The organism is Paenibacillus sp. FSL k6-2145, from assembly GCF_037976585.1.
GTDB lineage: Bacteria > Bacillota > Bacilli > Paenibacillales > Paenibacillaceae > Paenibacillus.
In genome coordinates this window covers 1,441,559-1,902,931 of the sequence record NZ_CP150267.1, presented here as the reverse complement: position 1 = coordinate 1,902,931, position 461,373 = coordinate 1,441,559, and the positions used below count along the sequence as shown (strand labels likewise).

391 protein-coding genes, 3 pseudogenes and 1 riboswitch (1 of these 395 running past the window's edge) are annotated in these 461,373 nt (G+C 47.3%); of the genes and pseudogenes, 276 read left to right on the top strand and 118 right to left on the bottom strand.

Going from position 1 to position 461,373, the window contains the following annotated elements; genetic code table 11:
- The 3 genes from NZ043_RS08350 to NZ043_RS08340 form a co-directional block, all read left to right on the top strand.
- Positions 1 to 1,212, top strand: partial view of a GNAT family N-acetyltransferase gene (locus NZ043_RS08350; RefSeq protein WP_339311420.1) — the 3' portion only. The gene continues 252 nt to the left of window position 1, outside the view; the window shows 1,212 of its 1,464 coding nt (coding positions 253-1,464); the start codon falls outside the window, past its left edge; the stop codon is at positions 1,210 to 1,212.
- 143 nt (positions 1,213 to 1,355) lie between these two features.
- On the top strand, positions 1,356 to 1,541 hold the full coding sequence (locus NZ043_RS08345) for an SDR family NAD(P)-dependent oxidoreductase (protein WP_339311418.1): 186 nt from the start codon (positions 1,356 to 1,358) through the stop codon (positions 1,539 to 1,541).
- Entirely contained in the window at positions 1,535 to 2,140 is a 606-nt protein-coding gene (locus NZ043_RS08340) for an SDR family oxidoreductase (protein ID WP_339312698.1), read from the top strand. Before NZ043_RS08345 ends, NZ043_RS08340 begins: the two co-directional genes overlap by 7 nt.
- Positions 2,141 to 2,265: 125 nt before the next feature.
- Here NZ043_RS08340 and NZ043_RS08335 read toward each other — a convergent pair whose 3' ends face one another.
- The 3 genes from NZ043_RS08335 to NZ043_RS08325 are packed head-to-tail and all read right to left on the bottom strand — an operon-like array spanning position 2,266 to position 5,105.
- The gene (locus tag NZ043_RS08335) at positions 2,266 to 2,724 is read right to left on the bottom strand and encodes a GNAT family N-acetyltransferase (protein ID WP_339311416.1); all 459 of its coding nucleotides are present in this window, start codon (positions 2,722 to 2,724) and stop codon (positions 2,266 to 2,268) included.
- Positions 2,721 to 3,641 (bottom strand): D-alanine--D-alanine ligase, encoded by a 921-nt coding sequence (locus tag NZ043_RS08330; RefSeq protein WP_339311415.1) that lies wholly within the window; start codon positions 3,639 to 3,641, stop codon positions 2,721 to 2,723. Before NZ043_RS08330 ends, NZ043_RS08335 begins: the two co-directional genes overlap by 4 nt.
- A gap of 12 nt (positions 3,642 to 3,653) precedes the next feature.
- Complete coding sequence (locus tag NZ043_RS08325; protein WP_249913064.1) at positions 3,654 to 5,105, bottom strand: PLP-dependent aminotransferase family protein; 1,452 nt, start codon at positions 5,103 to 5,105, stop codon at positions 3,654 to 3,656.
- Between the two features lie 673 nt (positions 5,106 to 5,778).
- Between NZ043_RS08325 and NZ043_RS08320 the strand changes: the two genes are divergently transcribed.
- A complete protein-coding gene (locus NZ043_RS08320; protein ID WP_076213814.1) occupies positions 5,779 to 6,135 on the top strand; it encodes a nucleotide excision repair endonuclease in 357 nt (118 codons plus the stop codon).
- A gap of 207 nt (positions 6,136 to 6,342) precedes the next feature.
- Complete coding sequence (locus NZ043_RS08315) at positions 6,343 to 7,089, top strand: Bax inhibitor-1/YccA family protein (RefSeq protein ID WP_339312696.1); 747 nt, start codon at positions 6,343 to 6,345, stop codon at positions 7,087 to 7,089.
- A 166-nt stretch (positions 7,090 to 7,255) separates the two neighbouring features.
- Here the strand turns inward: NZ043_RS08315 and NZ043_RS08310 are convergent, their stop codons facing one another.
- Positions 7,256 to 7,942, bottom strand: coding sequence for a 4'-phosphopantetheinyl transferase superfamily protein (locus tag NZ043_RS08310; RefSeq protein ID WP_133386305.1), 687 nt, complete (start codon positions 7,940 to 7,942; stop codon positions 7,256 to 7,258).
- 160 nt (positions 7,943 to 8,102) lie between these two features.
- Entirely contained in the window at positions 8,103 to 8,975 is an 873-nt protein-coding gene (locus tag NZ043_RS08305) for an arylamine N-acetyltransferase (RefSeq protein WP_339311412.1), read from the bottom strand.
- Positions 8,976 to 9,263: 288 nt separating this feature from the next.
- On the opposite strand from NZ043_RS08305, the gene greA reads away from it, so the two are divergent.
- The 3 genes from greA (at position 9,264) to rlmN (ending at position 12,652) form a co-directional block, all read left to right on the top strand.
- Positions 9,264 to 9,740: a transcription elongation factor GreA gene (greA, locus tag NZ043_RS08300; RefSeq protein WP_062836673.1), complete on the top strand. Its 477-nt coding sequence runs from the start codon at positions 9,264 to 9,266 to the stop codon at positions 9,738 to 9,740.
- 283 nt (positions 9,741 to 10,023) lie between these two features.
- Positions 10,024 to 11,379: a sodium-dependent transporter gene (locus tag NZ043_RS08295; protein ID WP_091035609.1), complete on the top strand. Its 1,356-nt coding sequence runs from the start codon at positions 10,024 to 10,026 to the stop codon at positions 11,377 to 11,379.
- Positions 11,380 to 11,557: 178 nt separating this feature from the next.
- Positions 11,558 to 12,652 carry a 23S rRNA (adenine(2503)-C(2))-methyltransferase RlmN gene (gene rlmN, locus NZ043_RS08290; RefSeq protein ID WP_076329217.1) on the top strand — a complete coding sequence of 365 codons (1,095 nt, stop codon included), beginning with the start codon at positions 11,558 to 11,560 and terminating at the stop codon, positions 12,650 to 12,652.
- 167 nt (positions 12,653 to 12,819) lie between these two features.
- Here rlmN and NZ043_RS08285 read toward each other — a convergent pair whose 3' ends face one another.
- Entirely contained in the window at positions 12,820 to 13,260 is a 441-nt protein-coding gene (locus NZ043_RS08285; protein ID WP_133386303.1) for a GNAT family N-acetyltransferase, read from the bottom strand.
- Between the two features lie 212 nt (positions 13,261 to 13,472).
- On the opposite strand from NZ043_RS08285, the gene NZ043_RS08280 reads away from it, so the two are divergent.
- The 5 genes from NZ043_RS08280 to NZ043_RS08260 all read left to right on the top strand — a co-directional run bounded on the left by NZ043_RS08280 (position 13,473) and on the right by NZ043_RS08260 (position 18,443).
- Positions 13,473 to 13,913 carry a MarR family transcriptional regulator gene (locus NZ043_RS08280; RefSeq protein ID WP_133386437.1) on the top strand — a complete coding sequence of 147 codons (441 nt, stop codon included), beginning with the start codon at positions 13,473 to 13,475 and terminating at the stop codon, positions 13,911 to 13,913.
- Between the two features lie 101 nt (positions 13,914 to 14,014).
- Positions 14,015 to 15,124, top strand: a complete 1,110-nt coding sequence (locus NZ043_RS08275; RefSeq protein WP_133386302.1) for a glycosyl hydrolase family 8 — start codon at positions 14,015 to 14,017, stop codon at positions 15,122 to 15,124.
- Positions 15,125 to 15,236: 112 nt separating this feature from the next.
- Positions 15,237 to 16,112, top strand: coding sequence for a diguanylate cyclase (locus NZ043_RS08270; protein ID WP_133386301.1), 876 nt, complete (start codon positions 15,237 to 15,239; stop codon positions 16,110 to 16,112).
- A 160-nt stretch (positions 16,113 to 16,272) separates the two neighbouring features.
- Entirely contained in the window at positions 16,273 to 17,568 is a 1,296-nt protein-coding gene (locus NZ043_RS08265; RefSeq protein WP_036612238.1) for a glycosyltransferase, read from the top strand.
- A 146-nt stretch (positions 17,569 to 17,714) separates the two neighbouring features.
- Positions 17,715 to 18,443, top strand: a complete 729-nt coding sequence (locus tag NZ043_RS08260) for a class I SAM-dependent methyltransferase (protein ID WP_339311407.1) — start codon at positions 17,715 to 17,717, stop codon at positions 18,441 to 18,443.
- A 199-nt stretch (positions 18,444 to 18,642) separates the two neighbouring features.
- On the opposite strand, the gene NZ043_RS08255 is transcribed toward NZ043_RS08260, so the two are convergent.
- Both NZ043_RS08255 and NZ043_RS08250 read right to left on the bottom strand, forming a co-directional pair.
- Complete coding sequence (locus NZ043_RS08255) at positions 18,643 to 19,425, bottom strand: ABC transporter ATP-binding protein (RefSeq protein ID WP_339311405.1); 783 nt, start codon at positions 19,423 to 19,425, stop codon at positions 18,643 to 18,645.
- Positions 19,426 to 19,503: 78 nt separating this feature from the next.
- A complete protein-coding gene (locus NZ043_RS08250) occupies positions 19,504 to 20,727 on the bottom strand; it encodes an MFS transporter (protein ID WP_133386298.1) in 1,224 nt (407 codons plus the stop codon).
- 117 nt (positions 20,728 to 20,844) lie between these two features.
- Here NZ043_RS08250 and NZ043_RS08245 point away from each other — a divergent pair, with 117 nt between their 5' ends.
- The 9 genes from NZ043_RS08245 (at position 20,845) to NZ043_RS08205 (ending at position 32,761) form a co-directional block, all read left to right on the top strand.
- A complete protein-coding gene (locus NZ043_RS08245) occupies positions 20,845 to 21,648 on the top strand; it encodes a helix-turn-helix domain-containing protein (RefSeq protein ID WP_339311402.1) in 804 nt (267 codons plus the stop codon).
- A 355-nt stretch (positions 21,649 to 22,003) separates the two neighbouring features.
- On the top strand, positions 22,004 to 22,921 hold the full coding sequence (locus NZ043_RS08240) for an ABC transporter permease subunit (RefSeq protein WP_240768206.1): 918 nt from the start codon (positions 22,004 to 22,006) through the stop codon (positions 22,919 to 22,921).
- A gap of 29 nt (positions 22,922 to 22,950) precedes the next feature.
- Positions 22,951 to 23,832 (top strand): carbohydrate ABC transporter permease, encoded by an 882-nt coding sequence (locus tag NZ043_RS08235; protein WP_091035631.1) that lies wholly within the window; start codon positions 22,951 to 22,953, stop codon positions 23,830 to 23,832.
- Positions 23,833 to 23,900: 68 nt separating this feature from the next.
- Complete coding sequence (locus NZ043_RS08230; RefSeq protein ID WP_339311400.1) at positions 23,901 to 25,496, top strand: extracellular solute-binding protein; 1,596 nt, start codon at positions 23,901 to 23,903, stop codon at positions 25,494 to 25,496.
- Positions 25,497 to 25,535: 39 nt separating this feature from the next.
- Entirely contained in the window at positions 25,536 to 26,513 is a 978-nt protein-coding gene (locus NZ043_RS08225) for a LacI family DNA-binding transcriptional regulator (protein ID WP_339311399.1), read from the top strand.
- A gap of 26 nt (positions 26,514 to 26,539) precedes the next feature.
- Entirely contained in the window at positions 26,540 to 27,652 is a 1,113-nt protein-coding gene (locus tag NZ043_RS08220; RefSeq protein ID WP_339311397.1) for a glycoside hydrolase family 88 protein, read from the top strand.
- Complete coding sequence (locus NZ043_RS08215) at positions 27,649 to 28,713, top strand: pectinesterase family protein (RefSeq protein ID WP_339311395.1); 1,065 nt, start codon at positions 27,649 to 27,651, stop codon at positions 28,711 to 28,713. The genes NZ043_RS08220 and NZ043_RS08215 overlap by 4 nt, the downstream gene beginning before the upstream one ends.
- A gap of 436 nt (positions 28,714 to 29,149) precedes the next feature.
- Positions 29,150 to 30,661, top strand: a complete 1,512-nt coding sequence (locus NZ043_RS08210; RefSeq protein WP_339312694.1) for a glycosyl hydrolase family 18 protein — start codon at positions 29,150 to 29,152, stop codon at positions 30,659 to 30,661.
- Positions 30,662 to 32,761: a glycosyl hydrolase family 18 protein gene (locus NZ043_RS08205; RefSeq protein ID WP_339311393.1), complete on the top strand. Its 2,100-nt coding sequence runs from the start codon at positions 30,662 to 30,664 to the stop codon at positions 32,759 to 32,761.
- A 161-nt stretch (positions 32,762 to 32,922) separates the two neighbouring features.
- Here NZ043_RS08205 and NZ043_RS08200 read toward each other — a convergent pair whose 3' ends face one another.
- On the bottom strand, positions 32,923 to 33,780 hold the full coding sequence (locus NZ043_RS08200) for an aldo/keto reductase (RefSeq protein WP_133386289.1): 858 nt from the start codon (positions 33,778 to 33,780) through the stop codon (positions 32,923 to 32,925).
- Positions 33,781 to 33,975: 195 nt separating this feature from the next.
- A complete protein-coding gene (locus tag NZ043_RS08195) occupies positions 33,976 to 35,190 on the bottom strand; it encodes an MFS transporter (RefSeq protein ID WP_339311390.1) in 1,215 nt (404 codons plus the stop codon).
- Positions 35,191 to 35,354: 164 nt separating this feature from the next.
- On the opposite strand from NZ043_RS08195, the gene NZ043_RS08190 reads away from it, so the two are divergent.
- The 3 genes from NZ043_RS08190 to NZ043_RS08180 all read left to right on the top strand — a co-directional run bounded on the left by NZ043_RS08190 (position 35,355) and on the right by NZ043_RS08180 (position 37,022).
- Positions 35,355 to 35,750 (top strand): winged helix-turn-helix transcriptional regulator, encoded by a 396-nt coding sequence (locus NZ043_RS08190; RefSeq protein WP_017691613.1) that lies wholly within the window; start codon positions 35,355 to 35,357, stop codon positions 35,748 to 35,750.
- Entirely contained in the window at positions 35,747 to 36,424 is a 678-nt protein-coding gene (locus tag NZ043_RS08185) for a TIGR00266 family protein (RefSeq protein WP_017691614.1), read from the top strand. Before NZ043_RS08190 ends, NZ043_RS08185 begins: the two co-directional genes overlap by 4 nt.
- 136 nt (positions 36,425 to 36,560) lie before the next feature.
- Positions 36,561 to 37,022, top strand: a complete 462-nt coding sequence (locus NZ043_RS08180; protein WP_338589296.1) for a MarR family transcriptional regulator — start codon at positions 36,561 to 36,563, stop codon at positions 37,020 to 37,022.
- A gap of 145 nt (positions 37,023 to 37,167) precedes the next feature.
- Here the strand turns inward: NZ043_RS08180 and NZ043_RS08175 are convergent, their stop codons facing one another.
- Entirely contained in the window at positions 37,168 to 38,142 is a 975-nt protein-coding gene (locus NZ043_RS08175; RefSeq protein WP_339312692.1) for an aldo/keto reductase, read from the bottom strand.
- Between the two features lie 295 nt (positions 38,143 to 38,437).
- Here NZ043_RS08175 and NZ043_RS08170 point away from each other — a divergent pair, with 295 nt between their 5' ends.
- Together NZ043_RS08170 and NZ043_RS08165 are read left to right on the top strand one after the other, a co-directional pair.
- The gene (locus tag NZ043_RS08170; RefSeq protein WP_339311387.1) at positions 38,438 to 39,481 is read left to right on the top strand and encodes an LCP family protein; all 1,044 of its coding nucleotides are present in this window, start codon (positions 38,438 to 38,440) and stop codon (positions 39,479 to 39,481) included.
- A gap of 251 nt (positions 39,482 to 39,732) precedes the next feature.
- Complete coding sequence (locus NZ043_RS08165; RefSeq protein WP_339311385.1) at positions 39,733 to 42,321, top strand: DUF2339 domain-containing protein; 2,589 nt, start codon at positions 39,733 to 39,735, stop codon at positions 42,319 to 42,321.
- 509 nt (positions 42,322 to 42,830) lie between these two features.
- Here the strand turns inward: NZ043_RS08165 and NZ043_RS08160 are convergent.
- Positions 42,831 to 43,166, bottom strand: a complete 336-nt coding sequence (locus NZ043_RS08160; RefSeq protein WP_133386284.1) for a hypothetical protein — start codon at positions 43,164 to 43,166, stop codon at positions 42,831 to 42,833.
- A 159-nt stretch (positions 43,167 to 43,325) separates the two neighbouring features.
- Here NZ043_RS08160 and NZ043_RS08155 point away from each other — a divergent pair, with 159 nt between their 5' ends.
- Positions 43,326 to 44,420 carry an amidase domain-containing protein gene (locus NZ043_RS08155; protein ID WP_339311383.1) on the top strand — a complete coding sequence of 365 codons (1,095 nt, stop codon included), beginning with the start codon at positions 43,326 to 43,328 and terminating at the stop codon, positions 44,418 to 44,420.
- Between the two features lie 1,507 nt (positions 44,421 to 45,927).
- Here the strand turns inward: NZ043_RS08155 and NZ043_RS08150 are convergent.
- A complete protein-coding gene (locus tag NZ043_RS08150; protein WP_165980318.1) occupies positions 45,928 to 46,083 on the bottom strand; it encodes a hypothetical protein in 156 nt (51 codons plus the stop codon).
- Between the two features lie 229 nt (positions 46,084 to 46,312).
- On the opposite strand from NZ043_RS08150, the gene NZ043_RS08145 reads away from it, so the two are divergent.
- The 4 genes from NZ043_RS08145 to NZ043_RS08130 all read left to right on the top strand — a co-directional run bounded on the left by NZ043_RS08145 (position 46,313) and on the right by NZ043_RS08130 (position 49,721).
- Positions 46,313 to 46,984 (top strand): FHA domain-containing protein, encoded by a 672-nt coding sequence (locus NZ043_RS08145; RefSeq protein ID WP_169480002.1) that lies wholly within the window; start codon positions 46,313 to 46,315, stop codon positions 46,982 to 46,984.
- Between the two features lie 26 nt (positions 46,985 to 47,010).
- A complete protein-coding gene (locus NZ043_RS08140; protein ID WP_339311381.1) occupies positions 47,011 to 47,589 on the top strand; it encodes a class I SAM-dependent methyltransferase in 579 nt (192 codons plus the stop codon).
- 104 nt (positions 47,590 to 47,693) lie between these two features.
- The gene (locus NZ043_RS08135; RefSeq protein ID WP_339311379.1) at positions 47,694 to 48,158 is read left to right on the top strand and encodes a MarR family transcriptional regulator; all 465 of its coding nucleotides are present in this window, start codon (positions 47,694 to 47,696) and stop codon (positions 48,156 to 48,158) included.
- Between the two features lie 153 nt (positions 48,159 to 48,311).
- A complete protein-coding gene (locus NZ043_RS08130) occupies positions 48,312 to 49,721 on the top strand; it encodes an MDR family MFS transporter (protein ID WP_339311377.1) in 1,410 nt (469 codons plus the stop codon).
- Between the two features lie 111 nt (positions 49,722 to 49,832).
- Here NZ043_RS08130 and NZ043_RS08125 read toward each other — a convergent pair whose 3' ends face one another.
- From NZ043_RS08125 to NZ043_RS08115, 3 genes are read right to left on the bottom strand one after another with little or no spacing between them, the layout of a single operon-like run.
- Positions 49,833 to 52,139 carry a carbohydrate-binding domain-containing protein gene (locus tag NZ043_RS08125; RefSeq protein ID WP_339311376.1) on the bottom strand — a complete coding sequence of 769 codons (2,307 nt, stop codon included), beginning with the start codon at positions 52,137 to 52,139 and terminating at the stop codon, positions 49,833 to 49,835.
- Positions 52,140 to 52,166: 27 nt separating this feature from the next.
- Positions 52,167 to 52,847: a DUF4956 domain-containing protein gene (locus tag NZ043_RS08120; RefSeq protein WP_036612177.1), complete on the bottom strand. Its 681-nt coding sequence runs from the start codon at positions 52,845 to 52,847 to the stop codon at positions 52,167 to 52,169.
- Complete coding sequence (locus tag NZ043_RS08115) at positions 52,840 to 53,658, bottom strand: polyphosphate polymerase domain-containing protein (RefSeq protein WP_047841086.1); 819 nt, start codon at positions 53,656 to 53,658, stop codon at positions 52,840 to 52,842. The genes NZ043_RS08120 and NZ043_RS08115 overlap by 8 nt, the downstream gene beginning before the upstream one ends.
- Before the next feature lie 254 nt (positions 53,659 to 53,912).
- Here NZ043_RS08115 and NZ043_RS08110 point away from each other — a divergent pair, with 254 nt between their 5' ends.
- The 6 genes from NZ043_RS08110 (at position 53,913) to NZ043_RS08085 (ending at position 60,617) form a co-directional block, all read left to right on the top strand.
- On the top strand, positions 53,913 to 54,590 hold the full coding sequence (locus tag NZ043_RS08110; protein ID WP_036612327.1) for a response regulator transcription factor: 678 nt from the start codon (positions 53,913 to 53,915) through the stop codon (positions 54,588 to 54,590).
- A complete protein-coding gene (locus tag NZ043_RS08105) occupies positions 54,590 to 55,939 on the top strand; it encodes a HAMP domain-containing sensor histidine kinase (RefSeq protein ID WP_339311374.1) in 1,350 nt (449 codons plus the stop codon). Before NZ043_RS08110 ends, NZ043_RS08105 begins: the two co-directional genes overlap by 1 nt.
- A 172-nt stretch (positions 55,940 to 56,111) precedes the next feature.
- Positions 56,112 to 56,366: a hypothetical protein gene (locus NZ043_RS08100; RefSeq protein WP_253442921.1), complete on the top strand. Its 255-nt coding sequence runs from the start codon at positions 56,112 to 56,114 to the stop codon at positions 56,364 to 56,366.
- Between the two features lie 226 nt (positions 56,367 to 56,592).
- Entirely contained in the window at positions 56,593 to 56,694 is a 102-nt protein-coding gene (locus tag NZ043_RS08095) for a class III lanthipeptide (protein WP_206105800.1), read from the top strand.
- Positions 56,695 to 56,796: 102 nt separating this feature from the next.
- Positions 56,797 to 59,367 carry a lanthionine synthetase LanC family protein gene (locus NZ043_RS08090; RefSeq protein ID WP_339311372.1) on the top strand — a complete coding sequence of 857 codons (2,571 nt, stop codon included), beginning with the start codon at positions 56,797 to 56,799 and terminating at the stop codon, positions 59,365 to 59,367.
- A gap of 2 nt (positions 59,368 to 59,369) precedes the next feature.
- The gene (locus NZ043_RS08085; protein WP_133386275.1) at positions 59,370 to 60,617 is read left to right on the top strand and encodes an MFS transporter; all 1,248 of its coding nucleotides are present in this window, start codon (positions 59,370 to 59,372) and stop codon (positions 60,615 to 60,617) included.
- 173 nt (positions 60,618 to 60,790) lie between these two features.
- Here NZ043_RS08085 and NZ043_RS08080 read toward each other — a convergent pair whose 3' ends face one another.
- Positions 60,791 to 61,672, bottom strand: a complete 882-nt coding sequence (locus NZ043_RS08080; RefSeq protein WP_165980317.1) for an Rgg/GadR/MutR family transcriptional regulator — start codon at positions 61,670 to 61,672, stop codon at positions 60,791 to 60,793.
- A 199-nt stretch (positions 61,673 to 61,871) separates the two neighbouring features.
- Here NZ043_RS08080 and NZ043_RS08075 point away from each other — a divergent pair, with 199 nt between their 5' ends.
- Positions 61,872 to 62,342: a GNAT family N-acetyltransferase gene (locus NZ043_RS08075; protein WP_165980316.1), complete on the top strand. Its 471-nt coding sequence runs from the start codon at positions 61,872 to 61,874 to the stop codon at positions 62,340 to 62,342.
- Positions 62,343 to 62,504: 162 nt separating this feature from the next.
- Here NZ043_RS08075 and NZ043_RS08070 read toward each other — a convergent pair whose 3' ends face one another.
- Positions 62,505 to 63,272: an SDR family oxidoreductase gene (locus NZ043_RS08070; RefSeq protein ID WP_091012476.1), complete on the bottom strand. Its 768-nt coding sequence runs from the start codon at positions 63,270 to 63,272 to the stop codon at positions 62,505 to 62,507.
- Between the two features lie 196 nt (positions 63,273 to 63,468).
- Here NZ043_RS08070 and NZ043_RS08065 point away from each other — a divergent pair, with 196 nt between their 5' ends.
- The gene (locus NZ043_RS08065; protein ID WP_091035675.1) at positions 63,469 to 64,107 is read left to right on the top strand and encodes a TetR family transcriptional regulator; all 639 of its coding nucleotides are present in this window, start codon (positions 63,469 to 63,471) and stop codon (positions 64,105 to 64,107) included.
- Between the two features lie 6 nt (positions 64,108 to 64,113).
- Here NZ043_RS08065 and cobA read toward each other — a convergent pair whose 3' ends face one another.
- From cobA to nirB, 4 genes are read right to left on the bottom strand one after another with little or no spacing between them, the layout of a single operon-like run.
- Positions 64,114 to 64,884, bottom strand: coding sequence for a uroporphyrinogen-III C-methyltransferase (gene cobA, locus NZ043_RS08060; RefSeq protein WP_339311366.1), 771 nt, complete (start codon positions 64,882 to 64,884; stop codon positions 64,114 to 64,116).
- Positions 64,881 to 65,762: a formate/nitrite transporter family protein gene (locus tag NZ043_RS08055; RefSeq protein ID WP_339311364.1), complete on the bottom strand. Its 882-nt coding sequence runs from the start codon at positions 65,760 to 65,762 to the stop codon at positions 64,881 to 64,883. The genes cobA and NZ043_RS08055 overlap by 4 nt, the downstream gene beginning before the upstream one ends.
- Positions 65,763 to 65,799: 37 nt before the next feature.
- Positions 65,800 to 66,117: a nitrite reductase small subunit NirD gene (gene nirD, locus NZ043_RS08050; RefSeq protein ID WP_074092734.1), complete on the bottom strand. Its 318-nt coding sequence runs from the start codon at positions 66,115 to 66,117 to the stop codon at positions 65,800 to 65,802.
- Positions 66,118 to 66,133: 16 nt separating this feature from the next.
- Positions 66,134 to 68,575: a nitrite reductase large subunit NirB gene (nirB, locus tag NZ043_RS08045; RefSeq protein WP_091035683.1), complete on the bottom strand. Its 2,442-nt coding sequence runs from the start codon at positions 68,573 to 68,575 to the stop codon at positions 66,134 to 66,136.
- A 590-nt stretch (positions 68,576 to 69,165) separates the two neighbouring features.
- On the opposite strand from nirB, the gene NZ043_RS08040 reads away from it, so the two are divergent.
- Complete coding sequence (locus NZ043_RS08040) at positions 69,166 to 69,759, top strand: ANTAR domain-containing protein (protein WP_091035686.1); 594 nt, start codon at positions 69,166 to 69,168, stop codon at positions 69,757 to 69,759.
- An 18-nt stretch (positions 69,760 to 69,777) separates the two neighbouring features.
- Positions 69,778 to 70,854, top strand: coding sequence for an anthranilate phosphoribosyltransferase (locus NZ043_RS08035; protein ID WP_091035688.1), 1,077 nt, complete (start codon positions 69,778 to 69,780; stop codon positions 70,852 to 70,854).
- A 41-nt stretch (positions 70,855 to 70,895) separates the two neighbouring features.
- Here the strand turns inward: NZ043_RS08035 and NZ043_RS08030 are convergent, their stop codons facing one another.
- Together NZ043_RS08030 and NZ043_RS08025 are read right to left on the bottom strand one after the other, a co-directional pair.
- Positions 70,896 to 71,408, bottom strand: a complete 513-nt coding sequence (locus NZ043_RS08030; protein ID WP_026081401.1) for an acyl-CoA thioesterase — start codon at positions 71,406 to 71,408, stop codon at positions 70,896 to 70,898.
- Between the two features lie 210 nt (positions 71,409 to 71,618).
- Positions 71,619 to 72,242 carry a GPR1/FUN34/YaaH family transporter gene (locus NZ043_RS08025; protein ID WP_091012490.1) on the bottom strand — a complete coding sequence of 208 codons (624 nt, stop codon included), beginning with the start codon at positions 72,240 to 72,242 and terminating at the stop codon, positions 71,619 to 71,621.
- Between the two features lie 435 nt (positions 72,243 to 72,677).
- On the opposite strand from NZ043_RS08025, the gene NZ043_RS08020 reads away from it, so the two are divergent.
- The gene (locus tag NZ043_RS08020; protein WP_017691636.1) at positions 72,678 to 72,854 is read left to right on the top strand and encodes an aspartyl-phosphate phosphatase Spo0E family protein; all 177 of its coding nucleotides are present in this window, start codon (positions 72,678 to 72,680) and stop codon (positions 72,852 to 72,854) included.
- Positions 72,855 to 73,027: 173 nt separating this feature from the next.
- Here NZ043_RS08020 and NZ043_RS08015 read toward each other — a convergent pair whose 3' ends face one another.
- Positions 73,028 to 73,957, bottom strand: a complete 930-nt coding sequence (locus NZ043_RS08015; protein WP_339312689.1) for a response regulator — start codon at positions 73,955 to 73,957, stop codon at positions 73,028 to 73,030.
- A 329-nt stretch (positions 73,958 to 74,286) separates the two neighbouring features.
- On the opposite strand from NZ043_RS08015, the gene NZ043_RS08010 reads away from it, so the two are divergent.
- Positions 74,287 to 75,723: an alanine/glycine:cation symporter family protein gene (locus NZ043_RS08010; RefSeq protein ID WP_076251914.1), complete on the top strand. Its 1,437-nt coding sequence runs from the start codon at positions 74,287 to 74,289 to the stop codon at positions 75,721 to 75,723.
- Positions 75,724 to 75,868: 145 nt separating this feature from the next.
- On the opposite strand, the gene NZ043_RS08005 is transcribed toward NZ043_RS08010, so the two are convergent.
- Positions 75,869 to 76,708: a methyl-accepting chemotaxis protein gene (locus NZ043_RS08005; RefSeq protein WP_091035693.1), complete on the bottom strand. Its 840-nt coding sequence runs from the start codon at positions 76,706 to 76,708 to the stop codon at positions 75,869 to 75,871.
- Between the two features lie 283 nt (positions 76,709 to 76,991).
- Between NZ043_RS08005 and NZ043_RS08000 the strand changes: the two genes are divergently transcribed.
- The gene (locus tag NZ043_RS08000; RefSeq protein WP_091035696.1) at positions 76,992 to 77,684 is read left to right on the top strand and encodes a cyclic nucleotide-binding domain-containing protein; all 693 of its coding nucleotides are present in this window, start codon (positions 76,992 to 76,994) and stop codon (positions 77,682 to 77,684) included.
- Between the two features lie 135 nt (positions 77,685 to 77,819).
- Here the strand turns inward: NZ043_RS08000 and pepT are convergent, their stop codons facing one another.
- On the bottom strand, positions 77,820 to 79,058 hold the full coding sequence (pepT, locus tag NZ043_RS07995; protein WP_339311358.1) for a peptidase T: 1,239 nt from the start codon (positions 79,056 to 79,058) through the stop codon (positions 77,820 to 77,822).
- A gap of 442 nt (positions 79,059 to 79,500) precedes the next feature.
- Here pepT and NZ043_RS07990 point away from each other — a divergent pair, with 442 nt between their 5' ends.
- Positions 79,501 to 79,692: a 2-hydroxymuconate tautomerase family protein gene (locus tag NZ043_RS07990; RefSeq protein WP_017691642.1), complete on the top strand. Its 192-nt coding sequence runs from the start codon at positions 79,501 to 79,503 to the stop codon at positions 79,690 to 79,692.
- Between the two features lie 48 nt (positions 79,693 to 79,740).
- Complete coding sequence (locus NZ043_RS07985; protein WP_017691643.1) at positions 79,741 to 80,775, top strand: NADH:flavin oxidoreductase/NADH oxidase; 1,035 nt, start codon at positions 79,741 to 79,743, stop codon at positions 80,773 to 80,775.
- 266 nt (positions 80,776 to 81,041) lie between these two features.
- On the opposite strand, the gene NZ043_RS07980 is transcribed toward NZ043_RS07985, so the two are convergent.
- Positions 81,042 to 81,809 (bottom strand): class I SAM-dependent methyltransferase, encoded by a 768-nt coding sequence (locus tag NZ043_RS07980; protein ID WP_339311356.1) that lies wholly within the window; start codon positions 81,807 to 81,809, stop codon positions 81,042 to 81,044.
- Between the two features lie 228 nt (positions 81,810 to 82,037).
- On the opposite strand from NZ043_RS07980, the gene NZ043_RS07975 reads away from it, so the two are divergent.
- From NZ043_RS07975 to NZ043_RS07940, 8 genes and pseudogenes are all read left to right on the top strand, one after another.
- Entirely contained in the window at positions 82,038 to 82,466 is a 429-nt protein-coding gene (locus NZ043_RS07975) for an SRPBCC domain-containing protein (RefSeq protein ID WP_165980315.1), read from the top strand.
- A gap of 240 nt (positions 82,467 to 82,706) precedes the next feature.
- Positions 82,707 to 85,802 (top strand): ATP-binding protein, encoded by a 3,096-nt coding sequence (locus NZ043_RS07970; protein ID WP_339311353.1) that lies wholly within the window; start codon positions 82,707 to 82,709, stop codon positions 85,800 to 85,802.
- A 99-nt stretch (positions 85,803 to 85,901) separates the two neighbouring features.
- Complete coding sequence (locus NZ043_RS07965) at positions 85,902 to 87,065, top strand: response regulator (protein WP_133386261.1); 1,164 nt, start codon at positions 85,902 to 85,904, stop codon at positions 87,063 to 87,065.
- A gap of 36 nt (positions 87,066 to 87,101) precedes the next feature.
- Positions 87,102 to 88,448 carry a deoxyribodipyrimidine photo-lyase gene (locus tag NZ043_RS07960; RefSeq protein ID WP_339311351.1) on the top strand — a complete coding sequence of 449 codons (1,347 nt, stop codon included), beginning with the start codon at positions 87,102 to 87,104 and terminating at the stop codon, positions 88,446 to 88,448.
- 273 nt (positions 88,449 to 88,721) lie between these two features.
- Positions 88,722 to 89,897: an acyltransferase gene (locus NZ043_RS07955; RefSeq protein ID WP_091035717.1), complete on the top strand. Its 1,176-nt coding sequence runs from the start codon at positions 88,722 to 88,724 to the stop codon at positions 89,895 to 89,897.
- 1,582 nt (positions 89,898 to 91,479) lie between these two features.
- Positions 91,480 to 91,914 (top strand): annotated as a pseudogene (locus NZ043_RS07950) (HNH endonuclease); the annotation flags it as partial.
- Between the two features lie 268 nt (positions 91,915 to 92,182).
- On the top strand, positions 92,183 to 92,842 hold the full coding sequence (locus NZ043_RS07945; protein ID WP_339311349.1) for a TVP38/TMEM64 family protein: 660 nt from the start codon (positions 92,183 to 92,185) through the stop codon (positions 92,840 to 92,842).
- Between the two features lie 62 nt (positions 92,843 to 92,904).
- Positions 92,905 to 93,984: a DUF1835 domain-containing protein gene (locus NZ043_RS07940; RefSeq protein ID WP_339311347.1), complete on the top strand. Its 1,080-nt coding sequence runs from the start codon at positions 92,905 to 92,907 to the stop codon at positions 93,982 to 93,984.
- A 273-nt stretch (positions 93,985 to 94,257) separates the two neighbouring features.
- Here the strand turns inward: NZ043_RS07940 and NZ043_RS07935 are convergent, their stop codons facing one another.
- Positions 94,258 to 94,776 carry a cupin domain-containing protein gene (locus tag NZ043_RS07935; protein ID WP_133386258.1) on the bottom strand — a complete coding sequence of 173 codons (519 nt, stop codon included), beginning with the start codon at positions 94,774 to 94,776 and terminating at the stop codon, positions 94,258 to 94,260.
- A 152-nt stretch (positions 94,777 to 94,928) separates the two neighbouring features.
- Here NZ043_RS07935 and NZ043_RS07930 point away from each other — a divergent pair, with 152 nt between their 5' ends.
- Positions 94,929 to 95,930, top strand: coding sequence for an NAD-dependent epimerase/dehydratase family protein (locus NZ043_RS07930; protein ID WP_206105799.1), 1,002 nt, complete (start codon positions 94,929 to 94,931; stop codon positions 95,928 to 95,930).
- A gap of 167 nt (positions 95,931 to 96,097) precedes the next feature.
- Here NZ043_RS07930 and NZ043_RS07925 read toward each other — a convergent pair whose 3' ends face one another.
- A complete protein-coding gene (locus NZ043_RS07925; RefSeq protein WP_339311343.1) occupies positions 96,098 to 96,274 on the bottom strand; it encodes a CsbD family protein in 177 nt (58 codons plus the stop codon).
- A 683-nt stretch (positions 96,275 to 96,957) separates the two neighbouring features.
- Here NZ043_RS07925 and NZ043_RS07920 point away from each other — a divergent pair.
- The 10 genes from NZ043_RS07920 to NZ043_RS07875 all read left to right on the top strand — a co-directional run bounded on the left by NZ043_RS07920 (position 96,958) and on the right by NZ043_RS07875 (position 108,059).
- The gene (locus tag NZ043_RS07920) at positions 96,958 to 97,404 is read left to right on the top strand and encodes a DUF1641 domain-containing protein (RefSeq protein WP_017691658.1); all 447 of its coding nucleotides are present in this window, start codon (positions 96,958 to 96,960) and stop codon (positions 97,402 to 97,404) included.
- A 24-nt stretch (positions 97,405 to 97,428) separates the two neighbouring features.
- Entirely contained in the window at positions 97,429 to 98,610 is a 1,182-nt protein-coding gene (locus NZ043_RS07915) for an NAD(P)/FAD-dependent oxidoreductase (protein ID WP_036606574.1), read from the top strand.
- 317 nt (positions 98,611 to 98,927) lie between these two features.
- Complete coding sequence (locus tag NZ043_RS07910; RefSeq protein ID WP_339311341.1) at positions 98,928 to 99,572, top strand: SDR family oxidoreductase; 645 nt, start codon at positions 98,928 to 98,930, stop codon at positions 99,570 to 99,572.
- 55 nt (positions 99,573 to 99,627) lie between these two features.
- A complete protein-coding gene (locus NZ043_RS07905; RefSeq protein WP_339311339.1) occupies positions 99,628 to 100,383 on the top strand; it encodes a response regulator transcription factor in 756 nt (251 codons plus the stop codon).
- Entirely contained in the window at positions 100,380 to 101,756 is a 1,377-nt protein-coding gene (locus tag NZ043_RS07900; RefSeq protein WP_339311337.1) for an ATP-binding protein, read from the top strand. The genes NZ043_RS07905 and NZ043_RS07900 overlap by 4 nt, the downstream gene beginning before the upstream one ends.
- Positions 101,757 to 101,834: 78 nt before the next feature.
- Positions 101,835 to 102,635, top strand: coding sequence for a PepSY domain-containing protein (locus tag NZ043_RS07895; protein ID WP_339311335.1), 801 nt, complete (start codon positions 101,835 to 101,837; stop codon positions 102,633 to 102,635).
- A 230-nt stretch (positions 102,636 to 102,865) separates the two neighbouring features.
- A complete protein-coding gene (locus tag NZ043_RS07890; RefSeq protein ID WP_133386254.1) occupies positions 102,866 to 103,501 on the top strand; it encodes a PepSY domain-containing protein in 636 nt (211 codons plus the stop codon).
- A 465-nt stretch (positions 103,502 to 103,966) separates the two neighbouring features.
- On the top strand, positions 103,967 to 105,370 hold the full coding sequence (locus NZ043_RS07885; RefSeq protein WP_240768230.1) for an RICIN domain-containing protein: 1,404 nt from the start codon (positions 103,967 to 103,969) through the stop codon (positions 105,368 to 105,370).
- A 234-nt stretch (positions 105,371 to 105,604) separates the two neighbouring features.
- Positions 105,605 to 106,390: an ABC transporter ATP-binding protein gene (locus NZ043_RS07880; RefSeq protein WP_339311333.1), complete on the top strand. Its 786-nt coding sequence runs from the start codon at positions 105,605 to 105,607 to the stop codon at positions 106,388 to 106,390.
- Position 106,391: 1 nt separating this feature from the next.
- Entirely contained in the window at positions 106,392 to 108,059 is a 1,668-nt protein-coding gene (locus tag NZ043_RS07875) for a hypothetical protein (RefSeq protein WP_133386252.1), read from the top strand.
- Positions 108,060 to 108,521: 462 nt separating this feature from the next.
- Here the strand turns inward: NZ043_RS07875 and NZ043_RS07870 are convergent, their stop codons facing one another.
- Entirely contained in the window at positions 108,522 to 109,736 is a 1,215-nt protein-coding gene (locus tag NZ043_RS07870; protein WP_165980312.1) for a Glu/Leu/Phe/Val dehydrogenase, read from the bottom strand.
- A gap of 345 nt (positions 109,737 to 110,081) precedes the next feature.
- Here NZ043_RS07870 and NZ043_RS07865 point away from each other — a divergent pair, with 345 nt between their 5' ends.
- The 3 genes from NZ043_RS07865 to NZ043_RS07855 all read left to right on the top strand — a co-directional run bounded on the left by NZ043_RS07865 (position 110,082) and on the right by NZ043_RS07855 (position 113,312).
- A complete protein-coding gene (locus NZ043_RS07865; protein WP_036671622.1) occupies positions 110,082 to 110,597 on the top strand; it encodes a DUF2179 domain-containing protein in 516 nt (171 codons plus the stop codon).
- 289 nt (positions 110,598 to 110,886) lie between these two features.
- Entirely contained in the window at positions 110,887 to 112,314 is a 1,428-nt protein-coding gene (locus NZ043_RS07860; RefSeq protein WP_127551518.1) for a hypothetical protein, read from the top strand.
- 320 nt (positions 112,315 to 112,634) lie between these two features.
- Entirely contained in the window at positions 112,635 to 113,312 is a 678-nt protein-coding gene (locus NZ043_RS07855; protein WP_133386251.1) for a hypothetical protein, read from the top strand.
- A gap of 62 nt (positions 113,313 to 113,374) precedes the next feature.
- On the opposite strand, the gene NZ043_RS07850 is transcribed toward NZ043_RS07855, so the two are convergent.
- From NZ043_RS07850 to NZ043_RS07840, 3 genes are all read right to left on the bottom strand, one after another.
- Positions 113,375 to 114,463, bottom strand: coding sequence for a substrate-binding domain-containing protein (locus NZ043_RS07850; protein ID WP_133386250.1), 1,089 nt, complete (start codon positions 114,461 to 114,463; stop codon positions 113,375 to 113,377).
- 139 nt (positions 114,464 to 114,602) lie between these two features.
- Positions 114,603 to 115,787, bottom strand: a complete 1,185-nt coding sequence (locus NZ043_RS07845; protein ID WP_133386249.1) for a glycosidase — start codon at positions 115,785 to 115,787, stop codon at positions 114,603 to 114,605.
- Positions 115,784 to 116,974, bottom strand: a complete 1,191-nt coding sequence (locus NZ043_RS07840; protein ID WP_133386248.1) for an AGE family epimerase/isomerase — start codon at positions 116,972 to 116,974, stop codon at positions 115,784 to 115,786. The genes NZ043_RS07845 and NZ043_RS07840 overlap by 4 nt, the downstream gene beginning before the upstream one ends.
- A 413-nt stretch (positions 116,975 to 117,387) precedes the next feature.
- Here NZ043_RS07840 and NZ043_RS07835 point away from each other — a divergent pair, with 413 nt between their 5' ends.
- The 10 genes from NZ043_RS07835 to nikE all read left to right on the top strand — a co-directional run bounded on the left by NZ043_RS07835 (position 117,388) and on the right by nikE (position 128,442).
- The gene (locus NZ043_RS07835) at positions 117,388 to 118,701 is read left to right on the top strand and encodes an extracellular solute-binding protein (RefSeq protein WP_100528225.1); all 1,314 of its coding nucleotides are present in this window, start codon (positions 117,388 to 117,390) and stop codon (positions 118,699 to 118,701) included.
- A gap of 195 nt (positions 118,702 to 118,896) precedes the next feature.
- The gene (locus NZ043_RS07830; RefSeq protein ID WP_017691677.1) at positions 118,897 to 119,784 is read left to right on the top strand and encodes a sugar ABC transporter permease; all 888 of its coding nucleotides are present in this window, start codon (positions 118,897 to 118,899) and stop codon (positions 119,782 to 119,784) included.
- A gap of 2 nt (positions 119,785 to 119,786) precedes the next feature.
- Positions 119,787 to 120,620 carry a carbohydrate ABC transporter permease gene (locus NZ043_RS07825; protein WP_091035769.1) on the top strand — a complete coding sequence of 278 codons (834 nt, stop codon included), beginning with the start codon at positions 119,787 to 119,789 and terminating at the stop codon, positions 120,618 to 120,620.
- 22 nt (positions 120,621 to 120,642) lie between these two features.
- Positions 120,643 to 121,680, top strand: coding sequence for a glycoside hydrolase family 130 protein (locus NZ043_RS07820; protein ID WP_091035772.1), 1,038 nt, complete (start codon positions 120,643 to 120,645; stop codon positions 121,678 to 121,680).
- Between the two features lie 237 nt (positions 121,681 to 121,917).
- A complete protein-coding gene (locus tag NZ043_RS07815; protein ID WP_339311326.1) occupies positions 121,918 to 122,859 on the top strand; it encodes a 1,4-beta-xylanase in 942 nt (313 codons plus the stop codon).
- A 296-nt stretch (positions 122,860 to 123,155) separates the two neighbouring features.
- The gene (gene nikA / locus NZ043_RS07810; RefSeq protein ID WP_026081406.1) at positions 123,156 to 124,790 is read left to right on the top strand and encodes a nickel ABC transporter substrate-binding protein; all 1,635 of its coding nucleotides are present in this window, start codon (positions 123,156 to 123,158) and stop codon (positions 124,788 to 124,790) included.
- Positions 124,791 to 124,865: 75 nt separating this feature from the next.
- A complete protein-coding gene (gene nikB, locus NZ043_RS07805; protein WP_133386244.1) occupies positions 124,866 to 125,810 on the top strand; it encodes a nickel ABC transporter permease subunit NikB in 945 nt (314 codons plus the stop codon).
- Entirely contained in the window at positions 125,807 to 126,637 is an 831-nt protein-coding gene (gene nikC, locus NZ043_RS07800) for a nickel ABC transporter permease subunit NikC (RefSeq protein WP_036671611.1), read from the top strand. Before nikB ends, nikC begins: the two co-directional genes overlap by 4 nt.
- A 38-nt stretch (positions 126,638 to 126,675) precedes the next feature.
- Complete coding sequence (gene nikD, locus NZ043_RS07795) at positions 126,676 to 127,482, top strand: nickel import ATP-binding protein NikD (RefSeq protein ID WP_133386432.1); 807 nt, start codon at positions 126,676 to 126,678, stop codon at positions 127,480 to 127,482.
- Between the two features lie 159 nt (positions 127,483 to 127,641).
- Entirely contained in the window at positions 127,642 to 128,442 is an 801-nt protein-coding gene (gene nikE, locus NZ043_RS07790; RefSeq protein WP_133386243.1) for a nickel import ATP-binding protein NikE, read from the top strand.
- A 480-nt stretch (positions 128,443 to 128,922) separates the two neighbouring features.
- On the opposite strand, the gene NZ043_RS07785 is transcribed toward nikE, so the two are convergent.
- Both NZ043_RS07785 and NZ043_RS07780 read right to left on the bottom strand, forming a co-directional pair.
- Positions 128,923 to 129,501 (bottom strand): NAD(P)H-dependent oxidoreductase, encoded by a 579-nt coding sequence (locus NZ043_RS07785; protein ID WP_133386242.1) that lies wholly within the window; start codon positions 129,499 to 129,501, stop codon positions 128,923 to 128,925.
- A gap of 190 nt (positions 129,502 to 129,691) precedes the next feature.
- Entirely contained in the window at positions 129,692 to 130,282 is a 591-nt protein-coding gene (locus tag NZ043_RS07780; protein WP_133386241.1) for a TetR/AcrR family transcriptional regulator, read from the bottom strand.
- A 173-nt stretch (positions 130,283 to 130,455) separates the two neighbouring features.
- Here NZ043_RS07780 and NZ043_RS07775 point away from each other — a divergent pair, with 173 nt between their 5' ends.
- The 12 genes from NZ043_RS07775 to NZ043_RS07720 all read left to right on the top strand — a co-directional run bounded on the left by NZ043_RS07775 (position 130,456) and on the right by NZ043_RS07720 (position 140,523).
- Positions 130,456 to 131,427 (top strand): aminoglycoside phosphotransferase family protein, encoded by a 972-nt coding sequence (locus tag NZ043_RS07775; protein ID WP_339311321.1) that lies wholly within the window; start codon positions 130,456 to 130,458, stop codon positions 131,425 to 131,427.
- A gap of 18 nt (positions 131,428 to 131,445) precedes the next feature.
- Positions 131,446 to 132,444 (top strand): glycosyltransferase, encoded by a 999-nt coding sequence (locus tag NZ043_RS07770; RefSeq protein ID WP_339311319.1) that lies wholly within the window; start codon positions 131,446 to 131,448, stop codon positions 132,442 to 132,444.
- Positions 132,445 to 132,497: 53 nt separating this feature from the next.
- Positions 132,498 to 132,782, top strand: coding sequence for a hypothetical protein (locus tag NZ043_RS07765; RefSeq protein WP_133386238.1), 285 nt, complete (start codon positions 132,498 to 132,500; stop codon positions 132,780 to 132,782).
- 112 nt (positions 132,783 to 132,894) lie between these two features.
- Positions 132,895 to 133,056, top strand: coding sequence for a hypothetical protein (locus NZ043_RS07760; protein WP_017691697.1), 162 nt, complete (start codon positions 132,895 to 132,897; stop codon positions 133,054 to 133,056).
- A gap of 98 nt (positions 133,057 to 133,154) precedes the next feature.
- Positions 133,155 to 135,236: an ABC-F family ATP-binding cassette domain-containing protein gene (locus tag NZ043_RS07755; protein ID WP_339311316.1), complete on the top strand. Its 2,082-nt coding sequence runs from the start codon at positions 133,155 to 133,157 to the stop codon at positions 135,234 to 135,236.
- A 312-nt stretch (positions 135,237 to 135,548) separates the two neighbouring features.
- Positions 135,549 to 135,971, top strand: coding sequence for a hypothetical protein (locus NZ043_RS07750; RefSeq protein ID WP_339311314.1), 423 nt, complete (start codon positions 135,549 to 135,551; stop codon positions 135,969 to 135,971).
- Positions 135,971 to 136,255, top strand: coding sequence for a hypothetical protein (locus NZ043_RS07745; RefSeq protein ID WP_036671603.1), 285 nt, complete (start codon positions 135,971 to 135,973; stop codon positions 136,253 to 136,255). Before NZ043_RS07750 ends, NZ043_RS07745 begins: the two co-directional genes overlap by 1 nt.
- A 4-nt stretch (positions 136,256 to 136,259) precedes the next feature.
- Entirely contained in the window at positions 136,260 to 137,660 is a 1,401-nt protein-coding gene (locus tag NZ043_RS07740) for a glutathionylspermidine synthase family protein (protein WP_249913751.1), read from the top strand.
- Positions 137,642 to 138,046, top strand: a complete 405-nt coding sequence (locus NZ043_RS07735) for a DUF350 domain-containing protein (protein ID WP_017691702.1) — start codon at positions 137,642 to 137,644, stop codon at positions 138,044 to 138,046. The genes NZ043_RS07740 and NZ043_RS07735 overlap by 19 nt, the downstream gene beginning before the upstream one ends.
- Positions 138,047 to 138,102: 56 nt before the next feature.
- Positions 138,103 to 139,050 carry a nucleoside hydrolase gene (locus NZ043_RS07730; protein WP_249913752.1) on the top strand — a complete coding sequence of 316 codons (948 nt, stop codon included), beginning with the start codon at positions 138,103 to 138,105 and terminating at the stop codon, positions 139,048 to 139,050.
- 159 nt (positions 139,051 to 139,209) lie between these two features.
- Positions 139,210 to 139,539, top strand: a complete 330-nt coding sequence (locus NZ043_RS07725) for a PadR family transcriptional regulator (protein ID WP_133386233.1) — start codon at positions 139,210 to 139,212, stop codon at positions 139,537 to 139,539.
- A 6-nt stretch (positions 139,540 to 139,545) separates the two neighbouring features.
- Complete coding sequence (locus NZ043_RS07720) at positions 139,546 to 140,523, top strand: permease prefix domain 1-containing protein (RefSeq protein ID WP_133386232.1); 978 nt, start codon at positions 139,546 to 139,548, stop codon at positions 140,521 to 140,523.
- Positions 140,524 to 140,594: 71 nt separating this feature from the next.
- Here NZ043_RS07720 and NZ043_RS07715 read toward each other — a convergent pair whose 3' ends face one another.
- Positions 140,595 to 141,074 carry a heme-degrading domain-containing protein gene (locus tag NZ043_RS07715; RefSeq protein ID WP_339311309.1) on the bottom strand — a complete coding sequence of 160 codons (480 nt, stop codon included), beginning with the start codon at positions 141,072 to 141,074 and terminating at the stop codon, positions 140,595 to 140,597.
- A 226-nt stretch (positions 141,075 to 141,300) separates the two neighbouring features.
- Between NZ043_RS07715 and lspA the strand changes: the two genes are divergently transcribed.
- The 10 genes from lspA (at position 141,301) to NZ043_RS07665 (ending at position 153,352) form a co-directional block, all read left to right on the top strand.
- Complete coding sequence (gene lspA, locus NZ043_RS07710; RefSeq protein ID WP_133386230.1) at positions 141,301 to 141,792, top strand: signal peptidase II; 492 nt, start codon at positions 141,301 to 141,303, stop codon at positions 141,790 to 141,792.
- Positions 141,793 to 142,274: 482 nt separating this feature from the next.
- Positions 142,275 to 143,480, top strand: a complete 1,206-nt coding sequence (locus tag NZ043_RS07705; protein WP_339312686.1) for an extracellular solute-binding protein — start codon at positions 142,275 to 142,277, stop codon at positions 143,478 to 143,480.
- Positions 143,481 to 143,504: 24 nt separating this feature from the next.
- Positions 143,505 to 144,371, top strand: coding sequence for a sugar ABC transporter permease (locus NZ043_RS07700; protein ID WP_036606633.1), 867 nt, complete (start codon positions 143,505 to 143,507; stop codon positions 144,369 to 144,371).
- Positions 144,371 to 145,198, top strand: coding sequence for a carbohydrate ABC transporter permease (locus NZ043_RS07695; protein WP_249913754.1), 828 nt, complete (start codon positions 144,371 to 144,373; stop codon positions 145,196 to 145,198). Before NZ043_RS07700 ends, NZ043_RS07695 begins: the two co-directional genes overlap by 1 nt.
- A gap of 526 nt (positions 145,199 to 145,724) precedes the next feature.
- Positions 145,725 to 147,488 carry a sensor histidine kinase gene (locus NZ043_RS07690; RefSeq protein ID WP_339311307.1) on the top strand — a complete coding sequence of 588 codons (1,764 nt, stop codon included), beginning with the start codon at positions 145,725 to 145,727 and terminating at the stop codon, positions 147,486 to 147,488.
- Entirely contained in the window at positions 147,478 to 148,272 is a 795-nt protein-coding gene (locus NZ043_RS07685; RefSeq protein WP_133386227.1) for a response regulator, read from the top strand. The genes NZ043_RS07690 and NZ043_RS07685 overlap by 11 nt, the downstream gene beginning before the upstream one ends.
- 114 nt (positions 148,273 to 148,386) lie before the next feature.
- The gene (locus NZ043_RS07680) at positions 148,387 to 149,706 is read left to right on the top strand and encodes an extracellular solute-binding protein (RefSeq protein ID WP_339311304.1); all 1,320 of its coding nucleotides are present in this window, start codon (positions 148,387 to 148,389) and stop codon (positions 149,704 to 149,706) included.
- A 38-nt stretch (positions 149,707 to 149,744) separates the two neighbouring features.
- Entirely contained in the window at positions 149,745 to 150,626 is an 882-nt protein-coding gene (locus tag NZ043_RS07675; protein ID WP_091035825.1) for a sugar ABC transporter permease, read from the top strand.
- A gap of 216 nt (positions 150,627 to 150,842) precedes the next feature.
- Complete coding sequence (locus tag NZ043_RS07670) at positions 150,843 to 151,706, top strand: carbohydrate ABC transporter permease (RefSeq protein ID WP_249913772.1); 864 nt, start codon at positions 150,843 to 150,845, stop codon at positions 151,704 to 151,706.
- Between the two features lie 236 nt (positions 151,707 to 151,942).
- The gene (locus NZ043_RS07665) at positions 151,943 to 153,352 is read left to right on the top strand and encodes an MATE family efflux transporter (RefSeq protein ID WP_133386225.1); all 1,410 of its coding nucleotides are present in this window, start codon (positions 151,943 to 151,945) and stop codon (positions 153,350 to 153,352) included.
- 295 nt (positions 153,353 to 153,647) lie between these two features.
- On the opposite strand, the gene NZ043_RS07660 is transcribed toward NZ043_RS07665, so the two are convergent.
- From NZ043_RS07660 to NZ043_RS07630, 7 genes are all read right to left on the bottom strand, one after another.
- Positions 153,648 to 155,021, bottom strand: a complete 1,374-nt coding sequence (locus NZ043_RS07660; protein ID WP_240768227.1) for a lanthionine synthetase C family protein — start codon at positions 155,019 to 155,021, stop codon at positions 153,648 to 153,650.
- Between the two features lie 5 nt (positions 155,022 to 155,026).
- Positions 155,027 to 156,838: an ABC transporter ATP-binding protein gene (locus NZ043_RS07655; RefSeq protein WP_133386222.1), complete on the bottom strand. Its 1,812-nt coding sequence runs from the start codon at positions 156,836 to 156,838 to the stop codon at positions 155,027 to 155,029.
- Positions 156,839 to 156,883: 45 nt separating this feature from the next.
- Positions 156,884 to 160,096, bottom strand: a complete 3,213-nt coding sequence (locus NZ043_RS07650) for a lantibiotic dehydratase (RefSeq protein ID WP_133386221.1) — start codon at positions 160,094 to 160,096, stop codon at positions 156,884 to 156,886.
- Between the two features lie 37 nt (positions 160,097 to 160,133).
- Complete coding sequence (locus tag NZ043_RS07645; RefSeq protein ID WP_133386220.1) at positions 160,134 to 160,904, bottom strand: ABC transporter permease; 771 nt, start codon at positions 160,902 to 160,904, stop codon at positions 160,134 to 160,136.
- Positions 160,905 to 160,913: 9 nt separating this feature from the next.
- The gene (locus tag NZ043_RS07640; protein ID WP_133386219.1) at positions 160,914 to 161,708 is read right to left on the bottom strand and encodes an ABC transporter permease; all 795 of its coding nucleotides are present in this window, start codon (positions 161,706 to 161,708) and stop codon (positions 160,914 to 160,916) included.
- Positions 161,705 to 162,433: an ATP-binding cassette domain-containing protein gene (locus NZ043_RS07635; protein WP_124116695.1), complete on the bottom strand. Its 729-nt coding sequence runs from the start codon at positions 162,431 to 162,433 to the stop codon at positions 161,705 to 161,707. The genes NZ043_RS07640 and NZ043_RS07635 overlap by 4 nt, the downstream gene beginning before the upstream one ends.
- A 460-nt stretch (positions 162,434 to 162,893) precedes the next feature.
- Entirely contained in the window at positions 162,894 to 163,073 is a 180-nt protein-coding gene (locus NZ043_RS07630; protein WP_064641713.1) for an FDLD family class I lanthipeptide, read from the bottom strand.
- A 428-nt stretch (positions 163,074 to 163,501) separates the two neighbouring features.
- Here NZ043_RS07630 and NZ043_RS07625 point away from each other — a divergent pair, with 428 nt between their 5' ends.
- The 12 genes from NZ043_RS07625 to NZ043_RS07570 all read left to right on the top strand — a co-directional run bounded on the left by NZ043_RS07625 (position 163,502) and on the right by NZ043_RS07570 (position 176,340).
- The gene (locus NZ043_RS07625; protein WP_339311299.1) at positions 163,502 to 164,212 is read left to right on the top strand and encodes a response regulator transcription factor; all 711 of its coding nucleotides are present in this window, start codon (positions 163,502 to 163,504) and stop codon (positions 164,210 to 164,212) included.
- Positions 164,209 to 165,714 (top strand): HAMP domain-containing sensor histidine kinase, encoded by a 1,506-nt coding sequence (locus NZ043_RS07620; RefSeq protein WP_339311297.1) that lies wholly within the window; start codon positions 164,209 to 164,211, stop codon positions 165,712 to 165,714. The genes NZ043_RS07625 and NZ043_RS07620 overlap by 4 nt, the downstream gene beginning before the upstream one ends.
- A gap of 57 nt (positions 165,715 to 165,771) precedes the next feature.
- On the top strand, positions 165,772 to 166,881 hold the full coding sequence (locus NZ043_RS07615; protein ID WP_339311295.1) for a hypothetical protein: 1,110 nt from the start codon (positions 165,772 to 165,774) through the stop codon (positions 166,879 to 166,881).
- Between the two features lie 239 nt (positions 166,882 to 167,120).
- Positions 167,121 to 168,008 (top strand): rhodanese-related sulfurtransferase, encoded by an 888-nt coding sequence (locus NZ043_RS07610; RefSeq protein ID WP_133386216.1) that lies wholly within the window; start codon positions 167,121 to 167,123, stop codon positions 168,006 to 168,008.
- Between the two features lie 12 nt (positions 168,009 to 168,020).
- Entirely contained in the window at positions 168,021 to 168,668 is a 648-nt protein-coding gene (locus tag NZ043_RS07605; protein WP_084174359.1) for a winged helix-turn-helix transcriptional regulator, read from the top strand.
- 193 nt (positions 168,669 to 168,861) lie between these two features.
- Positions 168,862 to 169,782: an Rpn family recombination-promoting nuclease/putative transposase gene (locus NZ043_RS07600; protein ID WP_339311293.1), complete on the top strand. Its 921-nt coding sequence runs from the start codon at positions 168,862 to 168,864 to the stop codon at positions 169,780 to 169,782.
- 18 nt (positions 169,783 to 169,800) lie between these two features.
- A complete protein-coding gene (locus NZ043_RS07595; protein WP_339311291.1) occupies positions 169,801 to 170,334 on the top strand; it encodes a phosphotransferase in 534 nt (177 codons plus the stop codon).
- Positions 170,335 to 170,672: 338 nt separating this feature from the next.
- Positions 170,673 to 171,722, top strand: coding sequence for an ABC transporter substrate-binding protein (locus NZ043_RS07590; protein WP_133386212.1), 1,050 nt, complete (start codon positions 170,673 to 170,675; stop codon positions 171,720 to 171,722).
- 112 nt (positions 171,723 to 171,834) lie between these two features.
- On the top strand, positions 171,835 to 172,755 hold the full coding sequence (locus NZ043_RS07585) for an ABC transporter permease (protein ID WP_017691724.1): 921 nt from the start codon (positions 171,835 to 171,837) through the stop codon (positions 172,753 to 172,755).
- 2 nt (positions 172,756 to 172,757) lie between these two features.
- Positions 172,758 to 173,552 (top strand): ABC transporter ATP-binding protein, encoded by a 795-nt coding sequence (locus tag NZ043_RS07580; RefSeq protein WP_100528246.1) that lies wholly within the window; start codon positions 172,758 to 172,760, stop codon positions 173,550 to 173,552.
- 193 nt (positions 173,553 to 173,745) lie between these two features.
- On the top strand, positions 173,746 to 174,924 hold the full coding sequence (locus NZ043_RS07575; RefSeq protein WP_339311288.1) for a winged helix-turn-helix domain-containing protein: 1,179 nt from the start codon (positions 173,746 to 173,748) through the stop codon (positions 174,922 to 174,924).
- A 69-nt stretch (positions 174,925 to 174,993) separates the two neighbouring features.
- Positions 174,994 to 176,340 carry an MFS transporter gene (locus NZ043_RS07570; RefSeq protein ID WP_339311286.1) on the top strand — a complete coding sequence of 449 codons (1,347 nt, stop codon included), beginning with the start codon at positions 174,994 to 174,996 and terminating at the stop codon, positions 176,338 to 176,340.
- 119 nt (positions 176,341 to 176,459) lie between these two features.
- Here NZ043_RS07570 and NZ043_RS07565 read toward each other — a convergent pair whose 3' ends face one another.
- Both NZ043_RS07565 and NZ043_RS07560 read right to left on the bottom strand, forming a co-directional pair.
- Positions 176,460 to 177,041: a hypothetical protein gene (locus NZ043_RS07565; protein ID WP_133386209.1), complete on the bottom strand. Its 582-nt coding sequence runs from the start codon at positions 177,039 to 177,041 to the stop codon at positions 176,460 to 176,462.
- A gap of 30 nt (positions 177,042 to 177,071) precedes the next feature.
- The gene (locus NZ043_RS07560) at positions 177,072 to 177,605 is read right to left on the bottom strand and encodes a hypothetical protein (RefSeq protein WP_249913767.1); all 534 of its coding nucleotides are present in this window, start codon (positions 177,603 to 177,605) and stop codon (positions 177,072 to 177,074) included.
- 198 nt (positions 177,606 to 177,803) lie between these two features.
- Here NZ043_RS07560 and NZ043_RS07555 point away from each other — a divergent pair, with 198 nt between their 5' ends.
- The 5 genes from NZ043_RS07555 (at position 177,804) to NZ043_RS07535 (ending at position 186,221) form a co-directional block, all read left to right on the top strand.
- Complete coding sequence (locus NZ043_RS07555) at positions 177,804 to 178,301, top strand: DUF6385 domain-containing protein (protein ID WP_133386207.1); 498 nt, start codon at positions 177,804 to 177,806, stop codon at positions 178,299 to 178,301.
- A 46-nt stretch (positions 178,302 to 178,347) separates the two neighbouring features.
- Positions 178,348 to 179,793 (top strand): DUF6385 domain-containing protein, encoded by a 1,446-nt coding sequence (locus NZ043_RS07550; RefSeq protein ID WP_289390608.1) that lies wholly within the window; start codon positions 178,348 to 178,350, stop codon positions 179,791 to 179,793.
- A 78-nt stretch (positions 179,794 to 179,871) separates the two neighbouring features.
- A complete protein-coding gene (locus NZ043_RS07545) occupies positions 179,872 to 182,154 on the top strand; it encodes a glycosyltransferase (RefSeq protein WP_339311284.1) in 2,283 nt (760 codons plus the stop codon).
- Positions 182,111 to 184,081 carry a glycosyltransferase gene (locus tag NZ043_RS07540; RefSeq protein WP_339311282.1) on the top strand — a complete coding sequence of 657 codons (1,971 nt, stop codon included), beginning with the start codon at positions 182,111 to 182,113 and terminating at the stop codon, positions 184,079 to 184,081. The genes NZ043_RS07545 and NZ043_RS07540 overlap by 44 nt, the downstream gene beginning before the upstream one ends.
- Before the next feature lie 112 nt (positions 184,082 to 184,193).
- Positions 184,194 to 186,221: a glycosyltransferase family 2 protein gene (locus NZ043_RS07535; protein ID WP_339311280.1), complete on the top strand. Its 2,028-nt coding sequence runs from the start codon at positions 184,194 to 184,196 to the stop codon at positions 186,219 to 186,221.
- Positions 186,222 to 186,502: 281 nt separating this feature from the next.
- Here NZ043_RS07535 and NZ043_RS07530 read toward each other — a convergent pair whose 3' ends face one another.
- From NZ043_RS07530 to NZ043_RS07515, 4 genes are read right to left on the bottom strand one after another with little or no spacing between them, the layout of a single operon-like run.
- On the bottom strand, positions 186,503 to 187,174 hold the full coding sequence (locus tag NZ043_RS07530; RefSeq protein ID WP_339311278.1) for a class I SAM-dependent methyltransferase: 672 nt from the start codon (positions 187,172 to 187,174) through the stop codon (positions 186,503 to 186,505).
- A complete protein-coding gene (locus NZ043_RS07525) occupies positions 187,171 to 188,712 on the bottom strand; it encodes a glycosyltransferase (protein WP_339311276.1) in 1,542 nt (513 codons plus the stop codon). Before NZ043_RS07525 ends, NZ043_RS07530 begins: the two co-directional genes overlap by 4 nt.
- A gap of 1 nt (position 188,713) precedes the next feature.
- A complete protein-coding gene (locus NZ043_RS07520; protein WP_249912781.1) occupies positions 188,714 to 189,709 on the bottom strand; it encodes a glycosyltransferase in 996 nt (331 codons plus the stop codon).
- Entirely contained in the window at positions 189,706 to 190,998 is a 1,293-nt protein-coding gene (locus tag NZ043_RS07515) for a hypothetical protein (protein WP_339311274.1), read from the bottom strand. The genes NZ043_RS07520 and NZ043_RS07515 overlap by 4 nt, the downstream gene beginning before the upstream one ends.
- A 383-nt stretch (positions 190,999 to 191,381) precedes the next feature.
- On the opposite strand from NZ043_RS07515, the gene NZ043_RS07510 reads away from it, so the two are divergent.
- The 4 genes from NZ043_RS07510 to cydC are packed head-to-tail and all read left to right on the top strand — an operon-like array spanning position 191,382 to position 197,654.
- On the top strand, positions 191,382 to 192,797 hold the full coding sequence (locus NZ043_RS07510) for a cytochrome ubiquinol oxidase subunit I (RefSeq protein WP_017691731.1): 1,416 nt from the start codon (positions 191,382 to 191,384) through the stop codon (positions 192,795 to 192,797).
- Positions 192,742 to 193,797: a cytochrome d ubiquinol oxidase subunit II gene (gene cydB, locus NZ043_RS07505; protein WP_339311272.1), complete on the top strand. Its 1,056-nt coding sequence runs from the start codon at positions 192,742 to 192,744 to the stop codon at positions 193,795 to 193,797. The genes NZ043_RS07510 and cydB overlap by 56 nt, the downstream gene beginning before the upstream one ends.
- Before the next feature lies 1 nt (position 193,798).
- On the top strand, positions 193,799 to 195,715 hold the full coding sequence (cydD, locus tag NZ043_RS07500; RefSeq protein ID WP_339311271.1) for a thiol reductant ABC exporter subunit CydD: 1,917 nt from the start codon (positions 193,799 to 193,801) through the stop codon (positions 195,713 to 195,715).
- Between the two features lies 1 nt (position 195,716).
- The gene (gene cydC / locus NZ043_RS07495) at positions 195,717 to 197,654 is read left to right on the top strand and encodes a thiol reductant ABC exporter subunit CydC (protein WP_339311269.1); all 1,938 of its coding nucleotides are present in this window, start codon (positions 195,717 to 195,719) and stop codon (positions 197,652 to 197,654) included.
- Between the two features lie 222 nt (positions 197,655 to 197,876).
- On the opposite strand, the gene NZ043_RS07490 is transcribed toward cydC, so the two are convergent.
- The 3 genes from NZ043_RS07490 to NZ043_RS07480 form a co-directional block, all read right to left on the bottom strand.
- Entirely contained in the window at positions 197,877 to 198,836 is a 960-nt protein-coding gene (locus tag NZ043_RS07490; RefSeq protein ID WP_062836785.1) for an MraY family glycosyltransferase, read from the bottom strand.
- 121 nt (positions 198,837 to 198,957) lie between these two features.
- Positions 198,958 to 199,770: a hypothetical protein gene (locus tag NZ043_RS07485; RefSeq protein ID WP_339311267.1), complete on the bottom strand. Its 813-nt coding sequence runs from the start codon at positions 199,768 to 199,770 to the stop codon at positions 198,958 to 198,960.
- Positions 199,771 to 199,832: 62 nt separating this feature from the next.
- Entirely contained in the window at positions 199,833 to 200,129 is a 297-nt protein-coding gene (locus tag NZ043_RS07480) for a metalloregulator ArsR/SmtB family transcription factor (protein WP_339311265.1), read from the bottom strand.
- A 375-nt stretch (positions 200,130 to 200,504) separates the two neighbouring features.
- Here NZ043_RS07480 and NZ043_RS07475 point away from each other — a divergent pair, with 375 nt between their 5' ends.
- Positions 200,505 to 200,903 (top strand): nuclear transport factor 2 family protein, encoded by a 399-nt coding sequence (locus tag NZ043_RS07475; RefSeq protein WP_339311263.1) that lies wholly within the window; start codon positions 200,505 to 200,507, stop codon positions 200,901 to 200,903.
- A 658-nt stretch (positions 200,904 to 201,561) separates the two neighbouring features.
- On the opposite strand, the gene gntK is transcribed toward NZ043_RS07475, so the two are convergent.
- From gntK to NZ043_RS07455, 4 genes are all read right to left on the bottom strand, one after another.
- Positions 201,562 to 203,112, bottom strand: a complete 1,551-nt coding sequence (gntK, locus tag NZ043_RS07470; protein WP_339311261.1) for a gluconokinase — start codon at positions 203,110 to 203,112, stop codon at positions 201,562 to 201,564.
- Positions 203,113 to 203,386: 274 nt separating this feature from the next.
- Positions 203,387 to 204,214 carry a carbohydrate ABC transporter permease gene (locus tag NZ043_RS07465; protein WP_091035913.1) on the bottom strand — a complete coding sequence of 276 codons (828 nt, stop codon included), beginning with the start codon at positions 204,212 to 204,214 and terminating at the stop codon, positions 203,387 to 203,389.
- A gap of 20 nt (positions 204,215 to 204,234) precedes the next feature.
- Positions 204,235 to 205,101 (bottom strand): sugar ABC transporter permease, encoded by an 867-nt coding sequence (locus tag NZ043_RS07460; protein WP_339312682.1) that lies wholly within the window; start codon positions 205,099 to 205,101, stop codon positions 204,235 to 204,237.
- Between the two features lie 128 nt (positions 205,102 to 205,229).
- Complete coding sequence (locus tag NZ043_RS07455; protein ID WP_339312680.1) at positions 205,230 to 206,465, bottom strand: ABC transporter substrate-binding protein; 1,236 nt, start codon at positions 206,463 to 206,465, stop codon at positions 205,230 to 205,232.
- A gap of 362 nt (positions 206,466 to 206,827) precedes the next feature.
- Between NZ043_RS07455 and NZ043_RS07450 the strand changes: the two genes are divergently transcribed.
- From NZ043_RS07450 to NZ043_RS07430, 5 genes are all read left to right on the top strand, one after another.
- The gene (locus tag NZ043_RS07450; protein WP_091035917.1) at positions 206,828 to 207,595 is read left to right on the top strand and encodes a GTP cyclohydrolase II; all 768 of its coding nucleotides are present in this window, start codon (positions 206,828 to 206,830) and stop codon (positions 207,593 to 207,595) included.
- A 192-nt stretch (positions 207,596 to 207,787) separates the two neighbouring features.
- On the top strand, positions 207,788 to 208,357 hold the full coding sequence (locus NZ043_RS07445) for a glycerol-3-phosphate responsive antiterminator (protein WP_026081418.1): 570 nt from the start codon (positions 207,788 to 207,790) through the stop codon (positions 208,355 to 208,357).
- A gap of 28 nt (positions 208,358 to 208,385) precedes the next feature.
- The gene (gene glpK, locus NZ043_RS07440; RefSeq protein WP_339311258.1) at positions 208,386 to 209,873 is read left to right on the top strand and encodes a glycerol kinase GlpK; all 1,488 of its coding nucleotides are present in this window, start codon (positions 208,386 to 208,388) and stop codon (positions 209,871 to 209,873) included.
- 556 nt (positions 209,874 to 210,429) lie between these two features.
- Positions 210,430 to 212,088 (top strand): FAD-dependent oxidoreductase, encoded by a 1,659-nt coding sequence (locus NZ043_RS07435; protein WP_339311256.1) that lies wholly within the window; start codon positions 210,430 to 210,432, stop codon positions 212,086 to 212,088.
- Between the two features lie 68 nt (positions 212,089 to 212,156).
- Entirely contained in the window at positions 212,157 to 213,161 is a 1,005-nt protein-coding gene (locus tag NZ043_RS07430) for a Gfo/Idh/MocA family oxidoreductase (protein ID WP_047840822.1), read from the top strand.
- A gap of 104 nt (positions 213,162 to 213,265) precedes the next feature.
- Here NZ043_RS07430 and NZ043_RS07425 read toward each other — a convergent pair whose 3' ends face one another.
- Positions 213,266 to 213,565, bottom strand: coding sequence for a helix-turn-helix domain-containing protein (locus NZ043_RS07425; RefSeq protein ID WP_026081419.1), 300 nt, complete (start codon positions 213,563 to 213,565; stop codon positions 213,266 to 213,268).
- A gap of 422 nt (positions 213,566 to 213,987) precedes the next feature.
- Between NZ043_RS07425 and NZ043_RS07420 the strand changes: the two genes are divergently transcribed.
- Positions 213,988 to 214,368 (top strand): DoxX family protein, encoded by a 381-nt coding sequence (locus NZ043_RS07420; RefSeq protein WP_339311253.1) that lies wholly within the window; start codon positions 213,988 to 213,990, stop codon positions 214,366 to 214,368.
- A gap of 194 nt (positions 214,369 to 214,562) precedes the next feature.
- Here the strand turns inward: NZ043_RS07420 and NZ043_RS07415 are convergent, their stop codons facing one another.
- The 3 genes from NZ043_RS07415 to NZ043_RS07405 all read right to left on the bottom strand — a co-directional run bounded on the left by NZ043_RS07415 (position 214,563) and on the right by NZ043_RS07405 (position 216,235).
- Positions 214,563 to 215,081, bottom strand: coding sequence for an AbrB/MazE/SpoVT family DNA-binding domain-containing protein (locus NZ043_RS07415; protein ID WP_076209663.1), 519 nt, complete (start codon positions 215,079 to 215,081; stop codon positions 214,563 to 214,565).
- A 105-nt stretch (positions 215,082 to 215,186) separates the two neighbouring features.
- Positions 215,187 to 215,867 (bottom strand): LrgB family protein, encoded by a 681-nt coding sequence (locus NZ043_RS07410; RefSeq protein ID WP_091035927.1) that lies wholly within the window; start codon positions 215,865 to 215,867, stop codon positions 215,187 to 215,189.
- Entirely contained in the window at positions 215,864 to 216,235 is a 372-nt protein-coding gene (locus NZ043_RS07405; RefSeq protein ID WP_307541481.1) for a CidA/LrgA family holin-like protein, read from the bottom strand. The genes NZ043_RS07410 and NZ043_RS07405 overlap by 4 nt, the downstream gene beginning before the upstream one ends.
- A gap of 163 nt (positions 216,236 to 216,398) precedes the next feature.
- On the opposite strand from NZ043_RS07405, the gene NZ043_RS07400 reads away from it, so the two are divergent.
- From NZ043_RS07400 to NZ043_RS07385, 4 genes are all read left to right on the top strand, one after another.
- Positions 216,399 to 217,283: a LysR family transcriptional regulator gene (locus NZ043_RS07400; protein ID WP_047840818.1), complete on the top strand. Its 885-nt coding sequence runs from the start codon at positions 216,399 to 216,401 to the stop codon at positions 217,281 to 217,283.
- A gap of 111 nt (positions 217,284 to 217,394) precedes the next feature.
- A complete protein-coding gene (locus NZ043_RS07395) occupies positions 217,395 to 218,252 on the top strand; it encodes a carbon-nitrogen hydrolase family protein (protein WP_091035930.1) in 858 nt (285 codons plus the stop codon).
- 71 nt (positions 218,253 to 218,323) lie between these two features.
- Entirely contained in the window at positions 218,324 to 218,998 is a 675-nt protein-coding gene (locus NZ043_RS07390; protein ID WP_339311247.1) for a GNAT family N-acetyltransferase, read from the top strand.
- 46 nt (positions 218,999 to 219,044) lie between these two features.
- Complete coding sequence (locus tag NZ043_RS07385; protein ID WP_047840815.1) at positions 219,045 to 219,716, top strand: hypothetical protein; 672 nt, start codon at positions 219,045 to 219,047, stop codon at positions 219,714 to 219,716.
- A gap of 436 nt (positions 219,717 to 220,152) precedes the next feature.
- On the opposite strand, the gene NZ043_RS07380 is transcribed toward NZ043_RS07385, so the two are convergent.
- The 4 genes from NZ043_RS07380 to NZ043_RS07365 form a co-directional block, all read right to left on the bottom strand.
- Entirely contained in the window at positions 220,153 to 222,135 is a 1,983-nt protein-coding gene (locus NZ043_RS07380) for an LTA synthase family protein (RefSeq protein WP_339311244.1), read from the bottom strand.
- Positions 222,136 to 222,305: 170 nt separating this feature from the next.
- On the bottom strand, positions 222,306 to 222,803 hold the full coding sequence (locus NZ043_RS07375; RefSeq protein ID WP_076253722.1) for an antibiotic biosynthesis monooxygenase: 498 nt from the start codon (positions 222,801 to 222,803) through the stop codon (positions 222,306 to 222,308).
- 91 nt (positions 222,804 to 222,894) lie between these two features.
- Positions 222,895 to 223,209 carry a hypothetical protein gene (locus NZ043_RS07370; protein WP_339311242.1) on the bottom strand — a complete coding sequence of 105 codons (315 nt, stop codon included), beginning with the start codon at positions 223,207 to 223,209 and terminating at the stop codon, positions 222,895 to 222,897.
- Positions 223,199 to 223,411 carry a helix-turn-helix transcriptional regulator gene (locus NZ043_RS07365; RefSeq protein WP_036612923.1) on the bottom strand — a complete coding sequence of 71 codons (213 nt, stop codon included), beginning with the start codon at positions 223,409 to 223,411 and terminating at the stop codon, positions 223,199 to 223,201. Before NZ043_RS07365 ends, NZ043_RS07370 begins: the two co-directional genes overlap by 11 nt.
- Before the next feature lie 169 nt (positions 223,412 to 223,580).
- On the opposite strand from NZ043_RS07365, the gene NZ043_RS07360 reads away from it, so the two are divergent.
- Both NZ043_RS07360 and NZ043_RS07355 read left to right on the top strand, forming a co-directional pair.
- Positions 223,581 to 225,893 (top strand): ATP-dependent DNA helicase, encoded by a 2,313-nt coding sequence (locus tag NZ043_RS07360; RefSeq protein ID WP_339311240.1) that lies wholly within the window; start codon positions 223,581 to 223,583, stop codon positions 225,891 to 225,893.
- Between the two features lie 203 nt (positions 225,894 to 226,096).
- A complete protein-coding gene (locus tag NZ043_RS07355) occupies positions 226,097 to 227,578 on the top strand; it encodes an alpha-amylase (protein ID WP_221819702.1) in 1,482 nt (493 codons plus the stop codon).
- Positions 227,579 to 228,036: 458 nt separating this feature from the next.
- Here the strand turns inward: NZ043_RS07355 and NZ043_RS07350 are convergent, their stop codons facing one another.
- On the bottom strand, positions 228,037 to 228,315 hold the full coding sequence (locus NZ043_RS07350; protein ID WP_339311238.1) for a hypothetical protein: 279 nt from the start codon (positions 228,313 to 228,315) through the stop codon (positions 228,037 to 228,039).
- Positions 228,316 to 228,380: 65 nt separating this feature from the next.
- A complete protein-coding gene (locus NZ043_RS07345) occupies positions 228,381 to 229,124 on the bottom strand; it encodes an MBL fold metallo-hydrolase (protein WP_339311236.1) in 744 nt (247 codons plus the stop codon).
- 203 nt (positions 229,125 to 229,327) lie between these two features.
- Here NZ043_RS07345 and uxaC point away from each other — a divergent pair, with 203 nt between their 5' ends.
- From uxaC to NZ043_RS07325, 4 genes are all read left to right on the top strand, one after another.
- Entirely contained in the window at positions 229,328 to 230,770 is a 1,443-nt protein-coding gene (uxaC, locus tag NZ043_RS07340; protein WP_339311234.1) for a glucuronate isomerase, read from the top strand.
- A 399-nt stretch (positions 230,771 to 231,169) separates the two neighbouring features.
- Entirely contained in the window at positions 231,170 to 231,712 is a 543-nt protein-coding gene (locus NZ043_RS07335; RefSeq protein ID WP_091035952.1) for a MarR family transcriptional regulator, read from the top strand.
- The gene (locus tag NZ043_RS07330) at positions 231,709 to 233,436 is read left to right on the top strand and encodes an ABC transporter ATP-binding protein (protein ID WP_249912758.1); all 1,728 of its coding nucleotides are present in this window, start codon (positions 231,709 to 231,711) and stop codon (positions 233,434 to 233,436) included. The genes NZ043_RS07335 and NZ043_RS07330 overlap by 4 nt, the downstream gene beginning before the upstream one ends.
- A complete protein-coding gene (locus tag NZ043_RS07325) occupies positions 233,433 to 235,310 on the top strand; it encodes an ABC transporter ATP-binding protein (protein ID WP_249912757.1) in 1,878 nt (625 codons plus the stop codon). The genes NZ043_RS07330 and NZ043_RS07325 overlap by 4 nt, the downstream gene beginning before the upstream one ends.
- Positions 235,311 to 235,411: 101 nt before the next feature.
- Here NZ043_RS07325 and NZ043_RS07320 read toward each other — a convergent pair whose 3' ends face one another.
- Positions 235,412 to 236,005, bottom strand: a complete 594-nt coding sequence (locus tag NZ043_RS07320; RefSeq protein ID WP_249912756.1) for a YcjF family protein — start codon at positions 236,003 to 236,005, stop codon at positions 235,412 to 235,414.
- A gap of 315 nt (positions 236,006 to 236,320) precedes the next feature.
- On the opposite strand from NZ043_RS07320, the gene NZ043_RS07315 reads away from it, so the two are divergent.
- On the top strand, positions 236,321 to 237,217 hold the full coding sequence (locus tag NZ043_RS07315; RefSeq protein WP_249912755.1) for a diacylglycerol kinase family protein: 897 nt from the start codon (positions 236,321 to 236,323) through the stop codon (positions 237,215 to 237,217).
- 40 nt (positions 237,218 to 237,257) lie between these two features.
- On the opposite strand, the gene NZ043_RS07310 is transcribed toward NZ043_RS07315, so the two are convergent.
- Positions 237,258 to 237,848: a GNAT family protein gene (locus tag NZ043_RS07310; protein WP_339311229.1), complete on the bottom strand. Its 591-nt coding sequence runs from the start codon at positions 237,846 to 237,848 to the stop codon at positions 237,258 to 237,260.
- 160 nt (positions 237,849 to 238,008) lie between these two features.
- Between NZ043_RS07310 and NZ043_RS07305 the strand changes: the two genes are divergently transcribed.
- Entirely contained in the window at positions 238,009 to 239,478 is a 1,470-nt protein-coding gene (locus tag NZ043_RS07305) for a PLP-dependent aminotransferase family protein (protein WP_133386181.1), read from the top strand.
- Here NZ043_RS07305 and NZ043_RS07300 read toward each other — a convergent pair.
- Entirely contained in the window at positions 239,475 to 240,101 is a 627-nt protein-coding gene (locus NZ043_RS07300; protein WP_339311226.1) for a TetR/AcrR family transcriptional regulator, read from the bottom strand. The genes NZ043_RS07305 and NZ043_RS07300 overlap by 4 nt on opposite strands.
- A 178-nt stretch (positions 240,102 to 240,279) precedes the next feature.
- Between NZ043_RS07300 and NZ043_RS07295 the strand changes: the two genes are divergently transcribed.
- Together NZ043_RS07295 and NZ043_RS07290 are read left to right on the top strand one after the other, a co-directional pair.
- Positions 240,280 to 242,511 (top strand): MMPL family transporter, encoded by a 2,232-nt coding sequence (locus tag NZ043_RS07295; RefSeq protein ID WP_339311224.1) that lies wholly within the window; start codon positions 240,280 to 240,282, stop codon positions 242,509 to 242,511.
- A gap of 270 nt (positions 242,512 to 242,781) precedes the next feature.
- Positions 242,782 to 243,735, top strand: a complete 954-nt coding sequence (locus NZ043_RS07290) for a nucleoside hydrolase (RefSeq protein WP_091035973.1) — start codon at positions 242,782 to 242,784, stop codon at positions 243,733 to 243,735.
- Positions 243,736 to 243,962: 227 nt separating this feature from the next.
- Here the strand turns inward: NZ043_RS07290 and NZ043_RS07285 are convergent, their stop codons facing one another.
- The 3 genes from NZ043_RS07285 to NZ043_RS07275 form a co-directional block, all read right to left on the bottom strand.
- Positions 243,963 to 245,681 carry a methyl-accepting chemotaxis protein gene (locus NZ043_RS07285; protein WP_339311222.1) on the bottom strand — a complete coding sequence of 573 codons (1,719 nt, stop codon included), beginning with the start codon at positions 245,679 to 245,681 and terminating at the stop codon, positions 243,963 to 243,965.
- Between the two features lie 273 nt (positions 245,682 to 245,954).
- The gene (locus NZ043_RS07280; protein WP_339311220.1) at positions 245,955 to 246,701 is read right to left on the bottom strand and encodes a DUF3105 domain-containing protein; all 747 of its coding nucleotides are present in this window, start codon (positions 246,699 to 246,701) and stop codon (positions 245,955 to 245,957) included.
- Between the two features lie 319 nt (positions 246,702 to 247,020).
- Positions 247,021 to 247,935, bottom strand: coding sequence for a hypothetical protein (locus NZ043_RS07275; RefSeq protein ID WP_249912749.1), 915 nt, complete (start codon positions 247,933 to 247,935; stop codon positions 247,021 to 247,023).
- Between the two features lie 376 nt (positions 247,936 to 248,311).
- Between NZ043_RS07275 and NZ043_RS07270 the strand changes: the two genes are divergently transcribed.
- From NZ043_RS07270 to NZ043_RS07240, 7 genes are all read left to right on the top strand, one after another.
- The gene (locus NZ043_RS07270) at positions 248,312 to 248,656 is read left to right on the top strand and encodes a Na-translocating system protein MpsC family protein (RefSeq protein WP_017691786.1); all 345 of its coding nucleotides are present in this window, start codon (positions 248,312 to 248,314) and stop codon (positions 248,654 to 248,656) included.
- A 448-nt stretch (positions 248,657 to 249,104) separates the two neighbouring features.
- Positions 249,105 to 250,175, top strand: a complete 1,071-nt coding sequence (locus NZ043_RS07265) for an ABC transporter substrate-binding protein (protein WP_249912792.1) — start codon at positions 249,105 to 249,107, stop codon at positions 250,173 to 250,175.
- A 101-nt stretch (positions 250,176 to 250,276) separates the two neighbouring features.
- A complete protein-coding gene (locus NZ043_RS07260) occupies positions 250,277 to 251,215 on the top strand; it encodes a nucleoside hydrolase (RefSeq protein WP_339311218.1) in 939 nt (312 codons plus the stop codon).
- A gap of 319 nt (positions 251,216 to 251,534) precedes the next feature.
- On the top strand, positions 251,535 to 252,356 hold the full coding sequence (locus tag NZ043_RS07255) for an ABC transporter permease (protein ID WP_036612869.1): 822 nt from the start codon (positions 251,535 to 251,537) through the stop codon (positions 252,354 to 252,356).
- Between the two features lie 4 nt (positions 252,357 to 252,360).
- Complete coding sequence (locus NZ043_RS07250; protein WP_017691790.1) at positions 252,361 to 253,152, top strand: ABC transporter permease; 792 nt, start codon at positions 252,361 to 252,363, stop codon at positions 253,150 to 253,152.
- Positions 253,153 to 253,170: 18 nt separating this feature from the next.
- Positions 253,171 to 254,229 (top strand): ABC transporter ATP-binding protein, encoded by a 1,059-nt coding sequence (locus tag NZ043_RS07245; RefSeq protein WP_047840797.1) that lies wholly within the window; start codon positions 253,171 to 253,173, stop codon positions 254,227 to 254,229.
- Between the two features lie 175 nt (positions 254,230 to 254,404).
- The gene (locus NZ043_RS07240; RefSeq protein WP_339311214.1) at positions 254,405 to 256,144 is read left to right on the top strand and encodes an adenine deaminase C-terminal domain-containing protein; all 1,740 of its coding nucleotides are present in this window, start codon (positions 254,405 to 254,407) and stop codon (positions 256,142 to 256,144) included.
- A gap of 91 nt (positions 256,145 to 256,235) precedes the next feature.
- Here the strand turns inward: NZ043_RS07240 and NZ043_RS07235 are convergent, their stop codons facing one another.
- The gene (locus tag NZ043_RS07235) at positions 256,236 to 256,424 is read right to left on the bottom strand and encodes a hypothetical protein (protein WP_036612861.1); all 189 of its coding nucleotides are present in this window, start codon (positions 256,422 to 256,424) and stop codon (positions 256,236 to 256,238) included.
- Positions 256,425 to 256,542: 118 nt separating this feature from the next.
- Positions 256,543 to 256,974, bottom strand: a complete 432-nt coding sequence (locus NZ043_RS07230) for an SMI1/KNR4 family protein (protein ID WP_133386174.1) — start codon at positions 256,972 to 256,974, stop codon at positions 256,543 to 256,545.
- 592 nt (positions 256,975 to 257,566) lie between these two features.
- Here NZ043_RS07230 and NZ043_RS07225 point away from each other — a divergent pair.
- On the top strand, positions 257,567 to 258,304 hold the full coding sequence (locus NZ043_RS07225) for an HAD family hydrolase (protein WP_339311212.1): 738 nt from the start codon (positions 257,567 to 257,569) through the stop codon (positions 258,302 to 258,304).
- A gap of 59 nt (positions 258,305 to 258,363) precedes the next feature.
- On the opposite strand, the gene NZ043_RS07220 is transcribed toward NZ043_RS07225, so the two are convergent.
- Entirely contained in the window at positions 258,364 to 258,729 is a 366-nt protein-coding gene (locus tag NZ043_RS07220; protein ID WP_133386172.1) for a cupin, read from the bottom strand.
- A 360-nt stretch (positions 258,730 to 259,089) separates the two neighbouring features.
- Here NZ043_RS07220 and NZ043_RS07215 point away from each other — a divergent pair, with 360 nt between their 5' ends.
- From NZ043_RS07215 to NZ043_RS07205, 3 genes are all read left to right on the top strand, one after another.
- Entirely contained in the window at positions 259,090 to 259,569 is a 480-nt protein-coding gene (locus NZ043_RS07215; protein ID WP_339311209.1) for a DNA starvation/stationary phase protection protein, read from the top strand.
- A 127-nt stretch (positions 259,570 to 259,696) separates the two neighbouring features.
- Positions 259,697 to 260,908, top strand: coding sequence for a nitric oxide synthase oxygenase (locus NZ043_RS07210; protein ID WP_339311207.1), 1,212 nt, complete (start codon positions 259,697 to 259,699; stop codon positions 260,906 to 260,908).
- Positions 260,909 to 261,063: 155 nt separating this feature from the next.
- Complete coding sequence (locus tag NZ043_RS07205) at positions 261,064 to 261,531, top strand: NUDIX domain-containing protein (RefSeq protein WP_249912742.1); 468 nt, start codon at positions 261,064 to 261,066, stop codon at positions 261,529 to 261,531.
- A gap of 209 nt (positions 261,532 to 261,740) precedes the next feature.
- Here NZ043_RS07205 and NZ043_RS07200 read toward each other — a convergent pair whose 3' ends face one another.
- Positions 261,741 to 263,099 (bottom strand): MFS transporter, encoded by a 1,359-nt coding sequence (locus NZ043_RS07200; protein ID WP_339311204.1) that lies wholly within the window; start codon positions 263,097 to 263,099, stop codon positions 261,741 to 261,743.
- Positions 263,100 to 263,354: 255 nt separating this feature from the next.
- Between NZ043_RS07200 and NZ043_RS07195 the strand changes: the two genes are divergently transcribed.
- The 4 genes from NZ043_RS07195 to NZ043_RS07180 are packed head-to-tail and all read left to right on the top strand — an operon-like array spanning position 263,355 to position 267,141.
- Positions 263,355 to 264,464 carry an ABC transporter ATP-binding protein gene (locus tag NZ043_RS07195; RefSeq protein WP_062836830.1) on the top strand — a complete coding sequence of 370 codons (1,110 nt, stop codon included), beginning with the start codon at positions 263,355 to 263,357 and terminating at the stop codon, positions 264,462 to 264,464.
- A complete protein-coding gene (locus NZ043_RS07190) occupies positions 264,454 to 265,287 on the top strand; it encodes an ABC transporter permease (RefSeq protein WP_017691799.1) in 834 nt (277 codons plus the stop codon). The genes NZ043_RS07195 and NZ043_RS07190 overlap by 11 nt, the downstream gene beginning before the upstream one ends.
- The gene (locus tag NZ043_RS07185; protein WP_062836831.1) at positions 265,262 to 266,071 is read left to right on the top strand and encodes an ABC transporter permease; all 810 of its coding nucleotides are present in this window, start codon (positions 265,262 to 265,264) and stop codon (positions 266,069 to 266,071) included. Before NZ043_RS07190 ends, NZ043_RS07185 begins: the two co-directional genes overlap by 26 nt.
- A complete protein-coding gene (locus tag NZ043_RS07180; protein ID WP_091036006.1) occupies positions 266,068 to 267,141 on the top strand; it encodes an ABC transporter substrate-binding protein in 1,074 nt (357 codons plus the stop codon). Before NZ043_RS07185 ends, NZ043_RS07180 begins: the two co-directional genes overlap by 4 nt.
- A gap of 329 nt (positions 267,142 to 267,470) precedes the next feature.
- Here NZ043_RS07180 and NZ043_RS07175 read toward each other — a convergent pair whose 3' ends face one another.
- The 5 genes from NZ043_RS07175 to NZ043_RS07155 all read right to left on the bottom strand — a co-directional run bounded on the left by NZ043_RS07175 (position 267,471) and on the right by NZ043_RS07155 (position 271,831).
- Positions 267,471 to 267,971: a hypothetical protein gene (locus tag NZ043_RS07175; RefSeq protein WP_339311200.1), complete on the bottom strand. Its 501-nt coding sequence runs from the start codon at positions 267,969 to 267,971 to the stop codon at positions 267,471 to 267,473.
- Positions 267,972 to 268,223: 252 nt separating this feature from the next.
- On the bottom strand, positions 268,224 to 269,225 hold the full coding sequence (locus NZ043_RS07170) for a cation diffusion facilitator family transporter (RefSeq protein WP_091036009.1): 1,002 nt from the start codon (positions 269,223 to 269,225) through the stop codon (positions 268,224 to 268,226).
- Between the two features lie 143 nt (positions 269,226 to 269,368).
- Positions 269,369 to 269,965: an SMI1/KNR4 family protein gene (locus NZ043_RS07165; protein ID WP_339311198.1), complete on the bottom strand. Its 597-nt coding sequence runs from the start codon at positions 269,963 to 269,965 to the stop codon at positions 269,369 to 269,371.
- 421 nt (positions 269,966 to 270,386) lie between these two features.
- A complete protein-coding gene (locus NZ043_RS07160; RefSeq protein ID WP_133386168.1) occupies positions 270,387 to 271,157 on the bottom strand; it encodes a class III extradiol ring-cleavage dioxygenase in 771 nt (256 codons plus the stop codon).
- Positions 271,154 to 271,831: an alpha/beta hydrolase-fold protein gene (locus NZ043_RS07155; protein WP_091036016.1), complete on the bottom strand. Its 678-nt coding sequence runs from the start codon at positions 271,829 to 271,831 to the stop codon at positions 271,154 to 271,156. The genes NZ043_RS07160 and NZ043_RS07155 overlap by 4 nt, the downstream gene beginning before the upstream one ends.
- 227 nt (positions 271,832 to 272,058) lie before the next feature.
- Here NZ043_RS07155 and NZ043_RS07150 point away from each other — a divergent pair, with 227 nt between their 5' ends.
- Both NZ043_RS07150 and NZ043_RS07145 read left to right on the top strand, forming a co-directional pair.
- Positions 272,059 to 272,424 carry a glyoxalase superfamily protein gene (locus tag NZ043_RS07150; protein WP_091036017.1) on the top strand — a complete coding sequence of 122 codons (366 nt, stop codon included), beginning with the start codon at positions 272,059 to 272,061 and terminating at the stop codon, positions 272,422 to 272,424.
- A 67-nt stretch (positions 272,425 to 272,491) separates the two neighbouring features.
- Positions 272,492 to 273,031, top strand: a complete 540-nt coding sequence (locus NZ043_RS07145; protein ID WP_017691808.1) for an XRE family transcriptional regulator — start codon at positions 272,492 to 272,494, stop codon at positions 273,029 to 273,031.
- Between the two features lie 291 nt (positions 273,032 to 273,322).
- On the opposite strand, the gene NZ043_RS07140 is transcribed toward NZ043_RS07145, so the two are convergent.
- From NZ043_RS07140 to NZ043_RS07120, 5 genes are all read right to left on the bottom strand, one after another.
- Positions 273,323 to 274,042 carry a 3-ketoacyl-ACP reductase gene (locus NZ043_RS07140; RefSeq protein WP_133386164.1) on the bottom strand — a complete coding sequence of 240 codons (720 nt, stop codon included), beginning with the start codon at positions 274,040 to 274,042 and terminating at the stop codon, positions 273,323 to 273,325.
- 77 nt (positions 274,043 to 274,119) lie between these two features.
- Positions 274,120 to 275,019, bottom strand: a complete 900-nt coding sequence (locus tag NZ043_RS07135; protein WP_339311194.1) for a DUF4097 family beta strand repeat-containing protein — start codon at positions 275,017 to 275,019, stop codon at positions 274,120 to 274,122.
- Entirely contained in the window at positions 275,016 to 275,609 is a 594-nt protein-coding gene (locus NZ043_RS07130; protein WP_091036024.1) for a DUF1700 domain-containing protein, read from the bottom strand. The genes NZ043_RS07135 and NZ043_RS07130 overlap by 4 nt, the downstream gene beginning before the upstream one ends.
- The gene (locus NZ043_RS07125; protein WP_091036026.1) at positions 275,602 to 275,931 is read right to left on the bottom strand and encodes a PadR family transcriptional regulator; all 330 of its coding nucleotides are present in this window, start codon (positions 275,929 to 275,931) and stop codon (positions 275,602 to 275,604) included. The genes NZ043_RS07130 and NZ043_RS07125 overlap by 8 nt, the downstream gene beginning before the upstream one ends.
- A 296-nt stretch (positions 275,932 to 276,227) precedes the next feature.
- Positions 276,228 to 277,772, bottom strand: coding sequence for an FAD-dependent oxidoreductase (locus NZ043_RS07120; RefSeq protein WP_133386162.1), 1,545 nt, complete (start codon positions 277,770 to 277,772; stop codon positions 276,228 to 276,230).
- Positions 277,773 to 278,141: 369 nt separating this feature from the next.
- Between NZ043_RS07120 and NZ043_RS07115 the strand changes: the two genes are divergently transcribed.
- On the top strand, positions 278,142 to 280,964 hold the full coding sequence (locus NZ043_RS07115; RefSeq protein ID WP_339311190.1) for a glycoside hydrolase family 3 C-terminal domain-containing protein: 2,823 nt from the start codon (positions 278,142 to 278,144) through the stop codon (positions 280,962 to 280,964).
- A 96-nt stretch (positions 280,965 to 281,060) separates the two neighbouring features.
- On the opposite strand, the gene NZ043_RS07110 is transcribed toward NZ043_RS07115, so the two are convergent.
- The 3 genes from NZ043_RS07110 to NZ043_RS07100 form a co-directional block, all read right to left on the bottom strand.
- Positions 281,061 to 281,900, bottom strand: a complete 840-nt coding sequence (locus tag NZ043_RS07110) for a methyl-accepting chemotaxis protein (protein WP_036612816.1) — start codon at positions 281,898 to 281,900, stop codon at positions 281,061 to 281,063.
- Positions 281,901 to 282,116: 216 nt separating this feature from the next.
- Positions 282,117 to 282,626: an anaerobic ribonucleoside-triphosphate reductase activating protein gene (gene nrdG, locus NZ043_RS07105; protein ID WP_091036035.1), complete on the bottom strand. Its 510-nt coding sequence runs from the start codon at positions 282,624 to 282,626 to the stop codon at positions 282,117 to 282,119.
- Positions 282,623 to 284,584 carry an anaerobic ribonucleoside triphosphate reductase gene (locus tag NZ043_RS07100; RefSeq protein ID WP_133386160.1) on the bottom strand — a complete coding sequence of 654 codons (1,962 nt, stop codon included), beginning with the start codon at positions 284,582 to 284,584 and terminating at the stop codon, positions 282,623 to 282,625. The genes nrdG and NZ043_RS07100 overlap by 4 nt, the downstream gene beginning before the upstream one ends.
- Positions 284,585 to 285,063: 479 nt before the next feature.
- Between NZ043_RS07100 and NZ043_RS07095 the strand changes: the two genes are divergently transcribed.
- Both NZ043_RS07095 and NZ043_RS07090 read left to right on the top strand, forming a co-directional pair.
- Entirely contained in the window at positions 285,064 to 286,701 is a 1,638-nt protein-coding gene (locus NZ043_RS07095) for a histidine kinase dimerization/phospho-acceptor domain-containing protein (protein ID WP_133386159.1), read from the top strand.
- Between the two features lie 157 nt (positions 286,702 to 286,858).
- A complete protein-coding gene (locus NZ043_RS07090; protein ID WP_091036043.1) occupies positions 286,859 to 287,797 on the top strand; it encodes an aldo/keto reductase family protein in 939 nt (312 codons plus the stop codon).
- 135 nt (positions 287,798 to 287,932) lie between these two features.
- Here NZ043_RS07090 and NZ043_RS07085 read toward each other — a convergent pair whose 3' ends face one another.
- Positions 287,933 to 289,045, bottom strand: coding sequence for a diguanylate cyclase (locus NZ043_RS07085; RefSeq protein ID WP_133386158.1), 1,113 nt, complete (start codon positions 289,043 to 289,045; stop codon positions 287,933 to 287,935).
- 272 nt (positions 289,046 to 289,317) lie between these two features.
- Here NZ043_RS07085 and NZ043_RS07080 point away from each other — a divergent pair, with 272 nt between their 5' ends.
- The 24 genes from NZ043_RS07080 (at position 289,318) to NZ043_RS06965 (ending at position 314,907) form a co-directional block, all read left to right on the top strand.
- Positions 289,318 to 289,713, top strand: a complete 396-nt coding sequence (locus NZ043_RS07080) for a transcriptional repressor (protein ID WP_036612807.1) — start codon at positions 289,318 to 289,320, stop codon at positions 289,711 to 289,713.
- The gene (locus NZ043_RS07075) at positions 289,689 to 290,495 is read left to right on the top strand and encodes a winged-helix domain-containing protein (RefSeq protein ID WP_091036048.1); all 807 of its coding nucleotides are present in this window, start codon (positions 289,689 to 289,691) and stop codon (positions 290,493 to 290,495) included. Before NZ043_RS07080 ends, NZ043_RS07075 begins: the two co-directional genes overlap by 25 nt.
- 237 nt (positions 290,496 to 290,732) lie before the next feature.
- The gene (locus NZ043_RS07070; protein WP_133386157.1) at positions 290,733 to 292,196 is read left to right on the top strand and encodes a catalase; all 1,464 of its coding nucleotides are present in this window, start codon (positions 290,733 to 290,735) and stop codon (positions 292,194 to 292,196) included.
- Between the two features lie 209 nt (positions 292,197 to 292,405).
- Positions 292,406 to 292,822: a BlaI/MecI/CopY family transcriptional regulator gene (locus NZ043_RS07065; RefSeq protein WP_091036054.1), complete on the top strand. Its 417-nt coding sequence runs from the start codon at positions 292,406 to 292,408 to the stop codon at positions 292,820 to 292,822.
- 1 nt (position 292,823) lies between these two features.
- Positions 292,824 to 293,684 carry a M56 family metallopeptidase gene (locus NZ043_RS07060; RefSeq protein ID WP_036667841.1) on the top strand — a complete coding sequence of 287 codons (861 nt, stop codon included), beginning with the start codon at positions 292,824 to 292,826 and terminating at the stop codon, positions 293,682 to 293,684.
- A 50-nt stretch (positions 293,685 to 293,734) separates the two neighbouring features.
- Positions 293,735 to 294,148 carry a DoxX family protein gene (locus tag NZ043_RS07055; RefSeq protein WP_091036057.1) on the top strand — a complete coding sequence of 138 codons (414 nt, stop codon included), beginning with the start codon at positions 293,735 to 293,737 and terminating at the stop codon, positions 294,146 to 294,148.
- 199 nt (positions 294,149 to 294,347) lie between these two features.
- Complete coding sequence (locus NZ043_RS07050; RefSeq protein WP_133386155.1) at positions 294,348 to 295,049, top strand: pirin family protein; 702 nt, start codon at positions 294,348 to 294,350, stop codon at positions 295,047 to 295,049.
- Positions 295,050 to 295,093: 44 nt separating this feature from the next.
- Positions 295,094 to 295,429, top strand: coding sequence for a hypothetical protein (locus NZ043_RS07045; protein ID WP_091036061.1), 336 nt, complete (start codon positions 295,094 to 295,096; stop codon positions 295,427 to 295,429).
- A 247-nt stretch (positions 295,430 to 295,676) separates the two neighbouring features.
- Positions 295,677 to 296,630 carry an ABC transporter permease gene (locus tag NZ043_RS07040; RefSeq protein ID WP_091036063.1) on the top strand — a complete coding sequence of 318 codons (954 nt, stop codon included), beginning with the start codon at positions 295,677 to 295,679 and terminating at the stop codon, positions 296,628 to 296,630.
- Positions 296,627 to 297,595 (top strand): iron chelate uptake ABC transporter family permease subunit, encoded by a 969-nt coding sequence (locus NZ043_RS07035; protein ID WP_276324002.1) that lies wholly within the window; start codon positions 296,627 to 296,629, stop codon positions 297,593 to 297,595. The genes NZ043_RS07040 and NZ043_RS07035 overlap by 4 nt, the downstream gene beginning before the upstream one ends.
- Complete coding sequence (locus tag NZ043_RS07030; RefSeq protein ID WP_339311184.1) at positions 297,589 to 298,347, top strand: ABC transporter ATP-binding protein; 759 nt, start codon at positions 297,589 to 297,591, stop codon at positions 298,345 to 298,347. The genes NZ043_RS07035 and NZ043_RS07030 overlap by 7 nt, the downstream gene beginning before the upstream one ends.
- A 42-nt stretch (positions 298,348 to 298,389) precedes the next feature.
- Positions 298,390 to 299,376: a siderophore ABC transporter substrate-binding protein gene (locus NZ043_RS07025; RefSeq protein WP_091036068.1), complete on the top strand. Its 987-nt coding sequence runs from the start codon at positions 298,390 to 298,392 to the stop codon at positions 299,374 to 299,376.
- A gap of 175 nt (positions 299,377 to 299,551) precedes the next feature.
- The gene (locus NZ043_RS07020) at positions 299,552 to 301,147 is read left to right on the top strand and encodes a spore germination protein (RefSeq protein ID WP_091036071.1); all 1,596 of its coding nucleotides are present in this window, start codon (positions 299,552 to 299,554) and stop codon (positions 301,145 to 301,147) included.
- 4 nt (positions 301,148 to 301,151) lie between these two features.
- Complete coding sequence (locus NZ043_RS07015; protein ID WP_091036074.1) at positions 301,152 to 302,351, top strand: Ger(x)C family spore germination protein; 1,200 nt, start codon at positions 301,152 to 301,154, stop codon at positions 302,349 to 302,351.
- Entirely contained in the window at positions 302,344 to 302,565 is a 222-nt protein-coding gene (locus NZ043_RS07010) for a hypothetical protein (protein ID WP_091036077.1), read from the top strand. The genes NZ043_RS07015 and NZ043_RS07010 overlap by 8 nt, the downstream gene beginning before the upstream one ends.
- Positions 302,566 to 302,621: 56 nt before the next feature.
- Positions 302,622 to 303,824: an endospore germination permease gene (locus tag NZ043_RS07005; protein WP_165980304.1), complete on the top strand. Its 1,203-nt coding sequence runs from the start codon at positions 302,622 to 302,624 to the stop codon at positions 303,822 to 303,824.
- Positions 303,825 to 303,954: 130 nt separating this feature from the next.
- Positions 303,955 to 304,785: a uroporphyrinogen-III synthase gene (locus tag NZ043_RS07000; RefSeq protein ID WP_091036083.1), complete on the top strand. Its 831-nt coding sequence runs from the start codon at positions 303,955 to 303,957 to the stop codon at positions 304,783 to 304,785.
- A 228-nt stretch (positions 304,786 to 305,013) separates the two neighbouring features.
- Positions 305,014 to 306,513 (top strand): cobyrinate a,c-diamide synthase, encoded by a 1,500-nt coding sequence (locus tag NZ043_RS06995; RefSeq protein ID WP_339311178.1) that lies wholly within the window; start codon positions 305,014 to 305,016, stop codon positions 306,511 to 306,513.
- Positions 306,514 to 306,691: 178 nt separating this feature from the next.
- Positions 306,692 to 307,414 (top strand): SDR family oxidoreductase, encoded by a 723-nt coding sequence (locus NZ043_RS06990; RefSeq protein WP_339311176.1) that lies wholly within the window; start codon positions 306,692 to 306,694, stop codon positions 307,412 to 307,414.
- A gap of 42 nt (positions 307,415 to 307,456) precedes the next feature.
- Positions 307,457 to 308,095: a ThuA domain-containing protein gene (locus NZ043_RS06985; protein WP_036667831.1), complete on the top strand. Its 639-nt coding sequence runs from the start codon at positions 307,457 to 307,459 to the stop codon at positions 308,093 to 308,095.
- A gap of 72 nt (positions 308,096 to 308,167) precedes the next feature.
- Positions 308,168 to 308,548, top strand: a complete 381-nt coding sequence (locus NZ043_RS06980) for a phasin family protein (RefSeq protein ID WP_091036091.1) — start codon at positions 308,168 to 308,170, stop codon at positions 308,546 to 308,548.
- Positions 308,549 to 310,219 (top strand): AarF/ABC1/UbiB kinase family protein, encoded by a 1,671-nt coding sequence (locus NZ043_RS06975; protein WP_133386151.1) that lies wholly within the window; start codon positions 308,549 to 308,551, stop codon positions 310,217 to 310,219. It begins immediately after the preceding gene.
- A gap of 509 nt (positions 310,220 to 310,728) precedes the next feature.
- Positions 310,729 to 312,180 (top strand): SulP family inorganic anion transporter, encoded by a 1,452-nt coding sequence (locus NZ043_RS06970; protein WP_133386150.1) that lies wholly within the window; start codon positions 310,729 to 310,731, stop codon positions 312,178 to 312,180.
- Positions 312,181 to 313,299: 1,119 nt separating this feature from the next.
- Positions 313,300 to 314,907, top strand: a complete 1,608-nt coding sequence (locus NZ043_RS06965) for a DEAD/DEAH box helicase (protein WP_339311172.1) — start codon at positions 313,300 to 313,302, stop codon at positions 314,905 to 314,907.
- Between the two features lie 491 nt (positions 314,908 to 315,398).
- Here the strand turns inward: NZ043_RS06965 and NZ043_RS06960 are convergent, their stop codons facing one another.
- Together NZ043_RS06960 and NZ043_RS06955 are read right to left on the bottom strand one after the other, a co-directional pair.
- A complete protein-coding gene (locus NZ043_RS06960) occupies positions 315,399 to 316,331 on the bottom strand; it encodes a hypothetical protein (RefSeq protein ID WP_091036100.1) in 933 nt (310 codons plus the stop codon).
- 2 nt (positions 316,332 to 316,333) lie between these two features.
- Entirely contained in the window at positions 316,334 to 316,477 is a 144-nt protein-coding gene (locus tag NZ043_RS06955) for a hypothetical protein (RefSeq protein ID WP_165980303.1), read from the bottom strand.
- Positions 316,478 to 316,739: 262 nt separating this feature from the next.
- Here NZ043_RS06955 and NZ043_RS06950 point away from each other — a divergent pair, with 262 nt between their 5' ends.
- From NZ043_RS06950 to NZ043_RS06855, 20 genes are all read left to right on the top strand, one after another.
- A complete protein-coding gene (locus tag NZ043_RS06950; RefSeq protein ID WP_339311169.1) occupies positions 316,740 to 318,533 on the top strand; it encodes a vWA domain-containing protein in 1,794 nt (597 codons plus the stop codon).
- A gap of 258 nt (positions 318,534 to 318,791) precedes the next feature.
- Positions 318,792 to 322,181, top strand: a complete 3,390-nt coding sequence (locus NZ043_RS06945) for a tubulin-like doman-containing protein (RefSeq protein WP_339311167.1) — start codon at positions 318,792 to 318,794, stop codon at positions 322,179 to 322,181.
- A gap of 1 nt (position 322,182) precedes the next feature.
- Positions 322,183 to 324,630: a transcription initiation factor TFIID gene (locus tag NZ043_RS06940; RefSeq protein WP_339311165.1), complete on the top strand. Its 2,448-nt coding sequence runs from the start codon at positions 322,183 to 322,185 to the stop codon at positions 324,628 to 324,630.
- A gap of 85 nt (positions 324,631 to 324,715) precedes the next feature.
- Complete coding sequence (locus tag NZ043_RS06935) at positions 324,716 to 325,999, top strand: vWA domain-containing protein (protein WP_249912717.1); 1,284 nt, start codon at positions 324,716 to 324,718, stop codon at positions 325,997 to 325,999.
- A 19-nt stretch (positions 326,000 to 326,018) separates the two neighbouring features.
- Positions 326,019 to 326,666: a beta-mannanase gene (locus NZ043_RS06930; protein ID WP_249912716.1), complete on the top strand. Its 648-nt coding sequence runs from the start codon at positions 326,019 to 326,021 to the stop codon at positions 326,664 to 326,666.
- Positions 326,667 to 326,756: 90 nt separating this feature from the next.
- Entirely contained in the window at positions 326,757 to 328,016 is a 1,260-nt protein-coding gene (locus NZ043_RS06925) for a hypothetical protein (protein WP_024632789.1), read from the top strand.
- Positions 328,013 to 331,213, top strand: a complete 3,201-nt coding sequence (locus NZ043_RS06920) for a hypothetical protein (protein ID WP_339311161.1) — start codon at positions 328,013 to 328,015, stop codon at positions 331,211 to 331,213. Before NZ043_RS06925 ends, NZ043_RS06920 begins: the two co-directional genes overlap by 4 nt.
- 485 nt (positions 331,214 to 331,698) lie before the next feature.
- Positions 331,699 to 332,583, top strand: a complete 885-nt coding sequence (locus tag NZ043_RS06915) for an ABC transporter ATP-binding protein (RefSeq protein WP_339311159.1) — start codon at positions 331,699 to 331,701, stop codon at positions 332,581 to 332,583.
- Positions 332,584 to 332,822: 239 nt separating this feature from the next.
- Positions 332,823 to 333,302, top strand: coding sequence for a glutathione peroxidase (locus NZ043_RS06910; RefSeq protein ID WP_047840764.1), 480 nt, complete (start codon positions 332,823 to 332,825; stop codon positions 333,300 to 333,302).
- A gap of 512 nt (positions 333,303 to 333,814) precedes the next feature.
- Positions 333,815 to 335,176 (top strand): FAD-dependent oxidoreductase, encoded by a 1,362-nt coding sequence (locus NZ043_RS06905; RefSeq protein ID WP_339311157.1) that lies wholly within the window; start codon positions 333,815 to 333,817, stop codon positions 335,174 to 335,176.
- 375 nt (positions 335,177 to 335,551) lie between these two features.
- Positions 335,552 to 336,403 carry a formate/nitrite transporter family protein gene (locus tag NZ043_RS06900; RefSeq protein WP_339311156.1) on the top strand — a complete coding sequence of 284 codons (852 nt, stop codon included), beginning with the start codon at positions 335,552 to 335,554 and terminating at the stop codon, positions 336,401 to 336,403.
- A 440-nt stretch (positions 336,404 to 336,843) separates the two neighbouring features.
- Positions 336,844 to 338,907 carry a molybdopterin oxidoreductase family protein gene (locus tag NZ043_RS06895; protein WP_339311154.1) on the top strand — a complete coding sequence of 688 codons (2,064 nt, stop codon included), beginning with the start codon at positions 336,844 to 336,846 and terminating at the stop codon, positions 338,905 to 338,907.
- 192 nt (positions 338,908 to 339,099) lie between these two features.
- A complete protein-coding gene (locus tag NZ043_RS06890; protein WP_339312676.1) occupies positions 339,100 to 340,323 on the top strand; it encodes an MFS transporter in 1,224 nt (407 codons plus the stop codon).
- Positions 340,324 to 340,533: 210 nt separating this feature from the next.
- On the top strand, positions 340,534 to 341,448 hold the full coding sequence (locus NZ043_RS06885) for a class I SAM-dependent methyltransferase (RefSeq protein ID WP_339311152.1): 915 nt from the start codon (positions 340,534 to 340,536) through the stop codon (positions 341,446 to 341,448).
- Positions 341,449 to 341,718: 270 nt separating this feature from the next.
- Positions 341,719 to 343,266 carry a response regulator gene (locus tag NZ043_RS06880; RefSeq protein WP_339311150.1) on the top strand — a complete coding sequence of 516 codons (1,548 nt, stop codon included), beginning with the start codon at positions 341,719 to 341,721 and terminating at the stop codon, positions 343,264 to 343,266.
- 443 nt (positions 343,267 to 343,709) lie between these two features.
- Complete coding sequence (locus NZ043_RS06875) at positions 343,710 to 344,675, top strand: ABC transporter permease subunit (protein WP_339311148.1); 966 nt, start codon at positions 343,710 to 343,712, stop codon at positions 344,673 to 344,675.
- 15 nt (positions 344,676 to 344,690) lie between these two features.
- On the top strand, positions 344,691 to 345,560 hold the full coding sequence (locus tag NZ043_RS06870; RefSeq protein ID WP_113052959.1) for a carbohydrate ABC transporter permease: 870 nt from the start codon (positions 344,691 to 344,693) through the stop codon (positions 345,558 to 345,560).
- Positions 345,561 to 345,587: 27 nt separating this feature from the next.
- Positions 345,588 to 347,237 (top strand): ABC transporter substrate-binding protein, encoded by a 1,650-nt coding sequence (locus NZ043_RS06865; RefSeq protein WP_339311143.1) that lies wholly within the window; start codon positions 345,588 to 345,590, stop codon positions 347,235 to 347,237.
- A gap of 92 nt (positions 347,238 to 347,329) precedes the next feature.
- Complete coding sequence (locus tag NZ043_RS06860) at positions 347,330 to 349,105, top strand: sensor histidine kinase (protein ID WP_339311142.1); 1,776 nt, start codon at positions 347,330 to 347,332, stop codon at positions 349,103 to 349,105.
- Positions 349,084 to 350,373 (top strand): ABC transporter substrate-binding protein, encoded by a 1,290-nt coding sequence (locus NZ043_RS06855; protein ID WP_339311140.1) that lies wholly within the window; start codon positions 349,084 to 349,086, stop codon positions 350,371 to 350,373. Before NZ043_RS06860 ends, NZ043_RS06855 begins: the two co-directional genes overlap by 22 nt.
- Positions 350,374 to 350,521: 148 nt before the next feature.
- On the opposite strand, the gene NZ043_RS06850 is transcribed toward NZ043_RS06855, so the two are convergent.
- The 3 genes from NZ043_RS06850 to NZ043_RS06840 all read right to left on the bottom strand — a co-directional run bounded on the left by NZ043_RS06850 (position 350,522) and on the right by NZ043_RS06840 (position 355,251).
- Complete coding sequence (locus NZ043_RS06850; protein WP_339311138.1) at positions 350,522 to 352,234, bottom strand: ABC transporter ATP-binding protein; 1,713 nt, start codon at positions 352,232 to 352,234, stop codon at positions 350,522 to 350,524.
- A gap of 240 nt (positions 352,235 to 352,474) precedes the next feature.
- The gene (locus NZ043_RS06845; protein WP_339311136.1) at positions 352,475 to 353,503 is read right to left on the bottom strand and encodes an ABC transporter substrate-binding protein; all 1,029 of its coding nucleotides are present in this window, start codon (positions 353,501 to 353,503) and stop codon (positions 352,475 to 352,477) included.
- 110 nt (positions 353,504 to 353,613) lie between these two features.
- The gene (locus NZ043_RS06840; RefSeq protein ID WP_339311135.1) at positions 353,614 to 355,251 is read right to left on the bottom strand and encodes an AraC family transcriptional regulator; all 1,638 of its coding nucleotides are present in this window, start codon (positions 355,249 to 355,251) and stop codon (positions 353,614 to 353,616) included.
- A gap of 528 nt (positions 355,252 to 355,779) precedes the next feature.
- Between NZ043_RS06840 and NZ043_RS06835 the strand changes: the two genes are divergently transcribed.
- The gene (locus tag NZ043_RS06835) at positions 355,780 to 356,769 is read left to right on the top strand and encodes a LacI family DNA-binding transcriptional regulator (RefSeq protein WP_339311133.1); all 990 of its coding nucleotides are present in this window, start codon (positions 355,780 to 355,782) and stop codon (positions 356,767 to 356,769) included.
- Positions 356,770 to 356,931: 162 nt separating this feature from the next.
- Positions 356,932 to 360,324, top strand: coding sequence for a cellobiose phosphorylase (locus NZ043_RS06830; RefSeq protein WP_339311132.1), 3,393 nt, complete (start codon positions 356,932 to 356,934; stop codon positions 360,322 to 360,324).
- A gap of 82 nt (positions 360,325 to 360,406) precedes the next feature.
- Here NZ043_RS06830 and NZ043_RS06825 read toward each other — a convergent pair whose 3' ends face one another.
- Positions 360,407 to 361,606 (bottom strand): methyltransferase domain-containing protein, encoded by a 1,200-nt coding sequence (locus NZ043_RS06825; RefSeq protein ID WP_339311130.1) that lies wholly within the window; start codon positions 361,604 to 361,606, stop codon positions 360,407 to 360,409.
- A gap of 262 nt (positions 361,607 to 361,868) precedes the next feature.
- Between NZ043_RS06825 and NZ043_RS06820 the strand changes: the two genes are divergently transcribed.
- Together NZ043_RS06820 and NZ043_RS06815 are read left to right on the top strand one after the other, a co-directional pair.
- A complete protein-coding gene (locus NZ043_RS06820) occupies positions 361,869 to 362,369 on the top strand; it encodes a GNAT family N-acetyltransferase (protein WP_249912701.1) in 501 nt (166 codons plus the stop codon).
- A 26-nt stretch (positions 362,370 to 362,395) separates the two neighbouring features.
- Entirely contained in the window at positions 362,396 to 363,184 is a 789-nt protein-coding gene (locus tag NZ043_RS06815; RefSeq protein ID WP_091036164.1) for an SDR family oxidoreductase, read from the top strand.
- Positions 363,185 to 363,302: 118 nt separating this feature from the next.
- Here NZ043_RS06815 and NZ043_RS06810 read toward each other — a convergent pair whose 3' ends face one another.
- Positions 363,303 to 363,851, bottom strand: coding sequence for a GNAT family protein (locus tag NZ043_RS06810; RefSeq protein WP_124116580.1), 549 nt, complete (start codon positions 363,849 to 363,851; stop codon positions 363,303 to 363,305).
- 32 nt (positions 363,852 to 363,883) lie between these two features.
- A complete protein-coding gene (locus tag NZ043_RS06805) occupies positions 363,884 to 364,141 on the bottom strand; it encodes a DUF2164 domain-containing protein (RefSeq protein WP_133386130.1) in 258 nt (85 codons plus the stop codon).
- A gap of 260 nt (positions 364,142 to 364,401) precedes the next feature.
- Between NZ043_RS06805 and NZ043_RS06800 the strand changes: the two genes are divergently transcribed.
- Positions 364,402 to 366,135, top strand: coding sequence for a glutamine--tRNA ligase/YqeY domain fusion protein (locus tag NZ043_RS06800; RefSeq protein WP_091036167.1), 1,734 nt, complete (start codon positions 364,402 to 364,404; stop codon positions 366,133 to 366,135).
- 698 nt (positions 366,136 to 366,833) lie between these two features.
- Here the strand turns inward: NZ043_RS06800 and NZ043_RS06795 are convergent.
- Entirely contained in the window at positions 366,834 to 368,063 is a 1,230-nt protein-coding gene (locus tag NZ043_RS06795; RefSeq protein WP_339311126.1) for an MFS transporter, read from the bottom strand.
- 126 nt (positions 368,064 to 368,189) lie between these two features.
- Between NZ043_RS06795 and NZ043_RS06790 the strand changes: the two genes are divergently transcribed.
- Positions 368,190 to 368,819: a molybdenum cofactor guanylyltransferase gene (locus NZ043_RS06790; protein WP_339311124.1), complete on the top strand. Its 630-nt coding sequence runs from the start codon at positions 368,190 to 368,192 to the stop codon at positions 368,817 to 368,819.
- Here NZ043_RS06790 and NZ043_RS06785 read toward each other — a convergent pair.
- Entirely contained in the window at positions 368,789 to 369,760 is a 972-nt protein-coding gene (locus NZ043_RS06785; protein WP_339312674.1) for an AraC family transcriptional regulator, read from the bottom strand. The genes NZ043_RS06790 and NZ043_RS06785 overlap by 31 nt on opposite strands.
- Positions 369,761 to 370,008: 248 nt before the next feature.
- Here NZ043_RS06785 and NZ043_RS06780 point away from each other — a divergent pair, with 248 nt between their 5' ends.
- The 6 genes from NZ043_RS06780 (at position 370,009) to NZ043_RS06755 (ending at position 378,574) form a co-directional block, all read left to right on the top strand.
- Positions 370,009 to 372,012, top strand: a complete 2,004-nt coding sequence (locus NZ043_RS06780; protein ID WP_339311122.1) for a beta-galactosidase — start codon at positions 370,009 to 370,011, stop codon at positions 372,010 to 372,012.
- Positions 372,013 to 372,359: 347 nt separating this feature from the next.
- Positions 372,360 to 374,150 (top strand): sensor histidine kinase, encoded by a 1,791-nt coding sequence (locus NZ043_RS06775; protein ID WP_339311121.1) that lies wholly within the window; start codon positions 372,360 to 372,362, stop codon positions 374,148 to 374,150.
- A complete protein-coding gene (locus NZ043_RS06770) occupies positions 374,147 to 375,256 on the top strand; it encodes a response regulator (RefSeq protein WP_339311120.1) in 1,110 nt (369 codons plus the stop codon). Before NZ043_RS06775 ends, NZ043_RS06770 begins: the two co-directional genes overlap by 4 nt.
- Before the next feature lie 147 nt (positions 375,257 to 375,403).
- Positions 375,404 to 376,684 carry an extracellular solute-binding protein gene (locus NZ043_RS06765; RefSeq protein ID WP_339311118.1) on the top strand — a complete coding sequence of 427 codons (1,281 nt, stop codon included), beginning with the start codon at positions 375,404 to 375,406 and terminating at the stop codon, positions 376,682 to 376,684.
- A 181-nt stretch (positions 376,685 to 376,865) separates the two neighbouring features.
- Entirely contained in the window at positions 376,866 to 377,750 is an 885-nt protein-coding gene (locus tag NZ043_RS06760; protein WP_017691891.1) for a sugar ABC transporter permease, read from the top strand.
- The gene (locus NZ043_RS06755) at positions 377,747 to 378,574 is read left to right on the top strand and encodes a carbohydrate ABC transporter permease (protein WP_062836914.1); all 828 of its coding nucleotides are present in this window, start codon (positions 377,747 to 377,749) and stop codon (positions 378,572 to 378,574) included. Before NZ043_RS06760 ends, NZ043_RS06755 begins: the two co-directional genes overlap by 4 nt.
- Positions 378,575 to 378,733: 159 nt before the next feature.
- Here the strand turns inward: NZ043_RS06755 and NZ043_RS06750 are convergent, their stop codons facing one another.
- The gene (locus tag NZ043_RS06750; protein ID WP_339311116.1) at positions 378,734 to 380,227 is read right to left on the bottom strand and encodes a PLP-dependent aminotransferase family protein; all 1,494 of its coding nucleotides are present in this window, start codon (positions 380,225 to 380,227) and stop codon (positions 378,734 to 378,736) included.
- A gap of 135 nt (positions 380,228 to 380,362) precedes the next feature.
- Between NZ043_RS06750 and NZ043_RS06745 the strand changes: the two genes are divergently transcribed.
- The gene (locus tag NZ043_RS06745; RefSeq protein WP_289390535.1) at positions 380,363 to 380,971 is read left to right on the top strand and encodes a LysE/ArgO family amino acid transporter; all 609 of its coding nucleotides are present in this window, start codon (positions 380,363 to 380,365) and stop codon (positions 380,969 to 380,971) included.
- A 208-nt stretch (positions 380,972 to 381,179) separates the two neighbouring features.
- On the opposite strand, the gene NZ043_RS06740 is transcribed toward NZ043_RS06745, so the two are convergent.
- The 3 genes from NZ043_RS06740 to NZ043_RS06730 form a co-directional block, all read right to left on the bottom strand.
- Positions 381,180 to 382,016: a methyl-accepting chemotaxis protein gene (locus NZ043_RS06740; RefSeq protein ID WP_036612668.1), complete on the bottom strand. Its 837-nt coding sequence runs from the start codon at positions 382,014 to 382,016 to the stop codon at positions 381,180 to 381,182.
- Positions 382,017 to 382,400: 384 nt separating this feature from the next.
- A complete protein-coding gene (gene moaA / locus NZ043_RS06735; protein WP_076209757.1) occupies positions 382,401 to 383,402 on the bottom strand; it encodes a GTP 3',8-cyclase MoaA in 1,002 nt (333 codons plus the stop codon).
- 119 nt (positions 383,403 to 383,521) lie between these two features.
- Positions 383,522 to 385,747, bottom strand: coding sequence for a methyl-accepting chemotaxis protein (locus NZ043_RS06730; RefSeq protein ID WP_339311113.1), 2,226 nt, complete (start codon positions 385,745 to 385,747; stop codon positions 383,522 to 383,524).
- Positions 385,748 to 386,272: 525 nt separating this feature from the next.
- Between NZ043_RS06730 and NZ043_RS06725 the strand changes: the two genes are divergently transcribed.
- The 11 genes from NZ043_RS06725 to NZ043_RS06675 all read left to right on the top strand — a co-directional run bounded on the left by NZ043_RS06725 (position 386,273) and on the right by NZ043_RS06675 (position 398,682).
- Entirely contained in the window at positions 386,273 to 387,097 is an 825-nt protein-coding gene (locus NZ043_RS06725) for an ABC transporter ATP-binding protein (RefSeq protein ID WP_249912694.1), read from the top strand.
- The gene (locus NZ043_RS06720) at positions 387,078 to 387,890 is read left to right on the top strand and encodes an ABC transporter permease subunit (RefSeq protein WP_091036204.1); all 813 of its coding nucleotides are present in this window, start codon (positions 387,078 to 387,080) and stop codon (positions 387,888 to 387,890) included. The genes NZ043_RS06725 and NZ043_RS06720 overlap by 20 nt, the downstream gene beginning before the upstream one ends.
- Positions 387,887 to 388,825, top strand: coding sequence for an ABC transporter permease (locus NZ043_RS06715; protein ID WP_249912692.1), 939 nt, complete (start codon positions 387,887 to 387,889; stop codon positions 388,823 to 388,825). Before NZ043_RS06720 ends, NZ043_RS06715 begins: the two co-directional genes overlap by 4 nt.
- A 137-nt stretch (positions 388,826 to 388,962) precedes the next feature.
- The gene (locus NZ043_RS06710) at positions 388,963 to 389,973 is read left to right on the top strand and encodes an ABC transporter substrate-binding protein (RefSeq protein WP_240768226.1); all 1,011 of its coding nucleotides are present in this window, start codon (positions 388,963 to 388,965) and stop codon (positions 389,971 to 389,973) included.
- 19 nt (positions 389,974 to 389,992) lie between these two features.
- Complete coding sequence (locus NZ043_RS06705) at positions 389,993 to 391,366, top strand: aspartate aminotransferase family protein (RefSeq protein WP_339311110.1); 1,374 nt, start codon at positions 389,993 to 389,995, stop codon at positions 391,364 to 391,366.
- A 109-nt stretch (positions 391,367 to 391,475) separates the two neighbouring features.
- Positions 391,476 to 392,765, top strand: a complete 1,290-nt coding sequence (locus NZ043_RS06700; protein ID WP_339311108.1) for a M20 family metallo-hydrolase — start codon at positions 391,476 to 391,478, stop codon at positions 392,763 to 392,765.
- Positions 392,766 to 392,769: 4 nt separating this feature from the next.
- Positions 392,770 to 393,651: a nitrilase-related carbon-nitrogen hydrolase gene (locus tag NZ043_RS06695; RefSeq protein ID WP_091036219.1), complete on the top strand. Its 882-nt coding sequence runs from the start codon at positions 392,770 to 392,772 to the stop codon at positions 393,649 to 393,651.
- A 50-nt stretch (positions 393,652 to 393,701) separates the two neighbouring features.
- Entirely contained in the window at positions 393,702 to 395,069 is a 1,368-nt protein-coding gene (locus NZ043_RS06690; RefSeq protein WP_133386419.1) for an NAD(P)-dependent oxidoreductase, read from the top strand.
- 648 nt (positions 395,070 to 395,717) lie between these two features.
- A complete protein-coding gene (gene preA, locus NZ043_RS06685) occupies positions 395,718 to 397,013 on the top strand; it encodes an NAD-dependent dihydropyrimidine dehydrogenase subunit PreA (RefSeq protein ID WP_091036224.1) in 1,296 nt (431 codons plus the stop codon).
- Complete coding sequence (hydA, locus tag NZ043_RS06680) at positions 397,010 to 398,455, top strand: dihydropyrimidinase (protein ID WP_133386117.1); 1,446 nt, start codon at positions 397,010 to 397,012, stop codon at positions 398,453 to 398,455. Before preA ends, hydA begins: the two co-directional genes overlap by 4 nt.
- Positions 398,455 to 398,682 (top strand): hypothetical protein, encoded by a 228-nt coding sequence (locus NZ043_RS06675; RefSeq protein ID WP_062836929.1) that lies wholly within the window; start codon positions 398,455 to 398,457, stop codon positions 398,680 to 398,682. The genes hydA and NZ043_RS06675 overlap by 1 nt, the downstream gene beginning before the upstream one ends.
- Before the next feature lie 16 nt (positions 398,683 to 398,698).
- On the opposite strand, the gene NZ043_RS06670 is transcribed toward NZ043_RS06675, so the two are convergent.
- The 8 genes from NZ043_RS06670 to NZ043_RS06635 form a co-directional block, all read right to left on the bottom strand.
- Positions 398,699 to 400,375, bottom strand: coding sequence for a PucR family transcriptional regulator (locus NZ043_RS06670; protein ID WP_240768184.1), 1,677 nt, complete (start codon positions 400,373 to 400,375; stop codon positions 398,699 to 398,701).
- A 342-nt stretch (positions 400,376 to 400,717) separates the two neighbouring features.
- Positions 400,718 to 403,942 carry an efflux RND transporter permease subunit gene (locus tag NZ043_RS06665; RefSeq protein WP_133386115.1) on the bottom strand — a complete coding sequence of 1,075 codons (3,225 nt, stop codon included), beginning with the start codon at positions 403,940 to 403,942 and terminating at the stop codon, positions 400,718 to 400,720.
- Positions 403,943 to 403,975: 33 nt separating this feature from the next.
- On the bottom strand, positions 403,976 to 404,923 hold the full coding sequence (locus NZ043_RS06660; protein ID WP_124116559.1) for a TetR/AcrR family transcriptional regulator: 948 nt from the start codon (positions 404,921 to 404,923) through the stop codon (positions 403,976 to 403,978).
- A 213-nt stretch (positions 404,924 to 405,136) separates the two neighbouring features.
- Positions 405,137 to 405,268 (bottom strand): hypothetical protein, encoded by a 132-nt coding sequence (locus NZ043_RS06655; RefSeq protein WP_276324001.1) that lies wholly within the window; start codon positions 405,266 to 405,268, stop codon positions 405,137 to 405,139.
- 300 nt (positions 405,269 to 405,568) lie between these two features.
- Positions 405,569 to 405,883 (bottom strand): multidrug efflux SMR transporter, encoded by a 315-nt coding sequence (locus NZ043_RS06650; protein WP_017691901.1) that lies wholly within the window; start codon positions 405,881 to 405,883, stop codon positions 405,569 to 405,571.
- A complete protein-coding gene (locus tag NZ043_RS06645) occupies positions 405,883 to 406,224 on the bottom strand; it encodes a multidrug efflux SMR transporter (RefSeq protein ID WP_091036235.1) in 342 nt (113 codons plus the stop codon). Before NZ043_RS06645 ends, NZ043_RS06650 begins: the two co-directional genes overlap by 1 nt.
- Entirely contained in the window at positions 406,221 to 406,844 is a 624-nt protein-coding gene (locus NZ043_RS06640; RefSeq protein WP_091036238.1) for a TetR/AcrR family transcriptional regulator, read from the bottom strand. Before NZ043_RS06640 ends, NZ043_RS06645 begins: the two co-directional genes overlap by 4 nt.
- A 126-nt stretch (positions 406,845 to 406,970) precedes the next feature.
- Positions 406,971 to 408,446 carry a phospholipase D family protein gene (locus tag NZ043_RS06635; RefSeq protein WP_133386114.1) on the bottom strand — a complete coding sequence of 492 codons (1,476 nt, stop codon included), beginning with the start codon at positions 408,444 to 408,446 and terminating at the stop codon, positions 406,971 to 406,973.
- Between the two features lie 268 nt (positions 408,447 to 408,714).
- Between NZ043_RS06635 and NZ043_RS06630 the strand changes: the two genes are divergently transcribed.
- From NZ043_RS06630 to fni, 9 genes are all read left to right on the top strand, one after another.
- Complete coding sequence (locus tag NZ043_RS06630; protein ID WP_133386113.1) at positions 408,715 to 409,659, top strand: MerR family transcriptional regulator; 945 nt, start codon at positions 408,715 to 408,717, stop codon at positions 409,657 to 409,659.
- Between the two features lie 265 nt (positions 409,660 to 409,924).
- Positions 409,925 to 411,475, top strand: a complete 1,551-nt coding sequence (gene crtI, locus NZ043_RS06625) for a phytoene desaturase family protein (protein ID WP_091036245.1) — start codon at positions 409,925 to 409,927, stop codon at positions 411,473 to 411,475.
- On the top strand, positions 411,472 to 412,935 hold the full coding sequence (gene crtI, locus NZ043_RS06620) for a phytoene desaturase family protein (RefSeq protein ID WP_091036250.1): 1,464 nt from the start codon (positions 411,472 to 411,474) through the stop codon (positions 412,933 to 412,935). Before crtI (NZ043_RS06625) ends, crtI (NZ043_RS06620) begins: the two co-directional genes overlap by 4 nt.
- Positions 412,932 to 413,804, top strand: a complete 873-nt coding sequence (locus NZ043_RS06615; protein ID WP_091036253.1) for a phytoene/squalene synthase family protein — start codon at positions 412,932 to 412,934, stop codon at positions 413,802 to 413,804. Before crtI (NZ043_RS06620) ends, NZ043_RS06615 begins: the two co-directional genes overlap by 4 nt.
- On the top strand, positions 413,804 to 414,571 hold the full coding sequence (locus NZ043_RS06610; protein ID WP_091036254.1) for a carotenoid biosynthesis protein: 768 nt from the start codon (positions 413,804 to 413,806) through the stop codon (positions 414,569 to 414,571). The genes NZ043_RS06615 and NZ043_RS06610 overlap by 1 nt, the downstream gene beginning before the upstream one ends.
- On the top strand, positions 414,540 to 415,301 hold the full coding sequence (locus tag NZ043_RS06605; protein ID WP_091036257.1) for a lysophospholipid acyltransferase family protein: 762 nt from the start codon (positions 414,540 to 414,542) through the stop codon (positions 415,299 to 415,301). The genes NZ043_RS06610 and NZ043_RS06605 overlap by 32 nt, the downstream gene beginning before the upstream one ends.
- A gap of 1 nt (position 415,302) precedes the next feature.
- Positions 415,303 to 416,451: a glycosyltransferase family 2 protein gene (locus NZ043_RS06600; RefSeq protein ID WP_091036260.1), complete on the top strand. Its 1,149-nt coding sequence runs from the start codon at positions 415,303 to 415,305 to the stop codon at positions 416,449 to 416,451.
- Positions 416,448 to 417,929: a phytoene desaturase family protein gene (crtI, locus tag NZ043_RS06595; protein ID WP_091036264.1), complete on the top strand. Its 1,482-nt coding sequence runs from the start codon at positions 416,448 to 416,450 to the stop codon at positions 417,927 to 417,929. The genes NZ043_RS06600 and crtI (NZ043_RS06595) overlap by 4 nt, the downstream gene beginning before the upstream one ends.
- Before the next feature lie 326 nt (positions 417,930 to 418,255).
- Positions 418,256 to 419,323 carry a type 2 isopentenyl-diphosphate Delta-isomerase gene (fni, locus tag NZ043_RS06590; protein ID WP_133386111.1) on the top strand — a complete coding sequence of 356 codons (1,068 nt, stop codon included), beginning with the start codon at positions 418,256 to 418,258 and terminating at the stop codon, positions 419,321 to 419,323.
- A gap of 668 nt (positions 419,324 to 419,991) precedes the next feature.
- Here fni and NZ043_RS06585 read toward each other — a convergent pair.
- Positions 419,992 to 421,351, bottom strand: a pseudogene (locus NZ043_RS06585) (IS1182 family transposase).
- Between the two features lie 334 nt (positions 421,352 to 421,685).
- On the bottom strand, positions 421,686 to 422,171 hold the full coding sequence (locus tag NZ043_RS06580) for a hypothetical protein (protein WP_133386110.1): 486 nt from the start codon (positions 422,169 to 422,171) through the stop codon (positions 421,686 to 421,688).
- A gap of 286 nt (positions 422,172 to 422,457) precedes the next feature.
- Here NZ043_RS06580 and NZ043_RS06575 point away from each other — a divergent pair, with 286 nt between their 5' ends.
- Complete coding sequence (locus NZ043_RS06575) at positions 422,458 to 423,726, top strand: hypothetical protein (RefSeq protein WP_133386109.1); 1,269 nt, start codon at positions 422,458 to 422,460, stop codon at positions 423,724 to 423,726.
- A gap of 396 nt (positions 423,727 to 424,122) precedes the next feature.
- Here NZ043_RS06575 and NZ043_RS06570 read toward each other — a convergent pair whose 3' ends face one another.
- Complete coding sequence (locus NZ043_RS06570; RefSeq protein ID WP_133386108.1) at positions 424,123 to 424,359, bottom strand: helix-turn-helix transcriptional regulator; 237 nt, start codon at positions 424,357 to 424,359, stop codon at positions 424,123 to 424,125.
- A gap of 772 nt (positions 424,360 to 425,131) precedes the next feature.
- Between NZ043_RS06570 and NZ043_RS06565 the strand changes: the two genes are divergently transcribed.
- The 5 genes and pseudogenes from NZ043_RS06565 (at position 425,132) to NZ043_RS06545 (ending at position 428,451) form a co-directional block, all read left to right on the top strand.
- A complete protein-coding gene (locus NZ043_RS06565) occupies positions 425,132 to 426,475 on the top strand; it encodes a transcriptional regulator (protein ID WP_339311092.1) in 1,344 nt (447 codons plus the stop codon).
- 300 nt (positions 426,476 to 426,775) lie between these two features.
- The gene (locus NZ043_RS06560) at positions 426,776 to 426,946 is read left to right on the top strand and encodes an aspartyl-phosphate phosphatase Spo0E family protein (RefSeq protein WP_133386107.1); all 171 of its coding nucleotides are present in this window, start codon (positions 426,776 to 426,778) and stop codon (positions 426,944 to 426,946) included.
- Positions 426,947 to 427,192: 246 nt separating this feature from the next.
- A complete protein-coding gene (locus NZ043_RS06555) occupies positions 427,193 to 427,663 on the top strand; it encodes a GNAT family N-acetyltransferase (protein WP_100528395.1) in 471 nt (156 codons plus the stop codon).
- A gap of 24 nt (positions 427,664 to 427,687) precedes the next feature.
- A pseudogene (locus NZ043_RS06550) lies at positions 427,688 to 427,885 on the top strand (hypothetical protein); the annotation flags it as partial.
- A gap of 83 nt (positions 427,886 to 427,968) precedes the next feature.
- Entirely contained in the window at positions 427,969 to 428,451 is a 483-nt protein-coding gene (locus tag NZ043_RS06545; protein ID WP_339311089.1) for a hypothetical protein, read from the top strand.
- Between the two features lie 203 nt (positions 428,452 to 428,654).
- On the opposite strand, the gene NZ043_RS06540 is transcribed toward NZ043_RS06545, so the two are convergent.
- The gene (locus NZ043_RS06540; protein WP_339311087.1) at positions 428,655 to 429,089 is read right to left on the bottom strand and encodes a hypothetical protein; all 435 of its coding nucleotides are present in this window, start codon (positions 429,087 to 429,089) and stop codon (positions 428,655 to 428,657) included.
- Positions 429,090 to 429,297: 208 nt separating this feature from the next.
- Between NZ043_RS06540 and NZ043_RS06535 the strand changes: the two genes are divergently transcribed.
- Positions 429,298 to 429,768, top strand: a complete 471-nt coding sequence (locus NZ043_RS06535; protein WP_133386104.1) for a GNAT family N-acetyltransferase — start codon at positions 429,298 to 429,300, stop codon at positions 429,766 to 429,768.
- Positions 429,769 to 429,960: 192 nt separating this feature from the next.
- Positions 429,961 to 431,061, top strand: coding sequence for a redox-regulated ATPase YchF (gene ychF / locus NZ043_RS06530; RefSeq protein ID WP_062836948.1), 1,101 nt, complete (start codon positions 429,961 to 429,963; stop codon positions 431,059 to 431,061).
- Between the two features lie 140 nt (positions 431,062 to 431,201).
- Here ychF and NZ043_RS06525 read toward each other — a convergent pair whose 3' ends face one another.
- The gene (locus NZ043_RS06525) at positions 431,202 to 432,056 is read right to left on the bottom strand and encodes a carbon-nitrogen hydrolase family protein (protein WP_339311085.1); all 855 of its coding nucleotides are present in this window, start codon (positions 432,054 to 432,056) and stop codon (positions 431,202 to 431,204) included.
- Positions 432,057 to 432,557: 501 nt separating this feature from the next.
- Here NZ043_RS06525 and prfA point away from each other — a divergent pair.
- From prfA to NZ043_RS06385, 28 genes are all read left to right on the top strand, one after another.
- Positions 432,558 to 433,625: a peptide chain release factor 1 gene (prfA, locus tag NZ043_RS06520; RefSeq protein ID WP_091036276.1), complete on the top strand. Its 1,068-nt coding sequence runs from the start codon at positions 432,558 to 432,560 to the stop codon at positions 433,623 to 433,625.
- Positions 433,626 to 433,649: 24 nt separating this feature from the next.
- On the top strand, positions 433,650 to 434,534 hold the full coding sequence (prmC, locus tag NZ043_RS06515) for a peptide chain release factor N(5)-glutamine methyltransferase (protein ID WP_339312671.1): 885 nt from the start codon (positions 433,650 to 433,652) through the stop codon (positions 434,532 to 434,534).
- An 85-nt stretch (positions 434,535 to 434,619) separates the two neighbouring features.
- A complete protein-coding gene (locus NZ043_RS06510; RefSeq protein ID WP_091036279.1) occupies positions 434,620 to 435,840 on the top strand; it encodes an FtsW/RodA/SpoVE family cell cycle protein in 1,221 nt (406 codons plus the stop codon).
- 454 nt (positions 435,841 to 436,294) lie between these two features.
- A complete protein-coding gene (locus NZ043_RS06505) occupies positions 436,295 to 437,515 on the top strand; it encodes an FtsW/RodA/SpoVE family cell cycle protein (protein WP_133386102.1) in 1,221 nt (406 codons plus the stop codon).
- 630 nt (positions 437,516 to 438,145) lie between these two features.
- Positions 438,146 to 438,805, top strand: coding sequence for a stage II sporulation protein R (spoIIR, locus tag NZ043_RS06500; RefSeq protein WP_091036283.1), 660 nt, complete (start codon positions 438,146 to 438,148; stop codon positions 438,803 to 438,805).
- Between the two features lie 363 nt (positions 438,806 to 439,168).
- Positions 439,169 to 440,242 carry an L-threonylcarbamoyladenylate synthase gene (locus NZ043_RS06495; protein WP_240768224.1) on the top strand — a complete coding sequence of 358 codons (1,074 nt, stop codon included), beginning with the start codon at positions 439,169 to 439,171 and terminating at the stop codon, positions 440,240 to 440,242.
- Positions 440,243 to 440,418: 176 nt separating this feature from the next.
- Positions 440,419 to 440,979: a manganese efflux pump MntP family protein gene (locus NZ043_RS06490; RefSeq protein ID WP_017691925.1), complete on the top strand. Its 561-nt coding sequence runs from the start codon at positions 440,419 to 440,421 to the stop codon at positions 440,977 to 440,979.
- 58 nt (positions 440,980 to 441,037) lie between these two features.
- A complete protein-coding gene (locus NZ043_RS06485; protein ID WP_036612575.1) occupies positions 441,038 to 441,610 on the top strand; it encodes a low molecular weight protein arginine phosphatase in 573 nt (190 codons plus the stop codon).
- A 96-nt stretch (positions 441,611 to 441,706) separates the two neighbouring features.
- Positions 441,707 to 441,788: riboswitch (ZMP/ZTP riboswitch) on the top strand.
- A 141-nt stretch (positions 441,789 to 441,929) separates the two neighbouring features.
- Positions 441,930 to 442,523, top strand: a complete 594-nt coding sequence (locus NZ043_RS06480; protein ID WP_076254013.1) for a TIGR01440 family protein — start codon at positions 441,930 to 441,932, stop codon at positions 442,521 to 442,523.
- 255 nt (positions 442,524 to 442,778) lie between these two features.
- Positions 442,779 to 444,026, top strand: a complete 1,248-nt coding sequence (gene glyA / locus NZ043_RS06475) for a serine hydroxymethyltransferase (RefSeq protein WP_017691928.1) — start codon at positions 442,779 to 442,781, stop codon at positions 444,024 to 444,026.
- Between the two features lie 424 nt (positions 444,027 to 444,450).
- The gene (gene upp / locus NZ043_RS06470; RefSeq protein WP_017691929.1) at positions 444,451 to 445,080 is read left to right on the top strand and encodes a uracil phosphoribosyltransferase; all 630 of its coding nucleotides are present in this window, start codon (positions 444,451 to 444,453) and stop codon (positions 445,078 to 445,080) included.
- 50 nt (positions 445,081 to 445,130) lie between these two features.
- The gene (wecB, locus tag NZ043_RS06465; protein ID WP_036667768.1) at positions 445,131 to 446,288 is read left to right on the top strand and encodes a UDP-N-acetylglucosamine 2-epimerase (non-hydrolyzing); all 1,158 of its coding nucleotides are present in this window, start codon (positions 445,131 to 445,133) and stop codon (positions 446,286 to 446,288) included.
- A 186-nt stretch (positions 446,289 to 446,474) separates the two neighbouring features.
- Positions 446,475 to 446,729 carry an AtpZ/AtpI family protein gene (locus tag NZ043_RS06460; protein WP_024632723.1) on the top strand — a complete coding sequence of 85 codons (255 nt, stop codon included), beginning with the start codon at positions 446,475 to 446,477 and terminating at the stop codon, positions 446,727 to 446,729.
- Positions 446,722 to 447,099: an ATP synthase subunit I gene (locus tag NZ043_RS06455; RefSeq protein ID WP_062836961.1), complete on the top strand. Its 378-nt coding sequence runs from the start codon at positions 446,722 to 446,724 to the stop codon at positions 447,097 to 447,099. Before NZ043_RS06460 ends, NZ043_RS06455 begins: the two co-directional genes overlap by 8 nt.
- Positions 447,100 to 447,144: 45 nt before the next feature.
- Complete coding sequence (gene atpB / locus NZ043_RS06450; protein WP_091036293.1) at positions 447,145 to 447,963, top strand: F0F1 ATP synthase subunit A; 819 nt, start codon at positions 447,145 to 447,147, stop codon at positions 447,961 to 447,963.
- A 78-nt stretch (positions 447,964 to 448,041) separates the two neighbouring features.
- Positions 448,042 to 448,266, top strand: a complete 225-nt coding sequence (gene atpE, locus NZ043_RS06445; protein ID WP_017691934.1) for a F0F1 ATP synthase subunit C — start codon at positions 448,042 to 448,044, stop codon at positions 448,264 to 448,266.
- Positions 448,267 to 448,379: 113 nt separating this feature from the next.
- Positions 448,380 to 448,868 carry a F0F1 ATP synthase subunit B gene (gene atpF, locus NZ043_RS06440; protein ID WP_036612568.1) on the top strand — a complete coding sequence of 163 codons (489 nt, stop codon included), beginning with the start codon at positions 448,380 to 448,382 and terminating at the stop codon, positions 448,866 to 448,868.
- Complete coding sequence (locus NZ043_RS06435) at positions 448,865 to 449,413, top strand: F0F1 ATP synthase subunit delta (RefSeq protein WP_036612565.1); 549 nt, start codon at positions 448,865 to 448,867, stop codon at positions 449,411 to 449,413. The genes atpF and NZ043_RS06435 overlap by 4 nt, the downstream gene beginning before the upstream one ends.
- A gap of 16 nt (positions 449,414 to 449,429) precedes the next feature.
- The gene (gene atpA / locus NZ043_RS06430; protein ID WP_047840700.1) at positions 449,430 to 450,944 is read left to right on the top strand and encodes a F0F1 ATP synthase subunit alpha; all 1,515 of its coding nucleotides are present in this window, start codon (positions 449,430 to 449,432) and stop codon (positions 450,942 to 450,944) included.
- 209 nt (positions 450,945 to 451,153) lie between these two features.
- Positions 451,154 to 452,026, top strand: a complete 873-nt coding sequence (gene atpG / locus NZ043_RS06425) for an ATP synthase F1 subunit gamma (RefSeq protein ID WP_076209796.1) — start codon at positions 451,154 to 451,156, stop codon at positions 452,024 to 452,026.
- A 95-nt stretch (positions 452,027 to 452,121) separates the two neighbouring features.
- Complete coding sequence (gene atpD, locus NZ043_RS06420) at positions 452,122 to 453,525, top strand: F0F1 ATP synthase subunit beta (protein WP_047840699.1); 1,404 nt, start codon at positions 452,122 to 452,124, stop codon at positions 453,523 to 453,525.
- A 62-nt stretch (positions 453,526 to 453,587) separates the two neighbouring features.
- The gene (locus NZ043_RS06415) at positions 453,588 to 453,992 is read left to right on the top strand and encodes a F0F1 ATP synthase subunit epsilon (RefSeq protein WP_091036299.1); all 405 of its coding nucleotides are present in this window, start codon (positions 453,588 to 453,590) and stop codon (positions 453,990 to 453,992) included.
- A 606-nt stretch (positions 453,993 to 454,598) separates the two neighbouring features.
- Entirely contained in the window at positions 454,599 to 454,856 is a 258-nt protein-coding gene (locus tag NZ043_RS06410) for a DUF1146 family protein (protein WP_339311078.1), read from the top strand.
- Between the two features lie 521 nt (positions 454,857 to 455,377).
- A complete protein-coding gene (gene murA, locus NZ043_RS06405) occupies positions 455,378 to 456,724 on the top strand; it encodes a UDP-N-acetylglucosamine 1-carboxyvinyltransferase (RefSeq protein ID WP_082762960.1) in 1,347 nt (448 codons plus the stop codon).
- A 469-nt stretch (positions 456,725 to 457,193) separates the two neighbouring features.
- The gene (gene spoIID / locus NZ043_RS06400; protein WP_339311076.1) at positions 457,194 to 458,534 is read left to right on the top strand and encodes a stage II sporulation protein D; all 1,341 of its coding nucleotides are present in this window, start codon (positions 457,194 to 457,196) and stop codon (positions 458,532 to 458,534) included.
- Positions 458,535 to 458,881: 347 nt separating this feature from the next.
- A complete protein-coding gene (locus NZ043_RS06395) occupies positions 458,882 to 459,619 on the top strand; it encodes a M23 family metallopeptidase (RefSeq protein WP_339311074.1) in 738 nt (245 codons plus the stop codon).
- Positions 459,620 to 459,789: 170 nt separating this feature from the next.
- Entirely contained in the window at positions 459,790 to 460,077 is a 288-nt protein-coding gene (spoIIID, locus tag NZ043_RS06390; RefSeq protein ID WP_024632710.1) for a sporulation transcriptional regulator SpoIIID, read from the top strand.
- 219 nt (positions 460,078 to 460,296) lie between these two features.
- Positions 460,297 to 461,295: a rod shape-determining protein gene (locus NZ043_RS06385; RefSeq protein WP_133386096.1), complete on the top strand. Its 999-nt coding sequence runs from the start codon at positions 460,297 to 460,299 to the stop codon at positions 461,293 to 461,295.
- Positions 461,296 to 461,373: the final 78 nt, after the last annotated feature.

The window sequence follows — 461,373 nt, the reverse complement described above, 5'->3', positions numbered from 1 at the left end:
TGTGGTGTGTTTCCGAATGACATGCTGGTTCGGGCTGACCGTGAAGTGGCTTACGCCATCTCACGGGATTACCGGAATAAAGGATACATCACAGAGGCTGTGCAGGCGCTAACAGCATATGTATTTGAGCATACCTTGCTGGATCGAATCGTGGGCATTGTGAAGCCGCACAACCAGCCGTCACGCAAAGTTCTGGAGCATACAGGTTTTCGTTATATCTCTCGCAGAATGCTTATAGGCCAGGAGTGCTACGATTATTTTGAACTGCTCAAAGTAAAGTCCGAACCAGCGCAATTGAAGCAGATGCATTGTACAGTTCGCTTACGACGAGCACAGCAGGAAGATGCTGTTGTACTTACAGAGATTTGCACTCGTGCTTTTGATCATGTCATAAAAGTCTGGGCGGATAATGAGAAGGATATCGATAGCAATCTATGCCCGCCTGATTATTCGTCAGTTCGAATGCATCGTTACGTGATCCGTGAATGGGATTATTATGTTGTAGAGTCAGATGGATGTGTTATTGGCGGAGTGAGTGTTAACGTGCTTGGACGAAAACATGCCAGGATTGATAAGATCTATATTGATCCCGTATGCCAGGGACGTGGCGTGGGAACTCAAGTCATGAGGCTTATTGAGACTGAATTTCCGCAGATTGAAATCTGGAAGCTGGAGACCTCAGGTCGGCAGCAGGATAATCATCATTTTTACGAAAAAATGGGATATGTTTGTATCTATGCATCTGAGGATGAGTTTGGATATGAGAAGAACATGTCAATTGATCCTTTTGATCCAACATGTGACGTGGCATTATCCATGGACTCGGGTGAGTCAGTGGTTGAATATGTTCAAGCTAATCTGGACTCAGTCCGTTACAGCACCAGTAATCTGACCAATAGTCGGATTACCGACTGCAACCTGAGTGGAAGCAAATTTACCAATCTAAATATGACCAATATATTGCTAGCTGATTTACGCCTAACCGATAGCAAGGTTGAATTCTGTGCTTTGGATGGCGTTCAATTCCAGGATACACATCTTGGATCTGACCGTGTACCCATGCATTGGGCGCATTGTGATCTTGGGGGAAGTCGCTTTATCGATTGCGATCTATCTGGAGTGCAGTTGGAACAGTGTCAAGTGAACGGGATGAAGATCAATGGAATAGAAGTAGAGGAATTACTTGCAGCCTATGAGGCTATGAAGTCCTGAGGACGAATGGCAGGGCGAATACGGAAGCATACTAATCCGGTTGAGATGCTGGTTGTAACAGATCCCCGTTAGATTAGAGCAAATGAAGAAATGGGTATTTACGTATGGAGGATGTCAAAAACGCAAAGGGAGGTCTATGAATTATGACTGAACGATTTGCGGGTAAAGTGGTCCTGATTACAGGTGGTGGCTCCGGTCTTGGACGATCAGCTGCTGTGGAAGTTGCACGTGAAGGGGCTAAGCTTACCCTAGTGGATGTGAACATGAAGGCGCTGGAAGAGACCAAGCGTGTGATCTCGGAAGAGGTACAGCATGCGAATTTCTGCTAATTGAAGGTGACGTATCGGACGAAGAAGCTGTGAAGAAGTATGTTAGCGATACGGTCAATGAGTTTGGACGTATCGATGCATTTTTCAACAATGCAGGCATTGAAGGCAAGCAAAACCTGATCGAGAACTACGAGACGGAGATGTTCAATAAAGTTATCGATATCAATCTGAAGGGTGTATTTTACGGGTTGAAGCACGTCTTGCCTGTGATGAAGAAACAGGGCGAAGGCTACATCGTCAACACGTCCTCTGTCGGTGGCATTCGCGCCGTGCCAAACCAGATTGCCTATGGAGCGAGTAAACATGCCGTAGCCGGCATGACCAAAGATGCGGCGATTGAATACGCCGAGCACGGGATCAGCATTAATGCAATTGCACCTGGAGCCATTCTGACAGATATGGTCATCGGTTCGTTCAAACAGATCAATCCAGATGACTGGGAGTCAGCATCCAAAGAGTTCGTGAAGGACAACCCAGCGAAGCGCTTGGGTGAACCGAAGGAAGTAGGGCGCCTCGTTGCCTTCCTGCTGTCTGGCGAAGCACCGTTTATCAATGGAGCTATTATTCCAATTGATGGTGCGCAGTCAGCCAAATATTGATCCCATAATCATCAACAGCACATCAATGCGACATAGATATATACTGAAGAACGCCCGTTTCCGCCAATGTGCGGAGTAGGGCGTTCTTTTTGGTGTGAAATTTGAAATAGCACATCATCCTCAGGTTAAGTGTGCTGTAGAATCTGTAGCTTTTTGCTAAATCCGGTACTCCCGGCTGTAAAGCCCATCTGGCGATAGAATTCATGTGCAGCTTCACGTTCTGGGCGATTGCCACTGTTCAGAGACAAGGAATCCACGTTATGCGTGGCTGCCCATTGCTCAGCTTCAAGAATGAGCTGACGACCGATGCCTGAGCCCCTGAACTGGTCGTGTACAACCAATGCCAAGATACGGCAGTGTCTTCCGTTCTTTTCATATAGATAAGACGTCTGTAATCCGATCAGTCCAACTACGCGGCCTCGTGCTTCAGCAACCAGTGTAGTAAAGTTTGCGTCCGCAGAGATATGGGTATAGCGCTCTTCCATCTCGGCGTACGTGGTGGGATAACCAAGTTGGTCCATCAGAATGACCATATCTTGCAGATCGGTAGGGGAGCTATGTCTAATCGTTACATCCAGGCTCATAATGTTGTATCCTCCTTGGGTCTTTCCTTCAATGAAAGTTCAATAATGGTATCCAGCAGCTCTGCAAAAGTAATGCCTGCAGCAGCTGCACTTTTGGGCAGCAGACTGTTACGGGTAAGACCCGGCAGCGTGTTCACTTCAAGCACATACGGCATGCCTTCCCGAATCATCATATCCACGCGAGCGTAGACGCTGCATTTGAGCACCTGATAGCAGGCCAACGCCGCGGCTTCAACGCGATGGTGAAGGTCCAAAGGCAATTGCACAACCTGCTCATCGGCCCCGTGGTCATCGTATTTGGAAGCATAGTCAAAAAACTCAGCGTTCGAACGAATGGAGATCACCGGCAACATCTTACCATCCAGAATGGCACAGGTAATCTCCTCACCTTCGATATACTGTTCAATCATGACCGTATCATCCCAGGCGAGGGCAGCCTCTACAGCAGCGGGCAGGGCGGAAGCTTCCTTCACCACTTGGGTACCGATACTGGAACCGCCTGAATTCGGTTTGACCACCACGGGGTACGTTAATTGTTGAACAGCAATAGAGGACAGTTCCTCCATATGGCTCACCCGTAGCCATTCTCCGGTAAGCACACCTGCATGCTGCATGAGTTGTTTGGACATGTCTTTATCCATGCATACACTGCTTGCAAGCACACCACAGCCTGTGTAGGGAATACCCAGAGATTCTAATGTACCCTGGACCGTACCGTCTTCGCCGTATTTGCCATGCAGGGCAAGCAGTGCCACATCGATCCCCGCTGACTTGTCGATTAGATCGCGCTTGGTGTTCAGCTCAATGGGCACAACCTCGTATTTGTCTCTATTGAGATTCGCAATCATCTCCTGTCCGGTGAGCAGTGAAATATCCCGCTCTGAAGATGTACCGCCCATAATCACGCCAACTTTCATGTGAAATCCTCCTTATCTCATTTGAGCTGCTGTCTCGCCAATGATGCGAATGCCCTTGCGTATATTCTCATCGCTGACTCTGGAGAAACCCAGACGCATCGTGTTTACGCCCTGACCATGTTCCAGATAAAAGGTATCCCCTGGTGTGAACGTTACACCTTTCACTTTACAGGCCGCCAGCAGTTCACGGGTTTTGTATTCGGACGGGAACTGCACGAACAGATGCAGACCACCCGCACCGGAAATCCGGCACATTGGCAGATGCTGCTTCAGGCAACGCACAACCAATTCATATTTTCGCTTATACTCTGTACGAGCTCGCTTCAAATATTTCTCGAAATTACCGTTGCTCAGATATTGATACAATAACGATTGGTCCAGCGTGGAGGTATGGATGCTGCGTGCCCGTTTCATACTCTCCAGATAATCAATCAGCGCCGCATCCGCAATAATCCAACCTACACGCAGACCTGGGAACAGTACTTTGGAGAAGCTGCCCAGATACACCAGTCCATTGCCTTTCCCCATGCTGGCAATCAGGGGAGATACGTGGGAACCGGAATAGCGTAATTCTTCATTGAATCCGTCCTCAATGATGGGTACCTCATACTTGTTCATCAACCGGATGATCTCTACCCGTTTTGCAGGGGACGTCACAATCCCGGTTGGATTGTGATAGGAGGGCACGAGATATGCCAGATCATATGGACTTGCCTCAAGTTCATGTTCCAGTTGTTTCAAGTCCAAGCCATCCGGCTCCATGTTCACACCGGTCAGGTGGAACTGGTGCAACTTTAGATTTTTAATCGCCGTGTGGTGCGTTGGATTCTCGCAGAGCGCTTTTCCGCTTTTTTTGCGCAACGCTCCAAGCACCAGATCGAAACCTTCCGTGAATCCGTTGGTGATCAGGATGTCCTTGCCACGGAGGTCAACACCTTTGTTCTCCATATAACGTAGTAAATAGTTCATCAGCGGTCTGTATCCTTGCGCATATCCGTAATTTAGCAGTACTTCGCCTTCAAGTGACATGCGATCCAGAAAAGCCCTTTTCACGTTGTGCAGATCAAACAGCTTTTCATCCGGTGCTATGCTGGTAAACGATATCTCCCCGCGCTCTGCTCCGGAGCCATGTTTCATCAGATCGTACTGCTCTGCCTGAATGGCATACTCGCTTACCTCTGTCGTCCAGTCCAGTTTCCAGCTTGCTGCTGCCTCAGGTGTTTCGATGGAGGCACTGACGTAATTGCCCTTGCCTTTGACTGCATAGATCAGCCCTTCATCTTCAAGCTCGGCATAAGCGAGCAGGACCGTGCTGCGACTAACCTTCATGAGTGTACTGAGTTCACGGGTCGAGGGCAGCTTTTGTTTGGCTTGCAGGCCGCCTTTGAGCATCAATCGCTTCATATAATCTTTAACTTGTATATATACAGGGCGGTCCTCCGTCAATTTCAGATCGGAATACATCCCATCACTCCCTCTACTGGTATCTTGCCATATTATAAACCCAGCAGAAAGAACCACGATACCTCTGTTTCCCTGAGCGTGTGGTTGGTTGTTCGCACAAACGCAAAAAAGCCCTGGCAGTATGCCGGGGCCTGGTGGTGAAACTTGATCCATTTTCTATAGTACTGCTGCTATAATTTCTACAGTTGTATTGCATGACTAGTCTCTCTAGGATCGATAGCTATCTGACCTTCTACGTGTGTCTATTAACTTCAGTACGACTATAATTGCAGGCTTTCTAGGTGATACTTAAAATCTACAGTGAATCATGAATCTAGGTCTTTCTAGGTTTGCTTGCTGCAAGGGTCGATTAGATGATGAATCCACAATCTATAAGCTAGGGTTCTTGCTAACTGTACTCTTGTCGTGATCACATAACAGAATTCAGCATGAAAAAGATATTCAATCATAGGGTACAATAGACGGAGGTAGATATAAAGACGTATGTCTCAGTGCCCAATTTCTTCCTCATACCCCTATAGTACCACTTTGAATCAGGGAAGTTAACCTTTTTTTTGAAATATTTGTCGTAATAGCGAAAATTGCGTGAATTGTACTTCATATAGATTGAAATGGTGTCCCTTTATAATATGTGATAGGATGTAAACCTATAGATAATGAGGAAGTGAGCCTATTGATTAATATTACTGTGCCAACACCGGATGTAACCATCACAAAGCAGGTTGATCCACAGCTTAGCCACATTTATGGATTTACTGATTTTCACCTGATTACCCGGGAACTAGGCGGGATTTTCATGTTTTACAATGCCGCTGGAGAATTGTTATTTGTCGGGAAAGCACGTAAATTAAGACCACGTATCAAAAAGCATTTTGAAGACACGGTATCACCAATTAAGAATCACCGCGAGGAAGTAACAAAGATTGAAGTATGCCTGGTTGAAGATCCGGTAGATCGTGAAATTTACGAGACGTATATCATCAACACGATGCGTGCGAAATACAATGTAGATAAAGTCTTGTACAAATAAGACGCTTAAAAAGCACATGAACATGCAATGTCTGGGACATATGTCCTAAATGTTGCGCCAGTGGGTAAGGGTGTAATCGAAGGATTGCATCCGATTCCTGCTGGTGCCATCCCGATCTTTTCGAGGGAGTAGCTTGTAGAATTGAAACGTAGTAAACCCAAGCTTAGTATCACAGATATACCAAATACATATGAAGAGGTGATTGTGTTGATCGGTCGTAGCGGTAACCCTACTCTTAAAGACAGCACGTTTGAAAACAGAGGATATGGAGAAGATCGGTATCAGAATTACATGACGATCAACGGCACGGTGAACAAAGCGTTTATTACGCTGGTGATTCTGCTGGGCAGTGCGTTTGCAACATGGATGATGTTCTTTAACGGACAACAAGTGATGCCGCTCGCTTATGGCGGATTAATCGTTGGTTTCATTCTGGCACTTGTCATTTCATTCAAACCAGTAGCGGCACCGTATCTAGTACCCGTCTATGCCGTGGCAGAAGGGCTATTCCTAGGCGCACTCTCAGCAACCTATGAGTCACTGTATAACGGAATTACCTTGCAGGCGGCTCTGTTGACCATGGCTGTATTCATCGCCCTGCTGGTGGCATACAAAACCAGATTGATCAAAGCTACGGAGAACTTCAAGCTTGGGGTCGTGGCTGCAACTGGCGGTATCATGATCATGTATCTGCTGAGCTTTGTACTGAGTTTCTTCGGAATTTCGATTCCTTATCTGCATGATAACAGCTTGATCGGCATTGGTATTTCGGTCGTTATCGTCATTGTGGCTGCCCTCAATCTGGTCCTTGATTTCGACTTCATCGAGGGTGGTGCTGAAAGTGGTGCGCCCAAGTACATGGAGTGGTACGGTGCATTTGGATTGATGGTAACACTGGTATGGCTGTACATTGAGATTATCCGTTTGCTTGGCAAATTGCGGAGCCGGGATTAGTCTTATTCAATACGTCAGAGACGTAAACGGAGTGTGGATTTAAAGCTAAAAAGCTAACGCGTGTTACTCACGTCGTTAGCTTTTTTGATTAGCCTTAGCAGGATTTTCTTAATGGCGGTCTCTTACAAAATTCAACTGATTCCAACTCGTTGAGGCCCAGCACTACCTAGACTAACTCTGTATATAGATCCTCCAAGGTAATGACCTCGGGCTGGCTCGGAAGCTCTCCCCCAGCCGAACATGCCGCAAGCATATGTCCTTCATCTAGTCGCTGACTGAGAAAGAGATATGTCCCGGCCTGTCTGCAATGCCAATCTTCCCGCTCATTGGGAAGGATGGCGAAGGAATCCAGTGGCATGGACAAGCCGATACCGACTGCCTTGATATAACTTTCCTTCAGCGTCCATAGACGGTAGAAGGTTTCCAGCCACCGATCGTCAGGCTCGGCAGCCAAGAACTGGCTCTCCTTAGGAGAGAAGAAACGCTCTGCAATCTGCATGTCAATTGGAGCTATTTTTTCCACATCTACGCCCAGTTCATCTGTACTGCCAGAGATCAGAGCAATCCAATCACCAGAATGGGAGACGTTGAATTGTACATCCGAATGGTGATTGAGCGAAGGTTTGCCGTAGGAATTACGGGAAAAAGAAAGCTCAGCAGGTCTCAGTCCAGTTAATTTGCTCAAAGATACGCGAGTCAATATCTCGCCCAGCACGGAGCGATACGCGTCAGCCTGACGCACAAAACGCGAAGCCTGAGCACGTCGCTCGGCAGAAACTTGCGACAAAAAGTGGTTCCAGTACGCCTCGGGCAATACTTCTGGAACTTGGAGCACACGAATAGTTATCATCATTTATCACCTGAATACGTATTCGGCGCAGTTCAGTAACTTCCCTTTATATGGAACGTCCCCTCAACTCTTCCTCCCAAATCATCACTATACGGATGCCCCTAACAAGCAAGCCGGTTGTCTCGCTTTTCATGTTAAGGCCTCAGGTTCTGCATCTTCCTCTTCATGCTTCCTGTACTCGTTTCCATTCTATATGCGCAGACTGCACTCGCTCCCACATCTCTTGGCATTCCAGTTCGCTGTAGTTCACCAAGGGTTCATGGAATATTTCAGTTAATACGTTGCGCCACTCGGTATAATTCCGGATCTCCGTTTTCCGGATTCCTTCGATATCATGAGTTCGAAGCATACATCCACGTAGTTCATTACTGCGGATTTCATTCCGCTGACGAAGCAAAAATGCGTTATGCCAAGGTGATTCGACCGTTTGACTGTAGAATTCATGTTTGGGAATGAACTCCCCCAGATCGTGGACTACCTCGGGAGCATAGTCGACTCCTGCACTTGGCCCATTTGGCTCGTACTCAAGCCGCCATCCCCCAGCCACAACAGATGATGGCATCAATTGGTACGTGAACGGAGCTGAACCATAGGTTCCATAACGAAGTGGCAGAGGTTCAAAGGGCATTCCGCCCAGACCTACATCTACAATCCAGCGCTCAACTGTCGGGTCAGCATCCGGCAGAAGGACGGACAGACCGAGATGGAATGAGTTCACACAGGGTTGTTCCCCATGAGGCTGTACTCCCCCGCGATGCCAATCAACCGTATAACCCAGCGAGCGGAGAAGAACACTAAATGCACCATTTAGATGAAAGCAGTAGCCACTACGTCCCTGTAATATAAGTTGAATCGATTCTTGAAGACTGATTCCCGCAGGACGACCTGCAAAAATATCGACCGTTTGCCAGGATAAATATTGGACATGTGCTCGCTGGAGTTCAAATAAGAATTCCAATGTAGGTTCCTTTATATGATCTATGCCGATCCGTTTCAGATAGGCCTGTATTTCAGCTGTATTTAGTGTAACGTTCATTCAGATCACCTCACGTCATATAGTGGACTGCAGGCGATGGTTATAAAACTTCTGCTGCCCTGAGTTCATTGTAAAATTCAACGGGTGAAAACAACATGATCAGTTGAGTAGATTGTATCGGTACAATTCATAGGATAACCTTGAAAATCATCTCAAGAGATAGACATGGTTTTGATGTCATTGAAATACAATATATGGATGAGCTATTTCTTTTTCTGGGGTATGCTAACCCTTTGGAGTGGATATAGGTTAGAATATAGATAGATAGCAGGATTAGGAGATGGAAAAATGGCTAATGATGAAGTGATTTTGACACAGGAAGGCTTGGAAAAGCTGGAGGACGAACTGAGGGATTTGAAGACGGTGAAGCGTAAGGAACTGGCTGAGCGTCTGAAACTTGCGATCAGTTACGGTGACCTGAAGGAAAATAGTGAGTATCATTCAGCCAAAGATGATCAGGCCTTTATGGAGACACGGATTTTGATTCTGGAGAAGATGTTGACAAAAGCAAGAGTCATCTCTTCAGACAATATAGACTCCAACAAAGTGAGCATTGGATCGACGGTGTTGCTTAATGACATTGAGTTCGCCGAGAAGATTGAATATAAAGTGGTTGGCCCTGCCGAGGCCGATGTTGCGGATAATAAAATTTCGTACGAGAGCCCGCTGGGCAAGGAATTGATGGGCAAAGAAGTGGGCAGCGTCATTCATGTCAATGCTCCGATGGGCGTTATCAAGTACGAGTTACTTCAAATCAAAGTGTAATTCAAAAAGAGAGGTGCTCCCCAGTCATCCAAGTGGCTGAGGGGACACCTCTTTTTGATTCTATTGGGCTTTGAACGGTTGGGAATAGGGATTTGTTGAAACTTCATACGGTTGGACTAACGGACTTTATCACATACTGTGTTTAAGGAACTTATGAGATGAAGATTTCCGTGTGTTTTATATGTAAAAAAATAACATTTCGACAAATTTCGAATTTCGAATGACCTGACAAGGTGAGTAGTATATAATTACGGGAAAACTTTAAAGTGATGGAGTAGATACGATGAATTTTAGTAAGCCTAATCTAGATCAAGACAACGCTGGCAAAGGAGAACGTTTCTCCCAAGCTGGATTTATCCTGGCGGCCATTGGTAGTTCGGTTGGTCTGGGCAACATGTGGAAATTCCCGTACATTACGGGTGAGAACGGAGGGGCTGCGTTTTTCCTGCTCTTCATCGTCTGTTTGCTGCTGATTGGTCTGCCGGTGCTCCTGGCTGAACTTGCGATTGGTCGCAGTGGCAGAGGTAGTGCAGCTACGGCTTTTATCAAAGCAGGTGGACATAAGGGCTGGCTCGCAGCCGGATTGCTGCAAGTATTGACGCCGTTTATCATCCTGTCCTTTTATGTCATTATTGCGGGCTGGACATTGCAATATGCAATTACGTCATTCAGTGGAACATTGTTCAACAATCCGGATTATGCGGGACAGTTCAATTCCTTCATAGGCGGTTATATGCCGATCGTGTGGCAACTGGTTTCAGTTCTGATCACAGGCTGGATTGTTGCCAAAGGCGTATCTAACGGAATCGAGAAGTTTAACAAGGTACTGATTCCAGCGATGTTGGTACTGCTCATTATCCTGATGATTCGTGCAGTTACATTGCCGGGTGCAGGAGCTGGGGTATCCTTCTTCCTGAATCCGGACTTCTCACAGCTTACAACGGAATCCGCACTGGTTGCGCTTGGACATGCCTTCTTCTCCCTGTCACTGGGGATGGGTATTCTTGTAACCTACGGTTCGTATGTAGATAAAAATCAATCCCTCGGTGCGGCAACTGTCGCCGTCGGTGCAGGTGACCTGATCTATGCATTCATTGCGGGTCTGATCATCTTCCCAACAACATTCTCATTTGGTATTGCACCGGACCAAGGACCGTCACTGATCTTTGTGGCACTTCCGGCGGCCTTCTCGGCGATGCCACTTGGCTTCTTGTTTGGCGGACTGTTCTTCATCCTGTTGGCTATTGCGGCATTGACGTCAGCAGTATCCTTGCTGGAAGTTCCGGTGAAATATTTCATGGAACGTTTGTCCTGGAGCCGCAGTCGTGCGGTATGGGTTATTTCGCTAGCGGTATTCATCGTGGGACTTCCTTCGGTATTGTCGCTCGGCTTGCAGCCTGAATGGACGATTGGATCGAAGAGTGTGTTCGACTGGATGGACTTTGTAGCATCCAACATCCTGCTGCCTGTAGGTGGATTGCTTGTGACGATTTTTGCCGGGTACTTCTGGAAAACGGCTGCGGAAGCTTCCGGCCTGCGTTCCGGATGGTTCCGGGTGTGGCTGTTCATGCTGCGTTACGTAGCTCCGATCCTGGTTCTGCTGGTTCTACTGCACACATCCGGTATCATTCACTTCTAATGGTGAAGGCCCGAAGGGTTAAATATGGTCTGTTGTGCAGATTTACCATGGATAAAACCTCTTGGAAGAAATGCAAAAGCCCTTGTTTTCCCTCGTCAATTTTGGGACAATACGGAGTAGAGGTTTTTTGGGTAGGACCGATAAGCCATATGCTTTTTTGCGAAAAGAGGATTATACAATGAACAAATCATCCATATATGGATTAACATTAGAGCAATTACGTTCCTGGCTGCCGGAGCATGGGCAGAAGAAATCCCGTGCATCCCGGATCTGGGAGTGGTTATATCAGGAGCGTGTACACGATTTTCCGGCAATGTCCGACGTCCGTCAAGAATGTCTGGATGTACTTTCCGAACATTTCACCATGAACTCTCTTAGCGAACATGTGAAGCAGGAATCGGCAGATGGTACCGTGAAGTTTTTGCTTCGGATGCAGGACGGCAACCTGATTGAGACAGTATTGATGCGGCAAAAATACGGGCTTACCGTCTGTGTGACCACACAAGTGGGCTGTAACATTGGCTGTAGCTTCTGTGCGAGCGGTCTGATCAAGAAGAGCCGAGACCTGACCGCTGGCGAGATTGTGGAACAGATTATGCATGTGCAGCGACATTTGGATGCAGCCGGTCAAGACGAGCGGGTGACCAACGTGGTGGTGATGGGGATTGGCGAACCATTCGACAACTTCCAGCACATGAGTGATTTCATCGAAGTCATCAAGGATCGTAAAGGACTGGCACTTGCCGCCAAACGGATTACTGTATCCACGAGTGGCCTTCCGGACAAAATCAAGGAATTTGCAGACAGCAGTCTGCAAGTTAACCTGGCAATCTCTCTGCATGCACCTAATAATGAACTGCGTACACACATCATGAAGATCAACCGGGCTTTCCCGATTGAGCAATTGATGGATGCAGTGGATTATTATCTGGCTACAACGAACAAACGCATCATGTTTGAGTACATTCTGTTACGTGATGTTAACGATCAACGTGAGCATGCCGCGGAGTTGGCTGAACTGTTGTCCAGTCGCAGAAGTATGGTCAGTGTGAATCTGATCCCATACAACCCGGTGGATGAGCACAGTCAGTATCAACGGAGTACAGAAGAATCGATTCTGGGTTTCTATGATACGCTCAAAAAGAACAACATCAACTCCACTGTACGTATGGAACATGGTACGGATATCGATGCTGCTTGCGGACAGCTGCGCAGTAAACAAATGAAGAACAACGCTGCCGAATCTGAGCCAGACCGTCTGGCATTGGGATAAGACACAACGCGGAGCTGGCAAGTAAAGTTAGGATACTTGGTTGCTCTAGTAGGTGCCTCTACGTGCCATTTACCGTTGTTGGGTTGCGAATGCGTTGCCTGGTCTTAATGCAAAACGCCTCTGTATATCACTGAGAAGTGATAACGGAGGCGTTTTTTGGAGTTTCATTATTTCAGTTTTTTGGTCATCATCAGATGGGGGATGCCGTCTTCCATAAATACTTCCGAAGCGGGTGCATATCCGAGACGTTCGTAGAACCCGGAAGCTTGTACCTGTGCATGCAGCTTCGCTTTCTCAAGTCCTTCGGCAACAGCCATCTGCTCCAGCTTGTCGATCAGCACACGGCCCAGGCCGTGTTTGCGGTAATCGAGCATGACGCAGATCCGTTCCAATTTGGCGACCTGTTCCACAATGCGCAGTCTGGAGGAAGCAGCAGGCACACCGTCTACGTAGAGCAGAATGTGGCGTGCCTCCGCGTCTAATGTATCATAAGCATCGAATTCATCCGCTGCGGGTACGCCTTGTTCTTCGACAAAAATAGCAGTTCGAATGGCGAAGCAGGCATCGAGCAATTCCTGATTATTAACTTCAACAATCTTTGTATTCATGAATGTTTCTCCTTTGGACGATAGTAATCATATCCGGGCATGATAAACTGGTATATAGCATAATCATTGCAGCCGTTCCATGTGAGTATCTTGGTTAAAATTTAATCCAATTTAACTGTAGTTATATCACTATTTATGTTGTGAATGCAACAATTTTATAAAAGGGCGTGAGCGCATTGACTGATAAAAAAGAAGTGTTGCGTGAAATTGGCATGATTGCCCGCTGTCTGGATTCGATCAGCAATGTCGAATTTCAACATCTGAACTTGTCCCGAGGCCAATATCTGTATCTTTATCGCATATGTGAGAATCCGGGCATTATTCCCAACCAGCTGGCTGAACTAATCAAAGTAGATCGAACGACAGCGGCCAGAGCGATTAGCAAACTCGAATCCGATGGATTTATTGTCAAACAGTCGGCAATAGACAATAAGAAGAACAAGTTGTTATATCCGACAGAAGCTGGCCTGAAAGCATGGGAATTCATTCGTAAAGAGGGCGAGCATTCCGACCAGGTGACGCTGGACGGCTTTACGGATGAAGATATAGAGACCGCGGTTAAGCTTCTCCGCCGAATGCGCCACAACATCGAGGTAGACTGGAAATTTGTCAAAAAGGGCGGACGGCGGTCCTACATGGATATCTTAGAATGAACAATACCTCTATCCTTGACCCCTACATCCCAGACCCTAGCCGAACCGATCTCAAGGAGCAGAGTCATTATCTCACAATAGCAAAAATACAGGAGGGAATCATGAAGAGAATGAACCGGAAAACAGTAACGTGGTTGGTCATATTGGTGGTCAGTATTGCAGCAGCGTTCATTATTTTCATGAAGGAGCGGTTCGTGATGAATGAATTATCCCCTACAGTATCCTTTGTCCAAGATCATATGACCAATCCCAATGGTTTACTTGCGTCCTATTTGCAGGATGCCACATCCGAAAAAGCGGATATCGTAGCAGGCAGAGAGGTTTTATCTGAATCACTTGGTCTTTGGATGCAATATGCTGTAGCCAAGAACGATCAGGCGTTATTTGAGCAAAGCTATGAGCTGCTGACGACCTATTTCCTCATGCCGCAAAAATATATTGCCTGGAAGCTGGATGCTGAGGGAAAATCTCACGTGACCACTAACGCGCTCGGTGATGATTTCCGAATTGTAGGTGCCTTATTAAAGGCAGCAGATCAATGGCAACAGGGAAGAGAAGCCAAACTGGCAACGGCCTCGGATATTTCCCGTACACTGACGCAGTCGGTTCAGAATAAAGGATATTATGTTGATTTTCACGATTTTGGCAACGGTTACTCCGCGGATATGTTAAGCCTGGTTTATGTGGATCTACCGTCTCTCCAATTAATGGAGAAGCATGAAATGCTGGAGCCGGGCACATATGCCAAGTACGAATCCATGTTGAAGAGTATGCCGGATGACGGGATATTTTATCCGAAAACATTCAATGTGGGGACGAAAGAGTATACATATGATGACACAGTGAATCTGATTGATCAGCTGATCGTAGCGAACCATCTAACTGCGACCAGCCGCAAACCGGACAAGCTCATTGCTTTTTTGAAAAAAGAATTCAATACCCGTCATCAGCTGCCGGGACAATATAAGCGTAGTACTCGCACACCTGCGGTATCTTACCAATCTCCATCCGTATATGGACTCGCGATACTGCTTGCAGTTCAATCAGGTGATCCAAAATGGGCGAAACAGCTGTATAAGCATATGATCAGCATGCGTAGTCTGGATGCCAGTTATCCAGGCGGATATGTATTTAGTGGAAACACACATATGTTTGATAACCTGTTTCCTTTGCTTGGGGAGACTGAATTACAAAAGTTACTTAAAAAGTAATAAAAATGTCGTTTAATATATTCAACTATGTGTTAACATAATGTTTGTCTATTCATGTCATATATTGTTTACTCGAAATATCACTAACCAATCTACTGGAGAGAAGAAACCTATGAGGAATAAAGCACCCATCCTTCGTATTGCATGGGGATATGCGAGTTTGATTGGATTAGCCGTAATCCAGCAGCTCGTTGTCTATCTTAAGATTTATATGAATCAGAGTTATACTACACTGGATGTGGTGTTTAGCATTGTGTCGCTTGCAGCGCTGATCCTGGGTTTTGTGATACCTGTCGGGGTATCTGTCGTCGCCGGATTTATCTATCTGGTCTCTTATTTTGTATGGCTTGTTACCTACGCGGATGTAAGTGTACTTACGTTCTCTTGGTGGCTGCTCATTCCAGCCAATGTGGCTGTGGCTGCTTTTATCAAGGCAAGTCTTGTGCGCAATGCGCGTGTCATGGAGCGTCTGCAGGAGCTTCAGGAGCGTAATCCGGAGATTGATCTGGATACCTCTCTGGGCAATAAGGATGCACTTGCGGATACGCTTGTTAAGCAAAGTAATCTAGCCAGACGTTATTCGGAGCAATATGGATTCAGCATGGCGATGTTCAAGATCGAGTTTTTGCCGTTGGTACTGGAATCTCTCGGTTCCCTACGTTATGCACAGTTCCTTCTTGAACTATCCACTACCATACAGAAGCAGATTCGGTTTGAGGATTATAAATTTTTTGTGGATCGAGGACGTTTTGTGATTATCTGTCCAATGACCAATGTGGAGTACTTGCCCATCCTGACACAACGGATCAAAAAAGCCATGATGGATCTGCAAATCATCGATAAAAAGGGAAATGAGTTGCAGACGGTTATTCGATCGGGTGCACTGGTATTCCAGAAGGAACAATTCAGTAAGTATGAGGATATCGATGCTGTTATTGCGGCACTGGAACGGAACACAGAGACAGATCTCATTGGTGAATACATCTAGATGCTATGGGGGAGGAGTATTTCTGTGAATTATTTAACATGGTTTGTTCCATTATGTATTGTAGTTAGCAGTTTCTTTGCCATTACGATTCTTATATTAACCTTTGCGACTCTTCGTTTTCGAGGGAAAATTAACAGGAAATATGATCGGAGGAAATTGAATGGCTGATTTCCTGCTGTTGATGTCCATCCTCAGTATTTGGATATCCGTCACCGAGTCGATTGTCATTATGGCTGGAGCTATCCGTTTCATTAACAAACAAGAAAAAAAGGGAATTCAAATTCCTGAAAGTATGGATGATTACCCCACTGTGACTGTCATGGTGCCTGCGCATAATGAAGGGGTAGTTATCGTGTCTACCGTTGAGCATATATTGCGTCTGAACTACCCTGAGCATAAAGTTCAAGTTATTGTTATTGCAGATAATTGTACAGATAATACAGCAGAGCGCCTGAAGGAACTCAAGGCCAAGACGAGTTATGCAGATCGTGACTTTACCATTCTGGAGCGTACCGGTACAGGTGGGAAGTCGGGAGCTTTGAATGATGGCCTTGAACTGGCGTGGGGAGAATGGATATGTATCTATGACGCAGATGCGGCGCCTGAGCGGAATGCATTAATGTTTTTGACACAAAAAGCATTGGAAAACCCGGAGAAGTATGGTGCTGTATTTGGTCGAAACAAAGCTCGTAATCGGGGTCAGAATTTTCTCTCCCGTTGCATTAATCTGGAACTTGTAACGGTCCAACGTGTTCACCATACGGGGCTATGGGAGTTATTCAAACTGGGCACGATTCCTGGTACGAACTATATTATCAAGGCAGCACTGATCCGTGAGATTGGTGGATGGGACCCTGATGCGATCACGGAAGATACGGCCGTGTCGTTTGATATTCTTACTCGGGGTCAGCTTATTGCATTAGCGCCACAAGCAGAGGCTTACCAGCAGGAACCTGAGCAATTATCGGTATATATGAAACAGCGCCAGCGCTGGTCCAAGGGAAATTACCAGGTTGTTATCGACAATGTGAAGCATTTATTTGACCGTACTAGCTGGAGAATTAAACTGCATGTTCTGTACTATGCTGCAAGTTATTTCTGGTTTATGATCGCTATTATTGTATCGGATATTATTTTTGTCTCGAATCTAGTGTATCAGGTTATTGCATTATTTAATCCGAATGTCATTTCTCCCTTCCAGTTCTCAGGGGATGTTTACGTGTATCTCGTAATAGCATGGGCATTAATGTACTACATTTATGTACTACAAATTAATCTCGCACTCTCAGCAGACATTGGGCAAAGCAATACGCAGAATTTTATTGTGGCCTGCCTCTCCTATTTCACATATGCCCAGTTATTTCTGGTCATATCCGTCAAAGCATTTATCTCGCTTATTGGAGATAAGCTATTCCGGAGAGAAACCAAATGGTACAAAACGCAGCGTTTTGGCTGAGAAACATCAACTTATAAACGAAGGGCTGTTTTCTGGATTCGTTCAGAAGGCAGTCTTTTTTACTATGGAAAGATTGGTTGGCATTATGTATACTCTTTCAGGCTGTACATATTGAACGTTGCATAAAGGAAACGGAGGCGTGTGGAATGGGCTACAGGGGACCTGAGTTTTACGATAATGAGGAAAACTTTGAGAAGTATATGGAACGCCGCCAGTGGCAGGAGAATGCCAATGATACGTTAGAGAAACCCGTTATGCTAGAGCTGATCGGAGACGTTGCGGGCAAGAGCATACTGGATCTTGGCTGCGGGGATGCGAGGTTTGGCGTAGAATTGCTCCGTTCTGGTCAAGAGGGTACAACTTACACGGGAGTTGAAGGTTCACTGAATATGGTGCGGGCAGCTAACGAATCGGTTAAAGGCACGAATGCACAGATTGAACAGGCATTCATGGAAGACTGGACCTATCCGGCAGGTACATACGATCTGGTTATATCCCGACTGGCTATTCACTATATCGAGGATGTGGAGAGCCTGTTCCACAAGATATATAACACGTTAAATGAAAATGGCACATTCATATTCTCGGTAGAACATCCTGTGATCACATCCACACTGCAACCTTCCGGGACGCGAACGGATTGGGTGGTTGATCAGTATTTTGTGGAAGGATTTCGGGAGCAGCAATGGCTGGGTGGTTCTGTGAAAAAGATGCATCGGTCCATTGAATCGTACTTTATGGCACTGCAGCGGGCAGGGTTCCATGTAGAACATTTACGCGAGTCGGCACCACAACGTGCTTATTTTGTAAACGAGGAAACCTATCTGCGCAGGCAGCGTATTCCATTGTTCCTGTTCCTGGCTGCCCGGAAATAGATAGTGATAAAGCGTATAGATAAATAGAAGGACATAACTAAGTTATACTCATAAATTAGAAAGTTCTACACAGAAAACGGTGGATAACACTAGATATAGCAGTTAAAAGCCCGAAATCTATCCACATGTGGATAAGATATTGGGCTTTTACTGTTAAGTTTCTTCACCTATGTTACGTTTGCTGTGTATAACCATGCGATTATGAATCCGCCGCAGCTCTAACATACACACGTTCCCCGTGTCGATCAACTTCCACAGGTGCCTCGAAGAAGTTGCTCAGCACTTCCGTGTTCATCAGTTCACTAGTTAATCCGCTATTCACGATTTCACCTCTACGTAGCAAGAGGCTGTGACCGAACACTGGCAATATTTCCTCGGTATGGTGGGTGACGTAGATGAGTGAAGGGGTGTCTGGACGCTGTGATAATTCACGAATGCTGTCCAGCAATCGCTCTCTTGAGAACAGATCCAGTCCATTGCAAGGCTCGTCCAGAATAAGTACGCGCGGATTGGCCATGAGTGCTCGGGCAATAAGAAGTTTCTGTTTCTCCCCTTGAGAACAGGTACGATATTCCCGATCCCACAGGTGCTGACAGCCCAGCGTTTGCATCAATTGTTTTGCCTGTTCCAGATCATCCTCCGATAGCTTGTCATACAAGCCAATGGTGGCGTGTTTGCCACTGATCACGACATACTGTGTGCGATCCGTACCGTACAATTTCTCTTGCAGAGACGAACTGACCCAGCCGATGGATTTGCGGAGCTGCCTCAGATCCACATCACCATATTCATGGCCTAACACGGATATCTTGCCTTCGGTCGGCCAGAGATACCCGGTGATCATGTTCAAGAGTGTTGTTTTGCCGGAGCCATTCAGGCCAAGCAACGCCCAGTGTTCACCATCCTTAACCTGCCAGCTCACATCGTTCAGCAGGGTAAGTGGTCCCCTTTTCCAAGTGACATGTTGTACATCAATAATCATGCGTTATTCCTTCCTTCTGTTATCCTCGAGTGTCCTAGGTGTATTGTAGTCACAAAACGAAAGAGGTTTCAACGGTTATCACGCTGTTCTTGGTTGGTCCTTGCGCAGAAATACAGCACACACACCAAGCAGTGGCAAAAACGAACATAACTTGATAACAAACGCAATGCTGGTCACGTCAATTAAGGACCCCAGCACAACCGAGCCAAGTCCAGCCATGCCGAACGATAGGCCAAAAAACAATCCGGATACCGTTCCAATATGACGAGGAAGCAATTCCTGCGCATAAACAATGATGACGCTGAAGCCGGACATCAGGATGAGTCCAATCATTCCGCATAATACCATGGACAAGACGGGTCCCGCATAAGGTAGCAACAGGGAAAACGGTGCAGTGCCTGCAATGGAGAACCAGATCATCGGTTTGCGTCCGTAGCGGTCAGCGAGTGGGCCGCCGAGCAAGGTTCCGACCATACCTGCAAATTGCAAAATAAACAGACAGATCTGTGCCTGGGAGAGAGGCAAGTTATATGCATCGGCGTAATAGAAGGCGTAGTACCCGGTCATGCCTGCAATATATACGAATTTGGAGAACAGCAGCAGGATGAGGATACCCATGGTAAAAGCGATGAATCCTCTGCTCACAGGCCGAGTTACTGGCTCTGCGCCGCTTGATTTTAGAGGCTGTTGCTGACGAATGCGAGTCTCGGCAAGCTTGTCTCTGTACCAACGACTGACAAAAGACTGAATGAAGATACCGATCAGGGCAAAGCCCATCAGCCATAGAAAACTACGCTGCCCATGTGGCAGCAGGATGAAGGCGACCAGTAATGGAGCAATAGCCTGTCCTGTGTTGCCTCCCACCTGGAAGATCGACTGCGCCATTCCACGTCCACGACCGGCTGCCATATGAGCCACGCGTGAGGATTCGGGGTGGAGGATGGATGAGCCTATGCCAATCAATGCTGCCGCAACAAGCAGCATCCATAACTCGGAAGACAAGGCTAAGCCGAGAACACCGATCAGGGAGAATAACATACCTCCGGGAAGCAGGATCGGCATTGGCTTGCGGTCTGACATATAACCGACCAGTGGCTGAAGGACGGATGCGGTAATATTCAGGGTGAAGGCAATCCAGCCCATCTGGGCGAAACTGAGCTGCATGGTCTGCTGGAATAGCGGGAATGCAGACGGAACGACTGTCTGCATCGCATCATTTAGCAGATGGGCGAAGCTGACTCCGGCAAGTGCCCAATTGGCGGAGGAGTTGATTTGCATTTTGCTTAAAGTGGCCTGAGCCATGGGAGATCACCTCGAATTATTTTTTTCAATGATAAAAGATGGGGGCAGATCGTGTCTTTGTGAAAAGTGCTTGGAAAGTGAGCACAATTTGCTATAATGTCAGCAGGTGAGCAAACGATGGAATTAAACATGACACTAAATGGGTTGGAATTATGGAAAGCTACCGGAGGGTTTGCAAATGAGCCGCATGTACATGACGACTGGTATCAGCTAACGCTGCCGGTCAGAGGCCAATGTCATCTGGTACAGGAACGGCAGGCATACCCGCTAAAAGCAGGCATAGGGATTATTGCTCATCCCCAGACTGAGCATTATTTTGAGATAGGGTCGGATTCGGTTGTCATTGTGATCAAGTTCCGTAAACCGCCATTAGGCAGTTTCGAAGGTGCGGAGTTAAGTGGGGAACGAGCTGAGTTTCGACCTACCCAGACATTTGATCCTGCTGAGATCAGCAGTCTGTTTCGTGGCTGGAATTCCATTTTGTTAGATGATGTGCCCGAAATGCTGCAAGTGCAGGAAACAGAACTGGCGATCGAGACGTATCTAAGACGTGTGTTGACGGGGCAGGAAAATGGAAAAAGGACTGTAAATCCCGGTACATTCATTGATCCTCATCTCCAACGAGTGCTGGATTACATTCACAGTGCCTACACAGGTCCAATGGATATTGATTCGATGGCGATGGTCGCGCATCAGAGCCGGTATCATTTTATGCGTTCTTTCAAGGCTCTTACGGGAACAACACCGTATCAATATTTGCTGAATTTGCGCGTAGAAGAAGCGTCCAAGAGGCTTCGCCATACAACGGATTCAGTAACCACAATCAGTTATGAACTGGGGTTTTCCAGCGTCAGTCAGTTTTACAGAGCCTTTCAGCGAGTGTATGATATGACACCGATGGAATATCGGAATCACGTGTAGATTTTAACGGGCAGTCTCGCATATGCGAGACTGTATTTTGAATGTTATAACATGACACTGATTTTTGTTGTTGCCAAACGATGGAGACTTTGCTAAGATGGGAAAAAGTTTATGTAAGCGTATACATTTAAGTTAAAATTACAACGTTGTAATTATGGTTTTGAAAATTATTACAAAGACAGAACTATGGTGTGAGGAGGACTATTTCAAGTAATTATCTCGTTAGTACGCAGAATAATATAGGTTGTTACAAAATGTGAATGAGATGAATAACAAATACGTCAGTGAAATGACAGTTCTTTTTTATTTAAAAATTCAAACGTTGTAATTATGTAGCGAAGGGGAGTGTTTCACGTTGAAAAAACGCATGTCCACGCTGTTCAGCCTGATCAGACGGGATAAGTATTTGCTGCTGATGTTTTCGCCTATCTTTCTGTATTATCTCATTTTTATGTACCTTCCGATGCCTGGCGTGCTGTTGGCATTTCGTAATTTCTTGCCGGGGCAGGGCATGCTCAGCGGGGAGTGGGTGGGACTGCGCTGGTTCGAACAGTTTGTGAATTCCATTTACTTCTGGCGACTGCTGCGTAACACATTTCTGCTTGCCTTCCTGCCACTCCTGTTTGGTTTCTCTATTCCGATTTTATTCGCTGTCTGCATCGTAGAGATCAAGAACCGGACATTCAAGCGATTTGCCCAGACCGTTACGTACCTTCCTCACTTCATCTCCACTGTTGTTGTAGCCGGCATGATTATTAACTTCCTTTCACCAACAGACGGTATTGTGAACACCCTCATCGCGAGTCTTGGCATGGAAAAAGTGAACTTCATGATGGATGCCAGCTGGTTCCGCACCATCTTCACCAGTTCCGACATCTGGCAGAGCTTTGGCTTCAGCTCCATCATCTACATTGCAGCCATTATGGGGATCGACCCCGAGATGTATGATTCCGGCAAAATCGACGGCGTCAACAAATTCCAGGAGCTATGGCACCTGACCCTTCCCAGTATCAAACCAACCATTGTCATTCTTCTGCTTCTGTCGCTTGGCGGCATTATGAGTGTAGGTTTCGAGAAAGTATATCTGCTCTACAACGGAGCCACCTACGAAACGGCGGATGTCCTGTCCACCTATGTATACCGGATGGGGATTGAGGGCCAGAATTACGGCTTCGCCACAGCGGTCGGCTTGTTCAACTCCGTTATCACCTTTGTCCTTGTGTTTGCTGCCAATTCCATGACCCGCCGCCTGACCAAGATGTCACTCTGGTAAGACTATAACCCGGACCAAAGGAGATCTGTATGCAAAAATCGAGAAGTGACCGTTTGTTCTACGGATGTGTCTACCTGCTGACCATACTGGCGGTTGTTGTCACGTTGTATCCCTTTCTGTACGTCATTAGCATTTCATTCAGCTCGGTGGATGCCATCGACAAACAAAAAGTGGTATTGTGGCCCGTTGGATTTACCCTGTCAGGTTATCAAATGGTACTGCAATACAAGGAGTTATGGGTTTCGTTCTACAACACTCTCTGGTACACCGTGGTAGGCACACTGTTGAACATTGTGGCAACATGTCTTGCCGCGTTTCCGTTATCCAGACAGCAGTTTTTCTTACGTCGCAAGCTGAATTTCTTCATCGCTTTCACCATGTATTTCTCGGGTGGGCTCATTCCGGTCTACATGCTGATTACCTCGCTTGGGCTGTACAACACCCGCTGGGTTATGGTGCTGCCTGTGCTGGTGATTACGTTTAACGTCATGATCTGCCGCTCAGCGTTCGAAGGTATTCCGAATGAAATATTCGAAAGTGCCAGTATAGACGGGGCCAACGAGATGACGATGCTGTATCGTCTGGCGGTTCCGATCATCAAGCCAACACTGGCTGTGCTCACGCTGTACTATGCGGTATTCCACTGGAACAACTTTTTCACGGCCCTATTATATCTGGGCAAACAGGATATGCAGCCCTTACAGATGTTCCTGCGAAGAGTGCTGATCATGGCTTCGCCGGAAGTGATGCAAAAGATGGGCGGTACGATGACATCCGGTGCACTTGCGGTATCAACGCTTCAGGTCCGTTATGTATCCATTGTGGTCAGCATTCTGCCTATTGTTACGATCTACCCGTTTATCCAACGGTACTTCGTTAAGGGTATTACCCTCGGAGCCGTGAAAGGATAGCTTTTAATACTTAAGTGTCATGTCATTCAAGGGAGTTCAAAATGGTTCATACCAAGGAGGAATGATGGATGAGATTTAAAGGGGCAGGAAGAAAAAGTGTAATCGCAGCGATACTGGCAATCAGCCTGGCGGGATGTAGCGGTGGAACAGGGGCGGGAACTGATGCGGGGAGCACCCCATCCAGTTCGGAGCCAGCCTTCAATTATACCGGGGCAGGGCCGGTAACGGATCAACCAGATGCCAAGCTGTCTATTCTCGGCACCAACGCCTGGACGACGAACGTGGATCTGTCCACCGCAGCGATCGTTAAGAAAATCGAGGGCAACGCCGGTGTTACGGTGGATTGGGATCTAATTCCGCCGCAGAACTATGCGGATGCCGTAAATCCGAGGCTGGCTGCCGGTACCGGCTTGCCCGATATCGTGTACCTGCCGGATCAGGATCAATTGATGAAGTACATCAATAGTGGCCTGTTTATCCCGATTGACGAGCTGGTAGAGAAGTACGGCGTGAATCTCAAAAAAATATATGAAAAGTCCCCTTCGGTTAAAGCCAGTTTAACGACGCCAGATGGTAAAATGTATTATATTCCGCAGCAAACGCTAACCCGCAACTACATGCCGGTATTTATGGTGAATGTGCGCTGGCTTGATAAGCTGGGATTAAGCGAGCCGACTACGCTGGATGAGTTTACGGCGATGCTGCGCAAGTTCAAGACAGATGACCCGAACGGCAACGGAAAAGCCGATGAGATTCCGCTGTCCATGGAAGCCAAATTTGTGTCCATGGCCTTTGGCCCGGCATTTGGACTTGATCTGTCCAATCAGTTTTATGCAGACGATCAGGGCAAGGTACATTTCAGCTATTATGAGCCGGCGTACAAGGAGTACCTGACCTATCTGAACGGACTGTACAAGGAAGGTCTGCTTGGGGTGGATTATGCGAGCACCACGAGTGATCAGGTCACATCGCGCATCTCTCAGGATGTAACCGGCGCAACGTTTAATTTTAGCTGGTACATGTCGATGGTCTACAGCCCGTTGTTCAAGGATTACAATCCGGAAGAGCCAATCATCAAAGGCATTTTGCCACTAAAAGGACCGCATGGGGATCAGTTCTACATCGGTCGTACCCCGGTTAGCGGCATCTTCGGCATCACGCGGGACAGTAAAAATCCGGAGCTGGCTTTCCGCTTCCTGGATTATGCGGTAAGTGAGGAAGCACAGACGTATTATACGTGGGGCATCAAGGATGACACGTATACGGAAGAGAACGGCGTGAAGACATTTACGGACAAAGGCAAAGACAATGAATACATTCAGAAGCTCGGCATTGGTCCGGTGAATCTGCCGAACATCCAATCGACCGATTCTGCCGATTCCGTCGTAGCCCCTTGGCATGCAAAGATGGATAAAGAACTGGAGCCGTATGTGCGCGAACCGTTCCCATTTGTCTATGCGCTGCCAGATGAAGCGAGTGTGGAAAGCATGGCGATGCCTGACATCACCACATATGTGGAAGAGATGAACTTCAAGTTTATTAGCGGTGATGCCAGTCTGGACCAGTTTGACAGTTATATTGAGACGTTGAAGAAGATGAATATAGAGCAGGTTATTGCGGGCAGACAGGCACAATATGATCGTTATAAGGCTGCACAGAAATAGGAAATAGGGTTTCAGGCGTATGAGAGGTGTTGATTGATTTTGATAACCATTAAAGACATTGCCAAACTGGCGGGGGTGAGCTATAGCACGGTATCAAAGGCGCTGAATGATGATCCCCGAATCAAACCGGCAACAAAGCAGAAGGTGCTTGCGGTCGCTGAGAAACATCAGTATCGAAAAAACATGCTGGCCCGGCAACTCTCCACCGGCAGGAGCAACATTATCGGTTTTGTGCTGGATGAGCTGAGCAATCCGTTATTCTCAAACATCTCTGGCCGTCTGCACACCGAGCTGAAGAAGCGGGGATATCAGATGATCCTGGTTGTGGCGGATGATGGTGTGGATGTCTTCAGCCAGCTGCGCGTGGACGGATGTATTCTGTGGGACTATGCACTGGACAATCGGGAGATGTTCTGGAAAAAGTTCGCCACACTCAACATGCCATGTTTTGTGCTCGGTACAGATGAAGCCCCGAACTCTCCTTACATCAAGATTGATCGCAAAGAAGGGTTGTTCAAAGCAGTGGAGCATCTGAAATCGCTGGGCCACAGCCGAATCGGATTCATCGGCAACTCCCAGCACGTCAAGCTGGAGGGATATCGGGAAGCGTTGCACCGTACGGGTCTGGCTTTTAACGAAGACCATGTGCTGCCTGCGTATTCCTCTTGGGAGGATGGGTATTTTGCCATACGTAATCATGTGTTTGGACCGGAGTCGCCAACAGCTTTTATCGGACTGAACAATCTGGTCACCCGAGGGGCGCTCCGGGCTTTGCTTGAGGCAGGTTACAGTGTTCCACGCGATATCTCGTTAATTGGGTATGATGATCTGCCGGATATGCAGTATGCCGAAGTAGCCTTGACGACGATTGGCCCATCTCTGGATGAACTGGCTGTGCAGGCAGCAGAGTTGATTGTATCGTTAATCCGTGATGAACAGGTTGATGTTCCGGTAGTCATTCAGCCCAAGTTGAACCTTCGCAATTCAACAGCAGTTAGTCATACATCTATTAGGTGAGTACAACATTCAAGGAGGAATTGCTTATGCAGGTACAGACGCAGTTATCCTGGTCTGAGCGAATTGCAGCAACGATCATCCAGCAATGTGACGGGGACGGTTATCATGCGTTCCCTTCGGGACGATGGGCATACGTGGAAGGCATGACCTTGATGGCGATGGCACGAACCGGGCAGTATTATGGCAAGCAGGAGTATATTGATTTTATGAAAAAACATATGGACCTGTATATTCAGCCAGACGGTTCTATTGGCACGTATACTTTGGAAGAATATAATCTGGATCAGATTAATCAGGGGAAAAACCTGTTTGCATTACTGGATGGTGCTGAAGATCAGCGTTACGCAGAAGCGGCACATCTCTTGGCAGCACAGCTCGCGGGGCAACCCCGCACGTCGGAAGGCGGCTTCTGGCACAAAAAAATCTATCCATTCCAGATGTGGCTGGACGGCCTGTATATGTCCTCTCCCTTTCTGTCCGAGTATGCGAAGACATTTCATCAACCCGAGTTATGGGATGAAGTAGCACATCAGATTCTGCTGATCGAACGCCAGACCCGTGATCCGCGGACCGGGCTGCTCTATCATGGCTGGGATGAATCGAAGGAGCAGGTCTGGGCGGATTCATCGACAGGGTGCTCGCCACACTTCTGGAGCCGGGCGATGGGTTGGTATGCCATGGCGATTGTAGACAGCGTGGAGCATTTCCCCGTGAATCATCCAAAGCGCGGAACGATCATCGGTATCTTCGAACGGATGTGCCACGCTTTGGTACGCGTGCAGGAGCAGGAGAGTGGATTATGGTTCCAGGTGCTCGATCAGGGCTTCCGCAAAGGCAATTATCTGGAAGCATCCGGGTCAAGCATGTTTGTATATGCACTTGCGAAGGGTGTGCGGCTGAGATATCTTGAGCCGCATTTCAGAGCTGCGGCGGAGAAAGGATGGCAGGGACTTTCCTCCAGGCTAGTGGAGGAGACGGCTGACGGCGTTCGGTTAAACGGGATCTGTCATGGCGCAGGACTAAGTCTGGACCGGGATGGCTCGTACAGCTACTATGTAAGCGAAGCAGTTGTAAGCGATTCCTTTATGGGAATGGCTCCTCTCCTTCTGGCAGCGCTGGAAATGGAGCGATTGCCATGACGCAACAGAGATTGCCAAATACAGCATTAGAATCATCGGCTCCCTGTCTGACGGTTGCTTCAGACGGGACGGGGGATTATGTGACGATCCAGGCTGCAGTTGATGCGCTGCCGGAGAATGGCATCGGAACCGTTCCAATTCGCGTGAAGGCTGGTGTATATCATGAGAAGCTGCATATGGAGAAGCCGGGCATCCACCTGATTGGTGAAGGGGCGGAGCAGACGATCATTACGTATGATGATCATGCACTCAAGAAGTTCCCGGATGGGTCGCCATATCATACGTTTCATTCCTATACGGCTTTCATTGGTGCTGATGATTTCACGGCAGAGGGGGTTTCCTTCGTAAATGCTGCTGGGCCGGGCAAGCAAGTTGGTCAGGCGCTGGCCGTTTATGTGGATGGAGATCGGGCGGTATTTCGCCGCTGTCGTTTGATCGGTCACCAGGATACGATCTTCACCGGCCCGCTGCCGGAGCAGCCCATGGATCGCAGTTACTTTGGCGGGCCACGCGATGGTGCTGAGCGGCGCAAACTGCGGCAGTATTTCGAGGACTGTTACATCGAAGGTGATATCGATTTTATTTTTGGCTCGGCTACGGTGGTGTTTAAAGGCTGCGAGATCTTTACGAAGAATCGCCTGACTGAAGCGGAGGCTGCAGATGGACAAGTGAACGGTTGGATTACCGCAGCCTCTACGCCGGAGGATGTGCGTTACGGCTATGTGTTTCTGGACTGTGATCTGACCAGCAATGCACCGCCGCAGTCGGTGTATCTGGGCAGACCGTGGCGTCATCATGCCAAAGTCTGTTTTCTGAACTGCTGGATCGGCGCTCATGTGAAGCGGGAGGGATGGCACAACTGGAACAAGACAGATGCAGAGCAGACCGTTCAGTATGCGGAATACAACAGCGCAGGGCCTGGTGCCGGATGTGCTGCTGATCGTGTGGCTTGGGCCAAAATACTGACCGAACAGGAAGCGGCCGAGTACACTGTACCTCTGATTCTGTCCGGCGTGGATGGATGGCAGCCTTTGGAAGGGAGAGGGGAGCAGCGGCAGTAAGATACACCCTCTTCTCTGTGCAATATCTAACACAGGTTTTCTTTCAAGTCTCCTAAGGAGTTGAAAGAAAACCTTTTTTGTGCGCTATATTACATTTTTCGCCCCCAATAGAACTATTTTATCCCTTATCTCTTTTGCATTTTACTGATTAAATACAGGGTGAGGATCTGTAAATTCCCTGTAAAATTTGGATGGTGCCTGCAAAAAGAGAACACGAGAGGGAAGGTCCATTTTGGTAAGGGAAGGGAGTGAAGTGACACGCAGCATCAGATGGCTGAATGAGGTTGGCTCTAATCGATCACAGATCAGATGCAGGTGGACTATTAAAGCTTTTGTTTGCAAGGTGAACGTATCCTTAGTACAGGAGGGATTTTGCTTGAATCAAGCTGTTCGATTCCGCCCGGTCATTACATTTGCTTTGGCATTTCTTCTACTTATTTCGTGGTTTGCACCGAGAGCCGATGCCGCCGCCCAGTGGCAGGCAGGCACCGCATACAAGAAAGGAGACCTCGTAACATATCAAAATAAAGATTATGAGTGTATTCAGGCCCACACGGCGTTGACCGGATGGGAGCCCTCTGTTGTGCCCGCGTTGTGGAAATACGTCGGGGAAGGTTCGGGAGGGGAAACGCCAACGCCAGATACGGCACCACCTTCTGTTCCTGCGGGTCTGACTTCATCCTCCATCACGGACACCTCCGTGAGTCTTTCCTGGAATGCATCCACGGATAATGTGGGCGTAGCGGGGTATGAGGTGTACCGGAACGGCGTTCTTGTGACAAGTACTTCAACTACAACAGCTGTAGTCACTGGACTGACAGCCAGCACGACTTATGCTTTTACGGTAAAAGCCAAAGATGCCGCAGGCAATATATCCGCTGCGAGCACCTCCCTCAGTGTGACAACTTCCAATGGATCTTCCAATCCGGGGCCAACCGGCAGCAAATGGCTGATTGGCTACTGGCACAACTTCGATAATGGTTCAACGAATATCAGACTTCGTAACGTATCAACAGCCTATGACGTCATTAATGTCTCCTTTGCCGAACCGATTTCACATGGCAGCGGAACGCTTGCTTTTACTCCATACAATGCAACGGTAGCCGAATTCAAATCCGATATTGCCTATCTTCAAAGTCAGGGGAAAAAAGTACTGCTTTCCATGGGGGGAGCCAACGGTACCATTGAGCTCACCGACACGACCAAGAGACAACAATTCGAAGACTCGTTAAAATCGATCATTTCCACGTATGGTTTCAATGGTCTTGATATCGATCTGGAAGGAAGCTCCCTGTCTCTGAATGCAGGGGATACCGATTTCCGTAGTCCAACTACACCGAAAATTATTAACCTCATCCAAGGCGTGAAAGCGGTTAAGTCATACTTCGGTTCCAATTTTATCCTGACGGCTGCGCCGGAGACGGCCTATGTACAGGGTGGATATCTGAGCTACGGCGGCCCTTGGGGAGCATACTTGCCAGTCATCCATGCCTTGCGTAATGACCTGACCCTGCTTCATGTGCAGCATTATAATACGGGCTCCATGGTGGGGCTGGATGGGCGCTCTTACGCTCAAGGAACAGCTGATTTCCATGTGGCCATGGCGGAGATGCTGCTTCAAGGCTTTCATGTAGGCGGCAGCACAGGCCCATTCTTTAGTCCCTTGCGACCGGATCAGATTGCCATCGGTGTGCCGGCTTCCCAACAGGCTGCCGGAGGTGGTTATACAACGTCAGCCGATCTGCAAAAGGCACTGAATTATTTGATCAAAGGTGTGTCATACGGCGGTTCCTATACCTTGCTCCAGCCTGCGGGCTATGGGGGGATAAAAGGGATTATGACCTGGTCAATCAACTGGGACGCATATACAAATAACCAGTTTTCGAGCGCACATCGTCCGTTCCTGAACGGGCTGAGTACGCAAACGACAAAGGAGGTTGTGTATTAGATGATACATTTAAATAAACACACTGCTTTCAAGAAAACCGCAAAGTTTCTCCTGGGTCTATCCCTGCTCTTATCCGTCATTGTTCCTTCTTTTGTGCTCCAACCCGCTACGGCAGCAGCTGCAGATTCTTATAAAATTGTTGGTTACTACCCGTCCTGGGCTGCGTACGGGAGAAACTATAATGTAACGGATATCGACCCGACCAAAGTCACGCATATCAACTATGCTTTTGCCGATATTTGCTGGAACGGTATTCATGGAAATCCGGACCCTTCGGGCCCTAACCCGGTGACTTGGACATGTCAGAATGAGAAGAGCCAGACAATCAATGTACCGAATGGAACGATCGTGCTTGGCGATCCATGGATTGATACCGGCAAGACATTTGCAGGGGATACGTGGGATCAGCCCATTGCAGGTAATATCAATCAGCTTAACAAGTTGAAACAGATCAATCCTAATCTGAAGACAATCATCTCGGTGGGAGGATGGACGTGGTCCAATCGCTTCTCTGATGTAGCTGCGACTGCGGCAACGCGAGAGGTATTTGCAAACTCTGCCGTCGACTTCCTGCGGAAATACAATTTTGACGGGGTAGATCTCGACTGGGAGTATCCGGTATCAGGCGGACTTGATGGTAACAGCAAACGTCCTGAGGATAAGCAGAATTACACACTGCTTCTGAGCAAAATTCGTGAGAAGCTGGATGCTGCCGGAGCTGTGGACGGCAAGAAGTATCTGCTTACGATTGCAAGCGGTGCATCGACGACCTATGCTGCGAATACAGAGCTTGCCAATATAGCTGCCATCGTCGACTGGATTAACATTATGACATATGATTTTAACGGGGCTTGGCAAAAAGTCAGCGCGCATAACGCGCCGTTGAACTATGACCCTGCGGCTTCAGCTGCTGGGGTGCCGGATGCCAATACATTTAACGTAGCTGCCGGAGCGCAAGGGCATCTGAATGCTGGGGTACCGGCAGCCAAACTTGTGCTTGGTGTTCCATTCTACGGCCGCGGCTGGGATGGATGCGCACAGGCGGGCAATGGCCAGTATCAGACCTGCGCGGGAGGTTCTTCCGTTGGAACTTGGGAAGCAGGCTCCTTTGATTTCTATGATCTGGAGACCAATTACATTAACAAAAACGGGTACACGCGTTACTGGAATGACACGGCCAAGGTGCCATATCTCTATAATGCGACCAACAAGCGATTTATTAGCTATGACGATGCGGAGTCTATTGGTTATAAAACCGCTTATATCAAAAGCAAAGGACTCGGCGGAGCGATGTTCTGGGAGCTTAGCGGTGACCGGAACAAAACACTTCAAAATAAACTGAAAGCCGATCTGCCTACCGGAGGTACAGTGCCTCCAGCAGATACGACGGCGCCAAGCGTACCCGGTAATGCCCGTTCGACAGGTGTGACGGCTACCTCGGTGACGCTGGCTTGGAATGCTTCAACAGATAATGTGGGTGTTACCGGTTATAACGTCTATAATGGCAATAATCTTGCAACATCCGTCACCGGAACGACAGCAACGATCAATGGACTTACCGCAGGTACTTCTTATACCTTCACGATCATTGCAAAAGATGCGGCAGGCAATCTGTCTGCAGCCAGTAATGTTGTAACCGTGAGCACTACGACTCAACCGGGAGGTGATACGCAAGCGCCAACTGCACCGACGAACCTGGCATCAACGGCGCAAACAACATCCAGCATAACGCTGAGCTGGGCGGCATCCACGGATAACGTGGGTGTAACGGGTTATGATGTGTACAACGGAACGGCTCTGGCGACATCCGTGACCGGAACAACAGCAACGATCAGTGGGCTTGCAGCGGATACCTCGTATACATTTACGGTAAAAGCAAAGGATGCGGCGGGGAATGGTTCTGCTGCGAGCAATGCGGTGACCGTGAAAACAACAGCAGGAACGACAAATCCGGGCATTTCCGCCTGGCAGGCGAATACAGCCTATACTGTAGGACAGCTGGTCACGTATAGCGGCAAGACGTATAAATGTTTGCAGGCCCACACTTCCTTGCCTGGGTGGGAACCATCCAATGTCCCTGCATTGTGGCAGATTCAATAGTTAAAAAATGGATTACCACATTTTGAAGTGAAACGTGCAGTGTTAGCGGCTCTTGGCTAAAGTGAAGAGAATATAACAAAAAACCACCGGCTCCTGGTCCGGTGGTTTTTCGCTATGCTATGTCAATGTCAAACAATGCAGCCTACAAAAAAGGCTATCTATTAGAAATCGAAGTTGTCCGGATCAGGTCCAACGCGAACATCTTCGTTCAGGGCACTGATCTGATCCATCTCTTCATTTGAAAGTTCAAAGTCGAAGATGGAGGAGTTCTCGATAATCCGGTTTTCCTTGGTGGACTTTGGAATAGTAATGACTCCATTTTGCAGATCCCAACGCAGGATGACTTGTGCAACCGATTTGCCTTTGGCTGAAGCAATCGCCGTGAGCACTGGGTTGTCCAACAGCTGACCTTGCATTAGAGGCGACCAAGCTTCAAGCTGGATACCATGTTTTTCACAGAAAGCCTTAAGCTCAACCTGAGTCAGGCGAGGGTGGTATTCCACCTGATTAATCATCGGTTTTACTTTGGCATCCTGCATCAAGTCTTCGAGATGATGAATCTGGAAGTTGCTTACACCGATGGCCTTAATGCGGCCAGCTGCGTACAGTTCCTCGATTGCTTTCCAGGCTGCTTTGTATTTGCCTGCCTTAGGCCAGTGAATCAGATACAGGTCCAGGTATTCCAGTCCCAGTTTGTTCAATGTGGTATCAAAAGCCGCAAGAGTCTCTTCATATCCGAGGTCTGCATTCCACACTTTAGATGTAACAAACAGTTCTTCGCGTTTCAGGTTGTTTTCTTGCAAAGCTTCTGCAATCGCTTGGCCAACACCGGCTTCATTTCCGTATATTGCAGCAGTATCAATGCTGCGGTAGCCATGTTTAATCGCATTTTTCACGGCTTCAATCAGTTCAGATCCTTCTTCTACCTTAAATACACCAAGTCCGAACCAAGGCATAGAAACACCGTTATGCAGAGTTACTGTGGATTGTAAATGTTGTGCGGTTTGAGCTGTTGTCATGAAATTTCCTCCTTAAAGTGTGTAAAAATCAGTGATTTTAAGCTGAATTTTCGTTTTTTCATCATACAAAATTAAATCATAGTAGATCAAATTGTATTCAACGTATATAGTATAATAAAATACAACGTGAAACCGGTTCCCCTCAAAGGCTGGAACTGATATATATAAGAGTGAGACCCATGGTCGGAATGGAACTTAGAACGAAACTTTCTCCATTTCGACTGATGCATGTTGATCCTTGCTTTCCAGCATTTTAGCCCATGCAGTCAGGATTACAGCTACGAGAACCATCAGGGCTCCGACCCATGTCGTGTGAATCAAACCAATGGAGTCATTGATCACTCCACCCAAATAGGCACCTATAGCGATCCCTGCATTAAATGCGGCGATGTTAAAGGCTGAGGCTACATCCTTGGCCTGTGGTGCATATCGTTCAGCCAAGGTTACAACGTACATCTGAAGACCAGGCACATTCATGAAGGCGAGCAGACCCATACCCATAATGGTGAGCAGTGCTGCCAACTTAAACGGGACGGTGAAGTACATCACGCCGAGAATGATGGTCTGAATGATGAACATGTAGAAGAGCGCCTTGAGCGGGTTGCGATTGGCTGCTCTGCCGCCGATGATGTTGCCAACAGCGATGGCTATTCCGTACAACAACAGAATGAACGCTACTGTTTTCTCAGAATAACCGCTAATATCATGCAACAACGGGGACAAATACGTAAACACAACAAATGTTCCTCCGTACCCAACAGCAGTGATGGCAAAAGCAAGCAGCAAGCGTCCACCTGTAACGAGCTTCAGCTGATCCCGAAATGCCGTCCGTGTTCCTCGCTTCAACGTGGATGGCACGAGTATCAGGTTTCCGATCATCGCAACGATGCCAACCACAACAATCAGGATAAAGGCAGCGCGCCAGCCCCAATGTTGGCCAATGAGTGTACCGAGAGGTACACCGGTTACTGTGGCAATGGTTAGACCGGAGAACATGATGGCAATGGCACTCGCCCTGCGGTTAGCAGGTACCAGATCCGCTGCAATGGTGGAACCGATGGACATGAATACTCCGTGAGCCAGAGCGGATACCACTCGTGCAATGAGCAACAGGGTGATTCCCGTCGATAGTGCAGCCATCGTGTTACCCGCAATGAAAACAACCATGATGGCAAGCAATAGCGTTTTGCGTGATATGGTAGACGTCAGTGAGGTCAGAACAGGAGCCCCAAAGGTAACGCCTAATGCATATAAAGTAACGGTCAGTCCCGCTGAAGTTACGGAAATGCCCAGGTCATCTGCAATGAGGGGCAGTAGCCCAACGCTGATAAATTCTGTGGTACCGATCGCGAATGCACTGATGGCCAGTGCTAGCAGTGCCCACGTGCTGCGTTTTGAATCTTGTAACATTTCTTGCTCAACTCCCCCGAATGTAGATTTACGTACCGGCAAATGCTATTATGAGTTATTCTGTATAGATTGAATAGTACGTACTTTTTAGTACCCTACGTACTTTTTGGTGCCTATACAGCATGCGACGGATGTAATCCAATTCATCAGGGAGGAAGCAAGTTATGGTTAGAAAAAAATATAACATCTCGGTTGAAGCTACCTTAGAGGTGATCGGTGGCAAGTGGAAATGCGTCATTCTCTGTCATCTGACACATGGGAAAAGACGAACCAGTGATCTTAAGCGTATTATGCCCGCAATCACACAAAAAATGTTAACACAGCAACTGAGAGAGCTTGAAAACGACGGGATCGTGAATCGAATCGTATATAATCAGGTCCCTCCCAAAGTAGAATACGAATTGAGTGATTACGGGAGAAGTCTTGAACCGATTCTCAATGCGCTATGTAATTGGGGGGATCAACATATTGTGAAGGAATACGGAGACAAATCAGCAGTTCTGGAAGATAATGGACTCAATGATTTTAACTCTGACAATAGGGAGCTGGTGCAACCGTGAACTATGAGATTTTATATGATGGTGCTTTTGCGATGCTCAAGGTACATTTGCAGCGGGGAGAGCGGTTCAAGGCCGAGAGTGGTGCTATGGTATCCATGACTCCTACGGTTGAACTGAAGGGTTCAGCAGAAGGTGGGATGTTTGCCGGGTTCGGTCGGATGCTGAGCGGGGAGAAGTTTTTCTTTCAGGAACTGACGGCTGCGGGCGGGTCGGCAGAGATTCTGCTCTCACCTTCCAGTATGGGCGATGTAGAAGCTGTTGAATTGGACGGTTCCTATTCACTCTATGTGCAGAAAGACGGATTTCTGGCAGGAACCGAGGGCATTCAGGTGAATACCAAAATGCAAAATCTGAAAAAAGGTCTCTTTTCGGGAGAAGGTTTCTTCATTATTGAGATCAGTGGACGTGGAACTGTATTTCTGTCTTCCTATGGTGCCATCCATGCGATTAATCTGGCAGCAGGTGAAGAAATGATCGTGGATAACGCCCATTTGGTGGCATGGCCTCATTATGTAGATTACCGTATTGAGAAAGCTTCACAGGGCTGGTTATCCAGTGTTACAAGTGGAGAAGGATTGGTATGTCGGTTCCGGGGAGAGGGAACCATTCTTATTCAGAGCCGCAATCCGCAAGGATTCGGACAATGGGTGAAGCAGTTTATCCCTGCGCGCTAATTTATTTTTTTTTGAGAAAGAACACACAGAGTTGCAACGGATATGTTTCCATCATCGTTATATGAATAATGGATTTACTTCATTAACTGGTGGGTACATAATCTGTTGCATAAGTCGCACATCATGGAGGTATGAGATGACAAGCTCACGGTATAAAAATGCACAAGAAAGTCCGGGATATCTGTTATGGCAGGTTACATCCATGTGGCAAAAGGAAATACGCAGGGTGCTGGAGCCCCTCGAACTGACACAACCTCAATTTGTATTGTTGCACGCATGTCTGTGGCTCAATGAACATGATGAGGAAGGCAAAGGAGTAACTCAGGTTCAAATTGCTCAGTTTGCCAAGGTGGATGTTAACGTGACTTCTCAGGTGCTGCGTGCTCTTGAAAAGAGAGGATTAATTACCCGGGCTCGTCATCAGACGGATACGCGTGCTAATATTATCACAACAACGGAAGAAGGAACCCGATTGGCTATTGAAGGGATTCATTTGTGTGAGGAGTCGGACAAGGCATTTTTTGAAACTTTGGATGATCGCAAGGAAGAGTACATGGAGATCATGCAGGAGTTTCTTCGTCAAAAAACAGAGGGCTAATCCATAATATACATTTTTTTATTTTATTAAACTACAGATTGTAGTGGGATTGGAAATTTTTCTGAATACTAATGATAATAATATCTATGCAAAAATCAAAATAAACCTCCTGACTTCATCTGTCGGGAGGTTTATTTCAGTTGCTTCAATCGATTCGGTAGGACGCAAATGGCTCGCGGCGACGGAAAGAGTCACTGATCTGATCCAGGTCGGTCAACAGCTCATCAGGCAATGACATGTCCAGACTAGCCAGATTATGTTCCAGCTGTTCGGTGCGTGTAGCGCCGACAATGACTGTGGATACAGCCGGGCGTGTCAGTAACCATGCAAGCGACAGCACACTCGGGGAGCATCCATATGCAGCAGCTTTTGCATTCACTTGTTCACTCAGTTGGATATTATGCTCCAGCAGAAAACGATTGAAGGACGGATCGGTGTCTGCTCTGGACCCGGAAGGCACGCTGGCCTGTCCGTTATATTTACCCGTCAGAATCCCACCTGCCAGCGGGAAATAGGGGATAATGCCTACACCCTGATCCAGACACATCGGTACCAGTTCCAGTTCAGGCGTACGGTCAGCCAAGGAATAGCTGGTTTGGGTGGAGATGTAGCGCGCATAACCTTTCTGTTCACTGATCCCCAGAGCTTTCATCAGCTCCCAAGCTGCGTAATTGGAGGCTCCGATGTAACGAACTTTACCCGAAGTGACCATATCGTCCAGCGTGCGGAGTGTCTCATCCAGCGGTGTATGCGGATCAAAGGTATGGATCTGGTATAGGTCCACATAATCCGTTTGCAGACGCCGCAGGCTGTGTTCCAGTTCTTGTTGCAGATGGTAGCGGGAGGAACCTCGCCCATGAGGACCATCATGCCGGGGTAATCCGGCCTTGGTAGCAAGCACCGCGTTTTCCCGTCGACCTGAGAGGGCTTGTCCAATAATGCGTTCCGATTCCGTACCAGCGTAGATATTGGCGGTATCGATAAAGTTGATGCCCTGATCCATCGCTGCATGAATAATGCGGGTAGAAGCTGCTTCATCCGCGCGTTTGCCAAACGCATTGGTGCCGAGCCCCAATGCTGACACACGCAAACCACTATTGCCCAAACGTCGATATTCCATCATTCATCGCTCCCTTTATGTACATCTTATAGAGGTAGTTCAAAAAGTCCACTTTTGATTACGAATGATGCCTGGCGGCATCATCAGCATCGAATATGAAATTCAGCCGAAATGTCCGTTGCTCACGTAGTTTTCCCTACGCTCCGCTACTCCATTTCTAGCTTCATTCCATCTTCTCGGTACTGAAAATCAGACTTTTTGAACATGCATTTGTAATGCAGATTATAACCTAATCTATTGAAAACATGTTATTAATATAGTTAAATGATTCTAAGAACCCGTTATTAAAGGAGATATGATGGAAAACAGTGCTGCACATTTAACAAGACGGAAGCCCAAGAAACCGAAGAAGAAATGGAAGAAGCCATTAATCATCACCCTGAGTGTGCTGCTTGTGCTCGGAGGACTCGGATTTATGTATCACAAGCAACTCGTCGTGTTTGCCTTTAATATGTTCGCCTCAGCTCCAATAAAGGAAGCCTTGGATGATTCCTTTAAACCAGCTGGCGATAAGGATGCCCCTGTCGTGCAACATACGGACCCATTCTCGTTGCTGCTGCTCGGGATTGACCAACGTGATAACGAACCAAGCCGTTCGGATACCATCATCTATTCCGTCGTGCGTCCAGAAGACAATAAAGTGCTGCTGCTGTCCATTCCGCGCGATTCCTATACCGAGATTGTCGGCCGGGATGTGAAGTCAAAGATCAACTCAGCGTATGCCCATGGTGAAGCCAAGATGGCGATGGATACGGTGGAGAATTTGCTAGGGAACAAAGTGGATTTCTATGCCGCGATTAATTTTAACGGGCTCAAGGATATTGTTGATGCGGTTGGTGGTGTGGAACTGCCGATCAAAAAGAATATTGAGAACAAGCTCAAAATTCATGAGAAGCTGTTTGTTGAAGCGAATAAACCGATCTATAGCGGTGAAGAAGCGCTTGGTTATGTGCGTTACCGGGAAGATTCCGATTTCAATCGGACGATGCGTCACCGGATTTTCCTAAGTGCCTTCATGAATCGTGCGTTGGAGGTTAAAAATCTGACCAAGATCCCGGACGTAATCCAGATTGCCGGATCGAATTTTACAACCAACATGACCTCGGACTTTATCGTGAAATTTGCCGAGTCCTTATATATGAAAGATAGCATACCAACGATCAGCAATTACATGCTGAAGGGGGAAGGCGCAACGCGCAGTGGCACATGGTACTACGATCTGTCGGAGGACGATCTGCAATATGTGCGTGGCATGATCGCCAGTTGGCTGGACCCGGATGCGACCGAGATTATTGAACCGGAGTCAGCGGATCAGGCAGATACACCAGATGCAGCATGAGCATCCATTCTTGTGCAGGAGAAGCCTGCGTACCTCGCTAACAGCGAAAATGAATCAGAGATTGTGCCAATTGTACCTGTAATGCTCTATGAATAAAAGTCCGGAGAAGCGGTTGCTTCCCGGCTTTTTTGCGTTCGCGATCTTTCAAATGAAATATTGTACAGATATATCTAATGTTTAAACCTCTTTTTATGGCATACATATAGTAAAATATAGGGAAAAGATTAAACATCAACCAACGGAGGAAACTCATGAAGGAGTTTAAGGAACGGCTTGGGCAGGTTCAGGAGCAGCAGAAACAGCTGGCGAAGGAGTATCACGCCTTGCTCCAGGAATACCAGTCCGATGACCTGATCGTTAAGAATGAACAGTTACAGGAACAGTATGAAGCCCACAAGCTCAAGCTGCAACAGCTCGAACTTCGCTCGCGCAAGATGGAAGAAGAGAATGCACGTCTTCGCATGGCGTTATCTGAACAGATGCTGGATGAGAAGCTGAATCTGATTCGGGTATCCCGAGAGAAGATGGAGACCTATTTTCAAGGGAAAACAGCGGTACATAATGATCGAATTGCATTCCATGAACATCGAACCAAATCCAATCTAAACGCGCTGTACAACCAGGCAGCACAGGAGTTGCAAGAGGATTCCCACGAGGTGAAGGAGAGGATTGCTTACCTTGCGGCAGAGGTGAATGAGCGTATTGAATCGCACAAGAGGGCCGTACGGGAGCGAGAAGAGGCTCTGCGTGGGCACATGGAGCGTGGATATGAGCAGATGGCGGAGGAGGGCTTGAGCGAAGAGACCATTCAGCGCCGGATCAAACAGAATCGCATGGAGATGAAGATTGGACTTAGCTGGATCAACAAAGTAGCCATTCTGCTGCTTATTCTAGGCGTTGGAGCAGCGTTCCAATACTCGTACTCGACCTGGTTTAATGACGAGATGAAGAGCGGAGCCTTTTTCCTGCTTGGTGCTCTGATGCTCGCTGGAGGAGAGTTGCTGTTTCGTCGCAAAAAGCAGACGTTTGCAATGGGGCTGCTCGGCGGTGGGATCTCCGTGTTATTCGGGTCCATTTTCTATAGTTACTTTTTACTGCATATTATCGGGTTATATACGGGACTTGCCCTGTCTGTATTGGTATCGGCAATCTCCGTATTGTTGTCCCTTAGGTATCAGTCGAAGACCATCTGTTCATTGGGTCTGGTAGGCGGATATCTTCCGCTATTCTCGTATATGTTCTCGTTCGGGCTTGAGGGCACTGCTGTCTATGTAGCTATGATCTATCTGCTGCTCTTAAACGGCATTATTGTGTTCATTTCGTTTGGCAAACGGTGGCCGGTTGTGCACTATATCAGTTTCCTGTTCAACACACCATCCATGCTTATCCTCTTATGGCTGTCGCCAAGTGAGAAGATTGGCATGTTGTATTCCATTGTGACGTTTGCATTATATCTGGGCATTACACTGGCGTATCCGTTCAAACACCGGATGAAGTTAACCTGGTGGGATTTCGCTCTGCTCGCCATGAATACAAGCATCAGCTGTTTGATGTTATACGTGTTATTTGATGTGGCGGATTGGAATGATGCTCAGGGCTTGCTGGCGTTAATCTTCTGCGCGGTGTATCTGGGCCTCGCACGATTCGTCCAGCGCAATATGGCTCAGGAGAAACAGACGATATTACTCTTTTATGTTACTTCCCTGACCTTTGCCATTCTGATTATTCCGTTCCAATTCGGGGCCAAGTGGTTATCAATGGGCTGGTTGATCGAGGGGGTTCTGCTGGTTACGCTTGGACATCTGAAACGGTTAAAATCGGTGGAACGTGCAGGTTGGGGCATCGTGCTTCTATGTCTAATCACTTTCGTGTACTACGATCTTCTGGCGTTATTCTTCATCGGGGAACGTTCTTACTTCATGTTAAAATACTCTAGCATCACGCTGGGGACCCTGTTGATTACACTGTATTATGCCTGGGCAGTTCACAACAGCTCATCGTCCAGGGAGAGATTCAACTACAGCCCGCTGGAGCAGGGCTTCCTGAACGGATTCAAGTATGTAGCACTTGCGAATCTGTGGTTATACGTACTGTATGAGTCAAATGAATTGTATACCAGAGCTGTGGATGGGACGTTCCTGTTATACATGTTCTACAAGTTACTCATGTTCGCAGCGTTCACCATTGCATTGGCGTATGGACTAGGCAAAGTGAAGCTGCTGCGCGACCAATTCGTGCAAGTGTACACCACCTTCCTGCATGCCGTTGGCTGCTGTATTGCACTGGCTGTAACCTTCACCATGCCGGCGCTTCAGCCGGAAGTTCAGCAGCATACAGCGGCAGAAATTGTTGGTTTGCTGGTGCTGATTATCTTTAACGTAGGGGTATTCTTTGCAGGAAGGGATCTGCTGATAGCAGGTATCCGCGGGCAGTTCAAGAGCATTGAATGGTACCCGGTTATCGCAGGGGTATACCTGCTAGGGGTCATCACCGTATTCCTGACGATCCAGTTCCAGTGGGGTGATGTGGGGCTGATGTTCAGCCTGATCTATCTGCTGCTGGCGATTCTCTATATTGCCTATGGATTCCGTAGAAAATATGTCATGATTCGGCGTCTGGGCCTGGGTCTAACGTTGTTCGCCACGGGTAAGATGATGTTCTATGATGTGGGTATGCTTACCTCGGGCAGCAAAATCTTTGCCTATTTCAGCTTTGGCGTACTATTGCTGGGGATCTCTTACCTGTATCAGAAGGTGTCCAGCCGGATGGAGGAAATACAGTCCAGAGAGACAGCGAAGCCTGCCGACGAACCGACTGTCCCTGAGGAGGAACAAGACTGACTTTGATTCTGAACGACCGAAGTTGCATTTGCGATTATATGGGGAGGGATTTTTGAAATGGGATTCGACATGAAAATCATGCTTTGGCAACTGTTATGGCTTGCTGGCCCTGTAGCTCTTATCGTGTATGCGTGGAGGAAATTCTGCGTGAGAAAGAAGCGGCAATGACGTGAGTGCGGATGGTGGGAATGTCCGCTGTCCACTTCACTTCGCTTTGGGAAATAAGTCGTTATCTCTGTTGGCCTGATTAGATTTAGGAACTATAAATGATGTAATTCATAATTCAATCATACCCTAGAATGCCACCGAAACAAGGGGGGCTAATAAAGAAGCATCTCTCTATTAATATTATTCTATATTTCTTTAGTCGTTTCGGTGGACACTACTAAGTTAATTAGTAGAAAGTTAGCGTGAATTTTTTTAGTTGCTTTTCATTTGGAGAAGATTTAAATGATGAATAGGATTTAAAATCTCAGTTTATCTATTAATCATTTGTATCAAGATATGTTCTAGTATTGCAGTTTACGAAGTAAATCTATATTTTTTAATTCTAAAGCCTGTTTTTCAATAGAATCATAGATTACGAATACAGGAAAAAATCTAGGGGTGACTGTAAAGGAATATTCACTTTTGTTCATATCTCTGTAAAACACATCATAGTTCCCAAATTGAGGACTATATTCAATGTTTTTATACTTAAAATTAGTTCCATATTTAGACAACACGTAGACTTTTGATGAAAACACAGCTGTTTGTTTTTGAACATATGGAATTTGTTCAAGCAAAATAATAATGAGTATTATAGCAAAGACTACTTTAATTTGCTTTGACCTTTTACTTTTCATAGTACTATCTCCTTTCGAAACAATTTATTTATATTTTATAGTAGAAGATACGTTTTTTACAATATGTTATCTCCTAAAAAGGAAAATTTAACTATATTAATGTATAATATTGTGATAAAATGTATTTATGTTAAAAAATCACTTAAAAGGAGAAAGAATATGAAAAATAAAAAAATAGTAATTCTTTTAGCTAGTGCTACTTTAGTCTTTAATGGAATGAGTGCCTATGCTAACGGGGATATCTCAACAACACAAAATCAATATGTTGAAAAGAATGAGTCAATTGCAGTTAATATTGAGCTAAACCCTTATATCGAATTGTACAAAAAAGAAAAAGAACAAACATTAGCACAGCATAATTTTGTGAACAGAGATGAATTAGTAGATCCGCTTGAAGAAGAAAAGGTAATTCTACAAACACTTGATTCTTATTTCAAGCAAGATATAAAGGTAGCAGAGATACTGCACAAGATCTTAAACCAAGAAGTGTATGAAAAAACGATTTCTCTTGAAAAAGAGGATAAAATTGAAATTATGCATTTAATTGAAGAGTCTTATTCTATAGCGGACTCAGAAGAACAGCAAATACTAATGGGCTACTTAACTAGGTATTCCAGATCATCAGGTGATGAGCGTGCTGAGAATTTTAAGGACAGGTTAACAACAGCAGCAAAAAGTGATCCAGAATTTCAATTGCTAGCAGCTTATAATTCAGCAGCGGCAGGTAATTGGGCGTATAATAACTACAATAAATATAGTACTAATTATCCTGCTTTTACAGCATGGGGTAGTGACTGTACTAACTTTGTTTCACAGGCCATGCACGTTGGTGGAGGGAAACCGATGTCAGGTAACTGGTCTGCTTATAAGAAAAACTCTACTTACCTAGTTCCTAAAAATGCGACCGAATTAAACTATAGTTGGACTTTCTCTGATCCTAGCCCTTGGATAAGCGTAGAACAGTTCAGCAAGTATTGGATTCCTAAGTCTACGGTCTACTCATATTCAAAAGACAATTATGAAAAAAATCATAAATCTATTTATTTAGGTTCAATTGCAAAAGGGGATGTAGTCATCCTTAGTAAAGGAGTAGCAGGATGGATCACAACTCCTACTCACCTTATGATTATTTCTGATTTGGATGGTTTAAATAGAGATTTTAAACTTGCAGGTCACTCAAACGAAAGACAAGCTTATCCACTTTTAAGTGCCATAAAGGCCTATGATTATATCGAGATCCTTAAAATATCTTAAAATTAAAAACATTTATATTTATTTTCCTAGAATAGGATGACCTCTAAATAAAAGAAGTCATCCTATTCGAATTAACTTTAGTTAATATAAGATCTATAAATAAAATAGACGGTGAAAAGGTAGGCTAATCCTAAAACGTGGAATTTTCATTTTAAGATAACTGATTGTTGAATTTTTCTTATCCTCTCATAAAACTCAATCACCACATTAATACAATGTTCAAAATCCTCTTGTAAAGTTATTAATCCAATCTATTGAAAATAAATTCTATACCAAAATAAGGTTTATATTGGTGAAGACAATCAACTACATAATCAGTAAATCTCATTTTGATCCATTAAAATATTTGGTAGATATTTTAATTCAGTTTTCTATTCCCTTAAGAGACCCAATTGATAACACTTACGCTCGGCGGTCGGATGGTGTTAGCTTTGCTCCGCTGGATTTTGCCATGCTATCCTCAGCCAAGTTGGTAAATCGTCTAGTCTAAATGGCCTCCCATCTCTCCAAACGTAACCATGAATACAAATGCCGAATAGAGTCTTTTTCTCGTAAGTCTGATTCGGTGGTAGACTTGCTAGATCGTGCTTTCAAAGCTGGTATCACTGCGCGGATGTTGTGCTGATGGACAGCTGGATTGCTCAGGATCCTTTGCTTCGCCAGCTCATAGGCAGAGGTCTACCTGTGATTAGGATGGTCAAGGAAATGAAGCAGCGATATCTTGTAAAGGGACAGCGGATGACGCTGAGTACTGGGTTTCAAAGCCTGCCCAAATCGAGTACAAAAGACATCAAAGGTTCCATAGTCGTGTATACTTCGTACGGTCTTCCAGTCAGCTTGTTTTGTGCGCAACCGAAATAAAAGACGTGAATGGCTTGCCATTTTAAGTACAGGCTTCACGCTGGATGCGGTAGAAATTGTATGAATCTACGGCATGTGTTGGAGTATTGGGACCTTTTTTTAAAGTGACCAAGAGCTATTTGAAACTGGGAACCAAATTCCGAGGACGTTCCTTTTACCAACTAATTAGCCATACAACGGTTGTATTCAGCCGTTATTTGGCGATGGAATATAAACAGCGCTAAACCAGTAATGACCGGATACTTGGTGAACTTTTTTTCTCTTTGCCGACTAGGATTGCGATCTGGACTTCTACACGAAGCTTCAGCAACGGATGAGTTATTTCTTGACATGTCTCAAGCGAAAACGAAAAAGAGCAAAACGTCTATTTTTTGTCAACTACAAGAATGGAACTCTGGCTTACCCAGTTATATCAAGAGTTTGTTTGCAGATTTAAGATGCGAAAGTTGAGTAATTAAAAATACTATTTATAGACTACATTCTGTTATGGTCTCTTCAAAGTTATAAATATACATAACCACTGTATTACGACTGTTATCATGTTATTTTAGTGTGAAATAAATCAATATTTAACACAGGTTGTAGGTGAACCTAATATGACATTCGTGAAACGTTTTGCGCGGAGATCACGTTATAATAGAGTAGACTAGGGCTGGATCTTCATTTGTAACCATGAGGTTTCGGAAGCCGATGTGCCTTTCAGTGATTCACCGCCATCATCATTCATGCGGGAGAGCACGGTTAATGTCATGGACAGGGCAAAGGCGAGCAATACGTATATGAAAATGTTTTTTTTGTTCATCAGAAGGTACCTCTCTTGTTGAATGAGCTAAAGTGGGTATCCGGCCGTCATGAGAAAAAAAGCACAACGTCTGGTATAGTAGAGTGAGTAGAACCAAACATAGATCGTTCCTGTATACCACTATATTGAACTATAGCGGTGCAAACAATGGAACAAATCTGATGAATTTATCATTATTGTTATGAAATGTTTATAGAGATCGAGTGATCGTTGAAGGTGGGAGAATAATATGCGGGAGACGGCAAAAATCGTCATTCGTACGCCAGGACAGGAAAGTGACGGCTCATTCGCTTATGTAAGCCAGGGTCGCTCCATTACGGTGGGGCGTTATACAGGCGGTAGTGAATTGGACTTGTCTGTTTATAATCAGATGATATCGAAGCGGCATTGCCGCATTCATTATGATGTACAGCAACAGCTATGGATCGAGGATCTGGATAGCAAAAATGGAACCGAACTGAACGGGCAGCGCCTCGTTCCCTATGAGAAATATCCGTTTGGCGAAGGAGACAGCCTGACGTTGGTCAATGGCCTGATCCAGCTTCGCACGGAAGGCGATCTTGGAGAGACGAGGGAATATCGTGTGTCGGATCTGTTGGGTGAGGGCGTGCGTTTACAGGATCACCTGCAAACCGTGCAGATCGGTGAAGTGGAGATTCCGCTGTCCAAGAAGGAGTATCAGCTGTTCAAGCTGCTGTATAGTCAACTGGACCATTTTGTGACAAGGGAACAGATTGTGGCTCAGGTGTGGCCGGAGCGGAGCATGTTGGAGAGTGAAGCGGTAGGGATCGACGAGATTAACTCGCTGATCTATCGGACGAATCGCAAGCTGGGTGTGCACTTTACGATTAAGTCTGTGTACAAAAAAGGGGTATACATGAAGTCTCATGTGCCCGAATGAATGCGTGATAACAAAGGGATGATGCTATGTTCATCGTTCATCTAATTCCATGGCTGATTGCCGTGGTGACATTGATCGGTGTCATATCCATCGTACTTGTCAGTTGGAAAAACGGGATTTCCCCGATGCCCACATCCGGCCGCGTCAGGCAGGTGGTCATTCAAGAGGTGAACCGTATACCCGGGTACGGTGATGTGCTTGAAGCGGGTTCCGGGTGGGGCACGCTGGGACTGGATATTGTAAGGCATTGTCCTGGTAAAAGGCTGACCGGGATTGAGAATTCGAGAATTCCCTTATGGTCTTCCCAGATAGTTGCCTATCTCAGTGTTCGCTTACGTCGAGCCGAGGGAAACAAGCACTTTCTCAAGGGCAGATTGCGCTTCATGCGCGGGGATATCTACACCAGTTCCTATGAACATGCAGATTGTGTGATCTGTTATCTGTATCCAGGAGCCATGACCCGGCTTCTGGACAAGTTCAGTCGGGAGCTTCCGCCGGGTGCCAGGGTGATTAGTGTCTGTTTCGCCCTCCCGGGGAAAGAACCACTACGTACCATTACATGCCGGGATGCCTTGCGTACCAAGGTGTATGTGTATGCTTTTTGATGAAGAAGCTTATGATTGGAGACAGGAGAAACCGGAGGAATCAGACCCTCATGTTTCTGCTTTCGTTCAATGCATGTTATAACTCAGTTGGGGTGTATATAGCCATGAATAAACAAGAACAAGTGACCAATCATTTCAGAGAATTATTTAATAAAATGGTCTGGATTAACAAGTCGAAGATGGAAGCCAGCCTTCGTGGTTATAAGTCTTCCGAAGTTCATTGCATTGAATATATTGGAAAGAATATCGATCCCAATGTGACAAAGCTTGCAGAGTCGCTGTATATGACCAAGGGTGCCATAAGTAAATTGACGAAGAAACTTATCGAAAAAAAATTGATCGAAGTCTACCAGAAGCCGGAGAACAAGAAAGAAGTCTATTTCAGACTGACCGAGAAAGGGACTGTTGTATTCGGTATTCACGAGGAACTTCACCAAGAATTTCAAAAGCGGGATCAGGCTGTGTTTGAGCAGGTAACCGAAGCGCAATTGGAGGGAATGCTGAGGTTTATGGAGCAATACAGCAAACATTTGGACGCAGAGATAAAGAAACAGGGTTTGGACATTTAGATATATATGTGTAATGAAGCGCAACACAATAAGCAACCTACTCTAATAAAGGGCAGGTTGCTTTTTATTTTCAATAATTATTGTTGACAAGGAAACTAAAAAGAGTTACATTTTTTGTTGAATAGGAAACAATAATACAAAGAGGAGACACATATGACTAAAGAAAACGTCAAAACCACTGAATTACCCAAAGAGGTGCTCATTGCAGCCTGGGCTATAGCTCTTGGAGCCATTGCACCTTTGCTTGACTCTACCATGGTGAATATTGCCATAGATCAATTAACACATGATTTCAATACAACCTTGACTATTATTCAATGGGCCATTACAGGCTATATTCTCGCTCTTGCCATGGCAGTTCCCATCTCCGGTTGGCTTATGAACAAGTTTAATAGCAAGAAGATTTTCATTGGTGCTGTTATCCTATTTGGAGTGATTTCTATTTTAGTAGGTGTTAGCTGGAACATTTCGAGTTTTATCTTCTTTCGTTTACTTCAAGGGTTCAGCGCAGGGGTGATTACGACCCTCATGTTTACCCTCTTGGTGAAAACGGCAGGGAAAGATCACTTGGGAAAAGTGATGGCCATCGTAAGTACGCCTATGATCTTCGGCCCTATTCTGGGTCCAGTCCTTGGAGGATTCATCGTTCAGGTGGCATCCTGGCAATGGATTTTCTTCATTAACGTGTTTATCGTGTTGATTGCTGCGCCAGTAATGATGAAAACAATTCCTGACTTTGAACCTTTCAACAAAGAGAATAAGCTTGATCTGTTTGGCATTATTAATTTGTCTTCCATGAGCGGGGCTTTAATCTACGGGATAACGAGAGCTGCGGAACATGCTACGTTTAACAATAATGAAACGATCTTATGGGTGGGTATTGGTGTGGGTTTGACTGTCATATATATGGCTTATAATCTCATTCGCAAGAATCAAACGGTCCTGCCCATGAGTTTGTTTACTTATAAAAGTTTTGCTGCTTCAAGCGCCGGCTTGTTCATGGCAAATATTGCTCTTATGGGCCCGATGTTAATCCTCCCGCTATTCTTTCAAAACTTTCGCCATTTTACGGCGATTGAAACAGCAGTTGCTCTTATCCCACAAGGGGTTGGGATGCTTGTTACTCGGCCTTTACTTGGAAAAATGATTGATAAAATTGGACCCAAATATGTAGTGATCGTCAGTTTATTTCTTTCTCTCATTGGTTCAATTCCGCTTATTTTCATCTCTGATAAAACAAGTATGATCTGGATTTCCATTATATTGTTAATTCGTGGTGCGAGTATTGGAGGGATTAGTCTGCCGTTAACAAGTGAAGCATACACTGGGCTTGATAGCACACAGCTCCCTGAAGCGAGTGTGGGCATTAATATGATTGAGAATCTTGGTTCAAGCTTTGGCTCAGCTATTATCGCGACGGTTGTTGCAACGGTCATACAAGGGTTGCAACCAACGGTCATAAATGAGTTGAAGGGGTACCATGCCGGATTTCTATTATCCAGCGTTATTCTTGTAATTATTCTAATCCCTAGTTTGTATCTTACAAATAAAAGGAACGCATGAACAGTTACTCATGTTCTTCCTGAAAAAATGAAAGCACTAGACCCCGAATTCACTGTTATCGTGATTTCGGAACCTAGTGCTTCTTATTATACACTTAACTACAAATTATGATTATTTTGCAGAATCGGTAGTGCCTGTGCTGTCGGATGTTGTACCGGATTGGGATCTGTTTCTACCGCCTCCGAATCCACCTTGTCCACCGCCACCACCAGGACCACCCATACCTGTATTGGCAGTGGTTACACCAGATTCATTCACCCAAGTTACATTACTGGTAGATTGGAATGCAACTACTTGAGTTCCGCCACTGTAGGTACCGTCTGTGTAGAGTCCATCCACCGCTTTACCTGTAGACGTACCACCGGAGTAGATCACATAGGAGCCATCTTTTTTCAGATCCGGGGAGCTGACAACGACAGTTTGATAATCTTTTGCCGGAGCGAATGTCAGAATGTTGTTGCCTTCGCTGTCTTGTACATGTACAAGTGTTCCAGCTTTTTGCGTTGCGGGGAATGTCATCACAATGGTATTTTGCGTAGACGCATCGGATGTTCCTTGTGCCATACCAGAGCTTCCGGCAGCCACGAGGTATCCACCGCTGATTTCAAATGTACCGTCATAATCCAATGCTCCGTTACCGTTATCCGTCGGTCCGTTCACAATAACCGTTCCGCCAGTCATATTAATGGAACCATTGGAATCCAGTCCGTCACCACCTGCGTTCACAGTGAGGGAGCCGCCGTTAATGTGGAACTCGTTATTGCTTGCTGCTGCTCCCATACCGCCCGGTCCACGTCCTTGCTGAGTAGCAGTTGTACCTTGGGATGCCTGGTCGGTAGTTGATGTTGTGCCTGTCGTTTCGGTTACAGAGATGTTGGATGTCGTTGATGCATCGGTTGCTGTAGTAGCGTTATCTGTACTTGCCGCTGTATTCGCAGCTGTTTCCGTCTCGCCACCTGCAGCATTTACGCCATCATCGGATGCCGTTACATCTACATCCCCATCGTTCAGGGTGATGATTGCTCCTTCAAGTCCTTCATAACTCTTCGCAATCGTGATGGTTCCGCCGTTAATCGTCAGGGCCTGATCGGCATGAATGCCGTCATCACCAGATTCAATGTTGAATGTTCCGTCGTTAACTGTCACGTTATTGTTGCTGTGCAGGGAATCATCCATGGAATCTATGGTATACGTACCGCCATTAACCGTAAGATCTGTACCTGCTTTGAGTGCTTTGGCACTTGTGGACTCGGTTGCTGTTGTTGCAGTGTCCGCATCAGCATTGTTATCCGTTGTTGCTGTTGTTGTGTTGGCAGAGTTGGATGCTGCTGCGCCGTTTGTATTAGCACCTGCATTGGTACCGCTGTTATTAGGCATTTCTGGCATATCCGCAGGAGGTTCGCCATCCGGTGGTGTACCCATATCGGTTGGTGGTGTGCCGCCTCCCCATCCACCGCCACCGCCGCCAAATGGACCTTCTTCTACTTTGGCTGGTGCATTGGCGCTACCGCCGCCCGTTACAATGTTGTATGTGCCGCCATCCGTAACGAGTGCGGTTTCGGCTTGAATACCGTCGTTACCGCTTTGGATATCGAAGGTACCTCCTGCGATAGCAACGTAACCTTTAGTGGTGTCCGTGTCATTGGTTGATTTAATACCGTCGCCTTTGGCTTCAATGGTAATGGTGCCCGCTTGGATGGCGACCATATCTTTACCTTTGATCCCGTCATCGGCTGCTTTGACGCTGATGCTACCACTAATGATTTTCAGATCATCCTTGCTCGTAATACCTTCATTATAGTTACCTGTGACGGTCAATTGACCTGCACCATTGAATGTAAGATCTGCTTTGCTGAAGATTGCAGCATCGGGCTCGTCTGTCGTAGCATCGGCGTACACATATGTTTTACCATCGGAAACGGTATTCTTGGTTCCTTTTTCAAGCGTAATTACCGCTTTACCAGCCTTCTGAATGTAAATCGCAGCACTGTCGTTATCATGAATGGTTGCTCCGTTTAATACGAGATGCACAGTACCCTTATCGGCAACGTTAACCACAATCTGGCCATCCGTTAGCTCACCGCTAAGTACATAAGTGCCTGCTTCAGAGATGGTTACCGAACCATTCGCTGCTTTGGCACCCGAACCGGTTACCGTTGCAGTTGTGCCGTTCAGCTTAATTGCTGTGGAATCTGCCTCACTCCAGCTAATATTGGTATCGTCAGCATCCAGAGAGACCAGTTCCGCGTATTTTACAGAAGTTTGCTCGCTGACGGATACCGTTTTGGTTGTTCCTATCGTTGATGTTGCGGCATTGGCCGTTGTGCTTGTGGTTGCTGGTGAACTGCATGCGGCGAGTAGGCTGGTAATCATGGCGATGGACCAAAGTTTGCTGCCTGTTATCATGTTTTTCTTCATATTAGATCGTTCCCTTCGAATTAAAAATTAATATTCCGTGGTTGGACTCATGGTTAACGAGATATCGAGGTTGCCGTTCCGTGTGCGGATCGCATCGAGGAATTCCTTTTGGCTAACACTTTCGTGAATGGTTACACTGTAGACCAGCTCATACAGACTGCCGAGTTCGGTCGTTCTGATTTTTTTCAAATCAAAAGGTACATTGAATGTATGGAACACTTCATTAAGTGCTTCTTCATAGCTCAAGTTTTCAGGGATGGTGACTTTTAGCGTTTTCAGCTGACTCTTCTTGCCGCCGAAGTTGAAGCGACTCAGGACAAACATCAGTACACACAGGATAATTGTGAACAGAACCGCGTATCCAAAAGCGCCTACACCACAGGCAAGACCGGAAGCCATCGTGAACAATACATAAGCAATGTCCTTTGGATCACCAGGGGCACTTCGGAATCGGATGATGGAGAAGGCACCTGCCAAGCTGAATGCTCGAGCGATGTTGCTGCCGATAAGCAGGATGATGATGGCGACAATGACGGGCAGGACAACCATCGTTAAGGTAAAGCTTTGCGAGTATGTGCTTTGGTTAGTCTTCATGTAGGTGAGGCTGATGACCAATCCCAGAATGATGGCAAGACCAATGGTAATGACTGCGTTGTTAAACGTCAGGTTGGTATCGGTTAGGGCTGAACTGAACAGTGAATCAAGCATATAGGACACGCTCTCTTTCTATAATCGTTTTATCTTGTTCTATGGATGGGTTGAAATCGGTACCTGGTACAAGGATGCGCTCCGTCTGGTAATTCAGGTTGGTTGTTCTCGCCAGATGTCTGAACTCGTTGCCGTATTTCGAAAATCCGGTGCGATATAGACCATGCTCACAGAGCAGTTGCGACAGCCATAGCGGAACGGTTTTCTCGGCTTTTACTTCCATCAGCCATCGACCGTCCTTCACCAGCGGTTCACCGTAATCGCCTTGTTCGAGCTTCAGATCATATCTGCGGCTACGAATGTTGGTGTCAAAGGTAATGCGGAGATCGCGGCTGTTCTTGTCGAAGAGCGCTTTGCGTTCGTATGCCAGATACACTTTCGGTTCCAGATCGTATACCCGAAGGAAATATTTGATCTCTTCGACAACTTGTTTGTTCATGTAATCGGCGAGCTCCGGCGCCTGTCCCGAACGGACGAATTCGTAAGCTTCATCCAGCTTCAAGGCGGTTCTGCGCTTGTTCACCAGGCCAAAGACTTTCTTTTTGATCTCCAGATATACTTTTGCGTTCTCTTCAGGTATTCCATAAGCCCGTAGTCTCAGCTTCTCCTTGTATTTTGGTTTGGAGAGACTGGCGCGAATCAGCGAATCCTGTGGAGTGTCGAAGTACAGGTTACTGATGGAGTAATACTCGTGTTTCTTGTTGTAGGCATCCAGCTCCATGTATTTCAGCAGGTCATTGTAGAAATGGGCGTACTGCTCATCCGTCAGAAGGTACTTGCTCTCATATCGGTTGAATACTTCAATCGCCATGTGGGACTCATTCCTTTCATTTGCGAGTTGTATGTTTTTTTCCATCGTGTATTGCTTCCATGTCTGTATCTTAGAGCCCCAACCTTGAATGAATCTTAAATGGTTTTACATTGCGTTAACATTTTTTTACCTTCCTATAATAGTGCGCATACACAAAATGAATTAAGATTGATTCAAGGTTTGATTGATAGAATAGGTGATATCATAAAGAGTTAATTGAAGACGAATAATTCAAGCAGAGGAATGAATAGAGCATGAGAATATTAATTGCGGAAGATGAGGTTCATTTGGCAGAGGCTGTATCGCAGATTTTGAAAAAAAACAACTACTCCGTGGACATGGTCCACGACGGCAGATCAGGACTCGATTATGCGCAGAGCGGCATCTACGACCTGTTACTACTCGACATCATGATGCCGGAGATGGATGGGATCACCGTCCTGAAGAAACTCCGCAGTGAAGGGAATCATACGCCTGTCATTCTGCTCACGGCCAAAGGTGAACTGTCAGACAAAGTCACAGGCCTCGATTATGGTGCCGATGATTATATCGCCAAGCCCTTTGCCACAGAGGAATTACTGGCAAGGATTCGTGCAGCCTTACGACGGAAGGGCGAAGTGGTCCCGGAGGATGGGTTGAAGTTTGGCGACATTGAGCTGAACACAACTCAGTTAAAGCTGAGTGTTCAGGGTAAGGAGATCAAGCTGAATCTGAAGGAGAATGAACTGCTGGAGCTGTTGATTGCCCGCAAACAGGCGATTACCTCCAAAGAGCAGATTATTGAGAAGTTATGGGGATTTGATTCGGAAGTGGAGTATAACAATGTGGAGGTGTACATCTCGTTTTTGCGCAAAAAATTAACCTTCCTGAACTCTGCTGTCCGCATTAACACGATTCGGGGTGTCGGGTATGTACTTGAGGTGACGTCCTGATGTTCAAGAAACTCCGAAATCGATTCCTGATCGTGAATCTGGTGTCCATATCTATTATGATGCTGGTGGCATTTGCGACGATCTATACAATTACTTATCAGAATGTGCAGCGTGAGACAAATATGGAGCTCTACAAGGTGTCTGATTTCTATCACAGTCCTTATAATTCATCCAAGATGCCGCGTGGGGAAGATGGCGGAATGGGGACAGGCTCTGGTACAGGTTCAACTACAGGTTCAGGCTCAGGTTCAATACCTTCCAATGGCATGGGTGGTGATAATGGAGGACCGGGAGGGGATCCCAACTCACCACCGGCACGTTCCGTTTCGTTCATGATTAAGACGGATGATCAGTGGAAGATTACGGATACACATTCCCGATTTGATATGGAAGATACGTTCTACACCGAGGCGTTGCAAAAGGTTGACCAGAATAAAGTTGGTGATTCGGAACGGCAGACAGGACAATTTGCGCTGGATGGAACGGATTGGGCCTATGTGGTTGATCCGAGCGGTGACGGGCATATGATCGTATTTATTGATGTGACGGCACAACAGGGCATTCTGACGAACCTGATCTATACATTTGCTGTTGTTGGATTAATTATGTTGATTGTGATCTACTTCCTGAGCCGTTATTTTGCCAATCGTTCCATTGCACCAGTCAGAGAAGCGTTTGAGAAGCAAAAACAATTCATCGGTGATGCTTCACATGAGCTGAAGACACCTCTGGCGATCATCAATACCAATGCTGACGTACTGCTTGCGAATCAGGAGGATACTATAGCAAACCAGGCGAAGTGGCTGCACTATATCAAGTCAGAAACTGAGCGCATGACCGGACTTACGAATGATCTGCTCTATCTGACTCAGATGGATGACTCGCGCTCCACGATGATTCATGCGAAGTTTAATATGAGTGATGCGGTAGAAAGTATTATTTTGCCAATGGAGGCCGTTATTTTTGAGAAAAACATCTCCCTCGATTACAACATTGAGCCGAATCTTACGGTCCATGGGAATAGTGAGCAGATCAAACAGGTCATTCTGATCCTGCTTGATAATGCTGTGAAATATTCCGGTCCAAAAGGCGCCGTAAACGTCACCCTCCAGAAACAGAATAATGATGTCATGCTGGCCGTATCCAACACAGGTGAAGGCATTGCACCGGAACATCTGGATCGGATCTTCGATCGATTCTATCGTACGGATTCGTCAAGAGCACGCAAACATGGTGGGCATGGTCTGGGGCTGGCGATTGCTCGTTCCATTGTGGATCAGCACAAAGGAGAGTTGTACGCCCGAAGCGTGGTCGGAGAGGGGGCTACATTTTACGTGCGGTTGTCGTAGGGGCAGAGTGATGAGCGGGCTCTACACTAATCCTTCGCTCCCGCTCTATAATTGTTCTTCAGGCATAAGTTCTGCCTGTAATGGGTTAACCTATGCTACAATGGCAACAGTATGTATGAATCAAGGAGATGAACTGAACGTGGCAGAAGCAAACGCAATTAATGAACAAGAAATGATGCAATACATTGCAGATAAAACAAAGGCAAGCCAGGCGAACATTGCTCTTGTGCTAAAGCATGAGCAAGCGTACATCAACAAGGCGCACGAAAATGCCAAAGGTAACGATGTGGATATTGACGGCGATGATCTGGCTGACTACATCCTTAGTCGCAAAGATGTGAAGCTGGATGAGTTGACTGTGGAAAGCATTTTGGATGCTGAGATGGACTACTTGATGGACAAGGGCCACGCGGGATACATCGATTAAATGTGTTTATCAATGACATAGTTTATTATAAATCGACCTTCAGTTTATGAGGTCGATTTATTTGTTGAGGGTAGATAAATGATATCAAAAAGAAAAATTTAATTTTTGGGAACAGAGATATGAATGTGCAATATTTATTACAAAAAAATAAAAATGTATATATTTGTAGTTAAATGTATATATACCAGTTAATTATTGGGAGTACAAACAGAAAGGGGGGATTAATATGTTGAACATTCTGAACCTGCAAAAAATGGCTAAAGAAACAAAGGGTAAAACGTTGATTGCTCAAGCCTATCCAGGTACTAGCTGGCTGTTGAGCACTTAATAATTTTCTCAATCACATGAGAAAAGACTTTCCTATTAGAGGAATCTCTAAGGAAAGTCTTTTTTTATATTAAATAGTTAATTTTTACGGAGGGATTTAAAGTTGCTAAGTGATAAGAAAATCAATGTCTTGAACATGTATTATGATATTTACAGATATAAAGAAGATCAGAGTTATAAAGATATTATTCAAAGATCCCAAAAGTGTGAAGTGAAGAAGGGGTCCTATTACTTACAAGTTTACTTTTCTGACGTTTATTTGCCGGAATTTGGATGGAAAATTCACATATCAGCAACACCATTAAATGCAGAGGATATATTGACGATTGTAAATGAATACTGCGGCAAAAATAAGGTGCCATTTAAGTTCATGAAAGATGCAGAAATATTAAAGCGAAGCCTTTCTAAAGTTTGGAGTAGAAGCTCTTCCGGTAAGTTTATTACTATTTATCCAAAAGACACAAAACAGTTTTTGTTAATAATTGATGATTTATATCAGTTGCTTAAACAATATACTGGGCCTTTTGTATTATCGGATAAAAGATATAAAGATTGTAAGGTACTATACTATCGTTATGGTAGCATGGCGGCTACAGACCAAACTTTAAAAAATCAAAACGGTGATTATATTATAGTAGGTCCCAACAAAGAGCAATTTATAGATGAACCCCAACCTTATTACCAGCAACCAGAATGGATAGAAAATCCAGTAACTCAAAAAGATGATTTCTTAGAAGAGAATCAAGGACTTAAGAATGGAAGATACAGTGTATTAGATATTATTTCAATCTCTAACAGCGGTGGTGTATATAGAGCGTTTGATAAGTACTTAAATAAAAATGTAATCTTAAAGGAGGCTAGGCCGGGTACAGTTGTCTTAGATAATGGGATGGATGCTATTTCTTTGAGGCATCAAGAAAAAGAAATTTTGCAAGAATTGTTGCAATCGGGTGTGACGAGTGCTCCTTCAATATATGATGATTTTTTTGAATGGGAACATTACTTTATTAGTGTTGAAGAAATAAAAGGTGAAAACTTACAAGAGAAACTAAGTTCACCATGGGAATATGAACATAAAACTAGCAGAACCAATGATTATATTGAAAAAGGAATTAAATTATTTAAGCGTATCCTATCTGCACTGAGTGATTTACATCGTATAGGTGTGTCAATTGGTGATATTTCACTAAGGAATATTATGATTGATCACCGGGATCAAATACGTTTTATTGATTTTGAGCTTGGTTGCAGTGATAAACATAGAAACGATGCTACTCTACTAATGGGTACGTCCGGTTTTCGTTACCGGAAGTACAGCGATTTAAATCACAGATATCAGATTGATTTTGAAGCAATCGGGCTTATAATAATCAGTTACTTTTTTCCAACAGGTGCGCTATTTGATATTGATAAGAAAAAAATAAAAAAATTCCTTCGTTTGTTGAATTCACAATCTTTAATGCCTGAGGAGTTAGTGGGTATAGTTCAAGAGCTTATTTTTCGATCAAAGGAAGTCGATCTAGCAAAAATCATAAGCAGATTGGACAATATGAATTCACGACATTCTTTTATAGATTTCAAAAAAATAGTACCTTTTGAAAATCGGTTAAAGAAACATTTGAGGATACTTCATCAGACATTAATTAATGAATTTATATCTTCCTCAGATAAACAGCCATTCTTAATGAGTGATAAGCTTAATGGGCTAATGGATGGAAAGCTTGGCTTGTTACTTAGTATAAGAGAGATTGAAAATGTAATTCAAGTTGATACTTTTTTACCTGAAGAGGTTATTAGCAAGTTTATAAGAACTATAAATTACAAAGAACCAGATTTTTTTAATGGGTATTTAGGATATGTTTATTTATTAAATCAATTGGAATTAGATGGGGAAGAGCTCACAGAAGATAAAATACAGAATTTGCTCCAATCGCTCGAGACTTATACTCTACATCGAGGTATTGCTGGATTGGGACTTATTCTTCTCTCTTTAGAAAAAGAAGAGTCTGATAATTTTAGAAAGTATTCTGTATTTATAGGAGACAGTATTGTATCTGTAATCAACAATAACCAATGGGAAAAGTTGTGTGAGGGTCCATATACAGAATATGGATTTTTTAACGGGTTATCAGGGATAATTTACTATTTATGTGAATTAAGTAAACGAACTAGTAATGAAATTTTTGCAAGATGTGCAAAAAAAATGCTTGACTATATGATTGAGAATTCCTTAATTGGACCTAATAAAGAGTATGTACTTATGAGTGATGAGGATGGGAATGCCTTTAATGCTAGCTTTTTAGGGAATGCTGGACTTATATTAGCTATCTCGGTCTATTTGGAAATAGAGAGCAACTCATTATACGAAAAAAAATTATTAGACTTAGTGAACAGTACTGAAAAGTCTATATATGCTGATCCTTCCTTTGGGAGTGGTCTGGCTGGAGAGCTTTTGGTTCTTTTAAGGGTAGTCCAAGAAAAGCGAAAATACATTGACTTAGCTAGTTTTGAGCGAATTTTCAATGTTATGGAGTCGTTTGCCTTAAGTTACAATGGTTATGTTTATTATCCTAATAGCCTTCTTTTGAATGTTGATAGTTCATTTTATGGGGGAACAGCTGGAATTGCTTACGCTCTTGCAAAATTATTGAAGTATGTTAATGAGGTAGATTAAGTATGAGTTCATTTATGCAATTCCCATTAAATATCAAATTTCGTATACTTAGCTCTTTTTTCTCTAAAACTATCGGAGCGGCAACTTCTCCTTTTTTAATTTTATATTTAACTAATTATTTGAACGATGTTTTCTTAGGTCTTCTTCTTTTACTCAGTATTTCTTTAAATTTTATATCGAGTATTATCGGGGGTTACCTGTCAGATATTTTTAACAGGAAGCGGTTTATAACTACCTTCCAAACTGTTCAAATAGTACTACTTTCTATATTGACTTTTGAACTCTATTTTCTTGAAAAAAACCCTCAAGAAGGAGTTCTTCTCTATTGCATAGTTATTTCTTATGTACTACAAGGTGTGATAGGTGGGACTTATAAGCCTGCATACAATGCTTTAATTATGGACTCGACAAATAAAGATAATCGAAGAGACATCTATAGATTTAATTATTGGACTACTAACTTGTCGCTTGCTGTAGGTACAAGTCTAGGAGGATGGTTCTCGAGTAATCATTTAATATCTTTGTACGTAACTTCAATATTTATTTTAATTCTAGTAACAATTGGCTTTTTCATTATTATAGAAAATGATAACCAAATATTTCGAAAAGAAGTTAGACAAAATAACTTTTTCGTTAATCTTTTTCACAATTATAAGGAGGCGCTTAAAAATAAGGATTGGATAATTTTTTTATTGGGTAGCGCATTTATTTTTTCTGTTGAGTTCTCATTGATTTACTACTCTAATATAAGGCTTGCAAGAGATTTCTCTCAATTCAGTATATTAGGAATTGATATTTCAGGCATTAGGATGTTTTCTGTTTTACAATTGATTAACACTATTTTAGTTATTTTTTTCACGTTTCAAATTGGTAGAGTAGTTGAGAAATGGTCAACAAAAAATGCTCTTTTAATCGGTGTATTTCTATATATATGTGGTTACAGCCTAATTTCATATAACCTGAATTTTTTTATACTTATCCTCTGTGTAATCATTGCAACCATTGGAGAGCTTATTTTTTCTCCGAATTGGCAGGCAGCACAAATAGAGTTTATTCCAAGGGATAAAAGGGGATCTTTTTCCGCATTATCAGCATTATCAAATGTGTTGGCTCTATTAATGGCAAGTGGTTATCTATTATTATCAGGTCACTTAAATATATCAATTATAAGCATTCTAATATTTATAATAGGAGTTATTGGGTTAATACTAGTATCATTAACACTTGTGAGGAAAAATCGATTAGAGTAGAAAAGAATCGTCACCTTTTGGAGTTTGCATTACTGCAAAACTCCAAAAGGTGACGGTTCCACGAAAAATTTTCTGTGTTAGATTGTGGAATCTGCTTTAAGAGTTGAACAAATGATTCTTTTGTTCAATCTATAAGTACTTATGAGTATTAGCTTGTAGTATAAACCTATTGCTTAGATTGATTTAGCTTGGTTGCTGTATCTGAATAGAGTGTTAATTAGTTGAGCGCTATATCTGTTGTGCATTTCATCTTGTTTTAAAGCTTCAAATACCTTTAAGCTATCTCTGCAATGTTGTTCACCCTCAATGAAATTGTATGATGTAATCATTCTAATTCCTAAATAAAAGTTAATCATGGTTTGTTCAAAAAAATTAGTTCTATCATTGAATACATTCTTTGCTGTATCGAGTAAAGCATCGGTATGATTAAAGTCTTCAATATTAATACTTAACTGAATCAAGTTAAATAATAAAGAACTCAGGATTCTATTATCAGACTTTAAATCTTTGTACATTAAAGAACGTTTGATCAAGTTCTTAGATAAAAGCATAGCAGTGGATTCAGGAAAAACAAATAAAAAGTTATTGAAAAGTACTAATTCGTAATAACACCAATTTTCAATGTTAATTAAATAATCCGCAATTTCTTTACAATGATTGATTGGAATTTTTTCTTTGTTAAAGCTTAATTCGATACACTCACATAGAATGTATAGATGTTTATAAAAAATATCCTTACATTCTTCATAGGATTGATATATATGTGTTTTTAAGACAGCAAGTTCATTTTTATTATCCAATTGATATGTATCAAAAACATCTTTATATGCAGCCATTTTAGGACTTAACTTATAGTCATTAAGCATGAATAGAAATTCGTCATAATTGACATTGCAAAATTCAAGAATCATTGATAGTTTTTCAGAAGAAATTTGATGCCGGTCATTCTCAATTTTGGCCAAATATGGTCTTGATATCATGATACCCTCTGCTAACTCAGTTTGTGTAAGGTTTTTACTCTTACGAACATATTGGATAAGTTGGCCAATCTTCATGTGACTCTCCTTAGATGTATAATATTTATTACAAAAAAAATATTGTAATATTTCCCTAGTATACTCTTTTATAGGAGGCGATTCTAGTGAAGAAACTAAGTTATAAAGCATCCTACAGTGTAGGTATAATTATGCTATCATTTTTAAGTGACTATATATGGTGGATTACAAATCCATAGAAGACGCGGGAGGCATTCTAATGATATATCGTCCATCCAATAAGGGAGATATCCCAAAGTTGCTCGAGATTCAGAAGGAGGTTTTTGAAGAAGATTTACAGAAGTATCAAGATTATGATACCAATCCTGCATGTGAAACGTGGGAAAAAATGATAAAAAGCATAGAGGTTGCACACCATTTCACAATTTTCGATAGAAATGATAATATTCTTGGGGCCATTGACATTAGAGGGAATGATGAAAGGATGCATATAAATAAAATATTCATCAAAACAGAATGTCAAAATTCTGGTATGGGCACAAAAGCAATGGATTTTGTTCAAAAAAAATATACCGGTGCAAAATTATGGACTTTATATACTCCTCATTTAAGCTATAGAAATCATTATTTTTATGAAAAAATGGGATTTTCTAAAATTAAAGAGGTTAAGGTTTCAGATAGACTAACACTCTTTAAATATGAAAAATATGTTCTCCAGACCGAAGTATGATTTCCCTATGAATTATACGAAAAAAACACTCTTAGAAAAGAGGGTAACGCCCTCTTTAAGAGTGTTTTTTAGTTCTTACAGTATCTAAATGTTTAAACAAAGTAGGACTGATTGAAGTACAAAGTTTATAGTTATCGAGAATCACATATTATTCGATTTATCTTATTGACCCATCATACCGCCATCTACGGTGTAGAGGGAAGCTGTTACATAGGATGCTTCTTCAGACAACAGGAAGTTCATTACCGCAGCAACTTCTTCCGGTTCACCGTAACGGCCCATTGGAATGGCAGATACCGTAGCAGATTGGTAATCTTCCACGTTGCCGGAGTTAGCTTCAATCTGACGCATCATACGGGTATTGATTGTGCCTGGCAATACAGCGTTAACCCGGATATTATAAGGTGCCAGTTCATTGGCAGCGGTACGCGTGAGGCCAACTACTGCATGTTTGGACATAATATATGGAGATACGGCAGGTGCACCCATCAGACCCGCGAGGGAAGAGGTATTGAGAATCGCACCGGATTTTTGTTTTTTCATAACCGGAATGACATTTTGCAGACCCAGGAATACCCCGCGAATGTTGACGTTATATACCGTATCCAGTGCTTCAACACTCAGGTCTTCGATCAGCCCTGTTGGACCTTCAATTCCGGCGTTGTTAGCAAAATAATCGATTCGGCCAAACGCATCCAATGCTTTTTGCACATAGTTTTTCACGTCTGCTTCTTGAGATACGTTCGCTTTTACTGCGATGACGTGCTCTTTGTCGAGGTTCAGATCAGTAATCGTCTGCTGGATGGCTTCTTCATTCAGGTCGACCAGAACTAGATTGATTTTGCGCTCTGCAAGGCGGCGTGCCAATTCTTTACCAATGCCTCCGGCTGCTCCTGTAATTACGGCTGTATGTGTATACGTTGTACTCATGATATATTCGCTCCTTATTCATTATTGGCAGGTATTTCTCAAAAAAAAGTTTCAACCTGTCGTCTATCTTTCCTGTCTCAATGTTAAGATATACATAGCAATGTGACAATAATCATTGACAGCGCATATGTCAGCTATCGGACAGAGGTGTAAGCGGTGTTTATTTATATTACAATAATGAACAAAGGAGGCGAGAATGTTGATCATTGAACATCCTCAGGATCGGAGAGCACGAAGAACACAGGATGCGATCATCGCTGCGGCGGTTTCTTTGATATTGGAGAAGGGAGCAGACGCTTTAACCATTCGGGATATTACGGAGCGGGCGGATTACAACCGTGGAACCTTTTATTTACATTTTCCCGGCAAACCGGAGTTGTTGCAGTTCATTCTGGATGATTTCATGCAGGGAGTGGGGCGAGCTTATGCAGAACCATACGCACAGCTCAAAGAAGTGGACATGACTGTATTGCTGCCATCCACGATGCCTGTATTCGAATATATTGAAGCCCATCAGGATATCTTTCGTGCATTAATAACGATGCATTCGGATATGGGTTCCCGGCTGTGCAATATGTTTAGAATGTATCTAACCGAAGATTTTGTATTGGTGACCGAGGATAGTGAGTGGACGATTAATTACGACATTATGTTAAGTTATCTGGTATCTGCTACGGTAGGTGTAATCATGCATTGGGCGGAGATTGGATTCAAGTATTCTGCGCATTATATGGGAGAGCAGCTTACGGCGCTGATTAACATCAAACCGACCCGTCTGCTGATTGAACCAGGGCAGAAGGGCCGGACTATTCACGAGCGTATGCTATTGGATTAAGTCAGATTATCCGGTCATGGAGGCGTTCGCGGCCTGTTGCATCTGAAGCAGCTGTTCGCGAATCAGGACCGACTCTCCGATCATGATCAATGCCGGGTTATTCACTTGATGTGACAGGGCGAGGGAATGGAGTTCGGCAAGTGTGCCGGTAATAATCCGTTCCTCCGAAGTGGTTCCTCGTTCGATTAAAGCCGCAGGAGTGTGTCCGCTTTTGCCATTGTGAAGCAATTCATGTTGGATCTGGGGCAGTTGGCTAATACCCATGTAGATGACCAGTGTGTCCACACTATGAGCGAGTAGATCCCAGCGAACCGATGATACACTTCCGTCACTGCCGGTTCCCGTAACACATGCGAAGGATGAAGCAACCCCGCGATGCGTTAACGGAATAAGGGAGGAAGCGGATGTACCTACAGCTGAAGTGATGCCAGGAATGATCTCAAATGCAATCCCTGCTTCCGCCAGCACAAGGGCTTCTTCACCGCCACGGCCAAAGATAAACGGATCGCCACCCTTGAGTCGTACGACTTGTTTGCCTTCCGCTGCATGGGCAGCAAGCATCCTTCCAATCATCTCCTGACTCATGGAGTGAAGGCCTGGCGCCTTGCCGCAGTAGATGCGGAGTGCTCCTTCACGAGCCTCAGCGAGCAATTGATCATTCACAAGCCGATCATACATAATGACATCTGCGGACTGAATGCGTTTCAGGGCTTTTACCGTAATCAGATCCGGATCTCCAGGACCAGCGCCAACAATACTAACCAGGCCCCGACTCATGATCGTGTCCCCAATTTCGTTGCAACATCGGAACTTGCCAATCCTGAACGACCACCCTGAATGGTTGCCAGTTTCGTCGATAGCTTCACCGGATTTCCCCAGTGGTGTGCAGCATATAGACCGAGGCCTGTAAATACAGCTCCGCCAATGAGGTTACCCACCAACACCGGGATCTGATTCCACAGCCACCAGTCAGCGATACTAACCTGTGCGCCGAGCATCATGCCTGCCGGAATGACGAACATATTTACCACAGCATGCTCAAATCCCTGAGCGAAAAATATGGTAATGGGCAGCCACATCGCTACGATTTTACCCAGAGTAGAAGTGGATGTCATCGCCATCACTGCCCCGAGTGCGACCATCCAGTTACATAGAATGGCCTTGATGATCACCAGTACAATGCCAGCCCCGCCCAAGTGCTGATACCCCAATGTTTTGGCTTCACTGGTCTGGATCAGCGTTTGAATCAGAGGGTTGCTCATATCCGTACCCATCTTGGTAATGGTCATGCCGTATAACAGAGCATAGAATGCACATCCGAGCAGATGACCTGTGATCACCCAGAAATAATTTCGGAGCATATCCATCAGTGTGATTCTGCTTTTCATCATGGCGAGTGGAAGCATCGCAAAGTTTCCTGTCACCAATTCAAGGCCCAGCAGAATAATAATGACAAATCCCGCGGGGAATATCAGTGCACCTGCCAAACCAACGGAAGTTTGAGATACAGCGGTATATGCCAATGTGGTTGCAAAAGCAAGGATCGCTCCCGCCAGAAAACCGCGGATCAGCATCTGTACCCGATTCATTCTGGCTTTGCTCTCACCAGCTTCGACCATCGATTGCAGCACTTCTGCAGGTTTAACAAAATCCATAGCGCACGCCTCCTTGATGTCAGGGTATCTCTAGCCTTTAACCCGCAATTGTGATGTAGATTTCTCCGCTGTTGCCGTCCACTTCTGTTTTGTAGGTATTCAAGCAGCCTTCATCCGGCTCGTGTACCTTACCGTTACGCAGATCAATCTTCCAATCATGCAAAGGACAATGAACGGCTGTCCCGCATACCATACCCTCCGACAGTTTCCCGCCCTTGTGAGGGCAACGATTCTCGACGGCGTGCAGACTTCCGTCGCTCAGTTTGAAGACTGCAATTTCGGTATCCTGTATCAGGAAGGTCCGTGCTCCCTTTTCATCAATATCTGCAAGGTGTCCAATTCGGAATTTGTTCATCGCTGTTCCTCCTCTTCTAGTGGGTTACCGGCTCGGCACCGGACAGTGGGGTGAAGTTTTTGCGTAATTTCTCGTCTTGAATGATTTCTTTCCAAGGATCAACCGTGTGGCCCAGTGTAACTTCCAGACGTTCAACCAGAGCGAGACGTACATCCCGATCCGCCAATGCTTCCTTCACATGATCCAGACCTACCCGTTCAATCCAAGCCGCTGTTCTCTCATTCCATTTTGCATTCTCTCTATAATATTGCAGGTAAGAGTAAGTCCACTCTTCCACTTCCGCATCGGTCTTCACCGTACAGAGCAACTCGGCTGCACGAACCTTGACTCCGGCGTTACCGCCAACATGAATCTCCCAAGCACCATCAATGGCGACAACACCCAGATCCTTGATGGTCGCTTCAGCACAGTTCCGCGGACATCCGGAGACAGCGAGTTTCACTTTGGCTGGAGCTACCATCTTGTCGAGTTTTTTCTCCAGTCGAATCCCCATCTCGATGGAGTCCTGTGTACCGAATCGGCAGAATGTGTTGCCTACACAAGTTTTCACCGTACGCAGCGCCTTACCATAACCGAAACCGGAAGGCATATCGAGCTCTTCCCAGATCTTCGGCAGGTTCTCCTTCTGTACACCAAGCAGATCGAGTCGTTGTCCACCCGTGAATTTCACCAAAGGAACATCGTATTTCTCCGCGACAGTCGCAATCTTGATCAATTCCGCCGGGGAAGTGACACCACCATAGATCCGTGGAATAACGGAGTAGGTACCGTCCTTCTGGATGTTGGCGTGATAACGTTCATTGGTGAATTTGGATACACGCTCATCTGTGTATTCAGCCGGCCAGATCATACCGAGATAATAGTTGAGTGAAGGACGACACTTGGAACAACCTTCCGGCTCATTCCAACCGAGAACGTTCATAACTTCCTTCACGCTTTTGAGTCCCATTTCCTTGATCTGGGCAACAATCTCATCCCGATCATAGGAGGTGCAGCCACAGATGCCTTCTTTGGTCTGTTCGCCTACATTATCACCTGCGTAATACGTGAGCAGGTTTTCGATGATAGGCTTGCACCCACCGCAAGAAGCGGAGGCTTTGGTGCAGGATTTGATTGCACCGAGGGTGTTGCAGCCTTTGTTCAGAACGGCGTCCCCGATGGAAGCTTTGGTAACACCATTACAACCACACACGATCTCGTCATCCGGCATACTCGCCATGCGTTCTGCGACAGATGGACCCGAGCCTGAACCACCAGAGGGTACACCGAGCAAAATTTCTTTCTCCCGACCACTGATGTTCTCTCCACTCTTAATGAGAGAAAACAGCGATGCGCCATCCGTGGTATCCCCGAACAATACAGCTCCAATGAGCTGCCCATCCTTGATCACCATCTTTTTGTATACACCATCGACATCATCCTGAATACGAATGCTGCGAGTGTTCGCAGCGTCTTTGAATTGTCCGGCAGAGAATACGTCAACACCGGATACTTTCAGCTTGGTAGAAGTGACCGAACCTTCGTATCCTTCAGTTGTCGCGCCCGCAAGACGTTTAGCGAGTACCATACCTTGTTCATATAATGGAGCAACCAGTCCATAGGCAATACCGCGGTGTTCTGCACATTCGCCGACGGCAGAGATGCCAGGAATGCTGGTATGCATATAATCATCTACAATGACTCCACGATTCACATCGAGGCCGGTATTACGAGCCAGTTCAATCTGAGGGCGAATCCCGACAGCCATGACAACCAGATCTGCTTCAAGTACCGTTTGATCAGTGAAACGAATGGCTTTTACTCGATGTTTGCCTGTGATTTCTTCGGTATGTTTGTTCAAAAGGAACTTCATGCCTTGTTCTTCAAGCTCACGCTGGAGCATCAGGCCTGCCGGCAAATCCAGGTTCCGGTCCATCAGATGGCCGTTAATATGGATGACCGTGACGTCCATGCCCAGATTGAGCAGCCCCCGCGCTGCTTCCAGTCCTAGCAATCCGCCTCCAATGACGGCAGCTTTGCGATACTTTTGCGATGCTGCCATCATGGTCTCGCAGTCTTTAATATCGCGGAAACCGATCACGCCTTCTTTGTTAGCGCCGGGGAGCGGGAGGATGAACGCTTGTGAACCAGTTGCCATAATCAGCTCATCATAGGCTGCGCGTACACCATTTTGAGATACAACTTCCTTGCGCTTGGTATCGATCTGAACGACCGGATCACCCGGGTACACCCGAATGCCGTTATCTTCGTACCAGCTCCACTCATTGATTACGATATCTTCGATGGATGTTCCGCCAGCCAGTACAGAGGATAACATGATCCGGTTGTAGTTGGGATGCGGCTCTGCGCCGAAGACTGTAATTTCATAAGCGTGCGGAGCAAGCTTAAGGATATGTTCAATTGTGCGGATTCCCGCCATGCCATTGCCGACCAGCACCAGTTTTTTCGTTGTACTCATTATGATTAGCCCCCTTAGGTCCATTCTGCAAACTGCCTCGAAACCTTGTCTCTAAAATCGAAAAAGCCTGTTATGCCTCGGAGGACTGCGCATATACATACGCATCCCTTGCTCCGAGATTGCAAAACAGGCTTCATTGCCGTTTCAACCAGCTACGCCGTTGTAACTGTGATCGATTCAAATATGGAGTTGTTATGGCTTAACTATAAAAGATTGATCTAACCATGTCAATATAGTTGACATAAAAAAGTATTTGAAATTTAAAGTTAATTATGTTTACATGAGTTTATTGGAATATCAAATGGACGACGACGTTTTACGCACATATCTTCATAAATTGAAGAATTTAACTGAATTTAGCATGCCTTATACAATAAATACTGTAGAAAAGGTGCCATGTGTATGGTGTCCCCCTTTTTTTATACAGTATGATGAGGCATGAAAAGATCATTCTAATGTTGAAATCAAGACGTATAATCATCACTACTTGGTTTTTTGTTAGGTAATATAACACGTTTATCGCTTTGATGTATTAACGTCTTAAATGTTGTGGACTCTGACTATACGCCATAGGGAGGGATTGATCCATCATGCGATCTTTATTGGTCATCCGTGTTCAACCAACGATAGCTGCCTCATCCGATGCAATCCCTCTGACACCGGAGAGGCTGCTGGGAGCAAACGGGTACCATGTACAGGTGGCGGGCAGTGAAACGGAAGCGTTGAAGCTGGCTCGGGCAGCGGAAGCGTCCATCTTGCATCTGTCGCTGGCTGATGTGGAGTACTGGGTGAACTGCCTGGGAAAGGGGAAGTCGGATTCCCCGTTGCTCTGGTGGTGCGCGCCAGATACGGCTTCTTCCTCCGCAGAATCCTGCGAGGTCGAAACTTCATTTGATGGAATACTTACACCATCCATGACCGGGCCTGAGATCCACTGGACTCTTCACTTTGCAGCTCGGCGTTACATGGAACGCAAACAGTGGGAGCAGGAACGGAAGCAGCTGCAATCCAGGCTGGAGGATCGGAAGTGGATTGATATGGCGAAGGCCATCCTTAGTGATCTGAAGCAGATCTCCGAGGCCGAAGCCTATGACCTGTTACGCAAGAAAGCGATGGATGAACGCAAACGGATGGTCGATGTAGCCACAGCGATTGTGAAGGCCCATCAACTGCTCCAGTCTTAATTGGAAGGAGGATTCTCCATGGATATGTCTCAGATACTCCGAGAGGTCGGACGTGGGAAACGAGGCTCACGTGATCTGAATTATACAGAGGCACTGACCGTAGCAGAGAAAATCCTGAAACAGGAGGTTTCCCCTGCCCAGACGGCCGCATTTCTAATGGCTGAACGAATGAAAATGGAAAACGTTGAGGAACTGGAAGCTTTTGTTCATGCATGTCGTAACAGTGCGGAACGTTTCTCTATATTTCAGGATGGATTGGACTGCGCGGGTCCTTATGATGGACGGACGAAGTCGTTCATGGCCACGTTTCCGGTTGCATTTGTACTCGCGGCGGCCGGGTTGCCGGTGACTTTGCACGGGAGTGATCCTTTACCACCCAAGTGGGGCGTCACGTTGTCGGTACTTTTGAAGGAAGTGGGTATTAATACACACAAGATGGATCGGGAAGATGCCCGGAGCGCTGCATTGCGTTCGGGTGTCATGTACGTGTCCTCCGAGGATTGGTGCGCACCTCTTCGTAAGCTTCGTCCGTTACGGGAAGAGTTGGGTTTTCGAACCGTGTTTAACACAGCAGAGAAACTGATTGATTATAACCATTCACCGTATTTGGTGTTTGGTGTGTTTCATAATACCTTTCTGGATCGGATTGCGAAGTTGCTCACCCGGTTTAACTATCGCCGTGCTTACGTTGTACAGGGGATGGAAGGTTCTGAGGATCTGTATATTGATCGGCCAACCCGCGTATACGCCGTGGAAGACGGTGATATGAAGCTGGAATTGGTTGATCCTGCAGCCTATGAACTGGATATGCCCGTGCCGGAACTGGTCTGGACGGCTGCGAAGCAGCTTGAAGTGGCGGAAAGTGTGTTAAGCGGTGAGGGTCATATTGCTTTTGTGAATCAGGTCTTGTTAAATGGAGGTTTCCGCTTGTACGCGGCGGGGCGTGTCAATTCCATCGAAGAGGGCATATACACTTGTCAGGGGTTGCTGGAGAGTGGTGCAGCGTATCGCATCTATCAGCAGTGGTGTGTCTCCATGGGTGGCGAACTGCCGGATAACAGAGCGGTGTCCATCTATCCGGCATCGTCCAGATAATGTGATGCCAGTGTTCAATCTTGTTATGGTTTAGCGTGTTTTTATTCCCAAGGATAAGTAACGGTCAGGAAGTCAGCGAATTTCTTGCTCTCTTCCCGCCGTTGTTTCCGCATGGCCGCCCGATCCGGAGCGGTCTCGTATAATTTCTTCTCTTCTTCCGTCTCCGGAATAATGCGAGGTACGATCAGTTTGCGATTATTTTCGTCCAGGGCCACAAAGGTCAGAAATGCCGTCGCCGCAATTTTCTTCTCTCCGGTCTTCAGATCCTCTCGAATCACCTTCACAAAAATCTCCATGGAACTTCGTCCTGTCCAGGACGCGAACGATTCAAGTGTAACGGAGTCTGTTGGGTTGATCGGGTACAGGAAATCGACAGAGTCGGTTGAAGCTGTTACAGTATTGACCCGACATAGCTTGGAAGCGGCGATGGATGCAATATCATCGATGTAGGACATAAGCTTGCCGCCGAATAGCGTATTATGATTGTTGACATCGGTTGGGAACACCCGTGCCGTCTTGAAACAACGTGTTTCGCGTACATATTTTTTCTCCACCTGATCCATCTCCGTTGGTTTCGGTATCTCTCTCATGTTTTTTCCTCCTGACAGTATGGCTGCTGTGACATTTCATTTCAGGTGTTGCAGGGTCTATTTCTGATCTATTATCCCTAGTATAGGTGTCGGTCAGATACATATTCAAATGAAGTTGGACTGCAAAAAAACCGCCAGGCGCGGACCGGCGCGCTGGCGGTTTACTGCTGTATATTAAGCCTTGGGTTTGAAAATGCCGGACGGTTTGCCGATCGGCAAGAACGCATAACCGAAGTGAGCATTCAGTACCGAAGCACCTGTACCATACAGGGACACAATTCCGATAGCCATTTCAGCGTATGCTGCAATAGTGTGGAAAATGTGAGGAGCTACGCCGAAAGCGTCAAAGGTCAAGCCAAGGAACAGGAAGTCAATCAGAATGAAGATGATAAGCAATACTTTATTCGCTTCAATCGCACCGATTGTCATGAACAGGGTGAATACAAGGTATCCGGCAAAAGCAAATCCGAGCTGCTTGCCATCGGCCTGTTCAGCGAGAGTGGAGCCAAATACGCCCATTTTGATCATCCAGTTGGCAGCCATGGCAAACCAGAAGAATGCGTACGCCCCAAAAGCTGTTGTGCCAAAGGTATTGTTGCGTTTGGAATCTTGAATACATGCGAATAGCTGGGCAAATGCACCCAGGAAGATCGCCCAAGGAATAGCGTAGCTAAGTCCATCCGTAATGCCAAGCTTTTGGGAAGAAGCGACCAGGGTTACGATAGCCAACCCAAATAATCCCATTGCGCTGGGATCGGCGTTAACAATTTTGACTTTAGTCTGTGAATCGGTCTGCATGGTGATGATAAGCCTCCAATAATATCAAATCAGGATCCATGGCCGTCGTTGGCCGTCCTCTAAATTACATCATTTGTATCCGCCGGGTCCGGACACACACATCGCCCTATTGTACCTGAATGACCCCATTATGGAAAGGGATTTTATTACCTTTTGAACCAATAGACTTTTTGTTTTTTCAATATACACATTTACGACACAATCCGTTCTGGCCGTGAATGATGAGGCCAGACGCTAGAATCCAACTCTCGATAATACCACTAAAATTGCGTCATATCAGCCATTTTCGGATAAGCTCTTGTGTGATAAAATAATCTTTATCAAAAAATGGAGAAGAATACAAAACATCCTTGTCTCCTATGCCATATGTTAATCCAACTATAGATTGACAGGAAAAACTAAAATGGTTCACAGAATAAGGAGGTATCAGGGGTCATGGTTATGAGTTTGGATTTGAAAAATAAAATAGAGAAGGCCAGACATAACCTTCATATGCTGGTAGAGCATAACAAGGGTGGTCTTGGGCATCCCGATGTGATTCGGCAGTCTATGGCATTGGACGAATTGATTAATGAGTATAACCGAATTAGCCGAAACCATTCACGGGCCTGAACCCAAAGCGATTTTAATTTTATACACGGAACAAATCACATAGATTGTAACGCTTGATCGTACAGACGGGCATGAATATAGCCGGTGTGGACAGCCTCAGTTGAAGAGGCGGTATCCTACCGGCGTAATATTCATGCCCGTTTGTTTTTGCATCGTATCCATCATGCATCTGTTTAATGCAGCAATCGTTTGGCTTCCAAATATAACACCTGTACGAATTTTTTCGTATTAATGCGTGTCTGGGACAAGGAAGGCTCCACATTGTTTTGGAGCTCCAGCATTTTCTTGCGAATTTCGGTGAAATCGAAAAATTTGGATGCATAATTCTCGAACTTGGGATGTGTATAATCTGTTAATCCCAGAGAAACCACATGGCTCAGCGTCTGGAAGATGGCCCTGCGAACACGTTGTTCCGATGCCTTGATCTCCTTGTTCACCTCTGCGAGAGAGGCGTCCTCTCCCAGCTTACGTATCGCTACATTCTGGAAGATGTCTTTGAGGGATGGGAACGTATAGGGGGACAGCTTATGCTCATCTGTCTCTACCTGCTCCAGATATTCCAGCATGTCCAGCAGATCCCTGCTGCCTGCTTCGCCGATCATGCCCATCTCGGACAGCAGGAAATGTCCTGCTGTCGTGATTGTTTTGTCCGGAACCGAAGCTGCGGTACGTTCGATAGAATTCAAACCGGACAATCCCTGCAATGTCCGCTGAATATCTGCGATGGATTGCTGCATCCGAAGCCTTTCGCTCACCAGCCGCAGAACAGATAGAATCTCCAACCGGTTAATCGGCTTCGTAATATAATATTCAATGCCTAGTGAATAGGCTTCTCCGATCATATTTTTCGACTCGATCTGGGAGATCATGACGATCTTGCCCTCAAACCTTCCCTCAAGCGCCCGCACGGTCTGAATCCCGTCTCGTTGTGGCATCAGCAGATCAATCAATAGGACATCCACCTTATGCAGCTCCAACAGTTCCGCGTGAATATGTGCTCCGTCCTCAGCTTCCCCGGCAATATCGCCAAGGCCTTCATCCTCAATAATATCCATCAACATGGAACGAACGCCAGGATCATCATCCACGATAAAATAACGCATGTCAGTCATTCCCTTTCTCTGCGAATGGTGTGATTGATAAATCTATGGTAAAGGCGGCTAACTCCGCCATGAACTCTCGTTCCAGTGTAATCGTTCCTTTCCTTCTTGCATAGAACCTGACATGTCAGGTTAAATGACAATGATTGGGCAATCAAAGCCCATTTTTAAAATAAATGTAGAAATTGCATGTAGGTATTTGTCGATTTTCGTAGATGCCCTTGTAGTATAAGTAACATCCCGAAGTCTGGGGCTAGTGTTGTGCAGAATGGTACAAACTTTTCCCGTAACCATCTCTGTGCTTGAAATACACCATAAAAAGGGGCATACCGATGGAGCAAACAATACAAGATATTGTCGTCATTTTCAATGATTTTCTATGGTCCAAAGTGTTAATTATACTATTGGTAGTATGTGGTATATACTTCACCACCAAGACCCGATTCATGCAATTCCGCATGATTGGAGATATGGTGAAGGTGCTTCGAGAGCCAAAAAGCAAGGAACCAGGCAAAATTTCACCTTTTCAGGCGTTCTGTATTAGTATGGCGGCCCGTGTAGGTACAGGGAATATTACCGGTATCGCACTGGCTATTGCACTGGGTGGACCTGGGGCTATATTCTGGATGTGGATCATTGCAATAATCGGGTCAGCCTCCAGTTTTGTGGAGAGTACATTGGCTCAGATCTATAAAGTGAAGGATAAGGGCGGATTCCGCGGGGGTCCGGCTTATTATATGGAACGTGGGTTGGGCAAACGCTGGATGGGAATTTTATTTGCCATTCTCATTACGCTTTCTTTCGGTTTGGTCTTTAATGCGGTGCAGTCTAACACGATTACCGTTGCATTTGAGAACTCATTTGGCACGGATCGGTTAACTGTGGGTATCATTATGGCTGTGATATTTGCAGGAATTATCATGGGCGGTGTCAAACGGATTGCAAAAGCATCGGAATACATCGTTGTTGTACTGGCCGTATTGTACATTGGGGTAGCGGCTTTTGTGGTGCTGGCGAATATTACCCAGCTTCCGGCCATGATAGCGTTGATCGTCAAAAATGCCTTCGGCATCGAACAGGTTGCTGGCGGAACGTTGGGCGCTGCACTGATGAACGGTGTGAAACGCGGATTGTTCTCCAATGAGGCGGGCATGGGTAGCGCCCCGAATGCTGCTGCAACGGCGGATACAACACATCCGGTGAAACAGGGACTTATTCAGGCGTTTGGCGTGCTGACAGATACGTTAGTGATATGTACAAGCACTGCCATGATTATTTTGCTATCCGGGGTATACAAAGGTTCCAATCTGGGTGGCATTGAATTAACTCAGGCTGCATTAAGTGTACATATTGGTTCATGGGCATCGGGATTCCTGGCGGTTATGGTGTTCCTGTTTGCTTTCAGTACACTAATTGGAAATTATTACTATGGAGAAACTAACATTGAGTTTATCAAATCCAACAAAGTCTGGCTGTGGGTATACCGTATTTGCGTTATCGCGATGGTGGTGTTTGGTGCGGTAGCCAAAGTGCAGCTGGTATGGGATTTGGCTGACCTGTTCATGGGGCTCATGGTGGTGGTGAACCTGATTGCAATTCTGATGCTGTCCAAGGTGACTTTCGAAGCGTTGAAGGACTACAAGAAACAAAAGGCTGAAGGACGTGATCCCGTCTTTACCCGGGACCGAATTCATATTCCGGGTGAAGTGGAATGCTGGCAGTCGGAAGAAGAAGTTATTGGAGATAAATCAATACATGTAGCCAATTAAGATTTTATCTGAATGTAGTTGGTTATATAAAATGGACACAACAAACAACAGGACTTGGATTATCCATCATGGGCAACCCAAGTCCTGTTTGTTGCATATAAAATGTATCTTTGCACTAGCAAATTTCATCAAAGATATATTTTGATTAATTTTTAACGGAATAACTGATCAGTTGTTCGGACAGAGCTTTCATTCGCTCGCCTGTTTCATTAAGCTGCTCAATCACATCCGTAAAGGAGGATACAAGCGTTGCTTGTTCCTGTGAAGAGGCTGCAATCTGGGAGACTTCAACTTCCATCTGTTTGATGACCTGTTGTACATCTCTCAGACTGGTATCGATATCACTTGTAGCTTGTTTGGCATCCACAGAGAGTTTGCGTACTTCGGAAGCAACCACTCCGAAGCCGGCACCGGCTTCACCAACGCGAGCGGCTTCAATAGCGGCATTCAGGCCAAGCAAGTTGGTTTGCTCAGAGATTTCACGAATGAACCCGGCTACTTTGTTGATTTGGGAAGAGTTCTGAACAGCAAGTCTTGTGTTCTGCAAGATCTGTTCACTGGTTGCTTGCAATTCTTCGGCATGAGCGGCGACATGCTGCACCATATCAACGAGGTTACCATTGATGGTTTGATTTTCTTGTATAATGTCTTCAAGTTGGTTCTGGTTAGACTGGTCGTAAGATACACAGAAAACAGCAACAACTTTTTGGTGATCATCAAAGATCGGAATGTTCAGAATATCCAGTTCGATACCATAAACTTCCTTGGAGAGAGTAGCGAGAGTAGCTTCTCTTCCGTTTTTTAAGATGGCAAAGTTTTGATACGATTCCAAGAGTGGCATTCCTTTTTCAAAACCAAGGTCAAACTTGTCGGTGGTAACAACCTCCAATACCTTTTCGTGATCATATACAGTTAAACTAGCTGGTTCTCTAAGGATCATGCTGATATAAGGCATTACTTTAAGCAGGGCATCTACAACGTTCATGGAAGAGGACCATCCTTTCAATATTTGAATGTATTATTTTTAACGATCTATGGAATGCTCTATCTTTCATCGGATAGAAATGGATTTTCGTGAACGGCATTTTGCATGAAAGAATGAACATTTTATGATTAAATTTTAAAATATTTCCCAGTTGAACTGTTTTACTGGATATAAGTGTTAGTTGTAACTATTTTTATATCAAGATATTTGTACGGATGTATATTAATTATGGGACATATGTCCTTTTGCATACGTTATATACGACAACGGAGGGGAAGTCGGAATGAAAGAAATCATGGACTTTGGACTTGTGCGGCAACTCGCTCGTGAGAATGGGTTGGATCAGGTGCTGGACGAGCCTGCACTCGCTGAGTTGCGACTACTTGAGGCTGCGAAGGGCGAGATGATATGTGCCAAAGGTGAACGACCCGAGCGATTGTATTTTCTCGTGCAGGGCAAGCTCAAGATCTATACCACCTTGCCTAACGGGAAGTCTCTGTTGCTTCGTTTCAGTACACCACTTGCGCTTGTGGGAGATTTGGAACTGGTGAATGGCAAGGAGGCTATGAATACGGTAGAGTCTGTGAGCAAAAGCCTGCTGCTGGGTATCAGCTACCGCGCTCTCCAGAATACGTATGCAGAGAACCCTAAGTTTCTCCACTTTATGCTCGGTCAAGTTACACACAAATTGTATACCTTTTCCAACCTGTCGAGTCTGAATATGTTATATCCGGTCGAGAGCCGATTTGCCAGCTATCTGTTGTCCACAATGGGCCAGGACGAGTCTTCTTCCGAAGAGATCCAGACCTCGAAGCTCACCGAACTGGCGGATATGCTGGGCACCAGCTATAGACATCTTAATAGAGTTGTTCAAGATCTGTGTAATCGAGATATTATTCGTAAAGTGCAGCGAAAGCTAGTGATCTGTGATCTGGAACAGTTGCGTGTCATCGCAGGAGGCAATATATATGAGTGATGGCATTTTAAAATAAAGACCAAGCCTGCATATCTATGCGACATGACGCGACACAATAAAATACAATATGGCACAACAAAGAGCACCCTCCCGAATATACCAAGGGGTGCCCTTTTTACTCTGCATTTAAGTGAATTAGATATCTCCGCGTTGCTCGAACAATTGAGCGATCTCTACAATAACACGGGTGGCCTTCACCATATTGTCTACCGATACATATTCGAATTTACCGTGGTAGTTCTCACCACCAGTGAAGATATTTGGTGTTGGCATGCCCATATAGGATAGCTGGGAACCATCTGTTCCTCCCCGGATGGGACGAATAACAGGTTCGATGTCCAGTCGGGTCATGGCTTCATGGGCAATGTCGACGATCTGGCGTACGGGTTCAATTTTCTCGCGCATGTTATAGTACTGGTCATTCAATTCAATCGTGATGCTTTTCTCTCCATACTTGTTCTTCAGTTCGTTCGCGATATTCAATAGATTTGTTTTGCGCTCTTCAAACTTCGCCCGGTCGAAATCACGGATGATGTAACTCATCTTTGTCAGCTCAACATCACCCTCCAGAGACAACAGATGATAGAATCCATCATAACCGTCCGTGAATTCAGGAGCTTCCTCCACAGGCAGGCGTCGATTCAATTCCATCGCAATTTTCAGGGAGTTCACCATCTTATCCTTCGCAGTTCCAGGATGTACATTGGTGCCTCGTACGGTAATTTTAGCGGCAGCTGCGTTAAAGCTCTCGTATTCCAGCTCACCAAGTGGTCCACCGTCGACTGTGTAAGCATATTTGGCTCCAAAAGCAGCTACATCGAACTTGTGCGGTCCACGGCCAATCTCTTCATCCGGGGTAAAAGCAACCCGAATCTTACCGTGTTTCACTTCCGGGTGTTCAATCAGATAGGCCATCGCCGTCATGATCTCGGCAATGCCTGCCTTATTATCTGCACCAAGCAACGTTGTACCATCGGTTGTGATCAGGGTGTGGCCTTTATACTCGTGCAGCTCCGGGAAATCCTTGTTGGACAGTACTACATCCAGCTCCGAGTTCAGCACAATGTCAGCACCATCATAGTTATCGATAACCTGTGGTTTGACATTTTTGCCAGTAAAGTCGGTCGCTGTATCGAGGTGAGCCAGGAAACCAATTACAGGAACATCCTTGTCGGTATTGGATGGCAGTGTAGCCATGACATAACCATTCTCATCCATCGTCACATCTTGCAGACCAATGGAGGTACATTCTTCAACGAGCAGTTTGCCCAAGGCCAGTTGGCCGGGTGTGGAAGGGCAGGTCTGACTATTTTCATCGGATTGGGTATCCATTTGAACATAAGTACTCAGTCTTTGAATTAATACATCTTTCATCTATAATCGCTCCCTAGCTTGAGTAGTATATAAGTTGAGCTACTTGTTTTACACTGATCCACTACAGGCCAGAATAACCTTCTGATCGCTGTTATCCCCAGATTTTTTTGATCCACTTTTACAAAGGTGAAAATCTGAGGATAGCGTATGCTTTCGATGCAGCTTTCTTTCAGAAAGCTTTTAGCTTCGCTTCTACAGGTTATTTCTGCCCTCTCCGTTATCGTGTAACCTTTAGTCACAACTTATGTAAATTGGGTATAGTAATTATTGTGGTTCTCTACGGTTATCATATCATGTTTTGCAGTCATTTCCAGAATGGGGCTGAACCGAAATATGAGGTTTCCTAGGTATCAAAAAGGGTACTAGGTCACAAAAATGTACGTACTTGTATTTCTACAACTGAGGTTCATAATAAATGATGAAGAAAGGATGAGTCCTAGACATGCCATTTATCACTGTTAAGGTATTGGAAGGCAAGTCGGTTGAGCAGAAACGTCAGTTGATTGAACGTATGACTCAGGTGGCTTGTGAGACACTGGATGTTGATCCGAGCAAAGTCTTTATCTTCATTGAGGATTTGGAGAAGGACAATTACGGCAAGAACGGAAAACTGTTTTCGGACTTAGACAAATAAGTAAGGCTTCATATATATCATGATCATGGAACAGGAGATGTAGAATTAATGACTGAACAATTATTTTCCCCTTATCAATTCAAGAGTCTGCAATTAAATAACCGTGTCGTCATGGCACCGATGTGCCAATATTCTGTCACTGCGAAGGACGGCATTCCGAACGATTGGCATCAGGTTCACTATGTGAGCCGTGCGGTTGGAGGAACAGGACTGATTGTAATCGAGATGACCGATGTAGATCCGGATGGACGTATTACCGATAATGACTTGGGTATATGGTCAGATGAGCATGTGCCTGCCTTCACCAAACTTGTAGATGGAATCCATGCCTACGGCTCCAAAGTAGCTATTCAGATCGCACACGCCGGACGAAAAGCAGAGGATGCACCGCAGCCGGTTGCCCCATCGGTAGTTACATTCCCGGGAGAAAAGTACAAGGAACCACGCGCGTTAAGTACCGAAGAGGTAGAAGCTATGGTGCAGAAGTTCGCAGACGGTGTTCGCCGCGCAGTACAGGCTGGAGTGGATACTATTGAGCTGCACGGTGCACATGGATACCTGATTCACCAGTTCCATTCCCCGCTGATGAACCATCGTGAGGATGTATACGGCCAGGATCTGTCCCGTTTTGGCGTTGAAGTCATTCGGGCAGTGAAAAAAGAAATGCCAGCAGATATGCCGCTGATTTTGCGGATTTCGGCTGTAGAATACGCTGATGGTGGATACGACATCGACCACACGATTAATATTGCCCGTGCTTACCAAGATGCAGGTGTGGACATGTTCCATATCAGTTCAGGTGGCGAAGGTCCTTCTGGACAGCGGAAACCGGGGAACTATCCGGGGTATCAGGTACCATTTGCCCGTCGCTTCCGTGAAGAACTGAACGTTCCTGTAATCGCAGTGGGTATGCTGGAGGATGCAGCCTTGGCTCAGGCGGTGATTGGAAACGGTGATGCGGATCTGGTTGCCGTTGGCAGAGGTATGCTGCGTGATCCGTACTGGGCGAACCATGCCGCTCTGGAACTGGGTGTGAGTAAGGATCAAGCTGCCATTGCAGAGCAATATTCTCGTGGATACTAATTTGCTCTAAATTATACTTACACTTGCCACTCCGATGACAGAATAACTTTCCGATCTGAGGATAAAGGCGAAGTGTATGCTTTCGATGTAGCTTTCTTGCAGAAAGGTTGTAGCTTCGCTTCTTCAAGTTATTTCTGTCCTCTTCGTTTTCGTGTAAATGTTAGTGCAAATTTTATACAGATAAGGCCACAGTATGGGTTAAACCTCATGCTGTGGCCTTATCTGTATAATGAGAAGCATCAGCATATCCGTCCAATTACGGATGGCTACGCTCTTCGAGTTGCTTCGTATACGAATTTTTGATTCGACTGTGTAGGTGGCTGATTCGGGTTAAAGTCGGCGTATACTTTAATATCAGAGAAACCAATGTGTTCGAGAATTAGGCGTAACTCTTCTATGCCGTACCAACGCAGGGTAAGTTGTTGCAGCTCCGTAGCAACAAGAGCACCCTGATGCCATTGTTCGTAGCGAATTAGACTCAATTTGTACTGTTGAAGAAGGTTCACTTCAATGGTTTTCACTTCTACCGTGATCGTATCACCATCGGGTAATGAAACGGTTGATGTTTCTACAGAAGAGGGTTGTGTCACATCGGGCAGAAACAGATCAAACACGAGCTTGCCGCCAGGTTCTAAATGCTGAAATAGATTACGTAATACGCTAATCGATGCCTGTCTGTCTTGAATGAGGAGCAGAGAACCTCCGGGAATGATAATTGCCTCGTATCGATATGGAAGGTCAAACTTCTCCAGATCGACAACGAACAGCTCAGGCATGGGTAATGCCCGCTCCATACATCGAGAACGGCAAGAGTTAATCATATCCATTGAATAATCAATTCCATCCACCTTCAAGCCTGCTTCAAGCAAAGGAATGAGCACTCGGCCTGATCCCGACATGGCTTCAAGGATACGTCCTTTGCAGCGCTGAAGATAATGGCGATAAAATTCAATGTCTCCTCCCAAGGAATGTCCCACAGGTTTCGTTAGATCATAAACGGCGGTGCATAATGGACCGTAATAACTGAATGACATAGTATAGGTGTCCCCCACATTTTGATATAATGAATTGCAAACGTGGAAGGGAACTCGCTAAGATTATCCCTTCCGGCAACGGTTGGAATTGGAATTTTCAGAGCAGACTATCATAGGAATCACGCACCTTTTATGTAATATGTTCCAATTATAGGGTGGGTACAAAGCGGAGGTCAAACTTTTTAACCCGTAATTATACGAACAGATATGTCTAAGGAGATGATACGAATGGATACATCATCAAGTTCATCAAGTGCACTGCCGGATATCCGACAGGAACTAGTGCTCCATGCACCTGTAGAGAAAGTGTGGGAGATGGTCTCAACCGCGCAAGGACTGGAGGCCTGGTTCATGCCAGGTAATCTGGAACCCGTGGAAGGTCACGAGTTTATATTGGAAGCAGGCCCCTTCGGCCAATCACCCTGTCAGGTGACGGAAGTTCTTCCGCTGCAGAAGCTGTCATTCCGCTGGGGTAAGGACTGGACGTTGACGTTCCAACTGAATGAACAGCCCGAAGGTACGGATTTCACACTGATTCACAGCGGTTGGGATGCGGATAAACTGACCGAGTTTGGACAGGCCCACGCTATCGTACGCGAACGTATGGAACAGGGATGGGCCGGGATCGTTCAGAAGCTTGCCCAAGTTGTTAAATAAATCTTCATTCAATCAACCCCAGGCCATTTCGCCCGTTCATTCCGGTGAAATTCGGCCTGGGGTTTCTTGGTGTACCAGGAGATGGCGATAACAGATAGAGATCCTTAAAATTATAAGGAAGTTGACCGATTATGAGACGGAAACTATTTCCGTGAGCACCAGAAACGTGTAACATGAATTATAGTTATAAATCGACAGAATTAGACGTCTCTCGCCATTGTGGATGGAAGGAATACATAGATGAGAAAACACTGGATTATGCTGACCATAAGCTTCATATGCATTGTCATTGTTCCGCTGGGCTGGATCGCCCAGACGTTAATTAGCGAGCGGAGTAACCCCCAGGCTACAGATGGGAAAATTGACCTGACCCAATGGGACTTTGATCGCAAGGGTGCAGCGTCTCTAAAGGGTGTCTGGGATTTCTACCCTGAGCAGTTGCTGAGCCCGGCAGATATTGAAGCAAGTGTATCCGGTCGCAAGCCATTGCCGGCTTCGTCGGGCACTCAAGTTCCTGCCCGATGGAACAAATCTTTGGGGCAGGCCCATGGGTATGGAACCTATCATTTGCAAGTTCAGCTTACACCCCGGACGATGAAAAACGATTATGGTATACGCACGCAGAATATACGCATGGCCCACCGGGTATTTATTGATGGTAAAGAGATTGGCGGCAAAGGCCTGCCAGGAAAGACCAAGGCGACAGATATACAATTAAATCTGCCCTTTACAGGATTCACGTCCATTGAGGGCAACACGGCTGACATTATCATTCAGGTATCGAATTATAGTTACTCGTCTGGGGGCATTGTAGCGCCCATTTTGTTTGGAGACGAGCATAGTATTCTGAAAAGCCAGCAACAAGGTTGGCTCAAGGATCTGATGGCCTTATTCGGTTTTATCTTGCCAGCCGCCTTTTTTCTACTTCTGTTCAGATTACGACGTACGGAGAAGGAACTTCGTTTTCTCGGATTATTCAGCCTTTCTGGTGCGGTGTACGCTCTGACACATGGGGAGAAGTTACTGGGTACGTTTGTACCGTTCCTGACCAATAATGAGATACTTCGGATTCAGCTCCTTAGTTCAGCCTTTGCCTATTACTTTTTGCTTCGGTATATGGATGCCCGTGTGCCAGGAGCAGTTCATCAGTGGTTTGTTCGTCTGGCTGTAGTGCTGATCATTACCCAGACCATTGTGGGTATTACGCTCCCTCCGACGCTTTTCTCGTCTCTTGAGCTTCCCATGTTGCTGATCTCACTTGTTGTCATGTTTTATACGCTGCGAGCCATGTTCTATTGGTTGAAAGGACGGCCGAATGACAGCCACTTTGCACTGGTGAGCATGATGAGCATACTCATGGTTGTTGTGTTGTATACGCTTGGTGCGTTCACTACCCTAGACACAGCGTTCTTTGCGCTGATTGAACTTTTATTATTTGTATTTGCCCAGATGATAGTGACCGCAATCCGCTTCGCACAATCATTCCGAGACGTGGAAGCACTATCGGAGCGTTTGCTGGCCATCGACAGCCTGAAGGACGAGTTCATGGCGAATACGTCTCATGAGTTGCGAACTCCCCTGCATGGCATCATTAATATTGCGCAATCCATGATGGAAGGGGCGGCCGGAGCAGTCACGCCCAAGCAAGCCAAAAATCTGTCCATGATTACTTCAACCGGCAAGCGCCTTTCACTGCTGGTTAACGATATTTTGGATTTTTCCAAATTAAAAAATAGTGAGATCGAGTTGAAACGGGTACCTGTTGATCTGGAATCCGTTGCTCGTACTGTGGTTGAAGTCTCAGGTTTCACGTTTGAGGATAAGCCAGTAATATTGATTCAGCAATGGCCCCAGTCGTTGCCACTTGTTGAGGCAGACGAAGATCGCCTAAGGCAAGTTCTGTATAACTTGCTGGGTAACGCCTATAAGTACACTGAGCAGGGTGAGATTCGATTGTACGCCAGTGTTGAAGGGGATTGGGTGAAGGTATCGGTTGCTGATACAGGGGTAGGCATTGCCTTGGACAAACAGGAGGATATCTTCCAGGCGTATGAGCAGAGTAACGGCACGATCGAGCGATTGAATAATGGAACGGGACTGGGTCTGAGCATTACGCGAAAACTCGTTGAGCTTGGCGGTGGTGAGATCTGGGTTGAATCGGAACCGGGGCAAGGTTCGACCTTTCATTTCACCCTGCCTGTTATGAAGTTGCCGCTGCTGAAATCTCATTCGAAACCAGCTGCCGCCCGATATGTTGCTGCACAGGGGGCAGGGGCGAAGGAGCTTGTGACAAGAGAGTCAGATGAGCAGGATGATCTTACGGAAGCGGAGCATACGATTCTGATTGTAGACGATGATCCCGTCAATCGACAGGTATTGCTGAATCTGTTATCGACGGAACGATATCGCGTGCTCGCAGCGGACAGCGGGTCCACTGCATTGAAACTCCGTGAGGAGTTCCCGTCCATTGATCTTGTTATTACGGACTGGATGATGCCTAAGATGTCCGGGCTTGAGTTATGTCGAAAACTGCGCGAGCACAGTTCCTTGTCGGAGTTACCGATTCTGATGCTGACCGCCCGCGGGTTGCCTGAGGATATCAAACACGGATTCCAGGCGGGAGCCAATGACTTCCTGAGCAAACCGGTGGATGCTGGTGAATTGCGCGCCAGAGTTCGGACATTAATTGAGATGCGGAGTTCTGTGCAGGAAGCTATTCGGACCGAAATGGCCTTTTTGCAGGCCCAGATTAAGCCGCACTTTCTATATAATGCACTCAATGTCATTATCGCGACCTGTGCAGTCAATCCGGACAAAGCAACCGATCTGCTGATTGAATTGAGTCATTACCTGCGCGGAAGTTTTGACTTCCAGAACAGGGAGCAGCTTGTTCCTTTGACCAAAGAGCTGGAATTGGTGGAGTCATATGTGCATCTGGAACAGGCCAGATTTGAGGAAAGACTGGTGGTTGAGTATGAGGTGGAATCGGACGTGCATCTATATCTGCCACCTCTCAGTATTCAGCCGCTTGTGGAGAATGCCATTCGCCACGGCGTGATGGAGCGGGCAGCCGGCGGGACAGTTCACCTTAGGGTTTTCAAAGAGAGCGAGCATGTGGTCGTACAGGTTCAAGATGATGGAGTAGGTATCCCTCCTGAGCGTATGGCTCAGGTCAAGTCTGGGCGCACCGAAGGTCCGGGGGGTGTCGGGCTGCAAAATATAAACCGTCGTCTGATGGCTCTCTATGGTCAGGGACTGGAGATTCATAGCCATGTGGGTAAAGGCACGCAGATCCGATTCCGTATCCCTGTGCAAAAGGTGGATTATTCCAATTAGTGTGCCGAGTTAAGCAATTATGGTTAACAGACTAATAAGCGGATGCCGATAAAATCGGTATTCCTATTGAATCTTTCATAGCAGGAGGCTAAAAGAACGGTGAGAGCCATTGTGATCGATGATGAGAAGCCAGCGCAGCTTCATCTGGAGCGACTACTACGAACGGACGGAAGAATTACACCCGTGCAATGTTTTTCAACAGCTCGTGATGGTCTGCATTTTCTGGCAAAGGAACGTGTAGATGTTGTATTTTTGGACATTGGAATGCCCGAGATGAATGGCCTGGAAGCGGCTGAATATATACAGCAATTGGATCAGAGTATTCGTATTATCTTTGTTACGGCATATGCGGACCATGCAGTGGAAGCATTTGAGCTGCATGCACTGGATTATGTACTGAAACCGGTAAGCTCCGCCCGATTGGCCAAAACCGTTGATCGAATCGCGGGCATAATGTCGCATCATTCCCAAGTTGCAGCCACCGCCGAGGTAAAGGGATCGGAACCCGTACCTGTGGAGTTGGATACTGAAGTTCCGGGGCTGCTCACGTTCAAACATCTGGATATCTACAGAAGTTTGGATCAGGGTGCCAAGAAACATAAGTGGCGCACAACCAAATCACAGGAATTGTTTGCTTTTTTGTTCCATCACAGGGAAGAATGGGTAAGCAAGGAGATTTTGTTGGATAAGTTATGGGGTGATGTTTCCCAGGAAAAGGGATTAACCCATCTACATACATCCGTGTACCAGATTCGAAAGCTGCTTAAGGAATGGAACATGACGGGCAAGCTGGAGTACAATATGAACCGTTATCGTCTGTTAGCAGGCAATCTGGTAAGTGATGTGGACCAATTTGAAAAATCCATGGTCTACAACGTCATCACATCAGACAATATCGATGACTTGAGGCATATGATTCCGCTTTATCGTGGCGATTATCTGGAAGAGCATGACTATCGTTGGGCACAGGCCAAAGCAAGGGAACTCAGACGCAAGTATACAGGGCTGGTTATGGATATCGCGAGATGGGACATGGAGCATGGTCGTGGCAAGGAAGCGATTGAGCAATTAACGATATTGCAGGAACGGGAGCCTTATTCGGAAGAAATCTGCCGACTCATGATGGAAGTGTATGCATCCATGGATGATCAGCAAGGCATACTTCGTTTATATCATACATTTACATTGACATTAATTGAGGATCTGGGGTATCAGCCCGAGCCCGAAACAAGCAGGTTATATCAGAACCTGACGGACAAATAAACGTATGTAACGTAAGTTCAGACAGGAGGGTGAGGCATGAAGCTATTCATACACCGCAAAGACTTGCGTACGGATGATCTGGCCGCATTCGATTATTTGCGGGAAAACCAAGAAGAGAGTGTGCATGTTCTCATCTATGATGCATTCCTCCTGCGGCAAGGCCGAGAGAAGGAACACAGCGGTGTGAATTTCAGGCAGCATGCAGCGGAATTAGGCAGACGTTATCTTGAAGCCAAAAGAAAACTGCATGTTGCTTATGGCAATCCAGCTGAAGTGGTTGAATTCATCTTGAACGAATTCAAAGGTGAGATTAACGAGATTGTGGTCCATCGGGATATGACGCCATATGCAATCGAGCGGGATAGGGCCATACGCAAAGTCAGTGAGGCGCACGAGGTTTCGTTCACACAACTGACGGATCATCTGCTGATGGATCTGAATGGATTTGCCAATTTTACAGGCAAGTCGGAGCCATATAAGGTATTTGCGGCTTTCCATCGGCGGTGGGTGGAATTCATGAATGAACATCCCAACCCTCCTTCGGCAACAACGGTTGCAGAGTTGAAGGTGAGTGATCGTCAGATTGAATGGCCGGATGCAATGCAGGTACCTCCGGAGTTGCTGGGGGGCAGTGGTTCGAATGACGAGGACCCGCATCTGCTATTGGATCAATTTTTGTCGGATCGAATTGCTGAATATGGGGATCATCGGGATGAATATGAGGCTTACGAGCCGAGTCATCTCAGTTCTTACGTGGCTGTGGGGGCTGTATCCATTCGCAAGATGTATGATGCGGCGAGTCGCACGGCAGAAGCGGGGGAATGGATCAGGCAGTTGTGCTTCCGCGACTTCTATCTGTATCGTGCAGTTTATGAGAGTCACTATTTTACATATGAAAAGGTGTACGATCTCTCGGCTCTCCATAATGATCACTTTGAACGGTGGTGCAAGGCGGAGACAGGCATTCCGATTATTGATGCAGCGATGACGGAACTGAATGAGACCGGACATATGCCAAACCGGCTGCGAATTCTCACGGCGATGTTTCTCACCAAAAACCTGCAATGCCCGTTCACCTTGGGTGAAGCCTATTTCAGGCGCAAGCTGCGTGACTATGATAACATTCAAAACCGTGGTAACTGGTTATGGTGTGCCTCGCTTGGTGAGAATGCGGCTCCGTATTTTCGCGTGAATAATCCGGTAACACAATCCGAGAAGTATGATCCGCAAGGTGATTATATTCGCAAGTGGTTGCCTGAATTGAAGGATCTGCACAGCAAGGACATTCATCAGCCGCGCAAGGATGCCATTGTTGATCTGAAGGCATCGAGACAGGCAGCTATTGACGTGTATAAACAGATTCTGGCGAGTCGTGGGAAGTAGACTCAGTCAATCATGTACCAACCCAAATTTACCATTATCATCCGGTTGATCCAATATTCATTTGGTTGGGAGCAGGATGTTCCACAGACCGCGTACTCGCGGTCTTTTTTACATATATAGACATGAAAATAGTGTGAAATGTGTTGAAAATTTAGGAATTGTTAAGAAAATGGACTATCCATCTTAAGCATTATGGCTTTTAATAGATAGAGAGCTTTATTGTATTAAGTCATATCTGACATATTGACGAACACATTAAGGAGAAACGTAAACATGAGTGAAACACTGAAAAGAGAGCGAATTCCAGAACTGAATCTGGTGCGTGCCATGGCAATTATCGGCGTACTGTGCGTGCATTCCACGTCCTATGCGACGGTGGACATGACGGGTTCAGGCTACTACTGGCTGTACAACTTTATTAATATCTTTATGAAATATGGTACGCCAACCTTTATTTTTATGAGCAGTTTCGTACTGTTCTATAACTATTATTCCCGTCCGCTGGATAAGAAACTCGTAAGTAACTTCTACAAGAAAAGATTTGTGTATATTTTGCTTCCGTATTTCCTGTTCTCATTAATGTATTTTGTGTTGCTGCATTTCACGCATTATCAGGGCCGACCTTTCGGCGAATCGGCAGTAAGTTTTATCACGAAATTGTTTACAGGCAAGGCTTATACACATCTGTACTTTGTATTTATTAACATGCAATTTTATCTGTTATTCCCATTGGTGTTATGGTTGCTTAAGAAGTATCCTTCCGTGGTGAAATGGTCTGTACCGATTGGACTATTGATTCAATGGGCATTTATCGTAAGTAATAAATATGGATTCCAGGTACCCAACAAGGGAAGCTGGGCGTTCTCATACTTCTCCTATTTCATGCTGGGTGCTTTTATCGGGGTATATTTCCCTAAAATCAAGCAATGGTTTGTCATCAGTCGGGCCAATGCAACCAAAGGACGCGTAGCTTCATGGATTCTGCTCTGGGCGGTATGGATCATTGCCGGACTTGGCCATGTGTATATCTATTACCTGCTGCGTCTGAAGATCGCAACGTATAACACACTGTGGTATGAATTCTTCTGGAATGTGCATACCTTTGCTTGTGCGCTGGTACTTATCCAGATTGCCTATCTGCTCTATCGCAAAGGGCCTTCACTCATCGTCAAGCCGCTGAATCGGCTTGGGGCATTGTCCTTTGGCATCTATCTGATTCATCCATTCTTCCTGCTTGTGTATCGGAATTATCCACCGCAAACAGGAGTATCGTGGTTAGTGCATCTGTGGTATGCCGGAGGATTCGGTGTAGCTCTGATCGCTTCGTGGATCGTCGTTGGATTGACGGCAAGGTTTGTTCCATATGCATGGGTCATCTTTGGCAATCTTCCAAAACCCAAACCACGTCTGGTCCCACAACAGAACTCGGGACAACTGGACGTTCGTTAAGATAGTTTTCCAACACAGGAATAATAAACCGTTTCTTGGTCGACCTTAGGGGAGAGCAGGGAGCGGTTTTTTTGTCTATAAAGATATGTGTGATATGGGGAACGAGTGTTTCTTTTTCATGTATGAGGGGTAATCATAAGGCGGAACGATAATACATTATGGATAACAGGATTAAGGTGAATATAATGACAACATGCGAAAAATGCGGGAGACCGATGCAAGATATATTGGAATATGTGGAACACATTCTTCACGAATGCAGTGAACAGACACAGGAGTACAACTCGAAAGATTATCAGGCCTATGGCCATGAGGGTGTTCACGAGCAGATGTGATACAATAGAAAGAAACCGGATTCATACGGAACCGAGGTGACAACATGGAGACGGGTCCAGCCCCTTTCCGGCAAGGAAAGACGGAACAAGAAGCGCGACTGAGCAAAACGTGTATGTATTGCGGACAACAGCGGCCGATGTCCGAATTCCGGCGCAGAACCGGAAAGCGGGCAGGTCCCGGAGCCAGGCGTGGAGCCTGTCGCAGCTGTCGCCAACTCGGTGGACAGGCTGACCACGATGCAGGTTCAAGCGTGGGCGGGCAAACGAATGAACGGATCGGGCGTCAACGGGATGGTTTGGATACACGTGAGGTTACTGCCAGACCCTCTGCAACTGCAAGGAATGAAGCAGGTCGTACCTCTCATGTTATGGAGCAGGGAACTGCTACGTTGGCTGAGTCTGACAGAAGTCTGGTGTCTCAACCGTCAGTAGACTCGTCATCTTCGAATGACGATGAACGTGCTGACTTGGTTACTTCCTCTCCCTCTTCTTCGGGTATTCGGAAGAAGAGGAGAAGACGGAGGAAGAGCAAGCGATCAGAGAGCATAACGGGCAATGAGCTGAGAGAGACGAGTCTGGAGCAGGATGGCTCGGCAGGTGAGGTAGGAGATGAGCCACAGCCAGGTGAGCGCTGGCGTGGGGTAGAAGGGCATTCGCAGGGGCATGCTGCTGCGAATGATAAGGGCACTGCACAGCGGGCTGGCGCGCGAGCAGCCGCTGCAGGGCAGGCCGCCGAGCAGACTGCGGCGGCCCACCAAGCTCTGCTGCCGGCTGAGCCGCAAAGCCCGGCAGCAGAGCCCATGGCTGCGGATCAACCGACCGCAGCCAAACGCAAGCGCAAGCGGCGCCGCAAGCGTGCTGCCGCGCTAGCGCCCGGCGCAGGGCAGGCCCGCAGCGTAGCTGCTGAGGCCCATGCGCCGGCCCTGAGCGACCGTGGCGATGCTACCACGGTCGCTACGGCGGCGGAGGCACAGCCTGCCGCCACCGGGCGCGAGCCCGGGCAAGCGCCGGGGGCTGCTGCGGAGGCAGGGCCTCCTGCGCCCGTGCGCCAGCCTGGCTCGCCAGGGTCCAAGCCGCGCCAGGCGCGCAAGGAGCGTGCGCCCAAGGCGAGCGGCGAAGACGCTGCCCGCGGTGCATCCGGGCAGCGACCCGCCCATGCCAGCCGTAGTCACGGTGCTGGCACGGATGGCCGCCCCCGCCGCCAGACGCCGTCGGCCCCGGTCGCTATCGACCCGGAAGATCCGGCTTCGCTCCGGACCAACCGGCAAGGCATGGTACGGATGCGAGGCAAGACAGACAAGGGTAGGCGCTGGCATCAGGAAGTGGACATGGAGCTTGCGGTCACGCTGGTGAAGGAAAAAGCCGCTGTGGTGGTCAATCGGTACACGATTCGCCGATTGTTCAGCAACAAGGATTTCAAGCGGTATATTTTAACCCGGGATCACTACACTTGTTACTTCTGTGGATCGTATGGAGATACGATTGACCATCTGCTGCCGCGTGCCAAAGGTGGACATACCACCCCGCTCAACTGTGTCTGCGCCTGTAATCTGTGCAACCAGTCCAAAGCAGCGATGGATGCCGAAGAGTTCATGCGTTCCGGTATTCCCGAATGGAATGCTGCACATCAGGCAGAACTGATTGAACTGGCAATGCAGGAAGCGCAGCTGGAAGAAGGATAAATACCCCCAAAGAAGGATCGGGGTTTCGATATGAAGAGCACACCAAGACCACAAGAGGTCGAGGTGTGCTTTTTTGATTCAATTTTGATTTGGGTGGGAAGTGAGTTTGCTGTGCAATAATTTCTTCAAATTGACAACGGTGTTCATCGAAGATGTACGTTATACTGGGAGGGAGTTACTAAAGAAGCTTCATCATCCATATGAATGATGAAATGTATAGTGAACATCAAGCCTAAGAACTTAGACTGTATAGATTGGATGGATGCAGATGACCCCGGCAGCATTAGACATTATGTCATATATTACGGAAGAAAATATTCGTTTCTGGCTGGAGAAGTTTCGCTCCCTGGGCCCGTTACCGGGAATTTTGCTTACGTTTATGAAATCATTTGTACCGCCGCTTCCCACGCTGTTGATTGTGGGCGTGAACGGTGCGGTATATGGTCTGTGGGCAGGGTTTATATATTCATGGATCGGCATGGTGCTCGGCTGTACCGTTACGTTCCTGATCGTACGGGAGATTGGGAAATCCGCTTTTGTAGAGCGATGGGCACGCAAACCTCGTGTGCAACGCAGCATGGTATGGATTCGAAGGAATGCATTCAGTTATGTTTTTCTGCTGAGTATCTTCCCGGTAGGTCCGTTCGTTATTATTAATGTGGCGGCAGGTATCGCGCGAATGCGATTGTTATCCTTCCTGCTTGCGGTGGGCTGTGGTAAAGCGATCATGATTTTCTCTGTTACGTATATCGGTTCCAATGTGGAACAATTTCTGGAGCACCCTGTACGCTGGGTAGGCGTATTACTGTTCATCGCGGTGTCCCTGTGGGCAAGCCGCAAACTGGAGCGACACTTTACCCGGCCATCGTCAGATGGAGAAGATCTACATGATCTGAATCAACCCTCTGGAAAATCGATTTCCTCATAAAAAATGATCAGTACGCAGATATAGGATGTCAGTAATCCCGTTAGATCGAAGGAGGACCCAGCATGAATGATAATATCTATGCATTCAGCCGAATGTTAAATCGTCTGAATGAGAATGAACTTCGCTCATTGCTGCGTGTGCTCTATATGAAATCAGCACTCGTGGTCAAACGGCAGGAAAAGCAAGGCGAAAAAGTGGATTTTGCGGACACCATGCAATCCCTGTTTCGGGATCTGGATACACCTTTGGATCTGGGGCAGCTGGAGCAACAGGCTTTGGGTGAGGTAGACAAGCCAAATGAAATTCATATCACGTTTGGAGATTCACCTCTAAGTAGTCTGAAAATGGGGATGAGTACATTACCTGATCAGGAAAAACGGAGTTTTTTCTCCATGGATGATGATTATGCTGTGGGTCCGTTAGGTGATCTGACCCATCGTGCAGCTTTGCAACGCAGGCATCTCTGGCTGACCGAACGAATGTGTCTCAACGACCGCGAGGCATATGCCTTGCATGAACTGGAATCATTATTTGAGTTCAACGCCACAATACAGTCCTTTGATTCCAAGACGTCGATCATTATCTGGTATGCGAATAATGCACGGGAGAAGACGGGACTGATCTACGCCATGTATCTATTGCGGAACAGCGAGAGCCCCATATATCTTATCGAAACGAGTGGCTTATATAAGCAATTATTTGATAGACCTGACGTTCAATACGATGTGCTCCACACAGGCGAGATCCTTCCGGAAAAGCTTCTGGCGATGTGGCACGTTTGCTCTGAGCAAGAGCCGTTGTCCAAGCAAGAGCGCCGCCAACTGGAACAGGATTGGCTGGAACTTTCGGTACAGCCTGGGCTATTACGTATGATGGAGAATGGCGTGATTCAGAGCTTAACTGAAGATGCGTTGGACGAGTACATTATGCAGAAGGTGAGGGAACTGACACCGAACTGGGAGCCAGGCAAGTATATCCGAGCAGCTCGTATTGTGGGTGAAGTGATTGGTACAAGTAGCCAGCATATAAATGATGCGTTCGTGGAGTACCGTCTACGACAACTGGTGCTGCAAGGCCAACTTGAGATGGATGGAAAGCCACTTGCAATGAGGTATTACAGTGTTCGGCTTGCTGAGCGCTGAAAGGGACTAAGGCTGAAACGCACAGATAGAAAACAAGCGACGAGATCGCCAAGTTTGAAATAAGATGGAAGATTTGAGCAGTTCCTTGCACAGACAGGAATATGATCACGAAGTATCTCTGTTACCAGCTGTTCAGATTTAACACTTAAATAGACTGTTCCCGATGAGTAACTCCTACTTGTCCGGGGAACAGTCTATTTTTCATCCTTGATTACTGAACCAGTTTCGCTTGTGCATTGTCCAATAACATTTGTCTTTATGATCATCATTGTATTAAGATTTCTTCCCATTCCAGATTTCTAGTAGCGGTCCGTGCTGCCCATAGACGGGATCGGTATCCGGGATCGGAACCTCTTGAATCTCCTGAAGAGCCTTGTGTCGCTCGCCTTCCTCACCTGTGCGTGTGTTGTAACTCATGCCGCCCGGATAGGCACCGGCAATACGAAAATCAGTGCTGGACTCCAGACGTTTATGCCCTGTTCCAGCGGGAAGCACGACAACGTCGCCTGTCTGAAGGTAAACTTTCTGTCCATTTTCTCCGCCTAAAATCAGTTCCACGAATCCACTCACCACAGCAAGAGCCTCATGAGCATTACTATGATAATGATGATAATTGAACACACCATTCAACCAGCTATTTCCCCATCCATTACGGTTCAGCAACGATTCTGCATGAAGAGCCTCTTCAGCCCATACATTCTTATACAGAAGCACAGGCAGGGTCGGATGATTGGGAATTACACCGTCATCCTGAAGGAATAACGTCTCTATGTCTTTTTTCCGTTCATTCATCTCACATCACCTCACTATAAATTACCCTATAAACTCAAAGACGAACAAAAAACAATTGTAAAATGATACAAAATGTATCATTTTAAGGTTATACTCAGTACATATACTCTCTTCAATGCACTCGTTGTATAAATCGCAAGGGGGAATCGTGTGTGAACATTGTGATTACAGGGGCTTCTGGATTTGTGGGATTTAATCTTTCGCAGTATTTGGCGCAAAAAGGGCATCAAATTACCCTTCTGGATCGGGATGATTATTGTCAGAGGCTTGTTCATATCTCTCCTCTGCACGAGATGCCGTTCATCTGTTGTGACCTTGCATCGGACCGGATTCATCTGCCTCCAGGAACAGATTACATTATTCATCTGGCAGCCATGCCACACGTGGATTATTCGTATCATCAGCCAGGAGAAGTTTTCCGCAATAATACACTCAGCACACAGGCTATTCTGCAATATGCGACCGAACATCACATTCCAGTCTTGCTGGCTTCATCCGTTGAAGTGTATGGCGGTGATTGGGGCAGAGTCTATCACGAATCAGATCCGTATGCACCTGTCTCACCTTATTCCGCATCCAAAGTCGCGTGTGAAATGCTTGCTCACTCCTACGCTCAATGTTACCAGCTTCCAGTCAAACTTTTTCGTTTGACCAACCTCTATGGTCCATGGCAATTGCCAGACCGTATTATTCCCCGAAACTTCGGTCGAATGCTGGATGGACTGCCTCTTGATATCCAGGGATCGGCAGTACGTGATTTCTTGTATGTAGATGATGCCCTCCGTGCCATTGAACAGATCATGCTGAAAGGCAAAGATGGACAGGTCTATAACATATCGACAGGACTTGGAACAACCATGCAAGAAATCGGGGAATTGTTGAAACCGATGGATCGATCTATAGCTGCTGTAGAGATCCGGGAGCAAGAACCAACCCAGTCCAGGGGGTCCAGTCTGGTCGTACATTCAGGGAGATTGCGAGCGGAATTGGGGTGGTTACCTCAAACCACTTTGGAAAAAGGATTGGAAAGAACCTTCCGTTGGTACCGGGAACATCCCGAATGGGTCAGACAGTTCAGTCGTGAATACCATACAACAAGGGAAACGCGCAGTTTCATTATCGATATGGCAAGATACGCAGTTCCAGCAGTATAGAACGCACAAAAAAAGCCAGGGAAGGGTGTATTGAGTAACACCTTCCTTGGCTTTTTTGCGCCTCCGTCTCATTTTCGGATAGCTTCCGAACACGGACGGTCAGGCTATTTTAAAAATAATCTATTGCACGAAATCATCGTGCTGTTGGACCTTCACATTAAAAGGATCTAGTGATGATCTTTTTTAATGTCGGCAATTTTATCCTGTACAGCACCTTTGGCTTTGTCTTTTTTACCCTCAGCCTGAAGGGATCTGTTGTTGGTTGCATTACCGATCTGATCCTTCACTTCGCCTTTGGCTTTATTTACGCCTGCTTTGATTTTATCGCTAGTTGAATTACTCATATCGAACATCTCCTTCGTTTCTGGTGTAGTCCTTATTAACCGGGATGTCCGTATTCTAAACGCATAGGGTGTGTTCCAAGTTTTGCATTCGTGACGCAAGAGGTTCATACTTGAACAAGAAATGATGTCATTTCAGGAATAAGGCTGCACCCCTAGCTGCATAATAACGACAGTGACCAATTTCGTTGCATGAAATTCATGATTTTGGAAAACGGTTCCTGAATCATTAGTTGAAAAAATCCTTCCTTGTGTACATATCGCACATATGGTCATATGGGATCTTGTCTTCATACCACATGTGGTAGGATGACGGATCTGGGACAGGAGAATAATCGATTTTAATCCGACCGCAATGCTTGACAAAAAAATCGATTTTGCTACAATGTTCACAATATCTTCACAAGTGTAAAAAATTTCTTTTTCATGTTCATGTGTAAGAGGTGTAATATAAGGGTATAGAGTTCGGTTTCGGCCTGCTTGTCGTTTTGTGCGTCAACACATGTTGTCCGCAATAGATCCAAGATACAATGCATGATATGGGAGTGGCCATGAGCTACGCTCATCCTATTGTGTGAAATTTGGTACATTTAGATGTATTCGATGTATTTTGTGGTTCGGCTCTGCTTGACAGGCATCATGAAAGTCGCGGACTTCTATCCCAAAGTAAAGGAGGACTTTCTCTTATGTCACAATCGCCTACTCAACAAGAGGTGCCAGTTACAGAAGGTGCCAACGTTTCCGAGCGCCAGTCCTTGGACGTTCTGGATCAACTGATGAAGCCTGAGGTACAGGAGTCTTTAACCGTTCTGGTGGAGAATCTGCCTAAATTGGCTGAAATGGTTACTGCTATGACGAAAGCTTATGACTTTGCACAAAGTGTAGCAACAGACAAAGTTCTGATCAGCGACACAATGAGCGCAATGGGCGAGTTCGCTAAGCCTGTTGTAGACAAAGCTAAAGGTGTAGCTTCTGCTGCTATCGAAGCCAATGACCGTGCGCAAACAGAGCAAACTTCAGTTGGCTTGTTCGCTATGCTGAAAATGCTTAAAGATCCAAACGTACAACAATCGCTTCGTTTTGCTCAATCTTTCTTGAGCATCTTGAACGAGCGTCAACAACCGAAACGTTAAGACTTAGAAGAATGGAGGATGGATATGTCGAAGCAAATTTTGATCTTGGGTGGAGGATACGGCGGTCTGTTGACTGCATTGACTGCGCGTCAATACTTGTCTCCGGAAGAAGCGACAATTACTGTCGTGAACCGTTACCCTACACACCAAATTATCACGGAACTGCACCGTCTTGCAGCGGGAAGCATTGCTGAACAAGCAGTTGCTCTTCCACTCGAAAAATTGCTGCGTGGCAAAAACGTGAACTTGAAAATCGATACGGTGGATACAATCAAGCCGGACGAGAAGAAAGTTCTGATGACCAGCGGCTCCACATACTCTTACGATGCACTTGTCGTTGCCTTGGGCAGCGAAACGGCATTCTTCGGAATTCCGGGATTGCAAGAGTACAGCTTCACGCTCAAATCGGTTAGCGATGCAAACCGTATTCGTGCACACGTTGAAGCACGTCTTGATGCTTACAAACAGTCCGGCAACAAAGCAGACGCTACGTTTGTTATTGGTGGCGGCGGCTTGACAGGTATTGAGCTTGTTGGCGAATTCGCTGACCTGCTTCCTGCAGTATGTCAAGAAAAAGGCATCGACTTCAAAGAAGTATCCCTGTACACAGTTGAAGCAGGTCCTTCCATCCTGGCAGGATTCCCGCCAGAGCTGGTTGAACGTGCTAAATCAAGTCTTGAGAAACGTGGCGTTAACTTCATCGTTGGCGTAGCGATTACTGAGATGAAAGAAAACGAAGTTCTGCTGAAAGACGGCAGCTCCATCCCTACGAACACACTCGTATGGACAGGTGGCGTACAAGGCAACGCTGTTGTTGCTAACAGCGGAATTGAAGTGGATCGTGGCCGTGCGAAAGTTACGGAAGTTCTGCAATCTACTTCTCACAAAGACGTGTTTGTTGCTGGTGACAGCGCAGTGGTCTTCCCTAGCGAAGGCGCTCGCCCTTACCCTCCAACAGCACAATTGGCTTGGCAAATGGGTGAGACTATTGGTCACAACTTGGGCGTTATGTTCAAAGGTGGCGCAATGGAATCCTTCACACCAGTATTCTCCGGTACGCTGGGAAGTCTGGGTCGTAAAGATGCTGTCGGCATGATCGGTGGCAACCAGACTCGTCTGAAAGGTCTGCCTGCAACCATGATGAAAGAAGCAAGTAACATCCGTTACCTGGCTCATATTCACGGTTTGTTCGCACTGGCTTACTAATCTTCATGCCATTCAAGGGCGCCCTTTTGGGCGTCCTTTTTGGTTGTAACCATTACAAAGGAAAACAGATATTCAGATGGGAAAAAGGTATGGCAGAAGTGGTCAATGTGAGGTGGCGTATAAACCACCTAGGGTATATGGCATATTAATGGGACAACGGAAGAATTCACATTTCATAGATGTACTGAACAGGCATGGACATGAAGCCGGCGCTTAGAAGCGCCGGCTTTCGTTTAAATTATAGGATGAGCATCTTTAAATAAAAGGAACGGGGAGCAACAACAAGGAGCCCGTTCAACTGAGAGGAGAAATGACGTATGAACGTTTTAGTTATAGGAGCAAATGGACAAATCGGCAAGTTGGTGGTGGAGCAGCTGGTACAGGAAGGCAAACATAAAGTAACGGCCATGATCCGCAAACCGGAGCAGGCGGGTACACTGAAGGAACTCGGTGCAGATGTGGTGATCGGTGATCTGGAGGGTAGTGTGGAGGACTTGGCTGAGGCAATGAAGGATCATAATGCCATTGTGTTTACGGCGGGTTCTGGCGGATCTACCGGTCAGGACAAAACACTGCTGATTGATCTCGACGGTGCGGTGAAAACGATGGAAGCCGCAGAGCAGCAAGGAATCTCCAGATATATTCTGGTCAGTGCGTATGGCGCAGATCAACGGGAGAAATGGTCGGAGTCCATCAAGCCTTATTACGTGGCGAAACATTATGCGGATCGTGTGTTGTTTGCAAGTGATCTGAATTACACAATTATTCGCCCGGGTGGTCTGAAGAATGAACCGGGCACAGGCAAGATTGCAGTTGGAACCGATCTGGAGCCGAGAAGCATCCCGCGTGAAGATGTAGCCCGCGTAATCGTGGCTTCTTTGCAGGAAGAGAAGACGTACCGAATGGCCTTTGATCTGATTGCCGGGGAGCATCCGGTTGAAGATGCCTTGGGCAAATTGTAGATGTTATTGTAAGATAACGGGAGAATGAAATGATGGGGATGAGGGGGAGCGCTGCATGAACGAAGCCGTGCTGGTCATAGAGGATGAGCCCAAAATAGCACGTCTGCTGGAACTGGAACTACAGTATGAGGGCTATCAGGTAGGCAAGGCTGGTAGTGGAACAGAAGGACTGGAGAAGTATGCAGAAGGACAGTGGGATCTGATTCTGCTTGATGTGATGTTGCCTGGTCTGAGTGGCATTGAGGTGTTGCGTCGAGTTCGGGCCAAAGACGCTACAGTACCGATCATTATGCTCACTGCCAAAGATTCGGTAGAAGACAAAGTATCTGGCCTGGATCTCGGAGCCAATGACTACATCACCAAGCCGTTCCAGATTGAAGAGCTGCTTGCCCGAGTTCGAGCTGCATTGCGGCTTAGTGCAGTGGCGTCGGTTGCTTCTTCCGCTTCTTCGTCTACACCTGCTGATACGGGGAATGACTCTTCTGGGCATCAGGATGAAGCTGAGGCGGGCTGGTTGACGGCTGCCGGGTTGAAACTAAATGAAGGAACGCGAGAGGTATCCCGAGATGGTGTGGCCATTGAGCTTACTCCACGTGAGTTCGACCTGCTCGTGTATCTGCTGCAGAATCAACGTCAGGTGCTCAGTCGTGACCAGATTGTGCAGGCCGTGTGGGGATACGATTATTATGGAGATACCAATGTGGTGGATGTGTACATCCGTTATGTGCGCAAAAAGGTGGATAACGGATTCACACCACCCTTAATACATACCGTACGGGGCGTAGGATACGTCCTGAAGGAACAGTTATGAGCCTGCGCAGTAAAATCTACGGGTATTCGTCTGTATTATTTGCTGTGCTGTTAATCGCGGTGAACTTGTCGGTCTACATCGTGTTTGAACGGATGTCGATTGATAACGAGGTTAATCGGGTGGAAGCGGAAGCGGAATCTATTGTCAAAGGAGTGCGTCAGTCTGCCGGCTCCATTCCGCCGGATGACTTGTTGCGGGCCTACGCGCCTGTGAACGGCATGCTTCGGATCGTTAATGAAGACGGCACCAGTTCCCCGGTGACAACAACAGCAGCTTCCGAGCAGCTGAGCAAGCTACCTTATAAGTACGAAAGTGAGAAGAAATCCGAGTATACCCAAGTAGAACAGATTGGTTATGTGTGGGTATCAGTCCCGGTCATCTGGCCTGATGGCGAGGTGGTGAATGTACAGGTCACTGAGAGCATTGCAGAGACGGAGAATCGTCTGTCTGTACTTCGGACTGTGCTTGTGGCGGTCACGATTATTGCTCTGATTCCAGCCATTATCTCCAGCCGGATTCTGGCGAATCGGATGACCAGACCGATTCAGCAGATGACACGCACGATGAGTGACATTCAGTCCAGCGGCCAATTCAAGCGTCTTCCACTGGAGGAAGGGTCGAAGGATGAACTGAAAACGATGGGACAGACGTTTAACCGGATGATGGATCTACTCGAATCCAACTTTGAACGACAAGAACGGTTTGTATCCGATGCATCACATGAGCTCAAAACACCGCTGACCATTATTGAAAGCTATGCCAGTCTGCTACAGCGGCGAGGGAAAGAGCGGCCCGAGGTATTTGATGAAGCGGTGGAAGCGATTCTGTCCGAATCGGTTCGCATGCGAGAGATGACCGAGCAACTGCTACTGCTCGCGAAGCAGCCAGAGCAGTGGAATGTACAGTTGGAGCGTGTGGATATTACGAGACTGGCAACAGACTCCACACGTGCGTTTCGCGAAGCCTATCACCGCGAAGTCCGGTGTGAAGATCCAGGTTCAATCTGGGCGATCAGCGATGAGAGCAAGCTGAAGCAACTGTTATTTATTTTGCTGGATAATGCCCGGAAGTATAGTGAAGATGCAATTGAAGTCAGGCTGGAAGCCAAGGGGCAAGAGTGCCGTATTCGGATCGTGGATACCGGAATTGGTATGCGGGAGGACGAGCTGGAGAAGGTATTTGACCGATTCTACCGGGTTGATCCGGCCAGAACACGCAGCTTAGGCGCAAGTGGTTCGGGTCTGGGATTGTCTCTTGCCAAAGAACTAGCAGGTGCAGTGGGAGCCCGGATTGAATTGAGTAGTACCGAGGGTGAAGGCACCGAGGCGTCGATTATTTTGCCTTTATCGGTTCAGAACAGACCGCTCTCATGAAATTCTCATTCTTCTCTTATATACTGATAAGCATCAGATCAACTGGGGATGATAAGAGAGTGCATAGGGGGAAACGTGATGACAGAGCATGAGCAGCGACCACCGGAGATGAAACGGCATGAACAGGCGAACAGTGGATGGGCGAAATCACGAAAGTCACTTTGGTGGGGTGCAGGGCTTCTCGTTGTGCTGATTGTGGCAGCTGTTGTGTGGTGGAAGCCGTGGCAATCGACGGGTGCGGTACTTACGGCAGATGCGGCGGCCCAATCGGTGCTGGATCAATATCCAGGTGAGATTGTGAATTCCACGTTGAAGGACGGGACGTATATTATGCAGCTCCGTTCGGAGACCGGCCTATATGATGTGCAAGTGGATGCCGTTACAGCTGCTGTGAATTCCATTAAGCGGCTGGAGTCGAACCCGCAAGCGGAAGAGCAGACGTTATGGAGCCGCGAGCAGATCAAGACGGCGTTGTTAAAACAACAAACAGATAACCAATTGGTCTCGCTAGAACTTGTCGAGCAGCAAGGCAGTCCGGTATACACCGCGGTCGTGAAGGCGAAGGATAACAGCCGTGAAGAACTCACAATTGATCCATATACGGGAGAGACGATAGCTTCCAAAACAATAGCAGCCCCGACAACTGAACCAACCAAGGATGATCCCAAACCTCAGTTTCTGAGCGAGAAACAAGCCAAGCAGAAGGCACTTGCGGAGGTCCCGGGAGAAGTGGACGACATCGAACTGCGTGGAACCAACAGTGGGAATCCATATTATCTGGTTGAAATTGATCTGGAGGATGGCCGAGAGGCTATTGTGCAGGTGAATGCCATCTCAGGAGCAATTCGTTCGGTGACTTGGGATGAGGACGATGATTAACATTTGTACAGGAATCCATTGAATATAGAGTTACACCTTGTTGGATAGATGATTCCTAATTTAGGGGTCATCTTTTTCATTTCTTTTAGATTACATACATAATGAACACTCATTAAATGAGCATTCTCTTCATTTTCTCATCAAATTCTAATCTAACTCTCGCTGATCTCTCATTCCTGCAGGTTATTCTATAAATGTAGACGAGAACGAAACAACAAACGAGGAGATGAATGATGATGATGAACAAACATAAACTTTGGATTGGTAGCTTGTCAGCAGCAGTATTACTTGGTGGATCAGCCGTAGCGGCTAGCGGGAATGTGAACGGACAATCGGTGCAAACTACACCAACGTCAACAACACAATCTGCAACACAGAATCAGAACAACACAGGTAAAATGCTGAATGCATCACAAGCAAAAGCGTTGGCGTTAAAAGCAGCCGATGGTAAAGTGGATGACGTGGATCTGGAGCGTAGAAACGGCCAAACGTTCTATGAAGTTGAGATCGACAGAAAAGGAACCAATGATGTTGTCGTTCGTCTGGATGCTTATACAGGCAAAATTCTTGCGGTCGTGAACGATGAAGACTACGATGACGACGACGATTATAAAGATAATGTGACAGGCAACACATCTAACAACTCTGCTTCCAAGCAGGTCAAATTGACGGCATCCCAAGCTTCAAACATTGCGCTGAAACAAGTTACGGGTGGTAAAGTAACCAAGGTCGAGCTGGATCATGATGATGGTCGCTATGTGTATGAGATCGAGCTGAGAACCGCTCAAGGTGAAGCAGATGTAGATATCGATGCCAACACAGGTAAAGTGTTATCGATTGACCAGGATTTTGACGACCAAGATTAAGCAATAAGGGCGAGTATACGTTGATAAAACATCATATAAAAACCTGCCTATGGACAGCCGCACACAGCTAGAGATCGTTACATCATGGAGGCAGGGCAGGTATAGCAGAGGACGCTTCGGGGGAAGCGTCTTTTTGCTGTTGATCGAGAGAGAGGAGTATAAAATTGTACATCTTCCGCCGGATTGTTCACTATTCGAGCAGGAACGTGGCGGATACAATCGGAATCAGGGAGGTGAACGCTCAGCCAGTATTGCCAGGAATTCTAATGCTGAAATGCATCATCGATCGGAGGCAGATGAGACATATCGATTTTAATATTATGTAAGCGCTTCATAAAAAACATGGAGGTGCATTACGATATGGCTATGAACGATGGATGGTTGAAAAAGAATACACATTCACGTCGCTTTACCCACCGCTTAAGTTATCTGCTTGCTTTGGTTTTGGCGCTGCAATCAATAGGTATGCTGCTCGCACCCGGACCGAATGCTTCAGCTGCTCCGCTTAGTGTAACGAACGGGGTACAGTTCAAGGATACCAATGGCAATGTCGTTCATGCTCATGGGGGCGGGATGATCAAGGCAAATGGGTATTATTACTGGTTTGGGGAGAATCGTAATACGAATGGAACGTTCAAGGCGGTATCGGTGTATCGTTCATCGGATCTGAAGAACTGGGAGTATCGCAATGATGTGCTCACCAGCAGCTCGGCAGCCGAGTTAAATATCTCCAACATTGAACGCCCAAAAGTCATCTATAACAGTTCGACTGGCAAATATGTGCTGTGGATGCACAAGGAGAATGGTCTGGATTATGGCGAGGCCCGAGTGGCCGTAGCTACTTCGAATACGGTTGATGGCAATTATACGTATGTGGGCAGCTATCGTCCACTTGGGAATGATTCCAGAGACATGACGGTATACAACGATAACGGAACCGCTTATCTGGTCTCCGCGACCCGAGTGAATGCAGATCTGAATATATATAAGCTGACCCCGGATTTCCTCGGTGTGGAATCCCTTGTCACAACACTGTGGCCCGGACAATATCGTGAAGCACCTGCCCTATTCAAAAAAGACGGCGTCTACTTCCTGATCACCTCGGGTGCCACTGGCTGGAATCCAAATCAGGCGAAATATGCGACAGCCTCCAGCATTACAGGCACATGGAGCGGTCTCAGTAACTTTGGAGACAGTACAACGTATGGTTCCCAATCCACCTATGTTGTTCCGGTAGAAGGTTCACAGACAACCTCCTATCTCTACATGGGTGATCGCTGGGCTGGTGCATGGAGCGGACCTGTGCAGGATTCCAAGTATGTTTGGCTGCCACTTTCATTCCCAAGCGCAACCAGTCTGGCGATGAACTGGGCCAGCAGTATTACGATTGATACAGCAACAGGTACCGTAACTGGAGTGAATACACCGGATGTCTGGGACCCAAATGCTTCATATCAGCTGATTAGCCGTAAAAGCAACAAGTTGCTAAATGTCATCGGGGGTTCTTCCGCCAACGGTGCGGATTTGGAGCAGCGAGCAGATGGGGGAACAACAAGTCAACAGTGGCAGATTACCGATGCGGGTGGCGGTTATGTCAAAATCATCAACCGTTCCAGTGGCAAGCTAATTGGTGTGGAGAATGGTGCCACGACCGATGGGGCTGTCATTGAACAGTGGAATGATGGTGGCTGGGCTAGCCAGCAATGGCAGCTCGTCCATGTAGGTGGTGGTTATTATAAACTGAAAAACCGCAGTACAGGCAAGGTATTAGATATCTCCAGTCAATCCCTGGCAGATGGGGCTGCGGCCATCCAGTGGACGGATAATGGCGGCACGAATCAGCATTTTCAGATTGTTAAGGTGCAGTAAGACGTTTTAAATATTATAAAATAAGGTTCAACATAAAGTGGAAGCCCTTGTCTCTTACCATTAGGTGGGACAGGGGCTTTGTGATGTGTTCACGCTTGTTATGTGATGCTCTTACTCGAAGGGGATATTCAGATGATGGCTCATATCGTGACCTATTTCCGATCATCACCATCCCAATCTGTGGTAAACTAGTAGAATTGTAGAAAAAGATAGAGACAGGAGCTGGATAACGAAGTGAGTGAACAACAAGTGCTATCAATTGAAAGCTTACGTATGAGATACAACGGACGTTATGTGCTGAACGGCATCGATCTGGAAGTGAATCGCGGTGAGATGATTGGATATATTGGTCCGAATGGGGCTGGCAAAAGTACGACGGTTAAGATTTTACTCGGGCTGGTTGAAGGATATGTAGGCACGGTACGAATCTTTGGTAAAGATATTGCGGATGGGGATGTAGAGTACAAACGCAGAATCGGCTATGTTCCGGAGGTCGCGGAATTGTACGAACAATTAACGCCTGCGGAGTATCTGACTTTTACGGGGGAGTTATACGGCATGTCCTATGAAGATGCAGATTACAAAGCCAAGCTATTGATGGATTGTTTTGGACTCGAAAAATCATATTATTCCCGCATTGCATCCTTTTCCAAAGGCATGCGTCAGAAAGTGCTGTTAATCTCTGCGCTGTTGCATGATCCGGATCTGCTGTTCCTGGATGAACCACTCAGCGGATTGGATGCCAATAGTGTGATGGTGGTCAAAGAGATTTTGTCGCAGTTGTCGGCCAAAGGCACAACCATATTTTATTCGTCTCACATCATGGATGTGGTGGAGAAGATCAGCAGTCGAATTGTACTGATCGCTGAAGGACGCGTGGTGGCAGACGGTACGTTCAAGCAGCTCCAACAGCAGTCCATGGAAGGGACGTTGGAGGAAGTATTTAATCAATTGACGGGCTTCAATGAGCATAAAGCCATTGCGGAGCGTTTTGTATCGATTGTGCAGGAGGTGTACTGATATGGAGGAATCCTCCGACTTCCGCACACTCAAGATTCTGGATCGCTTTCGGCCAATCATCGCCAAAACAGGGGCGGATTATGATGTGCTGCGCTTGATCTTGCGAGTGAAGTTCCAGATGGATCAACGTAGAGTACCTACCATTTTGTCCAACAATTCAGGGAAAAAGGAGCGCAAGGAAGGGAATCAGTTTCTTCGTTCCCTGTGGTTGTATGGATTAATGGGACTGTTGATGGTTCCCTTCATTGTCTGGGATACGGGGCATTTCATGCTTCAGATGGGACTTGTGTTCGGCATATTAATGTTTATGATCATGACGTCCATGATCTCGGATTTTTCCTCCGTACTGCTGGACATTCGGGATCGCAATATCATTATGACGAAGCCCGTTAATGGGCGAACGGTGGGTATGGCCCGAGCCATCCACGCAGGCGTTTATCTATTATTGCTGACGGGTTCATTAACAGGCATACCGTTAATTGCCGCGTTGGTGACGCATGGAATCGTATTCTTTCTGATTTTCCTCGTAGAATTGATTCTAATCAATATGCTGATTCTGGTGACGACGTCTCTGATTTATCTGTTCATGATGAAGTTTCTGGATGGTGAGAAGCTGAAAGATATGATCAACATGGTACAGATACTGCTTTCCGTGGGGATTGCGATCGGTTATCAGCTGGTCATCCGTTCGTTCAGCATTATTGACTTTGGTATGGTATTTACCCCGGCTTGGTGGCAGTTGCTGTTACCTCCGTTATGGTATGCGGCCGCCTATGAATGGTTATTTGCAGGGGGCGGGAATGTGTGGATCTATACGTTCACAGCACTGGCAGTCTTGGTTCCTGTGGTGAGTATGATCGTATATGTGAAGCTTATGCCTTCCTTTGAATTGTATTTGGAAAAAATGGCACATTCGGGTCAGTCCTCTGGACGCAGACGTGGAAGATGGGATCGGTTGATCTCCAAGGTGGTCAGTCGTTCCAGAGAGGAGCAGGCTTGCTTCCGTCTGTCAGCCAGCATGATGCGTAATGAACGGGAATTCAAGCTGAAGGTGTATCCATCGCTTGGTTTATCATTTGTCTTACCTTATGTATTTTGGTTTACCGAATTGCAGTCTTCTACCTGGGCTGAGTTTAGGCAAAGTTCGTTTGTATACACTTTTTATATCGTACTAATGCTGGTTGTAACGGTTGTGGTCATGCTGAAATTTTCAGGACAATATAAGGCGTTCTGGACCTTTCGCGCTGCACCGATGGCGAACGATAGCGCGTTATACAAAGGCGCTCTGAAGGCGTTCCTGTACAACATGTTCCTGCCTATATTTCTGGCAAATGCCATTCTGTTCACCTGGGCATTTGGATCACGGATACTGCCGGATATTGCGATAATTTTGTTGACGGCTACGGCACTTGTCCCACTGGCAGGCAAATTGTTGCTGCGTAAGCCGCCGTTCTCCCAATCTTTCAGTATGGCGCAGCAAAGTGATGGCTGGTATGTATTTGCCGCCCTCCCTGTGCTTGCCATGTTATGGGGAGTCCATGTCTTTTTCCGTTCGGTATCGGGGGGCGTATGGATATATGGTGCGCTACTGATCGTAGCGAATGTGTTGCTGTGGACGCTGCTGTTTCGAGAGAAGAAGACAGCGAAGAAGAGGCCGGTTGCAGTTTGAGAAGTTACAGCAGAACAGAAGAATAAAAGAAAAGCGATAAGGGATTAGAAAGTAGAAGGACGAAGTGATAAGAGCCTAGAAGAGTTAAGAGTGCTAAGAAGAACTAAGAAGAACTAAGAAGAACTAAGAAGAGCTAAGAAGAACTAAGAAGAGCTAACCTGGGCATGGATGTCGGGGTTAGCTCTTTTTGTTAGGTGATGCTACCCCCAAAGAAACTTCATCCGCAGCGCTAACGAACCTGAGACAACCTATTCACGGTCAAAATCTGAAATATAAATTCTAACGAACCTCAGGAACGCTATCCTTCGGAAAAGTAGTTATTTAGCTTGAGGAAGGACCAAACTAGGCACAATAACGTGTCTGAGATTCGTTAGATATTAGATCCATGCTAAAAGGGGCTTATAACGTGTATCAGGTTCGTTAGAATGAGGTAAAGCTGGAGTTCCCCCAGGAGGGAGAACCCTATCTCTTATCGCCTGATCGAAGGATGGATTCCGCCAGCCGATCGGCTGCATCCGCTGTGGAGATCGCAGATTGCGTAGCTTCTGCGTATACCTTGCTCAGCGTGCCTGCAATCCCCGCCACCTTTTGGCGGATCAGGTCAGGCCCCGCGCCTTCCAGCTCGTAGGCGGTGGAGATGATTCCGCCTGCGTTGAGCACATAATCAGGCGCGTACAGGATACCGCGCGCCTGCATGCGGCCTGCAACCAGCTGTCGTTCACTCAGCTGGTTGTTGGCCGCCCCGGCAACGATGGAGCAGCGCAGCTCCTCCACCGTTGCCGGGGTCAGTACGCCCCCTAAGGCACAGGGGGCGAAGACCTTGCAGTCAGCGGCGTGGATATGGGCCGGATCGGCCGAGATGGCGCCGCTGAACTGCACAAGGGCACGTTGTACACGCTCCGGTACAACGTCTGCCACAATGAGCCGTGCCCCGGCTACATGCAGGTAACGGCACAGGGCATACCCGACCTTGCCCAGTCCCTGGACAGCAACGGGAATGCCCTGCAAAGATGCAATGCCTTGCTGGCGCAGCGAGGTCACAATGCCGATGTGTACACCGTAGGCGGTCATCTCGGCAGTGAAGTCATCCTGCGCCCCAAGCGAACCGGTGGTGTCCGTCACATGTGCGGTCTCCAATCGGATCTCGTCCATGTCTGACGACGTGGTCCCCAGATCAAGACCGGTCACGTACCGTCCATTTAGCCGCTCCAGACAACGACCCAGTGCACGAAAGCGCTGCGCCCGCTTGGATACGTCCGTATCTAGGCTTTTATCTATACGATCCGCAACCTGATCGGCGACGACTTCCCGTTCAGCGGCAGCGCCCTTTTGCTGCTCTACCCCTAGATCTCCAGCGCCCTGCTCACCACTATGAGATCCGCAACCATCCTCATCAGGTTTTGCATTTTTCGCAATAGGCACATTCCATATGACCACTTTCCCGCCACCATACGGCAGTCCGGAGATTGCATTTTTGTACGTCATGCCTCTGGCAAGTTTCACAGCATCCCGAGCAGCTTCTTCCTCGGACGCATACGTCCAGTAGCGGCATCCGCCGAGCGCAGGTCCAAGGACCGTGTTATGAATGGCAATGACCGCCCGCAATCCACTATCTGCATCATGGCAAAAAATGAGTTCCTCCATGCCTTCCTGCTCCATCTCCTGCCATAGCTGCATGACGGCACCCCCTTTTTGTTTTGACCCATCCATCCTGGTTCTGACCTGATATCCTGTGCCAGCGTGCTTGGCTTTATGATGATACAGCATATTCAAAGACCCCCGTTTTCGACCCTGGGACCTCCGCCGGGTTGATAATCGGTACAAACGGTTCTATAATGGCAGTTCCGGCATGCCAGAGAGCAGAAAATGCCACGGATTTACATCCAACCGTTTAGAATGAGGGCATAACGTCCAATGATGGAGATAGAGCGAACATACAGGAAGCATAGATGAAACGAAATCGTCGAGGATATGCAGCAGAGGGCCAATTTCGTTGTGAAGGCCAGGAAAGAGGGATTACGATTGTTTAAAATATTGGTATTTATCTTTTTGATCCAGATTGTATATGTATCGGCTTATACACTCCGGATGATTCTGACACTCAAAGGACAGAAATATATCGCCGCACTGATCAGCATGGGTGAGATTGTGATCTATGTGCTCGGTCTGAATCTGGTGTTAAACTATCTGAAACAACCGGAGGCCCTGATTGTATATGCGGTAGGTTACGGATTGGGTGTGCTGCTCGGAGCGTGGATTGAAGAAAAGATTGCGCTCGGTTATATCACCGTTAAAGTAATCTGTAATCAGCTGGATGGAAGCGTCGCGAATGCCCTGCGGGATAAAGGGTACGGTGTTACTGCGTGGGTGGGTAGTGGACGTGATGGAGATCGGCTTGTAATGGAGATTCTGGCGAAACGAAAAAACCAGAAACTGCTCTATCAGACGATTCTCAGTCTGGACCCGAAAGCATTTGTCATTACTGTGGAGCCCAAACAGTTCCATGGTGGCTTCTGGACACGTTCCATCAAAAAGTAAAATCGAGCAGGTCTGCGGCAGATGCAGTCCTGCTTTTTTGGTTTCATTTAACCGATATCTTCTTGCTGCCACGATATATCCCTGAAACCTTACTCCCCAAGTTAACTCCGTACGATTCAAGGTTGCTTACAGTACAAACCCTTGCCATACCAGCCTTTCCTAACCACATGTGAGATACGGATTATTGTTGTAATCGCTTTCAACATTTACATTGAGAACATGTCCTTCGTAACTTGGCATGGCAGCGATGGACGAATATCATCATCATATATTGGGAGGAATGGAATCGATGAAATCTAAATTTCGAAGTTTATGCAGCACAGCCTTGGCTCTAACGTTGGGGTTAACTTTATTGTCCGGCCCGGCAAGTGTGCAGGCAGCGGGTAACGCAGACTACAATCTAACAGGCTTCTCCCAAGGGAACGCGGGCGGCGGCATCATTAGCGAATCAAACACAGCCACGTATAAGAAAGTGTATAATGCGACCGATCTGGCATTGGCGTTGAAAAAGAACTCCGGTGTCAAAGTTGTTGAGATCATGAACGATCTGAATCTGGGATGGAATGAAATTCCGAGCGCAGCGCAGACTTCTCCTTTTGCCAAGCATAATGATGCGCTGACGCATCCCGTATTAAAACAGACCGGTGTTAGCAAGCTCACGATTGATGGTTTTAATGGACTCACCATTTTCTCCGCCAACGGTTCCAAGATCAAACACGCTGCGATCAGCGTGAAACGAAGCTCAAATGTCATCATCCGCAACCTGGAATTTGATGAGTTATGGGAATGGGATGAATCCACCAAAGGTGATTACGACAAGAACGATTGGGATTACATCACCCTGGAGGAGAACAGCAACGTATGGATTGATCACTGCACATTTAATAAAGCCTATGACGGACTCGTCGATTCGAAAAAAGGAACCAGTGGCGTGACCATCTCCTGGTCCCTCTTCAAAGGGGATGACGGCAGCTCGAACAGCTGGGTTACCCAGCAGATTAACGAATTGGAAGCAAATAAGGCTTCCTATCCCATGTACAACTACCTGCGCAGCAGTGCTGTAGGTCTCAGCAAAGCCGATATTATCGCCATCTCAGGACCCCAAAAGAAAGGACATCTGGTCGGTTCGACCAGCCTGGAATCAGCTAACGCCAACCTGTCCATGACCCTGCACCATAATCTGTACAAAGATATTCAGGATCGGATGCCACGCCTGCGTGGAGGCAATGCACATGCATACAACATCGTGATGGATTCGACTGGGGCACGTGCCGCTAAAGCCAAAATTACAACGGCGATGGCAACAGCGATTGCGTCCAAAGGTTATAAGTTCGATATCATTGGCAATGGGGCAATCTCTACGGAGAGCGGGGCCGTCTTGGTTGAGAAATCAGTCATTAAGGACGTGCTATATCCTGTTCGTAACAATCAGACCGATCCGGCAGATCCAACCTATACCGGCAAAATCAGAGTGACCGATACCATGTACTCTTTGGATGGAAGCTCATTCCGGGGCAGCAGTGATACGTCTGGCAGTCCACTGGCGCCAATTCCGGCCGTGGTAAAATCGTTCTCCTGGAACGGTTTCTCGACACTTCCTTACAGCTACACCACGGATGATCCATCCACGTTGAATGCACGCCTCACGGCTTCCAATGGCGCGGGTTCGGGTAAACTGACCTGGTCCAAGGATAATTGGTTGAAGACAAGTTATTGATATCAGAGTAACCTGTTGCTTTTACGTTCTTCAAATAAGGAAAAGAGTGCTCCTGCAGCTACGATAGCCGGGGGTGCTCTTTTTATATAATTTAGCTCCATATACAGTTTGGCGGGCCGCTTGAAAAGTGACTCCTTGTAAGGGTGGATCATCTACAGCATGTTTTGGTCTTCCAGGTAAACGTTGTAAATTGATATTTATCTTCATTACCTTTGTGAGTAATTTATGACAAATTAACCATTTATACAAGTACGCCTTGTAATTTTACTTACCGGTAAATATAATTTATTAGAATTGACCAATAAGGATGGTGAAGCAGCTTGGATGTATGGATATACTCCGCACTTACTCTTGTTTATTTGATACTTGTTGTTCGGATGGGCGTCGATTTAACCCAGCGGAAGCAATGGCTCGCGTATTCCAGTTTTCAGCTATTCGTAGCGTTCAGCTTGGCATATGACAATGGAATTATTGCTGTAGGTAATATGATAGGGGAGGGGGAAGTGTTAATGTTTCTCAGTAGCCTTCGATTTTGGCTGCATGCCTTTGCTACCCCTACCCTTATTCTTGTTGGCTACCATATCTTGCGCAGCTCAGGTGCCAAGTTTGCAAATAGAAGTATAACGAGTATGGTAGCATGGCTGATAACTTTAGGTTTGGTTATCTACCAGATTGTAGGTTTTACTTTATCCGAGGTTAAAAATCTCAAAGTTATAGAAGAGTATGGAGTATTGAGATATATGGCAGAAGGTCATGGAGGTCCGCCGATGATGGTTATCATCGTGGGGCTTGTACTCTTATTTGTTAGCCTGATCGTTCTTTTCAAACATAAATGGGTATGGCTGTTTGTTGGGACTGCATTATTGTTTGTAGGGCAGTTAATCTCCCTGCCAGTGGAAAGTGGAGCTTTAACCAATGTGTATGAGCTGATCCTCATCCTCTCGATTTGGAGAACGACTACATTTTTGAAGGATTCAACAGATCGTTGCCGTCGTTAAGCTCCGATGCATCAGAAAAGACTGGCCAGTAAGATAAAGGCCAGTCATCTGTGTTCGTTTATTTAATTCTTTAATTCAGAATCCATTGTATCTGATGATTCAGACACAGCACTCACCGAGTCACGATAGATGATGTTGCCTTTCACGTGTACACGGCCGAAACTGCGGTTCGGGTTGTCGACCTTTTTGAGCATGGACTGAACTGCCGTGCGGGCCATCTGCTCTACATCTACTTCAACGGTTGTCAGCTTGGGATCGGAGAGCATCGCATAGATATCATTATCAAAACCAACAACTGAGCATTGGCCAGGCACCTGAATATCCATGGAAGTCAGTTTTTGGACGAGCAGATGAGCGACCTGATCACAGTTGCATACAAAGGCGGTTGGCAGCTGTTCCGGCAGATCAATCTCAATAAACGTACCTCGTTCATCCCGATCATTCAGAACCAGCTCTGGATTCATCGGCAACCGATGTTCCAGCAAGGATTTGTAATACCCAAGGAATCGGTCCTGGATACTGCTCGTGGAATACAGGTTCCCTACATAAGCAATGTCACGGTGGCCCTGCTGAACCAGATAGTTCGTCAGCTCATAGGCAGCGTAGAAGTTATCGGTAACGACGGAATCAATGTCCGAATGTTCATCGTAGAAGTCGAGAAACATTTTGGGAACTTCCATCGATCGAACCAGTTCAATATACTCTTTGCTGATCTGTCCGAGCACGATGAAACCATCGACCTTGTTGTCGCTGTAAAGCTTGGGCAGCGTTAATTCTTCCTCATCCTCCACATTCAGAATGTGAAGAATGCCGTAGTAGCCCTGTTCCTCCAGATGTTTCGTAATGCGCTGGAACACGCGTACATAGAACGACTGCGTAGGCCCGGTAAAACGCTCCGGGATAATTACGCCAATATTATGGGTTAAGCCTTCCTTCATGGAACGGGCAGCAGCATTATACCGATAGCCCATTTCAACAGCAAGCACTTTAATTTTTTCCTTTAATTCGCCACTCACGCCATCTTTATCATTCAATGCTTTCGAGACGGTCACACTGCTGACCCCGAGCCTGTCGGCGATATCCCGCATGGTGATATTGTTCTTCAGTATGGTCGCCTCCTTCAAGCCGGTATAGGCACAATGTGCTGTCATTATGATGAGCGCTTTCTCCGCACATAATAACAATCCATATCAGTATACATCGTTACCAACTTGGAATAAAGCAATTCTGACTGTTGTTTCGCTATTTTCGGCATTTTTCAGGTTTGCATGAAAGGTTGCTATAGCGATGTTATGTCAATTGTTTCTGTAAAAGCTTCTCATTCTGTTCTATCAGCTGACCCCGCTGGCTGGCACAGTCCAGTGAACGATATGGATCGGCCGGTGTATTGAACGTATAATCGACTAGTTTTTCCAGCGTGGTTGTTGCCACATGACAGCGGGTATCACTGGAAGCGTAATAGATAAAGACTTCTTCCTTCTCATTGACCACAGCACCATTGCAGAAAATAACATTGGATACATCGCCTACACGCTCGTCGTCATAAGGGGCAATGAAGTGGCCGCCCGGCTTGGCAATAATACGCGCCGGATCATTCAGATCCGTAGCGAAGGTGTATAACACATAACGCAGGCCTGCTGCGGTGTTCCGAACTCCGTGAGCAATGTGAATCCAGCCACGATCCGTCTTGAGTGGAGCAGGGCCTTGACCGTTTTTGACCTCATATACCGTATGATATTGCCGTTCGTCGATAATGGTCTCTTCATGAATGACAGGGTTCAAGATATCCTCACACAGACCAAAGGCGATTCCGCCGCCGCTGCCTGTCGAGATGAATCCGTCCTGTGGACGGGTGTAGAAGGCATACTTTCCATCCACGAATTCCGGGTGCAATACGACATTGCGCTGTTGAGGGGAATTGGTCGTGATGTTGGGCAACCGTTCCCAGCTTGTAAGATCCCGTGTCCGAACCAGTCCTGCCTGTGCAACTGCGCTGGACGTATCAAATGCAGGAGCCTCCGGGTCTTTGCGTTCCGAGCAATAGATGCCATAGATCCAGCCATCTTCATGTTGAACAAGGCGCATATCATACTGATTGGTTTCATCCGCATCGATATCATCCCAGACCAATGGTTTACCCGTGAAACGGAATCCATCGATGCCATTGTCACTCTCGGCGAGCGCAAAGATTGATTTGCGATCTAATCCTTCCGTACGAATAACCATGACGTATTTGCCATTGAAATAGATGGCTCCCGGATTCAACGTCGCATTAATGCCCAGACGCTCCATAAAATGCGGGTTCGTCGTCTCATCCAGATCGAATCTCCAATGCAGCGGTACATGATGGCGAGTGATTACCGGATATTGATACCGATCATATACGCCATTGTAGAAGGAAGAATTGATCTCATTGGGGCGACTAAGTAGCTGCTCCTGTTTCTCCAGTAACTCCTTGTATTTCGGGTGTATCATTCTGATCCCATCCTCTCGATTAGTTCAATACAGAATCTGCTATTGTGATACGGGCATTTCCACGGTCCAGCAATCTCGCTCTGATCCGGTGTACCGTTCCCATCAACCGACCAGTACCATTCCCCACCAGCGCGCTGATCAATGATGTTTTCTTTTGTATAGGTCCACAAGCGTTCCACTCTCTCCAGAAACAAGGGATCGCCTGTACGCTGATACGCGTTATAGAAACCGACCATCGCCTCAGCTTGAACCCACCAGATTCGCTTCTCATCGATATGTTCACCTTCTTGTTCATTTAACAGGGAACCATCGGCATTCACGGCTACATTGGAGATGTTATAGGCGATATCCGTTACCATCGCTGCATACTCCGGATGTTGTTCCATCCCCAGAACTTTCAGTGCTTCGTCAATCAGCCAGCTGGCTTCAATGTCATGTCCGAACGAGCGCAGATCGATGATGGATTCCCACTGTTTGTTGAAAAATACCCCGAGAAACTTGGTGTCTTGGTCATACACGCGTTCATACAAAATTCCGAGCAGGCGTTCCAGCGCCGCCTTCACTTGTTGATCCGGCCACACGCGATAGAGCGTGGTGTAGGCCTCCAGCACATGGATATGCGTATTCATTGTGTAATCCGCAATAACCCCATTTTCGCTCAGCATTTCATTGGGCTGTTCTTTCCATGTGCGATCAAATTGTTCCTTATACGCAGGTAGTTCGGCATCCAGACCTTTGTCCTCAATTAGAGCAAAAAGCGTTTTCGCAAGTTCCAATGCAGAAGCATCCCCGGTTGCACGATAGTACTCACTGAGTGAATACACACCGAATGATTGCGTATACACATGTTTGCTCGTGTCCAGCGCTTCCCCTGTGTAATCTACCATCCAGTACATACCGCCATATTCGGTATCCATCACATGGTCTGCGAGAAAACGATAGGCGTGCTCCGCGTGATCGCGCCATCTTTCGTTTCCGGTAACCCGATACGCCGCTGCAAAAGACCAGAGTTGTCGTGCCGTGGCGATCCCGCCTTTGGGGGCCTGTGGATTCACCTGAAGATCATTGCCAACCCAGCCGTAGAATCCACCGTGGGTTGCATCTTTAAGGTTGGACCAGAAGGGTAAAATCTGCTTCTCCCAATGGGCCTTAATTTCAGATTGGAGTTCGGTTGTTTTTGTATTCATAAGTGAGCGCTCCTTCAACGTGTTACATAAATCTTAATATATAAATTGAATTAAAGAATATTTACACTGGCCACTCCGATGACAGAATAACCTTCCGATCGCTGTTATCCCCAGATTTTTTTGATTCCCTTTTTCAAAGGTGAAATTCCGGTGATAAAGGCGAACGCTCCGCTTCTTCAGGTTCTTTCTGTCCTCTACGTTTCGTGTAAATGTTTAATCAATTCATATAATTAAGTTAACGGTAACTTTATTAAATAATATTAGTGCTCTGAAAAACAGATGTCAACGAAATACCTCGCAATTTTTCTTGTTAAGTTATAAATAATTTAATTGACAGGTAAGCGTTACCATAATAGAATTCATTTTGTAACCTTAACGATAACTTAATTAACTTAAGAGAGGGGTCGAAACAATTGAGAAAAAACAAAGGTTGGATGATGTTGCTGACGATGCTGCTCATCACTTCACTACTTGCTGCATGTTCATCCGGAGGTGGATCTTCGCAGGCAGGGGAGGAGATCAGTACAGATCCGGCAGATATCAAGGGTGAGATTACTGTCCTTACACAACGTACAGATATTGTTGATACCGTATTCAAAGACTACGCTGCTGAGTTCAATAAGGAATACCCGGATGTCAAAGTGAACTTTCAGGCACTAGCCGACTACGAAGGACAAGTGAAGATCCGTATGAGCACCAAGGATTATGGTGATGTACTGATGATCCCGACCAGTGTTCCGATCGCGGATATCCCGGACTTTTTCGAGCCGCTCGGCACGTATGATGAATTGAAAGACAAGTACACCGCCATTGAAGAACGCATGGTGGATGGTCAGGTCTACGGTATCCCTACCGTGATCACGTTCTCCGGAATCATTTATAACAAACAGGTCTTCAAAGACGCAGGCATTATGGAAGTTCCAAAAACACCGGAGCAATTCCAAGCTGCGCTTCAACTGGTCAAAGACAATACAGATGCGGTTCCGCTCTACACCAACTATGCATCCGGCTGGGCCCTCACCCAATGGGAATCGGACCTGCCAACTGTTGCAGGCAGTGTGGATTACGTTAACGTGGACCAACCGAATACAGATGAGAACTTTGTGCCTGGTCAGCCGCACTATGAACTATATAAAGTGCTCTATGATGCAGCCAAGAACGGTCTAATCGAGAAAGATCCAACAACAACCGACTGGGAAAGCTCCAAAGCGGATCTCGCCAAAGGCAAAATTGCTACGATGGCACTTGGATCTTGGGCGATCACACAGATCCAAGGCATGACGGATACTCCGGACGACATTGGTTTCTTACCTTTCCCAACCAATGCAAGTGAGGTTGTGGTTCCGCTCTCCGCAGACTATAACATCGGCATGAACGTGAACAGTGAGAACAAACCTGCTGCCAAAGCCTGGATTGACTGGTTCCTGGCGAAATCAAACTACGCGGTTGAACAGGGTGGCGGTATGGATGCAGACAAGAATGCTGAATTACCACCCATTTTGGATCAATATAAAGATGTGAAATTCTCCACGCTTACACCTGCCAAAGAAGGTCAGGAAGGTCTGGTCGACAAGATTGATAACGAAGGCGAAATCGGTCTCTGGCAGCCTGACTTCAAGAAACGCATTATCGAAGCAGGTATTGGGAACCGCAAGGAATCGTATGACGACATTATGAAAGATCTGAACGACAAGTGGGTCAAAGCAAGAGCAGAACTCACGAAATAATTGGATTAACGTAAGTGGATCAGGTGATGAATGGACTGCGGGGATAAAGGAATCCATTTATGAATGGAGCATGGAGTATGTGGTATTTGAAAGCATGATACCCATGCTCTTCCCCCGGCAGTTATTCCGCAGGAATTCCATTGGACGGAGTCTTTCGATATATAGGCGGGAGAACCGCTTGGAGGTGTGGAGAGCATGAAGTACTTAAAACTTTCGAATTGGGGCTACTCAGCGCAACGCATATTTATCATCTGTGCCTTCTCAATTATTCCGCTGGCGTTGCTGTTTACATTTGCATACTTGCCAGTCATCAACATGTTCAAATACAGTTTCACCGATTGGAACGGATATAGTAAAAGGTTCGATTATGTTGGCTTTGAGAACTACACTCGCATATTCAGTGATCCCGAATACTTCAAAGTATTTATTGTCAGCTTGTATTACTTCGTGGCTACGTTCTTACAGATGGGCTTGGCGCTTTACTTTGCCACCATTCTGAGTTTCAAAGTTCGAGGCAAAAACTTCTTCAAAGGCATACTGTTTTTTCCTTATTTGCTGAATGGGGTAGCCATCGGTTTTATCTTCCTCTTTTTCTTCAAACCAGACGGTACACTCGATATGCTCATGCATGCTGTAGGGCTGGGACAATACACGCAGCTCTGGCTCGGTAATCCCAATATTATTAACGTGTCACTCGCAGGTGCATCGGTATGGAGATACATGGGCTTCAACTTTATCATTTTCCTGGGTGCAATCTCCTCCATTCCGAAGGATGTGTATGAAGCATCCGATATTGATGGTGCCAATCGCTGGCAGCAATTCCGCCACATCATCCTGCCAAGCATTACACGCATCCTGCAGCTCAACCTGATCTTGGCGATTAGCGGCGCAATTAGTGCGTTCGATATTCCATATATCATGACCGATGGTTCCAACGGCAGTATGACATTTGTAATCCAAACGGTTCACTTGGCATTTAAATATGGCAAGCTGGGACTGGCATCCGCCATGGCTGTGGTGCTGCTCTTGATCGTTATTCTCGTTACGCTTGTGCAGCGCGTCACCATGAAAGGGGAGGAATAAACGTGACACAACTCAAATACACCCTTGCGAGCGTGGTTAAATATGCTTCCCTGGTGCTTGCGGCGTTTATCGCACTGTTACCTATCGTGGTCATCCTGTTTGCATCTCTCAAAACGAATGCGGAATACGCTTCCAGCAGCCCGCTTGCCCCGCCAGCCAACTGGCTGAACTTTGCGAACTATGCGAAGGCTTTTGTGGATGGCAACATGCTGGTTGGTTTCAAAAATACCATTATTATCTTGGTCATCTCCATTATAGGGGCGACCTTAACGGGTTCCATGATCGCGTATGTGCTGGATCGGTTCAAATTCAAAGGCAAGAAAATCATGGTCGCGGCATTCCTGCTCGCTACCCTGATTCCAAGTGTTACGACACAGGTCGCCACATTCCAGATCATCAACGCGCTCGACCTGTTTAACACACGCTGGGCGGCCATCGTGATGTACCTGGGTACAGATATCATCGCGGTTTATATTTTCCTGCAGTTCCTTGGCTCCATCTCAAGTGCACTGGATGAATCCGCCATGCTGGACGGCGCGTCGTACTTCACGATCTACTGGAAAATCATTCTGCCATTGCTGAAACCGGCCATTGTAACGGTCATTATCGTGAAGGGTGTGAACATCTATAACGACTTCTACACACCGTTCTTGTACATGCCAAAGACCGATCTACAGGTCATATCCACCGCCTTGTTCAAATTCAAGGGACCGTTTGGATCGCAGTGGGAAGTCATCAGCGCTGGCATCATGATCGCCATTATTCCAACCATGATCATCTTCCTGTTGTTACAGAAGTACATCTACAACGGCTTCGCGCAAGGCTCAGTTAAATAAAATCCGAAGGGAGAAATGAAAAATGTCAGTTGCCGAAACGAAAAACGTACACATTGTTGGGGATGCTTTGCCAAATATGCCATGGGAAGCCAAACCGGAGGGAACGGAAGGCCCGGTATGGAGACATTCGGCGAACCCGGTAGTCCCGCGTAACCCGGTCAAGGGTGTTGCCCGTATTTTCAACAGTGCTGTTATACCGTATGAAGGAAAATTCATTGGTGTATTCCGCGCCGAAACCGTTAATGGCCGTCCACACCTTCACATGGGCGCAAGCGAAGACGGTTTGGAGTGGACGATTGAAGAAGAGCGTATTGCATTTGTAGATGAAAATGGCGATCCGTTTATGCCGAACTATGCATACGATCCACGTTTGGTCAAAGTCGAAGACACGTATTACATCATCTGGTGTACAGACTTCTACGGCGCAGCACTGGGTCTGGCCAAAACAGATGACTTTAAAACATTTGTCCGCCTCGAAAATCCAATGCTGCCATTCAACCGGAATGGCGTGTTGTTCCCACGCAAAATCAACGATAACTATGTAATGTTGTCCAGACCAAGTGACAGTGGACATACGCCATTCGGAGACATTTTCCTGAGTGAAAGCCCGGATCTCGTGTATTGGGGCAAGCACCGTCATGTGATGAGCAAGGGCGGCCAAGGCTGGTGGCAATCGGTCAAAATTGGCGGCGGGCCCGCTCCGATCGAAACGTCTGAAGGCTGGCTGATGTTCTACCACGGCGTAACCGGAACCTGTAACGGTTTTGTCTATAGCATGGGTGCGGTCATTCTGGATCTGGATGAGCCATCCAAAGTAAAATATCGTTCCTCCAACTTTGTGCTGACACCAGAAAAATGGTATGAAGAACAAGGCTTCGTTGATAACGTGATCTTCCCATGCGCAACACTGCATGATGCTGATACCGGACGTATCGCCATCTATTACGGCGCTGCCGACACGTATGTGGGCGTCGCTTACACGACCATCGAAGAGATCGTGAACTATGTGATCGAGACGGACGAAGTTATTGCCGGAGATCACGAGGAAGGCAAGCTGTAATCGAAGTGAAACCAATTTTTGAAAAGCTGAAATTTACACAATAACGGAGAGTGCAGAACCAATCTGAAGAAGCGAAGTGGTCGCATTTATCTCCGGATTTCTCCCTTGTATAAAAGGGATTGACAGAAATCTGGGGATAACGGCGATCGGAAGATGGTACTGCAATCGTAGTGAAAGTGTATATAGTAGGTCATTCTTTTTTCATTAAGTGAACAGAAATATTGGGGAGCTATGTATATGGAATATATCAAGGGATTTACATTTGGCTGGATGAGTGGCAAGGGCGACTTCCGCAAGCCGGAAACCAAAGAATCCTTGCGCCTGATGGCTGAACGTACAGGCAGTTCACATGTTATTTTTGCACTGGCGGCACATCAGGATCATCCGCAGGCAGTAGAAGTGAAGTATCGGGGTGCACATTTGGTGGAGGATAATGAACTGATCGATATGATTCGTTATGCTCGTACACTCGGGCTGCGTATCATTCTGAAACCAACCGTTAACTGCACCGACGGCACATGGCGTGCACACATTAACTTTTTTGATATCGATGTGCCTTGTGAGCCGAAGTGGAAGGATTGGTTCTGCAGTTACACGGCATTTCAGAAGCATTATGCAGCGATCGCAGAGCAGGAAAAGTGTGAGATGTTCATTGTAGGCTGTGAGATGGTGCAATCCGAGCGTCGGGATCAGGAGTGGCGCGAGGTGATCACCGCTGTGCGTGAAGTGTACACGGGACCGGTGTCATACAATACGGACAAATATCAGGAAGGTCATGTGAAATGGTGGGATGCTGTGGACGTCATCTCTTCCAGTGGGTATTATCCCATCGGAGACTGGGAGGCACAACTGGATCGAATCCAGCAGGCGATTGCTCCTTATGGCAAACCCTTTTTCTTCGCAGAAGCAGGCTGTCCCAGCCGCAGTGGATCAGCCTACGTACCAAACGATTGGGGGCTGGAAGGCGAAGTCAGCGCGGAGGAACAGGAGCGTTTCTATGAAGTGATGTTCCGGCATGTCAGTCAGCGTGACTGGGTGCGCGGATTCGGTCTATGGGATTGGAGCGCACATCTGCATGCGGAGAAGGATGCGCTGATCAACGACGGATACGGAGTGTATGGTAAGCCAGCGGAAAAGGTCATTCGTCGGTTCTATGAGGGCATTCCTGTAGACGTTTAAACGAGAAACAAGAAGGCGTATATGAAGATGGATTTCAGTGATATATCTGCATATGTACTTTCGTGATTTCCATGCTGTGAGCAAGGAATAGCAGATTATTGTTGAACTTATTTTTGCAGTTATGATTCATATTCAGATCGAGAGGCTCTTCCTGCTACAGGAAGGGCTTTTTTGGCATATTTAGTAGTGATGCATACTATGTCGAATTTTGTTGACAAAAGGAGGGCTCCTGCCTATTCTTAATGGATGAATATGATAATCATTATCATAAAATAGAGAAAAGGGGTTCAACATCCATGTCTGTTCAACATCGCAAATCTTCGGCCCTCACGCTGGCAACTATGCTCTTGTTGTTATTCGTTATTGTGGGTTGCAGCAATACAGGAAGTGGAGATGAATCCTCATCTGCTGCTTCGGATCAAACATCTACGAAGTCGATTACGATGTCATGGCCACGTGATATCGGTACAATGAATCCGCATACGTACAATCCTTCGCAATTATTTGCCCAATCCATGCTCTATGAGCCGCTGATCAGTTACCAGAAGGACGGAAAACTGGAACCTGCTCTGGCAGAATCATGGACCATCTCCGATGACGGCAAGGTATATACATTCAAGCTTCGCCAAGGTGTGAAATTCTCAGATGGTACGCCATTTAATGCTGAGATTGTGAAAAAGAACTTTGACGCTGTAATGAAAAACAAAGATACACATAGCTGGCTGGGCATTGTAGGTGTGCTCGACAAGACGGAAGTTGTGGATGACCATACTTTCCGATTGACACTCACAGAGCCATATTATCCGGTTCTTCAGGACTTGTCTGTGGTCCGTCCGTTCCGCTTCCTGGGTGAAGCTGGATTCCCTGATGACGGAGATACTTCCCAAGGCATCAAAGAGCCAGTTGGAACGGGCCCGTGGATGCTGGCTGAATACAAGCAGGACGAATATGCTGTTTTCAAACGCAATCCGAATTATTGGGGAACAGCACCAAAGGTGGATCAGATTACGGTCAAAATCATTCCTGACGGTGAAACCCGTGTCCTTGCTTTTGAAAAAGGCGATCTCGACCTGATCTATGGTGAAGGTATGATCAGTCTGGATGCGTTCCAGGAGCTGCGTGACAATGATAAATATGTGACCCAATTGTCTGATCCGGTGGGCACACGCAGTCTGCTGCTGAACTCTTCCAATCCAAAGCTGTCCGATGTCAGAGTGCGGATGGCGCTCCAGCAAGGGTTTAACAAAAAGGCGATGGTGGAAGGCGTGACTTCCGGATTGGAAGAACCAGCCGATACCGTATTGTCCAAAAACTATCCATACACCAATGTAGACCTGGAACCGATCACGTATGACGTAGAGAAATCCAAAGCATTACTTGATGAAGCGGGCTGGAAGCTGCCTGCAGGTGGTACGGTTCGTGAGAAAGACGGTCAGCAGCTTGATTTCGAGATGATTTTTGACAAGACAGACCCGATTCAGAAAGCGATGGCTGAGACCATTCAGGCAGAATGGAGCGAGCTTGGGGTTAAGGTAAACCTCACTGGACTGGAACTTACGGTACAGATCAAACGTCTGAAAGCCAATGATTTCGACCTGTATTTCTGGTACAACTATGGCGCTCCATATGATCCACATTCCTTCATTAACGTTGTGGCGAGCCCTGGATTCGGGATTTCCGAGACCCTGAGTGCGTTGCCGATGAAAAAGGAACTGGACGATCAGGTGCATGCAGCACTGTCATCTACAGACGAGACGAAACGCCAGGAGTTATATGGCTCTATCCTGAAAACACTTCAGGAGCAATCGGCAATCGTACCGATCTCTTATATTAAGAAAACGGCTGTATATCAGAAGAAAATCTCCAACTTTATTTTCCCGGCGAATCGTGATGAAAATCCGTTTGTAGGAATCGAATTGGGCAATCAATAAGTAGTAATTACTTTAATTTCGGAGTGGTAAGGCCTTTGTAATTTCATGTAGCTTGATAAAAGGGAGGAACGTTTGGTGATCAGTTATATTGGGAAACGAATGATCGCGATCATTCCTATCGTTTTTATCGCTACACTTGTTACCTTTGCGCTTATTCATATTTCACCGGTTGATCCAGCCGAGGCTTATCTGACAGCCGCTCATATCTATCCAACACCGGAGCTGCTTGCGCAAAAACGGCATGAATTCGGTCTGGATCAGCCCTTATTAACCCAGTATGTGCATACGATTCAGAAGATTGCCAAGCTCGACTTTGGCACCTCATATCTCACCAACAAACCCGTATGGGATGAAGTGAAACTAAGGATTCCCGCTACGGCTGAACTAGCCTTTTGGAGTATGTTGTTATCCGCTTTGGTAAGTATTCCTTTGGGAATACTGGCGGCGGTGTACAAGAATAGCTGGATTGACATGGTCAGCCGTGCGATTTCCTATTTTGGCGCGTCGATCCCGCAATTCTGGCTTGGTTATCTGTTGATCTTCTTTTTCTCGGTGAAGCTGGACTGGCTGCCTGTGGAAGGACGTGGATCGTGGGAAAATCTGGTGCTGCCTACGATTACACTCTCCTTGATTCTTATCGCGATCTACACCCGATTGTTGCGTTCCAGTGTACTGGAGCAATTGCAGGAGACATATGTACAGTACGCGAGAACACGCGGGATTCGCGAACGAGTCATTATGCTGAAACATGTCCTGAAGATCGCCATATCGCCCCTCATTACGGGGATGGGAATGAGTATGGGCAAGCTGCTCACAGGCACCATTATTGTGGAGCAGGTGTTTTCCTGGCCTGGGTTCGGACGATACTTTGTTGATGCGATATTTAACCGGGATATTCCCGTTATTCAATGTTATGTCTTCTTGGCGGCCTGCCTGTTCATCGTATGCAATCTGCTCGTTGATCTGGTGCAGCTCGTTATGGACCCACGGATTTCAGCGAAAGGACGGGCAGAACATTGATAAACAAATGGCGTGCGGTATTTAAAGGACAGAGAGCCATCCAGATCTGCTCGGTGATCATATTGCTTTTCTTCGTGATCGCGTTATTAGCCCCATGGATTGCTCCTCATGACCCGGTGAAGGTGAATCTGTTGCAGAAGCTGGCGAGTCCATCGCTCGAGCATTGGCTCGGAACGGATCATCTGGGACGCGACAATCTCACTAGGCTGATGTATGGAGCGAGAGTGTCGCTTGGATTTGCTACCCTGATCTTCCTGTCATCTTTGCTCATAGGTGTCATTGTAGGCTCCATCTCCGGTTACCTTGGTGGCTGGGTTGACAGTCTGCTGATGCGCTTGTGTGAAGGCATTATGGCGTTTCCGAATCTAGTACTGGTGCTGGGCATTGTGGGGATTTTCGGCCCAGGTCTGATGCAGGTGCTTCTGGCCCTCATGATGGTGCAGTGGGTGTATTATGCACGCATCTGTAGGAATATGGTCGTCAGTCTGAAGGAACGGAACTTCATCGCAGCGGCGCGGATTAGCGGCTCGTCTTCGTGGACGATTATCCGTAGACATATCATCCCCAACGTGCAGCGTCCCATTGTTGTGATGGGCACACTGGAGATGGGCTGGGCGATTATGGATATATCCGCTCTGTCCTTCTTGGGGCTTGGTATTCAACCCCCGAATGCAGAATGGGGGGCCATGATTCATGAAGGAACAGGTTACATTCGCAGTCATCCGGAGTTGATGATCTACCCGGGTGCATTGATTCTGCTGGTAGTCATTACGTTCAACATCTTGGGTGAAGCGTTATCCGAGCGTTATGGCATTGCAAAAAGGTAGTGGTTCGAGACCGAAGGCATATGGAGGTGAACGTAACGATGGATGATGCAGCGAAGGTACTCGAAGTTCGTGGTCTGCAAGTGAATCTTAGAACAGCGAAGGGTTCAGTCCCGTTACTGGAGCCCATAGATTTTGAATTAAAAAAAGGTCGTGTCTTCGGTCTAGTCGGCGAGAGTGGCAGCGGCAAGACCGTTACATGTAATGCCTTGCTCCATCTGCTTGATCCACGCAGGATGGAAGTGTCGGGCAGCATCCGTCTGAATGGACGGGAGCTTGGCTCGTTGTCAGGTGAGGAGATGCGGCGCATCCGGGGCAAGGACATCGGATTTATTATGCAGAATCCGATGAATGCTTTTACACCTGTATATACGATTGGATCTCAATTCATTGAAACCTTGCGTACGCATACGGGAATGTCCAAAGCAGCTGCCAGGGAGCGGGCCATTGCTGCCTTGGCAGATATGAACCTGCCCGAACCAGCTAAACTGATGAAGCGATATCCCTTCCAACTGAGTGGCGGTATGTTGCAGCGGGTGATGATTGCCATATCGATGTGCCTGCGACCCGCCTTGGTTATTGCTGATGAACCAACGACGGCACTGGATGTCGTGAATCAGTTCAAGGTGCTTCAGGAATTGGATCGTTTACGTACGGAATACGGCACATCCATCTTACTCATCTCTCACGATCTGGGCGTGATCTCACAAATGGCAGATGAAGTCGCGGTTATGCAGAAGGGGCGAATTGTGGAGCAGGCGGATGTGTATCAACTGTTCGATCACCCGCAGCATGAGTATACCCGGATGTTGTTAAATGCCAGACCCAGTATGTCTTTGGGACGATAGCGAATGACATGTGGGATGGATCGTTCAATGAGAGTATCTGTAGAGCGGGTATGAACTGTATTTTGAGTGGGCAGTCGTAGAGATGGAATTGGCATGGTGATGTGTAATTTCATTTTCTACAGAGATTGCTTCTGCCAAGTAGAAGAGGAGGATGACCTGATGCTTCAGGTACGTGAAGTAAGCCATAGCTATGGCAAACGCAATTGGCTGGATCGTTCGGGAGCGCGTCCTCCTGTGCTGGCAGACATCTCACTTACGATCGAAAAGGGTGTTTGTCTGGGGCTCCTGGGTACAAGTGGAGCAGGTAAAAGTACCTTGGGCAAAATCATTCTTGGTCTGGAGAAGCCCAGCCAGGGTCAGGTTTTGTTTCAGGGTCAGGATATCTATCGATCTAGCAAACCCGTGCTTAAGGGATTACGGCGTGATCTGCAGGTCGTGTTCCAGGACTGTTATTCGGCTGTGAATCCGCTTATGACTGCTGCGCAGATCATCGGTGAGCCACTAGATAATTACGAGCGATTTTCGGCAAAAGAACAACTTCGTGTGGTCGGACAACTGCTGGAGCAGGTTGGGCTTAAACCTGAGGATGGGAGCAAGCTTCCGCACCAGTTCAGCGGTGGGCAATTACAGAGGGTCAACATCGCACGAGCTATCGCGCTCAAGCCAAAGTTAATCGTACTGGACGAATCGATCAGCAGCCTGGACATGGTGCACCAGACGCAAATTCTATCCTTATTGGCGGAGCTCAGGGCGTCCTACGGGTTGTCTTACCTCTTTATCACGCACGACATTCGTGCCGCCATGACGATCTGTGACCGCTTTGCCGTAATGGATCAAGGGAAGTTGGTCTATAGCGGTGATGCCGGCGATTCGGTAATGCAGTCGGATCATCCGGCTGTGCAGCAGTTGGTTACAGCTATTTTGCCTGAGCATCCATCAGGTCGTATTTCGTTTGGGTAATGCGTTGTTTGTATGGTTGTAGATGGGCACGTCGCTAACGAACCGAGTGAGCGTTAATTGGCGATTTAGCAAGGAATGCAAAATGTAACGAACCTCAGTGAAGTTATTCCGGTGCAAACTAGTTTAAAACCGCCAAATGATACACAGATCGAGGAACTAACGCGTCTAAGATTCGTTAAACCTCAGACTTATCGGAAATGGCGCTAATAGCGTGTTTACGGTTCGTTAGATCATAATGAATGCTAAAAGGGTTGTCTCCTGCGTCTTGAACAAGACGTAGGGACAACCCTTTTTTTGTAACTGGGAATAGGCACATTTCCTGCTTTCTGATATAAGTTAAACTAAAATTACACTGCGCTACTCGCGAAAAACAGGACTACCTCTGAATTACGCAGATCCCCAGATCTTTGATTTAACTTACAAGGTTAACATCTGGAGAGAAGTATCTACTTCCGATGAAGGATTTCGTGCAGAAATCTTTTACCCCATCTTCCGCCCAAGCTGTTCAATCTTATCCAACCAATTCTTTCTCTGTTCATCTGACTTCTTACCAACTTGATCTACAGTTGTTATCCGCACAGGTTTGATGCCGGTGAGTCCAAATGTGGAGATTTTCATCATTTTATGTGCAGGCTCACCTTGGAACCATTTGAAGTACCAGCTCGGACCATCCATCGTGGTGATCATGCGGGCGGTACGGCCTTTGAGCAACTGATCGGGGAAGGGTTTTCCTTTTTGATACTTGAAGGCGTAACCTGGCATGAAGATTCGGTCTACAAAACCTTTCAGCAGGGCAGGCGGTCCTCCCCACCATATTGGGAACACCCATACGAGATGCTCGGCCCATTTGATTGCTTCTTGGGCCTCCAGCAAATCTGGTTCAAGTGGAAGTTTATTACGATATCCTCCTTCCAGATTCATGTTGAACGCCAACTCGTTCAAGGTGATCATGCGGACGTCAGCACCAGCTTGCACCGCACCTTTGCGGTAAGCCTCGGCGATTGCGCCGTTGTAACTGGGTGAGACGGGATTGCCTTGAATAATTAATATTTTTTTCATGGAAAATGACACATCCTGACTATTTTAGTTAATGAACACTAACCTCATGTGCAAAAAGAAAAGGTCACGTATGACCCGATAATCCATCTGGTATATCCTGATGGTATGTTGACGATTCTCTTTTTATAACGTGTAGCCCCAAGCCTTACTTGGTGTTCTGCGAGGTCAGAATGGCTACCACTCTCCCTCGCTACTCTTGGGGTACCTGCCCCAACATTGATGCAAGTCGGTGAACCGTTTCCCCCGTATAAGGTACCAACAGCTCTGGTAGCTCACCTTGCATACTGGAGACCGCCATACGTGTAATCGCACCGATCACCAGAACGGCTGTGAGCCGTGAATCCTGCTGAGGCAGTTCACCCCGCATCATTCCCTGATCGATCAGATCCATCAACGCATCCAATGGCTGACGGTAATCCTCGCTGCTTCCGGCTTCAATGAATATTTCATGATTCTGTGAAATCAGCAGCAGCCCGTAGGGATCTTCATCATGCAGATGGAGAACCTCGGTAACCAGTTGCTTGAAGCGTTCCAGCACCGAACCTTCCTGTCGAACATACCCGTCAATCAGTGAAGTATAGTCCGCGCAGTATTGGGTGAAGGCTTCCAGGGCAACGGCATCTTTGTTTTTAAAATGTTTGTAGATCGCCGCATCGGTTACTCCGGCGGCGTCACCGATCTCTTTGACGGATATGCCGTCAACGCCTTTGGTTGCGAACAAGCGCATCGCCGCTTGTAGGATATCTTTCTTTTTGCTGTCCACATGAGATTTGTTCTTCATGATTGTATAGTAAGTGATTACTAACAAAAATGCAACAAGCAATTTTGAAACGCTAAATTAAGACACTGAATAAGCGCTTACGACCAAAGCTTGCAGGCTTGTGAACGGCAACGTATGATGAATAGAAATCATAATTGGGAGCAGCAGCGAGAACGAAACGGATGGTGGATAGCGTGAAAGAAGAGATGGATGCATACAGCTGGGTGACACCCGAAGGAATGCTGAATGATCACTATATAACAAGCCGCGAACAGTTGTATAAAGGAATGAACGGACGATATGTGGAGCGATTCACTGTTCCTACCGGTGAAAGTTATATTTTCAAACCACTGACGAATCCTGCACAGCACGGACGGGAACGATGGATGTACGAGCGTGTAATGTCAGGCCTGCCACCGATTTATCCGCAACTCATTGCAGCGTCGGATCTTACCACTGACCCGGCACAGAGCTGGATGATCTACGAGGATCTGGGGCAACTGATGCATGATTCACAAGAAGAGACAATGCTTGGGGTAGCGGTACATATGGCAGCATGGCATGCGTTGTCTGTTACGGATTGGAGTGAGCTGCCTCGCGTGGGCCAGAAACCGTCCATTCGCACGATGTTGGATGAGTTACAAATGCACAGACTATCTACGGACGACCTGTTATCCAGACTGGATATGCGGTTGTCTTCATCGGATTGGGACAAGATCGCCACGTTGATTCTCACAGCTGAGGAGCAACTTCCAACCGTTTTGTGTCACGGAGACCTGCATCCAGGTAACATGGCGGAGGTGGACGGCAGACTGGTCATCTTGGATTGGGAGCATGCCCATCTGAATACGCCGCTGTGGGACGTAGTTCATCTAGTGGATCTCTCGCATCCGCTGTTTCCCAGAACGGTTACGCCTGCATTGCGAGAGCGGGTTATGGATGTTTATTTGGACAAACTGGGGAGCTTGGGTGTACAGATTGAACGGGTTTCTTTTGCAGAATGGTACAACGCCTATGCTATTGTATTCTCACTCTGGATGCTGCGTTTGATTGACGGTGACCTGAGAAGTGAGGAATGTGTGTGGCCGAAGGAACAGTTGCGTAACCAGTGGCATGAGACGGCAGCAACGCTGGAACAGTGCATGAAGCACTTGGGTGAGGAATAGAAATGAGGGGTGAGAAGCTTGCGTAAAGTCGGACTTGTTATGCGTAAAATTCAATTCACGGAAGCACAAGGGCCACGCGTATTTGCGGATCGGCTGAAGCAGATTGGTCTGGAGCTGGGTGTGGATATTGTGTTCATCTCGCCGGAGCGTCATGTCAGCGGATACGACTGGTTGCCGGGGTATGAGCATGAGAAAGGTGACCTGGTGAATTACGATATCGTGCTGGACCAGATTCATAGCCAAAATATAGAGCATGTCATCTACACCGTATCCGGGTTTACGTTTTTGAAGATGTTCCTACCAAAGAGTGTATTGTTCCCGCACAGTTTCCCCGATCCCGCACTAACGGGATATGAGATGATGAAGCCATTCTATACGATGGTGGATAAAGCGATTGTACAGACGGAGTTTTTGAAAACAGAACTTGGCCGCAATTTCGGCGTACATGACGTGAACGTCATCCCGATTGGCTTTAGTGAAGAGCTGGCGAACCGGCACTATGACCCGAGTCAGGTTGTGCATAATCGGGTGCTCTGGATCGGTCGGGATGAGGCGAACCGTCGCCCGGATTTAGTTCTGGAATATGCTCGGCAGAACAAGGACAAGGAAGTATATATGGTGTTTGGCGGTGTACGCTATAAGGAAACCATGAAGAAGTACGACATTCCTGCCAACGTGAAGCTGAAGTTTGCGCTCACGCAGGATGAGATATTTACGTTGATGAACTCATCCAAGGTGTATTGGAACTGTTCGGCCTTTGATACGTTTGCGATGCCGCTTACTGAAGCGATGGCGATGGGCAAAATGGTCGTGAAGCCGGAGCATGCCTGTTACGGTCACATTCGATCCACGCATGCCTTTGCAGGCAACGAGGATAACTGGTTTGAACTGGTGAACATGGCTGCGGCTGCGCCGCGCAGTGTGTCAGAAGACAACCGTGAGTATGCGTTTGGTGCTTTTTCGCGCACGAAGATGAAAGAAGGGTACCAAAACTTTTTCTCGGATTGGTTGAAGTAACGTAAGGTCTGTAACAAAGGGCTTAATCCATCCAGCAACAGGAGGGGAACCTTATGGAAGTATTGATCTTGTGGACATTGGGAATGTGGGCGGTGCAGCTGCTGATTGAATGGCTTATCTACCGTTTGCAAGGACGGCGAATGACGTGGGTTCAATATATATTGCCATGTGTGGCCTTGCTTGGCGGTGCCGTTGTAATCATGATCAGCATCGATATTGGCGGGTGGAACGGCATCGGATATGCCCTGCTCGGTGCATCACTGGGTGCCGCGGGAATGTTAACACTTATTACGGTGGCGATTAGGGATGTGGTGCTTCGGCGACGGGGCAGGAACTAATCAGAGCAGTAGCTACTGTACAGGTAAGGGTGAATTGGGCGATGGGCTGGTTGCAGGAACGCATCCGTCTGTGATATATTGACAATAATTATGACAAGGGAGGTGAAGACAGGTGAATCACGAGATGCTTAACAACCGTATTAGCCAGCTGCCGATTGCTATGGCTGGCATTGTTCATACTTTTCTGACCAACGGGAGAAGTCTGTCCAATTTTGAATATACGGAAGTTAACATTTGCGAGAAGATGCCTGCCTTGACCTCATTCGGACGATAAGCGATATTGCTTGAATTCTGAAGGGCCGCGGAGCTAACCTCCTGCGGCTCTTTTTGTGTTGCGGTCAGGATCTTCCATACCATAGGAGGAACCTTATTATGATGATAATTAGCGCGCAACAACTGACTCAATACCATGGAGCACATCTGGTGCTGGACGGCATTACATTTGAAATTATGGAAGGTGACAAAGTCGCCCTAATCGGCCGCAACGGAAGCGGCAAGACAACACTCATGCGCCTGATGGCAAGACTGAACAAGCCCGATGAAGGGCAATTGATGATCAAAAAAGATACACGGACCGGTTACGTGGCACAAGTTCCAGAAGGACTGGATGACCATACCGTTCTGGATGTGCTGAGCCTTGGATTCAAGGAGCTTATGATATGTCGCACGCAAATGAAGGAAATGGAGCAGCAGATGTCCGATCCGGCATGTGCAGCAGACCCTAATCAATTGGAGCGCCTGCTGAAACGCTACGCGGCACTGCAAGACCAGTTCGAGCGTGAGGGTGGATACGAAATGGATGCCCGGATCGATCAGGTGGCGGACGGTCTGGATATCGCCAAGGCACATTATGGTTGGCGCTTTGCTTCCCTGTCCGGTGGGGAGCAGACTCGGGTCGTGTTGGCTTCGCAGCTAATCGTAAGACCCGACCTATTATTGCTGGATGAGCCGACAAACCATCTTGATCTGGAGCGGGTCGAGTGGCTGGAAGGATTTTTACGAGAATACCCCGGCACCATTGTCCTGATCTCACATGATCGCTATTTTCTGGATCGGGTCGTGAATCGAACACTGGAGCTGGAGGATGGAGAAGCGGAAACGTCTGCTGGCGGTTATACGGAATATATGAAAGTGAAGGAACAACGGCTGTTGCAGCAATTCGAGGAGTTCAAGGAGCAACAGAAGGTTATCAAGAAAATGAAAGAAACGATCCGCCAACTGGAGGAATGGGGCCGAGTGGGTGGGAATGAAAAGTTCTTCAGGCGGGCTGCTTCCATGCGCAAAGCGCTGGAACGGATGGAACAGGTGAAGCGTCCTGTACTGGAGCGCCGCAATGCCGAGTTCGATGTGCGCCCTACGGATCGAACGGGTAAACGGGTAGCGGTATTGGAACAGGTTGAAAAAAGCTATGGTGAGCGTGAAATCCTGCGCGGAATCTCGGGTCTGCTGGAATATGGAGATAAAATTGCACTTATTGGTCGGAACGGCTCCGGCAAGACGACCCTGTTCAAGCTGTTGCTTGGTGACGAGCAACCCAATGCTGGCAAGCTAGAGTGGGGGGCACGTGTGGATGTTGGGTATCTGGCTCAACAGGAGGAACCTACGAATCCAAAGCTGAATGTGCTTGAATACTTCCGTCTGGAAGCGAGCGTGGAGGAAGGTGAAGCACGCGGTATTCTGGCCCGATATCTATTCTATGGAGCGGATGTATTCCGCTCTGTCGGGCAATTATCTGGCGGGGAATGGACGCGCCTGCGGCTGGCTCTATTGGTGCAGCGCAAACCCAATGTACTGCTGCTCGATGAGCCGACCAACCATCTGGATATCGCATCCAGAGAAGCACTGGAAGAGTCGCTGGTTGATTTTGAAGGGACCGTACTTGCCATCTCACATGATCGGTACTTCGTCAATCGCCTCGCTTCCCGTGTCTGGGAACTGGAGAACGGGCAGATGACCGCTTATCTGGGAGACTATGAGGCGTATCGCGAGAAGAAGCTTGATTTGCAAGCTCGTTCGGCGGCGGCGACTCAGGCTACAGCAGGAGTGGGAATTTCTTCTCGTGGGAACGCCAAGTCAGAGATGAAGTCAGGTTTAACGTCTGCGTCGTGTGGGACTACCAGATCAGGGAAGAAACCAGAAGCAACCTCGACAATGAACGGTTCCACTGTTGCGGCTATCGATGGAAGTCGAGATCATGAAGCTTCTACTGAATCAGGTAAGGCGTTAACTCCTTCAGCAACAGCTGTATCGAATCATAGAAACGGCAGTGGCAACAAACAGTCTGCGGAGAAGCTGGAACAGACTTTGGCTCGTCTTGAGGCACAGATTCAGGTGCTGGATCAACAGCTGGAAACGGTGCAGAACAATCCGCTTGAATTGGAACAAATCTGGAATGAACGTGAGCAATTGTCCGCTGAATACAATGATCTATTGGCCCAGTGGGCTGAGTTATAAGTCTGAATGGCACAAGCATAAGATTGAACAAGCGAGGTCGGAGAATCATCTCCGGCCTTTTTGAACTGAATTACATAGCGAACGCGGAATTTGCTTGTTTTTTCAAGCTTTGTTGATCCAAGAACTGGGCGACAACCTGTTCTTATTTTTACATGTCATGGGGAATAGTGTAACTTTTTACCTCCCCATGCGTTAAATACGTTTGTATGAATTGAAACGGCTCACCTAAGAGCTCGCAAAAGGGAGGTTATCGGTATCTATTATTCATTGACGTATCGGAGTTGGTCAGATGATCGACAGGCGGAGACGGGGGTGCTGGAACAGACTTCAGTCACACGAGATGAACTGTTCATGCGCAAACTGGTGGATGCCACCCTGGTGAAAAACAAACTCTGGGCGCATCTGTCCAATGAATGCCAAGATGGGCGGGAACATGCAGTATATGTAACGGCGTATGAGCAACAGATGCCGGATGAGTACGGTGCAGCCATTGCGGATGCTGCGCTGGCGATGTGCAAAATGTCTTCCATGTACAGTGCAGAGTATATGTTGTGGAATGGACGTTCATTTCAGGAGTTGGAACTCACAGCGTCATCCACCTATACGATGGAGCTTGCCGAGCAACTGCTGGACCATTACATGGTTCGCGATGGCAAGACGTATGAATTCCTGTATTCCGTGCTGGATGCGGATCGCAAGAAAGTGTTGTTTTATATGAAAGAGGTGGATCTGTAATGAGTGACCAAGAGCGGGGGCAAGCATCGAAACCCGGTTCAAAAGCAAAGCTGGTTGCTTTCTCCCTGATGCTGGCGGTACCTGCCGTGTTATCGGGTTGTGGCAGCAACAATGATGAATGTGACCCGGAGTATGATACCGGATGTGAATATGATTCCAGCAGTGGGCACTATTACTACGGTGGGTCGTCGTATCGAAGCAACAAGGACAGTAACAGCTCCTATAGCAAATCCAAGTCCAAATCAAGCGGCTTCGGTAGCTTCTTCCGCAGTTCGGGAGGATAACCGGATGAGGCAAGTGGTTCAACTGCCGTTTAGTCACGAAGAGGTGTTTCAGGGTGAAGCGGGACAACAGATTCCATACCATCGAATGTACGGGAAGCAGTATTGTGTACCTACATTGACGGTCTATTCTCCCTCGGAGATACAAGAGCTGCGTACCGCAGCGGAGGCGGTAGACGGCATTTATTGTAAAGTGATGCGATTTATCCAGCATTATATGCCGGATTCTTTTTTAGAGCATCAGTTGGGTATCCATCCCGGGCTTATTCCGGCGGCACGTATGGAGATGGTAACTGGAGGTATTACCCGTCAGGACTGGATTATCGGAGAAGCTGGGCCCAAGTGTATTGAAAATAATACGGACACTCCAACAGGCATACCGGAGGCTGCTTCATTAGAAAATATTCTGGTCGCTCTTGCTGAGGATACTACGCTAACTGGGCCATCTGCCGAGATGGATACACGTATTCGGCAGTGTTTCAGGATATGGCTGGAATTCTATGCAAACCAAGGATTGCAGGGTCCGGTGACGTTTACTTCTTTTGGCGAACATGTCGAAGATCGAACAAATACGGAATACCTGATGAGTCGTTGTCAGGAAGCGGGATACGAAGTTTTCTATGCTCCACTTGAGGAACTGGAGATTGTTCCAGGGGAGGCGCTTTACCATAAGGGTCGGGAGATTAATCTACTGTACCGTCTCTATCCGCTGGAGTATCTGATCGATGATCGGGATGAGACGACAGGGGTGGAGATTGGGGCTGCGCTGCTTGAACTTGTACAGGAGGGACGACTAGGCCTGATGAATCCGGTTCAGCATGTACTGATGCAGAGCAAAGGCTTCATGGCGGCAATCTGGTCGCTCTACGAGCGGAACGAGCAAACCCCGGAATATTGCGGGTTTACCCTCTTTGATGAAGCAGAATTGGATGTGATTTCCCGATATCTGCTGCCCACCTATTTTTCGGCTGAGCCATTCGAACTGGACGCCATACCATATGTAGCCAAAAGCTACTGGGGGCGTGAAGGTAGAGGAACTCTTTTGCTGGAGGGTGGAACGGACAATGCCTCTGGAAAGCAGGATATGGAGCATCCTCTTAACGAGGCGCTGGAATCCAATCTTGCAACTGGGGCAACAGACGAGGATGAAGAGATTGCAGCTTATTACGAAAACCAACCCAAAATCTATCAGCAGCTGGTTCCGATGGAACAGGCCGTGATCGAGACGGAAGATGGAGCGTACAGTGGCTATCTGCTTACAGGAGTGTTTGTTATCGGTGGGCGTTTGGCTGGGGTGTTACCCAGGGTTGGGGAGAAAGTAACTGGAGATATGGCCTATTATTGTGCGGCTACAGTTCGTGAACGGATGAATGATGAGGAGGAGAAGGAATGGAAAACTTGGGATTAAACCTCGTGAATGTGGCGGTGGGTGTAGGCATTCTGCTGGTGGTATTGGTATGTGGATATTTCGCTTTTAGCAAATTGACCCGGTATAACGATAGTGAGGAAATCGCCAAAGGTAACGAGGCGGCAGGTATGTACATGGGCAGCAAATTGCTGGGACTGTGTATTATTGTGGGGATGGTATCTTTCTCGACGCACTCGTGGTTGGATATGCTGTTGTGGTCGGCGTTTGGAATTATTGTGCTGTGCCTGGTCTATATTATATTTGATTTCCTGATTCCAAAAATGCGGGTGTGTGACGAAATTGCACGAGGCAATATGGCGGTAGCGCAACTGCTGCGTTCGATTATCATCGGCGTTTCCATCGTCATTGGTACATTTTTGATGTAAAATAAGACATAGTGTTTATAGAGTTTACTATCAAACGGTAGAAGGAGCGCGGCATCATGAGAAGAGTCATCATCGATACAGATACAGCAGGAGACGATACGATTGCGATCCTGACAGCATTGCATCACTTTCAGGTGGAAGGCATCACCATTACGGGCGGTAACGTACAATTCGACCAGGAGGTTGAAAATGCCCTGTACACGGTACAGGTTGCTGGACATGGCGGCAAGGTGCCTGTGTATAAAGGATGCGAGCGTCCGCTAATGGCCTACGGTAAAGCTCAGCACCGCACAGTGGAAGATGTGCATGGCGATGACGGCATGGGCGGCGCGCATTTCCCGAAGGCGGATCAGCGTCCCGAGAGCGGGCACGCGGTTGATTTTATCATTGAGAAGGTGCACGCACATCCGGGCGAAATTGAACTTCTGGCTATTGCTCCACTGACTAACATTGCGATGGCGATCCAGAAGGACCCAACGATTATTCCAGAAATTGCTCACCTGTACATCATGGGCGGAACCAATAATGCACTGGGCAATATCACACCGGCAGCGGAGTATAACTTCTACGTGGACCCGGAAGCAGCGAAAATTGTACTGCATGCTGGCATTCCGATCACGATGGTTGGCTGGGAGATGTGCACGCAATATTCAGTGATGGACGATGACGATCATGCAGAGATTGCCGCTCTGGGTACATCGGGTGCCAATTTCTTCACCGCTATCAACAAAGTGGTTATGCAGTTCAACAAGTCGGTACATAAGCTGAATGGCACCACTCATCCCGATACGTTGCTGATGGCTGTTGCAGCAGATGAATCCATCATGACCAAGTCGGGTCAATATTATGTGGATGTGGAAGCTGCAGGAGAGCTGACACGTGGATACAGTGTGGTTGATATCAACGGACGTTTTGGCAAAGAGCCCAATGTACGTGTCTGTGAGGCGATTGATCGGCCCAAATTCAAATCCATGCTGCTGGACGTTCTCTCAGCGATTCAATAAACGCAGGAATTTAACTGAAGGAAAAAGAAAAAAATCCGTGCCTATCCCAGGTACGGATTTTTATTTCCCATTTTTGGAATAACTACTTCACCTGTCGTAGTAAATTGTGCTATACTTCAACTACTACGACAGATGAAGTAATGAGGAGGAGTATCTTTTGTGATCAGCAGTGACGTTATACGTGGCTACAATGATACGCTGATCCTCTACATGCTGCTCGAAGGGGAGTCGTACGGCTACGAGATTTCCAAGAACATCAGGCAGCTGACAGAGGAAAAGTACGTCATGAAGGAGACGACGTTATACTCGGCCTTCACCCGATTGGAGAAGAACGGTTATATTGAATCGTTTTACCTGGATGAGAATAGTTTGGGAAAGCGTCGTACCTATTACCGGATTACGCCGTCCGGCCTCGACTATTACAGAGAAAAGTGTGAGGAATGGAAGGTTACGCAGGAGGTTGTTAATCTATTTATCAGGGAGTTGTGACGAAACATGGAGACAATTATGGTGTATCTGGAGAACATGTTTGCTGGTCTGCCGAAGACCCCCGAGGTGGAGCATCTGAAGCAGGAACTTCTTTCGGGGATGGAAGATAAGTACCTGGAGTTGAAGCGGGAAGGCAAGTCGGAGAATGAAGCCATCGGCATTGTGATCTCGGAATTTGGTAATATCGAGGAGTTAACTGCAGAACTCGGTATTCAGCCAGTCAGTGCGGAAGAGGCAGTACCTGTGCTGACGGAAGAAGAAGCCTACGCATATACCACTGCCAAAAGAAATGCCGGATTTTGGATCGGGCTGGGTGTTTTATTGTGCGCGTTGGGTGTGGCGTTTCTGATTTTCATGGATACTTTATTTGAGAACTATGCCACTTCAGCTGCAAACCGTTCGGTGGAAACGGGGGCTGTACTGGGCCTGATCGGCATGTTCGTGCTCATTGCCATTGCGGTGGGCATGTTCATTCACAGTGGCATGAAGCTTGAACGCTTCAGTTATATGGAGAAGGGTTTCCAGCTTCCTTATACACTTAAAATGAGTATTCAGCATAGTCGGGAGAGCTTCGCTCTGACTTATCGAATAGCCATCATTACGGGTGTCTGCCTGTGCATTCTGTCTCCTGTGTTTATTTTCGCAGCCTCCTCTATCAATGATAACTACGCCTCTTATGGTGTATCTGCCTTTATGGTCATGGCTGGGGTAGGAGCATTCTTGTTTGTATATTACGGTAATATTCAGGGGGCTTACACGAACTTGCTGGAGAAGCACCAGTTGACGGTAGATAAGAAGCAAGAAGTAAAGGTTGTGAGAGCCGTGGAAGCGATTGTATGGCCGCTGGCGACAGCTATCTTCTTGTTCACAGGCTTTGTATATCAACGGTGGGATATCAATTGGGCCATATTCCCGATTACAGGCATTCTCTCCGGGAGCTTTAGCAATGTGTACCATATTATGAAAAGCAAAAATCCGTCCTGAGCATGCTGCTTTAGCTAGTAAAGCCCACTTGATCTATATTGATCTGGTGGGCTTTTTTTGCGCCATTTAATCTAACTCTGCTGCAACAAAAACGAGCGAATGCCTGTCGTGACCAGATCATGGTCTTCCTCATCAGGCAAACCCGATACTGTAATGGTGCCGACTTGTCCCTCATTTTTCAGAATAAGCGGGAAAGCGCCACCAGCCAGAACATAGTCAGATGCAGGCAGGTTGAAATCCTGCTCAAGCGTTTGGTCCTCGTTTCTTAGGCGTAGAGCCGTATGCCAAGAACTGGAGGAGAAATGATTCACCACGTTGTTCTTGCGGCGAATCCAGTTTTCGTTGTCGGGATGAGTGCCTTCCATCGCATGCAAAAAGAGACGATGTCCTTTCAGGGTAACGTCGATGGTCACGGCTTGGGAGCGACGCTTCGCTTCTTCAACCAGATGCAGGCCAAGGTTAAGCGCCGTTTCAGAATCAAATGTGCCAAATACCAAGTCCATTTCTTCCTGCTGCATTTCCTTTAATTTTTCGATCATGGTCAGATTCAAATTACAGGCAGCCCCTTTACATATATGATTGATGTCTACATTCGACATGAATAGGTTTAGTACCTTCCAAATGCGGACTGAATGATGTTAGTCGACGTTATAAGCGTGGCTGAAGATGGCTCATTTGGAGACCGTACATCGGCTGTGTTAAAGTGAAGGGAACCTAATATACAAAACTCTTAAAGTTAAAATAATTTATCGCTCAGTAGGCAGGAGGAGAAGCACGATGTTGTTTTATTTTGTAGCACTGCTGGTGACTTTGGTGGATCAGGGAACCAAGATTGCAGTGAGGATGTATATGGAAGTTGGCGACGTCATGAGACTGGGTGACTCGGGCATGCAGTTACAGCATTATGAGAACAGTGGCATGGCGGGCAGCATGTTTCAGGGAAATGCGCGTCTGTTCGGTGTGATTGCTGTTCTGTTCATAGCGGGCATGCTGTATTACCGGAGTAAAGGTGAGATTCGCGGTTTCTGGATGCAAGCGGGCGCGGGTTTTATGGTCGGCGGAGCGTTAGGAAATGCGATCGATCGATTTATCTATGCTCGGGTAACGGATTTCCTCGTGTTTCCATCAGGACGCGGGATCTTGAATCTCGCTGATGTCGCAATTAACATCGGTGTGGTCATGATTATCATCGGCATGTTGATTCGTGCATATCAGAGTTATCGAGCCAAGCGTTTACGCAATGCTTTGCCGAAGGTTGAGCGTTCGTAATAGGTTGGATAAAAGCGTTACAGTGGCTGAATATAAGCTTATTGAATGAGGGACATTGGATATCATCCAGTGTCCTTTTTGTTATGCCCGATTCAGGTCATGGGAAGAAATGTCTTGATTCATTTTTATCGAAACCGTTTTAGAAATAATAAAGACTTATATCATCCATTCAGATTGAAGTTAGTTTGGAAGGATTAACCAAATGGTTATTTCACCATTTGAATGGGTAAATTTCTACGTATATAAAGTGAAACTAAGATATACACGAACACGGAGAGTGCAGAACCAATCTGAAGAAGCGCAGCGTGCGTGTTTATCACCAGATTTTCCCTTTGAGGAAGGGAATCAAAAAAATCTGGGGATAACAACGATCGGAAGATGGTACTGCAATCGGAGTGACACCGTGTAAATCATATTAGTTCAATTTATAAAGCTGAGGGAGGTACAACATGAGAAGAACGCTTACCAAGGCTCTCGGGACAATGTTGCTGTGTGGAATGATGGCTGTACTTTTATCTTCCTGTACCAGTGGAGATAGAGCGAATGGCAAAGTGCAGATTGAATTTTTCCAGAACAAGCCTGAAGCCAAAACAACCTTTGATGAATTGATCAAGACGTTCAACGCGGAGCATGACGATATTCAGGTGACACAGGTGAATCCGCCAGATGCGGAGACAGTACTGAAGACACGTGTTGTCAAAAATGATATACCGGATATTATGGCTATGGGGGCAACGGATACGTATTCAATCCTGGCCCAGAGTGATATTTTCACCGATCTGACGGATAGTTCATTACTCCAGACGATTGATCCAAACTACATACAAATGCTCAACGATCTCACAGGTATGGACGAAGTGACAGGTATTCCTTACGCGACTAATGCAAACGGTATTATGTACAATAAAACGCTGTTTAAGGAAATGGGATTGGACGTGCCCAAGACGTGGGATGAGCTGATTGCGACCGCCCAAAAGATTAAAGATGCAGGTGAGATTCCATTTTACTTCACATACAAGGATGACTGGCAGACGAGTCTGCCCTTCAATGCACTGGCCTCTAATCTGGTCGGTATTGATTTCTACCAAGAGCGGCGCGATAACAAAGTGACGTTCAAGGAGAAGTACCGCGAGGTAGCTGAGAAGCAGCTGGAAATCATGAAGTACGGTCACGGAGATAACTTTGGTAAAGCTTATTCGGACGGTAACCGTGCTTTTGCTAACGGTGAAGCTTTCATGTACATCCAGGGAACCTGGGCCATCTCGGAGATTCGCAAAGCGAACCCAAATGTAGACATTGGTTTCTTCCCATTCCCAACGGGCAACGATGCAAGCGAGATCAAGCTGGTGAACGGGATCGACTCTCTGTTTACTATTGCCGCGGACACGCCTAAACGTGAGCAGGCAGAGACGTTTATTGCGTTCCTGTTAAAGCCTGAAAATATCGGAAGATATATTGACGAACAGACGCTGTTCTCTGCGGTCGAAGATGTGAAGCAGGATGATCCTGCGGTACAGGAATTGATGCCTTATATCGAGCAGGGCAAGGTTATTGACTTTCCCGATCACTATATTCCGGCTGCGGTGCAGCTGAATTCCATCGTACAGTCCTTTTTGCAGAACCAAAACATCGACAACTATCTAGATACACTCGACAAAGAATGGGACAAGGTTGCCAATCGGCGCTAAGCCTTGTCTGAAGGAGGATGGAGTATGAACAAGCGTATCGCACCTTATTACTGGATGACTGTTCCGGCGGTAGTATTGTTCTTTGTATTTATGACACTGCCGGCCCTCCAGGGTATCTATTATTCATTTACGAATTATAACGGATTCGGGAAAGAGTATGATTTTGTTGGTTTTAAAAACTATTTCAACTTGTTCCAGGATGACAATGTAGGTAACGCCTACTGGTTTACATTCAAATTTGCGATCGTGGTGACAATCCTGACCAATATCCTGAGCCTGCTCATTGCACTCGGGCTGAATGCCAAGATCAAGTTCCGTAACTTTTTCCGCGGCATCTACTTCCTGCCCAATATTCTGAGCGTACTGATCGTAGGTTACATATTTAACTACCTGTTCTCCAACGTATTCCCGATCTGGGGACAAAATCTGGGCATCAACGCGCTATCCACCAACATTCTTGGTAGCGAGAGTCTGGCTTGGATTGGTATCGTCATTGTTGCAGTATGGCAATCCGTGGCCCTGAATACGATTCTGTATTTGGCTGGTCTGCAAACGATACCAACGACACTATACGAGGCATCCAACCTCGACGGTGCAGGCAAATGGCGTGAATTCTGGAGTATTACATTCCCGCTGATTGCACCTTTCTTCACCATTAATATGGTGCTTGCGATGAAAAACTCGCTTATGGTCTTCGACCAAATCGTAGCCTTGACCAACGGTGGTCCCGGACGGGCGACGCAGTCCATCTCCCATCTGATCTACACCGGCGGATTTGAAGGCGGCGAATATGCATATCAATCTGCGAACTCGGTTATTTACTTCATCGTTATTGCGGTGATTTCAATTCTGCAAATCCGGTTCCTGCAAAGAAGGGAGATGGATCTGTAATGAGAGGCCGTACACGAATCAATTGGCTTGTTATGCTGCTCGTTGTGCTGGGCACCCTGTTTATCCTGTTCCCACTGTATATGACCGTTACGATTGCTTTGAAAAATCCGGAGCAGATGGCCCAATCGGTCTTTGCCATCCCGACAACGCTTCACTGGGAGAATTTCTCGAGGGCCATCGACATGACAAACTTTTTCCAATCGTTCCGTAACAGTGCGATTGTTACTGCATCAACCGTACTTTTGACGTTGCTCAGTAACTCGATGGTAGCATATGCCATTGCGCGGAACATGGAGAAACGCAAGTTTTTCAAAGGGCTGTATTATTACTTTGTCAGCGCGATGTTCATTCCGTTCCCGATCATCATGCTGCCAATTGTTAAGCTGACCGCATCCTTGGAGATGACGAATCTGGTAGGTCTGATCCTGCTGCACACGGTCTATGGCCTGGCATTTAACGTATTTGTATACGTTGGATACATCCGGTCCATTCCGGTAGCGCTGGAGGAAGCGGCATTTGTGGATGGGGCGACAACCTGGGGCACGTTCTGGAAAATCATTTTCCCACTCATGGCGCCCATCAGTGCGACGGTTGGTATTCTGACCTGTCTGTCCACGTACAACGACTTCTTGCTGCCACTCATTATTATCAGTGATCCGGGACAGTACACGTTGCCGCTGGTACAGTATGTATTCCAAGGACAGTTCAATACCGAGTTTAACCTTGCGTTTGCATCCTACCTGCTCGCGTTACTGCCGATGATTATCATCTACCTGTTTGCACAGAAGTGGATCATCAACGGGGTTACGCAAGGGTCTGTTAAATAACTGAAGATGTGTCACAGAAAAGGATATGTGTGAAGGGATATGAACAAAGAGAGGTGGACTGTAAGAGTCCCCTCTCTTTTTTTGATCCTTGTCATTTAACGTCTGGGAACTCTTCGGGAGGATTGATTAACCTGTAAAACTATGCTATTTTTTAGTCGTTAGTTTAATCGGTAAACAAAGACTAAGAGAGAAGAAGAGTAAGGTTCATTTCTGCAAGCGCTTTAACTATATAAATGAACTAAACATTTACACGAGAACGGAGAGGGCAGAAATAACCTGAAAAAGCGGAGCGTTCGCCTTTATCCCCGGATTTTCCCCTTTAAAAGGAAATCAAAAAATCTGGGGATAACAGCGATAGGAAGGTTAATCTGTCATCGTAGTGGCTAGTGTAAATATTCTTTCGTTCATTTTATATGAGGAACTGAATACGTAGATAAATCCGGCATCGTTTGTACCCAGTCTTCAAGAGCACGGGCGTAAGGTGGTGGGTTCTTTTACATGCCAAAAAGAGAGGAGATTGGGGAAGTTGCACGGGAAAAAAGGACATTTTAACTCACTTCGGAATCAGATCTTCATTGGTTTTGTTATGGTGATGCTTGTTGTTCTGCTGCTCGCAGGCATAACGGCTTATGATCGGGTAGCTGCTTTGCTGAAAAGCAATGCGGAGAAACATATTCACCAAACCGCCGTCCAAGCCAGTGGCAGATTGGATGCACTCATTGCACAAGTGAATTCGCTGACCGCCCAGGTGGCGGATGATTCATACGTGCAGCGTCTGCTCAGCGATGAGAAGCAAGGCAGCCCGGCCACCTTTAATCAGCGCCAAGCTCTCTTGCAGATTGCAGGTAGTTATCAGTCTTTCATCAACGGAGCGCAAAGTATGGAGATATACACTACGGGTTATAACCGTATCTTTCCGATGGATGACCGATCCCTCGATCTCAGAGTGGAGCGCAACTGGATCAACCTGGCGGATGAAGGAAAAGGCAGACTGGTATGGGCAGGCGCTGACCCTGAAGATCCGGGTGTGCTTCTGGCTATTCGGCGGATTAACCTGCTGGATCATTCTTTCGAACATGGAGGTTATGTGGTGGTACGGATGCAACGCAGTTTTTTTCAACTCAATGATTCGAATGGGGCAGATGGTTCGCAGGACTCCATCATGCTCTTGGATGGGGCAGGAGAAGTGGTGACTTCCGATCTGGAGATAAATCTCGATCCCAAGGCCATATTGGACAGCGGATCAGTCGTGCAAAACGGGGAGGAATCCTACATCGTCGTCCGGCAAAAATCGGAGTTAACGGGATGGACACTTGCTGTCCTGACCCCGCTGCGGGAGACAACGGAAGGTGTATCCATCCTGAGGACGGCGCTGCTCGTCTCGGGAGTGATTGGTGTTGTTCTGTTTCTCATCATGTCCTTCTTTCTGTCCACGATGATTACACGTCCGCTCATACGCCTGATGCGGGCCATGCGCAGTGCACAGCCGGGAGCAATGAGACCTAATCTAATGGTCAGCTTTACTATGGAGATCAATGAACTTAACGACGTATATAACCAGATGGTCTACAGGCAGAACGAATTGACCCGTGTGGTTCATGAGAAGGAAGTCATGCAGTCCCGGGCTGAGCTGAAGGCGTTGCAGTCTCAGATTAATCCCCATTTCCTATTCAACACCCTGGAGGCGTTCTACTGGTCCCTTGAGGAAAAGGGAGACGAGGAGATGGCACGTATGGTTGTGGCGATGTCCCGATTATTTCGCTACATCATCTCCAGTTCGCAGCAGGATGAATGGGTTACGATGGCCGAAGAGTTGGAACACGCTGAGCGTTATCTTCAAATTATGCAGATGCGGTTGGGAGAGAGAATGCAATGGGAGATTCAGCTGAGTGATACGGTGCGTAAGGTCGCAATTCCTAAACTTCTTATACAGCCCTTGGTCGAAAATGCGATTCTCCATGGGATTGAAAGTAAACTGGGACCGGGAAAGATAAGCATCCATGTGGATGCTTCGACCGAAAAAAATCTGGTTCGCATTGAGGTTCGGGATGATGGTCCCGGTATGGATGAATTACGGCTACAATCTGTCATTCATGCTTTACATGGCGGGCCGGCTGTGTCCAAGAAGGGGACAGGTGTAGGTCTAATCAACGTACATCGGCGACTGATGCTTTACTTTGGCAGCCAACTTGGCGAACGTTGCAGGCTTTCCATAACAAGTAAGGTTGGGGAAGGAACTGTCATTTGCTTTGAGATTCCCATGGGAACGGAGGGTGCATATGATTCATGACAAAACAATTCTTATCGTGGATGATGAGCCGCGTACAAGAGAGGGTATTCGCAAAACACTGGAAGGATGGTCGGCAGGACGAAATCACATTCAGACTGCAGAAAGTGGCGTCGAGGCTGTCGAATGGCTCAAGAAAAAGCCGGCAGACCTGTTAATAACGGATGTTCGCATGCCGGAATTCTCCGGCTTGTCTCTGATTGAAGCCATTCAACATTTTTCGAACAAGCCTGTTGTCCTGATTATGTCGGGACATGCCGATTTTCAATACGCCCAGCAGGCCATTAAGCTGGGTGTTGTGGAGTATATGTTGAAACCGATTGATAAGGAACAATTGCTGCAGACCGTCGAAAAAGCCCTAAAGTTCAGCGAACAACAGCGACGTATTCAAACGATGCAAGAAATGGTTGACCCCAAGCTGCTGGATGTTAAAGAGCGCGGGGAACAAAGGCTCAATAGCCAGATCAGTGAAGCTTTGACCTATGTGGATGCTCATCTGGGTGAACATGTGACCATGCGTGAAATCGCTGATTTACTCCATCTCAACTCCAGTTACTTCAGTGTATTGTTCAAGGAACAGATCGGCATCAATTTTAGTGAATACCTTACCCGCAAACGCATTCAGCGCGCGAAGGAGTTGCTTGTGCAGACAACGATGCCCATCTCGGAGATTGCGGAACAGGTGGGTTATCAGACGGATAAGTATTTTATCACGGTATTTAAAAGCCTTGAGGGGCTAAGTCCAAGCAAATATCGGCATTCCCTATCTGAACGAGATAACAAATAACCTCAAAAAAGTGGAGTTTTTCCAAATCACTCTGGTCTTATAGGTATGATAGGCCCGTGCTACAATTTGGTTAAAGCGGTTACATTAACCGAACAAACCAAGGGGGTTGGAATAATGAGCAAAAAGACGATGGCCATTCTTCTGTCATGGACGCTGGTTCTCGCCATAATTTTATCCGGATGTAACAGTTCAAGTTCGGATCAAGAGGGTGAAACAGGCAGCAACGGCACAGATGGGAAAGTAACCCTCAAATTCATGCACCTCTGGCCAGCAGGCAGTTCCGCACAGCAAAACAAACTGGTCAACGATATCATCAAGCAGTATCAGACGGATCATCCCAATGTGACCATTAAGCAGGAAGTGCTGGAGAATGAACAATACAAGAACAAATTGAAAATCCTGTCGGCATCCAATGAACTTCCCGATGTGGGTGTAACTTGGGCTGCTGGATTTCTGGAGCCTTATGTGAAGGGGAATCTGTTCGCACCGGTCGATGATCTGCTCAGCGGCTCGCTGGGCGACAAATTCATAGCCGGAACAACAGAAGCCTATGCCATAGACGGCAAAACATATGCGCTACCAATCGAGTTGAATATCTCCCCCATTTATTATAACAAAGCCATTTTTGCGAAATATAATTTGCAGCCGCCAGCAACATACGATGAATTCCTGAGTGTGCTGAAGACACTGACAGAGAACGGTGAGGTTCCGATCGCACTGGGTAATAAAGACCGCTGGACTGGTTCACTCTGGTATATGTATCTGGCGAATCGGTTAGGTGGAGATGCACTGGAAAAGGCGATCAATGGCTCCGGCAAGTTTGACGATCCTGCGCTGACTCAAGCTGCTGCCGAGGTACAAAAGCTGGTGGATATGAATGCCTTCAACAAAGGCTTCAACGGGTTGTCCAACGATGAGGGCAAATCCGAATTCATGAACGAAAAGGCTGCTATGTATCTGATGGGCACCTGGGAACTGCCAAACTTCACGACTAACCCGGACATCCCGCAGGAATTCAAGGACAAGATCGGATTTTTCAAATTCCCAACGATGGAAGATGGCAAGAGCGATATTAACAGCTGGGTAGGTGGACCAGGCGTAGGGCTGTTCGTGGCCCAGAACTCCAAAGTGAAGGAAGAAGCGGCGAAGTTCGTGCAATACTTTGTAGAAAAATGGGGTGAAAGTTCAGTGACTGAAGCAGGCGTCATCCCGGCAACCAAAGTGGATACGGCTGCAGTACAGCTGCCACAGCTCTATATTGACCTGCTGAACGAATTGAATCAGGCCAGCAGTCTCACACTCTTTGCAGATGTACAGATGAAACCGGCAGCCGCTCAGGCACATCTGGACATGATTCAGGCGTTGTTTGGCAAAGCGGTAACACCGGAGGACTTTGTGAAGAATCATCAGGCTGCGATTGATAAAGGCAATTGACGTACACACGTTTGAACGCTTGAAGGGAGGATAATGTGATGGACAAAGTCATGTCCAACCGTCTCGTTGCTGCGTTGTACGTGCTTCCTGCACTGCTTCTGCTGCTGGTCTTGGTTTACATCCCGATCGTGCTCACCGGGTATTATGGGTTGATGCAATGGGACGGGATCGGTGCAATGACCTTTATTGGATTGGATAATTACGCCAGACTGCTTCAAGACGGAACATTCTGGCAGAGTGCGGGTCATACTTTTTTGCTTGCTTTGTTCTCCGCGCTGAGTCTGATCGGTTATCTGATGATTGCCTTGGTGCTGTCAGGCAAGATCAAGGGTGCCAATCTGTTCCGCAAAATATATTTGATCCCGATGCTGCTGTCTTCGGTCGCGATCGCCCAGTTATGGCTGAAGATCTATCATCCCAGCAATGGTGTGCTGAACACTTTTCTGGAAGCGATCGGCTTCAGCAATCCGCCAGCCTGGCTGGCGGAACCATCCCTGGTGCTGTATGCATTGTTCGTACCGATACTGTGGCAGTATGCAGGCTTCTATATTTTGATCTATTATGCGGCACTCAAAAATATTCCGGAATCTCTGGTGGAAGCAGCCCGGATTGATGGAGCAAGCCCTTGGCAGATCGCTTTTCGAATCAAGTTGCCCCTTATTACAGAAGTCATCAAGGTGACTGTGGTACTGGCTGTGGTAGGCTCGCTCAAGTATTTCGATCTCATCTACGTGATGACCGATGGCGGACCGAATGGTTCCAGCGAAGTGATGGCCTCCTATATGTATCGTCAGGCGTTCCGTAGCTTCGACTTTGGTTACGGCAGTGCTGTAGGTTTCTTCCTGCTCTTGATCTGTCTGCTGGTTACCTGGCTGCTTCGAAAAGCGACGGCATCCAAAGATACGATCCAGTATTCCTGACGCTAGTTCGTGTCTGAAAACTCGCTGAAGTGCATCTTTTACCGCCTTTTCGCCCCCTGCTGCGTCACTTTCCCTTGACGTGCCCCGGCACGCCTGCGGAAAATTTCCTTGCTTGGAACGAAAATTCGGCAAAATCTGCCACCTTCGGAGTTTCCAGACACGCCCTAGTGAAATGAAAGGAGGTCCATCCAAGTGAAGACGGATACGGCCGTTAGATTGCCAACGTACCCGGGGACAGGCCGAGGTTCGGCATGGTTAAGGAGATTCGGATATATTCTGCTGTATTTCCTCTTGTCCCTGGTAGCTTTGCTGCAAATTTTGCCCTTGGTATGGCTGCTGTTGTTCTCGCTTAAAAATAATCAGGAAGTATTCGACATGGCGCCTTTTTCCCTTCCTGCTACTCCGCGTTGGGAAAACTATGTCAAGGTATGGACAGAGGGAAATATCAGCTTGTACTTCTTCAACAGTGTATGGATTACGGTGGTCTCGGTTGTGTTCACTGTGCTATTTGCCAGTCTGGTGACCTTTGCCATTACACGTATGCGCTGGAAGGGGCGTTCGTTGGTATTGGGGTTATTCATGGTGGGTCTGATGATCCCAGTACACTCCACGTTGATTCCGCTGTTCAGCTTGTTCCTGAAGCTTCATCTCACAGATCATCCTTTGTCAGTCATCTTGTCTTATATTGCCTTTAATATGCCAATTACCATTATGATTCTACTCGGATTCTACTACGCGCTTCCCCGTGAAGTGGAAGAAGCCGCAGTGATGGATGGCTGCTCCGTGCATCGGATTTTCTTTCGGATTGTGCTGCCGATGACGTCTTCGGTCATTTCAACAACGGCGATCATCAACATGATCTATAACTGGAATGAATTCATCTTTGTTAATACGTTCATCAGTACAGATTCGTACAAAACCCTAACTGTTGGGGTACAAAACTTTATCGGTCAATATACAACGGATTGGGGAGCCATTGGTGCAACGCTGATGATTAGCATTATGCCGATCCTGATTGCTTTTCTCATCCTGAGTAACCGAATCGTGGAGGGCATTGCTGCGGGTTCGGTTAAAGGTTAAAAGGCTGAGGACCTAAGGTCCTTCCATTACTTGCTTAAAAGCGGGTTGGGAGGGGCCTTTTTTGTCTTCTACAACCTCTGACAGGCGTACGGAAGGGGGGCTCGATGAAAACGCTGAAAATACCTATTTATTGAATTGCAAAAAACTTTCAACTATTTTCGCAAAACTACTGCATTTTCAAACCACCTGTGCTAACATACCCTAAGAATTAAAGCCCACATGGGAAAGGTGAGAAAATGACAGCAATATCCTCAACCAAAGAGTCCCTTCGTTCTGATGCCAAGGATCTGAATCTGATTCGACTGACATGGCCTATTTTCTTGGAACTCTTCTTATTTATGTTGATGGGGAGCGTGGATACGCTCATGCTCAGCTCGGTATCCGATAATGCGGTCTCCGGCGTTGGAGCAGCCAATCAGATTATTTCTATCGCTATCCTTGTACTGGAAGTCATTGGACATGGTGCTGCGATTGTAGTCGCACAATATATCGGATCGAAAAAGTTAAGTGAAGCAGCACAAGTTACGGGTAATGCGATCACACTGAATCTTATCGTAGGTCTGGTCCTGAGCGGAATCTTCCTTCTGTTTGGAGGACAATTGCTAACACTTCTGAATATTCAAGGCGAAATTTATGATTTTGCCCGTTCGTATATAAATATCGTCGGTGGCGGTATCTTCCTCCAGGCACTCATTAATGCGCTGGCTGCGACGATCCGTACACATGGTTACACCAAAGAAACGATGTATGTTGCTGTATTCATGAACGTGATTCACGTTGTTGGTAACTATGCATTGATCTTTGGACACTTCGGCCTGCCGAAGCTTGGGGTGGAAGGGGCAGCAATCTCCACGGTGGGAAGCCGGTTTATCTGCCTGCTGATCTTCTTCTGGTTGTTGTATCGTGTGAGCGAGGTACGGGTGGATTTCGAATACTACATTAAGTTGTCCAAACATTTTATTGGCAAAATACTGCGGATTGGCATTCCGTCTGCGATGGAATCGATGGTATATCATTCCTGCCAGCTCGTGTTCACGCTGTATGTGACCTATCTGGGCGCAGAAGCTATGGCAACCAAACAGTATGCGGGTAATATCTCCAGCTATATCTACTTGTTCAGCATGGCGATTGGTATGGGGACATCGATCATTGTAGGCCGGCTTGTGGGTGCGCGGCGCAAAGACGATGCGTACAAACGTGTTTTTGACAGTGTAAAATGGGCCCTTCTGGCCACGGTTATCATTGATGTAATCATCATTTTTTTCCGTGTGCCTCTGATGAGCATATTTACGGATAATCCGGAAATTATCAAGCTGGGGGCTCAAGTAATTTTGCTCAGTCTTTTGCTCGAAACCGGACGTACCTGCAACATTGTGATCATTGGTTCCCTGCGTGCGGCAGGGGATGCAAAATTCCCGGTATACATGGGGCTGATCTCCATGGTCTGCATGAGTCTGCCACTGGGGTACCTGCTCATATTCCAGCTTCATCTGGGGCTCGCGGGTGTGTGGCTTGCCATTGCGGCTGATGAGTGGACGCGTGCGGTCATTATGTACTTCCGCTGGAAGAGTAGAGCTTGGGAGAAACATGAATTGGTGGAACATGATGACGAAGAGGTTGTTCCGCAGACCGTTCCTGCCGTTTAGGACAGTGAACGCTAAAATAATGGCTAAACCATCACCGAGTAACTTTCCTTTTCTCGGTGATGGTTTAGCCAAAGATTCTGCTTCACTTTCCATAAGTCAGTATAGCGCTATAATTGGCCAGAGTCTGTACTTGATCGAGACTGGGCTGTATGAGGCGCTAGGGCTGGCGGAGGTTGCCGCGGAAGTGGGACTGTCGACGCAACATTATTACTGGGTATTCCAATTACATTGCAGAGCTTGATGAGAACGATTCATGGATACGTCTGGGGTCAGTAAATGATCGTTTTTTTTTCATTTAATGTATCAATAACACTTGATCCCATTCAGGACTTTTATCTGATAATAATGATGCCAAAACCAAAGCAACCCCAGCTGCTCCGTTCAAAAGGCCTGCTTCATCAATATATTGAAGTTTATTATCAATCCAGTTTATGTCGCAATATCCAAATATAGATTCCGGATTATAGAAATCCAGAACCTTTTCTACAAGGCGGTCACGCATCATTCTTAAACGTTCTTCCCCAGTTTCAGAGTACATCCGTTGGATCAGTAGAAGCCAACCTGAAAGACCATGACAAATAGTTGGTGAAATCAACCCTCCGTCCATATCTATGCGTTTTTCCATATTTAGATATGATTCAAGTGCAAGAGCAGATAACTCTTTATTTTCCAAAGCATTGCCTGCCAACCATATTGCACGCGCAATACCAGGAGTTCCATAGCACCACGAATCTCTTGGATGTATTTTATTTTCAATATGCAGATTGCCCAATTCCCATTCTTCATATGAAACCCGGCCAGGCCAGTATATTCCGTCTTCACCAATGACTTTCCACCCAACAAGCCAATCAGTGAGTGTCCTTAATTCATCTTTTAAGGGTTCAGCAGGTAGTCCTTTAAGTATCGCAATGCTCATAAGTGAAATGGGCCCCGCAATTCCATGGGAAAGCCCTAAATTGAAGTTTCCAGAAGGATACTGTTTTGCCTCACTAGCATGAAATTGGCTCCAAGCAGAAATATGCCATCCAGGAACGGTTTCTTCCCCTATTCCCTTCTTTGCACAATATAATTTGAACCAATTTACAATCTGTTCCCATACTTTTTTCATTCCCGGGCGATCATAATATGATAAAATAACTCTTCCAAGCCCACTTAGGCCAAGGATCGTATCATAATCACCAATTTTCATATCAGTACTTCCCCAATTTTTAACTAGTTCATTAACTTTTTTAATTGCTAGTTCTTCCATCCAAGTTGCAATACCTTCTGTCATTGACTGGTAACGGATGCCTTTCCTCGATAGGGAATATGTAGCCACTAGAACACCGGGTAATCCGCCATATAATGACAAATCATGCAACCCCGTTTGTTCAAGCTTATTCTGCAATTCCTTTAAATACTGATGTCCTATATAATCCCAACCAGCATCCGGTTGGAGATAATCCAATTCCCCCATTAATAGGCAAATTCCAGAATATCCGTTACTCAGACTTTCTTCCGTCCACCGCTCTACTTCGAATCCATCAACAGCTAATATAGAATTTTGAGATTTTATTAAAATTTCGCTTGGATTTTTATATCGTTCTGCAACAGAGTCCAATGTGCTTGCAACTCTGTTTCTTAAGTCGCCTTCTAAACTCAACCATCTGTTCAAATTAGGGTTTTCCACAATATTCAATGCTGATATACCTCCTCAACGCTGTTTTCCTGAAATGTTTTAGCTTGTATACGATACATCTCAGCATACGTACCATTATCACTAAGCAATTTCTCGTGTGTCCCATGTTCAATAATTTCACCGTTCTCCATGACAATTATTTGATGAGCAAGGCGTGCAGAAGATAGTCGGTGAGTAATGAACACACCGATCTTATCTTTCATTAAATCAAGAAATAACTCCAACAAATCTCGTTCTGCAACCGGGTCTAAAAACGCGCTAGGTTCGTCTAAAATGTACAAATCGGCATTGCGTATGAAAGCTCTGGCAATGGCTAACCTCTGCCATTGCCCGCCAGATAATTGCTGACCTTCTTCAAACCATTTACCCAACTGCGTATCAAGGCCCTGGGGCAAAGAATGGATTACATCATCAATAGATGCGTATTTGGCTGCATTTAGTATCATTTGGTCTTGGTCCAACTGATCCAATGAACCAAAACCTATGTTGTTTCTGGCAGACATTTCATAATGAACAAAATCTTGGAAAACAGTACCGATTTTTTTTTGATACATATTCAGATCGTAATCGGTTATATTTTTTCCGTTTACGATAATTTCACCTTCGTAATTGTCATAAAGTTGCATTAATACTTTCATTAACGTTGTTTTTCCTGATCCGTTTTTACCAACTATAGCTATAGTCTGCCCCCTTCGTAACGATAGGGAAATGTTCTTCAACGCTATTTTGTCATTCCCATTATACTGAAAAGAAACATTCTTGAGTTCTAGGCGTTCTAAGCTAAAATCACATTGTTTGTTTTGCAGAGATGATCGAGAAACAGGGTCAGATGTTGGTAACTCAAAGAACAGGAACAATTGCTCCATATAGAGATGGTTTTGGGAAAATTGTAACAAACTTCTCATTATGGACTGTATTTGACTTTGTGTAAGTACTATTGCCTGAATATACCCGTACAAACTGCCAATCATCAAGGTACTTAACAATGTTTCTTGAATGACAAACCAAACCAACCAAAGCATCACTGCAAGCTCAAAAAAATTGTAAATAAATGTGTATTTAGTTAGCTTTCCTAACATTTTCTTGTCTACTTTATAAAAGCTTTCGAGCAATTCAGAGTACCTGTTAAGTAAATGAGTGCTTAATTGAAAAACTTTGACTTCCTTAACTGCCCGATCATTTGTAAGCAAATGCGTCAGATACCATGATTGACGATATAAAGGGGTCCTTTTCATATAGATATCGAATTGTTGTTTGTTTAATTTGAATAAAGAATACAGAGATGTCAAAGAGACTACGAGAATGATCGGTACAGTCCACCATTTCCATAGAAACAACCAAGTTGAGGATGAAATTACAGTGATAAGACCAGAGATAATACCCGCTACTTGGCTATATAGCTGATATGGCCGAAATGCTGCCTCTTGAGTTGCACGTTTTAATTGATCGTTGATAGACGAATTTTCGAAGTCAGCAAGTCCAAGTTGAGTTGATTTTTTCCCGATCATGATATTCAAAGACTTCGCTAATGAAGCTTCTAAATTTCCCTCCACATAGGTTTGTCCTGAATTAATGATTAATTTTACTGCGTACACAATAACAAACAAGATAAAAGGTATGCGTACTAGATCCGCTCCATGCATCAAAGAATATGAAATCCCATTCAACATATTCTGCATTACAACCAAACTAAAAAAGGGAATCAAACCTTGTAGGATATGCAATATTGCACTAATTATAAACAATACTTTATTAGTCTGAAAAATTAGTGAAAATAACTTCATACTGCTTTTCGCTGAATTCCACATAAAAACTCCATTTTCCGTTTATGATTTTTTATTTACAAAAACACTTCATACACTGCTCAAGTTTTCCGTTCTTTTTCTTTTATGGTATTGTATCAAGCTGTTCATCGCGTGGCGTGTTAGTATCATTATTTTCTGTTCCAGCTTTCGATCAGTTCCAATTAGTCGATTTAAGTGCATGTGAATAATACTAAACACGATGTCGTCTGTACTATTCGTCAATAAAACTTCTGAACGATGTTTCTCCAGCTTTTGATAGTATTTTAAACTGCTGTTTGCTCTTGATTCGAAAACGGGCAATAGTTCTTGTGTGAATTTCTCCGAAGCCGCGGTTTGGGAAGTATTTAAACCAAAAAGAACATTAAGCATATCCATATATGTGTTGCGGACCTTGCGAAAATCTTGAAGGTAATCTTTAACATCAAACTTTTCATTTAAAGTTTCGAAACATTCAGTTTTGTTGTATCCTAGATGAGTAAGAAGATGAATTACACTAAGTACACCAATTTGTTCAATCTCAAATTCACGTCTCTCGAAACGGTTTAGACGAATTAATCCAGCCACCACATAACTATCTTCGGAGAACAGAGATTCTGCTAACTTCATTAACTCCGTTCCGCCATATCTTTCTATCTCAGGTTCATAAGTTTCTAGTGTGAATTTAGTTATATAACCATCCTTAAACCACTCGTCACTCCATTTTTTAAATAACTGAGCGAATAGCTGAGATTTATCATTGGATTTGAACTTGAACCTTACCCTAACATGCGGATCAGGATCAGCGTAGCGTATAAAATAAGCTTGTTCTATTAAACCAATATCTTTAGCCTCGTTCACACATTCCTCCCAATAAAGAGCAAGGAATTCATTTTGTCTGCTATCCAATCCGTATAATTTAGCATAAAACCACTCATTGCCAGGGAGATAGATATCTTTCCCTAAAACCCCTCTGTCCGATAGCTTTTTGAAAGGGAAAACGGGTGAACTTCCTTTAATTGGTATAGCATCGTCTATAATGAGTGGAAACACAAATTCAGCAGCCAAACAACCATCACTACGATGGATAGGCAAATTTTCAAATCCACCGGCGTGTTCGATTAAATTTATATGTCGTGTTGTCTTTAAATTTTTTAATAATTCACTTAAATGTAGCGGATGATCCAAATCCAGTAAAATTCGATTATCTGAATCAATCAAATAAACATATCTTGGAACATTCCATTCCCTCAAAAATGTTAAAACCCAATTCTTTAATTTGTCTGCATTAATACTTTCTTTCAAATTATTATTAGGGTAACGAAGATTCCATTTTGCAGGAGACAACACAATTTTTTTATATTGAATTCTTGGCATAAATGGGGCATTCATTAAATACCCAAAGTCTGGGGCGGACCATTGATCAAATCTCATCAAGCCAACCTCCATCAGGAATCTATAGATGTTCGGCGCATGATGATAATTGAACATATGACCTGCAGTTGGAATTACTTCCTTGTTTTGGGATACGGACCTAATATATAACCTTCCTTCTTTTACACCTACGACAAGATCAGACATGGATATGATCTGTTCGTTTGGAGTTATCCCACCATGACTAAGCGGAATTTCATGGTCCCGGTAGTTCTTCGTAAGCATTACATTCGCAGATTTACCCGAAGTGGGAAGAAAAGATGTTTCTGCCCACATTGCATCAGGATACAAGTCCTTTTCTTTTTTTGAAATCAGTGTTAAATCTTTTTGGAGATTGGGTTCAAGGATATCTAAAAAACGACCGAAAGTTTTTCCCGCTCCGTTTGAACCGGGATTAGGCGCCAGCACCAGTTTGTACTCCCCATGATCAAGACTGTTTTGATCCAACGTGTGAAGGGAAAAATACAATTCCATAGATGGTAATGGTGGTAGTTGGGAATCATTGGATCCTTCCAGTTGTTGTATAACGTGTTCATCCAATTCAACTGTATGCTGGCCTTTATGTATTGCGGATACCAACAGTTCCATAAATAATTGTTCCTGTTTCATTTTACCCTGAGAATCTCTGCGCTTTAACGCATATGAATTTTTACGGTTTTCAGGATAACGATACGTCGCCGGAGCACCCAACCCAAGCTCATCATCAATCAATTCTAAAACGGGGATTTCTTTAAGATCGCCATACCTTTCTAGAAAATCTTCTACATATCTTTTCAGGTGATCTTCTGAATAGTGTGAAAGCATATTAAGGATGTATGCTGCCTCTTCCACGTCTTTGCGAATATGCTCATTGAGTCTGATAGACTGATCTGCAAGTGACAAATCCACTTGTATAGTGGGTGTCTCCATCGGAATAAAATCATTCGTCATTCTACTAAGTTGTTTGAAAGTCTCTATTCCTTCTCCAACAGGAGTCTCGTTATATAACATTATCGTTTCGTGAATCTCATGCAATTTTTTTCCTATATCATTTACTCCCTGGAGCCCATTCACAAGACTAAAAACATGATAGAACGGATCTTTATCTATAGTGGACGGTCGCAGTTCAGTAATGAGGAACTCTTCTTTTATGAGTTGTTGCAAGTAATTATTGATAATTTCGCGGTCTGTTCCCGGAAACTCCAGTTCCATTTGGTTCAATACCTTGGAAAACTTTCGGGGGAAAGATAAATAATTCATAATCCAGTCAAATACAATGGTTGCTTTAACAGAGATGCTATCATTTGCTCCACTTTTCATTTTCCCATATCTCGTTAAGAAGGGGAGTTTAGCTCTATTACCTTGTTTATAAATTAATGCATTCGGGTAAATAGTTAGTTGTTCCAATATCTGTGGATCGTTTTCAAGTTGTTCTATTAGTTTGAGAATCCATCCCATATCAGGTCGTGCTCGTTTACGATAATGAGATATCTCCTTAATATCAAGTTGAGATTTGGCTGAAAACCTGCCAACAGTAATGCCTGAGAATAATCCAAAAGGAGTAGGTCTACTCATCATCCGGATTACATACTTCATTACGCTTGATACAACTTGCGCTTCAATCACATTAGACTTATTTTTGAATTCATCAATTTTAGAAAGCGACCTGTATAGGCTAGGGCTTGCAACAAGGATCGCTTCCCTGATCTCAGGTTTACGAGATAATTGCATCAAACTTTCCAAAGAATAACTAGCAACATTCTCAATAAGAGAATGTTGCTCGGGGAAACAAGAAAAAAATTTATTTAAGGGTAAAACTGGAGTTCTCAACATGAAAAAATCCAGTGTTTTATACGAATAACGTTTCATCATATTCTCCTCCCACTAGATGCCAGACAAGAGACACTTGTCATATTACTTTTCTTTGCCAACCCAAAAAACTGATTGCCCCAAAAAGAATGCTGGATCCAATTAAATATAGCCAAAAACTGATTGAACCTCCTGACTGAAGAGAAAGCAAAATTGGACGAAAAGGGTCAAATAAAAAAACTAATTCTGTTGCTATATAATGATAAAGTACAATAGATAATCCGAAAATCACGAGAAAGGCTATGATTGGCCTTGAGATAAACACACAAATAGCACTGCAGAATAGCAACTTAACAAGACAGGTAAGTAGAAAAATACCATAGAATTTGATCGTATACCATTCTGCTGGTAACCTTCCTACTTCGTCCTTAAAACCGTAAAGTGCCGCTGTATCGCTGCTAGAAAAAAAGGTTTTTGATCCAATCATAGAAATAATGTAAACAATTCCGATCCCAACAACAGTCGTTGTAGCCAACGCCAACAGTTTTCCCAGCCAAAGTTCGAACCTTCGGTATGGACGAAGTGCATACAATCTGTATGCGCCAGAATTCAATTCGCCACTTAACTGATCAATATAAAAAATAGGCAGCAGTGCCGCCATCATTAATAATGACATTCCATCCATCATAAACCAGGGAGCGTTAAGATTATTTAGCAAAATACTGCCTTCTCCAAAACGAAATACTCCTTTTTGTGACGAACTTAAACCCCAAATGTTGAAAATAATCACAATTAAAAAAGCAGAGAATAGTACAATCTTAGACTTTTTTTTCCAATCTCGTTCCAATTCACTAATCCATATGCCTAACATGTTTACCCCCTAATATAAGTAGTCACTTTTCACAAAGCGATGGTAGGCTCCCCATAGGAAAACAATAAGATGTACAACGACAACGGATAATATAGCCACAATTACATTTGTATTTCCGTCTATAACTTCGTTCAAACCAGTATGTTGTAGAAAAGGTATCAAGGAATAGGTAATGCTGAGTTCTAATAGAGGAATGTCACTGAATACTGCCGCAAGTTTAATAACTGCGCCGTCCAGTAACAATGATGCTAAAATGTAAAGCATACAGCCCCCGATTGCATATGTGACATTTTTGCTGTACATCGAAATACAAATAAACAAACTGGTTATCCCTAAGAGTGAAACAAATGCAAACCCGTAATATACAAAAGTGTAGCTAAGAGCCTCAAGAGAATAATTCAGCAAACCATTTTCATTGAATTGAAAAAAATAACCGGTAACTATCAAACAAACTGCAAACAAGATGAGCATCAGAAAAATACAAACACAAATCAACAATAGTTTGCTAAAAAAGATTTGCTTGCGGGTAAATTGACGAAGAAAAACATATCTCAACTGACCGCCTCTATATTCCTCGGTGAATATAGAAGCTGCAAATACAGCCATAATGATATCAACGGGAAAATACAAGTTATTTCGTAAGCCTGTAAGAATAAATAGCTGAGATAGCGTGTCATGATCAACTTGAAGCGTTTCAAAAAAACTGGCTGTCATATAAGCAAGACCAGGGATAGCCAAAACCAATAGCCATGTCCAACGTTTGGACCAAAGTCGTTCCCACTCACTATTGAATAACGTAATCATGCTCTCATTAACTCCACGAAAGCATCTTCTAACCTTTCGCCATCACGGATTAACTCGGCCGTAGGACCCTTCCAAATAACCTTTCCACTTTTTATGATTATTAATTCATCACACATCTGCTGGAGCTCATCCAGTAAATGGCTTGAGATAAAAAAAGCGTAGTTAAATTCGTTTCTCAAACTAAGGATGATATCTCTTAATGCTCTCATCCCCATGGGATCAAGACCGTTGGATGGCTCATCTAAAAGCAGAAGTTTCGGGTTTCCTAGCAGTGCCTGAGCAATACCCAAACGTTGCTTCATTCCAAGCGAGTACCCCTTAACTCGATCATTCCCTCTATCTCCCAACCCAACCCTTTCAAGCAACTCTTGAATATGATTTTCCCTATCAGATTTAGGCAGATCAGGATGCAGTCGTGCCAAATTGCGTAATACTTGCCTACCTGTCATATATTCAAAAAAAATGGGCGATTCTATAATTGCTCCCACCTGTGCTAATGCATTTTTTCGGTTTTTGTTTATTTCGTATGAATCTATCTTGACATGGCCATTACTTGGATGCATCAATCCTGTCATCATGCGCATCATCGTAGTTTTGCCTGCACCATTCGGACCAATGAAACCATAAATTTTTCCCTTTTCCAAGTTGAACGAAGTTTCTTGAATGATCTCACGTTTGCCTATCACTTTAGTTAGGTTGTTCACTTCCATAACAATATCAGGCATTATAACCCTCCTTCTAGAGCATTTCTTCGAATAGATTAAATGGTAATACATGAGATATTATGTTAAATGCGTACAAGATACGAAATTCACGAGAGACAATTGTGTCTAATTCAAGATTTGTCCACCTGAACGAAAACCACAAGGAGGACGTCTCGCAGCCATACCAGATATTCCCAAAATAAAAAATCGCCAAGTGATCCTAAAATATGATTGTGATGTCTACAAAGAGTCATTGGGTGGAATGCTTCTTTATTAAAGTAAGAGTTAACTTCGTTTGGAGACTCGGTATGATAAATTAACGTGTACGTTCAAGTCTCTTTTTAGCTTTGGTGTCCATTATGGTGCAGCTTGCTTAAACTTGAAGACACGCTCTAGTAAAAAAATGTTGTTCAAAATAACAAGAAGAGACTTATTCAGTCTCTTCAAGTAGTTGAACGAAAAAAATATGATTGTGAAAAAATTAACAAAGTGCTCCAATATTAGAGAAACATTTTACTCCTGCAGTAGGCGCGCAAGTATTGGCAGTTCTTGTTTGCTCTCCGCAACCACCAGTGCAGTTCCAAATACTTAAAGCTTGTGGCTGAACTGTACCTTCTGATTTTTTAATTTGTACATCAAGATCAAAGATTCCTTTTTCCATTTTCGTTACACTCCTCTAATTTTTTTGAAAAATCAAATTATGTAAGAATCTAGGTGCTGTATGAAAAAACATAAAAAGATCGTCACCTTTCTATATCTTCCATAAAAAAGTATTAACATGAAATAATGTAACATGAGGAAATAATAAAGTAAAGAATATAATTCCAAATATTGAATTTATATCAAATTAAAGGTGATTATCATAAAACTAAATAGGGGGTATATGAACTTATTATACATTTAATACAATATTGTAATTATAATAAATATATATTCTTATAATCAAATATTTTACATAATTTGATTCTGGAAATCTAGTCAATAGTGAGTTTTTTAGCAGGAACGATTGATAGTGTTGGCGAATCCGCGACTCCTTGTTAACATAGATGCAGAAAGCGTTTGATGACATTGCAGCAAAGGATGAATCCCATGAATAAAAAAGTGCTCGTGGTAGATGACGAATCAAGTATCGTCAGTGCTATTGCTTACGCGCTGCGGCGCGAAGGATATGAAGTAGATACTGCGAGTGACGGCGAAGAGGCCTTGGTCAAGGTCGCATCGTTTCACCCACAGGTCATGATTCTGGACGTCATGATGCCAAGGCTTGATGGATACGGCGTATGCCGCAGGCTGGAAGACCGGGAGGATATCGGCATTATTTTGCTGACCGTCAAAAATGATATCGTGGACAAAATCGTTGGCCTGGAAATGGGCGCCGATGATTACATGACCAAACCATTCGAGATCCGTGAACTGCTCGCAAGGGTGAAAGCGCTCATGCGCCGTGTCGAGAAAAGCAGTCCACCACCTGACGATTCGAAGAATCAGGCCATCGTGAATGGCACACTGCGTATTCATGTTGCTCACCGCACGGTGACCGTGAATGAGGAGAAGCTGGATCTGACACCAAAAGAGTTCGACCTGCTGACCATTCTCATGTCCAATCCCGAGCGTGTGTACACACGAGACGATCTGCTGGCCCGGGTCTGGGGCATGGAATATGCAGGTGGGACACGGACCGTGGACATTCACATCCAGCGTTTGCGCAAGAAAATCGGGGATACAGATCAGCAAAAATTGCAGACCGTGTACGGGATTGGTTACAAAGCTTCTGCGCCTGAAACAGGCGGGGCCATATGAGAGTCAGCATCAAGCTGAAGTTCAGTGTTTTTCTGGCAGCCTTGCTTATCCTGACCGTGGTTGTGCTTAGTTCACTGGTTCTGCGCGGTATTGAACGCAATCAGCAGTCACAGATTGAGGGTATTCTGTCCCAACAGACACGGCTGGTCAACTTGAACGTGAGACAAGCCTACTATACGGAGTCCGTTCATCTCGAACAGGACGTTTTTTTACAACAAAACGGCCGCAGGCTTGCACAGGAACTAGCCAATTCTACCGGATTGCCGATAGCGCTCTATGATATGAATGGCCAGCAAGTCGGTTCATCGATCAGCTCCGGGGAGAGTGCGATTGTTCAGGATACGCTTAACTATGCACTGCAAAATAAAATTGCCTATCATGAACAAGGGGATACCTTGCTCTATGCCGCACCATTGGACGGTCCGGATGGACAGATGGGTGCTGTATGGATGCAATATCCGGTCCAAAGCTACCATGAATTCTATACTCGCATCCTTCAATTGTTCATATGGGCCGGGATTACTGTTGTTGCGCTGAGTTTCATATTAGGTTATCTGTTCTACAATCGGTTTGCCGTTGCGATTACCCGGCTGAAGAGGTCCGCAGATTTCATTCGAGAAGGGAACTACATTACGGAGTCTCCTGTAAGGCGCAAGGATGAATTGGGAGAGCTGGGGCAGGGCATTTATTATATGAGTACATCCATTCAGCAAAACATCACAGCCATGCATGCGGAGCAGCAGAAGTTGCAACTGGCCATAGAGAAGCTGCAGGCGCTGGAACAGCAGCAGAAACAATATATCGGTAACATCAGCCATGAGTTCAAGACACCGCTAACGTCGATCAAAGCTTATGTGGAGCTGCTCGACATGTATAAGGATGATCCGCAACTGCTTGATGATGCCACGAGTAACATTGGCAAAGAAACAGAGCGGCTGTACGAGATGGTGGAGAAAGTACTACATTTATCTGCCCTAGAGAAGTACGACTTCGAGAATCAGGCCGAAGATGTAGAGGTCAGTGCTCTGCTGGAGGATGCCTGTGGCCGGATGCGTGGAAAAGCGGAGAAGTTTGCGCTGAACATGGAACTGGATCTTGAACCGGCGGTGATCCGTAGCGATCGGGAGAGTCTTATGCATATTTTCATCAACATGCTGGATAATGCGATCAAATATAACGTTCCGGATGGTGTGATCCAGGTAAAGAGCGAACTACGGATGCAGGAGCGTCAAGCGGTCATTCGCATCTACAACTCGGGTACGCCGATTCCGGCAGAGGCACGGGAGAAGATTTTTGAACCCTTTTATACCGTGAACAAAGACAGAGCCAGAAAAACCGGTGGAACCGGACTGGGACTATCTCTCGTGAAGCAGTTTGTTGAAAAACAGGGCGGTACAATCACCCTGCTGTCGGATGATCCAGAAGATGGGGAAGGTGTGACGTTTCAGCTCATTTTCCCTTTGGCTGATTCAAGTTTACAAGTTCGAAACAAGTCTGAATAACTTTGGAAGTATGCCATGTGTATGCTTGGTCTTATAGAAGAGAAACCAGGGGGGACCATGATGAATTGGAAACAAGCAGCTTTGGGGACGTTTGGGGCCATTGCTCTGTTAACAACAGCAGCATGTGGGGGAACAACAGAGCCGGGGGGCAATGCACAAGGCGGGAAAACGGGCACCGATATTACAGTAAAAGATAATACTAACACGTCCGTGTACCAGAGCTTCAAGTTGGAGAAAATTGATAAATTGCCGAATATGCGCGGAATTGCATGGCTTAGTGATGATTGGATTGTATCCGACAAGGAGAACAAGTCCTTGAAACCCGTCACGGTTGAAGGCCAGGAAAGATATCCGCATAACTTATATATGTATGATCTGACGAAAGGTACAGACACGCCGCTCAAGGAAAGTGAAGCCAGTCTGGGTGCACCGCTGGTGTCACCGGATGGTCAGTACCTGTTCTACCGGGAGCCGGAGGAAAATACGGGCAAAGGCTACTTCCTGAACCTGCATAACGGGGAGACAACCCCTGCTGGTAAGGAGGATGGATTCATACAAGAGGGCGCGTGGCTGGATAATGAACATGTTGTTTTCCCCGATATGAAGGGTGATCTGATCTCTGCAAGTGTGGACGGTACAACGAAAGTACTGGTGGAGACGGGCAATTTCAATGTACGAAGTATCAAAGTGTCAGGCAATATGCTCTATTATATTACGGGCGAAGACGGCCAGTTGAATGCATACGATGTGAAGACGGGTGACGTGAAACAGGTGCTGAAAAGTGTGGAGTGGGTCATTCCTTCTAATGATGGAACAAGGCTTGCGATTGTGAAAAGAACGGCGGATACCAAACGGGCGCTGGTGCTCACCGATCTGGAAGGTAATGAGAAGGCCACGCTCGCCAGAGGTACGCAGATCTTCGGCACCAGCTGGTCGGGTGATGATTCCAAGATTGCATACACCATCAATTTCGAGAATGATAATGAGAAAGGACTGTTCGTCTCCAACACGGAGTCGGCAGAACAGTTCCAGATCTCGGCGGATATGGACAACGCTTCTGACCCACTCGCCTGGAGCCCGGAAGGTAATAAAATCCTGTTATCGCAGGCGGTATTGGAGAATGAATCGTATCACTTTGTAACCTCAGTCATTACGATCTCGGAATAGGATGATTGTTGCAGACAGATATGTTCCATATCTTTCATCCCTTTCTATACATTTATATTGACTAAGCTATTCCGCTTCCGATAAACTAGAATGCAGGAATAAAAGTCGAATGTCAGGCAGCAGTTCGAGACGATGTTTCGGGCGGCTGTTTATTTTCTTTTTACAAGTAAGGGTGCAACGTAGTCGTCTTGCCGGATGATCCGGCTAATAACAACATGGAATAGGAACAGGTGATATACATGTGTAACAGCGCGTACCGCGTGCTTTTATATTATAAGTTCGTGAAGATTGAAGACCCTGAGACGTTTACACAAGAGCATCTGCAATACTGCAAGGACCTCGGTGTGAAAGGCCGTATTCTAGTCGCATCCGAAGGTATTAACGGTACGGTATCCGGAACTCCTGAACAGACGGAACAGTATATGAAAGACATGCATGCCAACCCGCTGTTCAGCGACATGGTGTTTAAGATTGATGATGTGGAAGAGCATGCGTTCAAAAAAATCTTTGTTCGTCACAAAGCAGAGCTGGTTACGTTCCGCGTGGACGAAGACCTTGATCCGAATGTGATTAGCGGCAAACGCCTTTCACCGAAAGAGTTCCATGAGCATTTGCAACGTGATGACGTCATCGTTATCGATGGTCGCAATGATTATGAATACGAAATCGGTCACTTCCGCGGGGCCATCCGTCCAGATGTTGAGTCGTTCCGTGAGTTTCCGGAGTGGATTCGGGAGAACCTGGGTGACATGAAGGACAAAACGATTATTACCTACTGCACTGGCGGCATTCGCTGCGAGAAGCTGACTGGCTTCATGATCAATGAAGGATTCCAGGACGTGGCTCAATTGGACGGCGGTATTGTCACGTACGGTAAAGACCCTGAAGTACAAGGCCATCTGTTTGATGGCAAGTGTTACGTGTTTGATGAGCGAATCTCTGTGCCGATTAACCGGACAGACGAGGATATTGTCATTGCCAGCTGTTATCACTGTGGAACGACACATGACCGATATATTAATTGTCCAACCTGCAACCTGCAGCACGTAAGCTGTGAGGATTGCGAAGAGACGCATAACCGCTTTTGCTCGGATGCTTGCCGGGAGGCAGCACCGGTACACGCATAAGCAGGAGAGCAGGTGCTGATCGTGAAGCGTGAAGAGGAACGAACGACGCGTGAACGGATTTTGTTCATGCTGAAGCAGCAAGGCACATTGACCGCGAGGGAAATGACAGCTGATTTGGGTCTGACCGGCATGGCCATTCGCCGTCATCTGACGGCACTGGAGCAGGACGGCTGGATCGAGGTTCGGGAGGCGCGGGCTACGGCTGGACGTCCGTCCTCGGTGTACCAATTGACGGTACGTGGGGACAGCTTTTTCCCGAAATCATATTCGTCCCTTACGCTGGAGCTACTTGAAGAATTGTCTGACTCAGCCGGGAGCGGTGTGGTGGATGCATTGTTCGAGAGTCGCCGGGACAAGCTGCTTCGTAGCGGATTGCCACAGATGGAGGGCCAGGATCTGGCCGGACGGGTGGAGGAACTCGCGCGAATCCAGAATGCCAACGGATATATGGCGGATGCGTCCAGAGAAGAAGATGGAACCTACGTCATTACGGAAATGAATTGCCCGATTGTGCAAGTCGCGAGTGTCTACAAGCAGGCTTGCCGCTGTGAACTGGAACTGTTCCGCTCGCTACTTCAAGCTGAGGTAGAGCGTACCGAATGTTACGCCGATGGCGGCAAAAGGTGCAAGTATGAGATTCGCGAAGCGTCGGGGAATTAACTGGTTTTATACAAAGAGATTGTTTCGATTCGTCGAAATAGTCTCTTTTTTTGATAATGAATTACGTATAAACGCTATTTATGGATGGCGATGCGTGTTATAATGGAGTTAACATCCAGTGCATGTTCGCATCCTTATATTTGCTGATACTTCAGCAGATATATCCTGTTCATTTTGCGCGTAGGAGTGAATAATGATGACAGAGTTGCTTGATCCCAAGAACGATTATGTGTTTAAACGAATCTTTGGAAGTGAAGAGAATAAGGATGTTCTTTTGGCTTTTCTGAATCATACCTTCAAAAATGCAGGTGAATCTTTACTGACCGAGATTGTGTTAATTAACCCTTATCTGGACAAGGATACACCGAGAGATAAACAGTCCATACTGGACATACGGGCCAAAACAGATCAAGGTGAGCTAATCAATGTTGAAATGCAGTTGTTTAATCAGTATGATTTAGAGAAGAGGACTTTGTTCTATTGGGGTAAACAATATTCCGGACAATTACTTGAAGGACAGAGATATAGTCAACTCAAAAAATGCGTAGCGATCAACATTGTTAATTTCAAAATGCTCGCTAATGACCAGTATCACAACGTATTTCATTTAAGAGAAGACCATACTGATATTCCGTTGACGGACGTTATAGAGATTCACTTTATGGAAATACCAAAGCTGAATGATGAAAATATTCAAATGAAGGATGGATTGGTGCGTTGGCTGTTATTTCTGAAAGGAATGACTAGATCAAGCTGGGAGGCGTTAATGATGCACGAACCGGAACCGGCTTTGAAAAAAGCCATGAGTGTATTGGAGTTTCTGAGCCAGGATGAGCAAGCACGTCAACGATATATCGACCGTCAGAAATTTCTGTGGGACGAAGCTTCCATGATTGAGGGCGCACGAGAAGAGGGTCTCAAGAAAGGCATGGAGGAAGGAATTCAAAAAGGAATCGAAGAAGGGATCAAAGAAGGGATCAAAGAAGGTGAAGCTGAGAGCAAGCGGAAAATCGCAATGAATATGCTCACTTTAGGTCTTGATCAGGCTATAATTATTAAGGCTACCGGGCTAACCTCATCTGAATTAGAGGAACTGCAAAAAGAAAAGGAATAAGCACTCTGGAGCTATTCTTTGATTGATATAAGGCGACCATACCCAAAGTACATTGGGAGGGATGCCTCTTTTTTTGAAAATTTTAAATATGAAAAATCTCATGATGAAGCACAGTACTTGTCTGGAGCGGAGATAGCTGCCGTGATTGCCCAGTTGGATCAATTACCCATGAAGCAGCAACTATGTCACGGTGATCCCAACCCGGGTAACATACTCCTTCGAGAGCATGATACCTTTATTATTGACTGGAACAATGCTTCTACCGGAAATCCGAAAGCCGACTTGGCCGAATATATCATTATGATTCGTTGCGCAATACTGTCCCCGCATCTGCGACATGAAGCGACGGTTGCTCTTTATGCTACCAGAGAGGCCAGCATTCGCATCTTTATGGAGGAGTATGAGAAGTTGTCCGGTATTGCCTATGCAGATATCGAACCCTGGATTGCGCCTGTTGCGGCACGCAAATTGATCGCGGAGGCCATATCGGAAGCGGAGAAAACAATGCTTGTGGACGAGATTAGAAGAAGACTTCATACTCGACTTTCATGAGTAGGACCTTATTTTGTTGTACCCATGGCGACCATCTACAGAACAATGTGGGTGGTTTTTATGTTTTATGTAATGTTTTCTATCACAACCATACGATGAAACTAAATTGGAAGCGGTTCAACCATTGACGGATATCGGGACGCCCCTTAATATTAGGGGAACAATAAAACACCAACACGGGTCATGGACTTCAGTCGCATGAGAAAAGTCTATATTTGTCTGCTTTTGTCGATCAAAGCAACAATGCGTTGAAGCGTTTGTTTTGTCCCGCCCTATCGTGTCAATGGAATCTCGATAAGGGTAACCACATTTTATAAGATGGAGAGGGGTTCTCACACATGAAAAAGAAATTTTGGATGTCACTGATGATGGTTGCTTCAATGATCGTTGCGGCAGGTTGCGGAAATAACAGCGGTACAGGCACGGAATCCGAAGGATCGGGAAGTACAACAGGTGGAGGCAGCGAGGAAAAATCATACCAGATTGCCATCTCGCAGATTGTTGAACATCCATCCCTGGATGCTACACGCGAAGGTTTCATCGCAGCCCTGAAGGATGCGGGCATTGAAGAAAACAAGAACCTCAAAATCGATTACAATAACGCGCAGGGTGATTCGACGAACAACCTATCCATTTCACAGAAAATTTCGGGTGATTCCAAAAATGATCTCGTACTCGGAATCGCAACACCATCTGCGCTGGCTCTGGCTCAACAAGTGAAGGACAAGCCATTGCTGTTTGCAGCGGTAACGGACCCGTTGGGTGCCAAACTGGTGACTGATATGGACAAGCCGGGCGGCAATGTTACAGGTGCATCCGACACGAATCCGGAGGCTATCGTACAATTGGCTGACTTTATCGCTAAAAATCTGCCGGATGTGAAAACGGTAGGTTTGGTCATTAACGAAGGTGAACCAAATGCGGTGGTTATGGCAGATAACGCAGAAAAAGCACTCGCAACACATAATATCAAGCTGGTGAAAGCACCAGTTACGAATACATCTGAAGTAAAACAGGCAACGGATTCTCTGGTTGGCAAAGTAGATGCTTTCTACATCACGCTTGATAATTCTGTCGTGAGTGCGGTTGATACGATCATCCAAACGGCGAACAGTAATAAAATTCCGTTCTTTTCCAGTGATCGGGATACCGTTGAAAAAGGAGCTTTCGCAACGGTTGGCTTCAAATATTATGACCATGGATATCAGGTTGGTGAGATGGCCGCGGACATTCTAAAAAATGGTACGAATCCTGGTGATATGAAAGTCACCGTTCCGGACAAACTGGATCTGATCCTGAACCTGAAAGCAGCTGAAGCCCAAGGCATCACGGTTACGGATGAGATGAAAGCGGAAGTAAAAGACCAGGAAAACAACATTATTCAATAGAATCTGAGATTGATTCAAATAATCTGACCGGAGTGTAAACCGGCTGTATGGATGCGAGGCGAACATGCAACGGGTTCGCCTCATTCTTTTCGATAGACAGGGAGGAAGTAGTGTGAGTATAAGCTGGAATTCAATTGAAGGAGCAATCGAGCTGGGGCTTTTATATGCACTGATGGCACTTGGTGTATATATTACGTTCCGCATACTCGATTTTCCTGACCTTACCGTAGACGGAAGTTTTACAACAGGAGGCGCAATCGCGGCGGTTATGATCTCCAATGACTTCTCTCCTTGGCTCGCCTGTTTGGCGGCAATGGCTGGCGGCATGGTGGCCGGGGCTTGTACAGGTCTGCTTCATACCAAAGGCAAAATCAACGGATTGTTATCCGGGATTTTGATGATGATCGCGCTTTACTCCATTAATATGCGTATTCTTGGCGCACCGAATAAATCCATTATGGGCATGGACAATCCATTCTCGGGTGAACATGTCATGGTACTAATTATCATCGTGGTGCTGGTGTTTAAAATCATGCTCGATCTGTTCATGAAAACAGATGTTGGACTGGCACTCCGCGCGACAGGTGATAACAAACGCATGATTCGCAGCTTTGGTGCAAATACGGATGTGACTACGATTGTAGGTGTCAGCTTATCCAATGGATTGGTTGCACTGTCTGGTGCATTCATTGCACAGCAATCAGGTTTTGCGGACATCACGATGGGCATCGGTATGATCGTTATCGGACTGGCTTCCGTGATTATCGGTGAGGCCATTCTTGGTGCAAGAACGGTATTCTGGGCTACACTTGCAGCGATCGTTGGTTCAATCATTTACCGGATTGTGGTCGCGCTTGCCCTTCAAGTCGAATGGTTCGATACATCTGATCTGAAGTTGATCACCGCGGTGATCGTCATTATTGCTCTTGTATTCCCAACGATGCAGCGCTCCATGAAGCAGCGAAGTCTGGCTCGCAAACGAACAGAAGAGTTGATGCGATCCGGGGGTCATCAGGCGAAGGGAGGTATGTGATCATGCTGGAGATTACGCAAGTAACCAAGCTGTTCAACCCAGGCACAACGGATGAGAAGACCGCGCTGGTTGGCGTGAATCTGACGATGAATCCGGGAGATTTTGTGACGGTGATTGGCAGTAACGGAGCCGGTAAATCCACGTTGATGAACATCATTTCGGGTGTGATGAAGCCGGATATGGGCGATGTACTGATCAATGACCGCTCCATTAAAAATCTGCCGGAGCATAAACGCAGCAGCTGGATTGGCCGGGTGTTTCAGGACCCGATGGCAGGTACAGCACCACATATGTCCATTGAAGAAAATATGGCGATGGCATATAAACGTGGCAAAGGACGCGGACTGGGCTTCGGAGTTACCCGTGCCAGACGTGAGATTTTCAACACGCAACTGGAGAAGCTGGGAATCGGACTGGAGAAGCGTCTCAATGCAAAAGTGGGGCTTTTGTCTGGCGGGGAGCGGCAGGCACTTAGCCTGTTGATGGCTACGTTTACCCAGCCGCAGATTTTGCTACTGGATGAGCATACGGCAGCTCTTGACCCTTCACGTGCCGAACTGATCACGGAACTGACGGAGACACTTGTGCGTGAGATGAGACTGACTACATTGATGGTGACGCACAATATGGAGCAGGCGATTCGTCTGGGGAACCGTCTGATTATGATGGACAAAGGACGAATTATTCTGGATGTCAGCGAAGAGCGCAAACGTACGTTAACCGTGCCTGAGTTGCTTGGTGAATTCGAACGGATTAGCGGCAAAAAAATGGCAGATGATCGTGTCGTACTGGGTTAAGGCAAGGTAATACTTGTTGGAAGAACAGATATACGTAGCGTCTACAATTTAGCTATCTATAAGATAAACGATAAAAAAACCTTTTGCGTTCTCGCAAAGGTTTTTTTTGTGGTATGTTGAACACGTTGAAGAAAATGGAATGAATCTATATTATTTTGGAATAGCGAATTATACATAGTAGGAGGACCCTGACATGTCTTTGCAATGGGATGAAGGGACATATACGGTCACGCGGCGAACGGAATCCATTCGCCTGCTCGCCAAGGAATTTGCACTGCTGCATTTTCTGTATGAAAACAAGGAAAAAGCCTTCACCCGCAGTCAACTGCTGGATCGGGTATGGCCGCTGGAATATCCGGTTGAACGCACCGTGGACGATCATATCTATCGCCTGCGCAAGAAATTGAAACGCTGGGATGAGATCAGTCTGGACACGGTACGGGGCTATGGATACCGGCTTGCTGTGCAGAAGAACAAGTCCGCTCTACCCGCTAGCCCTTCTGCTCAGGACCCAGAAATGCAGGAAGTCATTCACGGATTACTTCGTAAATATCACTTGTTTGGGCAGGGAAATGCCATACAGACCCTGGTTCAACAGCAAGAAGCGCTTGGCATTCAGATTGTCCCGTATTATCAGTTGTATATTCATTTTATACAGGGAGATCTGGAATGGCTGATTACAACGAAAGAAATCGCTTTTGAAGAGCGCTTATACTGGTTATTGATCTTTGTTCATTCGCTAATTGAACCATCAGAAAGCTTACCTTTGTATGAGCAGGCATTGAGTTCATCTGCATTATCTGCCGATCAGCTTCGCGAACTCCGCATTCTGAACATCGTTGAAGTCTATGTAGAGGTGGGCCAGTATCAACGTGCCAAAACGCAGCTTGAAGAAACGTATCGTGTAATAGAGACTGACGAGCTCAAGAATTTCAGACTGCCTGTAGCACTTGCAGCGTTGTATGTGGAACTGTGGGGTGGCAGCGGTGAAGCTATTGAGGCCCAGATGGCAGTCCTGCGAGCGGGATTGAAGGATGCCCCGTATCTGCGAGAGATCGGACGTTTTCAGGTGATGGAGGGGTTATGGTTACTTCGGCAAGGACGAGTTCGTGAGGCAGAGTTAAGAATGGATGACGGTCTGGATGTATTGAAAATGTCGCTGAACGCACCGCTATATCTGAATGCTGCATATCAGATTCTCCTATTCCTGGGTCATCATCGAATCGAAGGCAGACTTCGGAGTAAGTATCGTCAAGTGTACGCTGAGATCGGCAAAAGTTACGGTGTTCCCTTATATGGACAACAAATTGCAGATGAAGTACGTAACTTTTTATCTCCTACCTCCCCATCCTCTGATCTTCCTCTGATATAACTCCTTTATGATTACAGCCAAGGAACATACAGACCACAAGCGGCTGTAATCAAGGGAGGAAATACAAGTATGACCGTCATTTCAAATGAACCCACATCCAATGAACCCACCGAATCACCCGCCTCATCTGCGCAATCTTCCAAAAGCTTATGGACCAACCTCCGGTTTGTCCGCATGTTTATCGCATACTCGCTGGCTACGTTTGGAGATTGGTTCGATGCACTCGCCATCCAGGTGATGGTGGCCTACCGTTGGGGCGCCGATCCGCTGATCATTGCCCTTATTCCTGTATGTATGGCTGTCCCGGGTATACTGCTGGGCTCCTTTGCTGGTGCCCTTGCTGATCGACTGCACAAAGTGAAAATCATGATGCTGTGTGATGTGATCACCGTGGGATTAACCGTTGCTATTTTATTCGCACCAAGCCCGATCTGGCTGCTTCCACTTCTTGCTCTACGTGCCATGATGGGTGTTTTTCATGTTCCAGCCCAGCAGGCGTTAACCCGCCAGGTGGTGGCAGAGGAGCATCTGTTTCAGGCATCGTCCCTAAACGGTTTTGTAAGCCAGTGTTCGAAAGTGGCGGGACCACTTCTGGGTGCAGTCATTTTGGCCTTTTTCTCACCACAAATCTGTATTGTCATTAATGCCTGTACCCGCCTGTTGTCAGGTGCGGTATTGTGGCCCTTGCGGCGTTTGGTGGAAAAGTCGGAGTCCGTAGCCTCAGACGGAAGTGCTGCTAGTGAAAAGGATGGATCGGAATCCTTGTTCTCCCAATGGAAGCAAGGGTGGCGTTTTATACGGAGCAGTCGCACCGTGCTGAGTACGATTCTGTTCGGCTGTTTTGGACTGATGGCCATTCTTATGATTGATTATCAGTTTACGACCCTGTTTCGAGAGATCAAGCCAGGTAACGAATCACTGCTCGGCTGGTTGGGGTCGTCGGCAGGAGCAGGGGCAGTAGTCATCATTTTGTTATTAAATCGCTTGCCGAGAATTGGGTATGGGTGGGGACTGGGTGGAGGATATCTGTTCGTGGGTGCCGGAATTGCTGCGCTGGGGTGGATCGGCCCACAAACACCTGAAATTTGGGTTATTATCTGGGGCCTCTGCATTGGGCTGGGTAATGGGCTCTTTATGGTAACTCTGAATTATTTGTTGCAAAAAGAGACCCCTCCTGCCTATGTAGGGCGCGTCTTCGGCATTCAAAATTCACTATCCAGTGTTGTACTGGTCGTAGCTCCACTTGCAGGTGGAGCGCTCATCCGAGTTGCAGGGCCGAGCCCTACCTTTCAATATATCGGTCTCGCTACGCTGGTGATTGGTCTTGCCGGCATACTGCTGCAACGCATTTTGTGGGAGGGAAAGCAACCTCTCGTGTCTGAAGCCAAAGAGATCATTCCGCAGGAATCGGCCTGATAGCCTTTGCCCGGACATTTTTAAATATCATTACATCTACAATATAACGAACAGCCGCTTTCGGTACTCATCCGAAGGCGGCTGTTTGCACATTGCATTGTTAAGCACGATTGAGCGAATTACACTTCCCACCAAGCAAAATAAGCAGTAGAGGCCATCAGTCCACCAACCGAAAGTGATCCGCTGACAGAGAGGTTAATAGCTTGACCCGGAGGAACCACGTAACGGCCAAATTCATTGGATAGAAACGGCCCTGCTTGAAGGGGCATAGCCATCAATGGGGTCGCTCCTGAAGGCGCAGCAGCAGAGAATCGTACGATGGCTACGCTGGTATTGCTGCTGGAAAGATTGCTGTTTACCGGCGTGAGTGTGGTGGGCGATGTCAGTGTTCCATTAGCGCTCAGACTCATGGAACCGCTGAAGGATGACAACAGATTCAGTGCAACCGTGATTCCACCGGAGAGTCGTGATACGTATAGGGTTTTCCCACTCCCTGCTGGATTGGCCAATTGTACGGTGGCGATAACCGTTCCTCCCAGCAAGCCCAGTGTTGTGGAGTTGGTGGAACCCGCATTGTACAGATTGCCTGTACTGCCAGCATTATTCTCCGGAGGTGCAACAATGCCTGGAGAAATATACGTGTTTGTGTTGGACGTATAGACGGGCTGGCTTAACGGGTTGAATACATTATTGTTTGGCAATGTGTGCACCTCCTTTTATCAGGATCAAACTCAGAATTCCCACCAGAACAGATTAATGGCTGCCGTCTGATTCCCCGTGCCTACGCTAATGGATAATGTTTGTCCCGGTGGCACAATAATGGAGCCATTCAGATCCAGTGAAAAAATTCCTGCGGTGAGCGGAATACTTGCAATACTCGTGAAGGTTCCCCCCAGAGTACCAGTATTTTGCCTTGTGGTAACTACACTGGCATTGGTATTGCCCAGTAGCGTATTGACGGGCACTGGTGTGCTACCAACAGTCACGGTTCCTCCTGAATAGATAACAAGAGTAGCCGCCGCTGTTGTGCCTCCTGTGAGGCTGGATATGCGTATTGTTCGGCCGCTGCCGGCCGCATTCAAGATCTGTAGAAGAAGGTTCTGGTTGGAAGGAATCGAGGTATTGTTGGTCGTCAGGGCAAAAAAGCTGCCTGCAGCAGCTGCACCGCTGTCTGGTGACGCTTCAATGCCGGGGGCTGAGAAGGTATTGGTCAGTTGAGTAAACAGGGGACGATTGGATTGGTTGAATACATTATAGTTGGTCATCTCATCCACCTCCCATAGACCAGTTCATTTGAGCAACATTCCGATTGATTCGCATTTCATTGTACTTGCAGTGTATGTGAAAAGAAGCAAAATGGATTGGGGACTGAGCCGTATATCTGGAAATAACGGCAGATGCCGTGCCCGCATATACAAACCGGGCATACGATGCGTAAGCACATTTTTTAAGGGGAAATCGAGATGAGTCGAACAGCGAAGCGAAGCAAGAAGAGAACGAAGCAACCAACTAAATATGTCAGTCGCCGCCGCTCCCGTCATTCCTGCCGCGCTAAATTGCTGAAACCCCCTTGTTCCCGGATTACTCGTCCCCGGTTCAAGCAGGGTGCTTCCTCACGCACGAAACTCCCTGGTGCTATTCATTGTTTTACAGAGCATACGTATGTCGGAGCCGAAACCAGTAGCAGCATGGATTCACTCCCGGCACAAGACACCTCATCACTCAGCATGTATACCTATGGCGTTGTGAATCGGGGAAAACATCCGGCTCTTGTACAGATCCAGATCAGCCCCAATGCCGTAGATTATGCTGTGGACAGCCAGGAGGTGGTCGCGGGAGGCCAGACCAAAGCGCTGGTACCATTGCGATTTTTGCACTATACCCGGCTTGCAATTCGATCCGTTGAACCGGATCAACCGACCCGGCTCGATGTTTACTTTCAGGCACAGCGTATGCCGTAAGGGAGTTATGATCTCACAGATTTGACCAGGGAGGAGGACGAGGCACATGCCTAACTTTACAACGTTTAATACGAATCCCGATAATCTGAGAACGTTGATTTTCGGCCAGGATAGTACAGGCACAGCCCAGCCTGTCAGAACGGATACGAGCGGGAACGTGGTTGGTATTATTTTGGACGGAACCATCAGTAACATCTCAGGTCTGACCACGGTTACAATTAACGCCGGAACCATTACCAACATTCTGAACGGAACCATCACAAGTGTACTTGGAGCGACGATCACGGCAGGTACGATCAACAGTGTGCTTGGAGCGACAGTAACAGCAGGTACATTGACGAACTTGCTAAATGGTACGATCACAAGTGTATTGGGAGCAACGATCACGGCGGGAACCATCACGAGTGTGCTGGGAGCAACCGTGACCGCAGGTACATTAACGAACCTGCTGAATGGTACGATCACAAGTGTACTTGGAGCAACGATTACCGCCGGAACGATCACGAGCGTGCTCGGGGCCACGGTGACCGCAGGAACGCTGACGAACTTGCTGAATGGTACGATTACGAGTGTATTGGGAGCAACGATTACCGCCGGAACGATCACCAGTGTGCTTGGAGCAACGGTGACCGCAGGAACGCTGACGAACTTGCTGAATGGTACAATTACGAGTGTATTGGGAGCAACGATTACCGCCGGAACGATCACCAGTGTGCTTGGAGCAACGGTGACCGCAGGAACGCTGACGAACTTGCTGAATGGTACGATCACAAGTGTATTGGGAGCGACGATTACCGCCGGAACGATCACGAGTGTGCTCGGGGCCACGATTACAGCGGGTACCATCACAGGTATACTCGGAGCGACAATAACCGCAGGAACACTGACGAACCTGTTGAACGGAACCATTACCAGCGTACTCGGTGCAACGGTAACAGCGGGTACGTTGACGAACTTGCTGAATGGTACGATCACGAGTGTATTGGGAGCAACGATTACCGCAGGAACACTTACAAACTTATTGAACGGAACCATCACAAGCGTACTTGGCGCAACGGTAACTGCAGGGACGTTGACAAATCTGCTGAATGGTACAATTACCAGCGTGCTCGGTGCTACAATAACCGCGGGAACACTTAGCAGTGTTACGTCCATTTCACAGAAGAGTTTTCAGGAGTCCCAACTCATAAGCACCCCGACCGCAAACACCTTCACAGCGCTCCCGGCGGTTACGACCAGTGTATTTGGCACGTATTCTTTCTTTGTATATAACCGGGGGCCGGGTGTGAACCGGGTAGATGCTCTTGTTGAGATTAGCGCCAACGGAACAAACTGGTACACGGATGTGACGACAGTAACGGGCATTTTGTCCGGGTCAGTGGATGTATTGGTACCGCAGCGTTTTCTCAAATATACGCGTCTTTCCTACCGCTCCAGCCTAATCGGCGCACCAAGCACGATTGATGTGTTCTTCAATGGACAAGGCACATAACCCATTTATTTGTCATATAGGTACATGGAGTTCCTTTGGTGGACTTCATGTACTTTTTTGTATTGGAGGTGGTTGGATTTGAAGAACCGTTTACTTGGAATTCATATGATTGTGCAAAATGAAGAACATCACCTGCCCCGCTGTCTCGACAGCTTGAAGCATATCAGCACGGAATGTTTTATCACCGATACTGGCTCATCTGACCGTACACCCGAGATCGCCAGAATGTACGGAGCAACGGTGTTGCACGCCTGTTGGGAAGATGATTTTGCCCATGCACGAAATATCAGTCTGCCTCTGGCGAGCACGGAATGGGTCCTGTGTTTGGATGCGGATGAGTACGTTACGCAGGGATTGGAAGAACTGCTGAATTATTTACCTAAAGTCCATAAAAGCATTTCGAGATTACGTATTACCATAGAGAATCGATACGGTGAAGGGGTAGAAGAGAGCGTTATCTCTCAGCCAGTGAGGCTGTTCCGTGCTCATCAGGGATATCGATACAAGGGGCGTATTCATGAGCAATTGGTTCGTAGTAGCCCAAGCAGGCTTGGCCAGGATGAGGCTATTGATATGAATAAGAGCGAGACCTATACGGATGAACAAAGCCAATTGATCGAGACTGAACCGCTTGCTCCACTATGTCTGGTTCATGATGGATATCTGGCCTCAACGATTGCGCAAGAGCATAAGCCAAGACGTAATTTGAAACTGATTGAACGTGAATTACAGGATGACCCGAAACCGCCTTTTCACTTGTACAATCTGGGAGTAACGTATTGCCAGCTTGGTCAGGTCGAAAAGGCAATTGAAGCGTTCCGTGAATCATTGCGCCTGACAGAGTCGCTCGCGCCATATCGTTCTACACTGGTTAGAGATTATGCAAAGACCCTTGTAGGATCGGAACATTTTGACGAGGCACATGCCATTCTGGCGGTGGAAAGGCAGCGTTATCCATCCTATGCTGATCTGCACCTGTTGTATGGGGAGACGTTGGAGCAGCAAGGTTTGGAGGAACGTGCATATCAATCCTATGCACGAGCAACGAACTGCCGGGAGGGAATAGACCGTGTTGGACACAGTGATGGCAGTAGCGCGGTAGGCACGTCATACGTAACAGAAGCAGGTTCAGACAGTTACAGAGCCTATACCGCCATGGCAAGACTTGCGCAGAAACGGGGATTCCTTAATGAGTCTGCACATCTGTACGGGCTGGCTCTGGACAGCATGTTCACATATGCCCCGGCATGGGCAGGGTTGGCAGATGTGCTGCAACAATCCGGTGAAACGGATGCGAACATAGCAGAAACATTGCTTGCCAGATGCCGAGGAATCAAGGAATCGGGCCGCGGTGATTCGATTCGTGGTGAAATGCCACATTCATATGCAGTGAAGAATGAGGATCATCTGGTGTATGTGATCTATGTTCTAGCAGGCTGTGGAGCATATGAACAGGCATTGAAAATACTGGATGCAGATGCGCGTACTGCTCGTATACATGTAGCGGATCGAATACATTGGATGTTATGTGCGAATAGGGTTTCCGAAGCACTACAACTGGCAGAAGAACACTGGAGCGTAGGGTGTGTAAATGAAGTCAATCTGCCGGCTGAGCACAGAATGGATTGGGCACTGGCTTGTTGGACCAACGGATTACGATTATCCGAGGCGTTCCTCGCAACTACGCTTCCACAAGAAAAGAACGTATGGAAGGTCATGGATCGACTGCTGAATCAGTTAACCAAAGAGCCGCGAAGCATAAAACCTGCTTCACAAGAACAAAAGCTTATGCAATGGGGTCCGCAGGCAGAGATGGTAGCAGAAAAGGTTGTGCAGCAAGCCGTAAAGACAGGACAGCTTACACTTGCTGAGCAACTGCATGAGTTGCGGGCCATGATGATGCGTGACCATTGGGGAACGGCTATAACTTTACGACGGGAGTTTGCAAGTCTACTGTATCGTCAGGGGTATACCATGGTAGCCGCGAACATCCTCATTCAGTGCATGACCGAGAGTGAACTGGATGCTGAAGGTTTATTCTGGCTAGGTGAAACGCTGTATGCCAAAGGCCACAATGATCATGCGCTGTCTCTGTTCGAGCAGGCTCTGGAGCAGAAGCCTGATATGCGGCAGGCCCGAGCTGGAGCTGCTGTATGTTACATGCAATTGGCAATGGAGGAGATTCGGCAGGAATTGGTTCGTTCTCCGTCGGTAGGGTCACTCGCGGCACAGCATGCTGCACTGGAAAAAAGGCTGCGAACGACCGAAGGCATCCCATGGCGTACGCTTTTCCATGCAAAGGAAAGGAGGAATCAGCTTGCGAGCGGAACGAATTTCCCTATGCATGATCGTGAAGGATGAGGAAGAGTTGCTGCCTCATTGTCTTGCCAGTGTCCAGGGAGCGGTGGACGAAATTATTGTGGTGGACACCGGTTCATCGGATCGCAGCGCGGAGATTGCGCAGCAATATGGAGCGGTGGTTGTGGGGTTTGAGTGGTGCGAAGATTTTGCCGCAGCACGGAATGCTGGCCTGGAGCGCGCTTCCGGCGACTGGATTCTCTTTCTTGATGCGGACGAGGCGCTCGATAGGGCTGCGCGGGAGCAGATCAGGAGCTGGACGGCGGTCAGCGGATGTGACGGATTGTTTTTAAACATTCATAACTATACAGGTACGGGTCAGCAGGGGGTTACCGTGAATCCGGTTTTGCGTCTCTTCCGTAATGCCCCGGAGCATCGGTTCGAAGGTCGAATTCATGAGCAGATTGCGGCGGCGATTTGCCGTAGGAATTCAGAGGCTGCTTTTCATGTGACGGACATGGTCATCCATCATTATGGGTATCAGACGGCGATTGTGGAGCGCAAAGATAAGGTGAACCGTAATGTTCGCCTGCTGCAACAGGCAGTGGAGGAAGAACCGGATCAACCGTTCCATCATTATAATCTGGGTGTCGAGTATCTGCGTGTGGGGGAAGCGGAGCAGGCATTGGAGACGTTTGGTGTGGCTCGGACGGGAATTGATCCTGCGGTCACCAGTTACGCGCATCTGCTGTTTAAATATGAAATTCGTTGTCTCCAGCACCTGAATCGCTGGCAGGAGGCATTAGATCGCATCGATGCTGCGCTTGAACTCTTTCCAGAGTACACGGATCTGATGCACCATCGCGGGGTGTGTGCAGACGCATTGGGCGATGCAGATCGGGCAGAATATTCGCTCCGTGAAGCTGTTCGCATGGGACCACCTCCACCCATATATCATACGGAAGAAGGCATCGGCACTTATCAGACGTGGTATACGTTAGGGCGATTGCTCGAAGGAAGGGCAGATCTGGAGGGTGCGGTGGATGCTTACGTGGAAGCGGTACGTGCCAAATCGAGTCTGTTACCGCCGCTCTATCGGATATTCCGAATTATGCGAGTCTCCGGGCAGGAACATCAGATTCCAGAGCTGGTGAGGGAGCGCTTTGCGCTCAGTTCGGAAGAGGCTACACACAAAGTATTGGGCATTCTGGAGCAATCTCGTTGTTATGATGCGGCTTTGCAATTGTTATCGGTTATATCCTCACAACCTTCCGCAGAGATGAGGGAGCGTTTATCTGTGGCGGAGGCGATGCTCCAAATCCAACAGGGAAGATGGAACAAGGCGCGTCTGAAACTGGAACCTGTGCAGCGGAAAAAAGGGCTGCTCGCGATCTCGTCTGCTCAATGGCTCGAACGTTTGGAGTGGATAGAAGGCAAGGAAGTCAACGGAGATGATCCATTAACCTTGTGGTTGAAGCTTAGTTCGCAGGTGGGTGAAGGAACGAATGAGGAATCTGCTGTGCAGACAGGGAGAACGGTTGGTCTGAGAGCGACAAAGAAGAAGGATATGAACTCCAGCATGGACGTAACGGTTGCGGGAGCAGAGTATGATGGCTGGCAGGCGCTCGGACTGTTGATGGAAGGATGTGTACAGTCAGGGAGATGGAAAGAGCTGCATAGCCTGATTCAGATGTGTCGACAGCAATTGGCGGGAGAAGGGTTATCGGTGGGAGAGAGCGTTCGAGTGGGAGAGAAGGAGAAAGAGATGGAAGGGAAAAAGGAAAAAGGGCAGATGAGTGACATTGAGTCGTTCCCCGGGGCTTCGGATACCCTGACGGGAACAAGCTGGCTGGTGAAAGGATTGGTCAGTGCTGCGGATCATCATCTGGAGGTGTTCGCTCAGCATGCAGATGGACAGAAGCACCGTTGTTGGCCTGTCGTTCAGCATATTCGGCTGGAGTTGCCGGGAGCGGACGGGTTTGAGAGCTGAGAGGGTATCAGGCAGGTCCGGGAGTTCAACTTAATTCAGCGGGCTAATGGGTGGGGCTGAACTTCGTTGGTGAGGGGTGGTGATGAATATGGGCATAGGGATTAGCTTGTGTATGATCGTGAAGGATGAAGCCGGGTCACTCCAGCGGTGCTTGAATGCAGTCAGGGATGTTGTGGATGAGATCATCATCGTGGATACTGGATCGGTGGATAATACAATCGAAATTGCCCGCCTTCATGGTGCCGTTGTAATCCGAACGGAATGGAACGGAGATTTCAGTGAAGCCCGTAATCTGTCGCTGGCCGCTGCTACGAAACCGTGGATTCTGGTGCTTGATGCGGATGAAGTATGGGCACAGACTCCGCAGATGAAGACAGAACTCATGCAGTTGTTAGCGACAAGCAGGGACGACGTATGGGGGTACTGGATACAGGTCACAAGTCTGCTGGGTGTGTCCGGTGAAGAGCGTGTGACGGATGCGGTATGTCGATTGTTCCGAAACGATCCCCGAATTGCCTTTCAGGGCAGAATTCATGAAGAGATCGCTTCATCTATCATGGCACTGGCTCCGCAAGGTGTGCTTCATTCTGGGCTTGAGGTCATTCATTACGGATATCTGGAGCAGGCGATTACCGCTAAAAATAAAGGTGCGCGGAACATGCAGTTGATTCGTTTCGCGTTGAATCAGGAGGGCGATCAACCGGAGCTGTTATATGCTCTGGCCGCCGAATGGTTTCAGCAAGCGAAGTATGATGAAGCACTCCGTTTGTTGCAACCATTATTGGCACAGCTTATGCCGGAGTGTGGATATCACTCAGATCTGGTGCTGAAAACGGCTTACGCTTGGCGAGAGAGTGGTAGCCCGGAACGGGCGCTTGCTGTGGTGGAAGCATGGGCGCCCGTGTATGAGGATTTCCCGGATTTGTTGGAGCTTGGTGCTGTACTAGAACTGGATCAAGGGAGAGAGGATGTGGCCTTGAACTGGTTAAAACAGGCTAAATCAGCTGCTTCTACAGCCAGCAGGTATACATCAGTCTCTGGTGCTGGGACCTATCGCAGCCTGACGCTGGAAGGCATGGCATATGAGCGGGCTGGCCGTTGGGCAGAGGCAGAAGCTGCGTACATAGCGGCGCTGGGCATGCAACCCGGCAGCATGGCAGCATGGCAGCGGCTGTTGTTGCTGGCCGCAGCGACAGGGCGGCCGCATGCCATCGCCAGCGCCGCCGCTCGGGTAAGCTTGCCGCCTGCGGCATGGCAAGCGTTGATCCCGGCCGCGCTTGCCGCGCATCGGCCGGAGTGGCTGCTGCGCCATGCGGCGGCGCTGGCTGCACCGCTGCGGGCCCAGCCGCTGGCCGCCGGGCTAGCGATGGCCCAGCTGGGCGAGGACGCCGGGGCTCGGGCGGCTTTGCAGCCCTGGGCGGCGCATGCGCAGCACGGGCCAGAGGCGGCCCTGGCGCTGTGGGCGCTGGGCCACAAGCAGCCCGGCGGGCACAACGCCCGAGCGGCGGCTCGCCATGCGGCAGCACTGCCCGCAGCGGCCCACGCCGCCGAGGCGTTGCTGCAGCGCGGGGCCTTGGCCCGCGGCAGCGGCAGGGCATGCAGCTGCGGCAGCCTGCCCTGCGGCGCAACGCCCGGCGGCTCGCCCGGCGGCCGTGCCGCGTCTGCGCCGGGCTGCGTGCTCGCCGCTGCGCAAGCGCTCGCCGGCGTAGGCGCCTGGGCCGCATGGCTGCGCCTGCTGCAAGCCCTGCCGCCCCGCGGCGCGCTGGCGTTGCTCGCAGCGCTTCCGCCTGCGGCACGCTGCGGGCTGCTGCGCGCACCCGCGAGCGTCCGCGAAGGGCTGCTTGCGCTGTGCGGCACGCCTGATGGCGCGCAGCAGCCCCACGCGGACGAAGTGCCCGCCCCAGAGCGCATCGCTCACGCGCTCCTCGCGGGCACGCTCGCGCTGCTCGCCGGGCGGCAGAACCTGGCGCGTGAATGGGCCGAATCGGCCCAACTCACTGCGCGGCAACCTGCCGCCACAGGTCGCCCGGCGAAGACAATCCCGCCGGGCCTGCACACCCTGCTGCGCCTGACAGCACCCGGCGCAGCCTCTGCCAAAGAGTACACCAACCAGTGCAACATGTTACTGGTACACCTATAATTTCCTTTAATCTTTAATCTTTAATCTTTAATCTTTAATCTTTAATCTTTAATCTTTAATCTTTAATCACTAATCACTAATCACTGATTTCTAGTCTCTAGTCCCCAACCTCCATCCCCATATATTCCCGAACTAGCCCATCCGATTGAAATTGCAAAAGCAACGGAGCTACCGGTAATCGGAGCATTGCCCGAACCGTGTATATTTCCGTTGCTAATGGGTCGAACCCTCAAGTCTGCAATTTTCCACTCTGCTCTTAACTCAACGTAACCCAATTTGTCTCAACCTTTGCATATCACCGCTCGAAAACAGCGGATCGGCGTGCCGTACATGTCAGACCAGATGGCATCATCCGGCTCCTCCACATTCAGCTTATTTTCAATGGTTAAGCCAGTGACAGCCATGATTGTCTCCAGCAGATCAGGCCGCATCTCGGGTACATCGAAGGTAGCGATCAACTGTCCATTTGGCTTCAGCACCCGGGCGAATTCCCGAAACGCCCGCAGCATTGTGCCTGTATCCAGATGCTCCAGTACAGAGATACAGAACACCCGATCAAACTTACCCGACTCATACGGAAGCTGGGCCAGATTGGCCTGCGCACGGTGCAATCTGACGAGAGTTGATTCCGGCAGATCCTGGGCGGCTTGCTCGCCAAAATCAGAAACAATATCCAGTCTTATCGCCTCTTCAGACAAAATGCGTTCATCCCAGTCACAGGCGTGAACCTCGCGGCAGTGTTCGGCAAGCCAGAATTTGAACGGATGGGAGATGCCGCAGGCTGCATCAAGGACCACATCGTCCGGACGTGCAAACCGCCGGGCCCATTCATATTCGTAGGGACGGCTCCACCATGCCGGATGCAGCGGGAAGACCAATGTGTCCGTTTTAGGGTCACTTTGCCGAATGTATCTTGATTCCATGAATTCCGTTGCCTTGGGCGTATCCATCATCCCCGAATTCCCTCCTTTAATCCTGTCTCTGCCAAAAAAGATTCCAACACCGTGCTCCACCGGCTCCGCCACCTGGCTAGATCATAGGACAGTGCAGTCTCTCGCGCATAGATTCCTAGTCGTTCTCGCTCGGCCCGATCCTGTACAAGACGCACCAGTGCAGCGGTTAGTTCCTGCTCACCAGGAGGTACCAATAGCCCGTTAAACCCATCCTGAATCAGATCATTCAATCCGCCAACATTGGAGGCAATTACCGGAAGTCCACAGCTCATCGCTTCCAGACAGGCATAGGAGGTGCCTTCCGAGAACACAGTTGGAATCACAGCGATATCTGCCTGATGGTAGGCCTCCCGAATATCCCGGAAATCATACGTGCACTGGTTAATTCGCTCCGCATGTGGATGAGTACGATGCCAGTAACGAAAGACTCTCCCGACCGTGCTGCCTTCGACCAGTTCCCCGGCAAATTCAACCTCCAGATCCGGAAAGGCTCCAAGTAGTTTATCTGCCGCCAGCATCATTGGAATAATACCCCGTTCCATGCTGATGCGGCGTGGATAGATAATGCGAATTGGGCGGGGAGAGGTCACACGGGCCTCCACAGTTTTCTTTTCAACCTGCCCTTGAATCGGACCATTAACCTGATGCTCAGCATCTGCTTCTGCTAGAATATCTGTAGCCCAATCCTTTGAATATAGGTGGTTATGAGCAAACCTATACGTTTCGCCATCTGCCCCGACTTCTTCCAGTTTCGATAACTGCAAATGGAGATCTACCGTTTCTTTCCCCTCTGGTTCTTGATCGCTATCTGTATCCCCACCTCCATCTCCGTTAGCCTTACCACTGTTCGCTCCAGGACAACTCGTTCCGCCCTGGCCTTTTACAGCTTGCACCCCTGATATAACTGCACCAGCATTCTCCTCATAACTCGCCAGATCATTCTTCCATGCGACAAGCCATTCGTCTTCCTGTTCTTGCTCAAAGGTTCGCGTTGGTGGGGCAGGTGTGAAATAGGAAGTATCCACCGCATTGGGAATCAGGACTACCTGTCTTGGATCGGTATAGGTGCACGCAGCTCGGCAAAAGGTCTGGAAATGTGAATCCACGGATACAATGCGCACGAGTCCATCCAGAGCCAGTTGAATATGTTCCGCCACTTGTTGTTTGGTCTCCAGTGGAAGTCCGGGACGATCCCAGTTAATGCCGTGACAGATGCCAAGACTGCCGGGTTTGTAGGTGATGGGTTGCCACAGACAGCTGGCATAGATCACTGGGCCGCGCGCTGCTGCTGCCATCCGGTCAAAGGCTTCCGGTACATTATCCATGTCGTACGAATAACCAAATACGTCAATCTGCTCCGTCCGAGTCTGGAATGCTTCAAAATAGGACAGCTGATGAACCTCGGGAATATGCCCGAGTCCTCGGATGACACTGCACAGATCCAGAATGTAGCGTTCCAGTCCACCCCCAAATACACGACCGAATTCCCGGTTGTACCCGTCGGTGAAACTATGCGTCAGAATACTCACCACGCCCATCTCACGGTCCCTCCTTCCAGGGAATCAGCCGAGGTTCCGGATCAAGGATCGACTCGTAATGTGCAAGATTGCCCCACTCACCGCTAGGATCAATGCGCTTGTAACGCAAATATTTACGAACCCGGTCCTCCAGACTGCCGGCCCAGCCGAGATGCTGAACCTTCAGTTCCGTGCTGACCCCAGGCAATACAGTGCAGGACAAGGGAAGACGAGGAACGTGATGATTCTGTTGTGGATAAAAATAAGGATATCCAGGCATATACCGTACAAGTGAAGCGGTATGCCGTTTGTGCAGAGACCAGAGATCATCTTCCCGGTAGTGGGTCCGGCCACCCCACATGTCGTAGAATCGAAATGCAAACCAGTCCGCATACTCCTGATTAATCAGAGTGCGTATGGCTTTCTTGGCCTCTGAGCTGTACAGCTCATCCGCATCAACCGAGAGCAACCAGTCGGGACATGTTCCCGCAGCCGCTTGCCATAAGGTGTTGCGAAGCCGCCATTCCTCGGCGAACAGCGGTTTCTCCAGTACTTCCAGACGGACCACCTTTGGATAGGCTTTGCATATGTCCGGTGTTCCGTCTGTGCTGGCATCGTCCACAATGACGATCTCATCCACGAACTCACTCAGATCATGCAATACTTCTTCAAGGTATCGGCCACGTTCATTGCGAACCTGGAGCATGGCGGTTAGCTTGTTGCCTTTGCTTTTGCGAACCCGACGAATGGAGAAGGGCTCTTTGAATACACTTGTTTCCTCTTGTGATACAGCAACATCCTGTTCTCCCTGACCTTGTGAATCATTCCAGTGATGCACTTGGCTTCGGATGTCCTGTGTTGGTTGTGCATGATCCGGGGTGTGATCTCCATTTTCCAATGCGTCTGTATGTGTTCGATCGACTGTTTCGGTTGGCGTGTAAGTGGTTTCGGTTCGGATATCCCTGTGCACCATTGGCCCATTCAACTGTTGTCTACGCTTCTTCGGGTCCAGCATCATGGCACCTCCCCAAGCAATTGCTGTACAGCATGATCCAACAACTCCAGTTCGACAATCCGGGCGAGCGCATCTTCATCCTCCAGTGCCGTTTCGAGAAAATGTCGGACTGCCCCGTGTCGTTCCCCTCGCAGTGCCAGCGCACTGCCGGATAATTGCTGATAATCCCGGCGACTGGCATCATCCTGAATATCGACTGCATGCACCAGAGCCAGTGCCTCTTCCACACGTCCTGTCTCCTGATAAATGCGGAATTTCCAATGTCTCGCCGTTTCTCCGCCAAGTTCGTCCAGGATACGCAGGGCGTTTCCGTAATCATCGTTCATACGCAGTAGTTCCGCTCGTACAAGTTGTTCTTCTCCTGCCTCAAGCCAGCGACATAACTGTTCATAATGATGCCGTTCTTGTTCATCTGCTGCACTAATTCCGTACACCCGCAGGGCGTCCTCCAACTGTCCGGCCCGGGCATGAATGGCAGACAGGAATCGATAATGGGAAACCACACAATCACTGCGACCGTTCATGACCGCCTGGGTGAAGGCCTCTTGCAGCGAATGGACGGCCCGCCGATCTTCAAGCAAGTACTCATAGGCTGCCAGCAAAAAGGATATCGTCTCATGTGGGCCTGCTTTGGCTCGGAGCTGTCGGTAGAAGTCGGCACGTACACTGCATTGAAGCAGGCTGACGCTATCCGAAGTGCCTGACAAGACCTGCCGCAGCGCATGCAGGAAGAACAGTTCGTAGTCCCGGAGAGGGACTTCGAGATCATCCTTTTGCATCGTACCCGCAGGTGCAGGGTCTTCGCCGCCCAGCCAGATAACACGTACGCCTTGGAATAACAGCTTCATATAACGTGTCTCGGAGGATGTGCCTACCAGATCGGCGATGCCGACCAGTTTGGAAATACTGCTCTCCCATAGGGGAGAAGATGATTCTTCCCCAGCAGGCTCAGGGAGCAGGGCGATACATAGCTCCGGCTCCAGCGAGGCTGTAGCCATTAGCCAGTAGGGATGGGCGACTACGGCTACGGTGCGAGGTTCCAGCAATAGCTGCTCGGCTTCAGGGAGGGAGATGACGGTAATGACCGGAGGTACATCTTCTGTTTGCGTCAGGCTGCTGACATAGTATACCTCTCCCTCGATTGACAGCAGTGCAGCAATATCGGGATAGGGAAAGGATGACCAGCCCCCTTTGCGAGGGAAGAGAACATATCGGACAGGGGGCTGTGTTGTACTGGCCTTATCCTGGCTGGCTTCGGTGTCTTCACCTGGTAGTGGTGCAGGTTTTTCCATGAATAGTTCACCTCACCTTGACTGTAATATGGAGCGTCATTCGCTCTGCATGTACTGCATGCTTTCACTTCATATGTAAAGCCCTCACGGTACTTCGCATGATATGCCTGAGACTAACATATGGGCATTCCGTCCCAAACATGAGTATCTTCCATGAATAGATGAAGTTGGCAAGCTATGATAATAGGCTGAATTTTATCTTTTGTGTGACCAGGATCACTTTTTTTTGCTCTAGAGACGAAGATTGTGATAATTCTCACATGTATAAAATAGGTATTCTGGCACAATACGTTCATCAACGTATTTGGCGGACAGACAGCGAAGGTGCAGCTTCAATGCCAAATACGCATACTGCGAAGTGAACAGAAAGAAGGGGTAACGGTATGGATCCGATTATGTTATCGCGTATCCAATATGCACTTACAACGATTTTCCATTTCTTTTTTGTCCCGCTATCCATCGGTCTTGTACTGTTGGTTGCAATCATGGAGACGTTGTACGTTGTTAAGGGTAAGGAGATCTACAAAACGATGGCCAAGTTCTGGGGCAAGCTGTTCCTGATTAACTTTGCCGTCGGGGTAGTCACAGGTATTTTGCAAGAGTTCCAGTTCGGTATGAACTGGTCCGAGTACTCCCGATTTGTCGGGGACGTGTTCGGTGCGCCACTGGCTATTGAAGCGCTACTGGCGTTTTTTATGGAGTCTACATTTATTGGTTTGTGGATATTCGGATGGGATCGTTTGTCCAAAAAAGTGCATCTGGCCTGCATCTGGCTGGTATTTGTCGGCACATTCCTGTCCGCGCTGTGGATTCTGGCAGCCAATTCGTTTATGCAGCATCCGGTCGGGTTTGAGATTAATAACGGCCGAGCCGAGATGAATGATTTCTTTGCACTCATCACGAATGGTCAGCTTCTCGTCGAATTCCCACATACGATTTTTGGGGCATTGATGACAGGGGCTTTCGTCGTAACCGGGATTAGTGCCTACAAATTGATGAAAAAGCAAGATGTGGAGATCTTCCGCAAATCGTTTAATATTGCGATCATTATCGCTCTTGTTTCTTCATTCGGCGTCGCATTCTCGGGTCACTTCCAGGCGCAATATCTGGTGGAGACACAGCCGATGAAGATGGCAGCCAGTGAGGGCACATGGACAACGACAGAAGATCCGGCGCCATGGACGGTGGTCGCTTTTATTGACCCGGATAAACAGGAGAGTACGGGTGAGATCAAAATCCCTGGATTACTCAGTTACCTGTCCTACAGCAAGTTCTCCGGTAGTGTCAAAGGCATGAAGGAACTGAATGCTGAGTATCAGCAGACATATGGACCTGGGGATTACATCCCGCCGGTACGGACAACGTTCTGGAGTTTCCGCATTATGATCGCAGCGGGTGGTTTGATGATTGTGCTGGCGCTGTACGGTACGTTTCTGGCTATGCGCAAGAAGCTGGAGGTCGCTGGAAAGTGGTTTATGCGTCTGATGGTATTTGCCATATCCTTGCCGTTTATCGCCAATACATCAGGTTGGATTATGACCGAGGTTGGCAGGCAGCCGTGGACGGTATTTGGCTATATGACCACCGAAGCCGGGGTCTCACCGAACGTATCCGCAGGAATGATCCTGTTCTCGACCATTGCTTTTACCGCTGCGTATACGGTTCTCGGAATCGTGATGGTATACCTGTTCGTACGTGAGATCAAAGCAGGACCGTTTGCGGTCGAGAAGCCGGAAGATCACGATGAATCGGCCGATCCGTTCGGCGTGGATGGAGGTTATTCCGTTGTCACTAAGTGAGTTGTGGTTTTTGCTGATTGCCGTATTGTTTGTCGGTTTTTTCTTTTTGGAAGGTTTTGATTTTGGTGTGGGGATGTCTACAGGCATTATTGCCAAAACAGATCGTGAACGCCGGACCCTGATCAACTCGATCGGTCCGTTCTGGGATGGTAATGAAGTATGGCTGATTACAGCAGGGGGAGCGATGTTTGCTGCCTTCCCGCACTGGTATGCGACGTTGTTCAGTGGTTTTTACCTGCCACTTGTGGTGGTGTTACTCGCCTTGATTGGCCGCGGAGTTGCTTTCGAATTCCGCAGTAAAATGAAACAGCAGCGCTGGCGCAAAACGTGGGACACCATCATTGTTGTCTCCAGTGCACTCTTGCCGTTCCTGTTCGGCGTGGTCTTTGCCACGTTGATGAAAGGTCTGCCCATTGATGGGGAGATGCAGTTGCGTGCAGGATTCCTCGATATTGTTAATCCGTACACCGTGATTGGTGGCTTGAGTGTAACCCTGCTGTGTCTGGTTCATGGATTGCTGTTTGCATCACTACGAACAGTAGGTGATCTCAGAGAGCGTGCCTTGAAGACAGCGCAAAAATTGATGCTGCCGCTGGCTGCACTGCTCGCCGTTTACGCGTTAATGACGTATTTCATGACCGATGTATTCGCCGTACGCGGCTGGGCTCTTTGGATCATGGTTGTACTTGGCGCAGTTTCGCTTGCACTTGCGGCATACTTTGTTCGTCAGAAGCGTGAAGGCTGGGCTTTTGGTATGACTGGGGCAGTGATTGCAATTGCCTTTGCCTCGGTCTTTATTGGACTTTTCCCAAGAGTGATGGTGAGTTCCTTTGGGGCGGCATATGACCTGACTGTATACAACGCCGCATCCGGCGCTTATTCATTGAAAGTAATGACAATTGTAGCTTGCACATTGCTGCCGTTTGTTCTTGGCTATCAGATCTGGAGTTATTATATCTTCCGCAAACGTCTGAACGAGCAGCACCACCTGGAGTACTGATATGGGACGGGGGCTGCTGAAGCTGCCGGGCATCCGGCCTGTACTCGCGCTGGCATCAGCGCTGGTGCTGCTACAGGCGATGACGATCATGATGCAAGCCAAATGGCTGGCACAGGCCATCACGGCATTGTTCGAAGGTTCATCCGTAACGGAGCAGTATCCTGTACTGCTGCTGTTCCTGGCTGCTTTTGCCGCCCGCTACGCCCTATCCTTCTGGTTACAACTCGTGACTTCACGATATGCGGAGAGAACAGGGACCGATCTGCGCAGACAGATGGTGGAGCAGTGGTTTAGGCTCGGGCCGCGTTATGCCAAGACAGAGGGCACAGGCCATCTGGTCACACTGGCACGTGAGGGGACAGCTCAATACAAGACGTATCTGGAACTATTCATTCCTCGTATGCTGGGCATAGGATTCACACCCATCGTCATTTTGCTGTATGTGTTCAAGCTGGATCTGATGTCCGGGGTTATTCTGATGCTGACTCTCCCAATCCTGATCGTGTTCATGATTCTGATTGGTCTCGCAGCGCAGCGTAAGATAGACGGACAATTCAGATCCTACAAAGCACTTGCTAACCATTTTGTTGATACCCTGCGGGGGCTGGAAACGCTGAAAACGTTGGGACAAAGCAAAACACACGAAGGGTCCATTCTGCGGGTCAGTCAGCGGTATCGGAAGGCAACGATGTCCACCCTGCGCATGGCTTTTCTTTCTTCGTTTGCACTCGACTTCTTCACGATGCTGTCCGTTGCTTCTGTGGCAGTTGGTCTGGGATTACGTCTGACGGAAGGGCATATGCTGCTTGGCCCTGCGCTGACGGTACTCATTCTGGCACCCGAATATTTCCTGCCTGTACGTATGCTCGGCGCTGATTACCATGCCACATTGGACGGTAAGGAAGCCGGAGCGGCTATCAACCAAGTGATTGAACGGGGGAAAGTCGCCGAACAGAAACAGAAAGAAGCCTATGCAAATGTTGTTGCACATCCCGTTACGGCAGAGGACGAGGCTGGATCTACACCATCATTATCTTTGGGTAAAAGGAAAGCCAGCACTTCGACCATACGTGTCGTGTTGAACGATAAAATGGCTGCGGGGCATCTTGCTCCTGATCCTGCTTCTGTTTCTACTATTCCTGAGCTTGTTTCTTCCGCTTCCTCAGTGTTCTCCTGGAATGAGAATAGCAGATTGGCTCTAACGGATGTACAGGTACGGCATGATGATGAAGGTCCTTATTCGCTAAAGGATGTCACATTTCAGATCACGGGTCTTGGCAAAATCGGTATTATTGGCGCCAGCGGAGCAGGTAAATCCACGTTGATTGACGTATTGGCTGGATTTCAGCTTCCTACTTCAGGCCAAGTATTAGCCAACGGACAGCCTGTGACACAGGATATGCTTGAATCCTGGCGAAGACAGACGGCAACTATCCCGCAGCATCCGTATATTTTCAGTGGAAGCCTGGCCGATAACGTTCGTTTCTATATGCCGGAGGCTTCGGATGCGGAAGTGGCCAAGGCCATTAGCGCAGCTGGATTAACCAAGCTACTGTCTTCATTATCCGGTGGACTGCATGAACTTATTGGGGCTGGTGGCAGACAGCTAAGTGGTGGGCAGGAGCAACGGGTGGCGCTGGCAAGAGCTTTGCTTAGTAAACGAAACATCCTGCTGCTTGATGAACCGACAGCTCATCTGGATGTAGAGACAGAGTATCAACTGAAACAGACGATGCTGCCGCTGTTTGAAGGAAAACTTGTATTTTTGGCTACCCATCGCCTGCACTGGATGCTGCATATGGATCGAATTATTGTCATGGATGGCGGCACAGTGGCAGAGACGGGAACACATCAGGAATTACTGGCACGACAAGGTGTATATTATAAGATGATTCAGGCCCAGATGGAGGCGATATAAAATGAAGTCCGGATATGAGCATATGGAGACCGTCCGTAACGGAAAAGAAAAAAATAGCTGGATTGCTCCGTATGTGGCACAGTACCGCTGGAGATTCCTTGCAGTCATTGCGCTAGGCACTTGTGCTGCCTTGTGTGCGGTATTGTTGCTGTTTACCTCCGGATTTCTGATCTCCAAGTCTGCGCTGCGTCCTGAAAATATTCTGATGGTGTATGTACCTATTGTTGGGGTACGTGCATTTGGGATATTCCGCGCCGTGTTTCGATATATCGAACGATTGGCAGGACATGATGCCGTACTGCGTGTGTTGGCTGATCAACGGGTGAAGCTATATCGCATTCTGGAGCCACAGGCCCTGTTCCTGCGCTCTCGTATGCAGACAGGAGATGTACTCGGAGCACTTGCCGATGATGTGGAGCGGTTGCAAGATATCTATCTGCGTACCGTGTTTCCTGCCGTTACCGCGCTTGTGATGTACGGTGCAGCTGTGAGTGCTTTTGGCAGTGTGGATCTGGGATTTGCGGTGTGGATGGGCTTGTATATGTTATTTCTCGTTGCCGCGCTACCTGCGATCTCGCTGAAAGTGACGTGGAAATGGCGTGTGCGGCTGAAAAAGGAAAACAGCAGGTTGTATACCCGTCTGACTGACGGTGTGCTTGGACTGGGAGATTGGCTTGCAAGTGGACGAGCAGCGGAATTTGTTCTGCAGCAGGAAGAGGCGGAAGAACAGGTCGACGCGGTTCGCCGCAAGTTGCGGCGCTGGACACGCTGGCGTGATCTGATGGCCCAGTGTGTCATTGGCCTGATGGTAGTATCGGTTACGTTATGGGCTGGAAACGCCGCTTCTGTCGGACAATTACCTTCCGTAATGATTGCTGCTTTTGTGCTGGTGTTATTTCCGCTCACGGAATCACTTCTGCCAGTAGGGGATGCTGTGGAGCATCTTCCACAGTACCGGGAATCACTGGATCGCTTGAAGCAGCTCGAAGGGAAAGATAATCTTCCGTTGCAGAATGGAGCCGGTGATGCGGATGGAACGGGCGAATCGATCTCTGTAGTAAAAAACGGCAACGTGATGGCTGGACAGCCATCCGAGTCCTTGCCATCTGCGAATGATATCCCGGACAGACGAATTCGTCTTCGCATTCCACCCAAACTCAGAGCAGACATCGAGATCAATCACGTTAGTTACCGCTATGCATCTGATGATACTTATGCCGTACAGGATGTATCCCTTCATCTGCCACAAGGCAAACGATTAGCTATTCTTGGACGAAGCGGCGGCGGGAAATCGACATTGTTGAAGCTGATTCAGGGGGCATTAATTCCGTCTGCGGGGAAAGTTCTGATCAATAATATGTCTGTGCAGACCTTGGGTGAGAGTGTCACTGATGTTGTCGCGGTGCTGAATCAGAGTCCTCACCTGTTCGACACCACGGTAGCCAATAATTTGCGGATTGGTCGTCCACATGCAACGAATGAGGAGATTCGTCAGGTGGCCGCGCAAGTAGGGTTATCCGGTCTGATCGAATCTTTACCGCAGGGGTATGATACGCCGATGCTGGAGACAGGTCTGCGTTTCTCCGGTGGGGAAAGACAACGAATTGCACTGGCCCGGGTACTGCTCCGGGAGACACCTGTTATTATATTGGATGAACCAACCGTTGGGCTTGATCCTGTGACTGAACGCGAGCTTATGCGGACCATTCTGGATAGTTTGCAAGGCAAAACGATGATCTGGGTTACCCATCACCTGATTGGTGCGGAACAGATGGACGAACTTATTTTTATGGAAAATGGAAAGATTGCCATGCAGGGTTCTCACGAACAATTGCTGGCTGGGGAAGAGCGATACCGCCGTCTCATTGAACTTGATCGGCCGGGATGGACAGGTCGGCAGCAACAAGAACAACCGTTGCCACCCGTAGCTTCCAGATAAGTGTGAGAGTCTGTGAGCGCCTGCGGTTCCAGACGTGTGGATTTTGCATACCAGTCCAGATGGTCGAACTGAACTGATATACATGAATTATCAATTTAGCGAATGACACCGAATGAGTGCGTAATGAGCACTTAACCATATAAGCATAAAAAAGAGACGAGCCAAGGAATCTTGGACTCGTCTCTTTTTACATTCCGATATGACCGCTTTTGTTGCGGATACTTACATCTCTACCAGCATCAATATAATGGAAGACAGACACAGGCAGGTACTAACCAGATAGAGGACAGCAACAACCTGTTTGTGATTCAATCCGGCACGCAGCAGTCGATAGTGCGCTTGACTCGCGTCGGCCTGATAGATTGCTTTACCTTGAATGAAACGTTTGATAACGACAAAGATGTTGTCGAAGATCGGTACACCCAGCGCCAAAATCGGAATGAAGATGGACAACATGGTTGCTTGTTTGAATGCACCATCCAGAGCGATAACCGCCAAAATGAAGCCAAGGAACGTTGCGCCTGCATCACCCATGAACACTTTGGCAGGAGCTTTGTTGTACTTCAGATAACCAATCGTCACACCGACCAGAATGATCGACATGAGTGCGGAATCAGTTTGACCTTTGGCAAGCGCCACAATGAACAGTGTGATCGCCGAGATAGCTGATAATCCGCCAGCCAGTCCGTCCATGCCGTCCGAGAAGTTGATGACTGTTGTCACCCCAAAGATCCAGAGGATCGTGAGAATGAATTGCAGCCAGATTGGAAGCATGACATATTCCGCGTTGAAGGGATTCACGAATCCAGTGAACGCAATGCCAGAAGCAAACACGAGTACTGCCGCAGAGACTTGTACGAGCATTTTGGGCAGGGCAGGAAAATCTTTGCCTTTTGTTTTGTACCAGTCGTCGACGGTACCAATCGTTAGCAAAAGCATACCACCAGCGACCAGAGCCGCTGTTTCCCATGTGATTTCTTTGGTCAGAGCAATGTATGTCAGGAAAAATCCAGTAAATATCGCGTAACTCGCCGTGAGCGGGATCGGTTGCCTGTGCAGCTTACGCTCCACATCTTCCCGGGGCTTGTCCACAAAATCGAGCCGGTGAGCCAATCGACCAAGCGGCGGAATAAGCAGAACCACGACAGCAAAAGACACTATAAAAGCCAGTATGTATACCATAAACTCGCTTGTTTCACTCCCATCTACCAATTTCCCCTTATTATACGAGTTAAACAGGAAATCTGTCGATGTCATTATTGTAACCAGACGTACGCAAAGGTGAGCAAAAGTTCAGGTTTGATCACATTTGAGGAAGATAGGAGCCGAAATAATGTTTTACGGCTTCTGCATGATATCCATCATCACCTTGCCAGGTCGCCGCAAAGATGAAATCACTGGAACCACCTTTGCGTTTTCTCGGTTTAACTCCAGGAACCAATATGCCGGCTGCAGCCCAGATTTCCAGCAGGGCATCTCGCTCCTGTTTGCTGGAAGGGAAGAGATCCTTCCACTTTTTCTCAAGTGAGCGAGCACTGTCTTTGGGGTCTTCCGTCTGAGCTGCTTCAAGCAGGTTGATCAGGATGGCTTGGTCTTCAGGAGTTACTTCATAGTTTGTATCGTTGTCCTGAAGCAGTAATTCCAGATCCATCAGGCAATAGATAAGCCAGCCATGACGAACGCCCCCCCACTTGATCCGTTCAAAATTAAGGACGTTTAAGTCGACATTGGAATATTCCTTGTCTGACTGCAAACGCAGGAAGTTACAATCCCCACAGGCACTGGTGTTAGGGTGAAGGGCAGGGCGTTCCGCATAGGTATGCAAAGGCATATTCGATGTTAAAGCCCAGCTGGATAATGCGCTACGCAGGTAGACTTTTTTGGTGGACAGACTATGTAAAAAGGCCGACATGACCCGCTCCTTGAGCGAGTCATCCTGATGCATGTCGTATAGGCGCTGGACTATCTCGTCATGCGTGATCGTGAGTGGATCGAACATAACACCTTTGCTTTTGGCATAATCAAATTCCTCCCCGGAGAAGGGTAGAGAGGTTGTTTTCCAGCCTCCACCTCCCCAGAAGGTGCTCAGCAATATCTTTGCCGCTTTTTTGTCCATATGGTTAGCCTCCTTTTTGCGATCATGATGAAAGTAGTTCTTCAATCTCAAACCTGCTTACTTTAATGTACGTATTCCTCGGTTGTATTCAGAATCATGTCGACGAGGCCTGGAAAACGTGCGTTTAGTTCTTCCTTTCGTAGGGAATAAAAGTGCTGTTTACCTTCAATGCGCGGCTGGATCACGCCAGCTTCACGTAAAATTTTGATGTGATGGGACAACGTGGATTTGGAAATATGGTCTACTTCGAAGGCGGAACAGTTTTTCTCGCCAGAGCTGGCTAGACAGTGTGCAATTTTCATGCGGATCGGATCACCCAATGCATTGCAGACCGTGGTCAGTTTCAATTCCGAAGCCATAGGTATCGTTGGAGTTCTCATATCTATGACGTTAGCATATTCGGCTTTCTCTTTCAATGTTTGAAAAAAATCGAACTATAGAAGTTGAACTGTAACTATTACACTTGTTTACTCCGATTGCAGTACCATCTTTCGATCGCTCTTATCCCCAGATTTTCTTTATTCCCTTGGTCCAAGGGAAAAATCCGGTGATAAATGCGCACGCTTCGCTTCTTCAGATTGGTTCTGCACTCTCCGTGTTAGTGTAAAAGTCGGTCTCAACTTATATATTTCTTGCAGGCAGTATAAGAAGTATGATAAATTTCTTTTCAGTTAGTTCGAAAATATTCGAACTGAAAGATTGGAAAACGGTTTTTTATTCTAGGAGGAATATGAATGAGTACTATAAGTACCACAAATACAACTACGATGTTGAACAACTATTTCCGTTTATTTGATGCTTCACGCACAGATGAGCGCGCGATGCAGGACTTATTGTCCCTGTTCACACCGGACGCAGAGATTGTGCTTAACGGCAGCAGCAGATCAGGGTTCGATGGTTTTATGAAAGCTTTTTACGAGTACAATAAGGATGTAAAACATATGTGGGACGGTTGGGTGCAACAGCCTGACGGCAGCTACCAAACGAACTGGGCAGTATGCGGACAAGCGGCAGACGGAACGGTATATGCCAAAGCAGGCATTGATATCGCGCGTGTAAATGATGCGGGGCAGATTGTGTATCTGGAGAATGTACAGGCCGATCAGAATGCGTTCAGCAAGTATAATCAGTAATAGCGCAGTGTGAATAAGTAATAATGCAATGGTTAGGAAATGAAGCTCTACAGTCTATCAAGCTGTGGGGCTTTTTTTGGTGGAATATTTAGGTGATTTGAAAGGCGCTGAGAACGAGGGCTTCATCACTCTGGTAGCACTGTTTCTACAGGTAGATCGGTACACAAAAACTGTACATGAAAAAGACCGTCCCGCATGTTTTAAACATGTCGGGACGGTCCTTATGAACGTGCATAAGATGTATTCGCTAGAGCCGCAGGTTATTCTGAGCCAGACGAGCTTAGCAGAGGGGGATTACTACATGTTGGTGACGGTGGTCGGTCAATTCTAACGAACCAGAGACGCGCTATTGGCCAAAAATCTGCATAAGTCAGATTCTAACGAATCGCTGAGACGCTATTTTCCGGTTATTCTAACTTTGGGGCAGTTTTCCGCGGCTAAAATCCGATATAAGGTGTCTCAGGTTCGTTAGATTTTGAAAACATGTTATAAACATCATATAAGACGTCTACGATTCGTTAGACCATTCCATGTTCAACGTTTTGACCCTCCACCGTGTAACATTCCAGACGTTTAACCCTCAAATTTCCAACCCTCAAAAGCTCAGAGCCTAAACCGTCCCATCCTCCGTCATCCTGTATGCCATCCCACGACTTCTCTACCCCTGCATCGTCTTATTCTGAAAAGCAGCGATATCCGCATACTCTTCTTCGAATTTGCGGGAGATGCGGATGAAGATGGGCAGCAGTTCACGGTAGACACGGACACTGTCCGGGTCTGGTTGGTGCCGGTGCGTTGATCCGATCATGCCGGAGACGGCAATCAGGGAATCGATGCGGCCAAGGGCGTACAAGCCCAGTACGGCTGCACCGAGGCAGGAGCTTTCGATACTTTCGGGAATGATGACATCCTGATCGAAAATATCGGCCATCATCTGGCGCCACAACTCAGAGCGGGCGAAGCCGCCTGTCGCCTGGATTTTTTTCGGACGACCGATCTTTTCTTCAATCGCGAGCATGACCGTGTAGAGGTTAAACAATACACCTTCGAGCGCAGCGCGAATCATATGTTCCTTCTTATGATGTAGCGTCAGGCCGAAGAACGAGCCGCGGGCGTTCGCATTCCAGAGCGGAGCCCGCTCACCTGTCATGTACGGATGGAACAAGAGACCTTCCGAACCCGGAGGTACGTTTTCCGCGACACGAGTGAGCACTTCATATGGATCGATGCCAAGTCTTTTCGCCGTTTCCACCTCGGAAGCCGCAAACTCGTCCCGAATCCAGCGGAAAATAACACCGCCATTGTTCACCGGTCCACCAATCACCCAGGCGTCCTCTGTGAGCGCATAACAGAAGAAACGTCCTTTTGGATCGGTCACCGGTTTATCTACGACTGTACGAATCGCTCCACTGGTACCAATGGTCACGGCCACGACGCCCGGATCAATGGCGTTCACGCCCAGATTGGAAAGCACACCATCACTTGCACCGATCACAAACGGTGTGGTGACCGCAATGCCCATCTCCTTGGCGTACTCCGGGTGCAATCCATGTTTCAGCACATGTGTGGTTGGAACCAATCGGGACAGGTGTTCCGGCGTAATGCCTGCCACATGCAGCGCTTCTGCATCCCAGTCGAGTTTCTCCAGATTCATGAGTCCGGTGGCGGAGGCCATGGAGTGATCAATGACGTATTCAGAAAATAATTTATAGAAGACATATTCTTTCATGGATATGAATTTGTACGTCTGTCTGAAAAGTTCTGGTTGATCCCGGGTGAGCCACATGATCTTGGTGAGTGGGGACATCGGATGAATCGGCGTACCTGTTCTCAGATAGATTTCGTGACCATTCATCTCGGATTTGAGTACTTCGGTCCACTCGGCACTGCGATTATCTGCCCATGTCATGGCCCGCATCAGCGGTGTGCCGTGTTGATCGACAGGCAGAATGCTGTGCATGGCCGAACTGAAGGATACAAACAGGATGTCCTCTGGCTTCACTCCCGCTTTGGAAGTGGCCTGTTTAACCGATGTAATGACTGCTTTGAAAATATCTTCCGCATCCTGCTCCGCAATCGCAGGTGTGGGGGTGTGCAGCGGATAATCGGCACTGCCTTGTGCCACAATGGTTCCGTTCTGTTCGAACAAGACGGCCTTGGTGGAGGTCGTGCCGATATCTACGCCGATCATATAGGGTGAAGAAGCCATTTTGTCATCCCTCTTTCTTGAATATATAAGTGAATGAATGCTGTTACACGTTCACACTTCGGGTACAGAAAGCCTTCCGCTCGCCGTTATCCCCAAATTTCTTGATTCCCTCTTCAAAGGGAGAAATTTGGTTATAAATGCGAACATTCCATTTCTTCAGGCCCTTTCTGTCCCCTTTGCGCACGTGGCGCTATTCATCCAACTTATATGGCATCTGTTATTTCATCTATAGATAAGAATATCAGACTTGAGGGATGGATCAAAATGCAGAACCCTAGTCCTTCACCGCCCCTGCGGCAATATCCGAAATAAACTGACGGCTGATGAACAGGAACATCACGATGAGCGGAATGACAGCAAGCAACGTACCTGCGATGACCATCGCATAGTCTGTGTTATACAGCCCGTTTAATTGAGACAATGCAATCTGCAACGTGTATTTGCGTTCATCCGTCAGGACGATCAACGGCCACAGATAATCATTCCATACGCCGATAAAGGTGAACGCGCCAAGGAAAGCAAAGGCAGGTCGCAGAATTGGCAGCGCCACGTTCCAATAGAGTCGGAAGAAATTACAGCCATCGATGCGACCCGCATCCAGCAGATCGTTCGGAATCGACTCCGTGGCATACTGACGAATCCAGAAGATACCGAAGGCGTTCACCATGCCCGGAATAATGAGGGCTTTGAAGGAACCAACCCAACCGAACGTGGCCATGAGTACGAAGGAAGGCACCAGCGACAGCTGGGAAGGCACCATCATGGTAGCGAGCAGCAAGATGAAGAGCCACTTTTTGCCGGGAAATTCGAACTTCGCAAACGCAAACCCCGCCAGTGAATCAAAAAACAGTACAAGTATGGTCACAAGGCCCGACACAAACAGCGTATTCAGAAAGGCGCCCCAGAAATCAATCTGCTGCAATACGCGCGTAATATTATTCCATAGTTCACCCCCGAACCAGAGCTGAGGTGGGAACTTGTAGATATCGGACGTTGTCCGGGTGGACATTACAATCAGCCAATAGAACGGGAACATGGATATGAGCATGCCCCCGATAAGACCGGTATACAACACCAGCGATTTGAGGTGTTTGGACGCCATAAGCGCTCCCCCTTGTCACATCAGGATGATTTGCCTTGAACAAGCTTCCAGTTCACAATCGAGAACAGGGCGATAATGAGGAACATGCCCCAACCAACGGCAGCGCCATATCCGAAATAATTGTTAATGAAGGATTCACGGTAGAGGTACAATACAATTGTCATGCCTGCTGCACCAGCGCCGCCATCATTACCTACCAATACTTGAGGCTCGGTGAACAGCTGCATACCCCCGATCGTTGATGTAATGACCGTGAACAGGATCACAGGACGCAGCATCGGAATTGTAATTCGGAAAAAGGACTGTATCGCTGATGCGCCGTCAATCTTGGCCGCTTCGTATAATGTCTGCGGGATACTCTGAAGTCCGGCCAGGTAGATGACGGCGTTATATCCGGTCCAGCGCCAGACAACCATGGAGGAGATTGCGACTTTAATGCCCCATGGTGCATTAAGCCACTCCACAACCGGTAGCCCGACCGACTGCAACAGATAATTGAGAAAGCCATAATTGTTGGCAAATAAGGCACCGAAGATAATGGCTACCGCTACGATGGACGTGACGTTTGGCAGGAAATAACCGACCCGAAACAGGGTACGGAACTTCACAAATGGTGCATGCAGCAAAAAGGCAATAATCAGGGCGAAGAAGAGCATTGGAATCGTCGAATAGATCCAGATCATGAACGTGTTGCTCACGGCTTGCCAGAACTCGGCATCAGTCAGCATGTATTTGAAATTGTTGAGTCCGTTAAACGTCATGACACCGATGCCATCCCATTTATGAAAAGCCAGATAGAGTGAGAACCCGATTGGGAACAGCCCAAATACCGCAAACAGAATATAAAACGGCGATATCGCAACATAGAGTGCACGATGCTCCCACATTCTCGCCCATAGTGACTTCTGCCGATCCAGATCAGGTCTTGCATTTCCGGGATCGGGAGTAAGACGAGGTTCAGTTACAGCCATATGAATTCCTCCTTTGCGGATAACGAAACCACACGTTCTTCAGGTTAACGCTGCAATTCCCGCTCGACGCGGTGTACCGTATCCGTCCAGACCTGCTGTGGATCGGCATTTTGCTTCGCGACATCATTCAGCCGCCGGGTGATAATGTTGTGTACGGATGGGTATCGTTCGCCAAAGAAAGCATCCGGCACCTCCTGTGCCGATTCGGCAAATACAGGCCCTGTCGCCTGTCCACCGAAGAAAGGTTCTTTTTCTTTCATGGCAGGATCATCAAACACACCTGGTGCAGAAGGGAACAGGTTCAATGTTTGGTATTGCTCCAGTTGATTTTCGGGACTTTGCAGCCAGCGAACCAGTTCGAAGGCTTCCTGAGGATGTTCACTTGACTTCAGGATGGACAGGAATGATCCCCCGTTGTTGCCATCTCCCCCTGGTGCCCGAGCGACCCGCCATTTCCCGGAGGTGTCCGGAGCGGCTTCCTGAAGCACTTGTTTCATCCAGACAGCACCTACGAAAGAGGCGATTTCACCATTATTCATCGCGGCGTTCCAGCCTGGAGTCCAGCCATCTGCATTGGCAAGCAGTCCCTTTTCTTTAAAAGCAACGGCCGTATCCCAGCTCTTGCCCACAGTAGCGGAATCCATGCCGATAAAGGACCCGTCCGGCCGGAAGTAACGCTCAGCAGACTGCGATATGACTTGGTTGTAAACGGTTGCAATATTGTCGGTTAGAAAAACCTTGCCTCCGAATTTCTCCTTGAGCTGTTCTCCGGCAGCAGCATATGCATCCCAGCTGTTGATCTGGCGTGTAACGTCTTCGGGATCAGATGGCAATCCGGCCTCTTTGAACAGATCTTCTCGGTAGAAGAGGGCTGTTGGTCCCGTATCCATCGGGAAACCAATCATCTGTCCGCTTGGCGTAACTCCTTGCTTCCATTTCCACGGCAGATATTGGTCTTCAATATCTCCTGCACCGAGATCATACAGATTATAGAAACGGTCCTCACTGGGGAAAAGCTCCATGATCCAGTCGTTCAATGCGACAATGTCTGGTTCACCTGAGCGTGCAGCGAGTGTTGTTTTGAGCTTTGCTTTAAAATCACCGCCGATTTTCTGAGCTGTCAGTTCGATATTGGGGAATTTTTCCTTAGCCCTGGCAAGCAACTTATCATCGATGGAACGATTCCAGTACCATAATGTAAGCGCTACCTTTTTGTTGTTCGCTGAATCGTCCTGTCCGGGCCAGATGGAGCATCCGCTTATGAGCAGGACGCAGACCATCAGTATGGCTGTCCAGCATGTTCTTTTCCGGCGGATCATGTGTATTACCCCCTCATCGTTAAGTTCGAGGCATGAAGTGCTTTGGACTACAACATTAGTGTATGAGCAGTTTATAAACTCATACCCAATATTCCTAAAATGAAACACATATTTGTGTCCGTTGCGTAACATAATTTTAGTAGTTACTTTAAAAATAAAAGTTACTTGACACTTTATAATTTTTATTCTAAACTAACTTACATAAAGTAACTAATGATGATGAGAATAATATAGATACGTACTATATAACATCCAAGTGATCCAATTTCGCTCTGGATGCGAATCAATCAACATACAAGTTGGCCTAAACAGGAGGAACGACAATGATCAATTCACATATTATTCAACTGCTTGCCCCCAAAATTCAGACTTTTCCGAGTGGAAAAGAGTTCATATACCTGGTGGGACCAATCAAGCTTCCGGTTAACCTCGATGGGGAGACCAAGACATTCCAGTGGTACAGCTGGATGAAATCGGACAAAGCGATGGAGAGCGGCGAGTTAATCGAATCTCTTGCTGCTGCTGAACTGGCAGAGCGTCAACAATCCAGTGTTCTGGTGTATGGTGACTTTGCTGAAGCACAAGAAGCGCTGATCCGGATGCATAGCATCTGTCATACAGGCGACATCTTTGGCAGCAAACGCTGTGATTGCGGCTTCCAATTGGAGCAATCCATGAAAATGATCGCCGCTCACGGAGCGGGTGCACTGTTCTATCTTGCGAACCATGAGGGACGTGGCATTGGTCTGTTCAGCAAAGCCATGGCGTACATTTTGCAAGAAGAAGGTCTGGATACGGTAGATGCAAACTTGCAGCTTGGATTCACAGACGATGCTCGTAATTATGACGATGCGATTGCTGTGTTGCGTGCACTTCGCACCGCACCGGTTACCTTGATCACCAACAATCCACGGAAGCTGGCTGCCTTGCAGGAAGCGGGATTAAATGTGGGCGGACGTGTTCCGCTGTGGGGAGATCGTTCTGCTTTTAACGAGAAGTATCTGCAAACGAAAGTGAATCGTTCCGGTCACTTGGCGGAAAGTGATGGCTGGGCTGGGGCAGAGACGTTGCTTCCGCATGCGCAGGCTTAATTATTATTAATAGACGTAATCGATTAGTTGATTAGTCGTTGTGGTACTCTCCGTTATGGAGAAGTACAGCAGCGGCTTTTTGGTATGGAGAACAGGGTAGCGATCAGGTTTTCCCGATTCATGGAATGGCTTGCCGTTCCCACAGTGCGGATTATACAATATAGTCATCTGATGAATGCGGGAGGAACCAAGGTGCCATTTGAGGGACAACGTATATTGCCGGCTGCAAAGAGCATGAAGCAGTTTGAAGCGATGATTGAAGGCCCTTATACCTATGGGGTGATGCTGGAAACCCATATTGCACAGCTTCAGAGTGTAATGGACGAGGCGCGGCGGTATGACAAGAAGATACTTTTGCATGCAGATTTGGTTCAGGGTTTAAAAAACGATGAGTATGCGGCAGAGTATCTGTGTCAGCACATTCGCCCGGCAGGACTGATCTCTACGCGTGCGAGTGTCATTCAGAAGGCAAAGCAGAAAGGCATTACAGCGATTCAACGTATTTTTCTGCTGGATACCCATGCGCTGGAGAAAAGTTATCTGTTGCTGGCCAAAACCCAACCGGATTATATTGAAGTATTACCTGGCGTCATTCCGCATATTATTGCGGAAGTATCTGTGCGTACAGGGATACCCATTATTGCGGGGGGATTGATCCGTTCACCGGAAGAGGTCGAACTTGCGCTTGGCGTCGGGGCTACGGCAGTGACCACATCCAACGCAGATCTGATTCGACACTTCGAGAAATCGCTTACACCGTAAAAAGAACCCACAACAGGAGGTTGGCTGTATGGAAAAATATATATTGGCTCTGGATCAGGGAACGACAAGCTCCCGAGCTATTCTGTTTAACCGTGGCGGAGAGATTGTGCACATTGCACAGCAGGAATTCCCTCAATATTTCCCCAAACCGGGCTGGGTAGAGCAGAACGCCAACGAAATCTGGAGTTCCATTCTTGCCGTGATGGCTTCATGTCTGGCAGAGAGCGGAATCAAACCTGTTCAGATTGCTGGAATTGGAATTACCAATCAGCGGGAGACGGTTGTGGTATGGGACAAAGAAACAGGCAGACCCATCTATAATGCAGTGGTATGGCAATCCAGACAGACCGCAGATATCTGTGAAGAATTGAAGACGCAGGGTCTCGGGGACCTTTTCCGCCGGAAAACAGGATTATTAATCGATCCCTACTTCTCGGGAACAAAGGTGAAGTGGATTCTGGATCATGTCCCTGGTGCCCGGGAGCGGGCAGAGAAGGGTGAAGTGCTGTTTGGCACGATTGATAGCTGGCTGATCTGGAAACTGAGCGGGGGGACACATGTCACGGATATATCTAATGCCTCACGTACCCTAATCTATAACATCTATGATCTGCAATGGGATGACGAATTGTTGGATATCCTCGACATTCCTAAGGCCATGCTGCCAGAAGTACGAGGTTCATCCGAGGTGTATGCACACACGACAGATTATCATTTCTTCGGTCATCGGATTCCGATTGCGGGAGCGGCAGGAGATCAACAGGCAGCGATGTTTGGTCAGGGGTGTTACACCAAGGGTAGCATGAAAAATACATATGGTACCGGTTGTTTTATGCTTATGAATACGGGAGAGACCCCGGTACAATCCAATCATGGACTGATTACAACGATTGCCTGGGGGATGAATGGCAAGGTTGAATATGCGCTCGAAGGCAGCATTTTTGTTGCAGGTTCAGCGGTTCAGTGGCTGCGTGACGGATTAAGGATGCTTCGCTCTTCAAAAGATAGCGAGGATTACGCCTCACGTGTGCCTTCGACAGACGGCGTTTATATGGTACCTGCATTTGTGGGACTGGGCAGTCCGTATTGGGATAGTGAAGTTAAGGGTGCGGTGTTTGGTCTGACACGAGGCACGACGAAGGAACACTTTATCCGTGCTACGCTTGAGGCGTTGGCGTATCAGACCAAAGATGTACTGGAGGCAATGGAATCCGACTCGGGTATTCCTGTGCATGCTCTGCGTGTAGATGGAGGAGCGGCGGCCAATGATTTTCTCATGCAGTTCCAGAGTGATATTCTGGGCATTCCTGTCGAACGCCCAACGGTGAATGAAACAACTGCATTGGGTGCGGCTTATCTGGCAGGATTAGCGGTTGGATATTGGACGAGTGCGGATGAATTGACCGATCATGAAAATACGGAGCGTGTCTTCCAGCCTGTTATGGCTGAGCAACAACGAATAGAACTGTATGCAGGCTGGAAGCGTGCAGTGAACGCAGCAATGGCTTTTAAATAAGCATTTTGCATAAATCACCTGAGCGTCTTCAAATCAGCAAAATATAGATCGAAATGATTTTGTTCGTCTATACACTGGTTGGATCAGGATGCTTCTTCCTGTCCAACTTTTGTACCCGTGAGCGGAATGATTCGAATTATGAAAAATGCTAAATAAGAGGAATGAAATGAATATTTCTTGGGTGGGTATTTGTACTTTTTAACTAAACATATGTTATAAATGATATTTACTGGTGGAAAATGATGCATGATTTACAGGGTTATTCTTCCTGGAGAAGGTAAAATATATATCCACTATAAGGAAAAAAATAAGTTTAGTGGATTCATTTGAAATTCCATCCTTTGGCAGAACAACTTTTTGAATTTTTTTTGAATAATGTGTCATTTCAGGACTTCACGCCGTCAAAAATCTGTGATAGGATAAAGGCACAAGTTAAAAAATGATGTCTGGAGATCGGGAGGGACCACGTGCCGCTCAGCAATTGCTGAGCGAATGACGTGGTCCTTTTTTTGTTTTTTTTACGGAAAAATTGAGAAAATCAATAGGAGGTTCAAGAATGACAGAAACGTTCTCGTCAGCACACCGGACCGAATATTTGCAAAACATGGCGAATGTACATTTTGACGTATTAATTATTGGTGGTGGGATTACAGGCGCAGGGATTGCATTGGACGCGGCTTCCCGTGGAATGAAGACAGCACTTGTAGAAATGCAGGATTTCGCAGCAGGTACATCCAGTCGATCGACCAAACTTGTCCATGGCGGATTGCGTTATTTGAAGCAATATGAAGTGAAGATGGTTGCTGAGGTAGGACGGGAGCGGGCTGTAGTCTACGAGAATGGGCCACATGTGACCACGCCAGAACCGATGTTGCTACCGATCTATACGGCAGGTACGTTCGGCCGCTTCAGCACGTCCATTGGACTGATGGTGTATGATCGGCTCGCCGGGGTGAAGCGCAGTGAACGGCGCCAAATGTTGAATGCTGGAGCGGTGTCAGATAGTGAACCTTTACTACGCAAGCAGGGACTGTTAGGTGGTGGGCTCTATGTGGAGTACCGGACAGACGATGCCAGGCTCACCATTGAAGTCATGAAAGAAGCTGTCAAACGTGGGGTACAGGCAGTGAACTACGTTAAGGCGAAAGGTTTCCTGAAGGAGAATGGCAAGATTACAGGTATTGAAGCTATTGATCAGATCGATGGGCAGACCTATACGCTAAAAGCAAGCAAGGTGATCAACGCTTCCGGTCCATGGGTGGACGGTCTGCGGGAATTGGATGGTTCGCGCCAGGGGAAAACGCTACAGATGACCAAAGGCATTCATTTGGTCTTTGATGGTAAACGATTCCCGCTAAGACAGGCGGTTTATTTTGATACACCAGATGGTCGAATGGTGTTTGCTGTCCCGCGTGATGGCAAAACCTATGTGGGGACAACCGACACCGTATATCAGGACGATCCTGCACACCCCCAAATTTCCGACTCCGACCGTGATTATGTCATTAATGCAGTCAATGGCATGTTTCCAGATGTACGGATTGGTACCGAGGATGTGGAATCCGGATGGGCGGGTGTACGTCCACTAATCCATGAGGAAGGCAAGAATCCTTCCGAAATTTCACGTAAAGATGAAGTCTGGGTATCCGAATCCAATCTGATTACGATTGCCGGGGGCAAATTAACCGGATACCGTAAAATGGCCGAGATGGTCGTTGATCTGGTCGCACGCCAGATGGAGCAGGAGAGTGGGCATTCCATAGGCCCTTGTGTAACGAAGAAGATGCCCATCTCCGGCGGTGATGTAGGGGGATCGGCTGGATTTGTATCGTATGCGGAGCGCAAGATCAAGGATGGTGTTGCCTTGGGACTTGCTCGACCTGCTGCGGAGCGACTGGTCCGCACGTATGGTTCCAATGTGGAGGCACTATATGAGCGAATGCCCGATCCACGCACCAAGTCCGAGCTTCATGGCATGCCACAGGAGCTACTGTTGATGTTAAGTTACGCGATTGATGAAGAGATGGCTGTAACTCCGTCTGATTTTTTGGTACGAAGAACAGGTGATTTATTCTTCCGTATTGATGAAGTTCGTCGCTATAAAGCAACGGTTATCTCGTATATGGCAGGTCGTTTGAACTGGTCTGAAGAGGAAGAGGTTAAACATACACAGGAACTGGATCAGCTGTTGCTGGAAGCATCCGGCAAAATCTGAGGCAGGATTTCAAGATCGAGAGTCGAATGGAACATGTAAGCGTGTAACATAGAGAGGGGATTACATCCATGACATTACAGATCGGAATCATTGGAACAGGCTGGTTCAGTAAGGTACACGCGGATATTCTCGCACGGATGGAAGGTGTTCGTGTTGCGAGTGTCTGTGGAACATCGCTCGAAAAGGCAGAGGCTATGGCCTCCGTTTATGATGCTGTTGGTTACGGGGAACTTGAACATATGCTGGATGGTGAGAAGCTGGATGCGGTGTATATCTGTGTGCCTCCGATGTCTCACGGATCGATTGAGTCCGAATTAATCCGCCGTGGTATTCCATTCCTGGTGGAGAAACCTTTGAGCACCGGAATGGATGTTCCGCGTCAGGTGTTGGATCAGGTGCAAAAGAGCGGATTGTTAACCTCTGTAGGATACCATTTCCGTTATCAGGAGGCCGCGCAGGTCCTGCAGCAGTCGATGAAAGAACAGACGGTCGGCATGGCACTTGGCCGCTGGATGGGCGGAATGCCAGGGGTCGCCTGGTGGCGGCGTCAGGACGGTTCAGGAGGACAATTCGTAGAGCAAACTACACATATTGTAGACTTGCTTCGGTATTGTGCAGGAGAAGTTACGGAGGTATATGCTGTAGCAGCTCAGCGAAGCATGCATGAGAAGCATGAGCATGTGACCGTTGCTGATGTGGCGAATGTGACGCTCAAGCTGGAAAGTGGAGCGATTGCCAGTATCGCCAATACATGTCTGTTGCCAGACGGAGAGGGCGGCGCTGGGCTCCAGTTCTACACGGATGCAGGTGTGTGGGATTGGACGCCAGAACGTTTGCTTCTGCCAAGTGCCGCAAAACATGCGATGGCAGGTCTGGAGATTCCGGCAGGACATAATCCATACGAGCGTGAGAATGAAGCGTTCATTCATGCACTGCGTACGGGAGACCGTTCACGAATTCTGTCCGATTATGCGGATGCCTGCCGTACACAGGAGATTACGACAGCGGCGCTGGCATCGGCAGATTCCGGTCTGCCTGTACAGCTTCAGCCTTCAAAACATCTCTCTCATTAAAAGGTTGAAGGTAATATAAATACGCCTGAATCAGGGAATGATCCGCAGATCAGCCTGATTCAGGCGTATTTGTGTTGAGTAGAGATTATTGAGCAGCAATTCAACTACTCGGATTTCTGTTGTTTCAACCAGTCGGATGACCAACTGTAGATCTGATCAATGACAGGTTCAATGGCTCTGCCTTTCGGTGTCAATTCATACTCTACACGGGGAGGTATCTCGGGAAACATGTGTCGGGTTACGATACCTTCCGTCTCCATTTCCTTCAATCGCTCCGATAAAAGTCGTCCACTGATCGCCATCTCTGCTTCAAGCTCCGTAAACCGCTTGGGTCCGGACAACAGTTGGTACATGATTAACAGTACCCACTTCTTGCCTATGATATCTATGGCTTGAGTGATCATACAGGGACTTGGTGCTTTTACTTTTTTCAGCTTCAACGTATTCACCTCGATTCATGGTTATTTTTTCGCAGGTTGTATATGAAAGGACATGGTTTCTGCCGCTTTAAGAATATAGGACATCCATATAAATGAGGGTTACTACAAAATATACTGTAACATACCTTTTGTATGTATTATACATCATACAGCGAAAAATTACTTGAAGAAATTATATTATTATTATATACTAACTTCACAAAAGTAAGTTGGTGATAAATAATACGTATAATATGAACGCGTACTATTCTGAAAATTGAACTCGGCTGAACGGTTGAAAACAGAGTGACCTTTGGGAACTTTTACATAGATTCTTTTTTTACAATGTGCAGCACAAATAATCATTACATAGTAGGAACATATAATTTGTACAGGAGGATCTACATATGAACAAAATTTTGGGTTATATTTTTCTAGTTATTCTTGCAGGTGTGTTTGTCATGACAGGGTTTAACAAGATTAGTGGGGCAGACATGATGATTCAGACATTCGAAAGTTTCTCTTATCCGACATGGACCATGTATCTGCTGGGCGCTGCGGAGTTACTTAGTGCAGTAGGATTGCTGATTCCACGGACTCGCATCCTGGCTTCTGGCATACTGACATTCATTCTAATTGGGGCCGTGGGAAGTCATCTGATCTATGCACAATACGCTGCTGTTCCGTTCCCGGCTGTGTTGTTGGTAGCTAACATTATTGTCCTGGTGGTAGGCATGCGCAGATTGGAAGCGGAAGAAGAAGGCCAGATGGACGCGATTCAGACGTAAAGGAAAGATGAATAGAAGATTTGAAACGATATCATGAGATGGCCGCTGCAGATGAGCATAGGTCATCTTTTTTATGATTGAATGGGATTTAATATAAAAAAAAGAAGAACCCACGAAAAACAACGGGTTCTCTTGCAGCGGGACTTCCTGGATTGGAAGGTCTTCTGACTATAAATGATCAAATGCCATTTTGATTATAGTAACTTTTTTAATTGAGAGACGCGTCCTTGGCTGATGCCAAGCTTTTCCGCAATTTGCTGTTGAGCCAAACCGGGATTCTGTTCAACAATTTCTTTCATCTGTTGCAGCATGCGTGCCGTCTTCGGCCGCAAATCCGGGTATTCTTGGTTGTCAGCTGTGGTCCCTTCTTCCCTAGCGGGAGATGAGACTGAGGCGGATTTGGAAGCAGGACGCTCCACGGGTGCAGGAGCCTGTTTGTTCTGAGGTACGAACCAGTCGGGAGAGTCATCCGGGTGTTTTAATTGAATTGCACAAGTCCGGCAGATGAATTGTTCTTTGAAATACATTTCCGTATCTACATCACCGCAAAAAATACATAATGTTGATTTGTACTTTCGTAAAATCAACTCTTTCCCTTCAATGAAAAACTCAAGCGGATCGCCGATATGGATTTCCATCGTATCCCGCATTTCTTTGGGAAGGACAATTCGTCCAAGACGGTCCAGAGATCTCTTCATTCCGGTTCTTTTCATCGCATCTCCTCCGCAATATTCACAATTAAAACCTGTCCTTATTGTAAGGAAGAAAGGGCTTTAATACAACAATAATATTTCAAAAAAGTGGGATAATTCCATCTATTATGGGAAAATAAGTTTGGAAAGGATGGGGGCAACGGCTAAAGTGAATAATGCAGCGAGCACCATGGAGATGCTGGAAATGGTACCAGTAAGGGAACTTAGTTCAAATGCCTTGGATGTCCCTGTGCCATGGGCACCGGTTCCAAACAGTGTGCCTCGTGCAATCTCCCCATCGATGCGCAGCATTTTGACGATAGAAGGTCCCATAATCACTCCGAGCAGACCAGTCATAATAACAAAAACAGCTGTCACTGCGGGTATGCCACCGATGGTAGCCGAAACGTTCATGGCAATTGGGGTGGTAATCGATCTTGGGATCAGACTATGAATGAGACCGGAATCTAGGCGCAACCATTTGGCGAGCAGGGCAGAAGAAAGTACGGCAACGACCGAGCCGGTCATGACACTGAAGACAATCTCGGAAATATGTTTTTTGAGTACATGGAAAAAGGTATATAGCGGTACGGCAAAAGCCACGGTGGCCGGTTGGAGAAGCAGACTCAGCCATTTGCCGCCACTGCTATACGTGGTATAATCCGTTCCGGTTGCAAGCAATATGCCAACAACAAGCAGCGGCGTAATGAGCAGTGGAGACAGATATACTTTTGGCAGATTACGATACATTCGTTTGGCGACCCCATAGATACCGACGGTTAACAGCAGGCAGAGAAATCCAATCATCCGGTGTGACGCCCCTTTCGTTTCGCGATTCGTGTAGCAACCAGGCCTGTGCAGGACATGACCAGGAATGTGCTAAGTAGTACGATGAATAAAATCTGCAGTCCGTCATGCTCCAGCATGGGCATATAGTTCATAATGCCAACGGCTGACGGGATAAAAAATAACAATAGTTCACCGAGCAGCCAGGCAGCTCCAACTTCAATCCAGCGCAGCTTCACGACACGAGTCTGAAGCAGAATGAATAACACAACCATACCGAGTATTGAACCCGGTACAGGAAGATGGAGAGTACGGGCCAGCAGGTCCATGAGCAGTGAAAAAACCATTAAGAGCGCAACCTGTGCAATACCAAGGCCCCATTTTTTCACTTCAATCCCTCCTTGTATAATCAACGTAATCGTTTGAGTTATTATGAAAATGAATGGAAACGTTGTTTGATATCATAAATTTTACATGGCATTCTTTCATGAGTAAAATGCATATTAAGAATGTTTACTATTCCATTTATCTATGAGAGGTGGGAATCAACCGATGGATATCCGCCATTTGCAATATTTTCTGGAAGTTGCCCGGCAGCAGAGCTTCACAAAAGCCGCCGAGGTGCTATATATCACCCAGCCCACGATCAGCAAGACGGTCAAGAGTCTTGAAGAGGAATTAGGGATCACGCTCCTGGACCGTTATGGCAAAAAGGTGGAGCTAACCGATGCAGGCCATGTGTTTTTTCGGCAGGCGCTTGAGATTGAAAAATCATTCCGCAGTCTGTCGTCCGAATTGGACGATCTGATGAATTTGAAGAAAGGTCATCTGCGGATTGGGTTGCCGCCGATGGTGGGGTCCAGCTTTTTCCCCATGATCATTGGCGAATTTCACAAAGCCTACCCGCAGGTGACCATTCAGCTGTTTGAGGATGGTGCCAAAAAAGTGGAGGCCGATGTGATCAGTGGTGCACTGGATATTGGCGTTGCTGTACTGCCAACCGTGGATGAGCTGTTGGATCATTTTGTGTTTGTCAAAGAGAAGCTGAACCTGCTCGTACACCCTTCACATCCACTTGCGGGGAAAGAGTCGGTTGCGCTGCATGAACTGGAAAACGACGCCTTTGTGCTGTTTCGGGAAGATTTTGCGTTGCATGACCGGATCATTGTGGCCTGTCAGCATGCCGGGTTCCAGCCCCGGGTGGTATATGAGAGCTCCCAGTGGGACCTGCTCAGCGCGATGGTTGCCGCCAATCTGGGGGTGGCCTTACTACCAGAGACGATCTGTCGTGAGGTGGACCATATGCGCGTGCGCATTATACCGGTGGTGGAACCAGTGATTCCATGGCAGCTCGGTATGATTTGGCGGAAGGATCGTTATCTTTCATTTGCCACGAGAGAGTGGATCGGATTCACACAGTCGATGCTGGGTGAGTAAGGAAGAGATCGGAAGGTTGTTCTGTCATTGTAGTGCCTAGTGTAAATACTCTTTTGTTGACCCCGGATCGTTGTTACAATGGAAGCATAATTATGGTGGAGGTGTACGAACATGAAACTGCGGGTATCCGCTGTACAATACCAATTGCACACAATCAGCTCGTTTGAGCAATTCGCCGCTCAGGCTGAGCATTACATACGGACAGCGAGCGAATACGGAACCGAATTTGTGCTGTTCCCGGAATTTTTCACAACGCAGTTAATGTCCATTGGGGACAAACAAGGCAATGCACTGACGATTGAGGATCTGCCAAACTTTACGGAACAATATGAACAACTGTTCACGTCGCTTGCTGCCAAGTACGGCATGCACGTCATCGGGGGAACCCACGTCATTCGCCGTGAAGGGAAGTTATATAATACAGCCCACATGTTCTACCCGGATGGTCGCATCGTGCGCCAGGACAAGATTCACATTACGCCAACCGAAGTACAGGAATGGAATATGGCTCCCGGAGATGGACTTGAGGTGTTCGACACGGATAAAGGCCGTATTGCCATGCTGACCTGTTACGATATTGAATTTCCGGAAATTGTACGGATGGCCAAAGCGAAAGGCGCTGACGTGATTTTCTGTCCTTCCTGCACGGACGATCGCCACGGTTTCTATCGTGTGCGTTATACGAGTCATGCCCGAGCGGTGGAGAATCAGGTGTATGTTGTGTTAACCGGAACAGTGGGTAACCTGCCAACCGTTGACTTCATGCGTGCCAACTATGGACAGGCTGCAATTATCACGCCAAATGATATCCCGTTTCCGCCACGTGGCATTCTGGCCGAGGGTGAGATTAACAACGATATGATCGTGACCGCCGATCTGGATTTGGACTTGCTGTATGAGGTACGTGAACGTGGATCGGTAACGACCTGGCGTGACCGCCGTACTGATCTGTATACCGATTGGGAGTAAACAGCAACTTTTATAGTCGAACGGAACATAGCAGGAATTCATTTGTCAGTGGAAAGGGGCGATCCGGCAAGATGTATACAAAAGAAATGTTGATCACCGACCCGGAGCAAAGTGGCAAAAGGGTAAAGGCAGTCGTTCGCAATTATGTTGCAGCCGACTTTGAGGAACTCATTCGCATTCAGGCGGAGAGTTTCCCTCCTCCTTATCCGGAAGAGCTGCTCTGGAGTCACGAGCAGCTCACCAGTCATGTGAAGCATTACCCGGAGGGTGCCATCTGTATTGAAGTCGATGGAGAATTGGCTGGTTCAATGACCTCGCTGCGGATGCAGTGGGACCCTGCACATCCAGCAAGTCATACCTGGGCCGAAGTAACGGATGACGGCTATATTCGTAACCACCAGCCGGATGGCAACACGCTGTATATTGTCGATCTCTGTGTTCGTCCAGGGTACCGCAAATGGGGACTGGCTCAGCTTATGATGCAGGCGATGTACCACCTTGTCATCGCTCAGGGGATGGATCGGTTACTAGGTGCTGGTAGAATGCCCGGTTATCATCTGGTTGCAGACCAACTGTCTGCGCAGGAATATCTGGATCAGGTAGCAGCGGGAGAGAGACGTGACCCGGTGATATCGTTCCTGCTTCGCTGTGGCCGCATGCCGGTTGGTGTGACCGCAGACTATCTGGACGATGAGGAATCCTGCAACTATGCTGCCCTGATGGAGTGGCGGAATCCGTTCAGATAAAGAAATGTTAAACGAAATACATCATCAATCGAGGGGGTATTTATTCATGGAATTCACGCGTATTACATCTATTAAAGATCCATTGTTTGCCCAAATGCACAAGCTGATGCAGGAGATTTTCCCGCGGGAAGAAGTGCTGGACTTTCCCCTGTGGGAAGAACCGCTGGAAGATCCGGGTATTCGGGTGTTCGTAGCTGTGCATGAGGGACAGGTTGTTGGAGCGACAGAGTACCGTTATTACGAGGATTGGAACGTGGCCATGACGGACTTCACGATTATTGGGCGCGAAGGACTGGGGATCGGCAGTTTCCTGGCGAATCACCGCAAGCGTGATCTGCAGAAGCTGGCTGCGGCAAACGGGAAAGAATTGTTCGGTATGTTTGCCGAAATCTATAACCCTTATCTGAGTCAGGATCACGAGTTTGGCGGTATCAAGCCGATGGACCCGTATGTACGTCGCGAAGTATTGTCCCATCTGGGATACCAGCGTCTGGACTTCCCATATGTTCATCCATCTTGGCAAGGTGACGGTGAAGCAGTTGGCGGATTGGATCTGTGCTTCATGCCAGGTGATGAGTCGCTTGGTGAACTACCAGCAAGCCTGGTGGCTGATTTCCTGAATCGATATTATGCGGTGTTACCGAACAAACCGCAGGAATGGCTTGCCATGGTAGAGCAATTAACTGCTCGCAAGTCGGTTGCGTTACTGCCGTTGTAAACGGGAGCAGGGCTGTCACAGAGGATGACGTTGTAATGTCCTAAGCCACAATAAAACCAAGAAAAGACCCGTTAATCAGACCGTGATTCGTTCTGTTTAATGGGCTTTTTCGGCTTCAATAAGGATATTGGATGTAGATATAAAATGATTGTTAAGCTTGCGGTTGGAGCAGGGCACGAAGCGAGTCCTAACGAATCTGAGGCGCCTTATTCAGGGATTTGAAGCATCCGCAGAAATCTAAGGAACCTGAGACACGCTAAATCCGAAAAAACAGCCGTTTACAGCGTTTTTTTTTTTTGGATTTTGGGAAATAACGTGTCTGATGTTCTTTACAATGTATAAGGAGGACCTAAAGGTCAAATAAGACGTCTTGAGTTCCTTAGAAAATCGTCTACCCATTCGCCAGGGTAGTAACCGTATACTCTACGATTAGTTTTTATTTAACGTCCTTTCGGTCCGGTAACTGGCTTAAATAACTGTTGGACAAGTGTGCAAGATCCAATGCCCGATCATATTGTTCCTTCGTGATAAACCGTGAAGAAGACTGCCCACTGTTATTGGGTGTGGCTATAGTTGGAGATTCCTCATCTCCCGCATTCTTCGGCATCTCTTCTGAAGGAACATTCATCTGCTGTTGCACGGCATCCTGTCTGCCCGCATCAGCTAGGGAATAATGGGTTCCATCCCCGTATCCTTTCGCCGGAATGAAGAGAGAAGCATCGTTTAGCACCGACCCGGAAGGAAGGTAATAACGTTCGGGTAGCAGGTTTCCGCCTTCACGCAGTAAATCTTGTCCGAAGTGTAATTGGTCCTTCAGCGATACCCCGGTGAGTCCCGCAATCGTTGGCAGAATGTCCACCTGACCTCCGATCTGTTCCAGTTGTACACCCGGGGTAACGCCCGGTGCCGAGATAATGAGTGGGATATTAATCATATCTGCTGATGTGTATTCCCGACCATACAACTCTTTCATAAGGACTTTGTCATCCCGATCCAGTGAATAGATGGGAAGTCCCAGGTGATCCCCGTACAAGACAAACAAGCTATTTTCCCATAATCCCCGTTCTTTCAATCCAGCAATCAACTGTCCAACCGCCTGATCGGCATAATGCTGTGATATCAGATAATCACCGGGCAACGTATCCTTGTAACGCTCTGGCAGCGTCAGCTTCACCTTGTTTTTAGGCAAAGTGTACGGGTGGTGGGCTGACATGGAGATGATATGGGCATAGAAGGGCTTGCCCGAAGAATGCATGGATTCCAGCTTATCCAGTGTTTTGGAATACAGAACCTCATCCGAGGCCGAAAAGGCGATAGAGTCCTGTGTGCCGAAATAATCAATATCATAATACTGGTCGAACCCAAGTGCCTTGTATAACTGATCCCTATTCCAGAAACGAACATCATTTGTATGGAATGTAGCTGTCTGATATCCGTTTGCTGACATCAACTTGGGTAGACTTGGCAGAGCTTTATCCGCATATACAGTTGTTGCTGCCCCGTTCGGCGGGGTGTAGAACGATGTGTTCACAACAAATTCTGCATCCGATGTATTTCCCTGTCCGACTTGCTGATAAAAGTTCGGAAAATACAGGCTCTGTCTAGCCAATTGATTCAGATTAGGCGTAATCTCCTGTCCATCTACCTCTAATCCAATCAGGAAGTTCTGAAACGATTCCAACTGGAGCATAATCACATTGCGTCCGCTCGCTGCACCCTGCTCCACAATCGCAGGAAGTTCGGTCGTTTGCTTCAGTTGGTCGATGTCAGCCTGATCGATGTGAGTGATGGGCACAGGTTTATCAGGTCGATCCAGGATGGTATACGCCTCGTAACCGAGGATGCCCATCTGTTCTGCTTGTGTAAGCTCATTCATGCTGGCCCGATTGGGATAGATGTTGAGCATGCAGAGGATCATGGACAGGGTCAGAATGACCGAGGCAACCCGTCTTCTGGCACGTCGTTCAAGCGGAATGCGGTTCGGACGTTCTGTACTCCCGAGCTTGATCCGACGACGAATGAGTATCCCCCCAATGACTAGAACGTCTGCAAAAATAAACAAGTAATTTGGATCAAGCAATGAAAACATGCTGCTCTTGACCGAAGCCACCTGATTTACCTGTGCCAACGCGTGATAGTTAACGATTACACCATAGTATTTGTAGTACATGATGGCTGCAAAGAAAATCCCTGAGAGCAGCAAATTCATGGCAAGGTATATCCACATCCGCCGCTTGGCAGCAAACCACTCAATCAGACAGAAGCCGATCCAGATGAGCGGCAATTCAGTCAGCAGTGGTTTCCAGACAGGGATGTCATCGAAGATAACGATCCAGGCCAGTGAACTTTTGATCATCATGATAATGGTAAAGAATATAAACGGTCCGCTTAGAAATCGGGTGAGTGAACTGCGTGACAAGGTACCGCCTTCCCTTCCGAAGTTTCATTTAACAAGTATTATCCTATCTCAGCATGGCTGTGTCAAAAATGAGAGCCTTCAACAATTGACGGCAAAAAACCTCTTCCATGCAGGAAGAGGTTTGAAAAAACATGGGCTATTGCGATAAAAGCCAGATGTGACCCAATTAGTTATTCTATAGTGTACGTTGTGACGTAAGAAGGTCTGGGGAACATGGTGGGCTTCTGTGCAGTCAGCCCTTCGCTTGTACTGCGGTTTCGGTGAGCGTGACTATATGCTTGGGATTCCTGCCAGCCTTTGAAATGTTCCTCCGACTGCCAGAGTGTAAGTACGACATATGTGTCATCCTTCAGAGGACGAAGCACACGAATACCGACAAAGCCAGGCTCGTCTTCTACCTTGCGGGCACGGTTCTTGAACCGTTCTTCGAAATCGTTACGACCATCCTCTGTAACAGGGATATTGTTGAGAACAGCGTAACCACCGCCAGTCCAGGAGCCTGCGGCATCAAAAGCTTCATATGCGGCTATTTTATCATCAGACTCAATATTCATCAGGCGTTCTGCGGATTCAATAGCCAGACGCACGTGCTCTTCGCTTCGCAAAGTCAGATGCGGGTATGCAGCAAGTGCATCCGGAATCGGTGAAGGAACCAAATAGATATACATAGAAGCTGCCTCCTCATTAAGTACATTCTATTTCAAGATAGCATATGGAAATCAGCGAGTCCAATCGGTTCACATGTATCGGACAGGTGGGCTAATTCCGAGCAGAGTAGTATACGTTTGCCGCAATAGAAGATAAACAATGAATGACAAACACTGCAGTAATAATGAAAAAGGAAAGTGATATCCCGTCTAGTATAACTACGAGGATCCAAGCCAGAGCAAGACTGATAGTGGTCGCATTCCAGGAGAAGGCTTTTGCTCTCGTGATACAATAGAGGTACCGCTCATCCAGTCCGTTTTGCTTTTTTGCAATCAACCTTGTGAAAAAAATAATGAGTATTGCAAATAACAAACCAGCTACAATTCCACCGATCCCGATCATCCGATTCAGTGATTCAGAACTCAATATTCTCATCTCCTTCAAAAATAAATAATTCCTCGATCTGACAGCCAAATAATTGGGCAAGCTTGTGAGCAAGCACAAGAGAAGGTTTGTACTTTCCGGATTCCAACGATATGATGGTCTGCCTGGAGACCTTTAGCCGTTGAGACAGTTCTTCCTGTGTGATGTGCATATGTATTCGTTTGTCTCTGATTAGATTTTGCAAGTATATCCTCCCATAAGTAAAGTTCGCTTTACGTAAAGTTAACTTTACTTATGCGACGATGTGATGTCAATAACTCTTTATAATATTTTCCACTTCTTCGAGGTGGTGCTGTGTCCAAAAGCATATTTCATGATAAAGTATAATCACTACAAACAGAACGGGTGATCGTATGACAACAACAATTCGGATATCGGTTAGACCTTTGGTGGAGTACGTGTACCGCAGTGGCAGCATACGTCCAGGGTTCCGGACCAATGCCTCGATGCAGGAAGGGACTCGAATTCATCAAAGGGTACAGAAGGAGTACACCGAAGAGGATCTAAAAGAGATTGTGCTCGAAGCTGAGATCCAACATGGGGATCTGACCTATGTGGTGGAGGGGCGATGTGACGGTTTAATTCGTCTGGACGGTCAGTTGACGGTGGATGAGATCAAATCAACTGCGGGCAATCTGGATGATCTGGGAGAGGGTCTTCCCGTGCACTGGGCACAGGCCATGATGTATGCCTATATGTACGCCGTTCAGCAAGATGAACCACGCATGCAAGTGCAGTTGACGTATGTGCATTCGGTGACCCATGAAGAAAGACGGTTTCGCCGAATGGCAGATCGACAGGAACTGGAGCAGTTTGCGGCAGAGGTGATTGCCGGTTATGCGCCATATGCTGAGATGATCGCTGCGTATGAAGAAAAGCGTGATATCAGTGTGCGAGAGCTGCCGTTTCCTTTTCGCAAATACAGGGAGGGGCAGCGAAAGCTGGCAGGAGCTGTATACAAGACGATCCGTGAGGGTCAGGGATTGATGGCCAAAGCACCAACAGGCATTGGTAAAACGATGTCCGTGCTGTTTCCCACGGTCAAAGCGATTGGTGAAGGCGAAGCAAGCCGATTGTTCTATCTGACCGCGAGGACGACGACACGGGTGGCGGCAGAAGAAGCTTTTGCCCGGATGCAATCGGAAGGATTGAAGATGCATGTGATTAGTCTGACCGCGAAGGACAAGATTTGTTTTAAGGAAGAGGAAGCTTGTGATACGGGGCAGTGCGGCATGTGTGAAGGATATTATGACCGTATTAACGGGGCCGTGCTGGACATGCTGGAACATGAGACGTTGATGACACGTCCAGTCATCGAGCAGTATGCGCGCAAACATCGGGTGTGTCCGTTTGAGTTTTCACTGGATGCGGCGTATGCAGCCGATGCGGTGATCTGCGATTATAACTATATTTTCGATCCGAGGATCTCTCTGAAAAGAATGTTGGAAGAGCAGAAACGCAAGACGGTGTTACTGGTGGACGAGGCTCATAATCTGGTCGATCGTGGCCGAATGATGTTTTCCGCCGAGCTGGAGAAGGCAGTGTTCCTGGATGTGAAAAGAGAGTTCCAGTCGCTGGACAGCAGTGTGCCTGCTGCCAAAGCCATTGTTGACTACACGGGGGCCATTGATAAGTATCTGATTACCCTTCGGAAAAACGGTGGAGAAGAAGGAAAGATCATCCAGCAGGAAGCACCGGAGGAACTGATTGAACGGCTGGAACCTTTTGTCATGGTCGCGGAGCAATGTCTTGTTGAAGGTGGTTCGGGGAATGCCGAGACGGATCAGTTGCTGTTGGATGCCTACTTCACGGCACAGAATTTCCTGCGCATTGCCAAGCTGTATGATGAACGTTTTATTACGTATGCAGAGTGTGTTCGAAGTGAAGTGAGAGTGAAGTTATTTTGTCTCGACCCTTCGGTACTGCTTCGTCAGACGGCCAAAGGATTCCGCTCCCTCATTCATTTCTCGGCCACATTGTCACCCCTTCGCTATTATCGGGATATGCTGGGTGCAGAGGAAGAGGATTATACATTGCAGATTCCATCGCCGTTTCAGCGCGAACAATTGGATGTGAGACTCCTGCCCTTATCCGTGCGTTATAAGGACAGGGAACAGTCCCGGCGCCCCATTGCGGAGATGCTGCAACAGCTGGTAAGTGAATGGCCGCGCAGCAATCTAATGGTGTTCTTCCCTTCCTATCCTTATATGCGCGAGATATATGAAACCTATGCACAGCTTCCAAGTGAAGCGGATACGGTCATACAAAAGCAAGGCATGAACGAGCTGGAACGGGAGCAGTTTCTGGATGGTTTCCAACCCAATCCTGAACGAACACGCTTGGTATTTGCCGTCATGGGTGGCGTATTCTCAGAGGGTGTCGATCTGCCGGGAGACCGCTTGAATGGCGTGGTTGTGGTAGGTGCGGGGCTGCCGCAGATTGGTCTGGAGAACAACGTATTACGTGATTACTATGATCGGACAGGACGCAACGGATTCAATTATGCCTATATTTTCCCGGGTATGAATAAGGTGCTGCAGGCAGGTGGACGGCTGATTCGGACGGAGGAAGATAGGGGTGTGTTGGTGCTGGTCGACGATCGTTTTATCCAAGAACCGTATCGTTCCCTACTGCCAGAGGAGTGGCGGGACTATAAACGAATTTGAATATGATGCATCTTCACAGCAATTTGAATGATATCAGGCAAATGCTGAACCAAGAAGTTTAACATTTTTCTCAGATTTCTTTCCTTTATATGATTGAAGGGTAGGGTGAAAGGGTTATAACTTGGTTAGCAACGAACGAACAACGGCGATTACCCTATCCGTTCCGCGGTCCGCTTCGAAAGCAATCAAGGAGGTCGGTTATAATGAAGAGAAATCATACCATGATGCAGTTTTTTGAATGGCACCTGGCTGCAGACGGAGATCATTGGAAGCGACTGGCTGAAATGGCCCCGGAACTGAAAGCCAAAGGTATTGACTCGGTATGGGTACCACCCGTAACCAAGGCAGTGTCAGCAGAAGATACAGGTTATGGTGTTTATGATCTGTACGATCTGGGCGAATTTGATCAAAAGGGTACCGTACGGACCAAATATGGCACCAAGCAGGAACTGGTGGAGGCCATTGCTGAGTGTCAGAAGAACGGCATTGCCGTCTATGTGGATCTGGTTATGAATCACAAGGCCGGAGCAGATGAGACGGAAGTGTTCAAAGTGATCGAGGTTGATCCCAATGATCGAACGAAGGAAATTTCTGAGCCGTTCGAAATTGAGGGCTGGACCAAATTCACATTCCCGGGTCGCGGAGATCAATACTCCTCCTTTAAGTGGAGTTCTGAACATTTCAACGGTACAGACTTTGACGCCAAGGGAGAACGAACAGGTGTATTCCGCATCGCAGGAGAGAATAAAAAATGGAATGAGAATGTCGATGATGAGTTTGGCAACTATGACTATCTGATGTTCGCCAATATAGATTATAACCACCCGGATGTTCGGCGCGAGATGATCGATTGGGGGAAATGGCTGATCGATACCCTTCAGTGCGGTGGGTTCCGGCTGGATGCGATTAAGCATATCAACCACGAATTCATCAAGGAGTTCGCAGCAGAGATGATCCGCAAACGCGGTCAGGATTTCTACATCGTAGGTGAGTTCTGGAATTCAAACCTGGATGCATGTCGTGAATTCCTTGATACGGTAGACTATCAGATCGACCTGTTTGATGTGTCTCTTCACTACAAGTTGCATGAGGCTTCGCTTGCAGGCAGAGACTTTGATCTCTCCAAAATTTTTGATGACACCCTGGTGCAGACACATCCTACCCATGCGGTAACTTTTGTAGATAACCATGACTCACAACCTCATGAAGCGTTGGAATCATGGATTGGAGATTGGTTTAAGCCGAGCGCTTATGCCTTGACGCTATTACGTCGTGATGGTTATCCGGTTGTATTTTACGGCGATTATTACGGCATTGGTGGACCTGAACCTGTGGATGGCAAAAAGGAGATTCTGGACATTCTGCTGTCTGCCCGCTGCAACAAGGCATATGGAGAGCAGGAAGATTACTTCGATCACGCGAATACGATTGGCTGGGTGCGTCGCGGCGTAGAGGAAATCGAAGGCTCCGGTTGTGCAGTGGTCATCTCCAACGGGGATGACGGTGAGAAGAGAATGTTCGTCGGAGAGCATCGTGCTGGTGAAGTCTGGGTGGATCTGACGAACAGCTGTGATGATCAGATTACCATTGAGGAAGACGGCTGGGCCACCTTCCATGTGTGCGGTGGAGGCGTCTCGGTATGGGCCCTTCCTGAACAGAATGAGGACTGCGCTGACGCTGAGTAACGGCATGTGCAAGGCAGGATAAGAAAAGGTACACGGATTGATATGAAAAACAGTATATAGATAGATCGTTATCGTTAAACCATCTGAACAGGAGAGCGAGTATACCTGTGTCCAGGTGGTTTTTTTCATTTTTCTAGGTACAACTAAAACTCCATCCTAACGAACTGAGCGCACCTTATTTGCACTGAATTAGCGTTATTGGAATTCTAACGAATCTCAGTAACCTTATTACTCTCAAAAACGATTGAAATAGTGCCAGTTGGAGCAACATCACTAGATTAACGCGTTTGAGATTCGTTAGAATACTGGTAACTCGGATTTCAGCCGAATAAGGCCTCTCAGATTCGTTGGCTTAACGTGGGTTAAGGCTCGCCGCCATAGGCAAACGAATCACTGCTGTAAGTAAAAACATGAAATGAGAAAGGAATCAGCTTAGATTTAACAGCAGGATAAGGTTATTACTCTTCAAAATACTGATTCATCGTATCCCACATTCGATTGAACTCACTTCGTTCCATTGAAAATGCTCCAGGCTTCTCAGGTTTATGATGAGAAGTTGGCTCAAAGTTTAAGTATTCATGGTGTGTAGTACACTCATAGTTTTTGCTGTTAATAAGGAATTCAATTCTATCCTTAAAGGGTCTTTCCAGTAATTTAACCACCATGATGTCTCCACTACTGGTGCTTCTTGCAGGAGAATATATCAGAAAGTAACCTTGTTCAAATCGATACTCCATAGCATTTACCTCCATTAGGATATAGGTCCAAATAGGATAATATCCGATGCCCTCTCTCCGTTTACCTACTCCAGTTCAAATGATTCCAACGTGCCAACCATCCGCAGATCATGCGCGCTGTTGAACTGTTTCCGTTTGTCCGCATCGGCGTATTCATCATGATAATGCATTAGTAAGGTTTTCTGTCTCACTTCTGCGGGTAACTGCTCCAGATCCTTCAAAGAGGTATGGGATTTGATCACCAGATCATGCATATGACATTCATGGAAAATCAGCTGCACATCAGCGGCAACTTGCTCCACCCGTTCCTGGTCGAGTGTACTGTCAGCGCTGTAATAGAAGTAAGGCTTGGCGAGTATCCCATTGCTGACCATACCGGGAACATGTTGCGTCCGAAAGGTCTCAAACGTCATGCCGCCCAGTTCAAATGTGCCTCCATCTGGCAGGGGAACGACATCATAGTAATCGCTCATAGTACGTTCACCATCTGTTGTGTAGCGCATGCCTGGGGATAGAATGCTCCAGAGCGGATCTACCAATTGTTCGTGGATGAACATACGGGGTTTGCGGTCGCCTACGATCTGTGCGTAATAACCCAGCATCTGTACACCATTAATATGATCTTCATGCAAATGGGTAATGAACACATTGTGAATATCGGTCATGGCGAATCCATATTCCTTGAGTGCTTTGGCATTGGATTCCGGAAAATCAATGACCAGATGCGTGTCTCCGAATTCAGCCAACATACTATTGTGGTGCTGCTCCACGCTAAACATATCTCCTGTGCCGAGAAAAGTAATTTTCAATTCATTTCATCTCCTTGTGTGATCTTCAAATCAGCATCCTTGCGTTAAATCCAGTATACCGTGTTCCCGAATATATGCCTAAATCAACCTTTTTTGATAACGCTATCATTTTATATTGAACTTTGATGATAAACAGTGTAGCGTAAAGATGGGAAGTGAACCCATATGAACGTAAACTCACCTAAAGGGAGCGTGCGAGGCGAATGAAATCTTTTCTGGATGAACAATTTTTGCTGCACAATGAAACGGCGATCAAGTTATATGAGGATTATGCCAAAGACATGCCGATTATTGATTATCATTGCCACCTCAGTCCTCAGGAGATCTACGAGAACAAAACCTTTGGCAATCTTACAGAGGCTTGGTTATACGGTGATCACTATAAGTGGCGGCTCATGCGCGCAAACGGAATTGAAGAGCAATATGTGACCGGCGGCGAGGGAGTAACCGATTACGATCGTTTCCTGGCTTACGCCAAAACGGTCCCAATGATGATTGGTAATCCGCTGTACGCCTGGTCTCACTTGGAATTACAGCGATATTTCGGCGTCTACGAAGTACTGAATGAGACAAGCGCACCAACCATCTGGGACAAAGTAAATGCCAAACTGAACAGTGACGGATTCGGTGCACGTGATCTAATTACCAAATCCAATGTCACTGTTGTGTGCACAACCGATGATCCAACGGATTCTCTGGAGTATCATCTGAAGATTCAGGAAATCGAAGGCTTTGACACGGCGGTATTGCCTTCTTTCCGCCCGGATAAAGGCTTGGAATTGAACCGGGATACCTTCACCGAATGGGTAGGCAAGCTGTCGCAGGCATCTGGCACTGCGATTTCAGATTATGAATCCTTCCTTGCTGCGTTGGAGTCCCGAGTGGAATTCTTCCATTCCGTCGGCGGCAGAGTCTCTGACCATGCACTCGATTATGTTCCATACGGCGTGGCTACACGCGAAGAAGCTGGTGCCATCTTTGCAAAGGCACTTGCAGGTCAGAAGGTAACTCGTGAGGAAGAGGACAAGTACAAGACAGTGACGCTGACGTTCCTTGGCAAACTGTATGCAGAGCGAGGCTGGGTGATGCAGTTCCACATTAATGCAGCCCGTAACAACAATACGCGGATGTTTGCCAAGCTTGGGCCGGATACCGGTTACGATGCAGTCAATGATACGCCACTGTCATCGGCAATGATTGGATTGCTCGACGCGTTGGAGCAGCAACAAGCACTGCCCAAAACGATTCTGTATTCTCTGAATCCAAGGGACAACGAGGTGCTCGCGGCGATCATCGGCAGCTTCCAGGGCGGGGGCATTCCGGGCAAAATCCAGCTTGGCGCAGCCTGGTGGTTCAATGATACAAAGGACGGCATGCTTGCTCAGATGAAAGCACTGGCGAATGTTGGTCTGCTCAGCCGATTTGTCGGCATGCTAACCGATTCACGCAGCTTCCTGTCCTACACCCGGCATGAGTATTTCCGTCGTCTGGTCTGCAACCTCATCGGTGAATGGGCCGAACAAGGGGAGGCACCGCAGGATCTGGAGCTGCTTGGTCAGATCGTACAAGGCATTGCCTACAACAATGCAAAAGAATATTTCCCGTTTGCCTCAGTGCTTAAAACAGTCTCTGCTTCACAGTCCTGATGATTAACAAGCGCATCTAATCATGCAAGTTATGCAATAAGAAGATTCTCTAGTTTCTACTTTTCAATCGCAATCCAAAATGCTCCCATTCCTACTCCGGGTCATCATCCACCGGAGTATAGAATGGGAGTTTTTTTGTAAGTTGAATTCATGGAATGGTACATAATAAGTATAGCGGGCCCCAATGGAGGTCAAATGACAATACCCTAATTAAGCGCGTATAGGCTCTTAGTTATGGGTTTATATTGGTTATTTTTAGATGTTTGACATTGGCTTCTCACGATAATATACTTAGTAGACCTAATTAATTGTGCATCTATTTAATTGTACTGCTATTTAATAGATGTCCTATGATGTTGGATGTCTATGGAATGATAAAGAAAGAAGGAGGGACCCATTATGACTGGTATAGATCCGGTCGCTCAGAAGCTTTTGTACTCCATTATGCAGTTTAATAAAGGCAAATGGAGGCAACATAAACCTCATGGGCGCAATCACAATGAAATTATGGTGCTGGGTTGTTTACTCCACGGGATGCATCCGGGAGAACAATTGAACTGGCAGGACAATCCGCCTGATTTCAATGACACGATCCAATCCAATCATCCTGGAATGAAAGTCTCGGAAATCAGCGCATTGCTACGAGTGAAGTCACCAACCATTACACCTGTTATTCGTGGCCTTGAAGATGAGGGGCTGGTCAAACGGACGATGGACCCGGAGGATCGCCGTGCTGTCCGCATCACGATTACTGAAGCAGGTCGCGAAATTATTCGGGCTGCTCACCAAGAGCGTATGGAAATATTCAATAAGTTAGTTGAGCATTTGGGTGAGCAAGACAGTACTCAGCTGGCTGAGTTGTTGACAAAGGTATACACCTTTTTTGATACATTAACTTCCTTGCAAAAGGATGATTCGACAAGAGGAGATGATACGCCATGATGAAACTGTTTAGCATGCTGAAGCCATACCGAATTCCGATTATTTTCATTCTGGTTTTGGTACTGTTTCAGTCGCTTGCTGAATTGTACCTGCCTACGTTAATGGCAGATATTGTGAATGACGGCATCATTAAAGGGGATATCCCGTATATCTGGCAGATTGGTGGATGGATGTTGGTCATCGCGATTGGCGGAACAGCGTGTTCGGTGATTGCCAGTTATCTCTCATCTCGAACAGCAGGTGGATTTGCCAAACAACTGCGGAGCAGAGTATTTCGCCATGTGGAGAACTTCTCTCTCCAAGAGTTCGATAAGATGGGGACTGCTTCACTGATTACGCGTACAACGAATGACATCACGCAGGTACAGAATGTACTTACGATGATGCTGCGAATGATGATTATGGCTCCGCTCATGTGTATCGGGGGTATCTTCATGGCGGTATCTCAGGACGCCAAATTGTCTACGATTTTCCTGGTCGTGCTTCCGGTACTGGGTGGAGCTATTGCGCTGATTGGCGCCAAGGGTTTACCTTTGTTCAAAACCATTCAGAAAAAGCTGGACCGTCTCAACCTGGTGCTGCGTGAGCAGTTAACAGGGATTCGGGTTGTTCGTTCATTCAACCGTGGGGAGCATGAGAAAGTGCGCTTTAACGGGGCCAACACAGAACTGAGAGATTCATCGATCAAAGTTAATGTGCTCATGGCGACCATCATGCCTGTGATGATGCTGGTTATGAACTTTTCGATGATTGCCATCCTTTATTTTGGTGGAATGCGGATCGACAGCGGCAATATGAATATCGGTGCATTGATTGCCTTCATCCAGTATGCAATGCAAATCATGTTCTCACTGATTATGGTTTCGATGATCTTTGTTATGATCCCAAGAGCTTCAGCATCGGCAGAACGGATCAACGAAGTGCTTGATATGCAGCCGGATCTTAGCAATCCCGAGCAGCCTCGTGGTATGAAATCCATGCAGGGTATGATTGAGTTTGACAATGTAACTTTCCGTTATCCGGGTGCAGAGAATCCAGCTTTGTCCAATATCTCCTTCACAGCTCGCTCAGGTGAGACAACAGCCATCATTGGCGGTACGGGTTCTGGGAAATCAACATTGCTCAGTCTTATTCCACGATTTTATGATGTGACCGAAGGTAGTGTTCGGGTAAATGGTACAGATGTGCGTGAACTTCGGCAGGAAGATTTACGTGCCAAAATTGGCTTTGTACCACAAAAAGCAGTTCTCTTCACGGGTACGATTACGGAGAATATTCGTCACGGGAAAGACGATGCCACAATGGATGAAGTTGTGCATGCGGCCCGTACGGCTCAGGCTGAGAACTTCATTACCGAGATGAAAGATGGATATGAGAGTCTTATCGCACAAGGTGGTAACAACGTGTCTGGTGGACAAAAGCAACGTCTGTCCATCGCTCGCGCACTTGTTCGCCGTCCGGAAGTCTATATCTTTGATGACAGTTTCTCTGCTCTCGATTTTAAAACAGATGCTAAACTTCGTGCTGCGCTGAAGTCCGAAACGACAGAAGCGGCTGTGCTAATTGTTGCGCAACGCGTAAGTACAGTAATGGATGCCGATCGAATTTTGGTTATGGATGAGGGCCGAATTGTCGGTTCAGGAACACATAAAGAGCTGCTGGAGCACAATGAAGTGTATCGCGAGATTGTATCCTCCCAGCTGACAGAGGAGGAGATCGCATGAGTGAACGTACAGAACGCAAGTCGCCTCGTCCCCATGGTGGGCCGGGTCCAGGTCCCGGAATGGGCATGCGACCTCCCGCTGAGAAAGCCAAAGATTTCAAAGGCACACTGCGTCGCTTGATTCGTTATCTCCAGCCCCATAGTTCTCGTCTGCTAGGTGTGCTGGTTGCAGCCATCTTGAGTACCGTATTCAGCATCATCAGTCCAAAAGTTATGGCAGAAGGAACGGATATTCTCAGTAAAGGCGCCATCGCCATCCTTCAAGGTGTACAGGGAGCCGGGATTGATTTTCCTGCATTGATAAAAGTATTATACCTGCTGGGCGGACTCTATCTGTTCAGTGCTGCATTTATGTATGTTCAGCAATACCTGATGGCCGGTGTGGCCCAACGTGTTGTGTATGACATGCGTGAGCAAATCAGTGCAAAGGTTGGACGTCTTCCTTTGAAATATTTTGACTCCCGCACAACTGGGGAGACACTTAGTCGTGCCACGAATGACGTGGACAATATCAGTAATACACTTCAGCAAAGTTTGGCACAGTTCATTACGTCTATCGTCACGATTGTCGGCGTAATTATCATGATGCTGACGATTAGTCCATGGATGACCTTGATCACGATTTTGACGTTGCCACTCAGTGTAGTTGTTGTCATGCTGGTCGCATCTCGTTCGCAAAAACACTTTGCGGGTCAACAGAAATCCCTTGGGGAACTGAATGGTCATGTCGAAGAGATGTACACGGGACACAAGGTTGTCAAAGCATTTGGACGTGAAGAACAATCCGTACAGCAATTTGAGAAGGTCAATGAAGAACTGTATGAATCCGGCTGGAAAGCCCAGTTTATCTCCGGTATTATTATGCCGCTCATGAGTTTCGTTGGTAACTTGGGTTATGTGCTGATCTGTGTGGTTGGTGGGATTTTTGTTACACGCGGATCGATCTCTATCGGGGATATTCTGGCCTTCACACAGTACTCCCGTCAATTTACACAACCGATTAACCAGATTGCAAATATCTCCAATATCATTCAATCAACGATTGCTTCGGCAGAACGGGTATTCGAGTTGCTGGATGAAGAGGAAGAAGTTCCGGAGTCCAAACAACCCGTGCAATTACAGCAGCCTAAAGGTGCGGTTGCATTCCAAGGTGTTAATTTTGGATATAAAGAAAATGAACTGCTTATTCATAACATGAATATTGATGTAAAACCGGGACAGACGGTAGCCATTGTTGGACCAACGGGAGCCGGTAAAACCACCCTGATCAACCTGTTAATGCGTTTCTACGAAATTCAGGATGGTCGGATTACGATTGACGGTGCCGACATTAAGGATATGGAGCGTGGTAAGCTGCGCAGTCTGTTCGGCATGGTGCTTCAGGATACCTGGTTGTTCAACGGAACGATTCGGGACAACATCGCTTATGGTCGAGAAGGTTCTACGGAAGAGGATGTCATCAAGGCAGCCGTTGCGGCACATGCGGATCACTTTATCCGTACACTGCCTGATGGTTATGATACGGTGCTGAATGAAGAGGCGTCGAACATCTCTCAAGGGCAGAAACAGTTGCTGACCATTGCAAGAGCGATTCTGGCGAACCCAGCCATCCTCATTCTGGATGAAGCGACGAGTAGCGTGGATACACGGACCGAAGTATTTATCCAGAAAGCAATGAATGATCTGATGAAGGATCGCACGAGCTTTGTCATTGCACACCGTTTGTCCACTATTCGCGGCGCCGATCTGATCCTGGTTATGGATCATGGTAACGTGATTGAACAGGGCAATCATGATGAATTGATGGCAAGTCAGGGCTTCTATGCGGATCTGTACAATAGTCAGTTTGCGGAGCAACAACCGCAGGCGATCTGATTACAATGTAACTAACAAGAATAGCCGGGAGCACCCCTAGGGATGCTCCCGGCTATTTGTTGTGTATCCAGAGGATTGACGCTGAGATATGAAGTATTTATTTACTGATCCTTAGAATCCTTCGCAGGTTCATCTGCGCCGTTGCTAGAGATCGAGTTCACTTCTACTTTTGCGTCGTCGCTGTTCACTTCCTCCAGTGCAGACGGAGCGGGTTCACCCGGGATCAATTCGCGCTGCTCAATCATGCGTTTGACGACCTCATAACAGTCATCCACATGTTTGTTACCCACATATCGCATGGCTGTAAAGCTGAGTGCGGCAGCCAGTCCCTGTCCTGCAAAGGGAACAAATTTGGCGACCGATTTGGTAGCTACGCGTACGCCGACTCTTTTCAGAACCTGTACCACCAATTCCTTGGTTATCATACGACCGATGACTTTGCTTCCGATGGACATAACGAATCCATAGATCATGGATTTGGTCTCGGGGTCCATACCGTCCAGCTGTTTTTGTGATAATCCAAATTTATTGTTAATGGCAGGCAACAGCTGCATCAGCATCCCCACATCAGCCAGTACGTCTGTACCGGGCAGCGGAACGAGTGTAGTACCGGCAGATGCGGTAGCTCTTTTGCGAACCATGGTACGGCATTCCTTGCGAACTTGCTCCAATTGTTCCAACGTTGCCGGAATCATAGGGAATCCCTCCATTCGTATATGGTATAGATATAACCGTTTTGACTCGATTTGAATGGGTTCTCACCAGCAAAATTTGCAGCCTTATGACATTAAGGTGCGGAGAAACCCTTTTTCTCATGCATACACCTGGTTAAACAAGGAAATGGTTTATGGATAAACGGGCCATCTAGCTATTACGAATGAATGAGGATTAGGATGCATATCCGGTTGGGGAACCTATTTGAAATCATGATGAGTACTTAGCGCAAGGCTTGTTTACGGCTTCGACCTTTGTGGGTAAAGGTTAACAAGCATTGGAATGGAGGAAAAGGGATGGAGTTTAACAAAGCGTTGTTAATTCATCATCATCATTCAGGCAAGGCCAATCGTGAGAATACAGTGGGCCTTGTGGCTGGTGTGCTGGCTCCCGCTGTCCATGAACTCGTCATTGTGCGTACGGATGAACCGGGTGAAGGAGAGAAGCTGTGTCGTGAGCGCGGGGAGCAATTCGATGTGGTGTTTATCCTGGGTGGGGATGGCACGGTGCATGAATGCGTGAATGGACTGGCCGATCTGCAACATCCTCCGTTGATTGGTATATTGCCTGGAGGCACGTGTAATGACTTTGCGCGTTCGCTCGGTATTTCACCGGATGCAGAAACAGCGGCACAAGAAATGCTGGCAGGTCGGGTGGTATCCATTGATGTTGGACGAGCTAATGATCGGGTGTTCACGAACTTTTTTGGTATTGGCTTGATCAGTGATGCATCGCAGAATATTAACGAGAATTTGAAAGGCGCGCTGGGTAAGCTCAGTTACTTTATCAGCACCTTACAGACAATTAGTCATACAGAGCCGTTTCGATACCAACTGGAGGCGGATGGGAAAGAGATGGAAGGCGAAGCTGTGATGATCTATGCAGCCAACGGCCGTTTTCTGGGAACCAATGCATTACCCTTTGCACCGGATGCGTTGCAGGATGGCGAACTGGACGTGCTCATTATTCATGAGACAGGCATTCCGCTGCTGCGAGAGATTCTGTCGCACAAGCCGGAGGGAGATTGGCAACCTCAGAGTGAGAGTATTTCATACTTCAAGGCATCTACACTAAAAGTGAAGACGGATGTCCCGATGTCAGCTGACACGGACGGCGAATTGTATATGAAGACCCCCGCCGAGCTTTCGGTGCTGACGGGTCATCTGAAGTTTCTAACCGGGGAGGGTTATTAGATCCCCCGGTTTTTTAGGTTGATTTTAGCTGATCGGAAACTTAAACATTCCCTACCTGATCTTTCATATGACGTTGCCTAAACTCATCCTCCAGCATGCTCATCTGAATGGCATCATGGTATTGATGATTGTAGAACAAGACATCTCGCTTCACACCCTCGCGCTGGAATCCGAGTTTCTCATACGTGCGAATGGCTCGCTCGTTGAAGGCGTACACCTCGAGCTCAATTCGATGCAGGTTACAGATGCCGAAGCCGTAGTCCAGCATAAGCAGTAACGCCTCACTACCGTAGCCTTTTCCTTGATGCTCCGCCTGATCGATGGCAACCCGAATATGTGCACTGCGATTCTTGGCATGCATGTCCATCAGGACGACATCTCCGATGATCTGGTCATTTTCCTGTAAAGCAATAAGTAGCATGAGTCTGGTGTCATCTTGTGCAGCGCTCTCAACATAACGTTCAACCTGAGCGCGTGTAAAACTGTTCTGTGTTCCTGTCAGCCTACGCATCTCGGCGTCAAACAGACCGGGGAAATAAGCATCCACATCTGTAATCTCGAAAGGACGCAGATATATGCGCGACGTTTCTAGCAGACGGGGGATACGTGGGGAAGGTTTTGAATGTGACATTAGTTGTTCCTCCTATGGGTTCAAGGCGGGACAGATTTAGATCGCCCTGCCTCTTAAAGTTGGCGTTACATATTGATGATGACATGAGTATATCCCAATACTGTATACTTCCAAATATACAGTTTTAATTAATTTTACAGGACAGATGAGGTGTATCATTATGATTACATTACCGAAGCTGGACGAGAACGATAGTGCGCCAATCTATGTACAGCTCTCGGATCATATCAAAAGGGAAATCATTCACGGGGATTGGGCTGAGTATAGCCGATTGCCTTCGGTGCGAAAGCTTGCCGAGATGCTTGGGATAAGCACCACTCCGGTGGAGTGGGCCTATCAACAATTGATCGCCGAAGGATATATATACAGTCAACCACGTCGTGGTTATCGTGTTCGTGCCATGGTGGACAGCGATCATGCCATGCAGATTGGGCAAAGAGATAAAAAGACAGCCGGACAAGCTCCCGTGGCCCGAACGACGTGGTCAGATCATCAGGCAATACGCCCTGCCCGAGCAGTTCAATATGATTTTCATATGTCACGCAATGATTTCAGCCTGTTTCCAATTGCCAAGTGGCACCAATATGTTAATCGAATCTGGCGGGAAGAAGCGAAGGAGCTATTGTTCTATGGGGACCCTCAGGGAGAATGGGGGCTACGATGTGAAATTGCTGTCTATCTTGCGCAGTTCAGGGGAGTCAGCTGTTCTCCAGAGCAGATTGTTGTGGGTGCTGAACAGCATCTGCTAATGTCCCTATTAGCACAGACCTTGCTTCACAAGGGAGAATCAATGCATTCCATAGGTGTAGAGAATCCTGGATACCGACTGTTACCTGGCACATTCCGCAATTATGGTTATCAGGTTGTCCCGATCTCTCTGGACCCTGATGGCATAAACCTGAGGGAGCTGGAACAGGCCGGGGTGAAATTGGCGGGTGTGTCGCCCTCTCACCAATTTCCACTAGGTATGACCATGCCGATTACCCGAAGATTGGCGTTGCTGGATTGGGCGGAACGAACAAAGGCATATATCATCGAGGATGATTACGATGGGGAGTTCCGGTATCATGGAAGACCAATCCCTTCCATGCAGGGGCTGCGTGAAGGAAGCCGCGTGATCTACATGGGTGGGTTCTCACAGGTCCTCGCACCTGCTCTTTGTATCCATTACATGGTACTTCCCAGAGAATTTATGGATGATTTTCGCGAAATGTATAAGACTATTCTATTCGAACAATCAGCTTCACGGCTCCATCAACGGACATTGGAGATGTTCATGCGTGAAGGGGAACTGGGCAAACATATTCGTAAAATGCGTAATGTCTACAAACGAAAGCATGACCTGATCGTTCAGGCCATTCATCTGCATTTCGGGGATCGGGCCGAAATAAGGGGTCAACATTCCGGCTTCCATCTGATATTGCGAATGGCAACCACACAGTCATCCCAAGAAATGGTGACCAAAGCGATAGATGCAGGGATACAGATCAGTTCAACGGAATATTTGTGGGCGAACGGGAGCGAACCAGCAGACGGCAAAAGAGAGTTCATTATCGGTTTTGCCGGAATAGAACCGGAACGCATTGACCCGGGTATTGCCGCATTGGCTAGAGTCTGGGGCGATTATTAGTTCCGCTTAACCGCTCCATCCAGAAATAGCCCCACCAGTTCCCGTGCAAGTTCCTCGATGCTGCCGCCATTCATGTTGCGTACATCTTCGCGGTTCGCGAGCATCAGCAGTGACGTAAACGCATGGGCAAGCAGCATGGGGTTCCCGACCCGCAAATAACCATTGTCCATCTCCTTCTGAAAATGGGTGGCTAGCACTTCAAAGATACGAACCTCCGCTTCTCGAATCTGAGCGAGCTGCTCCGGGTCCAGATGTTTCTCGGCTTCTCGCATCATGGTCTCCGTTTCAATATGGGAGTGTTGCATCTTCGCTTCGGCAACCTTGATCAGCCGCTCTTGCAACGTACCTGGTTCATCCAGACGGAGTGAAGTCTGGTGCATGCCCATCGCCATCATGCGTGTAATGGCTACGGTGAACAGATCGGCTTTGCTGGAGAAGTGATAATAGATCGATGCTTTGGTTACATTGCATAATGAAGCAATCTGCTGGAGAGAGACGGGTTCATACCCGTATTCCATAAACAATCGTGAAGCTGTCATCAATATGTTGGATTGCACAGATGCTTGATCCACACCTGTTTTGGGTCTACCCGGTGAACGGGGAATGTTTGTTTTTTTGCTCATAAGTACATACCTCTTTACGTATTTAATTGCTTGTTAGAAGTGTTCACAAAATTAGGCATTGCAAAATTAACCTTCCGGTATATATAATTAACTCGATTATACTATGACCCGTGGTTCATTACTACACCATCATATATATTAGGGCTTCATAGAAACAGAATAGGGAGATGAAGAGACAATGCAGGAAGGTTCGGGTTACGGCCGCTGGGTTGCCGGCAAACGAAGCAAATGGATTACACTGTTGGTATGGATCATTATCGCTGTTGTGCTTGGCATGGTATGGCCTGCTGTAGGTGATCGTGAAACCAATAACGCACAGGATCTGAGTGAATCCAAGCCATCGGTTCAGGCAGCTGCACTTGCCGAGAAGGAATTCCCTGGCGGTGAAGGACTGCCCGCACTGATCGTATGGCGTCAAGCCGGCGGTCTGACGGATGAGCAGATTCAGAACATTCAGGCATTAACGGAGCGACTGGATCAAGATCCGGTAGAACAACAACAGTCCGTTGTGCCACTTTATCAATTGCCACCACAGGCATTGAAAGGCCAGCTTTCGGAAGACGGAAGTACCTTGGTTATGCCACTTTTCTTCAATGAAGGTGCCGATTCGGAACAATTGAAGGAAGGTATTGAAGCGCTTGAGCAAAAAACACAAGACATCTTCGGGGCAAACCCGTTCGATGTAGCCATAGATGATACCAATACATTGGTTGCCCGTGTAACAGGGCCAGTAGGAATATCCATTGATGCGAGCGGGCTATTCTCCTCCGCCGATGTATCCTTGCTGATTGCTACGGTTGTACTGGTATTAGTACTGTTGCTGTTGATCTATCGTTCGCCAGTGCTGGCGATTATCCCGATTATTGCTGTTGGTTTCGCGTATATGGTGACAAGCCCGATTCTGGGATTCATGGCGGATCAGGGCTGGATTACGGTGGACGCACAGTCGATCTCAATCATGACTGTATTGTTATTTGGAGCAGGAACGGACTACTGCCTGTTCATGATCTCCAGATACCGCCAAATTCTCTATCATGAGCCGGACAAAAAGAAAGCCATCTTCCAGGCAATCACCGGATCTTCCGGCGCCATTGCCATGAGTGGGTTCACGGTCGTTGCAGCACTACTGGTGCTGTTGCTGGCTGAATATGGTGCATATCATCGTTTTGCCGTACCATTCAGTCTGTCCATCTTTATCATGTTTATTGCAAGTCTGACGCTGGTTCCGGCACTTCTCGCGATCTTTGGCCGGGGTTCATTCTACCCGTTCGTACCGCGTACCCATGAGATGGAAGTGGAACGTGCCAAGAAAAAAGGTAAACCGGCTCCTGCCCCGCGCAAAGTGAAGGAAAGCTGGATTGGCCGTGTTGTAGTAACAAAGCCATGGACCGTTCTTGCAATTACGTTGGTATTGCTGGGAGGACTGGCGGCATTCTCTACTCAGGTTAAATTCACGTATGATCTGTTGTCTTCCTTCCCAGAGGATGTGCCTTCCCGCGAAGGTTTCACCGTCATCGGCGAACAGTTCTCCCAAGGTGAGCTGGCTCCAGTGAAAGTGATCGTTGATGCCGAAGGCAAAGAAACTGATCTGAAGCAGCGTCTCGAATCGCTGGATTACATTAGCAAAGTAGGCGATGCTCAGCAGGGTGCCGAGAATGCCAACATTACCGCCTTTGATGTGGAATTTAATCTGAATCCATATTCCATGGAGGCAATGCAGCATATTCCAGATCTGCGGGCTACTGCGGAACAGGCGCTTCAAGACGCTGGTGTAGCTAATGTGGACAGTCAGGTCTGGATCGATGGTCAGACAGCTGAACAGTATGACATTGAAGTAACCGGAGAACGGGATGCCAAGATCATTATTCCAGTGGTCATCGGCATGATTACATTGTTATTACTATTATATCTGCGTTCAGTTGTAGCTACGGCGTATCTGATTGCAACGGTTGTTCTATCGTATTTCTCTGCATTGGGTCTGGGTTGGATCATCATTCACTACGGACTTGGCGCAGATGCCATTCAGGGAGCGATTCCGCTGTATTCCTTCGTATTCCTCGTGGCACTGGGTGAAGACTACAACATCTTCATGATCTCTAGCATCTGGCAGAAACGCAAAACGATGCCGCTTCGTCAAGCGATTAGAGAAGGTGTTGGCGAGACAAGCTCTGTTATTACATCAGCAGGTCTGATCTTGGCAGGAACGTTTGCGGTACTTGCTACATTACCAATTCAGGTGTTGGTGCAGTTTGGTATAATCACAGCTGTTGGTGTGATGCTGGATACCTTCCTGGTTCGTCCGTTCATGGTACCGGCGATCACCGCATTGCTGGGCAAATGGGCCTTCTGGCCAGGCAAATATGTGCCGATTGCAGAGAAGAATGAAGAGAAACAGAACCAGTCCATGTAATGCATGGATTGGGTCAGATGGACGGCTGGGCTTCAAGCCTGCTGTCCATTTCTTTATTTTCCGAACGATAATGACCTCTACCAGTTGTCCTCCTGAGATGGAATGGTGGAACTGTAAAATATCCGCAGGATGAGACGTAATCCTGGCTTTCTTTGTATGGGGAAGGTTTACGTAACCAAGTGTTTTGGGACATAATAGAGGAAGCGTCGGCTTAGGGCAGACGGAAGAATTAACAACAATGGGACAACCAGGGGAAGGATGAAAGCAAGCATGACGAACCAACTTAATGTGTATTTCAACCATGACGGCGGCGTAGATGACCTCGTATCGCTGTTCATGCTTCTGCAAATGGACAATGTACATGTAACCGGCGTATCGGTTATTCCGGCAGACGGATATCTGGAGCCAGCAACAGATGCCAGCCGTAAAATCATCGATCGTTTCGGTACATATTCCGTAGAGGTATCCAAATCCAACTCCAGAGGGAAAAATCCATTTCCTGCGGCGTGGAGACTGCATTCCTTCTATGTAGATGCACTTCCAGTACTGAATGAATCCGGCAAAATGGAAGCACCACTCTCTACTGTTCCAGCACACCAGCATCTGATCGAGAAAGTGCGCAATACCGAAGGCAAAACGTTGCTCCTGTTCACAGGCCCACTGACTGACCTTGCGCGTGCACTCGACGAAGCACCAGACATTGAAGAGAAAATCGACAAGCTGGTATGGATGGGCGGTACATTTGAGCGTGGTAACGTAGAAGAACCTGAGCATGATGGCACAGCTGAATGGAACGTATTCTGGGACCCGGAAGCGGCTTACCGTGTATGGCAAAGTGGCATCCAGATCGATCTGGTTGCACTGGAAAGCACAAACAAAGTACCTCTGACTCCAGCCGTTCGTAACCGCTGGGCAGCGGAGCGTCGCTTCGAAGGCGTTGATTTCCTGGGTAACTGTTACGCAGGTTGTCCGCCACTGGTGTACAGTGAGACAAATTCCACATACTATCTGTGGGACGTGCTGACAACGGCTTCCGTTGGACGCGAGGACATCGTGAAGAAGAAAACCGTAAATTGCATTGTCATCCCGGATGGTCCTAGCCAGGGCCGCACGGTGGAGCAAGCAGACGGACGTCCAGTACAACTGGTGTATGATACCGATCCGGAAGCGTTCTTTACGTACATGACGGATTTGGGTAAAAAAGCTGCTCCGCAGCGATACTAATTCAGGTAGCCTTAGGGCTTGCCATCCTTAAAGGTACAACAAAAATAAAGCCGCAGGCAGTGTCCGGAAATGGGGTTGACCCCCATAATCCCGTCCCTGCCGTGCGGCTTTTTGTTTTGGGCTGATTTTATATAGATTGATAACAGCGATCGGAAGTTTGTTCTGTCATCGAAGTGGCATGTGTGAATATTCTTTAGTTCAATCTGTATAACAATCTAAGCTGCCCGCTATATTTTAAATCGACTAATCAATCCGTTCAGCTCACTGGACAGTACACGGAGAGATTCGGCGGATGCACGCATCTCATCCATAGATTGCAACTGGCTTCCGGTAGCGTGCGACACCTGTTGGATACTTGAAGAGGATTCGCGTGAGATATGTTCCATATCCTCCACAGAAGCGGATACTTCTTCTGCACTGGCAGACAGCTGCTCAGATGCTGCGGATACTTCGTGCAGACGTTCATTCATCGTCTCTATCCCGGTATGAATGGATGTGAATGAACGGCCTGCCTCCTGAACAACAGCGAGACCAGATTGAACTGCTGATGTGCTGGCAGACATATGTTCTGACAACAGGGCGGTCTGGCGTGTCATCTCGGCGATCAGTTCGGTTACATGCTGGGATGATTGCTCTGATTCCCCCGCAAGCTTGCGAACCTCTGAGGCAACCACCGCAAACCCGCTGCCATACTCTCCTGCACGAGCCGCTTCAATACTTGCATTAAGTGCGAGCAGATTGGTCTGTGAAGCGATGCCTTTCATCAGATGTGCCACCGATTCAATTTTACCTGAGTACTGCTCCAGCTGAGAGGTGGAGGCCACCATCTGCACATTTGCTTGATGAATTTTGTCCATGCTGTCAATCGCCGTGTTGATGTTGGCTTGACCTTGCACCGCGTTATTAGTCGTTTCCTGTGAGACATCCGCGACCATGGAGGAAGAATTGGCAATATGCTGCATGCTACGCGTAATCTCTTCCATGGCTACTGTGACTTCGCCTGCACGTGCTACCTGTTCTGCAGCTCCATTGGCCGTATGATTGGTATGCTCGGCAATACGCTGACTAGCTTCGGCAGTCGCCTGTGAATGTTTCGATACACCTTCTGCAGCCTCTAGCAGAGAATCGGAGCTTTGACGGATGCCCGTCATGACATCCCGGGTACCTGTAACCAGATGTTTGAACTCGGAAGCGAGCTGTCCCACCTCGTCCTTGCGACTAAGTTCAACGTTGACGGTCAGGTCGCCTTTTCCTACCTGGGTAATTAACTTCTTCAACTTCACCAATGGTCGGGTCAAGTAATGGGCGAATCCATACACCAGCAAGACACTCAGCAGAACAATAGCCAAGGCTGTCCAGATCATGGTCATACGGTTGCGGGACATCAGTTCATAGACCGCAGTGGAGTCCAGATCCGCACCGACCAGCCCCAGTACTTTTCCGTCATCTCCATGGATCGGCACATATGCTGTAATGGTAGCGCCATATTCATCCTGTGTGAGTTCACCCCGAATAGGCTCATTCTGTTCAAAAGCTTGCAGCATTCCTTCATAATGGGTCTCTTCTGCGGAACCGTAAGGGGAGAAGTCATCCTCTGCCACATCCGCAGCAGCCCCATCCACAACGTAGAAATATGTATTTGTTCCATTTTCTTCGCGAGTACCAAGTGTGTACAGATATTTGAGCCCATTGGCCTCGCGCAGCTGACTAAGCTGCTCACGCAATGTGCCATAATACGCTGTCTCCTCCTGTCCGGTACTGAGTGGTGCATACAGAGAGGTGTCAATTATTGCTACTGCCCGTTCAGCCACAGCCTGTGCCTGCATCCCCATGGATTGTTCGACCAGGTGAGCCGATGAACGGTACATGGTAATGCCAAGAACCGCACCCGAGGCTAGCATCAGACAGGAAAAAAATAAAAAGATCCTCATAAACAAACTGTTCATTGGTAAAAGTGTTCCCCCTTGATCTGTTGAATCAATCGTCTCTTTGTCTCTTTACTTGGTGTTTGTCGTTCTTCTTTGGTTCGTATGTATTGTATATCCAATATACAGTTTTCTACTTGAAATATCGGCATCCGGTCCATAAAGAATTAGCCCCCGAGTCAATTTGATCCGGGAGCTAGTTTCGTTTCAATCCTATATTGACCATGCCCATCATTGGAAGAAACCTCATGGTTACTCCTTAGAGGGGCTTCATATAACTGAGTGATTACCTGATTACATTGTTCCGCCGCCCTGGCGAACAGAGGCAGGAATCTTTTCAGGTCCCTGGTTAATATATTTATTAATAAAAGTACCCACCTTGGCATCATCGAATTGGTCGAGCTTCATCGTTTTGGTCCATGCGGTCACCACGACTTCACTGCCTTCGGGAATATCCTTGTTGGGTACAGCCAGAATACCTGCTCCGGCTTCGCGGAATTTAGCGAGGTATTTCAGATGTTCCTTCAAATCCTCGCTTGCGTTCTCACGATAATAGATGATGATATCCCCGTGCTCCAGATTGTGTACCAGGTAATTATAACCCGGGAAGTCGGTGTAAAATCCAAACTTGATATCATGCGGATTATGCGGCCCTGAAGTCGGGATCTTCATCTCATACTGAATAGGGTCCTCCGTATGGTCAGCCCCGTAATATTTATCGTCCGTCACGTCGATTGTCGCGTTGGACTCCAGATCAGCTACATTATATGTTTTACCTGCCCCTTGCATGAAGAAAAGGCCAAACGTAATAATCGACACAGCCATCATTGAATGTGCAGCCAGCCGAAGGGATCGACTTTTTTTCTGAATGTCCGCCCGCTCTTTCTTTTTCATGTGGCCCAGGATTTTGCCCTGTGTGCGTGATGCCCAGATATAGGCAGCGATGGAGAACAGCAACACGATTACACCTACGATGAGCCACAGGTAGGATGTACCTGCCTCGTGCTCCATTTGCATATGATCCATATGAGTCATGTCCATAGAGAGTTCCTCTGCTTTCTTTGTAAAATGAGTGATTAATACACTACATAATGTAGTGTTTATGGCAACGATGAATCCTCTCATTACGTAACGAGAGTTGCTGGATTGGTTTATTACGTAAATAAGAACATACCTGTTGCACTACACATTATAGTGTATGAAACATATTCGGCGCAACGCTGTCTTGGAAAATCAAAAAAAGACGTTCCCCGCGTGAGCAGGGAACGCCTTAATATAATCTAATGGGATAACAGCGATCGGAAGGTTGTTCTGTCATCGAAGTAACGAGTGCAAACAGCTTTATTCCAACTGAACTATTTTACAGACGACCAAATGGTGAAAGCATCAGGCTGATCAGTCCAATAATAATTTCACCCAGCAATTGATAAACAATAAAGAACACGACCGCATTGGCGATCAGCACACTGTACATGCTGTCGATGGCTGCTTTGGTGCGATTCAGTGGATATTGGAACAGCACCGAGTTCAGAGCGACAAAGACAATGATATATGAGACAGCAAGCAAGGAGATCGCGATGGAATACGAGATAATAATAAACAGATTCGCCAGAACAAGGGATACTACAGCAGGAACAAGCAATGTACCGAACTGGGCAACCAATGTTTTGGGACGGAAGGTTATTTTTTCAATCTTCAGAATAGCGTACATCAGTGCAATTGAGGCAATTAGGATAATGACGGTGAACAATAGCGGCCTTAAAAATCCACCAATGAACAAGCCGTCCATGCCTATGCGACTAAAGGTAATTAAGAAGTATGTAGAAGATAGAACTGCAATCAGCGCCATCGTTAGCCATCCGTTTAGTGAATGCTGGTCGCCAACGGTTTTCATCGTCTGATAAGGACGGGCCAATACACTGAGGAAATAGGATAGATACTGTTTACTTACTTCTTTGGCTTGCTGAACTTTCTCATTCTGCACGATATTATTCCACTGATTGGAGCTATTGTCTCCTGCAGAAGCATGGTCATTGGTGCCTGTTGATTCTCTTGCCTGTTCCTTGTGAATAGATACGGATGGTGTGTTGGATGGAGCGGACTGAGAAGATGTAGCCTGGGTGCTGGACCAACGAGTATATTCGGGTTCGGAAGCAGCAGCAGATTCCGGGTTTGGTACAGGAGTTGGCGAAGAGGTGGTTTGCGTTAGATTAGAGCCGCACCTCTCGCAAAAATGGGCATCTCCATTTTCATGATTACATACTGGACATTTCATGGTATAAGCCTCCAATTTCTAGAAAATAAAAACATGTCAACATTGTGTCTCATTTTAACGGTTGATGACGAAGTTTGTCTATGTTTCGCAGGAATTAATACCCCTACAGAGAGAAAGTTGAAACGAAGACTCGAATGCTGTGTATTAAAACGTAGTTTAGAAGTAACAATAGTATAGGACTGACATGCAGGCATTTTAATGTAAATTCACCGTGGTTTAAGACGAATTGTTTTTGGGGGTAAATGTCTTATCGTTCGCTTCTGTGTGTGATTTACATGTTAAGTATATCTTTTGGGTTGCTCATTTCAGAAGATTTATGTATAATCAATCGTGTTAACACGTCGAATGTACGGTAGTAAGAGATGTGGGTGAGTTCATGGAACTACTGGACAGCAATGAGAGCAAGAAGAAGATGTGCCAGTATTATAACGAAATCTCGAAGGAACTGTTCGGATTTGGCACCACTCTCCTGAGAGTGACCATTGACCAGAATATTGTGACCTTCTACGCGAAGCACCGACGTTCACCGCGCTCTGATGCCCTGGAAGGGGAGGCCCCCGGCTTAAAGCTGGAAGTGGACTTCCGCATGTCTGTCTTATATAAGAAGAAATTCCGGGAGAAGCTCGAGCAACACATGGGTTTGCCAATTGAAGCTATATTGCGGGATTATGATGCGTCCACTCAGTGGGCAATCACGAATGTAATTCTGGAACAGGCCTAGGATGGATCGGCAGGATTATTTCTTGTTGATGTATACAGAGGTTATGGCCCGGATTCATGATCAGGTTCCGTACAATTTCATATGATGGCGTCTGTCTTTGGATTGATTCTGAAGCAGAAACCGATGATGTACCGGCAGCGGGTGTCGCTTTCCTTTGTTTACGAAGAAAAGTGTTCTTGTTTATACAAGAATGCTTTTCTTTTTGTTTTTTAAGTCGAACTAACCCTTTATAACACATCATATTCTTCGAAAATCAGGAAGACCCTTCGATCGCTGTTATCCCCAGATTTCTTTTATTTCCTTTAAATAAGGGAGAAATCTTGTGATAAAGGCGAACACTTCGTTTCTCCAGGTTATTTCTGTTTTCTACGTAAGATGTGTTATCAATTTAGTTCAACTTAATGGTTGGGTTGTTAAAACACATATATCAGGGGGAATCAGGATCATGATGAAAAAGTGGATTAGCGGTTTGGCAGCAGTGGCAATGACATCAGTATTACTTGCAGGTTGTGGCAACAGCACGGATGATGCGACAGGCGGATCAGGCAGTGGGGGAACAGCAGCGAACAAATTGGTTATCTCCACTTGGGGCTTCTCGGAAGATTTCTTTAATGAAGAAGTATTTGGTCCCTTTGAAAAAGAACATAATGTAGACATCGTGCTCGAAGTCGGCAATAACGCTGAACGTCTGAATAAAATTCGTCAAGGTACATCAAATGTCGATGTTATCTACCTGTCTGATTATTATGCACAACAAGGTATCGATGAAGGTCTGTTTGAGAAAATCGACCGCTCCAAAATTCCAAATGTAAATGACATTTATGATATTGCCAAAGCACCACTTGGTGAAGATTATGGCCCGGCCTACACGGTTGGACAGCTCGGTATCGCTTATAACCCGGATCTCGTATCCAAAGAAGTGACTTCATGGAGTGACCTGTGGGACCCGGCGTTCGAAGGTAACCTGACCATTCCGAATATTACGGCAACAGCAGGCCCAATGATTGTGGATGCAGCTTCTCGTGTAGCTGGAAACGATACGTTTAATGAAGATGCGGCATTTGCTGAACTGAAAAAACTGAGCGGCAATGTAGTGAAATTCTATAGCCAAACGTCCGAGTTCGTGAACATGTTCTCCCAAGAAGAGATTGCTGGTGGACCAATCATGGAAATGTATTTCAAAGATCTGAAAGCAGCCGTGCCTAATGCAAAGTTTGTTACACCTAGCGAAGGTGCATATGCCGTGATGAACACAATCAATGTCGTGAAGGGCAGCAAAAACAAAGAGCTGGCTGAAGAGTTCATCAACTGGCAGCTGAGCCAGGATGTACAAGCGAAATCCGCCAAAGCTAAAGTTGATTCCCCGGTGAACACAAAGGTTGAACTGACTGCTGAAGAAGCAGAAGGCGTAACATATGGCGCTGAAGTTGTTGAGAAGCTGAACAAGCTGGATATGGAATTTGTGAATCAACAGGTTAAAGGCTGGACAGATCGCTGGAACCGTGAGATTGCACAATAAATACAAGTAACCGACTGACTTAAAAGTTATCTTTGGTCAACATGTTTAACTTATATCATTTGCAGCAAGCAACCATATCACCGCATAGGAGTTGAGAACGGATGAGTGAAGCGCAAAATCGCATCATTCTGGATGTGGACACGGGGATTGACGATGCACTGGCGATTTTGCTGGCCGTCAAAAGCCGGAAGTTGGACATTCTCGGTATCACCACAGTCTGTGGGAACGTATCACTCCAGCAGGCAACAGAGAATACGTGCAAAATTCTTGAACTCGCGGGTGCACCTGAAATTCCGGTCATTGCCGGAGCAGCTGGACCGCTCACTCGCAAATCGCATTATGAACACCGGGTACATGGACAGGACGGATTGGGCGGTGCGCTGCCTGATCCGGCCGTGTCTAAGAAAGCCGAGGAAGGTTTTGCGCCAGACTTCATCGTGGAACAAGCCAAGCAATATCCGGGCGAACTGACATTAATCATGACCGCACCCTTAACGAACTTGGCCCTCGCGCTTATGAAGTGCCCTGAATTGCCTTCTTTATTGAAGGAAGTCATCTTCATGGGTGGTGTTGTTCGCGGACATGGCAATATTACACCAACCGCCGAGTACAACACATACGCTGATCCAGAGGCCGCTCGCATTCTACTGCATTCAGGTATCGAGAAGCTTACTCAAGTCGGACTGGATGTAACGCGTCAAACGCTGCTGAATGAAGAAACGATTGAGCGTCTCACAGATCCTGCACTGCGCGCGTACGTTGCTCAGAGCACGGAGATTTACATCAACCGTTACGAACAAATGAACGGCGTCCGCGCTTGCGCGTTACATGATCCACTAGCCGTTGGCGTAGCCCTTGCCCCGGAACTGGTAGGACGCAAATCCTATTACGTCGATGTCGAAACCGCCAGCCGCCTGTGCGATGGCCAGATGGTATGTGACTTCCAAAACCGTTTGGGCGAGCAGCCCAACACCCTCGTCTGCGAAACCGTAGACGCAGAAAGCTTCCTTGAACTGTTTATCAACGCGTTAAACGCGTAGCTATGATCTTCACGGCATTGGGGTTCAGTCTAAAATCAATCCTTACGTAATCAGCTGGTAGTGTAGGGGACGAAATCGATTCTGAAGAAGCGAAGCGTTCGCCTAAAAGCTTTCTGAAAGAAAGCTACTTCGGAAGCATACACTATCCTTGGATTTTTCCTTCTATTAAGAAGGAGATCAAGAAAATCCAAGGATAACAGCGATCGTAAGAACGATTCGTAACCGGAACGGCTGGTGCGCTAAACATGGACGTTTATTTTTGAAATGTGCGCCAGTGAAACGTGTGAATAAAACCATTTTACAAGTCAGGAGTATCGCGATGAAGAAATCAGTAATCTACTGGCTATTGCTGCCGGGATTCGTGTTTTTGGCGGCATTTATGATCATTCCGATTGTCCTGACGATCGGATCGACGTTTTTCCAAGAAAACTCCTTCACATTTGAAGGATACATGCATTTTTTCAGAGACCCATACTTTTTGAAAATATTGCTTACGACGCTGCAAGTCAGCGTGGTCACCACCATCGTCTGTGTGGTGCTCGGATTCCCGACAGCTTATTATATTTCGCAGAAAGCGCCGCGCCGCAAAGGTATTTTGCTGGCACTGGCGATCTTCCCACTGCTGACGAGCCCGGTCGTGCGCTCGTTTAGCTGGATGATCATTCTTGGACGCAAAGGGCTGATTAATAACACCCTTGTAGGCCTTGGTATCGTGGACAAGCCGCTGGACATTCTGTACACGCCGGCAGCGATGATGATCGGTCTGACACACCTGTTCCTGCCATTGATGATTATCTCTCTGGTGGGCGTGCTGGAGAACATTGACGGTGACCTGCTCAAAGCAGCACAAAGTCTGGGCGCCTCGCGTATTACGGCATTCCGCCGGGTCGTGTTCCCACTGGCTGTGCCAGGACTTGTGATCGGAGCCGTGCTTGTCTTTGTCGGAAGCCTGACGGCGTATACCACACCTGCCCTCCTTGGAGGAAAACAGCGTGTAATTGCTACGTTCCTGTATCAAAACGCCATGACCCTCAACGACTGGTATCTGGCCTCGGTTGTTGCCGCGATTATGATTGTGATTACATTTGTCGTGGTCGGTGTCATGAACAAAATGGCCAAAACTTTAAATCCGAAGGGGTAGACATATGCGGGAGAAACATATCGGGCTGGGCCTGTTCAGTCTGCTGGTCTTTATCTTTCTGCTGGGCCCGCTTCTGATCATATCGGTCACTTCGTTTGAACCGGGAACGGTACTCAAATTTCCGCCGGAAGGGTTCTCCTTCCGCTGGTATGAGAACATTTTCAACACAGGCGGATTCCTCCGCACATTCCAAACGTCCATCATCATTTCCCTGCTGGGGAACCTGTTGGCGCTGGTGCTCGGAGTTCCGGCTGCGTATGCACTCAGTCGTTACGATTTCAAAGGCAAGTCTGTGCTGAACGCACTGTTCCTGTCCCCGGTACTGATCCCGGGAATCGTGCTTGGTTTTACATTGATGAAATACCTGATCGTAATCTACCATCTGCCAATGTATCTCGGACTATTGATCGGTCATACGATTATCATGCTTCCATTTATCATTCGAGTTATCGCATCGAGTCTGTCGAGCTTTGACTTTGCAGTGGAAGAAGCTGCGCTGAGTCTTGGCGCGGGACGCGTAAGAACGTTCTTCACGATCGTGCTTCCTAACATCCGCTCAGGAATTATCGCTGCGGTGTTGATTGCCTTCTTGGAGTCCTTCAACAACGTGGACATCTCGGTGTTCATGACCGGACCAGGGGTAAGCACATTACCGATCCAGATGCTGACGTATGTGGAGAATTATTTTGACCCAACGATTGCAGCGATTTCCGTGCTGTTGATGGTACTGACCGGACTCTTAATGTTCGTGATCGAACGGATCATGGGCGGATTTTCATACTTTACTAAACGTTAATTGGAGGCGCAGAACGCTATGGCATTGCTGACATTAGACCACGTATCCGTGGCATACGATAAGCAGACAATCCTGAAGGATTTTCAGTTGGAGCTGGAAAAAGGTAAACTGCTCTCCCTGCTCGGACCGAGCGGTTGCGGCAAAACAACTACGCTGCGCCTCATCGCCGGATTTCTGGAAGCATCACAGGGCAAGTTTATGTTCGGCGGCAAGGATTATACAAAGGTTCCGGCGAACAAGCGGAACTTCGGATTTGTATTTCAGAGTTATGCGTTATTCCCGCATCTATCTGTCTATGACAACGTGGCCTTTGGCCTGCGGATGCGTAAAGTAAAAGACAAGGATATCTCTTCCCGTGTGATGCGAATCCTGGAAGTTGTTAACCTGAATGGATTTGAGAAACGTTTTCCACAAGAACTGTCCGGTGGACAGCGTCAACGTGTGGCGATTGCCCGCGCATTGGTCATTGAACCTGACCTGCTCTTGTTCGACGAACCGCTCAGTAACCTGGATGCCAACCTGCGCCTTAACATGCGGGTGGAGATTCGCCGGATTCAGCAAGAGCTGGGCATTACAACGTTGTATGTCTCTCATGATCAGGAAGAGTGTTTCTCGATCTCGGATCAGGTAGCGATTATGAACAAAGGTGTGGTTGAGCAGCTCGACCGCCCGGAAACCATTTTCAAATATCCGGCAACGGAGTTTGTAGCACGATTCATCGGGTTCCATAATTTCATTGAATTCGCGGAGCGTAGTGATGCAGGTGAAGTGATCACACTGACCGCAGGTGGACGCACATTTACTGCAACAGCACATCCCGGAACAGCACGTCCGGGTGCTCGTAAAGGCGCGATTCGCCCGGATGATCTGATCGTTAGTGGAGATACTTCTGCGGATGTGGTGAATGCTTTGCCGGGGATTATCAAAGTCAGCACGTATCTGGGACGCAGTTATCAGTATGTAATTGAGACGGAGCTGGGTGACTTTACAGCAAATCAGGAGATGGAAACACCGTACCTTAGTGGGCAGCGTGTTAGCTTGATTTTCCCACAGGACAAGCTTGTACTGGTGGAGTAGTCGTGAATGGTTGGAATAGCTTGAGGAAATAAGAGCAGTAAAGAAGGCAACTCATGCGATGATTCCGGACGAGGGCAGTGGTGCGCAGTCATGTGCAGTACAGCAGATTAAAGTGCAGGTTCATTGTCCGGTTGGCATCGCGGTGAAATGCTTGTGAAGAAGGAGATTATGCCCCATGCGTGCAGATCAACTGATTGTTAATGTACATGTGTATAACAGTTATTATAAACGGTTTGAAATGAACAACGTCGCTGTATTGGACGGCAGATTCCTATATGTTGGACCCGGCGGACCGGAGATGATTCAGGCAGACGAGGTCATTGATGCGCGGGGAAGATACATGATTCCTGGCTTGATCGATATCCATCTGCATATCGAAAGTACAATGGTGACACCGGAAACCTTCTCCCATGGTCTGATTGGCTGTGGAGTAACGTCCATTGTAGCTGAACCGCATGAGATGGCGAATGTGTTTGGGCTGGAAGGTGTGCAGGAGATGATGGCTGCGAGTCGGGAGACGACGGTGGACATGTTCTATGCGATCCCAAGTTCCGTTCCGGCAACCCCGATGGAGACAACAGGTGGTTCGATTGAAATCGAAGATATGGACGTGTTGCTCGCCACTGGCGAGATCATTTGTCTGGGCGAGATCATGAACTATGTCGATGTCATCCGTGATCCGGAGTGTAAGACAAACCAGATTTTACAGCATATCCGCAAAAACTATCCTGATCTTGTGATCGAAGGACATACACCGAAACTGCTCGGACTTGATCTGCATCGACTGATCTACGCAGGTATCGATTCGGACCATACTCATCAGAGCATTGAGGGATTGCAGGCGCGGATTGCGGCAGGTATGTTTATTGAAATCCAGGAGAAATCAATGACACCGGAAGTCATGGAGTACCTGATTCAACATGATGTGGCACAGCACTTCTGCTTTGTAACAGATGATGTGATGCCGGATTCACTGGTGGAGCATGGTCATCTGAATCATATTGTACGTAAAGCGATTCAGATGGGGATGCGTCCGGAAGATGCGATCTACGCCGCAACATCTACCCCTGCTTCCCGAATGAAAATGACCGATCGTGGCAGCGTGGCCCCAGGCAAAGTGGCCGATTATGTGTTGGTATCCAACCTGGAGGAGCTCGCTATTGATCAGGTGTACAAAAACGGCCGCAAAGCTTATGACGATTACGAACCGTATAAGCAGGAACGCATAACCGGGCAGTTCCCACCTCACTTCTATAAGAGTGTACAGTTGGAGAAGTTGGGCGTAGCAGATTTTGCAATTCAGTTGTCAGACCCAAAAGTCAGTGGATCAGGTGTTGATCTCGCTGGTGAAGGTGAGTACCCATGCCGTGTCATGATGGTGAAGGATGGTTCTACTTTTGTAGAAGAACATATTGCACCGGTTCAGTCTTCGGATGGTGAATTGTTATGGGAAGAAAGCGGATATGCGCAGATCGCGACCTTTGAACGTTATGGCGTGAACGGCAATCGTGCACATGGTCTGATTGGTGGAGACACCATCAAGCGTGGGGCCATTGCAACGACATACTCACACGACAATCACAACCTGCTGGTTGTAGGACGTAATCGTGAAGATATGATAATCGCAGCTAACACAGTAATTTCGAGCCAGGGTGGCTTCTGTGTGGTGGAAGACGGCAAGGTGCTGTCCCATCTGGAACTTCCCGTAGGTGGCATTTTGACGGAAGAACCACTTGCAGTGGTGTCCCATCAAGTGAAGGAACTGAGAGCAGCGATGTTGTCTCTTGGATATGTACATTACAACCCGATCATGTCGATCAGTACTCACTCCCTTGCGGTAAGTCCGGCGCTGAAGATTACGGACCATGGCCTGATTGATGTGAATGCAGGTAAGGTTGTATCGTTAATTGTATAGTTTGAAGACACATATGTCGTGATGCACATGAAAAAACACCCTATTTCACAATTGTGAGCTAGGGTGTTTTTTCATGTGCTTATTGGAATTATTATTTTAGCAACTTCTCTGGGTTCTTCACTTTAATGGAAACAACTTCGCCGCAATCCAGACATACCGTGTACATTTTTTCCACACCGAGAGTCATTTTCTTATCCAATGGACGAAGGTTGATGTAATCCGATGCTTCTACGAAAGATGTTCCTCCGCAATCATGACATTTCTTTTCTGATATACTCATAAGTTACATTCCACCTTTTATTCATTTGTAATGTGTTCATTAATATAATATTCATTAAATGGAAACACAAAATTATCTAATTATTCATCGTAGATTAGAGTCCGTTAGTCCGTGTAAACTAAATTTTTATTTTGCCTTCTAAAGTCCACTCCAAATATTTGGACACTGAAGGTGCGACCCATTTTCGGCTGTCATTTTCATGATTCCACACAAACACGTCATCTCTACACGTTCCATCCCCTGTCACAGGAAAAGCAAATAAATCCCCAATCCCACTTTCCCCGAAGAAGAGCAGGTGATCAAAGGGCATATAGTAATCTTGGGAGTGGTCATCCCGATAATGTCTGTTTTCATTCTTAATTCGATCTTCTGACCAGATAAGTCCCAAATCGTAAATAGCTCTGACTCCATTGGTTTCGAGCAATATTTCTTTTAATTCACGAGGGAGCGTAACCTGTAAGGAGTCTTCCATCTTTGCAATGTCATCACCAGATGCAGGGGGACTGAACGTATACTCCTTCGAAATGCTATGAAGATGCTCTTTCCACATGAATAAGGCCTCCTCGATATATTCTAACTGTCAGTAACGAATGAAACGATATGTAATTGATTGAAAAAAGAAGTCCTTCTTAACTAAAAAGGCTACTGATTTTGATGTAGCGCAGTAATGTTATGTAAGGACTACTCTTCTAACTCCAGTTTACCAAGTTAGCCAACCGCTCGTTCGTTTATAGTTGTACAGAGATCGTATTGCTCGTGGTACATGAGACGCTTCATTCTGGTTCGATATTGATGATAATCGTGCTTGGATCAACGAACTTCTTACTATTTTGTAGTGTAAACATCTTCATCCCCATTGTGCAAGGTTAGATTTGGCTAGAGAAGCCACGACCTCGTACATAACTAATAGAAGAAGATTTTTGGATTAGGAATAAGCATCACCTCTAAGTTAATGATCCTTATTTTAACATAGTTTCAACGACATGGCTGTCTGAGCGTCAGAATCAAGGATTGCTATTGGTGTTGCTCTGGACCCGAAGCTGTAACATAAAGAGTAAGCTCCTCCTTGGACGGGACAAATGAATACATATATAGTAAGAAGAGAATGTTTGAACGCAAAAGCAGGAGGATAGACAACCATTATGAATGAAATAAATAATGCTAAAACCATATTTTTCGACGTGGATGACACCTTATATGATCACTTGCAGCCGCTTCGTGGCGCGTTGCAGGACGTTCTCGGCCTGCCGGATGATTTTCCTTATGCTGAGGCGTATCACCGCTTTCGTTATTACAGTGACTGGCTGTCTGCACAAGAAGATCTGTCCGCTGTACCAGAGCCAGATGCGGTAGAGCGAATGCGCCGTCAGAGGTTTGAGTTGACGATGGAGGAGTTTGGACTTCCCCTACAATCGGGACAGGCTGAAGAACTGCAAGCTCAGTATCTGAGCAGACAGTTCGAGATTGTGCCTTTTGAAGGAGCGTATGAGCTGATCAGAAAGCTTCAGGCAGAAGGCCATACTGTTGGTCTAATCACCAATGGAGAAGGAGAACATCAGCGGCGCAAGCTTGAAGCACTGGATGTGCTTAGTCTCGTGGACGAGCATCTGATCTTCATCTCCGGTATGACTGGTTATGCGAAGCCAGATCGCAGGTTGTTTGAATATGTGAGTCAGCAGGCCGGGACAGATGCCCGTTCCAGCTATTACATCGGAGACTCGTGGCGTAATGATGTGGTAGGTGCAGTGGATGCGGGCTGGACAGTTATCTGGTTCAACCATCGGGAGGCGCTGCCGGAATCTGATCATCAACCTCATTTTGTAGCACGTAGCTATGAGGAAATCAGTTCTATTCTGACATTTGAACCTGTTCGAGTTTAAGGAGATTTATGTTTAAAGGAGCAGTCCTGTTACCGGCTTAGGTGCAGGTCTGCTTTTTTTTATACAATAACTTCTAAAGGCGTCAATAATGAAGTGTCTAACTCTTCGCTTTCAATTACAATTGCCATGAGTCCAGTTTCTGTTTTGGTTTCGTGCCATTCATGTTTATCCCAGAGAACCGCTTCGCCACAACGAACCTTGATGTATTCATTTGCTTCATCACCTCTAACCCAACCCTCTCCACTTACGATCAAAAGGAGTTGAGGAACCACAGCTTGGTGATAACCTACTACTCCACCTTCAGCTAAATGCATACATCCGATATGAGCTGCTTTGTTGGTCTGCGTAATACGTGACATTACAAAATTAGAATCAAATTTGGTTATCTTTTTCCCTGACTCTTGTTTAAATTGAAATATCCTCATGTTTACCTCCGCAATAGTGACTAAGTTAACTTTCTATAATGGTAACTATCTTTATGATGGGTATCATCCTATTTCACTAATTTATGGTTAATCTGATCAGATGAGTCTATCATAGCTCCAATCGTTTAGGAACAGTTTGCTTACCTTCACCATTTTGTTAGTTGTGTGTGCCAACGTTTCTATGAAGCTGTACTTCATGGAATCTTCATTTACAAGACAGTGCAAAAGCCTTCCCAAACAGGATATGCAGTGTTATAATTAAAACAAGATTTAGATTAAGTCTAAATTAAAAGAAGCAAACCAAAGCAATCCATCATAAAATTCAAATTCTATTTTTATATTCGAGAGGGGATAAATTCCATGAGCACAATCCAAACTAGAAACAACACTTTTGCCAACAACGCCACAGCACTTCAAGAGGTTCTGAACCGTCAGATCGCAGGCTGGTCTGTACTGTACACGAAACTGCATAAATTCCACTGGTATGTTCAAGGACCTCATTTCTTCACACTACATGCCAAATTCGAAGAGCTGTACAACTTGGCTACGGCGAATATGGATGAAGTTGCAGAACGTTTGCTTGCTATTGGTGGACGTCCGGTAGCTACGATGGGTGAACAGTTACGTCTGTCTCCAATTGAAGAGGCACAAGGCCAGTTGTCTGCTGAGCGTATGGTAGAGTCGGTGATTACTGATCTGCGTACAATGGTGGAAGTGATTCATCAAGGCATTCACGAAGCGGGAGAAGCAGAGGATAACGCAACGGAAGATATGCTGATTGGATTCACCGCTGCCCTGGATAAAGAGGTCTGGATGTTAAACGCATTTCTGGGCAAATAAGCAAAGTCACCCTACATCCTGACAACGATATGTAGAGTCCGTGAACAAAGTGTCCGTTCCCTTACAAATCCGGTGCGCTTGCCGTATAATGATGGCATTCATGATGTACAGAATGGTGGAATGAACAATGCGGTCAGACCTGGAACAATTGCAGGAAGAAGCTGAACGGTTTATATATACATGTTATGAAGAGCTGGGCTATTCGCGTGAAGACGCGCAGGCCCGGCTTGTTGCTGTTATGGGAGAGATCGAAGTAACCGGTACTTATGTGCATACCACAGAGGAATTGGAGCAGGGTTGTAAAATGGCATGGCGGAACAGCAACCGCTGTATCGGGCGGCTGTTCTGGGATAAACTTCGGATCGTGGACGCCCGTCACGCCGATACGGCAGGAACGGCAGCGGAAGCTGTGCTGAATCATATCCATGTAGCATCCAACGGTGGCAAAGTAATCCCGATGATTACCATTCTTCCACCGGATGGGCCGAATGGAACTCCGGTACGCCTCTGGAATCATCAGCTTATTCGTTATGCGGGATATGAGACAGAGCTAGGCATTGTTGGAGATCCTGCTTCGGTGGAGCTGACCAAGGCGGCGATGTCACTTGGCTGGCAGGGGACAGGTAGCTCATATGATGTGTTACCGCTCATAATTCAGGCGCAAGGACAAGCCCCAGAGTGGTTTGTTGTACCCGAAGAAGAGATTGTGGAAGTGATGATTGAACACCCGGAGCAGAAGAAGATTGCTGAGCTGGGTATGCGTTGGTATGGTGTGCCGATGATCGCCGATATGCGACTGGAGATTGGCGGCATATCTTATCCAGCAGCGCCATTCAATGGTTGGTATATGGGTACAGAGATCGGCGCCCGTAATCTGGCGGATACGTTCAGGTATAATATGCTGCCTGCGGTGGCTGCAGCATTTGGATTGAATACGTCGAGTGAAACGACATTGTGGAAGGATCGTGCGTTGGTGGAGCTGAATGTGGCTGTGCTGCATTCGTTCAAAAAAGCAGGCGTGAGCATTGTGGATCACCACACGGCGGCAGCGCAATTTGCTATGTTTGAACAGCGGGAAGAGAAGGCTGGACGTGAGCTGACCGGGGATTGGGTGTGGCTGATTCCGCCGGTATCTCCGGCGACAACGCATATTTTCCACAGCTCCTATCCTAATGAGATCGTGAAGCCGAACTTTTTCCATCAGGATCAGGCGTATACCCTGAAAGATGGTGTGGCATCTGCCGCAGAGCCGAGAAGTAGCGAGCAGCAGAATGCACAGGTAGAGAATCCCCAGCCACAGGCCGGAGATGCACCAATGAAATGCCCGTTTGCACATTAAATTGTGCAGGCGGGTTATTTTTTGTGATCCTTTTTTATCAAACGAAGGGCTTTAAAATAGGAAAAAAATGAAAAGATTCTTTCTCTATATGGAAATATATAACACACCTATAATGAAGCCATGACTTTGACTTCACATAGGGGAGGGAACAATCCATGGGTTATATTGAAACGTTGCGAGGAATGGTTGGCAATGCTCCTGTTATTTTGGTGAGACCGAGTATATTGATCTTAAACAAGACAGGTGAGATTCTATTGGTTCGACATCTGGATGATACGTGGGGAGTACCGGGTGGAAATATGGAACTCGGCGAATCGGTGGAAGAGTCTGCAATGCGAGAGGTCAGAGAAGAGATTGGGATAGAGATCAAGAAACTTCATCTGTATGGCGTCTTCTCAGGAAAAGAGTTATACACGAAATTAAGAAATGGGCATGAATACTACAATGTGGTCATTGGTTATATCTGCACGGAGTATGAGGGAGAACTGAAGCCAGATGGGGTTGAAGTTCTTGAAGCAAAGTTTTACAAACCAACAGAATTACCTGACACGACCGATCCTTACTTAAAAAGAAAAATCCAAGAAAATGCAGTGCACATTGCAACATTATTGGGCAAATCATAATTGAGAGGTTGCCATCGAGATGGTTTCTCTCACGAGTTGTAGAGCTAACGAACCGAGCGCGCCTTATAGAACGGATTACTATGGAACTTTTAATTTAACGAAGTAGAAATTGAAGCAATAACACTTGTGCAGTTCGTTAGAAAAAAAGTATGCCAAAGAGGGATGTCCTCCGTCATGTTCGTGACTTGTGGGACATCTCCCTTTTGCTTTTACACCCGTCTTGTCTTATACCGACTTCGCATCGCGGCCTGAACTACAATGGCAACAGCAATCAACACCAGATTGAACACAAACACGGAGTAAAGCGATCCAACTTCCATAAGCAACGCAGCAACCAGTGGAGATACGATGGAGCCGATCTCGGCAGCTGAGACAATTTTGCCTATGACAGAACTTCGACTCTCGTCCGGGATATGATCACCAATATGAGCAAAGAACGAATCCATGTAACATGCTCCGCCCACCCCGCCAATCAACATGCCAACGTAGACCCATAGATGGGAGGACGTGCTTAGAAATACAGCAACTTCGATTCCAATGAGAAACATGCCGAGCATACAGAGTAACAGACGATCGCCCATCCGGTCAGAGAGATAACCAACAAAGGGAGCAGCAGCAAGAGTAGAGATCCCGGATACAGTGAAGGCGAGACTGGTTGCAAACGGGTCCCAATGCATGATGTGAGCTGCATACAGTGCGAAGTAGGTGAGAAACACCGCATAGGCACTCATCTCCAGAAAATGCACCGTACCGTAGCCAAGTAGTTGTTGCCGCTGTGTGAGCCTTGTAGACAAATCTTGAGTATGCTTTGCATCAGACCGTGATGAAGATAAAGGAAGTTCAGTCGATACAGTAGTATTAGGGTGGGAGTCACTTGTGGTGGAATCTACAACAACTTCATCCGTGGAGAGCACTGAATTTGTTAAGTTGTCCAGAGGTTCTTGTGTCACCGTCGCAGAAGGATCTTCTATTAGATGATCACTTAACGTACTCCCAGACTCATGAGTAGCTCTAGCTGGTGCCGTCGTCTTCATCCCCATCGCAGCGACCACGGCCATCAGACAACATACGGTAACGAGTAAAAAAGGCACCGACAAGGGCCAATGCAATGCGAGCCAGCCACTAATGACTGGGCCAAGTACCATACCGCCGCCCTCACTGCTGCTGATATATCCATTGTACAGGCCGCGGTTGTCTACATTGCCCCCATCTCCGATGATGGAACGCACGACCACGGTAAGGCCGGTGGAAGCGAGTCCTTGCAGCAGTCGGAGCAGGCCGAATAATACCGCAGCAGAAGACAATGCGAAGCCGCCCATACAGACAGCGAGCAGGATCAGCATCAGGATGAGCGCATTTTTCCCTCCGAGCTTTCTATAAATTGCCGCTGCAGGAATGCCCCCAATTACTTTTCCTACATAAAAGAGTGCAAAAATAACCCCCATCATCCAGCCGGACAGGCCGAATTCCTCGATAAACAAAGGAAACAGGGGCAGGATCATGAATCCGCCCATCTGACTGAGGAAACAAATGGTCATCAGCAAAGGCAGGTTACGACGAATATCCAAGAGCCAAGACTCCTCTCACACATAAAATGGAATCCTAAAAATCCTTCAATTACTACATATGGGTACGTATTATCGACATTACCTGTAATGTATGCAGAATTTTAAACAATAAGAAGAAATGACATGCGGCGTTTACATCAAAACCATTGCGGATATACCTGAATCATATATAATAGATGGGTTATCTATAAGGATGCATGAATGAAAGTGTACAGAATTAAGAGGTACCTCAAGTATAAGGGGGCGATGTGAAGCATGTCAGAACAACAACCGATTATCCGCTTTGAAGCGGTGACTCAGCAATACGATCAGGATGAAGCCGTATTGAAGGCAGTTAGCTTTGAGATTGAGCGGGGTAAATTTTATACGCTTCTTGGCCCATCGGGCTGCGGGAAAACAACGATATTGCGGTTGATTGCCGGTTTTGCGGAGCCGACACAGGGCAGTATTTATTTTAATGGTGCGCTTATCAACCGGGTGCCTGCCCACCAGCGGCAAGTGAATACCGTATTTCAGGATTATGCGTTATTTCCACATTTGAATGTATTTGAGAACGTAGCTTTTGGCTTGCGGATCAAAAAGATGAAAACGGCTGAAATTCGCAGCAAAGTGTTGGAAGCCCTCAAATTCGTCAATCTGTCCGGTTATGAGAACCGTGAAATTGGCGAAATGTCTGGTGGACAACGACAACGTGTTGCGATTGCACGCGCCATTGTGAACGAACCTGAAATTCTGCTGCTGGACGAGCCGCTCTCAGCACTCGATCTGAAGCTGCGGACCGAAATGCAGTATGAATTAAGGGAGCTGCAACAGCGACTGGGCATCACGTTTATCTTTGTTACACATGATCAGGAAGAAGCCTTGGCGATGTCCGACGAGATCTTTGTCCTGAATGGCGGCGTGATCCAACAGAGCGGTACACCGAATGATATCTATGATGAGCCGATTAACCGCTTTGTGGCAGACTTTATCGGGGAATCGAACATTGTATCGGGCAAAATGAAGCAGGACTTTGTGGTGGAATTCGCTGGCGCACAGCACGAGTGTGTCGATCAGGGTCTCCAGCCGGACGAGCCGGTAGAGATTGTCATTCGCCCAGAGGATCTTGAGATTACAACCGAAGAACAAGGTAAGCTGAAGGTCAATGTGGACTCCCAGTTATTCCGCGGAGTGCATTACGAAATATCCACGTACGACGATGCGGGCAATGAGTGGCTTGTTCATTCAACCAAGAAAGCTGTTGTCGGCGCGCGGATAGGGCTCTATTTTGACCCGGAAGCTGTACACGTTATGCGCTTTAACGAGACCGAAGAAGAGTTCGACAAACGACTCGAAGCCTATCAAGAGGCCGCTCATGCAGACTAAGGCCAGCACACGCAATGCGTATCTGATTCCATATGTACTATGGATGGTGTTGTTTGTTGTGGCGCCGGTTCTGCTGGTCATCTATTATTCATTCTTCGATGTGGAGGGTAACTTCACGTTTGGCAACTACGCCCGCTTCTTTACGCCGGTGTACTTGCAGATGACGCTCAGTTCGTTCTGGTATGCATTTCTGATTACGGCGTTCTCGCTGCTTATCTCGTATCCAACGGCGTATATGCTGACCCGGACGAAGCACAAGCAGCTGTGGTTGCTGCTGATCATTCTGCCAAGCTGGATCAATCTTTTGTTAAAAGCGTACGCCTTTATCGGCTTGTTCGGAACGTACGGTTTGACCAACTCCCTGCTTGAAGTCGTGGGTATTGGCACACAGCAGATTTTGTTCACCGATTTCAGTTTTATCTTTGTCTCGGTGTACATCTTCATTCCATTCATGATCCTGCCGATCTTCAATGCGTTGGAAGAGATGAATCCATCGTTGATCTACGCGGCGCGGGATCTGGGTGCCTCATCTTGGCTGACCTTCCGCCGGGTTATCTTTCCGCTGACGATTAGCGGTGTGAAATCAGGCTGTCAGGCTGTATTTATTCCAGCACTGTCTCTGTTCATGATTACCCGCCTTATTGCGGGGAACCGTGTAATTACGCTGGGAACAGCGATTGAACAGCATTTTCTCGTCACCCAGGACTGGGGGATGGGTTCAACGATTGCCGTCTTTTTGATTATTGCGATGGCGATTATTATGTTCCTGACTGGATCAGGCAAGAAGGAGGTGCGTAATGGGAAGAAACGGAAAGCTGTCTAACGTCTATCTGGCCGTTGTATTCGCCATATTGTACGCACCGATTGCGTATCTGATCTTCTACTCCTTCAACAGCGGCGGTCACATGCGCAGCTTCGAAGGATTCACGCTTGAATGGTACAGAGAGGTGTTCGCCGATACTCGGCTACTCATCATTGTGCTGAATACATTTATCATTGCGCTCCTGTCATCAGCGATCTCAACGATCCTTGGTGTAGCAGGAGCACTGGCGATCTACCATGTGCGTCGCAAACGGACCAAGAATACGCTGCTGTCTCTCAATAACGTGCTCATCGTTAGTCCGGATGTCATCATTGGTGCATCGTTCCTGATCCTGTTTACCATGATTGGTATCAAACTGGGCTTCACTTCGGTCCTGCTGTCTCATATCGCATTCAGTGTACCGATCGTTGTGATCATGGTACTGCCGAAGCTGCAGGAGATGAGTCCAACACTGATGGATGCAGCACGCGATCTGGGCGCTGGTTCATGGCAGATTCTGACGCGTGTGGTGCTGCCATACGTGAAACCGGGTATTTTTGCCGGATTCTTCATGGCGTTGACGTACTCACTCGATGATTTCGCAGTAACATTCTTTGTTACGGGTAATGGATACTCCACACTCTCGGTAGAGATATACTCCAGAGCAAGGCAGGGTGTTTCGTTGTCCATCAATGCTCTGTCTACCCTGTTATTCCTTCTCACGGTGCTGCTGGTGGTTGGATATTACTTCATTAACCGCCGTGCAACACGGATACCACCCGGAGGAAAGGGGCTGCGACCATGAAGCAACTGGTACGGACATTTGCGCTTGTTTTTGTGGCCGCCTTTGCCCTGATGATCCTGGCTTCGTATCTGAATAAGAGTCAGGGGTATTCTGGCGGAAACACGCTGACCATCTATAACTGGGGCGATTATATCGACCCGGATCTGCTCAAGGAATTTGAGGATGAGACAGGCATTAAGGTCATCTATCAGACGTTTGATTCCAATGAAGCGATGCTGACCAAGATTGAGCAGGGCGGTACTACGTTTGATGTGGCGATTCCTTCCGAATATGCGATTAGCAAAATGAAAGAGGAAGACCTGCTCGTTCCAATTGATCACAGCAAATTGACTAACCTGAGCAACATCGATCCGCGGTTCTTGGACTTGTCCTTTGACGAAGGCAACAAGTACTCGATCCCTTATTTCTGGGGAACAGTGGGGGTTGTGTTCAATCCCGAACTGGTGGATGGATTGACGTTTGATAGCTGGAACGACCTGTGGGACCCGCGTCTGAAAAACCAAATCCTGCTCCTTGATGGCGCACGCGAAGTCATTGGGATGGGATTGAACAGTCTCGGGTATTCTCTGAATGATACCAACGAAGACCATTTGCAAGAAGCGCTGAAGAAGCTGTCTACATTGACACCAAACGTCAGAGCAATTGTGGGTGACGAGATCAAGATGTTACTCGCCAATGAGGAAGCGGCAGTTGGACTTGTATGGTCCGGGGATGCATCCGAGATTATGGATGAGAACGACAAGCTGGATTACATGGTGCCAGAAGAGGGATCAAACCTCTGGTTCGATAACATGGTTATTCCCAAAACAGCGAGTAATATTGAAGGGGCACACCAGTTTATCAACTTCATGCTGGACCCAGATCATGCGGCCCGGAATGCGGAATACGTGGGTTACTCCACGCCGAACGCCGAGGCACTGAAGTTACTGCCAGAGGACATCTCGGAGGATGAACGGTTCTATCCAGACGAGACACTGACAGGTAAGCTGGAGGTCTACGATAATCTGGGTAAAAAAATGCTCTCGCATTATAACGACCTGTTCCTGGAGTTTAAAATGCACAGTAAATAACCGCCAATAAGGTGTGCACAGTTCGTTAGATTATGAAAAAACAAAAGGGTTGCTGCTCGTCATTTCATTTGAATGACGAGCAGCAACCCTTTTTTACCTACTTCAGAGCAAAAGCGCTTGAAGTGCCATATAAGATGAACATTACAGGGCACACGTTAACGGAGCGGGCAGAAATAAGCTATAGAAGCGGAGCGTTCGCCTTTATCACCGGATTTTCCCATTGTAAAAGGGGAATCAAAAAATCCGGGGATAACAGCGATCGAAAGATTATTCTGCACGTGGAGTGGCTCAGTGTGAACCCGTACCTTATTCATCTTATATAATTGCCACTACATGCGCTTTTTGCGACCCACCATGATCCATGCCCCACCCATAATCAGCACAATCGCCACGAACGGTTGGATAAAGCTCAAGCTGCTCAGCATCGTACCAATCGACATCACAGCGAAGAATAGCAACGATATCACCGTTAGAATGTTGATGGGGATCAGCAACCATTTGTTCCGACCACCGAACCAGTATAATTCGAACAAACCAACAGCTACAGCCAGAATGAAGCCCGGCCACATCGTACCCCAGTTGTTAAACAGCATAGCGATCTGACAGACGATACCAACAGTGAGTAACAACCCACCGGGAACCAGTAGTCCAACCCCTCTGCCAATCATGGAGAAGTAGAGCCAGTGGAAGAACAGTCCTAGTGGAATCACGAACAACGTGGGCCAGAAAGTCGCAAAGATAGTACCCGTACCGAGTGAACCTCCCTGGTTCAGAATCAGGTACACGCCCAGCAAAATGAGAACAGGCGCAAGGATCGTACGTTTAGCCATAATATCTCTCCTTCTCAATACAAGATCAATTTCCGAACGGTTGTATGTAGAGCAATACTTTCGTTATTCACAGCATACCATGAACTGGAAAAGTCTATCCTCCGTCTTTGGAGTTAAAGTGAACCTAGACCAAAGTCTAGGTAAGTATTTGGGCAACTACTTCTTTGTAGATGAGCGTGTAGTTGAACATGCTAAAAACCCACTCTGTTGAAGAGTGGGTTCTGTCATTCTGTTTATCCAAAACGAAGCTTGTTATTTCACCACATCTGAATGTTTCTTGCCCCAGCTGTTCACACCGTCATCCTCAATAATGGAGATGGCAGCGTCGGCGATATCGGGGTTCGTCATCAGTTTCTCCTGAATACGGAACTTGATGTCATCCGCATCAGCTAGGCTGAGTCCTTTGGTCAACTCAATGAGACCTTCCACATGATAATAACGGCCTTCCTGAATAATACGCATCATCTGAATGTCAGCAACATGTGTATCTGCCAGAATGGTTTGGGACACTTTGTCCTCAATATCCTGTGGAGCCGCAACACCAATCAATCCGATCATATTATCGTAACCAACCCGGAAGGCTACAGCGATCATCAGACATCCAATAATCGTTGTCACAATGCCATCGAGCAATGCAAAATTGGTTAATGCAATGACTACAACGGAGATCAAGGCGAGTGTTGCACCGAGTACTGCTACAACATCTTCGTAAAATACGAGACGGGTTGGTGGCGCAGCACGGCCTACATTTTTGATAGCAGCAGGGACCAAGGCAAATCCGGCGGCTTTAGGTGCGCGTGCTTCTTTGAGGATTTCCTTCATGGCTTTGATCAGGATGGCCCCGTCAATGACAATGTTCAGAACAAGCACTCCGATGTTAATCCAGAGACCGCCGGTATGACCAACAGGATGCTGGAGCAGGTGAATCCCCTCATGAATGGTCTCATAGGCCATAATCGTCACGACAATAACGGCGATCATACAGAAAATGTTGATGACCCGTCCGAATCCGGTCGGGAAGCGGCGTGTAGGTTTTTTCTCGGACAACACACTTCCGACAAAGACAAACCCTTGGTTAATGGCATCAGCGAGTGAATGCATCGCCGAAGCGAACATGGCACCACTGCCACTGAATAGGAAGGCTCCCCCTTTGCACACAGCAAGTACGGCATTACCTGCCATCGCTACGGCGGAGGATGTGTTTCCTTTTTTGACGAGAGACATAAAGCTCTCAGACTTCGGTTGTTCAGCCACTTCGTATGTTCCTCCCAGATCAATGTATTAGGTGTAGAAAAGGCAGTTTATCTATACAGCATGTGCATTTCCACTAAATGTTATTATAACCGCTTTGACATATCCCAGCATTATGAAAAAAAGGTCATATCATCATGTGCACCTCAGTACTCAATGGCCTCCAAGGCACGTAGGTTCCGGTTGGACTGTTCCAACAGTTCCGTAAACGTCCCAGCGACATAATATACAAAATCCGGATCATGTACGTACATAATAATCTGCCCATATGTTCCTTGCTCTGTCGGATCAAAGTCGAACATCAGATACAGCGACCCGCCTCCAAGCTTGCCAAACGTAACCCATTTCTTTTGAAAAAGGTAGGGTTTGATTCGAGGATCAAGCTCACGGATCTCTTCTTCGGTAAAATAATCATCCATGCGGTTCTCCACCAGCGTGGACTGCTCCTTTTGAATCTTTTCCAGGGATAACAGGTAAAATGGCTCAGACTCTCGCCCTTCCTCGAGGCTTGGATACAAGACGTGAAAGGCATAACCGCTCCCATTTTTACGTTTATAAAACGCACGAAAATCAGCAGGTAATCGAATACCGTGTTCCTGCTCGAATGCGTCAAGCTGCTCATCCGTCACGCCTTCAAACTCGCGATACGCCTCCAAGAGCTCCCGGTTCTCCTCATCCTGTACCTTCTCCTCCAGCAACATATCCAGTTCATCCATCAATTCATATATACGCTGTTCTGGCATCCAATTCCCTCCGTATGAGCTATTCAGATAATATGGTGAGTGATATGCGAGCAAACTGTGCCTGATTTCACCTCATATTATAGATATAATCCGGAAAAGCACACAAGAAACCGGAGTCCTTGCTTACATACTACAATGGTCTCATTATTCAAGGACGGTAACAACAAATAAAGCGTGAGCAACAGGGGCATTCCCTGTAACTCACGCTAATTATTTATCTACTATATAAATAAAACTAATCTTTTACACGAAAACGTAGAGGGCAGAAAGAACCTGAAGAAGCGAAGTGTTCGCCTTTATCCCCAGATTTTCACCTTTATATAAAGTAAATAAAAAAATCTGGGGATAACAGCGATCGGAAGGTTGTTCTGTCATCGGAGTAGCGAGTGTAAATACTTTAGTTCGTTTTATATAGTCCTCTTTAATCAAACTTCCAGCAGGACAAACTCAGGTTGCCATACTGATAGGCTTTGAACAGGAGCGATGCCTGTTTGTTCTGATGCCCCGCACCCATAGCGAGCAACAGTGGTACAAAATGCTCCGGCGTAGGCACGGCGGCTTGAGCTGAAGGTGCCAGTGTATCATAGGAAAAGAGAGACTCCGTATCCCAACTCACCAGCTTGTCATGCAGCCAGTTGTCAAACTCTGATGCCCACGGGTCAACACCGTTACTTTCCCAGTTCAATCGACGTAGATTGTGGACGGTTCCGCCGCTGCCGATCACGAGAATGTCTTGCTCACGTAAGGAAGCGAGCGCTTGTCCAACCTGATATTGCTGCTCACCTGTCAGATAGCGATTCACGGACAAGGCAATTACGGGAATATCCGCATCTGGGTAGAGCAGGCGTAGAACAACCCAGGCGCCGTGATCCAGGCCACGAACATCATCCGTTTGTACCGGGATCCCTGCTTCTGCAAATAAACGCTCCACCTCGGCTGTGGTTTCTGCCTGTCCTTGAGCCGGGTACTTGATCTGATACAGCTCGGGCTGGAAACCGCCGAAATCATAAATGGTTTCGTAATTGGCTACCGAGGATACAAGCTGAGTAGTGGATTCCCAGTGAGCAGAGAACAATACAATTGCTTTGGGTTTCGGCAGTTCCTGTCCTAGTTTTTGCAAAAATTCAGTGTACACATTCTCCTCCAGTGCAAGTGACGGGGCACCGTGAGCAATAAACAGAGATGGCATCATTTTGAATTCAGTCCTTTCGGGTCTTCGGTAGTCAGATTTGCATCCGTCCGAAGCCAGTGTTGAAAATGTTGATATAGATCGGGGGTCACCTGGTGTCCACCGTTGTAAGGTACATATGTGACGTGATTGGTGTGTTGACTGAAGAAATTGGCGTTATCTTCGCCCAGTTGCAGCGGGAATAGATGATCCTGATCTCCATGTGAGATGAACACAGACAGCTCCGAATCGGGTTGCAGCTTGTACTCGTCTTTCACAAATTGCGGGATGTACCCACTCATCGCTACTATGCCCTTAATGGCATCTCCCATGATCAGCGATAGGGTCATTGCCATAATAGCGCCCTGGCTGAATCCGGCGATATAACGCCGCGTGGGATCAATCGCATATTTGGCGGACAGATCAACAATCAACTGTTGCAATCCCAGCACAGAGGCATCATACAATTCACGGATGGGGTTGCCAATGCTTTTGATCTGAAAATAAGCATAACCACTACTCTGAACGATAGGCCCACGGATGGCGACAATAATAAAATCAGACTGCATAGGCTTCATTAAACGAAGCATATCCTGTTCATCTGATCCCATGCCATGTAAGGCGAAAATCACAGGATAACGTTGATCTGGATTGTAATGAGATGGTAATTGGACTTCATGTATATAAGGAGAATTCATTGAAAACACCACCTGATGAGGAATGAGTTAATATATCGCTTTAATGATAAAGTTCACCAATATGAAATAAATATTCTTATTTATGAACAAAATTTATCATGGTTTCATTGTAGGGTCAATACTTTTTTTGTATGATGAATATATGTTGTTTATTAAAAATCTTGAATGTATCTACAATAAATGCCGCTGCGAATGGTTTATATATTATTCCCGAGGACGTGATCAGGATGTTAAAAAGTATCGTGCCTATTTTGAGAATATTTGATGAAAATAAAGCTAGAGAGTTCTACCTTGAATACCTGGGTTTCCAATTGGATTGGGAACATCGATTTGAGCAAGATATGCCCTTATATATGCAGATTTCACTCGATTCCATCGTGATTCATTTATCCGAACATCATGGAGATTGTACACCTGGAGCTGCCTTGCGCGTGGAAACAGATAACTTGGATACATTCCATGGTGCACTTCGTCAGAAAAAGTACAAAAATGCAAGACCAGGTATAGAGGAAACACCTTGGCAATCAAGGGAAATGACCGTGACAGATCCGTTCGGAAACCGAATTATATTTGTTGAGACAAGCGCCGAATAGATAACCTGAAGAAGCGACGCGTACGACTGGTGTCTTAAATAGATCAATAGGAGGGGAGGGACGCAATATGGATATTGGCTTGGCTATTCGTACGATCCGCAAACAGAAACAGATTACGATCATGCAGATGTGTGAGGGCACGGGGTTGTCCAAAGGTTTTATCAGCAACGTAGAAAATAACAAAACATCACCTTCCATTGCTACACTTGAAAGTATTGCGGATTATCTGGAAGTGCCACTTCCCTATTTGCTGCTGACACCGGAGCAACGGATGAATGTGGTACGCAAGAACGAGCGCAAGGAGACGACAGCCGGAAGCGGACAGATCAAAGTACAGCAGCTTACAGCCAAAGGTGCAATGCGTATGTCCATTGTGGAGTTACCGCCAGGTGCTTCGACCGGGGTGAGCAAACATGCCGGGGAGGAAAGCCATCTGGTGTTGCAGGGCAAGATTCGTGCGGAGCAATGCGAAGATGTGGAAGTTCTTGAAGTGGGTGATTCGTTTACCTGGAATGCGATCGTGCCCCATGAAGTGACCAATATCGGTGAGGAGCCTGCGGTGGTGCTCATTGCAGTGTCCAAAGAATTGGGTCTGGATCATTTATAGAATAAAAAAAGGACGGCTCCCAAGTCATGAACATGCGAACCTGCATACATGTACAATGGGAATCGTCCTTTTATTTTCTAACGAACTGAGCGAGCCCTATTAGATGATTTTAAGCAGATATTGAGATGTAACGAATCTCAGACGCTTTATTTCACTGTTGTGTGTGTAATTTGGCTACATTCCACAGACTTCTGGCGAAATAACGTCGCAGAGATTCGTTACGTTTCTCATTTCCTGCAAAAGAGCACAATAAGGTGCGAGAGGTTTGTTAGAAAGGTCAGAATCACCTGTCTATTGTGGATTAGTCGTCCAGATGCCTGCTGCTTTAACGAAGACACGGTCGGATAGCTTGAGTGTTGCGAGTGCAAGTTCAGCTACATCTTCCGCTTGCATCATGCGATCTTCGTCGCCAATTTTCAGTCCGGCATTGGTCGCAAGCTCCGTATTAACGGTGCTTGGTGTCAGTGCTGTTACACGAATGTTGGACTTGCGCACTTCCTGCATCAGAGATTCGGTCATGCCAAGTAGCGCAAATTTGGATGCACAGTATGCCGAACCTGTAGCGAATCCGCGTTCACCTGCAGTGGAAGCAATATTGATGATACTGCCGCTACTTTCCTTGATCATGCTTGGAAGGACAGCACGTGTGACGTAATATGTACCCATAACGTTAACATGCAGAATGCGTTCCCACTCTTCCGGGTCCATATCCAGCAATGTGCCGAAGCTTGCGATACCTGCATTATTGATGAGAATATCCACCGCGCCGAGTTCCATCTCAATGGCTGCTACAGCGGCTTCCGCCTGTGTGCGATCCGAGATATCTGCTACAGCACTGGTTACTTTCACACCGTATTCTTGACTAAGAGACTGTTGCAGAGCCTGTAGATCGGAAGCGGTACGTGCGATAAGGCCAAGGTGCACACCTTCTTTGGCAAGGGCTTCAGCGATGGCACGACCGATACCTTTTCCGGCACCTGTGATGACAGCTGTTTTATTTTTAAGTTCCATGTGGATAATTCCTCCTTAGAATTGGACTGGCATTTGATTATACTATATTACCCACAGTTCGGAAATTTGCTTCATCACTATTTGGTAATCTCGATGCTGCCAGAGGAGGTACGGGCCTTGATTACTTCCCGGCTTACCATTGGGGATTCAGGTACATCCACACTTCCCGAAGTAGCCTTAGCATCGTAGATTCCGTCAAAATCAGGTGCAGCTTGAATGAAAATATCTCCTGATGTTCCAGACGCATTAATCGGGGCGGAATGGGACTGCTCAATATGAATGCTACCCGAAGTGAATTGAACATCAGCTGCGCCGTTTAATTCAGTAATCTCAATATCTCCTGATTTAATCTTACTGTTTACATGACCGGCAATCTGATCTGCTGTGAAGCTTCCGGATGTCTGTTTCACGGTCATGTCTCCATCAATCATGGAAGCGTTAATGTCACCCGAAGTTAGAACCAATTCAATATTGGGCGCCTTGATGTTTTCCAGACGTATGGAACCTGAGGTATTATTCAGCTCAAGCTGATTGGCATTTAGCCCTGTCAGATCCCATTCACTCGAAGAGGAGTCCAGCTTAACCTCATTTAGTTGGTGTCCTTCAGGCAGGGCAACGGTTATTGTGGAGTCTTGATCATTCCAGTACAAGGTGAAAAACTGCAATCGTTCACGTTCTGTCTGCGCCAGTTGGAATGTGCCGTTGGATAAGGTGGCCTGTTCGAAGCTTTTGACTACAGCAGGGTCCCATTTGCCATCCACTTCGATATAAGCATTCGAATCCGGGCTTACAACAAATTCAATATCTGCACTGAAATTAGCATTCATGATAATGTTCTGCAATTCATCTGCTTTGAAATCCCATCGTTTGGAATAATGCTCCCGTTCATCCCCGAACTGAACGCCATAAATGGATGTCCCAAGTAAACCTATTCCGATACATATCACGGCAAGCGCAAGCCATTTTTTGGTACTCATGCGGAAACATCTCCTTTCATCGTGTTTTTATTCCATCTAATATATTGAAGAGTGACGATTTTGAAGGCTCTAAAGACATAATTCGATGTGATGGCAAACAAAATGCCGACACCGAAAGCGCCAATCGCAACGAAGATCTCTGCTTTATCGAGTTGGCTCAGGAATAAGAAATCCACAACCGCTGCCACAGGAGCCAATACCAGCAAGGAAAGGCTGGCAATAACAAGCCATACCGACCACATCATGAGACCAAGGGGGATGCCAAGAATCAGATTCAGAAATAACAGGCCGATGGCTGTGAAAAATTTGCGAGTGGCTCTGGTGCTGTTTCTGGGTGACCGCATTTCGCGATACGTCGGTGCATAGAATGCATCTGAACCCGGCGTATGAATGTCATAACGATCACCGAGTGCTTCCTTGGCGATTTCTTCCGGCTGTCCGAGTTCCCGAGCGATCTCTTCTTCCAGCCTGCCTTCTCGTAGTCCAAGCTCGAAATGTTGATCATAGTCGGCGAGCAACTCAGCCCGTTCGAATGGGTCCATCGGCCGTAGATGAACTTCCATGGCTTTCATAAATTGTTGTCTATTCATTAGGGGTTCCTTCCTCAATCAGATTTGCGACATTGCGCACAAATTCATTCCATTCTGTCGTCAGTGCCGTCATGTAGTCGCGACCTGTATCGGACAGTCGGTAATACTTGCGCGGCGGGCCTTCAGTTGATTCTTGCAGGTAGGTGGTGCAGTAACCGTCATTCACAAGCCGGCGAAGCAAGGGATACAGTGCACCTTCAGCAACTTCGATATGTTTGGAGACAGCCTGAGCCAGTTCGTAGCCATACCGATCCTGGCGGTTTATTAATACCAGGACGCACAGCTCCAATACTCCTTTTTTGAACTGGATGTTCACATTCACACAGGTTCCTCCTTCGTAGCTTCATTTATAGCTATTGTATATTGTTCAGTAGTGGTGAAGTCATCATAGCATCCAGTACTGTTTAATGCAAGGTAGTGATTTTAAAATAGTTCCGTATCACGATTGATCGATAATAAGTTCGTTTAATACTGATGCTTAGCTGAAGCTGTCTGTTTAGCTATAATTCAGCATACGCAAAAACCGGATCGGTTACTTCCGTCTGGAGGCGGATTCCGATCCGGTCTGTGAGATGAACTTTTGTTTCTTTGGTTTACAGGTTAATCGCTAAATGTCGGTTATTCTTGTGCATCCAGAACTTTAAGGTCTTCCACAGCAGGGCCCTCAATGACATGGCCTGCATAATCGAAGCGGGAACCATGGCATGGGCAATCCCACGAACGCTCGCCCTCGTTCCATTCGACTTCGCACCCCAGATGAGTACAGGTGGTATCCACCAGAAACAGCTTGCCACTGGTGTCCTTGTAGGCGCCAGCACGTTTGCCATTATGACGAACGACGGCTCCTTCGTCTTCGCCAATATCACTAACGTTTTTGTGCACAATACCTACTTTACCGGAGATTAATTCCTTGGCTACATTCACATTTTCCACAATAAAATGTTTCATGCCAGGATCGGCCTTGAATCTTGCCGGATCGAATACAGCGGCATGAGGATTGTCACGTCCACTGATGCGATCCGCAAGAATGTGTCCTGCCATCGTGCCAGTTGTCATTCCCCATTTGGCAAACCCGGTCGCCACATAGACACGTTCATGTCTTCCGGTAATCGGTCCAATGTAAGGCACCTTGTCAATAGAGATCAGATCCTGGGCTGACCAGCGAAAAGGAATGTTGCGAATGCCAAATGTCTCCGCTGCGAACTGCTCCAGACGTTCATAATGACCGAAGGTGCAGATGCCTTGTCCGGTTTTGTGATTTTCGCCGCCAAAGAGGATAAGTTCCTTACCGTCATGCAAGACGGTACGCAAGGAACGGTACGGTGTATCGTCCGAGATGTACATGCCGCCCGCATAGGGTTTCTCCGGTTCGACTAATACAGCGTAGGATCGTTCGGCGTGTAATCGTGTGAAATAAAACCCGGGATCATAGACGGGAAAATGAGAAGCCACGACAACATGTTCCGCTGTTACGGATGGGCCATCTCCATAAGTTCTGACATGTAGTGAAGCGTCTTCCTCTACATCCGTAACTGTCGTATGCTCGTAGATCTGTACCCCTTGTTTCACAGCGGAATCGAGCAAGTAGTGCAGGTAGGCCAGCGGATCAAAGCGTGCCTGACCCGGCATGCGGATACCCGCTCTGGCGGGAACTGGAATAGGGAGTGGATCTACCCACTCACCAGGGATATTGAGTTTGCCATAGGCGGTCAGCTCGATCTCCAGTTTTTTAATGTTTTCCTCTGATTGAATATAGACGTAGGCATCTTCCTCTGCCCACTGGCAATCAATCTGTTTTTCCTTCACCAGATTGCGCATCCACTTGGCAGCATCGGCATTGCCTTCATAGTACATCCGAGCCTGTTCTTGTCCGAAGTGATGCATAATTTCATCAAATATGACGCCGTGTTGTGTAGATACCTTGGCAGTGGTATGACCGGTCGTGCCATCCAACACTTTTCCAGCCTCCAGCACGACTACACGCATACCCGTCTGCGCGAGCAGATAGGCTGTAGTAATCCCGGCGATACCGGCACCGATAATCGCTACATCCGCGGTGATATCTTCGGTCAGTTTCGGATAGCTATCGAATTCATGCGTAGCACGCCACAGTGATTCGGGGACCGGGGGCAGACCCGTCTTGGGCTGCTGATTGTCGCTCATTTGTTTTCCTCCTTGATCGTCTTCAATCTATCGAATGGGATGTTGTTCAGCGCACATCGTTGTACTCTTATTCATGATTGCCAGACTATGCCAGGAAAAAACGGTGTTGTTCAGATTTTGCAGAGGGGATGTTCACAATTTCCTGCGCAGAACCTCTGTTTTTTTTGTTAAACATGCTATATGATAAGATTACCGAAACCGTTTTAGGTTTTGAAAAGGAGATCAAGTTTTATACCTGTAAACGTTGATTATAAAAGGATTAATCTATCCATCTGAAGTAAGATTCTATCTGAATTAATCCCCGTTTTTTCATAAGATATGTATTCGCTATCATTTTAATTAACTACCGATAACCAAAGGAGATTCCATATGACGACCAACCAAACGAAATATCCGTTTCAAGATACAGCACTAGAGTTAGACACCCGGGTGAAAGACCTTGTATCCCGCTTGACGGAAGATGAAAAAATTGAATCCATGCTGCAATATCAGCCAGCAGTAGAACGCTTGGGTGTGCCTGCATACAAACACGGAACAGAAGCGGCACACGGCCTGGCCTGGCTTGGAGAAGCAACATCTTTCCCACAACCGGCGGGGCTAGCATGCACATGGGATGCAGATCTGATGAAGGAGATTGGCTCCGTGCTCGGAGACGAGGCGCGTGTATTTTATAAACGAAATCCGGCAGTGAACGGTCTTACGCTGTGGGCACCTACAGTGGATATGGAACGTGACCCGCGCTGGGGACGGAATGAAGAGGCGTATGGTGAAGATCCAGAACTGACAGCCGAGCTGACAACAGCATTGGTCAAAGGAATTCAGGGTGACCATCCGAAGTATTACAAAGCGGTTGCTACTTTGAAGCATTTTCTTGCGAATAATAACGAAGTGGATCGCGGAAGTGGTTCGTCCAGCATTGATCCGCGCAACATGCGTGAATATTATCTGAAAGCGTTTGAGAAGCCATTTAAGGAAGGCGGCGCACAGTCCATGATGACGGCGTACAACTCCATTAATGGTACGCCAGCGTTGTTGCATCCATTTGTGAACGAGGTTGTCAAAGGCGAATGGGGAATGGATGGTTTCGTTGTCAGCGACGCAGGCGATGTAATGGGCATCAAGAACGATCATAAATACTATGATTCCCACACACCAGGTACGGTAGAGTCTGTTAAAGCTGGAATTGATAGCATCACCGATGATGCTGAGCTGTCCAAACAGGCTCTGCGTGAAGGATTGGAACAAGGTACACTCACGATGGATGACATCGATAAGGCGTTGTTCAATACGTTCCGTGTGCGTTTCCGTCTGGGCGAGTTCGATCCGGAAGAAGGGAACCCGTACGCTGCTATTGGTGAAGAGTCCATGATGACAGAGAAAGCAAAAGAACTGTCGCTCAGAGCCGCAAGAGAACAAGTCGTATTGCTCAAAAACGACAAAGGCACACTGCCGCTGGACAAAACAAAAGCTGGTAAAGTGGCTGTGATTGGTCAATTGGGCGGAACCGTCTATCGTGACTGGTATGCAGGCACCATGCCGTATAACGTATCCCCACTTGAAGCGATCCGTGGCAAAGTAGGCAGCGATAAAGTATCGTTCAAGGATGGAAATGACCGTATTACGTTAACTTCTGTAGCCAATGGGAAGAAGATTGGACTGGCAGATGGTGAAAAATCACCTGTCATTGCTTCGGGAGAAGCGGAGACGTTCATGGTGTCCGACTGGGGCTTCGGAAGTTATACCTTGCAGGCGGAAAGCAACGGCAAATATCTGACCACAGATGAAGAGACCGTAACGGCTTCCGCAGATGAAGTGTACGGCTGGTTCGTGAAGGAAGTATTCCACCTGTTGCCACAAGAGGATGGTAGTGTAGGTCTGACCACATGGAATGGCAAAACGGTGACTACACCTAATGGCGGAAACGATGCATTTGCGGTGTCTGAAGAACTGAAGTCTTTCGGTGCTACAGAGACATTCAAGCAGGATGTGATTGTGAATGGACTTGAGGAAGCGGTAGCAGCTGCCAAGGCTGCGGAAACGGCGATTGTCTTTGTTGGTAACAATCCGCTTGTAAATGGTAAAGAAGAAATTGATCGTCCAAGTCTGGATCTGGCCGAATCTCAGCAACGTTTGGTTGAGGCGGTCTATGCCGCGAACCCGAATACGGTTGTGGTCATCGTGGGTAGTTATCCATTCACATCGAATTGGGTTCAGGAGAACATCCCGGCGGTATTGTACACTTCACACGCAGGACAGGAACTGGGTAACGCAGTAGCAGACGTACTCTATGGCGACTATGCGCCAGCAGGCCGTTTGAACATGACATGGGTACAATCAGCAGATCAACTGACCGACATCAAGGATTACGATATCATTCAATCCGGTCGGACATATCAATATTTTGAAGGTAATGTATTGTATCCGTTTGGACATGGTCTGACGTATGCAACGTTTAAATACAGCAATTTGGAACTTAGCCCAGCTCAAGTGGGTACAGAGGGCAACGTTACGGTAACTGTAGATGTGAGCAATACGGGTTCAATCGCCAGTGACGAAGTTGTACAGTTGTACGTTCGTGCAGGCAAATCCCGGGTGAAACGTCCACTCAAAACGTTAAAAGGATTCCGTCGTCTTCATATCGAAGCGGGAGCTACAGCGAAAGTCAGCTTCACCTTGCCTGTTCAGGAACTGGCAATCTGGGATGTAACTCGTGATCGGTATGTCGTGGAAAGTGGAACTTACTCCATCATGGTTGCCAAGTCATCCTCTGATGTCCAACTGGTTGCAGACCTGACGGTAGAAGGAGAGACGATCCCTGCCCGTAATCTGGGTGTGGCTACTCGTGCCGAGAATTATGATGCTTACCTGTGTGTTGATCTGGATGAGAGCAAAGAGGGCGGAAGTGCTGTCCGTGTAGTTGGAGAGCAAGGATGGATTGCTTTCAAGGATGCCGATCTGGGTAGTGGGGCAGCAGCAATTGAAGCGCGTGTCTCCGCAGAACAAGCAGGTGCTGTGTTAGAAGTTCGACTCGGTTCACCAGACGGTACGCTCGCAGGACGTGTGGAACTGGCGCAAGGTGAAGCCCAGCAGTGGTCTACCGTGAAGGCTGAACTCACAGGTGCATCAGGTGCGCAGGATGTATACATTGTGTTGTCTGCAGGCGTGCGCATCAGTCACTTCGAGATTCGTTAAGTCAAATAACTCATGAAAAAGCCTCCGAACTTATTCGGAGGCTTTTGTTTATTGTTTGCTATCAAACGCATTTTTTATTGTCCATTAAACGTATTTTTATTTTCCGTCAAACGTAATCATTTTTTGCACAAATTGCTTCAATTGTTTGTTGGTTTCATTCAGCTGCTCAATTGTGCTCATGAAATTGTTTACGAGTTCAGCCTGTTCTTGGGAGCTGGCCGTGATCTCACCAAGTTCATTCTCCATGCCTTGAATGGATTGCCGAACCGAGAGAAGAGAATCTTCAATACGGGCCGTTGCTTCTTTGGTATCCACAGACAGTTTGCGAATTTCTTTGGCAACAACGCCAAAGCCTGCACCTGCTTCACCTACACGAGCAGCTTCAATGGCTGCATTCAAGCCGAGCAGATTGGTTTGTTCGGAGATTTCACGAATGAAGCTGGCGACTTGAGTTACATTGCCTGATTTCTGTACGGCTTGTTTGGAATTATTCCGGATCTCTTCGGTTGTGGCACTGAGTTCCTCGGAGTGTGCAGCTACATGCTGTACACTGTCAATTAACTGGTTGGTCAGATTTTCGGTAGCATCCATGAGCTGTTGCAGCTGGTCCTGGTCATCCATACTGTAGAGCAGGTTGAACAGGGCGATGACTTCACCTTTTTCATTTTTAATGGGGATAAAAGCCACGTCAAAAGGAACACCGAATAAATCTTTAGGATAGTGATCGAATCGTTTGACGGTACCGCCGTTGAGATCAGCAAAATTTCGATTTCCATCCAACAGAGGGTCGCCGGGTTGATAATTCAGTTGCTTTAACGATTCTCCTGCTGAGAAATATAAGAATTTTTCATGATCAATAACGGAGAGGGTTACATCCTGACGAATCGTATCTCGAAAGAAAGGCATACATGTAATTAATGCTTGAACAATATCCATATAAAAGATGATTCCTCCCTGGTTACCTTATGTAAACGGTTAAATTTTAAATGCTAACTTAGTAACTACCTATATTATATATCGTCATGCAATAGAGAAGAAAATAGAGAGAATGGATAAAACCTATTTCTTAAAGCAGACCACTATACGCCAACAAGACACGAGTCCGCTGGGGACCCGTGCCTTGTTAGTTGGTGAGGGGAATAAAACCAATGTTTACAGCATACTGAGCTGTATTGTAACGATGGTTCGAGTGGCTAGTGTTGCACTGACATCAATCAAACGTTGATTCCGACTGCCGCGGAAGGGAAGGGAGACATCACGCTCCGCTTCAACGTATCGCCCGTCAATAATCACATCACACAACTGGGCAAGCTCCGCTCTCGCAGGGTCGGTAATCAGTTCCTCATATTCAAATCCCGTGTAGGCCCATACCGTCAGATCAGGACGTGCAGCTCGGAGCTGCTGGACCCAAGACGTACATTCTGCTGCCGAGAAAAAGGGATCACCACCACACAACGTAACGCCATCCAACAATGGATGGCTCGTCACTTCATGCAGAATCTGCTGCTGCCGCTCCTCTGTAAAGGGCTCACCCGCTCGAAAGCTCCACGAATCCGGACTGAAGCAGCCTGGACAGGCGTGACGACATCCGCTGATGAACAACACAGCACGCAGGCCTGTCCCTTCATTCACCGATTCCGGGATGTAACCATATAGATTCACCGGTGCTTCACCCGATCCCGCACTTCGGCTTGCTTCGCAGCATTGAAGCGTACTTTGTAATCTCCGGTTAGATAGCCAGTTACGCGGCGTAACCGCTGGAAGTGCACATGGTTCTCGTGGGCTTCACAGCCTGGGCATACATCCCCAATGACGCCTTCATAACCACATGCAGGGCAGCGATCAATCGGATGATTAATAGAGAAATAACCGATATCCTGCGCCAGTGCATACTGCACAATTCGCAGGAAAGCTGCGGTGTTGGCCCGAACGTTTCCGTCAAGCTCCACATAGGAGATTGCACCCGCGTTACATAAAGTGTGGAACGGGGCCTCCAGTTCAATCTTCCGATAAGCTGGAAGAGTGTGGTATACCGGGATATGGAATGAGTTCGTATAATACTCACGATCATTAACCCCGGCAATGAGGCCGTATCGTTCTCTGTCGATCTTCGTGAATTTGCCGGACAAGCCTTCAGCAGGTGTGGCAAACAGGGTGATATTCAGGTTATGCTGCTCACTCATCCGGTCACAGAACTCTCTCATGGTCCGAATAATGTTGAGCGCTTCGTGGTGTACATGTGGGTCCTGCCCATGATGGCGCCCATAGAGAGCTGTCATACATTCCGCAAGACCGATAAAACCAAGAGATAATGTTCCATGTTTTAATAGATCGGCAACCGCCTCGTTCGGGCCAAGCTGTTCTCCACCTTCCCATACACCCTCCCGCATCATGAAGTCCGATGCTTTGGCAGGCTGTGCTGTCTGAATTCGGTAGCGATGCAGCAGGCCGGAAGTGGCATTATGCATAACCGACTCCAAAGCAGTGTAGAATCCCGCACGGTCAGCGACAGCTCTGGCACCTTGGCAGATGCCAAACCGGATGCCGAGTTTCACGAGGTTAATGGTGTTGAAGGACAGATTACCTTTGCCACTTTGACGATTGCGACCAAACCGGTCAGCCAGTGTACGTGTGCGGCATCCCATAGTTGCGATGATCGTATCCGGATCTTCCGGATGATAGAAAGGCAGATTGAACGAAGCATCAACATTGACAAAGTTGGGATACATCCGCCGGGATGAACAGGTGACTGCGAGGCGGAACAAATCATAGTTTGGCTCTCCATGAGCCTGATTGATCCCCTGTTTACATTGGAAAATATGTTGAGGGAACACGGGAGTCTCCCCGTTGCCCAGGCCACGGATGGTTGCTTCGAGCAATGAACGCGATACCAACCTTCCTTCCGCTGAAGTACATAATCCATAGTTCAGTGAAGTGAATGGAATCTGACCACCTGCCCGGCTGCTCATTGTATTCAAGTTATGAATCAGTGATTCAGCAGCTTGTCCTGTCTCCAGCTCAGTCTCTTCATAGGCGAAGGCATATGCGCGCGGGCACTGATTTTTCGCTTCGATGCTGTCCAGATAAAGCAGTTCATCCTCAAGCAGGGCATGCTCACCAAAGAGGCGTTGCCCTTTGCGATAATGTTTGCGGAACGATCGCTGTACATAAGGGGCCAAATCCCAGTCAATTTTATTGGCCGATACACCGCCATATTGACTGTTCTGCTGGGATTGGAAGATGATCGCAACCAGGGCCATTGCAGACATGATCGTCTGAGGTGTGCGAACCGATCCGTTGCCTGTATTAAAACCCGCAGCAAGGAGACGGTCAAACGGGATAAAGATGCAGTTGGTCGTTCCAAGTGCATACTGATCCAGATCGTGTACATACAGATCCCCATTCTCCACAGCTTGGGCAAGCTCTTCTGGCAACACATGACGCAGAGCATGCCACTTGGCGGTCTCCGAACCGAGCCTGCTCATCTTACCGCTGAAGGAGTCCCCGTTCAGATTTGCATTTTCCCTCAGCGTATCGGCGTCTTCTGCGCCAATAATGCGTCTTCCCAGGTCGGATAATAGATCGGATGCCGGTGGAGTGGCATACTCAAGCATGTTCATGTAAGGTTCCTCCTAAAATGATTTGGTTATCATTTAATTCACGTTAAATACTATATGTAGATTCGTATTATCCATTTATAAACTATATGTGGTTTTTTGGGTGTGATAATGGTCACACAACGTAGTGGGCAAAGTGGACTTTCCTTTAATTGCTGCGGATAAAGGTTTCCAAAGTCTGAGTAGAAGCGTATAATTTCTAGTTATCTTGCAAGGATAATATTCGAAGTTGGACAAGATGGACTTTAATCAAGCTGAAAAGGCGATTTGCAGTACATTTTCAGTCTTTAACTATCAGTTCAAGACCTGCTTTTGTCCGAAAACGGGCTATCGGCAGGCAGTATGATTCTCTTTTACTTCTACGGTGTTAATCATATAAGTATAGATTGTGACAGCTATTCGGATTCTTGATGAGCCCTTGTACGTGATTAACATTCTGATATACAGATTAGAAAGTGCAGCTAAGACAAAAGGGGTGGATCATGGGGACGGCAGAAGGCATTACGAGAGGCTTCTATGAAGATATAAAGGAAGCTGCGGCCCATATCGTAGACGTATTAAGCGGTATATTGAAGGTCAATACCATCTTTGTTGCCACGAATGACGGTGTGACCAATGTCATTTTGGAGGCCTTTAATCGTACGGAAGAGTTAGTTGTTAAAGGCAGTGCACTTCCTTTTACGGATTCATATTGCAGCCTGGTATTAAGAGACAACGGTAGTGTTCTTACGATCCCGGATACATGTGAACATCCGATGACACGATCCATGGGCGTTACGAGCGGACTTGGCAATCGCTTCTTCGTGGGCGTGCCTATTATGAGAAGATCGGGCGAAACATTTGGTACCATATGTCTAATGGATGATCCTGGTTATGTGATCAGCGAAACCGATATGAAGACACTGAAGGCGATGGCTGTATTCCTGGGCTATGTTGTCGATTTGGAAAGCACGTTGCATGTTCAGGAGCGGAAATTGAGTGATTCGGAACAAATGCAAGAACAGCTCCAGGCAGAGAAAGAACGTGCCGAATCTGAGGCCATGACCAAAACACAGATGTTGAAATTGATGAGTCACGAGATTCGCAATCCCTTGAATGGTATTTTGGGACTGACAGATCTGATGCGCACACCGGATATGCCAGAGGAGCAGTCCGAATATGTGAACATGATTGAGACAAGCGGCAATATTCTGCTTTCCTTGCTGAATAATATGATGAATTTCAACATTAATGAAGCAGGTAAAACGGTTATACATGATGATCCGTTTGATCTGGTAGGCACCATTGAGAATACCGTGTATCTCTATGCCGGCATTGCGACGGGCAAGAACATTGAGCTGGGATTAAATCTCGAACTGAATGTATCACAAGTGTTCGTTGGTGATGAAGTCAAGATCGGACAGTTGCTTGCACACGTCATTCAGTATGCTCTCGATTCAACGCGTGAAGGTTCCGTTCTGATCACAGCAGTGGTGAACGGAGAAGAATTGGAGGAGACTGGTACACTTCAGCTCAAGGTGAAGTACACGGGTCAGATGTTATCGGAGAAGAAGACACAAACCTTTAACAGCCAAGATGAAAATTTGAATATCCAAAAACTGATTGGAAGCAATCTGGGTTTAGCTGTAAGCCAGAATCTTGCCATTCTCATGCATGGCCGTATTCAGGTGAGCAGTGTGAAGGAAAATGAGACGGAATTCAATATCTCCCTTCCGTTGCGCAGATACTGGGAGTTACCTCAACTCGCAAGTATTCAGCAGCGGTTAAAAGGGAAAAAGGTGTTACTCGCCAAGGACCCTGACATTTTGCAAGGCGTCTCTTCCCTGATGCGTAGGTGGGAGATGGATGTACACATGACCTCGGGTTTAACATTAGCGCATGATTGGATCAAGGAAGGATTCATGCCTGATGTAGCCGTGGTGGATATGGGATTACTGGAAGGCGGAGCGGTTGATTTTGTACATGAACTGAAACAGCTACTGGAAAATCTGCCCGTCATTGTTCTTGTTCCTTATGGTATGCACATTGAATTGCATGAAGCAGAAGCCTTTGATGCTGTTCTGACAAAGCCAGTCAGACAAGCTGATCTGTTGAATGCATTGAGCATTACTTTGCCTTAAATCATGATCAGAGGATAAATCTTTATTCGGCCCACCTGTTATAGGTGCGCTTTTTTTTCATTTTCCATTTTCTGAGCCAAAGCCCTTTTATTCCGAGCTGGTTACGTTACAATAGAAAGTGAACTTCATCTTTATAACCAACAGAGGAGGATGTACATTGGATTATCGCAGATTAGGTGGAAGCGGACTGAAAGTAAGCGAGATCAGCCTGGGAAGCTGGCTGACGTACGGAGGGTATGTGGAACGTGAAAATGCGGTGAAATCAATTGAAACTGCATTTGATGAAGGCATCAACTTTTTTGATACAGCCAATGTATATGAACGGGGTGCAGCAGAAGAACTGCTTGGGCAGACGCTCAAAGCTTATTCCCGTGACTCTTATGTACTTGCAACTAAAGTATTTGGCAAAATGGGTGATGGTCCGAATGACCAGGGGTTGTCTCGCAAACATATCAAGGAGCAATGTGAAGCCAGCTTGAAGCGCTTGGGCGTTGAATATGTGGATATCTATTACTGCCATCGTTATCATACCGAAACACCAATTGAAGAAACACTCCGCGCGCTGGATGATCTGGTACGCCAAGGCAAAGTGTTATATGTCGGCGTCAGCCAGTGGACTGCGGCTCAGATGGAAGATGCATTAGGTACAGCAGATCGTCTGCTCCTGGATCGTATCGTGGTCAATCAGCCGGTGTACAACATGTTTGACCGTTATATCGAAAATGAGATTATCCCGCTCGGCGAGCGTAAAGGCATAGGACAAGTCGTATACTCCCCGCTTGCTCAAGGTCTATTGACCGGGAAATATACGTCCGTTTCCGATATCCCAGAGAATAGCCGTGCGGCCAAGCTAGGATGGGACGAAGGAAAGATCAATGCGGATCGCATCGGGAAAGTTCGTCAACTGATTGAAGTGGCGGACAAGCTGGATCTGAAGGTTGGCCAACTGGCCCTTGCCTGGATTCTGCGCCAGAACAATGTATCCAGTGCACTTGTCGGGGCGAGTCGTCCCGAGCAGGTAAAAGAGAACGCGGCTGCATCTGGCGTGAAGCTGGATGCTGCCATTGTTGAGGAGATTGAGAGCATCCTTGCTTAATCTCCTGTCAGCACACAAGCTGAGATGATATGCACTGATCCATAAAGCAAGGGATGTCCTGTGTGCCTGAATAGGCGAACGAGACATCCCTTTTTTGGAGAACGTTGAAAGGTTAGCTTATTGAAAGGCAAGATCTTACTGTGTAAGAGGCAAGGAACGAAAATTTAAGGCACACACACGGTTACGCCCTGTATTCTTGGCTTCATATAAAGCACGGTCGGCCTGTTCGAAGAAGTCGTCATCGTCATGAGCATCACAATGATCCGGATACACGGCCACACCAATGGAGATGGTTAGACGTGTTGTGTGTCCGTCGGGAAGAGCAAAATGGTATTTCTCTACTGCCTGCCGGATAGATTCGGCGGTAGCCACGGCCTGACGGTGTCCACAGTCGAGCAAGAGAATGGCGAATTCTTCCCCACCGTTTCGTGACACGATATCAGCAGAACGTGCGTGCTCAACGAGCAGTTGTCCAAGTTGCTTCAGGACCGCATCACCGGCGGAATGACCAAAGGTGTCATTTACCTTTTTGAACCGGTCAATATCAATGGCAAGCAAGGAAAGCTTTTGTTGGTAATCCCGCGCACGATGGAGTTCCAGTTGAAGTGATTTTTCGAACTGTCGTCGATTGCTCAGGTTGGTAAGATGATCGGTAGATGCTCTTTTTTCCAATAGAAATAACATTTCATTGGATTTATTAATGAATTCTGCGATGAAATAGATAAATATTCCACCAGCAAAGGAAATGGTCATTTGTAACGGATATATCTTCATTAATGAATTCATGCTGTCTGTATTCAACATAAGGATGATAAAGATTAATGTTATGCCAAGCAGATTCATTGTAATTATTTTGGTCAGTCTGGACCAGGGAGCATAGGCGAAGTATACACCGGACAGTCCGATCAGAGTCATGACAAATCCTGCATCTATAGCAGAGGATGATAAGCCGAACATCAGAATACGAAGGACCGAGATCATGAGTCCAGTAACGACCGAAGCCACTCCTCCCAGATATACCGCTGCGGTGACGATGGCCAGATGCCGTAGATCTACAATCGTAGTCTCGTTCAGAGGGAAGGAATAGTTCATGAGTACTGTGCCATATATACCGAATAATAAGCCGCCGATCAACTGAACACGTAACGAGGGAAAAGGCAATCGGATACTATAGAACTTCGCGATGATCCCGGACACATACATAAACGTAATCATGACACAGATATTAATGAAAAAAGTGCTAAACAACCGACATTCCCCCTTTTTACGCACATCCCTATATTTTATCTGAAAAGTGGTGCTGTAGCGAACCATATTATCCCAAATTTATGAGGGGATTGCTGGGAAAGATGTTTTATTTGCATATACAGGATGTTAGAGTGATATTGACTTCAATATACAATGAGATTTATACTTAATCTAAATCAAAATTTATTCCTTCTTTTTGGGAAGACCATCATAAGTAGAAGATCAGTGTCTGATTTCATATAAAATGGATCAATAATAAAGGAGAAATGGTTGTGAGAACTTTAAATCTGACGATACAACGGCAAGCGGTATATGATGTGGTGCGTCATTCGGAGGATCACCCGACAGCTGCTGATGTCATGAATCGACTCGTGGAACAAGGATATAATCTGGCCTATGGTACGGTGTATAATTCTCTTCGTTATCTGACGGACAAAGAATTGATACGGGAACTTAAACTCGGAGAGACAGCAAGTAGGTACGATGCCCGTATGGATGATCATCAGCACATTATGTGTGAAGTGTGCGGCAAAGTGGACGAGGTGATGACGGAGGTTCCTCCACAATGGATGAAACAGGTAGCTGAAGAAACTGGATATGCAATCGATCATGCTCATGTGGTCTTTGGAGGTGTCTGCGGGGAATGCAGAAACAAACGGATCAAGTAAAAATAAAACTGCCTGGCCGTCGTTTACCCCTTAGGGTTAAACCCGCCTTGTCCGATGCAGCGCCCCTTATGGACAATTGTCCTGTTACACGGCGTGTTATTCTGATCAGCCCGATGCCGGGGCAGGTTCATGAACTGGTAAAGGCCTTAACGGATAGCTGCTTTGATGTACTGGTGTTCCATCGCTGGGAACCGGATCTGCATGAGCGTCTTGTCTTTGATCTGTTGATCTATGACCTATCTGTTGCCGGAACGATCGATGCATTTGCCGGCATTAGCAGCCGATTGAATCGTGAGGCTGAGCATACAACCCCTTGTCTGTATCTGGTCGGTGAGAAGATGATTGGCAGCGCGAGTGGACCGATGCTTCAGGAGGAATTGCTGGTGTGGCCTGCACGCCCGCAGGAAGCTCTATATCGGGTGCAGCGTATGATTGGCAACAGCCCTGCTCTGCCCAAACGTGGGTTTTTGCCTGAGGAAGGGCAGCGTATCGGATTTAAGGATCTGTGGCTTGATCGGGAACGGATGAGTGTGCAGCGCGATAATAATCGGATTCATCTGACCAAGACCGAGTATGATCTGTTACTCAAGCTGATTGATGCCAAAGGTGCAGTCATTTCCCGTGAGGAGATGCTCAGCGATATTTGGGAGACAGACTTTACGGGTGGAAGTAATGTGGTTGATGTTCATATCAAAAGCTTGCGCAAAAAATTGGGCGATAACGCATCTTCGCCGCAATATATCGTAACAGTAAGAGGAGTGGGCTACCGCCTGGCGGATTAGTCCGCTTTTTTTTGCCCAAATTTATCGTTCACTTAGATACATGTTCATAGTTCATTCATGAAGTGTTGAAGAACCTCATCTTAATCTCATGTGAACCTCATGCAAGAGCAGAGTGGGACATGTTAGAATCAATTTAACAGTTAGATCAAGTCTAAATGTATATTTAAACCGAAGCCGAATATGATTTTAATAGTAGATATATAGCAGCCGTGAGACCCATTAGAGGAGGACGACATGATGACAGAACGTATGACTACGAATCAGGGAGCACCTGTAGGTGACAACCAGAATTCCCGCACAGCAGGCAGAAGAGGGCCAACACTGCTTGAAGACTACCATCTCATTGAGAAAATAGCCCACTTTGACCGTGAACGTATTCCCGAAAGAGTTGTACATGCAAGAGGAGCAGGTGCTCATGGTGTATTCACGCTAGAGCAGAGTATGAAGGAGTATACAACAGCGGACTTCCTGCAAGATCCGGGTACGGAGACGGATGTGCTGGTTCGTTTCTCAACCGTTATTCACGGTACGGGGTCACCAGAGACTGCACGAGATCCACGTGGATTTGCCGTCAAATTCTACACACGTGAAGGCAACTATGATATTGTCGGCAACCATCTGCCTGTGTTCTTCATTCGTGATGCCATGAAGTTCCCTGACATGGTGCATTCCTTGAAGCCAGCTCCGGATACCAACATTCAGGACCCAGCTCGCTATTGGGATTTCATGACCCTCTCGCCGGAATCAACCCATATGATGACCTGGTTGTTCTCTGACCTGGGTACACCGGCAAGTTATCGGGAAATGGATGGATTCGGCGTACATGCTTTCAAATGGATCAATGCACAGGGGCAGGTCCACTATGTGAAGTACAAGTGGGAGTCTGCACAGGGGGTTCGCGGCTTTTCACGTCAGGAAGCTGCCGAGGTACAGGGGCAAGACTTTAACCATGCTACCCGGGACCTGCATGAACATATCAAGAACGGGCAATACCCGCAGTGGAAGTTACAGGTACAGCTCTTGAAGCCGGAGCAAATGGATGATTTTTCTTTTGATCCGCTCGACCCGACCAAAACTTGGCCTGAAGATGTATTGCCGTTCCATACGGTAGGGACCATGACCCTGAATCGGAATCCCAAAAACTTCTTTGCTGAAGTGGAGCAGGCTGCCTTTTCACCTAGTGCACTTGTACCTGGAATTGAACCTTCCGAAGACAAATTGCTGCAAGGACGTCTATTCTCTTATCCAGATACACAGCGTCACCGGCTTGGAACGAACTATTTGCAAATTCCGGTGAATTGCCCGTACGCACCCGTTCGTAATCATCAGCGTGATGGACTCATGAATGTGAATCAGGACCCATCTCCGGTGAACTATGAACCCAACAGTTCAGGAAACAGCCCGCAGGAAGATCCGGCATATCGGGACAGTCAGGTTCCATTGCAAGGGCATGTTACACGAGAAAAAATCGAGAAAACGGATGATTACACGCAGGCAGGGGAGCTTTTCCGTTCATTTACTCCTGTAGAGCAGCAACATTTACTTGATAATCTGATCAATGACCTTAAGGGCGTATCTGTTGATATTCAAATGCGTGCCCTGTGCCACTTCTTCCGGGCGGATGGACAGCTTGGCGGACGTTTGGCTCATGGACTCGGCGTGGATATTTCTGCACATATGCCGTCACAGGATGGCAAATAAAGTGCAGTTTGACCCTGTACTCATAACATCATACTGACTGATATTTGGTGAAGACCGGGAAAACCGTGAGCGTGCGGAATTTCCCGGTCTTTGGCCTTTTTTACTGAAATGGAAAACAAATTTACAAATCATTTACATAAAATAGCTGACATAGAGGTTGACTTCTCATTTGTTGGCACTACAATGGGTAGTGTGAGGGGTGTCATAACATGAGAATACACAATTTCAAAGTGGGTGAGCGTGGGCTCAACCGATTTTTTGGTCCGCTGGAGGCCAAGATCATGGACATTTTATGGTCTCGTCCTGGCAGCAGCATCCGTGAAGTGCAGACCGCACTTGAACAAGACAAAGACGTCAATTTTAATACAGTCATGACCGTGATGAACCGGCTCGTAGACAAGGGACTTCTCGGAAAGTCACAAAAGGGCAGAACATCTTTGTACCAACCGGTACAGAGTAAGGAGGAGTTTATGAACGACCAATCCAAGGAACTGTCACATGAGTTGGTGGATGAATTCGGAGCTCTGGCATTGAATCATATGCTGGATGCGCTGGACGAAGCAGATGCGGGTCTAATTGAACGCCTGGAACAGAAGATCAAACAATGGAAAAAGGATAGCGATTAAGATGTGGAAGACCCGCTCGAAACTTTTGTTTACCGTCGGGTTTGGCATTCCGTTACTCGTGTTCATGCAGATGTTCATGTACGCGATGTACAAAATTTTTGGCTGGGATATCCCGTTTAACCTGCTATGGCTCTGCAATCATTGGATGAGTCGACTGGGTTGGTTATCCGTGGGACATTTCCTGCTGGCACTGGTATTGCTGACTTTTGCGGGAACAGGTTGGTTGCTAATGGTGCGTATGATGAAAACCAGAGCCGCCGTACGTAAACTTCGCTCCATGGAGGTGCGTGCATTGTCTCGCGAACTGGAGTCCAAGTATCACCATCTCGGACAGCCAGGATTCATTGTGGTGGACAAGCATTCTCCGGTTGCATTTACAATTGGTTTATGGAGACCATGTATTGTACTCTCCACAGGGCTTCTGACGATGTTGGATGCAGAAGAGGAGACTGCAGTTGTGTACCATGAAGTCCATCACCTGTGGCACCGTGACCCACTGAAGACGACACTGCTATCGGTATTTGCAATCATGATGCCGTATATTCCCGTATTGAAGCATACTTCGAAACATTACAATATCGTGAGAGAAATTCTGGCAGACAATGAGGCCATTGAGCGTACAGGCAATGTGGCAGGTATTGGCAGTGCTTTGCTCAAGCTGCTCCGTGCTTGTCCTGAACCTTGGGGAGCCAAAGAACTGACCGTTCAGTCCTCATTTGCGGATACGTCGGTGAATGTCCGAATTTCACGTCTGCTGGACCCAGAACAGGACGTGACGCTGAGGTTGCCACGTTATGCTGTTCTGATGTCGGCTACTGTTTTTCTATTGCTGTCTATCTTGTTTGTTTGGTCCATCGGATAAATTAATTTGGCTAAATGTGAAGTCGAATATAACGAGGAAGGAAGATGAACATGAATAATAAAAGTGTAGAGATTGGATTATTTTTCTCAAGGATTATGATCGGTTTGATCTTTGTATTGCACGGCTGGAGTAAATTCGAAGGTGGAATCAGCGGTACAGTAGGTTTTTTCGAAAGTATCGGTATTCCCGGATTTCTTGCATCCGTTGTAGCCATTATTGAGTTGGTGGGTGGTGCAGCGATGATTCTGGGTCTGGGAACACGTGTGTTTGCTGCCCTGTTTGCCATCGTGATGGTTGGCGTTCTGTTTACAGCCAAAATGGGTGAGCCGTTCCTGAGTGGTACCGAGTTAGATTACCTGCTGCTGGCGGGTTCCCTGACACTGCTCTTCACAGGAAGCCGCTTCCTGGCCGTGGATTATCTGTTCTCCAGACAGGGGAGCGCTCGCCAGAATGTGAGTGCTTGAATTGACTAACGATTGCTAAAAAATAATGAAGTGCAGGATGAGTCCTGTAACGAGGTTCTTTATTGGCCAGGCCGGTTCGGGAATTGATTTGCGAACCGGGCTGATCAGTAGAGAACTTTTTTCGTTTGGACGACATGCCTGAGGTTTGTTACAATGAGAATAAGTATGCTACTAAGAAAAAATAAGGAGGATGCATTTTATGATTAACGTCATTCCATCCGATGCCCGCTCCAGCTTCGATCGAGGCTGGCTCCGGGGGAGTCACAGCTTTTCTTTCGGAGAATACCAAGACCCGGAGAATACGGCGTTTGGACCGATGAGGGTAGCGAACGACGATGTGATCGCGCCTGGTCGCGGTTTTGGGGCTCACCCGCATAGTGACATGGAGATTGTATCCATCGTACTCAGCGGCAAGTTGCGACATGAAGATAACCTGGGGAATGTAGCCGTTACAGGCTTTGGTGGTATCCAGCGGATGTCAGCAGGCAGTGGCATGATTCATACCGAACATAATGCATCCGATACCGAAGAAGTACGTTTGCTTCAGCTCTGGTTCATGCCAAAGACAAGAGGGTTGGAGCCGTCCTATGAGACCACATCATTTGATCCAGCGGCATTGGCAGGAGCACTCGTGCCGATTGTATCCCCAGAAGGGGGCCCAAGAGTTGCGACCATTCATCAGGATATGACGATCTACCTTGGCCGATTAGCCAAAGACGAAACATTAACCTTTAATCAGGATTCGGGCCGCCGGATGTACATTTTCTCCATCGAAGGCAAGCTGGGATTGGATGGAGAGTACCTGTTGAACGAAGGCGACACGGCTCGTGTGGAACAGCGGGATTCAATCGAACTGCAAGCAAACGAAGATACGTTCTATATGATTATTGATTTGCCGTAGATGGCTGATGAAATGAACTCCAAGATGAAGGAGGATATACACGTATGGCGCAACAGGAATGGTTTATGGTCAAACATGCGGTGACCGGGCGAGGATTAGCTAATAGCAAAACAGATTCCCTATCCTATCGGTTCCAACAGGAGGGTACAGGTTTCATATTTACCGTTACGGGTCTGGACGAGCAGATTGTGGAACAGATTATGGAGCTTAGACAGGAACTGAACGTATTTCGATTCGTCCAACGCAAGAATCAGCCCCTTTTGAAACACTGGTACTACGTAGAAGGTGAGCGGGTTGTGTACGACAGGGAGAGTCACACGCTAAGCATCTATGCGAAGTCGGAGATTCGTTATGTGCCTGAAGATTATTTTGCGGATTAACTACACGTTATAATAAATATTAAGCCTTCCACATGGAAGGCTTTTTTCCTTATATATCATCAATCTTATAGTATATGTATTTCAGGTTGTTTCATGAAATTTAAGAAAAAAGAGCAACGGAAGGTTGACATGATGAATTTAATATCGATATAATTCACTTAATTGATAATGAGTATCAATATCAAATGATGCGAGGTAGAGCAACTACGAATGTTTTACGGCGATCGGTAAGGGGATTAGTAGAGAGATGAAGTTACGTTATATGTTGATCGTACTGGCTGTACTGTCTATCGTATACATATTTATTGGAAATTCAGACATTTCACCATTGGATATATTTCATTTGTCCTCAGTCCAGCTACAGGTATTACAAGTTAGCCGGTTTCCCCGCCTGATCAGCATCCTTGTCGCCGGAATCAGCATGAGTGTAATCGGACTGATTATGCAGCAGCTGACACGCAACCGATTCGTTTCCCCAACTACAGCAGGAACGATGGATTCAGCCAGATTGGGTATTCTTGTGACGTTAATGTGGTTCCCGGGAGCATCCCCTCTGCAAAAAATGTTGGTCGCTTTTGCCTTTGCTCTGGCGGGAACACTGATTTTTATGCGAATTCTGGAGAAAGTTAAGTTCAAGGATACGATATATATCGCTCTGCTAGGTCTTATGTTTGGCAACATTGTAAGCTCCGTCACGACATTTTTTGCTTACAAAAACGATCTGATCCAGAACATCTCGTCTTGGTTACAGGGTGACTTCTCCACCATCATGAAGGGACGTTATGAACTGATCTATATCAGTATTCCGTTGCTCATTATTGTGTACCTGTTCGCTAATCGTTTTACACTTGCAGGAATGGGCGAAGATTTCTCAACCAACCTTGGACTGGCGTATCGACGAGTTGTGAATATCGGCCTGATCCTGGTGGCGATGGTTTCAGCAGTAGTGATTATTACTGTAGGTACAATTCCGTTTCTGGGCCTTGTCGTGCCAAATATCGTAACACTGTACAAAGGGGATAACTTACGTGATACATTGCCTCATACGGCAGTGCTTGGTGCGATCTTTGTTCTGGTCTGCGATATTCTGGGTCAATTAATTATTTATCCTTATCAACTTTCGATCAGTCTGACGGTGGGAGTTGTGGGAAGTGTATTATTCCTGTATTTACTGCTTCGAAGAAAGGCTTATGGATCATGAGAATGAAATATACGGCGAATACATGGAAGTTGGTCTTGTTAATTGCAGCGGCAGTGCTGCTGATTGGCGTATTTCTGGTCATTCAATCCGGAGGGAACTGGGATTACATATTGCCTCGAAGAGGGAAAAAGATTCTCGCCATTGTATTGACAGGTGCCTGCATCGCGTACTCTACAGCTATTTTCCAAACGATAACGAACAATCGAATTCTGACACCTGGCATCATGGGCCTCGATTCCTTGTATATGCTATTTCAGACGTTTGCCGTGTTTGTTTTTGGAAGCACACATATCAGCTTTGTGAACAAAAACCTTAATTTTGCAATATCTGTCCTGCTCATGACGTTGTTTGCTCTACTACTGCATCAGTTCATGTTCCGCAGGGAACAGGGGCGTAATATTTATCTGTTGCTGCTGGTGGGTCTTATCCTGGGTACGCTGTTCCAGAGCATGTCTTCATTCATGGAGGTACTGATTGACCCTAATGAGTTCCTTGTGCTGCAGGGCAAGATGTTTGCGAGCTTTAACAATGTGAATACGGATCTGCTGATCATCTCAATCGCTGCGATTATTCTTATCCTGCTGTACGCGCAGAAGTTTACCAAATATCTCGACGTACTGTCTCTCGGCAAAGATCACGCAGTGAATCTCGGGGTGGATTACGATTACATTGTGAAGAGGCTGCTGCTGGTGGTGATGGTTCTGGTATCGATCTCCACAGCGCTGGTGGGTCCAATTATGTTTTTGGGGCTGCTGGTTGTGAATCTGGCGCATCAGGTATTCCGGACACATCGGCATAAAGTGCTGATCTGGGGTTCGGTCATGATTGCAGTCGTTGCATTGGTTGGTGGACAACTCATTGTAGAGCGGGTGTTTACATTTGCAACTACAGTAAGTGTCATTATTAACTTTGTAGGCGGCGTGTACTTCATCTATTTACTGCTAAAGGAGAATAAGTCGTGGTAGAAGTCAGAAATGTTACAAAACAATACGGCGGCGTCCGGGTAGTGGATGACGTATCACTGAACATTGCCAAAGGAAAGATTACATCATTTATTGGTCCAAATGGAGCTGGGAAAAGCACCTTGTTATCCATGATTACCAGGTTAATCAGCAAGGATACAGGACAAGTCCTGATTGAAGGGCGCGAGATTGAAAGCTGGAAGAACAAGGACTTGTCGCGCAAAATATCAGTCCTTAAACAGTCCAATCACATCAACATTCGGTTAACTGTGGAGGATCTTGTGGCTTTTGGCCGGTTCCCGTATTCACAAGGAAGGCTCACACCTGAGGATCAACAGTGGATTCAGGAGGCCATCGACTATATGGAACTGGCCCCATTTCGCAAGAAGTATCTGGATGAACTGAGTGGCGGACAGCGGCAGCGGGCATATATCGCCATGGTGATTGCCCAGAACACCGAGTATATTTTGCTCGATGAACCTTTGAATAACCTGGATATGAAACATTCTGTTCAGATTATGAAGGTGCTGCGCAGAATGGTGGATGAACTAGGCAAAACAATTGTCATTGTCATTCATGACATCAATTTTGCCTCCTGTTACTCCGACTATATTGTTGCGCTCAAGGATGGACGCGTAGTGAAAGAGGGCAAGACGGAAGACATCATCGATACGGATGTATTGCAGAGCGTGTATGACATGCACATCCCTGTGCAATGGATTGATGGACTTAAGATTTGTGTGTATTTTGCGTGAGTGAAAAGGTAGTCCAATATAGAGATCGAGAGGTGTTTATTCATGAAAAAGGGTTGGCTGTTTACGTTATTCGTGGTGTTGTCGGTTATCCTGGCAGCTTGTGGTGGGAATAAGGCAGCGGATAATACAGGTGCAAGCAGTGGCACAGGATCAGAAGCTACTGCACCAGCAGATCAAGCAAGTGAAGAAGTGGTCATCAAACATAAACTGGGCGAAACAACCGTGAAGAAAAATCCAGAGAAGGTCGTTGTTTTTGACTACGGAGTACTGGATTCACTGGATCAGCTGGGCGTAGAAGTTGCAGGTGTTCCGCAGGAAGGCGTACCTCCTTATCTGGACAAGTATAATGATGCGAAGTACACCAATGTTGGTGGCTTGAAAGAAGCTGATTTTGAGAAGGTTAACGCGATGAAACCAGATTTGATCATAATCTCGGGACGACTCCAGGATTCGTATGAAGAACTGAGTGAGATTGCACCAACCATATATATGGCGGTAGATACGGCAGATTATATGAATTCTCTGACCAATAACGTGAAGACCCTCGGGGACATCTTCGGTAAAGAAAAAGAAGCAGAAGAAGCCATTGCATCGATCGAAACATCCGTTAAGGCACTACATGATAAAGTAACGGCTACAGGTAAAAATGCGCTAATCGTCCTGACAAACGAAGGCAAACTGAGCGCCTATGGTGCCGGTTCCCGTTTTGGTATTATTCATGACGTATTTGGTTTTACTCCATCAGATGCAAACATCGAAGTATCCACACATGGGCAGAGCGTTTCATTTGAATATGTCATGGAGCAGAATCCAGATTACCTCTTTGTCGTTGATCGCAGTGCCGTGGTTGCAGGTAACGGTGAGGCATCCCCGGCAAAACAAGTGATCGAGAACGATTTGGTGAAGAATACAACAGCATATAAAGAAGGACATATTGTTTATCTGGATCCGAATTACTGGTATTTGTCTGGTGGTGGGTTGGAATCCATTCAAGAAATGATTAAGGAAGTGGACGCAAGCATCAACTAAAGTGAATTAAACAATGCATGTGCTGGGTGTCAGGAAGGTCTCTGTTCAATACAGAGGCCTTTTTGCTGTATGAAAACTCAGAGAATTTAATCGTAATTTTGCAAAAAAGACCACATAATTCCCAGCTGTCTGGCACAAGCTACCTTGTATAAAAACAAGAACGGAGGGGCGGCATATGGCGGACAAAACATCTGGGAAAGACAAGTCCCGGCAACCGGGACGAGCTTCAGAAGAAAAAAAACATATTCCTTTGGGACTGCCGTCCCCGCCTTTTCTTCGGCAGCCGATTAGTGCAGTACATGAAACTCAGATTAAGGCGGTAAAGGAGATATTCTCCGATTGCTCGGATGTGGTTTTTCGCAACGTCATGATTACGCCTGAAGTGAAAGGACTTCTGGTCTATATCGAAGGCATTGTCAATTCGGCTGATATCCAGGAACACATGCTGCGTCCGATTATTCGAGGGCTGGTGCAGCAACGTACAGATGAACCTGATGTTCCACTGGATGATACAACCGTTGAGCTGACACAGGTGAAGCGAGTGGATACTTGGGCTGCTGCGACAGAAGGGGTGCTGGCATCCTCTGCCCTTCTGGTGGTCGATGGAAGTAACAAAGCCTGGATGTTCAATGTCAAAGGTGGCGTCAGACGTGGTGTGGAGGAACCGCAGACAGAATCCGTGATTCGGGGACCGCGGGAGGGATTTACCGAAACGCTCCGTGTGAATACGGCCTTATTGCGGTTCAAGTTGAAAACACCTGCTCTCAAGATGGTGAGTATGACTCTTGGAACAGACACCAAGACAGATATTGTGCTGACCTACCTGGAAGGTATTGCCGATCCAAAAACGATTCAAGATGTTAAGAAACGTCTGGAAAAAATCAATATTGATGGCATCCTGGAGACGGGTTATATCGAGGAATTGATTGAAGATCATCCGTATTCCCCTTTCCCTCAGATGCACTATTCGGAGCGGCCGGATACCGTTGCAGGCAATCTGTTGGAAGGACGCTTTGCCATTATGGTAGATGGAACCCCATTCTCGCTGATTGCTCCAGTCACGATGTGGCAGATGCTGCAAGCCAGCGAGGATTATTACGAGCGATTCTTCATCAGTAATCTGGTGCGGTGGATTCGCTTCCTGTTCGTAGCCATCGCTCTATTTCTGCCGGCGCTTTATATCTCCATCACTACATTTCATCAGGACATGTTGCCCACCACGCTGATTCTGAGTATTGCGGGTGCACGGGAAGCTATTCCTTTTCCGGCTTTGGTGGAAGCCCTCATCATGGAACTGTCGTTCGAAGCTCTCCGGGAAGCGGGGGTCAGGTTACCCAAGACAGTGGGTCAGGCAGTCAGTATCCTCGGTGCACTTGTGATCGGACAGGCCGCAGTTCAGGCGGGTATTGTATCGGCACCGATGGTTATTATCGTATCCATGACAGGAATAGCTTCCTTCACGATCCCGCGATTTAACTTCGCGATTACGGTGCGTCTGCTCCGATTTCCGATCATGTTACTGGCAGGTATGCTTGGATTATATGGCATCGTCATCGGCTTGGTCCTGATCTCGGTGCATCTGACACAGATGACTTCGTTCGGTGTCCCATATCTCTCCGGTCTTAGCCCGTACAGTAAAACAGATACCAAAGACATTCTCATTCGTGTGCCATGGTGGAAAATGATCAATCGTCCTTCTACGGTACATCGGGATCAGAAACGGATGACCGAAAAGATCAACGGTTCCCCTGAAGCTGAGGAAGGGTGGTGAACCCATGCAGTTCATATATAAGTACCGGGCAGTGATAGCGCTGTTGTTATGTACCACTTTTATTTCAGGTTGCTGGGATCGTAAGGAGATTAACGATGTTGCCTTTGTGATTGGTATTGCTGTCGATAAGGAGGGGGACAATTACAGATCCAGTCTTCAGATTGCTCTGCCGGGACAATCCGGTTCTTCCGGTAGTGAAGGAGGCGGAGGCGGCACGAGTGGGGATAAATCCTGGTTTATGTTATCCAATACAGCCAAATCATTGCATGGTACGTCTATTGAAGGTCAAAAGGAACTCTCACGAACAATCTATTATGCGCATCGCCGTACGATGCTTATTGGTGAGGAGCTTGCCAGGGATGGAGTCGCCTCCATGCTTGATCTGTTTACGCGGTATCCGCTGAACCGATTCTCTGCATTGCCAGTGGTCACAAAAGGTTCAGCATATGAGGTCATGGATACGGATGCACCTATAGAGAAGTTTCCATCCGAGATGGTGCGGGAACTGTGCTTCCTCAATATGCGTAATCCACGTTCACTTAAAACGTTTATAGATGCCATTCTTAGTGAGGGTGTCGATCCATTCCTGCCTGTCGCTTCGAAAGTGAGCAATGTTCCAAAAGGGTGGAAGGACGCCAAAACAAACATCAAGCTGGATGGGTTGGCCATTTTCAAGAAAGATAAGCTGGTTGGCATGATCGACAAAGCTCCAGCTGATGCCCTCATTCTTGCTATGGGCGAGGCCAATGCGCCGGAGATTATGGTTAAAGCTCCTGGCGGAGATGGAGATATGTTCATCAAGTTGAACGAGAACAACGCTTCACTACATCCCAGTATCAAGGCTGACAAGGTCACCGTGAATATTGAATTGTATGCCAAGGGAGTTCTCGTAGATAACGAATCCAATTATGGTGACCGGCGTGAGAATGAAATTCTGAAGTTACATGAAGCCATTCACGAGAAAATAAAATTGGATATCGAGGAAGGTGTCCGGTTGGTTCAGGGAAAATATCATGCGGACATCCTTGGAATCGGTCGATCCATTCATCAACATCTGCCGGCCAAGTGGGACACGATGAAAGATCGCTGGGATGACATATACCCTGAAGTCGAGGTGACGGTTACTCCCCATGTCATTATTGAAAACGTTGGGGTGAGCAATAAACCAATTGGCGTCGGAGAGGATGAAGTTGTACATGATTAAACCACTCTTATTTACCTACTTGGCCATGGTAATCGCGGTCATTTTGATGGATTTCAGACATTTGAAACAGGCAGCTGCCATTAATCGCTGGCTATCCTATAGTTTGATTGCATTGGGTACAGGCATTTGGTTCTATGTGACTAATCTAAGCAAAACCTTATTTGTGTCGGTATGGATAAGCCACGTTATCCAGCGCTTACTGCCACTGCCCTAGGTTGTGGACAGGATGCATTAAGTTTGCGGGATCACGAGAGGGAGAGGAGGTATTTCATGAATCAGAGAGTGACACACCGTCAGATGATCCTGCTCGTGCTGCTGCTCAGTGTTTCAGGTACGTTAATTCAGCCACATGCGCAAGCTATCTACTATGCGGAACAACACGCTTATCTCTCGTATATACCCGTAGTCGTAGTGATGATCGTATCGATGTGGATGTTAAGTCGTGTTCAGCGGAGATTTCCTGAGAAGGATCTGTTCGAGTCGCTCATCGGAAGATTCCCCTTACTGGGAAGATTAATGGCGTTTCTGTATATTCTGTTTTTTTTCTTTGTGTTTGCAAGAGATATTCGGTTAACAGGTGACTATATCAGTATCACATTGCTGGAGACAACACCAATCTCTATCATTGTGATGTCACTGATGATTATGGGCGTTTTTATCGTTCGGGGCGGACTGGGCTCCTTGATTGGAATGACGGAATTGTACGTCACTTTGTTCCTGTTGAACTCGGTAATTGTACCTTTCATGCTCATTCAACAAGTCGACATGGACAACCTGATGCCGTATTTTCATGTCGATGTTGCAGGCGTAGGTAAAGGGAGTTGGTACATATTTTCATTTTATGGCGAGATGATTGCATTGCCCTTTGTCATCAAGGGTAGTGATTTTCGTTTTAAGTCTGCCCTGGGGGGAATTATCCTCTCGGCACTGCTCATGATGCTGATTGTTGTGGAAACCATCACTTCTATTGGCGTTCCGATTGCTTCAAGACTGGTATACCCTTCCTATGAGCTGGCAAGACAGCTGCAAATTAGTGATTTTCTGGACCGGTTTGACCTTGCGCTCGCAGCGGCAACCTTGCCTACCATGATCACGAAGATTGCATTTGACCTGTACTTTGTCTGCTGGGGATTGAAGCGAATGATTCCGAACGTATCGGGAAAGGTATTGACAGGCCCGATTGCCCTCGTCGGATTTGTCTGTGCATTCTGGTTCTTCCGAAATGCCATTCAGCTCAATCGTTTTACTCGGGAATGGACATGGATTGCCATTATTTTTGAAGCGTTGTTCCCCATTGTGCTGTTTCTTTTCCTTCGTCCTCGCAAAAAGGATAAAAAAGAATCTACCCAACAGAGATCGGGAGACCTTTCAAAGAAAGAGAAGCATGAGCCGGAACAAAAATCGGCTGATTCGGAGAAGGACGGAGAGAAAAGACGGAAAGATTCTCATGGCGGAGAACTCCAGCCTTCCTGATACATTCCATCAAAAATCCTTATAGATGAACGGGCAAAAAGAGGGGAAGCACAGTTTCCCTTCACAGAAGTACCCTGTATACTGTAGTCAGACTGATGAACATTCGGCTGAACTAACGGGGGGAACATGAATGGCTCAACATTTGGCAGGTGTGCGTGTAGCATTAACAGGACCACGAAAATCGAAAGAAATGTCCGTACTGGTTGAAAAAATGGGTGGAATCCCGCTTGTGCGACCGGCACAGGGGACCGTATTCCTGGATGATCGGAGTATCAGGGATGGGCTGGTATCTTGGATCTCAGACCCACCAGACTGGGCGGTGTTAACTACGGGTATGGGATTGGATGCATTGTTTGAAATGGCTGAGGATATGGAAGTGGCAGGCCAATTGTTGGATGTATTATCGCAATCCTCCATTGCGGCAAGGGGATACAAGACGGTGAATGCGCTCAAAAAGCGCAAGTTAACACCGCTGGTACGAGATGATGATGGTAGTACGGACGGGCTCATTCGAGAATTCGCCCCACATGATCTCGCAGGGAAAAAGGTTATGTTGCAGCTTCATGGGGAGACAGCTCCCAAACTTGTCGCATGGTTGGAAGAACAAGGCGCACTCGTCAGACAAGTGCTTCCTTACCGCCATGTACCGCCAGAAGAGGCAGAGCTGGAACAGTTATTGAATGAAATTCTAAATTTCGAGGTAGATGCTGTTGCGTTCACAAGTGGACCGCAGGTCAGATTTCTGACGCAATATGCGGCCTCCCAGGACAAGCTTGAGCCGATGCTTGCAGCCTTTAGACAAGGCGTAATCCCTGCGTCTGTAGGTAAAGTTACAGCAAACTCCATGCGTGAAGAAGGCATTGAGGCACTGGTCATTCCGGAGGAAGAGAAGATGGGAGCACTCATCGTTGAGCTTGGACGTTACTTTGCAGCAGGGCGTGCGGCCAAGATTAGAGATTAGTGGCCTGCTTTTAGATCAGTTCGACAAAAAGCTTTTGGCGTCGCTTCTTCAGGTTTTTCTGTCCTCTCCGTTATTGTGTAAACATTCATTTCATGAATAAAGAGTATGCATTAAGCTTAACCGCATCGCTATATGATGCGGTTTTGTTTAGATTATAGAATTTATACGTTTTCAGCGGAGCTGAAGGATTCGATAATCGTAAGAAAAGAAGAAAAGGTGGAAATGACGATGCCCATTGCAGATCGTAACGCCAGACCCCGACTGATCATTGCAGGCACCGGAAGTGGTGCAGGAAAAACGACAGTAACCTTGGGGCTAATGAGGGCACTCGCTCAGCGTGGGTTGAGTGTACAAGGGTTCAAATGCGGCCCGGACTATATTGATCCGACATACCATACCGCCGTCACGGGCAGACCGTCACGTAATCTGGATGCATGGATGACATCGCCTGAGTATGTGAGAGATACGTTCGAGAAGGCATCGGTGGGACACGATATTTCCATTATAGAAGGCGTTATGGGCCTCTACGATGGCAAAGATCCGCTCAGCAATACAGGCTCAACTGCAGAGATTGCTCTGGTCACACAAACCCCTGTAATCCTGGTTGTGGACGTACGCAGCATGGCTCGCAGTGCGGCCGCGATTGTCCTGGGTTTTCAACAGTTGGAGCCTGAATTAAATATTGCCGGAGTGATTGTCAATCGGTGTGGAAGTGCGGGTCATTATACCATTGTGAAAAAAGCCATTGAGCAGATGTGCGGCATTCGGGTGGTTGGCTGGCTGAAGCGGGACGAGGGCATGTCCATTCCTGAGAGACATCTGGGACTGGTGCCTGCCATCGAGCGCGGTGAACTGGAACCATTATTCCAACGTGCAGCCGATGTGTTAATGGAAGGCACCGATCTGGATCTTCTGCTGGAGCTGGCAGCAAGCGCCCCGCCTTTGAATGCAGAAGAAGTGAGTCCTGCGACTACTACCCACATGGATTCAGCTAATACTGAACCAGGCTCGAATTACGATCCACATTCCAATTCAGTGATCCACGTTAATAATCGACATGTATCATATGCGGTACAGCCTGTCATTGCCGTTGCGCGCGATGCCGCATTTAATTTCTATTATCCCGATAATCTGGAATTGCTCGAAGCAGCCGGGGCCCGATTACAATATTTCAGTCCGCTCGCTGGTGAAGGTATTCCAACGGATGTGGATGGCATCTATTTGGGCGGCGGATTTCCTGAGGAATTTGCAGCAGATATTTCCGGTAACCAAAGGTTTCTGGAAGGACTTCGACAAGCAGCACAATCCAACATGCCTTTATTTGCCGAGTGTGGTGGTTACATGGTGCTCGGGGAAACGTTGACCGACCGAGAGGGCGTTACTTTCGACATGGCGGGTATTATCCCCGCACAGGTGCAGATGCAGAAGAAGCGCGCTGCGCTTGGCTATCGTGAAGCGAGTAGCGTTCAGGATTCCTTTTTGCTGAAAAAGGGTGAAGTACTTCGGGGTCATGAATTTCATTATTCGACAATGACCTATCGTGATGAAGAAACGATCCCTTATGCGTATGAGACAAAGGGGTTGCGTGGATTGAAGCAAGAGGGATATGCCGCAGGCAACATCGTGGCGGGGTATACGCACGTTCATCTGGGCTCTTATCCGGCAGCCGCTCGAAGATGGGTGGAACATTGTTTAGCCTATCGGCAGGAGCGATATATGCAGAGATAATAGCAGCTTTTTATAGCTCAAATAGATAGCTGAATTCAATAAGCAAAATGGCTCTAATCTCGCTTTTACCTCATGAGTCTTTGGTCGTGAAGTTGGCGATCCCATTCTGAATTAAAGGTTTTCAGATGAATATGTGGAATGAATAAAAGACAGAATCATTATGCGAGGGAGGGACATCATGATGAGAACCGTATGTGTAACGGGAGCTGCTCGGGGATTGGGATTGGCTTTGACGGCACAGATGCTGAAGAGAGGGTATCTCGTGTATGCGGCCGGTCTGGACGTGGAAGATTCCGAGGGGATTCGTATGCTTACAGAAGGATATCCGGACCATCTGCGCGCCATCGAACTGGATATCGCGGACGACCTGTCGGTAGCTCTGTTCACGGAGACATTGAAGCTGGATACGAATCATTTGGATATGCTGATCAATAATGCGGCTATACTAGGAAGTATTACGGATCATATCCGCGGGCCGATGAATATGGCGGAGATGGCTGAAGTATTTAATGTGAACACCTTAGGTACACTGCGTGTGACTCATTCCCTGTTGCCTCTCCTTCTTCAAGGACAGGTCAAGCTGATTGTTGATATCTCTTCCGAGGCTGGAAGTATAGAGCAATGCAGTCGGGATGGGTGGTATGCCTATTGTATGTCCAAAGCTGCTTTGAACATGCAGGCCCGTCTTGTGCACAATGGACTGAAGGATGAGGGCGGACAAGTGATGCTTGTGCATCCCGGTTGGGTACAGAGTTATATGCGGGGTGAATTGGATGTTGCTGCGGATCTCACGCCCGAGCAATCTGCACAGCATATCGCAGTACTTATCGACCGCCATGAACAGTTTAAAGGAGATCAACCCGCATATGTGGACTACAAGGGCGAGAAGCTCCCATGGTAGTTGATTGATACAGTGAGGTGAACAAGAAAGGAGATTGATTGAATGGATCATCGTAAAAAAGCATTACTACTTGGCGATTATACACATCCGGATTGGCACCCGCTTCAAGGTGTGGATGCGGAGATTAGCCGAATTTTCCATGATACTATGACTGTGCAGTGCAGTGAGAATCGGAATATGCTGCTGCAAGAAAATATAACCGGGTTTGATGTATGTATCTCATACATGGACGATTGGAAAGGGAAAGTCTCTCCACAGCAGACAGCAGGTTTGTTGTCCTATGTAAGTAATGGAGGTGGACTGGTCATTATACATAACGGCATTTCGCTCCAAAATCGTTATGAGCTCAAACAGATGATCGGTGCCAAGTTCCTGCATCATCCGGCGTATGCACCGCTTGAATTCACTGTAACGGCGGAAAGCCATCCCGTGACGGAGGGCATTTCCAATTTCACAATGGAAGAAGAGCCGTATCAGTTCGAATTTGGTTCTTTTGCCGAGACGAAAATATTGCTGGAATATCAATCCGAGGAAGGACCAAAGCCTGCGGTTTGGGCTCATCGATATGGTGTTGGGCGTATTGTTTATCTGATGCCGGGTCACCATGTGCCGTCTTTTGCACACGAAACGTACCGGAAGTTACTTCTGCAAGCAGGCAAATGGGCTGCGCGTTACGTCTGATCGGACAGACATCTTTGCATGCAGAGTATAAGGGGTATAATATAGAGATCAACGAAGAGGAGGATGACAAAAATGAGCGATTTGTTCAAAAAGGCGATCTCGTTAGGGCTTGGTCTTACTGTTGTAAGCAAAGAAAAAATTGAGAAAACCGTGGATGATTTGGTCAAGCGCGGGGAACTTGCGCCCGGTGAATCCAAAGCTTTGGTTGAACGTCTGCTGGAACGGGGCGATGAAGAACAGGGCCAGTTCAAGAGAATGATTCAGGAACAGGTCAAGCGAGTGCTTCAGGAAGCTGGTGTGGCATCCGAAAGTGATGTAACCAGTCTGGAACAGCGCGTTGCTGTCCTGGAGAAAAAACTTGCGGAACTGGGCCAATCACCACAACTCCAACCTGATGAATCCCCAGCTCCACTTGAAGTTCCTCCTCCTCTCAAAGGAAACGAGATCGAGTAGATGGCAGTGCGAATCAAACATGTCGGCAGATACCGTGAAATTGCCATGGCGCTAGTGCGTCATGGCTTCGGTTATATGGTCGAGGAGCTGGGTTTGTTCCAGTTGCTGGCTCTGCCCAGACGGTGGATGTCGCGTGAAGCACACACCACCAAAACGCTGAGTGAACGCATCAGGCTTGTGCTGCAGGAGCTGGGGCCAGCTTTCGTTAAGCTGGGGCAACTCGCAAGCACAAGGGCAGATCTATTGCCTGAGTCTGTCATTCGTGAGCTGGTTAAGTTGCAGGATCAGGTCCCGCCGTTCTCTTCCGAGACGGCACGGGGTATTTTGGAACAGGAATTGGATACACCGCTGGAGGAGATCTTTTCCCGGTTCGAGGATACCCCTGTAGCTGCGGCCAGCATTGGACAGGTGCATCTGGGCAAACTTCGAAGCGGTGAGTCGGTAGCCATCAAGATTCAGCGGCCGGGTATATCGCGTATTGTGCAGCGTGACCTGGATATCTTGCGTGAACTGACAGCCATGGCCGAGAAGCGCTGGGACTGGGTGAAGCAATATCAGATTCCGCAAATGGTCGAAGAATATGCTCAGGCACTGATGGCCGAGCTGGATTATACGGTCGAAGGCCGCAATACGGAAAAGATTGCACAGCAATACCAACAGGACAACAAGGTGAAAATCCCGGCAATTTACTGGGATCAGACGTCGTCCCGTGTGCTCACGATGGAGTATATCGAAGGTATCAAACTCAATGATCGTGAAGAACTGGTCAGACGCGGTCATGATCTGAACAATATTGCTGAGCGGCTGGTAGACTCATTATTGAATCAGATCTTTATTCATGGATTCTTTCACGCTGACCCACATCCGGGCAACCTGATGGTATTGAAGGATGGACGTCTTGCATTTATAGACTTCGGTATGGTGGGCAGTCTGAGTGATGAGATGAAACAGCAGCTTGCTTCGCTTATTATTGGGTTAATGCGCAAAGATACGGACAGTATGATCCGGGCAATTGAGAAACTTGGCATGATGCCAGATGACATGGATCTGCGTGGGCTTCATGTGGATTTGGACAAGTTGCGTACCAAATATTACGATATTCCCTTTTCCAAGATTAGTGTGGGTCAGGCGTTGAATGACTTGTTCGGCGTAGCCCAGAGGCACCGGGTTGTCATGCCTGCCGATATTCTGCTGCTCGGTAAATCGTTGCTGACGATGGAAGGTGTGATTGAACATCTTGATCCTTCCCTGAGCATTGTAGATATGGCTGAACCCTTTGGCCGTAAGCTGATCAAGGAACGTTTTAGTGCCGGAAGAATCAAGAATCGATTGTTCCGCAGTGCGGCTGATATGGCCGAGAGTGTCATTGGTCTGCCAGGGCAGTTAAGGCAATTATCATCCATTATTAGCAAAGGCAAGCTGAGGCTGGAGATTAGTGTCCCTGAACTGGATGCACTCATGCGTAGAATGGACCAGATTAGTAATCGACTGTCCTTCAGTATCGTGTTACTTGCCTTTTGTATTATCATGGTGGGCTTGATTATCGGTTCGTCGATCAGTCATCAATCCACGATGCTGTGGGATATTCCGGTCATTGAGATTGGTTTCCTGGTGGCGATTCTGATGGTGGCGTTCCTGCTCTATTCGATATTCAAATCAGGAAGATTCTAGCATAGTATTACATGAACACCCGTAAAGAGACTTTCTTCAAAGGATCTTTGCGGGTTATTTTTTGTGAGTAGAGAATTGGTGAGTAAATTATAGAAAGATTAAGATAATAGAAGGAAAGGTTCTATTTTTTCGCCTTAACTGTATTAGTACATATCCGGTCCTGTGACTATAATAATAGGTCAGTACATTAACGGACCCGGTTTTTCTGAGAGGGGAAAACCTATTGGCATCAGGATCAACTCCTGATGTGGCATGAGTAAGACAACTGAAGGTAATGGAACAATAGCGGTACACATTGGAACGGAAAAAACGTGAATGCACATTAACCGTCAAGGATATACGGATGGTGAAGAATGATGCAATTCAGGCAACAGCATAGGCGAATGATGCGGAGAGGAATCCGTTGTTTTGTGCTGTCCTGGGTAGTTGGTTAGTGTGAACGGCTTCTGTTACTCTTCAGTAAGATTGTCCATTATGAGGAATACACGTAGGAGGAACGGCAAGAACATATGAATACTTTAAAACAACAATGGTTTGGCAACATTCGCGGAGACGTGCTGGCAGGCATTACGGTAGCGCTGGCGTTAATTCCGGAAGCCATTGCGTTCTCCATCATTGCAGGTGTTGATCCGATGGTCGGATTGTACGCTTCGATTACGATTGCGATTGTGATCTCGATTGCTGGTGGAAGACCAGGCATGATCTCGGCGGCAACAGGTGCCATGGCGGTACTGATGGTTGGACTCGTCAAGGATTATGGCGTGGAATATCTTTTTGCGGCTACAATTTTGACGGGCATTATTCAGTTTCTACTAGGCATATTTAAGGTTGGGCGATTTATTACGTTTGTGCCTCATTCGGTTCTGACGGGATTTGTGAACGCACTGGCTATACTCATCTTTATGGCACAGTTAACCCATTTCACGGGAGCGAATTGGATTATGTATGCGATGGTAGCGGGCACGCTGGCGATCGTTTATATTTTGCCACGGTTTTTCAAAGGCATTCCAGCTCCACTGATTGCAATCATCGTGATGACGATTATTACCTTGGTGTTTCATCTCGACGTAAGAACAGTCGGCGACATGGGGAATATAACGAGCACTCTGCCGATGTTCCACTTGCCAAATATTGCGTGGACTTGGGACACGCTGATGATTCTGCTACCTTATTCATTCACCATGGCACTGGTTGGGTTACTGGAATCTCTGCTGACTGCAACCATCGTAGATGAGATGACCGAGACCAAGAGCAGCAAGAACCGTGAGGTGCGTGGTCAGGGTATCGCCAATTTCGTGAATGGTTTGTTTGGCGGCATGGGCGGCTGTGCGATGATTGGGCAGTCGGTCATTAATGTGAAGTCTGGGGGACGTGGAAGATTATCGACGTTTACTGCGGGTGCGTTTCTGGCAATCCTGTTGCTGTTATTTAGCGGTGTGGTGAAACAGGTACCGATGGGGGCGCTCGTCGGTGTAATGTTTATGGTGTGTATCGGAACATTCGACTGGAGTTCCATCAAGAATATTGCTCGCGTGCCGCGTGCGGAAGCCTTTGTCATGATCGTGACGGTGGCGATTGTGGTCTATACCCACGATCTGTCGATCGGGGTTATGGTTGGAGTTGTGCTCAGTGTGCTGCATTTTGGCTGGAAACAGACCAAGATTCGCGTACAGGCGAGCCAGGAGCAAGGGCAGAAGGTATATCGGGTTCACGGACCGTTCTTCTTTGGTTCTTCGTCCCGCTTTGTAGATGAGTTCGATGCAGAGGCCGATCCGAAGGAGATCACAATTGATTTTGGAGGATCACATATCTGGGATAATACTGCGGTTGTGGCTATAGGCAAAGTGAAATTCAAATACGCGAAGCTGGGCAAAACGGTGCACCTGCGCGGGTTAAACGAGGAAAGCTCCCGTATTCTTGAACGGAGTGGGTTTGCCACAGCGGGCGGGCACAGTTCGTAACTTGGTTTACAAAGATTGTTGTACAAAGGTACAATGTCGAAACGTAGTTACGCAGACAAGCTGAAAAATGAACGGCTTAGTAAATCTGGAATTAAGGATCTAAACAAGTAATGAAGTTAGGAAGGCAACTGCCCTAAAGTAGTGTTGAGCAGACATGCGACAGCCCTATGAAGTAGACAACATAAAAAGATACTTTTTATCAGCGGCGCACTTTTTCCCTAATGTAAGTCGGGGAGAGGGCGCCGCTGTTTTTTTTATTAGAGTGTGTGGTGTGTACAGTGAAGAAGAGAAAAAAAGAACGAAGAAGAAGTTCTAGTAGAAGTTGTAGTTGTAGTTGGAGTAAAAGTAAGAGTATAGGTAGTGTTGATTGTTTTTTCGTTGTTTTTACTAGTTCTAGTTTTTGTAGTTGGTGTTCTGGTCCTAGTAAATGTTGTTATTGCTATAGCTAATGTTACTGTGTTGATGCTTGTGTCCTTCCCTATGTGTAAAATCTAACGAACCTGGCACGTCTTATATGGGGTTATTTGCTGTTTTCGTTATTCTAACGAATCTCAGACATCTTATTTTGCTAATATCGCCAATATAGAAGCCGTTTATCGTGTATTTACGAGTAATAAGGTGACTGGAGTTCGTTAGAAATTACAAACTGCTCTAATTGGCGTAATAGGGTGTCCTGGATTCGTTAGAATTAGTGGTGCATAGGAGGTTTCATCGTAAGAGCTATTTTCTAACCGCTAGAAATCCTCATTCCATTCATAGAGTCAGAGTGATACTTCGAGCTAGCTGGCACTTTAGGTTGTTCCACTCATCTTCATTTTCAAAGGGGCTCCTATAGTTACTGTCAAAACCATCCTCAAACTCACCTGGTCGATACAAGTTACACTGATCTTGGGATTTTGTGCTACAAGTTAGGAGTGTAACGCTGTATCCCCTTTTGTTTTGCTTGACTAACGTGTAAACTACAGGGTATGGAGAAGAAGAGCAACGAGTGGATTGCTTTTTAAAAAATTCATTTCATAATCATGATTGAACTAAGGAAAACTAGTCTTGATGGCAGATACTGATACAGAAGTCATTATGAAATGGACTTATCTAAATGAATATACAGAGGTGTAACGATTGGCAAACTTTGAACAACTGGGCATTCGCCCGGAATGGTGCGAGATCCTGAAACATCAGGGCATCGCCGTGCCGACTCCGGTACAGGAGCGTTCGATTCCGGTACTGCTGGGTGGACGCGATATTATCGCCGAGGCACAGACAGGAACAGGGAAAACGCTGGCTTTTTTGCTGCCGATTATTCAGAAGATTAACGTATCTGACCGTTCGCCGCAAGCGTTGATTATCGCGCCTACGCGTGAGCTTGCGCTGCAAATTACGGAAGAAGCGAAGAAGCTCACGGCAAACGACGATAAACTGCATGTGCTTGCCGTATACGGCGGACAGGATGTGGACAAGCAACTGCGTAAATTGCAGAACGGTACCCAGATCGTTATTGGTACACCGGGTCGTCTTCTGGATCACTTGCGCCGTGGCACATTGAAGCTTGATAATGTGAAAAAACTGGTGCTGGATGAAGCCGACCAAATGTTGCACATGGGCTTCCTGGACGATGTGGAGACGATTCTTAGCGAGCTGCCACACAAACGCCAAACGATGCTGTTCTCAGCAACGATGCCAAAGGGTATTCGCAACTTGGCGAAAACCTACATGAAAGATCCGGAAGATGTAAAAGTATCTTCCCAATCTGTTATTCCGATCAAACAAATTCGCCAGCAAGTGCTGGAATGTACGGATCGCGGTAAACTCGAAGCGCTTCGCGGCATGATTGATACGTATCGCCCATATTTGGCGATTATTTTCTGCAGGACCAAACGTCGTGCATCCAAGCTGAATCAAGATCTGCGTGAAGCAGGTTATGCAAGTGATGAACTTCACGGAGATCTGTCCCAATCCAAGCGTGAGAACGTAATGAAAGCGTTCCGTGATGCCAAACTGCAAGTGCTGGTTGCTACAGATGTAGCTGCACGTGGACTTGATGTTGAAGGTGTAACGCATGTATTTAACTACGATATGCCGCATGATGCGGAAAGTTATATCCACCGGATTGGTCGTACGGGACGTGCAGGAGGTACAGGTCTTGCTGTAACGTTTGCAACAGAGCATGACAGACCGGAACTTGCACGTATTGAACAAGGTATCGACCAGAAGTTGTCCCGTATCCAGTGGACGAGCGAAGGTCCAATTGCTTCAACTGGAGCAGCTAGACGTTCCATCAACAGTCAAGGAGATGACGAACGTTCAGGCGGACGCTCTTCCGGAACTGGTAGTGCCCGTCGCGGTGCAGGCCGTAACGATCGCAGAGATGGCGGACGTGGGGGTCGTGGTTCTCGCGGTGGCGAAGGTGGACGCAGTGAAGGCGGACGCAGTGGTGGTCGTAGCGGTGGCCGCAGCAGCGACAGCAGTCGCGGTGCAGCAGGCCAAGGTGGACGCGGTGCGGGTCGCAGTGGCGACGAGCGCAGCGCAGGTCGTGGTTCCGCGCGCAGCAGCGACAGCAGTCGCGGTGCAGCGGGCCAAGGCGGCCGCGGTGCAGCTAGCAGCGGCTGGGCTGGCCGTAGTGCCGACAAGCGCACCTCCGGGCGCAGCAACGAAGGCTCTCGCCGTCCGGAATCCGCAGGACGCGGACCGGCGAAGGGTGACCGTCGCGATTCTCGTCGCGGACGGTAAAGCCTTGGCGCAAGCGGCGATGCAGCCGCAATTGCGCAGGCACCATGCCATGCCACAGGGTTTGGCATGGCACATATGAGAGGGTTCGGGTACACATGTACCGAACCCTCAGATCAAGGGTCGCGACGGAACCACGTCGCGGCCCTTTTTCACTAGGACAGATGATCATTTGCGCTTATTGTTTTTGTCGTCTGCGAGTGCCTGTTTGCGCGCCTGCTTGATTCCATGGAAGATGCCATTTAGGTATTCCCTTCTAGTTTTTCTTTGTGTCCTTTTACTGCGGATAGCACTTGGCAGACTGCCATAAAATTCAAAACACCTCATCCTAGACCTAAGGATGGGGTGTTTTTGGATCATTTCTTATATCATTAGAATCATAACCTTTGATCTGTGGTGCTGACGCGCATGCAGGGGTGGTTGAAATTCCATTCGTCTATATACACGGAGTGAGTTTGCACTAAATTACGTTTTTCTTTCTCAATATATCATTCCTATACATGAACATCTGCGTATTGATCCCGATATTTCTCGTTATACACCCGGCCTACCGACTCCGCCAGTCCCCCGCGTGCCTTGCTCGGATAGCGTTCAATCGTATGATAAAGTCTCATGAATCGATCCTTGGGCATAAAGCGGGCGTAGCGGGTAATAAGACTAGGGAATAACTCAATATATTTGCTCTTGCGCACAGCAGCAGCAGCTACCGCTGTAAGAATCTGAATTCCGTTGTGGAGCTGTAAAATGTTCACTTCATAGGTAGCGATATAACGAATCGCATCTTCCCGGATCAAATCCGGCTTAAGTCGTGCGATCTCACCGATATATTCAGCCAGTAGCCGCTCGAAGCTGCGTAACAGCAAGGGCTTGAGCTGCAGATCCATATCACTGCGCAGGACAAAGGATTGTAACAGCGCAACCTGCTGCAGTCGAATCCGGTCATTGTAGACGAGTGAGCCGATCTCGCGGAGCATCTCATAGGCGAGTGCTTCATCCTGCTTTCGGGCTTCGGCGACCAGAGCCCAGTTGCGGTTGATGCCCTGGCGGATGAGTTCCTCATCCTGTTGCAACATGCGCTTCAACTCGCGCTGCTGCTCTACTTCGAACGAACGTTTCTGCATGAAGATTAGTAAGGCCAGAAGCAGCAGGGAAACGCTGGCTGCCGCCATGGTCTGATCTATGGTCTCACCGAAATAGGTGGCAGCTGCACCGAACAATATCGTAATGAACAGGTCGCGTGCAATGCGGCGTTTCACACGGGAAGTTGCCTTCGCTTGGACGGAATTCAGGGTACCCCGGCCACAGGCCGTGCACTCCTCTTCCCACAGGCAGGTATACTGTCCACAACGGGTGCAGACTTGCAACTTTTCATAGGCATATGTCGTTCGTTGAAATGGTCGTATGGATACAACTAGTTTAGTACTCATGCTCAATCACGCTCACCATTCAGAATAGTGTAGAGGGTACGATCCGTGTCTTCGCGGGAGACCGGTTTCCGCCGATGAAGCTGGAGTGCAATTACCTTTATGATGACAAAAAGAAACAATATGGCGAGGCATCCGTATGTAACCATAATCCGTTCCCTTCTATGGCTTGGTAAACAAGCGCTGTTATATTGCAGTTTGCTGGCAATAACTATATCATATTTCCATAGTTGGTACTTTTGTGCCAGTTACAGGCATGAAATCGTCGATTTTTGTCAGTCATTACAAAACTGTAACTCAAGATAGGGGTGCTTTTCAGAATTTATTAGTAGACTGTTAAGATTTCCTTAAGGCTTGACGCCTATAATAAACTATTCCCATTTTAATCTCAAACGTGAAGGAGTACACCCAATGCTGCGGACACGCAAAATACGCTGGCTCAGTGGAACGATGGTTCTGCTGGCAATTCTAACGCTACTGTTACCTCAAGCGTTGCTGCCACAAGCTGCAGCGGCTCAGGCACAGACGAGCGGAATCGATGCGGTACTTGTAGCCGATGTAAGTAACTCAATGAATACAAGTGACCGTGACAAGATCAGTAATGAAGCCATGAAAATGTTTATTGATATGCTCCCAGTCCAGGGGGACAAGGTAGGGATTGTCGCTTATACCGATCAGGTGGAGCGGGAAAAGGCTATGCTGGAGATTCAGTCCGATGCGGACAAGAGCAACCTGAAGGACTTTATTGATCAGCTCGGCCGGGGGCCATATACCGATGTCTCTGTTGGTGTCGCTGAAGCCGTGAACATACTGAATCATGGTGCAGACCCATCACACTCGCCAATGATCGTGCTGCTGGCGGATGGCAACAATGACTTTAACAAAACCAAAGGCCGTACACAGGCACAATCCGATGCTGATCTGGCAAAAGCCGTGAAAGAAGCACAGGATCAGGGTATTCCGGTGTATACGATTGGACTGAACGCGGATGGCAAGTTGAACAAGGATGCACTCGCAGACCTGGCCCAGCAGACCGGAGGCAAGTCATTCATTACCGATACGCCGGATGATCTGCCACAGATTCTGAGTGAGATCTTCGCCGATCATGCCAAACTGAATGTGGTGAAGCTGCCCTCTGTAACGGGAAACGGCAGTTATCAGGAAGTTACCGTGAACGTGCCAAACGACAGTGTGCTGGAAGCAAACATTTCGATCATGTCCTCGAAGCCGGTGGAAGTACAATTGACAGACCCTTCCGGACAAGCCGTAGACCTGAACTCGGATGCAGCCAAGCTCTCAACATCGAAGAGTTATTCACTAGTGAAGCTGTTGAAACCCCAAGAGGGAGACTGGAAACTTCGGGTAAAAGGGGCTCCGAAAGACAGCATCGATATCAACCTGTTGTTCAACTATGATCTTCAGCTTGTTGTGGACCCAATTAAGACCAAGTCCTATACCAAAGGGGACAAGGTTGATCTTGCTGCCAAACTGGAGAATGGCGGTCAGCCACTTCAGGATAAAGATCTGTATGCAGATATGAAGGCCACGTTAGTTGTAAAAGATGTGGATACAGGCAAGAGTGAAGAACAATCGCTGGAAAACACAGGTTCTGGTTTTGCTGGTACATTTGAAGTACCGGACAATCATAACTATGAATTAGTCATCCGTGCGGAAGAAGACAGCTTCTACCGTGAAAGTGAGCCAATCACGATCAACGCGAGCGGAGCAGCCGGAAGTGGATCTCAACCAACAACGTCAGGCGGTGAACAGGACAAGCCGTTTCCTTGGTTACCTGTCATTCTGGGTGTTATAGCCCTGATTGTGGTCGGTGTTGGTGCCTGGTTCCTAATGGGCTGGCTGAAACGCAAAAACCGGGGATTTGTGGGTCAGATGATTGTGGAGATACGTGATGAGAACACGGGAGACAAGTCATATCCACAATATAAAAAGCTGGTATCCTTCCGGGGCAGATTCCATCTGCATCAGTTGTTGCAACTGGACCCTGAGTTGAAGGAAACCGAAAAATATGTATTTACGCCCAGCAATGGGGATCGAATTATAATCCGTAACACCGCAGGCGGTACGCTGGAGAAATCCGGTCGTGCAGTTGATGCAAGCTCAGGCGTTGAACTGAAGAACGGTGACCGACTGAGCATCCCGCTGCAACAGGCGGACAAGACCATTTTAATTGAATATCTGGTGTGAAGGATTATTTGATTTAAGTTGATTGTTTAGTTTAAAAGGATGCCAATAAAATTTGGGACCAACTGTTTACACGAGAACGCAGAGGACAGAAATAACGTGAAGAAGCGGAAGCGTTCGCCTTTATCCCCGGATTTTCACTTTGTAAAAGTGAATTGAAAAAATCTGGGGATAACAGCGATCGGAATGTTATTCTGTCATCGGAGTGGCAAGTGTAATGAAGTTGCAGTTCCAACTTTGTTAATCAAAGGAGGACATGGAATGAAGCCGATTGTTAGAGAACATATTCAGCAACTGGATGTATCACTTGGCGGAGGTATTGTCAGTGAGAAGATCAGAGTTGATACGATTGATAACCCCATTCTGATTATTGGTCTGGGGGGAACGGGGATTGACGCGCTGCTGCGTCTCAAATATCAGATTAACCGTCGTTTCAAGCTGCCACAGGACCCGGTATCCAAGAAAAAAATGGACAAGCCGGACAATGTGGAGTTTCTGGCTTTTGAGACAAACGAACAGGATCGCGCCAAAAAGTATAAAGGGATCGGACTTGATCCGATCAATGAATTCGTTTTGCTGTCCAATGCCGAGATTGGCGGACTTCTACAGAACCGCAGCGTGCTGGAACCGTATATCACGGACTGGCTGTCTCCAGAACTGAGTATCACGGACGGCATGAACGGCGCCGCAGGTGTGCGTCAGGCTGGACGTCTGCTCCTGTTCACGAAGATTAATCAGGTCGTACAGGCCATCGACAAAAAGATCAAAACCTTATCCGTAGGCACCAACAAAAAACTGATGGTGTTCCTGCTGACAGGTCTGTCCGGCGGTACAGGCAGCGGCTGTTTCCTCGATATTTCCTATATCGTACGCGGCATTATCGAACGTGATCACGGCTCTGCCGGGATTGACCGTGTCAATACGCTGGGGTATCTGTTCACGCCAGACGTGAACCTGTCCAACAAAAGCTTGAGCGAACACACTCGTGAATACATTCGCAAGAACGGGTATGCTGCGCTCAAAGAGCTGGATTACTGGATGAACGTGGATAGCCGCGGTGAGCGGTTTACACAGAAGTACGGCAATATTTTAACAGTCAACTCACCACTACCGCCATTTAACCTGTGTCACCTGATCTCTGCGACGAATACAGAGGGCAAATTGCTGGAGAACGCCTACGATTACTGCATGAACGTCACGGCCGAGAACATTACCAACTTCATGGCAAGTGAGGAGAAGCAGTCGGGTGAGGAGTTTGCGATCCATGACTATATCAGCAACATTCGCACCAACATTGCACAGATGAATAAGGTGTACCCGGCGAACTATGATTACAACATCATTGGTGCCTCTTCGGCTGTACTGCCAATCGAAGAGATGACCACCTATCTGGCGTATCGCATGTTCGACAAAATGAACACGATGTTCTCCAAAGCACCGAACCAGGAGGATACCGAGAAGTTTGCCCGCAAGCTGGGCATTGATCTCGAAAGTGTGGTCAAGTCCTTTGAAGCGCGCGTGCCAGAGCCGCTGCCTGGTTATCAGAACAGTGAGCGTTTATCCTATGGCAACGTGGTGAAATCACAGGTTGTGAATATGGATACCGAACTGGAGCAGAACTTCCTGGCGCGTGCTCGTGAAGAATATATCAAGGCGAAGAAACAGCTGCCGGGTGAGATTGCGGGTCAGTTCACTGAACAGATCCGGCGTATGTTTTTGCATCCCGAACAAGGTCCGTTCTATGTCTCCCGTCTGATTTATACGGAAAAAGGTTTCTGTGTACTGAAGATGATTCAGTCGTACATCGAAACCCTGCGTGAGAATGCCTTCCGCATTCCGCGTGATATTGAAGTAGCTCAGGAGCAGTCCGAAGAGAAGCTGGGCGATGCGAAGAGTGCTTTTGTCTCCAAAGAGAAGAAAAAGAATGCTTATATTGAAGCAAAAATTCATGAGTACTGGCTGCACGCCGACGTGGAACGCAACGATCAGATGATCGAGTTCTATGAAGATCTGTATGAGTTGCTGAACCAGGAAAACAGCCGCATTTATAACGTATTTACCGAGACGCTGAACGCCCTTAGCTCGATATTCGCCAAGAACGGTGACCTGCTGACACGCGGCGAAGAACAAGCCGATCACAAAGGCAACAAAACATATTACTGGAACGTCGTAAGTGTACCGGATATCGTCAGTGTGGTGGACGGGCTGCTGGATAAGCGTGATACGGATGATCTGATCCGCGACTTCTCCCGTGAATTGCTGGAAAACTCCAGCCAGTGGGTGAAAGAGAACGAGATTGATATCGTCAGCTCCATCTCCGACTTCCTGAGTGAGAAATTCGGTGATCTGATTACGCGTTCCATGGAAGATTTCCTGGTGATCAAATACGGTCAGGATGAGTCAGTCGAGAAATTCGTGGAACGTTTCATTGCTGGCAAGCTGGATGATGAGGCCGTTCCGGTGTTCAATCTGAGCAACAGTACAGGCAGTCTGCATTTCCCTTCATGGGGATTTGTATCGGTACCGGCACAGGCGCCAGGCATTCTGAAAGGGATTCGTAATTATCAGAACAATGCGGTGGGCAAGTCTCATTTTACCGTCAAGGAAAGTGAAGTGCGTAACCGGATATTCTGGCTGAACACCCGCAACGGGGTACCACTCTTTGTGTATACACCGCTCAAAGTATATGAGGAAAGTTATGAACGTACCATTTTGGACAAAGAAGGCATTGGTCGTCACTTGGTGCAAACGGAGAAAAACAACTGGACCTATCTGCCGTCTCCGATTCCGGAGAAATCATGGGGAGATGTGTACGAGAACGCCCGCGTGAAGCAGTATAACGCCCGTGTACGTAGTGAATTCGAGCAGGCGCTCGGATACAACATCGTGACAGCCAAATCCATTGATGAGAATACAAGCAACCGGTATGCCATTGTGACAACAGAAGCGTTTGACCTGTCTGCCAAACTGGGAGCCTACGACATGCGTCTGACGTCCACCACGCCGAACCTCGGCGAAGTGAAGCGGGCTGTGATTGAGCTGAAACGTCTGCAATCCGAAGGGTTGCCGCGTGTAGGCGTTAAGGATATTTTCGGAAGTATTAATGAAGATATGGCCAAAGAAAACCTGGTACGCTCTCCGCAGCTGATCGCACGTGTCCGTGAGGAACTGGCAAAGATGAATGCCATCTCGGCCAAAGTTGCGGAACTCGAAGGCATTCTTGCCCAGTACCAAGACGAAGAGCAGTGGTATGACCGCTTCATCGAAGCGTTATATACTGACACCATCGTCAAAAAGGGTGCGCTCTACGTTTATGACCGTGACCCGGAAGAAGACGCATGGGAGCCGTTCGCAAACCTGATGAAGAGCCGTAATTTTGCCGAGTATGAAGTGTTTGGCAACTTCCGTGGTCTGGCGGAGAAGGATCGCAGTACATTGCTGCGCAAAGCCTCCCGCCGAGATAACGATCTTACAGCTTCTGAGGATATTACCCCACTGCTGACAAAGCTGGATGATCTGGCTGCGCTGTTCATGGAATCGCGTGATCGTCTCGAATACGAGCGGGTAGAGCTGGCTAACGGAGAAGACATCTATCAGTTCTACAGAACGATGTCGTCCAAGCTGAACGACATTCGCAGAAGGCTGAAGTAAGATGGCGGCCGGGATGGAGTTCAATTCGAACAATACCCTGAAGCGTGATCTGGAGAAGTATGCAGCACAGTATGCAATCGAGCAGGAACGTCAAGGCAGCCTGGGTGATGGACGCAGCAGTATCCATTACCCGGCTTTGTTCCTTTTCGTGGGTGATCTGGTTGCACCTGCCGTTTCTGCCGTACAGGAGATCAATCGGCTGAAGTGGGATAATGGAGACGGCGTGGTCTACGTTCAGATCGGGACAGAAGATCAGGAAGCGCGTCCGGGTGAAACGAGAAATGGTGGCTCGTCCGATGATGGCCAGGTGACTCGTCACCGCTTGCCTTTGTCCGCTGGGCAGACGGAGCGACCGTCCAAAACACGGCGTAAGGATGTACACCGCAGTTTCCATGAATCAGATCAGGCACTCTTTGACCTGAATCGTACGCTTCGGCGGGTCAGTAACCGAATTGCCGAATATGGACGGCTGTACTCGTCATTTGATCGGATTTACGTTACGGTGGTAACCAGAGCGGATGATCCGTTGAATGTATTGTTGCCAGAGCTCTCCAAGCTGACGGAGACTATTTTGTCCCAAGCCTTCAAGTCGGTGCAGACGGATCTGCATGTGTTGGTCAGCGAGATGGAACAGGTGGATTCCTTCGGGTATGCCAGCGCAGCAGGCCTTGCTTTTTTGCGGGAACTAGATTATATGCAGTCGCTGGACTACACGTTCAGCGGTAATCTGCTGGTGACGGAGGATGGGATCTCCATTCCCGTTACACATCCCGCGTCACCGTTGTTTGATCTGGTATATCTGTTGTCCGACAAAAACGAGCGTGGAACCGGCGTTCCCGGTGGTTGGATCGAAAATGCCGAGATCATCTGCCGGATCTGCCTGCTGAAGAACAGGAAGCAGGATGTGGATCACTCGGGTACCGTTTCAAGCACGGGAGCGAACACGTACAACAATACATCCTTTAAAAACAATATTCGTACCACCTCTGATCAGCATGGTTATGCAAGCGCGGGTTTTGCCGAGATTAGGCGGCCAAACAAGCCAATTGCACTGGCGGTGTTATATCACATGTATCGGTATCTGCTCGCACGCATGCGGCAGGAGCCGGACTGGAGCATCAAGGACAAGCTCGCTTTCTTCGGATTGGATGCGGCCTCGGTGGAACGCAAAGTCGAAGGTCTGCTGCCCAATGAAGATCTGGTTAGTGGCATGAGTGGCATCATGACGCATAACGTCAGTTTCTCTGATCTGAAGCCGCTCTCCCTTCGTGAAGCGGAGAGAGCGTTGTTTGGACAAGGGGCTGAAGCATACTTCCGCGATAACGTTGTCCGTCTTGTCGAAGAGCGTGTGCGTGAGCGCAGCTCTGGCGGCTCTCTGCGCCGTCAGGCCGAACAATCCCGCGCGGAGGATTCAGAGGTTGGTTACTTCCAGTGGGCGGCCTGGAGTGACAGTGAGCCTGGCAGTGTACGTGAAGCGCTGCTCGGACTGATTAGGGATAAATCGATGCAGCTTGAATCGGCACGTGCTCTGCTGGAGCAACGTCAGCAAGAGCGAGTGGAAGATCAGTCGTTCAAACGAGCGTTGTTCCGTGATAAACAGAATGTACGCAATCTGATTGACTGCATGCTGGAGCGAGTGTATGTACCGAAGGTAGAATTACTGCGACTGGAAAATGAATTACATCTGCTGCGCAACTACGATACGGAGATGGAAGAGCTTCACCGTTTTAGTCGCCACGTCACAGCAGCACTTGAAGCGCTGGAACGCACACTGCGCGAGACAGCTACCCAAAGTATCGCCGCTGCGGATGAATACATTGGCCAGAACGTGATGGAGTACTACGGCAAAGTGACTGAAGAGCTAATCATCGACCTGGAAGCCAAGCGCGGACGGGATGTATGGTTTGAGGACCGTTACATGGGAGACATGAACCGGCTCGCCACAGAAGGTGATGATCGTCTGCTGAAACGTCTGATGGAGGTATGTCACTCGTTGCTGCTTACGGCCGAGCCGTTACGATTGCCATTTGAAGAAGAACTGTTGCAACGGGCCAATGTAACGATTGCCTACGGAGACAAAGACGTATTAACCCGGGATGATCTGTTCCGCAGGTTGTACCACACACTGGAGGATCAAGCGGTCGTTCGGGTACGCGTATTCGATTATACGCAGGAACATCGGTATGAAGAGAAGTATTTCTTTGGTGACCATCATAGTGCTTTCATGGACTACGCGGCGCATGCCGAAGAGACGTCACGCATCTACAAGCTGGGTGTGGTGTACGAAGAACGCAGCAGTGGTGTAGAGAAGCTCAATCTGATGGGAGGTTTCCATCTGGAGGATCTCATGGTGTATCGGAACGGTAAGGTATATTACGACTCGTATACGGAAAATGGCTATGAACTTCACCCCGCAGGTCTGGTGGAGAAGTTGTCACCCATTCGTTAAGACGTCTGGCGGTGTCCTATACCCAGCACCAATTTTGTATTAACTCAGCCTGCTTACGGCTGGTATGGAAAGGATGCATGTGGACATGCAGCGAAAAATCAATCTTCTCCTGGTCCTGTTCAGCCTGATTGGCGGGGCAGTGGGCTTTGCGGCAGGAGAAATCATGCTGCGTCAATGGCTTGGGGAGATGCCACGTCTGTTGCTGATGGGATTATACTTTGGCGTACTGGCGTTGAGTGTGGGATTGTTCTGTTTGATCGCAGAGATGATCTCACCCAAGCTGAATGGCGCTTCATGGAAGCTCCGGTATCTGGGACTGTCGTGGAAATTGCTTGTTCCGGCAACACTGGCTCTGTTGTTTGTTGTTGGACTCGCCCTGCAATTGTTGTATCAGATCAATCCGGGCGGTGTGAAGCAAGTGAAAGACATCGTACTAATGATCGATAACTCGGGCAGCATGAGCGAGACAGATCCGGATAATGGACGCTTTGAAGCAGCCAAGACACTGATCAGTCAAATGGAGAGTGACAAACAGGTAGCTGTCATTACATTTGATGACCAGCCGCAGTTGTTGCAGCCATTTATTGCGCTGGATAGTGAAGCGGCCAAGAATGAGGTTTATAGCAAAATTGATGGCATTGTCACAACTTCGGGCGGCACCAATTTTGATGCCGTGTTGCGGGAAGGCATGGAACAGATTCAAGGCAAACAGGACCCGAAACGTGGTACCGTGGTCATCTTGTTATCTGATGGCTTCAGTGAAGCGGATACGGCAGATATTTTGTCCCAATATAACAACGAACAGATTTCCATTAATACAGTCGGCCTCAGTCTGGTTGACCCATCAGGAACGGATTTGCTGCGTAATATTGCCCAGCAAACGGGTGGCATGTACTATGATGTACCAGATTCCGGTGGTCTGAATCTGGCATTCCAGCAGATCTACGATACGATTGATGAACGGACGCTGGTGACGGAGCGTACAGGCATGATGGAACATAGCGTTTATCTGGCGATTTTCCGTGTGGTTGCCGTACTGCTAATTGGAGTAGCACTGGGTGTGTCACTCGGACTTGTGTTTGATAACCGTCATCTCGCGCTCAGCTTTGGTATTGGTGGTGCAGTGTCGGGTCTACTGGCAGGGCTTCTGCTCGAATGGGGTCTCGACGGTTCGAACGTGGGTGATACATTCGTACGACTTGGTGCGATGCTCATTTTGTCTGGCGTATTGACCCTCTTCTCCTGGATTGTTCCGATTAAGGAGAACACGCCGCGGAAGAGCCGAGGTCGTCGTGAAGCTGGCGGCGGAACTTCTTCTGCCGAAGGGTTTGGTCAGAGACCAAGAGATACACGCAGCAAAGGATTCTAACGTCGGGAGGTCAATGGAAATGCGGTTTATGGATGCAGACCCTTCGACACCCTTGATTCGAAAACTGACACTTGCGGTGGACGAAGGACGTTGTACACTTCGCTGGCTCTGGCCGGAACGGGTAGAAGCTGTGTATGTGGAACGGCTGGAGCTGGATATGATGAGCGATGATCGTACCGAGGAAGAGCCTGCACAGGGCAAGCTGAAGCTGTACACGAGAGAGGAATATAAGGCGAGCAATGGTTACACGGATCGGATCACAGGTTTTGGTGCCATCAAGTACACGGTGTATGTGTGTCAGATGGAGGAAGAGGGACCTGTACTGATCCGTCAACGAGACGAGGACAACATGGTGATTGCAAGCGCAGGGAAGGCGGATATCCGCTTTTCCATTCGCTACAAGAGCGGTTTTTTTCAAAAACGAAAAAGTGTGTTGATCACCGTCACAGCGGAAGTACCTGTTCCAAAGGAAGCCCTCTGTTATGTTCGCAAACAGGGCGGGGTTCCGTTGAATAAGGAAGATGGTACGGTGTACCCTTTTGTGAGTGATTTTGCTCCCGGAAGAAATGAGATGCCGCCCGTTGAAGTTGCCAAGGATGATTATGTGCGATTATTCTTCACGGACGGACCGAAATATGGAGCCGCCTATCGGCTTATATCAGACTAGATAGTTGGACTAGCGATTGGAAGGTTACTCTGTCATCGTAGTGCAAGTGTAAATCACCTTAGTCTGACTTATCAGGGGAGGGGAGTGGCTATGAGCTTTTTTAGTCGGTTTTTGAAGAGACAACAGCCGGAGGAACGTCCGCTGTTTTACGATATTGTATGCCCTTATTGTTTCAGTAAGTTTTCACCGGAAGAGGTGGTGTTCCGCGCCGCCCATCACCGCGATGATGATGAGGACTACGCACTCGGGGAAGATGCAAAGTTGAATCGGTATCGTGAAAGATTCGGACTCGACACGGTATTTGATATGGAGGCCGTATTGGCTCCGCATGATGTACCGGAGGAACATCGTATTTATTCCGATAACATCGTGATGGGTCTTAACGATCGGTATGGTGTCGTTACACGCCGCCGGTTGTGTCCGCAATGTCATAACGAGTTGCCTGTTACGGCAGGTAAAGCACCGAGCAACATCATTTCCATTATTGGTGCGTCCCAGGTGGGTAAATCCGTCTACATGACTTCATTAATTCATACATTGCAGCATTATACAGCGGATCATTTTGACGCGGCTTGCATGCCACTGAATGCGGAGATCAGCCGCCGGTTCCGTGCGGATTATGAAGAACCGTTGTTCGAACGGGGCGATTTGCTGGATTCCACACAGAAGGAGAAGTTGCAAGAGCCGTTTATCTTCCAGTTTGTGTTCAAAGATGAAGATAAAGCGCCGCTGACCTTGGTATTCTTTGACGTTGCGGGCGAAGGTATGGTGGAGCAGGATTATCTCGGACTTCACGGGCAGCACATCAAGAACTCGGCAGGTATCCTGTTTATGGTGGACCCGCTTCAGATTCGTTCGATTCGGGACAAAATCCGCATTAACCTCGGCAACGAGCCTGGAGAGTGGACACCACGATACGATGAGCCACGTGACGTGGTGCTGACGATGTTCGGAGATTTTATCGCGTATCAGGACAAAGCCAAGACCAATATTCCAACGGCTGTTGTGCTCACCAAAAGCGACATGCTGCATTCCCTCAAGGATGAAGAGGGGGATTATATCAAATCGAACAGTAATGTCTTCCGCAATATGGTGCATCGCGATTGGTTCGACTTAACCGAGTTTGAAAATATCGACGGGGAGATCCGGCGTTTTATCGAGAAGGTGGATCGTCCGTTCAAGGGCACGATGGATGTGTACTTCAAGGATACAGCCTATTTCGCAGTCTCTGCGCTGGGCAGCAATCCGGTGGATATGAAATTGCAGGGTGTGGTTAGTCCGATTCGCGTGGATGAACCCTTCTTATGGCTATTGTACAAGCTGAAGTACATTGAGGGGAGAGTGGGATGATGCGTTCTTCCGTAACCCCGCCCATTGAACAACAGTTGTATACCCGAGAGCGGCGCGGGGTGTTTCGCACAACAGAGGGGTTTGATACGGTTGCGGCATCGCCGGGACTGGACCCTTCTTTTATCAAAAAAGTGCTTCACCCCTACTGTGTCTATGACGCTCCAGCGGAGCTAACAGGCCGTAGCGAGAAGGACGAGACGAAGTTTCCGGCTTCCATTCACCTGCTTCATCTGGAGAGTGGGGAGACGATCCTTGGGCAAAATGTGTACCAGTCTGCGGATTTCACGGGGCTGCGCAGTGCCTTTTTTGCTCATAATTACGTCTTGTCTCCCGAACGCTCGGAAGTGCAGATGAAGCAAGGCGGCTGGCTGGATGCCGTGTTCGCCACGTCCTATGACATCGAACAAGGTACAGTACTGCCGGCGCTTGCTGAATTGCCCATCTCACCGGGAAGTGGTCCTGATTCATCACCAACCCAAGTGCTGAGCGCCTTGAAAATGAACGAAGTGCTGTTCAAGCGCTTGCTCTACGCCGTAATGCAGTCTGTAGCAACACGCAGAAAAGTATACATTGCGCTGGACCTTCCCGCAGAAGAAGTGACCGCAGGGGCCAAAGGATTGCTGCGTTTGCTGTACACAGCGTTACCATACGCCTTCCGGCGGCAGCTGGGATTCATGACGTTTGCCAAGGAGCCGCAGGCCAAGAAGGGCATCCATGTTCAGTTTGTAGAGCGGGGGACGTTGCGTCCGAAAGACCGGAATACGGAGAAGGACTTCACCTTTGATCTGGTATCCGGCAGAGTGACACATGCGGATGCATCTGTGGCGAAGTTACCTTACGCGGAATTCGCCTGGGCTTTATTGCAGGAACCTCGTGCTGCGGATGCGTTCTATACCTTTGCGGACGAAATGCTGTCTGGCATGGAGCCTGGACGGGAGCTTTCCATTGAAGCCTATGGCGAACTATCGGTGTTCTATGCTCTTGAACAAGGCATGGAAGATCTGTACCTGGATAACAAAAGCCATGTCCTGAGTGGCTTGTTGACCTATTTGAAGCCGGAAGGTGGAGTACAGCAGCGTTCGCGTCTGAATGAGTTGTTCCTAACCTTACTCAGCCGGGAACTGGACAGCGTGAAGCGTGAGAATGTACCCGAAGAAGCGGTCGCTGCTCGCATTGGAGAATATTTCAGTGTTGCCGCACCCGTAGTGCAATCCTGGATTGTGGACTATTTCATCTATGGTGTGAATAATGCTCGCGCCCAGAAGCGTATGCGTGCTGTACAGGAATTGTATGCTGTGCTGGATCGGGATCCGCAGCTGAATCGAGCTTTCTTTGATAAAGTGCTGGCCAATGAATCGCTCACCAAGCTGTTGTTCGAGCCTTATCTGGACAATCAGCTGAAACGCACGGAATCGGCAGCGAACGTTGTGGAAGTGATCCGAAGATGGGTTACGTCCCATCCATCTGCGATCCACTACAGCTTCTTGCAGGAGCGGACAGCCAATGAGCTGCGTGAACGGTTATGTTCTGCGCCTAATCCGGTACAGTCTGCGAATGAAGCCCTCCAGCGTGTTAGCATACTGGATCGGGTATCCGCTGATGTCACCTATGATATAGGCATTACGGCACGAATTGGTCAATCTGAAGCTACAGCCCGCCCTAATCGCAAAGGGGGATCTCCGTCTGCCAGTCAAGATTCGGCATATCAGGAGGAGTTAACCCGCCTTGCAGACAAGCTTGCTTATGTCATTAACCTGTTTATGATTCAGGATCTGGATCTGGATCGGGTTAACCGTGAACAGCTATTAAGCATTGATATTTTGCAGCATGGCAATGAGGTTCGGGATTGGGCGGCACGTCAGGGCTCTGATGTATCCGCTCGAACGAACATGATGCTGGCTGCAAGAGCGTGGCTTAGTGGCGAGGGGAATGAAGAAGAGGCATTGGAGGCACTTTCCCTGGCAGAACGCAATGAACTTCAACGCTGGACGCGTCGCTGGCTTGCCGGAGAGCTGCAGGCTCATAAGGGGATCGCGGCATATGAAGCTTTGCCGATGGCTTTTTATCGGGGAGGAAGCGGCAGCAATCGGTTGGATTATCCTGGCCTGATTGAATTCATCCGCACCAATGCAAGTCGTGCTGAAGGGCTGTATCCATTCTTCGAATGGTCAGGAGATCATCGAATGTTTGTCCGGGGTTCCAATGCGCATAAAGGATATGCGGATGCCATCGTGGCGTATTTCAAAGCCCATGACCGTGAAGCATTCAAGTCGAAGTCAGCTTTCAAACCGTATTACGTGAGAGCCAGCAAGACAATGAAGCCGGTCTATGACCGTGCGAAGACGGAATTGTCCTCTCCACTGGTGCGGATGCTAACGGGTAAAAGGAAAAATCTGTTCGGATTACTCCTATTGATCCTGGTTCTGGGTATTTCTGGCGGTACATATGCATGGATGAAAAATTCTGTAGAGCCGCCGGCGGCATCCCCTCCATCCACCCAGGATCCTGCCATTCCGGCTGAACCTGAGGTACAGCTCGCGGAGCAGATTGCTTATATGATTCCTGCGAGTGAACAGGAGGGTACGCAATCACCTGCTCAACTGGTGATCCGTTTCAGGAACGATACGGGAAGCACTGAGTTTGAGCAAGGCAAACTTCAATTGACAATGAAAGATGGCAGTACTCAGGAGTTGGATACCACAGGCAAGTGGGAGAGCTTTAATCGGAATGAGGAGCCAGATAACCAAGTTCCTTCCGATAGTAGTTCAGGAAGTACTTCCGAAGGGAGTACGGATGGGGCGTCAGCGGGAAACGCGGGGAACGTAGAGCAGACGGAGGATGGCGATCAGCAGGTAGATCTTTCAACATCGGGTGATTCCACTTCAGATCCTGCTACCGATACAACAACGGATACAGGTACGAATGAATCGTCTAATGCTGCGAGTGGAGACACGGATCAAGGTACGGATGCCGATCAAGCTACTGGTTCCACATCGCCTGACACATCTGTATCCAATGAACAGGATGCGGATGCGACGACTTCTTCAAAGATGTCTATTGGAGAGGTAGATCGTCTCTATCCGTATGGACTGCAGATCGATCTTCCAGCAGATATTGATGCCGAGAATATTGCCAGTGTGCAGAGCACTCAGGGTGGGATGACTGTAATCCAATTGATGCCACAGCCGAAGCTGTAAGTTATTTTATATGAACATGTTGCATAGATTCATTAAGTGTCTTTTGATCCAATAATGAAAATGCTGACTTCATACCTTATTAAACGAGCGTATGTGAGATGACCTTGAACTTGAATTTCAAGGTCATCTTTTTTTATTTGATATGGCGGATATAGCAAACGCATGAAAAAAACTCACACATTCACAATTCAGACACAAAATTTGCGATTCAAGAGTTTGAAAAACAGTCAGAAGTGATAAAGTGCGCGGAATGAATGAGAAAAGGTCTCATGTTTACTTGAGAAAAGAGGGGGATTTCTGCTACAGAAAGACCAAATAAAGCACGAAAAGAGAAGAAAATTTGGTTTTTTATGTTGACAAATGATAATGATTATCAGTATCTTTAGTGTAGAAGATATTTGCGTCGGAAATCACAGAATTACAATTTCGTTTTTGTTGTCATAGCCGGATTACATAACCGGGATAAATGAGAGAGGGATGATCGCATGTTTCGTCTGGAGACGACCAAGCTGGATATCGCTTATGAGGAAAGACTAATTGTAGAGGATCTGAATATTCAGATTCCCCAAGGAAAAATCACAGCACTTGTTGGAGCCAATGGTTCAGGGAAGTCAACCATCCTGAAAACGATGGCACGTATTATGGCTCCAAAAGCAGGTAATGTATTGCTCGACGGGAAGTCCATTCATAAACAGTCCACGCGTGAAGTTGCCAAGCAGCTTGCGATTTTGCCACAGAATCCAACAGCCCCTGAAGGTCTTACCGTTACTGAACTGGTATCGTATGGTCGCTTTCCTTATCAAAAAGGATTTGGCTCCATGCGTGCGGAAGACAAACGCATGATTGAATGGGCTATTGAAGTGACAGGCATGACAGAATTCCACGATCGTCCGATTGATCAACTGTCCGGTGGACAGCGTCAACGTGCCTGGATTGCCATGGCCCTTGCTCAAGAGACAGATATCCTTTTCCTGGACGAGCCTACAACGTTCCTGGATATGGCTCACCAGCTCGAAGTATTGCAGTTACTGGAGCAATTGAATGCCACAGCCAACCGTACCATTGTTATGGTTGTGCATGACTTGAATCATGCTTCCCGCTACGCACATCACATGATTGGTATCAAAAAAGGTAAAGCCATTGCTCAAGGTTCACCTGTGGAAGTTATGAATTCGGATGTACTTCGTGAAGTATTCAACATTGAAGCAGATATCGTGATTGATCCGCGTTCGGGTGTACCACTCTGCTTGCCTTACGCGCTTGCAGGTGAACGCCAACAAGCGAAGCCGCCGGAACAAATGGTCATGAACAGTGCGATGGTTCATGCTGGAGGACGGACAGAACCACGTGTTCAAGCGACAGGAAGTTAACGAAATGGGCCATATGTGGTCCTTACATTATAGAATGAAGCCGCTGTGCGCTATCGCACACGGCTCTTTTGCATTCAGGGGGAATTTGCAACTCATGGGAGCAATGGGATATGGGCAGACCCGGGATTTGGTAATCGCATCGGATCAGGTCTATAATAATAGGAAAGGCTGTGGGTTCATTGGTTATCCAACGTGCTCGCAACAGCCCAAACCAACATATGTCATGGGAGGAATCAGTCATGTCCGTATATTCATATCAGGCGGTAACCACCGCGAACCAAGAAGTCTCACTGGATCTGTATCAAGGTAAGGTATTGGTCATTGCCAATACAGCCAGCAAGTGTGGGCTGACCCCGCAATACGGTGAATTGCAAAAGCTCTATGATCGTTATCGCGATCAAGGTTTGGTTGTACTGGGTTTCCCTTGTAACCAGTTTGGAGGGCAGGAGCCAGGTACAAGTGAGGAAGCGGAATCATTTTGCCAGATTAACTATGGTGTGAATTTCCCGGTGTTTGCCAAGGTAGATGTGAATGGTGAGGACACTCATCCCCTGTTCCAATACCTGAAGGAGCAACAACCTGGCGTAGGTGAAACAAGCGATATCCAATGGAACTTCACCAAGTTCCTTGTTAACCGTGAAGGTGAAGTGGTAGGTCGTGTTGAACCAAAAGAATCTCCGGAGACAATGATTGCAGATATCGAGAAATTGCTCGGTTAATACATGAACGTTTGAGAAGCCTGTCCTTGCATGTGCAAGGATAGGTTTCTTTGATTATTTTATATAGAGTGGCTACATTCTCTTCACAGGTAGGGGTTGGCTTCAGGAGCAATTTGTGAGCGTTTACCAATTTAAAAATTAACACTGTAGCGGAAATGGAATGCATTTATGTTGTACAAGTAAAAGATGAATGTGGGAGAGAACTCTAACTTTATACGTCCATACTGCGTTTATACAGGGATTGAGGAAGCCATTACATAGCATAAACCGACCCATATCCGGGGACAATGAAATCAATACAATGAAGGGAAGAAAGGCTTAAATACAGGGAAATAACCTCTTTCGACAAAATTTATTTGCACAACCTATTGCAATGTGAAAAAGATCACATTATAATGAGTGTATAAAGTGAAATAAATCACATACACAGTTTCGAATAAGAAGTGAAATATTTCACAACCAAAATAACGTTATATTCAAACTCATTTATATATTTCGAGGAGGAACTTTTAATGAAAATCGCAGTTATCGGATGTACACACGCAGGAACCGCAGCCATCGTAAATACCGCCAAATTGTACCCGGATGCTACCATCACGGTGTATGAGCGCAATGACAATATCTCCTTCCTATCTTGTGGCATTGCGCTCTACGTAGGTGGGGTTGTGAAAGACCCTGACGGTTTGTTCTATTCTTCGCCTAATCAATTGGCAGAGCTTGGTGTTGAGACCAAGATGCTTCATGAAGTAACAGCAGTAGATGCCAAGGGCCATACCCTTCAGGCTAAAAACCTGAAAACTGGGGAAGAATTTGAAGATACGTTTGACAAACTGATCGTGACAACGGGGTCATGGCCTGTCGTTCCGAAGCTTGAAGGCATCGAGATGGATAACATTTTACTTTGCAAAAACTACAATCATTCCAACACGATTATTGAAAAAGCCAAAGATGCCAAACGTGTTACTGTTGTAGGTGCAGGATATATCGGCGTAGAGCTGGTGGAAGCTTTCCAAATGAACGGTAAGGAAGTTACCCTGATCGACAGTGTGGACCGGATTTTGAACAAATACCTGGACCCTGAATTCACGGATGCGATCGAAGATACGTTGACTGGGCGTGGCATCAAGCTGGCTCTCGGTCAAACGGTACAGAAGTTTACTGGTGAAAATGGCAAAGTGACTAAAGTGATCACGTCCAAAGGAGAGTTTGAAACCGATCTGGTTATTCTGTGCATTGGTTTCCGTCCAAATACAGAGTTGCTTAAAGGCCAAGTGGATATGCTGCCAAACGGCGCAATCGTCGTGGATAAATATATGCAAACGAGTCAAAAAGACGTCTTCGCTGCAGGTGACAGCTGTGCTATTCATTACAACCCAACAGGTAAAGCATCTTACATTCCGCTGGCAACCAACGCCGTACGGATGGGTACACTCGTAGCCCGCAACCTGGTTCGTCCTACGACACCATACATGGGCACACAAGGAACATCCGGTATCAAAATTTATGAGCAAAATATCGCAGGTACAGGAATGACGGAAATGTCTGCTGCTGACGAAGGTCTGATTGTTGAATCTGTCGTACTGGAAGACAGCTATCGTCCGGAGTTTATGCCAACGGCTGAGAAACTGTTGCTCAAAGTGGTATATGAGCAGGCTACTCGTCGGATCGTTGGAGCACAGGTGATGTCTCAGGTTGATCTGACCCAATCGATTAATACGATCTCGGTCTGCATCCAAAACAACATGACCGTAGATGAGCTGGCCTTCATCGACTTCTTCTTCCAGCCACATTACAACAAACCATGGAACTTCCTGAACACGGCTGGTCTGCAAGCACTGCCACCGGTAGAAGTAAAAGCACCAGCAATGGTGTAAGCAAGCAGAATAGATGGTTGAACAGCGAGCATGATAAACGCCATACAAAGATAAGTCATGCTTATCCGTAAATATGAGGTGTACAATAACTGCCAGGATTACGAAACAAGGCGGACGATTATAAAGGAAAAAGAAGACTGGCGAGTATATCGTCAGTCTTTTTTTTGGTTTTTTAGCTATAAAAGGCTTTACTATACTTTTGCTGACTTAACTATTTAAAGACGCTCTTAAAGCATATTTTTGAACAACATTGTGATAATTTACACAAAGTTTCACGTTGTACCAATATACAATTGAGATATGGCATTCAACACATAAACAATGAAATTAGGTCGTTTTCCCAAACGATGAACAATGAAGGAGAGGATGAATGATATGGCAGCAAAAACACCTCTTGAGGTTGCACAATATACGGCGCAAACAGGTATGAAGAAGGCTCAATATCCGGTGTCTTCTGTACTGGTGCTTAGTTTTCTGGCAGGGGCTTTTATTGCGCTGGGTTTTCTACTGGATATTCGGGTAATTGCATCTGCTCCTGCTGAGTGGGGAAGTCTGGTTAATCTGATTGGTGCAGCAGTGTTCCCGGTGGGACTAATCTTGGTACTCATCGGTGGTGGCGAGTTGCTAACGGGAAATATGATGGCAGTTCCACTCGCGACGATTGCTCGAAAGTTATCCGTAGGTAATATGTTGAAAAATCTAACCTTAGTAACGATGGGTAACTTTGTTGGAGCTTTGTTTGTCGCATACGCGTTTGGACATGTGCTTGGTCTGACCGGAGAGGGTGTATATCTGGTCAAAGTGGTGGATATGGCTGGACACAAGCTGCATGACGGATTCCTGCAGGCTTTTATCTCAGGCATCGGCTGTAACTGGCTGGTCGCGCTGGCGGTGTGGTTATCTTATGCATCGGATACGATGAGTGGCAAGGTACTGGGCATTTGGTTTCCAACGATGGCATTTGTGGCCATTGGATTTCAGCACGTTGTGGCCAATATGTTCCTCATCCCGGCGGCAATCTTCGAAGGACATTATTCGTGGGGCCAATATGTGATGAATTTCATTCCGGTATGGCTCGGGAATCTGACTGGTGGTGCTCTGTTTGTAGCTGCAGCCTATTGGGTGGTGTACCTGCGCCAAGCTGAGCCGAAAGTGAAACCGGAGGTAGCCACGTCGAACGAAGCTGTGGAGACGGAGGCCAGAGCGATGTGGAGCAAGCAGGCGTAGCGGGGCATATATACACGTATGTATACATGGGTAATGGAACATTCATGTAGAAGAGAAGACGATTCTGGTCTTGCTCGGTTCATGGCGAATATGCTGTGATGGAGCAGGTAGGGATCGTTTTTTGGTATGGGGTCCTTGTGGATTTTAACGCAAAATAAATTCGCCATGACAAGGTTCGGGGGAACGAAACCTGTTCATGGCGAATTTCGGGAGTGGTCCATGATATGGCATGAGGAGGAAGTGGGGAAACACTAGCCTAATGCCTTGTTTTTAATTTACCCCTGAATTCTGAAGTTGAATCAAATGGCAAAACATTTTTTTGAAAATATTTTGAAGCCGCTATAGCGGCGAATATGAAGCAAAAACATACTGTTCTCTTTACGCGATAACCTCGAAGAAGATATGATATAGGGATAGCTTTTAAAGAGGGGAGCCTTACGATGATCGATCAGGAGAATGGTATATTTGCGGCGGTGTGTCCGCTCGACTGTCCGGACACTTGTGGTCTGTTATTACATAAAGAGAATGGCAAAATTGTGAAGGTTGCAGGCAATCCGGATCATCCGATAACCAAGGGAGCCATTTGTAATAAAGTCAGAAATATGACTGAGCGGGTGTATCACCCCGAGCGTCTACAATATCCGATGAAACGTGTAGGAGCCAAAGGTGAAGGCAAGTTCGAACGAATCAGTTGGGATGAAGCGATTCACGAGATTACGACCAAATTCACTGCATTGTCCGAAACCTACGGCCCGGAGAGCATCCTGCCTTACAGCTTTTACGGTAACATGGGCATTCTTGGTGTAGACGGCATGGATCGACGTTTCTTCAATGCGCTAGGTGCGAGTGTGCTGGAGCAGACAATCTGTAATGCCGCTGGAAATACTGGCTGGAAATATACGATGGGCGCCAACCGGGGTACGGTGCCGGAAGATACGGAGCATGCGGATCTCATCCTGGTATGGGGCGGTAATATCGTCAGTACGAATATGCATCAGGTCGTTTTGGCGGAGAAAGCCCGTAAGAAAGGCGCCAAGATCGTCGTAATCGACGTTCATCGCAATCGTACTGCCCAATGGGGCGACTGGTTTATCCCGCTGTATCCGGGCACGGACAGCGCACTGGCGCTGGGATTGATGCATGTGCTGTTCGAACGGGGACTGACGGATGAAGCGTTTATGCAAAAGTATACGATAGGTCATGAGGCACTACGTGATCATGTCCGCAGTTACACCCCTGAACGTGTTGCATGCATTACGGGCGTGCCGGAGGAAACCATTGTGGAGCTGGCTGAACTATACGGCAACGCACAGGCAGCCCATATTCACATCGGCAATGGCCTCCAGCACCATGATAATGGGGGAATGAACGTGCGTAGCGTTGCATGTCTGCCTGCCATCACAGGGCAATGGCTGAAGCAAGGTGGCGGTGCCGTTCGCACCAACAGCTACGCGAGCACGAATAGCGACGTGCTCGAACGTCCGGAACTGCGGCAGAATCCGGAGCCGCGAGTAGTGAACATGAATCGGATTGGTGAAGCGTTGCTGGAAGCAGAGCAGCCAATCCGGGCGATGATGGTCTACTGCAGCAATCCACTGGTGGTGGCACCGGATACTGAGCGGGTGGAGCGAGGTTTTGCACGGGAAGATCTGTTCACGGTTGTGCATGATCTGTTCATGACGGATACGGCGAAATATGCAGATATCGTCTTGCCAGCCACATCTTCATTTGAAGCGACGGACCTGTACACCTCTTATTGGCATCAGTACGTTCATCTGCAAGAGCCGGTGATTGCACCGATTGGGGAGAGCAAGAGCAATGTGGAACTGTTCTCACTGCTTGGGCAGGCTATGGGGTACGATCCTGCAATCTTCGGAGAAACGCCGGAACAGATGATTGAGGACGCACTCCAGGGCACAGGCAACCCCTACATGAATGGAGTCACGTTGGAGGGACTGAAGGAACACCGATTCGTGAAGCTGGATATGTCGCCACATGCTGCGTTTCTGGATCAGCTACCCACACCTTCAGGCAAAATTGAATTATATTCGGAGACGATGGAACAGCGAGGTCTTCCGCCGCTCCCTACCTATAGCGCTCTGGTTGAAGGATATGATGGGGAGAATCCGGCTGGACCTGCCGATACGTATCCATTGATGTTCCTATCGCCGCCAAACCATAATTTCCTGAACTCCACCTTTGGCAATTCAGCCAAACATCAACGTTTGGAAAAGATGCCTCTATTGCAAATGCACCCCGAGGACGCTGCCCGCAGAAACGTGGAGGATGGAGATGCAGTGGTCGTATGGAATGATCGTGGGCGCATCGAACTTACCGCCAAGGTGAGTGAAGCTATGCTGCCGGGAACCGTCATCAGCCAAGGTTTATGGTGGGATGGTGATGGCAAGAAGCAGCGAGCCAATTCGCTCACGTCCAACCGATTGTCTGACATGGGTAACGGGGCGACCTTCTTCTCGGCCACTGTCGAAGTGAAGCGTCAATGAGTGTGCTTGCAGCATGATTTTTTTGAGGTAAGATGAACAAAGGATAAAACTTGAGCAGGATCTAAAGAGCAATACATGTGACACTTCATAAAACCTTCGCTCTGGCTGGTTATGGTTATGCCGTCAGGGCAAAGGTCTATTTTTTATGGTTATTTGTTTGTGCAGAGGTACTAAGGAGAATGAATTAAGATGATGAGATGGCTGGATAACTATCCAAAAGAAGTGAGAATATTTTTATTAGCAAGTCTGGTTAACGCAACAGGCAGTGCCTTGATGTGGCCGCTGACCACGATGTATGTGTTTGATGAGCTAGGACGGACGATGGCTAACGCGGGTTTTGTAATCCTCATTCAGTCCCTGGGTGGTATCTTCGGACAACTGCTTGGAGGTTCGTTGTATCACCGGGTGGGCGTGAAGAAGCTGATCATTGGCTCACTGGCGCTTAATGCGTTAGGTTTGTTTGCGTTGCCGTGGATTAGTGCGTACTGGGTCGTATTTATATGTGCCATGGGCTGGATTGGTCTGTTTAGTTCATTGTCGCTGCCAGCGATTCAGGCCTTTATTGGCTTCAGGTTTGCGGAGCGACGCGGTGAATTATTCAATATTATCTATGTGGCGAACAATATCGGGGTGGCGATTGGTACGGCGCTGAGTGGTTTCCTGGCTGACTTTTCCTATCACCTCAGCTTTGTACTGAACGGAGTGACCTCAGCCGGATTTGCGATATTCTTCTGGTATTATCTGTCGCGAGTCGAACCGGATCAGGCAGAAGTGCATCTGACCAAACGCAAAACCGTTTCCGATGGGCCGGGCGTCTGGGCTCTGCTGGGCAATACCCGATTATATCTGTTTATGAGCTTGGGCGTGCTGTTCCTGTTATTCGGCAATTCCATCTGGAACACAGGTGTGTCCCCGTATATCATCTCTGAGGGTATGGAAAAAAGAATGTACGGTCTGCTCTGGACCCTGAACGGGGTGCTGATCTTTGTGGGCCAACCCTTCACCAGCTGGGTTAAACGGACCATGGCCCGTACCTCCACGGCCCAGATGACCGCGAGTGCGGTATTCTATGGCATGGCCTACATTGTGATGATTACCATGTACAGCTATCCTGGCATGGTGCTCGCCATGGTACTTGCCACGTTTGGGGAGATGTTGATCTCCCCTGCAACACCTGCATTTATCTCGGAGCATGCCGGCAGGGCGGCACCTTTTTACATCGGGATATCGGGTGGAATCGGTGCGGTTGGACGGGTTATAGGCCCCTATGCGATGGGGGTCATGTATGACAAGCAGGGACTTATTCCGGTAGCGTGGCTGGCAACAGGCACAGCGGCGATTGCGGTACTTGGTTTTGTATTGCACGCGGTGTTGAACCGTAATCGTGAAGTGAAGGAGTATGGGATGGACGCCTAGCCTTTGTGGGCTGAATCGTATGATGAAGGGAGAGGACAGGTTATAGTGGAGGAGAAAAGAAAGCTACTTTAACCTGTCAGATCATCCCGTTGATTTATATTGACAAAAAAATCTTTTTATGCTATAATTTACATATTAAATCTCTTCGTATATACTAAGGTTCTCCTGGCCAGGGGGAATCTTATTTTTGTTTGTACGGGAGGAATAGGTATGAAGCAAAATGAATCCAGTATTACATCTTTGATTTCGGCTTTTGGCCGAGCCTATCATTGCCAATATGATACACCTCTTATTTTCAATGATTTTATAGCCAGTGCGCTTATCACTCCTCAAGAGTTTTCAGATATCAGCAATAACATGGTTAGAGGCATTCATTTTTTCAACCCGGATATGGCGCACCAGCTCAAGGACGACCCGGAAAAGGTTCTAAAATGGATTACCCAGGTACAATTATCTCCAATAACTCTGGCTCGGGCCGCTTACTGTGAGCATGTACTTTTGCATGAAGTCGCGTTGGGATTGAAGCAGGTAGTCATTCTTGGCGCCGGGATGGATACGTTTGCTTTGAGGCATCCGGAATTGGAGGACACGCTGGATATCATTGAAGTAGATTATCCGGCTACACAGCAATTCAAGAAGGAGCGGCTGAATCAGGCCGAGCTGACTATTCCGGACAATCTTCACTTTGTACCCATGGATTTTACGCGTGAGCTTTCGAATGACAGCTTGACTCTTGAAGGTTTGAAGAAACGGAAGACGTTGGCTAGTCTCCTGGGTGTTTCGTATTATTTGCCCAAAAATGATCTGTTTAACGTGATTCGTCATGTGTTTGCGAGCCTGCCAACCGGAAGCTCTATAGTTCTGGATTATGCAGATGAGCATCTTTTTGAGGAAAAAGGACTGTTTAATCGGGTTGAAAATATGGTTAAATTGGCTGCAATGGGTGGTGAGCCGATGCAATCCGGGTACGCATACGCGGAGATGGAGGCCTTGCTTGATGAAGCGGGGTTGCTTATCTATGAGCATCTGACTCCAGAGGCGATTCAGGAACAGTTTTTCCAGGATCGAACCGATCATCTAAGGGCATTTGAAACGATACATTTCATTCACGCGGTAAAAAAATAAATCAATCTGGGCATACAGGGTTACCTAGATAGCCCACATTTGCATAGCAACGACAAACCTTCACCCTGTGGCAGGGTGAGGGTTGTTTGGTTTGAACGAAGGATCAACATAGATCATGATTCAGTAGTCAATAACTTCGCATGTGATACAAATGTTCAGAAATCAGACTTGTTAGGGTGCAATTCCATGTCATTCAATGTCCTTGCCTCTATTTGTGCATAATGCCCATATAATAGAATGGATCTGGTTAAAGGCAGGGGGATGCATACGATGTACAAGGTTTTGTTGGTCGATGATGAATTTATGATCTCGGACGGGATCTCCAGTGTTGTGAACTGGACCCGATTAGGAACAGAACTGATCGGCATTGCTCAAGATGGATTGGAAGCGCTTGCTTCAATTGAGCGGCAACGTCCGGATATTATCATCTCGGACATTCGCATGCCGGGCATGGATGGATTACAGCTGGTTGAAGCGGTGGCTGAAAAGTATCAGGATATCTCGTTTATCATGCTTACGGGTTTTACGGAATTTGAATATGCGAAGACGGCCATGCATTATGGAGTGAAGCACTATTTGCTCAAGCCCTGCAGCGAGGAGCATCTTGTACAGGCTATTAGTGAATTGGTCAGTGAGAAGCGGGAGTTGACCGATCAGGAGCGCTTTGTACAGTCGATCCAATATAATCTGGAGCGTGTACTGCCGCATGCAAAGGAATATTTTCTGAAAGAGCTGGTGACCAACAGAACGTATGGGGCCAAGGAGTGGAAATATTTCGAGGAATTGTTCGATGTACAATTTCAGGATCAACGTGTGCGATTGCTGTTGGTAGAGATTGAGGGGGATCATGAGTATCTGCACTTGTTCGCGGTGAAGAACATTGCCGAGGATATTTTTCATAATCCGATCTTAAGTGCCACGGTTGGAAGGCATGTGCTACTTATTATGGAGGATAAGTTGTCTGAAACGCAGTTGTTCCATAATATCGATGAGATTCGCGCCACATTTACCCGATATTATCATGATGATCTCACGATAGCGCTAAGCGAGCCAGGAGACCTCTCGCAGGCACGCCATTTGTACATGCAGACGCTGGTTTATCTCAATTACCGCTTTTACCTCGGTGAGGGCAGTCTCATTATGGAACGGGATATTTACTCTCCCGGAGAACGCATTCTTCCTGAATTCGAATACGATCCGGAGCGGATGGTTACTGCAATCAAGGCGGGACACTGGCAGGAAGTGGGATCAGAGCTGAACCGGATGTTTCAGCTGCTGGCCAGCTTGCGATACGATATATCCCAAACGAAGTCCTATCTTATTCAGATGTTTATGGAGATGATTCGACTCAGTGGCTCTGCCGAGATGAAAAGGTATATGGACCAGTTGCCAGGCATGATAGAATCCAGCACCCTGCATTCTTTTCAACAGTTTTTGCTTGCCGTTGCTAAGGAAATCACGCTTCGCCGTTACGAACAACACCGCTCCAGACAATCGCAGATGGTAGGCAGTGTGAAACAGTTGGTAGAGAAGCGCTACAGGGACGAGACATTAACACTCCAGTCCATCGCTGGGGAAATATACATGAATCCAGACTACATCGGCAAAATGTTCAAAAAAGAAACCGGTGAGAAATTTACGAACTATGTGTTAAGCTACCGCATCCGCAAAGCATTGGAACTTCTGGAGCAGGACGGGAACTGCACTGTATCCTCGCTTGCCGAGCAGACAGGGTTTGGTGCCAACTGGCCGTATTTCAGCAAAATGTTCAAGAAATACACGGGCTTCTCCCCTTCCGAGTATAAAAAAGTACCCTAGGACAGCGTTGCTGTCGCTTCTACAGCATTGAACTAAACATTTACACGAAAACGGAGAGGACAGAAATAACACGAAGAAGCGGAGCGTTCGCCTAAAAGCTTTCTAAAAGAAAGCTACATCGTAAGCATATGCTATCCCCGGATTTTCCCTTTAGAAAAGGGAATCATAATAATCTGGGGATAACAGCGATCAGAGGGTTGTTCTGTCATCGGAGTGGCAAGTGTAAATATTCTTTAGCTCGATTTATATAGATAGCAACCTCTACATCTAATCTGTGATCGGGCCCTGTACGCCATTCATCGGCAGCAGGGTCTTTTTTTGTCGGACGGAACTCGGTTTTGAACATCCATTTAACGGAAATGAGCATGGGAAGAAAAGGCGCTCGCTTCTATCATTAGAAGTGTCATGTTAGTGAATCAATACCGAGAGTGGAGGTTGAGTGGATGGAGCTGAATCGAAGCCGGGGGATCGAACCTGGGCGTTTGAAGCCAGCTGGCAAATGGAGTTCGGTGAAAAAGGAACTTATCCGCAACAGATACGTCTATCTGATGCTCGTTCCTGTGGTAGCCTACTATCTGATTTTCAGCTATGGGCCAATGTACGGGCTACTGATGGCATTTCAGGAATCCTACAACCCGATCAAAGGAATCTTGGCAGGCGAATGGGTCGGATTTGACAACTTCACCATGTTTTTTGAAAGTTATTATTTCTGGCGACTGATTAAGAACACACTGATTTTGAGTTTTTACAGTATTGTGTTTGGTTTCCCGGCTCCGATTCTACTAGCACTGTTGCTGAATGAAGTCCGGAAAAAGTGGTTCAGAGGCGCAGTACAGACCATTAGTTATATGCCGCATTTCATCTCGGTTGTCGTCGTGGTTGGAATGTTGAAAACGTTCTCATCTCTGGACGGTGGGTTATTTAACGTCATTCGTGACTTTTTCGATCTGCAGCCGATTATGTTTTTGGCGGAAAAAGATATGTTCCGTCCGATGTACATCCTGTCCAACATATGGCAGGGCGCAGGCTGGGCCTCTATTATCTTTTTGGCAGCACTAAGTGGTATTGATCCACAGTTGTATGAGGCTTCCAAAATTGATGGTGCAGGCCGCTGGAGACAGCTATTACATATTACACTGCCGGGCATTATGCCAACGATTGTGATCATGTTAATTCTGCGTATGGGGGCGGTCATGAACGCGGATTTTCAGAAAATATTGCTGATGCAAACGGCACCGACCTATGAGACATCGGATGTCATATCCACCTTTGTTTATCGATCCGGTATTTTGGAGGGGAACTATACGTATTCAACCGCCATCGGACTATTTAACGGCGTCATTAATTTCGCGCTGCTCATTATCGCAAATGCAATCAGCAGAAAGCTTAACTCAACCAGTCTATGGTAATCGGAAGGTGAAGCGATGAAACAGTCTATAGGGGAACGACTTTTTGATGTATTTAATACATTGCTGCTGTTGGTGATCATGATTTTATGCTTTTATCCAATGCTGTACGTGTTCAATTCTTCAATCAGCGACCCGGACCAGATGCTGCGTTCCCGTTCACTGATGCTCATTCCTGAAGGTTTTCAGCTGGGAGCGTACAAGTCGGTATTTCAGGATACTCGCATCTATACGGGATATATGAACACCTTGTTCTATGTTGTGGTGGGTACAGCCATCAATCTGCTCATGACTTCGCTGGCAGCCTATGGGTTATCACGCAGTGATCTGATGGGCAGAAAAACGTTGATGAAATTAATTACGTTCACGATGTTTTTTGGCGGGGGCATGATCCCGACTTTTCTGCTGATTCAGAATCTGGGCATGGTGGATACCCGTTTCGCGCTTATTATTCCGGGTGCCATCAGTACGTTCTATTTCCTCATTATGAAAACAAACTTTGAGGGCATTCCGATCAGTCTGATCGAATCGGCGAAGCTTGATGGCGCCAATGACTTTCTGATTTTGTTCCGAATTGTACTGCCTTTGTCAAAGCCAATCCTGGCGGTCATGATGCTGTATTATGCGGTTGACCATTGGAATGATTATGTCGGACCGATGCTCTACCTGCGCAGTCAGGAACTGTATCCGATCCAGATTATTATGCGTGATATTCTGATCAGCAGCAGTACGGAGGCCATGGGCGCTGGCGCTGATACCGGCTTTGCCATTGGGGAGAACATCAAATATGCGACCATTATTATCTCCACGCTGCCGATTATGCTGGTATATCCGTTCATCCAACGTTATTTTGTTCAGGGCGCTCTAATCGGTGCTGTGAAACAATAAAAAATGTATCCTATGGAGGCGAATTAAGTGAAAAAAAGAATGGGGTCCATCTTGTTGTCATCGCTACTTACCATGTCTTTACTGGCGGGCTGTACGGGGGATAATGAACCAGGTAACGCAGAGCCAGCAGAAGAAACAGAACCTGCGGTGCAGGCATTAACCGAGATTCCGCTACCGATTACAAGTGAGCCATTTACCATTGACTACTGGCGCGCCAATGATGCCAAATTGACAGCTTCCTTGAACAATTTTGGCGATATGGCGTCTTACAAGGAAAAGGAGAAATTGACGGGCATCAAAGTGAAGTTCACACATCCTCCGCTTGGACAACAACGTGACCAGTTCAATCTGTTGATCTCCACGAAAGAACTACCGGATGTCATTTATTATAACTGGGCGGATGCCGTTGGCGGACCGGAAAAAATGATCAAGGATGGTCGGATCATTCGATTGAACGAGCTGATCGACAGTTATGCACCGAACTTAAAGCGGATTATTGAATCCGATCCGGATGTGAAGAAACAGATTGCACTCGACGATGGCACGATCTATATGTTCCCGCTGCTGAAGCTGGATGCATTGAAGCTGAATGCCACTTCCGGTTTAATTATGCGCCAGGACTGGCTTGATGCATTGAACCTTAAGGTACCTACCAACATCGATGAGTGGTATACGGTGCTTAAGGCATTCAAGGAACAGGACCCCAACGGCAACGGCAAGCCAGATGAGCTGCCATTCACCGGAAACTGGGGACCGGGTAACCTGACCAAGCTCCATGATTTTGCCGCGGCCTTTGGTGTCATTGGTGGCTTCCAGATGAATGGAGACAAGGTGGAGTTTGGACCGATTCAGCCGGGCTACCGTGATTTCTTGGAGACCATGGCCAAGTGGTACAAGGAAGGGCTGATTGATCCCGAGATCATGACCAATGACGGTAAAGCATTTGACTATAAGGTCACCAGCAATCTGGCAGGCGCATATCAGGGTGGTGTGTTCAGTGGGATGGGGAAATACTTCAATCTGATGAGAGATACGGACCCGAACTTTAATGTAACTGGTGTACCGTGGCCTGTATCTCCGGATGGAACTTCGTATGCGACATTTAATCTGGATGCCAAAGTGTTGACTTATGGTGAGGCCATTACGGCTTCCGCAGACGAAGACAAATTGAAATATATTGTTCAGTGGATGGACTACAACTATAGCGAAGAGGGTAGTGATCTGTTCAACTTTGGTATCGAAAATGACAGCTACGTTCGTGATGGGGAAGGTGTCAAATTCACAGATACCATCATTAATAATCCGAACGGTCTGACGTATGATCAGGCACTGGCTTCCTATGCCTTATCCATTATGGACGGTCCGATCAATCAGGATAGCCGTTACCTGGATGCATTATTATTTGACGACGGACAACGTGCGGCGAATGCGGAATGGATGAAAGCAAGCTCTGCATTAACGCTTCCTCCAATTCGTTTGTCAACAGATGAGGTGACCACAAGTACGTCCATCATGAGCCAGGTGAATACGTATTTGAATGAAACGATGACTGCCATCATTAGCGGACAGAAGCCGATCACCGAATTTGACACGATGGCCGAAACAATCAAGAGCATGGGCATTGACCGGGCGATTGAGGTTCATCAGGCGGCCTATGACCGATATCAGTCCAAATAATACGTGAGGCATCGAGCGCTAAAACTTTGGGAAAACCTTCCTGCATGTGATATACCTAGTAGTATCACGTGGTTCAAAGGAGCGCTTTGGTCATGACAGCCTACCGCAAACTCAGCATCAAAATGAAAATGTTTCTGATGATTATGTTCATGATGGCGTTTATCATCATCCTGGCGTTTGGGTCCTTGTATTATACGTACTCGGTGTATGACAAACAGCTGTTTGATAAGTCATCCCGACTTCTGAACCTTTCTTCGTCTACAGTGGATGTTGAACTTCAGAAGTTGGAAGCGTTATCATTAAACATGATCTCCGATACTCAGATTCAAAGAGCTTTGAAGTCGTTGCTGGATGACGATAGCGCATATTCAAGCTTTATTGAACGAAAGAAGATCACGGATCGGCTATGGGAGCATATTAGTGGGGCTGCACGTTATGTGCAATCCGTTCATCTGATTGATTCCAGAGGAAGAGTCAATAAATATGGCGAGACACTAACCGTATCCCAGGAAAAATATGATCGGATGATTGCGGCTGCGGAGCAGGCCAATGGTGCAGTACGCTGGTTATACCCTGATGACGATGACCCGATGCTGGTTATGGTCCGTCAGGTGAGAGCCTACGAACCGATGACCCTGGAACCGGTAGGCATACTGTTTCTACGTATTAATATCGAGCGACTCGTTGAGGAGTATGCGGGCATCGATAGCCAGGACAGTGACATTATTTTAAAAGCAGGCAGTGAGGTGGTCTATCCTTATCGTCAGCTTCCAGAAGCGGTGTCCACGGGGCTGAATCCACTTCCAGGCAGTGGGGGATATGAGATCAAAAATTTGGATGGGAGGGAGATATTTCTTTCCCAGAAGAAATCCGCATACACCGGCTGGGTGTATTATAATATGGCCTCTTATGATGAAATTTTTGAACGTATTATATGGTTGAAAAATAGTTTGATTGTCGTTTATCTTATCGCCATTCTGGTTGTTCTCGCGCTTGGTATGGTGTTCGCACGTAGTCTGACAAGGCCGATCAGGCAGCTTATCAGTCAGATGAAGGAGGTTCAGTATGGGGATCTGGAGAACATAGACGCCAATCTGTCCATTCCAACCCACCAGCACATGGATGAATTGGGGTTACTACAGCGTACGTATCGACTGATGATTACACATATTAATACATTGATCAAAGAAAATTATGCAAGCCAACTGGTCATTAAGGAAACGGAGTTCAAGGCGCTGCAGGCGCAGATCAATCCTCACTTTCTGTATAATGCGCTGGACTCGATCCATTGGCTCGCCAAAAAGAACAGGCAGGAGCAAATCTCCAGTATGGTGCTGTCACTTGGCTATTTGCTGCGTTCCTCCATCAGCTTCAAGCAAAATATCATTACCATTGCCGAAGAACTGGAGATCGTCAATCATTACATCACCATTCAGACCTACCGTTTCCGGGAGCGGCTGGATTTCCGTATGGATGTGCCTGCTTCTTATCTGGGTTGTGCCATTCCCAAGTTGACCCTACAGCCGCTACTGGAGAATGCCATTCAATATGGTTTGGAACCACAGGTTGGATCATGTCTGATTCGAGTGTATGCCGAGATATCAGGTGGCAAGCTGGCCCTTATCGTGGAGGATCACGGTCCCGGCATGGAACCCGAATATGTGGAACAGGTGCTGCGCGGTGAAGTGAAAACCAGAGGCACAGGTATTGGTCTACTGAATATCAGGGAGCGGGTACGTCTGGCTTTTGGCGAAGAATATGATGTTCTGCTGGAGAGCAATCCGGGGCTTGGAACGAGAGTAACGGTGCTGCTGCCACCCCCATCACCAGGTAAGGAGGAGAAGTTATGGGAAGATGGATGCGAATGATAGGCATGCTCTGCCTTATGCTGACTCTTCCTGGCTGCGTGAACCAGTTGGATCAAAGGCCAGGCATGATTGTGGACGAAGAGCCGATAACGCTGCGAATCGCTTGGTGGGGTGGGGAGTTTCGCAACAATGCAACGATAGCTGTTATCGACCTGTATGAGAAGTTGAATCCACATGTAAACATTGAATACGAATATAGCAGTTTCAACGAATACTGGAGAAAACTTGCCCCACATGCAGCAGGCAATGCGTTGCCCGACATTATCCAGATGGACATCTCCTATCTGTCCCAGTACAGTTCGCTGCAACTGTTGGAAGACATGACGCCGTACATGCAGAGCGGGTTGATTGACACGACAGATATTGAGAAGGAACAGCTGGAGAGTGGTAGCCTGAATGGAAAAACCTATGGTCTCAGCTTGGGAGTTAACGCCATGCTCAGCATCTATGATCCGGAAGTGTTAAAGGCCAATGATATTGAATTGCCAACGGATACGTGGACATGGGCGGATTTTGACCGGATGGGCGAGCAATTGCTCGGAAAAGGCATCTATCTGGGAACCTATTTCACGCCCGAACAGTTTTTCGCCTATTACTTGAGACAGTACGGTTCCAAGCTGTACGCCGAGGATGGCAAGAGGTTGGGGTATGAGGATGATGGGCTCTTTATTGAGTACTTTGGCAGGATGCAGCAGCTCGCGGAAAAGAAGCTTATTTTTGCACCGGATATCTGGACATCAGATGTTGGCCAGCCTGATAACGACCCGTTTTATCTGGGAGAGGCTTTGTTTAGCTGGGGGTATTCCAACCAATTTATCAGCACCGCTCAGCGTTATGGCAAACCCTTAACCATCTCCCCAATGCCTGGGCCAAACAGCCAGGATGGATTGTTTTTGAAGCCAGGCATGTTTTTCTCCATGGCGGGCAATTCCAGACATAAGGAGGAGGCGGCCAAGTTCATCAGCTTTTTTGTTAATGATTTGGATGCCAATCTGCTGCTCAAAGGGGAGCGGGGGGTGCCCGTCTCATCCAGTGTCAAAGAGCGGATGAAGCTGGTGGTTGAACCGGAGCTGGCGCAGGTGTTTGATTATATTGATTGGGTTGCCGATAACAGCAGCCAGATGGACCCGCCTGATCCCGTAGGTGCGCCAGAGGTCACTGCGGTATTGCGAGAGTTGTATGATCTGCTGCTGTTTGGCAAAATTACGCCTGAGGAGGCGGCGGTGGAATTTCGTGAGCGAGCGAATGCCATTTTGGGTGGTAAGTGATATAAATTGAACTAAATGTCATTTACACTTGCCACTTCGATGACAGAACAACCTTCCCTCTAGTACAGAAGGAAGGTTGTTTTGCTGTTTAGTGCCTTATTTGTACAACTCATATATTGAACTGAACTTATAGCATTTAAGCGAACCTTTAACCAAACTGGGCTTGATGCAGTCGGCTGTATGAGCCTTTACGCGCGAGTAGTTCTTCATGACTTCCTTGTTCGGCTACGCTGCCGTTCTCCACCACTACGATACGATCGGCGTGTCTGATCGTCGCCAGACGATGGGCGATCACCAATGTCGTACGTCCTTGGGCCAGCTCGGACAACGCCAGTTGAATGGCAGCTTCCGTCTCGGTATCGAGTGCGGAGGTAGCTTCATCCAGAATGAGAATTGGCGGGTTTTTCAGGATCATTCTTGCGATGGACAAACGTTGCTTCTGTCCGCCGGACAACTTCACGCCACGTTCACCGATCATGGTATCAAGTCCATCTGGCTGGGACTGTACCAGCTCTTCCAGTTGGGCCCGGCGAATGGCTTGCCAGATTTCCTCATCGGAAGCATTCAGTTTGCCGTATGCAATATTTTCGCGAATCGTTCCATCAAACAGGAAAATATCCTGCTGCACAATCCCGATATGGGAGCGCAGTGATTCCAGTGTCATGTCCTTCACCGGAATGCCATCGATGGAGATATGTCCCGCATCGACATCATAGAAGCGTGGGATCAGGCTGCATAACGTCGTTTTACCTCCGCCCGAAGGTCCAACCAGAGCAACCGTCTGGCCTGCCTGAATATCCAGATTAACCTGAGACAGCGTAGGTTTGTGTTCTCCATAAGAAAAAGTAACGTTGTGGAAGGCAATATCGCCTTTCACATCCGGAATTGGCTTCGCATGTGGGGTATCTTCTACATCCGGTACAGCTTCAAGCAGCTCCAGGTAACGTCTAAATCCGGCGATGCCTTTGGGATACGTCTCGATGACAGAGTTAATCTTCTCGATCGGTCCCAGGAATACATTGGACAGCATCACAAAAGCGATGAATTCTCCGTATGTCATACTGCCTTGAATGACAAACCAGGTTCCACATACCAGTACAAACAGCGATACAAATTTCATCAGGATAAAACTGAGTGAAGAGTTCCAGGCCATAATGCGGTAGGTGATCAATTTGGTGAGTCTGAAACGTTCGTTGTTCTCAACGAAACGTCCTACTTCATGCTTTTCATTGGCAAAAGCTTGTACCACACGGATGCCGCTCACATTGTTCTCTACCCGTGCATTATAATCGGCGATATCCGCAAACATGCGCTTGAACGCCTTGGACATTTTGCGACTGAAATACAGTGACAGGTAGATCATCAGCGGAACGATGATGAACGTCATCACAGCGAGCTGCCAGTTGATCCCCAGCATAATCCCGAAAGCTCCGGCCAGTGTCATAAAGGCGATAAATAAGTCCTCGGGTCCGTGATGTGCGATCTCACCAATATCCATCAGATCGTTGGTCATGCGGGAGACCAGATGTCCTGTCTTATTGTTATCGAAGAAACGGAAGGACTGCTTCTGTACTCGCTGGAACAGTTCACGCCGCATATCGGATTCGATGTTAATGCCAAGCTTGTGGCCCCAATAGGTCACTGCATAATGGAAAAAGGAACTGAGCAGGTAGATGCCGAGCAACCCGACACACGCTGCTAAGATCATGGACCAATTGCCAGCCGGAAGCAGTTGATCGACCACCCGGTTAACGGCGAGTGGAAAGGCTAACTCCAGCAGCGCGGCGGCGATGGCACAGGAGAAGTCCAATATAAAGAGCCTTTTGTAAGGGCGATAATAAGACATAAAACGGCGAAGCATATGTAAGTCCTCCTCGATATGACACAAATGCCCGAGCAGGCTGATTAGGGCGTGTCTCAAAACTCGCTGAAGTGCATCTTTTACCGCCTTTTCGCCCCCTGCTGCGTCACTTTCCCTTGACGTGCCCCGGCACGCCTGCGGAAAACTTCCTGGCTTGGAACGAAAATTCGGCAAAATCTGCTTCCTTCGGAGTTTTTAGACGCGCCCTAGCCTATCCGGACACCTGTATTCATCCTTGTGTTATTTACGGTTTTGTTCTGCACGTTCTACGATCATATCGGCGAATTCTTCAGCCTGACCTTGAATCGCAATCGGGTCGAAGTACCAGTAACGGTCTTCCAGCAACTCATAGACCTGATTGTTTTTTACAGCCGGCAGGGATTGCCAGATGGAGTCACCTTGGTAATTTTTATTGTTCTCTCCAACGGTTAAGAAGATATGATCCCCTGCATAATCACCAACAACTTCACGCGAAATTTCTTTCCATTGGGTATCACCCATCAGTTCTTTTTTGGTGATTTCGAGTGGGGCAAGTTGCAAAGCACGGTAAACCGCTTGTCCTCCTCGACCAAAATTGTCTCCATATCCATAATAACTCTTGTCGGATACCTCAAGGATGGAGAAGGTTTCCTCCGGTTTAATGACTGTTTTCACCTTAGCGCGAGCGGCTTCAATCCGTTCATCGTACGTTTTCAGCCAAGCTTCGGCTGCTTCGGATTTGTTCATCAGCTCTCCGAATCCCCGGATTTCGTCATGCACATTGGTGAATGTACCATACGGAATGACCACGGTAGGTGCGATTTTTTTATAACTTTCAATCTCTTCGGCTTGATCAGAGTAGGTAATGATCAGATCCGGGTTCAAGGCAACAACCTTCTCCATGGATACTGCCGCCCGATCACCGATACTCTCTATGCCCGCCACCTGATCCGCATAGAACGGGTTTTCCAAATAATATTGAACAGCACCAACAGGTTTCACACCCAGTGCAAGCAGATCACTTACGTACATATCGGTAACGATTCGTTTCGGTTCAGCCGGAATTTCAACATCTCCGCTTAATGACTTGTAGGTCCGTGTAGCATTTGAATTGTCTGAACCGGACGACGTGTCTGTGTTCGTCTCTGAAGAGGCTGTTGTCGTTTCGGTTCCCGCTGCCGATGTCTGTTCAGTGGCGGTTGAGCCTGTTCCGCTGCTACATGCAGCCAGAATCATAATGATGGCGAGCATAAGCAGCAAGCCGGAAAAGCGTTTTTTTGCAGCAAACATATTTTTGTTCCCCCTATGTACAATCAATAATGATTATTATTCTCATTAATAACATAGAGGAAGATGTGATATTTGTACATGGACAACTATGATCACTACTGCATGGACAATTATGATGTGAGGTGAAGCATGATATGCTGCAACTGCTCCATAACGGACAAGGGATCAAATCCATAGAACATGTCGGCATCAATCTCGTATACACGTCCTTCACGAACGGCGGAGAGGGTCCCCCAGGATTCCTGATTCAGCAGGTTATCCAGCATTTCTCGTTCGGCAGGTTCCTCAGGGAAGGCGACAAACATGTGATCTGCGGCATACAAGTGAATCTCGGACAACGGAACATGAACGTACCCCGTGAGTAACTGTCCATCCTGCTCCATACGTGAGGGTGGAGTGAAGCCCAGCGATTGATACAGCACATGAGAAGCTCTGCCCCAGCCATGACCATAGATATAAGCGCCGTCTTCTCCAATCATAAACATGCAAACGGCGGAACCACGAGTTCCTTCCATCTGTTGGTCCAACGTATGATTGGCCTCTTGCTCAAGTTGATGATATCGATCTAACAACTCCTGTGCATTGGACTCAAGCCCAGTAATTCGGCCCAGATGAAGAAGCTGCTCCTGCCAATCGAGTTCCTCAAAGGGCATCAGAATGGTCGGTGCGATCAGACGTAGTTCATCGGAAGCGGGATGCGGTGCATATCCGACAATGACATCGGGCTGAGCGTTTGCAATCAGATCCGTATGTTTAACCAGCTCGTATTCGGAATGTTGCTCAAATTGCTCATGACCATGTTCACCACGTTTTTCTTCCATCCAGCTGGCGACGGCACCCATGTGGGGAGTGTGGCCCAATGCCAGAAGTGAGGCTGTATAATTGTAAGTCAAAGATACAATCTTTTTGGGCATTTTCCGGTAGTGTGTTGGTGCCGATCCAACCATCTGTTTGAATTTGCGGCTCAGATAGAAAGTGTCCCTGTAGCCTGTCAGTTGTGCAATCTCCTGTAGTGTAGGGTTCGCGAACAACAGATGTTCTTGAGCCATTCTGATTCTGAGACGAGTTACATATTCAACAAACGTAAGACCAGTATGTTTCTTGAACTCCCGTGAAAAATGCTCAGGGCTCACATTTGCATCCCGTGCCAATTGTTCGCGGCTTAACGGATGGGTATACATCTGATGGATATGTCTGAGCACGGCATCGAGCCAGGAGTGATCTTCATGAGCAGAGTGAGCCACATGATCCCGCAAAATATCCAGTAACTCATAGAAAAGCATATGTGGCCTGAATGGGCTGGAATCATGGCCCTTCGAACTTGCTTGAACCAGCTCTAGTGCCCTATCAGTGAGAGTACGACTCGCAATGGGAGCTGGTATCCCGAACGGCCAGAATAGCTGTTCATTTTCAGTGAAATCAAAAGCAATAGCAATGCCCTGTATTGGCGACAGAGTGCCGCGCTTGTTCTCGTGCTGAAGCAGGCTTCCAGCTTGCCGAACGACTGCACAGCCTGCATTTAATGTCAGTTTACCCTCTTCACTAATCAGCCTGGCCTGGCCAGCAGTAATGACGTATAGTACGTGAAGTGTGCTCCACATCTCATCTATGCGGGAGAATGCCTCGCGGTCGTGAAGCTGCACCAGATGGCACAGCTTGAAAAGGGCAACAGGTACGGACTGAATCTTCTGCAAGGAAATGGGACGGGACAGCGATTTTTTATGGTAAATGGGCTTGGAAATATTCATTAGATAACTGTCTCCTTACATAAGTCAGCAGAGGCATTATTCGTCTCATGCCCCTGGTGTACTGGCGTAATTCTCGGATCTCGACTATTATGCAGTATATACTATAAACGAAGTGACGTGGATGGACAGATTGAACAAATCAACTTTTTCTATGAAAAATAGATAAAGTGGTTGAAATCGCTATCAACACCGACTATAATGAAAATGTCGAAACGTTTCAATCTGACGTTTACTGCCAGTTTCATTGTGTTAGGCACAAACTGTTCAGGGGGCGTCAGATTGAAATACGCGTCATAACCATCATTAATGGTACGGATTGGAATGAGGTACTTCAACAGTGGTACCGGAAGGATCGAAACAAGGATTTTTTTTGAGAATACCTCGAAACGTTTCGATTGACATCCATAGCTATGATATGTACAAAGATTAATAAACGATAATGAAGGATTTAGTGGTTGTTCTAACCATGTATCGTATAGAATGTAGATAACCTTGAATTTGTTTTAGTTTAGAAGGAGCGAACGTGGAATGGCAACGATTAAGGATGTGGCAAAGCTGGCAGGTGTAGCACTCTCGACTGCTTCCTATGCGCTGAGCGGGGATAGCAAGGTTAGTGCCAAGACCAAGGCTAAAGTGCTTGAGGCAGCACGAGAACTGAATTACCGCAAGAACGGCTTTGCCATGGACCTGAAACGGAGCCGGACGAACACGATCGCTTTGATCCTGACCGATCTGTCGGGCCCGTATTACTCGGAGTTGATCCGTAGTGTACAAGATGTAGCCCTCGCGAACGGGTATGACCTAATTGCTTGCAGCTCCATGGGTGGACGGGATTCAACGGCAGTGCGATTCTTGCGTGAAAAAAGAGTAGATGGAGCCATCATCCTGGCGCATAACATTCATGATGATATTCTGGTAGAATCTGCCGGTCATCGTTTTCCGATCATTGTGATGGATCGTCAGCTGTCGAGTGACCATTTGGTCAACGTGCTGGTGGATGGAGAGCAGGGCGGTTACCTTGCAACCCGCCACCTGATTCAGGCAGGACATCAGAAGATCGCTTATATCAGTGGCCCATCCAACTCGTATGACAACGCGCTCCGTTACCAAGGGTATCTGCGAGCGATGCGGGAAGCGGGACTTGAAGAAAAGTCCAAATGGCGTCTGAACGGTAACTTTGTGCGTGAGGGCGGATACAGTGCAACCAAAATGATGATCATGCAGGGCGAGCTTCCCTCAGCGGTATTTTACGGTAACGATGAGATGGCGATTGGCGGCCTGAAAGCATTGGAAGAGCGTGGTATATCGGTGCCGAATGATATTTCCGTGATCGGTTTTGACGATATTCAGTTGTCCGAATATGTGCATCCACCGCTGACAACGATACGCCAGCCGAAGCATGAAGCCGGGTCGCTCGCCGGACATCTGTTATTCCAGATGCTCAATGGCGAAGCGGTTGACCCTTCATATACGTTAACGATTAATATGATCGAGCGCAGCTCTGTACGTTCGCTTTAGACCGAGTCTGAACAACAAAGAACTGCCTGCATGCTGGAAGTGAAAGTTTAATGATGGGGTTATCGTCCGGACGGGCTGTAAAAAGCCGGTTTGAAGAGGCCCCTATTCTTTTTCAAAATTATCGAAACGTTTCGATTTTAACTAATTCAAGGAGTGAACCTTATGACAACGATGATTAATGAACCTATCCGCTTAAGTGCCGGAGAGTTATCTTTTACCTTTTTGAACAGTGGCGACCTATACCAGGCTACATCCGGTACAACCATGCTGAACCAGTTGCTCAGCAACCAGATTGATGGATCTCTGAACAACCTGTACCTGCGTGTACATGAGGGGGAGAATATCAGCTCGTTCCCGTTGCTCGGTGTACGTTCGAACAGCAAGGTGATTACAAGCAAAGCACAGTCCAGCAACCAGTTGATCTGGGAGGGCACAGTCCAGCTGGAAGGTAGCGAACAAGGCATTGGCTATCAGGTCGTATTTACGGCTACACCGCAAGGTGTATGGTTCTGGGATGTGAAGCTCACAGGACAACAACATAACGTAGACGTGGTGTACGGACAGGATGTAGGTCTTGCTGATCCAGGTGCGGTACGCAGCAATGAAGCTTATCTTTCACAATACATTGACCATACGGTGTTTGAAGATGAAGCGAAAGGTTATGTCGTTTGTTCCCGTCAAAACCAGCCTCAGGGCGGTGCATTTCCTTATATGCAACAAGGTTCCCTGACGAAAGCAGTCGGTTACTCCACAGATGGATTCCAATTCTTCGGTCTGTCGTACAAGGAAACGAATCAACCAGAGAGCTTGAATCGCCCAACGCTGGCGAATGAGACGTATCAGTATGAATTTGCTTACACTGCATTGCAATCTGAACTGCTGAATCTGAACGGAGAAGCTCAGGTGGTCTTTTATGGACTGGCGAAGCCTAATCATGCCGAAGGAATCTCTGCACTGGAATTCGGAGATGAAGTTACCGCAGCATGGAATGAAGTACAGGCTCTGGCTGTGGAAAATGGTGACACGTTGGAACAGGTAAAACTATCCTCCTTCTTGGGTGAACCGCTGGTTACGCTTGATCTGACGCAAGATGAGATTCATGATCTGTTCCCTGATCGTCATCAGGAAGAGCATAGCGGTGAGGAACTGTTATCCTTCTTCACAGGCAGCTATGAACATATCGTTCTGAAAGCAAAAGAATTGCTCGTAGAGCGTCCGCACGGTCACATTCTGATGAGTGGTGGCAACGTGCAACTTGGAGCACAGGTTATTACGACAACATCGTATATGTACGGTATTTTCAACTCACAACTCGTTATTGGTAACACCAATTTTAATAAAATGATCAGTAATGCCCGCAATGCATTAAACGTGCCGAAAACGGCGGGACAACGCATTTATGTGGAAATGGACGGACAATATCGTCTGCTGACGATGCCTTCCCTGTTCGAAATTGGCTTTAACTATGTACGTTGGATCTACAAAACGGCATCCGATACGATCATCGTGACCAATTACACAGGCGCACATACTACGGAAGTAAGCATGAACGTACGCTCCACAAGTGGCGCGGCATACCGTTACCTGGTAACAAACCAGATTACGATGAATGTGAATGAATACGAGTATCCACTGCATATGACGCAGGACGGCGATACATTGATCTTCAAGGCTGATCCACAAGCGATTAGTGCTGGAACGTATCCGGATCTGCAATACCGTATGTCGGTGGATGGCGCGACTGTAAATGTAGGTGACGAAACGTTGCTGGCAAGTGGTATCCGCAGTGGTTCCGCATCACTGGTTACCCTTAGTCTGGAAGCGAGTGCTGAATGGACGCTGAAGGTACAGGGGGTATTGGAAGGTCAAGCGGATAGCGGAGTGGTAGCAGGTTCAAGCCTTACTTTTGAAGAGGAAGTACAGGCATACCGCGAGTTCTTCGCAGGTGTGATGAACGGGTTCCGTTTGTCCCGTGGAGAAGGTCAGAGTGCAGAGGATCTGTTCAAAGTAAACGCGCTGGCTTGGTGGTACACCCACAACATGCTGGTTCACTACTCCGTGCCTCATGGTTTGGAGCAGTACGGCGGCGCGGCTTGGGGTACACGGGATGTATGCCAAGGTCCGGTGGAGTACTTTATGGCAACGCAAAAATATGAGCAAGTTCGCGATATCATCAAAATGGTTTATACACACCAATATGAAGATGATGGCAACTGGCCGCAATGGTTCATGTTTGATAAATACTTTGCGATTCAACAGGAAGAGAGTCATGGCGACATCATCGTATGGCCGTTGAAAGTGCTGGCGGATTACCTGACAGCGACTCGCGACTATGCAATCCTGGACGAGAAAGTACCTTATACCGTTAAACATAGCTTCGGGTTCACGGAAGAGACGGCAACGGTACTGGATCACGCGAAAAAAGAGATTGAATATATTCGTTCGCACTTCCTGCATGATACGTTCCTGTCTTCCTACGGAGATGGCGACTGGGATGATACGCTCCAACCAGCCAATGCACAGCTGAAGCAATACATGGTGAGCAGTTGGACGGTGGCATTGACGTATCAGTCCGTGAATGTGCTCTCGCAAGCGCTGAAATTCAAGGATGCGGACTTTGCACAGGAGCTTGATGTGCTGGCTCAAGGCATTCGTGAGGACTTTAACCGTTACATGCTGGGCACAGATGTGATTCCAGGCTTTGTATACATGGAAGAAGCGGACCAAGCGAAGCTGATGCTTCATCCAACGGATACAGAGACAGGCATTCAATATCGCCTGTTGCCAATGACGCGCAGCATGATTGGTGAGTTGCTGAATGCGGAGCAAGCAGAGTCTCATTACGCATTGATCCGTGAACAGTTCCTGTGCCCGGATGGCGTGCGTCTGATGAATCGTCCGGCTCAGTATGCTGGCGGAGTAAGCACACACTTCAAACGTGCAGAGCAAGCATCCAACTTCGGTCGGGAAATTGGGTTGCAATATGTACACGCTCATATCCGTTACGTAGAAGCGATGGCGAAGCTAGGTAAGACAGATCAGGTGTGGAATGGTCTCGCGATGATCAACCCGGTTGGTATCGGCGAGGTTGTACCTAACGCAGAGATTCGCCAAGCGAACTCATACTTCAGTAGTTCGGACGGCAAGTTTAATACACGTTACGAGGCACAGGAGCATTTTGACCAGCTTCGTAAAGGTACTGTACAGGTGAAAGGCGGATGGAGAATCTACTCCAGCGGCCCTGGAATCTACATGAACCAGCTGATCTCCAATGCACTTGGCATTCGTCAAGAGGGCGGCGATCTGGTCATTGACCCGGTATTGCCAGCTGAGCTGAACGGCATGCAATTCGAATTTGAATATGCAGGTGAGCCGGTGACGTTTATCTATCACTTGAACGAAGGTGCTGTGAGCCGTGTAGCGGTGAATGGCAAGGACATTCCTACCGAGCGTACAGCGAACCGTTACCGTCAGGGCGGTGTAAGCATCTCGCTTGATGAGTTCAGACAAGCACGGAGTGCAACTGAGCGTACGGTTGTTGATATCTATATGTAATCTCATAGCATGATGTACACCAAGGTCATCCTTCTTTATTCAAAGGCGGGATGGCCTTTTTGCCATACGCTCTTACGATTGCTTACCGCAGTGGAACTGCCAGCAACGTATGTAACAGCTCATTATGCCGCACATGCTTTGTTACGTAGCCCTGTTGTTCCAACCAGCCGCATAGCTCACTGAGTAGAGGGAAGTGACGTTCGCGCAAGGCGCGCAGCTGTTCCTCGTGTCCTGTGGTTTCTGCCTGTCGAATATAGGAATCACGGTGAGTCGCATCAACAAACATCAGATCGGTTAGACCGATACGTCCGCGCGAGGTTAATACCCGCTGCATCTCCTGTAAGGCCAGTAGTTGCTGGTCTGGACTCAGATGATGGAAAGCAAAGCTGGATACAACAAAATCGAAGGAATGATCGGCAAAAGGCAGCGCCAGAAAATTCCCAAGTTTTACATGCATCTCGGGATATTTGATACGACATCTGCGCAGCATCTCCCGGGATTGGTCGATTGCAGTCATGTCTGCGCCGTGCTGTAGCAGTTTCCCAGCCAGATTACCTGTGCCTGTACCAATATCGAGTCCTTTCTCACCAAGGGCGGGAGAGATCCATTGAGCCGTCTGTTCGAGCGCTTCCTCATAGTTGTGATACAGATAAAAGGAAGACTGTACCGTATCATTGGAATCGCTTGGCGCGGAATGATCTGCATCCTGGTGTGGATGTGAAACTTCATTCTCATCTCTTATAGGCGAGGGGGTGGCTGAATGATGCCTGCCCTCTATGCTGGGGTGTTCAGTACTGACTCTGCCTTCTGCCTGCACTCGTTGATCATGGATGGCTGCCTGCGTGTCATAATTCCACCGATCATGCCAGTTCTGCCGGGCTTCGCGCAGGCGACGGGCACTGTCCGCGAGATCGTGTAGATGGCTGACATCCAGCGGACCGTCCTGACGATTCAGGTCAATCATGCGCTGGGTTGTATCCATCATACGTTTCAACTCAATCCACTGGGCATACATGACGGCCTGTTGCAGCTCCAGATATTCTTCCAGCCGTTGCTGATTCCCTTGATCAATCTCTCCGAGCGCGTGTGTTATATCCTGTAGGGACATGCCAATCTCACGCAGCGCAGCAATGGTCTGAAGCCGCCAGATATCATTCTCGGTATAGGTACGATACCCGTTACTGGACTGTTTGGCGGGGAGAATTAATCCTTTTTCTTCATAAAAACGAATGGCTCTTGCCGATATACCAAGCCTGCTTGCTGCCTCTTTGATATTCATCATGCATCCCCTCCTTATCGGACCAGTATAAACCATGACGTTACGGCAAGGTTAAGTGTTTTTCTCATTTTGCTAAAAGGTTCAAGACCGAGCGGAATTTTAGTCAAAGCTGAGGCTATGCTACAATATATAGAACGAACATATGTAAACAATGAAGCAAACGAACAACGTATTTCTAAAGTTTCATAAATTTCTTAACTTTCTTAAATCTCCCGACGTTGTAACGTACAGCGTTGTCGACTATAGCACGAAAGGTTGAATTATTATGCTTACCAGCCATACATTTACGATTCGTCCATCGGAGATTAAAGATGCAGCCCAGCTAATGGGGTTGGATGCCCTGGTATGGGACAAATACACCTCTCCTGCACCGATGCATTGGCGCTCCAGACAGCAATATCTGCAGCATTGCCCGCCAGGCAGTCAATTGATTGCGGTGCAGGGAGAGCGGGTATGTGGTTATGTGGGCTTTCAGCCAGCCACAGGTATGCCGGTCAATCGTCATGTCTACGAGATTCATATTGCAGTTCACCCTCATGATCGGCGTTGTGGCATTGCTACAGCTTTGATGGATGCCATCAAGCAGCATGCAGCCCAACAAGGCGTTCGCAAGCTCAGGCTGCGCGTACTTTCCAGCAATCCGGGAGCGATTACGTTTTATACACAGTGTGGATTTGTGACGGAAGGCAGGTTGGTGTCTGAGTTTTATATCGGCGGCAAGTATGTGGACGATATTCTTATGGGTTATTTTATCCAGACCAAATAGAAACTAGCTGAGGAGGAGGAACAACGATGGACATGGGACTTCAAGGTAAAAAAGCGCTGGTGTTGGCTTCCAGTCGCGGGCTGGGCAAAGCGGTAGCCGCTCAATTGGCAGCAGAAGGTGCTGACGTCATGCTTGCCAGCCGGAGCGAAGAAAAGCTCGCAGCAGTGAAGCAGGAGCTTCTGGCACTTGGTGGTGGTGGACGTGTGGAATATTGTGCAACCGATGTGACACGCAAGGAAGATATTGAGGCTCTGATTCACAAGACAGCGGAGCTGTTTGGGCAGATTGATATTCTGGTGAACAATTCGGGTGGCCCGCCATCGGGTTCATTTGAGTCACTGACGGATGAAGATTGGGAGCGTGCATTTGAATTAAATGTACTCAGTTATGTAAGGCTGATTCGCGCTGCTCTTCCTTATATGAAAGAAAGCGGAGGACACATTGTGAATATCGCTTCAACTTCGGTGAAGCAGCCCATTCCGGGTCTGGTGCTGTCCAACACGTTCCGTACCGGCGTGTTTGGATTGGCGAAGACCTTGTCTCAAGAGCTGGCTCCATACGGAATTTTGATCAACACGGTGGCGCCAGGTCGTATTGCAACAGACCGCATTCGTGAGCTGGATGCAGCACGGGCAGAGCAGAACGGAGTCAGTGAGGACGAAGTCTCTGAACAGTTCCGCAAGGAGATTCCACTGGGCCGTTATGGTCAACCAGAGGAGTTTGCCAAAGCGGTGGTGTTCCTGTTATCCGGGGCCAATACGTACATTACCGGAACCTCATTGATCGTGGATGGTGGCATGGTCCGAGCCCTATAAAAGTCATTGAATACAATAACATAAATACCCTCTGTCACCACAATACGTGGAGATCGAGGGTATTCGTGTTGATCTATTATGTTGGGAGAGATCACTCCCGATTCATTATGTAAGCGAATTAGCGCAAGAGTTCCCATTCATGCTGAAGCATGCCGTATACTGCATGGTTCACGTAACCTTTAGGCAACTTCTCTGCCTGGCGAATGACACCTTCGAGAACAAATCCGAGTCTTTCTGGGATAGCACGACTCCGTTTGTTGTTTGTTGCCGAGCGAATCTCGACGCGATTTAGATCCAGTGTGACTAGTGCATAATCAACCAGAACGCGACAAGCACTTGTCATCAAGCCCTGACCCTCAAAACCTTTTCCAAGCCAATATCCGATGCTTACCGAGCGGTTGGTCCAGTTAATTTCGTGGAATCCGATGACGCCTGCGAGATCGCCTTTTAACCATACGCCGGCGGTGAAGCCGCCATTTTCAGCACCTTGTTTTAATGCGTTAGTAATGAAGTTTGAGGTGTGTTCCACTTCTGTCACATGATCCACCCACGGCAACCAATGTCTCAATTGATCCCGCGAGCGATCCGTCAGTTCAAACAGCGGTTTGGTATGTTCCATGGCCAGTGGCCGGAGTTCGGTATATTCATCCAATGAATAGGTAAACATGAATGCAACCTTCTTTCTTTATAAATTAGTGATTAACGGGAAGTCTTGGGTAACTTTTGCTCCAGTGCAAACAGGTCTTCTTCCATTGAGGCCATGCGTTGATTGACTGTTGTGCGTGCGTCACGGAGTGCCTGATTATATATGTAGGGAGCGAGCTGTGTCATGAACAGGTCGAGGACACCCCAAGCGGCCAGATCGCCGAGCTCTTCGCCACGTTCCTCTTCGAAATACGACTGGATGGTGCGAATGGCTTCATCCTGCTGTTCTTTGGTCAGTTTAAGCGTGTTCAATGGGAAACCCTCCCTATAATTTGATTTTACTATCATGCTACATGATTCGAGCGAACCCGTCAAAATGGTTTTGGGCCTATTTATGCACGGCTGATCCTGACTTTGGTGCCGTTCTTTATTGAACTCCTCCCCCGTTAAAGGTATATTTAAATGAAACGCGTACGAAACTTTCCAAGAAAATAGATTTTTTCAGGAAATGACTTCGTTATTAAGGAATTATAGCCGGAATTGCTGCAATTCCCGAAGGCTCCAATCCATTCATGAAAGGTTTGATACCTGTGGACAATCGTACAACCCCACCTAACTTTATCAAAAATATTATTACCGAAGATCTCCGGTCTGGGAAAGTCCAGGAAGTTATTACCCGTTTTCCTCCGGAACCGAACGGTTATCTGCATATCGGCCATGCCAAGGCGATCTGGATTAACTTTACGCTGGGCGGCGAATTTGGCGGCAAAACGAATCTGCGCTTTGATGACACGAACCCGGTCAAGGAAGATGTAGAGTACGTTCAATCGATTCAGGAAGACGTGAAATGGCTCGGATACGAGTGGAATGAGAAACGTTTTGCCTCGGATTATTTTGATGAGATGTACAACCGTGCTGTTTTGTTGATTAAAAAAGGAAAAGCCTACATCGACGACCAAAGCGCCGACGAGATCCGTGCAATGCGCGGAACGCTGACGGAACCGGGCAAGAACAGCCCGTACCGTGATCGTTCGGTGGAAGAGAATCTCGACCTGTTCACACGTATGCGTGCAGGCGAATTCAAGAACGGAGAGAAAGTGCTGCGTGCCAAGATCGATATGTCTGCACCTAATATCAATCTGCGCGATCCGGTGATTTACCGGATTTCACACGCACACCATCATAACACGGGTGACAAATGGTGTATCTATCCAATGTACGCCTTCGCTCACCCGCTCGAAGATGCGATTGAAGGTGTAACGCACTCCCTTTGTTCGCTGGAGTTTGAGGATCAACGCCCATTCTACGATTGGGTTATTGCGGAATGTGAGATGGAGAGTAAGCCGCGTCAATACGAATTTGGCCGCCTGAACCTGTCCCAGATGGTGACAAGCAAGCGGAAGCTGAAACTGCTCGTGGACGAAGGCCATGTGGATGGATGGGATGATCCACGTATGCCGACAATTTCGGGTCTGCGCCGCCGGGGATATACACCGGAAGCCATTCGTGATTTTGTATTCGAAACAGGCATTTCCAAGAGCCAAGGGGTTATCGACCTGCAAACGCTGGAGCACTTTGTACGTGAAGACTTGAAACTGAAAGCTCCACGCACGATGGCTGTCTTGCACCCGCTTAAAGTGGTTATTACCAACTACCCTGAAGGACAAGTGGAATGGCTCGAAGCAGAGAACAATGTGGAGAACCCAGAGATGGGTAATCGCCAAATTCCGTTCTCCCGTGAGATTTATATTGAACAAGACGATTTCATGGAAAATCCGCCGAACAAATACTTCCGTTTGTTCCCTGGCAACGAAGTTCGTCTGAAACATGCATACTTCATCAAATGTAATGATGTGATCAAGGACGCAGAAGGCAATGTGACCGAGATTCATTGTACCTATGATGTAGAGACGAAGAGCGGCAGTGGATTCACAGGCCGTAAAGTTAAAGGTACGATCCACTGGGTAGAAGCGACTCAAGCGGTACCTGCTGAATTCCGTCTGTATGAGCCTTTGATCTTGGATGAAGCACCGGAAGCAGAGGTGGAAGTGGCAGTAGCTGGAGCTGAAACTGAGGTTGTGGAAGAGCAACCGGAGAAAACGTTCCTGGATCAACTGAACCCGAACTCCCTTGAGGTTGTTCACGGGTATGTGGAGCAAGAAATGAAGGAAGCGAACGCGCAGGATAAATTCCAATTCTTCCGTCATGGTTACTTCAGTGTAGATCCAAAACATTCCGAGCCAGGTCGTCCGGTATTTAACCGGGTTGTATCCCTGAAAAGCTCATTCCAACTGCCGAAGGCGTAATGCGGCTGGATAAAATTTATGGCCTGTTCATCAGAGTGCTGATAAGCAGCCAAGTTATAAATTAAAGGGAGGGCATCCTTCGTCATAATCATGGCGAAGGATGTCCTTTATTGTTTTTCTGGATCTAGCCTGGTCCAGTTTTAGGCTTAGTAATACAATTTCACATGAACATGAACATGAACATGAACATGAACATGAACATGAACATGAGCTGAGGTCTAAAACGTGCGTATGAGGCAAAAATCTAACGAACCGAAGACACGTTATTCAAGTGTTTTGGGGCGTTCCAGCAACGTAACGAATCGTAGACACCTTATTTCCTCGTTCGGTCTGTCTTTTTTGGATTTTTAACATCTTTTATGCAAAATAAGGTGGCTGAGATTCCTTAGCTTTAGAATTTCGTGAAATTGCTGCAAATAAGGCGTCTAAGGTTCGTTAGGAGCAACAAACCTTAGACGCCTTTTCTCTTTACTGCACCTATGCTTAATCTTTTGTTTCGGTTTTTTGTACGCTGATGTTACACCCTAACGTAGAGGACAGAAATAACCTGAAGAAGCGAAGCGTTCGCCTTTATCTCCGGATTTTACCCTTTGAAAAGGGAATTAAGAAAATCCGGAGATAACAGCGATCAGAAGGTTGTTCTGGCATCGGAGTGCGCCAGTGTAACTTTAATCGTTCGAATAGCCTGTAACAAAAGATTATCTGTCCTCATCCATATTACCCATCTCCGTCAATACAACTGGCTGATAGCCGTTACGTCGATTCGATAACCACATGATGCCAAATCCGACCGCGCCGATGAGTGAGAAGAATACGCCAATGCTATACATGATTTCCGCACCGAAGCTCTGGAACAACCAGCCGCCGAACAGACCGGCAATCACGCCCGAGAGGCCGCCCCAGGCCATTGTATATACTGCTTGACCGGAGGAACGGTAAGGTCTTGGAATAAACAGCATGGTCAGTTGCGTACCCACATAGAAGTACCCACCAAACGTAATGGAGTGCATCAACTGAATGAATACAATCTCCAGCGGGTTGTTAGCCAGTGCCATGAGCTGCCAGCGCAGTGCAAACAGCAAACTGATCAGAATGAGAGATGCCAGGAGCATGCTCATTTTGCGTTTGAGTAAGCGGTCGAGCAGCAGGAATACGCCGACTTCGAGAATGGATGAGGTGAAGATGGCCCAGCCGACCATCTGTTTGTCGCCACCCATTTCTACAATGTATAGTGACATAAAAGTACTGTTCATCGCATTAGGCACCGATACGAGTACACCCAGGCCGATAAATGCCATAAAATACGGATTGAACATGACTTTGCCAAACCGCCGAAAAGTAACCACGGGTGTATCCGAAGCAATCGGCTGTCTGGGTAAAAATACGGATAATACAAAGGCGGTGGCAATCATACACGCAAATATAATGGATACACTGCCGATGCCAAAACGGTCAATGAGAGGTCCGGCTGCGACGGCAGTCAGTGCCCAACCGAGTGAACCCCAGAGCCGGAATGACCCAAATTTCTGGGTTGTACCATCGATATATCCGAGAATCAGGCTGTTCGTTTGTGCGAATAATGGACTTTGAAAAAAATAAAAGAAAATCATGGCTACATAGATCCATGTATAAGTGGGCGCATAGAATACACCTTGGGCGAGCACAAATGTGCCTCCCATCATAATCATCAGAATGATGCGAATGTTGCGAGATTTATCGCTCCAGAAACCCCAGAATGGATTGGCAAACAAGGATACAAAGGGTCCAATCGCCATGAGACTGCCAATCTCCAGTTTGGTCATGCCAATCTCTTGCAGGTAAAGCTGCAGGAATCCGGCAAAGATCGAGATGGCTCCATATATGAAAAAGTTATATAGTTTCAGAGAAACTAATGAGGTATTGCCTCTTGAAGGTGCAGGTCTGTCCAATTAAGCCATTCCTTTCAAATGCATATTGTTCAATGTATCATTTGTTGAAAGGGGATTCAATCTATAGAAAATGTTGATCGATTGATATAACAAGCCCACATCGTTACCAGGAGGGAGCAAGACATCATGAACACAAGGGAATGGACAGGCATCATATTGGCAGGAGGTTTATCCAGCCGCATGGGGACCAACAAGGCCATGCTGGAACTGAATGGTTCCCTTGTACTGCAACATGTCACCAAGGCCATGAGACCCGCCGTATCCCGTATCATCGTGGCTGCCGGACCCAATGTGACAACCTACGGAGCAATGGGCTACGACTGCGTTCATGATCACTATCCGGGGAAGGGGCCACTCGCCGGTCTTCACGCGGCACTGGAAGCTTCCGATACAGACTGGAATCTGGTATGCGCCTGCGATATGCCGCTCCTGCAAACGTCTTTTTTTGATGGAATAAAAAAACTGGTCGAATCGCATAACTCTTATTCTGCTATCGTTCCACGCGTGGATGGACATGTCCACCCTCTTGCAGGGGCTTACCACAAACGAGTGCTCCCTGATCTCGAGCAGCGTCTGATACAGGATCATCTTCGAGTTATGCGATGGCTTGAAGAGATCAGTTGCCGCTATGTCGAAGCGGAAGAGCTTGAGAGAGCTGGCGTTCATAAACTAGCGATGCAAATGAATAATATGAACACGCCGGAAGAGTACGAGCGTATCCGTAATCAAGATTCTGGACTCGATTCAGATCTGTAGGATACAGGATCACCTGATGCATCTGCATGATGATTGCGATATTGAAGCGGGCTTTGGCCTGTCCAACGTTTGAATTGTCTGCTGAAATGGGACAGATGGGTGTAACCGAGCTTCCACGCAATTTCCCCGAGCGACAGCTCTGGCTGTTCGATCAGTACTTTGGCCTCCTGCAACTTCAAGCTGGACAGGTAAGCCCTGGGCGACCGCCCGTACACCTTGCGAAAGACCTGTAGACCATATCCCGGGCTGATGCCAAACGAGGATATAATCTGCTCTACTTTGACCGTGGATACACTGCTTTCCTTGGTTCGAAGCTGGGCATGGAATGCCTGCTTGATTGCCTCCGCTATAGCTCCCGCATAATGCATGGCTGTTGGAGCTGGTGCATGTGAAGCAGCAACGGAAGTGGGGGTCTCCGGTTCATTGTCAGCGGCTTGGGACAACAGGGCGAACAGTTCAAACATGCGGGCCTGCATGATCATTTTGTCAGTGGACGTGTAGGCTTCAGATACGTTAATCATCCCCATCCAACTCTCCAGCACAACGCGCAACTTCCTATTATCTGCCGTACCTGCTGCGTAGATTTGGCTATGCTGTGACATCAGCTTCAGGGTGAAGACTGGATCATCCACATTAAAGTGAGCGCTAAAATAAGTCATGCCTCCCGTGGATACACATTGATTCGTATGTTTGAACCCTGGAGGAATGAGAAGAATGGAACCTTCCTCCACGGTATAGGTAAAACCATGAATCACACTCTCCTGCGTACCTTCGATGATCAACATAATCTCAAAGCCCGGATGTGATTCCTCCGGCATCGCCCATCCATAGGGTACTTGTTGGCTGTGCGCACCATAGAATTTGATGTTACAGTCGATAATAGGCAGCCAGTGGGCCAGCGTATGGTGAGGCATTTCTCGGAGCTGTGATCGCATATCCATCATATTCACCTCGGAAAAGGGTAAAAACAACTTGCCTTATACAATCGGCACCCGTAGTATACTTCATTATAATCAGTTTAACGCAAGCATGGATAATCCATGGCACGTATCAGCGTTTGAAGTGGTTGCTGAACAATCCAAGTTCTTCAACCAATAATAATGTAAACGCTACCATTGTGGATTGGAATATGTCAACTCTTGCACACGTCAAGATCATTATATTTTCCACCTGAAAAGGAGATTAAATCATGGACAAATTATTATATGGTGTAGCTTACTATGATGAATATATGCCTTACGAAAGATTGGACAAGGACATTCAGATGATGAAGGATGCAGGGATCAATGTGGTCCGTATTGCAGAATCAACCTGGAGTACTCATGAACCACAGAATGGCGTATTTGACTTCTCTTCCGTAGACCGTGTGCTGGATGCCATGCATGAGGCGGGAATTCAGGTTATCGTAGGAACACCAACGTATGCTGTTCCAACGTGGATGGTTAAAGAACATCCGGACGTGCTGGCTACCACCTCACAGGGACCTGGAAAATATGGTGCAAGACAGATTATGGACATTACCCATCCAACCTATCTATTCTATGCCGAGCGGATCATACGCAAGCTGATCTCTCGGGTAAGCACACATCCAGCGGTAATTGGATATCAGACAGATAACGAGACGAAGCATTACAATACGGCTGGAGATAATGTACAACTGCAATTCGTCAAATATATGCGGAACAAATTCAGCTCCCTGGATGAGCTTAACAAGGAATTTGGCCTCGATTATTGGAGCAATCGGATCAATAGCTGGGAGGACTTCCCGTCTGTGGTAGGAACGATCAACGGTAGTCTGGGAGCTGAGTTTGCCAAGTTCCAGCGGCAGCTGGTAACCAACTTTTTGGCTTGGCAAGTGGGGATCGTGAATGAATACAAACAGGAAGGACAGTTTGTTACCCAGAACTTTGACTTTGACTGGCGTGGGTATTCGTACGGCATTCAAGGGGATGTGGATCATTTTGCCGCATCGAAGCCTTTTGACATCACCAGTGTGGATATCTACCATCCTTCCCAGAATGATCTGACGGGCATTGAGATCTCATTTGGCGGGGATGTGGCGCGTTCCACCAAACAATCGAACTATCTGGTACTGGAGACCGAAGCCCAGGCGTTCTGGCATTGGGTTCCCTATCCTGGACAGCTGCGTTTGCAGGCATTCAGTCATCTGGCATCAGGGGCGAACATGGTCGCTTACTGGCACTGGCATTCGTTGCACAATTCGTTTGAGACCTATTGGAAAGGTTTGCTCAGTCATGACTTTGAACCGAATCCGGTGTACAACGAAGCAAAGACCATTGGCAGGGATTTTGCCCGACTCAGTCCAAAGCTCGTTAATCTGAAGAAAAAGAATCGGGTAGCTGTGCTGTTCAGCAATGAGGCGCTCACATCGATTAAATGGTTTGGATTTAACTTCACCAGTGACAAGAACTACAATGACGTGGTGCGCTGGATGTACGATGAATTGTACAAGATGAACATTGGCTGTGACCTGATCGATCCATCGGTTGAGAGTTATGCGGGGTATGATGTGCTCGTTGTACCTGCTCTGTATGCAGCTTCGGATGCATTGTTGGAAAGATTAAATCAATTCGTACAGGATGGCGGACATATCGTCTACTCGTTCAAAAGCGGATTTGCAAATGAGCATATCAAGGTACGCTCTACCCGCCAGCCCGGCCTGATCAGTGAGGCATGCGGGATCAGCTATAACCTTTTTGTAGAGCCCAAACATGTCTCGCTGCGCGATGATCCATTCGAGGTTGGTCAGGAGCAGAACCAGATTCACACCTGGATGGAACTGATTACACCAACAACGGCTGAAGTACTTGCTTGGTATGATCATCCACATTGGGGCGAATATGCGGCAATTACCCAGAACACCTATGGAAAAGGCAAAGCAACCTATGTCGGATGTTATACCAGTTCTGCGGTGATCCGTAAGGTGTTGGAACGTGTCATGAAGGAAGCGGGCGTATGGGGAGCTGAGCAGGAGCTGGCTTTTCCTATCATTGTGAAGACAGGTGTGAACGATCAAGGAAGCACGATTCGCTACTATTTCAATTACGCGGATGAGGCAACATCCTTCATGAATGCTTACGGGGAAGGGACGGAACTTCTGGCAGGAACCCCGATAGCTGCGGGAGAGAAGATCGAATTGGAGCCATGGGGCATACGGATTATTGAACAATAATAGGAAATAATAAATATAGGTATATAAGTTGAATTTAATATGTACACGTTAACGGAGAGGGCAGAAATAACCTGAGGAAGCGGAGCTAAAAGCTTTCTGAGAGAAAGCTGCATCGGAAGCATACACCTCGCCTTTATCAACGGATTTTCCCCTTCGAAAAGGGAATCAAAAAAATCCGGTGATAACAGCGATCAGAGGGTTGTTCTGACCACGTAGTGATCTCGTGTAACCATTCAATCTATTGTATAACGTGATATTTTAACATTTCCAAACGAATATAAAGACCAAAGCGCCCTCGGCTTCCATGCTGGGGCGTTTGTCTATTTTAGCTCAGGAGTGGATGCGCTGTGTTTACCGAATGTTATCGGAAGCTGACAGATCCTTTCAAACGCAGCATTCGCAATAAATTGATTCTTACCATGACGCTGCTGGCCGTTCTGCCCGTCATTGCCATGACCGCTATGGCAGCCGAGAATACCCGCTCTTCCATGGAAGAGGAGATTATGGAGACCAACCGAGCCAATATGAACTGGGCCTCCATCTATCTGGGTGAACAGTTCGCTCGCATGAACAATATTATCTATTCGATTCAGATCAGTGACGAATTGCATCAATATCTGGCGTTGAACGAGGAAGCGCCGGCAGCTAGCCGATTCGACGAACAGAAGGCCATGTTCAATATGCTGAACAGTGTATACTATTCTGCCGGCAATTATGTATTTGGCGTTGAACTGTATCTGAAAGAATTGGACACCCTGTTCACCTTCAACTCCATGGATTCTCGCATCAAGGCGGTATCGGAAATACCGGAGGGGTATCATGAGCTTTTTGCACAACATAAAGATTTTACGATTATCAATGATCCGGACGATCCGCAAAAGTTTCACATGACCCGTAGCATGAACCGCTTCGAGGATCAGGCACAGATTGGGGCCATCAGTCTGGAGGTCAAGTGGGCTGAGTTCAACCAGACCCTGGAGCTGCTGGATAGCCGGGGAGATTATGCGGTATACATTGCTGATAGCGCGGGTAGTCCGGTCTATCAACCAAACCAAGAGATTCAGCCGTCTGCGGAAGCAATGGAGAAATTGGCAAGCACGAAAGAAAGTTCGGGCTTCATACGGACAGCCAAAGAATATGTATTCTTTCACTCCATCGAGCCGTCAGGATTGCGTGTGATCAAGATTGTACCTGCCCATGTCGTTAACGAAAGTGCTTTGGAAACGATGAAATATGGATTGGTTGTGGGTGGCCTAGCAACCGTCATATCTGTGGGACTAGCTGCGCTGGTGGCTTGGCGTACATCAAAGCCCATTGTCAGACTGGCGAATTCCATGAAGGGTATTCAGCTGATCAAGGACAGGGAAGTGGTACGAAGCGGCCGGGTAGATGAGATTGGTCTGCTGGAGAAAAATCTGCACGGCATGGCTAGTCGTATTCGGGAACATATTCGCGACAACTACCTAATGAATCTTGAGAAGCAGACGGCCGAGCTCAAAGCACTGCAATCCCAGATCCATCCGCATTTCCTGCAAAATACGTTGCAGATGATTGGCGGCATGGTCTACTCGCAAAAACCGGCAGACAGTTACAAAGTCATTCGAGCCTTAAGCGAGATGTTTCGTTATATTGTGCGCGCGCCGGATGGACTTGTTCCTCTACAGTCTGAACTCGATCAGTTGGAGCATTATATGCTGATTCAGAAGCAACGTTTTGCCGGCAGGCTTGAATATACCCTGGAGATTACCGGGGAACTTCGGGCATGTTATATTCCCAAGTTGTCTTTGCAACCCATTGTGGAGAACGCATTTTTACATGGATTGGAGAAGAAACAGGGCGAGTGGAAGCTGGGCATTGAAGTCGTCTGTGAACCTACAGATGTAACCATTCGAATTCGTGATAACGGCGTGGGTATGGATGCTGAGAAACTAACGGAGATGCAATCCAGACTGGAGCGGCTTACCTTGCAGGCAGATCGGGTGTGGAGTTCAGGTACAAGTATTGGACTGGTCAATGCTGCCTCACGAATTATAATGCATTTTGGACCTGAATATGGGATGAGCATGGAAAGTGAATACGGACAGGGGACGAGCGTTACGGTACGAATCCCCTGCAATACAGGAGGCGAAGCCTTGTGAACAAAGAACTGTACAGAGTGCTGCTAGTGGACGATGAACCGTGGAACCGGGATATTTTGCGCAACCTGGGAGATTGGAATGAACTCGGCATGACCGTTGCAGGTGAGGCAGAGGATGGTGAGCAGGCCATACAACTGGTCAAGCAGCATCAGCCTCACATTATCATTACGGATATGCGCATGCCCGGTACAGACGGTGTGGAGCTGTTACAGACGCTGAGCGGACAGTACCCACAGATCAAGGTGATCGTGGTGAGCGGATATGACGACTTCAATTATGCAAAACATGCAATCCGCCATCGGGCTGCAGATTATCTGCTCAAACCGGTGAATCCGGATGAACTGAATGGTGTACTTGCCAAATGTGCAAAAGAGTTGGAAAAGGTTGAATCAGCGCCTGAATCATGGGAATCGTATCCTTCTACGTTCGCAGGTGAGTTCTCCCTGTTTCAGCAGCAGGCTCGCTTGCGGTTTAATGACCTGAACGTTCAGAGTCTGCGTGAGTGGTTCCAACAATTGCAGCAGAAGCTGGAACGATGCGAGATTAACAGACCTCGGCAGCTTGGAAGGGTGGCTCATGAACTACAGGCTTTGTTGGATGAACTGTGCGTCTCCAATGGCTTGTACGAGCGGCCCGAAGCAACGGCGCTACCTCCTGCGGCTGCACTGGCTTCCATCGAATCCACGATCACATGGATTTCGACTCCATACTACCAGGCTTTGGAGCAGCTGATTGCGCAGCGTAAATTCAAGAACAAGCTGAACCTGAATGAGGTAAAGCAATACATTGAGCAGCACTGTATGGAGATGATTACGCTGGAGCAACTCGCCCAGATCTTTTTTGTCAGTAAGGAATATCTCAGCAAGGTATTCAAGAAAGAGTATGAGGTGAACGTGACTGACTATGTTATCCAATTACGTATGACGAGAGCGAAGGAATGGGTGATGGATGAACAGATTCCGTTCAAGCATGTTGCCGAGATGGCGGGTTATGAAGATGTGTCCTACTTCTATCGGGTTTTCAAAAAGCATTTCGGAATATCTCCAGGGGAGATGCGGAAGGGACAACCTCGTATGTCAGGCAATTCAAGCAGTAGCACGGAATGAGCCGTTCGAGAGAGCATTTGTGGCAGGATTAAGGTTTAAAATAATCCAATACACAAGTCTAATTTTGTCCAATGAAGCGCTTTCATTCTCTGATATATAATGAGCCTATGAAAGACAAACCAGTTACACACCGGGAGGTCATAAGAGATGAAAGTATGGAAAAACGTAGCAAGTGCGGTACTGGTCAGTGTTCTGCTCGCAGGTTGCGGTTCCAATGCAGGAACGGACAATGGGCAGGAGGAGTCGGCGTCAGGCAGCACGGTATCACTCAAAGTATTCGTTGCACAACCTCGGCTGAAAGAACATTACGATAAATATATAGAACAGTTCAAAGCCAAGGAGAAAGCAGAGAAAAACATTGAGGTGAACGTGCAACTGGAGATGCCGCCTGCGGACAATGCGCCTCAGATTCTGAAGACACGACTCGCCTCCAATGATGCACCGGATGTGTTCGCCTTGCATGCGGTCAATGAGATTCCACCGTTCAGCAAAGCTGGTTATCTGGAAGACCTGTCGGGCCAACCTTTTGTCGATAAGCTGCTGGATTCGGTTAAACCTTCCATAACGGATGCGGAGGGCAAAATCGTAGCTGTTCCATTGGAAACAGTATCATGGGGCTATCTGTACAATAAAGATATTTTCAAAGAGCAAGGACTGGAAGTGCCAACGACGTTAACGGAAATGAAAGCGGTCGTGGAGAAACTCAAAGCAGCCAACATTACACCGTTTGAACTGTCCTACAAAGAAGCCTGGATTCCGCAATTATTCCTGCCACTTACCGTGGGTGCATTAACTCAGTCTGAGCACAAAGACTTCGTGGAGAAGATGAATCAGGATCAGGGCTCCTTTTCCGATATGAAAGCATTGTTCGATATCTTCGATCTCGTCAATGCCAATGGAACAGACAAAGCGCTGGAAGTGGGTGGAGATGATGGTTCAGCAGCCTTCGCATCAGGAAGCGCCGCGATGTGGATTCAGGGACCATGGTTTGCCGAAACGATTCTGAAGTCCAACCCGGACTTTAACTTTGGTGTAGCACCAATGCCGATCAATGACAATCCGGATGATACCAAAATCAATCTGAGCACCTCCACTTCGCTGGCAGTATCGTCATCTAGCAAAAACAAAGAAGTGGCACTCGATTTCGTGAACTACATTCTCGATGACAAGGATTCAAGTGCATTCTTCGAAGCACTCAAGTTCAATCCGATTGCCAAGATCCATGACTTCAAGAGCTTCCCGTGGGTAGACGATGCCCAGAAATATGTGAGTGAAGGTAAAGCTTATGAGGACCCATCCCTTCCTCAAGCGGTGAAAGACGAGTCAGGCAAAGCGTTGCAAGGCTACTACTCTGGACAACTAAATCAACAGCAGGTTATCGATGCGCTCGACAAGGCGTGGAAATCCTACAACAAAGTCAACAAGTAAGGAGTTGCGAGAAATTTAGTACCTGCTTTTGTTGGCAAAATCTCAACGGTTTTGGGAGTTTTGTCAACAAATTAGCGGTACTTTATTTCGTCGCAGTCTCCAAGCAGATGATATGGCAGGCAGAACGTTCTTCGTTCCCTCGTTTACAATCATCCGCTTCGAGTGAAAAGGGGGAGAACCAATGGCTACGAATGTGTTCAAGAAGTATCTGTCACTGCTCGCGTTCACTGCGCCTGCCTTTGTCATCTATGCGATTTTCCTGCTGTATCCCACGTTTAGTGGCATGTTCTATAGTCTGACGGATTGGAACGGACTCAATCGGGATTACAGTTTTATCGGTCTGGGCAACTTTGTGGAATTGTTCAAAGAAGATCCCGACTTTCTGAACTCCCTGTGGTTCACGATGAAATATGTAATATTTATGCTGATTCTGCAAAATGGAATTGCCTTGTTACTCGCCGTGTTGATAGAGTCACGGACGCGCAGCAAAGGGCTTTTCCGGACGCTGTTCTTCATGCCTAACATGATCAGTACAATCATCAGTGCTTTCATGTGGACATTCATCTTCTCTCAGGTGTTACCACAACTCGCAGAGAAACTGGCTTTTTCGTTCCTCGACCAGCAGTGGCTGGGTGATCCGAAGTTTTCATTTTACTCCATTCTGATCGTATCGCTCTGGAACGGTGTAGGGTATATGATGATCATCTATTTGGCCGCTCTCCAGGGGGTGCCAAAAAGTCTCAAGGAAGCGGCTGTTATTGATGGGGCCAACGCATTCCAGGTACTGCGCAATGTGGTGTTGCCGATGATTACTCATGCCGTGACCATCTGTTTCTTCCTGACATTGAACGGAGCATTCAAAGTGTTTGAAGTGGTGTATGGACTGACTGGTGGTGGACCGGGCCGGGCCACGCAGGTTATCACGATGAACATCTATGAAGAAGCGTTCTCCAATAACTTCAGATACGGCTATGCGAGTGCCAAATCGGTTGTGCTGTTCATCATCGTGCTCATCTTTACACTCATCCAGATCACCGTCATGAAGAAGAAAGAGGTGGAAGCATGAGGATGCAACGACTGAACAGTTATCTGATTCGACTGCTGCTGATTCTTGGTTCTCTCGTCGCCATGCTGCCGATCTATATGGCGGTGGTGAACTCTTTCAAAACACAGGGTGAGATGTTCCAGTCCTTTATCGCGCTGCCAACAACGCTTCACTGGGAGAATTATTCGGACGCGTTTAACAAAATCAATCTGTTGGGCAGTTCGATGAACTCGGCGATTGTATCCTTTCTGGGGATCGGGGGAATCGTCTTCTGTGCCTCACTTGCGGGATACAAGTTGTCACGTACCTCCGGCCGCTTGAGCAACCTGATCTTCTTCCTGTTTGTTGCATCCATGCTGGTACCGTTCCACTCAATCATGATTCCGCTGACACGGGTAGCCAAAGGCATGGGGGTGCAAGGAAGCACCTACGGATTGGCCCTGATCTATATCGGGCTTGGTGTGAACATGGCAATCTTCCTCTATCACGGGTTTGTGAAGTCTATTCCGCGTGAATTGGAGGAGTCGGCTCAGATTGACGGATGTAATGAGTTCCAGACGTTCTTCCAGATTATCTTCCCGCTGCTGCTTCCGATCACAGTCACCATCGCGATTCTGGACTTCCTGTGGATCTGGAATGACTTCTTGCTGCCACTGCTCATGTTGACCGATGTGAATCGTTATACGCTGATTCTGTCCACGAACATGCTGTTTGGTGAATATAACAAGGAATGGCCGTTGATTCTGTCCTCCCTGGTACTGACTGCGATTCCGGTTATTCTAATCTATGCGTTCTTCCAGAAGTTCATCATGGAGGGGATTGCTGAGGGGGCTGTAAAAGGGTAAAACATTCAAAGGTATCCCGCAGCGCATCTGGTATTTGTCCGCTCGGGTATTTGGCCAAACTTTCGAAACTTACGCGAATAGCCTTGATCTGAAGGACATGGTCCTTCCAGGTCAAGGCTGTTTTTTTGTGGTGAAATCAGGAAACAGTATTCGTCGAAGTCAGGAGCCAGAATCTATAAGTCTGTGGACGGCCTCTGCGAGGCATTGCAACCCACGTTCCATCTCATCAGGGGAAGCATAGGCATAAGACAGCCGAATGTGACTCGCATCTAACCGGTCATACAGATAGCCCGGGTGGATAAGTACATCCTGCTCCAGACAGGTATGGAACAACTGGCGGATAGAGAGAGGGGATACAGTGAATTGCAGCCAGATATAAAAGCCCCCAGCGGGTATTTCCCAATCCGCTATGCCATGAAAGTGCTGTTGCAACAGATCCAGCATGAAGTCTCTTCGTTTGCGTAACTCAGGGCGAAGGCGTTCCATATGTCCTGCATGATGTCCTTCTGCGAACCACAGGGCAGCAGCTTCTTGGGCGAGTGAACTGGTGCCATAATCGGTCTGCATCTTGATATCTGCGAGACGGCGAATGACCGGCTCTGGCCCAACCAGCCATCCGAGGCGCAGACCGGGACTGACTGCCTTTGACAGGGTACCCATATGCAGCACCCGTCCTTCCTGATCACGCGCCTTCAGTGATGACGGAGGAGGTGTATCCAGCCATAGATCACCGTAGGCGGCATCCTCCAGTATGGAGATGCCTAGTGTTCGAGCGGTGGTCATGAGTTCTTCCCGGCGGTGATCACTCATGACAGAGCTGGTGGGATTGTGAAAGCTCGGGATCGTGTAGAGAAGCGAGATATGATCTTGATCTTTGACATGCTGCGCAGCATCCTCCAGGCGTGCAATGTGTAGGCCTTCGTTATCCATCGGGATACCACTCATTTTCAACCCTGCTGACTGAAAGGCGTGAATGGAATAGAGATACGACGGTTTTTCCAGCAGAACCGCTGATCCGCGAGGGAGCAGTCCGACCGAAATCAAGTGCAGCGCCTGAAGAGAACCGGATACAATCAGTATGGAATCTGGAGAGGCCTGAATGCCGGTAGTCTGCAAATGGACGGATAAAGCCTCACGAAGCTCCAGGCTTCCTTGAGGTTCCAGGTAGTTCAGTGTACGAGAACGATGGGACAGGGAGTACAGAATGTCGTTAAAAGCATCCTGAGGCATCAGGTCCGGGGCAAGTTCCCCTGTACCAAGACGTATGATGCCAGGCCTGAATTCAGCCTGATTAATCTGCTGGATCTCGGGCAGGTTGGGATAATACCAGCCCTCCTCAATGGCTTCGTTCCAGTTGGGCATGGCTCCGTGAGCCATGCCATGCCAACCGGAGCCGGAAATATAAGTTCCCCCGCCATGTCTGCCTTCAAGCAGACCCGCGGCGGCCAGATTATCAAGGGCAGTGACCAATGTACTGCGGTTTACTCCCATGGACTCAGCCCATATTCGCTGTGATGGGAGACGGTATCCTGCGGACCATTCGCCCGTTGTGATTTTCTGCCGGATATAGGCTTCAATCTGGCGATATAAGGGCAAGTCGAGAGAAGGATTTGGCTTCCAACCCATGTTTAGCCGGGAATCAGAGCGTTCCATAACCGGCAGAATCACCTCCGTTTTTCTTTGTAACAAACACTATATCATTTGGTTGGGTCTGATGCCATCCAAGTGGTTGGTTACGTCAGTTATCATCTGCCCTAATATGGAGGACAGAGATAAGGGGGAAGAACGATGGAGGTTGTTATTCATGCAGTGGTTCTGGCGTTTGGCCTGATCTTGCCACTGGGTGTGCAGAATGTATTTATTTTTAACCAGGGCATGAGCCAGAGGCGTTATATACATGCCCTGCCTGCTGTAATAACGGCAGGGGTCAGTGATACGTTGTTGATCGGGGCAGCCGTCGGAGGGGTGTCGCTCATTTTGCTGCAATGGCCATTGCTGGCGAATGTGTTGTATGGCGCAGGAAGCTTGTTTTTGCTGTATATGGCATGGAGTATCTGGAGGTCATCCGAATCTGTGGAAGGTTCGGGGACGGTAATGTCAGCGGGGCGACAGATTGCGTTTGCCGCATCGGTGTCTTTACTCAATCCGCATGCTCTGCTGGACACGGTTGCTGTGATTGGCACCAGTTCACTTCAGTATGAAGGGGTGGAGCGCGTCTATTTTGCCCTGACAGCCGCGGTAGTATCTTGGATATGGTTCTTGGGACTTGCAGGTGCAGGCAGGGTGATTGGGAGAACGGATCGAACTGGACGCATCAGTCTGGTGTTTAATCGGTTGTCCGCTGTGGTCATGGTTGGGCTGGCATGTATGATGCTGTGGAAGCTCATCTATTCCTAGAAGGACTGCGATGTGGCTGGTACAACTTGTTAAAATAAAAAACTCCCCGTGACGTTAATCGCACGAAGAGTTCAATGTGGATGCTGAAATTGGTGATCAGCATAGCCTGGTGATCTATTGAGTTGGAACATGTAGTGCTTGATAACGCTTTGGTGTAGCGTCTCTTATATATGGTTGCTCATTTGAGTTAAGGTCATCGTAATCGGATTTATTCTGCCTTCAGTAACATGGATTCAATAAACACTTTCAGATCACGGCTTACACTGTTCAACTGATCAATGACCTCGCTGAACTCGGTTACCAGCACCGCTTGTTGGTTGCTAGACTGTGAGATGGATGTGATCTCTTGCTCCATCTGCTGAATGGAATGCTGAACATCCTTCAAAGAACGTTCGATATTCACCGTAGCTTCTTTGGTACCTGTAGAAAGTTTACGCACTTCAGATGCAACGACGCTAAATCCGGCGCCTGCTTCGCCGGCTCGGGCTGCTTCGATGGCCGCATTCAGCCCCAGTAGATTGGTCTGTTCTGAGATTTCACGGATGAATGCGGCGACCTTATTAACTTCGCCTGAATTCTGTACAGCCATGCGGGTATTATCCAAAATCTGCGTGGAAGATGCCGTCAACTGCTCGGACTGGGCAGCTACCGTCTGCACCATATCTGTTAATTTTCCGCTGATACCGCCGATCAATTCAGTGAAGTACTCCAGTTTTTCCTCATTCTGAAGAGAGAAACCAATGGCAAGTGTACCCACGATATTTCCTTGCTCATCCCGAAGTGGGGTGGCCGCCGAGTTGATTGATGTGCCATAGAATTTTGCATCAATTCGGTTCGCTGAAGTTTCCCCATGTATAAGTGCCCGGCGGAGTGTAGGGTCATCGAGAGAAACGGGGTCTCCTGCCTTGATGCCCAGATCAAGCTCGTTGCTGGGAACATAATACCAGAACTTCTCCGTGTCAGTTACTGCAATCATGATATCGTGTTCTTTGAGCATAATTTTAAAATACGGACTCGCTGCAACGAGTGCTTCAACAATGTTCAATAAGGTTCAGCTCCTATAGTGTATGTGTGCATATCATCTAGATGTATGTATATACATCGTCAGAATTATCGGAATCTTGAAGACCTAACAAGGGCAATAAGGTATATTAATTAAATTTTTAACAAATGAAACAGGAGAATTGATGATTTTCAGGAATTTATGAAAACATAACGAAAAAGCAGGCGAGAACAATCAAGTTCTCGTCTGCTTTGCTATCCACCTTTGCCATATGATACGCTCCACTTCACGTGATGGATGCTGATTTACGTAAGGGTTCACCCCGCCAGCGTTACCTCATCCGTTGTGTGAAGAGGTCATCCTGACGGTACAAATATGTACCGTACGTACGCAGTAATACGCGGTTGTGTTATATGCGTACTGTTGCTATCCGCCAATCTGGGACATGCGCCGTACCGTCGGTGTGTGAGATTGCATTTTTTGTTCCAAAGCCAGAGCCATTTCATGATTCTTTGGTTTCGTACCCAGTGCTTTGAGGAAGAGCGCCGCCATGGCATCCGGATCATCCACGAAGCGGCGAACATTATACTCATCTGACCAGTAGAGGCAGGCTTTGATATGTCCGTCAGCGGTCAGCCGAAGTCGGTTGCAATTGTCACAGAAGTGATCGCTCACGGGATGAATCAATCCAAATGTGCCTTCGGAGCCCACAATTTTCATATTACGTGATGGGCCATTGCCCGCAGGGCCTGTTGTATTTTCTACTGTCCATCCTGCTTCAGCACATACATCTGTCACGGCTTCCAGCGGCAAATAAGATTTGCGCCATGAATCCGAAGCCTGTCCAATCGGCATATATTCAATAAAACGTACATGAAGAGGTTGATCAATCGTCATTGCAATAAAATCCTTGATTTCATCATCGTTGATACCCTTCATCAGCACAACATTCAGCTTGATCGGAGCAAGGCCAGCGGCTGTTGCAGCTTCAATGCCTTTCAGTACCTTGTTCACATCTCCGCCGCGGGTAATCATGGAGAAGCGATCAGCTCGCAGGGAATCTAGACTGATGTTAATCCGGTTCAATCCAGCGTCTTTCAATGCCTGAGCTTGCTTATCCAGTAGAAGAGCGTTAGTAGTCAGGGCAATATCGTCAATCCCGTCAATTGCCGAGATCATGCTGACGAGCTTATGCAGATCCTTGCGTACCAACGGTTCGCCCCCGGTGAGTCGGACTTTGCGCATGCCCATTGGAGCAAGCACTTTCAGCACCTGTGCTATTTCTTCGTAGCTCATAATCTCATCATGTGGAGCAAATTCCATGCCCTCTGCAGGCATGCAGTACACACAGCGTAAATTACAGCGGTCCGTAACAGAAATACGGATGTAGTCATGTATCCGGCCAAATGAATCCTGAAGCAGTTCCATGCAGACCACCCTTTCATCGGTTCAGATTGGAAATCTTCTATTATAAATGATACGACAATTTCAAAAGGAACAGTTGCATCAAATTTTAGCTATTTCTCCAATCCACGTCAACGATGACGTCAGATGACAGCATTTTTGGCGGGGTGATTCAGATGGAATTGTCCCACGAGTTGTTGCAGAAAGACCGTAATGGCTTCCACGTTATGCGAAGAATGCTGAACCTGCAACATATCACGAATCAGCTCCATCATCTCAGCTTCTACCTCAGCAGAAGTCACCCGATTTTGATGGCTGATTGCAGCAATATTCTCCATCAGCATGACCACTTGATCCACGACTTGTGTGCGCTCAGGTTCTTCAGCCGTAGCATTTTGCAGAAGTTGCGAAGCGGCCTGAACCAGTGTTGTTCCTTCAGCCAGTACCTGATCACCCTCTGTGATTAATTGAGATGCAGCTCCTGCTGCCGTTGAGATTCGGTCCAGAATCTGATGAATATTTTCAGTAGAAGAGCGGGATAACTCGGCCAGCTTGCGGATTTCCCCTGCCACGACCGAGAAGCCTTGACCATGTTCGCCCACGCGTGCAGCCTCAATGGTAGCATTGAGAGCCAGCAGGTTGGTCTGAGCTGAAATTTCATCAATGACAGCCAGTGCACGGTAAATCTCTTTCATCGTATCCATGAAGGACAGGATGGTACGGTTGGTATCGGATACCGCTCCTGAGATTTGGGTCATTTTGTCGCCGATTCGTTCCACTTCCTGCTGGGCCACGCCGATCTGTTCGGTTGCAGAGGTCTCCAGTTGTTGCAGCGTTATGCGCATGTGATCGGCAGCGATTCTGGCCTGATCGAGATCTTCCAGTTGGGTGCGAATGGCCTGAATCATCGAACCAAGCTTGTGGTTCACACGCTCAGTCGTACCCTGGGTTGTCTCTGTTGAAGTTCGCATCTGATACTGGTTGTCCATAACGTCTACCGTGGCAAGTTGTACCTTCAGCATAATGCCTTCCAGAGAGTCAATCATGTTGTTGATCCACTTCGCCAGTTCACCCGATTCGTCTTGGGCAAAAGCAGACGTGTCTAGACGTTGGGTCAGATCCCCCCTGCCTTCGGCGTTAATTCGAATAAATCGGCTGATGCGGCGTAAGTCTTCATGAACCCGTCGATATTGGCTACGATGCAGCTGTAATGCAGTGAAGAATCCGAATAACACATTAAAAGCGGCCATTGCTGCCGCACTCCAACCACTACCAGTGAGGGCATAGACAAGAGCGGCTCCTGCAACGCCTGACAAAAGCGTGAAGAGACTGTGCTGCTTGAACTGGCGCCAGCCGATGCTTCGTATCCGATACACTTCCTCCAGATCCCCTTCACACATCATGCCCCAGCGATCAGGACAGTGTGGCAGCTGGAAGGTGATGCCTTTGCCGATCACAGAAATATGGCGATAATCCGAGTAGCCGGGAAAGGCTACGAACAGATTGGAACCATTCTGAATGGTGTTTGCTACTCCGGGGTGTAGTTCTCCAGTCGATGGATCAGTGAACATGAGTTCCAGTTCGGTATGCTCCTTGACTGAAACGATACCCCATTCGGTGGTGACACCATCTTTGAGATTTTCCCCATGCGTAAAGGTGCGGTCTTCGAAGCGGCTTCGAGATAAGGCGGTGCCGGGTTGCAGATGGGGCCTTAATATCGACTCAGCCATAAAGAGATAATTGTCACCAGAATCGGGATAGATATGACCTGATTCTCGTTGGATCAGGTCACCGAGTACATCCCCGGGTACTCGGCTGCATAATGAACCGACATATCGACCTTCCTGCAGGATTGGGGAGATAAACAGCAAGGTGACATCATCGTGAAAATTGGACGAGCGTGGACCAATATCCAACGTCAGTGGATCAGAATATGGACCATACAAGCATTTTTTGCCATGACGATCTGCTCTGGAGTATTTCAATCCTGGTCCAATTAAAGCTTCGTAATCTTCATAAATCTGTCCAATATGTTTCTTATATGTAGAGAATACCACCTGATTCTGTTCGTTCAGCATGAATAGCTCCGTACTGTCTACGGCTCGAATATAACTGGATTGAAACCATGCATCTAGTTTGCTTAGTTGCTGTGAACCTTGTAATACATCCTGTAACTGGACCGACTGTATCTGTTGAAGCAAACGATCCAGGTGATTCCATTGTTCATCTGCCCAGTCCATCATAAGCTGCCGTCTCGTTTCGGCAATCCCCTCAAAAATCTGTTCCACATCTTCTTTCATATGTGCGTTCAACCGATACGATCGCCACAGCGGCAATCCTTTTTTCCATCCCAGCCAATCAAACATCATGACCACCCCGATTTCTGGATTTGAAAGCTTCGTTCTACTGATCTTTGGATAGACCTATATATGTGATTTTCAAAGTGATATGTGACAGAGGAATCCAACCTGCGTGGTGATTGATCCAGAACAGTGATACCGCCTTCATCATTCAGGATCGTTGACTCACGTTGAGGTGGAAGCCCTTGTACGTCTATTCAATCTTTATACAAGAAAACGAACAAGAATACGAGGGGATATGTCATATTTTCCGAATATTTAATCAATAAATACAAATGATTGTGCGCTTGTTGTTAGGTGAATTGAATGTTAGCTATCTACGAAGAAAACTCACATGGATGTATCTGAGAATCCATCTCATTTTACATTGTGTAACATGAACAGGCCCATACTCAAAACACACTGTATAATGTAATCCCCGCCCAAAGCGATATAGTATTATCTAACAAGCAAAACCTGTTACGTTCGTGTATATAAACCTCCCATTCAGCCTTGGTGTGCAATGAAAACAACTTCCCACAAAGGAGAATGCCCATGTCCTCCATATCCTCAGCTACAGTCCCCGAAGCCTGCCATATTGATGTAGATCATGTGTCCGTTGTTTTTGGCACAGGTACACAACAGGTCACTGCCTTGTCGGATGTTACATTCCAGATCCAGTCCAATGAGTTTGTCTCTCTGCTGGGCCCTTCCGGCTGCGGCAAGTCGACCTTGCTCCGGCTGGTGGGTGATCTACTTCAACCTACCTCAGGCAACGTACGCATTGCAGGTCAGGAGCCTGAGCGGGCCCGGCTACAGCGACAGTTCGGCATTGTCTTCCAGACACCAGCCTTGTTCGATTGGCGCACCGTTCGTCACAATGTGGAATTGCCCTTGGAACTGCTGGGTACCCGCCGTAAGGAGTGCCGCCGCATTAGTAGTGAACTGCTTGAAATGGTAGGACTAACTCGCTTCGCCGACCATTATCCATGGCAACTCAGTGGAGGGATGCAGCAACGTGTATCCATTGCACGAGCCCTTGCGCTTGATCCACCATTGCTGCTCATGGATGAACCCTTTTCCGCCCTGGACGAATTCACCAAAGAAAAACTTCAATTGGAGCTGCTTGAGATCAAGCGCTCAACAGGCAAGACCTTCCTCTTTGTCACACACAGCATCCCCGAAGCCGTATTTCTGTCCGACCGGATCATCGTACTCTCGGCGCATCCGGGGCAAGTGCACTCCATTCATTCTGTTAATCTGCCTTCTGACCGCCATAGTGAACTGAGAGAAACGGAAGCTTTCTACCACATGATCACAACCATTCGCAATTGCTTCTACGAGGAGCGTGATGAATCTCATGTCCCTGAGGTTCTTTAAACCAGGATATCGATCTTGGATCGTCATCTGGATTGTATCCGTATTGATGCTGTGGGAAGGAATCGCCTGGATGCTCCAACTGTTCCTGTCACCCCAGCAGGCGGCGTCTCGCCTTCCTTATCTGCATGATGTCCTTGTAGCCTTGTTTCGTTACTCGGGTACGCTGGCAGAGCAGGGGGCTGTCACCTTTGGCAATGCAGCCATTGGTTTTGCAGGGGGAACGCTGCTTGGTCTGGGTCTGGCTCTACTCATGAGTGGGGCTATCTGGCTGGAGCGCACGTTATCGCCATATGTTGTCTCCTCACAGATGGTTCCGGTTATTGGTCTCGCACCAATCGTGTACGGCATCATCCACAACGCGGAGTGGGCCCGAATTGTTATGGCGGCGTATGTCACCTTCTTCCCGATCATTATCCATACGTTAAAAGGATTGAAAAGTGCAGCACCAGAGCATCTGGAACTTATGCGTTCCTGTGGAGCTTCACTGACCGCACGATATATCAAATGTCTGCTGCCCTCAGCACTACCGGGACTATTTTCTGGTATGAAAATAGCTGCTCCGCTCGCGGTGACTTCCTCCATCGTTGTGGAATTGATGGGCGCTCCCGACGGACTCGGCGTCCTGATGGTCAGTTCGTTATATTACGGCCATGCCCAAGTTGGCATGTTCTGGGCCACCATCATGCTTAGCATTGGCATTGGCCTGATCTCGTATCTGGTCATCAGTCTGGCTGAACGTTGGCTAACCCCCTGGCAGCCTGAGTTCAGGGCCAAAGGAGGTGATGCCACATGAGTGAAGGTAGAGTTTTGCAACGGAAGCGTGATGAAGGTGTGGCAATTGCTGCTGTAACTGGAGCAGCTACGCCCCTCACGGGTTCACAGGTGACATCTGCCCCTGGATCGGAAATTCATGGACAACAGGGACAAGCCGAAAAGGCCAGATCGGGAACCAGCGTTCGCGGGCGCTCAATTGTACTGAGCATGCTTCCTTGGGGGGCAGGTGTGATGTTTCTCGCTCTCTGGCAGCTCAGGCTGTTCCATTGGATATTCTCGCTGGAAAGCTACCAACTGCCTGTGCCTTCCGCGATTGCGGCATCGATACAGGAAAATGCCAATATGCTCTTTCGTTATGCGGTGTACAGCGGAGCCGAAATGCTGGGAGGTTTCTTGCTCGGCTCACTGCTCGGCGCTCTGGCAGCGGCAGGTGCATCGTTCTTCCCAACAAGCGGCAGGGCGGCGGTTACGGTTCTGTCTGCACTGAACGCTGTTCCGATCGTGGCTCTTGCCCCAATTATGAACAATTGGTTTGGAGACGGGATCTGGTCGCGTATTGCTGTTGTCACGGTGATTACGATGGCCGCCATGGCCGTTAGCCTATTCAAAGGACTGACTTCCATTCAGCCGCAGTACAGTGATCTGCTGAGTGGCCTTGCTGCAAGCAGGATGCAGTTTTTTTGGAAGCTAAGACTGCCTCACGCGCTGCCTTCCCTCTTTGCAGGACTGAAGATCAACATGTCGACCAGTATTATCGGGGCCATTGTGGGTGAATTTTTCATAGCCTCACAAGGGCTCGGATACTTGCTCTCGGATCAGATTCGACTGGCGAACATGCCCTTGGCCTGGTCCTGCATTGTCATCGCCGCCGCGCTCGGTATTGTGTTGTATGAAGCGGTTGTCCTGGCAGAAAAACGACTCATTCCGTGGAATCGTGCACGCACAGATCACTAACGTACATCAGGGTAACAACCATAGATTCATAGATCGTAATACCTGATTGAAAAATCGTATATAAACAGGGGGTTGTTCTGTACATGTACAAAACGTTGAAGCCGGGTTTGCTGGTATTGGTCCTGTTGGTTGTTACGATGCTGGGCGCATGTTCTACGAAGTCTGAGCCGGCTACTGAGCCTGTTGCTGCGAGTTCAGGAGGAGCGGGCGAAGCAGATCAACCTTTAACCAAAGTGAAAATCCAACTGAAATGGGTGCCGCAGGCGCAATTTGCCGGGATTTACGCAGCGAAGGAAAAAGGTTTTTTTGCAGATGAAGGCATTGATGCCGAGATTATTCCAGGTGGGCCGGATATCGTGATTGAGCAGCAGGTGGTCAATGGTGCGGCCGATGTGGGGATCACGGGAGTAGACAGTCTGTTGGTCAGCCGGGATAACGGTCTGCCGCTCGTCTCGCTCGCCCAGATCTCACAGAAGAGCAGTTATCGCTTGATTGCCAAGAAGTCTCTAGGTATTACCGATCCCGCTCAGATGAAAGGAAAAAAGGTCAGTACCTGGTTCGGCAGTCAGCAGTTTCAGGTGCTCGCGTTCATGGAGAAGAATGGCCTGGATCCAAAGAAAGACATTGAACTGGTGAAGCAGGGGTTCACGATGGATCAGTTTTTCAATGATCAGGTAGATGTGGCGACGGCAACGATCTACAACGAATATCACGTGGTGCTGGAAAGTGGAACAAAAGAATCCGATCTGGATGTATTCAACATTGAAGATGCTGGTGTTGGCATGCTGGAGGATACGCTGATTGCCAAGAAGGATTGGGTAGACAGCAACCGTGAGCTTGCGGTCAAAGTGACCCGTGCCATTTTGAAAGGCTGGAACTACGCCATTGATCAACAGGATGAGACGGTGGATATCGTGATGAGTAATGTGACGGAGGGCAGCACCACTCGTGAACATCAGGTCACAATGCTCGAAGAGATTGCCAAGCTGATTCGCCCGGAAGGATTTACGGAGCAGCAAGTCGGCAGTTTTGTGGATGAGTCATTTACCCGAACTGCGGATATTGCACTGAACTATGGCCTGATCAAAAAAGCCGCAAATCTGGATGAAGCGCTGGAGAAAAGCATCTATGAAGAAGCGGTGAAATAAGCGTGGAGGAGGATGACGAATGAGTTCTGTAGATCAGCAGCCGCAGCCGCTTGGCGGTACGAAGGAAGAATGGCTGGAGAAGGATCGCAAATACGTGTGGCATCACATCTCGCCTCATAACGATCATCCAATGATTGCGGTAAGTGGGGAGGGCAGCTGGATTACTGATCAGGATGGTACACGTTATCTGGATGCGATGTCTGGACTGTGGTGTGTGAATGTGGGGCATGGCCGTGAGGAGATTGCGAGAAGTGCCTACGAACAGATGAAAGCACTCGCTTACGTACCGATGACGCAGAGTCACGAACCGGCGATTTTGTTGGCAGAGAAGCTGAATGACTGGCTGGAGGGGGAATATCGAATATTCTTCTCCAACTCGGGTTCAGATGCAAATGAGGTGGCTTTCAAAATAGCCCGTCAGTATCACCATCAGAATGGTGAGCCTACTCGGCACAAATTCATCTCCCGTCACCGTGCCTATCACGGTAACTCCATGGGCGCGCTGGGCGCGACCGGGCAAGCCGCTCGCAAGATCAAGTACGAGCCGCTCGGCGTAGGTTTCTCTCATGTTCCGCCACCGTATTGTTACCGCTGTCCGTTTGGACGGAACAAAGATGGATGCGGACTCGAATGTGCAACCATCTATGAAGAGGTGATTCGTTGGGAAGGTCCTGAGACGGTTGCCGCAGTAATTATGGAGCCGGTGATCACAGGAGGCGGCATGATTGTGCCCCCGCCGGATTATATGCGCACCGTGCAAGAGATTTGTCAGCGCTATGGAGTGCTGCTCATTGTAGATGAGGTAATCTGTGGTTTTGGCCGCTCGGGGCAGAAGTTTGGTCATCAGAACTACGGCATACAGCCAGATATTGTGACGATGGCAAAAGGCATGACCAGTGCGTATTCACCGCTCTCAGCAACGGCCGTGCGAGCCGATCTGTATGACACGTTCCGGGAACCCGGACCGGATGCCCATTTTCGCCATGTGAATACCTTTGGCGGGAATCCCGTTTCCTGCCGGGTGGCACTGACGAATCTGGAGATTCTGGAACGAGAGAATTTGGTCAGCCGCGCGGAGGAACTGGGTTATCTGCTTCGTGAGAAGCTGGAACCTTTGCTAGAGCTGTCCATTGTGGGGGATATCCGTTCATTTGGATTCGCCTGTGGGGTGGAATTGATTGAAGCAGATGGTTCTCCTGCGGAAGCGGATAAAGTAATGAAGGTGCTCGCCAGTTGTAAAAGGGATGGCATTCTGATTGGCAAGAACGGTGATACCGTGCCGGGGTTTGCGAACATTTTGACGATCTCACCACCGTTTGTCACCACCGAGGAAGAGCTGGATCTGATCGCGGGTAGCTTGCTCGTTGCACTACGTAGTCTGGACGCAGGTTAGTTGCCATAGATGGATAATACACAGGTACGACAGACGTTTACGGTTTAGCAAGCGAGCTGGAGATTTTCATATCATTACGCGATAAATAAGCGAAAGGAGGCGAGGGAGGATGCAGACCACAACAGGCAAACTCATTAATCAGCTGCGGTTGAATGAGCGAATTGAGCAGTTATCACGCATTGGCCGAATCGCGGAGACGGGTGTCTGCCGACTTGCCCTGACCCCGGAGGATATGGACGGCATCATACAGGTTCGTCTCTGGATGGAAAATGCCGGTCTGACGACTCGACTTGATCCCTTCGGCAATCTGATTGGTCGTTTGGAGGGTGCGGATCAGGCGCTGCCGATCCTCATGATTGGTTCCCATATCGACTCTCAACCGTATGGTGGTCGATATGATGGAGCGATTGGTGTGCTCGGCGCACTCGAAGCGGTGCAATGCCTGATCGAAAATGGCATTCAGCCCCGTATGCCAATTGAGGTGATTGCTTTTTGCGATGAAGAGGGTTCCCGTTTTAACAAAGGCCTATTCGGCTCACGTGGTATAACCGGTCAATTGGAAGAAGGCGAACTGGATCGGCAGGATAAAAACGGAGTGACCCGCCGGGAGGCGCTGGAAGCCTTCGGTTGTTCTCCTTCGGATTTTGAAGAAGCGATCTATCCGCCAGGTTCCATAGGCAGTTATCTGGAGCTGCACATTGAGCAGGGGCCGGTGCTGGAAGCACTGAATGCTCCTGTGGGTCTGGTGACGGGCATATCGGGCCCGCTATGGCTTACGGTGACGATGAAAGGTATGGCGGGTCATGCCGGCTCCGTTCCGATGACAATGCGGCATGATGCTTTGGCAGGCAGCGCCAAAGTCATTTCCGCTTTTGACGATATGGTGAGAGAAGACCCGGAAGCCCCAACCGTAGGTACGGTGGGAAGTCTGAGGGTGTTTCCAGACTCACGGAATATCATTCCGGAGGAAGTCAGCTTCACGGTGGACTTGCGAGACATGGAGATGGAACGCAGGAATCGGCTTGAAGCCCGATTGATGAACATTTTGGATGACGTGAGTTCCCGATATGGTCTAACTTATTCGCTGACAGAGGATACGAACAGTGAGCCGCGGTATTGTGCAGAGCCAATCATGTCGGTGATTCGTTCAGCCGCGGAAGAGATCGGGGTTACTTTGCCAGAACTGATGAGTGGTCCGTTCCATGATGCGTTGGCCCTTTCTTTTGTGTGTGATTATGGCATGATCTTTGTCCGCAGCAAGGACGGCATCAGTCATCATCCCAGCGAATATTCCTCCCCGGAGGATATTGGATTGGGTACGGAAGTATTGTATCGCACTATTCGGAGGATGTGCAGTGGAGAGAATGAACCAACCATTTTACCTGAGGAGGCGTTGTGACGTTATGGGCAAAATCAGCATCGGATTAATCCAGGCTTCTCATGAGATTGAAGGTTCGGCTCCCGTTGAGGTGCACAAAGAAGCTGCGGTTCAGAAGCACATTACGCTGGTCCGTGAAGCTGCTGCACGAGGGGCCAAGATCATCGGATTGCAGGAAGTATTCTATGGACCGTACTTTTGCACAGAGCAGAATCCCAGATGGTATGCATCCGCTGAACCGGTGCCGGAAGGACCTACGACCAAGCTTTTTCAGGAGCTGGCGAAGGAGCTTGCAGTGGTGATTATTTTGCCGGTGTACGAGGTGGAGGGCATTGCTTCGTATTACAATACGGCAGCCGTCATTGATGCAGATGGTACGTATCTGGGCAAATACCGCAAACATCATATCCCGCATGTGGAAGCAGGTGAGGGTACAAATGGGTTCTGGGAAAAGTATTATTTCAAACCAGGCAACCTCGGGTTTCCGGTATTTGATACGGCCTACGCCAGAGTCGGCGTGTACATCTGTTATGATCGTCATTTTCCGGAAGGTGCACGATTGCTCGGGTTGGCGGGGGCAGAGATTGTTTTCAATCCTTCAGCTACGGTTGCGGGTACATCGGAATATCTGTGGAAACTGGAACAGCCCGCTCACGCGGTAGCTAACGGCTATTATGTAGCGGCCATCAACCGGGTTGGCGTGGAAGCGCCATGGAATATGGGTGAATTTTATGGACAGTCGTACCTGGTGGATCCGCGAGGCAGGATGGTAGCGATCGGCAGCCGGGATCAGGATGAGGTCGTCATTGGCGAGATGGATACGGAGATGATTCGTGAGGTGCGTAATGTGTGGCAGTTCTACCGCGATCGCAGGCCGGAAACGTACGAACATCTGGTTAGTTTGTAAAAGTGGCTGGAAACTAGCCCGGATCAAACTTCAGGAGGTGCATGACATTGATGAACAGCTCAGGAACAACGTTATCCGATTATGGGTGGGAGAGTCGTTTTGCCGAGATGAAACCCGCCATGACAGGGAAGGAAGCGATGGAGGAATCAAACCGCTGTCTGTACTGTTACGATGCACCTTGTATCAAGGCCTGTCCAACCGACATTAATATCCCTTCTTTTATTGGCAAAATATCAACAGGGCACCTGAAAGGATCGGCTCGCACCATCATGGATGCAAATCCGGTTGGAGCCAGCTGCGCACGTGTCTGTCCCACTGAGGAACTGTGTGAAGGCGCATGTGTGCTGAACGAATCGTCAAAGCCGATTCGAATTGGTGACTTGCAGCGTTATGCCACCGACTGGGCACGGGCGAAGAATGAGCCGTTATTCCAGGCAGCACCTGCCAATGGGAGAAGCGTCGCCGTTGTGGGAGCAGGTCCTGCGGGACTGTCGGCTGCACGTGAACTGGGGCGCGAAGGGTATGAGGTGACGATCTACGAGGCAAAATCCAAAGGCGGCGGGCTGAATACGTACGGCATCGTATCCTTCCGTTTGCCCGAATCGGTTGCACTATGGGAAGTGGAGCAGGTGGAGGCACTTGGTGTGCAGATCCGTTATGGGGTGCGCATCGGTGTAGATATCCCTGCTTCGCAGTTGCTGGAGCAGCATGAAGCGGTCATTCTGGCCTGTGGCATGGGTTCAGTACCCATGCTGGGCATTGAAGGGGAGACACTGGAAGGTGTCTATGATGCGATTGAACTGGTGGAGTCTACCAAGCAGGGTGTTCCGCCCGCGCTGAATGGTCTGAAGGTTGCCGTTATTGGCGCGGGCAATACGGCGGTAGATGCAGCGACCTGTTCGGTACGTCTTGGTGCCGAGCGGGTGCAGATGTTATATCGACGCGGGGAAAGCCAGATGACGGCGTATGCGTTTGAATATACTTTTGCCAAGCAGGAGGGTGTGGAGTTCCGCTGGTTTACGATGCCGCAGCGTATTATTGGAGACGAGAACGGTCGGGTTCAGGCTGTGGAATGCGTGAAAATGGAGCTGATTACCCCGCCTGGTGGTGGGCGCGCGTTGCCTGTGCCTGTCGAGGGATCGGAGTTCATGATTGAATGTGATACGGTCATCCGGGCGATTGGGCAGCATCGTTTATTACCATTAATTGAAGCGTTTGGGCTGAGTCACCACTGGGGTGTCGTTGAGATCGATCCGCATACGTACCGTACCTCGCATCCTCAGATCTATGCGGCAGGAGACGTTATTTTTGGTCAGGGCCAGGGTGAGGCGATGGTTGTCTCGGCTGCACAGCAGGGTAAGCTGGCTGCTGCGGCAGTCATGAAGGCATTGCCTGGACAGGTGGAAGAGACGGCGTGAGCAGTGAGGGAGACAAAGAAAAGTGGAGAGTGCACGGAAAGCGTGGAAGGAGATGCGCGGGTGGGAGGGCGCAAGGGACTGCTAGAGTGTTGAAGGTGTAGATCTGAGCGAGAGGTCTGGTGCGGTGTCCCTGACGCGCTAACGAACCTTACGCACCTTATAGTGGCAATTATGAAGAATTGGAAAATCTAACGAATCTCACACGTCTTATGTTGATGAAGAACCGTTGAAATGAAGCCGAAATGAGCGAATACAGCACAATAAGACTTCTACGATTCGTTAGATTTTGAATTCACCGCATATGGGCCGAATAAGAGCTGTATAGTTCGTTAGAATTTAGTTGCGTGCTATCTAGAACCTATTACTACGCAGAGATCCTGAGCACGACCAAATATCCAATACAACGATATACATTGAACTAAACATTTACACGAAACGGAGAGGACAGAAAGAACCTGAAGAAACGGAGTTAAAAGCTTTCTGAAGGAAAGCTGCATCGGAAGCATAAGCTCGCCTTTATTCCCGGATTTTCCCTTTAGAAAAGGAATCAAAAAAAAAATCTGGGAATAACAGCGATCGGAAGGTTGTTCTGTCATCGGAGTGTTCAGTGTAACTAGTAAGTTCAAACAACACCAAGGAGGGATCGTTATGGCTGACTTATCCATTAATCTGGCAGGTATTCGATCACCCAATCCATTCTGGCTGGCTTCTGCACCACCGACTAATACGGGGTATCAGGTCCAGCGTGCGTTCGAGGCGGGTTGGGGTGGTGCGGTGTGGAAGACGCTGGGTGAGCCAATTATCAATACATCCTCGCGTTTCGCGGCTGTCCATTTTGGTGGACAGCGGGTGGCGGGGTTTAATAATATTGAATTGATATCCGATCGTCCGCTGGAAGTGAACCTGCGGGAGATTGCCGAGACCAAGAAGCGATTCCCGGATCGCGCGGTTGTCGCTTCACTGATGGTGGAACCTACGCGGGAGAAATGGCATGAGATTGTGAAAAAGGTGGAAGCCGTCGGCGTCGACGGGCTGGAGCTGAACTTTGGTTGCCCGCACGGCATGGCCGAACGTGGTATGGGAGCCGCCTCTGGTCAGCAACCTGACCTCGTAGAACTCCAGACGATGTGGGTGAAGGAAGTGGCAACCACACCGGTGATCGTGAAGCTTACGCCGAATATCACGGATATTACGGCAACCGCCCGGGCAGCAGTACGAGGTGGCGCGGATGCGATCTCCCTGATCAATACCATTAACTCTCTCGCAGGTGTGGATCTGGATTCGTGGAATACCGTGCCCCATGTGGGCGGCAAAGGAGCACATGGCGGTTATTGTGGCCCAGCGGTGAAGCCCATTGCACTGAACATGGTTGCCGAGTGCGCCCGTAATCCGGAGGTGGGTGTGCCGATCTCGGGTATTGGTGGCATATCCGACTGGCGTGATACGGCAGAGTTTCTGCTCATGGGTGCTACAGGGGTTCAGGTATGTACCGCAGCGATGCATCATGGATTCCGCATTGTGGAGGACATGATTGATGGGCTGAACGATTATTTGGATGAAAAGGGTCTGAGCAGCGTTGCAGAACTGGTAGGTCAGACGGTTCCGCGTTACTCTGATTGGGGCAATCTCGATCTGAACTACAAAGTCGTCGCCCGCATCAACCGTGATATCTGCATCAATTGCAACAAATGCCATATTGCTTGTGAGGACACCTCGCATCAGTGTATTGATATGTTGACCGACCCGTCCGGCTCCTATCTGGAAGTGGTGGAAGAGGACTGTGTTGGCTGTAATCTGTGTTCGATCGTTTGCCCGGTGGATGGGGCGATTGACATGGTTGAACTTGTACCTGAGCAGGAACCTGTAACCTGGAATGAACGTCAGTCTGCGATTGCCATGCTGCAATCCGTTAGAGATCAATCAACCAAGGAGGCGATATCATGAGTACCCGCAAATTGATTCGTAATGGTGTGTTGGTCACAGCGTCAGATACCTTTGAAGCAGATATTTTGATCGAAAAGGGTAAAATCACACAGATTGGCATCGGACTGGTGCCTGACGAACGAACGGAAATTGTGGATGCAACGGGCTGTTACGTCATTCCGGGCGGGATCGACCCGCATACGCATCTGGATATGCCATTTGGTGGAACGGTAACGGCGGATGATTTTGCGACGGGAACAACAGCGGCAGCCTTTGGTGGTACAACGACGATCATTGATTTCTGCCTGACACAAAAAGGCCGCCCGTTAATCGAATCCCTCCAGGAGTGGCATGCCAAAGCCGAGGGTAAGGCCGCCATTGACTACGGTTTCCATCTCATGATTGGGGAGATGAACGATCAGGTGCTGGAAGAGTTACCGCAGATCATTGAAGAAGAGGGTGTGTCATCCTTTAAGGTGTTCATGGCGTATAAAAATCAGTTTCAAGCCGATGACGGGATTCTCTTCCAGACGTTGCAAAAGGCGAAAGAATACGGCGCACTCGTCATGGTTCATGCCGAGAACGGGGATGTCATTGACCTGCTGGTTCGACAGGCGCTCGCCGAAGGGCGAACGGAGCCGATCCATCATGCGTTGACTCGTCCATCCATGCTGGAGGGAGAAGCGACAGGCCGGGCGGCACGTCTGGCTGCACTTGCGGATTCACAGTTGTATGTGGTGCATGTGACCTGTGCGGAGGCTGTGGAGCAGATTGCGCGTATGCGTGAAATGGGTTACCGAATCTGGGGGGAGACCTGTCCTCAGTATTTGACGTTGGATCAGTCGATCATGGATCAGCCAGACTTTGAGGGTGCAAAGTATGTTTGGTCACCACCGCTGCGGGAGGCAGCTCATCAGGAAGTGTTGTGGAATGCATTGAAAAGCGGTCAGTTGCAGACGATCGGCTCCGATCATTGTTCGTTTAATTTCAAAGGGCAGAAGGATCTGGGTAAGGATGATTTCAGTAAAATTCCGAACGGCGGGCCTGTCATCGAAGATCGCCTCAGCATTCTGTATTCGGAAGGTGTAGTCAAGGGGCGGATTACACTCAATCAGTGGGTCGATCTATGTTCGACAAGAGCGAGCAAGTTATTTGGATTATTTCCGCAGAAAGGGACTCTGGCTGTAGGGACAGATGCCGATATCGTTATTTTTGACCCATCTGTAAACAGGGTGATCTCGGCAGATACGCATCATATGAATGTGGATTACAGTGCATTTGAAGGTATGCAGGTACAGGGTTGTCCGGTGACGGTGTTGTGCCGCGGGGAGTATGTCATTCGAGATCGGCAGTATGCGGGAACAGCAGGGGCAGGCCAATATGTGAAGCGCAACAAGTATGATGCAGGCGCACCTATACCGATGAAACAGCCTGTGACGGCAGTGAATGGAGGGAGAAGCTGATGTCGGATCATGATGTGTTTGAGGCCGAGAGGATCGCCATAGAGCGAATGGTTGCACAGGGTTATCGGATCTATGCGGTACGGGAACATCTGGAGGGTGCTCACGTCATATGGGGGCACCCGGATCTTCCCGAAGAGAAACAAGAGCAATACGTGGGCACGGCGTCTGGACGGAAGTGGTTCAGTCACATCCTGATTCGCCAGCTTCAGGAACAACGGGGAGCGTAGACCATGCTGAAGCTTTTCATGCGATCGGGCCGTGTACGTATTCATAGGCATAGAGTGCAAGTTCGATCGCTACCCGCTTCTCTGGGAGGATATAGTCTTCTCCCAAAAGGACTTCGATTTTGTCCAACCGGTGATACAGGGTCTGTCTGACGATATATAGAGCGGTGGCGGTCTCTTGCTTGGAGCAGCACAGGACCAAATATTGCTTGAGCGTGCGAAGCAGCTGACCTCCTTTTTCTACATCGTAACGGATGAGCGGCCCCAGATATTCTTCGATGAAATCATCCAGATTGCCACTCTGCTTCATACTGGCGATGATGCGGTAACAATGAAGATTACTGTAAAAGGGCTGTTGCATCACACCGATGTCCTTCTGGATTCGCAGTGTCTCCTTCGCAGAATCCAGGCTGTCCTTGAGACGGGAGAGGTCTGTGCAGTTATGACCGATACCGATCAGGCCTGAGAATAGGCAGTGGGTCTGTTCCTGCTCGTGCTGCTGCAGCTGTTCGATGCAGCGCCAGAGACTGCTTTTGCGCTGAGATCCAGGGAGTGGGTCGAGAATGATAAGAATGATCTGGTGGTTCAGAACGGTGCTGTAGAGGGTGAAGTTCTCCCGAGTGAACACGGAACGGGCAACGATGTTGCGTTGGATCAATAATTTCTGAAGTTTGAGGCTGTCTGTGTACGCGGGGTTGCTGTCGAATAAGATTATGGTGGCTTTGCTCGTTGCAAGAAGGGGATTAACGGTAGATACATATTCATGGATTTCCTTCGTGGAGTGATGTCCGTTAAGCCAGTCAATGACCCACATATCTTCCTTGTAGCGGCGTTTTTCTTCCATGTATTTGGTTCGCATCCAGTCCTGGGCAATCGCGGCCGCGCAACGTTCCAGTGCCTGAATGATGAATTCATCTGAGGGTTTGATCGGTATGCTTGAATCGTGATCCGGCAGCTTCTGATGCATGAGTACAAGATCGGCAAAGGTGTAGTCTAACGCTCGAACAGGCATGCTGAACGCATGCAATATGTTATCTGACAGCCGCATTAAATTCGGAATATCCTCTCCCGCCAAATGTTCCCGCTGCAAAAACCAATCCTGCCGACGAGTCTCCAGCTCCTCTGGAGGGCAGTAGGGAACGGCACTTGCTTCCCCTTCAAGTGGATATAATGCCACGGCACATCCGGTTGTTCGTGACAATAATCGAAGCAGAGGTTGTACGCCATCTCCATTCAGAAGAAGCTGGTTAAATGAGGTGGTGAGACTATCGAGTTCGGCGATCATCCGCTGATGACTGCGAATCAGGGTGAAATGCAGATCTTGCGTAATATCAATATAACGGACTTGTTCGTGGAACCAGATCAACGGGAAATCCGCTGCGACTGCAATTTCCTTCATGGCACCGAGCTGCGACTTGGTGTGATCCCCCAGTTCCATACAGAGTCCGGCAGCCCCGCGTGCAATTAACTGACGCAGAAAAGACAGACCTTGCTGTTCACCTTCCTGCCAGCCAATGCCTGTCGTCAGTACCAATTCCCCGCCATTGAGCAAGTCCCCTACTTCAGGAACCTCCATAATATGAACCCAGCGAACATACCGCTCCAGTGCGCGTTCACTAGCAAGGACTTCTGCCTTGCGAAACACGGGACGTTTTAACATGTCTCTGACTTGAATATGAAGCGTTGTCTCCCCCACACAACCACCGTCCTTCCCCAATCACATGTGATCTATCTGGAGTCTGGAATCCGTTAACTTGCATAATTAATCCATATTATAAGTCGATTTACAGCCGATGAATTGAAATCTGACGTTCATTTGTTTCAAATGACAATCGAGACTATTCTTTTTGTGATTTTGATTAAAATGAATTGTTTATATGTCATTCTATGTGACATTATTTCGACTCAAATAAAAAAGCCCCTTAGCATCACATCGGAATTCAATCATTCCAATATGGGCTAAGGGGCGAGAGCTTAGAGCTTAAATTCTGTAGTTAAGTTGTACTCAAGTCTTTACATGAGCAAGACTAACAACTTCTTAATCTTCGATTCTTTTCTTTTTAAACTTCATTAGGAACTCATACACAATCGGTACGATAACCAGCGTGAGCAGCGTGGAGCTGATCAGACCGCCGATTACAGTGATTCCCAATCCTTTGGAGATGATACCGGCACTCTCTTCGAGACCCGTTACCAGTGGCAACAGTGCACCGATAGTCGCGAGAGCGGTCATCAGAATTGGACGCAGACGAGTTGCACCGGCTTCCAGCAAGGCTTCACGGGTAGGCATACCCTCTTTTTCCTTGTGAATAACACGGTCGATCAACACGATGGCGTTGGTGACCACGATACCGATGAGCATCAGTCCACCCATCATGGCGGAGACATCAAGCGTACCACCAGCGATGAACAGACCTACCATAATACCGATAACCGTAAATGGCAGGGAGAATAGGATTGCGAATGGTGCCAATCCGCCGCCGAATGTAACAACGAGCACGAAGTATACAATGGCGATGGCTGCCAGCATGGCGAGACCCAGTTGAGTGAATGTATCATTAATCTGTTCAGTTGTACCGCCGAACTTCACTTCAACGCCATCAGGCAGATCCAGTTTGTCGATCTCAGCCTGTAAGTTACTCGAAGCTTTCGTTACATCCGAAGCCAAGATGTTGGCTGTAACTTGAACAACAACCTTACCATCAATTTGCATGATGGAGTTCGGGGACGTACCTTCTTCCACTTTGGCAACATCTTTGATCGGAACTTGGATGCCAAGCGGTGAAGTGACGGTTTCATCCTCAATCTCATCAATACTGCTGAATGTTTTATCGTCTGTCTCTACATATACTTTGTACGTTTTATTATCGATATCAACTTCCGTGAGCACAGGACGTTCCCGTGTCGGGCTCAGTGCCATAGCCAGTTGTCCTGCAGTCAGGCCCAAGGAACTTAGTTTCTCCTGATCTGCAACGAGCGTATACTGCCCGTAGGTGTCAGCGAGTGTCGTATCTGCTTTTTCAAAATTATCCTTATCCGCTTCAACCAGTTTCAGAATTTCATCCGATACAGGTTTGAGTTGCTCTACATTATCGCCATAGATGGAGAGGCTCAGTCCGCTGCCACCCAGACCCCCGGACATATCAAGCTCACTCCAGGTTCCTACGCTAACTTCCTTCTTCAGACCTTCTACAAGCTGTTCCTTCACTTGAGTAAAGTCTTTCGTATCTTCGTTATATTCAATATAGAATAGAGCCGAGTTGGAACCACCGCCACCCATACTGCTCAGTGGATTACTTCCGCCGATGGAATATTGCATTTTCTCCAGACCCGGTTGTTCCAGCAACCACTTCTCGGCAACGAGTGCTTCTTTTTCTACATCTTCACGCAAAGCTCCGGTTTGTGGGCTGTACGTAATGGTCACATATTTATCTTGTTGTTCCGGCAAGAAGCTTGCACCGATGAACGGGTACAGGAATAAACTGCCGACCAGCAGGATCACTGCAATACTGACCGTGATGAGTTTGTGAGACAGTGTCCAGTTCAGCAGGCGTTTGTAACCTTCCGCCATTTTGCCTGGTTTTTCTTCATGATTCTGCTTATTCTTCAACCCTTTACGGAACAGGGTATGCGCGAGCATCGGCACAATGGTAATGGCAACGATCAGGGATGCCAGCAAAGCGAATACCATTGTCAGTGCAAATGGTGTGAATAGCTCACCAACCATACCGCTTACCAATGCCAGTGGCAGGAATACAGCAATTGTTACGATGGTGGAAGAAAGAATTGGAATGAACATCTCGCGAGTTGCTTCGCGGACCAGTTCACGGCCTTTCAATCTCTCGCCTTTGAGTGTTAATCTGCGGTAGATGTTCTCGATAACAACGATGGAGTCATCGACAACCCGTCCGATGGCAACCGTCATGGCACCCAGCGTCATCATGTTCAAAGTAATATCCATCATATTGAGCGCAGTCAATGCCATCAGCAAGGAGAGCGGGATCGAGATAATGGAGATAATGGTTGAACGAATATTACGCAGGAAGAGCAGGATGATCAGGATGGCAAACAAGGCGCCAAAAACGGCTTTGCCCAGCATCGTGTTCACTGAGTCCTGAATCGGCTTACCTTGGTCGAGCAGTACAGTCAAATCAGCATTTTTGAACTGCGATTGCAACTCTTCCGCTTTATCTTTGACTGCGTTAACGACATCAACCGTGTTGGCATCGTTGGATTTTACAATGGAAATACCGATCGATTCCTTGCCGTCTGTCCGGGAAATGGATTCCGCTTGACCGATGACTTCGATCTTGGCAATTTCACTTAATTTCACTGTAGGGATACCAGCTGCGTTGGCAGCGCCCGAAGGACTACCCAAGCCGGCATTACCGCCAGCAGCCTGGTCCGTTCCTTGTGAAGCACTTGGAGCGGAACCTTGACCTGCTTCGCCAGTTGGTGCTCCAGAGCCTTGTGGGGCTGCGCTTGCACCATTACCTGCAGAAGCGCCAGCACCGCCGGGTACGACTGGAATGGCAAGGTTTTTCAGATCATCGATGTCGACGATGTTTCCATCTACAACAACGGCCTTCTGGGATTTATCCAGTTCAAACAGTCCAAGGGGCACACGAATGGATGAACCTTGAACGATGCCGTTTACCGTATCTTCGGTCAGGCCCAGCTCGGCCATTTTGGCTTGGTCAAACTTCAATTGAACTTCTTTTACATATTGACCAGACACCTGAACCTGAGCTACACCGTCAATATCTTCGAGTGCAGGCTGAATATCCGATTCAACCAATCGTGTCAATTGCTCCAGGTCACCACCGTCCTTGTCGGACAGGCTTAGAGATACAACCGGGAAAGAGTTAATGCTGAACTTGGAAATGGTCGGCTTCTGCACGCTGTCAGGCAATTGAACTTCATTCAGTGCCTCACGAACGGTTGCAGTTGCGTTGGTCAGATCTGTTCCATAATCAAATTCGAGTGTAATGGATGCTGCATTCTCCATGGAAGTGGAGGTCACCGTCTTCACGCCATCTACATTACGTAGTTTTACTTCCAGCGGCTTCGTGACATCCTCAACAATTCCCTCCGGTGCAGCCCCCGGATCAATGGCAGTGACATTCAGAAACGGTACGTTGATGTTCGGGATTGTCTCTTGTTTCATCGTCAGTCCGCTGTACAGACCTGCAAAAGAGATGATAATTGTCAGAATCCAGATCGCAAACTTGTTGTTCAGTGAAAAATTAATAATACCTTTCATACGATGGTTTCTTCTCCTCTCTGTTTCTCCTGTTTATATGTGTGACGAGTCAGCCTGGATAAACCGGCTATACTTGGCATCCAGACTGTGCTTAAGCTCAGAGTGCAAAGGTTTGATGGCAGATACGCTCTCCAAATTGTGCATCATGCCGAGAATGATGGCACGCCGAGGCGTGAATTCCATCATCTCCTGTCTGAGAATGGCGATAGTTTCGAGCACATCATTCTTTGTTTGCCCTGCGGGCAGTTCGGAACCAGCGATATCCTGCATTTGCTTGATGATGTGAATGGGATGACGCATCACAGTGGAGTCTGTGTTTGGATCACTATTCCATGCGGGCCAGTCTTCCAACAAAATCAAAGGCGCAGGGCGCTGATCGAGCAATCCGTAAGCTGCATAATCAATCATTTGCAGCATATTGGTTGCCATTTTGGAGACGGTAAGGGAAGGCATTTCGGTAAACCAGATCTTAACGTAGGAGAGGAACATACCCTGTATGAGCAAAATAAGATCTATCGTATAGGGTTCAATCTCCGGTCCGTACATATCTTCCAGTTTGTCCTTGAAACCGTGTAGGGTAAGGATCTCCAAATCTTTATGCTGCGGGCTGCATTTTTCCTTGCGATGTGGCTCATCATTCATCATCATGCTTTGCATCTGTACACGCAAAAATTCCTTTAGCTCGGACACATGGCCCAGCAGTGTCTCAATCTGTTTGTGTGAACGTTCTCTCGGAGTAAGGTCAGCTTCATGTTCGATCTGGGATAGTTCGTCTATGAGCGTAAATAAGCAGTACTCCATCGTGCTGTCTTCCAATTCCTCTTTGGATTTGAATATAAGGTAAAGGCTTCCCTTAGACATCCCGCATATCTCTGCAATCTCCTGCATGGAGGTTGCGGCACTGCCTTTTTCCGAGAATAGCTTGAGTGCTGTAGTAATGATGAGTTTTTTCTTCTCATTCATCTCATGTATAGGGTTCATTAACGATACTTTCACCTCATCAGGGAACTTATGAGTTCTTGAATTGACTCTAGGGTCAAACTTAGTATAAACGATCTGGTTGAAGGAATTCAAATGGGAGTAAATTGGAAAATTAGAGCGGAGAAAAGAGGTTGATCAAATGAAAGTAGAGACGGCAAGTAACAAGGTGTAGCTTGTATGTACGTTATGGATAAGGTATTAAGAATGGATAAGTTAGTTTACTCCGGCAAAGGCGTACAAGGCGAGTATAATAATGGCGACAAAAGCGATGAGATAGAAGAGGGCTATGCCGATTAGAAGGGTATACCCTGTATAAGAACCTATCCGTGCCAATAATTTTTTCATGATTACGACATCCTTTCTTACGTAGCAGATTGTAGAGAGGTTCCCTATTTATATCATATCCCAAAAAAGACGACTTCCTGATCGAAGTCGTCTTTTTATATTACAGAATTTAATAGATATCATAATGGAGGCTAAGAATTACACGATAACGTAGATTGCAGAACCAACTTGAAGAAACGAAGTGTTCGCCTTTATCACCAGATTTATCCCTCTTTAAAGGGAATCAAAGAAATCTGGGGATAACAGCGATCGGAAAGTGGTACTGCAATCGGAGATATAAAGTGTAATTCAGTTGTTCCGTTATGTGATCAGTTTCAGACCAACGGCTGCCACCAAAATCATCGCGATAAACAGGATACGCTTCGCTTCTTTCCGTTCACCGAACAGGAACATGCCTGTTAACGTACTGCCGACCGTCCCGATCCCCGTCCACACGGCATACGCTGTGCCCATGGGAATGGACGTCATGGCGTAGGACAACAGCGAGAAGCTGAACACAAACGACACCAGCATAAGTACGATGTATGGCCATCCTTTCTTGGTGGAAGCACCATTAATACCGATTACGCCGAAAATTTCACATATCCCTGCACCTACAATTGCCATCCAAGCCATTACGCTGCACCTCCTTGGGCTTCTTGCTGATCCGTAACCAGCTTCAGTCCGATTACGCCGCAGAGCAGCAGCCCGATGAGCAATACTTTGGCCAAGCGGAACGGTTCACCGAACAGTACCATTTCCGTAAGGACGGTACCCGCCGTACCAATTCCCGTAAAGACGGCATACACCGTACCCACAGGCAGTCTTTTGGAAGCGGCAATGATCAGTCCAAAGCTGATCACGATGGCAATCCCCGTTAAAGTCCACTCCCAGGCATTCGAGGCATGTTTCAGCCCGCTTACCCAGACAATCTCAATAATTCCACCGATAAATACATATAACCAGTTGCGGTTCATGTTGTTAAATCTCCTTTCGGCACAACGCTTTGTGCCTCTTCGTTCAAATGATGAATGCCATGCCAAAAGACAGGCCAGGATGCTTCCAACCGTCTCTTGTACCGACGTGAGCTTCCATAGATAATTTCCACGGTAATGCCGTCAAGGAACGTCATAAATGCAATGGCGGCTTGTTCCGCGGGAAGGGGCGGTATATCTCCATTACGCATTGCCCGTTGCAGCAGACGATTCAGTGCACGTTCCATGCCATCGATAAACGGATACACCTGATCCATCACTTCGCCATACAGAGAAAGGGGTGGGTAAAAACAATTACGCAACATCAATCGAGCCGAAGCATGGGCATTGTATTCTTGTTCGAACCAGATCAACAAGCCTTTCAGCCTCTGCTCCAATGGCAGATCCGCATGATCGCGGAAATATTCCAGTGTGTGCCGTTTTACCTCGTGAAAAGCAAAGGCCAGAGTGTGCAAAAACAAGTCATCCTTGCAGCTAAAATGTGCATATATGGACGGTTTTTTAATCCCGACTTCATCAGCAATAGCTCTCAGAGAAGCTCCCTCATAGCCATCTCTCGCAAAATGGAATAGGGCAGCATCCCGAATGGATTGTGCAGTCATTCAATCACCTTCCTAACGGTCGTTAGGTAATTATATTTTCACACTTCACATCGCCTGTCAAGATGAAAATATCCGCCTGCACAGTAGAGTACAAGCGGATATAACAGGTATGAATGTGGTTTTTGATCAAAAGGTCGTAAGACCCAGAATCAGCTGCAGCTTATATAGGATACCTTTCAAAAACGTAGTCTTCTCCTGAAACTCATCCAGGTTTAGCGTAAACTCCGCATCATCATTATTCCAAATACGCTCGAAATAATTCGCGATATCAAGCGTGAACTTATTGTCTGGAGGAGCAGAAATCCATAAATCATTCTCCAAATTGTAGTCATTCATGTTTCGGGGTGTGAAATTAGTTGAACCTCCCAGGACAATATGATCACCGGTTGCTTTGGCAAGATAGATCATCTTGGTATGGTATTGCTCCTTGGTGGTGTTATACCAGCGGATCTGAATTTTACCGTCGGATTTATCATGCAATTCAGCAGCGACAGGACGGTTCGGAATGCCGATCTTTTCCTGACCAAAGGCATTTTCATTTGGATCAAGTACAAGCCGGATCTCGGTTCCTCGTTTTGCGGCTTCCAGCAGGGCTTCCAATACTTTTGGAGAGGCCACATAGAACATGCCCATCCATAAGGTGTCACCTTTGCCAGCCTGATTGATCTCATGGAGTACAGCGTCATTCACTTTGCCTTCCGTTAAATAGCGTATTCGTATATCTCCCGTGTTTGTATTCGTGGAAGGGGCTGTGTAGGCAGGAACCTGACCTCCGCCTGAGATGTCGAGAACCGCTTGCTCTGACTGAAGAATATCGCCAATGATTGGACCTGTTACTTCAAATGCAATGTTCGAGTGGTAGGCACTCGCATCATGAATATTGCCAGAAGAGACAATGGCCTTCTTCTCACTAACAACAACTTTGCGATGATTGGCCTTCACATTGAGCAGCTTGAGATAGGAACGTACAGTTACATCTGGACCATCGGTGGCCATCAGGTTTTTGATCCAGCCATCTCCAGATTGGCCAAACCATTGGAAGAAGGTCCGCCAGACCGCAGAGTATACTGGAGTTGAATCACGCAAAGGGTCCACATCCGTGATGACCACATGAATGCCTGCCTGTTTCATTTGTTCCAGCAACGGATTGGGTGCTGAGTTATAGTTGGTATTTACTTCATCTGTAATAAACCAGATGTCCATATCAGGATGTTGATTTTTTTTGGCGACCAGCGCTTTGGTGAATTCAGTACTCACGGGAGGAAAGTTCTGTCCCTTGTGCTGATAATTATTGAACAGGAACATATCCACCAGGACAAACTGCTCTGCTTCCTCCACAATTTGCATCATGCGCTGGAAAATCTGCTGTTCGTGCTCCATCTGTCCGTCGGAGGAAGGATATGTGAGGTCATGCAGGAACTCGACTTGATCTACACGATACTCCGGACTTTCGTAGGAAATGCCCGTTGGTAATGGTTTGTAGGTCTGATAGAGCATGACGGCGATGAGCCATAGGACTAATAGGACGATTCCTGTGCGTATGTATGGAAATTTGCCGCGTGAAGATTTGCGGTCTGAAGATTGGCGGCGTAATGAGACCAACGGTGGACTCCCCCTTCTGTAACTTGCTGACTTCTATTACCACACGGATGATAACGTTGACGCAGGAGAACCCGCCAGCATAAGGAATATAGCAGTAAAATGCATATGGCAAAATTGGCAGTATGCAATCGACAGGTGTCTGAGCGTTGTGTATAATGAGTGTATTATTTTTGTAGAATGTTAGGGTTTTTATATGCCTGACAAGGACGGGGAACCAATGATATAACCTTTGAAATCTGGACATTTAGGAAAGAAAGTGGGTAATAAGGTGTATTCCATCAAACAAGTCGCTGCCATGCTCGGTATCCCGACGGTGACGCTCCGGGCTTGGGAGAATCGGTATAGTGCGGTCACCCCTGAGCGGACGGAATCGGGTTATCGAATGTATACCGAAGAGAATGTTGCGGATCTGCGCTGGTTGAAAGAACAGGTTGAGCTACATCAGACCAATATTTCGGAAGCGGTACGGATGTTGAAAGTAAACAAATTAAATCCGCCCGAGGCTGTACCCACGCCGATCATGGCTCCGGTGCCTACGATGGAAGAAGCCTACGCACGCATGGCAGATCAGATCTATGACTCGCTCTACAACTTTCAGGGTGAACGTGCCAATGGTTTGATTGATTTTGGGTTCACCATGTATGGGTATGACTCGATGTTCTATCATGTGTTGGTGCCCATTCTGGTTCGGGTTGGAGATGCATGGGAGCAAGGCAGGGCTTCGGTGGCTCAGGAACACTTCATGACACAGTTGATTTCACAGCGGTTTTATCAGTTTTTCCATCTGTTCCCGATCTATCCGCATCTGCCCAAAGTTCTGGCGTTGTGTCCGGAAGGGGAGCACCATCAGGTTGGATTGCTGCTGTTCTCTCTCTTTATGCGTAAAAATGGAGCGGAAGTACTGTATCTCGGTGCGAACACGCCAGAAGAAGGCCTCTTCCCGATTATTCGGGAGCAAAAGATCAAGTTGGTCTGCCTTTCAATCACAAGCCCAGGGCTTCTTGAACGGTGTGATCAGCTTATAGAGCGAATTAAAAACGAGTTTCCACATATTCGCTTCGTACTTGGTGGAAAGGGCTATGAGCGTGCAGAGCATGCGCGTTATCCGCAATGGATTATGCCAGAGGATTCAGCGGATTGGCAGTCATGGATAGAACGTGAGTATCTCGCAAATCGACCAACTGGTGCGAGGTTTGGACAGGCAAATAACTAAACATAATCTCAAATGATATGAATAGGTTAGTGAATACAGGACATCCTTTGACGAAAGTGATCAAGGGATGTTTTTTGTGTTTATAAATGGAGTATTCTCGTATTTTGACCGACGGGTCATTTTTTGGTTTACAAGGTCGTATAATATTTGTATTATATTTGTATAATGTTTTTGCTAGTTACCGCTTAAAGTGTTCTTGGGCGGTTTAATAATAGGTTAGGGGCTAGAGAACTATAGGAATTCCCTACATAGAAAGGTGAGTGGCATGATACCGAATCAACAACGCAAACGTGCAGCTGTCATTGGCGCAGGTCCGGGTGGACTTGCAGCAGCGATGTTATTGTCCGGTCAGGGGTACGAGGTAGATGTGTATGAGAAACAGCCAGTCATCGGGGGGCGTTCTGCCAGATTGGAACTGGGTGAGTATCGATTCGACCGGGGTGCTACATTTTTGATGATGCCCCAGCTGATTGAAGAGATGTTCGACGTGGTGGGACGTAAGTTATCCGATTATGTGCATATGAAAGAGTTAACCCCACTGTACGCACTGAACTTTGGTGATAAGGTGTTCATGCCTTCTCGTAATCGGGAAGATACAGCTGCACAGATTAAGAAATTGTTCCCGGGCAATGAAGACAATTACCTTCGGTTCATGCAAGAAGAGGAAGTGAAGTTTAGCAAAGTCATGCCTTTGCTCCGTCGTCCTTTTGGCAAGCTGACTGACTATTTGCGCAAAGATGCGGTAACAGCTCTACCCAAGCTTGATGTCCACAATACAGTCTATGGAATCTTGTCTCGCTATTTTACAGATGAGCGTCTACGCTGGGCATTTACATTCCAATCCAAATACCTTGGCATGTCTGCTTGGGATTGTCCGGGCACCTTTACCATACTATCGTTTATTGAGCATCACTACGGATTGTTCCACCCCATTGGCGGCGTGAATCGGATCTTTCAGGCCATGGCTGATGTCGTGGAAGAATACGGAGGACGAATACATACTTCCACCCCGGTGAAACAGGTCATCGTTCGCAATGGTCGTGCAGAAGGTGTGTTGCTTGAGAATGGTGAACGCATCGAAGCAGACCATGTGGTGGTGAACGCCGACTTCGCACATGCGGTGAATCATCTGTTCGAACCGGGCGTACTTAAGAAATATACCCCTGAGAAAATGAAACGCAAAAAGTATTCCTGCTCTACAGCAATGCTGTATCTGGGTGTGGATGGTGAGGTGGACCTGCCGCATCACTCGATCTATTTTCCCGAGGACTACCGGTTGAACGTTGATGAAATTACGAAGCATAAAATGTTATCAGCCGATCCATCTCTATATATTCATAACCCTTCCAGACTTGATTCGACGCTGGCACCGGAAGGGAAATCTGCTTTATATGTTCTCATGCCTACGCCTAACCTTACCGCAGACATTGATTGGGAGGCAGAACGGGAGAATGTGCAAGAGGCCATGATGAAACGCATGGAAGGCATTCCTGAGCTGGCAGACATACGCAGTCGCATTGAAGAATGTATGCTGTTCACTCCACTTGATTGGGAGACTGAACTGGATGTGTATCGCGGAGCAACGTTTAATATGGCACATAATCTGGGTCAGATGATGTACCTGCGTCCCCATAACGAGTTTGAAGAGTTGAAAAGTGTATGGCTGGTAGGCGGCGGAACACATCCGGGCAGCGGGTTGCCCACGATCTTCGAATCGGCACGGATCAGTGTGAGACTGATTCAGGAAGAGGACGCGCGCACACGCTCCAAACCTTCCTCGTATGTGAAGACGGCAGAAGCTGGAGGACATTCATGAAGCGGGCCGCTATCGTAGGCGCAGGGATTGGCGGACTTACTTCTGCACTGTTATTGAACCGTCAGGGATGGGATGTCACCGTGTATGAACGGGGTTCCCGCGTTGGCGGACGAATTGGGTATGAGCAGGAAGGGGAGTACCGGATCGATCAGGGGCCAACCATTGTGCTTCTGCCTGAGATGTTACTTGGTATATTGGAGGAAGCAGGCGTAGATCGTTCGAAGATTGAATTGCTTCGCTGTGATCCGCTATACAGAGTGCATTACCACAGTGGTCGGGTCATGACCAAGATGACGTCACGTGAAGAGCAGACGGCGGAGATTGAACGTTTGTTCCCGGGAGAAAGCCGGGGATTCACACGATTCATGAAAGATATGGACACGTTGTTTCCGGCAGGCCGGGCAGCGTTCCTGGAAAGGGCTTTTCCGCGCAAAAGGGATTTCTTCACACCATCTCTCATGTCACTCATGGGCAGATTACGCGCACACAAAAGTGTCCGGAAAGCGGTAGGTGATTATTTTCAGCACGAGGAATTGCTCGACGCTTATTCTCTGCAAAGTCTGTATATCGGTGGATCACCGTTCGGGACCCCTGGCATCTATTCCCTTTTGCCTTATGCAGAGCATGAATATGGAATCTGGATGGTCAAAGGCGGATATGCAGCATTACCAGCCATTCTGGAACAGGAGCTGATATCGCGTGGTGGGCGTGTCGTGCTGAATTCGGAAGTTACCGGGCTCACGATTAAAAATGGTGTATGTGAAAGTATAGAAACGGCAGCAGGCGCAGAAAATGTGGATGCAGTTATCTACAATGGTGATTTCCCCCATCTATCAGGTTTGCTTGGACAGTCACCAGAGGTAGCGCGCAAAAGAAAGCCGTATCGTCCCTCCTCCGGATGTGTACTGCTCTATGTGGGCGTAGATAAAACCTGGGAAGATGCAACGACACACCAGTTCTTCCTGCCACCGAGTCTTGAAGGTAGTTTGCAGGAAGTCTTCAATCAGCGACGCATTCCGGCAAAGCCCTCATTTTACGTATTTAATCCGGTCGCATTGGATGAAACTGCAGCGCCTCAAGGACAGAGTGTATTGTATTTCCTCATTCCCGTACCAGATGCCGCAGGTGTCGACTGGGATCAGGAGAGCGAAGCATTGGCAGAACGGGTACTGGTAGAAGCGGAGCAACGAGGATTCCCGGGACTTCGTGCAGCGATCAAGTGGAAAAAGGTACGTACACCCGCTGACGCAGAGCGAGACGGTCTCTATGGGGGCGGAAGCTTCGGTATAGCACCTGTATTGTTCCAGTCCGGTGTATACCGACCACAACCCAAACCATTCCCTAATATAAAGGGATTATATGCCGCAGGAGCATCTGTACATCCAGGTGGCGGAGTGCCGATTGTGATGCAGAGTGCACGTATGGCCGTCAATCAACTCATGAAGGAGATGGGAACATGAATGAAGCGATTTTGAGCAGGTGTGAAGAGTTGATGCAAAAGGGTTCTTCCTCTTTTTATCAGGCCTTTAGAGGGCTGCCTAGTCCACGTCGGGAAGCGGTATATGTCATTTATGCCTTCTGCCGCATGATTGATGACAGTGTAGACGAGCCGGAACATTCGCCCTATACGATTCACGAGATCCATGACTTGTTTGATCGGCTAGAGGAAGCGGAAGGACACTTTATCTGGCCAGCACTGAGATGGTTGTTCAGCAGTTTTCCTCATCTGGATAAGGGGCCATTTTTCCGCCAGATGGAAGGGCAACTCACAGATCTTAAAGTAACGCATTATGCAACGATGCAGGAACTGGAGCATTATTGTTATCTGGTGGCCGGAACCGTAGGGGAGATGTTGTTGCCTGTATTGCGGGATGATAACGGCGCAGAAGTAGCCATGAACGGGATTGCTTTGGGTAAAGGGATGCAGATCGTTAATATAATTCGGGATGTTGGTGAAGATCGGGCCAGAGTGCGTCGGTATGTTCCGCTGGAGATCATGGAGAAGCATGGCTACACCGAGCAGGACTTTGAAGACGGGGTCGTGGACGAACGCTTTATTGCCATTGTTCATGAATTAAAAGCTGCAGCATTGAACTGGTTCCGTATTGGCATGGATCGTCTGGAGACGTACCCAACGGAAAGTGCGTTTTCCATCGAGCTGGCAGCAGCCTTTTACTCCACCATTCTACACGCGGTTGAACGCAACGACTATGACGTATATACCAAACGGGCATATGTTAGCGATGAATTGAAACTGGAGATGCTGGGTGCGATTGTGAAACGTTACCCGATGCTGGCCTATCAAGCCTCCCGAACGGCGGTATCCTGATGATCCAGTGGCTTTACTGGGCGTGGTATGTCATTGGAGCAACCTTGATGCTGACGATCGGCGTGCCGGACGTATTGTCCTTTTCCAATGGTTTATTCTTAATCTTCTACGCATTGTATGTGCTGGATCTGATCTACCAAGGGCGTAATCGGACAGGTCTGTCCGACCAGTCAGTCATCTGGCTGAAACCCGGACTCTGGATTTCCTCTGTGATCATCTGGCTGGGAGGTATGGGCGTGGAGTGGGTAGGGGTTCATACCCATTGGCCCTTTGGGGAGTATGCCTATTCTGACTTCTTCGGGATTCATGTGTTCAGTGTGCCAGTTACGCTGGGTTTTGCCTGGATCGCAGTGGTTGGTAACTCGGCGCTGTTAAGTGGTGGTGGTTCAACATGGACTGGCAAATTGCTTCGAGCAGTGAAGACCGGGTTCTGGGCGATTGTACTCGACCTGGTACTCGACCCTGTTGCACATGCGAGAGGATTCTGGGAGTGGCAAGCTCCAGGTGGATTCTACGGTGTTCCGTGGACCAATTACATAAGCTGGTTTATCATGGGTGCATTCCTGTCCCTCTTCCTTCCGGCCATGCCTAATGACCGTAGCTCATTGCTGCGTGCAAAATGGCTGTATCAGCTGTTTATTCTTCTGTTCGGCCTGCTTGCCCTAAAGGAAGGGATTACAGGAAGCTTTATCATCGCCATTGCTGGGGTGCTTCTTGCCGAAGGGAGCTGGCTCTATGATTCGCGCCGTAAAATCAAAACCGTTTAATCATATTTTTGCCTTATACAATCATTATTATCTGCTGCGTCGGCGCTTCCGCTCCTTCACGCTCACAGGGTCACTGGACCCGCAGGTGGACATCAGGGACAACTCCCCGATTGAACCGACTCGTCCGGTGATCTATTTCATGAACCACAGTTCCTGGTGGGATGGTCTGCTGCTCTATCATGCGGCTAGGCAGACATCGCGGGGAGATCATTATGTGATGATGGAGGAGCAACAGCTTCAGCAATATGCTTTTTTTCGTAAATTGGGTGCGTATTCGATCAATAAGGAGAGTGCGTCCGGTATTCGGACCTCTCTACAGTACACCAGTGAACTATTGAATTCGGGCAAAAGGGTCTGGATTTTTCCCCAAGGAGAAATTCTGCATCAGGAGGCCAGACCGATTCGGTTCCGTCCAGGCATCGGATTGTTGCTTCGTCGCTCTCCGAATGCCATCGCCGTACCGGTAACCTTGTGTCATGGGATGGTCCAGCATGATCTACCGGAAATATCGATGCAGGCGGGCCCGGCTGTGACGGAAGACTGGAAGGCATGGAAGAGTGAAGAGATTGCCTCCAGACTCGGCCTTTTGTTGGAAAAGCAGTTAGACGATCACAGATCAGCACTTGTACGGATGGGGCAGGGAAGTTTGCCAGATGCGCTTCCGCTGATTCGTCATGTACGTTCGACAAGTGAAAAATACGATGCGGCACGAAAGCGGGTGAACCGTTAGCATGAATGCATCTGAAATCTTCTGGATTGTGCTTACATGCATATTGGGCATACAGTTGCTGTTCGCTCTATGGAACGTCTCCTGTCTGCCCAAAGTACGTTCATTCCGGGCAGACAAGATACAACCACCTGACCTGCTGGTCTCGGTTCTGATTCCAGCCAGAAATGAAAGACTACATATCGAAGGATGTCTTGAAAGTGTACTCGCGAGTGATACAACGGGATTCCGGATGGAAGTGCTGGTGCTGGATGATCGCTCCGAAGATGAGACAGCGGCCATGGTACAAGCGATTGCGGATCGCGATGCAAGTGTGCGTCTGCTGCATGGCGTCGATCTTCCCGAAGGCTGGATGGGGAAATCCCATGCGTGTCACAGATTGGTTCAGGAAGCCAAGGGAGAATGGTTTATGTTTGTAGATGCGGATGTACGTCTGGAGCCAATTGCCATTCGGCAGACTCTCGCGGCAGGATGTGAGCAGAGCGGGGGTGTGGTAACCGGTTTTCCTTATCAGGTAACGAAGACGTGGATGGAAAAGTTGGTTGTGCCGATGATGGTCTTCACCATCATCAGTCATCTGCCCATTTTTATGATACGCAGATCATCCAGTCCGATGTTTGTGGCCGCTACGGGGGCTTTTTTGTTGATTCATCGCTCCAGTTACGAAGCATCCGGCGGTCATGCTGCTATTCAGGCACATCTGGTGGATGACATGAGTCTTGCGAAAGCGGTCAAGCGTGCAGGTCATCCGGTGATGCTGACAGACGTGCATGACGTAACGAATACCCGCATGTATCAGAACGGGGCAGAAGTATGGAACGGATATAAGAAAAATATGTACGAAGGTATGGGACGTAAAGACGTACTGCTGCTTGGCACGATGTTCATGTATACACTGATGTATATTGTGCCCCCGCTAGGCTTGATTATTGGAATTATGATGGGCAGTTCGATGTTCATTCTGTATGGATTGATAGGAACATTACTTGGTATGGCTGTGAAAAGAGTAGCGGATCATGCTGGCGGACAACCCTGGTGGCTTGCCCTTCTGCAACCGGTCAGCATGGCCTGTGTCATTGCCATCGGACTTGCTTCCTGGCAGGCAGGCCGCTCCGGCCAGGGGTATGTATGGAAAGGTAGGCGGTACAGTTGAGAGGTAACGTCATTATTATCGGAGCAGGATTCGGAGGTCTGTCGTGTGCGATACGACTGGCTTCACAAGGTGTGCAGGTAACCATTCTGGAACGGCAGCAACACGTAGGTGGCAAGCTGCAGCAGATTGAGCGGGACGGGTATCATTTTGACCGGGGACCGAGCACAATCACGATGCCATCCACCTTTCGTTCAGTCTTCGACCATGCGGGAGTAGCAATGGAAGATTACGTACAGTTATATGAGTTAGAGCCCCGCACGCGTAATATATTCGCAGATGGCACAGTGGTAGATTTGTCAGGCAATCGCGGGTGGATGAAGGAGCAGATCGCGGCGTACAGTCCGGAGGATGCGGCCCGTTATGATGCGTTTATGGATGAGTCTGCTGCACTGTATGCGGAAGCCAATCGTCATTTTCTGGGTAAGTTGTTGCTGTCTCCTTCTGACAAATACAATCTTCAGATGCTGCGCAGCCTGCTCCGCGTGCGGCCAACGGTGAAGCTGGATAAGTTACTGCGTTCGTATTTCCAGCATCCACATACGCTGGCTATGTTCGGACGGTACGCGACCTATGTGGGATCATCGCCGTATCAATCGCCTTCCATCTTTGCCATGATGGGTCATGTGGAAGCAGAGGTGGGCATCTACGGAGTCAAAGGTGGAACCTATCAACTAATCGAAGGAATGACTCGTCTGGCACAGGAAAAAGGCGTACAAATTATTACAGGCATAGAGGTTCGGCAGATTGTTGTTCGGAATGGCAAAGTGGCTGGTGTGGATACGGATCAAGGCTTCCGAGAAGCCGATCAGGTAGTTGCCAATGGAGATGTACTTAGCGTGAATCGACTGCTGCTCGCACCGGAACATCGGAAAGAAATGAGTGATGCCCGTATACGGAAGTATGAGCCATCCATTTCGGGATTTGTGACGCTGGCGGGTGTGCGAAGACAATATGATGCACTGTTGCATCATACGGTTTTCTTCCCGGAACGTTATGAACCGGAGTTCGACCATATTTTCCGTGAACGTAAAATGCCTGCTGATCCCACAATCTACATCTGTTATTCCGGTTATTCGGAAGCAGGCATGGCCCCGGCGGGAGCCAGTAACCTATTCATTCTAGTCAATGCCCCCTACTTGTCGGATTCGTGGAATTGGGAGCAGCAGACGGAACGTTACGGTGCGTTTGTACTGGAACGATTGGAGGCGCGAGGAATTACCGGGTTGAACCAATCTGATGTGCTGATCCGATACACGCCGCGAGATATCGAACGGGATACCTTGGCGCATCAAGGTTCAATCTACGGTATCTCGTCCAACTCCGTGAAGCAGACCTTTATGCGTCCGGGCAACCGAAGCAAAGATGTACAAGGACTCTGGTACGTCGGCGGAACGACACATCCAGGCGGCGGAACCCCGATTGTGACATTGTCCGGACAGCTTGTTGGTGAGCAATTGGCATCGGAAATCTTGAGATAAGCTCGTTGTGCAGGATGATGGAGTGAAATGTATTCTGTTGATCAATGTGCGTGTGCATCGTCTGTGCTAACCAGCTTTGAAGGTGCGACGGAAGATCCGTGCTTTTGCGTAGGTGAAAATAGTGGTGCTCCGAGATTTAAGTGAGACATTTGGTGTCGGGGCATCCTTTCCATAGCCGGATTGGAACGTTATACTGGATAGAGTTATGCTGCAATGCTTATTTAGATGAATGTTTTTGTCTTTTGCATAAGACATATATACATAGAAGCAAGGAACAGGCAGGTTATCCTGTCGATCCGCACGATTCTCACATAGGAGGTCTCATCATGAATGAACAAGAGCGAGCCGGCGAACGGCTGCTTCCCGAAGTGGCTACGGGAGAACGGAAGCTGGAACACGTGCGCCTCTGTCTTGAGGAGAATGTGGCAGGAGAAGGGGTAACCAGCGGTATGGAGCGGTTTGCGTTTCGTCATCACCCACTGCCGGAACTGGATTTTGAAGAGGTGCATCTGGAGACTTCGTTTATTGGTAAAAAAGTACGTACACCCTTGCTCATCAGTTCGATGACGGGTGGAAGCAAAACAACGGGCGCCATCAATGAGCGCCTCGCCCGAGTAGCAAACGCCAGAGGCTGGGCGCTCGGCGTAGGTTCGATCCGGGCTGCCGTAGAACAGCCGGAACTCGCAAGTACCTTCGATGTGCGGCGCTGGGCACCGGACATCCCGGTCATTGCCAACCTGGGCGCGGTGCAGCTGAACTATGGCTTTACCACGGCTGATTTTCAGCGCGCCGTAGATATTGCGGGTGCGGACATGCTCGTGCTTCATCTGAACACGTTGCAGGAAGTTTTCCAGCCGGAGGGTAACACCAACTTCAGCGGATTATTTCAACGGATTGAAAACTTGTGTCGTGAGCTAGACGTACCTGTTGGCGTAAAAGAAGTAGGTTTTGGCATCGATGGTGTGACAGCTCAACGCCTATATGAAGCGGGTGTCGCGTTTATCGATGTGGCTGGTGCAGGCGGTACAAGTTGGGTACAGGTAGAGAAGTACCGCAACAATAACCCTGTACGCCGGGCGGCAGCTGAAGCTTTTGCCGACTGGGGCATTCCCACAGCGGAGTGTATTCAGGAAGTACGAGCGCTGAATCCTACTGGTGCCCTGATTGGCAGCGGTGGACTGTACACGGGCGTGGATGCGGCCAAAGCCCTCGCGCTCGGTGCGGATCTGGCTGGTTTTGGCCGATCTCTGCTCGAATCTGCGGTCGCTTCGGATGATGCGCTGGATGAGCGGCTGGAACAGGTGGAGTTCGAGCTGCGTACCGTGATGTTTGGTATCGGAGCTGGTCGGATTGAGGATTTGAAACAGACGTCACGTCTGGTGGAACGGCGGTAGAGTGAGGGTGGAAATGCAGGTGCGAACCCCAAGCTCACATGATTTCCCTGGGGGATTCGCACCTCGAATTTTGTCGAAAACATCGTTTTCGTGACCTTTTGGCAACAGAGGTATTTGGTGAAGGGTGTTTTTTATTACAAATTTTTCTATAATTTGGTATAATGATTGAGAATACGTGATAATGTTTGAATTTGATGACTTTATTACGTATTTTTTCGCAGTCGCACTCCGTGGAGTGCGTGGATTGAAATCATGCCGAACGGGATTTCAAACGCCAGACCAGTGCGTGGATTGAAATTCCTCGGGTCAACGCTGTTTGTGTCATCTATATTTGGTTCTGTATATGGGGTGCCAAATATAATCAAATCCTTACAAAGTCTTGTCTATCTAATGCTTTAGCATGGATAAGTACGTAAGACTTTTTTTGTTTTAATACAATTTAGAAGTTATGAGAATACAAAAAATCCGTCCAAAGAAAAATGAGGCCACTGAAGAACTTTACTTTTTCAAGTAGTGGATAACGTTTAGCCAAAAAAGAAGACATTTACACCCAAGTATTGGGAGTGATGTCTTCTTTTTTTGGCATTATTCGCTTGTGTTCTCTGTTCTCCTTACTCTGCTAACTTCAATATTCGTTTTAAATTTACAGCAAATATGGCCATTGCACCTTATAATTGCATGCCAAGTAAACCCGAGGATGTGGCTATATCATACCCGTGTCCATGCTTAAGTTCACTGTTCTTCGCTTCAATTTTGTAACGCTCTTTGGATTTCTTTTTGAAATATTCTGTTTCTTGAAATGCCATTTGTTTGGAATGTTCTTCCGATTTTATCGAAACGGAATATGTCTTGCTTTTCGCACCTTCTTTGTAGCAACCTTCCTTCAGTGCACAACGCACACATCGCTCTACATCAAAATAATAAGTATCTGTTTGGTTTTTACCGATAATTTCTTGCCTTGCCGAGCCTTGTGGACGGCCATATGCCCAGTTGGACACACATACAACCCTGCATCCTTGTTAAACAGAAACTCATCTTCCTTTTTACGGTTTCCTTGCGTAATCAGTGGCTTCAATTTCGCTACAAGTGCAATTTCATTTTTGTGGGTGTATACAATATTATCCCTCTCGGAATAAGCTGCGTCTCCAATGACTGTCTTCACCTGCATGCCAGCCGCTTTGATTTATTTGATTAATTCCTGTAATTTTTTTCCATCATTCTTCTCTCCTGTTGTGATAACGGCCGCTGTAATGATCCGCTCCTCAGTCATGGCCAGGTGTGTTTTCTATCCAAAGAAAGCAGAGTCTGCGCTCTTGTGTCCCACTCGTGCGTCGGGGGCTGCTGCCAGGCGAAGTTACTCGACGTCATCTGAGATCGTTTCTTTCAGCAGGTTCAGAGGCTCTAGAATTTTCGGTACTTGTGCGATCCCAGATTCGGTTTCAACGAAAGTGACAAGCTTCTGGCAATACTCTATTTCATCTTCGAGCTTTTTGCTTGTTGGTTTTGGCTGATTCATCCAAGGTATATATCGCTTTGCGCAACTTCCACGCACGGTCTTGTAGAATGTCTTGCGGTGACTTCTGGTTGTAGCGCGCTTTTGTATGCGTAGCATCGACGATAATGGCAGGGCTCTTCACAATACTCTGCTCGATCGCAAGCGTCACCGTTTTACCAATGAACATATCTTTCAATCGCAATTTCCGGAATTTGGTCAGAGAGCTGGAGTCAATAACAGAATCTTCCGGTGCCATACCGAGAAAATATTTAAACGACATGTCATACTTCGAGCGTTCAACGATGTCTACGTCAGACAGTTCAAAGATCGCTTTGAGCAGTAAATATTTAAACATGCGAATAGGATCAATGGCGTTACGTCCATTGTCCAAACAATATTTCGCTTCGAGTTCTTCATAAATGAAAGTAAAGTCCACGAGCTCTGATTTGACGGAGCATATTGTCCTTCGGAACGACGATGTCATACAGTACCGCATAAGGACTCAGGACTAAAGTTTGTTGTTGTCGAATCATCTGTTCTCACCTACTTTTCATGATAACTCAATTTTTCTTGAAAAACTGTACCTTTTTCTAAATTAGAACTTTTTCAGTGGCCTCAAGAAAAATGGATGGATTTTTTATGTTTCTCTTTAAAAGTGAGAAAGCGTTACGCTCCGTTGACAATGTTTAGCCCAGTTTTTTTTTTACCCATCATCATCCGGTATGTACGCTAACACATCTGAAAGAGTAAAGTCATTTCCTGTCATTTCCTGCAGATTGTTCAAAAAACTAAATACTGGAATCAGACAGATGATTGGGGTGACCTAGCCGAATGCAAAAGCGGAATCCGCTTTTTGTCAGTATTTTTTTACTTTGCAGTTAATGAAGCAGGGGCGGAGGTTAATTCGATATCTTTCCATTGACCGTCAATTTGTGCCCTAAACTTTGCACGAACTACCAAAGTATATGTCCCAGGAGTTTTTAACTCTAGTACATTTTGTGGCGAAGGTACATACTCACTACCATCATAACTATAACTGCCCCCCGATTTGATGGATGTGCTGATTCCAATACCATTTACTATCGAATTTTCTGTTCCAAGATCTATAGCCTTCTCTTTTTCATCAAAAAGAGTATAGGTAAACATATTTACTCCATGCTCCAATTGAATCGTATCTGTACCTTTATTCCGTAAGAAGGCCTCTACATTAAACGGTTCATTAATTTTGACCTCAGTTGGTGCATCTACATCCAGAAGGAAAAGCGGCTTATTATTCGCTTCGTTAAATGAACAGCCTGAAATAACGAATAGGAGCAAAGGGGCGATCAACTTCAGCATACCCGCAGTTTTCATCTTTAACAGCCTCCGATCGATTAGTTGATATATATTTGACGCTATATTCAGTAAGGATGTTGCAATACGATCGCGCAGATCTTCAATTGTTTTATTCATTACTAACCAGCTGACGGTCAGAGCGGAAAGTATATAAAACACATTTTATACTATTTTTTTGTATTTTATGGAACATTTTGCTTGGAAGCAACGTTATTAAAAGTATACCTGGAAAAAAGTTGAGGTATGTGTTGTGCCCCTGCTGCATATCCAGGAAATTTTTTGTTGAAAAGGAGTTGGTTTAAGAATGAAAAGAAAGCTGATCTCAATTGCTACAACGTTTACCATGTCAATAATGCTTTTATCTTCTTCAGCTTTTGCAAATGGTCCTGAACTTGGGGGGGTTCCGAATCCTGCTTCAAATCATTTTGAAATACCCATTGATGCCGGACCTGCTCCAGTTAATACAGTTGCGGTAGCTCAGGATTCCGAGGGTAAGGAGTTTTCCCTGGCACAGAATGATCGTGTCCAATTGCAGGAATACATTGCTGCTAACTTTAAAGATGCTTATGCTGGAGCGTATACCGAAGAAGATGGAACCAATGTAATACTTCTAACTAGCGAAAGCAAAGCTAAAAGCCTTGCGGGTAATAACCTCGAAACAGTGCTGAAGAGTAAAAGCAAAAAGACAGATAAACTGAAATTCAAATATGTAAAGTACAGCGAAAATGAACTTTACGAGGGAAAGGAAAAAATATTTAAAAATGCGGAATCTTTAGACCTTGAAGCCGTGGGAATCGATACCACACAGAATAAAGTCAATGTTTACATTACGCAAGAGAATTTAGATAGCAAAAAGGACGAGATTGTAAGCAACTATTTAAATGAAGATATGATTAATTGGATAGTTGGCGATGTTGAAATTAAAGACAATGCTTATGATTTATTCCCAGGTGAACGTATTGAAAGATACGTTGATGGAAATTCCTGGGGAGTGTGTAGTCTTGGTTTTAATGGAAGAGCGAGTGGAAATGATGTTGGTGTGACTGCAGGACACTGTTCAAACGGCACATACTATGATTTGTCAGATGGATCAGCTTCTATTGGTACAATGTCAAATGCAAATAATAGCTCAAGTTCGAGCTATGATGCTGGTTTTGTGAAATATGTATCAGGAGTGAAGCCAAGTGTATTCCTTAACGGAAGTACAATGACCGTTGGTACTACTGATTATTCCGGGGCGTATAGACAAGTCGGTGATTACGTTAAAATTCATGCTACTTCTAAAGGTGGCACGGGTACTTCCCTTTTGAAAGTAATAGATTCTGATCTAAGTATTCCTGGAAACCCAATGCATTTAGTGAGAACTGAGTACGGTGGGCTAATCGGTGGTGATAGTGGAGGCTTGGTGTATTCCATCGCAAACAATGGAGTAAAAAGTTATGCTCGCGTAGAAGGGATTTATAAAGGGAATTATCTTTATAATGGTACAAAGACAGGAGAAGTTTTTTCGAAATATAGTTATGTCTATGATGGTTTAGGAATGTCAGGGGTTTATACGGATAACAGTTATTAAGCAACGAATTACAGAGTATAATCATTGAGTGTTTGGTATAACCATAGATCGTAATCAGAAGCTTAGTATTAACTAAGCTTCTTTTTTTTTGTGCCATGCATGGCGATTAACTAGGCGGAGAAAGTCCGCTGTGGTGGTTTGTAGTTACAAACCACGTATTGAGAGCATGAATTGAAATACTTTTGACTGGGTTACCATGAAGTTTCCTCCCGTAGTCAGAGTGCCATAATGTGAACTCGTACTTAGCCGTACTAAACATGGCTAAATACGGGTTCACATTTATCAGGAGTCAGTAACAATACAAAAATCCGTCCAAAGTAAAAATGGACGGATTTTTTTGATTTTCTTTAAAAGTGACATTTCGCTCCATTGAAAATGTTTGTCCAGTATGTTTTTTTACCCCTTATCATCATCCGGTATGTACTCTAACACATCGGTTAGAGTGTAGTCATTCCCTGTCATTACCCGCAGAGTGTTCACGATATTATTCAAGGTATCTAAATCAAGTCTTTTCGTCTTTCCTTCGCACAAATCATATATAAGGTTTGGTCTTACTTTTGCTTCCCTGGCCAGTGCATTTTTAGTGACGCTGGCTGCCTCTAAAGTGTCGCCCAATCTTATTTTTATAGACATAGCCAATTCCACCTTTCACTTTAATGATAACCTAACGTTAAATGTTTTAAAATAATCACTTTACGTTTATCGTTAAACGATATAAAATTAGAGCATTATCATCAATAGACGTTAAACTTTTGGCGTTAAATTATTTGTGGTTCTGAATCAAAATCAATAATGTTTTAAATTTACCTAATGGTTATTTCTCATAGTGATTATGAATATTGAGTCTCATTCTTTTTAAGGGAGGGCAATAGTGTCATGAAAATCTCAAACCATTTTGAACGTGCTTTGTTAACCCTCGACACCTTTGACCAAGATTGAGAGATGTATATTTACCAAGGTTATGTCATGAATGAGCGCTATATCATTTATGTAGATGAAGGTACGTTATGGCTTCGGCATGTACAGAGAGTTACACATACAGAGCATTTATATATTGATGGAGATACTGGAGGGTTAGTCCTGGCTTAGCATATTACAGGGAATGCAAGAGAGATGCTAGAATCAATCGTGGACAGATTGAGTGGTATGGATGCTTTGACATTTCTCACGGATGTCTTATTGTGGACTCCCGACGTGTGGATATGAATTTGATGCTTGATCGCATACTATGACAAAGGCTCTCTGGTCCTCTTTCAGGCTTTTTTTACAACATTTTAAGCAAAGCAGATAAATATCATTATAATAAAAGTAAATTATTTACAAGTAAAATATTGATATTAAATTCAAAAATATAGTATTATTTTATTGACCATTGCTTAATTTCGCTTGGAAAGGTGGTGTACCTTTGAACTCAGTAGCCACAATACGTGATCATTTAGCAGACTACTTAAAAACGAACCATATGACACTCAATCAATTCTCTGAGATATCGGGAATCAACTCAGGGACGTTGAGTGGTACGCTGAACGGGCTGCGTACCATTGGCATGCAGCAGTTGGATCGACTAACTGCCGGGATGGGTTTAACAGAGGGTTACTTCTATGAATTATACATACATGAGTGTTTTGTACATACAAGCCCGGATTGGCGAAGACTGGGGCCTTTTTTATACCGTTGTGCCGAACTCGGTAAGGTCGATTATATGGAAGAAGCCGTTAATCTAATTATGGATAATCTTTCCTATGCACCGCTTTTGTTCGAGTTGGCTGAACAGTTATATCGTGAAGGGAAGTTAGAAGCGGCCAAGCCCTTGTATGTATGTGTAGCCGAGGGTGAGAAAATGCAACATTCTGAACGGTTGGCTCTAAGTCAGTATCGTTTGTTCACAATCGGGCTTTCCAAGGATCAGATGAGTAATCTTGCACTTGCTACCCAGTTCGAGTTTTTTGTAGATCGGCTAGACGAGCCTTACCAGCTGGATGGACTGAACGATCTGATGAATGTGTATGCTTCATTGCGCCAATGGGATAAGGTGAGGAGCCTTGCTGATCAGTTAAAGTTAAAAGCAATGATCCATTATGAATTGAAGAAAAAAGTAAATGTAGCGGAAGATAACCCTAAAAAGCAAATTATATTCTATGTTTTATACGCTTATTTGATGCTTGGAGAGGCTTGTTTTTATTATGAAGAATATGGAGAAGCACTTCAGTATGTTTCGTTGTACACCGATTATAGTTGGATAAATGATCCGAGCGAAGAGGAAACCGTTGTTACTCGTCAGTTCGAGGAATGGGCAGAAGGCAATCGATATCTATATGAACTAATGTCAGGTAAAACAGAGGTTATCCAAAGTTATATGAACTATATCTCGGAGAGAGAAAATGAGATCTTTCCTGCTTTGTGTGCGATTGTAAATGCAGCGAATCGGTATGATATGAACATTTCTTCAATTCTTGAAAAGTATCAATCTTATTTCATGTATCAGGACCAAAGCAGTCGTATTGGAAAAATCAGCGAGCAATATACGAATGATCAATATGGTACTTTGCTTGTGGGCCTAGGTACATACTATTTAAAACATCAAGATTATAACAGAGGATTTGAGTTGATTCTTAACGGTTTGGATTTTGCAAATAAAATTAAGAATAAAGATAGTATTCTAGAGTGTATAAAAATATTTGAAGAATTTCGGTATTGTGCAGTCGAAGAAGCTAAACTACGATACAAAAAAATGATTCGGGAGGTTTGATGACGAATGAAGACGAAATTGGCAATATTGATAGTTACATGCAGTATCACAGTAGGTGTAGTTTTTCCTACTACTCAACCCACCCCCGTTGAAAAAGACCGTCCAGTAATCGTGACAATTAATGGCCACGGTACAGGGAGTTAACCAGCATTTCTGAAAATACGCTTTTGAATATGAGCTGCTCCCTCAAGTAGAATGGTGAATTGTCTACGTTGAAGGGAGCTTTTTCGTGTTGGAGTTCGCCTAATTTCCTACTAATTAGCAGAATGGACTAGAATGTTACAACAGGGAGGGGTGAATATGGATTGTGGTGAGCTCAAGTTGCAGATCGAAGCAGCGAGACAAAAGCTCTATCAACTCAAGATGGACTATGGAAATCTGCTTCATCCTCATGTTATACAGCAATCTATGGTCCTGGATGATCTAATTAATCAATACAATCAGGTTAAAATAAAAAAGCCGATGGAATAATTCAATCGACTTTGGGCGAGGAACTTTGGCGGGTCGCTCGCCCCTATATTTTAACATAAGTCCACAGATCGAAGTATCGTTATTACATACATTCATCTTTCACGGTGATATTCTCAAATTTAAATCGTCAGAATAACTTCATGCGCTAAGTGGGAGAACAGGATACAATAAGATACTAGTAGTGCAAATAGGACTGCACAGAGATCTTACATAATGAAGATCAATCAGAATAAGGAGGGAAATAACATGGAGCTATCCCCAATGAATCAGGAAGATTATGCGAGTTTTCGCATTCGATCGATTAAGGATTTTGCACAGGAGAAAGTAGAAGCAGGCACCTGGGCTGAGGAAGAGGCGCAGCAACTGGCGGAGGAATCTTATGAACGTTATCTGCCAGAAGGCTTGAACACACCCGGAGCGTACCTTTACAATCTGGTACATCCTGTGGACGGCAATGTAGGGTATATCTGGTTTAATATCACGGATAATCGTCGTGGAAAAGATGCTTTTTTGCTGGATATTGTGGTTGAAGAAGCACACCGTGGTAAGGGATACGGAACAGAGACAATGCAGGCGCTTGAACAGACGGCCTTGAGTCTTGGCGTGGATCGCATTGGTTTGCATGTCTTTGGACATAATGTGCGGGCGAGCAGCCTGTATCGCAAGATGGGATATGAGGTAACGGATCTGACGATGTATAAGGAAATCAAAGGTTAATCTGATGGCGGATAATCTAAGCCACTGGCTGGTTTTGGCCGACCTCTGATCGAATCCGGGGGCGCATCAGATGATGCGCTGAATGAGCGGTTGGAACAGGTCGAATTTGAGCTGCGTACCGTGATGTTTGGCATTGGCGTTGGTCGGATTCCCTTGACGTCGATAAATATGCGGTTGGTAGTGCTGAGATCGCATGGCATGGTACGAACATCTTCACTGTGATGCCTGAAATGTGGGTAACTCCAGAATCTGATTGGAAACAAGCCGGTAAATCGTCTGTCGAAGAAATGTGGAACGAAAAGCTTATGACGATCACATCGAAAGACGGTCTGTATCAAGGTAAGCTGGACGCTCTTATCGCGATTGATCTTGCTGATCCTAACGATCCGAACCTTGGGTTGATTGCGCCAACCAATACGCTCAAATGGTTCAATAACCGACCTGATGTCACGAACTTGATGGTCAAAGATCAGAAAAACAGTTACGTTTTGTATTTCAAAGGTGGGTCGGTGTTCAACAAAGATCCCAAGAAATATAACTCTTATGATTATTTGAAATTCCGGGTCGATGGATTTGATAGTCCTGATTACGATGCCTTTACTGAAAAAGGGGTGCTGAATATGACCGCCCGTGTCTATCGAAATAACCGAACCGACACCCCTGCCGTAATCATTCCAAAAACAGGAACTGTACAAACCAGCGGGAATTTGGATATCCATCTGCAAACCCCTGCGGGTGGAAGTCTGTTCTCTGAAACCATTCCTCTCAGTTTGCGGGGAACTCGCTAATGAAAAAAATCCGATGACAACTACTGATTGTCGGGCTCAGCAAACTGCTCCTATCGAGCAGTTTACTGAGTTCAATTTATAGTGTAGCCGTTATTGAGATAGTTCTTCAGGGAAAAGCTTAAAAATTGGCATCTAAGTTTTTATTATGTGTGCCCATGTTCACATAATAATGTTTTACTGCTTAAACGGAGCGAGTATCGATATTACATACATTCATCTTTCACAGTTATATTTTCATTGGTTACAGTAACGTATGAATTGCCGGACAAGTATTCCGTATAACCGCAAACCATTTTGTTATAGGTTTTACCGCGGCTGTCCGTAAACTCCAAGGAGACGGTTCCCTCTCCGGAAAGATTCAGCTGTGGGGCGAATTTCACGTTTGCTCCGTTGGGAATATCCTTTTTGAATATGTAGGTGGAGCCACTTTCGTTGTTGTTAGATGAGTTGTCGCCTTGGACTAGGCTAGCCTGAATATGGGTGAGGTCATAGTCGGATTGATTGTGGATCGTGATCCTTAAGTGGCGAAATGGATCGATTGCATTCAGAAAGCTCATAAAAGCGACGATGACGATTCCGAGTATGATAGCGGACAAGATAATCATTTTCTTTTTGGAGAATCGGCGACCTGTGTTCAATATGATCCACTCCTTTCCTTCATGAGGTATAAACGGTTCAAAGAGATCAATAGTTATAAACAAAATGGATAATATGAAACTCAAATTTAAATCGTCAGAATAACTTCATGCGCTAAGCGGGAGAACAGGATACAATAAGATACTAGTAGTGCAAAAAAAGTTTGCACGGAGATCATACATAGAACACTTAATTGAGGAGGGAAACAACATGGAACTATCCCCAATGAATCAGGAAGATTATGCGAGTTTTCGCATTCGCTCCATTAAGGATTTTGCAGAAGAAAAAGTAGAAGCGGGCACCTGGGCTGAGGAAGAGGCGCAGCGACTGGCGGAGGAATCTTATGAACGTTATCTGCCAGAAGGCTTGAACACACCCGGAGCGTACCTTTACAATCTGGTGCATCCTGTGGACGGCAATGTGGGGTATATCTGGTTTAATATTACGGATAATCGTCGTGGGAAAGATGCTTTTTTGCTGGATATTGTGGTTGAAGAAGCACACCGTGGTAAGGGATACGGAACAGAGACAATGCAGGCGCTTGAACAGACGGCCTTGAGTCTTGGCGTGGATCGCATTGGTTTGCATGTCTTTGGACATAATGTGCGGGCGAGCAGCCTGTATCGCAAGATGGGATATGAGGTAACGGATCTGACGATGTATAAGGAAATCAAAGGGTAAACCTAATAGCGGATATTCTAGGCAAAACTTAAGATCTGCGCAAAACGAATTATCTGCATTAACCGGGGATTTCGGGAAGCGGATGGGACTCTGGTCGAATTGGCGAAGTTCCTTGATGCCTTGAGGTTTGTCATATATAATGTATAGGATTATCCATACCGAACAAGTAATCAATGAGGAGTTGTCATATACATGGCTTTGAAAGCTGGAATCGTGGGTTTGCCTAACGTTGGTAAATCTACATTGTTTAACGCAATTACACAAGCAGGTGCCGAATCGGCAAACTATCCGTTCTGTACGATTGACCCTAACGTGGGGATCGTTGAAGTACCAGATGAGCGTTTGGACAAACTGACAGAACTCGTTGTACCTAAGAAAACAGTACCAACGGCGTTTGAGTTTGTAGATATCGCTGGTCTTGTTCGTGGTGCGAGCAAAGGCGAAGGTCTTGGTAACAAGTTCCTTGCCCACATCCGTGAAGTAGACGCGATTGTACACGTGGTACGTTGCTTTGTAGATGAGAACATTACACACGTTGATGGCAAAATTGACCCGGTAAGCGACATCCAGACGATCAATCTGGAGCTGATCCTGGCCGATATCGAGAGTGTTGAGAAGAAAATCGATCGCTCCAAGAAAAACATGAAGGGCGGCAACAAGACTGCCTCTCAAGAAGTAGAAGTATTGGAGAGAGTGAAGGCTGTTCTGTACGATGACAAGCCGGCACGCAGCATGGAACTTACCGATGATGAGCTTCTGATCATACGTGATCTGCACTTGCTTACCCTGAAGCCTGTTCTGTACGCAGCCAATGTAGCTGAGGACGAAATCGGTGATGTGGCAAACAATGCTTATGTGCAAAAAGTAAGGGAATTCGCAGCTGCTGAAAATGCAGAAGTGGTGCCAATCAGCGCGAAGGTTGAAGAAGAAATTTCTGAGCTGGAAGGCGAAGATAAACAAATGTTCCTGGAAGAACTCGGTATCGAGGATTCCGGTCTGAACCTGTTGATCAAAGCGGCTTACAAATTGCTCGGTCTGTACACATACTTCACAGCAGGTGTGCAGGAAGTTCGTGCGTGGACAATCCGTAAAGGAACGAAAGCACCAGGCGCAGCGGGTGTTATTCACACCGACTTCGAACGTGGATTCATCCGTGCAGAAGTTGTTTCCTACGATGATCTGGTTGCAGCGGGTTCCATGAACGGTGCCAAAGAGCGCGGACAACTTCGCCTTGAAGGTAAAGAGTACGTTGTAAATGACGGCGACGTTATGCACTTCCGTTTCAACGTATAAGTTGTTACACCTTTATATGTAGATTCAATAACCAAAACCCTACGATCTTCTCGTGAAGATTGTAGGGTTTTTAGTATCGATGTATGAGGCCACTTCAATCGTAATGTACTTATGTACTCTTCAGTTCATATGAGGTTTGCTTAGTTACCAACAATAGTCTTGAAAGAATAGTGTTCTTTATTTATATCAAACGAATCCGCAAGCATTCTTTCGCCATTTCTAGCTTGATTAAGAAGATCGGGGTCTAATTCAGCTATGAGCAACTCAACGTTGTCTTGCGAGGCATCAATTATATTATCACCTAGAGGGTTCCATACACCGCTATGTCCACACGTATCCCAGACTCCGGTTGTTCCAACGTGATTACACATCGCTGTAAATATCGTATTATCCAGAGCGCGGGCAGGAAACCATACTCGTGACTCTTTGTACCCCATTCCTTTACTAAAAAGAGAGCTACCCATATATAAATGACAGCCATGTTGTGCTAAAAGACGAGAATGTTCAGGAAAACCTGCGTCATAACAGATGGCCATCCCAATATTCCAGTTCTTTAATTTAATGATGACCTGCTCATTATTGGTTGAAAAGATTTCCTTTTCGGTCTGAAATAAATGAGACTTGTCATAAACACCTACTTCCTTTCCATTGGAATCTATTATAATTGAAGAGATGAACACATCCTCGCCTCTTCTTGCAGGGGTTCCGATGATTGACCAAATGCCGTACTTTTTGCATGCTTGACGCAACTTTTCAATCCTCGCATCATTAATGGAGAGTGTATATTCAGTTAAATTGGATTCTACGATTTCTGGCACATATCCCGTCAGATATTTTTCTGGAAACATGATAATATCGGCATGCTCTTTTCCAGCTTCTTCAATCATCTCATAAGCCCTATTAACGTTCTCTTCAATATTTCCGTTGATCGAGGAACATTGCGCCAGAGCAATCTTTAATTTTTCTGTTGGAAAAACAGCTGGTGTTAAGTTCATATCATCCATTTCCTCCTAAACTAAAATATCAAAACTATGAATTATAGAGTCCCTTGTATATATTTTACAACATCAGAAATAAACTTGAATGATCTATTTGTTACAAACATTTCCGGTAGGATGATCCATGAGCAGGATGGCAACGTGTGAAGGTTGAAAAATTTGCAACACAAAAATTAGTTCATCTGCATGCGGAACAGTTACTATTCAGAACCATAAGAATATGCTATAATTAAGAGTCGTATACCACGTTAAAATTCGCGCTGTAACAGATGAGCTGAAGCGGGTTTCATACAGGGTACACGATTTCTTGATATCACTTTAAAAGTAAAGGATTTGATGACGTTGTAGCGATGTTATACGTCGATCATACATGAATGTGAATACATGCTGCGGTCAGGGGATTCGGTGAGAATCCTGTGCGTTGTGGAATATAGATTATAGATGTAATTAATGTTGAATTGAAATAAGTATTGAAAATAATGCGTGAGGTGACTATACATGTTGGATAAATTACAGGCGTTAGCCGACCGTTATGACAAGTTGAGCGAGCTTTTGTGTGATCCGGATGTGGCAAGTGACAACAAAAAGCTGCGGGAATACTCCAAAGAACAATCCGATCTGCAACCGACTTATGAAGCGTACAATGAATACAAACAGGTAAGTCAGGATCTCGAAGCTGCGAAGGAAATGCAGGGTGAGAAACTGGATGATGAGATGCGCGAAATGGTCAAAATGGAAATTGACGAACTGAGCACTCGCCAGAAGGAACTGGACGAATTGATTCGTGTACTCATGCTACCAAAAGATCCGAATGACGACAAAAACGTTATTGTTGAGATTCGCGGAGCAGCTGGTGGAGATGAAGCAGCGTTGTTTGCAGCAGATCTGTATCGGATGTACACACGTTATGCAGATGCACAAGGCTGGCGTGTAGAGCTGATGGACGTGAACACAAATGATCTCGGTGGATTCAAAGAGGTTGTTTTCTTGATCAACGGACGCGGCGCATACAGCAAAATGAAATACGAAAGCGGCGCACACCGTGTACAGCGTATTCCAACAACCGAATCCGGCGGACGTATTCATACGTCAACTTCGACGGTTGCGGTTATGCCTGAAGCCGAAGATTTTGATATTGAAATTCATGACAAAGACATTCGTGTTGATACGTTCTGTTCCAGTGGTGCCGGTGGACAATCGGTTAATACCACGAAATCCGCAGTACGGGTAACGCACGTTCCAACGGGAATCGTGGCGACATGTCAGGATGGAAAATCACAGAACTCCAACAAGGAAAAAGCATTGCAGGTTCTGCGTACACGTATATTCGATATGAAACGTATGGAAGAGGAAGCAAAGATCTCTGTTGAGCGGAAGAGCAAAGTGGGAACGGGCGACCGCAGTGAGCGTATTCGTACGTACAACTTCCCGCAAAGCCGTGTGACGGATCACCGTATCGGCCTGACGATGCACAAGCTGGATCAGGTGATGAACGGAGAGATTGAAGATATTCTGTCTGCACTGACCATTGCTCAGCAGACTGAGATGATGGATAGAGGAGAATAATCTGTGACCCGCGCGCAGTTTGTCATGACGCCGGAACAGAGCTGTCGGGAAGCCTTCGTGGAGGCTTCCTCTTTTTTGGAGAAGTGCGGCGTGTACGAGCCGAAAAACAATGCCCGGCTGCTGCTGGAACATGTACTCGGCGTCTATGGCGCCCAGTACTACATGATGCAGCCGGAGCCCTTCCCCAGCGAGCATCGCAGCCGCTGGGAAGACGCCGTCACGCGCAAGGCTGCGGGTGAGCCGGCGCAATACATTATCGGCAGCCAGGAATTCTATGGGCTGCCGTTCGAGGTCACGCCGGCCGTGCTGATTCCGCGGCCGGAGACCGAGCTGCTGGTCGAGGCTGTGCTGCGCGAAGCCGACCGCGTGTTTCCTGACGGCGCTCCGCTCGCCGTCGATATTGGCACGGGCAGTGGTGCCATCGCGGTGACGATGGCTTCACTACGCCCGCGCTGGCAGGTAGGCGCCGGAGATCTCTCGGCGGCTGCCCTGCAAGTGGCCGCGCGTAACGCGGCTGCGAACGGGGTACAGATCGACTTCCGTGAAGGCGATCTGCTGGCCCCGTTCGCCGGGGCTCGGGTGGACATCTTGGTGTCCAACCCGCCATATATCCCGGCGGCGGATATAGCCGGGTTACAACAAGAGGTGCGAGATCATGAGCCGCGCATGGCACTGGACGGCGGTCCGGACGGGCTTGCACCGTACCGTATCATGCTGGAGCAACTGGCGCTGCTGCCTGCGCCGCCGCAGATCATTGGTTTTGAACTTGGCCAGGGGCAGGCTCGCGACATCGCGGATCTGCTTGAAACGGCGGGACATTGGCCGGAAATTATCATTGTACCGGACCTTGCCGGAATCGAGCGGCATGTCCTGGGTGTTCGTACTTCGGAACAGGTGACGAAAATGTAAGGTTCCGCGGGTTTTCTTTTTACCGTGAAATCCTCTACAATGAGATATACCGAAGATTTCTGAATGCTTGGGGGAACATAATTACATGCTGCACAAATTTAAAAAGATAGACTATTCTATTGTGTTTATACTTGTTATTCTGATGGTTATCAGTATTTTATCGATTTACAGTACAACGTTTGGTCGTCCAAAGCTGGAGGGACTCCCGAAAAGTGCAGTGATCTTTTATATTTTGGGATTCGTAGTCTTTTTTGGGATGTCGATGATCAATTATAAATTCATAATCAAAAATTATTTATATATCTATGGCGTGGGTATGCTGCTGCTCATATTCGTAATGTTCTTTGGTAAAGAGTACTACGGTGCAAAAGGTTGGCTGTCCATCTTCGGGGTCAGTTTGCAGCCTGCTGAGTTGTTCAAGTTATGCCTGATTGTGTTTTTGTCGGCCTTTTTGGCCCGAAAGAAGAATCGTCCGCTCTATTTTGGACGTGATGTTATTCCGATCTCACTCTGTGTTCTGCCGCCATTACTACTCGTATTGCTTCAAAATGACTTGGGAAATGCGTTGAGTTATGTTGTCATTCTTGTGGGCCTGTTATGGATCGGCAACATTAAATTTACGCATGCCCTTATTGGTTTTATTATTGCTGTGGCTACCTTTATCGGCGGTACACAAGCATATATTCATTATCATGATGAGATTGTTAAATTTCTGAATGACATTGGACGTTCGCACTGGGCGGATCGCTTTGACCCCTGGCTTGTACCAGAGCTGACCTCAAGAGATGTGCTCTGGCAAACGTATAATGCAAAGCTTGCGATTGGTTCTGGTGGTATTACGGGCAAAGGGTATATGGAAGGCACGACGATTCAGTCGAATCGGGTGCCGCTGGCCTATGCTGACTCCATCTTTGTACAGATTGGGGAGGAATTTGGCTTCATCGGTGCTTCCGTATTGCTTTTGCTGTACTTTATCCTGATTCACAGGCTGGTGCTGATTGCACTGGAGTGTAAGGATCGCGCGGGGCCTTATCTAATTGTAGGTATTATAGCGATGCTGCTCTACCAGATCTTTGTTAATATTGGTCCATTCATTGGTCTGATGCCGTTGACAGGAATTACGCTCCCGTTTATCAGTTCGGGCGGTACCTCCATTATGATCAACATGATCAGCATGGGTCTTGTGATGAGTATTAAGGTCCACACGGAAGAGAACGAGGATATTCTTGGCTCTGCGGAACAACCGAGTATTACAGATCTGGTGATGAAGTTGCTAAGACGCAAGCCATCCCAGCAGGAGCAATAACGTTCTCGAATCAAACCGTTAAATAACACGTTAGATTTATGTATATAAGCTATAGAAATTGAACTAATCTTTTACACGATAACGGAGAGGACAGAAAAAAACTGAAAAAGCAAAGCGTTCGCCTTTATCACCGGATTTTCCCTTGAAAAAAGGGAATCGAAAAAATCTGGGGATAACAGCGATTGGAAGGTTATTCTGTCATCGTAGTATCAGTGTAAATAATCCTTAGTTTAACTTATATATAACTATAGAACCCTGGAACAGATCAGCCCAAGTTGGGATGGATGTTTTAGGGTTTTTATTGTTTTTACGGTGTAATTCAGGCCATTGAATATTTCACTTTTTAGCCTGAAACGATCCTGATTTCCATCTTATCATCCATTTATATACAATGGTAATATTGAGTTTAATTGGAAATCATAGAATGCTAGATTTCAGGGGGATGGATGGAGTCATGTTGAGAATGCTGAAAAAGATGGACGGTGTTATTCTTTTTGTAATGCTGTTGCTCATGATTATTAGTGTATTTGCGATTTACAGCGGAACGCAGACAGATGCCAAACTGGCGAATCACCATGTCAAAACAATTTATTTCTATGTGGCCGGGTTCATTGCGGTGCTTGTGATCGGGCTTGTGAATTACAAGTTATACGTGAGATATGCGTTTTATTTGTATGGCTTGGGAATTATACTGCTGATTCTGGCTAATGTCCTGGGAAGTTCGATCAATAACGCCAACGGTTGGCTGAAGCTTGGCGAGAATTTTTCTTTTCAACCGGCAGAGCTGTTCAAGATGATTCTGATTCTGTTCCTCGCCCATTTAATTGTGAAGAGACAACGAGGCACGTTGAAATTTTGGAGAGATATTGTGCCGATTGGCTGTTGGGCGTTTATTCCGTTTGCCCTTGTTATGGCTCAGAATGATTTGGGAAATGCGCTGGGGTACGTGGTGATTCTGGCTGCGGTATTCTGGATCGGAAATATGAGGCTGAAGCACGCATTGATTGCACTGGCGATCGTGGGGGTAGCGTTCTTTGGTTTTGTTAAAGCCTATACCTTCTACCATGATGAAGTATTCACTTTTCTTGAGAAGATAAAACGTGAGCATTGGGCAGAGCGTATTGATCCCTGGCTTGTACCGGAAAAGGCTACCTCCAAAGCTTCCTGGCATACGAAAAATGCAGGTTTAGCCATCGGTTCAGGGGGCATCATTGGCAAAGGTTATTTGCAAGGAACATCCGTTCAGAGTGGACGAGTCCCCTATACGTATTCTGATTCCATTTTTGTTGTGATCGCAGAGGAGTTTGGCTTTGTTGGTGCATCCGTACTGATTCTGTTGTACTTTATTCTGATTCAACGTATGGTGCTGATTGCTCTGGCATGCAGAGATCGCGCTGGACCAGTCATCATTGTAGGTATTATCGGAATGTTGTTGTATCAGGTGTTTGAGAACGTAGGGGCGTTCCTCGGACTGATGCCACTCACAGGCATTACGTTACCTTTCATCAGTTACGGTGGCACCTCTCTGCTCATTAATATGGCTTGTATCGGTGTAGTCATGAGCATTAAGTTGTATGGACAAGAAGAGGAAGATGAACTTCTCATAGGGGAGCAGCAACCTCGGTTATCGGAACGTTTATGGAATATGCTCAAGAAAGAGAAAAGTGCTGTGTAACTGTTGAGTCGGTATAGTGAAAAGTTAAGCGGTGGGATGCATAACGTGACTGTTCGTAGGAATAAAGAGGTTGATTTGCCCTGTAACCAGGTGCAGATCAGCCTTTTTAACATGTTGGGTGAGAAAGTGTGAATGAGAGATGGGAGAAGAGAGAATCAATGCAGAGGGTGTCTTCAAGCTACCGTAAGTAGAAATGTACCTGAAAAGAGTCGGGAACAGAGTGTTAAGTATGGTGTGGAGCTTCAGGTGCCAGCTGCTAGGAGCTAACGAACCTGACACCGCTTATTCGGGGATTCGAAGTGCCCGGAGAAAGCTAAGGAATCTGAGACACGTTATATCATCATAAACAGCCTTTTGTAGCTTGTTGGTCAGATGATTTTGGGAAATAATGTGTCTGGTGTTCCTTACAATTTCAAAAGAAGACCTGAAGGCCAAATAAGACGTCCTTGGTTCCTTAGAACATCGACTGGTCATTCGCCCAAGGTCAACCAGCGCAGGTTTCGAGGCTTTTTGAACAAACTCTAGTAGATTTATTGCAAATGATAGGTTTACTTCCGATTCTCCGGGGCATACTGATAGACATGAGAGAGTTGCAGGCAACGTGATCAGAGAGCCGAGGGGGAGAACGGAATGAGCAGACGAATTGTAAAGCAAATTGGACTTATTATTGTATGTCTTATGATGATTATCATGATGTGGGAAGGTCAGAAAACGGATGCAGCTGTGGCGGCCACAGCAATTCCGGAACAATCGATTCGCTTGCGTATTCTAGCAAACTCGGATGCACCGGGAGATCAATTGGTGAAACGCGAGATTCGGGATGCTGTCGTTGCTCAGATGGGCGAGTGGGTAGCCGAACTGGAGAATCCGCAAAGTCTGGATGAAGCGCGCAAGGTTATTCGTGAGCATTTGTCCGAGATTGAGAATAGAGTAGGAGAAGAGTTGGCCAGTCGCGGTTTAAATTATGAGTATCAGGTGGAGCTGGGTTCCGTTCCGTTCCCGACCAAACTATATGGTGGAACTGTGTATCCTGCCGGAGATTATGAAGCGGTTCGGATTACGCTGGGCGAAGGAAAAGGTCAGAATTGGTGGTGTGTGTTGTTCCCGCCGCTGTGCTTCATTGATGCAGGGACTGGGGATGCCCTGGCGAAACCTTCAACGGTATCGGCCGCTGCAGCTGAACCTGGAGATGCAGAGGCATCTGTGCAGGGAGATACACCGGAAGCAAGATTCTTTCTGTGGGATATGGCTGTGAAACTGTGGAGTTGGATAACTGGATTGTTCGTATAACAACGAATTTATACTATGAATAAGGGCGACTTCGATTCAGGGAGCTGCCCTTTTGATATGAATTAGTGGCGAGGATATAGCGAGACTTATGCGTGGAGTGAAGTTTGAAGGGCATCCGAGTTGGGACAGGTATGTTATAATTACTTATATTGAATATGGATATGAACTAACCTACTTGAAACTTAGGAATGATGATATATGAGCAGAGAAAACGAACCAGCGCAACACACCTCTGAGATGAGGGATGGTAGAGAAGAACGTGATATGAAAGCTCCGGTAGCACTGGTCACCGAGATGTGGGATGTACGCGTCTTGGTGAGCGCTGAGAATGATCACGGATTGGGTAATATTGAATTGTTGGGTATGAAAAAGGGGAGCGCCGAACAACAGGCGCTCGCCGACTTGCAGGCTGCTGCAGCCTGCATTCGTCAAGGTCAGACGGTGGCCTTCCCGACCGAGACGGTCTATGGCTTGGGTGCCGATGCGCGTAGCACAGCAGCCGTGGAGGCTGTATTTGTCGCCAAAGGCCGACCTTCCGACAATCCACTGATTGTGCATATCGCGCATCGTGACCAATTGGATGCTCTGGTCACGGAAGTGAACGAAACGGCGGAAGCGCTGATGGCGGCCTTCTGGCCGGGACCACTGACGCTTGTGCTGCCGGTTAGGCCGGGGGCGGTGTCCCCGCGTGTCACCGCGGGTCTGGACACGGTGGCCGTGCGCATGCCGGACCATCCGGTGGCCTTGCAGTTGATCGCGGCGGCGGCATGCCCTGTGGCTGCGCCAAGCGCCAACCGCTCCGGGCGGCCAAGCCCGACACTCGCGTCTCATGTACGCGAGGATCTGGATGGCCGCATCGGCGGCATCGTGGACGGCGGCCCCACCGGGGTGGGCGTCGAGTCCACGGTTGTGCAGGTCGGTGACGACGGTACCGTCACCATCCTGCGCCCTGGCGGCATTACGGCGGAACAACTGTCCGCCGTTGCCGCCCGTGTCGCCACGGACCCCGCGCTACTCGCGGAGGGGGCCGATGGCGTGGGCAGCCCGGCGCCGCGCTCGCCGGGCATGAAGTACACGCACTACGCACCCGCAGGGGCGCTGTGCGTGGTAGAAGGGCCGCCCGCAGCGGTGGCGGCCTGGATCAGCGCCGCCCTCGCAGAGGCGGCGCAGCGCGGAGAGCGCACCGCGGTGCTGGCGTTCGCCGAGCACGCGGAGCAGTACCGCGCCGATGCCGTGTTCTCGCTGGGCGACGCCAGCGAGCTGGAAGAAGCAGCGCGCCGGCTATACGCCGCGCTGCGCAGCTGCGATGAGCAAGGCGCCACATATATTGTGGCTGAAGCTTGCTCACGCGAAGGGCTGGGAGCAGCCGTTATGAATCGGCTGCTCAAGGCTGCAGGGAACCAACTCATACAAGTTGGCAACCAGCAATCCTCTTAATCTCTCCTGATCATACAGTCAGGAGAGTAATCACTCTTTTTCCAAAACAAAATCAAGATTCTATAAAGCCCAGCATCTGACCAGAGATCCGTCGCCGTTTGCCTTTCATCGGTCATGTTTAGGTCCTTGTCCGCATATCGTGTACAAGAACCTTTACGTGACTTGGGGGTATGGGGATGTGGGATGTGTCTGCCCATGTAGGGCAGTTGGTAACCATTTTGATCATGGCTGTTGCGCTTGGCCTCGATGCGTTCTCACTCGGAATCGGAATTGGCATGAAGGGCATTCGGCTGCGGGATGTATTGCGAATCAGTATTGTAACAGCGCTATTTCATATCATCATGCCGCTCATCGGCATGTATATGGGCAAATACGTCAGCTCCCTGCTCGGCGACATTACGACGTATGCGGCAGGTGGATTGCTTGTTTTGCTGGGTGCTCATATGATTCTGAATGCATTCCGTGAAGGCGATACAAAGCTGGTGGACCACCGTTCCCTGCTCGGTGTTGTTTTGTTCTCCCTCAGCGTAAGTGTGGATTCGTTCTCCGTTGGCGTTTCCTTAGGGATGTTTAGCAGTGATCTGATCTTAACCGTACTTGCTTTCGGCGTTTGTGGCGGGGTGATGTCGGTGATGGGTCTGCTATTAGGCCGTCGGGTGAGCCAGAATCTAGGGGATTACGGCGAAGCTATTGGTGGCGCAATCTTGCTTGCGTTTGGACTTTTGTTTATATTTTAGAATAAAACTTGAGATATCATATCATTTGCATCATATGTAAAATGGGGAGGCTAACACAATGAAACATATTTTATTCGTATGTACAGGAAATACGTGCCGCAGCCCCATGGCAGAGGGGCTTTTGCGAAAACTGGCATCAGAGCGTGGCATTCAGGTAGAGGTTCGCTCTGCAGGTGTGGCAGCAACGTCGGGTATGCCGATCTCCCGTCATGCGGAAGCAGTGTTGAGAGATCATAACGTTGAAGGTCCACCTCATTCCACACAACTTAGCTCTAACCTGGTAGGTTGGGCCGATCTGGTTCTAACATTAACACGGAGTCATAAGCAACATGTCATGCAGGTATTTCCCGATTCAGTCCACAAAACCTATACATTGAAAGAATATGTGGAGGATGATGAACAGGTATTAAGTGATGTTCAGGAGTTGGACAGCCTGTTTGCAACGCTGGAGATGAAACGTGCCCTTGGGCAAGAGATCCTGGCATCGGAGCGTGAACGAGCCATTGAGATTAGACAACGAATCCCAAGTTTCGACATCTCCGATCCATTTGGGGGAAGTCGTGATGATTACAATATAGCTGCAGCTGAGATTCGGACTGCATTGGACCGGCTTTTGGATAAGCTGGGATAATTCTGATCCTGCGGGGCAGGTTATAAAAATAGGACATGTGATGTAAATTAACCGTTGATTTTAGACGCGGGTTGTTTTATGATGAAGGGGAAAACAGGGATCCGGTGTAACTGGCGACGAAGTGGGCATAACCACGATGGAGCACCGGAACAAACGGCCGGTCGCCTGGGCAAAAGAGCAATTCTGCGTTACCCGCAGACTGCTCTTTTTTTCGTCTTTCATCTGATTATTCGCTATAATAGTACCTGAGATGCCGTGCAAGAATACGAAGGACAACCAAGAGACAGCGGGCATGATTTTATCGGGAGGCGATGATAGGATGACTATAGAGTTAGATTCGGAACAACCCGGATTGCAGGAACAGACCGCGTCTATTCTGCATGAACTGGCGCTTGCTGGACAGCTTGGGCCTGGACAGATCGTTGTGATCGGTACAAGCACAAGTGAAGTCGCAGGCGCTCGGATTGGTACGAGTGGTGCCATTGAAGTGGCACAGCAGCTTCTTGCGGGTATACGCGAGGTGCAGGAGGAATTCGGTTTTGATACGGTATTCCAATGTTGTGAGCATCTGAACCGTGCGCTGGTAATGGAGCGTTCTGTGCTTACTCGTCTTGGATTGACCGAGGTTGGTGCAGTACCCGTGCCCAAGGCCGGAGGTTCAATGGCATCCGCAGCATATCGTTCGCTGACCGATCCATGCCTGGCTGAACATGTGCAGGCCCATGCGGGACTGGACATTGGGGAGACGATGATTGGGATGCATCTCCGGCATGTAGCCGTACCCTATCGTACAGCGCTCCGCTATGTTGGAGATGCACGTGTGACCACAGCGTTGACTCGTCCGAAGTTGATTGGCGGCGAACGCGCGGTGTATCGTATGGAAGAACAACCAGATTCAACATTTTGTGACTAACATATAAAGCGAGACTAATTGGGTTACACTCCTGACTTTGATTGCATCACCATCTTCCGATCGCTGTTATCCCCAGATTTTTTATTCCCTATTTAAAGGGGAAATCCGGTGATAGCCTATGCTTCCGGAGTAGCTTTCTAAAGAAAGCTTTTTGGCGACCACTTCGTTTCTTCAGATTGGTGTTGCACTCGCCGTTTTTGTGTAAACATTAGTTTCACTTTATAAATTCACTTATAAACTGGGAGGAATTTAATCATGGAACAATTGCGCAAGAATGACCCGGCAGTACTGGAAGCGATGAATCTTGAACTGAAACGTCAACAGAACAACATCGAACTGATTGCATCCGAGAACATCGTAAGTGAAGCAGTAATCGAAGCAATGGGATCTGTTCTGACCAACAAGTACGCTGAAGGATATCCAGGCAAACGTTACTATGGCGGTTGTGAGCATGTGGACATCGTTGAAGACATCGCGCGTGATCGTGCAAAAGAATTGTTCGGAGCAGAACACGTGAATGTCCAACCTCACTCCGGTGCACAAGCGAACATGGCAGTATATCTTGCAGCGTTGAAACCTGGTGATACTGTACTCGGTATGAACCTTGCCCATGGTGGACACCTAACACACGGTAGCCCGGTTAACGCATCCGGTTTGCTGTACAACTTCGTAGCATACGGCGTACAGGAAGATACATTCCTGATTGATTATGATGAAGTACGCAAAGCGGCTTTCAAACACCGTCCTCGTCTGATCGTTGCTGGTGCAAGTGCATATCCGCGTACCATTGATTTTGAAAAGCTGGCTTCCATCGCCAATGATGTAGGCGCTTTGTTCATGGTGGACATGGCTCACATCGCAGGACTGGTTGCTGCTGGTTTGCATCCAAACCCGGTTCCACATGCGCATTTCGTAACAACAACAACACACAAAACGCTGCGTGGACCTCGTGGTGGTATGATTCTGTGCCGCAAAGCGTGGGCAGCAGCGATTGATAAAGCCGTATTCCCTGGTTCCCAAGGTGGACCTCTAATGCACGTGATCGCTTCCAAAGCGGTAGCATTTGGAGAAGCTTTGCAGCCTTCGTTCAAAACATATGCACAGAACGTTGTGAAAAACGCACAGGTTCTGGCTGAAACACTGATCGCTGAAGGATTGAACATCGTATCCGGTGGTACAGATAACCACTTGATGCTGATTGACACACGCAGTGTAAACATCACAGGTAAGGAAGCTGAGCATGTGCTCGATTCCATCGGTATTACCGTGAACAAAAATGCAATTCCATTCGACCCTACAAGCCCGTTTGTAACGAGTGGTATTCGAATTGGTACACCTGCTGCAACTTCCCGTGGCATGAACGAAGAAGCTATGGTAGCGATCGGTAAGATCATTGCCAAAACACTGAAAAATCCAAAAGATACAGCGAAGTTGGATGAAGCTCGTGCAGAAGTGACTGCACTGACAGACCAATTCCCGCTCTATACAGATCTTAAATACTAAAAAACTTTGCTCATGCTGCTTTCTTTTGAGTTTTGATAAATTGGAATACAAAAGACGAAGCTGGCAGAATGCAACCGGAGAAGCGAAGCGCTCGCCTTTATCCCATGATTTTCTCCTTTTATAGGAGAATCAAAAAAATCAGGGGATAACAGCGATCGTAGGTGCAATCTGTTTGCGGAGCATCACTTGTATTCATATTTTTCCCACTCAATGACATAACAGCATGAGCAAAACAGGACCGGATGGATCATTTTCCGGTCCTGTTTTTTATAGGATTCGGTAATCTGTAATGATTGGGTGCCCTTTGATGGTGTAATTCGTTGTTGGTGATGATATAATATACAGGATTTATCGAGCCCATGAATGGTGGCTAGGTATATTTGGAAATGCTTAACATGAAGAACTTACCGGAGGGACAAATTAGATGGGAAAATTAGTAATATGTGATCACCCTTTGATTCAACACAAACTGACGTTTATACGCGACATGCGTACGAATACGAAAGATTTTCGTGAATTGGTGGATGAAGTAGCAACGTTGATGGCTTATGAGATTACAAGAGATGTTGAACTGGAAACGATTGATGTACAGACACCTGTAGCTGCAACACAAGGTAAAGTCATCTCTGGACGTATGCTCGGACTGGTGCCGATTCTGCGTGCAGGACTCGGAATGCTGGATGGCGTTGTGAAATTGTTGCCAGCGGCAAAAGTTGGACATGTTGGTCTGTTCCGTGACCCGGAAACACTGCAACCGGTAGAATACTACACCAAACTGCCTACAGACGTAACAGAGCGTCAATTGATTGTAATTGATCCGATGCTGGCAACGGGTGGTTCGGCAATTGCAGCTATTGACGTGCTCAAAAAACGTGGCTGTACCCAAATCAAAATGATGAACCTGGTTGCAGCACCGGAAGGCGTAAAAGCTGTGCAAGATGCACATCCCGATGTGGACATCTATGTAGCAGCATTGGACGACCGTCTGGATGATCATGGTTACATCGTTCCAGGACTTGGAGATGCAGGAGACCGTCTATACGGCACTAAATAAGCATATCGCATGCTTGTAATCGGAACTTATAGAAAAGGGGCTTTGCTCGAATGTCCAACAAAATTAAAGTCATGACGATCTTCGGGGTGCGTCCGGAAGCCATCAAGATGGCTCCGCTTATTTTGGAATTGCAAAAACACCCTGAGTCTATTGAATCTATTGTTTGCGTAACTGCGCAGCATCGCCAGATGTTGGATCAGGTACTTGAAGTTTTCGACATTCATCCCGATTATGATCTGGATGTGATGAAGGACCGTCAGACATTGAATGAGATTACAATTCGTGTGCTTGGTGGTCTGGAGCCGGTGTTAGCCGAAGCTAAGCCGGATATTGTACTGGTTCACGGGGATACATTAACTACCTTTGTAGCGAGCTATGCAGCATTCCTGCAACAGATTCAGGTAGGGCATGTGGAAGCGGGGCTGCGGACGTGGAACAAGTTGTCTCCATATCCGGAAGAGATGAATCGTCAGCTGACGGGAGTACTGGCTGATCTACACTTTGCGCCTACGGATTGGTCTTCTTCCAATCTTGCCAAAGAAAATAAATCGGAGTCTAGTACGTACGTCACAGGCAACACGGTAACAGATGTGTTTCAATATACAGTACGGGAGGACTACACACACCCGGTACTTGATTGGGCCCAAGGCAAACGCCTTGTGCTGATGACAGCTCATCGCCGTGAATCTCAAGGCGAGCCTCACCGCAACATTTTCCAGGCCGTCAAACGGATTGCCGACGAATTCGAAGATATTGCCATCGTGTACCCGGTGCATCCAAGTCCTGCTGTGAAGGAGCCGGCTCACGCGATTTTGGGGAATCATCCCCGTATTCAATTAATTGATCCACTAGACGTGGTGGATTTGCATAACTTTTACCCGCACACTCACTTGATTTTGACCGATTCAGGCGGTTTGCAGGAAGAAGCACCTTCGTTTGGTGTGCCTGTGCTCGTATTGCGCGATACAACAGAACGCCCGGAAGGTATTGAAGCCGGAACGCTGGAATTGGTAGGTACCGAAGAGGAACGTGTGTATGAACGGACCAAAGCTCTGCTTACAGACAAAACCCTGTATGCAAGCATGAGTCAGGCTGCCAATCCATACGGTGATGGACATGCTTCGGAAAGAATTGTCAATGCGATTTTGCACCATTTTGGTGTAAATAGTGAGCGTCCGGAATCATTTCACAGAAAATTCAAAAAATAATACAATTTTTCTGACGGATTTATAAAGGGCATAGCATACAGTTAAACTGTACGGTTTACGCGGGTTTATGGGCTTTGAGGGTCTGTATTCCCGTCGTTTTCCCCTTTAAAACGCTAAAATCATTCAATTGACAAAGGCTCTCATCATTCAGTAAAATTAACTGGGATTGCAAGGGTGGCGTGGAAAATGGCCGATTCGAACAAACCAAATTCATCCCGTAACCATGACGATAATGTATGGAAAGCGATGGGACTCGTGACAGCTTTTGGGATCGAGATTGCCATTCTCGCTGTTGCCGGATATTACGCTGGCTCCTGGTTGGACAAGACCATCGGAGGTAACGGAATATGGATCGCCGTAAGCGTTCTCTTTTTTCTTGCGGCAGGCGGTGTAAGCATCTACTTTATCGCGAAAAAATTCATGGGGGAAAGTGATGAGTGAACTAACCAGATACCGCAGATCGATGACTGTTTTCATCATGTACTTTCTTATGATTTGTTTTCTCGCAGCGGCCTTTATGCCACGTGTGGAGACAATTGCTTTGGGACTAGCCCTGGGTACAGGAATTAGCTGGATCAATGCATTTTACTTGGGCTACAAAGTAAGGAAAATGTCTGATGATGCGGCAGAAGGTAACTTGAAGCGTGTGAACCTGGGATTTTTGACAAGAGCGGCACTCGCTGTGCTCGGTATATTCATATCGATGCGCTTTCCGCAGTACTTCAATACATATGCGGTTGCAGGCGGTCTCGTCATTGCACAATTTTCCTTACTGATTATAGGGATTGTCCATTCCCGCAGAGCAGAATGATGTTAAGGGCTGCAGCTTTCAAGTCGAGAAAGGGGTGAGAAAAATATGCATGAAGCTCCAATTATTATGCTTGGCGGATTTCGACTGGATCTATCGGTTCTGTTGATGCTGGTAGTTACAGGTGCAATTGTTTTTATTTTTGCTGTACTGGCAACACGGAGATTATCCGTTGAAAATCCCGGCAAGCTGCAAAATTTTATGGAGTGGGCAGTAGAATTCGTCCGCAATCTGATTTCCAGCACAATGGATATGAAGAAAGGTAAACATTTTATCTCTCTCGCTCTTTCCATGATTATGTTCATTTTTGTAGGGAATATGCTCGGCCTTCCGCTCGTAGCTGTATCTGAAGTAACAGATGTTAGTCAGGCACAGGTATTCGGTAAGCCGATTGTTACAGCGGTGGAGGCGTTTGAAGAAGCGCATGCCAAGGATCCTGAAGCACACCCACACGTTGAACTGGCTTGGTGGAAATCACCAACAGCCGACTTGTCTGTAACGATGGGACTCGCTCTCGTAGCGTTCCTTGTATCTCATGGACTGGGATTGTTCCGCAACACAAAAGGATATCTCCAGCATTACCTTAAGCCATTCGCCTTGTTCTTGCCAATCAACTTGATTGAGACGGCATCCAAGCTGTTGACACACGGTATGCGTCTATTCGCGAATATCTTCGCGGGTGAGGTACTGATCGCAACGATCCTGAAACTGACCACATTTAAAGTGTTTGGTGCTATTGCAGCGATTCCGCTACTAATGGTGTGGCAAGGCTTCAGTATCTTTATCGGCGCGATCCAGGCATTTGTGTTTGTTATCTTGATGATGGTGTACATTTCACAGAGCATCGAGACGCACGACGAGCATTAAGTTTCAAGCCCTACGAAGATTTCTTCACCAGGCTGAACAATAAAAAATTCGATTTATCATTTTAAGGAGGATATACAAATGGGAGCAATGGCATTAATCGCAGCAGCAATTGTTGCAGGACTGGGCGCGTTTGGCGCAGGTATTGGTAACGGTATGGTAATCAGCAAAACGGTGGAAGGTATTGCCCGTCAACCGGAAGCAAAATCCACTCTTCAAACAACTATGTTTATCGGTGTAGGTTTGATCGAGGTATTGCCGATCATCGGTGTGGTACTCGCGTTCATGTTCTACGGTATGGCTTAATTAAATTTTAAAGGTTTGGCGGGGAAGGCCATAGCCATCCGCGCCTTCTTTTTAGGTAATGTCCGTTCTAACGGATGACGTTTCAAGGATACCTCCAGGAAGGAGTGAACAGATTGAGTTTCATATGGGAAAATACGCTTCTTGCGATTGTTGCATTTGCAATTTTATATTGGCTGCTTAGCCGTTATGCCTTCGGGCCTTTGTTCTCCATTATGGAAAAACGTCGTGAACTCGTGATGACGCAGATGAATGAGGCTGCACAGACTCGGGAACAGGCCATTGCCTATGTGGAGGAACAAAAACAAGCTCTTGAGCAAGCACGCCAAGATGCTTACGACATCATTGAACAGTCCAAACAAACGGGTGGCAAACAAGCTGAATCGATTTTGGCTGATGCAAAAGCTGAAGCTAATCGTCTGAAAGACGATGCAGTACGCGAAATCGAGAGCGAGAAGAACAAAGCAGTCGCAGCACTTCGCAGCGAACTGGGTACAGCTTCCGTTCAGATTGCATCCAAGTTGATCAAAAAAGAAGTTGAGAACGGTCCTGCACAAGAAGAGCTTGTGAACCAATACCTCAATGAGGTAGGAGGCCGACAATGAGCCGCGATACGATTGTTGCCAAGCGTTATGCGAAAGCATTGTTCGAAGTTGCTCTTCAGCAACAGCAGGTGCTTGAGGTTGAACAGGAACTGGTTGCAGTAGTCAGTGCATTGACCGGAGATGCAGATATCGAGAAATTTATCGTATCCCCTAATATTTCTGATGAAGCCAAACAGAACGTGATTCACTCAAGTCTTGATGGCAAGGTATCCGATTCTGTCCTTCGTACAGTCTTGTTGTTAATTGAACGCGGACGCGTTGAATTGCTGGGAGACTTGCTGAATGATTATCGGAAGATCCAAGGTGAGTCGCTGGGCATCGCTGATGCACGTGTCTACTCGACTTATGCGTTGAATGATGAAGAAAAAGAAGCGGTAGCCCGTGAATTCGGTGGCCGTGTGAATAAAAAGATTCGTATCGAGAACATTGTTGATCCGACTCTGCTGGGCGGATTGAAAGTCGCCATTGGCGATACGATCTATGACGGCAGCTTGGCTGGCAAGCTCGAACGTCTTGAGCAGTCTTTTAACAGACGAGTACAGTAGATTGGGGTGAGGACACTTGAGTATCAAACCAGAAGAAATCAGTACATTAATTAAGAGCCAAATCGAACAATACAAGACCGATATCGATGTAGTCGAAGTCGGAACGGTAATCGAGGTTGGTGATGGTATCGCTCGTGTTTACGGACTTGAGAACGTCATGTCCAACGAGTTGGTTGAATTCCCAAGCGGTGTTATGGGACTCGCCATGAACGTCGAAGAAAGCAATGTCGGTGTCGTTATCCTGGGACCTTACTACGATATTCGTGAAGGTGACCAAGTGAAACGTACTGGTCAAATCATGCAAGTGCCTGTAGGCGAAGCATTGATTGGACGCGTTGTGAACCCGCTCGGTATTCCTGTAGATGGCAAAGGGCCAATCGCTACAACGGAATTCCGTCCAGTTGAAGGTAAAGCACCAGGTGTAATGGATCGTAAATCGGTTCATGAGCCGATGCAAACAGGGATCAAAGCCATTGATGCAATGGTTCCAATCGGTCGTGGACAACGTGAGTTGATCATTGGTGACCGTCAAACAGGTAAAACATCAATCGCGATTGATGCGATCCTGAACCAAAAAGGTAGCGGCATGAAGTGTATCTATGTGGCTATTGGTCAGAAACAGTCTACGGTTGCTCAAGTTGTGGAAACTCTTCGTCGTAAAGGCGCAATGGAGTACACAATTGTTGTAACTGCAGCAGCTTCTGATCCATCACCACTCTTGTACATCGCACCGTATTCCGGTTGTTCGATGGGTGAGTACTTCATGTACAAAGGCGAGCACGTTCTGGTCATCTATGATGACTTGACCAAACAAGCCTCTGCATACCGTGAGCTTTCCTTGTTGCTTCGTCGTCCACCGGGCCGTGAGGCTTATCCTGGTGACGTCTTCTACCTGCACTCCCGTTTGCTGGAGCGTGCTGCGAAGCTGAATGACGAACTTGGTGGTGGTTCTTTAACCGCACTTCCGTTCATTGAAACACAAGCTTCCGACGTATCTGCATACATCCCAACGAACGTAATCTCCATCACGGACGGACAAATCTTCTTGGAAGCCGACCTGTTCAATGCTGGACAACGCCCGGCGATCAACGTAGGTATTTCCGTATCTCGTGTCGGTGGTTCTGCTCAGATCAAAGCGATGAAAAAGGTTGCAGGTTCCCTGCGTCTCGACCTCGCTCAATATCGTGAGCTTCAAGCGTTCTCCCAGTTCGGTTCCGATCTGGATAAAGCGACTCAGGCCCGCCTGAATCGTGGTGCGCGTATGATGGAAATCCTGAAGCAAGGTGTTAACCAGCCACTGCCTGTAGAACAACAGGTTGTCAGCTTGTACACTGCGGTTAAAGGATTCCTGGATGAGATTCCAACAGGTGATGTTACTCGTTTCGAGCGTGAGTTCCTCGCGTTCATGGAGAGCAGCCATCCGGAGATTCTTGCATCCATCCGTGATACTAAAGAATTGACTGCAGACAACGAAAATGCACTGAAAGGTGCAATTGAGAAGTTCAGAAAGAGCTTTGCTGTCTCTGTCTAAATAAATGATTGCAGGTGCGGAGTTGTCTAACCGATTCCGCATGTCTGCATGTAATACTTTGACTCTGTCAAAAAAGATGATGCTTACGATGTAGTTTTGACTTTGTCAAAACTAGTGGTGATGCTTACGAAGTAACTTTGACCCCGTCAAAGTAGGGTTGTGCTTACGATGTAGTTTTGACTTTGTCAAAACTTTAAGGTGGTGAAATCATGGCAAAAGGCATGCGCGAAATTAAGCGGCAAATTAAAAGCGTACAAAGCACCAAGCAGATCACCAAAGCAATGGAGATGGTAGCTGCTGCAAAACTGCGTAAAGCGCAGGAAAAAGCGGAAGCAGCCCGTCCTTATTCGGAGAAACTGAAAGAGGTTGTAGCTAGCATTGCATCAAGCACGCAAGGGATACAGCATCCGATGCTGGAGAGCCGTCCGGTCAAAAAGACAGCTTACCTGATCATTACATCGGACCGTGGTCTTGCAGGTGGATACAATGCGAACGTTTTGCGTCAGGTTAATCAGACGCTCAAAGAGCGCCACAACTCCCAGGATGACTACGAATTGTTCGTCATTGGACGTAAAGGACGCGATTACTTCAGACGTCGTGAGATGGCGATGGCATCCACAACAACGGATCTGTCGGATTCGCCTTCATTTGCAGACATCAAATCCATCGCACACGAAGCTGTTCATGGGTTTGAACTGGCTGAATTTGATGAATTGTACATTTGTTATAACCGCTTTGTGAATGCGTTGACCCAGATTCCTACGGTAGAAAAACTTCTTCCGATGGAAACACCTGAGGTAACTGCTGCGGAAGGACCAACGGCAAGCTACGAATACGAGCCGTCTGCTGAAGCTGTACTGGAGGTTTTGCTTCCGCGTTACGCGGAAACGCTGATCTATGGTGCACTTCTGAACGGTAAGGCAAGTGAGCTCGGCGCGAAAATGACGGCAATGGGTAATGCAACCAAAAATGCATCCAAACTCATTAATGACTTGTCATTGACTTACAACCGTGCCCGTCAAGCGGCGATTACGCAGGAGATTACGGAAATTGTGGCAGGTGCCAACGCAGCACAAGGCTAACCGTTTTTTTATTAATGAAGGCTTGCAGAGCAAAGATAAACGAACGGTACATTATTTTTGCAAAAGTAGCAGGCTTGTAGGAGGGGAACGTTAAGATGAACAAAGGACGCGTTGTGAGCATCATGGGTCCGGTTGTTGACGTCGAGTTTGATCGCGGCGGTCTGCCGGAAATCCTCAATGCCATTACGATCACTACAGTAAGTGAGAGCGGCGTTAGTGTAAACCTTACACTCGAAGCTTCGAAACATCTGGGTGACAACCGAGTACGTTGTATTGCGATGTCCTCCACGGATGGACTTGTTCGTGGTATGGAAGCTTTAGATACAGGAGCACCAATCTCTGTACCCGTCGGAGAAGCAACACTGGGTCGTGTATTTAACGTACTCGGCGAAGCAATTGACACTGGCGGTGCCGTAGCTGCTGAGCACAAGAACCCGATTCACCGTTCAGCACCTGCATTTGATGAACTGACTACCCAAGCAGAGATGCTGGAGACAGGAATCAAAGTTATCGACTTGCTCGCTCCTTACGCTAAAGGTGGTAAAATCGGTCTCTTCGGTGGTGCCGGTGTAGGTAAGACGGTAACCATTCAAGAATTGATCAACAACATCGCACAAGAGCACGGCGGTATCTCCGTATTTGCGGGTGTTGGTGAGCGTACACGTGAAGGTAATGACTTGTATCACGAGATGAGTGATTCCGGCGTTATCAACAAAACAGCAATGGTCTTCGGACAAATGAACGAGCCTCCAGGCGCACGTCTTCGTGTAGCCCTCACAGGTCTGACGATGGCGGAATACTTCCGTGATGAAGAAGGCCGTGACGTGTTGCTCTTTATCGATAATATCTTCCGTTTCACCCAAGCGGGTTCAGAAGTATCTGCCTTGCTTGGACGTATGCCTTCCGCGGTAGGTTACCAACCTACACTGGCAACAGAAATGGGTCAGCTGCAAGAACGTATCACATCAACGAAAAAAGGTTCTGTAACATCCATCCAGGCCATCTACGTGCCTGCGGATGACTACACTGACCCGGCTCCTGCAACGACGTTTGCTCACTTGGATGCAACGACGAACTTGGAGCGTAAAATTTCCGAGATGGGTATCTACCCTGCGGTAGATCCACTGGCTTCCAGCTCCCGGATCTTGTCCCCTGAAGTTGTAGGTGAAGAACACTACAGCGTAGCTCAAGGCGTTAAACGCATCTTGGCACGTTACAATGAATTGCAAGATATCATTGCAATCCTGGGTATGGACGAGTTGAGTGAAGAAGACAGAGCGCTTGTATACCGTGCTCGTAAAATCCAACGTTTCTTGTCCCAGCCTTTCCACGTTGCTGAAGCATTTAACGGTATTCCGGGTAAATACGTTCCAGTTAAAGAAACGGTGCGCAGCTTTAAAGAGATTCTCGAAGGTAAGTATGATGATCTTCCGGAAGCAGCTTTCCTCTTTGTTGGTACAATTGAAGAGGCAGTGGAGAAAGCCAAAACACTGGTTTAGTCTGAATCCAGGATTGTCCTTATGAAGCGGGCTATCCTTCGGATATTTCAGGAGGGATGGAATTGAGCACCTTTTTGTTGGAAATCGTAACACCTGAGCGTTTGGTCTATTCAGAACAGGTGAATAGCATTACGGCTCGTGGTATTGAAGGGGAACTGGGCATTCTGCCCGGTCATATTCCTATGGTTACACCTTTGCAGATTGCACCGATCTATATCCATAACGGAAAAGAAAATAAACGAGTTGCTATCGGTGGCGGGTTTATTGAAGTACGTAAAGATAAGGTTGTTGTACTCGCAGAGAGTGCTGAATTCCCGGAAAACATTGATGTGGATCGTGCGCGTGCGGCGAAAGAGCGGGCAGAACGTCGGCTTGCAAGCCAAAGCAATCAGGACCACTTTGATCACCGTCGTGCAGAGATTGCGCTGCAAAAAGCGGTTAACCGGATTAATGTGTTCGGCAAATAAACGATTCTTGGAAGCCCGGCGGCTTAGTCTGCCGGGCTTTTTTGAGTTTGTTTGATAGAATTGTTTTATCGAACATATCAAAAAGGCTGACACAAATTCCATCATATCCCTTCAGTAAACAGAAGTATTTTAAGCAAATTATTCACCGATGATGAGGATTTGAATAGAATGTAGGACTAAAGTAGTGGGCGCATTTACCACTAAGAGAACCATTTTTTTCATGAATAAATATAAATTATTTCCGAGGAAATGACAGAATCGATATCGAAATAGCGCTCTTTTATGTCGTTTTAGTCACAAAATCCCGGCATTTTAAAATTAAAATATTTTAGAAGTGGAAATCAATGTAATTGACAATGTATGATGAAAGAGCCTATATTCCATAGAGTCAGCAGAAGCAGGAAGCTGCGTAGTAGATTCCATAGTCATGCACAGCCGCATTGTTGCTGCTCGGTGATTGGGCATCAGGAGATTCCTGCCTGGCAGGAGTAAATCTGACAGTACGCTCAGTATGTTGTGCTTAAGACATTCCAGTATACTAACAAGTTATGGGTGCCGGGCATATGATATGCTGATCGCTGCAACAAATGTGGAGGTAAAGAATATATGGATACTGATCTGACGAATCAGGTGAACCAAGCGTTAAGCACCAATGGCTTGGTCTCAATCATCGTCTCCCTGTTATGTATAGCATTGTCTTGGTGGGCTTTGACAAATCTCAAACTGGAATTAATCATCAGGCAACCACGAGGTGCTCAGGGAAGACTGTTGCATTTGTTGCTCGCCATCATTTTGGGGCATGCCGTTGCTGGCTTTGTCATTGACTACTTGTCCTGGACTCAAATGTTGCGTAATTTGTTTTAATGTTGAGATGGTTGGTTAATCATCTGTTAGGTTCTTCAAGCTGCTCATTGTCGAATAACATCGATTAATTGTGTTAACAATTAGAGTATGAGTTGTCGGTAAAGAAATTAAGAAAAAAATGTGACGTAAAATTGGATGAATTTGAGATGTTTTATGTAAAAATGCTTGTATCGTACAATTCAACAATGTTATGATGGAAGTTAGGGAATTCACAATTGTTCACTTATTTTGTAGTTATAAACGGGATATCCGGTTCATGCCGGCTAATAACCATCCCACTCTGTCTGTTCTGATGCTCTGCTGGCTTGTAAGACACTAATTTTACATGCTGAGCAGCAAGATGCACGGCACATGGTATCATTGATATGGATTATAAAAACCAATTCTTTTCTGAACAGACATCTGTGGCAATATGCCAGAATATGTCGAAATTCCACACACAGCAACAGTCCTTTCTAGCATAGTGGGGCTTACGTATTCCGGAATGAAGAAAAGGGAATAAAAGCGCGGAGGGAACCATGATGAGCAAATTTATCGTCCGCGGTGGCAAAAGGTTGACCGGAAGTGTCAAAGTTAGCGGCGCTAAAAATTCTGTTCTTCCGATCATCGCTGCCTCTCTCTTAGGGGAAGAAGGACAAAGCGTTATTATTGACGCGCCTCCTCTAGACGATGTGATGACGATTAACAAGGTGTTGGAATCGCTGGGAGCGGGAGTTACATACCGGGACGAAGTGATTACCGTAAATGCGGAGAAACTTACTTCCTGTGAAGCCCCGTATGAATGGGTAAGTAAAATGCGGGCGTCTTTCCTGGTCATGGGGCCTTTGTTGACTCGTATGGGTCATACAAGAATCTCACTTCCTGGTGGATGTGCCATCGGTACACGGCCTATTGATCAGCATTTGAAAGGTTTTGAAGCCATGGGCGCAGAGATCAGCTTGGGCCAAGGTTATATCGAAGCTCGTAGCCAAGGACGGTTGCGTGGCGCGAAAATTTATCTGGATGTGGCTTCCGTAGGTGCCACTCAAAATATTATGATGGCTGCAACATTGGCCGAAGGGGTAACTGTTCTGGAGAACGCGGCAAAAGAACCTGAGATTGTGGATCTTGCCAACTTCCTGAATGGAATGGGTGCCATCGTACGTGGTGCTGGTACTGGAGTGATCCGCATTGAAGGTGTGGAGAAACTTACAGGCGTTACACACACAGTTATTCCGGATCGGGTAGAAGCTGGTACGTATATGGCTGCTGCTGCAATCTCTGGTGGTGACGTGTACATTGAAGGTGCAATCTCTGATCATTTAGGCTCCGTTATCGCGAAGCTTGAAGAGATGGGTGTTACAATCCAACCGGATGAGAATGGCGTGCGTGTAATCGCAGATCGTCCTCTTAAGGCTGTGGATGTGAAAACATTACCATACCCAGGATTCCCGACCGATATGCAATCCCAGATGATGGCACTCTTGCTCGCATCTGAAGGAACAAGTGTCGTGACAGAGACTGTTTTTGAAAACCGATTCATGCATGTGGATGAATTCCAATTGATGAATGCGGAGATCAAAGTTGAAGGACGTTCGTCCATCATCACAGGTAATGCCAAACTGAAGGGTGCCAAAGTAACGGCTACCGATTTGCGTGCGGGTGCCGCACTCATTATTGCAGGTCTTGTTGCTGAAGGTACAACGGAAGTGGGCGGTGTTCATCACATCGACCGTGGCTATGTACATCTCGCTGAGAAGCTTAACGGACTTGGCGCTGACATCTATCGGATCTCGGTTGATGAGCCTAAGCTTGAAGCAACCAAAGCACCTAGTGAAAAAGTGGAGAAAGAAGTACCGATGTTTAAGGTGCAACCAACTTTGGCTTAACACTGGATTGAATAGAAAAAATATGGTCCCCCTATTATGAGTCACACAGTTGTGTGGATTATGAATGCGAAGGAACGTATATTGTAAAAAATGATAAAGCTAAGCCATCTGGCTTGGCTTTTTTTGTGTTTACTTTTAAGAAGACAACGAGATATTTGATACCTGATTCTATTAATAGCTGGTCCTAACTTGTATAGCATAACATCGTATTCTGTATCGATTCTGAACCAAATGAAAGAGCGAACTTTATATAGGGTGTCGGATCCAGCTAAACACCGGTATTCAGCGACAGATCAACGTTTCTAAGAGGTACATAGCAAAAGAAAACAGGAAATTAAACAGAACGAATAGGGCCTCGTTTCTCTTAAATCAGGTTCTATCAGATCAAGCCAGCTCATAACCTAAACTATGGATTTGAACAACACGACCGGCACATGACCGGCCATAGATAACGGAGGGTTATATTCGAATGAAAGAAGCTCGTGTACAGGTAAAGGTACCCCTTGTCCCTCGTCCAGGTATGCAAGAGCGGGAGGGAAATACCGTTTCTAGAGTGGAAAAAGACAAGCCTGCCCCATCGAACCTGAGGACTGTTCCATCACAGCCTGCAAGATTATCCAATCCAGGACGGGTGTCGACAGATGAACTGAACCGAAAGACAACCGAGCATATTCATATACCTGTTATTGAGCTGGACCAGTTCCGCCGTGTGAAGCGTCGTCGAATGCGTACATTTGGACGAAAACCCCGATGGGGACGAAATACGACGCGATGGCAACCTGCTGCCGCTGTATCTGCCTTATTGGCCATGGCGTTGCTGATTCCGGTAATTTTGGTATGGCCGCGGACAAGCGAATCACCAAAGCCGATCCCTGCTCCAACAGATTCAAGCAGTACAAGAACCCCAGCTCCTGCGCCAGCCGTTCCTGTTACCTACCCTGAACCTAAAGTGCGCGTATACCTGTCTGCAACGGGCACAACGATGAATCTGCCATTGGAAGACTATGTTACCGGGGTTGTGGCAGCTGAGATGCCGGCTGAATTCAGACTGGAGGCGTTAAAGGCGCAGGCGATAGCAGCTCGTACATTTATCGTGCGAAGACTTGCTGCTAGTGATACAAGCGGTGTTCCATCAGGTGCGGCGGATGTGACGGATACGGTCAGCCATCAGGTGTTTATTCCGCCAGATCAGGTGAAAGCGGATTGGACGCGTCTAGGGAAGGCAAAGGAATGGGAGAAGCTGCAACAGGCTGTACGCGAAAGTCGAGATACGGTGATGACCTACCAGGGCAAGGCAATCACTGCATCCTTTTTTTCCACAAGTAATGGGTATACCGAGAATGCGGAGGATGTATGGGGTAACGCTGTACCGTATCTGCAAAGTGTAGACAGTCCCTGGGACAAAAATCTGGCACCAGGCTACAAGCAAACCGTTACCATGAAGCGTAATGAGATTCTGCAGAAGTTGAACTTGGATGCCATTCCGGTTACCACTCAGAAGGGTGGATCGTGGATGGAAGTATTGTCTACAACCAAAGGGCATCGGATTAAGGAAATGCAGATCGCAGGTGAAACATTCAGCGGACCCGAGGTCCGTAAGTTGCTTGGATTAAGATCCAGTCAGTTCAGTTGGAAGACCACAGGTGATGAGGTCCAGATTACAACGTTCGGGTATGGGCATGGGGTTGGCATGAGCCAATGGGGAGCAAACGGCATGGCGCAGGAGGGACACACGGCCACCCAGATTCTCAAACACTACTATACCGGCATTTCATTCGGACAGGCATCCAAGATGCTTGCACCGAAGTAGGAGAGTAGTACAGCCAATCCGGACCAGTCTACCAACCACCCATTCCGGAGCTTTCGAGATTCGGCTATATATGCGGAGAGTGCTAGCGTATGGAGAGCGCAGGGGACAGAAAAGACCTGTAGAAGCAAAGCGTCCGCCTTTATCACCGGATTTCTCCATTGGGAGAAATAATTAGGAAATCCGGGGATAACAGCCGGTCGAAAGGTTTTCTGGCCCCGGAGCGGTGCACATACCCGCTGCACATCTCCACCATATATAGCACTCTCTGAAACCTCCGTGAAAATAATTAGAGTCGCGCGTGTATAAAAGAGTTGCACCCGGTAACACTTGTTACTGAGGTGATTAAGATGAATGAACAAAACAAAAAATCAGTCCAAGAAGAAACTCCTAAAACAACTCAAGGAGTACCGGCTAGTCAGCCCTCTTCATGGAAAAGAGCAATGTCCAAACGCTGGGTCTTCCCGGCAGCCTACATCGCAGCAGCAGGCATTATACTAACCTTAGTGTGGGTCTATCAGGGCACAGGCGACAAAACGCTGAACTCGGACCCTGCTAGCGGGGTAGTAGAAACAGGCGCATCGGCGGGTACAGAAGGAACAGCAGCAGGCGAAGAAGAAAGTGTGGAAGTTGTTGCAAAGTCGGAGAATTTTGTGTGGCCGGTAGCGGTACCGTCCGAAATTTCGGTAGTAAAACCTTTCTATGATAGCGAAGCTTCAACCGAGGAACATGAAGCGGCAATGGTGCAGTACAATGATACATTCATCCCGAACACAGGTGTGGATCTGGCACGTGGGGATAACAAAACATTTGAAGTAAAAGCAGCGCTTGCCGGTAAAGTTACCCGGGTTGAGCAAAATCCGCTCACAGGTCAAGTTGTGGAAATCACACACAGCGATAACCTGAAGACGGTATACCAAAGCCTGGCAGATGTCAAAGTGAAACAGGATGACGAAGTGAAACAGGGAGATGCGATTGCATCCGCTGGCGTCAATGAATTGGGTAAAACGCTTGGCAACCACCTTCACTTTGAAGTGTACGAAGACGGACAGCCGGTTAACCCGCAAGGATATCTTCCGGAAAAATAAATGAATTTTACCGCAGCAACATGATGGGCAGAGGGTTAAACCTCTGCTCTTTTTGTGCTTTTCAGAAAATAATGGGACCTTCGAAGCTTGTCACACCTCTAAACCGCGAATATATAGGCATGCTCCTCATATAATGTACCAAACTATCCACACAGTAGGGAGGCGGGAGCGTGCACGATTACATCAAGGAACGGACCATCAAAATTGGTCGCTGCATTGTTGAGACGAGGAATACGGTCCGTACCATAGCCAAAGAATTCGGCGTGTCAAAGAGTACTGTGCATAAGGATCTGACGGAGCGTCTGCCGGAAATCAACCCTGATCTTGCTGACCAGGTGAAACACATTTTGGAGTATCACAAGTCCATCCGCCATTTGCGGGGCGGTGAAGCGACCAAAATTAAATACAAAAAAACGAGTGGCAAGAAACGTGAGGTGTTGGCTTCCGCCAAATCGTAAGCATATTCACAAAGACGTAGGCCAAAAAGCTCACACATGCATTGAATCCCTCCCCTGAAGTATGATATGTTAAAAGCTGGTACAGGATCGAATTATGACATCTTATCAGCCCGATTTTTACATATATATGTTGCACTTTGTCGAACGAGCGGTGACGTGATAAGGGACTCTTTTTCACAGGATACGCTGACCAAATAATATCACTTTGGGGGCTCTTTTATGTTTAGCAAGGATATCGGTATTGATCTTGGCACGGCCAACGTGCTTATTCACGTGAAAGGAAGTGGGGTTGTCCTCGATGAACCTTCCGTCGTGACCATTGAAAGAGATACGAAGCGTGTCCTTGCTGTTGGGGAAGAAGCGCGTCGTATGGTGGGGCGTACTCCAGGTAACATTGTTGCCATTAGACCGCTGCGTGACGGCGTTATTGCGGACTTCGAGATTACAGAAGCGATGCTCAGACATTTCATTAATCGTGTGGGTGCAAGAAGCTGGTACAGCCACCCTCGAATTTTGATCTGTGCACCAACGAACATTACTTCCGTGGAGCAGAAGGCCATCCGTGAGGCGGCAGAACGCAGCGGTGCCAAAGAAGTGTTTCTGGAAGAAGAGCCGAAAGCGGCAGCGATCGGTGCGGGAATGGATATTTTTCAGCCGAGCGGCAATATGGTCGTGGATATCGGCGGCGGTACGACTGACGTTGCAGTCCTTTCTATGGGCGACGTGGTCACCGCCTCTTCTATTAAAGTCGCAGGGGACAAGTTCGACGAAGCCATTATCAAGTTTATCAAAGCCAAGTACAAGCTCATGATCGGTGAACGGACCGCTGAAGATATCAAAATTGCGATTGGTACCGTACATCCGGGTGGACATCAAACGGAGATGGACATTCGCGGACGCGATATGGTATCCGGTCTGCCGGTTACCGTAACGGTATCGGGAAATGAAGTACAGGAAGCACTTTGGGATTCCGTACAATCCATCATCGTGGCAGCGAAGTCGGTATTGGAACGTACACCGCCTGAATTGTCAGCGGACATTATCGACCGTGGTGTTGTATTGACTGGCGGAGGTGCATTGCTGAACGGACTGGACGAGCTTTTGTCCAATGAATTGCATGTACCGGTATGGGTGGCTGAAGATCCAATGCACTGTGTCGTGAAGGGGACAGGCATAATGCTTAATAATTTGGATCAGGTGGTTAAGAAAAAGTTCTAATCTGCCGATATAAATAGCAAAGGTTCGCCATGCTCGGAAAGCAGAACGGACAAGCAGCCAACCTGTGATGCAGGTCAA

Bases quoted from the DNA above. Each gene is read 5' to 3' on its own strand.
- NZ043_RS08025 (WP_091012490.1), bottom strand. From the start codon at position 72,242: ATGCAGACCGATTCACAGACTAAAGTCAAAATTGTTAACGCCGATCCC.
- NZ043_RS07325 (WP_249912757.1), top strand. From the start codon at position 233,433: ATGAGTGAACGTACAGAACGCAAGTCGCCTCGTCCCCATGGTGGGCCG.
- NZ043_RS07635 (WP_124116695.1), bottom strand. From the start codon at position 162,433: ATGCCTGATATTGTTATGGAAGTGAACAACCTAACTAAAGTGATAGGC.
- NZ043_RS07285 (WP_339311222.1), bottom strand. From the start codon at position 245,681: ATGAACAGTTTGTTTATGAGGATCTTTTTATTTTTTTCCTGTCTGATG.
- NZ043_RS07875 (WP_133386252.1), top strand. From the start codon at position 106,392: ATGGAGGAATCCTCCGACTTCCGCACACTCAAGATTCTGGATCGCTTT.
- prmC (WP_339312671.1), top strand. From the start codon at position 433,650: ATGACGCCGGAACAGAGCTGTCGGGAAGCCTTCGTGGAGGCTTCCTCT.
- NZ043_RS06870 (WP_113052959.1), top strand. From the start codon at position 344,691: ATGAAACAGTCTATAGGGGAACGACTTTTTGATGTATTTAATACATTG.
- NZ043_RS07300 (WP_339311226.1), bottom strand. From the start codon at position 240,101: ATGAGCAAAAAAACAAACATTCCCCGTTCACCGGGTAGACCCAAAACA.
- NZ043_RS07025 (WP_091036068.1), top strand. From the start codon at position 298,390: ATGAAAAAGGGTTGGCTGTTTACGTTATTCGTGGTGTTGTCGGTTATC.
- NZ043_RS06885 (WP_339311152.1), top strand. From the start codon at position 340,534: ATGAAGCAAAATGAATCCAGTATTACATCTTTGATTTCGGCTTTTGGC.
- NZ043_RS08125 (WP_339311376.1), bottom strand. From the start codon at position 52,139: ATGAAGAAAAACATGATAACAGGCAGCAAACTTTGGTCCATCGCCATG.
- NZ043_RS08005 (WP_091035693.1), bottom strand. From the start codon at position 76,708: ATGAACGTTGTAGATGCCCTGCTTAAAGTAATGCCTTATATCAGCATG.
- NZ043_RS06830 (WP_339311132.1), top strand. From the start codon at position 356,932: ATGACAACGATGATTAATGAACCTATCCGCTTAAGTGCCGGAGAGTTA.
- NZ043_RS07575 (WP_339311288.1), top strand. From the start codon at position 173,746: ATGTCTTTGCAATGGGATGAAGGGACATATACGGTCACGCGGCGAACG.
- NZ043_RS06610 (WP_091036254.1), top strand. From the start codon at position 413,804: ATGATCCAGTGGCTTTACTGGGCGTGGTATGTCATTGGAGCAACCTTG.
- NZ043_RS07985 (WP_017691643.1), top strand. From the start codon at position 79,741: ATGACTGAACAATTATTTTCCCCTTATCAATTCAAGAGTCTGCAATTA.
- pepT (WP_339311358.1), bottom strand. From the start codon at position 79,058: ATGAAAGATGTATTAATTCAAAGACTGAGTACTTATGTTCAAATGGAT.
- NZ043_RS06985 (WP_036667831.1), top strand. From the start codon at position 307,457: ATGGATCATCGTAAAAAAGCATTACTACTTGGCGATTATACACATCCG.
- moaA (WP_076209757.1), bottom strand. From the start codon at position 383,402: ATGGAACTGCTTCAGGATTCATTTGGCCGGATACATGACTACATCCGT.
- NZ043_RS08175 (WP_339312692.1), bottom strand. From the start codon at position 38,142: ATGGAATATCGACGTTTGGGCAATAGTGGTTTGCGTGTGTCAGCATTG.
- NZ043_RS07290 (WP_091035973.1), top strand. From the start codon at position 242,782: ATGACGAACCAACTTAATGTGTATTTCAACCATGACGGCGGCGTAGAT.
- NZ043_RS07530 (WP_339311278.1), bottom strand. From the start codon at position 187,174: ATGATGGATACGCCCAAGGCAACGGAATTCATGGAATCAAGATACATT.
- NZ043_RS07735 (WP_017691702.1), top strand. From the start codon at position 137,642: ATGGAAAACTTGGGATTAAACCTCGTGAATGTGGCGGTGGGTGTAGGC.
- NZ043_RS07185 (WP_062836831.1), top strand. From the start codon at position 265,262: ATGGGAAGAAACGGAAAGCTGTCTAACGTCTATCTGGCCGTTGTATTC.
- NZ043_RS07465 (WP_091035913.1), bottom strand. From the start codon at position 204,214: ATGGCGTCCAAACACCTCAAATCGCTGGTGTTGTATACCGGTCTTATC.
- preA (WP_091036224.1), top strand. From the start codon at position 395,718: ATGGCTGACTTATCCATTAATCTGGCAGGTATTCGATCACCCAATCCA.
- NZ043_RS07895 (WP_339311335.1), top strand. From the start codon at position 101,835: ATGACAGAGCATGAGCAGCGACCACCGGAGATGAAACGGCATGAACAG.
- NZ043_RS08010 (WP_076251914.1), top strand. From the start codon at position 74,287: ATGGAGCAAACAATACAAGATATTGTCGTCATTTTCAATGATTTTCTA.
- NZ043_RS07580 (WP_100528246.1), top strand. From the start codon at position 172,758: ATGCTGGAGATTACGCAAGTAACCAAGCTGTTCAACCCAGGCACAACG.
- NZ043_RS07420 (WP_339311253.1), top strand. From the start codon at position 213,988: ATGAACAAAATTTTGGGTTATATTTTTCTAGTTATTCTTGCAGGTGTG.
- NZ043_RS07755 (WP_339311316.1), top strand. From the start codon at position 133,155: ATGATGATAATTAGCGCGCAACAACTGACTCAATACCATGGAGCACAT.
- NZ043_RS06935 (WP_249912717.1), top strand. From the start codon at position 324,716: ATGCAGCGAAAAATCAATCTTCTCCTGGTCCTGTTCAGCCTGATTGGC.
- ychF (WP_062836948.1), top strand. From the start codon at position 429,961: ATGGCTTTGAAAGCTGGAATCGTGGGTTTGCCTAACGTTGGTAAATCT.
- NZ043_RS07625 (WP_339311299.1), top strand. From the start codon at position 163,502: ATGAATAAAAAAGTGCTCGTGGTAGATGACGAATCAAGTATCGTCAGT.
- NZ043_RS06855 (WP_339311140.1), top strand. From the start codon at position 349,084: ATGGGAAGATGGATGCGAATGATAGGCATGCTCTGCCTTATGCTGACT.
- NZ043_RS07215 (WP_339311209.1), top strand. From the start codon at position 259,090: ATGAGCACAATCCAAACTAGAAACAACACTTTTGCCAACAACGCCACA.
- NZ043_RS06560 (WP_133386107.1), top strand. From the start codon at position 426,776: ATGGATTGTGGTGAGCTCAAGTTGCAGATCGAAGCAGCGAGACAAAAG.
- NZ043_RS07860 (WP_127551518.1), top strand. From the start codon at position 110,887: ATGAAATCTAAATTTCGAAGTTTATGCAGCACAGCCTTGGCTCTAACG.
- NZ043_RS06915 (WP_339311159.1), top strand. From the start codon at position 331,699: ATGTTTCGTCTGGAGACGACCAAGCTGGATATCGCTTATGAGGAAAGA.
- NZ043_RS07870 (WP_165980312.1), bottom strand. From the start codon at position 109,736: ATGCAGCTATGGCAGGAGATGGAGCAGGAAGGCATGGAGGAACTCATT.
- NZ043_RS07705 (WP_339312686.1), top strand. From the start codon at position 142,275: ATGTTGCTGTGTGGAATGATGGCTGTACTTTTATCTTCCTGTACCAGT.
- NZ043_RS07520 (WP_249912781.1), bottom strand. From the start codon at position 189,709: ATGATGCTGGACCCGAAGAAGCGTAGACAACAGTTGAATGGGCCAATG.
- NZ043_RS08070 (WP_091012476.1), bottom strand. From the start codon at position 63,272: ATGAGTACAACGTATACACATACAGCCGTAATTACAGGAGCAGCCGGA.
- NZ043_RS08230 (WP_339311400.1), top strand. From the start codon at position 23,901: ATGAGATTTAAAGGGGCAGGAAGAAAAAGTGTAATCGCAGCGATACTG.
- NZ043_RS08080 (WP_165980317.1), bottom strand. From the start codon at position 61,672: ATGAAGATTGGCCAACTTATCCAATATGTTCGTAAGAGTAAAAACCTT.
- NZ043_RS06660 (WP_124116559.1), bottom strand. From the start codon at position 404,923: ATGAACCCTATACATGAGATGAATGAGAAGAAAAAACTCATCATTACT.
- NZ043_RS08190 (WP_017691613.1), top strand. From the start codon at position 35,355: ATGGTTAGAAAAAAATATAACATCTCGGTTGAAGCTACCTTAGAGGTG.
- NZ043_RS07695 (WP_249913754.1), top strand. From the start codon at position 144,371: ATGAGAGGCCGTACACGAATCAATTGGCTTGTTATGCTGCTCGTTGTG.
- NZ043_RS07430 (WP_047840822.1), top strand. From the start codon at position 212,157: ATGACATTACAGATCGGAATCATTGGAACAGGCTGGTTCAGTAAGGTA.
- NZ043_RS06575 (WP_133386109.1), top strand. From the start codon at position 422,458: ATGAAAAGAAAGCTGATCTCAATTGCTACAACGTTTACCATGTCAATA.
- NZ043_RS07100 (WP_133386160.1), bottom strand. From the start codon at position 284,584: ATGAACATGCTTGAGTATGCCACTCCACCGGCATCCGATCTATTATCC.
- nikA (WP_026081406.1), top strand. From the start codon at position 123,156: ATGTCTGTTCAACATCGCAAATCTTCGGCCCTCACGCTGGCAACTATG.
- NZ043_RS06505 (WP_133386102.1), top strand. From the start codon at position 436,295: ATGTTGAGAATGCTGAAAAAGATGGACGGTGTTATTCTTTTTGTAATG.
- NZ043_RS07120 (WP_133386162.1), bottom strand. From the start codon at position 277,772: ATGAGCGACAATCAGCAGCCCAAGACGGGTCTGCCCCCGGTCCCCGAA.
- NZ043_RS08220 (WP_339311397.1), top strand. From the start codon at position 26,540: ATGCAGGTACAGACGCAGTTATCCTGGTCTGAGCGAATTGCAGCAACG.
- NZ043_RS07175 (WP_339311200.1), bottom strand. From the start codon at position 267,971: ATGGCTAAACGTACGATCCTTGCGCCTGTTCTCATTTTGCTGGGCGTG.
- NZ043_RS07240 (WP_339311214.1), top strand. From the start codon at position 254,405: ATGCGTGCAGATCAACTGATTGTTAATGTACATGTGTATAACAGTTAT.
- cydC (WP_339311269.1), top strand. From the start codon at position 195,717: ATGAAGTCCGGATATGAGCATATGGAGACCGTCCGTAACGGAAAAGAA.
- NZ043_RS08145 (WP_169480002.1), top strand. From the start codon at position 46,313: ATGCGGGAGACGGCAAAAATCGTCATTCGTACGCCAGGACAGGAAAGT.
- NZ043_RS07255 (WP_036612869.1), top strand. From the start codon at position 251,535: ATGAAGAAATCAGTAATCTACTGGCTATTGCTGCCGGGATTCGTGTTT.
- NZ043_RS08305 (WP_339311412.1), bottom strand. From the start codon at position 8,975: ATGAACGTTACACTAAATACAGCTGAAATACAGGCCTATCTGAAACGG.
- NZ043_RS06690 (WP_133386419.1), top strand. From the start codon at position 393,702: ATGAACAGCTCAGGAACAACGTTATCCGATTATGGGTGGGAGAGTCGT.
- NZ043_RS06955 (WP_165980303.1), bottom strand. From the start codon at position 316,477: ATGGTTACATACGGATGCCTCGCCATATTGTTTCTTTTTGTCATCATA.
- NZ043_RS07615 (WP_339311295.1), top strand. From the start codon at position 165,772: ATGATGAATTGGAAACAAGCAGCTTTGGGGACGTTTGGGGCCATTGCT.
- NZ043_RS08275 (WP_133386302.1), top strand. From the start codon at position 14,015: ATGAAGAGAATGAACCGGAAAACAGTAACGTGGTTGGTCATATTGGTG.
- NZ043_RS08170 (WP_339311387.1), top strand. From the start codon at position 38,438: ATGATGGAAAACAGTGCTGCACATTTAACAAGACGGAAGCCCAAGAAA.
- NZ043_RS08105 (WP_339311374.1), top strand. From the start codon at position 54,590: ATGTTCAAGAAACTCCGAAATCGATTCCTGATCGTGAATCTGGTGTCC.
- NZ043_RS07920 (WP_017691658.1), top strand. From the start codon at position 96,958: ATGTCACAATCGCCTACTCAACAAGAGGTGCCAGTTACAGAAGGTGCC.
- NZ043_RS07315 (WP_249912755.1), top strand. From the start codon at position 236,321: ATGGAGTTTAACAAAGCGTTGTTAATTCATCATCATCATTCAGGCAAG.
- NZ043_RS07320 (WP_249912756.1), bottom strand. From the start codon at position 236,005: ATGATTCCGGCAACGTTGGAACAATTGGAGCAAGTTCGCAAGGAATGC.
- NZ043_RS06435 (WP_036612565.1), top strand. From the start codon at position 448,865: ATGAGCCGCGATACGATTGTTGCCAAGCGTTATGCGAAAGCATTGTTC.
- NZ043_RS06800 (WP_091036167.1), top strand. From the start codon at position 364,402: ATGAAAGGTTTGATACCTGTGGACAATCGTACAACCCCACCTAACTTT.
- atpB (WP_091036293.1), top strand. From the start codon at position 447,145: ATGCATGAAGCTCCAATTATTATGCTTGGCGGATTTCGACTGGATCTA.
- NZ043_RS07700 (WP_036606633.1), top strand. From the start codon at position 143,505: ATGAACAAGCGTATCGCACCTTATTACTGGATGACTGTTCCGGCGGTA.
- NZ043_RS07845 (WP_133386249.1), bottom strand. From the start codon at position 115,787: ATGATACACCCGAAATACAAGGAGTTACTGGAGAAACAGGAGCAGCTA.
- NZ043_RS07400 (WP_047840818.1), top strand. From the start codon at position 216,399: ATGGATATCCGCCATTTGCAATATTTTCTGGAAGTTGCCCGGCAGCAG.
- NZ043_RS08335 (WP_339311416.1), bottom strand. From the start codon at position 2,724: ATGAGCCTGGATGTAACGATTAGACATAGCTCCCCTACCGATCTGCAA.
- NZ043_RS06815 (WP_091036164.1), top strand. From the start codon at position 362,396: ATGGACATGGGACTTCAAGGTAAAAAAGCGCTGGTGTTGGCTTCCAGT.
- NZ043_RS08020 (WP_017691636.1), top strand. From the start codon at position 72,678: ATGGTTATGAGTTTGGATTTGAAAAATAAAATAGAGAAGGCCAGACAT.
- NZ043_RS07925 (WP_339311343.1), bottom strand. From the start codon at position 96,274: ATGAGTAATTCAACTAGCGATAAAATCAAAGCAGGCGTAAATAAAGCC.
- NZ043_RS07035 (WP_276324002.1), top strand. From the start codon at position 296,627: ATGAGAATGAAATATACGGCGAATACATGGAAGTTGGTCTTGTTAATT.
- NZ043_RS06820 (WP_249912701.1), top strand. From the start codon at position 361,869: ATGCTTACCAGCCATACATTTACGATTCGTCCATCGGAGATTAAAGAT.
- NZ043_RS08195 (WP_339311390.1), bottom strand. From the start codon at position 35,190: ATGTTACAAGATTCAAAACGCAGCACGTGGGCACTGCTAGCACTGGCC.
- NZ043_RS07890 (WP_133386254.1), top strand. From the start codon at position 102,866: ATGATGATGATGAACAAACATAAACTTTGGATTGGTAGCTTGTCAGCA.
- NZ043_RS07140 (WP_133386164.1), bottom strand. From the start codon at position 274,042: ATGGAACTTAAAAATAAAACAGCTGTCATCACAGGTGCCGGAAAAGGT.
- NZ043_RS06535 (WP_133386104.1), top strand. From the start codon at position 429,298: ATGGAACTATCCCCAATGAATCAGGAAGATTATGCGAGTTTTCGCATT.
- NZ043_RS07945 (WP_339311349.1), top strand. From the start codon at position 92,183: ATGACCCCGGCAGCATTAGACATTATGTCATATATTACGGAAGAAAAT.
- NZ043_RS08160 (WP_133386284.1), bottom strand. From the start codon at position 43,166: ATGAAAAGTAAAAGGTCAAAGCAAATTAAAGTAGTCTTTGCTATAATA.
- NZ043_RS07935 (WP_133386258.1), bottom strand. From the start codon at position 94,776: ATGAATGAACGGAAAAAAGACATAGAGACGTTATTCCTTCAGGATGAC.
- NZ043_RS06655 (WP_276324001.1), bottom strand. From the start codon at position 405,268: ATGAAAAAATTATTGGCACGGATAGGTTCTTATACAGGGTATACCCTT.
- NZ043_RS07720 (WP_133386232.1), top strand. From the start codon at position 139,546: ATGGAGACAATTATGGTGTATCTGGAGAACATGTTTGCTGGTCTGCCG.
- NZ043_RS06395 (WP_339311074.1), top strand. From the start codon at position 458,882: ATGAATGAACAAAACAAAAAATCAGTCCAAGAAGAAACTCCTAAAACA.
- cydD (WP_339311271.1), top strand. From the start codon at position 193,799: ATGGGACGGGGGCTGCTGAAGCTGCCGGGCATCCGGCCTGTACTCGCG.
- NZ043_RS07390 (WP_339311247.1), top strand. From the start codon at position 218,324: ATGTATACAAAAGAAATGTTGATCACCGACCCGGAGCAAAGTGGCAAA.
- NZ043_RS06645 (WP_091036235.1), bottom strand. From the start codon at position 406,224: ATGAACCGCAACTGGTTATATGTATTTATCGGTGGAATTATTGAGATT.
- NZ043_RS07850 (WP_133386250.1), bottom strand. From the start codon at position 114,463: ATGACAGCACATTGTGCCTATACCGGCTTGAAGGAGGCGACCATACTG.
- NZ043_RS08345 (WP_339311418.1), top strand. From the start codon at position 1,356: ATGACTGAACGATTTGCGGGTAAAGTGGTCCTGATTACAGGTGGTGGC.
- NZ043_RS08250 (WP_133386298.1), bottom strand. From the start codon at position 20,727: ATGGCTCAGGCCACTTTAAGCAAAATGCAAATCAACTCCTCCGCCAAT.
- NZ043_RS06895 (WP_339311154.1), top strand. From the start codon at position 336,844: ATGATCGATCAGGAGAATGGTATATTTGCGGCGGTGTGTCCGCTCGAC.
- NZ043_RS06905 (WP_339311157.1), top strand. From the start codon at position 333,815: ATGAAAATCGCAGTTATCGGATGTACACACGCAGGAACCGCAGCCATC.
- NZ043_RS07765 (WP_133386238.1), top strand. From the start codon at position 132,498: ATGGAAGTATTGATCTTGTGGACATTGGGAATGTGGGCGGTGCAGCTG.
- NZ043_RS08140 (WP_339311381.1), top strand. From the start codon at position 47,011: ATGTTCATCGTTCATCTAATTCCATGGCTGATTGCCGTGGTGACATTG.
- NZ043_RS07020 (WP_091036071.1), top strand. From the start codon at position 299,552: ATGGCGGACAAAACATCTGGGAAAGACAAGTCCCGGCAACCGGGACGA.
- NZ043_RS06975 (WP_133386151.1), top strand. From the start codon at position 308,549: ATGGCAGTGCGAATCAAACATGTCGGCAGATACCGTGAAATTGCCATG.
- NZ043_RS06845 (WP_339311136.1), bottom strand. From the start codon at position 353,503: ATGTTTGCTGCAAAAAAACGCTTTTCCGGCTTGCTGCTTATGCTCGCC.
- NZ043_RS07490 (WP_062836785.1), bottom strand. From the start codon at position 198,836: ATGGTATACATACTGGCTTTTATAGTGTCTTTTGCTGTCGTGGTTCTG.
- NZ043_RS06990 (WP_339311176.1), top strand. From the start codon at position 306,692: ATGATGAGAACCGTATGTGTAACGGGAGCTGCTCGGGGATTGGGATTG.
- NZ043_RS07000 (WP_091036083.1), top strand. From the start codon at position 303,955: ATGGCTCAACATTTGGCAGGTGTGCGTGTAGCATTAACAGGACCACGA.
- NZ043_RS06995 (WP_339311178.1), top strand. From the start codon at position 305,014: ATGCCCATTGCAGATCGTAACGCCAGACCCCGACTGATCATTGCAGGC.
- NZ043_RS06485 (WP_036612575.1), top strand. From the start codon at position 441,038: ATGAAACATATTTTATTCGTATGTACAGGAAATACGTGCCGCAGCCCC.
- NZ043_RS06745 (WP_289390535.1), top strand. From the start codon at position 380,363: ATGGAGGTTGTTATTCATGCAGTGGTTCTGGCGTTTGGCCTGATCTTG.
- NZ043_RS06970 (WP_133386150.1), top strand. From the start codon at position 310,729: ATGAATACTTTAAAACAACAATGGTTTGGCAACATTCGCGGAGACGTG.
- NZ043_RS07245 (WP_047840797.1), top strand. From the start codon at position 253,171: ATGGCATTGCTGACATTAGACCACGTATCCGTGGCATACGATAAGCAG.
- NZ043_RS07095 (WP_133386159.1), top strand. From the start codon at position 285,064: ATGGGGACGGCAGAAGGCATTACGAGAGGCTTCTATGAAGATATAAAG.
- NZ043_RS06945 (WP_339311167.1), top strand. From the start codon at position 318,792: ATGAAGCCGATTGTTAGAGAACATATTCAGCAACTGGATGTATCACTT.
- greA (WP_062836673.1), top strand. From the start codon at position 9,264: ATGGCTAATGATGAAGTGATTTTGACACAGGAAGGCTTGGAAAAGCTG.
- NZ043_RS07350 (WP_339311238.1), bottom strand. From the start codon at position 228,315: ATGGAGTATCGATTTGAACAAGGTTACTTTCTGATATATTCTCCTGCA.
- NZ043_RS06730 (WP_339311113.1), bottom strand. From the start codon at position 385,747: ATGATGTTTGATTGGCTGGGATGGAAAAAAGGATTGCCGCTGTGGCGA.
- NZ043_RS07220 (WP_133386172.1), bottom strand. From the start codon at position 258,729: ATGAGGATATTTCAATTTAAACAAGAGTCAGGGAAAAAGATAACCAAA.
- NZ043_RS07680 (WP_339311304.1), top strand. From the start codon at position 148,387: ATGAGCAAAAAGACGATGGCCATTCTTCTGTCATGGACGCTGGTTCTC.
- NZ043_RS07655 (WP_133386222.1), bottom strand. From the start codon at position 156,838: ATGTGGAATTCAGCGAAAAGCAGTATGAAGTTATTTTCACTAATTTTT.
- NZ043_RS07045 (WP_091036061.1), top strand. From the start codon at position 295,094: ATGGCGCAACAGGAATGGTTTATGGTCAAACATGCGGTGACCGGGCGA.
- NZ043_RS08065 (WP_091035675.1), top strand. From the start codon at position 63,469: ATGTTGATCATTGAACATCCTCAGGATCGGAGAGCACGAAGAACACAG.
- NZ043_RS06715 (WP_249912692.1), top strand. From the start codon at position 387,887: ATGAGTGAAGGTAGAGTTTTGCAACGGAAGCGTGATGAAGGTGTGGCA.
- hydA (WP_133386117.1), top strand. From the start codon at position 397,010: ATGAGTACCCGCAAATTGATTCGTAATGGTGTGTTGGTCACAGCGTCA.
- NZ043_RS08295 (WP_091035609.1), top strand. From the start codon at position 10,024: ATGAATTTTAGTAAGCCTAATCTAGATCAAGACAACGCTGGCAAAGGA.
- NZ043_RS07015 (WP_091036074.1), top strand. From the start codon at position 301,152: ATGCAGTTCATATATAAGTACCGGGCAGTGATAGCGCTGTTGTTATGT.
- NZ043_RS07395 (WP_091035930.1), top strand. From the start codon at position 217,395: ATGAAACTGCGGGTATCCGCTGTACAATACCAATTGCACACAATCAGC.
- NZ043_RS06890 (WP_339312676.1), top strand. From the start codon at position 339,100: ATGAGATGGCTGGATAACTATCCAAAAGAAGTGAGAATATTTTTATTA.
- NZ043_RS08235 (WP_091035631.1), top strand. From the start codon at position 22,951: ATGCAAAAATCGAGAAGTGACCGTTTGTTCTACGGATGTGTCTACCTG.
- NZ043_RS07665 (WP_133386225.1), top strand. From the start codon at position 151,943: ATGACAGCAATATCCTCAACCAAAGAGTCCCTTCGTTCTGATGCCAAG.
- NZ043_RS08015 (WP_339312689.1), bottom strand. From the start codon at position 73,957: ATGCGTTATTTTATCGTGGATGATGATCCTGGCGTTCGTTCCATGTTG.
- NZ043_RS07160 (WP_133386168.1), bottom strand. From the start codon at position 271,157: ATGATGCCATCTCTGTTTATTGCTCACGGTGCCCCGTCACTTGCACTG.
- NZ043_RS06495 (WP_240768224.1), top strand. From the start codon at position 439,169: ATGAAAAAGGGGAGCGCCGAACAACAGGCGCTCGCCGACTTGCAGGCT.
- NZ043_RS06725 (WP_249912694.1), top strand. From the start codon at position 386,273: ATGTCCTCCATATCCTCAGCTACAGTCCCCGAAGCCTGCCATATTGAT.
- crtI (WP_091036245.1), top strand. From the start codon at position 409,925: ATGATACCGAATCAACAACGCAAACGTGCAGCTGTCATTGGCGCAGGT.
- atpD (WP_047840699.1), top strand. From the start codon at position 452,122: ATGAACAAAGGACGCGTTGTGAGCATCATGGGTCCGGTTGTTGACGTC.
- NZ043_RS07135 (WP_339311194.1), bottom strand. From the start codon at position 275,019: ATGAGTACCAAAAAATGGCTTGCGCTTGCCGTGATATGTATCGGAATA.
- NZ043_RS07180 (WP_091036006.1), top strand. From the start codon at position 266,068: ATGAAGCAACTGGTACGGACATTTGCGCTTGTTTTTGTGGCCGCCTTT.
- NZ043_RS08055 (WP_339311364.1), bottom strand. From the start codon at position 65,762: ATGGATTTTGTTAAACCTGCAGAAGTGCTGCAATCGATGGTCGAAGCT.
- gntK (WP_339311261.1), bottom strand. From the start codon at position 203,112: ATGGCTTCTTCACCCTATATGATCGGCGTAGATATCGGCACGACCTCC.
- lspA (WP_133386230.1), top strand. From the start codon at position 141,301: ATGTTGTTTTATTTTGTAGCACTGCTGGTGACTTTGGTGGATCAGGGA.
- NZ043_RS07075 (WP_091036048.1), top strand. From the start codon at position 289,689: ATGCAGAAACAAACGGATCAAGTAAAAATAAAACTGCCTGGCCGTCGT.
- NZ043_RS06950 (WP_339311169.1), top strand. From the start codon at position 316,740: ATGCTGCGGACACGCAAAATACGCTGGCTCAGTGGAACGATGGTTCTG.
- NZ043_RS06755 (WP_062836914.1), top strand. From the start codon at position 377,747: ATGAGGATGCAACGACTGAACAGTTATCTGATTCGACTGCTGCTGATT.
- NZ043_RS07050 (WP_133386155.1), top strand. From the start codon at position 294,348: ATGATTAACGTCATTCCATCCGATGCCCGCTCCAGCTTCGATCGAGGC.
- NZ043_RS07785 (WP_133386242.1), bottom strand. From the start codon at position 129,501: ATGAAAAAAATATTAATTATTCAAGGCAATCCCGTCTCACCCAGTTAC.
- NZ043_RS07355 (WP_221819702.1), top strand. From the start codon at position 226,097: ATGAAGAGAAATCATACCATGATGCAGTTTTTTGAATGGCACCTGGCT.
- NZ043_RS06705 (WP_339311110.1), top strand. From the start codon at position 389,993: ATGAGTTCTGTAGATCAGCAGCCGCAGCCGCTTGGCGGTACGAAGGAA.
- NZ043_RS07070 (WP_133386157.1), top strand. From the start codon at position 290,733: ATGACAGAACGTATGACTACGAATCAGGGAGCACCTGTAGGTGACAAC.
- NZ043_RS08180 (WP_338589296.1), top strand. From the start codon at position 36,561: ATGACAAGCTCACGGTATAAAAATGCACAAGAAAGTCCGGGATATCTG.
- spoIID (WP_339311076.1), top strand. From the start codon at position 457,194: ATGAAAGAAGCTCGTGTACAGGTAAAGGTACCCCTTGTCCCTCGTCCA.
- NZ043_RS07110 (WP_036612816.1), bottom strand. From the start codon at position 281,900: ATGGATATTGTTCAAGCATTAATTACATGTATGCCTTTCTTTCGAGAT.
- NZ043_RS08085 (WP_133386275.1), top strand. From the start codon at position 59,370: ATGAGTTCATTTATGCAATTCCCATTAAATATCAAATTTCGTATACTT.
- NZ043_RS07960 (WP_339311351.1), top strand. From the start codon at position 87,102: ATGAAGCTATTCATACACCGCAAAGACTTGCGTACGGATGATCTGGCC.
- NZ043_RS06925 (WP_024632789.1), top strand. From the start codon at position 326,757: ATGAGCTTTTTTAGTCGGTTTTTGAAGAGACAACAGCCGGAGGAACGT.
- NZ043_RS07130 (WP_091036024.1), bottom strand. From the start codon at position 275,609: ATGAATAGACAACAATTTATGAAAGCCATGGAAGTTCATCTACGGCCG.
- spoIIR (WP_091036283.1), top strand. From the start codon at position 438,146: ATGAGCAGACGAATTGTAAAGCAAATTGGACTTATTATTGTATGTCTT.
- glyA (WP_017691928.1), top strand. From the start codon at position 442,779: ATGGAACAATTGCGCAAGAATGACCCGGCAGTACTGGAAGCGATGAAT.
- NZ043_RS06850 (WP_339311138.1), bottom strand. From the start codon at position 352,234: ATGCTTCGCCGTTTTATGTCTTATTATCGCCCTTACAAAAGGCTCTTT.
- NZ043_RS06920 (WP_339311161.1), top strand. From the start codon at position 328,013: ATGATGCGTTCTTCCGTAACCCCGCCCATTGAACAACAGTTGTATACC.
- NZ043_RS07815 (WP_339311326.1), top strand. From the start codon at position 121,918: ATGGAATATATCAAGGGATTTACATTTGGCTGGATGAGTGGCAAGGGC.
- NZ043_RS07060 (WP_036667841.1), top strand. From the start codon at position 292,824: ATGTGGAAGACCCGCTCGAAACTTTTGTTTACCGTCGGGTTTGGCATT.
- NZ043_RS06455 (WP_062836961.1), top strand. From the start codon at position 446,722: ATGAGTGAACTAACCAGATACCGCAGATCGATGACTGTTTTCATCATG.
- NZ043_RS06900 (WP_339311156.1), top strand. From the start codon at position 335,552: ATGGCAGCAAAAACACCTCTTGAGGTTGCACAATATACGGCGCAAACA.
- NZ043_RS06650 (WP_017691901.1), bottom strand. From the start codon at position 405,883: ATGGCTTGGATGGCAATTGTAGGTGCAGGGATATGTGAAATTTTCGGC.
- NZ043_RS06790 (WP_339311124.1), top strand. From the start codon at position 368,190: ATGAACACAAGGGAATGGACAGGCATCATATTGGCAGGAGGTTTATCC.
- NZ043_RS07460 (WP_339312682.1), bottom strand. From the start codon at position 205,101: ATGTGGGAGCATCGTGCACTCTATGTTGCGATATCGCCGTTTTATATT.
- NZ043_RS07040 (WP_091036063.1), top strand. From the start codon at position 295,677: ATGAAGTTACGTTATATGTTGATCGTACTGGCTGTACTGTCTATCGTA.
- NZ043_RS06750 (WP_339311116.1), bottom strand. From the start codon at position 380,227: ATGGAACGCTCTGATTCCCGGCTAAACATGGGTTGGAAGCCAAATCCT.
- NZ043_RS07275 (WP_249912749.1), bottom strand. From the start codon at position 247,935: ATGAAATGTCCAGTATGTAATCATGAAAATGGAGATGCCCATTTTTGC.
- NZ043_RS07410 (WP_091035927.1), bottom strand. From the start codon at position 215,867: ATGATTGGATTTCTCTGCCTGCTGTTAACCGTCGGTATCTATGGGGTC.
- rlmN (WP_076329217.1), top strand. From the start codon at position 11,558: ATGAACAAATCATCCATATATGGATTAACATTAGAGCAATTACGTTCC.
- NZ043_RS06765 (WP_339311118.1), top strand. From the start codon at position 375,404: ATGAAAGTATGGAAAAACGTAGCAAGTGCGGTACTGGTCAGTGTTCTG.
- NZ043_RS08270 (WP_133386301.1), top strand. From the start codon at position 15,237: ATGAGGAATAAAGCACCCATCCTTCGTATTGCATGGGGATATGCGAGT.
- NZ043_RS06840 (WP_339311135.1), bottom strand. From the start codon at position 355,251: ATGAATATTTCCAAGCCCATTTACCATAAAAAATCGCTGTCCCGTCCC.
- NZ043_RS07905 (WP_339311339.1), top strand. From the start codon at position 99,628: ATGAACGAAGCCGTGCTGGTCATAGAGGATGAGCCCAAAATAGCACGT.
- atpE (WP_017691934.1), top strand. From the start codon at position 448,042: ATGGGAGCAATGGCATTAATCGCAGCAGCAATTGTTGCAGGACTGGGC.
- NZ043_RS07270 (WP_017691786.1), top strand. From the start codon at position 248,312: ATGGAACTACTGGACAGCAATGAGAGCAAGAAGAAGATGTGCCAGTAT.
- NZ043_RS08075 (WP_165980316.1), top strand. From the start codon at position 61,872: ATGATATATCGTCCATCCAATAAGGGAGATATCCCAAAGTTGCTCGAG.
- NZ043_RS07055 (WP_091036057.1), top strand. From the start codon at position 293,735: ATGAATAATAAAAGTGTAGAGATTGGATTATTTTTCTCAAGGATTATG.
- NZ043_RS06615 (WP_091036253.1), top strand. From the start codon at position 412,932: ATGAATGAAGCGATTTTGAGCAGGTGTGAAGAGTTGATGCAAAAGGGT.
- NZ043_RS07620 (WP_339311297.1), top strand. From the start codon at position 164,209: ATGAGAGTCAGCATCAAGCTGAAGTTCAGTGTTTTTCTGGCAGCCTTG.
- NZ043_RS07780 (WP_133386241.1), bottom strand. From the start codon at position 130,282: ATGAAGAACAAATCTCATGTGGACAGCAAAAAGAAAGATATCCTACAA.
- NZ043_RS07555 (WP_133386207.1), top strand. From the start codon at position 177,804: ATGAGTCGAACAGCGAAGCGAAGCAAGAAGAGAACGAAGCAACCAACT.
- NZ043_RS06700 (WP_339311108.1), top strand. From the start codon at position 391,476: ATGCAGACCACAACAGGCAAACTCATTAATCAGCTGCGGTTGAATGAG.
- fni (WP_133386111.1), top strand. From the start codon at position 418,256: ATGAATGAACAAGAGCGAGCCGGCGAACGGCTGCTTCCCGAAGTGGCT.
- nirB (WP_091035683.1), bottom strand. From the start codon at position 68,575: ATGAGTACAACGAAAAAACTGGTGCTGGTCGGCAATGGCATGGCGGGA.
- NZ043_RS06875 (WP_339311148.1), top strand. From the start codon at position 343,710: ATGGAGCTGAATCGAAGCCGGGGGATCGAACCTGGGCGTTTGAAGCCA.
- uxaC (WP_339311234.1), top strand. From the start codon at position 229,328: ATGAAATCTTTTCTGGATGAACAATTTTTGCTGCACAATGAAACGGCG.
- NZ043_RS07225 (WP_339311212.1), top strand. From the start codon at position 257,567: ATGAATGAAATAAATAATGCTAAAACCATATTTTTCGACGTGGATGAC.
- NZ043_RS07480 (WP_339311265.1), bottom strand. From the start codon at position 200,129: ATGGCTTCGGAATTGAAACTGACCACGGTCTGCAATGCATTGGGTGAT.
- NZ043_RS07230 (WP_133386174.1), bottom strand. From the start codon at position 256,974: ATGTGGAAAGAGCATCTTCATAGCATTTCGAAGGAGTATACGTTCAGT.
- NZ043_RS06665 (WP_133386115.1), bottom strand. From the start codon at position 403,942: ATGAAAGGTATTATTAATTTTTCACTGAACAACAAGTTTGCGATCTGG.
- NZ043_RS07210 (WP_339311207.1), top strand. From the start codon at position 259,697: ATGCGGTCAGACCTGGAACAATTGCAGGAAGAAGCTGAACGGTTTATA.
- cydB (WP_339311272.1), top strand. From the start codon at position 192,742: ATGAATCGGCCGATCCGTTCGGCGTGGATGGAGGTTATTCCGTTGTCA.
- NZ043_RS07165 (WP_339311198.1), bottom strand. From the start codon at position 269,965: ATGCCAGAACAGCGTATATATGAATTGATGGATGAACTGGATATGTTG.
- NZ043_RS07915 (WP_036606574.1), top strand. From the start codon at position 97,429: ATGTCGAAGCAAATTTTGATCTTGGGTGGAGGATACGGCGGTCTGTTG.
- NZ043_RS07425 (WP_026081419.1), bottom strand. From the start codon at position 213,565: ATGATCACTCAAGCCATAGATATCATAGGCAAGAAGTGGGTACTGTTA.
- NZ043_RS06785 (WP_339312674.1), bottom strand. From the start codon at position 369,760: ATGGATATGCGATCACAGCTCCGAGAAATGCCTCACCATACGCTGGCC.
- NZ043_RS07260 (WP_339311218.1), top strand. From the start codon at position 250,277: ATGAGTGAAGCGCAAAATCGCATCATTCTGGATGTGGACACGGGGATT.
- NZ043_RS07730 (WP_249913752.1), top strand. From the start codon at position 138,103: ATGAGAAGAGTCATCATCGATACAGATACAGCAGGAGACGATACGATT.
- NZ043_RS07910 (WP_339311341.1), top strand. From the start codon at position 98,928: ATGAACGTTTTAGTTATAGGAGCAAATGGACAAATCGGCAAGTTGGTG.
- NZ043_RS07010 (WP_091036077.1), top strand. From the start codon at position 302,344: ATGATTAAACCACTCTTATTTACCTACTTGGCCATGGTAATCGCGGTC.
- NZ043_RS06695 (WP_091036219.1), top strand. From the start codon at position 392,770: ATGGGCAAAATCAGCATCGGATTAATCCAGGCTTCTCATGAGATTGAA.
- nikE (WP_133386243.1), top strand. From the start codon at position 127,642: ATGCTTCAGGTACGTGAAGTAAGCCATAGCTATGGCAAACGCAATTGG.
- NZ043_RS06675 (WP_062836929.1), top strand. From the start codon at position 398,455: ATGTCGGATCATGATGTGTTTGAGGCCGAGAGGATCGCCATAGAGCGA.
- NZ043_RS07900 (WP_339311337.1), top strand. From the start codon at position 100,380: ATGAGCCTGCGCAGTAAAATCTACGGGTATTCGTCTGTATTATTTGCT.
- NZ043_RS07265 (WP_249912792.1), top strand. From the start codon at position 249,105: ATGAAAAAGTGGATTAGCGGTTTGGCAGCAGTGGCAATGACATCAGTA.
- NZ043_RS07190 (WP_017691799.1), top strand. From the start codon at position 264,454: ATGCAGACTAAGGCCAGCACACGCAATGCGTATCTGATTCCATATGTA.
- NZ043_RS07630 (WP_064641713.1), bottom strand. From the start codon at position 163,073: ATGGAAAAAGGAATCTTTGATCTTGATGTACAAATTAAAAAATCAGAA.
- NZ043_RS06980 (WP_091036091.1), top strand. From the start codon at position 308,168: ATGAGCGATTTGTTCAAAAAGGCGATCTCGTTAGGGCTTGGTCTTACT.
- NZ043_RS07990 (WP_017691642.1), top strand. From the start codon at position 79,501: ATGCCATTTATCACTGTTAAGGTATTGGAAGGCAAGTCGGTTGAGCAG.
- NZ043_RS07550 (WP_289390608.1), top strand. From the start codon at position 178,348: ATGCCTAACTTTACAACGTTTAATACGAATCCCGATAATCTGAGAACG.
- NZ043_RS07475 (WP_339311263.1), top strand. From the start codon at position 200,505: ATGAGTACTATAAGTACCACAAATACAACTACGATGTTGAACAACTAT.
- NZ043_RS08215 (WP_339311395.1), top strand. From the start codon at position 27,649: ATGACGCAACAGAGATTGCCAAATACAGCATTAGAATCATCGGCTCCC.
- NZ043_RS07830 (WP_017691677.1), top strand. From the start codon at position 118,897: ATGAAGTACTTAAAACTTTCGAATTGGGGCTACTCAGCGCAACGCATA.
- NZ043_RS07650 (WP_133386221.1), bottom strand. From the start codon at position 160,096: ATGATGAAACGTTATTCGTATAAAACACTGGATTTTTTCATGTTGAGA.
- NZ043_RS08265 (WP_036612238.1), top strand. From the start codon at position 16,273: ATGGCTGATTTCCTGCTGTTGATGTCCATCCTCAGTATTTGGATATCC.
- NZ043_RS07510 (WP_017691731.1), top strand. From the start codon at position 191,382: ATGGATCCGATTATGTTATCGCGTATCCAATATGCACTTACAACGATT.
- NZ043_RS07115 (WP_339311190.1), top strand. From the start codon at position 278,142: ATGACGACCAACCAAACGAAATATCCGTTTCAAGATACAGCACTAGAG.
- NZ043_RS07305 (WP_133386181.1), top strand. From the start codon at position 238,009: ATGATTACATTACCGAAGCTGGACGAGAACGATAGTGCGCCAATCTAT.
- NZ043_RS07155 (WP_091036016.1), bottom strand. From the start codon at position 271,831: ATGAATTCTCCTTATATACATGAAGTCCAATTACCATCTCATTACAAT.
- NZ043_RS06910 (WP_047840764.1), top strand. From the start codon at position 332,823: ATGTCCGTATATTCATATCAGGCGGTAACCACCGCGAACCAAGAAGTC.
- NZ043_RS06640 (WP_091036238.1), bottom strand. From the start codon at position 406,844: ATGACTGCACAATCCATTCGGGATGCTGCCCTATTCCATTTTGCGAGA.
- NZ043_RS08130 (WP_339311377.1), top strand. From the start codon at position 48,312: ATGACTAAAGAAAACGTCAAAACCACTGAATTACCCAAAGAGGTGCTC.
- NZ043_RS07065 (WP_091036054.1), top strand. From the start codon at position 292,406: ATGAGAATACACAATTTCAAAGTGGGTGAGCGTGGGCTCAACCGATTT.
- NZ043_RS07205 (WP_249912742.1), top strand. From the start codon at position 261,064: ATGGGTTATATTGAAACGTTGCGAGGAATGGTTGGCAATGCTCCTGTT.
- NZ043_RS07415 (WP_076209663.1), bottom strand. From the start codon at position 215,081: ATGAAAAGAACCGGAATGAAGAGATCTCTGGACCGTCTTGGACGAATT.
- NZ043_RS07295 (WP_339311224.1), top strand. From the start codon at position 240,280: ATGCAGGAAGGTTCGGGTTACGGCCGCTGGGTTGCCGGCAAACGAAGC.
- NZ043_RS07335 (WP_091035952.1), top strand. From the start codon at position 231,170: ATGACTGGTATAGATCCGGTCGCTCAGAAGCTTTTGTACTCCATTATG.
- NZ043_RS07250 (WP_017691790.1), top strand. From the start codon at position 252,361: ATGCGGGAGAAACATATCGGGCTGGGCCTGTTCAGTCTGCTGGTCTTT.
- NZ043_RS07610 (WP_133386216.1), top strand. From the start codon at position 167,121: ATGTGTAACAGCGCGTACCGCGTGCTTTTATATTATAAGTTCGTGAAG.
- NZ043_RS07640 (WP_133386219.1), bottom strand. From the start codon at position 161,708: ATGATTACGTTATTCAATAGTGAGTGGGAACGACTTTGGTCCAAACGT.
- NZ043_RS07570 (WP_339311286.1), top strand. From the start codon at position 174,994: ATGACCGTCATTTCAAATGAACCCACATCCAATGAACCCACCGAATCA.
- NZ043_RS06860 (WP_339311142.1), top strand. From the start codon at position 347,330: ATGACAGCCTACCGCAAACTCAGCATCAAAATGAAAATGTTTCTGATG.
- NZ043_RS08200 (WP_133386289.1), bottom strand. From the start codon at position 33,780: ATGACAACAGCTCAAACCGCACAACATTTACAATCCACAGTAACTCTG.
- NZ043_RS07375 (WP_076253722.1), bottom strand. From the start codon at position 222,803: ATGTATATCTATTTGGTTCCTTCACCGATTCCGGATGCACTTGCTGCA.
- NZ043_RS07330 (WP_249912758.1), top strand. From the start codon at position 231,709: ATGATGAAACTGTTTAGCATGCTGAAGCCATACCGAATTCCGATTATT.
- NZ043_RS07515 (WP_339311274.1), bottom strand. From the start codon at position 190,998: ATGGAAAAACCTGCACCACTACCAGGTGAAGACACCGAAGCCAGCCAG.
- NZ043_RS07745 (WP_036671603.1), top strand. From the start codon at position 135,971: ATGAGTGACCAAGAGCGGGGGCAAGCATCGAAACCCGGTTCAAAAGCA.
- cobA (WP_339311366.1), bottom strand. From the start codon at position 64,884: ATGAGTCGGGGCCTGGTTAGTATTGTTGGCGCTGGTCCTGGAGATCCG.
- NZ043_RS07970 (WP_339311353.1), top strand. From the start codon at position 82,707: ATGAGAAAACACTGGATTATGCTGACCATAAGCTTCATATGCATTGTC.
- NZ043_RS08000 (WP_091035696.1), top strand. From the start codon at position 76,992: ATGAAAGAAATCATGGACTTTGGACTTGTGCGGCAACTCGCTCGTGAG.
- NZ043_RS07840 (WP_133386248.1), bottom strand. From the start codon at position 116,974: ATGAATACAAAAACAACCGAACTCCAATCTGAAATTAAGGCCCATTGG.
- NZ043_RS07685 (WP_133386227.1), top strand. From the start codon at position 147,478: ATGATTCATGACAAAACAATTCTTATCGTGGATGATGAGCCGCGTACA.
- NZ043_RS07235 (WP_036612861.1), bottom strand. From the start codon at position 256,424: ATGAGTATATCAGAAAAGAAATGTCATGATTGCGGAGGAACATCTTTC.
- NZ043_RS08115 (WP_047841086.1), bottom strand. From the start codon at position 53,658: ATGGCGATTGAAGTATTCAACCGATATGAGAGCAAGTACCTTCTGACG.
- NZ043_RS07145 (WP_017691808.1), top strand. From the start codon at position 272,492: ATGGATATTGGCTTGGCTATTCGTACGATCCGCAAACAGAAACAGATT.
- NZ043_RS06810 (WP_124116580.1), bottom strand. From the start codon at position 363,851: ATGTTTACCTATTCATTGGATGAATATACCGAACTCCGGCCACTGGCC.
- NZ043_RS08155 (WP_339311383.1), top strand. From the start codon at position 43,326: ATGAAAAATAAAAAAATAGTAATTCTTTTAGCTAGTGCTACTTTAGTC.
- murA (WP_082762960.1), top strand. From the start codon at position 455,378: ATGAGCAAATTTATCGTCCGCGGTGGCAAAAGGTTGACCGGAAGTGTC.
- atpG (WP_076209796.1), top strand. From the start codon at position 451,154: ATGGCAAAAGGCATGCGCGAAATTAAGCGGCAAATTAAAAGCGTACAA.
- NZ043_RS07740 (WP_249913751.1), top strand. From the start codon at position 136,260: ATGAGGCAAGTGGTTCAACTGCCGTTTAGTCACGAAGAGGTGTTTCAG.
- NZ043_RS06570 (WP_133386108.1), bottom strand. From the start codon at position 424,359: ATGTCTATAAAAATAAGATTGGGCGACACTTTAGAGGCAGCCAGCGTC.
- NZ043_RS06760 (WP_017691891.1), top strand. From the start codon at position 376,866: ATGGCTACGAATGTGTTCAAGAAGTATCTGTCACTGCTCGCGTTCACT.
- NZ043_RS07980 (WP_339311356.1), bottom strand. From the start codon at position 81,809: ATGTCATTCAGTTATTACGGTCCATTATGCACCGCCGTTTATGATCTA.
- NZ043_RS07955 (WP_091035717.1), top strand. From the start codon at position 88,722: ATGAGTGAAACACTGAAAAGAGAGCGAATTCCAGAACTGAATCTGGTG.
- NZ043_RS07560 (WP_249913767.1), bottom strand. From the start codon at position 177,605: ATGACCAACTATAATGTATTCAACCAATCCAATCGTCCCCTGTTTACT.
- NZ043_RS08245 (WP_339311402.1), top strand. From the start codon at position 20,845: ATGGAATTAAACATGACACTAAATGGGTTGGAATTATGGAAAGCTACC.
- NZ043_RS08095 (WP_206105800.1), top strand. From the start codon at position 56,593: ATGTTGAACATTCTGAACCTGCAAAAAATGGCTAAAGAAACAAAGGGT.
- NZ043_RS06940 (WP_339311165.1), top strand. From the start codon at position 322,183: ATGGCGGCCGGGATGGAGTTCAATTCGAACAATACCCTGAAGCGTGAT.
- NZ043_RS06600 (WP_091036260.1), top strand. From the start codon at position 415,303: ATGAATGCATCTGAAATCTTCTGGATTGTGCTTACATGCATATTGGGC.
- NZ043_RS07525 (WP_339311276.1), bottom strand. From the start codon at position 188,712: ATGGGCGTGGTGAGTATTCTGACGCATAGTTTCACCGACGGGTACAAC.
- NZ043_RS08330 (WP_339311415.1), bottom strand. From the start codon at position 3,641: ATGAAAGTTGGCGTGATTATGGGCGGTACATCTTCAGAGCGGGATATT.
- upp (WP_017691929.1), top strand. From the start codon at position 444,451: ATGGGAAAATTAGTAATATGTGATCACCCTTTGATTCAACACAAACTG.
- NZ043_RS06480 (WP_076254013.1), top strand. From the start codon at position 441,930: ATGACTATAGAGTTAGATTCGGAACAACCCGGATTGCAGGAACAGACC.
- NZ043_RS06960 (WP_091036100.1), bottom strand. From the start codon at position 316,331: ATGAGTACTAAACTAGTTGTATCCATACGACCATTTCAACGAACGACA.
- NZ043_RS07195 (WP_062836830.1), top strand. From the start codon at position 263,355: ATGTCAGAACAACAACCGATTATCCGCTTTGAAGCGGTGACTCAGCAA.
- NZ043_RS08255 (WP_339311405.1), bottom strand. From the start codon at position 19,425: ATGATTATTGATGTACAACATGTCACTTGGAAAAGGGGACCACTTACC.
- prfA (WP_091036276.1), top strand. From the start codon at position 432,558: ATGTTGGATAAATTACAGGCGTTAGCCGACCGTTATGACAAGTTGAGC.
- NZ043_RS06510 (WP_091036279.1), top strand. From the start codon at position 434,620: ATGCTGCACAAATTTAAAAAGATAGACTATTCTATTGTGTTTATACTT.
- NZ043_RS07005 (WP_165980304.1), top strand. From the start codon at position 302,622: ATGAATCAGAGAGTGACACACCGTCAGATGATCCTGCTCGTGCTGCTG.
- NZ043_RS06525 (WP_339311085.1), bottom strand. From the start codon at position 432,056: ATGAACTTAACACCAGCTGTTTTTCCAACAGAAAAATTAAAGATTGCT.
- nirD (WP_074092734.1), bottom strand. From the start codon at position 66,117: ATGAACAAATTCCGAATTGGACACCTTGCAGATATTGATGAAAAGGGA.
- NZ043_RS07590 (WP_133386212.1), top strand. From the start codon at position 170,673: ATGAAAAAGAAATTTTGGATGTCACTGATGATGGTTGCTTCAATGATC.
- NZ043_RS07385 (WP_047840815.1), top strand. From the start codon at position 219,045: ATGGAATTCACGCGTATTACATCTATTAAAGATCCATTGTTTGCCCAA.
- NZ043_RS08100 (WP_253442921.1), top strand. From the start codon at position 56,112: ATGATGCAATACATTGCAGATAAAACAAAGGCAAGCCAGGCGAACATT.
- NZ043_RS07485 (WP_339311267.1), bottom strand. From the start codon at position 199,770: ATGGACAAAAAAGCGGCAAAGATATTGCTGAGCACCTTCTGGGGAGGT.
- NZ043_RS06930 (WP_249912716.1), top strand. From the start codon at position 326,019: ATGCGGTTTATGGATGCAGACCCTTCGACACCCTTGATTCGAAAACTG.
- NZ043_RS06720 (WP_091036204.1), top strand. From the start codon at position 387,078: ATGTCCCTGAGGTTCTTTAAACCAGGATATCGATCTTGGATCGTCATC.
- NZ043_RS06825 (WP_339311130.1), bottom strand. From the start codon at position 361,606: ATGATGAATATCAAAGAGGCAGCAAGCAGGCTTGGTATATCGGCAAGA.
- NZ043_RS07535 (WP_339311280.1), top strand. From the start codon at position 184,194: ATGATCGTGAAGGATGAAGCCGGGTCACTCCAGCGGTGCTTGAATGCA.
- NZ043_RS07940 (WP_339311347.1), top strand. From the start codon at position 92,905: ATGAATGATAATATCTATGCATTCAGCCGAATGTTAAATCGTCTGAAT.
- NZ043_RS07455 (WP_339312680.1), bottom strand. From the start codon at position 206,465: ATGGTCTGCGTCCTGCTCATAAGCGGATGCTCCATCTGGCCCGGACAG.
- NZ043_RS06410 (WP_339311078.1), top strand. From the start codon at position 454,599: ATGGATACTGATCTGACGAATCAGGTGAACCAAGCGTTAAGCACCAAT.
- NZ043_RS08260 (WP_339311407.1), top strand. From the start codon at position 17,715: ATGGGCTACAGGGGACCTGAGTTTTACGATAATGAGGAAAACTTTGAG.
- NZ043_RS07360 (WP_339311240.1), top strand. From the start codon at position 223,581: ATGACAACAACAATTCGGATATCGGTTAGACCTTTGGTGGAGTACGTG.
- NZ043_RS06555 (WP_100528395.1), top strand. From the start codon at position 427,193: ATGGAGCTATCCCCAATGAATCAGGAAGATTATGCGAGTTTTCGCATT.
- NZ043_RS07450 (WP_091035917.1), top strand. From the start codon at position 206,828: ATGATCAATTCACATATTATTCAACTGCTTGCCCCCAAAATTCAGACT.
- NZ043_RS06490 (WP_017691925.1), top strand. From the start codon at position 440,419: ATGTGGGATGTGTCTGCCCATGTAGGGCAGTTGGTAACCATTTTGATC.
- NZ043_RS07280 (WP_339311220.1), bottom strand. From the start codon at position 246,701: ATGGACATGACTCATATGGATCATATGCAAATGGAGCACGAGGCAGGT.
- NZ043_RS08310 (WP_133386305.1), bottom strand. From the start codon at position 7,942: ATGATGATAACTATTCGTGTGCTCCAAGTTCCAGAAGTATTGCCCGAG.
- crtI (WP_091036250.1), top strand. From the start codon at position 411,472: ATGAAGCGGGCCGCTATCGTAGGCGCAGGGATTGGCGGACTTACTTCT.
- NZ043_RS06880 (WP_339311150.1), top strand. From the start codon at position 341,719: ATGTACAAGGTTTTGTTGGTCGATGATGAATTTATGATCTCGGACGGG.
- NZ043_RS08035 (WP_091035688.1), top strand. From the start codon at position 69,778: ATGGATATGTCTCAGATACTCCGAGAGGTCGGACGTGGGAAACGAGGC.
- NZ043_RS07435 (WP_339311256.1), top strand. From the start codon at position 210,430: ATGACAGAAACGTTCTCGTCAGCACACCGGACCGAATATTTGCAAAAC.
- NZ043_RS06780 (WP_339311122.1), top strand. From the start codon at position 370,009: ATGGACAAATTATTATATGGTGTAGCTTACTATGATGAATATATGCCT.
- NZ043_RS07820 (WP_091035772.1), top strand. From the start codon at position 120,643: ATGTCAGTTGCCGAAACGAAAAACGTACACATTGTTGGGGATGCTTTG.
- NZ043_RS07885 (WP_240768230.1), top strand. From the start codon at position 103,967: ATGCTGCTCGCACCCGGACCGAATGCTTCAGCTGCTCCGCTTAGTGTA.
- NZ043_RS08110 (WP_036612327.1), top strand. From the start codon at position 53,913: ATGAGAATATTAATTGCGGAAGATGAGGTTCATTTGGCAGAGGCTGTA.
- NZ043_RS08205 (WP_339311393.1), top strand. From the start codon at position 30,662: ATGATACATTTAAATAAACACACTGCTTTCAAGAAAACCGCAAAGTTT.
- NZ043_RS07675 (WP_091035825.1), top strand. From the start codon at position 149,745: ATGGACAAAGTCATGTCCAACCGTCTCGTTGCTGCGTTGTACGTGCTT.
- NZ043_RS07150 (WP_091036017.1), top strand. From the start codon at position 272,059: ATGTTAAAAAGTATCGTGCCTATTTTGAGAATATTTGATGAAAATAAA.
- NZ043_RS07975 (WP_165980315.1), top strand. From the start codon at position 82,038: ATGGATACATCATCAAGTTCATCAAGTGCACTGCCGGATATCCGACAG.
- NZ043_RS08285 (WP_133386303.1), bottom strand. From the start codon at position 13,260: ATGAATACAAAGATTGTTGAAGTTAATAATCAGGAATTGCTCGATGCC.
- nikD (WP_133386432.1), top strand. From the start codon at position 126,676: ATGGATGATGCAGCGAAGGTACTCGAAGTTCGTGGTCTGCAAGTGAAT.
- wecB (WP_036667768.1), top strand. From the start codon at position 445,131: ATGTCCAACAAAATTAAAGTCATGACGATCTTCGGGGTGCGTCCGGAA.
- glpK (WP_339311258.1), top strand. From the start codon at position 208,386: ATGGAAAAATATATATTGGCTCTGGATCAGGGAACGACAAGCTCCCGA.
- NZ043_RS07310 (WP_339311229.1), bottom strand. From the start codon at position 237,848: ATGTCACATTCAAAACCTTCCCCACGTATCCCCCGTCTGCTAGAAACG.
- NZ043_RS06460 (WP_024632723.1), top strand. From the start codon at position 446,475: ATGGCCGATTCGAACAAACCAAATTCATCCCGTAACCATGACGATAAT.
- NZ043_RS08165 (WP_339311385.1), top strand. From the start codon at position 39,733: ATGAAGGAGTTTAAGGAACGGCTTGGGCAGGTTCAGGAGCAGCAGAAA.
- NZ043_RS06605 (WP_091036257.1), top strand. From the start codon at position 414,540: ATGATTCGCGCCGTAAAATCAAAACCGTTTAATCATATTTTTGCCTTA.
- NZ043_RS07600 (WP_339311293.1), top strand. From the start codon at position 168,862: ATGATGACAGAGTTGCTTGATCCCAAGAACGATTATGTGTTTAAACGA.
- NZ043_RS08150 (WP_165980318.1), bottom strand. From the start codon at position 46,083: ATGAACAAAAAAAACATTTTCATATACGTATTGCTCGCCTTTGCCCTG.
- NZ043_RS06580 (WP_133386110.1), bottom strand. From the start codon at position 422,171: ATGAAAACTGCGGGTATGCTGAAGTTGATCGCCCCTTTGCTCCTATTC.
- NZ043_RS08280 (WP_133386437.1), top strand. From the start codon at position 13,473: ATGATTGCCCGCTGTCTGGATTCGATCAGCAATGTCGAATTTCAACAT.
- NZ043_RS06710 (WP_240768226.1), top strand. From the start codon at position 388,963: ATGCTGGGCGCATGTTCTACGAAGTCTGAGCCGGCTACTGAGCCTGTT.
- NZ043_RS08040 (WP_091035686.1), top strand. From the start codon at position 69,166: ATGCGATCTTTATTGGTCATCCGTGTTCAACCAACGATAGCTGCCTCA.
- NZ043_RS08120 (WP_036612177.1), bottom strand. From the start codon at position 52,847: ATGCTTGATTCACTGTTCAGTTCAGCCCTAACCGATACCAACCTGACG.
- NZ043_RS08325 (WP_249913064.1), bottom strand. From the start codon at position 5,105: ATGTATTCCGATCTGAAATTGACGGAGGACCGCCCTGTATATATACAA.
- NZ043_RS06385 (WP_133386096.1), top strand. From the start codon at position 460,297: ATGTTTAGCAAGGATATCGGTATTGATCTTGGCACGGCCAACGTGCTT.
- NZ043_RS06545 (WP_339311089.1), top strand. From the start codon at position 427,969: ATGACGATCACATCGAAAGACGGTCTGTATCAAGGTAAGCTGGACGCT.
- NZ043_RS08135 (WP_339311379.1), top strand. From the start codon at position 47,694: ATGAATAAACAAGAACAAGTGACCAATCATTTCAGAGAATTATTTAAT.
- NZ043_RS07645 (WP_133386220.1), bottom strand. From the start codon at position 160,904: ATGTTAGGCATATGGATTAGTGAATTGGAACGAGATTGGAAAAAAAAG.
- NZ043_RS06835 (WP_339311133.1), top strand. From the start codon at position 355,780: ATGGCAACGATTAAGGATGTGGCAAAGCTGGCAGGTGTAGCACTCTCG.